This is a genomic window from Bacillus sp. CIS52 (genome assembly GCF_053545315.1).
This window is the reverse complement of sequence record NZ_JBIUFR010000001.1, coordinates 1,045,001-1,506,373: the sequence shown is the minus strand read 5'-3', so window position 1 is coordinate 1,506,373 and position 461,373 is coordinate 1,045,001. Positions and strand designations below refer to the sequence as shown.

The window sequence follows — 461,373 nt, the reverse complement described above, 5'->3', positions numbered from 1 at the left end:
GGGGGATACCATTCTTGAAGCCGTCAGTGAAGTCTCCTTAAAAGATCCGCCCGTTTACAGCGATCATTTAAAAGTGCTGATATTCAGCGACAAATTGCTGGCCGACCAAAATATACTGCAGATGATGAATCATTTTATCCGTGATGATGAATTAAGACGGAGCAGCTATCTTTTCGCGGCAAGAGGAAAAGCGTCCGACATTCTGACGGAGCCGACGCCGAATCAGCAGCAGCCCATGGCCGCGGAAAAGCTCATCGACCTCACAAACAACGGCGGCTACAACGGAAAAATTTTAAGGCCGCTCAGAATCGGGAGAGCTTCGATTTACTGCCATAATAAACTCAGCTTTCTCATGCAGGCCGTCAGCAATCAAAAAGGAAAAACGGTGTATGACGGAGCGGCCATCATCAAAAACAAAAAACAAAACAGACTGGCGGGATTCCTGTCATCATACGAAGTACAGAGCCTGAATTGGCTGACGGGAACGATACAGGGCGGCGTGCTGCCCGCTTTGGATAAAGGAGGGCACCCGATTACCTTCGAGATCAAAAAATCAACATCCGCCATCACCCCCAGACTGAAAAACGGGAAGCTGTCATTTCACGTATCGGTAAAAACAAAAGGCATCTTGTCGGAGGATCAATATGCCGGCGAGGATTCATTCAATCAGCATTATTTAAACGGGCTCGAAAAGATTTTTGAAAAAAAACTGAAAAGCGATATAAAAGAAGTCATTGATAAGCTTCAGAATCAATATGAAACGGACCCTGTATTCTTTTCTGACAGAGTCCGCATTCAATATCCCGACTATTGGAAGAAAGTGAAGAATCATTGGGATGAGACCTTTTCCGAAGCGGCATTTGACTATGATGTTTCCATTCAGATTGTCAACTTCGGAACGATGGGCCAGTAGCCTTCAGCGTGTTTTTTCGACACGCAGGAGGATTTGGTAAATCCGGCTTTGTTCGGGCAGCTGTGTTACCGGAAATTGCATCGCCTGCGCCATTCGTGTGATTTCTTGTAAAAACAGCTGCACCCGCTCATCAACGTGAACATACGTATAGGACTGCTTTTTCACGTCAAATGTCTCTTCCGGAAAGAGCGTGCGGACCGTCTGCGGCGTAAAAAACCGCAAGTGGGTGCGGTCGAGAATGCCGGCGTCCTTGTATGTCCAGTCACCGAGCAGAAGCGGAAACAGCGCTTCGGCGTGAGAAATATTCGGAATGCTGCAAACGATTGATCCGGCAGGCGCCAAATAGGCTGAGTACGTTTCAATGACACGCCAAGGGTCTTTTAAGTGCTCAAGGATGTCTGCAAAAATGATGCAATCAAAAAAGCCTTCCGGATACGGGAGCTTCACTTCTTCGACATCTTCCTGCAGAACCGCTTCATAGTGTCCTTTTGCCGCTTGCGCCGCCAGCGGGTGCAGTTCTATTCCGTACAGTTCACAGGGCTGTCTGTTTTGAAGTTCCAGTCCCGTAGCACCCGCGCCGCAGCCGACATCAAGTACTCTTTTCGCTTCCCGGGGAACAAGCTCCGCAATTTCCGGTCTCGGGTGGGTAAAGTACGTAAAATCAGTGCCCCATTTTTCCGTAAAACGCTGGCGGTTCTCCAAATATAATTGATTGATATTGATATCCTGATTAGCTGTAAACGTCGCGTGCCCGTGATGATGTACAAAGGCATCGAGGGCGATGTGCAGGCTGTAGCCTTTTTGCAGGGCGCGCAGGCATAGATCATCATCTTCAAAAGAACCGTATCCGAATTGTTCATCGAACGGGCCGATGTCTTCAATGACGCTTTTTTTCACCAGAAGGCAGAATCCGACAAGGCGGAGCACCCGCTTCGTGTTATGCTTTTCCCTTTCACAATAAGCCTCCGCGAATGACTCCAGTTCATCAAGCGATTGATACGCGTCATGGATCATCTGCGCGCCGCTGACATAGTTGCTGACGGGACCGACCATGCCGTTTTTTTCAGATTGATACAGCACTCTCAGCATGGCGCTGAGCCAATTTTTCGTGACTATCGTATCGTTGTTCAAAAACAGCAGATTGTCCCCCCCTGCCGCTTCGATTCCTTGGTTGCAGCCCTTGGCGAACCCGAGATTTTTTTCATTTAGGATGACTTTGACGTCAGGAAGTTTTGATATGTACTCTCTCGTTCCGTCTGATGAACCGTTATCAATAATGATCAGCTCTATCTCTTCTTTGTCGGTGTATTGATCAATGCTGGCCAGACATTTTTTGGTCAGCTTCAGCTCATTATATGTAAGGATAATAATGCTCGTTTTCACCGGCATCCCCGCCTTTATCGTGACTTTATACTAACGTATGACATATTCCTGTCATTTATGTGACCGGGCGCGGGACGCAGTTTTAAGGGGCCGGTGTATAACCGCCCCCTCTCACACTGGAATTAAGGATGAACTGTCTGCCGATTGGATTCTGATTCAGAGCCTCCGTTACGGCTTCGCAGATCCTGTTCGATTTCTTCAAGGCTTTTCCCCTTCGTCTCGGTCACTTTAAACCAAACGAACAGGAATGCCATTATCCCGATCGCGGCATAAATGATAAATAGATAGCTGATGCCGACGGCCTCCATTAATATCGGATAGGTTAATGAAACAAGCAATGTTCCGGCATGCAGCATCAAAGTCGAGACACCCGTGCCGATACCGCGGACATGCAGGGGGAATAATTCCGGCAGCATAACCCATACAACAGGCCCCCAGCTGAGCGCAAACACGACGATAAACAGACCTAAACAAATGACCGTCGTCCATGATGCGGCTGCTGAATGTTCAAAGAAGAGATTGACCGCGGCTAATACGAGAAGACTGATGACCATGCCCGCATTTCCGGCCAAAAGCAGCGGCTTCCGACCGATCTTATCAATGACTTTGATAGCCGCAAGCGTCATGATGACATTGACGGCGCCGATTCCGACGGTTCCCAGGATAGATGCGGAATTGCCGAACCCGACACTGGTAAATGTTTTCGGGGCGTAATAAATAATGGTATTTGTCCCGATGAATTGCTGTAAAAAGGCTAGCCCGAGGCCGGCAATCAGCGCGGGTCTCACCCACGGCTCAAACAATTCTTTCAAACCGCCTTCGTTTTCCTTTTCCGCTTCTTTCATTTGGTCAATCTCGCCCTCAATATTCTTCGTTCCCCGCAATGACGAAAGAATTTCTCTTGCTTTATCTTCTTTGCCGATTGTAAACAGCCAGCGCGGGCTTTCCGGCATGAATAATATTCCGATCAGCAGAATGACTGACGGCACGACCGCAAGACCAAGCATCCAGCGCCAAGCGCCTGCATCGGCAAATATATAATTCACGATATACGAAACGAGGATTCCGACCGTAATCATCAGCTGGTTCAGTGATGAAAGCGCCCCCCGTTTATGCTTCGGAGCCAACTCCGATAAATAGAGCGGAACGATCGTTGTAGATGTTCCGACAGCCAGTCCGAGAATGATCCGGAATAGAACCATCACCTGGGTATTCGGGGCAAAAGCGACCCCTAACCCGCCAATACAAAACAGCAGCGCCGCTCCCATGATGGCCTTCCGCCTGCCGAACCGGTCGGTCAGTTTGCCGGCGAATCCCGAACCGAGAATCGCCCCCGCCAATAACGAACTGACGACGAGGCCTTCTGTAAAGGCGTTCAGTCCCAGTTCTTTTTTCATAAATAAAATAGCCCCGGAAATGACTCCGGTATCATATCCGTATAAAGCGCCGCCGAGAGCGCCGAAAAAATAGAGCCATTTATTCGAGTGTATGCTTTTCATGTGATATAGACTCCCCTCATCCTGCGCTGTATCCGCGAGGAATTGTTCTACTGCTTCTTTTGCCTGATTCCGATCGTTTCAAACCTTCCGACGGTTAACATCCATTATTTTACTGATTATTTTTTACAACCCGACGAAACATTTTCCGCTTCCTGCCGTCCAATATAATGTGAACCTGATGTAAAAATAACAGTAGATGTTGTCGAAATAGAGAGAAAGATTTGGAATTTTCTCATTTACAGAGTTGTTCCAAGCCAACAATTATGGTACGCTTCACAAAGAATAGAAACGAGAGGTAATGATATGGAAGAACGATCTCAACGCAGAAAAAAGAAAAAACGCCTCAGAAAATGGGTGAAATTTGTACTGGTTTTTGCCGCTTTCTTATTGGTGATTGCCGGTTCCGTCGGCGCCTACGCATTTGTGAAACTGAACAATGCGACCAAGGAAGCGCACGTCAGTCTTGACCGCGGCGACCAGTCCGTGAAACGGATTAAAGAATTTGATCCGAAGAAGGATTCTTTCACCGTATTGCTTTTAGGAATTGACGCCCGTGACAATAAGGGCGAATCAGTAGATGACGCAAGAAGTGACGCCAACGTGCTCGTCACCTTCAACCGGAAAAAGAAAACAGCGACAATGCTCAGCATTCCGCGGGATTCCTATGTCAACATCCCAGGTCACGGCTATGACAAATTCGCGCACGCACATGCTTACGGCGGTTATAATTTAACTTATAAAACAGTAGAAAACATGCTTGATATTCCGGTAGATTATGTGGTTGAGAGCAACTTCGACGCGTTCCGCGATGTCGTCAATGAATTGAACGGCGTTACGGTAAATGTAAAAAGCCAGAAAATTGCCGATCGTATTAAAGTCGATACAAAAGGAAAAGTCGTGCTGAAGCCGGGCGTTCAGACGCTTGACGGCGAGCAGGCACTGGCTTATGTAAGAACACGTAAAGCGGACACCGATCTGATGCGCGGACAAAGACAGATGGAAGTGCTGAGCGCCATTATTAAAAAATCTAAATCGTTAAGCTCGATCCCTTCTTATGACGATATCGTCGACAGCTTAGGGAAAAACTTAAAAATGAACTTATCTCTGAATGACGCCATCGGCCTGTTCCCGTTTATCACATCGCTGAAATCAGTGAATTCTTTACAGCTGACAGGTTCAGACAGCTATATTTACACTCCTCAATACGGCAAAAATATTTATTATTTCAAACTGAATGAGGAGAACCTTCAAGAAGTGAAAACGAAATTAAAAAAGGATTTAAACGAGTAAGATATCACGGCGGGGTTTCAGAATCCCCGCCGTTTTTCTGTTGAAAAATAGGGCATGAAGGTATAGCCTTTTAATTGACGGCTTTCTGCTGATTTCGCAAAAAGCTGAACATACTACAGGAAGCAGCTTTATTTTTAAGGAGGGCATCCATACATATGAAATTGATAGCCATTGACTTAGACGGCACATTACTGAACTCGGACAGTGTGATTTCTCCGGAAAACAGAGCGGCTTTACAAAGAGCGGATGAAGCGGGCGTTCTTGTGGCCATCTGCACCGGCAGAGCCACTTTTGATGTAAAATCACTCCTGGAAGATTTGGATATTCCGATCATTGCCGCAAACGGCGGGACGGTTCACGACAAAGGATACCGGCTCGTCAGCCGGCTCTTAATGGATCAGCAGGCCGGTAAGGATATCGCCGCTTATTTAACGGGAAAAGACATTTACTTCGAGGTTTATACAGATCATCACCTGCTGTCCCCGTTTGACGGCGAATCCAAATTGCAGGCAGAACTGGACATTCTGAAAAGCGCCAACCCAAAGGAAGATATTCAGACATTATGGGAGGGCGCAAAGACGCAGTTCAAACAATTCGGCATCAAACCCGTGCAGGATATACAGGCCATTTTTAACGGAGACGAACATATTTACAAGCTTCTTTGTTTCTCTTTTGATATGGAAAAACTGAAAAATGCCAAAGAAGAAATTACACACCATCCGAAACTATCCCAGACTTCTTCCGGAAAACACATCATCGAAATCCTCCCTGCCGGTTCCGGTAAAGGACGGGCCCTGACGGAGCTTGCCTCACTATACGGAATTGAAAAACAGGATATTTACGCCATCGGCGACAGCCCGAATGATTTCTCCATGTTTGAAGCAGCCGGAAACCGCATCGCCATGGGCAACGCGATTGATGAACTGAAGGAAAAAAGCACGTATATTACAAAAAGCAACGATGAAAACGGCGTTGCCCATTTCATCAACCGGCTTCTCGACAACGAACAATAAAAAATCCGTCCGTCAAAAGCCAGGTCTTTCACGACCTGGCTTTTTCATGTTTTCCAAAAATTAATTTCCAAAATTGAAAATAAATTGTAAAATAAAGAAAAAAGGAGCGTTATTATGTCGAATGCAATCGCTATTATTGGATTTTTGGCTTTTCTCTTCGCACTTGGATACGGAATATTCCATCTCATATGCAAAGCGGCAAAAAAAGAAAAACGTTTTTCAAAAAAGCTGTTTTGGCCCCTTCTCATCGTCGGATTTGTTCTGCTCCTGACAGGCGGTTCCTCGGCAGAGCCGGACACCTCAGCCGCGAAGGCAGAGGAGAAATACAGCACCCTTGATACGGCCTATCAAAAATTAACGAAAGAACATCAGTCGCTTGAGAAAAAATATGAAAGCATCAGTGCCGCGGCTGAAAAAGAGAAATCCGAAGCCGAAGCAGGCAATGAGAAAAAACTCAGCGAACTCAGCCAAGAAATAAACGAGCTGAAAAAAACAAATAAATCACTCAAACAAGACAATGAGAAATTAAAAAATTCACAAAAGAAACTCGAAAAGACCGCCAAAACGCTTCAATCAGAAAATAAAACATTAAAGCGGCAAAAAGAAGAAACAAAAACATCCGAGCACACGGAAACGGCGCAAAATACCGCCCCTTCCTCCGGCGGACATGCCGGGACGAAAGCAGCCGACACCTCACAGGGATGCGACATTAAAGGCAGCCGAAACGGCATTTATCACACGCCGGGAAGTACATACTACGATCGGACGACAGATCCAGTGGAAATGTTCTGTTCTGCAGAAGAAGCGGAAGCGGCCGGATTCAGAGCCCCGAAACGGTAAAAGAAAAAGACGTCAGAGACACTCTCTGACGTCTTTTTTTACGGGAGCCGGATGCTGCCCGCATATTTGTCCTTCCAATAAGCGCTTGTATTCATATTTGTGATGGTTACGCCTGCGGACACAGTGACATGAATCACTTGTCCGTTCCCGATGTAAATGGCCGGATTCAAGCTCTCCGCTTTAAAGAAGACCAGATCGCCGGGCTTCAGATCCTGTTTATCGACCGGAGCGCCCGCCTGCATCTGCTTGTCCGCGTAACGCGGCAGGCTGATTCCTTTTGCTTTTTGATAGACGTATTGAACAAATCCGGCTGTATCAAAGCCGGTTTCCGGTGAAACGCCGCCTTTCAGATAAGAAATTCCGATATGATCAGCCGCTGTTGACACAACGGGATTATCTTTAGAAATAGTCAGGTTGCTGAATCGGCGCACTCCTGTAAAATGCTTTTTCCAATAATCTTCCGCCAAATAAGAAATGGTGACTTTTTCGGAGCGGCTCGCTTGGATGAATCTTCCCTCTCCCGCATAAATGCCTGCATGGGAAATTCCTTTTTTATACGTGTCGCTGAAATAAATCACGTCCCCGGGCTTTATGTCGCTCAGTTTGATTTTCTCACCGACCAGCCACTGCTGCTCCGCAGATCTCGGCAGGTAAATGTGAAGCCTGTTTTCGAAAACATATTGGACAAGCCCTGAACAGTCGAATCCCGCTTCAGGCGTGCTGCCGCCGAATACATACGGAATGTCGAGATAACGGGCGGCCTCCTGAACGATCGGATTATCAGCCAGCTCCGGATCTTTTTTAATCCGTCTCGCGCCAAGATATAAATTCATCCAATAACTGCTTTTTTGAAAGCGCGTGATCGTCACGCCTTCTGACGGAGAACTGTGTATCATCTCTCCGTTTCCGATATAAAGACCGTCTTGGACGGGCGTGTTTTTTGTTGAATCCGACTTTTTGAAAAAAACAATATCTCCCGGTAAAAGGTCATTTTCTTTGACGGCAGCTCCGACTTTCCATTGATCATTGACCGTTCTCGGCAGATGGATGTTCTGTCTGCCGAAAAGATAATGGATCAATCCGGACGGATCAAAACCGTCCTCAGGCTCTTCGCCTCCGTAAACATATTTATTTCCGACAAGTTTTTGTGCGTCTGAAACGATCAGGACAGAAACTTGAGAATCCGCTTCAGCAATTTCCGTTCTCGTTACTGCAGGTGCCACAAGACAAATCATAAGGCCGGCAAGGATGTACTTCCTCCAGCTTGTGAGCATGTTTTTTGTTCACTCTCCTTATTTTTAGTAGTTTTTACATCGGTAACTTTTAACAAATGTTTAGGAGAGCACACAAAAAAAGAATGCCCGTTATGGGCATTCTTTACTGGATTCGGTGCAAACAATATGCCGGCAAGCGGAATCATGCGCTTATTTTGCGCCCGCTGTGTCCTCCTGCTGAATTTTTTGCATTTCCGTGTCAATTTTTTGTTTTTCCTGATCTGTGAGCTGATCATTGTATTTAAAAGCTGACATAAACATAAATACCATAATGATCGCGGCAAACGGCCATCCGGCTTTAATGATTTTCATTTGTTTTTCCCTCCGCTTTCTTTTTTAAGATATTGCTGTGGTCCACATCAAACGTTAACTTTCCGTCCTTGACGCTCCAATCGAAATTCGATTCTTTCGTCAGTTCACGTACGATCGTTTTATGATTGATGCTGCCTTTTTTAACCGGTGCAGGCGTCGCTTCATGAATGTTCATCGGCGTGACTTCAAAGCGTCCCGTGCCGTTTTTCTGCAAATGATATTGTACGAGCGCCGTATCTCTCGTTCTTGTCCATCCCTGGTCAAATACGAAGTTGCCCAGGCTGTAGAAAATAACGGTGCCGTGGTACATTTCGATCGGTTCAAGCACGTGCGGATGGTGTCCGACGATGATATCCGCTCCGGCATCTGACATTGCTCTTGCCAACTGGCGCTGTCTGTCATTCGGATCATTATCATATTCCTGTCCCCAGTGTGTTTGAACAATGACAAGATCGGCTTTCTTTTTGGCTTTGGAAATCATCGGAATGAACAGCTCAGGATCGGCCGGAAGCACACCCGGCGCATTTCGTTTAGCTGCAAAGCCTTTTCCGGAAACATCGGTGAATCCCAGTGTTGCGATTTTGATTCCGTTTACATCTTGATATGAAATGTTCTGCTCGGCCTCTTTAAGCGTCAGGCCCGCACCGACAAGTTCAAGGTTCTGCTTTGAAAATTCTTCAACTGTATCCCGCATTCCTTGAGGGCCGTAATCCATCGCATGGTTGTTAGCTGCCGTCAAAACGGTGAAATTCGTGTCCTTCAATACTTTTACGGCATCTTTGTCTGACTGAAGGTGAATATTTTTGTCTGCTTCTTTGTAGTTCTTTTTATATGTAACCGGGTTTTCAAAGTTTCCCGACACATAGTCAGATGCTTCAAAAAATGGCTTTGCGTAGCGGAAGACGCTTTCCGTTCCGTTATGCTTTGTCACTTTCTCCACATTCCGGCCCATCATAATATCTCCGACGAACGAGGCTGATACAAGGTCATCGGCATTTCTTTTCACACTCGGCGTCTCCGCCTTCCCTGTCAGGATGCAGATGAACATCAGGCAAAAGACGATCGGCAGTGCGATAAAAACGTGAAGATTGGTTTTCTTTTTCTGCTGTTTGGTCAGCTTCAGCAGTTTCTCTTGAAAGCTTAATTGTTTTTTCATCGTTTGACACACCTTACATTAGATTAAGTAGTAAGCAAACATAATGGCAAAAGTGGCGCCGCTTAAAAACAGCGTGCTGGCAAATGTAATCGTTAATCCCTGTTTCTGAATCGTGTTGGCGATCAGACCCGGTACAATGATACCGATTCCGCGGAATTCTGATATCTCAAACGGTACGATCGGGTAGAGAAAATCCAATGCGATTTTTAAGCAGATTCCCGTGATCAGCATAGCTGCGAATTTTCTGCGTCCGTATAAAATCATAAATCTGGATAAACCGTATTTGACGATCACGTATGTAAGAAGACTCACTAACAATACGAGTAAAATAAAGACCGGCTGGTTAAAAACGAGCCCTAAATAACCCGGTACAACTAAACCGGCAGGTACGATACCTGTTTTTTCCGCGAAAATTAAACTGATTAACACGCCTAAAATAAGTGAGATATATAAATCTGATCCGAACATTTATCCTTTTCCTCCTAGCTAACGAGCTGTTTCACCTTATACTCTTGGATTTTTTCAATTAATGGTTCCGCTGAACCGTGGATGTTGCCGACGCCATATATGACACGGTTTTGCATTCTTGTTTTCAGCACGTCCATGATTTCGTCTGTAGATTTGTATTCGAGATCGTGCAGGGTATCGGCAGGAATCTTGCCTTCTTCATAAGCTTTGACGATCGGTTCTGTCGTCTCTCCGATGAGAATGAGTTCCTTCGTTTTAATGTACGGAAGCACGTCATTGGCAAACTGAATCGTTCTGTCCACGCGGTCGGCGCGGCAGTTCATGATGACGATCGGTTCATCTGTCGGATAGCCGATTTCCTTTACACGTTTCCATATATTCAAAGTAGAAGATGCATCATTTGCGGCAAAGCCATTTACGAAATGACCGGGCTCTTTTGTGCTGAGCAGCGGCAGAATTCTCATGGCGCCTGGATCAGGCGGCGCATTCAGCATGCCTTTAAACGCCGTTTCTTCATCTATACCAAGAGCCTGGGCAACGCCGAGCGCAAGTGAAGCGTTATCAGGAAAGACCATATATTCGAATTTCCGCAGGTATTCATCAGTAATTTTAGAGTTATCCGCAATAATGACTTCGGTATTCCGCTCTGCGGCTTTTTCTTTAAAGAAATCTGTGTATTCACTGTCTGTAATCACAAGATGGCCGTTATAAGGAATCGTCGCAGTAAAAGCTTCAGCAATTTCATCAAGCGTCGGCCCCATAACGTCCATATGGTCTTCAAGCACATTCACGATGACGCCGATGTTGGCTTGAAGGAGTTCTTCCTGAAAGATAATCTGATAATCCGGGTTTACCGCCATACATTCACTGACAATGGCATTGGCGCCCCGTTCTACGGTTTCCTTCATTACTTCTTTTTGCTCGCCGATATTCGGGCCCTGCGGTTTCCGTTTGATCGGTTTTTCCTCAGGTGTATCCCAATAGATCATCCTTGCATCTGTTCCCGTCGTTTTTCCGACTGTTTTGTAGCCCGCCTCCATCAGTATTCCGGTCGTCAGCCTCGTTACGGTTGACTTTCCGCGGATACCATTAATATTGACGCGTACTGGCAGAGCATCGATATTCTTCTGATGCCGCCTTTTTTCAATGATTCCGATGATTAGTACGGCAGCACAGGCTATAATGAGTAACCACATTGATTTTTGACATCTCCTTCTGTATTGATAAATTCATTCATCAGTATATAGCTTCACTATGAATTCTCAATCGGCATTATGTAACATAATCTTCCCGCTTTCACTGAGCCAAACTTCTCTATTAGTGACGCTATTCTTCCTATTATTGAATTGCTTTTTTTGGGAATCGGCAGGACTTAGAACTTACTACAATTTTTTTCAGAAAAAATGAATGCGTTTACATTTTCCCTCGTCTATTTATTTGGACTAATAGAACTATTCGCGTTCCGGAAGAAAAAGATGTAATCATAATCCATCTTATCCAGCCTTTTATACCAGTGTTTTCCGCACTGCGCATACGTTTTCGGACTCTTTGTCCGCTGGATGCACACTTCCTGTTTTGTTAAGAATAAGGTCTTAAAGTCATTCATTTTTCCCCTGTATTCTGCTGTCAGTCCCATTCCAAAATAACTATTGAGATGTCTTGTACATGACAGAAACAGACGGGTCCGGAGTGTTTACAAGAAATATACATTTTATATGCGGAAAGCCTATCTGCTTTCGTTCCGTTTACAGGCCATTTCTCACTCTTTTGAAATAATTTTAATAAATCTTTAAATTCGTTCAAGAAAAGTTCATCCATAATTGTGGAGTTTATGGAAAAACAGCAAGCAGCATCAAGAAATTCCTCTAATTTATAAAATGCATAAAAAAGGAATGGATAATGATCCCCGCCGGCATCTGAAAGTAAAAATTCATTTAAAGCTGAATGCACGTGCCTTGGAATATATGAAAGACAAGCTGAATTCCTATGCGGCTATCGGCAAAATGAACAAACAAGCCTCAGCCAATCTGAACGAGCGGAGCAAGCATCTCAATTGGGCGTGAGATCTATCCTTTCATAGAGATTGTCCCTGATATCAAAGTGAACATCTCTCAAATCGGTATCGTGAATGAATAGAGGCTCCGGCCTCTTTTTTTTGTTGCCAAGCGAAAATATTCGTGATACTCTTTTTGTGTAAACGGTTACATAAATAGAGGAGGAGTGTTTGTTGGCAACGATTAAAGATGTCGCAGGCGCTGCCGGCGTCTCTGTTGCCACGGTCTCGCGTGTCCTCAATGACAACGGCTACGTGCATGAAGATACAAGAACGAAGGTCATGCTTGCCATGGAGAAGCTGAATTATTATCCGAATGAAGTTGCCCGCTCTCTTTATAAAAGAGAATCCAGACTGGTCGGACTTTTGCTTCCGGATATTACGAATCCCTTTTTCCCGCAGCTTGCCCGCGGCGCTGAAGACGAATTGCAGCGGGAGGGGTACCGGCTGATGATCGGCAACAGCGATGAGGAATTGGAAAAAGAGCTCGACTATCTGCAGACATTTAAACAAAATCAAGTTGCCGGAATTTTGGCGGCCACCAATTACCCCGATCTTCCCGAATACAGCGGGAGCCTTTACCCGGTCGTATTTCTGGACCGGGCAAAAGAAGGCGCTCCTTCCGTATTCAGTGACGGCCGGGCAGGCGGAAAACGGGCGGCTGAGGAAATGCTCCGCGGCAAAAGCGCAAGCATCACGCTCGTCAAAGGCCCCGGCCGCCTTCCGACCGCTCAGGAACGTTTTAACGGCGCACGTGACGTGCTGCAAAAAGCGGGCGCGCAGTTCAATGTCATCTCCGCCGCTTCATTTTCCATCAAGGATGCCGCCATGTTAGCGGAAGAATTGTTTGCCGCATTCCCGGAAACTGACGGCGTCATTGCCAGCAACGACATTGCGGCGGCGGCCGTCCTTCATGAGGCGCTGCGGCTCGGTAAAAAAGTTCCCGAGGAGATTCAGATCATCGGATACGACGATATTCCGCAGAGCAGTCTCTTGTTCCCGCCTCTTTCAACGATCCGCCAGCCTGCATATGAGATGGGAAAACGAGCGGCAAGCCTGCTGCTGCAATTAATAAAGAAAGAACCGCCGAAAGAGACGTCCATTCAAATGCCAGTCACATACATGGAAAGACAAACGACGAGAAAGGATGAGTACAAGTGAGTGAAATTTGTGTTATCGGAAGCTGTTCAATGGATCTTGTCGTCACATCCGAACGGCGTCCGAAAGCCGGAGAAACCGTGCTGGGCGCAGACTTTCAAACCGTGCCCGGAGGAAAAGGCGCTAATCAGGCCGTAGCCGCTTCCCGTCTGGGCGCTGACGTATATATGGTAGGGAAAGTAGGCAGGGACAGCTACGGAAAAGCGATTATTGAAAACCTGCAGGCAAACGGTGTCAATACGGACTATATGGAAACGATTACACATCAAAAAAGCGGAACGGCTCATATTGTGCTCGCAGAAGGAGATAACAGCATCGTCGTCGTAAAAGGCGCAAACGATGACATCTCTCCCGCTGATGCCAAAAGCGCGCTCGCGAAACTTCCCGGCATTGATATCGTGCTGATCCAGCAGGAGATCCCCCAAGAAACCGTTGAAGAAGTGTGCAGCTACTGCCGCGCGCATCAAATTCCGGTGATCCTTAATCCGGCGCCGGCCCGTCCGCTGAAACAATCAACGATTGAGGATGCCGCTTATCTTACGCCGAACGAACATGAAGCATCCATTTTATTTCCTGGCCGGACGAAAGAAGAGGCGCTAGCCGGCTATCCCGGCAAACTGTTTATTACCGAAGGGAAACAAGGCGTGCGGTATTCTGACGGCACTGCAGAGCGGCTCGTTCCCGCCTTCCCTGTGGAAGCGGTCGACACGACAGGAGCCGGTGATACTTTTAATGCGGCACTTGCCGTCGCACTCGCGGAAGGACAGGACATTGAACAAGCGCTTCTGTTTGCCAACCGCGCCGCCTCCCTATCCGTGCAGCATTTCGGCGCCCAGGGCGGCATGCCGGACAGAAAAGCAGTCGAGGAGTTGCTGTCATGAAGAAACACGGAATGTTAAACAGCCACATTGACAAAGTATTAGCCGATCTCGGGCATACAGACCTCATCGCGATCGCCGATGCGGGTCTCCCCGTCCCAGACGGTGTCCCTAAAATTGATTTGTCCTTAACGGCGGGCGTTCCCGCCTTTCGGGACGTGACCAGCCTGGTGGCCGGGGAGATGGAAGTCGAAAAGGTGATGGCTGCCTCCGAAATCAAAGACGCCAATCCTGAGAATGCAAGTTTTCTAGAGAGCCATTTCTCAGAGCGGACAATCGAGTACATGCCCCACGAAGAATTCAAACGGCTCACACAGAAAGCAAAAGCCGTCATCCGAACGGGTGAAATGACACCATACGCCAACTGCATCCTGCAGGCGGGAGTGATTTTCTAGAAGGAAGGGATCCAGCATGCACATCGGCATGACAGACATTCATAAAGCATTCGGGAAAAATCAAGTGCTCTCCGGCGTCACATTTGAGCTCCTGCCGGGAGAAATCCACGCTTTAATGGGAGAAAACGGAGCGGGTAAATCGACTTTAATGAATCTGCTCACCGGACTGCACCGCCTCGACAAGGGAAACATTACGATAAACGGAACAAATATGACCTTCTCAAATCCAAAAGAAGCCGAAAAGCACGGAATCGCCTTTATCCATCAGGAACTGAATATATGGCCGGACATGACGGTGCTTGAAAACCTGTTTATCGGCAAAGAGCTGACGACGGCGTTCGGTGTTTTGGAAACGAAGAAAATGAAAGCGCTAGCAAAATCACAGCTTGAAAAACTGGGAGTCTCTCTGCCTCTTGACCGGAAAGCCGGACAATGTTCCGTCGGCCAGCAGCAGATGATTGAGATTGCTAAAGCGCTGATGACAAACGCCGAAGTCATCATTATGGACGAACCGACCGCGGCGCTGACCGAACGGGAAATCAGCAAGCTGTTTGACGTAATGACGGCGTTAAAGCAAGACGGCGTTTCAATCGTCTATATATCGCACCGAATGGAAGAGATATTTTCAATTTGCGACCGGATCACCATTATGCGGGACGGTCTCACTGTCGATACGGCACATTTGAAAGATACTAATTTTGATGAAGTGGTCAAAAAAATGGTCGGCCGGGAGCTGACTGATCGGTATCCGACACGCACGCCGTCACTCGGCGATAAGGTGCTCGAAGTGAAAAACGCCTCAAAAAAAGGAAGCTTTTCACAGGTCAGTTTCCATGTGCGCGCCGGAGAAATCCTTGGTGTTTCCGGCTTAATGGGTGCCGGACGGACAGAAATCATGAGGGCGCTGTTTGGAATTGACCGGCTCGATTCCGGAGAGATCTGGATTTCCGGCCGAAAAATCGGCATCCGGGGTCCGGCTGATGCCATCCGCAAGGGACTCGGCCTGATTACAGAAAACCGGAAAGATGAAGGACTGCTTCTGGATACGTCCATTCGTGAAAACATCTCATTGCCGAACCTGACCAGTTTCTCTCCGAAAGGCATCATTGACCGAAAACGCGAGGCGGAGTTCGTCGAGCTGCTGATCAAGCGGCTGACCATTAAGACCGCGTCTCCGGAAATCGCCGCGCGTCATTTATCCGGAGGAAATCAGCAGAAAGTCGTCATCGCCAAATGGATCGGAATCGGCCCAAAAGTTCTCATCCTCGATGAACCGACAAGGGGCGTCGACGTAGGTGCGAAACGGGAGATCTATTCATTAATGAATGAGCTGACCGACCGCGGAGTCGCCATCATCATGGTTTCTTCCGAGCTGCCGGAAATTCTCGGCATGAGTGACAGAATCATCGTCGTCCATGAAGGACGCATCAATGGAGAAATCAATGCGGCCGGCGCAACACAAGAACACATCATGACACTTGCCACGGGAGGGCAGCAGAATGAAAACTGAACCAATGACATCAACTGAACAACAGCGTTTTTCCATTCATACCTTTACGCAAAAACTCGGTCCGTTTCTCGGCTTACTAATTCTTGTGCTGATCGTTTCCGTTTTAAACCCGAGTTTTCTTGAACCGCTCAATATTCTCAATCTTCTTCGGCAGGTTGCGATTAACGCGCTGATCGCTTTCGGAATGACGTTTGTCATTTTAACGGGAGGCATTGATCTCTCTGTCGGAGCCATCCTCGCCTTATCGAGCGCATTGGTCGCCGGTATGATGGTATCAGGCAGCGACCCGATCTTAGCCGTTATCATCGGCTGCGCGATCGGCGCCGTACTAGGCATGATGAACGGTTTATTAATCACAAAAGGAAAAATGGCTCCGTTTATCGCCACTTTGGCGACAATGACGGTCTTTCGCGGACTGACCCTCGTCTATACAGACGGAAATCCGATTACGGGACTCGGTACAAATTACGCGTTTCAATTATTCGGGCGCGGTTATTTTCTCGGCATCCCCGTACCCGCCATTACAATGCTGATTGCATTTGCGGCCCTATGGGTTCTTCTGCACAAAACACCGTTCGGCCGCCGGACATACGCCATCGGCGGCAATGAGAAAGCGGCGCTGATTTCCGGTATCAAAGTGCCCCGCATCAAGATCATGATCTATTCTCTGACAGGTTTATTATCGGCTCTGGCCGGAGCGATTCTAACATCACGCTTAAATTCCGCACAGCCGACGGCCGGGGAATCATACGAGCTGGACGCCATCGCAGCGGTTGTACTCGGCGGAACGAGCCTGTCCGGCGGACGGGGACGTATCATCGGTACGCTGATCGGGGTTTTGATTATCGGTACGCTGAACAACGGCTTGAACCTTCTCGGCGTATCGTCTTTTTATCAGCTCGTCGTCAAAGGAATCGTCATTTTAATCGCGGTGCTGCTGGACCGCAAAAAATCGGCATAGTAGGAGGAGCATTATGAAGAAGGCCATCATCGCGATTGCGGCATTATCACTGTTTTTACTGTCCGCCTGTTCACTTGAACCGCCCCAATGGGCAAAACCGTCAAATACCAAACATAAAAAAGAATTCACACTCGGACTTTCCGTCTCCACTTTGAACAACCCGTTCTTCGTTTCATTAAAAGACGGCGTGGTAAAAGAAGCCAAAAAACGGGGCATGAAGGTCATCGTTGTCGATGCCCAAAACGATTCATCAAAACAGTCGAATGACGTAGAAGACCTGATCCAGCAGGGAGTCGATGCGCTGCTGATCAATCCGACCGATTCATCAGCGATTTCAACCGCCGTCGAATCTGCAAATTCCCTCGGCATTCCCGTCATTGCGCTTGATCGTTCAGCCGAACACGGCAAAGTCGAAACGCTTGTCGCTTCTGACAATATCAAAGGAGGAGAAATGGCAGCCGGCTACCTCGCCGATCAGCTCGGAAAAGGCGCCAAAGTCGCGGAATTGCAGGGAGTTCCGGGCGCATCCGCAACCCGGGAACGCGGTACGGGCTTTCATCATATCGCCGACAAAAAGCTGAATGTCGTAACGAAGCAAGCGGCCGATTTTGACCGTACAAAAGGATTGACCGTCATGGAAAACCTGCTCCAAGGCCACCCTGACATCAAAGCCGTGTTCGCCCATAATGATGAAATGGCGCTCGGTGCGCTCGAAGCGATCAACAGCTCAGGCAAACACATTCTGGTTGTCGGTTTTGACGGAAATAAGGATGCGATTTCCTCCATTAAAAACGGGAAGCTGACAGCCACGGTCGCCCAGCAGCCGGAGCTGATCGGAAAACTGGCGGCGGAAGCGGCGGAACAGGTGCTGAAAGGAGAAAAAATCAAAAACACCATTTCCGCTCCATTGAAACTTCAAACGCAAAAGTAGCCGTCCGATGTTTAGACTTCCGGAAAAACGTGAAAAGAAGATGTAAAAGGAGAGATAGAGATGAAGAAAACAGCCAAAGCGGTATCCATCCTGACCCTTGCAGCGGGAATATCAGCGGCTTCAGCTGCCGGAATAACGCCTCTTCCTGAGACACACGCGCAAGAAGCGGTCAAGATTGACGATCTGTACAGCTATCCGCTTGACTCTTATCTCGTTTCCGCGGAAGCATTGAACGTCAGAACAAAAGCATCGGCTGTCAGCCCGAAAGCTGATGTCCTTCATTTAGGCGACAGCTTAAAAATCGTTTTATTCCAGAACGCAGACTGGGCAAAAGTTCATTATAAAAACGGAAAAACAGGATTTGTATCTACTCATTATATTGTTAAAGCAGCAACAACCGTAAAAACGACCGCAAAAACTAAAGTATTTACAGAAAACCGAGCAGTCAAAGCTTCCCTTGCTAAAAATACGAGCGTTTCTTTCTTAGGATGGAAAAAAACTGCCGGCGGCGGCATTGATTTTGGCTGGGCGCTTGTCGATTACGGCGGCGCAACTGGATACATCAGCACAAAAGATCTGCAAAAACTGACATAATTTCAAAAACGGATTTCGCACATTCACCGCGAAATCCGTTTTTTTCTTTCTGACAGTCAAAATTGTCGGGAATTCGAAATATTTCTCAGGAAATATTGTCACATAAAGACGAATGCATCCTGCATCAGCGGATCATTTTAAAATGATTTCTTTATGTAATCCGCCAGACTTCTCGCATTGTCACGAATATCTGCCGCACCCGCCCCATTTACACCGTACAGCGCAAAAGCCGGCAAATAGGTCATACCCGTAAAATTAGCCATTGCCTGAAACGGCCTTAAAAGCTCGCTCAATGTAAAGTGGTTGGAACCGCCTGCCTGATATGCATCCTCCCCGGCACCTACGGAAACAGCCAGCAGTAATTCTTTGCCGTGCAGCGCCTTGCCTTTGGAGCCGTAAGCCCAGCCGTACGACAGCACATGATCCATCCATGTTTTTAAAAGCGGAGGCGCACTATACCAGTACAGCGGAAATTGAAATACGATCCGGTCATACTGTTCACACAGCTGGCGTTCCTTTTCCGCATTGATTTTCCCGTCCGGATATTCTTTATAAAGCTCACGGACCGTAATGTCATCGTGATTTTTTAACTCTTCTGTCCACGCCTTATTGACCACTGAGTTTTCCATGTCAGGGTGAACCGCCAATACCAAAACTTTCACAGCTACCACACCTTTCCCTTTTGACTGTATTTTACCTAATCATTGCCGGTTCAGCCAAATAAAAAGAAAGCCCGGGAGAAAAACGGGCTTTCTTTTTTCATTTATTCAGGGCTTCCTTCGGTTGTTTCAATATCCTTCGCGAAATTCGGATTATCTAAATTCGCGTTGAAAAAGTCCGCCGTATTCGGAAGCTTGAGATTCATGTTCATTTTTTGAGAAATGGTCACTTTGCAATCTTTAATGATATAGTCAAACACATGTCCGCCGGAATTGCGGCCTTCATCAATGAAGTGCAGGTGATACCCGGAAACAGCGATGCCGTTTGCGTAGCCTGGCGTCCAGAAGCCGGCGATCGTTCCCTGAATGTCGTCAAAGTTGAACACAGGCTGTGTTTTCACCGCTTCGATCATCGGAACGTACGGTTTCTCCTGACGTTCTACCGTTCTCGTCTGCACCTTTTTAAATACACCGTCTAAACGGATCGCATAAAATAAGTTTTTACTAGGGAGAAGGCTTGCCATTTCCTGTTCGAATTCTTCACGGGTCATTTCGCCGTCGATCGTATGCGTCATATCCGGTGTAAAAAATGTGAATGAACAGAATGGTGAAAGGTCCCCGCCTTTCACAGGCGTAGCCGTTCCGTCGCCGCGCAGACGGTAAAATTGTCCGTCAAATCCGATTAATTCGCCGTCCAGTTTGTTGAAAGTGCCGATTCCGAAATCACCGAACTTCGGAATGTCAGCCATATCAAAATCTCCGTCATATACTCCGTCCAGCAGAGATGTCATTGTTGATACTTGATAGATCTGATCCTCAGGTGAGCCTTTTTCTCCGCGGCTCATCACTTGGATGTCGTTTGCATTTTTCATTCTCTTCACTCCTTTTAAATTAGGCTGTTTTAGAAAACAGGTCATGGTGCGCAGAGTGCTAGAGAGCTTTTGCTTTCATTCTTTCTTTGAATTGCTTCGGAAGCATGTCACTTGATAAATGAACGTTGTCACTGTAATCGACAGGAATGTCGATGATGACAGGGCCTTCTGTGTTCAAGCCTTTTTGCAGCACGTCTGCCAGCTGTTCCGGTGACTCGACACGCAAGCCGGTGGCGCCGAAGCTTTCTGCATATTTTACGATGTCAATGTTTCCGAAATCTACGCATGATGTACGGTTGTATTTTTTCATTTGCTGGAATGCGACCATATCATATGTGCTGTCATTCCATACAAGGTGAACGATCGGCGCTTTTAAGCGGACTGCCGTTTCCAGTTCCATTGCGGAGAACAGGAATCCTCCGTCTCCTGAAACGGATACGACTTTTTCACCCGGATTCACCAATGTGGCGGCAATCGCCCAAGGAAGCGCTACGCCCAATGTCTGCATGCCGTTGCTGATCATCAGCTTCAGCGGCTCATAAGCGCGGAAGTAGCGGGACATCCAGATCGCGTGAGAACCGATGTCACAAGTAACGGTCACATCGTCAGCAATTGCGCTGCGAAGTTCTTGGACGATTTGCAGAGGATGCACTCTGTCGGATTTATGATCGCTTGGCGCCTTCTCGCTGTCTGTCAGCATTTGTTTTAATTCGCTCAGCACTTCTTGTTCACGGCTGCCCATATCGAATGTCACCGCATCGTGCTCGATTTGTTTAACCGTTGCGGCGATATCCCCTAATAACTCTAATTCCGGCTGATAGGCATGATCGATATCGGCCTGAATTTCGTCAAGATGGATAATAGCACGGTCGCCGTTTACGTTCCAGAACTTCGGATCGTATTCAATCGGATCATAACCGATCGTTAATACGACATCCGCCTGTTCAAGCAGAAGATCGCCAGGCTGGTTGCGGAACAGTCCGATCCGGCCGAAATATTGGTCTTCAAGCTCTCTGGACAATGTGCCGGCCCCTTGGTACGTTTCAACGAAAGGCAGTTTTGTTTTGGCAAGCAGTTTGCGGATTTGTTTTACCGCTTCCGGTCTTCCGCCTTTCATGCCGACTAACAGAACGGGAAGTTTCGCCGTCTGGATTTTGGCGATAGCCGCGCTGACCGCTGATTCCGGTGCAGGGCCTTGTTTCGGCGTCGGCACGCTGCGTACGTTTTTAACATTTGTGATTTCATTCACAACATCCTGCGGAAAGCTCACAAAAGCCGCGCCTGCCTGACCTGCTGACGCTGCCCTGAAGGCGTTTGTTACCGCTTCTGGTATATTCCCTGTTTCCTGTACTTCTACACTGTATTTTGTGATCGGCTGAAATAGTGCCGCATTGTCTAATGATTGGTGTGTCCGTTTTAACCGGTCCGCGCGAATCACGTTTCCCGCCAGTGCCACTACCGGATCACCTTCTGTATTAGCCGTTAACAAGCCGGTCGCTAAGTTGGATGCCCCCGGGCCTGAAGTAACGAGACAAACGCCAGGTTTTCCTGTCAGTCTTCCGACAGCCGCTGCCATAAACGCAGCGTTCTGTTCGTGACGGCATAAAACCAGTTCAGGTCCTTTATCTTTTAACGCATCAAATACTGCATCAATTTTTGCACCCGGAATGCCAAAAACATGTGTGACACCTTGCTCCACTAAGCAATCAACAACAAGCTCCGCCCCGCGATTTTTTCCAGAGGTTCTCAGTTCATTTGTTGCTTTTGCCAACACCCTCACTCCTTATTATGCATATTAAATATAAAATTTTAAGTAATTTGTGATATTATTCACTATACACCCTTTGGAAATTGACCTCCAATATCAATTCGCCGTATGATTAATATGTTTCACGAATAATTAACAAAGGGAAAGGAATGGATAAGGATGGAGCTTCGCCATCTTCAATACTTTATTGCCGTTGCTGAAGAACTTCATTTCGGCAAAGCCGCGCTTCGGTTAAATATGACACAGCCGCCTCTCAGCCAGCAGATCAAACAGCTTGAGAAAGAAGTCGGCGTGACTTTATTAAAGCGCACGAAACGGGTTGTAGAGCTTTCTGCTGCCGGAGAAAGTTTTTTGAAACACAGCAGAAACGCGATCGAACAAATAGAAAAAGCGATTGAAATGGCGCAGAGGACAGCGCGGGGAGAGCTCGGCCGGCTTGTCGTCGGTTTTGTCGGCTCAGCCACATATGAATTTCTGCCGCCGATCATTCGGGAATTCCGCGAAAAATTCCCCTCCGTCAAGCTTGATCTGCGTGAAATCTCTTCTTTCAGACAGCAGGAAGAGCTTCTGAAAGGCAACATTGATATCGGCATCCTTCATCCGCCTTTACAGCATTCGGCTTTACATATGGAAAAGGTGCAGAGCAGTCCTTGCATTCTGGCCTTGCCGAAGCAGCACCCGCTTACCGCCAAAGAGACAATCGACATTCAGGATTTAGAAAATGAACCGATTATCACACTGGCGAAAGAAACATGGCCTACTTTATACCTGGAATTTGTAAACTATTGCGAGCAGGCGGGCTTTAAACCGAAAATTGTTCAGGAAGCGACGGAGTATCAAATGGTGATCGGATTGGTAAGCGCCGGAATCGGTGTAACCTTCGTGCCTTCTTCAGCTAAAAAACTGTTTAATCTCGAAGTCGCCTATCGCGACATCAATCAGGTTCAGCTTACCGCCGATTGGGTCATCGCCTACCGCAAGGACAACCAAAACCCGATCCTGAAACATTTCTTGGAGATTATCAATAAACGCCAGGCTTTATTGCAGGCGGATAAGGAAAAAGTATAAAAAAGAGGACGCCGAGAAGCAGCCTCTTTTTTTGTGTGCTTTAATGGAATTTTACTAAATTAGTAGAAACGCTCAGTACACCTTTCGGCCTGTACTCGTATACATACAGTACAACTGATCAGGAGGGATAAAAATAACGGGGCGGCAATGACCCATCCAAAAAGGAGGCAGAACATATTACACATATTAGCGTCATATTGACCCTGATTTCTTTCTTTGTGACCATTATTCTTATTTTTTGGAGACCCCGGGGATTAAATGAAGCCGTTCCGGCATCGCTGGGCGCCATTTTCGTTTTGTTATGCGGAACCGTTTCCTTTCATGATTTAGGAGATATAGGGTCTAAAGTCACCGGAGCATCGATCACCATTATTTCCACAATGATTATGGCGATCGCGCTCGAAAGCTTCGGTTTTTTTAATTGGGCGGCAGCCAAGCTGCTCCATCGCGCCAGAGGATCAGGCATCCGGCTGTTTTGGCTGACCAACCTGCTTTGTTTTTCAATGACGCTCTTTCTGAATAATGACGGCAGCGTCTTAATCACCACTCCTATTTTACTGTTGGTATTAAAGTATCTCGGACTTAAAAAACATCATAAAACGCCCTATTTAATCAGCGGCGTCTTAATTGCGACGGCGGCAAGCACTCCTATCGGCGTCAGTAATATCGTCAATTTAATTTCTCTCAAAATGATAGGCATGGACCTTTATTTGTACACCAATATGATGTTTATCCCCGGCACGCTGGGGCTCGTCTTTATGGCCTTTCTGCTGTTTGCTGTTTTTTACCGCCGCTTGCCGAAACAGCTCCCCGATATTCCGGTTCATTTTGATTCACTGGAACACAAAAGATATCATCCGCTTCAGCCTCCGCCAGATCAGGCCCAAAACAGCCGTACGAAAATCATGTTTTGTGTTTTAGCGTTTGTATTGTTAGTGCGGGTCAGTCTGTTTGCCGCTTCATACAGCGGCATATCCGTTTCACTTGTGGCAGTCATCAGTTCAGTCATCCTGCTTGCCTGGAGATGGTTTCATTTAAAAATCGGCCCGGCAGACTTATTAAGGAAAGCGCCCTGGCATATCTTTGTTTTTGCCTTCACGATGTACATTATCATCTACGGACTGCATAATATCGGACTGACCGCATGGCTTGTTCAGTATATTGAGCCTTATGTCTCACAGAGCATTGCCCACGCGGCTTCTATTATGGGTATTGCTACATCCGTCCTCTCTAATTTGTTTAATAACCATCCTGCCCTAATGATCAGCACCTTGACATTAACTGAAATGTCAATTGACCCATTAACCGTAAAAATCATTTATTTAGCTAATATTATCGGCAGTGATATCGGATCATTGCTTCTGCCGATCGGGACATTAGCCACGCTGATCTGGATGCATATCATCAGACAGCACGGCGAAAAAGTCTCTTGGTCAGAATATATCAAAACGACCATTGTCGTTGTCCCTCTCACCGTTGTATTTACCATTACCGTTTTATATGTTTGGATCAGCTGGATCTATCTTTAGCTCCGATGAAAAAAACTGCCTGCTGTATAAGAGAGGCAGTTTTATTATTTATGGGAGGTGCATGGTTTTTAAATGATTCAATTTCCAAAAGACCGTATCTCCGTCCGCATTGGTCAATTCAAGAATGTTATCTGAGACGTCCTGTAACAGCCCCACTTTATTCGGTATATCTCCTAAATCCAGAATAATCAATTTGCCGGTATATTTTTTTAATTGCTCCTCAAAATTCCGGACAAGGGGCACACTGGCAGGAACGACCGGCAGTTCTGAGCTGTTTAATGTATACGGCGTCTGCTCATCGGAATATGGTGTCAGCCATTTTAAATGATGCATTGAGATGAAAAGCGTCTTATAAACCGGAGAGAAGAAAACAAAATAATCGTTTAAAACACTTGTTACATACCCATGAATGGACCGGTCTCCCGTAACGAATATTTCTGTAAATCTGCCTTTTATATGCTGGAGGGTATTCCGGTAAGAAAATGAATGTTCCTGTTTTTCAGGATGCGGACTTTCTTCTCTTGTGTGCGGCCCTTTACTCTCATCGTCCGGCACAGTCAAAGTCATCCGCTGCAGATGCAGCAGCGGGATATAAAGAAAAGTCCGGCCGTCATGGATCACAATGATATCATGACCGATATCCAAAAGAGTTCCTGAAAATGTAGTATTTCCCGATATCTCAATATCGACTTGTTTATCCAGAAATCTGCTTAACCCAGCCATTTCATTCCCCCCTCTCCCGCGTTTACGGACAATCTTTCCGGTCATTTACGGCCGCGTTTCCACCGGTAATCTATTGTCCTTAATACAGTGGCGTAGCTATAAGAGTTCTCTTCCTCCCGTTTTGAGGATCGAACGGATCTTGATGATCTTTTCGACTTTTTAGAGGAAGTACGCTGCTCTTCGCGTGATTCTTCTTCAGCGGACTCTTTCTCACCTTTATTCTCGTCGTCTTTATTCTCCTCTTTTTTAGCCGCTCCTTTTGCCCCTGCGCTGATGCTCTTGATATGAAAAGGATAGATCCGCAGCACTTCTTTATCTTTCACAAGAGTATAGTGGCCGTCAGAATTATCCACAAGTATACCTTCAACGGCTTCAGGACCTCCGCGGTTGATGGAAACCCATTTGTGGATCAGGCGTTTAAATATGCCGTGAAAATCATCAGCCATTTCAAATTCCGGGCGCTCCTCCTCTTGGCCGTCCTCTTCTTGTTCGGCGCTGATGCTTTTGACATGGTCGGCATTAAAATAGACGATTCCGTCATCTTCCGTTTCCAGCACGAGAAAATCATCCCCTGTTTCGTGAAGCTTTCCTCTTTTCGATTCCGGACCTCCCTGATTCAATTGCACCGTGCGATTGGTCATCCTGCTGATCAGGTCTTGAAAATCATCAGCTCTCTCGCATTCTGCCGGCTCAACCGGCGATAAGGTCTCACTCGTATTTTCCGTAACGCTTTTCACGTGCTTCCATTGATAGTAAACGATTTTATTATCAACCTGAAGAGCGATATAATCCGATTGAATGTCTGCCAATCTTCCTGTCTTGGACTCCGGGCCTCCCCGATAGACTGTAATCACTTTTCCTTCCATCGCATGCAGAAAGTTGTCATCAGACCGATGCCGATTCGTATTGCGTTTCATCTATTGTCCTCCTAGTCATATTTCTCATTAATGTCAAACATAATGCATATATACGTATCACGATTCTTTTCGGGAACTGGTTCACCAGCCTATTTGTAAAAAATCTTTCTTCCTCCCCAAATCAGATATTCCACTGCTCTAACTCGCTGCTGATGAAAGCAGACCGTTCCTTAATGTATTCGCAAATCACATCAGGCTCCCGGTCAAAGCGATCAAGCTCATCTTTTTTATAAGGATCCTTCGCGACATGCGGCCTGATCTGCTCATACAGCGACATGACCTTCGGCTTCATATGTTCAATAGTAAACAGGGTCTGAAGCGTCTCTTCCAAAAGCTGTTTATACGCTTTGCGGAAATACGGTTCATCCAGAAGTCTTGCGGTCAAGGTATTAAATCCTTGTATTCTGACATAATCAGCCTCCATCCGGTCACCGTGAATATCTCTTCCCCACGTCGCATCGTAATCCCACGGAATGACTTCAAAAAGTCCCGTTTCATGGCTGCGGTACAAGGCGTAATTATGAACAAACCCATCGTAGTTTGAGGTAAACACGATGCCCGCAAGCCACCGCAAATACTTATCCGCGTCCAAGTGTTTGACAATCTCCCCCTTGAACTCTGACTTCGGCACGGTATTAATTTTATAAATCATATCCTGCAGATGAAAATCGTCTTCTTTCGTTCCCGTTTTCTTTTCATAGCCAAGTTCGAGCGATGTTTTCGTGTCCCGCTCCAAATCACTGACGAGGGAGAAATTTGCATCATCATCCACCGCGTAAAAAACAGCGCCGTCAGCCAGGTTCCGTTTCGCCAGAAAATATTCATCTACTGACTCCAGCTCAAGGTACACACCCTCATATTTGCCGTTGATCTGCAAGGATACGAAATTCGCCTTTGGCGACAGCGTTCCAAGCTCCGCGAAGAAATCGAGAGACAGCTTATTCCGCATCATCGACGGATCTTTGTACTCGGCGTTTAAATGTATTTCTTTAGCCCTGCGAAATGTTTTCGGCGAATAAAAAGTGACGTGATACGATTTTTTCTTAAAGTCTCTTATATGAGAGCCGCGGTACGCCAGATCAATGTCAAGGCGTTTTTGATTCACTCTCAGCACCGCGGGCACCGGATCATCATCCCAAATGTCTTTTTTCAGCTCCAACAAGTCCTTCGGGTGAATAAACAGCTGATATAAAGGCAATGCTGATTGGTCTTTCACCTGAAAACCTCCTTGTATTAATTTAGGCTGTGCTTTTTCGATAAAACTCAGCGGAACACACATACACTTTTTTTATCCATGCGTACTATGTGGTAGTAAGGATCGCATCCTTAAAACATATATCAAGAGGAGGTTTCAAAATGGGCCACTATTCCCATTCTGATATCGAAGAAGCAGTAAAGTCCGCAAGCACCGAGGGATTAAAAGATTATTTGTACCAAGAACCAAAGAGCAGTAAGAAAAGAAAGTCCCGCAAAAATAAAAAATCTCGCAGCCACAAGAAATCACGTTCTCACAAAAAATCTCGCAGCCATAAAAAATCATGCCGCTCTCACAAAAAATCTCGCAGCCATAAAAAATCACGTTCTCACAAAAAATCCCGCAGCCATAAAAAATCACGTTCTCACAAAAAATCTCGCAGCCATAAAAAATCGCGTTCCCACAAAAAATCTCGCAGCCATAAAAAATCGCGTTCCCACAAAAAATCTCGCAGCCATAAAAAATCACGTTCTCACAAAAAATCCCGCAGCCGTAAAAAATCGTGCCGTTCTCACAAAAAATCACGCAGTCAGAAAAAATCGTGCCGCCGCAAGAAAAAACGCACTCAGAAAAAACCTTACCGTTCTCATAAAAAACAAAGCCATAAAAAAGACGATTACTGCACCAAAACAGAGTACTGGAAAGATGGAAATGTCTGGGTTGTAAAGAAAAACTATAAGAAGTAATCCCCCAACAACCTAATATCACTTGTAAATAGGCTGCCGGCTAAACGGAAGCCTTTTTCCTCAAACAGATATATGCCACGAAATAAGATATGCATCCGGGTTTCTTTTGTTGTGCTTCCGAATTTTCTTTCGGTATAATCAGGTCATACGAAAAAGAAAGGCGGCTGACATGATGCATATCTTACGAGCAGACGAATTGAACGCGAAAGATACCTACAAATTGCTTTCGGGCACAGTAGTTCCCCGGCCGATTGCATTTGTCACTACGCGTTCATCTATCAACGGCGCCGTAAACGCGGCGCCCTTCAGTTTTTATAACGTTATCTCCGCAGATCCGCCGCTTCTTGCCATTTCTGTAAACCGCGCGGAGGGACAGCAGAAAGACACTGCGAGAAACATAATCGCTCATCAGGAATTCGTCGTGCATGTCAGTGATGAGTCCATCATTGAAGACATTAACAAAACGGCGGCAAGGCTTGGCCCTGATGTCAGTGAGCTTGACATGACAGACCTTTCCGTGACAGACAGCACCTGCATCAGCGTTCCCGGTATAAAAGAAGCGAAGGTCAGGTTTGAATGTATACTCGAACGCCACCTTCCGTTCCAGAATGACGGAGGGGAAACGACGACAGATCTCATCATCGGCAGAGTCGTTTGTTTTCATTTGAATGATCAAGTATATGATGCCGATAAGGGCTACATACGGACAGATGAACTGCAGCCTGCGGCGAGGCTCGCGGGGAATGAATACGCCAGAATCGGGAAGACATTTACACTTGTCCGCCCGACCTGAAACAGGAGCCAATATAATAGAAGAAACTAGTCAAAAAGACCCCTTTTAAAAGGGGTCTTTTTTTATCTGTTGACTGTTTAACTCAGTCTAATGTCTTATAAAAGATTGAAACTTACAAGGTCCTAAACGAATGACAAGTGTTTAGGGGGCAAACGATGGATTTCATTCAGTTACTGATTTTTTCAGCCGTATTTATTTTGCTCAGCTTTATGTTTCAAGTATTTTCCGTCAAAGTTCTCCATTTGCCAAGCCTGTTAAAAAGCAGAAGCCGATAAACGGCACACATCGATTAATCGAAATCATACTGCTTATTTCAGGCATCGCAGCGGTGTCATTAATCAATGAAATGTACGTATTTGCGGGAGTTGTTTCCATGCTTTTCTGCTGCAGCGGCTTAATGGAGCGGCGGCACCGGCGGGAGAAAAAGCAATATGTGTACGATTCGTTTTACGCGGGGCTATCTGCCGCACTCGGCGTACTTATTTTTTTCATCCGTTAACGGATCATGCTCTATACCCCTGCGGCCGCACCGTCGCCGCGCGGGTCGGCCCCGCCTTGGAGAAAACCTTCGTCATCAATGACGATCGCTGCAGCATGTCCCATGATCCGGTCAAAATCGCTAACCGTCTCGACGCGGTGGCCGCTTTGCTTTAATGCTTCTCTCGTTTCACGGCTGATCCGGCTTTCGACCCTCAGCCCTTCATACGCCTCTCCCCATGTCCGCCCCCACACCCAGCGCGGCTCACTGACCGCCTGCTGCGGGTCCATGTTGTAATCAATGATTCGTGTAATCAGCGCCGTCTGAGTTTGCGGCTGGCCTTCTCCTCCCTGGGTGCCGTACAGGATGTGCGGCTTCCCTTCTTTACAGGCCATCGCCGGCATGAGGGTGTGGAAGGTCCGTTTGCCGGGTTCGAGCGTATTGACATGAGATTCATCCAGCGAAAAAAATGACCCGCGGTTTTGCAGCAGAATGCCCGTCTCCCCCGCCGTAACGGCTGACCCGAACTCAAAATAAAGGCTCTGTATAAAGGAAACGGCATTTCCTTCCGCATCTCTGACGGCGGCATAAGCAGTGTCGCTTCCGACCGGACGGCTTACCGCCGGCGCAGCCGTGTAACCGATGTCTTCCGCCAGCTGCTTTGCATACCGTTTATCAAGTAACCGATCCAGCGGAATATGAGAAAATGCCGGATCAGTCAGCACTTCATTCCGATGCTGAAAACTCTTTTTCAGCGCCTCGATCAGCAAATGATAATATTCAAAGGAGCCGTGTTCGATCTTGGAAAAATCATAGTTTTCCAATATATTAAGCGTCATTAAGCCTGTAAACCCCTGTGAATTCGGGGGAGCCTGATAAATGCGGTACCCGCGGTAATCAGAGGATACCGGGTCCGACCACTCGCCGCGATGGGCTTTAAAGTCATCAAGTGTCAGACGGCCGCCGTTGTTTTGCAAAAATGATGTGATGCTTTGGGCGATATCCCCTTCGTAAAAAGCGCTCCTGCCTTTTTCGGCAAGCTGCTCCAAGCTGACCGCCAGATCCTTCTGGACAAACCGCTCGCCAGGCATGGGCGCTTTTTTGTTTCTCGTAAAAATGGCTGAGGTATAAGGTGTTGAGGCTAAAAGAGCGAGATTTCGTTCTGTGTGGGCGCACTGGTCGGCGGACACCGGGAATCCGTCTGCCGCATAATCAAGGGCGGGCTTCAGCACCTCAGCGAGCGAAAGACGCCCGTACGCCGAAAGCACGGCATCCCAGCTGTCCGCCATTCCCGGAACGGTAATGGCGCTTTCTGTCCCTCGCATCGGTATCGCTTCTCTGCCTCGATACAAGTCTCTCGTCACATGTTTTCCTGAGCGGCCGCTCCCGTTGTAAGCTTTGATTCGCCCCGTTTCTTGATGGTATGTAAGCCAAAATGAATCTCCGCCAAGCCCCGTCATATGCGGATACACGACTGCCAGGCATGCGCTGACCGCCACCGCTGCATCAAACGCGTTTCCCCCCTTTTCAAGAATGCCGGCCCCCGCCTGGGAAGCAAGATAATGCGGACTGACGACCATTTGTTTCGTTCCGATGGTAGAAGTATTCATGGCAAGCCCCTTTACAAATTTTCTCAAGTATAAAAAGCGGCACCGACGGCATCCACTTTTCTGAGAGAAAATCTCACACACTATTTTCTTTCCGATAATAAAAAATCAATATTTATTACGTAACGAAAACAATTAAAAAATTTATCCTTCATACCGTAAGATTTCATGATACAATAATGTCTGCCAGATGAAGGAAGGTGAAGCCGATTGGAACATGAGTACAGCATTCCGAACCTTGTACTTGATGAAACGGATAAACATATTCTCTCGATTTTGCACGAGGAAGGGAGGATTTCCTATACAGACTTAGGAAAGCGGGTTAATCTGTCGCGTGTGGCGGTTCAGCACCGCATCCAGCATTTAATGGATGCCGGCGTAATTGAAAAATTCACCGCTGTCATCAACCCGGCGAAAATCGGCCGCCATGTGTCCGTGTTTTTTAATGTGGAAGTGGAGCCGCAGTATTTGGAGGAAACAGCGTTAAAGCTTGAAAAGGAGCCGGCCGTGACAAGCCTTTATCACATGACCGGACCGAGCAAGCTGCATATGCACGGCATTTTCGCAAATGATCAGGAGATGGAAGAGTTTTTGACAAAACGGCTTTATACGCAAAAAGGCGTCGTCAGCGTCGATTGCCAAATGCTGATTAAACGGTATAAAAGCAGAATGGGCATGAAGCTGTAAGGAGGACACGGCAATGAAAAACCCCTATTGGGACATTACCGCGGCAATGGTGCGAACAGGCATTCTCGGATTCGGGGGCGGCCCGTCCGTGATTCCGCTCATCCGCCATGAAGCCGTCAATAAATACAAGTGGATAGATGATGATGAATTCGGAGAAATATTAGCGATCGCAAATGCGCTTCCCGGACCGATTGCCACGAAAATGGCCGCGTATCTGGGCTTCAAGCTGAAAGGCACGTTAGGCGCAATCTTGGCAACCCTCGCCCACATTCTGCCTACATGCCTTGCGATGGTAGGCTTGTTTGCCGCTGTAAATGTGTTAAGCCACTCAGCAGTTGTTGCCGGCATGATTGGCGCCGTCACGCCGGTTATCGCCGTCATGCTCGGCATCATGGCGTACGAGTTTGGCCAAAAAGCGCTAAAAGGTTTCGGCTGGGTCACCGGCATCCTGTTTTTTATCATCGCTTTTATCGGCCTGCAAACGCTGCAGATCAATCCCGGCTTTGTCATTATTATTTTCTTAGCATACGGCGCGTTTCATTTTAAATTAAAAGACAAAATCACAAATAAACGTTCTAAAGATAAAGGAATGTCGGCTTCATGATGATGATCTATTTATTTATGGCGTTTTTTATTGCAAATGTACTCGGATATGGCGGCGGCCCTGCATCTATTCCGCTCATGTTTGAAGAAGTCGTCAACAGATACAGCTGGCTCTCAAACGACCAATTCTCAAACATGCTCGCCCTTGCGAACGCATTACCCGGCCCGATCGCCACAAAAATCGCCGCGTATGTAGGCTACAGCGCAGGCGGATGGCCCGGCTTCCTGATTGCGCTGATCGCAACCGTCGTACCGTCGGCGCTCGCATTGATCGTGCTTCTTCGCATCATTCAGCGCTTCCGCCAATCACCCGTCATCAAAGGCATGACGCTGTCCGTCCAGCCCGTCATCGCCGTCATGATGCTCATTCTTACGTGGCAAATCGGCGCAGACGGCATCAAAGCGATCGGCTGGATTCAATCACTAGTAATTGCGGGGATTTCCCTCCTTGCCCTGACAAAATTCAAGCTGCATCCGGCCTTTCTGATTATCGCAGCGTTTTTGTATGGAGGCCTTGTGGTTCCCCATTTGTAGAAAAAAGCACCTGGACAGGTGCTTTTTTATTTTGGCCCGGAAATGCCGTTTGATATGACAGCTGTTTCTTCTCCTGCATCACTCTTGATGATGTGCTTGACTTGCAGCGTGGTTCCTGCCATTCTCACAGATTGCTTCAACTGAGGCGAATCGGTTTCAACCTGTATCCAAACAGGAGACTGGACCTTCCAAAATAAAAACAATGCAAGAATCAGCATGCCAGCAATGACCGACAGCAAAAACTTCATATCGCATCGCTTCTTTTCAGTAAGCGGCTCGCAGCGGACAGCGCCTGATAATCATGAAGAATATCACCGGGACGATTGCCTTCTCCCAGCACATAGCCTTTAAAGGGCATCCCCATAAAATGAAAAATATGTTCAAATTGCTGAATCAGCGGCAGCCCTTTTAGTTTAGGATTGTCTCCTCCCACTGCTGTTACATAGGCCTGCTTCGCTGACATTTGCTGTTTAAAATCAGGAAATCTCGGATCTCTCAACGTCTGTGACCAGCGATCAATAAACAGCTTTAATGTCCCTGACATGCCAAACCAATAAATTGGGGTGGCAAAGACGAGAATATCACACTGCAATATCCGTTCAATAATAGAATCGCAGTCATCTTGAACAGGACGAAAGCCGCCTTGGGCGTGGCGCAGATCTTCAATTGGCCGGATCTGATATTTCCGCAAATGAATGTGCTCCGCATCGAATCCTTGAACAGCTTTATCCGCAAGAATATCCGTATTTCCGCCAGACCGAGTTCCGCCATTAATAACCGCAATTTTCATGATGCATCTGCTCCTTTGTTTACGAATGATTTTCTTCATCATATAATGGATTCATCAATCAATACAGATGATTATTTCGATTATTCCAATCGATAAAACCGATTTAGAAAGGGCGAGATCAAATGGAATTGAAGCAGCTGATCACCTTTATTACCGCAGCAGAACATGTAAACTTCACCCTAACCGCCAAGATGCTTAACTATGCACAATCAAGCGTTACCTCTCAGATCAAATCACTTGAAGAAGAAATCGGGACTCCTTTATTTGAACGGCTCGGCAAGCGGCTTATCCTGACAGAAGCCGGCAAAACATTCAAATCCTATGCGGAGAAGATTATTGCGTTAACAGAAGAAGCAAAAATGGCCGCAAATCAGGTAAGAGAAACAACCGGAACCTTGAAAATCGGGGCGACGGAAAGCCAGTGCACATATCGCCTTCCGCCTATCATAAAAGAATTCAAACAAGCTTTTCCTCAAGTAAAGCTCATATTCAAACCGTATATTTCCAACGAACAAGCGAAAGAACAGCTCTTACAGGGCCAGCTTGATATCACCTTCATTTTAGATGTGAACCGAACGGAAGACGCACTGCACGTTGAATCTTTGATTCAGGATGAGATCAAAATGGTAGCCGCCAATGACCATCCTTTTCCAGCAGACTTACCAGTAACATTGAAGGATCTTCAAAACGAAACCCTTCTGCTGACAGAGGACGGCTGCTCATACCGCACGCTCTTTGAGGACACTTTACAAGACGCCGGAGTCTACCCTAATAAATTAGAATTTGTCAGCATAGAAGCCATCAAACAATGCGTGATGGCAGGACTTGGAATTGGACTATTGCCTGAAATGACAGTAAAAGACGATATTGCCGAAGGACGGATGAAAGAGCTCAACTGGCAGAATGAATGCCCTGTTTTTACTCAACTGGCATGGCATAAGGACAAGTGGATGTCTGCACCATTAAAGGCTTTTATCGATTTGACGCGAAAAACATTCAAATAAAAACCTTATCCGCAAGGACGACAAGGTTTTTAATAAAGCAGACACCAGGCATACAAAAAAAACACTTGGCGGCTTAGAGCCCCAAGTGTTACACGTGATTTTCCTGATAAAACGTTCGCAAGACATGTGTTTCAAGGTCAGCCAGACGGACAGGGATCGGCAGTCTGCTTTCATGATTGATCAAACTCATTGTGATGTGATAGCTGCTTTCTAAATCAATGTCATGTCCGCAAGACAAAAAGATAGGCTTCACGTCCCGCCTCGTTCGCAGCGCCCGGCCATATACCTTGCCGTCAATGATAATATCGGTGTATGCGCCGACTTCATTTTTAGGCATCTCGAAATCGCAGCCTTTGATTTTGAGATAGGTTTTCGCAATCCCGATCGTCGGCTTCCCCAGAAAAAAAGCCGCATGGGTGGCAACGCCCATATGATTGTAATGCAGATACCCGTTGCCATCAAACAAGAAGACATCCGGCTCCGCCTCCAGCTTTTTCGCCGCCTCGATAATCAAAGGCAGCTCGCGAAACGCAAGAAAACCGGACACATACGGTACGCTGATTTTCCCCATACTGTGCACCTTTTCAATGACTTCTTTTGTATCAGCGTCAATCACGATGATACTGCACACCCCGTACGGTTCCCCGTCCTGCTCCCAATAGGCGAGGTCGACGCCTGCGCAGGTGTTGACGGAGTTTGGAGGGATGGCGGGGATAGGTTGATTTTATGTATAAGGGATTGTTGTATTTGAATAAAATCCGTTTCATCATTTAGATGAAAATCGTGAATTTGATGTATTTTCATTTCATTGGTTTTCCTCTCTTAAAATAGTCTTCGCGCTCAATCTTCCTGTGTTTCGATCTTGCGAAGACTCCTTCAGCAAATTATGCTTCATTGAAAAAAAGCAGATAGTATCATCTGCTTTTTTATTAATACTCATTTTTCATTTCTTTCATAAAAATAAGATCCAATTGTTTAAGTAATTCTTTAAGTTCAGTACACATAATATCCTCTAAAGGATTTTCCCAATCTCCATTTTTTATCAGTTCAACGCCATAACTTCCAGTGGGATCCCCTTCTGGGTACCACCCTACGTCAAGCAGCAAATTTTTTGTCTTATGAGAAATCTGCAGGAGATCTTGATTAAAGTCAAATAACCAAGCATCATCATTTTCCTCTAAAGTTTTAGGATCAGTATCTTTTAATGTAATATAATCAACAGTCCAACCCGCCGGTATCTTAAGCCTTAAGAAATTGGGAACATGTTGGCTTAGCGGCTGCAAACCCTCTAAAACCCCGCTTCCCACAGTCCAGATTTGATATTCTAACTCTTCTAATAATTGTTCTATCTCATCAAAAGATTCATCTTCATAAATCTTATCTGTTTTTAAGCCCGTTACTATGACATGGTATTGATCATTTTCATAAATTACCTTAATAAAGGCCTTTCGTTTTTCATTTTGCAGTATTAGTAATTCACATTTTTCTTGCATCCTTCTTTCTGAACTTAAATTGTTCAGTACTACAGACCAGCCATTACAGATTTTTAATGGCAACAATTGAGAAATATGGTCTCTGTCCATCCAGTTTCTCCTTGTACTCCACATTGTTATACTATCTATAAAAAAACTTGCCGATGACAACACGGCAAGTTTTAACTACAGCAATTCTAATACATCAGTAAACAAGGCATCTCCTAATGTTAATCTTCTGTTGAAAGGCTGGATATGTGGCAATTCACTCCACTCATACACAGTATCATAGTAATCATACAAATAACTGAGTTCAATAAATCCTTTCTCATGCATTATTTTATTAATATAGTTGGTCCCCTGAATCAATTCTAAAGATTCAGCGGTCCCAACAACCTCATAAGCCCCATCGATTAATTCATGTCTAAGGGAATAACTATAATCTAGTACATAAACAGGAACCAATTTAGATACTTTCATATTAATTTGCTGTTCTAAATGAAAACCATTTTCCCCAGAAAGATCTTGCAAATGAATATCAATTTCTCCAGAAGGATTGTTTAAATCCCTAACTTCAATTTTTTTCAAACCTTTTATTTGAGTAAATTCATCAGGTACTTTTATTTTCTCTGCGCATTTGCTCTTGTACCATTCGTCTAACTCCCTATTCACAAATAGACGATGAAGCAATTCACCGATTTCAGGGTATTCATTAATAAATCTGATTCCATGTTTCATTTGTAACTATTTCATCCATTATTATTTAACTACTTCCACCAAGTAGCTGTTACTTGTTTTAAATGATATTCAATATATAAAATCACTTTTTTATAATCATCTGATGAAAATTCTTTAATAGGATCTTCCCAATCATTATCTTTGACTAGCAAAACCAGATAGTTACCTTCAGGAGAAATGTCAGGAACCCAGCCTAAATCAAGCGTTATTGAGGATTGTTCATGATAAAGCTGCAACAAACTGTCTGTGAACAAAAACCAGGAATCATCATTCGGTTCTAAAGTTCTTGGATCTATTTCAACAAAATGATTATAATTCACTTTCCAACCTTGTGTTATTCTTAAGGGATGTATATTAGCTTTTGGAACATCTAATTTAATATGTTTTCTTTCCATGAGAACCTCTGTTTAGTAACTATTAATTTCCTAAGCTTTATTTTTTATAAGGTTCAATGCTATAACTTCCGGTTCAATCTCCTTCTGGGTACACCCCAAATAAACTAATCATTCATATCTTTAGGGGGTATAAAAGCGACTAATTGACCTTCAGGATATATACCTTTCCACCCACAAGGCCATCCGCCTGTTTTATACACTTGAAACATTTTCTCAAAAAGATTGTCTTTATTACCGTTTACCAGACGATTGATTGCACATTTATACAGATCTGACTCTACTTCTTCAGCAATATCCCAAAAATCCATAGGAATGAAATCTTCAGAATAGTTATCATCAGAATTGAAAATATTCGACAATTCTTCATCTAATGTTTTTAAGTGATCATCACTTAAAATTATACCCAATAACTGTCCGCTTTCATTTGATTTTACATCTTGCCAAACTACTTCAACTTCATCAGTATCTTGAGACCATGCTAATTGTTGCGCTATCTCAAAATCTTCTATAAGTGTAATATCAGACAAATTCCGATTATTATTCTTAAATAATTCTCCGTGCTTAATAAAGTCAATTACCTCTTCCACTAAATCGCTATATTTACCGTAACTACTCATTTATTTAACCACCTTTCCCATAATTCCTCTGTAGCCCCCTCCTCTTTGCAAAAAAGAAGGCTTTTTGTTTTACCCTCCCCTCTTTAGTTTCATACCTATAAAAAACCTGAAAAGCGTAAAACCACTCCAAGTAGGAGTTCTATAGTTTTTTAGTAACTCCAAGGTTAAGGTTTCTCTCCAGTTTTCATAAAAAGCAAAAACTAAAAAGCAGGTACAGTATAATACCTGCTTTTTACAACAAATTTATGCTCAGGAAATTTTTATTTCAAATGACGCTCCAATTATTATCCATTACATAAATTGCATAAGTTAAAGGACTATCAGTAAACTCATACGCTAAATCCAGAAGCAATCATCTACTTTAACTATATGAGATGAAATAATATCCTTTGTTAAGACATCTTTCTCTGATCAGGTCTCAACGCATCAAAATGAAAATTCATTATTCATATAAACTTTCTATTTCAATACCCCAGAAGCTCCCTTCATTTATACAATTTGAGTCTACTCTTTTCAGTTCTTCTTTCAACCATTCAATTACATATTCAGGAATATCATTGTCGATAAAAGCATCTTCTCCATTAATTTGAATAGCTTTGTCAATCATTTCTGAGAAAAGCAGTATACTTTCTGCAAATTGATTTATTGAAGAGTTAATAAATACTTCTTTATATTCATTACCATTATCTAAATAAACAATTCTCTCGTTATTTTCTATAATACAAATTGGATCTCCGGAACCAGTAGAACCTAACAACCAATATTTTCGAAACGCTTCCGACACATCAAAGATACTTGTAATTGGTTTAAATGATGTTTGAAAAGAAGTGAAATCCAAATATGGCGGAGGGGTTTCAGGTAAACCTCCTAAAGAAATAAATTTTTTAAATTCCTCCGAAAAAGGAGTCTCTACTAAGTCATCATATGGAAACTTTAATATCGGACCATTTTTATTAACATCCCAACTTCGATTAAATTCTTCGGGTAATAACATCGTGTCACCTTCCTGATTCTTTTCTGAATGTTTCTAGTCTATTCGCAATTTGATCGTCTACCCCAGTAATTCCCCATTCTTTCTCAACATTATGAATACCACCATACCCAGGGTGAAGACTTTTAGGTAAAGCCGCGGCCTGGCCTCCTTCTCCAATATGATGATGTCTCATTGGGTCTTTTAAGTAATCTGCATACTGTGGAAAATGTTTTATAAATTGTTCATCAACAACTGGGACTCTTCCTCTTTTAATCTTAGCAGTATTTTCAACACTCCAAAACTCAGGATTACTTTTTAGCAGCGTGTTAAAAAACTTTTTCGCATTTCTCTCCCAGCCAGCAGCATTTGTCCCAGATTTCCCCTTCCCCTTAAAATTCATCTCTACTACAAGCCTAGGATCAATTAAATACTTATTATCGTAGTTTGATAGTTCTCTGCCTTTATATCCTCTAATTCGATCGTATTTTCCGTCATTATTCCATTTACCCGCCATCTTCACAATCCCAAGATCCTTAACAGCCGTCTTTTCCACATCTACACGTACTGTCGGGATTCCGAATGTGAAGCCATCAGGAGTTACAGGGCGTTCTGCGTACACGCGGACGTTTGTTGGGACTTTGAATTGTTTTACTTTTTCTAGTGTCTTGTTAGCTGTTTGAACTTTTGAATGGGTTGCAAGCGGGATGCCTTTGTTTACATGCTTCGCCAATACACCAGCACCAACCAAACTCAACGCCGCTTCCAGCGCACCCGTTTTCCGCTTCTCCTCAGACACTTTGTTTCCGAACATATCTCTGCCTGTGACGGCTTCTGAGAAACCGTTTGAGGCGACGAGGCCGTATGCGCCCATTTCTGTCATTTTGAGAATGTCTAAGGATTTTCCGGTTTTATAGACGTCTAAAGCGTGTTCTGCGGCCATGACGGTTTTTCCGGTTTTGTAGATGGCTTTTCCGCCTTTGAAAGCGCGGCCCGCCCACCCGACGACCGGTATGAATCCGGCGGCGGCCATTGCTCCCGCTGTGACGCGTTCTGCGGTGGAGAGTTTTTCTCCGGTCACCGGATCGACGCCTTCGGCTGCTCTTTTATAATCATAATAGCCAGTGACTTCTCCGGTAAAGTTGCAGATACCGTCCCATGTTTTCTCGTACCATGGTTTATTGGCTTCTTTTTCAGCCTTTTCCTGAAGCCGTCTTGCTTCGGCCTGCTGGGCTTTTGCATCAATATAGTTCGTTCCCTGCTTTTCTGCTTCAATGACGCTTTTGTAGATTTCATTGCTGTGGAAGGCTTTTTTGTCATAGTACATAGGGGATGCGCTTTTCCCGTTGCTGGTGGCTTGCATGAGAACGGAATATTTGCTGAGAACCGCGTTGTCCAGAGATTCTAAATTTTGATATTCAGTGGTCAGGGATTCATCAAGCTTATCGACTGCCGTGATCGTGTCACGTCTGGTTTTCTGGGCATCGCCCATTTTATCTGCGTAATCATCAAGCGTATACGTGTCGAGATGAATAATATCGCTGATGCCTGACAAGATGGAGTCGATTTCGGCTTTATGGGCGGAGACAATTTCTGAAGCCTTCAAGTCCGCGTTGGGCAGCTCATGCTCCAAAAACGAAGTCTCCACATATGAATCGCTGAGTTCTTGATCTTTAATATCACCTGAAATGCCGTTTAAAAACGCAATTTGAGCAGAAACAAGCGTCAGCCAGCTTTCGGCGATTTCCGCTTGTCCCTGAAAGAAATCCTTTATATTGTCTGCGCCTTTCCCTTTCAAAGCATCACCCAGATCAGCCATGCCTTGAAAGGCTTTTTTGAGCGCATTCAGCTGTTCTTCAAGAGCTTCGTATTGTTTCTTTCTCTTGTCTGCTTCATCCGTTAACGATTGTGATTCAAACACTTTGCTCATCGGCAAGTCCTTTCTTTCGTTATTTTACGGCGATCGCCTCGTCCTGTTCTTTCAGGGAATCTACGTTGTCTTTTACGTCCGCGATGTTCTTATGAACGGCTTGCTTATATTCGCTGATCATGGATACAAGCTTTGCCTCGCGGGAGTGGTACTTGGAGGTATAGTCAAGCTTGTTTTTACCGTTTGAACCCGCATTCCCGATCGAAACGGCCTCCAGCGCGCTGCTGACGGATTCAAGCTGTTTCATGACGGCTCCGTATTTGAGTTTTATTTCTGTCATTAAAACCAACTCCAGCTTCTTTTGATTGATTGTATTTTGTCTCCCACGGCGTCAAGGGCTTCTTCACCAAGCGTCAGCAGGTGCTCTGCTTCTCTCGCGATGCTTCTGGCGGCAAGGAGCCCTCCTTTTTCAATTTCAAGCTGTGTCATCTTTAAGCCGATCCGATAAATATACCCGTCGTATTTGTCTGTAACGATTCTGTATGCCTCTGTATGGGCCTGATCGCGCCGCTCATCAAATTCCTCAGCGAAAGTGCCGGTCCAATGATGATCCAAGTGCGGTCTGAGGATGTCTTTGATTTCAGACACGCCCTCTTCCTGCAGAGATTCTATATCTCTCTTCGCTTCTTTTAATTTATCAATTTGGTGTTCGATCTCGCCCAGTTTATGGCTGATTGTGCTGTTAATATGGCTTAATGTGCTTGAATGGCTCATCTGTTTTCACCTCGTCTTACGCAAAAAGTCGTACAAAAAGCACAGACTTTTCCATACTATATTTCCATATATTATATTTTAAAATAGACAGAAAGCAGCTTAAATAGGTTAAACGGCTTATTTTCAGCAGCCGAGGTGCTCTTTATTAACGCCAAAAGACTCATGCAATCGGCACGTTCATTCACAGACCTCCTCTATATATCCATGATAAATTCCCTAAAAAAAGGAGCCGGTTATCAATAACCGTCTCCTTTGCCGTGTATCATCATTATAAATATAATAAAGGCCGGCGCGGAGGCCGGCCTTTCAAGTGACAGAATCAGTCTGAGGCAGGACGGCTTTTCTTCCGATTGAGATATATTCCACGCCCGCCTGCTCCGCTTCTTTAAGCGAGTGGCAGTTTCTCCCGTCGAAAATAACCGGAGTTTCCATCAGCTCTTTGTAGGCTTCAAGCGGAAAATGCTTAATATCTTCCCAGTCTGTCAAAATCAACACGGCATCAGCTCCCCTGACCGCTTCTTCTATAGACTCCCGATAGGAAACCCCGGCCGGGAGCAGCTCGGAAGCCCGGAATGAAGCGATCGGATCGTACGCTGTCATCCGGGCGTCAAGAGCCGCCAGACGATCCGCGATGACAATGGACGGCGCATCCCGCATATCATCGGTATTCGGCTTAAAAGACAGCCCTAATAACGCTATGGTTTTTCCCGTAACTCCGCCGAGCCTGTTCAGCACTTTATCAACCAGCATGGACTGCTGGTTATTGTTGACTTTAATGACGGACTTCAGCAATTCAAAATCATGCTCCACATGTCCCGCGATCTGCACGAGGGCGTTTGTATCCTTCGGAAAGCAGGAACCCCCGTAGCCGATGCCGGCTCTTAAGAATTGATTGCCGATCCGTTTATCCAATCCCATTCCGTGTGCGACTGATTCCACATCCGCACCGACTTTTTCACATATATTAGAAATTTCATTAATAAAACTGATCTTTGCCGCTAAAAAAGCGTTCGATGCATATTTGATCATCTCGGCGCTTCTGATATCCGTATGATAAACCGGAATGGCAAACGGCGCGAAAACCCGGTCAAGCGTTTCTCCCGTCTGCCGGTCCTCAGTTCCGATTACGATGCGGTCGCCGTGAAAGGTATCGTGAATCGCCGAACCTTCACGGAGAAATTCCGGATTTGAGGCGATTGAAATAGTTACGTCCGATTTCAGCCGTGAATGAATAACTTCGCTGATCCTGTCATTCGTTCCCACGGGAACTGTGCTTTTTGTCACGACGATCGCATCTTTAGAAATAGATTCGGCAATCCGTTCGGCGACATTTTCAATATAGGTAAGGTTTGCGTGCCCGTCTTCTTTTTGCGGCGTTCCGACCGCTATAAAAATAACCTCTGCTTCCGCAAGCCCTTTTTCGTAGCTCGTTTCAAAGGCCAGCCGATGCCGGCCAATATTTCGTTTCATCATATCTTCAAGGCCCGGTTCAAAGATAGGGGATATTCCCTTTCTCATCTGCTCAACCTTACGTTCGTCAATATCTATACATGTTACGTCATGGCCGATTTCTGAAAGAGACACTCCTGTCACAAGACCGACGTAGCCTGTTCCGATCACTGTTATTTTCATCGTGTTCCCCCAACCGTTTAGAAATTGCTGCTGGGCAGCTTACCGTTATTAGCATATGATCCCGGCGCCGGCAGAATGCCGGTAGCCTGCGGTCATGATAGAAAAAACGGTGCCGGCCGCTGATTATAGCATAAGCATAAAAAGATCATCTTGCAAAACAGCCGCTTATGCTTCATTTAAACGGGGTAGGGAAGATGGTTAAAAAAGACCCCAGCGCTTACGGCGGGCCACAGGCAGCGGAGGTTCCTTATAAACGGCTTTGTTTTCAACGAGAAGCGCAGCGTTTTCCGTAAGCATGTAAACCAGCTCCGCCCCGGCTTCTTTTTTCAGAACACCGAGCGCCTCCTGATAATAAAAATTTCTCGACCCGAGATTATGAGCGTCAGATGCGAGAAAGTGGATCAAATTCGCTTCAATAAGCTGCAGTGAAAAGCTCTTCGCTTTCCGACCGAATGCTCCGGCAAGGCAGCCGGCCGTCACTTGGGCAGCAGCGCCTTTCTTTACAAGACTGTAAAGGACGGACGGATTTTCGCGGATTTCTCTGTTCCGCTCCGGGTGGGCGATGACAGGGACATATCCCCTCAGCTGCAATTCATAAAATAGCCGTTCGGCATAGGCCGGAACATGATCCGCCGGAAACTCCGCCAGCACATACTTTGTATGATGGAGCGGGATAAGCAGGCCGCTTTGAAGACCTGCCAGCAGATCTCCGTCTGTTCTGATTTCCTGGCCGGGAAGAACGGTGAGCGGAATGCCTTCCTTATTCAAACGTTTGTTTAACAGTCTGACCGCTTCTTTGACCGTATGCCGGTCCGTGTCATAGCGGTATTTCACGTGATGCGGCGTCGCAATGATCGTATCAATTCCCTGTCTGACCGCTTCTCTCGCCATCTCGAGGCTTTCTGTATCATCCGCCGCGCCGTCGTCTATGGAAGGAAGGATGTGGCAATGGATATCTATCATATTTTAATCCCTCCTTCTTAAAAAGAATGGACCGCGCCCATTATGACATTACTGTCCATAATAGGCGTAGTCCGAGTGTTTCGTTTGTTTTTTTCCGTTCATCACGGCTCCGAGGAGCTTGCACGGGCAATAATCGAGCGCTTCTTTCGCCTTGGCCGCTTTTTCCTTGTCCGTTTTCCCGCTTGAGATCACCATAATGGCCCCGTCAGTATAGCTGCCTAATATTTTCGTATCGGCTACGGCCAAAACGGGAGGCGTGTCCAAAATCACCTTATCATAAACTGCGGATGCTTCTGACAGAAGATCTCTCATGGCCCCCGTCGATAAAAGCTCCGCCGGATTGGGCGGGATCGGCCCGCTCGTTAAAATATCGAGATTGGCTTCCTCAGCCCGCAGGACGGCTTTCTGAAACGGAATCTGTTGTAACAGCAGCGACGTTAAGCCGGTTCCGTTATCCAATTTGAAGGTGAAATGAACCGTCGGTTTGCGCAGATCCGCATCAATTAAAAGCACTTTTTTCCCCTGCTGGGCAAATACGACGGCAAGATTGGCCGCGGTAGTCGACTTTCCTTCTTCCGGACCTGCGGATGTGATTAAAAGGGACTTCACCTCCGTATCGACGGAAGAAAATTCAATGTTTGTACGGATCGTCCGATATTGTTCTGAGTTGATGGACTTCGGCTCTGACATCGTAATCACGCTTCGTTTTGCCGGCTTGTCTTTTTTACGCGTCAACTTGTCCGCCTCCCGCTTGTTTGGTTTCTGCCATCCTCAAATTTTTGGCAACGCTGTCTTTTGAGCTGATTGAAGTAACCGTTCCCAAGACCGGGATGCCGAGCAGCGATTCCAGCTGTTCCTCCGATTTGATCGTATTATCCAGATGTTCCAGCAAAAAGGCGAGACCGATTCCGCCCAAAAGTCCGGCTGCAAACGCAATCGCGATGTTCAGCTTACGGTTAGGCTCTGCCGGTGACTGGCTGTCCGCCGCTTCGGCCTTTGAAAGAATGCTGACATTATCCACATTCATGATGGCCGTGATCTTGTCCTGAAAAACGGCTGCAACCGTATTTGCCATAACGGCCGCCCGCTTTGCATCCGTATCCCGCACGGCGATCGTCACGACTTGTGAATCCTGCTCGCTGGATACCGTGATTTTCGATTCCAGCTCTTTCGAAGTCATGGACAGATTCAGCTCTTTAATCACCTCATCGAGGATGACCGGGCTTTTGATGATGACATTATACGTGTTGATTAATTGGAGGTTGGTTTGAACGTCATTGAATTGGACTTCTTTTTGATTGTTTTTGGATTGACTGACCAAAATTTGCGTTGAATTTTCATAGACCGGCGTAAGAGCGAAGAAACTGATGAGTCCGCCTGCGGCAGATGCCGCCGCGGTGATAATAAGTATAAACAGCAGACGCTTTCTCAGTATTGCGAATATTTCTTTTATGCTTGCGGATTCTCCCATATAACCTCCATATCACTTTCCGTGTATTCCTATTCCCTCCAATGAACTTTTCCAATTACGATTATACAGATTTGAACTGTCATTTCTAACCTTTTCAAATGACAATATTCGACAAAAATACATAAACACTTCTATTCGGTTTATTTTTGTAAGCGCTTTAGACGCTGTTATCACAGGAACAATAAAAAATCCCGCGGTCAAGAGCCCGCGGGACTTTATGTTGCATATCCATTTTTAATATGAGAAATCAAATTCTCAAGCATTTCTTTAGTGGTCATCTCAGAGGACTGCTCACCGATGTCGTGCGCATGCATTAAAATCTTCAGAAACTCCTCTTGATCTAACTTCGTTTTCTTCATCATTCGTTTCCTTTCGGCTTCCATTAAATTGAAAACAAGATTATTATATGCTGTCGGGTGCTGTTTTGCAATCTCTAATACATCATTCGACACACTCGGGTTTTTATGTCCTTTTTTAGGAAAAACTTTTTCCGGACCATGTGTTGCGATATAATAGAGGAATTGGAATCTTTTTATTTTGTGACTCGTTAGGAGCGATAATCATGCTTCAGGATATGATTGCTAAAGAAGATGTGCTCGCAGCGGCTGAACAGCTTAAAGAACTTCTTCCTTACAATGAAGACAATGTTCAGCTGATGAAGAAAGCACTCATTTTATATCGGCAGGATTCCGTCTATCGTATACAGGTTCAAACCCCGACAGAGGTTTCCGCGTATGTGCAGGATGTTGTGCCTGTAAGGGTCACGCTGAACTTATTTTTCATGGTGAAAAGCGGCTGCGCATGCCCGTCTGAGGCGATCTGCCGCCACGTGCTGGCCGTTTTTCTTTACGTATATGCCCAATTTGAACGGGTCGGTTCCTTTACCGAGCATTGGCTGGAAAGAGAAAAGCTTGAGGAAAGCAAGGAGCTTGTCCGCCGGCAGTTTCAGGAAAAAGTGCTGCCGAATGAAGAGTCGCTGTCAAGCTGGCTCGCTTTTTTTGATTCGGAATTCTCGCTGTGGGAGGCGCGGACACCGGCCGGAAGCCAGACGATGCAGGGGCTTTATTACGGCTATTTGTCAGCGCTCAAAAAACATGCCCCGAAAAAACCCGAGCTCAAAAGCTTATATCAGATTCACTCGGCGCTTGCCGTCTGGCTTCACATGTTTACTTTGATTGAGTCAGGCAGACTGGATGCCGAAAAAGATTATTACAGCATCAATCCATACGTCGAACAGCTGATGGATACGATTTACTCCTCCATTGACAGACTGAAAACGTATGCCTTGTCTTTCTCGCTTGATCCCTTTTTGGACCGGACGCCTCCGGTGATCCGCAGGCTTCTGCTGAAAGAGGAGCTTTTTCAATACGAACGCCTCCGGGTATTCGGTGAAGTTTGGAGCTCGCTTTTGAACCGGCCGAAATGGGTCGCGCGTGAACAGGAGATTCTCGCACAGGAAAGCGGCCGCCGTTTTTCGCCGGAAGTACGGTTCGGACGGCTTCATTTGGCCTTTTTGCAAAAAGATGATGCAGCGGTCTTTGAAGATATGTCTCGCTTCCCTTCCGAAGCGCTGCCTTATACCTTTCAATGGCTCAGTGAGCTCACCGCCAAAAAAGACTGGAAACGGCTGAAAACATGGTACGGTCAGATCGAACCTCTTGCCGTGAACTACACGAAGCTTGATAAGCCGTTTAAAGAAATGCGCGATATTATCGGAGAGCTGTTTGTGCTGCTGGCGGATTATGCGCGGCACTCACGGGATGATCAGCTGTTTGAACGGTTTGCCTCCGGCTGCCTTCCCTATACCTTTACAGAATACAGCCAGTATCTGTACGAAAAACGGCGGTATGCGGAGTGGGTGGAGATTCACAGCCTCGTCGGTTTTTCCGTATGGGAAATCGAAAAGGACATCCTGAAGGAAATTGCCGCCAGTGATCCGGAAGCGCTCATCCCCTCCTATCACCGGGCGGCGGCCTTTTTTATCGACCAAAAAAACCGCAGCGCCTATAAAGAGGCTGCGCGCCATCTGAAAAAACTGCGGACGCTTTATAAAAAGGCAAAAAAACAGCAGGTTTGGGAGCGGTATATCAGCCAGCTGAGCGCAAGCTACAAGAGGCTGCGCGCCCTTCAAGAAGAATTGCAGAAAGGAAAGTTGATTGATGGCGAGTCTTAAGGAAATTTTCATTCATGTAGAACAAATGGAAGATTGGACATTTACGCTGTCAAGCCATGATGAGAAAGAACAGCCGCTTACGCTCAGTCAGATGAAGACTCATCTGTTCCAATGGCATGAGTCCACCTTTTACGGAACGTTTCTTGAAGACGTCAGCTTCATCGGCACTCCGGCTGTTCTGCTCAGCCCGTGGATGACCGTCGAGCTGCTCGGAAAAAACTCGTTCAATTCATTCAGCACCGTTCAGCTGACAAAGGAAACGGAACCATTAATCGAAGCGGCTTCGACGATATACGAATTTATAGCCGACGGCGATTTTCTTCCGGATTATGAGGCTTGGCAAAAGGGCGTCCTGCGCTTCAAAGACCGCGAGCTTTTGCTGGAAGGCTTTACGGCAGACTGGTTCTCGGCCGCGGTTCAGGACTACATTCAGTACAATGATGACCTGCGGGAAAAATGGCAGCAGATCGAAACCCGTTCGCCGGCCGTTCATACGTTTAAAGGCTCCTTTTTGGACGAAGATGATTTTCTTGAGGGAATCGGCTGGAATGATGATCTGACGCCGTTTACCGTCGGGCTGCGATTAAACGAGCCTGATTTTGACGGTGACGACTGGAAAATCGAAATGTTTTTACGCGAGAAAAAAACCGGAGCCATCACCTTTTTCGACGGACTGAAGGGGCTGAAAAAAGCGTGGCAGGCATACAGCGGAAAAATCGCGCGTGAACAGGACCGCTTCCGCCGAACGGTTCCCTGGCTTTCATTTGATTCGGGAACGACGCTCATTTCTGAAGAAGAAGCTTGGATCTTCTTATCGGAAGCGAGTGAAACGCTTGTCGATATGGGCGTGGAGATTCTTCTTCCATCGTGGTGGCAGATTGTCCGGGAAAGCAATATGATGCTCAAAGCAAAAGTGTCATCCTCGCCGCGGGGCGAGTCCTTCGTCGGCATGAATGCCCTGCTTGATTTCAACTGGAGATTCGCCACAAACGGAATTGAGCTGACAGAGGATGAATTCAATGAGCTTGTCGCAAACAACAGACGTCTCGTCAACATCCGCGGCCAATGGGTGAAAATTGATCCGCAATTTATTAAACAGATGAAAAAACTGATGGAAAAAGCGGAATCTGAGGGTCTCCACATGTCCGACGTGCTGGCGCGCGAACTGATGGATCACGGGGAAAACGGAGCCGAGGACACGGACATCATTGACTCATCGGCATTTGCCGGGATCAAGATCGAATTATCAAAGCAGCTCAGAAGCCTGATCCGCAAACTGACGGATGCCCGGGATCTGCCGGAGCATGAAGTCAGCGCCGCGTTTCAGGGACAGCTCCGCCCTTATCAGGTGTACGGCATGAACTGGCTTCTCTTCCTGCGGGAAAACGGCTTCGGCGCCTGTCTCGCAGATGATATGGGACTGGGAAAGACGATTCAGATGATCGCCTATTTTCTTCATGTGAAGGAAAGCGGCCGGCAAAAAGCGCCTGCCTTAATCATTGCGCCGACATCGGTGCTCGGCAACTGGCAGCGTGAGCTCCAGACCTTCGCGCCGCAGCTGAAGGCCGTGCTTCATTACGGACCCCGCCGACCGAAGGAGGAAGCATTTATCCCGGCCTATCAAGACGCGGATGTCGTTCTTACTTCTTACGGCCTCTCGCACGCCGATCAGGAAGAGCTTTCTTCCGTGACATGGAGCACCATCTGCCTTGATGAAGCGCAAAATATTAAAAACGCGCATACGAAGCAGTCCCGCGCGATCAGAAAGCTGAGAGGCGTCCATCATATCGCGCTGAGCGGAACACCGATGGAAAACCGCCTGACAGAACTTTGGTCGATCTTTGATTTTATGAACAAAGGCTATCTCGGCAGCCTGACCGGCTTTCATAAACGCTATGTGCTGCCGATTGAAAAAGACCGTGACGAAAAAAGAATCAACCAGCTTCAGCAGTTAATCCGGCCGTTTTTACTGCGCCGGACAAAACGGGATGAAGAAGTGGCGCTTAATCTCCCTGACAAGCTGGAACAAAAAGAGTTTATCCCGCTCTCGGCCGAACAGGCCTCCCTTTATGAGCAGCTTGTCAAAGATACATTTGAACATATGGCTTCTCTGACCGGCATGCAGCGGAAAGCGCTGATTTTGAGCATGCTCGGCCGCTTGAAGCAAATATGCGACCATCCTGCGCTCTATTTGAAGGAAGAACAGACAGAGCTGTTAAACGGGAGATCCGTCAAACTGGAAAAGCTGCTTGACTTAATGGCGGCGATCCGCGGACAAGGGGAAAGCTGCCTCATTTTTACCCAATACATTCAGATGGGCAACATGATGAAGCGCCTCTTGGAAAAAACATTCGGAGAGCCTGTTCAGTTTTTAAACGGAAGCCTGTCCAAGCAGGAACGCGATTCCCTTGTGGAACGGTTCCAGAAGAAAGAATACCCGACGCTGATTTTGTCACTGAAAGCGGGCGGAACCGGTCTGAACCTGACGGCTGCCAATCACGTCATTCACTATGACAGATGGTGGAATCCGGCGGTGGAAAACCAGGCGACCGACCGCGCCTACCGAATCGGCCAGGAGCGGTTCGTCCACGTGCACAAATTAATTACGACAGGAACGATTGAAGAAAAAATTGATGCCATGCTCGAAACGAAACAAACGCTGAACGATCAGATTATCCAAAGTGAAAATTGGATTACCGAGCTGTCGTCCGATGAGCTTGAAGAATTATTCACCCTCAGCGCATCGGCGCAATCACATTAAACGCAAAAAGGCCGGCTCTCTCGGAAGAGCCGGTCTTTTAAAATGCCGTCCTTACTGTTACGCCGCATTTGCCATGAATGCGTCACGCCAGTCGTGAACAGTATCGCCAAACCTTTTAAAGTAAATTCCTGATCATATGCGCAACGCCGTTTTGATCATTTGTCAATGTAACGGCGTCAGCGATCTCTTTAATGTCTTCTCTCGCATTTCCCATCGCTATGCCTTTTCCGGCCGCCTGAAGCATTGAGTAATCATTTAAGCTGTCACCGACCGCTGCGGTTTCAGCCATCGGAATGCCGAGCTTTTGCGCCAGCCGTTTAAGCGCCTGCCCTTTAGAAGCATGGCGCGACGACAGTTCAAAATTGTGATCGGCAGAGCTGACAAGGGTGAGGTCTTTCTGATCGCTGAATCGGTCCCAGCCCGCTTTCAGCTTCCGCTCATCAAACGAAAACCCGAGAATGTTGTAAAAATCCAGACGTTCATCTTTCTCAAAGAGCTCACGGTATGATTGAATGTAAGCAAAGCCCGACTGGCTGTATTGCACAGAAGCCGCCTGCTCCAAAATAGAAAGGTCGGTTTCCGGATTGGCGCTTTTTACGCGATCCATTTCGATATCGAGCAGCTCCCTGCCGGTTTCAGGCGTATAGATGGCTTTGTTTGTAAACACCTCATAGTAATATTGGTTCTCTTCAAGCCAAGACAAAATCCCCCGGGCCCTTGTTTTTTCAATCGCATCACAATGGTACAGGCTGCCGTCAGGAGCATGAATGGCGGCTCCGTTTGCGCTGATAATCCAAGTTTTTATGCCGAGCGGTTCGAATATGGAGTGCACGTCAAAATGCGCGCGTCCCGTGGACACCACGATTTCAATTCCCGCTTGCCGGGCTTCTCTTAAAGCCCGCTCGTTTTCATCGCTTACTTGATGACTGCTGTTCAGCAGTGTGCCGTCCAGATCTATGGCAATCAGTTTCACATGTCCTCATCCTCTTCTTCAGAATCAGTTACAAGCAATTCTACGCCGTGCCGGTCGAGCAGATCGCAAAAATCCTGATCAGGCAGCCGATCGGTGATCAGCAGGTCAACCTCGTGCAGGTCTGCATATTGATAAAAACTCGTACGGCCAAGCTTGGAATGATCGCTCAGCGCAATAACCTGTTCCGCCTGCCGGATCATTTTACGCTTGACCATGCCGTCTTCTTCATGCGGTATCGTCAGACCGTTTTCCGAGATGCCGACAACGCCGATCAGCACCTTATCGGCGTGATAATCCCCCAGTTTTTCCACCACAGAAGCGCCGTATAAAAACCGGTGTTCCTTTTGCAGCTTTCCGCCGAGCAGATGAATGTCAATTCCCTCTTTTGCAGAGAGGATATCGGCCTGATTGATCGAATTTGTAATAACAGTGCAGCCGGTGACATTTAAATGCTCGGCGCAGGCCTGAACGGTTGTGGAGGTATCCAGGATGATCCGGTCTCCTTTATGGATCAGGGAGGCGGCCAGTCTGCCGATTTTATTTTTCTCTTCAGAAACGGTTTTCAGCCGGCCGGAATAGCCAGGCACTTCCTGATGCACAGACGGCAGAATCGCGCCGCCCCGTGTTCTGATAATGGCCCCGCGCTCTTTCAGCTTGACAAGGTCCCGTCTTGCGGTGTCTCTTGAAATATGAAGCAGCGAACATATCTGTTCAGCGGTGATCCGCCGATGCCGTTTCAAATATTCCATTATCGCAATCAGTCTTTCTTCTTGATACACGTCCTCATTCCTTTTTTCGTCACTTATCTGTAAGTAATTATAAGTTTTTATCTTAAAACATTCAATTATTTTAAGTGTTTATAAGCAAAATCACTTCTTTTTAACCATTTTTTAGACCCCGAACCAAAAAAACCAGTCTTTCGACTGGCGTATAGGAAGGGGGTATTGCGGGGCCCGCCAAAAGGCGGGAAAAAGAGGAAAAAAAAGCATGTTATTCAGCCAGCGGCTCTTTCCGTTTTTGATCCATAAACCGAACGGTATCAGCCATGACCTCGGTCACATAAACTTTTACGCCGTCTGTCTTTTCATAGCTTCTCGTCTGGATTCTGCCGCTCACACCGACCAATGACCCTTTTTGGCAGTACAATGCTGTGTTTTCAGCGCTTTTTCTCCAAATGGTGCAGTTGACAAAGTCAGTTCCGGTTTCACCTGACGCGCTTTTAAAATTGCGGCTGACAGCCAAGGTAACATGAGCCACGGCAATGCCCGCTGATGTAAAACGGAGCTCCGGGTCTTTCGTCAGCCGGCCGACAAGCATCACGTGGTTAAACAAGCCGTATCCTCCTCTCTTTTCGAGGGTGGCTTCATTGTAGTACAAGAGCTCCTGAAAGCAAAAAGCGGAAAAAACCGTTATCCGTTTATGCCTCTCTTATGATTTCGCTTTTCTTTCAGATAAAAAAAACTTTTTCTTTTGACCGCTTATGTAATATGTATTTTTGAGCAGCCGCGAAAAAAGTTTCGTTTTAAGCCAGTTTTTCTCAAACATCCTGACAAACTTTCCGCCGTCCCATGCGAACCAGTAAAAACTCAGCTTTTTATCAGCCAATGAAAGCTGAATTTTATACTGTTCCATGCGGTCTTTTGTTTCATACAAAAAGACGACATTCCCTCTTCTGTTAAGATGCACCTCGCACTCTTCCTTTTTGGATACTAAGTAGGAATGATCGTCTTCCCGCCTTAAGCCGTCTTCTATATAAATTTCCTTCAGGCGCAATTGATTCATAAGCATCTCTCCATGACTATATTCTTTTACATTATAATGAAAAAATAGAAATGATTAAATGTTGACCGCCTACAAAAATGATGAAGCATGTCTTACAGCATTTTCCCGGAAAAAGTGATATGTGTTATAATAAATGAACGAAAAAACATGGACAACAGGGGTGAAAATAGAGATGAAGACCTTTAAACTGGTTGATCTGAATGTGGAACGTTTAGATAAAGACGATCGGCCGATTGAACAGTTTCCCCTTTTAGACGGATTGATTATCAATAAAGAAGACGGTGAAAACCATTGGTTAATTGAAGCTCTGGTCCCGGCCGAACACTTTTCTTTTTTTGACATGCTGATGAAAAGCCAGAAAGAAGCGAAGGTGTTTGTAACGATTACGAAAAAAAGCAACCGTCCCGCCCAGCTGACGGGAAGCATCAAAAATATCGTCGAGCTGGAAAAGAGTATACAAGTTTTAATTTACGGTCAAATGGTGTCAAGAAATCACCCCGGATCAGAAAGCATTCTGGAGTCGCTCGTGAAAGAAGGATACTCAGGCAGCCGGCTGATTGAAGCATTCAAACAAAAATTATAATCATGAAAAAGGCCGGACGTTAATCATCCAGCCTTTTTTTATGCCCTAGTCATTGTGATGCGCCCGCTGTTTCAGCAGATCTCTGATTTCAGTCAGCAGTTCTGTCTGCTGATCTGTTTCTTCGGCTTCTTCCGCCTCTTCTTCAGCTTCTTTTTTACGTCTCAGCTTGCCTATTGTGCGAATCACGATAAAAATAGAAAATGAAATAATGAAGAAGTTCACAATCGTTTGTATAAAGCTTCCGTACTTGATATGGGCGTCGCCGAATGTCACTGCCAGTCCTGAAAAATCAAGGCCGCCAAGAAGAAGACCGACAAGCGGCATAATGATATCTTCAACGAGTGACGTCACGATTTTCCCGAAAGCGCCGCCGATGACAACACCGATTGCCAGATCCATAATATTGCCCTTCATCGCAAAGCTTTTAAATTCTGACCACATTACATTCACCCCTTTCTACACGAAATGGGCTTTTTTATAAGCCCATTTGTTTATTTTTATTCTCCGAGTGCAAAGGTTAATTCGGCTTCACACACGAGCTCGCCGTCAACTTTGGCAACGCCTTTGCCGCGTCCGATCGTACCGCGTGCACGTGTAATGTCCACTTCAAGCTCCAGCTTGTCACCCGGTTTTACCTGCTTTTTGAAACGGCAGTTATCAATCCCCGCAAAAAACGCGAGTCTGCCCCTGTTTTCTTCTTTAATCAGCATCGCCACAGCTCCGACCTGCGCCAAAGCCTCTACGATTAATACGCCCGGCATAACAGGGTATTCAGGAAAATGGCCGTTAAAAAAATCTTCATTCGCCGTCACATTTTTATATCCCGCCGCCCGTTTTCCTTCTTCGACTTCCGTAATTCTGTCTACCAGAAGAAACGGATAGCGATGGGGAATAATTTCTTTAATTTGCTGAGTATCAAGCATTCTCTTGACATCTCCTTCATCGACAATAGTATGTATAGAAGGTATAAGTGGTAACCAATCTGTACATTTGGAAGTATATTATGAATCAATTTCTTTTTCAACCGCGCTATAAACTGTAACCAGCTGGCAATGAGCCTCGTCCATTAATGTGTTATGATGAATAAAGATTTTTACCCTAAGCAAAGAGGTTGGAAGATGATTGCTAAGTTTACTGAAAAACGCACGCTGGTGATGCTGAATGAGTGGTATGACGCCATGGGAAAACGCCAATTCGATCTAGCCCGTTCCCTTCACGAACAAATCAATCAGCATCTCCCCAAATTACAAAAGAATGCAAAGCTCAATCTCAGATATCAGCTGTTTTTTGCACGGTTTCAGCTGCTGTTTGAGAAAAAAGACGGGCTGGTTAAACTGTTCTGTGAGCTGAAGCGGCGCAAAGATGAGATGGATCATGAATTAACTTATTATTTCCATTTTTTTAAAGGATTATTCCATATGGTGAACGGCACTCCGAACCGGGCTGTCTGCCGCTTTAAAGAAGCCGAACAGTACCTGCCGGCCATCCAGAACCGTATTGAAGCCGCTGAATTTTATTATAAAACAGCGGGTGCTTATTACATGATGAAGTCGCCTCCGCTTTCCATTCAATATGTCAACAAAGCGCTGAAGATCTATCAAAATGAATTCGGCTACATCAAAAAAACGCTCAGCTGCCAGCTGCTTCTCGCCGTAAATTACATAGACGAGGCACGCTATGAAGACGCTGAACAGCTCTTCAATGAATCCATAAAAATAACAGACCGCATCAATGACAATAACCTGCTGTGCCACGCTTATTACAATTTTGGTTTTTTAAAGACCGCTCAGAAAAAAGATAAAGAGGCGCTTCCTTTTTACAAAAAGGTATTGGGCAATCAGCGTTTTGAAAAGGAGTCTCCCGTTTCCTACCTTCATTGTGTATACGAAGCGGTCAGAGCACTTTTTAAAACCGGATGCTCCGCCGAAGGACAAACCGTGCTGCAGAAAGGATTATACATAGCTGACAAAGTGCAGAACAACATCATGAAACTGAAGCTGGCCGCGCTCAAAACACTGTATACCTCTCAGGAAGATCCGTACGACCGATTGCAGAAGCTCGTGCTGGAGCTGCAGAAAATTGAAGCGTGGGTGGATTTGGAAGTGCTGCTTCAGGATATTACGGATTACTACAAAAAAAAGGGCGATTTTGAGAAAGCCGCATTTTTCATCATGCGCGGCTGATCAAAACGCCCCCTTCTTTTATTATCTGACTGAGTTGATTAAGCCCAGCATTTGGTCTCCCAATGTAATTGTGCGGCTGTTCAGCTGGTAAGAACGCTGCGACACGATTAAGTCGGTCATTTCCTTAGACATATCGACATTTGAATTTTCAAGCGCCCCCTGCTCCATGCCGATCCCCTGCCGGTTTGCGCCGGTCAGCTCTTCAATCGCTGAAGCTCCCGCACCGTTTACGGAAAACAGATTATCCCCTTCCGCATGAAGCGCCTGAGGGTTATTGACATTGACGATGCCGAGATTAAACGTCTGAGAACGGGTCCCTGCCTGGTCTGAAGCTGTCAGGGTTCCGGCTTTGCTGATTTTCAGCTTAGTCAGTGAGCTGTCAATTTGGATGGGCTGACCGTTCTCATCGAGTATGGGATTGCCTCCCGCCGTCATCAGCTGCAGAACCCGGTTATTTCCGCCGGCCGGCTTGAGGGTGAGTGAGCCGTCCCTTGTATACACCCGCCGTCCGTCCGCTTCTGCCTGGAGATATTGATATGGTGATGTGAACGCGATATCAAGGTCACGGTCGGTTTTTTTGATGCTTCCCTGCCCTGAATCCAGCTGCGGCGTCATCATCGCTCCGGCGCCGAGACGCAGGCCGGGCGGTGTTTTCCGGATGTTCGGCGAATTTTCCTTTTTATCATCTATTTGATTATACTGCTGCCTGATCAGCTCGGAAAAGCGGGAGTCCCTCGCTTTATAGCCTGTCGTATCACTGTTTGAAAGGTTGCTGCTGACTGTATCCATCTGCTGCTGAAGCTGGTTTAAGGCTGTTGAAGCCGTCAGCATTGATCTGAGCATCATAATTGAACGTCCCCCATTTTATTACACTTTGCCGATTTCATTTGCGGCTTTATCCATGCTTTTATCGTAAGCCTGAATGACTTTCTGATTGGCTTCAAATGATCTGTATGCTTCCGTCATTTCTGTATACGTGCTTGTCACGTCCACGTTTGAAAGCTCCGAGACGCCTTGTTTTAAGGTATACGAGACTTGGGGATTCGCCGTCGCACTCGGCAGTTCAGAGCCGTCGGCCGTGCTGTATAGGTCATTGCCGTCCCGTTTCAGATTGCGCACGTCTTCTTCCATTCTGATATCAATCTGCCCCGCCGGCCGGCCGTTTGTTGTGACCGTGCCGTTTTCTGATACGGTGAATTTTTCATTGTCGACTGTAATCGGCTGTCGGTTTGTTGATAAAACAAGATTTCCGTTTATCGTAAGCTGATTGTTTTCATTCAATGAGAAAGTGCTGCTTTTTGAATAGCGGACGCCGCCCGCAGTCTGAACCGGATAAAACAGCTCGGCGTTTTCATTCGTTTTGGCATTCTTGGGAACCTGATTCTCCATAAGCGCGATATCAGTCGGCCGATCGGTCGTTTTCAGGCTTCCCTGCGTGAACAATGGTTTCAGCTCCTGCATGTACACGCCTGTGTTGACGGAACCGATTTTCGTTTTTTTGTCGCCTTCTATTCGGCTCAAAAGCATTTCGGGAAAGGCGCGGATTGAACCTTGATCCTCTTTGTACCCTGATGTATTCGCGTTTGCGATATTATTTGACAGCATTTCCGTTCTTCTCTGCTGTGTAATCATTGCGGACGTTGCGGTATATAATCCTTTTAACAAGTCTTCCACCTCTGAAATAGCATGATTTCCAGTTGCTCAACCGGAACATTTGTTCCATAATGAAGATCAGCATTTTTTCTTATTATCGGATTTACATTCCCTTTCGTGAAGGGTTTTACAGAAAAAACCTCATTCTTTTTCAAGAATGAGGTTTTATGATCAGCTCAGTTTGCGTTTTGGAAGCTTGTCCATGTTATCAAGCATGACGCCGGTTCCGACCGCAACACAATCCATCGGATTCTCAGCGACAAGAACAGGCACCTTCAGTTCTTCGGCAAGAAGCTGGTCAAGTCCGTTTAACAGCGCTCCCCCGCCGGTAATGATGACGCCGCGGTCGATGATATCAGCAGACAATTCAGGCGGTGTTCTTTCAAGAACCTGCTTGGCAGCCTGCACAATGACGGCAACTGATTCACGAAGGGCTTCTTCCACTTCTTTGCTGTTTACTGTAATCGTTCTCGGCAGACCGGAAACCATGTCACGGCCGCGAATGGTGATTTCTTCATGACGTGCGTCTGGGAAAACCGTTGCGACCTTCACCTTAATATCTTCAGCGGTACGCTCACCGATCAGCAGCTTGTACTCGCGTTTGATATAATTTAAGATTTCCATGTCAAACTTGTCCCCAGCCATCTTAATAGAAGAGGAGGTGACAATATCGCCCATAGAAATAACTGCGATATCCGTCGTACCGCCTCCGATGTCAACAACCATGTTACCGCTCGGCTGGAAGATTTCCATACCTGCGCCGATAGCGGCAACTTTCGGTTCTTCTTCAAGGTACACATGCTTTCCGCCGCTTTTTTCTGCGGCTTCTTTAATCGCTTTTTGCTCAACGGACGTAATATTCGTCGGGCAGCAGATCAGCATACGCGGTTTTGAGAAAAGTCCTTTTACATTCAGTTTATTAATGAAGTGTTTCAGCATGGCTTCTGTTACTTCGAAGTCTGCGATTACGCCGTCTTTCAGCGGACGGATCGCAACAATGTTCCCAGGTGTACGTCCAACCATTCGTCTGGCTTCTTCGCCGACCGCCAGCACTTTGCCGCTGTTTTTATCAAGCGCCACAACGGACGGCTCATTCAGAACAATTCCTTTTCCTTTTACATGGATCAGTACATTTGCAGTACCGAGGTCAATTCCAATATCCCTTGCAAACATCTATTTATATCCTCCTTGATATCTGTTTCACAGTAAAATATCCACATTGTGCCCTAATTATATATATTATCATAATTTATCAAAAAAAAGCTGCTGAACGAGATAAGTTCTTGACAAAATTTTGCGGATATTCGCGAAACCGCCAGGAGGAAAAAAAGGGAGCCGGCAGACGTCAGACGCTACGGCTGCTGAACGGGCTCCCCTTCTAGAATTTCATCTTTTTTGTACTTTAATTTCGTCGCCTCTCCCCCTCTTAAATGTCTGATGGATTTATGATAATCGAGTATTTCTTTTACTTCATTCGCCAAGTCAGGATTGATTTCAGGCAGGCGCTCTGTCAGATCTTTGTGTACGGTACTTTTGGAAACACCAAACTCTTTCGCAATGACACGAACGGTTTTTTTCGTCTCCACGATATACTTACCAATCTTGATTGTTCGCTCTTTGATGTAATCGTGCACACCACTCGACCTCCCCAGTTGGATGTGAGAAGTGTGAAATGAGATCCGTATTCTGTAACAGATTCACTGATGATGCAGCTTCTTTGTTGTCCGATTATATAAGAAGGTTTTTGAAATATGCCCACGATCCCTCACCTCAAACACTCTCTTTGATAGGTTTGTAACAGTGTATTAGCAATGAATTGGGAATATGCTAAAAACTCAATAAGGACAAGGGACGGATCGCAATTTTCTGCTTTTTGAACGGGGGGCTTTACATCCGCGCGATCCTGCTGTAGAATGAAACAGCGCAATTAGTTACTTAGGTAAGTTTTTTGAAAAGGAGAACGGAAATGATCCCCGTCAACAGACGCCTCATTCATCAAATCAATCAATGCGCCCGCCTGATTACGAAGAAAGCCAATGAGCGGCTGGAACCATTCGGCCTGTACTCCTCTCAATGGTCAATCCTATATTGCTTGAAAACGATCGGACCGATGACCCAAAAAGAAATCTGGTCCTATCTGAATGTGGAGGCGCCGACCGTTACCAGAACGATCAAACGCCTTGAAGAAAACGGCTGGATTCAGCGGGAACAGGGAGAAGACAAGCGGGAAAAGCTCGTCGTCTTGACGAAGGAAGCTGAATTGAAATACGACTGCATCAATCAAGAGATGCTGAAGTTCGAGGAAGACATGCTTGCGGATTTCCAAGATGGAGATAAGGAAGCTTTTTCTGAGTTTCTGAATGTGTTTTTAACGAAATAAAAAAGAAAGGGAAGTGCTGTACTTTTGAGTAAATCTGACTCGATCTGGACCAAAGATTTTATTATGGTCGTACTCGTGAATTTATTTGTCTTTGTGTTCTTTTATACATTTTTGGCCGTGCTGCCTATTTATATGATTCAGGAGCTTGGCGGCAGTGAATCGCAAGGAGGGCTTTTGATCAGCCTGTTCCTGTTATCTGCTATTATTACCCGTCCTTTTTCAGGGTCGATTATTGAACGGTTCGGCAAGAAAAGAATGACGATTGTATCTCTGGCGCTGTTCGCCCTGTCTTCTTATCTGTATTTGCCGATACACAATTTCTATCTGCTGCTCGGACTGCGTTTTTTCCAAGGCATCTGGTTCAGCATTTTAACGACGGTCACGGGTGCAATTGCCGCTGACCTTATTCCCGCCAAGCGGCGCGGCGAGGGACTCGGTTATTTCGCGATGTCTATGAACCTTGCCATGGCGATCGGTCCGTTTCTCGGGCTGAGCCTTGTGAAAGTCATTTCATTCCCGGTTTTCTTTACGATTTTCGCCGTGTTTGTTTCTTTAGGCTTGTTAATTGCTTTCATGATTCGCGTGCCGGATCAAAACAACAGCGGAACGACTGTCTTCCGTTTTTCTTTCTCCGACATGTTTGAAAAAGGCGCGCTTAAAATCGCGATTGTCGGGTTGTCCATTTCTTTCTGTTATTCAAGTGTGACTTCATATTTATCTGTTTATGCAAAGACGATCCATCTGTTGGATGTCAGCGGCTATTTCTTCGTCTGTTTCGCCGTGACGATGATGGCAGCCCGTCCTTTCACAGGAAAGCTGTTTGACAAAATCGGGCCGGGAATCGTCATCTACCCGTCGATTATCGTGTTTTCCGCAGGGCTTTGCATGCTGGCGATGACAAACAGCGCCCTCATGCTTCTCTTATCCGGCGCCGTCATCGGTCTCGGCTACGGCTCTATCGTACCGTGTATGCAGACTTTGGCGATTCAGAACTCGCCCGGACACCGTTCAGGCTTCGCAACGGCTACCTTCTTCACTTTCTTTGACAGCGGGATTGCCGGCGGGTCCTATGTTTTCGGCCTCTTCGTCGCTTCGGCCGGATTCCATTCGATTTATCTGGCAGCGGGGCTGTTCGTCCTGATCGCTTTACTTCTGTATGGCTGGAGCCAGAAAAAAAGAACGCCGCTTGAAGCGGACGGAAACGTTTCAATCGCAGACTGATATGACAAAAAGCCGGGGGCAGCCCCCGGCTTTTTTTATTCTGCCGCTCTTTCCCGCACCATTTGTCCCGCCGCTTTCGCATAAGGCGGATGGAAATACATAAGCGCTGTATAACCGAGACATGACACAATCACACCCGCGAACCAGGAAATATCGTAGATGCCGGCGAACGCCGGGACGTACATCCCGATTAAGGAAATAAACGCGCCGAGAAAGGTCGCGGCAAAAGCCCGGTAATTATAGCCTTTGTAATAAGTGTACTGTCCGTTTTCCGAATAAAGGTCTTCAACTGAAAGCTGTCTTTTTCTGATGAGAAAATAATCAGCCATCATCACCCCGGCCACCGGTCCGAGCATCCCGCCGATGAGTCCGAGAAACGCATATACATTCGTGGCGCTCTCCATCAGCTTCCACGGTATTGTGAACAGGGCCAGAACGGCGGTCAAATACCCTCCCCTTCTGAACGTAATATATTTCGGCAGGGCATTCGCCAAGTCATAGGCCGGTGACACGATGTTTGCCGCCACATTGACCGAGACGGCGGCGATGCAGAGTGTGATGACCGAAAGAGCGATAACGAAAGGATTATCAAACCGGGCCAAAATCTCCACCACATCCCAAATCGGTTTCCCGAATGCAACCTGTGATCCGGATGTCACTGTAATGCTTGCAAACGCAAACAGGGCAAACGTTCCCGGCAGGCCGTAAAACTGGCCGCGAATCTGTTCTTTTTGCGACGCGGCGAACCGGGTGAAGTCAGGAATATTCAGAATCAATGTCGCCCATATTCCGATAATGCCCGTTACTCCCGCCGCAAACGGCCAAAACGTTTCAGAAAAGGTATGAAATTTTCCCGGCTGCGAGTAAATCGGACCGAGCCCGCCGGCAATATCTATCGCCCACCAGACCATGCCGCCGAATACGAGATAAACAAGCGGACCCGCCCACACTTCAAATTTTTTGATCGATTCCATGCCATGCCGCAGCACAAGCAGATGAATGCCCCAAAAGAAAATAAACGACAGAAAGCCCGACAGATGAAGCCCGAATATATTCCAATCTCCGCCGAGGCTTCCCCAGCCCGGCCATATGTTCAGCAGCAGAATGTTTAAAGCCGTGCTTCCGGCAAATGTTTGAATTCCGAGCCACATAATGGCCGTAAACGCCCGGAGAAGCGCCGGAATGTTTGCGCCGTATATTCCGTAAGAAGCCCTGATGATGACCGGAAAGGGAAGCCCGTATTTCGTTCCGGCATGTCCGTTTAAGGCGAGAGCGGCGAATAAAATGAGTGATGCTGTCACGATAATGGCGAGCACCTGCCACGGAGAAAGGCCGATCGCAATGAGCCCGCCTACAGTCGCATAGGTCGGGATGTTATGAATGCAGCCCATCCAGATAGATGCAAAATTCACCGCTTTCCACGTCCGTTCTCCTTCTTCTAAAGGCAGTAAATCTTTGTTGCTGAGCCGATCATTCGTTGGTTTTTTCATCTTCACCCTCCTGTATGTACGGTTTCCTCACATATCATGTTAAAGAATATAACTGAAAATTCCGTAAATAACATTGGGCGCTATCGACAATTTTCGTTTTGATTTTTGAGCACATTGCACATAAAAAAAGAGACGGGAAGTACCCGTCTCTTTTTGATGCGGCTGTTAAGAGGCCTTTTTGAGAAGAACCGAAAACCGGAACGCCATCAAAAGGCTTACGGCGCCGACAATGATAAGAATCGTGCCGAGCATATGAAAATGGCCGGCGGTTATTTCTTTCCCGAAAAGAATGCCCAAAATGACGGAAGATAAAATCGAACCGAGATACCGGCAGGTCTGAAACAGGCCGGACGTTGTTCCGACCATGTCGGCTGGACTTGTTTTCAGCATGGCCGCCTGAAACGTCACATTGCCGAAGCCGTAACCGACACCCAGCACGGACAGAATCAGCCCCTTACCTATCATAGGCGCCTGAAGGAAAAAGAACGTTAACAGCACCGCCCCGATCGCAGTCAGGCAGGTTCCGGCAACAATCGGCTGAAGAACCCCTTTCTTATCTATCCATTTTCCGGTCAAAGGCGACACCAGGATGCTCATGCCTGACATAAACAGCATAATCATTCCGCTTGTCTGGACGGACAAATGCATTTCATCCTGAAAATAGCTCGGAAGTCCGAAAAAGATGCAGTAAAAGAATATATTCAGCAGAATAAATTGAATATACACCGACGATAGTTTCCGATGCGTTTTAAACAGCCTGACATCAATAAACGGCTTCTCCGTTTTCAGCTCGCGCCAGATAAACAGCCCGACAAACAAAAGCCCGAATACGCCTTCTGTATAGTGAGGCTTCGTACTGAAGGACAACAAAAATGACAAAAGCAGAATAATCGCCCCGGCAAACAGGAGTATCCCGATCGTATCAAGCTGGCGGAGCACGGCTTTCAAGCCGCCGATCTCGCGCTTTTCATCTTTCGGAAACATATACATCCCGAGAAAAAAGCTGAGAATGATAAACGGCAGATTGACGAAAAAGATCGCGGGCCACCCTCCCCAAACGATCAGAAAACCGCCGAGTGTCGGACCGAGCGCCGTCATAGCTGATGCAAAGATCGACAGGACGGCAAGCGCCGACGCCTGCTTCTCCTGTATATTCGAACGGATCAACCCGACGCCGGACGGATATATCGCGCTGCTTCCGATCGATTGAAACAGTCTCATCATTAACAACGTCATGAAAGTCGGCGCAAACGGCGCGCCGACGGCCGAGACGGCAACAAGCAGAAGCCCGATCAAAAACAGCTTCTTCCTGCCGAGCATATCACCGAGCTTTCCGGTAACAGGCTGCGCCACCGCACTGGCCAGATAAAAGGACGATATCAGCCAGGACACCGTTGTAAACGACAGGTGAAATTCATGCTGAATACTGTGAAGCGCAAGAGAAATCATCGACGAGTTCAATGGGTTCAGCATTGTCCCCGAAGCCACGGCCGTTAAAAACAGAACGCGGCTTTTTTTGGAGATTGTCATTTGGTCTCTTCGATGAACTCTTCCGTCGTCCGGCTTCTGCCGATTCTCGGGAAGATAAACTTGAGTGTCGCTTCGTGCTGTTCATCGCTGAACGTCGCCATCGCGTCAGTCACGAAAACTTGCTGATACCCGAGCTGAAAAGCTTCCCGCGCCGTGCTTTCCACACCGATATTTGTCGCAATCCCGCATAATACAATCGTGTCGATTCCCCGTCTTCTGAGCTGAAGATCCAGATCCGTGCCGAAAAACGCGCCCCACTGCCGTTTTGTCACCGTATAATCATCTTCTTTCACTCCGATTTCAGGCACAAATTCAGCCCAATCCGCCGCCGGAGCCGAATGGCCCGCCGCCCCTTCATCCGTCAGCGGCTTCAGCGCATCAGCCCCGTCATGAAAATCAACGTTCACAAAGCTGATAAAACCGCCTTTTTCCCGAAACACATCAATTAATTTTTTCGCGTTTGGCACAACGGCCCCGCTTTTATCCATCGGCACAATGCCTTTTTGTAAATCAATAAGGACCAAAGCCGTTTTTTCAAATTGCAGATTCAATGATGTTGTCATATTCAATTCCTCCTGATGCAGTTAGTGTTTCTCACCCCGATTATTTTACTCTTTCCCGGACAGGATTTCTTCTTCCGTGCTCCGATGCTCTTTTTATGGATACAAAGTCACATGCCATTCATTTGAAAAGCGACATGATGAATGCAAAAAACCATGTCAGATAACCTTACACGAAAATGTTTTATCATTCTTTTTTCTCTATAATAATGAATTAATCACAATTACATTCTGAATGAGACGGAGGAATACAACATGCAGATGGGCGATACAGTATTTATGTTCTTTTGCGCTTTACTCGTGTGGCTGATGACCCCCGGGCTGGCTTTATTTTACGGCGGAATGGTAAAAAGCAAAAATGTGCTCAGCACGGCGATGCACAGTTTTTCTTCCATTGCCATCGTATCCGTCGTTTGGGTTTTGTACGGATATTCACTTGCTTTTGCTCCCGGCAATACATGGCTTGGCGGCATTGAATGGGCGGGGCTGAAGGGAATCGGTTTTGACCCCGGAAGCTACAGTGATACGATCCCGCATTCATTGTTCATGATGTTCCAAATGACATTTGCAGTCCTGACGACGGCGATTATTTCCGGAGCATTCGCTGAACGCATGAGATTCAGTGCTTTTCTTTTATTTTCCTTTTTGTGGGTTTCCCTCGTATATACACCTGTTGCGCACTGGGTATGGGGCGGCGGCTGGATCGGCCAAATGGGCGCCCTTGATTTCGCAGGCGGAAATGTTGTTCACATCTCTTCCGGAGTTGCCGGACTCGTTCTGGCGATTGTCCTCGGGAAACGCAAGGACGGCACGGCGGCTTCTCCTCACAACTTAATTTATACGTTCTTGGGCGGGGCGCTCATTTGGTTCGGATGGTTCGGCTTCAATGTCGGCAGCGCCCTGACGCTTGACAGTATCGCGATGTTTGCTTTCATTAATACAAACACCGCAGCTGCGGCCGGGATTATCGGCTGGATTTTAATCGAATGGATGCTGAACAAGAAACCGACTATGCTGGGCGCTGTATCAGGCGCTATCGCCGGACTTGTCGCCATTACGCCGGCTGCCGGGTTCGTTACGCCGTTTTCTTCCATCGTGATCGGTTTTATCGGCGGGCTTGTCTGCTTTTGGGGCGTGTATTGGCTCAAAAAGACTTTCGGATACGATGATGCGCTTGACGCTTTCGGCCTGCACGGAATCGGCGGGACATGGGGCGGCATCGCGACCGGTTTATTCGCCACCACTTCCGTCAATGACGGCGGGGCAAACGGGCTGTTTTACGGCGATCCGGGACTGCTTTGGAAACAGATTGCGGCCATTGCGGCAACCTATGTATTTGTATTTATTGTCACTTTCGTTATCATTAAAATTGTAGGTCTGTTCATCCCCCTCCGCGCCAGTGAAGAAGAAGAATCACTCGGGCTTGATTTAACGATGCATGGGGAAAAGGCATATCAGGACTTATAAAGTGAGGAGTGACTTAGATGAGCGGTCAAATGTTCAAGGTAGAAATCGTTACGCGTCCGGCTAAGTTTGAAACATTGAAGCAGGAACTCGGTAAAATCGGAGTCACATCGCTGACTTTCTCCAACGTACACGGCTGCGGCCTTCAAAAAGCCCACACCGAACTGTACCGCGGAGTCAAAATTGAAAGCAATGTGTATGAACGGCTGAAAGTGGAAATCGTTGTCAGCAAAGTCCCCGTTGATCAAGTGGTGGAAACGGCGAAAAAAGTGCTGAAAACGGGAGAGCCCGGCGACGGCAAAATATTTGTCTATGAAATCGGAAACACGATTAATATCCGCACCGGAGAAGAAGGACCAGGAGCTTTATAAACATACAGAACGCCCGGAGACAGCATGTCCCGGGCGTTTTTTTTCGGGCTTCATTAAAAAGAAGAAGCCTTTTTTTCTTGCGGGACAGGCCGCTTATGCCGTACGGTTTGTTTTTTTGAATATGTACTGATATTGACCAGTATGCCGCACAAAAACAGCGTCATAATCAATGAAGAACCGCCGTAGCTGATAAACGGAAGCGGCACACCCGTAACCGGGAGGAGTCCGCTCATCGCTCCCAAATTCAATACAACCTGAAACATCAATTGGAACGTAATTCCGATGGCGAGAAGCTTCCCGAACGGGTCATCAGCACGCATGGCTGTTTTTACGCCGAGAAGCATTAACGCGAAATATAATCCCAACACGATCAGAACACCGAATATCCCCAGTTCTTCGCTGATCACAGCCATAATGAAGTCAGTATGCGCCTCAGGCAGGTAATTCATTTTTTCAACACTGTTCCCAAGGCCTCTTCCGAAAAATCCGCCTCCGGAAATGGCGAAATAAGATTGAATCAGCTGATAGCCGTCCCCGTTCGCGTCACCAAACGGATTGGTAAAAGAAACAAGGCGCTTCACACGATAGGAAGCGGAAAATGCGAGATAAATGACTCCCGACACCGCCGTCGCGCCGAGCACGAGCAAATGGCGCTTTTTCAAGCCGGCACATAATAAAATTGACCCGCACGCCGCCAGAATTAAGGAAGCCGTTCCTAAATCAGGCTCCGCCAATGTCAGCAGAAAAGCGGTTCCCAAAATGACTAAAGGCGGCAGAACCCCCTTTACAAATTGATGAATGTACGGCTGCTTTTTCGTGTAAATCGCAGCGAAATACAAAATCATCGCAATCTTCGCCAATTCAGACGGCTGTATGACAAGCGGCCCCGCTCCCAGCCATCTGCGGGAAAAATTCCGCTCCAGCCCGATTCCCGGTATCAATACGAGCAGCAGCAACACCAGTGATCCGACCACAAACAGCGGTACAAGCCGGGCATAGCGCTTATACGGCAGACAGGCTGCAAATAAAAATAAGCATATTCCGATCAGCAAAGAGGTTCTCTGTTTATGGAAGAAATAGGATGGATCTCCGTATCGCTGAGACCCCATCACATCACTGGCGCTGTACACCATTAACAAACCGAATCCGCAAAGCAGCATGATGACAAACACAAGCGGCAGATCAGCGTTTTTCAAACGTTTCAGCAACGGACAAAACTCCTTCGGCTATTCTTTTCCCTCATACTTGACGCACAGTAATACAGTCACGTTTCATTCTGTTTACTTTTTTATAATTATTTTTAATACCAATTGTGTCTCATAGAAAAAAGCATTACACTGTTCATATAAAATAAAGATAAAAGGTGATATTTGTGAATTACGAACTGTTTAAAGCGATCAATGGTTTGTCGCACCATAGTGCCATTCTCGACTCTATCATGGTATTTATAACGGAATACGCCCTTTACGCCTACGCCCTTTTCCTGCTTGCCATGTGGCTGTTTGGAAACACAAAAGGCAGACAAAACGCTCTGTACGCAGGCTTTACCGGTATTGCAGCGCTTATCGTCAACTACATCATCACAAAAATCTATATCGAGCCGCGCCCCTTTGTCGATCATACGGTTCATACGCTGATCCCTCATGCCGCGGATGCTTCTTTTCCGAGTGACCATACGACAGGCGCTTTGGCCATTTCAATTGCGATTCTGTTCCGCAACAAAAAACTCGGCTGGCCGCTAGTAATTTTCGGCCTTTTGACCGGCTTCTCAAGAATTTGGGTCGGCCACCATTATCCGATTGATGTACTCGGAAGCATTATCGTTTCCCTCGTTGTCGGATTCCTGCTGTTCAGATTTTCAAATGTGCTTCGTCCGATTGTCGACCTGATCGTGCGAATCTACGAAAGTATCGTTCATAAAAACAAATCGACAAACCATCATATATAAAAAAAGCCGGCGTCTTTCACAGACTGCCGGTTTTTGTATGTTTGGCGGTATGTTTTTTCCTTTGTAAAACACAGAATACAGCAATGCCGAGACTGTCAATCAGCACATCACGGAGACAGCCGTTTCTGCCGAAAAAGAGCTGGACGATTTCTGTCAGGAAGGCGGCGGCCAATGCATAGAGCACCGCCCTCTTCATGCGTCTGCGCTCCCTGAAAAACAAACAAGTGAGCACAAAAAAGGAAAACGCGTGCCCGAGCTTTTGAATCGCCGCTTCAGGTACGGTGAGCTCCGCCATATCGAACACAAAGAAACCGGATGCATCCGGATGGGGCGTGAAACGGAAGGCCATCGTCTGCGTCACAATCATATCGTGAAAGCTTTCAGTCAAAGCAGAAATGAAAATAAAGACGAGCCATCCTGCCGCCAGACATTTATTCATTCAGCATCTCCCTCGTTTTCTATTAGTATAAAGGCACATAAGGCAAAATGAAAAGCGCCTATCAGAGCTGATAGGCGCTTAAGGATCACAGTTACTTGCCTGAATCTTTCATTGAACCGTCATCTTTACCATCTGTCTTGTCTTTTGTGCCGTCTTCTTTATCGCCGGGTTTTTCCTCGGTTTCTTGTTTAGGCGTCACATCTTTTTTCTCGGAAGACTGCTGAATGGACCCTTCCGTTTCTTCTGTTACAGCGTTTTTCTCTTCAGCTGCCGCTTTTTCAATAGATGTTACCGGTTTGTCCATAAAGTTCAGCGGATTCATTGCTACGCCGTCTTTGCGGATTTCAAAGTGTACGTGATTTCCGCTTTCTTCACTGTAAAGGTTTTTTCCTGATTTTCCGATAACCTGATTCTGCTTCACTTTGTCGCCCTGATCGACGCTGACTTCAGATAGAGACTGATAGACAGTAGACAGGCCGTCTGAGTGTTCAATTTCAACCACATATCCCAGTACCGGATCTTTAGCAGCTTTCACAACCGTACCGCTCAGAGAAGCGGAAACGTCAAATGATTTTCCGTCTTTCTCAGCTAAGTCAATTCCTTTACTTAGGCTGTACGTGTTATTATAGTTAACAAGTGCTGCTTCTTTCTCTTTTTTTGCGGCATTCGTTTCATAAAACTTTTTCACAACAGAAACATTTTCAGAATGAGCAGCCGGCATTGCGACGTTTTCCATTGACTTTCCTACTTCGACGGCATCGTCTTTGCCGCTGTCATACGCTGAGTTTCCGCCGTTATTCGTCAGATTGTCCTTCACATCATTTGAAACGGATTGATACCAAAGGACAGCTGTTAAAATGACGGCCGCACTGACTAAGTAAATTGCAGGGAATATCCAGCGTTTGCGAAAGAACCGCTGAAGTTTTTTGACTTGAGAAGTTTTCTTTTCTTCCTCTCTCATTTGTTCATCACCTCAGCAACATTCTGAACACTTTTCTGAAAATATATACACATCATAAAAAACTTTTTTGGAAGTAGTATGTGCAGATTGCTCATAATTATGTAATGAAATGTGAAGGGAGATCCCGGAATATGAATTTGACCCTGCGCAAAGCCGTATTGGAAGATTTAGATGCGGTTGTGGCTATATACAACTCGACGATCGCCTCACGGATGGTCACGGCTGATACGGAAGAAGTGACGCCCGAAGACCGGATGGATTGGTTTTTGCGGCACACGGACAGGCGCCCGCTGATGGTCGCGGAAGATGAAAACGGAAAAGTGGCGGCCTGGATCAGCTTCGAAACGTTTTACGGCCGTCCGGCCTATGACAAAACGGCGGAGATCAGTATTTATCTGCATCAGGATTGCCGGGGCAAAGGAGCGGGAAGCTTTCTGCTGAAAGAAGCCCTGGCACTCGCTCCGAAAATCGGCATCCGTAATCTGATGGCTTTTATCTTCGGCCATAATGTGCCGAGCATTAAGCTGTTTGAAAAATTCGGTTTTACCGAATGGGGCGTATTCCCGGGTATCGCCGAAATGGACGGAAAACGATATGACTTGAACATTTTAGGGAGAGAACTGTCATGATCAGCATCGATAAAGAAGAAAAAGACGGTAACCAGCCGCTCAATAAAAAAGCCCGTTCCCTTGCTGACATCGCCAAGTGGGGAAAAATCACCGCCGTGTTTCTTATCATTACGGGCTCTCTTTCCGCCCTGTCAGCCATTGTGACGCTGCTCGGAGCCATACCGGGTGTTTTGCTCATCATTTCCGGCGTCATGCTGATGCGCTCGGCAAAAGCCGCAGCCGCCCTTCAGGGAGAATCAGAAGAAAACGCGGAAGAAAATATGCTCGAACATTACGCATCCTTTATCAAAATGCAGTTTTTTTACGCAGTATCGAGTGTGGCATTGGGCATTATCGCTTTTATTTTATTCGTCATTTTCGCTGTCATCGGAATTGTGGCTTACCACAGCACTAATACGTATGACGCGCCTGATTCATATTACTATGAGAACGACCCTGTGTTTGAATGACAAAAGAGCTGATCGCGCGTCAGCTCTTTTTTAATACAGCATCTCTTTTTTTCGATCTTCTTCTGTTAAGAATTCAATAAAGCTTTTCATCGCAGACGGCTCCTCCGCTACCAATCGGGTATAGGCGCTTTTCCGTTCCTCGGACAGAATATTGCTTTTTCTGATTCTGTTCAGCATATACAGGCGGATCGTTTTTTGCACCTGTTTCCGCTGGTAGCCGGCTTCTTTAAAAAACGCAAGACCCAGAGCCGCAAGGAGTGCAAAAATGCCGGCCGACACGAGAGCTCCTCTCCCGGAAGGAGCCTGAATCAAAAGCGATGCCAGATGAAACAGACTAAAAGCGGCGAGCGGGAAAGCGAGAAAACGGTAAATGATGCTTTTTTTCATCAGCGGTGCGATGGCGATTTGTATTTTCTGAATTTCTTTTTTTATGAATCCCGGCAATTGTTCCGCATGTTCCAGCTTCATACCCTCTCCCCTTTGCTGTCATTTTTGTCTTCTTTTTCATATATGCTTATTCTACCGCACCCGGAACTTTCTTTGAAAGAAAACTGCATCCATCTTTGATTCCGGCTCTTTATTCTTTTAAATTGTCAATGTTATAATTTGAAATGGGAATCAGATTGCTGCACTTGTCGGAATACTAATGGGCACAGTCTTGATAAATATGATATAGCGGGGTTGCAAAGTGAGCATTTCATTTATTTTATTCGGATTTTTTTTCGTTTTAAATATACTTTTGGCCGTCATCATGATTTTCAAAGAAAGACGCGACGCCAGCGCTTCATGGGCCTGGCTCTTGGTTCTTTTTTTTATTCCCATTTTAGGGTTTATTTTATACCTGTTATTCGGCCATAACCTGAGACGCAAGCACCTGTTTCAATGGGAAGACCGTAAAAAGATCGGAATTGAAAAGCTGCTGAAGTCTCAGCTGAAAGATCTGAAGTCGAGGCAATTCCAATTTAACAACAGGGCGACCGTGGATAATAAAGATCTCATCTATATGCTTGTCATGAACAACCACGCGGTTTTTACAGAGGATAATTCGGTTGAGATTTTAACGGACGGGCGCGATAAGTTCAAACGTTTAATGCAGGACATTTCAAACGCAAAAGATCACATTCACCTTCAATACTATATTTATAAAGGTGATGAGCTGGGAAAAAAATTGCGTGACGCCTTAGTAAAAAAAGCACAGGAAGGCGTAAAGGTCAGAGTGTTATATGATGAACTCGGTTCACGATCACTCAGAAAAAAATTCTTCAAGCCGCTTCGGGACGCCGGCGGCCATGTGGAAGTCTTCTTTCCTTCCAGGCTTCGGCCGATTAATTTGCGGCTCAATTATCGAAATCACCGCAAGCTCGTGATTATTGACGGCGAAACCGGCTATGTCGGCGGCTTTAACGTCGGAGATGAATATCTCGGCCTGAATCCGAAATTCGGCTATTGGCGGGATACGCACCTCAGGCTTCAAGGTACGGCGGTACATGCCATTCAGACACGGTTTATCCTCGATTGGAACCAAGCCTCCCATCACCATACGCTCACTTACGTTCCGAATCATTTTCCGGAATGCGAGCCGAAGGGCAATGTCGGGATGCAGATTGTAACAAGCGGACCGGATTCAGAATGGGAACAAATAAAAAACGGCTATATTAAGATGATCTCAACGGCGAAACGGTCGATCCTGATTCAGACGCCTTACTTTATTCCTGACTCCAGTCTTCTAGACGCCCTCAGGATCGCCTGTCTGTCAGGCATCGACGTCAAAATCATGATCCCGAACAAACCGGATCACGCTTTCGTTTACTGGGCGACTTTATCTTACATAGGCGATCTTTTGAAAGCCGGGGCCTCGGTCTACATTTACGATAACGGCTTTATTCATGCGAAAACGATTGTCGTCGATGATGAGACGGCTTCTGTCGGTACCGCGAATATCGACGTCAGAAGCTTCAGGCTTAATTTTGAAGTCAACGCCTTTATTTATGACGTCACCATCGCGAAAAAGCTCATTTCCTCATTTAAAGAAGATCTGCTCGTCTCCAGAAAATATACGTATGAAGAATATCAGGAGCGTTCGCTGTGGATCCGCATTAAAGAATCGGTTTCAAGGCTTCTGTCGCCAATTTTATGAAATGTAGACATTTGCTTTCTTTCTCCTTTAAATAGATGTGTATAACCATCACAATTGTGGTTATACACTCATTTAAAGGTTTTTTATTAGAATAAACAACCAAATTCTCACTTATTATTTTCTAATTTTAAATTACACTGTTTAAAATTAGAAAAAGTATTGATTAATTTATATTTTATAGTAAAATATCTCACAAAAGGAGGGGATTTTCATGAGAAAAATTTCAATTTTATTATCTGTTATTGCTCTTTCACTAGGTCTTCTGAGTATTCCAGTTGGTAAAGCTCAAGCAGCTACAGGCCCTTGGACCGAAGTTGGAAAGAAAGGCTGTAAGGTCAGAGTTTGGGTTGACGCCTATACATATTCTAAAAAAGCATCTACAATCGATTGGTATGGAGAGACTAACGGTAAATGCGGAACATTAAATTATACTGCTTATCTTAGTGTCTCAGAGGGAGCTTCACAATACCAATTAAAAGGCTCATTCTCAAAAAGAACGCCTACAAAATCATTCTCTATCAATAAATTAAGGAAAGAGCACTTCAGCAAAAATCGAGTTGCAGTTACACTTAATATAGGATCTTATGAAGTACAATCACACACTATAACTGTTAACTGGTAGTATCTCAAATACCCTTATGGAACAGATATTTTTCAGATCTTAACTTAAAGTAATTTACCGCCGTTAGTAATAACTTTATCAGTTGTTAGTGGCGTACGTTAGCAGTTTCTATTTGTTTAACAGCACCCTTTTCAAAAGACAGATGCACGGCAGGAAAAAAACACATTTTATATTCAAAAGAATGACCGAATAGTGTATAAATGAAAAGTGAGTATTTTTTTGTAAAGGAGTGCCATGTTTTGAAACCTGAATCAGTGAATCGTTCGCTTATTTCTATTTCGAAATGGGGAAAAGCGACAGGTATTTTATTCATTATTATGGGCGCATTTGCGGCGCTGGGGGGTGCGTTTTTCTTCTTAATCGGAGCCATTCCCGGCGTTTTGCAGATTATTGCCGGCATTTTTCTGATGCGCTCGGCAAAAGAAGCGGGACAGATGGCGGAACAGTTCAATGAACTGACAGAGGAACATATGCTGGAGAATTACGCAAAATTCGTGAAAATGCAGGGGATCTACCTCATTGTAACGATCGGCCTGTCCGTTCTCGGCATCATTCTCTTCATTGTCCTCATGACGTTCGGCATTGTTGACGGTATGTTTGATAACATTGATGCAAATACATATTAAAAATCCCGGCGCGTGAGCCCGGGATTTTTTCTTATTCGGCTTACAGCTCCACTATTGCCTTTTGAGGAGGCTGGCCATTCCTCTGCAGGTATCGGCGATTAAATCCCCTCTTACATCGAATACAAAGTAAAACATGACAGATGACTCCGTCAGATTCAGAAACAAGAATTGAGATTCTGCGAAAAAAGAATAAGGCTATGGCGGAACAGGACCGCCCATAATGTATTTTTTGGGCCTTTGTAATTAAATTACAAATACTCATAATCTTCACTTATGCATTCGTGATATGATATTGAAGGGAGCGGTCAAAAGCTTTGGCGTTAGTCATTAAGAAGGTTTTTAATCTATACGGGTGCTGCCTCACGTCAAAGTCAGAAAAAATATTATAGGAGGTCACATATGTTTAAATTTAAAAAGAAGTTTTTAGTTGGATTAACGACAGCTTTAATGGGTATTAGCTTGTTTTCGTCAACCGCGTCTGCAGCCGGCACAGACTACTGGCAAAATTGGACTGATGGAGGCGGAATCGTAAACGCTGTCAATGGGTCTGGCGGGAATTACAGTGTTAATTGGTCCAATACCGGAAATTTCGTTGTTGGTAAAGGCTGGACGACAGGTTCCCCATTCAGGACCATAAACTATAATGCCGGAGTTTGGGCGCCGAATGGCAATGGATATTTGACTTTATATGGCTGGACGAGATCACCTCTCATCGAATATTATGTAGTGGATTCATGGGGTACTTACAGACCTACCGGAGCGTATAAAGGTACTGTAAAAAGTGATGGAGGTACATATGACATCTATACAACGACACGTTATAACGCACCTTCCATTGATGGCGATAACACTACTTTTACGCAGTACTGGAGTGTCCGTCAGACAAAGAGACCAACTGGAAGCAACGCTACAATCACTTTCAGCAATCATGTTAACGCATGGAAGAGTCATGGTATGAATCTGGGCAGTAATTGGTCTTACCAAGTCTTAGCGACAGAGGGATACCAAAGCAGCGGGAGTTCTAACGTAACAGTGTGGTAACACATTATCTTTAATCAGGGGCAGCTAACGGGCTGCTGATCGTTCCTTGAGAAATTTTAAAATCAATATGATTGTGAGTGCTAAGAGGCGACGGTCTTTTAGTTGGACTTCAAATATGGAGCCAAAACCGCAGCCTCTTGATCTTTTACGTTTGATACATGTCTCCGATGGCTGTCATTTCATGCCTGCGTTCCTTCGCTTCTATCATAACGGCTCTTCCCGCTTTTCCTCCTTATTATCTGTAACCATTTTCATTACACTTGTGACGGCATGAACCCATCTCTTTTTAACAAAAGAGATGATTCATTACATCATAAAGAGATTTGTTCGCCAGTTCATTCTCCATTGCCCGCTGTACGCTTCCGAACGTCTCATCAAGCGCGTGCTGAATATTTTTGCCGACCGGACAGTCCGGATTCGGATTGTCGTGAATCGCAAAAAGCTCTTCCTTATTTTGTACCGCCCTGTAAACCTCTAAGAGGGTAATCTCCGACGGATCTTTTTTCAGGCTGGCTCCCGCAACACCTGCCCGGGATGTCAGAAGACCTGCTTTTTTCAGCTGGCTGATCGTTCTCCGCACTACGACGGGATTGGTGTTTACGCTGTCCGCAATCATATCTGACGATGCCCGTTCATCCGTTGAGATCAGCGAAAGAATGTGAATGGCCACAGCAAGACGGCTGTTAATCATGTTTTTCACCACCGGTGTAACCACAATGGTTACATTTCATTTGTTTTTCAATTATTAATATACACTAAAATACGCGGCAGGATGAAATCAAGTTGACAATAGAGGTGTAAATAGGCCGGCGGAAACCGGCCGGAGAGGGATTAAAATAAGAAATAACGCTGTCCGAGCGGAACATAGCTGACAGGCTGGCATGCCAGTTCTTCACCGTCGGCGAACACCTGATAGGTTTTCGGATCGACTTGTATATTCGGCATCGCGTCATTCAGCTTCATGTCGAGCTTACTCAGCTTGCGGATATTCCGTACGGGGGAAATCATTTTTTCAAGCCCGAGCTTTTCCGGTACGCCGTTTGCGATACCGGCCTGGGACATAAATGTAATAGACGTATTGCGGTTTGCTTTCCCGTAGGATGCGTACATCTGGCGCATAAACACAGGCTCAGGCGTCGGAATGGAAGCATTCGGGTCTCCCATCTGGGCGCGGGCGATCATGCCCCCTTTGAGCACAAGTTCAGGTTTGACGCCGAAGAAAACCGGATCCCACAATACGAGGTCAGCGAGCTTTCCTTTTTCAACGGAACCGACTTCATGACTCAGGCCGTGAGTGACGGCAGGATTGATCGTGTATTTGGCAACATAGCGTTTGGCGCGCACATTATCATTGCCGCTTTCTCCTGAAAGAGCGCCCCGCTGCTTCTTCATTTTATCGGCAACCTGCCATGTCCGGATAATCACTTCTCCCACCCTGCCCATCGCCTGCGAGTCAGATGATGTCATGCTGATCGCGCCGATATCGTGCAGAATATCCTCCGCCGCGATGGTGGCCGCTCTGATGCGTGAATGACTGAACGCCACGTCTTCAGGGACTTTTGAATCTAAATGATGGCAGACCATCATCATATCAAGATGCTCGTCCATTGTGTTGACCGTATACGGAATCGTCGGCGTCGTAGAGGACGGCAGAATATTGGCGTAAGAAGCGAGTTTCATAATATCAGGTGCATGGCCTCCGCCGGCTCCCTCTATGTGATATGTATGGATTACCCGGTCGCCGATCGCATCAAGCGTATTTTCTAAAAAGCCCGCTTCATTAATCGTGTCTGTGTGGATTGCCACCTGAATATCCGCCTCATCCGCGACTTCCATGCATGCTTTAATGGCGCTTGGCGTTGATCCCCAATCTTCATGCAGCTTCAGGCCGATCGCGCCGGCTTCTGTCTGTTCAATGAGAGGCGCTTTATCAGAGGCATTCCCTTTCCCTAAAAAGCCGACATTGATCGGAAACTGCTCAGCCGCCTCCAGCATTCTCGCCATGTACCATGCGCCGGATGTACAGGTCGTCGCTTTACTTCCCGTCGCAGGGCCCGTTCCGCCGCCCAAAAGCGTGGTCACGCCTGAAGAAAGCGCGACTTCCATCTGCTGCGGGCAGATGAAGTGGATGTGCGTATCAACGCCGCCGGCCGTTACGATTTTTCCTTCGCCGGAAATGACTTCTGTTCCGGCGCCGATGACCATGTGCGGGTCCACCCCATCCATAATATCCGGGTTTCCGCTTTTCCCGACGCCGACAATCCGGCCGTCCTTCACCCCGATATCCGCCTTGACGATCCCTGTGTAATCCAGAACGACGGCATTTGTAATGACCAGGTCAAGCGCCCCGTCTTTCCCGGTGATACGCCCGTTTTGCCCCATGCCGTCCCGGATTGTTTTTCCTCCGCCGAAAATCATTTCTTCTCCGTAATTCGTGAAGTCTTTTTCGACTTCAATCCATAAATCCGTATCTCCGAGTCTGACTTTGTCTCCCGTTGTCGGTCCGAACAGTTCTGCGTATTGCTCACGTGACATTTTCATCGGATCGCTTCCTCCATCCATCCGGCTTTTTTAAGATTCGACAGAGTCTTTTCTTTTCCCCGCTCATCCATATACGTATCGGCCATGCCGTTCAGGCCTCTGACCGTTTTTCGTCCTCCGATTTCCACGAGTGTGACGGTTTTCTCTTCTCCCGGTTCAAAACGGACTGAGGTGCCTGACGGGATGTCAAGACGCATGCCGATTGCTTTCTCCCGATTGAAGGACAGGGCGCCGTTGGCTTCCGCAAAATGAAAATGCGACCCTACCTGCACTGACCGCGTTCCATGATTGGTGACTGATACCTCCAGCGTCTTTCGGCCTTCGTTAATGGTGATGGTCCCCTTTGCGACTTGAATGGCTCCCGGCTTCATGACTTCACCTCCGCTTTGATCGGCTGATGAACGGTGACAAGCTTGACCCCGTCCGGAAACGTCGCTTCCACCTGAATGCTGTCCAGCATTTCCGGAACGCCTTCCATAACGTCTTTTTCCGTCAATACGCTGCGGCCGGATTCCATCAGCTCAGCAACACTTTTTCCGTCTCTGGCTCCTTCCATCAGGTAACAGGTCAAATATGCGGCAGCTTCAGGATAATTCAGCAGAACGCCGCGCTCTTTCCGCTGTTTTGCGAGCTCTCCCGCTGTGAAAATAAGCAATTTTTCTTGTTCAACCGGTGTCAGTTTCATCTGTATTCCCCCTTAGTGATAGTCAAACGCAATCCACATGGTCATACCGAGACGATGCAGGCGGTTACCACCCCCTTCACCTCATGAAATGTTAAGTGATAAAAAGTATTCGACGGTGAACGGCCTGATTCCTTTTGCAGAAATTCCAGATTTCTTATTTTTTTAAAACAAACGTTTAATCAAATGTGAAGAGAGATCACATTCTTTGTGAATATTATAAAGAAATTATCGTAAAATTTATAGAATATTTAAAAAGTTAGTGAATATTAACCAAACGAACTGGAATTTTTGTCATTTCTCATAACAAAAAGCCCAAAATATTTTGGGCTTTTGCTTTGTTTCGATATCAAATTAATCGTCACTGAGTTTATCTTTCGTTTCGCCGACACCCTTTTGCAGGCTGCCTTTCGCTTTGTCCTTCTTCCCTTCCGCTTTTAAGTCGGACTTGTTTGCCATGTCACCTGCTTTGTCCTTCGCTTCCCCTTTCATTTTGTTCATGCCGCCTTTTACTTTGTCTTTTAACCCGTTATCTTGACTCATATCTCTTCAGCTCCTTTTTTGTTCTGTGTACTTGTTTTCTTCCCTTTCAGCATTATCGCAAACATGTAAACTCTCAATTATTGATTTCACAGCGCTCCCCGTAGCGGAGCACTTTGTAAACGGCCAATCCGTCTGACAGCTTATTATCCCCGTGTTTGACCGGCAGAAGGGCAAAGAATACATAATACGTTGAAAAATAGACAAATTGGTAAAAAAATAAGTTTGGCTCGAGAACATCTTTCATGATCAGCAGATTTATTATAAAAATAGAAGCGAGATTAAACAGACAGCCTCCGGAATAGACGAGCGCGCTCGTCAGACGGTTATCTATCCGCAATTCGCCGAATTGGCAAAAAGAATCTATAAAGTAGATACGCCGCACCTGAATCGGCCCCACTTTTAAAAAACGTTTCCCCATACCGATATCCAATGACGCTTTGCCTCCGAACAGCATCGCCATAAAGCTGTGGCCTGACACATGGATGACAGACACCATCGGTAAAATGATGAGAAAGGATACGAAAAACTTTATCATATCATTAAATCCGAACAACAAATCCCTCCTTTCAATCGTCCGTTTTTCCCTCTTTTGCGATTTTTCCGATTTCTTCAATGATCAAACCTCATAATGTGCATAAAAAAATAACCATCTGCCGATCAGATGGTTAGAAAATTTATATATCGTATAAACATTGTTCTTTTTGAATGTTTTCTCTCATGTGAATCACTTTTTCATAAAAATACGCCGCTTCTTTATATTGCTCATGGGCGCTTGTGTATATGGCAGCCTCCAAGGCGAAATCTTCAATATACACATACAGCGATTTTTCATTCATATAGTCAAACACTTCATGGATTAAGTCCATATTGAGGGATTCCAGGTAAAGCGCTTGTAAAAACTTATATTTCTCTAAACTGAATCGGTCGCCGCGTTCCTTCGCGATCGTGACCCCTTTTTCATAATAAGTAAGGGCCGCTTCGTCATCACGCAGCCTGAAAAGGGTGTGTGTTAAGCTGAACAGCGCCTTCGGAAGCTGTTCAAGCTGATGTTCTTCAAAAACGGGCACCGCTTTTCTAAAATAACGGGCCGCTTCAGCCAGATCACGCTTTTCAGAATAACAATTCCCCAGATTGTAAAGCGAAGACCCGATCAGGCGGGGCTGTCCTTCAAGCAAAGAAAGGCGGAGCGCTTCGTCTAAATGCTCAAGCGCTTTGTCGTAGTTTTTGCAGTCGATATAGTTTCCTGAGATGACGAAATGGCACTGTATTCTCCGCACTCTGTAAAAATCGTGTTTCATATATGTATCCAGCGCCTGAATCCCGTGATTCATGGAGAAATGAGTCTGCTTCATGACGTAAAACACTTCAGACATCTTGAAATGGAATTCCGCCCTCTCTATATCATCCTCGACAAATGAAAGGAGTTTTTCCGCTTTCCGGTAAAAAGAAATAGCCGCAACATAGTTATTCTGATCGAACTCATACATTCCTCTGAACAAATGGAAATAATACTCGGACAGTCCCGATATGCTGTCCGTGCTTTCGATCGTCTTTTGCAGCTCGCTGTACTGAATTTGAGATTGTTCGGTGAAATCCGGCTTGACGTAATCAAGCATAATATGATGGCGGTAGCTGATCAGCTGGTAATATAACAGCAGCAGCTGGTCTTCCTCCATACGTTGTATATCCTCATCAATTTCCTCTTTCAGCTTTATGGCATCAGCCGCTTGAAACGCTAAAATGTGCTTGTACCATTTGTTGATCTTGACTCCAACTTGAGATGACGGAATCTCGTATGCGGTCATGCCCCTTTCACAACCTTTTCTAATTTCTATTGGTTATATTTTAACATATTGTATGGCTTTGGAATTGAATAACTTGATCGTCCTGCATCCAAATTCCTATCATATATTTCGGCCGGCATCGGTTTTTTTTGAACAGGCCGGAGCTTCATTTGAATAAAAAAGCCTGCCCTTGTTCGGGCAAGCCTTTATTCATCCGCCTATATACGACATTTCCACTTTCTTTTTCCCATCTGTTTTAGAAAGCGCGCGGTCAATTGAATACTGATCCGTGCGATTTCTCCAGACAGAGGCGATGGATTCCGTCAATTCGTCATCAGTCAGGCCGCCGCGCACAAGCTTCCGCACATCGAAGCCGCTTGAAGCGAACAGGCACGTAAAAAGCTCGCCCCTTGCCGACAGACGCGCTCTGTTGCAGGAGGCGCAGAATGCATCCGAGACGGAGGAAATCACCCCGATTTCGCCGGAACCGTCGAGATAGCGGAATCTGGAAGCGACCTCTCCTTTATAATTCGCTTCTATCGGCTCCGCCGGCATGTGCTGATTGATCAGATCAATGATCTCTGCCTTCGTGATGACGTCTTTTTTATTCCATTGATTTGTATTGCCGACATCCATAAATTCAATAAACCGAAGAATATGACCCTTTTCTTTAAAATAGCGGGCCATCGGCAGGATGTCTTTTTCATTGACGCCCTTTTGAACAACCATATTGATTTTCACACCGAGTCCGGCCGCTTTTGCCGCTTCAATGCCCTCGAGCACCTTGTTCACCGAGACGCCGCGGCCGTTAATGGCCTTAAACCGCTCATCCTCTAAAGAATCAAGACTGACGGTCACGCGATGCAGCCCCGCCTGCTTCAGCTTTTCCGCATACACGGGAAGCAGAGAGCCGTTCGTTGTCATCGCAATATCGTTAAGCCCCGGGATGCGCGCAAGCTTTTTGATCAATTCAGGCATATCTTTTCTCATCAGCGGCTCCCCGCCCGTCAGCCTGATTTTTTCAACGCCGAAGCGGCCGACAAACAGTTTGGCAAGCCGTTCAAGCTCCTCAAATGAGAGCAGTTCCGTCTTTTGCAGAAATGGATAATCCGGTCCGAACAGTTCGGCTGGCATACAGTACGTGCATCTGAAATTGCAGCGGTCGGTTACAGAGATACGGAGATCCCTGAGCGGCCTTTCCCTTTTGTCTGACAAGCGGCGCGTTTCTGTATTCATAAGCCCAAGACCCCTTTCTATTGTTCAACCCGTTCAGGATGTGTGTATACGTTAAACGATCCGTTTCTGACAAAGCCTATCGCCGTCATGTTCAGCTCTTCCGCCATTTGCAGCGCAAGCTCCGTCGGTGCCGATTTTGAAATGACAATCGACACGCCGATTTTTGCGGCTTTCAATAAAACCTCTGAGGAAATCCGTCCGCTGAAGACAATCAGCTTGTCACGGACCGGCATTCCGTTTTTCAGACAGTTGCCGTACAGCTTATCCAGCGCATTGTGGCGCCCGATATCCGTCCTCATGAAGAGCATCTTTTCCGTATCGCACAGCGCCGCATTATGGACGCCGCCCGTTTCCTGGAATGTGCCGCTTTCGCTTTGCATCTCCTTCATGAGGCGAAGACACGTTTCAGGAGTTATGGTGATGCGGCTGACGGCGGTTTTGGCTGTTTTCACATCCTGCTGAAAGTAAAAATGGCGGCCTTTCCCGCAGCATGAACCGATCACTCTCTTCGTATAGTCTTTTTGCTCAAGCATTTCGGGATTCGTCAGCTCCACATATGCAAATCCGAGACTTTCATCTATCGTAAAACTTTTGATCTCTTTTTCAAAACGAATGACGCCTTCTGACGCGAGAAATCCGATAACGAGTTCCTCTAAGTGGTCGGGCGTGCAGACGAGCGTAACAAATTCCTGCCCGTTCACCATGACAGTCAATGGATACTCTGATACCATCCGATCTGCCGTTTTTGTTAATACCCCTTTTTCATAGCGGTATATTTCTCTTACCGCCGTTGTTTTTTCATCCACTGTTTTCCCCTCCGCAGTATCCTTCTCTTTTATTCTTCCATAATCCCTGTATTTTGTCGAATTTGCGGTTTAAAAAAAGAGCCCTCTTCGGACTCTATGTTTCGTTGCGATGATGTCTGCTCAAAATGGTGAATAAAATAACTGCGGCGATAATGGCCAATATACTGACAAATATGAAGGCGGCAAGCTTCAGAAAAATTCCCATCAGTACAAAAACGACTGCCGCCAGCACTAATATAATGCCTGCTCCTTTTAACAACAGCGTTCATCTCCTTTTAGTCGTATCATTCCCGCGGTTCCGTTTTCTAAACAAAAAAGACGCCGCGCGGGCGTCCTTTTTCAGCCTATTCTTTTGCTAAATCCTTTGCAGCGTCTTCCCAAGCCTGTTTGAACTCGTCCGCGCTGTCAGCTGAGACATACGTCCCGCCTCCTGCTTCCGCCGCTTTTTCAAGGCTTTCGCTTCCTTTCATGCCGAAGTTGAAGCCGATGATATTGACGATTGTGTTGACGTTCGCTTTACGGAGCTTTTGAATTTCAGCCTGAGGATTACCGCCGCATGTTTCTTCACCGTCTGTAATCAGGTATACGACGTTTTTCCCTTTAGCGCCGGCCCGCTCAAATTCTTCGCGCGTATCAGAAAGCGCTTTTGCTATCGGTGTCCAGCCTGTCGGTTTAATTTTGCTGAGTGATTGCTCAAACGGAGTCACGGCGTACGGCTGAAGTCCGTATAACGTTTCTGTCGCATTACATGATACGGCTTTGCCGGAGTTTTTATTATTGCCCTTATGGCCGAATACCCGAAGCATCAGATTCGTGTCTTCAGGAAGAACTTTCGCAAAAGAGGTGACAGCATCTTTCGCAACATCTATTTTACGTTCTCCCCCCGTTTTTTGTATCATGCTTCCGCTTGCATCAAACAGCACAGCGACGTTGGTTTCCTCTTGCTTTTTCTCAGCCGCAAAAACAGGTGATCCGAGTGAGAGCGTCAAAAGTCCGACAATCCCCGCAGTAAACATTTTTTTCATTTCCTTCATTCCTCTCCATTTGTTTTTGCCGATGGGCCCCGGCTCTTCTCTATGCTAGTTTAGCTATTTGGAAAAAGATATAGGGCGTGATGCCTTTTGTAAGAACGGCGATATATGACCAAAAATGAACAGAATTATGCGCATCATCCTAAAAAGATTGGCTAAATGATGACAGTTTTAATGCCTTTTTCGCCCTTTTTGTAATATAAGTCCGGGATCTGATTCTTTTTACAGTTTTCTCTTCATCTCTTCATGAAAATTTTGTTAAATCAAACATAAAAAAAGGGCCGATAAACGGCACCTTTTTCTTATTCCGCTAATGATCTCGCTTCCATTGTAAAGATACGGTTCATATCCTTTTGGCTGTGAGCTTCGTAATATTTTCCTCCGCCCGCTCCGGCAATCGCGTGCAGCTGGCCGTTGAAGCCTTCCTTAAAGTCAAAACCGATCACGTTGACTTTAATATGATGTTTGCGAAGTTCTTTCGCCGTCTTAATAGGATCTCCGCCGCATGTCTCCTCACCGTCTGTCAACAGGTAAACGGATTTAAAGCCGAATTTATGAACACCGTTAAAAGAAGCCTTCGCATCTTCTAATGCTTTTGCAATCGGTGTCCAGCCTGTAGGCCCGATTCCGTTCAGAGAGTTGAGGAAGCTTTGTCTGTCAAACTTTTGGAACCCGTACACACCTCGAATGGCTTCACATGATTGAACTTTTCCGGAATTTTTATTATTGCCTTCCGAACCGAAAACCGTCATTCTGACTTGTGATGTAGACTTAATTTGATCCGCAAAACGGATGATTTCATCTTTTGCCATATTGTATTTAGATACGCCGTCTATCCGTTTCGCCATACTGCCGCTCGCATCAAGTAAAATGGCGGTATTGTTTCTGAATAAAAGAGTGTTCTCGTCTGCTTTCTCAGCAGCAAAAGCAGGAGATGCAGCAGTCAGCATCAATCCGAGCATAAGTATGAGTGAAAATGTTTTTTTCATTGCTTTTTCCCCTTTTCAATAGATTTACGTTCAACGCTGAACAATATTTATCGTAAATGAGATGAAAAGGGAAATAAATAGGACAGGCTTCCTCATTATTTTTGCGTACATTCACATAGAAGCGGCATTTTTATCAGTGATTTTCACCCGGTGCGCAGCCATCTATCCGCAATTGTCAGCCTTTAGCCTTTCGTTATATGAGTCCGTTGGTTGTTTTACCGTTTATGGAATAGTTTTCCGAAAAAAAGACGCTGATGACAGCGTCTACTTTTTCGCCATATATTTGTTTAAAAATGAAGCGGCCTCGGAAATGTTCACTCCCTGATAGTAATGCTTGACGATGTCCGCCACGGATTTTCCCTGCTCCGCCATGTAATTGGCTCCGTACTGGCTCATACCCACGCCATGGCCGAACCCCTTTGTCGTAATGGTGATGCTGCTCCCGTTTCGTTTCCATTCAAAGTCGGCAGAGCGGAGTCCGAGTTTTTCCCGGATGTCTCTGCCCTTCAGCTTCTTGCCGTTTATGACGGCCGTCGCCACTTGATGCCCCGGTGTTCTGGCCGTAATCTGCCCCACCGTGCTTTGTCCTGAAAGCTGCACGCCGAGCTTCTGCTGAAACTCAGACACACTGAAGGTCTGGGTGGCGAGATATTTAGGCGATTTCTTATCCCAAGGGCTTTTCACACTCTTTAAATAAGGAATGGCGCTTGTCCAATAGGCTTCCGCATTTTCCGTATAGCCGTTGCTTGTAGAGAAAAAAGATGCCTCAATCGGTTTGTTGTCATACGTTAAAATCTTTCCTTGGGTGCCGGCCACCGCGTTTGTGATTTTCTTAAGGTTTTGTGCGTACTCAGAACCCCATTCTTTTTTCAGCTGGCTCTTGCTTTGATAGACTTGGAACATCTGTGTGTCATCCACCAGCGATCCTTTAGGCGCCTGAACGGCTGAGTCAGCGACCATCAGTCTGACAATGAATGTCCGGGCAGCGAGCGCCTGGGCTTTTAAGGCCTCCGGTTTAAAGTCAACGGGCATTTCGGAAGCTACAACTCCGGTCACGTACTCTTCAAGCGGAATGTTCTCTACAGAATGTTTGGATGTCCGATAAACCGGAATGGATACAGGTGATTCTTTCAATGTTTCTGCTCCTTTTGTCTCTCGTATGGTGTGTGCTGTTTTGTGTCCGGGCTCTTTGTTCGCAGCCGCTCCTTTTTCTGCCTGAAACGGAAGAACGAGAATGGTGGGAACAAGAAGAATAAGTACACATAGCCCGGATAGTAGAAATACAATGGGTTTCATATATCAGCTGCCTCCTGCTTGGGATTCGACTCTACTTCATCTTATGGGCAGGGACAAGCTAATATGACTTCCTTTTGGACAGAATCTTTATTCGATTTTTCACGCCAAAAACGTATTCTTTTTTGAAAATCAGAGCATAATAATGATGATAAACCCTATAAAAAAAACAGTATGCCAGATTGACATACTGTTTTTATAACCTTTATGCGTTTAAGTCAGTAACGGCTTCTTTGCTTTCTTGTTCAGCGGCCGTTTCATCAACGACACGCTCGATGTCAGCGCCGAGAGCCGCAAGTTTTTTATGGAAATCCACATAACCGCGATCCAAGTGCTTCAGTTCCGTAACGCGTGTATGACCTTCAGCCACTAATCCCGCAAGAATCAGCGCCGCGCCCGCACGCAGGTCCGTAGCGGCAACTTCTGCGCCTTGCAGCTGTACAGGACCGTTAATGATCACAGAACGTCCTTCAATTTTAATGTCGCCATTCATCCGGCGGAATTCTTCAGCATGCATAAAACGGTTTTCAAACACAGTTTCAGTAATCATGCTTGTTCCGCTCGCACGGAGAAGGAGCGCCATCATTTGCGACTGCATATCAGTCGGGAATCCGGGGTGAGGCATCGTTTTGATGTCGATCGGCTTCAGCTGGGCAGGGCCGATGACACGAAGGCCTTCTCCTTCATCCGTAATTTTGACTCCCATTTCTTCCATCTTCGCAATTAAAGACGTAAGATGCTCAGGAACGGCACCTTTTACTAATACATTTCCTTCCGTAATAGCCGCAGCCACCATGAAAGTACCCGCTTCAATACGGTCAGGAATGATATTGTGTCTTACGCCGCGAAGCTTCTCGACACCTTCAATTTTAATGGTGCCTGTGCCGGCTCCGCGGATTTTTCCGCCCATTGCATTGATATAGTTCGCTAAGTCAACGATTTCAGGCTCTTTTGCCACGTTTTCAAGCGTTGTTGTTCCTTCAGCTAATGCAGCTGCCATAATCAAGTTTTCTGTCGCACCCACACTTGGGAAATCTAAATAGATTTTTGCGCCCTGCAGACGGCCTTCCACTTCCGCTTCAATAAAGCCGTTGCCTACTTTGATTTTTGCACCCATTGCTTCAAAGCCTTTTAAATGCTGGTCAATCGGTCTTGAACCGATAGCGCAGCCGCCCGGAAGCGCTACTCTTGAATGACCCGTACGGGCTAATAGAGGGCCCATTACAAGCACTGACGCGCGCATTTTACGCACATATTCAAAAGGTGCTTCTGTTTCTAAAGCGTAAGAAGCGTTTACCGTAACTTCATTATTCTCAAAATGCACATCTGCTCCTAAATGACGCAACACTTCATTAATTGTATATACATCGGAGAGCGTAGGTACATCACATATTACGCTTTTTTCTTCACTTGCTAATAAAGATGCAGCGATAACAGGTAAAACGGCATTTTTTGCTCCTTCAACTTTCACTGTGCCGTTTAACTTCTGACCGCCGCGGACGATGATTTTTTCCAAGGTATTCCCCTCCGCGTCCCTATATTCTCTATATTAATATTCAGTTGTCACGATTGGTGTGCCAACCGTAACGGTATGTTTTTCGCCCATTCCCGCACTTCTAAGCGCAATTTGCACATTCATCTTATGTTTAGATGTCATGATGTAATCTGTCCACTTATATGTAAATGCAGAAACAGAAACGAAATGAGGCTCAACTACATGTTCAACTGGACTTGCTTCAAATTCTTTCATGAGCTGTTCTGCTTTTTTTTGCAAAACAATACTCATATTATCATTTAAATGACCCTTTAGACAAGTAAAAATAAATACTTTATTTTGAAATATGTCATGTGCCTGCCGTTCAAACTGTTCATATGTATCATTCCAGTTTTCCGGTTGCTCCGGGCTCATTTGCTCATATAATAAATACGAAGTTGGGTTCTGGTTTTTGAGGGTAGTGACGAGCTGCAGTTTAAAAGTTGTATGATTTTTTTTGTCAGAATACGTGCCGACAGCCTTTACAATTTTATCTTCTTGAGCGGTTTCCCACTGATATTGCGGATTCTGCGTCTTCAGTTCTTTCACCTTGTCATCAAATTCACTCAGTGACAGGTTCAGATTTTCTTTCGCATGAAGCGTCCACTCATCTACAGTGACATGCTGCCGCTCCATTCCTTCGGCAATCTGGGCAAGCGGAGACAGCTCACTTGCATGAATGGAATGAAATACCGCAATTAAGGCGCTTAAAAAAACAAAAATCAAGATGATACGGCCTGCTCTTTTTTTCTTCATATCGATCTCTCCCCCTTACTCCCATTTTTGCCGGAGCCGGGGAAAGCGATACATGGAAAACTTCGTCAAAACTCGCCAAACGGGTGAAGAAAAATTGGTTTCTCCCCCAGCGATTCCCTTCATTTCAACTGACGAAACACCTTAAAACAAGTATGGAAGCTGCTTCGAATAGGTAAGATAATCTAAAAAGAAGTCAGCGACTGCCGTTCCGATCGCAATGGTAAGAAGAATAATCAGCAGCCTTGCCTGCACTATTTTTCCTTTTCGGATCAGCGGATCAAAGTTGACGGCCTGTAGCGCCCACCATGTCACCGCAATGCATACCAGATGAACCAGAATGCTGATTGCGGCCTGCTGCCCCAATACATTCACACATTCCATCTCCTTTCATTTTTTCCGCCCCTCATATCCTCTCTTATTATATAAGAAGAAAAGAGAAAGATGATCATTTTCACAGCAGAATTTTTATCCAAAATTAGGGGCAATCCCCGCTTAAATGTCCGTTCTCCCGCATGGTATACTTTTTTGGAAAGGAGATGGGAATATGAATCATTCCTTTTTTCATCCGGAAAAGCAGTATGGAGAATCACTGCCCGTATTTGACCACGAGTGGGAAGCGATAGCATTCTACTATGATTATAGACAGTCTCAAACAGAGGAACTGAAAGAATTATGTCAGTTTTTCAACATTTCTCTTGATTATTCACACGGAAGCCTGAAGAAATTAGAAGCTCTCTACTTCCGCAGCATAAAAGAGCTGCTATTGGCGGACTGGAATCTGCCGATTGACGAATTTGAGAAAATGCTCAGTGTGTATGTCATTGATTGCGCCATTAGACACCATGACGATGCCGAATGGATCGTTAAACCTTATCCGTATACGGACGGCGCCTATACGACGGGCGTGCGAAGAGGAAACAAAACGTGGCACACCGACAACTGCTGTGAACATTTATATCTGCAAAAAGAAGAGGATCATCCGCTTATCGGCGTCTATGAATCTCTTATGCGTTAATATAGAAAAAGAATCCTTCTCAGACAGCCGAGAAGGATTCTTTTTTAGTTTCCTGCAACATCCAATCTGTTTACAGCCCGCTGTAACGCAAGCTCAGCCCGACGAATGTCAGTATCATCTGATCGTTTGTTCAAACGGTCTTCCGCCCGCTTTTTCGCAGCAAGGGCGCGCTCTTTATCAATGCTGTCCGCAGTTTCAGCGGCTTGTGCAAGGATAGTGACCTGATCAGGACGGACTTCTAAAAATCCGCCGCTGACAGCCGCCAAGTCGGTCTGTCCGTCTTTTTTAAGGCGGACAGCGCCGATTTTAAGCGGAGCCACGGTCGGAATATGGCCCGGCAAGATACCGAGATCACCGCTCTCGGCTCTTACGCTTACCATTTCAATATCAGCATCATATACTGGGCCGTCGGGAGTAACGATATTGACTTTAACGGTCTTCATGCTTTTACCCTCCTAGGACCAGATTAAACTTCTACACCCATCTCTTTTGCATTCTCAATGACTTCTTCAATGCGTCCCACAAGACGGAATGCATCTTCCGGAAGATGGTCATATTTACCGGAAAGGATTTCTTTAAAGCCTTTAACTGTTTCTTTAACAGGCACGTAAGAACCCTTTTGTCCCGTAAACTGCTCAGCTACGTGGAAGTTTTGAGAAAGGAAGAACTGGATACGGCGTGCGCGGTGAACGACAAGCTTGTCTTCTTCACCCAATTCATCCATACCGAGAATTGCGATAATATCCTGCAGTTCTTTGTAACGCTGAAGCGTTGACTGAACTTCACGCGCCACCGCATAATGCTCTTCTCCGACAATTTCCGGAGCAAGCGCGCGGGAAGTGGAAGCCAGCGGATCAACCGCAGGGTAGATACCCATTTCAGTTAATTTACGCTCAAGGTTAGTCGTTGCGTCCAAGTGAGCGAACGTCGTCGCCGGAGCCGGATCAGTATAGTCATCGGCAGGCACGTAGATCGCCTGGATAGATGTAACTGAACCAACGTTTGTAGACGTAATACGCTCTTGAAGCTGACCCATTTCTGTCGCAAGCGTCGGCTGATAACCAACCGCAGAAGGCATACGGCCGAGAAGCGCGGAAACCTCTGAACCCGCTTGTGTGAAACGGAAAATGTTATCGATAAAGAACAGTACGTCCTGTCCTTGTTTATCACGGAAATGCTCAGCCATTGTAAGACCAGTCAGTGCTACACGCATACGTGCGCCCGGCGGCTCGTTCATTTGTCCGAAGACCATGGCTGTTTTCTTGATAACGCCTGAATCGCTCATTTCGTAGAAAAGGTCGTTCCCTTCACGAGTACGCTCTCCTACACCGGCGAATACGGAAATACCGCCGTGCTCTTGCGCGATGTTGTTGATTAATTCCTGGATTAATACGGTTTTACCTACACCGGCACCGCCGAACAATCCGATTTTACCGCCCTTGATGTAAGGAGCGAGCAGGTCAACGACCTTAATTCCCGTTTCAAGAATTTCAACCTCAGTTGAAAGCTGATCGAATGAAGGAGCTGATCTGTGGATCGGGTCCTTTTGAGCATCCGCAGGCAGCGGTTCATTTAAATCAATTTTATCTCCCAGTACGTTAAATACGCGTCCGAGAGTCACATCACCGACAGGAACGGAAATCGGAGCACCTGTATCAACTGCTTCCATTCCGCGCTGAATTCCGTCCGTAGATGCCATGGCAATTGTACGGACTGTATCATCGCCTAAATGAAGAGCAACCTCTAGCGTTAGATCGATGCCTACTTCATTTTCGCCTGTAGCTGGCTGTGAAACTTTAATCGCATTATAAATCGCAGGCAAGTGGCCGTCCTCGAAACGTACGTCGACAACCGGTCCAAGCACCTGACTTACGCGTCCTTTCTTCATCGCTATCCCTCCTGACAAAATCTTTCTATTCTAAAGCGGCTGCACCGCCGACAATTTCGGTAATTTCTTGTGTAATCGCCGCTTGACGCGCGCGGTTATATGAAAGCGAAAGTGAATCAATGAGTTCTTTCGCATTATCAGTCGCATTTTTCATCGCTGTCATTCTCGCAGCGTGTTCACTTGCTTTACTGTCAAGAAGCGCGCCGTAAATTAAGCTTTCCGCATATTGAGGAAGCAGCACTTCGAGCACCTCTTCTTCATCCGGTTCGAACTCGTAAGAAGCCGTGCGCTTCCCGCCGCTCGTTCCGAAATCCGTTAAAGGCAGCACTTTTTTCTCCGTCACTTCCTGTGAAATCGCACTGACGAAATGGTTATACACCAAATGCAGTTCATCAAAAGCGCCGTCGATAAACATTTGAACCGTCTGACGGGTCAAATCCTTAATCTGAGCAAAAGTGACCTCGTCGCCAAGCCCTACTAACTCAGACAAAATCGGCATTTCCCGTTTTTTAAAGAAATCGCGGCCGACTCTGCCGATTGCAATCACCGTGTATTCATCTTTAGACTGATGGCGTTCTTGAATGGTGCGGTAAGCGTTTCGCAAAACCGAACTGTTAAACGCACCCGCAAGCCCGCGGTCAGACGTAATGACGAGATACGCCGTCTTTTTCACTTCTCTTGAGACAAGCATCGGGTGTTTCGCGTTTTTCGCGCCTTTTCCGACGTTAAACACAACCTCCTGGATCTTATCCATATACGGAGCAAATGACTTCGCGTTGGTTTCCGCACGGTTCAGCTTCGCAGCGGATACCATCTGCATGGCTTTTGTAATCTGGCTTGTTTTTTTCGTTGACGTGATCCTTGACTTAATATCGCGTAATGAGGCCAAAGATTTCACCACCTTTATTCTTCATTTGCGTAAAAAGAGAGAAAAAGAGAACCTTTTTCTCTCATCTTCTAAGGGTTAGTTGCTTGGTGCAAATGTGCGTTTGAAGCCTTCGATTGCAGCTTTGAAGTCTTCATCAGCAGGAAGGTTTCCTGTTTTCGCAATGCCGTCAAGCAGATCTTTATGGTTTTGATCAAGGTACATGTAGTACTCTTCTTCAAAACGTCTGATATCCGCAACCGGAATATCATCAAGATATCCTTTTGTCAGCGCATAAAGAATGGCTACCTGTTTTTCAACCGGAAGCGGCTTATTCAAGTCTTGTTTCAGCACTTCAACTGTACGCGCACCGCGGTTCAGTTTCGCCTGAGTCGCCTGGTCAAGATCAGATCCGAATTGGGCGAATGCTTCAAGTTCACGGTATGAAGCAAGGTCAAGACGCAATGTTCCCGCTACCTTCTTCATCGCTTTGATTTGGGCTGATCCGCCGACGCGGGATACGGATAATCCGGCATTGATCGCAGGACGCACGCCTGAGAAGAATAAGTCGGATTGAAGGAAAATCTGTCCGTCAGTAATGGAAATGACGTTTGTCGGGATATAAGCGGAGATATCTCCTGCTTGTGTTTCGACGAACGGCAGCGCCGTAATTGATCCTGCGCCTTTAGCGTCACTCAGCTTGGCTGCGCGCTCAAGCAGACGGGAGTGAAGATAGAATACATCCCCAGGGAATGCTTCACGGCCCGGCGGACGGCGAAGAAGCAATGACAGCTCACGGTAAGCGGCCGCTTGTTTGGATAAATCATCATATACGACGAGAACGTGCTTGCCGTTGTACATGAATTCTTCACCCATTGTCACCCCTGCATACGGTGCAAGGTAAAGAAGCGGAGCCGGCTGTGAAGCAGACGCCGTCACGACAATCGTGTAATCAAGCGCGCCATGCTTACGAAGTGTTTCCACCACGCCGCGTACTGTAGATTCTTTTTGACCGATCGCTACATACACACAGATCATGTCTTGGTCTTTTTGGTTTAAGATTGTATCAATCGCAACAGATGTTTTACCTGTCTGACGGTCCCCGATAATCAGCTCACGCTGTCCGCGGCCGATCGGAATTAACGCGTCGATCGCTTTGATACCCGTTTGCAGCGGCTCATGTACCGATTTACGGTCCATTACGCCTGGTGCCTGGCTTTCGATCGGGCGGGTTTTGCTTGTCAGAATCGGGCCCATTCCGTCTACCGGCTGTCCGAGCGGGTTGACGATACGTCCGATTAATTCTTCACCTACAGGAACTTCCATGATGCGGCCCGTTCTTTTGACCTCATCACCTTCACGGATATCTCTGTAAGGTCCTAAGATAACGATACCTACGTTGGATTCTTCAAGGTTTTGAGCCATACCCAAAACGCCGTTTGAAAACTCAACAAGTTCACCGGCCATACAATTGTCAAGGCCGTGCACACGCGCAATACCGTCTCCGACTTGGATGACTGTACCTACGTCATGAACTTCAATTTCAGATTGGTAATTTTGAATTTGCTGCTTTATCAGCGTGCTAATCTCTTCAGCTTTGATGCTCACTTAGGTTTCACCCCTTCTATCGATTTCCTCCGGCAAGTTGACGTTCCATGCGCTCAAGCTTTCCGCTCACGCTTCCGTCATAAATCCGGTTTCCAATGCGGACTTTAATGCCGCCTATTAAATCCGTCTGCACTTCATTTCTGATTCTGAGCGAAGCGATTCCGGCTTTTTTTGCAAACACTTGAGATAATGATAACATTTCCGCTTCTGACAGCGGTTTTACTGAATAAACAACCGCATCCTCCGTCTGGCGGGCCTGATTGGCAAGTTTGATAAACTCGTCTGTGAGATCAGGCACAATCGAAGACCGGCGGCGGTCAATCAGAAGAAAAATCGTATGCAGCACAGACTCAGACAGTGCGCCGAACGATTGCTGAATCAGCTCTTTTTTCTTAGCAGCCGATACCTTCGGATGGCTTAGCACTTCCTGTAATCCGGCTTCGTTCCGGAAAACTTCTTTTAGTACGGTAAGCTCTTCTTCGATTTCATTGATTTGAGAAGTCTCAACGGCAATGTCGAAAAGCGCTGACGCGTATCGTTTAGAGACAGCAGATCCACTCATCGGCTCTCTCCTACCTCTTTAAGATAGTCCTGAATCAGTTTCTCCTGGGCTTGTTCATCAAGCTCTTTTTCGATCACTTTCGATGCGATTAAGACAGAAAGTGATGCGACTTGCTCGCGAAGTGCGGAAACCGCTTGTTCTTTTTCTTTGACAATTTCGGTTCTCGCCGCTTCTTTTAATCTTTCAGACTCGGCGCGCGCAGCCTGGATAATGTCTTCCTTCTGCTTTTCACCCAGTTTTTTCGCATTTTCAATGAGTGATTGTGATTCCTGTTTCGCTTCTTTTAAAAGAACGCGCTGCTCTTCAATCAGCTTCTGCGCTTCTTTATTTCTTTCTTCAGCGGACGTAATTTCGCCGGTGATATGATCTTCACGCTGTTTCATTATATTTAATAGCGGTCCAAGAGCGAATTTCTTGAGAAGCGCTAATAAAACTAACATAGCTAACAATTGGAATAGGATATCTCCGCCGTTAAACGACAGTCCTAATTCAAGAGGTAATTGAGACATCTACTACGGCAACTCCCTTCTGCAGGTTTTCTCTGCTGATAAAAGCCGTTTCAAGACGGCCTGCTTATCAGACATAAAGCAATGGCGAAGGTTCTCTTAGAGTGATCTTCGCCATTTTTAGTTCATATAAGGCTTTTATGCTTAGCCAAAGAACGCTAAGAACGCGATAACGACAGCGATAATTGGAAGGGCCTCAACCAATGCGATACCCATGAACATAAGAGTTCTAAGTTCTTTTCCTGCTTCCGGCTGACGGGCAATTCCCTCTACCGTACGTGAAACAATCAAACCGTTACCAATACCTGCACCAAGTGCACCTAAACCGATTGCAATCGCAGCTGCTATTAAATTCATGAAAAAGTTCCTCCTTTAAAATGTTATCCGAATTGGATATATGATTTTAATGATCATGACTGATTTTGTGTGACATGTACACCATCGTCAGCATCGTAAAGATAAATGCCTGGATGGTACCGATGAACAAGCTGAACGCCTGCCATGCAAGCATCGGAATAATGGCTCCGACTGTGCCGACCAAACCGAGAAAGAAACTGTTTGAGTAGAAATTCGTCGCCAGATTTGCAAGAAGGCCAAGAAGAATTTCCCCGGCGAAAATGTTACCGTAAAGACGAAGTCCGAGTGTCAGCGTATTCGCAAACTCCTCAATGATCTTCATCGGGAACATAAGCGGAACCGGTCTGAGGTAATCCTTAGAATATTCCTTCAAACCTTTCATCTTCACGCCGTAATAGTGTGTTAATGACACGACCATAACGGCTAGAGTCAGAGTAATAGCCGGATCAGCCGTCGGTGATTTCCACCAAAGCTCGTGTCCGACCGTTACAGAAAACGGCAGCCCCAGCATATTTGATACAAATATGTACATCAGCAAGGTTACACCAAGCGCCAAGAAGTTAGCCCCTGTCTTTAAATCCATTGTACTGCCTATAATATTGCGGACAAAATCAACAATCCATTCCATGAAGTTCTGGGCTTTTCCCGGACGGATGGACAGCGTTCTCGTAGTAAGAATCGCAATCAGCAGCACAATCACACTTGCCACAGTAATCATCAGAATGTTTGTCAGATTAAAAGTAAGACCATACAAATCAATAGTTCTGTAATCGTGATTCAATGGGTTTTCACCTCTCTTCCATTGATGAACGTTTGAGCTGAATAATGGAATCTATCATAATGACGGGATAAATTGTCATTAATCCAATAATCACACTTGCCACACTGACTTTGTCGGGATATTTAAAGGCGATAGCCATCGCAAGTATCGCATTGCACCAACGCGCTGCGCTCCCGAGTGATCGTATGGACTTTCCTTTCGCTACGGCCTTGTCAAAAGCATTCATTCTTCTGGTCAAGAGCCACAGATTAAACAAACTGAAAACAGTTCCCAAAAAGAGGCCTAGAAAAACAGTTTTATACGCCGTAAGACCATATCCCAGCAAATAGATTGCCAAGATCACAAATACATATCTCCGTTGTCTGCTGAATGTAAGATTGGGATCGTCCATCAACTATCTGTCTCCTGATGAAAAAGTAATATAATTCCTGGATACGGCATACATGCGGTTAACCCTTTGCAGAAGGCCTTTTTTGTCCCGCAAAAAAACGGCCTGTTCGAAAAAACCACTCATCCTCCTGATGCGGGATGCTGTTTCATTCGCTTAGATAAATCCTCATATAACGGGTTTTTTTGGAGGATTTAAAATGAGGATGGATACTAGAAATGAAAGGAATGAAAACCTTCTCATAATACCCTCGTTTAGCATACAATAGCCCCTAACATGTGTCAATCTGTTTAAAGTTAAAAAACTTTTTATACCGGAAGCATACACAGAATGTTCACAAATTCACCTATAAATGTATGAACTCTCCCCTTTCAGCAAAAATTTGGATAAAAAAAGAAAACCTCTGAATGAGGTTTTCCGATTTATTTTGTTCCGTACAGTCTGTCACCCGCGTCACCGAGACCCGGAACGATATAGCCTTTTTCATTCAGCTTTTCATCCAGGGCCGCGATGTAAATATCAACGTCTGAATGGTGTTTCTGCAGCTCTTCCACGCCTTCAGGAGCCGCTACGAGACACATGAAACGAATGTTTCTCGCCCCGCGTTTTTTCAGGCTGTTTATTGCTTCAACCGCAGAGCCTCCCGTTGCAAGCATCGGGTCCACGACAATAAAATCACGTTCTTCCACATCAGAAGGAAGCTTAACATAGTATTCCACCGGTTTTAAGGTTTCCGGATCACGGTATAATCCGACATGTCCCACTTTGGCCGCAGGGATTAATTTCAGCATGCCGTCAACCATTCCGAGACCCGCTCTCAGGATCGGCACGATACCGAGTTTCTTCCCTGAAATCACTTTGGATGTCGCTGTTTGAACAGGTGTTTTCACTTCCACTTCTTTAAGAGGAAGATCACGTGTAATTTCAAACGCCATCAGTGATGCAACTTCGTCCACAAGGTCTCTGAAATCCTTTGTGCCTGTATTTTCATTCCGAATATATGTCAGCTTATGCTGGATTAAAGGATGATCAAATACGTAAACCTTTCCCATACTGTGTTCAGCTCCTTTTTTGTTGTCCGAGTAACTTTTTCACACTTCTATTGATTCTACAGAAAAAGACAAACAGTTTCAAGAAAATCATAAAAAAAACCCGCCGGATTAGGCTTCCGGCGGATTTCTTCCTTATTAATAGTCCAGTTCTTTATATAAAGGAAACTTTTCAGTCAAGGCAGATACGCGCTGTCTTGCTTCTTCAAGCTTTGCTTTGTCTTCATGATTTTTCAGCGCAAGGCCGATGATGGCGCCGACTTCTTCAAGTGCGTCACCGTCAAATCCGCGGCTTGTCACAGCTGCCGTACCGAGACGGATTCCGCTTGTGACAAACGGTTTTTCCGGATCATAAGGGATCGCGTTTTTATTAGATGTAATGCCGATTTCATCAAGAACATGTTCAGCGACTTTTCCGGTCAGACCGAGAGAACGGAGGTCGACAAGCACGAGGTGGTTATCCGTTCCGCCTGATACGAGCTGAATGCCCTCTTTGGTCAGAGATTCAGCAAGACGCTTCGCGTTCGAGATGACGTTTTGCGCATATGTTTTGAAATCATCTTCAAGCACTTCCCCGAAAGAAACGGCTTTGGCCGCGATGACATGCATAAGCGGTCCGCCTTGGATGCCCGGAAAAATGGATTTATCAATCTTTTTGCCGAACTCTTCACGGCAAAGGATCATTCCTCCGCGCGGTCCGCGAAGTGTTTTGTGAGTCGTTGTCGTTACAAAGTCAGCGTAAGGAACCGGATTCGGATGAAGGCCGGCCGCGACAAGACCCGCGATGTGCGCCATGTCGACCATGAAGTAAGCGCCGACTTCATCAGCGATTTCGCGGAATTTTTTAAAGTCGATCGTGCGGGGATACGCGCTCGCTCCGGCAACGATCAGTTTCGGCTTATGCGCCAGCGCTTTTTCACGCACATCTTCATAATCTATATATTGCGTGTCTTTATCGACACCGTATTCAACAAAGTTGTATTGAACGCCGCTGAAATTAACCGGGCTTCCGTGTGTTAAGTGGCCGCCGTGGGAGAGGTTCATCCCGAGCACCGTGTCGCCGTGCTCTAAAATCGTGAAGTAAACAGCCATGTTCGCCTGAGCGCCTGAGTGCGGCTGAACGTTTACATGCTCAGCTCCGAAAATCTCTTTCGCGCGGTCGCGGGCGATGTCCTCGACGACATCAACGTGCTCACAGCCGCCGTAGTAGCGTTTGCCGGGGTAGCCTTCAGCATATTTGTTTGTTAAAACAGAGCCTTGCGCTTCCATTACCGCTTCCGTCACGAAGTTTTCAGAAGCAATTAATTCGATATTAGTCTGTTGACGCTTACGCTCATTTTTAATGGCGTTAAACACTTGTTGATCTTGTGCAGGTAAATGTTTCATCAGCGAAATCCTCTCCTATCCGTTTCCTGTTCTTTATTTTTACCACCCTTATTGTACATGGTTTTTCAGGTGAATGTAACAGCTTATTTAAAAAAAACACAATATTTAATTGGAAAACACGAACATTATATAGGAAAAGCATTTTCATCATTCGCATTCATAAACGGCGCGAATTCCGCCGATCAGCTTCGGCCTTGTCCGGGCCATCGTCACATGCGCTTCTCCGAGCTCACGGCTTGATATCCGGACAGGGACGGCAACGGGTTTTAAATGCATGCCGATGAACGTATCACCGATGTCAATTCCGGCGTCAGCCTGAATCGATTCAGCGAGCACGGGAGATTGCATCTGCCGGTATGCATATGAAGCCATCGCTCCGCCCGCTTTCGGGACGGGGACGGCTGAAACGATGGGGAGCCTGAACCGCTCGGCCGTTTCCGCCTCAATGACAAGCGCCCTGTTTAAATGCTCGCAGCATTGAAAAGCAAGATGAACACCCGTTTTTTCCTTGAACCGGGCAAGTCCGCCGTAAATCAATTCAGCCCAATCGCCGCTCCCCGCGGTGCCGATCCGGCTTCCGGCGGCTTCACTCGTACTGCACCCGATGACCAGCAGACTGCCGCCCTTAAGTTCGGCCTGTTCTTGAAATTCAGTCAGCATGTCCGTCCATTTTCGCTTCATCTCTTCCATTGTCCAGCACCTCTTACAGATTTTTTTCTTCGTAATCTGCGATTTTGCCGATCCGCCGTTCGTGGCGGCCGCCCGTAAATTCAGTCGTCAGCCAGATTTTTGCGATTTCGCGCGCCAGACCCGGGCCGATGACGCGTTCCCCCATCGCAAGAACATTCGTATCATTGTGTTCCCGCGTCGCTTTTGCGCTGAAGGTGTCATGCGCAAGCGCACAGCGTATTCCTTTTACCTTGTTTGCGGAAATGCTCATGCCGATGCCTGTGCCGCAAATTAAAATTCCCCTGTCAACTTCACCGTTCACCACTTTTTCCGCTACCGGAAAAGCGTAGTCAGAATAATCAACAGAACCGCTGCCGCATTCACAGCCCATATCAATGTATTCAATCTGCAATTCATCCAGCAGACTTTTGATTTCTTCGCGGATATGGACGCCGCCGTGATCTGACGCAATAGCTACTTTCATTCATTTACCTCCTAGGTGTGGCTGGGCGAAGACAGCCCAGTGTGCTTGTCCTTTTTTACGAAATCCGTTGATTTTATTCTACTCTTTCATATTCGTTTTGCAAATGACCTGTTTGCAGATTTTCTGACAGATTACTTGCTTTTTCCGTCAAGCAATTGGTCAGCCAAAAGGGTCAGCAGTTCCTCCAGTTCGTCCCGCGTCCTTTTATAAACATCAAGCGGACCGCCGAACGGGTCAGAAATATCGCCGCTTTTTCCCGTTACGTATTCTTTAATGGTAAATACTTTACCATGACTGTTTCGATATCGGCTTTCGATCAGCTGTTTATGCTGTTCGGTCATCGTCAGCACCAGATCGGCCGTCTCGATATGTTCTTCCGTTAAGGGAGATGAACTGTGATTGAGAGCGATCCGTTTTTCAAACAGCGCTTCCACGGCATGAGCCGACGCTTTTCCGTTCGGGGACGCGAATACTCCGGCAGAGCTTGCGCTGACGTCCAGCCCTTTCGTTACTGCAATGGATTTGAAAAGAGCCTCAGCCATGGGACTGCGGCACGTATTGCCTGTACAAACAAAGATTATTTTCATATCCGTCACCTCTTACTGCCTATTATAAATGAAGAAAAAAGAAACGGCATCTTCGTTTCTTTTTTACTCAGCCCTATATCGGTAAAAGCAGTTTCAGCCCGAATCCGATCAAAATGGCTCCGCCGAGGGCTTCGCTGTAGGAGCCGAGCCATGATTGCACCTTTCTTCCGGCCAAGAGCCCCGCCCATGTTAAAACGGTGCTGAAGATTCCGAACAGCGCAACGGCCAGCATCGGGTTGGAGCCGTTCATCCCGAGGCTGAGCCCGACAGAAAAACTGTCAAGACTGACACCGACCGCGAATAAGAACAGTCCCGAGCCTGCCGGAGATATGAGCGGCCCGTCCGATTGTTTAAACGAAGCGATGATCATTTGCACTCCTAAAATGAAAAGAAGAGACCCGCCGATGTAAACGGCAAGCATCCCCAGAAAACCGGACAGCAGATGCCCGGCCGCCATTCCTGCCAGCGGCATGATGACATGAAACAGCCCGATGACAATTCCTATATGAAAGATTTGTTTTTTCTTCAGCTGAATCATTCCCATTCCGAGCCCGACGGAAAAAGCATCCGTCCCCAAAGCAAATGCCATGATGCTTAAGGAGACAAGCTCCCCGATGAATAGATTCGACATGAAATAAAAAACCCCCTTGGACGTGCCCGCTTGTTTAGCTTATGCATGTCCGAAAAGGGGTAGAACAAGTTAATGGATAACGGTGCCGCCCGCAGCCTTCATCAGCCTGTTCATAATGGCGAGTCCCACTCCGGTGTCCGGAAAGGATTCAGAAATAATCATATCCACTTTTGCATCATCAAAGCTGCGGAGCGCATCGTACAAGGCGGACGCCACTGTTTCAAGGTCGGCGCGCCGGCCGCATACCTTAATAAAATCAGCCTCGTACCTATCGGCATTCTCCTCTGTTGTCAGAATGCCGATCCGTTTTCCCCGGCTTTTATATTCGTCAGCCAGCTCTTGAATTCTCAGAGCGCCGCCGTCGGCAATAGCCATCGGCGCAGAAGGCGCATAGTGTGTATATTTCATACCGGGAGAAATAGGAACCTGATCTTCTTCGGTCAGCCCTTTATCCACAAGAACCGGACCGGCTGCGGATTCAATCTGTTCTTTTGTCACGCCGCCCGGACGAAGCAGCACGGGCTGTTTCCCCGTACAGGACAGAACAGTTGATTCCACTCCGATTCCGGTCGCTCCGCCGTCCACAATGCCGGCAATGCGGCCGTTTAAATCATGAGCCACATGCTCGGCCTTCGTCGGGCTCGGTTTTCCTGATAAATTGGCGCTCGGCGCTGCGATCGGCAGTCCGGCCGAACTGATGAGGGCTAACGCCACCGGATGATCAGGCATTCTGACCGCTACCGTCTCAAGTCCCGCGGTGACACGGGGGGACAGCACGCCGGGCTTACACGGCAAGACCAGAGTCAGCGCGCCCGGCCAAAAAAGCGTCATGAGCTTTTTCGCCGTTTCAGGAATATGGCTGATAAAACGATCAAGCTGGCTGATGTCAGATATATGCACAATCAGCGGATTATCGCTCGGCCTTCCTTTCGCCTCATAAATTTTCGTTACGGCTTCCGTATTTTCAGCGTTAGCGCCCAGTCCGTAAACGGTTTCTGTCGGAAAAGCCACAACTTCATTCTGCCGGAGCAATTCCGCGGCTTGTGTAATCTGGGGATCGGTTGTGGATAATTTTGCGGAAGAATCCACAAACCATCTTCTTGTTTTCATGTATAACCAAACTCCTTATTTTAAAGCGGTAAAACTTTATTTTCTCTCATGTATTCCTTTTGAAAGTATAAAAGATGTCCTTTAATAAAACAAGTGTTATCCACAAACTGTGGACAACACTTTTCGATAAGTGGATAACTTTGTGCATAAGTGAGGTTATGCAGAGGTTTTCACCATCAAAAACGAACCTTCTGTGCATAACGAATTGCGGAAATGCTCGGACGTATACAGTTCATCAGGCACATCGGCGCATTCTTCAAATCCCATCACACTCAGAAATTCAGCAGATGAGGGCTGATTGGCGACTAAGTAGACATCTTGAATTTCATGTTTTTTGCACAGCACATCCATACTTTGAAACAGCGTAACGATATGGCTTTGGTTCAGCCTGTCCGACATAACGAGTGAACGGAGAAGCCCTTTTCCGCCGCTGAATTTTTCGATCCCGAGACAGGCGGCAATCTCTTTCTCACTGTCCTCCAGCATGATAAACCGGCTGATCTGCTGATCGATTTCCGCATGTGCCGTATCAGCCTTTTTCAAAAAGGCCTCCAGCGCCTCCGTATCTTGATCTCTTGCCACTCTCAGCTGATAAAACATATCTTTCCCCTCCGTTTCGATCAACTCTTTCTTCCAATCTATGAATCGAATCCGGATTTATGCCTTTTTGCTTCAGGAAAACAGATCTGAAATCCAATCGACGAGGAAAAACTTCACTTCTGTATCATCGTCATCTTTATTTTCTTTCTTCGCTTTATCAGCTTTCGCTTTGACGTCATCCATCACTTTTTCTGTCTGTTTTTTCGTTTCTTCCTGCTTCTGTCCGCCGTCTTCCTGATCTTTCACCGCTTCACCGTTTGAGAAATCAAGGAAGCACAGCGGCGGAAACAAGACGCACCACCAGTTGGCGCCCTCGCCATTGCCGAGGGTAATTAAAATCGCTTCATATTTTCCGGCCGGATAGACCATATTGCCGTAAAGCTTTGTCGGAAACGAAATTTTATTGAATTCAACTGAAACGGATTGATGCGCACCTTTTTCTTTCATTGTTTGTTTGGCGATTTCTTTAATTTCAGGAAGCTTTGAACGGATGAGCCGCCGCGCTTCTTCAATAGAAGTGATATCTTTCACCCAGCCTGTGATTTCCTTGTTTACAGCATCTCTGATCTGGCGCTTGAGCTTTTGATCCTCATCTTTATCACTGTTGGCTAAGATCCGAAGCCGTATCGCTTCATCCGGTATGACAACGGGCTCATTGGCTGACGCCCGTGCCGTTTCTTCTTTCGTCAAGCCCGCAAGCGCTCCTGATAATAAAAGAAAAATATATATGCAGATCATCATTGTCTGTTTCATCGGTCCCCACCGTTCCTCTCCGTGCTTTTTTATCTAGTCTCATTATGGACATGACCGAAAAGGTTTAAACCGGCGGGAAGAAAAAAATCTAGCAAGCTGATAATCTGCATTGACAGACTCAGAATATGGTACGATATTATTTTGATAGGAGGGTTTTAGATGAAATATAATTACACCGTGCTGCTGTCGGCGGCATGTATGTCTGTCATTTATTCTATTTTGTATGTTCATCAATTTATTTTCGCGGCTTTCATTTCGATGGCATTTTATTTTTTGTTTCCCTATTTGATTTTTGCGCTGCCGCTTCAATACTTTTTGAATAAAAAGCCGAAGAGATTCCATCCGCTTTATTTCCTTTATTATTTAGGAACGTCATTTGTCGCAAACGGGATCATCTTCGGTCTGTTGCAGCCGTCAGGCCAATCTCTGTTTTCTAATTCGGCCTTTTATATTTTTGCGGTTTTAACAGCCGCCGTCTATTGGGTGTGGGATTCCGTATTGCTGCAAAGACAAAGTCCGGCTACAGAAGCGTAATCAGCAGACAGACGGCTGAAGGCAGAGCGGCGCAAAAGAAAACGGCTGCCATCTTTAAACGGGCGTGCCGGCCTTCTTTTGTTTCAGAATGATAATTGGCCCGCTGTTCTGCTCCGCTTACGGCCAACCCGGAAACGATGATCGCTGTGATGATAAGAACGGCCGTAACGGCACCGAAAATGCCGTCAAAGCCAAACGGCAGAACAAACCCCGCCGCATAAGCTGCGGCGGCCAGTATACATCCGAAAGCAAATGCTTTTTTCAAGGCGGATACCCCTTTCATTTTCTTTCCATTGTAACAAAAGCCTGCCGTGTGCGTCACCGGCAGGCTTTTTTCATGATGTGATGACCGCGGATACGGTTCTGTCTTTTCCATTGATGTCCTTTATGACTTCCACTTCCGCATTCGGAAAGGAATGACGGAACAGGTCTTTCACGGCTTTTCCCTGATTATATCCGATTTCAAAGACGACAAGCGCTTTATCTTTCATGACAAGAGGCAGCTCCTCCATAAACCGCTTGTAGAATTTTAAACCGTCTCCGCCGTCCGTAAGAGCATGAAGCGGCTCATGAAAACGGACGATATCGGATAACTCCGCCATCTCTTCTTCAGAAATATACGGCGGGTTGGACACAATAATATCCGATTTTATTCCTGATGAAATAAAAGGAGTCAACAGATCTCCCTGCAAAAAGCGGACGTCCGCTCCGAGGTTTTGCGCATTTCTTTCCGCCACCTGAAGCGCTTCTTTTGAAATGTCCGAAGCCGATACTGAAAAATGTCCGCATTCAAGCGCAAGCGTCACTGCAATGGCTCCGCTCCCCGTTCCGATATCAATTACATTCAGGCGTTCTCCCTCAGAAAACACCCGCTTCTGTCTGTCCAGCAGATGAAAGACGACTTCTTCCGTTTCCGGACGCGGAATGAGAACATCGTCATTCACAAAGAATTCCCTGCCGTAAAACTGTTCTTTCCCGATAATATATTGAATCGGAATGCCTTCTTTATGCATTTCCACATGCCGTCTGAAACGGTATAGCTCATCCTCGCCGACAGGCTCCTGCAGACTTGCGAGAAGCTTGCTCCGATCCATTCCCGTATCATTTAACAGCAGCAGCTCGGCCGCGTTTTTTTCTCTTCCCGCTTCGGTTAAATAAGAAGAAGCCCAGCTTAGGGCTTCAAAAATGGTCTTCATCTTAATTTTCCGCCTGCTGGAGCTTGCTTGACTGGTCTTCTACGATTAACGCTTCAACCACTTCATCAAGCTTCCCTTCAAGGATTTGGTCCAGCTTTTGAATCGTCAGTCCGATGCGGTGATCCGTCACACGGTTTTGCGGGAAATTGTATGTGCGGATACGTTCAGAACGGTCGCCTGAACCGACGGCTGATTTGCGTGTCTGATCATATTCAGCCTGGGCTTCCTGCTGGAATTTGTCATAGATTCTGGCGCGGAGCACCTTCATCGCTTTTTCTTTGTTTTTAATCTGAGATTTTTCATCCTGACAGGATACGACGACACCCGTCGGCAAATGCGTCAGGCGTACGGCCGACATTGTCGTGTTTACGCTCTGTCCGCCCGGTCCGCTTGATGCGAATGTATCGACGCGGATATCCTTTTCATGGATGTCCACTTCTACTTCTTCCGCTTCCGGAAGACACGCCACCGTCGCCGTAGACGTATGAATGCGGCCGCCTGATTCCGTTTCCGGCACCCGCTGCACGCGGTGCGCCCCATTCTCATACTTCAGCTTGGAGTACGCGCCTTTTCCCGTAATCATAAAGATGATTTCCTTGTAACCGCCCGTTCCGGTCACGTTTGCTTCCATGACTTCGGTCTTCCAGCCTTGGATTTCGGCATAGCGGGAGTACATTCTGTAGAGATTTCCCGCAAACAGCGCGGCTTCTTCTCCGCCCGCTGCGCCGCGGATCTCCATGATTACGTTTTTGTCATCGTTCGGGTCTTTCGGGATGAGGAGCACTTTCAAACGCTCTGATAAGGTTTCGGTCTCTCCCTGCAGCTCGGAGATTTCTTCCTTCACCATTTCTCTCATATCGGCATCAAGCTTATCCTCAAGCATTGCTTTCGCATCGGCAAGCTGTTCTGATGCGTCTCTGTATTGTCTATAGACTTCAACAGTTTCCTGTATATCAGATTGCTCTTTCGAATATTCTCTAAGCTTTTTCGGATCGTTGACCACTTCCGGATCACTTAAAAGCTCATTTAATTTTTCGTATCGTTGTTCAATTGACTGTAAACGGTCTAACACGGTCTTCACCTCTGTTTTCCTGTGCGTAACATTCTCATTATAGTATAGGGCTTATCACCAGTCAAAAGCAATCGGCCTCTGCTATACTGAAACAAAAAAGGAGGAGCGGATATGCTGAAATCCATCCACCATATAGCAATCATATGCTCTGATTATGAAAAGTCGAAAGCTTTTTACACCGAAACGCTCGGTTTCGGCATTATAAAAGAAACCTATCGAAAGGAGCGCGGGTCTTATAAACTCGATCTGGCGCTGGACGGCACATATGTGATTGAATTGTTTTCCTTTCCCGATCCGCCCGAGCGGCCGACCCGTCCTGAAGCAGCAGGTCTCCGGCACCTCGCCTTCACTGTAAACGATCTTGAAGCGGCTGTCAGGGAGTTAAAGGAAAAGGGCATCGACACAGAACCGGTCAGAACCGATCCGCTGACGGGGAAACGCTTTACCTTTTTCTTCGATCCCGACAAGCTTCCGCTGGAATTGTATGAAGCGTAACGTTTTTTGAAGAAATGTTGCTTTCTTTGGCGAATTCCTTCTTGTTTTGTCTAACATGAAGGGAACGCCGCCTCATGGTCGAATACCTAGCTAAAAAGGAGGTATGTGATCATGAATACAAACATGGCCGCGAAAGAACTCGGTGTCTCCGCAAAAACGGTGCAAAGGTGGGTCAAGCAGCTGAATCTTCCGGCTGAACGAAATGAGCTCGGGCATTATTCCTTTACGCCTGAGGACCTTGATGTACTGAAATCGGTCAAACGGCAAATTTCTGAAGGCACTGCTCTGCTGGACGTGCAAGTGCCCCGGCAGCCGAAAAAACGGACGGGCTTTATTTTGCAGCGGCCGAAAACCAGCGGCGGCGCCGAACAAAGGTTGGCAGAGCTGGAACGTAAACTGGATATTCTCACGAAAGAGAAACAGGACGGGAACCAACTGCTATCAAGAATAGCTGAGCTGGAACGCCAGCTCAAACAAAAGGCGGATGAAGGTGTGTCTTATCAGCTTCTACAGCACAGACGGGAAATCGACGACCTCAATGCCGAATTGCAGACATTGGCCTCCCGCATCCAGGAACTTGCCCAGACAGCTCCCCTCTCAGAAACAGCCGCTTCTTCAGAACATAAGAAACCCAGAAAAAAAACGAGATTTTCGCCTTTTAAATTTCAATTCTAATTAAAAAAGCTCCCTGAAGCAGGGAGCTTTTCATTATGCAGTCAGCGCAATGATGATCGGCAGTGAGATTAGAGATAAAATCGCACTGATCACGAACGCAGACGCAGTTTCTTCCTCTTGTTTTTCGAAACGTGTGGCAATCATCGCCGCTACCGCAGATCCAGGGAATGCAACAAGCAATACCGCTTTTGTGATCTGGTCAGCCGGAAGTCCGACTGCAAGAGCGATCAAGTACATCAGTGCAGGCTGAACGGCAACTTTTAACAAAGCGATACCGAAAGCCGGCACACTGAGCTTGATGTTGCGGATACCGACAGTTACACCGACGGCGAAGAGCGCAACACCTGATGTTGTGCTTCCGAGCTGCTCAAGCATTTTATCGCCGAGCTCAGGAAGACTTACACCGAACAGCACAAGGATGATACTGATGAGCGGTGCAGCCGCAAGCGGTTCGGAAAGACCGTGAAGAATAGACTTACCAGTCATTTTCCAGAAATTCTCATTTTCACTGTCTTGCTTCTTAGATGACTCACCGACAGTAGCGATAATGATCGCAATCGGATCAAGCATAGCGTTAACCACGATACCCGTTACGGCAATAGGAATCGCTACTTCGTTTGCGCCGAATAAGCTTCCGAGTACAGGAATACCCATAAATGCAAATGTCGGCTGTGCTGAGTTTAAAGAAAATACAGATGAGTTCGTTAAATCATACTTAAAGATGAATTTACAAACCAGCAGAATGACGATATAGAATCCGACGATCCCGATGATCAAAGCGATCATTAAAGGAACCTGTGTTAAAAACGCACTTCTTGAAGTGGTTAAAATACTGGCGATAAAATGCGCCGGAAGCGCGTACTTCGTAACTAAGGTACTTACCCCTTTTGCTGACTTCGCGTCATAACTTCCGAAGCGACCTGCGAACCAACCCAGCACGATCACGAAAAAGATCGGTGCCAGGAGGATTAAAATATCTAAGAAGCTCAAAATATTCTCCTCCAAATCCTTAATGTCCGTATACTTTAGCCTTTATATAAAAGCTTTCCCTCGGACTGTAAAATTAATCGTAAAATTATTTAGCTACAACTTGTTTGTATTGCGGTTTCCACATTGCATCAAGAACGGCTTGTTCTACATTTTCAGGAATGCGGTTTGCCACGCCTTCTTTAATTGCAGTTTCTGCTACGGCGATCGCAACTTTAATTGAAACTTCTTGTAAGTCGCTCATGCTCGGCAGAAGACCTGCACCCGGTGTTTCAAAATCAACGCTTTCTGCGATTGCGTCAGCAGTTGCCGCAAACATTGCAGGAGTAATCACTTTCGCTTCTACAACGATTGAACCGAGGCCAAGTCCAGGGAACGCGAATGCGTTGTTAGATTGTCCGATTTCATGAGAAACGCCATTGTACTCAACATTGTCAAACGGGCTTCCTGTTGCCACAAGAACTTTACCGTCAGTCCATTTGAAAAGATCGCTAGGAACGGCTTCAGCAAGCGGTGTCGGGTTAGACATCGGCATGATGACCGGACGCTCAACATGTTTTGCCATTTCTTTTACGATTTCTTCACTGAATGCGCCGCTTTGGCCTGAAGTACCGATTAAGATCGTCGGTTTTGCTTGACGGATCACTTCAATGAAAGGAATTTGTCCATTTTCATCGCGTTTCCAATCTTTAATTTCTTCAGCTGTGCGCAGGTACGGCTCTTGGAAATCAAGAATGTTTTCCATACCTTCAACTAACAGGCCTCTGTAGTCCATTGTGTAGAATGCTTTGTTGGCTTCTTCTTCAGAAAGACCGGCAAGCACCATAGTGTCGCGGATTTGGTCAGCGATTCCGATTCCGGCAGATCCCGCACCGAAGACAACCACACGCTGATCTTTAATAGAAGCACCTGTTTTCTTCATAGCTGCAAGCACACCTGCAAGCGTAATCGCACCAGTACCTTGAATATCATCGTTGAAAGTAAGAATTTCATGATTGTATTTCTTCATGATATTGCGCGCGTTTTTGTTTCCAAGGTCTTCCCAGTGAAGAAGAGCTTTAGGGAAATATTTAAGCGCAGCTTTTACATAAGCGTCAATGAAAGCTTCGTAACGTTCGCCTTGGATACGTTCATGGCGGTTACCGATGTATAAAGGATCGTTCAGAAGTTTTTCATTGTTCGTACCGACGTCAAGAACGACAGGAATAACACGGCTTGGATCAATACCGGCAGCGGCTGTGTATACAGCTAATTTACCGATGGCGATGTTAATTCCGCCTACACCCCAGTCACCGATTCCGAGGATGCTTTCTGAGTCTGTCGCAACGATCAGATCAATATCGCCGGCAGTGGCATGAAGGTTTTCAAATGCTTCTTCAATGCCTTCCACATTGTCGATAGAAAGGTAAATCCCTTGAGGTCTTCTGTACTCATGGCTGTATTCTTGAATCGCTTCACCTACAGTCGGTGTGTAAACAACCGGCAGCATTTCGCGAAGATGGTTTTGAAGCAATTTAAAGAAAAGAACTTCGTTACGGTTTTGCAAATCATTCAAATATACGTTTTGGCGAAGGCGGTCCGGCTGAGCCTGAAACTGCTCGTATGCGCGTTTAGCCTGTTCATCAAGAGACAGAATTGTCGGAGGAAGCAGCCCGTCTAATCCAAGGCTTTTTCTTTCCTCTGCTGAAAACGCAACGCCTTTATTTAAAGTAGGGATAGATAGAACTTCTTTTCCTCTTAAAGTAGTTTCTAAGTTGCCTTCCTTCGTTACTTTAATATTATTCAAGAAAATCTCCTTCTTTCTTCAAATAGTTAACAAAGTTAAGTAATTACCCAATTTGGTTAATGTGATCGCGATCTGCTATATCTTTTTTTGACAATTATTCGAACAATGTCTCATAACTATTTACATTACTTAGTCATTTTATGCCTGTAAAAATGAAAATTCAAGAGATGAAAATTACTTAATTTTTTCATACTCTTTTTTAAGTTATTTAACTACAATATTTGAAAAAACGTCAAAAAAACACCGGAAGTTTTACCGATGTTTTCATGAAAAGGGTTATTTATCAGTCTGTTTTTTCGGCACTTCGTGATGATGCCTGCATCTCGCTTCGTATGACTCTGATGCGCCGACTAAAATGACCGGGTCATCATAGGAAGCGGGCTTCCCGTCAATTAAACGCTGCGTACGGCTTGCCGGCGACCCGCAGACAGAGCATACCGCCTGCAGCTTCGTTACCGATTCGGCAACCGCCATCAGATTCGGCACAACGCCGAACGGCTCTCCGCGGAAATCCATATCAAGTCCGGCCGCGATGACACGATAGCCTTTATCGGCAAGCCGGGATAAGTCGTCAATGATCGATTCGCCGAAAAACTGCACTTCATCTACCGCGATGACGTCCGTGCTTTCACTGATATGATCCCATATTTCAGCCGAAGACGAGATGACGTGGCTTGTCATGGATGTGCCATTGTGAGAAACGACAGCTTCCTCACTGTAGCGATTATCAATGGCAGGTTTGAATACCTTAACCTCCTGCTTCGCATATGTCGCTCTTTTCACTCTGCGGATCAGCTCTTCTGATTTCCCAGAGAACATGCTGCCGCATATCAGCTCAAGCCATCCGCTTTGCTTCATTATGTACATAGGCTATCCGCTCCCCTTTTTTCCTGTTTATAGACATAAAAAACAGGCAAGAAGCAATTCTTGCCTGCCTGTAAAATCTATTATTACTTAAGACCGTATTTTTTGTTAAAGCGATCAACACGACCATCAGCAGAAGCGAATTTTTGACGTCCAGTGTAGAATGGGTGGCATTCAGAGCAAATCTCAACGCGTACCTCTTCTTTTACTGAGCCTGTTTCAAATTCATTTCCGCAAGCGCATTTAACTGTTGCTTTTTTGAAATTAGGATGAATTCCTGCTTTCATTGTATCCATCTCCTTCCGCCCTGAATCCCATGTGGAAACAGAGTTATTATTCCGGAGCGAATCCGGAACGCATATGAGAGAATTATATCAGTCATTTACTGCATTTGCAAATACATTTTTTATCAGCGGCGGGCTGATGATGACAGGTTCGCCTGCTTCCATTCTTGGTTGATCAGATCGAAGAATTCCTGATTCGTTTTCGTTTTTTTCATTTTTCTCATAAACTTCTCTGCGAAGTCCGGAGAATCAGACATCGACTTGCGGATCGCCCATAAACGGTCAAGATGCTCTTTCGGCACGAGCAGCTCTTCTTTCCGTGTGCCGGAGCGGCGGATATCGATCGCCGGGAAAATCCGTCTTTCCGCAAGAGAACGGTCAAGGTGGAGCTCCATGTTGCCCGTTCCTTTAAATTCTTCATAGATGACGTCATCCATCCGGGAGCCCGTGTCTACGAGTGCCGTCGCTAAAATGGTCAGGCTGCCGCCCTCTTCAATGTTTCTCGCGGCACCGAAAAAGCGCTTCGGACGATGGAATGCAGCCGGGTCAATACCGCCGGAAAGCGTACGTCCGCTTGGCGGGATAACGAGGTTGTAGGCGCGTGCCAGGCGGGTAATGCTGTCCATCAGGATGATAACGTCTTTTTTGTGTTCAACGAGACGCATCGCCCGTTCAAGCACAAGCTCCGCTACCTTGATGTGATTTTCCGGCACTTCATCAAACGTGGAGCTGACGACATCGCCCGCTACGGAACGTTCGATATCCGTTACTTCTTCCGGTCTTTCATCAATTAAGAGCACGATCAATTCAGCGTCAGGCTGATTTGTCGTAATGCTGTTAGCGATTTCTTTTAACAGCATGGTTTTACCGGCTTTCGGCGGCGCAACGATCAGACCGCGCTGGCCGAAACCGACAGGAGCCATCATATCGAGAATCCGTGTTGAGAGATAATTCGGTTTCGTCTCAAGCACCATTTGGCGGTCGGGATAAAGCGGAGTCAGCGCAGGAAAATGAACGCGCTCCTTCGCGGATTCCGGATCATCGCCATTTACCGCTTCAACGTGCAAAAGTCCGTAATAGCGTTCGTTCTCTTTCGGCGGGCGCACCTTGCCGGAAACTTTGTCACCGTTTCTTAAATCAAAGCGGCGGATCTGGGAAGCAGAAATGTAGATATCTTCTGAGCTTGGCGAGTAATTAATCGGTCTGAGGAAGCCGAACCCTTCCGATTGGATGATTTCGAGCACGCCTTCCATAAACAGAAGATCCTCCTGCTCGGCGTTGGCTTTCAGTATGGCAAAGATTAATTCTTTTTTGGTCAGTTTGCTGTAATAGGAGATTTTATAATGTCTTGCCAGTTCGTACAGTTCTTTTAATTTCATATTTTCCAAAGAGGAAATAGATACGTCTTTCATAAAAAACACCACGCTTTTCATAGTCAATGTATTGCTGTTTTCATTCAAATCGGCTGCTTTGCATGATTCCGCCAAAGCACATTCTTTTATAAAACATTCAGGAACTTCTATCGGTAACACTTCCACCCATGATCGGCGCTTTTTTTAAAAAGGATTGTCTTAATGAGTTTTGAAGGAAGCGAGGACAAAAACTTGAGAAGATCAATATTTATATCGTCTGTATGCGGTAGAATTTGAAAATTTCCCAGTACTCAAAAGAAGGAATGACACAGAAAAATCGCAGCACTCTTTATTTTTACCTCATTTTAAAAAATTATTCAACTTAAATAATGCTTTGACATATAAATGATAGGGTTGACTCTTTTTTGCAAAAGAAAAGCGGGACGGAAAGTCCCGCTTTTTTCTCTATTTATGGCCGGATCACAAGATTTGGTTTTTTCTTCAGGCTGTGTCTTCCGTCAACGAATCGGACTGTTCCTGATTTCGCCCGGATAACCAGACTTTCGGTCGTGCCGACTGTGCCTTTGAACTGAACGCCTTTCAAAAGCTCTCCGTCCGTTACGCCCGTTGCCGCAAAAATGGCGTCGTCTCCCCTCACAAGGTCCTCCATCCGGAGCACTTTGGATACATCAAGGCCCATCCGCTCACAGCGGGCTTGCTCTTCCGCACTTTGCGGCAGAAGCCTGCCGATGATTTCACCGCCGAGCGCTTTTAACGCAACGGCAGACAGCACGCCTTCTGGTGCCCCGCCTGAGCCGAAGAGAATGTCTACGCCCGTATGGTCAAAGGCCGTATTGATGGCGCCCGCGACATCACCGTCGTTGATCAGTTTGATTCTGGCGCCGGCCTCACGCAATTCAGAGATGATTCTTTCATGTCTGTCGCGATATAAAATGGTTGCCACGACATCTTCAATGTCTTTGTTTTTCGCTTTCGCAACAGCTTTTAAGTTATCAATGACAGGAGCTTCGATGTCGATGCAGCCTACCGCTTCAGGTCCGACCGCAATTTTTTCCATATACATATCAGGAGCGTTCAGCAGTGTTCCATGGTCAGCGACCGCGATCACCGTCAGCGCATTCCAGCCGCCGCTGGCTACGATGTTAGTGCCTTCAAGAGGATCGACGGCGACATCGACGCGGGGGCCGTATCCGTTTCCGAGCTTTTCGCCGATGTAAAGCATCGGGGCTTCGTCCATCTCGCCTTCCCCGATAACGACCGTGCCTTTCATCGGCACCGTGTCAAACACGTCACGCATGGCGCTTGTCGCCGCATCATCGGCTTCATCCTTTTTCCCGCGGCCCATCCATCTGGCAGATGCTAAAGCCGCCGCTTCAGTAACCCGAACCAATTCCATTGATAAGCTTCTTTCCATTTCAACACGATCTCCTCTCAAAAGTCCGCATTTCTATGAATTTTGGAGCTGTTCTATCTCTTCGTCCGTCAGCCTCTGCCGCCAGATTGTGGCGCCCAGACCTTCGAGTTTTTTCTCAAGATTGCTGTAGCCGCGGTCCAAATGCTCAAGACCGGTAATTTCCGTTACGCCGTCGGCCATCAGCCCTGCTACGACCAGACAAGCGCCTGCACGCAGATCGCTCGCCTTTACTTTTGCGCCCTGCAGCTCTGCCGGACCGGTGATAATCGCCGACCTGCCTTCCACTTTCATGTTGGCCCCCATCCGTCTCAGCTCATCAATATGCTTAAATCTGGCCGAGTAGATGGTGTCAGTCACGACACTCGTGCCTCCCGCTCTCGTTAACAAAGATGTCATCGGCTGCTGAAGGTCAGTCGGGAATCCCGGGTAAACAAGCGTTTTTACGTCGACCGGTTTTATCTGCTTCTGCCCGCCGAGCATAAGAAGCTGGTCGTCACTCGTCTCGATGTGAAAACCCATTTCCCTGAGCTTCGCCGTCAAAGACTCCAGATGGGTCGGTATGACATTATCAATAATGACTTCTTTCCCCATCGCCGCGCCGGCGATCATAAAGGTGCCCGCCTCAATTCTGTCCGGGATGATGGTATGTCTGCACCCGTGCAGCTCTTTCACGCCGTCGATTCTGATCACATTGGTTCCCGCGCCTTTTATCTTTGCGCCCATGCTGGTGAGCAGTGTGGCAACATCAATAATCTCAGGTTCCTTGGCGGCGTTTTCTATCACGGTTTTTCCTTCAGCGAGCACAGCGGCAAGCATGATATTGATCGTCGCCCCGACGCTGACGACGTCTAAATAAATCCGTGCGCCTCTCAGCCTTTCGGCGCGCAGATAAATCGCGCCTTGTTCATTGGTGACTTCAGCCCCAAGCGCCTCAAACCCTTTTATATGCTGGTCAATCGGCCGAGGCCCGAGATGGCACCCGCCCGGCAGTCCGATGACCGCCTGTTTGAAGCGGCCGAGCATCGCGCCCATTAAATAATAAGAAGCGCGGAGTTTTTTCACTTTGCCGTTGGGAAGCGGCATGCTGATCATCGGTGAAGGGTCCACGACCATTTCTCCTTTTTCAAAATGGACGTTTCCGCCGATTTCTTTCAGCAGGTCACGCAGCGTTTCAATATCTGAGATCTCCGGAAGCCCTTCGATCGTTACTTCGGAATTTGCCAGAATGGTTGCGGGTATCAATGCGACGGCGCTGTTTTTCGCACCGCTGATATGTACGGTTCCGTTTAACGGATCGCCGCCGGCAATATTCAACTTTTCCATGATAGTCTCCTTCCATAAGAAGATAGCTGCGGAGCATAAATAAAATGGCATTTTATTCTGTCTCTGCAAATAAAGCTCTTGTCCAAAATGTAGCCAATTCGAAGAGAAAGAATACAAGGACATTATAAAATAACAGGAAGAAAATAGCGAAGCTTTACGGGGCATTTTTTACACAGGATGCACAGAGACCCGCCGGGTTCACATTCCGGGGAACTTTGATATGAAGGCCCGCCGTCAAACAGGAAATAGGGTGCGGCAAACGGATGCAACCGGTTTGCCGCCCATTACACCCTTATTTATTCCAGTCTGCCAAAAATTGCTCAATGCCTTTATCCGTTAACGGATGTTTTGTCAGCTGGTGAATGACTTTCAGCGGCATCGTACCGATATGTGCACCGCGCAAAGCCGCTTCAGTCACGTGCTGCGCATGACGGATGGAAGCTGCGATGATTTGTGTATCAATGTCATGAAGGTCAAAAATCTGTCTTACTTCTGAAATCAGGTCAAGGCCGTTATGGCCGATATCATCCAGGCGGCCTAAGAACGGAGATACATAAGTCGCTCCGGCTCTTGCGGCTAAAAGCGCCTGGTTGGCGCTGAAGATGAGCGTTACGTTTGTTTTTATGTTCAGGTCGCTCAGCGCTTTTACGGCTTTTAACCCTTCAGACGTCATTGGGATTTTCACCGTGATATTCGGCGCGATTTTCGCCAGTTCTTTACCTTCTTCAATCATTTCTTCAGCATTCAGGGAAATGACTTCTGCGCTTACTGATCCGCTCACGACTTCCGTAATTTCACGAAGTCTGTCATGGAAAGTCACGTCAGCTTCTTTTGCTACTAAACTAGGGTTTGTCGTCACTCCGGCAAGAACGCCAAGTTCGTAAGCTTCTTTAATCTCGTCAATGTTTGCTGTATCAATGAAAAATAACATAAGGAAAGCCTCCCCAGTAATAAGTTTTCAGAACTGTAAAACATGATTGCGCTTTCTAAAGGTAAGACATAAAACCGCCTGTCAATGCTGTCAGGCGGTTTATGGATGTTACACCGGATTAAGCTTGGTTTGAAGAACCGAACTCACGCATTTTACCGATAACCGTTTCTTTGATCGCTTCACGAGCAGGTCCAAGATATTTACGAGGATCGTATTCGTCCGGCTTAGCTGCCAATGTTTCGCGGACAGCTTTTGCAGAAGAAATTTGGTTTTCAGTGTTTACGTTGATTTTAGCCGTACCAAGTGAGATTGATTTTTTAATGTCGGCAGTCGGAATTCCTGTACCGCCGTGAAGTACTAACGGAAGGCCGGTTGATTTGCCGATGTCTTCCATTTCTTTGAAACCGAGGTTCGGTTCGCCTTTGTAAGGGCCGTGAACAGAACCTAATGCAGGTGCAAGGCAGTCGATGCCAGTGCGCTCTACAAGTTCTTGACACTCTTTAGGGTCAGCATAGATTACGCCTTCAGCGATAACGTCATCTTCCTGTCCGCCGACAGTTCCGAGCTCAGCTTCAACTGAAACGCCGTGGAAATGAGCAAGCTCAACCACTTTAGATGTAGTTGCTACGTTTTCCTCAAACGGATGGTGAGATGCGTCGATCATTACAGAAGTGAAGCCTGCATGAATCGCTTTCGCACAAGATTCAAAGCTTGAACCGTGGTCTAAGTGAATGGCAACAGGTACTGTCACTTTGTATTCTTCCATAAGAGCTTTAACCATGGCAACGACTGTTTTGAAGCCGCCCATGTAGCGTCCCGCGCCTTCTGAAACACCTAGAATAACCGGGGATTTTTCCTCTTCTGCTGCTTGTAAAATAGCTTGAGTGAACTCAAGGTTATTTAGGTTAAATTGTCCAACAGCATATCCTTTTTCTTTAGCTGTATTCAACATTTCCGTCATTGAAACTAAAGGCATGTCGAAAGTCCTCCTTATGTAGCCTGATTTGCTTCTTCTCGAAAAAAGCTTTCCACCCTATAGCATGACCATAAAAACCTGTCATATGTAAAACAACAGATCGCTTTTTCTCCATCTCTAGGATACCAACTTTTCGACAAATCGGCAACACAATGACATAATTGTTTCTAATTTTATTAATTCGATTTTAGAGGTAAATACTTTTTCACCGCGTCTCTGATCTCGTCAATGTCGAAAGGTTTTGCAAAATGAGTCAGCGCTCCGAGCTCTTTTGATTCCTTAATCATATCGAGTTCTCCGTAAGCGGTCATAATAATGACGCGGATGGAGCCGTCGATCATTTTCATGCGTTTGAGAATTTCGATTCCGTCCATGCCGGGGATTTTCATATCTAAAAGCACAAGATCCGGCCGTTCTTTCGTTACGATGTCCAGCGCCTGTATGCCGTTGGCGGCCTGAAACGTCTGGTACCCTTCTTTATGAAACACTTCATTGAGCAATATACGTATACCATATTGGTCATCTACGATTAAAATCTTTTCATTCATCATTTTACACCCCAATATTATCATTTTCGTCAAAAGGAAGCAGTTGTTAATGTATTCTGTTTGATTTTCACATTTCCTTTAATTATAATAGTCTACTTTCCGACATTTTCTGAGCATTTTCTCTTTTGTTGTATACTGTTCTTGTTAGTGTAAAGGAGGTTTCACTCATGTTAAAGATCTTTACGACGCAGCTTGCAGGCATTTTTTCCCGCATTCAGGATAAGGAATCCGAAGCAATAGAAGACGGCGCACGGCTGCTGGCTCAGGCTGCCGTCAGCGGCCATTCCATCTATTTATACGGCGCAAATGAGATGCAGGGCATTTTGTGCGAGGCGGAACTCGGCTCTGAACCGATGCCTTCGGTCAAGGCGTTTCCGGATACAGCTGATTCGATTACAGAAAGCGACAGGGTGCTGATGTTCTGTTCAGGCCCGGGTACGGCTGAAGAACAGGCGCTGGCAAAAAAACTTTATGAAAAAGGGATCGGCCTTGTGTGCGTGTCTCCCGTCATCAAGGATCAAACCGGGATTGAGGCATTTTGTGATGTTCATATTGACAGCAAATTAAAAATGCCGCTTCTGCCCGATGAAGACGGAACAAGATACGGCTTTCCTTCATTAATGACAGGCCTGTATGTCTATCACGCACTGTCCTTTACATTAAAGGAAATGGTGCAGGAATATAACTGATGAAGAAAAAAGACTTGCCGCTTTTAACGGAGGCAAGTCTTTTTTTATTACTTCTGTTCGGCAGCTTGTACGGAAGCGCCGATAAAGTCTTTGAATAAAGGCTGAGGTCTTGTCGGTCTTGATTTGAACTCAGGGTGGAATTGGCAAGCGACATACCAAGGATGGTCTTTCAGCTCGATAATTTCCACAAGGCGGCCGTCAGGGCTTGTGCCTGAGAACACAAAACCGTTCTCTTCCATTTGCTGTCTGTATTCATTGTTGAATTCATAACGGTGGCGGTGGCGTTCGTATACCACTTCATCCGCATACGCTTCGAAAGCTTTCGTGTCTTCCTGAAGCTTACAAGGGTACAGTCCGAGACGAAGCGTTCCTCCGAGATCCTCGACATCTTTTTGTTCAGGAAGAAGGTCAATGATCGGATAAGGAGTGGACGGATCGATCTCCGCAGAGTGAGCCCCTTCCAGACCTAATACGTTTCGTGCATATTCAATGGATGCAATCTGCATACCGAGGCAAATGCCGAAGAACGTAATTTTATTTTCACGCGCGTACTTGGCGGCGATGATTTTCCCTTCTACACCGCGGTCTCCGAAACCGCCGGGCACGATGATTCCGTCTGTGCCGTCAGTCAGCTCTTGAATATTGCTTTCCGTCACTTCTTCGGCGTTAATCCATTTGATCTTCACATCAGCGTCAAACGCATAGCCCGCGTGGCGCAGTGATTCAACGACTGAAATGTAAGCGTCCTGAAGCTCGACGTATTTTCCGACGAGGCTGATTGTAATGGTTTTAGACAAGTTTTTCACTCTTGTGACAAGGTCTTTCCATTCCGTCATATCCGGATCTTTGCACTCTAATTTCATATGATCGCAGACAAGCTTATCGAGTCCCTGCTCCTGAAGGTTAAGCGGGATGGAGTAAAGGTTGTCCGCATCTTCACATTCAATAACGGCTTTCGTGTCAATATCGCAGAAGAGCGCGATTTTATCTTTCATATCTTGAGAAATCGGCATTTCTGTGCGCACGACGATGATATTAGGCTGAATGCCGAGGCTTCTCAGCTCTTTTACGCTGTGCTGCGTCGGTTTTGTTTTCAGCTCGCCCGCCGCTTTGATGTACGGAACAAGCGTACAGTGAATGTACATTACGTTTTCATGGCCGATGTCGCTTTTCATTTGACGGATGGCTTCAAGGAACGGAAGGGATTCGATATCTCCCACGGTTCCGCCGATCTCAGTAATGACTACATCTGCATTTGTTTCTTTGCCGGCGCGATAAACGCGGTCTTTCAGTTCATTTGTGATATGCGGAATGACCTGAACCGTTCCACCGAGGTAGTCCCCGCGGCGTTCTTTCTTCAATACAGCAGAGTAGATTTTACCGGTCGTCACATTGCTGAATCTGTTCAGATTAATGTCAATGAAACGCTCGTAGTGCCCTAAGTCAAGGTCAGTCTCAGCGCCGTCATCGGTTACGAACACCTCACCGTGCTGGTACGGGCTCATCGTTCCCGGGTCAACGTTGATATAAGGGTCAAATTTTTGGATGGTGACGCTCATGCCTCTGTTTTTCAACAGGCGGCCCAGTGATGCTGCCACAATTCCTTTTCCGAGTGAAGATACAACTCCCCCGGTTACAAAAATATATTTCGTCATTTCGTTTGCTCCTCTCTTCGGTCTGCGCTACATTCTTTAAAATGTGCCGTTTTATAGAAAATCATTTCACTAAAAACAAATGATGTATAAAAGAATTTGGGAGATGAAAATAAGAAAGCTCCCTTTCAATTTCTTGAAAGGGAGCGTAGCACTCTTATGAATTCTCTTCTTTTTGAAGAGCCCAAAATACATACTACATAGTTCGACAATGAAAGTCAAGATCGTTTTGCTGCTATGAAATCAGCGTTTTTGATCCTCGTCTTCATCCTCATCATCTTCCTCATCTTCTTCAAGCATATCCTCTTCGATCTCAAGATCGTCGTCATCTTCTTCATCGTCGATATCTTCGTCGTCAAAGCTGTCTGCTTCAAGATCAATATCTTCTTCCAATTCATCGAGATCGATGTCATCTTCATCAACTTCCTCGAATTCGTCAAGATCAAGATCTTCCTCAACGGCTTTTTTCGCTTTTTTCTTTTTCGCTTTTACAGTCGGCTGTGTTTCTTCGTCCAGCTGATCGTACGGATACCAGCTGCGAAGCCCCCAAGTCTGATCTGACAGAGCAATAAAGCGGCCGTCAATGTTGAGGTCGGTATAAAATTGGGCGATGCGGTCACCCAGTTCCTCTTTCGTAACACCGAGCAAGGAAGTAATTTCATTCAGCAGCTCCTGGAACGGAACCGGTTTTTTATGTTCTGAGAAAATTTCGTGAGCGATTTCAACTAAAGCCATCTGCTTCAGCTGTTCCTGAGAATATTGTTTGATACTCAAGGTCGGACACTCCCTTTCTATTACTTATATGTATCTGTTTCTATCCTATAATAAGAACGATTTTGTATTGTTTTGTTCATAAACCATACCTCTCATTATAAACAAATTAAAACAGAATATGCTACCCTTAACAGTGTAATTTAAGAAATTTTAGAGGCGTCCCTTCATAATTCGGCCGATGTGCGAAAACAAAGCCGCCGGCATATGCGCGGGCGGCCTGCTTCTCTCTATGAAGACTCTTGTTTTTCCGTACCGAATACAGACATGGCGAGCAATTCACTGACATCATAAGTGCCGATCGCGTCTTCGGCTTCTTTCGCTTTTGTACCGTCACCGAGCATGGTCAGGCAGTAAGGGCAGCCGGAGCTGATGACCGTCGGGCTGACAGAAAGCGCCTGCTCAGTCCGGGCCGTGTTGATTCTCACTCCCGTTTCTTCTTCCATCCACATGAGGCCTCCCCCGGCGCCGCAGCACATTCCATTTTCGCGGCTGCGCTCCATTTCCTTCAATTGAACGCCCGGGATGGCTTTTAAGATCGCTCTCGGCGGCTCATACACTTCATTGTATCTGCCTAAATAGCATGAGTCATGGAAGGTGATCGTTTCATTCACCGGATGAAGCGGTTTTAGTTTCCCCTGCGACACCAGCTCGGCTAATAATTCAGTATGATGATAGACTTCAGCCTGGAATCCGAAATCCGGATATTCATTTTTGAACATATTATAGGCGTGCGGGTCAATCGTGACGATTTTTTTGATCCCGTGTTTTTCAAATTCGCCGATGTTGTGTTCCGCCAGCTCTTGGAACAGAAACTCGTTACCTAAACGGCGCGGCGTATCGCCTGAGTTTTTTTCTTTATTGCCGAGTATCGCAAAGGATACGCCCGCTTCATTGAGCAGTTTTGCAAATGAGACGGCGATCTTTTGGCTTCTGTTGTCATAAGAACCCATTGAACCGACCCAAAACAAATAATCAAACTCTTTCTCTTGTTTTTTCATTTCTTTCACTGTCGGAATCTCTGTATCCGTCTGCTCCCGCCAGTTTTCCCGCTCTTTCCGGTTTAAGCCCCACGGGTTTCCCTGTCTTTCAATGCTTGTCATGGCCCGCTGCGCGTCGCTGTCCATCTTCCCTTCCGTAAGCACAAGATAGCGGCGCAGATCGATAATTTTATCAACGTGTTCATTCATGACCGGACATTGATCTTCACAGTTGCGGCATGTGGTGCACGCCCAGATTTCCTCTTCCGTAATGACCTCGCCGATTAAGCTCGGGTTGTAGTCAATGGCTGCCGCCGCTTCACGCGACCCTCCCCCTGAGGAAGCCGCCGCGAGCTGATTCGCCTTCGTATGCTGAAAAACGGGCGCGGGCACCCACGGAGATTTTGATGTCACGGCAGCGCCCTTTTCCGTCAGGTGGTCTCTCAGCTTTAAGATGAGATCCATCGGTGAAAGCATTTTGCCCGTACCGGAAGCAGGACACATATTTGTACAGCGGCCGCATTCGACGCAGGCATAAAGATCGACAAGCTGGGAGCGGCGGAAGTCTTCAATCTTTCCGACACCGTAGCTTTCTTTCGTTTCATCGGTGAAATCAATTTTTTCCAGTTTCCCTTTTGAATCCAGCCTGCTGAGGAACACATTCGCCGGACCCGCAATTAAGTGTGCATGCTTTGACTGCGGCACGTACACTAAAAAGCTGAGCAAAAACAACAGATGAAGCCACCATGAAACATAAAACACGGCGGCTGCGGCCGGTGCTGAAAGACCGCCGAGCACAAACGCAATGGAGGAAGCGATCGGCTCCGTCCAGGACAAAGAATGATCGTGCCATAAAAGGTTCATGGCGTTCCCAAGAAGCACCGTCACCATCAGTCCGCCGATGAACAGCAGGACAAGCCCCGCTTTAAACCCGCGTTTCAGTCTGACGAGTTTTTCAATGTAGCGCCGGTAAAACGCCCAAACCACAGCGATTAAAATAAGAAACGTGACGATTTCCTGAAAAAACGCAAACGCCGGATAAAGCGGGCCGAACGGCAAATGCCGGTCGGGAAGCAGCCCTTTCAGAATAAAATCAATTGCGCCGAACTGAACGAGTATAAATCCGTAAAAAAACAGAACGTGGATGATTCCGCTTTTTTTATCTTTCAGCAATTTTTTCTGTCCGAACACATTCACCCATATCATTTGCAGACGTTCTTTCAGGCGTTTATCAAATTCTTCCCTTTGGCCGAGCTTAATATAAGCGATCCTCGTTCTGATCAGGTAAACGAATAAATAAACGGCGTAAGCGGTTACAGCTAAGAACAGCAACGCGTTTACCATGAGAAAAGCGTTCATCTTGTCTCCCCCTTTGTTCTGATTCCCCTCTGCATTGTCATATCTTTACTTTATCATAAATAATGAATGAGTGTTCAGTCAATAATTAAATTCGCATTCTCAGGGCACACTACGGATACTTCGGAAAGGAGCGTCGGTATGAAGGTCTTTGTTGTGTTGCTTATCATTTTCATCATTTTAATCGCACTTATGCTGCTTGATATGCTGCTTGGCCGGGCGGCGTACAAAAAACAGGCGTATGAGCCCGTTTTTGACCCGAAAAAGAGTGATATCAGACTCATTCACTGCGGCGGCGAGCTGGTCCAGCAAATGACGGCCGATATCCGCCAAGCCGTCTCTTCTATTCATATGATGTTTTTTATTATGAAGAACGACCAAGTCTGCCTTGATATGTTTCATTTATTGAAAGAAAAGGCGCAGGCCGGCGTCTCCGTATATCTGCTGCTTGATTGGGCGGGCAGCCGCCAAGTGAAAAAGCCTTCTATTCAAACGATGAAAAAAGCCGGCGTTCACGTTCATTTTCTGAACAAACCCGGATTTCCGTTTCTTTTTTTCAAGCTGCAAAAACGGAATCACCGGAAAGTAACCGTCATTGACGGCAAAATCGGCTATGTAGGCGGATTCAACATCGCGGAAGAGTATCTCGGCAAAAAGGCGAAGTTCGGAAACTGGGAGGATTATCATCTGCGGATGACCGGCGAAGGCACGGCGGATCTCCAGACTCTTTTTTTAAGCGACCTGAAACGAAACACCGGAAAAACACCCGAGTCACCCGAGGTTTATCCGCCGTTGCCGGAAGGGAATATCTCTCATAGGACATATGCGTCGGACGGTTTTTCGCTTGAATCGCATTATGAAAACTGCATCCTTAAGGCGGAGAAAAAAATCATAATCGGCACGCCTTATTATGTACCGAGCAAAAGGCTTCAAGCAGCGCTTATTGCAGCCTGCCGAAAAGGCGTCAAAGTCACCTTGATCGTGCCGATGAAGTCAGACCATCCGCTCGTTCGGGAAACAGCGTTTACCTATTATCCCGAGCTTTTGAAAGCCGGCTGTCTCATCTACCGGTATTATCAAGGCTTTTATCACGTCAAAGCCTTCATTATAGACGACCGCATCAGCATTATCGGTACGCCGAACTTTGATAAACGGAGCCTGTTCTTGAATGAAGAAGTGAATGTCATCATTAACGATGAGGCCTTTACGGAAGAAGTGCTCTCAACCATAAAGCAGGACATCGAAAAATCCGAGCTTCTCACATTAGAAAAAGTGAAACAGCGCTCCTTCAGACAGCTTCCTGCAGAATGGCTGGGAAAAGCCATATCTTATTTTTTATAAAGGAGAAACCATATGCTGTTCAGATTCGGTTTCGTTTCAAACGCCATGTGCCTTTGGGACGCATCCCCCGCCAAAACCTTAACATATGCGCGCTATACAAAACTTTCACCCGGCGAGCGGAAAGAGGCCCTGCTTTCTGTGACGAAAGCAAATCTTACCAACACGCTGCGCACCCTCCACTATGCGGTCGGACACGGCATCCCTTTGTACAGGTTCTCAAGCTCGATTGTGCCGCTCGCCACGCACCCGGATGTACTGTGGGATTTTGTCACGCCGTTTCGCCAGGAGTTCCGTGAGATCGGCGGGCTGGTCAGAAAATATGATCTCAGAACGAGCTTTCACCCGAACCAATTCACCCTTTTCACAAGCCCGAAACGGGAGATTACCGCTAATGCGGTCAAGGATATGGCCTATCATTATGACATGCTGGACGCCATGGGCATCGCGGACCGCTCCGTCATTAACATTCATATCGGAGGCGCTTATGGCGACAAACAAAGCGCGCTTGACCGTTTCAGCATGAATCTGAAAGAACTCCCCGATATCATCAAACAGCGGATGACTTTGGAAAACGATGATAAAACGTATACATCTGAAGAAACACTCAGTGTATGTGAACAAGAGGGCATTCCGTTTGTGTTTGATTATCATCATTTTTACGCCAATCCGGCCGATGACGCTGATTTAGATGACATTCTCCCGCGGATGATGAAAACATGGCAGCGGATCGGCTTAAAGCCGAAGGTCCACCTCTCCTCGCCAAAATCAGAAGCAGCCGTGCGCAGTCATGCGGACTATGTGGATGCGAATTTTATTCTGCCGGTGCTGGAGCGGTTCAGACAATGGGAGACGGACATCGACTTTATGATTGAAGCGAAAGAGAAAGACCGGGCGCTGCTTCGGCTCGTCGAAGAATTAAGCGCTATCCGCGGAGTCAAACGCCTGGCGGGAGGCGTGCTGAGGTGGAAAGCATAACCAGGTTTATCACCGGTTTATATGGGGAATTTCCGAAATAACAGACCATCAGACGGAGGAGAAAACACATGAAAAACATTACATCTTTGAAAATAGCCGCTAAGAAGTTCACTTTACGAAATATGCTTCAGCTTTATCAGCTTTGCCACACGGGAGGCCACGAGCTGTATATCTACTCTAAAAAAACGATGTGCAAAATCAAAGACATCATCGAACTGGAAACGTTCAGAATGGCGCATAAAGAACAAGAATATTTAATTGTAGTGGAAGGAAAGAAAGCGGTGCAGCTCATTGACCGTTTCAAACATATCATCGAACCTGCGCATAAAGAAGCCCATTAAATACGGACTACATAAAAAAGGATAGACAGGAGGCGCCTCGGCCCCCGTTCGTCTATCCTTTTTCTATATTAATGAATCAGTTCGCCGAATTGCGCCTGATGGAGTCTTTGGTACATGCCGCCGGATGCCAGAAGTTCCTTGTGGTGCCCTTGTTCGGCGATGCCTTCTTTCGTGACGACGACGATCCGGTCCGCATCCTTAACCGTAGCCAGCCGATGGGCGATCACAAGTGTCGTGCGGCCTTCAGAAAGTTCCTGCAGAGACTTTTGAATGGCGGCTTCCGTTTCTGTATCGAGGGCCGATGTAGCCTCATCCAAAATTAAGATCGGCGGGTTTTTCAAAAACATTCTGGCGATGGAAAGCCGCTGCTTCTGTCCGCCTGACAGCTTCACTCCGCGTTCGCCGATCACCGTGTCTAAACCGGCAGGATACCCGTTTACCAAATCCTCTAAATGCGCCTGGCGGACGGCCTGCCAGATTTCTTCCTCGGACGCGTCCAGCCGTCCGTAAGCAATGTTTTCCCGCAATGTGCCGGAAAACAGAAAGACATCCTGCTGGACGACGCCGATTTGTCCGCGCAGAGATGACAGCGTCATGTCTTTAATATCAATTCCGTCTATGGAAATCGCGCCTTCAGACGGTTCATAAAAACGCGGCAGCAGACTTGTCAGCGTTGATTTCCCCGCTCCCGAAGGCCCGACAAATGCGACCGTCTCCCCCGCTTGAATGGACAAATTAATACCGGACAGCACCGGATTGTTTTCTTCATAGCCGAATGACACATGATCATAGCGGATATTCCCTTTTAAACCCGACACATGTTTCGCATTCGGGGCATCCTTGATGTCAGGCTCCGTTTCCAGAATTTCCATAAAGCTTTTAAAACCGGCAATGCCTCGCGGGTACATCTCAATAATCGCGTTGATTTTATCAATCGGACGGAAGAGAACGTTTGTCAACAGCACGAAAGCGACGAATTCCCCGTAGGATAATGATCCGCGGATGACAAACCATGTGCCGCACAACAGGACGAACAGCGTGACGAATCTTGTCAGCATGTAACTGATCGAGCCGTTTTTCGCCATGATTTTATATGACGTCAGTTTTGTTTTGCGGAACCGCTGATTGTTCACGTCAAACCGCTGATTTTCAAACGCTTCATTACTGAAAGCCTGGACAAGGCGGATGCCGCCGATATTGTTTTCGACCCTCGCGCTGAAATCCCCGACGTCTTTGTTCAGTTTTGTAAATGCAGAGGTCATTTTTTTATTGAAATATAAAGCGAGCCAAATGACGACCGGCATGATGATAAACGTCAACAGCGCGAGCTGCCAATTAATGAACAGCATGACGCCGAACGCGCCCAAAATCGTCATGATGGCGATAAACAGATCTTCGGGCCCGTGGTGGGCGGTTTCTCCGATATACATCAAATCATTGGTGAGCTTGGACATTAAACTGCCCGTTTTGTTGTTATCGTAAAATTTGAAGGAAAGCTTTTGCAGATGGTCAAAAAGCTTTTTCCGCATATCGGTTTCAATGTTAATGCCGAGCATATGGCCCCAATACGTTACAACATACTGAAGTGCCGAGCTGAGGGCGTAGACCCCAAATAAAGCAGCGGAAGTCAAAATAATCAGACTCCAATCCCGGCCCGGGAGCAATGTATCGATAAAGTAATTGACAATCAGAGGAAAACTCAGCTCCATCAATCCGCCGGCAATGGCAGAAAAGAAGTCGAGAAAAAACAGCTTTTTGTACGGTTTATAATAAGAAAAAAATTGTCGCAGCACGATTCCGTCCTCCTTGTGCCTCGTTCCTAATGATAATATTTCTCAATTATACTATACACAAGGAGTTTTAAAAGCGTTTTTTATAAAACGCCGGAAAATAACCGCGCGAAGGATTCCTTCGTTCTTTCCCATAATGTGCGCTTATAGAAACGGACGGGGCTGATTTTCTCAGACTCTCTCATATCCTCCAGATAATGCGCTTCAAGATCTTTGATCGCCTTTTGATCTGTAAAAAAGACATTGACCTCAAAGTTCAGCTGAAAGCTTCTCATATCCATATTCGCCGTCCCGACAGAAGCGAGGTTTCCGTCAGTGATGAGCACCTTTTGATGCATAAAGCCTTTTTGATAGGAGTAGACTTCGATTCCTTCGCGAAGAAGCTCGGGGAAATACGATCTCGTCGCGTACTGGGTTAAAAACCCGTCATTGGTTTCCGGCACCATAACACGCACCTGGACGCCTCTGGCAGCTGCCTCCTTTAACGCTGTGCGGATCGGCTCATTCGGTACGAAATAAGGCGTCGCAATCCATACAGACGATTCGGCTGCCGCAATCATGGCATAATACAGGTCGCTCATCCGCTCCTTCATATCAGGGCCTGTCGGAACGACTTGATAGATGCCGCCGCTTTCTGCAGGGACCGGGCGGCTGTATGCTTTCTGATCAATAAGCACCTCATCCGAAACGTATTCCCAATCAAGCATAAAAATGCTGTGGAGCGTCTGAACAATTTCTCCTTCGACTTTCATATGGGTGTCACGCCAAAAACCGACATTTCGGTCTTTGCTGATATATTCCTTGCCGACATTCAGACCGCCGACAAAACCGGTTTTCCCGTCAACGATCACGATCTTACGGTGATTTCGGAAATTGAATTTCTGGTTGAAAAAGCCGTATTTCAGCGGCAGAAACGGGACGATATTCACACCCGCATGTTTCAGTTTTTTAATGTCTTTTCCGGCCAGCTTCAAGCTGCCGGCCGCGTCGAACAAAAACCGCACTTCCACACCTTCACGGGCTTTTTCCATCATAATCTCCATCATCTTGTGCCCGAGCATGTCTGATTTGAACATGTAATACTCAATATGTATAAATGACGTTGCCGCCCGAAGCGCCTCAAACAGCTCAGGGAATGTTTCATCCCCGTTTTTGAGCACCGTCAGCCTGCTTTTTGTATTGATATTCATATGGGCCGCTTTGATTGAATACTGAAAGAAACGTTTTTGATTTCCTTTCAATCCGGACAAGTCGGGAGTTTGCTCCATATCAAATATCGTCCTCAGCTTTTCCCGGTTATATGTCCGTTTCGACCTGAACAGCTTGCCTTTTTCATAAAGCTGGCCGGAAAAAAGGTAAAATAAGTACCCGGCGATCGGAAAAAAGACAAGAATGTGAATCCATAACAGCGTGTGCTGCGAGGTGCGGTTTTCTAGGATTAACGAATAAATGCTGAACAAAATAATGCTTGCATAGCAAAGCAATCCGCCGTAAAACTCAAGCCTGGAAACCGGAAAAAACCATATGACATATGCTCCGATAAGCATCATATATAAAAAGCAAAATTCCAGTCTCCTTTTCAGCATCCCGACTCTCCCCCATCTGATCCGATATCTCTGTATACCCTCTGTTTTCCGGCCTGTAAACATATGAAAAGCCTCTCCGAACGAGCGGAAAGGCTTACGATGAGGCTTCCTGTGATTGCCCCGTCGTGAGGTTATGAAGCAAAACCGGCTTGAGGGAGCTGCTGTTTTTGATTTTATTTTTAAAAATGCCGATGATCAGGCCCGTGACCGCAATCGACACTAAGGAGAAGATCCCTCTCAGCAATCCGACAGAGAAAATGCCGGCCAGCACTACGCCAAAATCGAAGAGGAAATTAACCGCACCCGGATTCCATCCGCAGCGCTTTTGCAGAAATAAAGCGAGGATATTGGCCCCGCCGAGCGATGCCTGATGGTAAAACATGAGCGACAGGCCGAACCCGATCAGCGATCCGCCGCAAATCGCCCCGGCAAGCGGTGAAACAGAGAACGGCGGCAGCCAGTGATCTGCGCCTGTAAACATAGTCAGCACTGTGACGGCAAAAACGGTAGATAGAGTGAATTTAATGCCCATTCTGATGAGGGAAAATACATAAAACGGGATATTAATCAGAAAGAAGATAACGGCAAACGAGGGTTGAAACAAATATGACAAGCTTAGTGACAGTCCGGCCGTGCCGCCGGTTAATATATGAGAATGTCTGAGTGTCAGGATGCCGGCGCTTGTCATGAGACAAGCAGCTACAATGAAGAAAACCCGCTTCATTCTTCACTCTCCTTTTTTGCATGTTATTTCACATCAAACATAACAGGAATCCCGGCCGCCCAGCCATTACATTGGCAGAAAATATCTTATATTTTTATTTTTTTCATCATAAAAATCCCCCTCTTGCAAGGGGGATTTTCATGAGCGTTTCCGATAAACAACATAGCTGCGGGTCAAATACTTGAGCGGCAGGCTGAACACATGAACCAATCTTGTAAACGGCCAGAGGATAAAAACAACATACCCAATGATGATATGAAACTTAAACCATAGCGGGACACTCTCCATCAAAGAAGCGTCAGGCCGGAACAAAACGATTTCCCTGAACCACGGCCCGACTGTCGCCCTGTAATCAAAGCCTTTCGAATCAATGTTGAGAAACGTGGCCGCAACGCCTGACAGCATCATGAACAGAAGCAGGATGAGCGTAAGGATATCCGATGGCGAGCTGGTTTTGCGGATTCTTTTGTCAAACAGCCTTCTGTACGTCAGGATCACTAGTCCGGTACATGCCGCAATCCCTGCCGGCAGTCCCGCGCCAATCGCTATTTTGTGATACATATGCTCTGAAATGCCAAGTGCAGTATACACGCCTTCCGGAATCAGAATTCCCATGACATGTCCGCCGACAACGAACAGCAGTCCCCAATGAAAAAGTGTGCTGCCCGCCGCGAGTTTTTTCTTTTCTAACAGCTCGCTTGATTTCGCCGTCCAGCCAAACTGGTCATGCTGATAGCGGTAAATATGCCCGCCGATAAAAATCGTCAATACAATGTACGGCATAATCCCCCACAGGATCCGCTCGCTCATGCCTGAACAGCCCCTTCTTCAATGCATTCACGCACGCCGAGAATGTCCAGCGCGGCCAGCAGGGCATGCAGGAGCACGGCGTATATGCTGTCATTTTTTTCGAGGCGGGATGCCAGCTCCCTCACATTGAACAGATATTTCTCAAACACGCTTCTCGCCGCTTCAGTCTCCGCAGCAGCCGCAAATTCCAGCATCAGCGGCAGGTAATCAGGCAGTTCTTTCTCTGTCGGCAGGAAACCGGATTGCTGGTATGCGTTCTTCAGCTGCAGCAGTTCAATCCCGCGCTCCCTTTGCTCGCCTGAGTTAAAGTAGGTGACGTACATATTCGTTTTTTTCCCGAAATCGAACGTATAGACATAGTGTTCAATCAGCGCTTCCGGAGAAAATCCGGCTGCCGCCTCTAAAAAGTGCAGCAGCTTCTCCCTGATTTTCCGGTTGCTGATTTCAACAATAAGAGACTTCCAATCAGGAAGCTCGGCTCTCCATTCTTCATCAGGATAAGAGAGAAGACAGGAAAGAGCAGAAAACGTAATTTGCCGGTCCATGGTGTTCATCTTGTTCCACCTCATTTATCAAAAGTTAGAAACAAGAGCCGGGGCCGCCTGAAAATGATAAGCCGCAGCTCCCTTGTTCAGCGTATAAATCAGACACTTCTTCCCGATGGCTGCTCGGGATCACAAAGCGGTCATCATATTTGGCGATCGCAAGTAGCCGGTACATGTCTTCAATTTTCTTTTCTGTTAAGCCGACACTGGAGATCAGTGCCGGGTCGATGATTTTATTCGTCTGGACTGCTCTCATATACTGGCGCATGACAGACATTTTCTTTAACGTTGACCGAATATGATCCGTATCACCAGCTGTTAATAGCTGCGCCAAATAGTCAATCGGAATTCTCATTTGGTCGATAGCCGGGAAAATATCTTCCGCTGTTTGCTGGCTGCCTTTTCCTTCAAAGAGATTCATAATCGGGCTCAGCGGCGGAATGTACCAAACCATCGGCAGTGTGCGGTACTCTGGATGAAGCGGCAGCGCAATCTTCCAATCGATGATCATTTTATAGATTGGCGATTGCTGCGCGGCCTCTATCCATTCAGCCGGGATGCCTTGTTCTTTTGCCAGTTTGGCAACCTCAGGATCATTCGGATCAAGAAAAACGTCCAATTGGGAATGGTAGAGATCCTTTTCATTTTCAACAGATGCCGCTTCCTCGACTTTGTCCGCGTCATACAGCATGACACCGAGATAGCGGATTCTGCCGACACATGTCTCGGAGCAGATGGTCGGCAGCCCCGCCTCTAAGCGCGGGAAGCAGAGTGTGCATTTTTCCGCTTTGTTCGTTTGCCAGTTAAAATAGACTTTTTTATAAGGACACGATGACACGCAATATCTCCATGAACGGCACGCGTTTTGATCCACGAGCACAATGCCATCTTCTTCGCGTTTGTACATGGCGCCGGACGGACAGGATGACACGCATGCCGGATTGATGCAGTGTTCGCAAATACGCGGCAGGTACATCATAAAGACCTCATCGAACTCCGTTTTGATCGATTCCTCCATTTTTTGAACGTTTGGATCTTCAAGCCCTGTAATGTGGCCGCCCGCGAGATCATCCTCCCAGTTCGGGCCCCATTCGATATTCATGAAATCCCCCGTCAGTGACGATTTCGGCCGTGCCACAGGCTGGTGTTTTTTCTGCGGACTGTTTGTTAATGTTTCATAATCATAGTTCCAAGGTTCATAGTAATCATCAATCGTCGGCTGATTCGGATTATAAAAAAGGCCTGCAAGCCGGTTTGTTTTCGGGCCGGATTTCAGTTCAAGCTTCCCTTTTTTCAATGTCCAGCCGCCTTTATATTTGCCCTGGTCCTCCCATTGCTTCGGGTAGCCGATGCCCGGCTTTGTTTCTACATTATTGAAGTACATATATTCCGCACCGGAACGGTTTGTCCACGTGTTTTTGCAGGTGACGCTGCATGTGTGGCAGCCGATACATTTATCCAAGTTCATGACCATCCCGATTTGCGCTTTAATCTTCAAGCCAATCGACCTCCTTTAGCTTGCGGATGACGACATTCAGGTCGCGCTGGTTCCCCGTCGGGCCGTAATAGTTAAAGCCGTAGCTGAGCTGGGCGTAGCCCCCGATCATCTGTGTCGGCTTGACGTGAATCCTTGTCGGGCTGTTATGGGTGCCGCCGCGGTTATTTGTCAGTTTTGTGCCGGGCACGTTGATATGGCGGTCTTGGGCATGGTGCATAAACGCCATTCCTTTAGGAATCCGGTGAGACAAAACCGCCCTCGCCACGACAACGCCGTTTCGGTTAAAGCATTCAATCCAATCGTTGTCTTTGATATCCGTATCCGCGGCGTCATCTTTATTCATCCACACGGTCGGCCCGCCGCGGAACAGCGTCAGCATCGGCAGGGAATCAAAATACATGCTGTGGACGGACCATTTATTATGCGGCGTCAAGTAATTAAGGACGATTTCTTTGCCCTCTTGGTCAGGCCGTTTGCTTAGAAACGGGCGATGCTGGAGGATCGGTTTAAATGTCGCCATCGTTTCACCGAATTCCATCATCAGTTCATGATCGACATAATAAGATTGTCTGCCGGTCAGTGTCCGCCACGGAATTAATTTTTCTACATTCGTCGTAAACGGCGAGTACCTGCGTCCCCCTTTTTCTGAGCCGGTAAAGGCCGGAGAGGTGATGACCGTTTTCGGCTGGGCTGTAATTTGTTCGAACGTAAAGCATTCTTCCTCCCGTTCTTCCGCCAGGTCTTTCAGCTCCAGATTGGTGACGTTTTCAAGTGATTCCCATGCTTTTACGGCGACTTTTCCATTGGAGGTGGACGACAGGGTTAAAATCGCTTCCGCCGCCTGCTTCGCTTCACTTATATTCGGACACCCCTTTGCGACGCTGTCCGAGGTGATTTCTCCAAGTCTCTTTTTGAGTGATTCATATTCATCGGCTATCGACCAGCTCATGCCTTTCGTTCCGCTCGGTTTTAAACCGGTGTAAGGCCCGAGCGCGGTCATTTTATGAAAGATGTGCTTGTAATCCCGTTCAACAACATGGATGTTCGGCATTGTTTTTCCCGGAATGGCTTCACATTCGCCTTTGCTCCAGTCATTGACTTTGCCGAACGGCTGGGCCAATTCCTGCATCGTGTCGTGGAGGAGCGGCGTTGCAACCACTTCTTTCACCGGCTCCATCTCGACTTCTTCCGCCAGATCGGAAACGGCTTTTGACAGTGCCTTGAAAATATCCCAGTCTGACTTCGATTCCCACGGTGCCGAGATCGCCGGAGCAAAAGGATGGATGAACGGATGCATATCCGTGCTGCTGAGATCGTGTTTTTCATACCATGTCGCCGCCGGCAGCACGATATCGGAATACAGCGCCGTACCCGCCATTCGAAAATCGAGATTGATTAATAAGTCGAGCTTCCCTTCCGGCGCCTGCTCCCGCCATTTAATTTCTTCAGGGCGGATGCTGTCGCTGTCGTCATTCATCAAACCGTTCGTCGTCCCCAGCAGATGCTTGAGAAAATATTCATGCCCTTTTCCTGAGCTTGAGATCAGATTGGCCCGCCATACGAAGAGATTCCTTGGGAAATTGGCTTCATTGTCAGGATCTTCAATCGCAAATTTCAGCTTTTTGTTTTGAAGCTGTGAGGCTATATACACACCAACGTCTTCAGGTGTCTCCGCCCCCGCTTTTTCAGCTTCTTTGTACAGGTCAATGCCGTTTTTATCGAAAGTCGGGTAGGACGGCAGCCACCCTAATCGCGCCGCCAGCACATTGTAATCGGCGTGATGCTTGTAGCGGGATGAAGAAGCGATCGGTGAAGCCAAGTCACTGATCGGCTGGTCTTCGTAACGCCACTGGTCTGTCGCAAAGTAGAAAAATGAGGTGCCGTTTTGCAGCTTAGGCACGCCTTCCCAGTCCTTTGCATTTGCGATCGTTTGCCACCCTTCAGCAGGACGGAGCTTTTCCTGACCGACATAATGAGCCCAGCCTCCGCCGTTTACGCCTTGTGCGCCTACCAATAAAACAAGATTTAACACCGCGCGGTAGATTGTGTCGGAATTGAACCAGTGGTTAATCCCCGCTCCGACGATAATCATGGACCGGCCGTCTGTATCAATCGCATTTTGAGCAAACTCCCTGGCAATCTGTATAACGGCTTCTCTTTTAATTCCTGTGATCTGTTCCTGCCAGGCAGGTGTAAACGGACGAGGATCATCATAGGATACAGCTGATTGTCCGCCGATACTCCGGTTCACGCCGTAATTGGCCAATATCAAGTCAAACACGGTCGTGACACACACCTCTTCGCCGTTCAGGTCCAATTTTTTAATAGGAAGATCCCGCTTGAGCACTTTGTTTCCGTCATTTGAAAAATACGGAATGCGCACCGAGCCGATTTCGTCCTCCATTCCAAGCACAGAGAGTCGGGGTTCAATCGGTTCCCCGGTGTCTTCATCGATCATATGCAGGTTCCATTTCTGCCGTCCGTCCCAGCGGGAACCCATTGTTCCTTGCGGTATGGCAAGAGCGCCTGTCTGATCATTCCAGACCGCAGGCTTCCATTGATCATGCTTTGTCTGCCGCCCGATGTCCTTCGCATGCAGAAACCGGCCCGCTGTGTATACACCGTTTTCTTTTGACAGAGTGACGAGGAATGGAAAATCCGTGTATTGCTTCGCATACTTGATAAACCGCTCCGTCTCTTGATTCACGTAAAATTCCTGCAAAATGACATGCCCCATTGCCATCGCAAGCGCCCCGTCAGTCCCTTGGCGGATACTGAGCCAGTCATCGGCGAACTTTGAGGATTCCGCAAAATCCGGACTGATCGAAATGACCTTAGCGCCTTTATAGCGGGCTTCCGCCAAAAAATGTGCGTCAGGCGTTCTCGTTAACGGAACGTTGGAACCCCATGTGATGATATAGCCTGAATTGTACCAATCACTGCTTTCCGGAACGTCCGTCTGGTCGCCCCAAATTTGCGGGGACGCCGGCGGAAGATCCGCATACCAGTCATAGAAACTGAGCATAGGGCCGCCGATTAAAGACATGAATCGCGAACCTGATGCGTGGCTGATCATGGACATCGCCGGAATCGGAGAAAAGCCGACATTCCGGTCAGGCCCGTATTTCATGACTGTATACAGCAGAGAGGCTGAAATCAGCTTCAGCACCTCAGACCATTCAGCGCGCACAAATCCGCCTTTCCCTCTTGCCTGTTTATAAGACTTCGCTTTTTCAGGATTTTCAACAATTGATTTCCAGGCATCAAGCGGATTTTGATGCGCCTGCAGTGCTTCCCGCCACAAATTGACCAGCACACCGCGCACGTACGGATATTTCACACGGAGCGGGCTGTAGATGTACCACGAAAAACTGGCGCCCCGCGGACAGCCTCTCGGTTCGAAATCAGGCATATCCGGGCCTGTTGATGGATAATTCAAGTTTTGTCCTTCCCACGTGACAATTCCGTTTTTCACGTAAATATTCCAGCTGCAAGAACCCGTGCAGTTGACGCCGTGGGTGGAGCGAACGACTTTGTCGTACTGCCATCTGTTTCTGTATACATTCTCCCAATCACGATCTTCGCTAGTGGTTTGGCTATGTTTATTTGAATGATGTTCGATAGGAGAAAAATAGTTTAATCTCCTGAACAGCGGACTCATTTTCTTTTTCTTCATGATCGTTCACTCCTTCCGAGTCAGGTGATGCTACGTACACTATAAACAGAGAGAGCGCATTTCCTTGTGAACTATGTCACACACTCTGCTTTTTTCACAAAACATTCACACAAAGGAGCAGGAAAGACGGCGGCGTTCATGGCAGGACGTTTTCTTTCAAAGAAAAAAACCGGTCCTCTTTAAGAACCGGGTTCAGCGTTTTCATCGCGTGATGTATGCAGATACCTCAAAAACAACTGATAGGAACAAAAGACATTTTGCTGAAGCATCGCCAAAAAATTCATTTGCAGCCGCGGATGGTAAGACATCATCTGCTTAAAAATGGAATATGGAATATGTAGTGCCAGAATGTCCGGTGAGGCATTGACTGAGATAAAAGGCGATAAAGAATGCCCGCCTTTTTCATCAATCGGAAACACATCGCCTTTTTCCCACAGCGCAACAGTTTGCGATCCTTCAGGCAGCCTGCTGTCCTTAAAACGGATACTGCCTTTTAATACAATATAAACGGATTGTGAATGAAGAAAGGATGGGGACTGATCAGATGAGCCGCTGATAAACGTCCCGTTTTTCAGCAAAGTTTCGACAATGGACAGGGGCACTTCGTTAAACATAGGAAGTTGTTTCAGAAATAATAAATAGTGACACTGATTCATAGGAAAGCCTCCTGTGCTATTGATAGCTTTAGTGTAGCCCGATTGAGCCCGCGCGGCAGTGATGTATTTCACAGCTTGTATGATGAATATCACTTATCAGGAGGATGCCTGCATTTATAATGACATATAAAAGGAGGATTTCGATGAAGGTGATGATTCCGAATCAGCACGGCGCATGGGCGATGCTGCTGATTCCGTTTTTACTCGGCATGGTCAAAGGAGGCCCGGTTTTTTGGCATATTCCGCTCTTTCTGGGCTGGCTTTTCCTTTACTTGGCGGTTTATCCCGTTTCGCTCGCCTTGAAAAAGAAACGGCTCAACCCCTATCAAAAGTGGATATCTATTTACGGTTTTCCGGCATGCTGCTTTTTGATCATTTCTATCTATCATAAACCGCAGCTCGTCTGGGTCGGCCTTTCTTTATTGCCGCTGTTTCTTATCCATATGCATTATGCCCGCCAAAAAAACGAACGGGCGCTCGTGAATGATATGGCAGGTGTTCTGTTCTTTTGTTCAGGCGGGCTTGCGAGCTGCTGGCTGGGGACGGGAACCCTTGACGGCTGGGCTTGGTTTATTCTCTCTCAATCTGCTTTATTTTTTATCGGAAGTTCCTTTTATGTGAAGTCGGTCATCCGGGAGAGAAAAAACAGAACATTTGCGTACTGTTCATGGGGATATCATTTGCTGCTCCCCTTTTTATCGTGTCTTCTCGGAGCAGGCTGGGCATTTCTCGCTTTTATCCCCAGCAGTTTGCGGGCGTGGTTTTTTCACGGGAGAAATTGGCCCGCGAAAACGATCGGCATTCTGGAAATCTCAAATGCCGGCTTCTTTTTCGCCGTCATGTGTATATGTATCACAAATTGAAAAACAAGGACACCGGCTGTCCTTGTTTTTTCAGTCAATATTACAGATTTCCAGCGGACAGTTTTCACATTCAATCTCACACCGTAAATAGTCCCGCTTGTGCAAAATAATTTTTCCGGTTTCGTCTATCGAAATAACCCCTTGTTTGCGCAGATCTCCCAGCATGCGGTTGACACTTTCCCGTGCCGCCGCACAAAACTTTGCCAAATCCTGATTTGTCAGCACAATGTTAATCAGAATCCCGTCGCTTCGTTCCACCCCGTAGCTGTTTGACAGACGGATAAGGGTGGAATAGAGCGCCCCTTTTTTGCCGTGAAGAAGCAGATCCCTGATCTTAGACTGGATTTTTCTCAGATGGGTGCTCATCCATTTCATAAATTCAAACGTCAAATTACCGTTTTGAATCAATTCCTTTTCCAGCTTGTTTTTATTAATGACGAGCACCTCGCCGTCCTCTAACACTTTTGCACTGAGCATATACCTCGGCTCTTCTGTGAACAGTGTCAGTTCCCCGACGATATCGTGTTTCTGGCAGATTCTAAGTGTCAGGTCTTTTCCGTCAGACGTCAGCTTGCCGATTTCAATGAGCCCCGATTGAATCAGATAAAGCTCTTCTGCATCCATTCCTTCTTGAAACAAATAGGTGTGTTTTTTCATTTTCTTTTTCGTGCTGATTGATTCCAGCAATTCATGCAGTTCACGGGAAAGAAGTTCTTTATCAGATTTTCGGACAGAGAGAATATTCATGAGCTCACCTCGAAGAAAGTCACGTTGCGTATATATATTGTAACGTGACTTGATTTGCACTCACCCAGAAAAAACTAACAATCTTGTGAATGGATCATTATGAATTGAGGCTCCGACTGTTTCTCTCCGTATGTGTTTTCATTCTTTCCTGCCAATACAGCCAGATCACAAGAACAAAGCTGGCTAACGCAACCTCTGAAAGCGCCATGAACCCGATCGCGTATTGGCCCGTTGCCTGAAATACACTTGCCAGAATCAGCGGAGGGAAAAAACCGCCCAGCCCTCCCATAGCAGACACAATACCGTTGGCAATCCCCGCCTGCTTCGAAAAATAGAAAGGCACCAGTTTAAATACCGTCCCGTTTCCAATCCCTGAGCAGACTGCCACCGTCAGTGATCCGAACGCATAGAGGCCGATCGCCGGCGAGAAAGACAGCATAACGCCTGACAGCGTAAGCCCTGCGAAAACGAACATCAAAATGCGGAGCGGGTTCATTTTATCGGCAAGAAATCCTCCCGCTGGCCTGAGCAGCGTAGAGACCGCAATAAAGCCGGCCGTCCGCAGCCCTGCATCCGCGGGGCTCAGCCTGAAATGCTCAACCAAAAAGTTCGGCAGATAGATGGTAAAGGCGACAAAAGCGCCAAACGTAATAAAATAAAACATGCTCAAAAACCACAGCACATGATTTCGGTAAACGGCTTTGATTTGGGTTTTCACGGAAACTTTGGCCTTCTTCTCATGCCGGTCGCCGAACAAAACGTGCAGTAATGCGAAAACAGCCAGCAAAACGAGATACATCTGAACGGCTGCTCTCCATCCCGCGGCCTGAGCGATAACCGGCGCCGCAAAAGTGGTAATGGCGGTTCCGATGTTTCCGGCACCGTAAATCCCATTGACGGCACCGTGCTTTTCTTTCGGATAATATTTCGGAAGCGACGTCACTCCGATGGAGAATACCGCCCCTCCGATCCCTAAGAAAAAGCCGCCCGCGATTAAATCAAACAGAGAATCCGCCATACTGATCCAAAACACGGGAAACAAAAGCAGGATGAAGCTGATCATGAACATCAGCCTCGCGCCGTACCTGTTCGTTAAATACCCTAAAGGAATGCGGAGAAGCGATCCTAGAATAACGGGAATCGCCGTCACCAATGAAATCTCGCCTTTGGTTAAATGAATATCTGATGTCATTTGGGAAATGAGCGATGAAATCAGCACCCACACCATAAACCCCGCCACTAAGCTTAATGACTGCAACGATAATTGAATATGTTGACGATTGATCATTCGGCTTGCCCCTTTCACTGATTCAATATCAGTCTTATCATACAAAAACTCGGTGTGCGGGATTGTGAAGTACATCACACGTTTTATATACAAAAAAAAGACAAAGCCCGAAGACTTTGTCCTATCATAATGATTACATTTTTTCCGGAGCCGATACGCCGATCAGCTGAAGCGCGTTGTTCAGCGTAATTTGCGTCGCCTTCATTAAAGAAAGGCGCGCGCGGCTCTTCTCTTCATTTTCCGGATCGATGACTTTCTCCGCATTGTAGAAACTGTGCAGAGCGGAAGCCAGATCATAAATATAATTTGTGACACGGTGCGGGATTCGCTTTTCCGCCGCTTCCGCCACTGCCTCAGGGAAGCCGCCGATCGTTTTCAGCAAGTCATATTCTTTTTCTGATTGAATATGGCTGAAATCAAGATCCGCCGCCGGTTTAAGCCCCTGCTCCTCCCCTTGGCGAAGCATGCTGCAAATACGGGCATGTGCGTATTGCGCGTAATACACAGGGTTTTCGTTAGATGTCGATACGGCAAGGTCCAAGTCAAAATCCATATGCGTATCAGCGCTGCGCATCGCGAAGAAATAACGGACTGCGTCAAGGCCGACCTCTTCAATCAGATCACGCATCGTGACGGCTTTCCCCGTACGTTTGCTCATCTTCATTTTTTCGCCGTCTTTATATAAATGAACGAGCTGAATGATTTCAACTTCCAATGTGCCTTTTTCGTAACCGAGCGCTTCAATTGCCGCTTTCATACGCGGAATATAGCCGTGGTGATCCGCGCCCCATACATTGATGAGCTTGTCGAATCCGCGGTCAAGTTTGTCTTTATGGTATGCGATATCCGGCAGCAGATAAGTGTATGAGCCGTCTTTTTTGATCAGCACGCGGTCTTTGTCGTCGCCGAACGTTGTGGAGCGGAACCATGTCGCGCCGTCCTCTTCGTATACATGGCCCTTTTCGCGAAGCGCCTCGAGCGCCTGATCAATTTTTCCGTTTTCGTACAGTGACGTTTCAGAATACCATACGTCAAACGGCACGCGGAAATTCTCCAGGTCGGAGCGGAGTTTATCAAGCTCGTACTTTAAGCCGTATTCACGGAAAAATGCCCGGCGTTCGCTCTCCTCTTCATGGACGAAGCGGTCGCCGAAATCTTCGGCAAGCTTTTTCCCGATAGCGATAATATCTTCCCCGCGGTAGCCGTCTTCCGGCATCGGTTTTTCGAGACCGAGCGCTTCAAAATAACGGACTTCAACGGAAAGCGCCAGATTGTTAATCTGGTTGCCCGCATCATTAATATAGTATTCGCGGCTCACATCATAGCCCGCTTTAGAAAGCACGCTGCACAGCGCGTCACCTACCGCCGCGCCGCGCGCATGGCCTAAGTGAAGATCTCCCGTCGGGTTGGCGGACACGAATTCAACCTGAATCTTTTCGCCCTGTCCGACGTTTGTCTCACCGTAATGTTCACCCGCTTCAAGCACGGACGGGATCAGTTTTGTTAAGTAGCTGTTGTTCATGTAAAAGTTGATAAAGCCCGGTCCCGCAATATCCATTTTTTCAATGGAAGCCTTTCCTTTATCAAATGACGCCACGATCTCCTCGGCGATTTGGCGCGGCGCTTTTTTTGCGATTCTCGCCAGCTGCATCGCCATGTTTGTGGAATAATCACCGTGTGTTTTGTCTTTCGGTGTTTCTAACAGTACGCTTGGAATCTGGCTTTCTTCCGCCAGGCCCGCTTTCAGAACGGCCGCTTTGATTTCTTCCTTCAGCACGTCCTTCATTTGTTCCGCAATGTTCATGCGTGAGTTCCTCCCTCATACGTGATCGTCATATTATGTAAATGCTGCTGCTCGTCTCCGACATGCATGTCATATGCGATGCTGATTCGGCCTTTTTCTTCACCGAGATCAGATTGAATCGATTTTGTGCTTGTTTCCAGCTCAAGCTCACCAAATGACATTTTATATTTCGCAATTGTGGAAGCTCCCGTTATGAAACGCTGATTCATTTTAACAGCACCTGACCTCATGATCAGGACTTCGCCTTCGCTCACCTTCACAATCGTTTTTACTTTGCCTAGGTCGTGTTCTTCATAATAAGATAGATACACTTTTTGTTGTTTTACATAGTAAAATCCGGTAGTACGGAATTCGATGACTTCCTCATTTCCGTCATCCTCGATCACAGACTTCACATGGAGTGTTATCGGTGTCTCTTGCTTCATTTTGACACGTCCTTTTCATCATTCCACTTTGACTTGAATAGTATAATCATTCAGCTTGTAAACTTCAACTGCTTCTATCTTACCATCATTGCTCATTAGATTTGAAGATAAACCTCATAAAAAGCAGTTCCTTATAAGAAGAGAAAATCATATCACTATGTCACCCAATCCGTGAAAAACATGACAGCAGCTTTTCAGAAACTCACACAGTCTCATCGAAGCTGCTGCGACTTCCGGCAACATAGATTGTGCAGCAGCTATGCCAACGATGTCAAAGCGCTGCGTGTTCGAAATCGTCAAAGCCGTCCCTTTCCGCTTTCACACGCCCCTTGCCGTATTAATGGGACTCGCGGTGTTACTGATTCGGCTCATTTATTTATAAACGATTGTCTTATCGCAGCTCTGCTTCTCTCAACCTATGAAATAAGCTACATTGCAATCGCAGATGGACCCGCGCCAACCGGGATCACCGTCACAGCTGTATAATCGCTCGTGCGGTACACGGTCACGGTATTGTCGTCGGGCTGCGCTGCATAAATGTACTGATTATCAGGTGTTACGGCGAGATCAGAAGCGCCGGGGAGAGACACGTTTGCAATGATCCTCTGTCTAGCCGTATTAACTACGTATAAGTTATTAATGAGGAACGGTTCACTATATGGCTCTAAAAAATAAGCCCTAGTGCTATCGCGAGAAAATACAATCGTCCTCAGAGTTTCAAATAAACGGTTGAAGTCGCCTCCCCTGCTTAATGGTGACAAACTGATCTCCGTTACACCTTTCGGCAGCAGCTCACCATTCAACACATACGCAAAATTTCCAGCGTAAGGAGTGGCAATTAAACTGGGAAATTCAAATGTATCTATGATACTTTCTACCAACTGCCCAGTATTTACATCATATTTATCAACCGACCAACTGCTTCCATTAGCGGTATAGACATACTGTCCATTCGGATCAAGAGCAAAGTCTAAAGCGCCGGGTATCGGAATGACATCAATGACCGATTGAGAGGCCATGTTGATCATATATATAGATCCGGCGGCCATCACGTACGCGAACTCATCTGTTGAATCAAATTCAACCTTTCTCGGCCCTTCTCCAACAGTAATGGTATTTATGATGGTTAATGTTTTATTATCTAGCACTGAGACAAGGTTGGTATTCCCATGGAGGACATAAGTGAAAGCTTTATCAAAAGTAACGCCTAGATGAGTTGGCACGTCAGAAAAAGGGATTGTTTTTACAACAGTGTTTAAATCTGCATCAATAACCGAAACCGTGCTGTCTCCTGAATTGGCTGTAAACACATACGATTGAGGGTCTGGCGATGGCGGTAAAACAAGTGTCCCGGTCACCGTAAGCGGACTGCCGTAGAAAGGCGGTACAATGAAAAGATCTTCCACTGTTATTTGACTGAAATCAGGACAGCGGCCAGACTGCGCTGCATAATAAACGACTTGATCAATCTCTTCAGTATGAATCACAGAAACAGACCCGTCCCCTTGTCCATATTGATTTCGTACAGGCGACACACTGACAAGAAGCGTAACGGTACCTTTTACTCTCACGGCATATCGAACACCGATATCTTCTGGTTCCGGCCCAGTCTGGATTAAGCAAGGCTCACTGATACATAATAAATGAGCAGTACTCCATGTAACCGCCGCAGCTGCTTCGGCAGAATCAATAGTGAACCCCTCGGGAATGTCAATCGGCACTTGAAACGGCGCTTCTCTGCTAATTTCCTCATCACAAAAACAGAAACAATTTTCCTGTAAAGCAGAAAGATCATTCTTTTTCATGAATTCACGTCCTTTTAGAAATGTACAGCATGCAGTTGGTTAAATCACAATATCTCCCGGTGAAACCCCAAGAGATATCACAGTTTCCACAGAATAATCATCCGTGTTGTAAACAGTGATGTTCTGCTCTAAAAAATGAGCAGCATACAGAAATTCGCCATTCGGAGTAAACGCAAAGTTTCTTGCCGATTGCGGAACATTTCCTATAACGCCTGCACCATTCGGACTGACAGCATATAAATTGCCAGTGAAGCTGTCATGTAAATACACCCCTGATCCACTCGTAAACATTACATATTGGCCATCAGGCTCCAGCTCTTGGGTAATGCTTACCGTAAACGTATTTAAGTCAATAACCGTCAAATAATTGAATAAGAATTCTTGTTCTAAGACATACGCATACCGCTCCGGCCAATTTGTTTCTATGGATGATACGATAAGCTCTCGTTCAATCGTTCCTGTGACTTCACCGGTGAATAGGTCCACTTTTTGCACTGAACCAAAATCAAGAACATAGGCGAATAACCCATTGGGATCAATTGCAAAATCAAACCCTTCCACAGGAATCGACCTATCCACAGTTAACGTATCAATTCCAATCACATAAATCGCAGTATCGCCGAGAACATAAGCAAACTCATGATTTGGGATACATTTTATCGATCTAGGCGGCTGATCCAGCAGTATGGATGCTGTCACTGTTAAAGTGTCATAATCGATGACAGAAATCACATTATTGTCGAAGTGCAAAACAAACACAGCGCTTTTATCCGGAGTTATTTCAATACCTGTCGGCCGGTACGGAAGAGCAATCGTTGTCACAACAGTATGAGTGTTTGTATCAATCACAGAAACTGATTGATCATTTGGATTCGCTGTAAACGCATAAACGGGTTCCGGCTCAGGAACAAGCACAATCGTGCCCGTCACCGATAAAGGACTGCCATAGAATGGCGGAACGACAACAAGGTTCTCGATCGTAATGTCACTGACATCCGGGCAATCATCGGGTTCATCAGAATAATAGACGACTTGGTCAATCTCTGCATTGCGGATGACAGAAACAGACCCGTTCCCTTGTCCATATTGATTTCGCACTGGTGAGACACTGACGAGAAGCGTAACAGTTCCCTGCAGGCGCACTGCGAATTGAACACCGATTTCATCAGGCTCAGGCCCCGTCTCAATGAAACAGCGTTCAATGACACAAGAAAGGCTGTCTGCATTCCACGTCACGTTTGCAACAGCTTCAGCCGGATCAACGACAAACCCCTCAGGCAATTCAATCGGCGCTTGAAACATCGCTTCACGGCTTGCTTCTTCCTCGCAAAAACATAAACATTCTTCCTGTGCGGCTCCTGCTTTTTCTTTAAAGGAAAGCTTGTTATTTCTCATATCTTCACTTCCTTTTCAGACATACACTGCTCGCGCAGATACAACAGAATATGGGAAGGTGTATTTGTTTGCTTGTACAAATTGTCGGGGATCATAGCGGATTTTTGAAATGATATCCGCAGACATGCGGTTTTAACGAAAGAAAATATTGCGGTTTTTTTGCGCTATCCTTCCGAATGAAAATGATAAAATATGTCATATACATAACGTGGAAGGGAGGGATTCGGAATAGTGGCGAGTGTTGTATCGTCTTCAGCGGTTGGAGAAAAAATCAACGAATGGTATATGTATATTCGAAGGTTCAGCATCCCGGACGCCGAGTACTTGCGGAGAGAAATCAAAGAAGAGCTTGCAAGCCTGGAAGATGACCAGGATCTTCATCTGTACTATTCTCTCATGGAATTCCGCCACAATCTGATGCTCGAATACCTCGAACCGCTGGAATCGCAGCGGATAGAAGAACAGCCGAGACTATCGGATCTGCTCGCGGATATTGATAAAAAGCAGGCCCGGCTGACCGGACGCCTTGATTATTATTTTAATTTTTTCCGGGGGATGTATGAGCTGGAATGCCGTGAGTATCTTTCAGCCATTCAGTTTTTTAAGAAAGCTGAAAGCAAATTGACGTACGTTACAGATCAGATAGAAAAAGCGGAATTTTACTTTAAGATGTCAGAAGTCTATTACTATATGAAACAAACTTATGTTTCAATGGACTATGCGCGGCAAGCTTATTTAATTTATAAAAATGGGGATAATTATAGCATTAGGTTGACTCAGTGCCATTCTTTGTTTGGCGCTAATTATCTTGATGTAAAGCAATATGATCATGCAATATCCCACTTTCAAAAAGCATATACGATGGCTGAACTGGATCAGCAGCCTCAATTAATGGGGAGAACACTTTTTAACATCGCTTTATGCTACAATAATCAAAACAATAAAGATGAAGCCATTCCTCATTTAAAAGAAGCCATAGCTGTTTTTGAAAAAGCTCAAATGAGTCATTCACTTCCGCAGCCCTACTTCTTACTTACACAGATTTATTTTAAGTTAGAAAATATAGATAACGCGTACGATTATCATAAAAAAGGTATCTCAATATGTAAGGAAATAGAAGATATAATTTACGAGGAAAAGTTTAAATTTTTGGAATGTTTGTATATGCCGGATCCAAGAGATACGTTAATAAACGATTGTCTGCATTTTCTTGAAAGTAAATTGATGTATGCTGATATTGAGGAATTAGCCCTTGATGTAGCTAAATATTATTACACAAAAGAAGAATATAAAAAAGCTTCTGTATACTTTTTAAAAGTTGAAGAAGCCAGACAGCAGATCGAAGGAGGAGTGAATTTATATGAAATTGAAGTATAAATTACTTATAGTCTGTTTTGCTGTGAGTACGCTATTAGTATCAGCAGGAATAACGAATAGTTTAACTCCTCATTATTATATATCTGAACGTGCAATGATCTGAATTTATAATGAAAGATTTCACTTTAGGTTTGCGGTGACAATTCCCTTGAGTTTTTTTATTCAAGAGATAGATTCTATTACAAAAACCCGGAACAAAGGCTTCTTCTGCCCTATTATTCCGGGTTTTTTTCTTTCTATTTCACAAACCCAAGCAGCATTTCACGAATCATCTTGCTTGCCGTGTTTGCGGTTTGTTCTGAGTGGTCATAGACCGGTGCGACTTCTACGAGGTCAGCGCCTTTTACGTTGACTTCTGAGCGCGCGATTTCATGAATGGAGGCGAGCAATTCCTTAGACGTGATGCCTCCTGCGTCAACCGTGCCCGTTCCCGGCGCATGAGCGGGGTCAAGAACGTCAATATCAATGGTGACGTAAACAGGACGGCCCGCGAGCTGCGGCAGCACTTTTTTCAGCGGCTCAAGCACTTCAAACTTAGAAATGTGCATGCCGTTTTCCTTCGCCCATTCAAATTCTTCCTTCATTCCGGAACGGATGCCGAATGAAAATACGTTCTGCGGCCCGATGAGCTCGGCCGCTTTGCGGATCGGAGTAGAGTGGGAAAGCGGTTCGCCTTCATAATCCGTGCGCAAGTCGGTGTGCGCGTCAAAATGAATGATGGCAAGGTCCGGAAACTTCTTATACATAGCTTTTATGACAGGCCATGACACAAGGTGCTCCCCTCCCATGCCGAGCGGGAACTTTCCTTTTTCTAAGATGCTGTCCACATATTCCTCAATCATATCAAGACTTCTTTGCGGATTCCCGAACGGAAGCGGAATGTCGCCGGCGTCAAAGAAATTCAAATCAGCGAGATCACGGTCGAGATACGGACTGTATTCTTCAAGTCCGATAGACACCTCGCGAATTCTGTTTGGGCCAAAGCGTGAGCCCGGGCGATAACTGACCGTCCAATCCATCGGCATGCCGTAAAGGATGGCGTCCGCCTCTTTCCAGTCGGGACGGCTTGCGATAAATACTTTTCCTGAATAAGCTTCATCAAATCTCATGATAAAACCCTCGCTTTCCTGTAAAAAAGCGCAAGATTCGCTCCTGCGCCATACATTTTTATTTGATTAAGTCGCTCACAAATTTCGGAAGAACAAATGCCGCTTTGTGAAGCTCTTTCGTGTAATACTTCGTATCGATGTCGAAGAAACGGCTGTCCTCCACTTCAAGCGGATCGTACTTTTTAGAACCGATTGTAAATGTCCACAGACCGCTTGGGTACGTCGGGATATTTGCCGTATACAGGCGGGTGATCGGGAAGATTTCTTTCACGTCACGCTGTACGTTTGTAATCAGTTCCGGCGTAAACCACGGGTTGTCCGTCTGCGCGACGAAGATGCCGTCTTCTTTTAACGCCTTGGAAATTCCGGCATAGAAGCCTTTTGAGAACAGATTGACGGCCGGTCCGACCGGCTCTGTTGAATCAACCATGATGACGTCATACTCATTTTCTGATTTTGCGATGTGCATGAAGCCGTCATCGACTCTTACGTCGACGCGCGGGTCATCAAGTTTGCCCGCAATGGACGGAAGAAATTTTTTAGAGTATTCAATGACCTTGCCGTCAATGTCGACAAGCGTCGCTTTTTTTACGCCCGGGTGCTTCAAAATCTCTCTGATGACACCGCCGTCTCCGCCGCCCACAACGAGGACGTTTTCCGGATTCGGGTGCGTAAATAAGGGTACGTGCGCAACCATTTCATGATAAACGAATTCGTCTTTTTCAGAAGTCATGACCATTCCGTCTAAGAACAGCATGTTTCCGAATTCTTCTGTCTCTACCATTTCCAGATGCTGAAATTCAGTCTGTTCAGTATGTAATGTTTGCTTCACCTTTAATGTAATGCCGAAATTCTTCGTCTGCTTCTCCGTATACCAAAGCTCGCTCAATTGTCATCTCCCTTTCAAGGCTTATTTCATTTATTGTAAGCGTCTGTTTCGCTTTTATTCCGGTTAAAATCTCATTTTCACCTAAGGAAAAAGTATAGAGGATGGAGGGGAAAAAGTAAAGAAGTGTCCGGTTTGATATGTTTAAAAAACCCCCTTTTTTCACATAATAATAGAATCATGAAAAAGGGGGTTCCCAAAAGTGGATAAAGTATCTGGAAAACAGCTCAGAATCACGCTCAAAATCATCCGCGCCTGCATCTTTCTGACACTGATCGGCGGAATGCTGGCCGGTGTCTGCTTCACATCCGTTCTTCTTGCAGCGAAATGGCAGGGCGCCCCCTCCGTCCGGGTCCCTCAGTCTACGATTCTTTATGCAAATGACGGCTCAAAGCTGGGAGAGACCGATTTCGGTGAAAAACGCTATTGGGTCCGGTTAAAAGATATTAATCCGGTGGCGGTGCAGGCCGCCATTGCGGTAGAGGATCAAAACTTTTACAGCCACCACGGATTTGATTACCGGCGGATGGCCGCTGCCGCGCTTGCTGACATAAAAGCAATGGCCAAGGTTCAGGGCGCCAGCACCATCACCCAGCAATACGCAAGAAACCTCTATCTTGAGCATGATAAGACATGGAAACGAAAATGGAATGAAGCATTTTATACGATCCGCCTTGAACAGAACTATTCTAAAAACGAGATTTTAGAAGGTTATGTAAATACGATATATTACGGCCACGGCGCATACGGAATTGAAGCCGCCTCCCGCCTGTATTTCGGCAAACACGCCAAAGATCTGAACGATGCGGAAGCCGTGCTTTTGGCAGGCATACCGAAAGGCCCGTCCGGCTATTCGCCTTATGTCAGTGAAAAGAAGGCCAAACAGCGCCAGGAAACGATTCTCCGATTGATGACCGAACAGAAAATGATCTCAAAAGAAAAGGCGGAAAAACTCAAGAAAACACCGCTTGCCTATCAGCCGCTGAAAAACAGAACCGCGGCAAAAACAGCGCCTTATTTTTACGATGATGCGATGAAAGAACTCGAGAAAAAGCTCGGGATGACGCGCGAACAGCTGACAACGAGCGGGCTGCGTGTTTATACAACGCTTGATAAGCGCATGCAGCGGATCGCAGAAAACACTGTGGCACATACGATCCGTACCGGCTCTGACATTCAGGTCGGCTTTTCCGCGATTGATCCGGCAACAGGGCGCGTACTTGCGCTGATCGGCGGACGTGATTACGAAAAAAGCCCGTTTGACCGGGCGACACAGGCGAAACGCCAGCCGGCTTCCACGATCAAGCCGCTTTTATACTACAAAGCGATTCAAAGCGGCTTTACTCCGGTCACGCTGATGAAAAGCGAAGAAACAGAGTTTCAGATTGACGATAATGGAGATACTTATTCTCCAAGCAATTACAACGGCTACTACGCCAATAAACCGATTACGCTGCTTCAGGCGCTTGCGTTATCAGACAACATCTATGCCGTGAAGACCCACCTCTTTCTCGGCATGAATAAGCTCGTGTCGGCGGCAAAGGAATTCGGCATCAGCGAACATTTAAAGCCCCTTCCGTCTCTGGCGCTCGGAACTGAACCCGTGCGCCCGATTGAAATGGTCAATGCCTACGCGATGCTCGCAAACGGGGGGAAACAAATCACCCCTTCCTTTATCACAAAAGTAACGGATACTGCCGGCAATATCTTGTATGAACAGCCGCGCAGACATCAGCAGGCGCTCGATAAAAAAGCCGCATTTGTGACGGCGAGCATGATGACGGGCATGTTTGATCAGGATTTAAACGGCTATACTTCCGTCACAGGGCGCACCATTTCAGACAGGCTGACCCGGACGTACGGCGGGAAATCAGGCACCACAAGCGCAGACAGCTGGATGATCGGCTTTAATCCCGCTCTTGCCGCCGGTGTTTGGACAGGCTATGACAAAAGCAGCACGATTGATTCCGTAGAGGAAAAAAGCTATGCAAAGACGATTTGGGCGGACTTTATGGAGAAGGCGCTCGAAGGAGAACCGGAAATAGCGCTTAAACCGCCGAAGGGCGTCACGGGCGTCTATATCGATCCCGCATCCGGCTACACTTCCGGACCCGGATGCGCCGCAAAGCATTATACGTATTTCATCGCAGGCACTGAGCCCGCGGATGTGTGCTATGGACCGGAACCGTCTAAAAAAGAAAAGGAACACGCTCCCGCCCGCAAGGAACCTCCGCGCAGAAAGTGGTGGGATAAGTGGCTCGGCAAAAAAGACTAAGCCCGGTGCATCGTGCGCCGGGCTTTACTCCGCTTCTTCCTCAAGCACCCACGGGAGCAAGAGTGAAAAGTCGAGATGGATAATAGGATCGGGAAAATCCTTCGGTATAAAAAATGTTGTACTCGGCAAAGAAAATGAAAAGCGGATATCTCCCGCTCTCTCAATATGATACTCCGGACAGCCTTCCCTAAGCCTGCCGACAATCGGATAACTGCCCGCATAATGATGCAGGCCGTTTTCCTTTCCATGCTCCCCCAAGTCGTGACAGACAGCCGGACGAATCCCAAACTGTGTAAACAGCCTTGTTTTCTCAGCGGGAAGGAGATTCATCGCCTCGGAAAAGTTCCGGCAGCTCCCGCAATCGCAAGGTTCAGCCCATGATTTTTCATATTGTTTTCTCGTTTCCGCCGCATCTGCTTCAATGACCCAAGGCCCGATTTCAAATACGGTGAACATGATGAAACCTCCGCTAAACATGAAAAACCCCGAGTCTTGGTTCGGCTCGGGACTTTCCATGTCCTGATTCTGTATCAACAGTTTACTCAGTAAAAATGTAAAATAGTGCAAATATTTATAAAGTTCACAAAAAGTTCACAAATTATTTTTCTTCCGGAAGCAGACCCGTCTTCAATTCATCAGATGAACGGTCCCAGAGCCCTTGGTCATGCTTCTGAAGAAATTCAGCAAGCACCTGCTTTGAGCTGTCATCCATTTTATCCACGATAATGCGGCGCTTCATTGATTTATCCATTAAATTCACATGCTCCGGCAATGACTTATAACCTCTGCGGATACTTCTGTCCACGGTCATTTCACAAGCCGTCACACCCGCGTAATAAGGGCCTTCTTCTTTTCTGTCAATGGTGACCCACACGAGCCAGTACGGTTTTCCGTTCGGCACTTCATCCTTGTTCGGCAGGAATTTGATCCCTTTTTCTACGACACTGCGGGCGTGCATGGCGCCGATATCGACGAAGGCTTCCTTCTCTTCCACATCGACAAATACCGGAGAAATATTGTCAAGGCTCAGCGATCCGGCGCCGAAACCGCCATGTCCGTCGGTCGGATCACTTTTAATGATATTAAATCCGATTGTTTTTTTCTTTTTTTCTTCCATGAAAATACCCTCCTACAAAAGCGGTTGAAATATAATGGCAAAAACCTTGAGAATCCAGTCTCTACCCTCGCTTAACAGCGGCCACACGACATAGGAGCCGACCGGTGTCACAAACAAAACGAGAAACACGATGATCCCGTAGCTCTCAAATTGAGTCATTTTCGCGCGCACCCGCGGCGGCACGAGATCCTCAATAATCCGGTAGCCGTCAAGCGGAGGAAGCGGCAGCAGGTTGAATAAACAAAGCGCGAGATTCAGCTGAATCCATATAGAGAAAAAGCGGTCAAGCCCCATGCTGAATGCCGAAAGCAGCTCCATTCCGTAAGCATGCATCAACACTAGCAAAAAGAAACCGATAAAGGCAAGAAGCAGGTTGCTTACAGGCCCGGCGACGGAAACCAGCACCCCGGCCAGCCGCGGTCTTTTAAAGGCGCGGCGGTTCACCGGCACCGGACGGGCCCAGCCGAAACCCGCGACCAAAATAAGAATGGTTCCGAAAACATCAAGATGTTTAATCGGATTGAGCGTTAATCTTCCCTGTCTCGCCGCTGTATCATCACCGAACCGATACGCGACATACGCGTGCGCCAGTTCATGCATCGTAAATGCCACGATCAGCGTAATGACGACATAGGGCATAAGCTCCAACGGATAATATAAAAATCTGTCCAAATGTAAAAATCCCCTTTTTTAAAAAATGCAAGATTGTCCTTCATTCAGTATACTATAAGTGATCTCTCTTCCAAAGAGAGGAAACGATAAAGGAGGATCAGCACCATGCCGCTCGTAACCGTTAAAATGCTTGAAGGCCGCACAGATGAACAAAAACGGAATCTGGTTGAAAAAGTAACAGAAGCCGTCAAAGAAACGACAGGCGCAGCCGAAGAAAAGATCATTGTCATGATTGAAGAAATGAGAAAGGATCATTACGCCGTCGCCGGCAAACGGATCAGCGATACGGAGTAATCCTTGATAAAGGCCGGCAATGCTGTACGCAGGCCGGCTTATTTCACAATCTTTTCAACCAGGCTGAAAAAGATTTTCTTTTCTTCCTCTGTCAATGCTTCGAACAGTTCGTCAATCAGCAGCTGCCGGTTTTCAATCATTTGCATGGCCGCCATTTTTCCCGATTCGGAAAGCGTCATCCATACCGTGCGGCGGTCTTCGTTGTTTCTCGACCTTTCTACGAACCCTTCTTTTTCTAAATGATTGAGAGCGGTTGTCGTGGCGGAAGGTGATAATGTAACCTCCTGCAATATATCTTTAATCGTACACGTGCCGTGCCGGTAAATAATCCTCAGAATAAATCCTCTGATATTATTGATACTCTTCGGAATTGTCGCCTCATCAAGCTTTTTCGTGCTCTTTAAATACTTTGTAAGAGCGTAATCCAGTACATTTGCTTGTAAGTTATCGTGCTTCATGCAGAAACTCCCCATTTCAAGATGCATCCATCATCATTTGTTAGTTTTTTATTACATTTTACTGATACCTTACGGAGAAAGTCAAAATTCCGGCCGGAATGCCCGCAACTTTTATCCTGCCTCGTACAGACTTTTGTCTCCCTCTTTTTTACCATATCCTTTTATGCAATGCTGGTTTTATAGACACGATTCAGGTAAAATCATAAAGGTGGCTGATCTGATCGGATGCGGCAGACAATATGATTGGAAAAGAAACGAAACAGACAGGGAAACAGAACACAGGATTGTTGATTACACAGAAGATGTGACACGGGTAAAAGCCAAAGAGCTCCTCTTGGTTTTTGCTTTCGGATGGAGGGATGCGTGTTGCGGAATATCCTACAAAAAAAAGACATCACCCAGCTGCTTGAACAAAGCAGAAACAGGCAGACTGCCAAAACGATGGGTGGATTTGATTTAACATTACTGGGCATCGGCGCCGTCATCGGGACGGGTGTCATGGTCCTTACAGGCATTACGGCCGCGAAAAACGCCGGGCCTTCCGTTATCTTTTCTTTTATCATTGCAGCCGTTGTCTGCAGCCTTGCAGCATTATGTTACGCCGAAATCGCTTCTGTTCTCCCGGTTTACGGAAGTGCTTATATTTACTCTTACACGACGATGGGAGAAATTATCGGCCATTTAATGGGCTGGACGCTCTTATCCGTTTATATGGTGACGGCATCCGCGGTCGCAAGCGGCTGGTCAAGCTATTTCAATAATCTGTTAGCCGAAATCGGCATGCCTTTGCCGGACAGTCTGCTGCACGTGCCGAGCCAGGGAGGCATCGTCAACCTTCCTGCCATCATCATTACTCTATTAATTGCGGTCGTTCTGTCACGCGGCTCCAAAGAGAGCAAAACATTTAATAATATAATGGTTCTCGTAAAAATCGGAATTGTTTTGCTGTTTATCATCACAGGCAGCTTTTTTGTAAAGCCGGGCAATTGGCATCCTTTTATGCCTTTTGGAATGAAAGGCGTCATCACAGGGGCTTCTGCCGTCTTTTTTGCGTTTCTCGGGTTTGACGCGATTTCCGCTTCGGCTGAAGAGGTCAAAAAACCGCAGCGCAACCTGCCGATCGGCATTATCGGTTCACTGGTGATCTGTACATTAGTATACGTCATTGTCTGTCTCGTCATGACGGGGATGGTTCCGTATACACAGCTAAATGTGCCGGAAGCCATGTCTTATGTATTGCAGACTGTCGGACAAAATGCGGTGGCGGGCGTGATCGCTGCAGGAGCGGTGATCGGGCTGATGGCCGTCATTCTCGCGCATACGTATGCAGCGACCCGCATATCCTTGGCGATGGCAAGAGACGGAATGCTGCCGAAAGTCTTTACCATTGTCGGAAAGAAATCGGGAGCGCCGATCTTTAATACGTGGCTGATCGGACTGATCAGTGCATGCATTGCGGGTTTTGTTGATCTGAAAGAACTGTCGGATCTCTCAAACATCGGCGCATTGCTGACATTCGCCATGGTCAGTCTGTCCGTGCTGATTCTGCGCCGCACTCATAAGGATCTGCCTCGGGGATTTAAAGTGCCTTTCGTTCCCGTACTGCCGATTTTGGCCATTATCTGCTGTTTGTTTTTAATGGTCAATCTGCCGCTGAAAACGTGGCTTTATTTTGCCGCCTGGCTGATCATCGGCGTGATCGTTTACTTTTTATATTCGTACAAGCACAGCAAATTGAGACAATAAACAAAACCAGGCCCGCATGTTGCGGCCTGGTTTTTACATAAAAAAAGACGAAAGCCATCGCCTTTAACAAATGTGTTTCAGCTCTTCTATGTAGTGAAGCGCCTCATCATATTCTTCATCTGTATATTTCTGCTTGCTCTTTATCGTAAACACTTTCTCTTTCTTTTCCTCAGCTTCAAGGCCGTCAAAATACAAAATCGTAGACACCAGCTCCAGAAACCGGGATGAACGGCTGTTGACGCTGTCGATGTACTTCTTCATATCCGGCATCGTCAGCTCCGCGTGATGTAAAAACTCAGCGCCCGTCTCCGTCAGCGAATACCGGTATTGAAAGTAGCCGCCCTTTTTTTCCTTCACCTCATCCAGAAACCCAAGATTGCACAGCTCTTCAATTCGAAGCGTCAGTTCTTCGGAATACGGGCCGTAAAAATGAAAATCATATTTTTCGTAGAAAGGATACTGCATTTTCTTCGCGATATAAATGATTTTCTGCAGCTTTTTCCGCCCGATGATTTCTCCAGAATCCGAGAACACCTTCATCAGTTTTGCATGTTCTTTCAACAAATTCCCGACATCTCCTTTTCCTTCTTTACCAAAATCCTTTTATGTCAGTCCCAGCAGCTGCCGGATTTTTAATTTCGCTTCAGGGTTTTCTGAATCGTCAAAAATGAGGTCCATCGGATAGTACAGCTTATGATCCGTCCGCAGTTTCCCCGAAATGGATTCGACAATGGCGGACTGCCTGGACAGCTCTTTGATCTGGCCGTTCTGCGTTAACAGATGAATCGGCAGACGCTCCTCCTCTTCACCCGGTCGGTAAAAATCATACGGCAGATCCGATGAAGAATCGACCACCAAATAATAATTGGGATCAATTCCCGCCTCTTTAAACAGAGCAGTCAGTTCAAAATAAGCCGACATTTCCTCATTCGGGTTAAATTCGGCATACTGAAACAGCTGGCGGTTAATAAAGCGGCGGCACAAGTCGGACAGAATCTGATCCTCTTCATCCTCCCAAGCCTGGAAATAATATAAAATGATAGCTTCATCTAACTTCAGATAATCCTCAAGCGTCAGCTTCCCTTCAAAGATGGAATAAAAATGAACGGGAGCATGCGTGAAGATATACCCTTCTTCATGGAGCTGCTTCGCACGGTGGAGGATTTTCGTCAAAATGACTTCAGCGCTTCTCGTCACGGGATGAAAATACACCTGCCAATACATTTGATAGCGGCTCATAATATAGTCTTCGACGGCGTGCATGCCGCTTTGCTTAATGACGATCTGGTCCTCACGCGGACGCATCACCCTTAAAATCCGTTCCATATCAAAATGTCCGTAGCTGACGCCCGTATAGTACGCGTCCCGCTGAAGATAATCCATCCGGTCGGCGTCAATCTGGCTCGAAATCAGGCTGACCACCTGTTTGTTTCTGTATGTTTTAGCAATGACTTCTGCAACATCCTGCGGAAATCCGGGACCCGCCTTTCTGAGAACCTGATTCACCTCGGTATCGCCGAGAATAATTTCTCTCGTAAAGTCTTCATGATCCAGATGAAAAACCTTTTCAAAGGAATGCGAAAACGGCCCATGTCCCAAATCGTGCAAAAGCGCGGCGCTGAGACAGAGTTCGCGTTCATTGTCATCCCATTCAGGGCGCCCTTTAAAAACATCGTCAACCATTCTTCTGACAATCTCATAGACGCCGAGAGAATGGTTAAAACGGCTGTGTTCCGCGCCGTGAAACGTCAAATACGTCGTACCGAGCTGTTTGATCCGGCGCAGCCGCTGAAATTCACGGGTGCCGATCAAATCCCAGATCAGCTTGTCCCGCACATGTACATAGCGGTGAACGGGATCTTTAAACACTTTTTCTTCTGATAATTTTCCATTTGGATACGCCATCGTCATTCCCTCTTTTTTTTAGCCGTGATTCTATTATATCGGCTCAGTCTTTTGAAAACATCCTTGAATTTGTCCGGCGTTTTGTTCCACTTTTTCCGAAACTGATTTTTTTGAAGCAAAAAAGCCTGACCCATCGGGCGAGGCTGTCGAAACACACATTTACTTTTTGATCTTCTTTTTCACTTTCTCAATCAGCTCGTCCTCAGTCGGCGCCGACAGCGGGCGGTTGTTTACGAAAGCAAACGATTTTTTGCGTCCGGGCCCGCAATATGACTGACAGCCGACCTCCACTTTTGCATCCGGGTCAGCTTCTTTTAAACGCGGCAGCAATGTCTTAATATTGGTGGCTTGGCAATCATCACACACTCGGAATTCATTAGCCATGATGTACGCTTCCCTTCATTCAATGTTCCTCTATGTTAAATCTTAATTTTAAAAACGAAAAAAATCACACCACATCTCATTGTACAAGGATTCATCTTATCCTGCAAGGCTCTGCGTATCTCTCATTCTTTCAGCCAATTTGTATAAATATTTTCCAATCTGGACATTCTAATACCATCAAAGATATTGGGGGTTGAGAACATTGACAAAACAAAGACAGGACGCCTGGTCAGAAGAAAACGACCTGCTGCTTGCGGAAACCGTGCTCCGTCACGTTCGGGAAGGAAGCACGCAGCTGAACGCCTTTGAAGAGGTAGGCGATAAGTTAAACAGAACGTCGGCAGCGTGCGGATTCAGATGGAATGCCGTCGTCCGCCATCAATACGAAAAAGCGCTTCAGCTCGCCAAAAAACAGCGGAAACAGCGGATGCGCGCGCTCGGAAACGGACAGCCGGCCAAGAAGAAACTATTATATCAGCCGCCTGCTCCGGAAGCGGATATCATGCAGGAAACCGCAGCCGAAGAGACGGTTCAAGCAGAAGCGCCTAAAGAAGACCGGCAAGCCGTCATGTCCGGCGAACATATGCCTTATGTCGATGAAAGCTTCAAGGAAGAGTTAGCTAGTTTATCACATTTGCTGGCGCCTCAGCAGCCGAGCCAAAAGGCGGAGCTCACAATGGCAGACGTCATTCAATTTCTGCAGAGCTATGAAGGCAGCGGAAAGCAAACTTCCGCCCTGCAAATGGAAAATGACCGTTTAAAACGGGAAAACAAAGAATTGCAGTCTAAAACCGAGCAGCTGGAAGCGGCCGTCGAAAAGCTTGAAAAAGACCAAAAAACCATTCAGGAAGACTACGAAACCTTGGTTAAAATTATGAACAGAGCCAGAAAACTAGTTTTATTTGAAGAAGACGAACACGCCTCCCCGTCCTTCAAAATGGACCGGAACGGCAATTTAGAAAAAATGGCCGAATAACGGAAAAACCCCCTTTCCTTGTCATGGAAAAAGGGGTTTTTGCCATTTGTCAATGACGTACAACCTGATCTATATTAATGTAAACATTGTTCATGAGGTCTTCTTCCCGCAAGGCCTGCATATCTCGGTTCCCGCCCGCACATAAGCATAAAGATTCAATTCCTCACCCCAAATGGTTCTTGGGAATTATTGCTTGATTTACTACTGTGCAATACACTGTATAAATAATACAATTATTAGATATGATGGGAATGATAGTAAATGAGTAGCCAATTACGAAAAGGAGCGTTGGAACTTTGTGTGTTATCCCTGCTTCTTTATGAAGATTTATATGGTTATGAATTAATCAAGATCATAAGTGAAACGTTCCCTGTATCGGAGGGCACCATCTACCCCATATTACGAAGACTCACAAAAAATAACTATTTAAAAACGTATACAGCAGCTTCAGATCAAGGCCCGTCACGCAAATATTACAAAGTAACAGAAGAAGGCGCCTTTTATCATCACACATTAAAATCGGAATGGCTTGACCTGTCCGAAAAAGTGAACAGCATCATTAAGGAGGGAAAATGAATGTGTAAAGACCAATATTTAAAACATCTCCGGCGGGAAATAAAAGATCTGCCGGAATTTGAACAAAAAGAGATACTCGCGGATATCAGCGAAATATTTGACATGGGCGGGGCTGAAGGAAAAAGCGATGAACAAATCGCCGGCAATTTAGGTAATCCAAAAACACTTGCGCGCACTCTAAAAGCGGATATTTTCATCAATAATGCCCAGGAGCAGAAGACATGGCGCTCCTTTTTCAAGGCATTCGGCCTGCTGCTGGGTATGGGCATGTTCAACTTCATGTTTATGCTGACACCGTTTCTTTTTGCCTCTGTTACGGTGTTAAGTTTGATGGCGATCGGCCTTATGCTGATGACCGGATCATTCTTTCTCCTCGTAAAAGTGCCGATTGTAACAGCCATCTTTAACGGATGTATTGTCCTCGGAGCCGGTATGGCAGTGTTTATGGCCGGATTTGATCTTTCGAAACTGATATTCCGCATCTTTTTGCGCTATTTCAAATGGAATGTCAGCGTTGTAAGGAGGGAAAACATTGAAACGGAAAATGTGGTATAGCATTGCTCTCATTTTAATCGCAGCCGGTCTGATCGGAAGCATGTTCTTCGGTTTTGACGGCTTTTATCCTAATTCATAAGGAAGGTGTGCAAATATTATGACTGAACCGGCCCTGATATTGAAAAATGTTTCTAAAACCATCAATCATACTCCGATTGTACAGTCAATTTCTTTCGATGTGAGAAAAGGTGAGATTTTCGGCCTTCTCGGACCGAACGGCTCGGGAAAAACCACTATTTTCAGAATGATCGTACAGCTTATTAAAAAAACGGAAGGAACCATTTCGTTCAGGGGCAGACCGGACAGCGACTTTGAATATTTTATGAATCATATCGGGGTTATCATCGAAGGCCCGGACATGTATCCGAATATGACCGCTTTGCAAAACCTGAAATATTTCACCAGACTGCGGAGCACCTCGATGAAAACGGATGACCTCATGAATATCCTTGCAAAAGTCGGATTAGAGCAGGCTGCCCGTAAAAAAGTGAAACATTTCTCATTAGGTATGAAACAGCGCTTGGGGCTCGCTTATTCTCTTCTTCACAATCCCGGGTTATTAATTCTGGATGAACCGATGAACGGCCTTGATCCTAAAGGAATGAGAGAATTGCGCACCATTCTTTCTGATTTAACGAAGCAAGGGGTTTCTATTTTATTATCAAGCCATTTATTATCTGAAATGGAGGAAATTTGCGACAGAGTTGCCTATATCAAAAAGGGCCGGATTTTAGGAATTGAAGAAATGAAGAAAAGAAATGACCCTGCCCAGAAAAAGCTGTTTACCATCACGGTCAATCACTCTGAAAGGGCGAAAGAAATTTTGGAACAGGAAGGTATTCTTCAAGTACAGCAAAAAGACAGCCGCATTATTGAATTGGAAGCGGAAGAAGATACCATCCCGTATGTCATTAAATCTTTGGCAGAGAAAGAGATTCTGATTTCCCGCGTTTCTGCAAGAACTTTGTCATTGGAAGAAAAATACATGATGATTACAGATCAGGAGGACGCGGTATGAGCATATTTCATCTGGCGCAGAACGAATTCATAAAAATAACCCGAAAAAAAAGCACGCTTTTATCTCTTTTTTTCCTGTTTCTCATCGTTTTGCTGGCCGGCCTTATTATGAATCATGAGTTAGATGCTTCCTCGGATAACAATTGGAAGGAACGGCTTCTCGCCGAAAAAAAACAGGAAGAAATTGATAAACCGGCTGAAACGACAGGCGTTTATTATTCTGCTGATGTTAAGAATAAAGACTATTACTTGGAGCATAACATCAACCCCTATGAATGGAACGGCTGGAGGTTTTTCGGCACGGTTACTTCAAACGGGCTTGAGATTTTCGTATGCTTAACCGCGATTTTAACCGTCTGCGGGGTTGTTTCTAAAGAGTTTGCCCTTGGGACGATTAAGTTTATCGCCACAAGCCCGAACCGAAGATGGCGGATTTTAGCATCAAAATTTCTCGCGTCCCTTCTGTTTACCGGTATGGTTTATTTGTTTTACTGTGTGAGCTGTTTGCTGATCGGCGGCGTGTTATTCGGTTTTTCCAATGCTTCATATCCGCTCGTCTATACTCATTTAAATGACAGTCTGTATACCATCAGTTCCATAAAAGCATCAGGGATCATTCTTCTTTTGCGTTTCATTTCAATTATAAGTATTGTCACCATCGCGTTCACTTTGTCAGTATTGTTCAAAAGTCAGGCTCTCTCCCTTTGCTTATCCGTTTTACTGCTGTTTGCCGGCAGTATATTGGGCGGAACAGATTTGCTTGCTCAATTTACGTGGTATAAATTCACACTATTTCCGCATTTAAATCTCGTTGCTTATGTAAATAAAAGCGCGGGTGATGCAATTTCAACGTTAAACATTCCCTATTCCGTGACGGTTATAGCGATCTACTTTCTTATTTGTTTATTGATTTCTTTTTCCGTCTTTCAAAAGAGAGACATTACAGCATAGACAGAGAGGCGGCGGCATAATGAGCGGACGGCAGAAAATACTGACGGTCCAGCAATTTGCCGCTGGCCTTCCCTTGATCCATCGCTAATGGATTCAAATAACCGAAGCTCCCGCTGCTTCGCTGCTGAAAGCGTAGAAATTCCCGCCCTTCCTGTATAAAAAGAGCGTCATCGAATCGAAGAAATTTCATAATGGCTGTGTATTTCGCAACGGCATCAATGTGATACTTTCTGCACTCGGCTAACATTAAACCTGAGAAAGCAAAGTCCGATGTTTTGTACCATTTTGTGAGAAAAGGCTGTAATTCTTTCATTTGCAAATAAGAGACGGCATAAAGGGCATCTGCCTGTTCTTCCTGCATGCCGCCCGGTGCCGTGAGCAAATCGGCCTCCCGTTTCATTGCGGTTTCTAAGAAAATGATCAGCTCTTCCGGGGTCACTGCCCCAAAATAAGCTGCTAACACCATGAGGATCATAGAGGCGGGCTCTGATTTCAGTTCCTCTTGTAAACCGCGGACCATTTGTTCCAGTCCGTTATGAAAAAAAATGCTTTTTGCGGCATCCATCCTGCGGTAAACATGATACGCATACGCGAACAGGACCGGGTGGCATTCATGCGTTTTTTCTCCGAAATAACGGTCTAGGAATAGAATAACTTCTTCTGTATCCTTTCTGCTTTCAAAATGATGACATGCCGCTAAACCGCAAAACAGGTGCATAAGGTCATCAGCTTCCATCTCTTCCGGCTGCAGCTGAAGGTTCTTCCAAAAACCCAGCAGCCATTCTTCTGTTTTTTTTATATTAAAATGTCCCTTTACTATCTGCATGTTCGACACTCCAGATTCAGAATCTCAATCGCCGGCAGAAGAGCCGGAGCACATTGAATGGATGGATTCTCGTTATTTATGTAATGAAGGGCTGCTTGACAGCCATAAAAAAAAGGATCGATACACGATTGGATCAATAACATAGTGCAAAGCTGTTTCATTTTTCGGCTGCTGAGACAAAACACAAGCCATTTTTGAATGGAAGCCTTCAAGCCGGGATGAAGCTGATGCTCCCCCTTATTCAAATGAAGAAGACAGTACTCAATAAACTCAAGCTCGTTTTCAGCTGTTCTTTTCCATGCGTCGCGGAGCAAAGGCTGAAACATCGAATTTTTGTAAAAACGGACTTTTTCCTGATCAAATGGCATTTCCAGTTCGTTCAGCAAACCGACTAATTCGGCGTATTTAAAATAAGGCCATTCTTTTTTTGTAAGATATCCGTTTTGCAATCCATGACGTATGATCTGATCATCCGCTTGCAATCCCTGCTTCTTTTTATAAGTTTTTGATGTTAAATAGATATGAATCAATTCATTGACTATGGCCGTATTGCAGTGAAACAGATCCTCCCAGCATGACTTATCAACGAAGGCTGCCGCAATCCTTTCAATATGTTCTTTTAGAACGGAAGAATGGCTCGTCTTCCTGTAGTATTTGCAGAAGCCGGCAAACAGCTGAATGCTCTTCATATCCGGAAGCGATTGTTCAGCAAAAGATAATAAAAATTGTTCTGTCTCTTCAGCTAATCTATTCAAGTTAATCGTTCCTTTCTGCTCTAAGACAAGCATGCGCGGCACCCGCGGCGACAAGTGTTGTATGGTAGCAGTGTTTAAACACATCTTCTCTTTGCTGCTCACCTTTCAAACCAGGTTTATGTTGATAGGTGATGCCCGGGATATTCCCTTCTTTCATTCGGCCCTGAAATATTTTATTCCAGGCTGCCTCATAGAGCGGTTTATGATTTTCTTTTTCCATGTCGATATGTAAAAAAGAGCTGCACATCAATAATTCACTGGTAATATCTAAATTCTCAAGACATATATAAATCCCGAGAAATTTCAGAACCTTTTCTTTTAAGGAGGGCAGATGATACTCTTTATCTGTAAGCGAAGAACATCCCATATCTGTTATATAAAAAATCGTATGAGTGATACTGTACGCATCATGGTCAGTCATATATGTATTTGGGATATTTTGACCGGCTGCCGTGTAGCAGTATAAATCAGAAAAATCCGGCATTTCTAAATTTACGCCTGCTCTTTGCAGACTGTACTTCAGATCCATTTTTCGAAAGGGAATTTTAGCAAGGCTTTCATCAAAACGAGACGCCGTGAATTTTTCCAGCTCCCATATCACTGAAGCCCGTGTCGGGTGATCAGTTAAGACAAGAAATTCACCTGCAATAGCCAATCCGGCAAGGCCGTCCGGATCAAAATGAATAAATTCTTCAAGCTGATCATTACGGAGCCTTTCTGTAATAAATTCCGTTAAAACAGCAACTTCCTTATCATCTGCCTGATTTCTGATCAGGTAATTGGTAAGAAAAATAAGCTCTATAAATGTTTTAAGCCGCCATCTGAAATCGTTCGCTACTTTATGATTCATATCAAAATAATGGATATTCTCAACAATCCATGACAGTGCTCCCCGCTTAATTTCTCTTATATACTCCTGTGTCAAACTCTCACCGCCTTTTCTAAGATGCGTAGGTTCCAAACGGATGAATCTAATTCTGAACGGCTAAATCATTGAAATTCAAATTCGGGTTTTGATTGTCTTCTTGGCTCGGTACTACAAGCACCCAGCCGCTCCAAGCAAAGCTATTGCCTGATTGCTCCGCATCTCCGGCTAACAAATGTGTCGGGATCGTGATTCTTTTTTCCTCTTTTATTTTTTTAAAATTCATATCTCCATCTCCTCTAGTTTATAGAATTATTTGGAACCTACAACAATATATTAATCAAATAAGGGATAAATTGTAAACTAGTTTTAGAATAACGATTCTTTTTTCACTATAACTAATTAGTATATAATTACTAAAAATAAAAAAGCCCGGACCTAGTCCAAGCTTTCCTGCGTACCGAACACCTTCTCATTCCGTTCCAGCATTCGGGTCAGATTTTTTTCAAATACCATTTCTTCTTCCGGCGATAATCCGGCTGCATACAGGCGGCCGCTGCGTTCCTTCAGTTCGGTTAAAAGTGACAGCATTAAGTCCTGCACGGTAATGTCCGTTTGCAGCAATTCGCTTAAGGAAGCCATCGTTTCAGGCCGGATGTCGGGGTACACGCCTTTTGTGTCATTGCTTTTGTCTTTTAAAGCGGCTTGATAGAAACGTCTGATCAGATCGGCGCGTTCGCTTCCGCTTTTATCAGCGCAGAGGTAAATCTGAACTGCGGTTCCGCCCCGCAGGCGCCTTTGTGAGATTCCCGCGAATTTCCGCCCGCCGATGCTGAGATCATAGCTGCCCGGACAATACGATCCTTTAATTTCATATGCTTCAATTTCAGCATTGTACGAACGCAGCATCCGCCGCACCAGCTCCGTCATCGCCTCGTAGCCTCTGTCGATGTCGATGCCTTTTTTCTCGTCTTCAAAAATAAGCGAGATATTCAATACGCCTTCATCAAGAACGACCGCGAGGCCTCCTGAATTGCGGACAATTACACGATAGCCTTCGTCCTCCAGCAATTTCACGCCGTCCTCTAAAAACGGCAGGCGTGTGTCCTGAATGCCGAGCACGATCGTCCGGTGGTGCACCCACGAGCGTGCTGTCGCAGGCGATTCCCCTTTGCCTACGGAGGCGCACAGCGTATCATCCATTGCGAATGACTGCTTCGCATCAAAATAAGGACCGAGGCTGGATTGGTCAATGATTCTCCAGCTCGGCTGCATCAATAAATCAATCGGTTGCTTTCCCATCTATATTAAATCCCTTTCGTCATAGGCTCTCCATGCATTTATTATATCATTCCGCTTAAGATGATTGAAATTGACTTTTCAAAAGAGCGATGAAGATTTCTTTGTTTTTTGTGTTCTCCATAATGGAAGATTGAATGATAGACAGTTTCCGCTTTAAGGAAAATCCTTTGATCTGAAGCACGGAAATGCTGCCGTGAAGCAGATCCTTTTGCAGTACGCTTTTTGACAGAACGGAAAGACCCATTCCACTGATCACAGCTTCCTTGACGCCCTGGTTGCTGCTGATCGTCATCATGGATTTCGGCCGCAGTCCGTTTGAATGCAGGACATGGTCCAAATATTCCCTCGTCCCCGAACCCTTCTCCCTCGTCACCCACGCTTGATTTTGCAAGTCGGTGACCGGGATGTTTTTTCTGCCGGCGAGCGGGTGCCCGTTCGGAGCAGCAATGCATAATTCATCCTCCATGAACGGCTGAATGTCGAGCTCGTTTTTCCCCGTATGTCCTTCTATTAATCCGATATCGGCTTGAAGCATCCGAACTGCTTCGCTGACCTCCTCCGTGTTCCCGATCATGACGTCAAGGTTCAGTTCGGGATACTCGTCATGAAGCTTTGCAAGAAGCGGCGGCAGAATATATTCGCCGATGGTAAAGCTCGCGGCGATTTTGAGCTTCCCTTTGACATAATGATGATGGGCGTAAATTTCGGTTTTCGCCTGCTCGTACAAGAAGACCATTTGCTTGGCGCGCTGATAGAGAATGTCCCCCGTCGGCGTAGTCGTAAAGTGCTTCGGGGAGCGGTTCAGCAAGGCGGTTTGGAATTCTTTCTCCAGATTTTTAATGTGAAGGCTGACGCTCGGCTGAGAAATCATCAGCTTCTGCGCCGCTTTTGTAAAGTTTTTTTCTTCCACGACGGCAATGAATGTTTTCAGTTCCCCATAATACAAAAAGCATCGCCCCTTATCATTATTTTTCCTAATTGTTTAGATCATATAAATATATTTTACTAATGATTAAGACCGCAGTAAAGTGGAGTTATCAACCTAACGGGAAGTGACGGAGATGAAGATGGTAAAGGGTGTTTCAGTTACCGCAGGAATTGCGTTTGCGGCTTTCTATGCCAGCCGCCTGCCGTTTTTAAATTTGCTCGGAATGCTTGTCCTCGCGATGCTGATCGGAATGGTCTGGCGCGCCGTTTTCGGACAGCAGGCGGCATTGGAGCCGGGGATTCGATTCTCAAGCAAATACTTGCTTAAAGCCGGTATTATCCTGCTTGGCATGAGACTGAACTTGACGGATATCTATCATGCCGGCTGGCACGTATTTGCAATTGCCGTCTGCTGTATGATGGTTGCGGGTGCGGTCGTATACGGACTGTCCCGGCTGTTTCGCATTGATCAGACACTCAGCATGTTAACAGCCTGCGGCACAGCGATCTGCGGGGCGGCTGCCATTGCCGCGATCGCGCCGCAGATCAGGTCAAACGAAAATGCGACAGCCATCAGTGCAGCCGCCGTTTCGTTATTAGGAACCGTTTTTACTGTTGTATATTCTCTTTCTTATCATGTATTGGGCTTTTCTCCTGCTGCTTACGGCGCCTTTTGCGGGGCAACGCTTCATGAGGTGGCGCATGCGGCGGCGGCCGGAAGCGCCGGAGGAAAAGCAGCCGTCGAGATGGCGGTGATCGTCAAGCTGACTCGGGTCGCGCTGCTCGTCCCGGCCGCATTCATGCTTGGAATGCGGGCGCGCCGCAGCGGGAAATCAGAGACGGTCTCTGCTGCTTCACTGCCGATCCCTTGGTTTATCTTCGGATTTCTCGGAATGAGCGCCATCCACACATCAGGCATCATTTCCGCCGCGCATTCCGCGTTTCTTGTTCAAGTGTCCTATGTTTTAATCGGCATGGCAATGGCGGGTCTCGGTTTGAACGTTCATATATCGGCGTTTCGTCATAATGGCTGGCGGGCGCTCGCGGCTGGCTTGATCGGCTCTCTCTGTTTATCGCTGTTCGGCTGGGCCGCAGTGGCTTTCTTTCTATAAAAAAAGCCGGCCTTCTTAAAAGGCCGGCTTTTTCCGGATTACAGCGCTTGAGCAGCCGTAATTAACGCAAGATTGTAGACGTCTTCCGCATTACATCCTCTGGAAAGATCGTTTACAGGCATATTTAATCCTTGCAGAATCGGTCCGACCGCTTCAAAGCCGCCTAAACGCTGAGCGATTTTGTAGCCGATGTTTCCTGCTTCAAGGCTTGGGAATACAAATACATTCGCGTCTCCTTTAATATCGGAGTCCGGCGCTTTCTTCTCCGCAACAGACGGCACAAATGCAGCGTCAAATTGGAATTCGCCGTCAAGCGTAAGCTCAGGCGCTTTTTCCTTCGCGATTTTCACCGCTTCTGACACTTTTTCCGTCTCATCAGATTTTGCCGATCCTTTTGTAGAGAAGCTGAGCATGGCAACGCGCGGGTCAATATCAAACATTTGAGCCGTATTGGCGCTTTCAATGGCGATTTCAGCAAGGTCCTGGCTGTCAGGGGCAATGTTGATCGCGCAATCAGCGAACACATATTGCTCGTCACCGCGGGCCATGATGAAGACGCCTGATGTTTTTTTCACGCCTTCTTTTGTTTTGATAATTTGCAGTGCAGGGCGCACCGTATCGGCAGTAGAATGTGCAGCTCCGCTGACAAGTCCGTCCGCGAGACCTTTGTACACAAGCATCGTGCCGAAATAGTTCTCGTCTAACAAAGCTTTGCGGGCCTGTTCTTCCGTCGCTTTGCCTTTGCGGCGTTCTACGAAAGCCTGAACGAGTTCTTCCATGCCTTCATATGTATGCGGGTCAAAAATGTCAACGCCGTCAAGTGTAAGATTTAATTCTTTCGCTTTTGCTTGAATGTCTTCTTTATTGCCGACTACGATCGGCTTTAATACCTTGTTGCCCGCCAAATTGTTGACCGCAACCAGGATACGTTCGTCCAACCCCTCAGGAAATACGATTTTCACATCTTTTCCTGCTACTTTTTCTTGTACTTTTGTAAATAAATCTGCCACGATATACCCTCCTCTATGTTGACAAAAAACGCTTACTTTTACAGCATACTCTTCTTCCAGCTAAATTCAAATAACCAACTTCTATTATAGCGCTTTCAATAAGAAATCTTATTTTTCTAACTAATTTAACTGACGGGTAGTTTACGGCTTAGTTTCTGATACAAGGGGTGGGATTATTCAAGGTTTCTCCACAGCCGAAACGGTTAAACTGTGATATAGTGAAGGCATCAATGAAAAGATATAGGAGTGAAGATACATGAGTGAGCAGCAAAAAACGAACGAGGCCGCACAAACGCTTGACGGCTGGTATGCGCTTCACGATTTCCGCACAATGGACTGGACGTCATGGAAGCAGTTATCCAGCGATGAGCGCCTGTCGATTATACACGAATTTACGGGACTGCTTGAAAAATGGGGCGTCGCCCAAAAAGAAGGCAAAGGCTCGCAAACCATCTACAGCATCGTCGGACAGAAAGCTGATTTTATGCTGATGATTCTTCGCCCGACAATGGAAGAGCTGAACGAAATCGAGCTTGAATTTAATAAATCAAAGCTTGCTGAATTTACAATCCCGGCTTATTCTTACGTGTCCGTGGTTGAGCTGAGCAACTATCTGGCAAGCGGAGAAGGCGATCCGTATGAAAATCCGCATGTCCGCGCCCGCCTGTATCCTGAGCTGCCGGAAGCGAAATATGTCTGCTTCTACCCGATGGATAAGAGAAGAAGCGGAAATGACAACTGGTACATGCTTTCTATGGATGAACGCAGAAACCTGATGAGAAGCCACGGCTTAATCGGACGGAGCTACGCAGGCAAAGTCAAACAGATTATCACGGGATCTGTCGGTTTTGACGATTATGAATGGGGCGTCACGCTCTTCAGTGATGATGTGCTTCAGTTCAAAAAGCTTGTCTATGAAATGCGTTTTGACGAGGTCAGCGCGCGCTACGGCGAATTCGGCTCATTCTTTGTCGGAAACCGATTGTCTCTCGACACGCTTCCGAAGTTTTTGCACGTGTAACACCCACCCGCCTATCCGGCGGGTTTTTTCATTTGTCAGAATTTAAATAAGATTTGCTGTTTTAATCATTTTTTTTTTACGATGTTAAGGAGATTCCATTTTGTAAAGGGGTGCAGACAGTTGTCAAAACGAACCGCATTTATTATGGGCGCCAGTCAGGGGATCGGCAAAGCGATTGCTTTGAAACTGGCGGACAATGGCTTTCATACCGTCATTAATTCACGGGTTCCCGAAAATATTGAATCGGTAAAAGAGGAGATCCTCGCCAAGCATCCGGATGCGGGCGTCACCGTTCTGGCCGGGGATATGTCGGACCAGAAGACGAGAACCGGCATTTTTGAGGACATCAGATCAAAATGCGGACGGCTTGATGTATTGATCAACAACATTCCCGGCGGTGCGCCGGATACCTTTGAAAACTGTGATATAGAGAATATGACCAATACTTTTACGAATAAAACAATCGCCTATATCGACTCTATGAAAACGGCCGCAGCGATCATGAAGCAGCACGAATCCGGCAGAATCATTAATATCGTCGGAAACCTATGGAAAGAACCCGGCGCCGACATGTTCACCAACAGCATGATGAACGCCGCTTTAATTAATGCCAGCAAAAATATCGCCACTCAGCTTGCGCCTTTTCACATCACTGTCAACTGTCTGAATCCCGGATTTATCGCCACGGATCGTTATCAAAAATTTGTGCAGAACATGATGAAGAAAAACGGAATTTCCGAAGCGGAAGCGGAAGCACGGATTGCCTCGGACGTTCCGATGAAGCGTGTCGGAACCGCCGAAGAAACCGCGGCGCTGGCTGCCTTTCTCGCCTCGGAAGAAGCTTCTTATATTACGGGACAGCAAGTGTCGGCCGACGGCGGAAGCATGAAAAGCATATAAAAAAACATCCCGCTGTCAGCGGGGTGTTTTTTATAAACTTTATTTACCGATACAATGATTGGTCGGCCTTATGCTCATAACTGCCATATCTTCTGTAAGCAAAAACGCTGAGGACAAAGCCGATGAGGGTGACGGCCGCACAGATAAACCCGACAGCTGCATATCCGTATCCGACATAGACCGGACCCATGACAGCCGAGCCCAAGGTCACGGCCAAATTGGACGCCAGACTGTAAAATGCCATGATTTTGCCGCGGCGGCTATGTGAGCAATCGCTTAAAATGGTGCTGAGCAAGGTCACCGTCAGGCTTTGCATCAAGCCCCAGATGAATAACCCGATGACCAAAATCGGCATTGATGACGGCGCATAGGCGAGGCAGGCAAGCCATATGCTGATCACGGCCAATGCCGCGATCAAAGAGCGCATTTTCCCCGCCTTGTCTGCGATTTTCCCCGTGAACACGCTCATGGAAAAACCGATTCCGTACACCATGATCAGCAGCCCGGAAGCTGTATTTCCCCCCGGCAGCACGCGGTGAAGATATGTGCCGAGAAAGGAATACATGCCGTAAAAACCGATCATGTTGCAGAAGGTGATCGTGAGGTATACAGGGACGCGGGGCACCTTCAGCGCATCCCTGAAGGTGCCTGCCTGCCGTACGCTTTCCTCTTCTGTTTTGTTCCCGTCTGCCGTGCTGCGGCGCGCCTCAATGAAAATGAGCGAAGCAACGAGAACAGACATCAGGGCGAAAATCCAAAATGTCCACCGCCAATTCAAAACACCGCCGATAAAAGAACCGATGGGGACGCCGAAAATCAAAGCGAGCGACCAGCTTGAAACGATCAGTCCCATCACCTTGCCGCGGTACGCATAAGGCACACGGTCGCCGACGACTGCATATGCTGTCGGAACAAACGCCCCCGCCGCAAGTCCGGAAAGCGCTCTGCCCAGAAAGAAGAAAAAGAGATTGTGCGCCAGCGCGCAGATCACCGTGCCGGCCGTAAATATAAGCAGCCCTGCCATCAAGCTGAGTTCCCGGGAATATTTATCTCCCAGAGGAACCAGAAGCGGCGCGCCGATAAAAATCATCACTCCGTAAATACTGATGGAAAGCGCCAGCACACTGACATCCGAGCTGAAAGCCCGTGCTAAATCCGGAAGCAGCGGGGAAATCACCAGCTCTTCAGAACCCGCGGCAAATACGCCTAATGTCAAAGCAAGCGCGAGACAGAGCGGAAATCGGCGTTTCATTTCGATGTGATCGATTTGTTTGCTGTTCATGCTCTTTGAACACTTCCTCCGTAAAACTTTTTAACATTTGTTATTTCATAGTTTAGCATCCTTATTTTCCATTTTACATTTCATTCGAAAAAAAATTCTGTTTTTTTTATTTGCATTCAGATTTTAAATAATCCATTTATTTTATATTCGATAAATGATATAAAATATACCTTCCGGTTATGCTATAGTGATAGAATCATTCGTTAAGGTGGGTCATGAAATGAATAATGCTGGTTCAAAGGCCGCCCGCGCAAGCTTCGGCATGGTATTGATTCTCGGGACGCTCGCTTCATTCGGGCCGCTTTCGCTCGATATGTATCTGCCCGCTTTGCCTGAAGTGGCGGCCGATCTCCATACGACAGCGTCCCTTGCGCAGCTGAGCCTGACGTTTTGTCTTTTGGGGCTGGCGGTCGGCCAAATCGTTGTCGGGCCGCTCAGTGATATGATCGGGCGCCGGAAACCGCTGATTCTGTCATTGCTGCTTTATACGCTGGCATCTTTATTATGCGCCTTCAGCCCTTCTGTTTCGTTTTTAATTGTCATGAGGTTTATTCAAGGATTCACAGGAGCGGCCGGAATCGTCATTGCACGGGCTTCCGCGCGCGATATGTATTCCGGAAAAGAATTGACGGCTTTTTTCTCATTGCTGATGCTCGTCAATGGGGCGGCGCCGATTTTAGCGCCGATTACAGGGGGATTTATCCTTCAGTTTGCCGGCTGGAAAATCGTATTTATCGTGCTGGCGGTGATCGGCTGTATCATCTTTGCAGCAGTGCTTACGGCATTGCCTGAATCACTCCCGCCGGAAAGGCGGACAAGCGGCGGACTCCGGGAGACGCTGATGACGTTTCGCGGCCTGCTCGGTGACAGGATGTTTATGGGATTTGCGCTCAGCCAGGCATTTGTGATGACCGGCATGTTCGCATATATTGCCGGGTCGCCGTTTGTGCTGCAAAATATCTACGGCGTATCGGCGCAAATGTTCAGCCTGCTGTTTGCCGTAAACGGCGCGGGAATCATATGCGCCACCCAAATGACGGGACGGATGGCCAAAACACATGATGAACGGAAGCTGTTTGTCTCCGGATTGGTCATTGCCGTCATCGGGAGCGTCGCTTTGCTTTTATCGCTTGCTTTCGGTTTGAGTCTGACGGCGGTCTGCATTTCTTTATTTATTATTGTTTCTTCTGTCGGGATCGTCACGACGACAGGGTTTTCTTTGGCTATGCAGAAACAGGAGAAAGGCGCGGGAAGCGCAGCGGCTCTTCTCGGACTCCTGCCCTTTATCGGCGGCGCGCTTGCCGCTCCCCTGGTCGGTATTGCCGGAGAAGAAAACGCCTGGCCGATGGCTGTCAGCATTTTCGGTTTTCAGCTCTTTGCCGTTCTTTCCTACGTGCTGTCGGCAAAACGAAAAACAAAGTAAAGCCCGCCGCTTTTTACGGAGGGCTTTTTTTCTTATCCTGCTGCGCCTTTTTCCGAAGAAGCCGGCTCACGTTTCAGGCGTTTTTTGATACCGAAGTGGTAATACGCGTAACAGATGATCATCAACGGGACGCCGCAGTACAGGCCGATACGCTGGTCCGGAATAAAAATGAGACTGATTAAGATAAGACCGTAAACTGAAAATCCGAGGATAGGCACGATCGGATAAAGAGGCGTTTTAAATGCCAGGTCTTTCAGATTTCCTCCCTCAGCCAGAAAGCGTCTCCGGAAAACGAATTGTGAAGCGCAGATTGACATCCACGCGACGACGGTAATCATACCCGAGATGGAAATGAGCCACACGTACACCGTTTCAGCCGCGACTACACTTGTCAGCAGCGATAAACCTGAGATGGCGATGGTGATGAACAAGGCTTTCAGAGGCACGCCTTTTTTCGTCAGTTTTGTTAAGGAAGCGGGGCCCATTTTACTTTTTGATAGAGACCACATCATTCTGGACGAAGCGTACAGCCCGGAGTTCGCCACCGACAGCATGGCGGTCAAAATGACAAAGTTCATGATGTCAGCCGCATAGGGTACGCCGATTTTATCCAGCACAGCGACAAACGGGCTTTCGATGACCCCTGCCGTTTGGTACGGCAAAATGGACACGAGAACAAACATCGCCAGCACGAAGAAAAACAGCGTGCGCCATATGACGTTTCGGATTGAGCGGGGAAGCGTCTTTTCCGGATTTTCGCTTTCTCCCGAGGCGATTCCGACCAGTTCGGTTCCTTGGAATGAAAAATTCACCATGACAAGCGTAAACAGCACGGCCTGAGCCCCGTTCGGGAAAAGCCCTTTGTCCGTCGTAAAGTTTGACAGATACGGCGCCGTCTGCCCGCCATTAAAACCGACAAAGCCGAATACGGCAGCGCAGCCGAGAATAATAAATAATACAATAGCCATAACCTTAACGCTGGAAAACCAAAATTCCATTTCCGCAAAACTCCGTGCCGACAGCGCATTAATGGAGAAAATGACGACGCCGAATACAAGGCACCACACCCAAATCGGAACGGCCGGAAACCACCGCTGCATTAAAATCCCCGCCGACGTCAGCTCAAGCCCCACTGTATTGGCCCAGCTGAATGCGTACATCCACCCGATCGTAAAACCAGTAGACGGCCCGAGAAACTTTGCCGCATACGCCTGAAATGATCCTGCGACCGGCATGGCGACTGCAAGCTCCCCCAAACAAAGCATCACCAGATACATTAAGAATCCGCCGATCACATAAGCCAATATCGCGCCGATCGGTCCAGCTTCACTGATCGTAAAACCGGAGCCCATAAACAGCCCCGTCCCGATCACGCCGCCGAGTGCGATCATAAACAAATGCCGGCCCTTCATCGTGCGCTGCAATTCATTTTGATTGGTATCTCCCTGCATATACATCCCCCTTATTCCGTTATGTCAGCCTTTTGTGCGATGTCTAATCGATAGCTGTGCAAAAGGTGCAGCGTCGTCTGCTGAATGAGTTTCGGCAGAACATGGAATGTGTACGGTTTATACACCCGTTCCGTCCATTTATGGCCATCCTTGCCGTATACCCCCATATTGACTGACGGAATATTTAATTCCCTTATTTCTTTAAAAGGAATCGTCCCGATGACATCCCAGCCCGGAAAATTATCGGTAAAGGCGGCGACCTCCGCGTCTGTTTCATGCAGCGATAAAAAGCTTCCGTCCGCTAAATAAGGAAAAAACTTTTTAAAGATGAATGTTTCCCCCGTTGACGCCGCTGTTTTATCGACGGCTTCTTGAATGACATGCTGCAAAAGCCGGTCCCGCGTGCTCTCTTTCTTCAGATAATTGTGCGGAAGGTACGGCGGCGCATAAAAAATAATAACCTTGGCGCCCTGCTCAGGATCCAGTTTTTGCAGTTCCTCGACGGCTTTAAAGCATCTCATCCGCAGTTCAAGATGTTCATATGTTTTAAATGCCTGCTCTATACACTGAGCCGGGTCGATGCCGCGGCTTCTCAGCCTTTTCAAGTAATCTTCCAGACTGTACACTTGAACGTTCCATGTGATGTCTTTTTTCGGGAGGCTCGTTCTCTCGCAGTATTCGTCGTAATAATCAGATAATTTTTGTTCTGTCTCTTTGCATGCTTCCTCAGCCACGGCAGTCAGCTGATTCATGACTTCTTTGGCGGTTTTTTCGTAAATAAAATAATTAAAATAGACATGGCTGCTGACGGCGGTCTGCACGTTATACGCTTCCTTGTTGTCACGCTGGTAGAGGCAGGTCGGCGGCAGCACAAGCTCCCCTTCAATGTTTTCCGCCATATGAATATTGTTGTGGATTCTTCTGGTGATTTCTGAGGCGATCAAATTCGGATCGATGCCGGACAGCGTATCACCGACATGCACCTCCCGCCCGTAAATCGCAAAGCAAGGCAAAAGCTTCCCTGCCGCGCCCGTGTAGATGTACCTTGTCGTGTCACCTTCATACAGCGGGGTGATGAAGTCGTTATTAATCGCTGCTAAATATCGAAGCTGCTTTTCTCGTTTCAGCCGTTTTAATTCAGAAATGCTCGTTAAAATGCCGGAGTGCTGGCTTTCTTCATCCGGGTTTGCCATGAACAGAATATGGCCCGGCAGCTGATCGCGCCGTTCAGAAAAGTGAAGCAGATTGGTGAGATGAACGGCAATACCGCTCTGCATATCAACCGAGCCCCTTCCGAACATCCACTCGCCTGAGCGGGCGTCCCGCTGCACATCCCGATCAAATTCATAGCTTGAGAAATATTCCGCGAGACGGTCGGAATCAAAAGCGATATCTTTTAAAGGGCCGAAGTCTTCTATGCCGACCGTATCAAGATGAGCGTGATAAATGACCGTATTCAGACTGTCACCGTTTCCTTCAATAAAAGCGAAGATATTCTTGCGGCCGTAAGGGTCCTCAGGAATCGCCTGCTCCCACACATGTGACGGGTTTTCCTGAAAGTAGGGAAAGCTCTTGATCATATCTTTGATATAGTCGGCTTTTTTTCCTTCTCCCAATGTGCCGTTGATGCTGTTTAACGCCACCAGTGATTTCGTAATGGCTTCTATTTTCTCCTCCGGAAGCATCTTGCTGAGCTGCTGATACATGTTCCATCCCCCTTACCCTCATATAGAGAAAATAGCGCGACTCTTTTTTCATCGCGCTATTTCCGAAAGATTAATAGGCTTCAGACGTTGTTTTCGCCTGCATATGAAGAATCAGATAGTCAGGTCCTCCGGCTTTTGAATCCGTTCCTGACATATTGAAGCCGCCGAACGGCTGGTATCCGACAATCGCTCCGGTACAGCCGCGGTTGAAGTATAGATTTCCGACGTGAAAATCTTCGCGGGCGCGTTCAATGTGCGCGCGGGTTTTCGATAACAGTGCACCTGTCAGTCCGTAATCCGTATTATTGGCGATCTCAAGCATATGGTCGAAATCCCGGGCTTTTGAGATCGCGACGACCGGCCCGAAAATTTCCTCCTGCATCAGGCGGGCGTTTTCATCAACATCCGCAAAAATGGTCGGCTGAATAAAGTATCCTTTCGAATCATCACCTTCGCCTCCCGTCAGAAGCTTTCCTTCTGTTTTGCCGATTTCGATATACTTCATGACTTTATTATAAGACGCTTCATGGATGACAGGCCCCATGTATGTATCAAAATCTTCCGGACTTCCGACAGTGAGTGACTTCGTTAAAGCGACGGCTTTTTCGACAACTTCATCATAAACGTCCTGATGAATCACCGCACGGGAACCGGCTGAACATTTTTGGCCTGAAAATCCGAAGGCGGAATACACGATTGAGGAAGCGGCAAGATCAAGATCAGCATCTCTGTCTACGAGCACCGTATCTTTTCCGCCCATTTCGGCGATTACCCGTTTCAGCCATTTTTGGCCCGGCTGCACTTTTGCGGCTCGTTCATAAATGCGGCATCCGACCGCGCGGGAGCCTGTAAACGACACAAATCTCGTTTTCGGATGCTCAACCAGGTAGTCGCCGATTTCTCCTCCGTCGCCCGGTATGAATTGGAGCACGCCGTCCGGCAGGCCCGCTTCCTTCATCACTTCAACGAATTTCGCCGCCACGACAGGCGCCGCATCCGCCGGTTTCAGCAGTATCGTATTGCCTGTTACGATGGCTGCCGCCGCCGTTCCCGCCATGATCGCAAGCGGGAAGTTGAATGGAGAAATGACGATCCCCACCCCAAGCGGCTCATAATGATACTGATTATATTCTCCGTCACAGCTCTTTACAGGGGAACCGTCTTTCAGCTTCAGCATCTGACGGGCATAATACTCTAAAAAGTCGATCGCTTCCGCCGTATCCGCATCCGCTTCCTTCCACGGTTTTCCGGCTTCTTTCACTAGATACGCGGAGAATTCATGCTTTCTTCTGCGGATGATCGCCGCCGCTTTAAACAGCACATTCGCACGGTGTTCCGGCCGTACTTTTTTCCATGTTTGAAATGTCTGCAGCGCAGCCTGCATGGCCTTTTCCGCATGTTCTTTTCCGGCCGCCGATACAGAGCCGATCACTTCTTTTTTATCAGCCGGATTGACGGAAATGATCTTTTTATCCGTCTCAATCGCTTCACCGTTGATGATAAGCGGATAATGCTTGCCGAGCTGTGAATTCACATAAGCCAGCGCTTCTTGAAACGATTGTTTATTTGTCTCTTCCTGAAAATTTGTAAATGGTTCGTGTGCGTATGAAACTGTCATTAGAATTCCTCCCTGTATTTTGTAATGTGTGCTCACGCTTTATGAAGATGCAAGAAGCATACCAGCATAACAATTAGCCGAAAGCAGACGAAGCTTGTCTGAATCTGTCGGCTGCATTCAGTAATGCAAAGAAATTTTGCGATCTCCTATATAAAAGACGTAAAATATTTTTGCAGATCACCCTTATACCCAGCCGCGGAATCGGGCCGCTTCAGCCGACTTTCTGATGCCCGTCATATAGGCGGCCAAGCGCATATCGACTTTGTGGGTATGCGCTGTCTGATAAATGGATTCAAACGAATTCACCATGACGCTGCGCAGTTTTCCGGCGACTTCCTCCTCAGACCAGTAAAAGCCTTGATTATTTTGCACCCATTCAAAATAAGATACCGTCACGCCGCCGGCGCTTGCCAAAATATCCGGCACGAGAAGCACGCCTCTTTCATTCAGAATTTTCGTGGCGTCTATCGTTGTCGGCCCGTTCGCCGCTTCCACAATGATTGAGGCTTTAATGTGATGGGCGTTTTCAGCTGTAATCTGATTGGAGATTGCGGCAGGCACGAGAATATCACAGTCTTTCTCCAGCAGCTCCCGGTTCGTTATGATATCTGAGAAGAGATTCGTCACCGTGCCGAAGCTGTCCCGCTTATCCAACAAGTAATTAACGTCAAGGCCGTCAGGATCATACAAAGCGCCATGAGCGTCTGAGATGCCGATCACCTTGGCGCCGGCGTCATGCATAAATTTAGCGAGAAAGCTCCCCGCATTTCCGAACCCCTGAATGATGATGCGCGCATTTTCCAATGGAATCCCTTTTTTCTTAACGGCTTCCTCAATACAAATCGTGACGCCTTGCGCGGTCGCTGTTTCCCGCCCTTGTGAACCGCCGAGAACGATCGGTTTGCCCGTAATGAATCCCGGTGAATCAAATTCTCTCAGGCGGCTGTATTCGTCCATCATCCAAGCCATAATCTGCGAGTTGGTATATACGTCGGGAGCCGGAATATCCTTTGTCGGACCGACAATCTGGCTGATCGCCCGCACATATCCGCGGCTCAGCCGTTCCAGTTCACCGAAAGACATTGTCCGCGGATCACAGATGATGCCGCCTTTTCCGCCCCCGTAAGGAAGGTTTGTGATGCCGCATTTTAAGGTCATCCAGATGGAAAGCGCCTTGACCTCTTCCTCACTGACTTCCGGGTGAAACCGCACGCCCCCTTTTGTCGGGCCGACAGCGTCATTGTGCTGCGAGCGGTAGCCCGTGAAAACCTGTACTGATCCATTGTCCATTTTGACAGGGATGCGGACGGTCAAAAGCCGCATCGGCTCTTTCATCAGGTCATACATATTGTCAGGATAGCCCAGTTTGCGCAGGGCCTCTTTTATGATCGATTGTGTTGACAGGAACAAATCAAGAACTTCTTTTTCTTCGTCTTTCTGATTGCTTTTAGAAAGCGGGTTGGCTGACATGTTTTATCACCTCATCGTATTTTACGTGTAAGCTTCAATTACCGGCAGAACAAATTGTAAGCGTTTTTACACCAAGACCCATCAGTCCCTTTCACATAGTCGTTACGTCCCTTTTTATATGCAAGATTCATGCCAGCCTTTTGTGCATAAAAAAAGAGACTGTTGTCAGCCTCTCAGATTAAAGAGAAAGGAAGATTTGAAGACGTATACAGAAGAAACATTATTGCTTTTATTAAAATCTAATACGTCTTAAACGTACAGAAAACGTTGTTTCTTTGAAGGGAACACTATTTAGAGATATACTTCCTTCCATTTGCTCTACTAATCTCTTAGTAATTGTCAGCCCCAATCCGCTTCCCTGATAATTGGTGTTTCTCGAGTCCTCTAATGTGTACATTCGTTCAAAGACACGGTCTTTATGCATTTCATTTATCCCTTTTCCTTTATCTGATATTTCTACAAAAACATCATGATCAGTTATTCTGATCTTTAAACCCACCATCTTACCATCAGAACCATATTGAATTGCATTCGTAATTAAATTATTTAGAACCCTCTCAATTGCATCTTCATCTCCGCTAACAAATACAGGATCATCGGGTATATCAATCACTACTTCAAATTCTTTGCTTATTAAAATTTCGTAGTAATCCAAAATTATTTTTCGGCTGACTTCACATATATCAATTCGTGAAGAATTTAATTTTTTATCTCCTGACTCTAATTTTACAAGTTCAAAAAAACGGTTTATTAACGCTAATACCTCGACCGTTTTTAAATTAACTGTTTTTAGTAAACTCATAATCTTTTCCGAAGTCAGACTTTTATCGTTATTTATAATTTCAATATAACCTAGTATAACTGTTAAAGGCGTCTTTAAATCGTGTGAAATATTTGATAACATTTTTCGCATGGACAGTTCAATACTATTGTAGTTCCCTTTGATCTTTTGATTATGGTCTAAAAGACGGTTTATTTGAATTAACAAGGATTTTATATATTTATCATCCGTGTTAAGCAATAATCTTTCTCCTGTCTCTTCATTAACAACTTTTCGAAGTTTATTTCTAATATATTTAATCTCAGTCCTTAGATGTAATCGGCTTCGGAAAAGAAATATATTTACTGCTGCAGAGGATATGAATAAAATAACCAACATATAAAACAATTTAAAAATCTCCCAACTTATAACCGATTCCCCACAAAGTTTTTATGTACATTGGATGAGACGGATCGTCCTCAATTTTCTCTCTAAGCCGTCTAATATGAACATTAATTACATTCTCATCTCCATGATACTCATCTTCCCATACGGATTTATAAAGTTGAGCCTTAGTATATACTTGTGAAGGATTAGAAATAAAGAGTTTTAAAATATTAAATTCTTTTGCCGTGAGATTAATCTTTTCATTGAATTTTTTAACAGAAAAGCCATGCAGGTCAACACTCAAATCACCTATTTTAATGATTTTTTCTTCCTTTGGAGACAGGGAGCTCTTATAGTGTCTTTCTCTTCTAATGGTTGCTTTAATTCTGGCTAATACTTCCAGCATAGAAAAAGGTTTAGAAATATAATCATCAGCTCCGAGGCCGAGACCAAGTGCCTTATCTACATCTTCATCTTTTGCAGACATGATAAGAACTGGAATCATGCTTTTAGAACGAATCATTCTTAAACATTCCATACCATCTATCTTCGGAAGCATTAAATCCAATAATATAACCTCAAACTTTTGTGTGTTCAATATGTCTAAAGCTTCTTCACCGTCAAAAGCTGCTGTTACTTCAAACCCTTCTTTTGTTAAACTTTCGCTTACCATATCGCTTATGAATTGGTCGTCTTCTACAATTAATATTTTGTAACCCAAGCTTTCCGCTCCTTAAATATAAAACTGATATTCTTAACTCACTGTTTATTTCAATCATTATACAGATAATTAATCTCATTATAATTCTTTTTTATCCAAAAAGAGATAAATACTCCAAAACATTTTTAATACAAACAAATAAGACAACCATTCTTCAATAGCGGGAATTGTTGTCTTGTGTTTTTCTCTTTTTATCTAACCTTTATCGAACCCTAAATAGACTTACTTTATTACTTCCCGCGCCAATTTCACCTTTTTTCAGTTTTACGCCATCATCTAGATCAAGCGTTACATCAGAATTACTCTGAGCAAAAACAGCAAGTGAAGTTGGCGCTTTTTTATAAGATACACCTATATCTCCTGATTTCGTATTTACTGATAAAGATTTTCCTTCTGTTATGTCCTTGATTGAAACCGTCCCATCTATAGAAGAAACCTTTACATTAGAACTACTGGGTTATTTCAATATTGTTCATACCTGAATCGGGAACATTAATATAGATTGTGCCGCCCTGTTTTCCAAAAGTAAATCCTTGACATCGCCATAATTTTCTTCAATATGTAATTTCTCCTCACTTATATTAAATCTTTTTGTTCTATTTTACGGTAAGAAAGATAACCCACTGAAAGACCAAATAAACAAAGTATAATTGGAATGATAATAAATTGACTTAAACTGACTGTTTCTCCTCCGTCGGAAACTGTTGCATTAATAAAGAACCCGATTATGACAGCCCAAGTGATTGCAGCAGCAGTTGATTTTTTTCTCATGCCGAAAAATAAAGGAATCAGACTCACTCCTCCCATCATAAAAGCGGTGAGAAGAGTCGATGGCATAGCGGAAATAACTTCACTCATTTCAACAGGCTTCTCGAATAAATATAAGTGCGGACTCACGAAGAGAATTAACAAGTTAATAACAAAAGTAGCAATAACAATACTTACAAAGCAGAATAGGAAGACAATAGATAGTTTAGCTTGCATTAATTTTTTTCTTTGTAAAGGATAAGTAAACAGCAATTGTATTGTTTTATTTTTATATTCATCAATAACTAAACGGGATAAAATCACAGCAGAAAAACTAATAAACACAATTCTAATAAGAATATTAGTTAGAGATATAAAATCTGCATAATCACGAAACATAAGTTCATTTTCATTTTTAGATTCCCATCCCATAAGAGCCGCTAAGGCAAAGATGATTAATATCCAAAGTGCCACCCATTTAAAATACTGTGATAAGTGATGTTTTTTGTACTCTAATTTCATAAGTTTTAACATGCTAATAGCCTCCAGCAGAAGAATTTAAGACAATGCAAATAAAGTGCATAACACAGACGGGCATTCTATCTAGTGTGTATTCCCTCTCCATTCATAGAATTTAAGAAGTATTCTTCTAAAGAACTGTGTTTTTTATTTATACTTTCTATACCAATGTCATTCAGAATAAGTGCTTTAGAGATTTCTTGTTGTGTAACTGCTGTTTCATAGATCCGAATTAATTGTTGATCAATCATTTTAAAATTTCTTATCCCCAGATTTTGCTCTAAAATATATAACGCTTTTTTTATATTTTGGACTTTTACCTCTATATACTCTGTTTGTTTTCCGTTTATACTCTTCATAGAAACTTCTTTTATTAACTTGCCATTCTGTATGATACCAATAGTATCTGACATTTGTTCCATTTCGGCTAAAATGTGACTGGAGACTAATAATGTAATTCCATATTCTCTGCAAAGTAACTTAAAGAGATCCCTCAACTCTTTTATACCTATTGGATCCAGGCCATTAATTGGCTCGTCTAAAATGAGAAGTTCTGGTCTTGTAGAAATAGCTCTGGCTATTCCTAACCTTTGTTTCATTCCTAAAGAAAACTCTTTCACTTTTTTATTATCAATATTATGTAACTTTACAAGCTCGATAGCGTGGTCGATGGATTTTTTATCGTAATAGCCCATATATTCACAATGGAAATCTAAATTTTCTTTAGCAGTGAGGTTGTCATAGAAAATGGGATATTCAATAATGGTGCCCATTCTTTTTAAAACTTCAAATGATGTATCTGTTAATTTCTCACCGAAAATTTCGATTTCACCGCTTGTAGGCTTGATTAAATTTGTAATCATTTTCATAATGGTTGTTTTACCTGCCCCATTGGGACCCAAGAATCCATAAATCTCCCCTTTTTTCACGTGCATATTAACTCCGGAAACAACTTCTTTTCCTTTAAATGATTTTGTAAGCTGACTCGTTTTTAAGATGTATGTCATTCGCTTTCCCCTTTCCCTATATACTCCTACTATATAAAGGAAAGTTCTCTTTTCTCTTAAGCAAATATTACTTTTTTCTTAAGATTTTTCTAATTAAATCCTATCTCCATTCTATAAATCATTTTTTGTTTTTTTAGGATGCATGATGTCCATAGGAGAAGAAAGGGAGGATCTCTTAAATTTCAGGTCCCTAACTGACCGCCATCTCCAAGACATTTTTGATGAAATTGTTCTTCAGGCCAGCAATCATGATATAGTGGGCGGTCATATCTTATTCACCGGCAAACACAAAAACGAAGACATCCGCTGTCTTCGTCTTCTGCGCTACCGGTGAGCCGTCTGCCAGTCAAATCCGATGGTGTCATCATTCCACGGGATTCTTTTTTCATCCGGCTGATCCGGATTGTAGGACATTGTCGTGAAATAAATAATGGTCAGCGGCGTTTCTCCCAGCACTCTGTACCCGTGCGCGACACCTTTGGGAATGAGAAGGAGCATCGGATTGTCTTCTCCCATGTAGTAGACATCCGTTTCTCCCTTGGTTGCTGACTCTTCGCGAAGGTCATGCAGCACGACCTGGGCGTGGCCCGTCGGGAAAAACCACAGGTCATCCTGTTTCTCGTGATAGTGAAATGCTTTAATGACGCCGGGATAGCTTTTGGACCAGGAAGCCTGCCCGAATCGCTCCAAGAGATGTTCATCGTCGCGGACGAGTTCTGAAAAGAACCCCCGGTCGTCACTGTGTTTGGTCAGCTTTTTGATTTTTACGCCTTCGATCACTTGCATTGCCCCTCCCTTTGTAAATAATCACGCAGCGCATCCCGCCAGTGCCTCATGCCGAGCCCCTGCCGTTCAATCGACTCAAGGCTCAACACCGAGTAAGCGGGGCGCGGCGTCTCATTTCCGTATTCCTCCGTCGTGACGGGCAGCACGGCGGTGGTTCTGCCGCTTTCTTCAAAAATAGCCTTGGCGAATTCATACCAGCTGCACACTCCGCTGTTTGCGGCGTGGTACAAGCCCGGCGGCTTGTCAAACAGACCAATCACCGTTTCGGCTAAATCCTTTGTGTACGTCGGTGCGCCGACTTGATCGTTAACGACACGAACCTGATCATGTGTATCCGCAAGCCTGAGCATCGTATTGACAAAGTTGTGCCCGCCGCTGCCGTACACCCACGATGTTCTGATAATGGTATGATTTTTTCCTGTTAACCGGATCAGTTCTTCACCGAGTTTTTTGCTTTTTCCGTAAATCGTGCCGGGGTCTGCGGGATCATCCGTCTGATAAGGCCGTGTTCCTTTGCCGCTGAAAACGTAATCGGTGCTGATGTGAATGAATCTCGCTCCGGTGTTTTCAGCCTCAAGCGCGGCATAATAAGCGCCGATTCCGTTTATTAAATACGCTTTGTCGAGCTCCGTTTCACATTTGTCAACGGAGGTGTATGCCGCCGTATTGACGACGATATCCGGCTTGTAATGGCTGAATGAGTGCCGCACCGAACGCTGGTCGGATATATTCATCATCGCTTTTGTCAGGGCGATCACCTCATACCCTTCCCGCTTCAGCAGGCGGCATAATTCCCGCCCCAGCTGGCCGGCAGCTCCGGTTACTAATACCTTCGTCAATCGGATCCCCTTCTTTCCGATCAGTCTTGGCTGTCTGTATACCAGCGAATGGTTCTTCTCATTCCTTCTTCAAATGTGACCTGCTGCCGCCAGCCCAGTTCATTTTTCAGCTTTGAGGCATTGATGGCGTAACGGCGGTCATGCCCTTTTCTGTCTTCGACATGAACAAACCGCTCCTCCACTCCGAGCTCCTTCATGATAAATCCCGCCAGATCTTTATTCGTCCGTTCATTTCCGCCGCCGATATTGTAAATGTCACCGAGCGTTCCATTTTCCAGCACGAGCTTAATGGCGCGGCAATGATCCTCGGCAAACAGCCAGTCTCTGATCTGCATCCCGTCGCCGTACAGCGGAACCGGCGTACCGTTTACGGCGTGCCTGATAATGGTCGGAATCATTTTCTCGTGATGCTGGTAAGGCCCGTAATTGTTGCTGCATCTCGTGATGATGGCAGGGAGCTTATGGGTTTTCACATAAGACATGACGAGCAGGTCTGAGCCCGCCTTGCTTGCGGAATACGGATTATTCGGAGAAAGCGGCGTCGTCTCTGTGAAAGCGGGATCGTCCGGCCCCAAATCTCCGTACACCTCGTCTGTGGAAATGTGAATCAGCCTGCCGGCTTTGCCCTGTAACACCGCGTCCGCCAGTCTGTATGTGCCCATCACATTTGTTGTGATAAACGGCTCTGCCTGATTAATGCTTCTGTCCACATGGGATTCAGCCGCAAAATGAATGACAGCGTCATACATTTGGGAAAAGGCTTTATCAATGTCTTCTTTTTTGGAGATGTCACCTTTGATAAAACGGAAACGGCCGTGCTTTTTTAAGGCTTCTATTTCAAGCGGCCTGCTTGCATACGTGAGATTATCCAGAACGGTAATCTGCGCGTCCGTTTCTTTCAGCATCATGTTTGTAAAGGTAAGGCCGATAAATCCTGCGCCGCCTGTAATTAAATATGATTTTGGCATGATTAATGTTCCTGTCCTTTCTGTATTGCCTGCTGCGCCAGGCTTCCGGCAAGATAGAGCGATTCATGCGTGCCCGCATCCACCCACCAGCCCGTTAACACATCATACGTCAGCTCGCTGTGTTCAATGTATAAATTATTGACATCGGTAATTTCCAGTTCGCCGCGTTTTGATGGAGAAATTTGTTCAATATAAGAAAACACTTCTGCGTCATACATGTAAATCCCTGTGACACATAAGCTGGTCGGCGGATGCTCCGGCTTTTCAATGATCGACTTGATCCGTTTGTTTTCTTCATCAATCTCGGCGATGCCGAAGCGCTCCGGATCGTCAACTTCTTTCAGCAGCACTTTTGCCCCTTTTCCCTGCTGTGCGAAACGTTCCGTATAAGGTTTTAATGAATCTTCGAAAATATTATCTCCTAAAAGCAGGACGAAGGGGTCGCGTCCGGTGAACCGCTTTGCGTACGATAAACCGTCCGAAATCCCTGATGCGGCGGGCTGAACCTGGTATGTGATCGACACGCCGAGCTCTTCTCCGGTTTCAAGAAGCTTATGAAATTGCGGAATATACTCTTTTTGCGTAATCAGCAATATATCCGTAATTCCCGCTTCTTCCAGCTTCATGATCGACCAGTAAATCATCGGGTACGGACCGACAGGGAGTAAATGCTTATTAACCGCTTTCGTCAGCGGCATAAGGCGCGAGCCGGTGCCTCCGGCTAAGATAACACCTTTCACATGAACACTTCCTTACGTGTGGTTTTATCACAAATCATAAAGAATCGCCGCCGCCCGTTTGATGCCTCTCCCGTCAACCAGCGGCGTTCCGTTCTGATGAAGCCCGAGCCGTCTCGGATAATCCGCAGCCAGCTCAGACATATGCCGAGCGAGCACGTCTGCCGGAGTGTGTTCTCCCAGGCCGAGATGAACGGCGGCGCCCCGTGCGGCGAATTTTTCAGCCGTCACGGTTTGATGCGCCACTTGAGAAAGAACGATGCAGGGCACACCCGTACAAATGGTTTCATATAAAGTGATGCCGCCGGACACGACGGCCATATCAGCCCTCGTAAGAAGTGCGGCCATGTCATTTGTCTGCCTTACCATCTCGGCATAAGGCATTTGCGCGATAAGCGTGCGCACGTCATCAGCGTGAGCCGCGGCTCCGCCCATGACAATAATCACTTGTTTTCGATGAATATCCGGAATCCGGCGGCATGCTTCTATCACTTTAAAGACAAGCTTCTTCGGATCGCTTCCTCCTAAAGAAACCAAAATGGTCCGGCATTCTTTTCTCAGCTGATAGTGCTGTTTGGCTTTTTCAAATTCCGGATGAAGAATGATATATTCCGGGCCTTCATATATAACGGCTCTGCCCATTTTCATTGTCCGGCTTTTCAGCCCGCCATATATGCCGTTTATGACGGCATCACATAAATGAATGACATGCTCCCGCTTTTCTTCAAATAAGACGATGCGTGCCGATGAATGCCGTCTGATTTCTTCAAGCCAGTCAGAAGGCATATCAAGCACGTCGAATATGAGCATGTCAGGAGCCTGCCTGTTTATTTCCCGGACAATAAATTCCTTCTGTCCCTTGTCAGGCTTGATGATCACTTCCCATTGATCAGCAGACAGGTATGAAGAAGCCTCCTTATTGGTGTAAAACGTGATTGAGCATTTATTCAAAATGGCGCCGGCAAGCAGCTTCATCCTGACGGCGTGCCCCATACCGATTTCACGGCCCCCATCTGCGAATATCAAAACCCGCATCCTAATCAGCCTCTTTTTGCCGGATCATTTGATTAATCGCCCTGAGCTCAGGATCGCTATTCAGCAGATGAATCAATTCTTTTGCCGGAATATCAGGGTGCGAGCCTGCTTTTTCGTATAGCTCGCGTGCCAGCCTGTAGTCCTCTTCGGTATCGAGGGTCAGCCGCAAATGAGGAGCCCGGAGTTCCTGCGGGGGTTCGGGAAAGAGCAGCCGGTACCTCTCAGGAGATTCTCTAATTAAAAGCGTGACATGCTCCTGATATTTGTTTGCCAGCGTTTTGTCGGCATTGATCTCCGTTAGAAGGCGCGCGTTAACCGCCTCGCCGCCGATGCCGAGCGGCGTACCGCTGATATACGTGTAGTCTGCATGCTGGTCTGAATGCGATTGAATCAGGACATCGAGCAGCGAAGGGTCGACAAACGGGTTATCTCCAGTCAGTCTGACTGCGATGGCCGGTTTTACTTGTTCAATGACTTGCGCAAACCGGTCAAGCACGCGCTGTTCGCTGCCCCGGTGCACCCGGTAGTGCTTGCTGAGGCAGTGCGCGTACAGAATGTCGTCGGTCTTGCTGTCGGACGTGGCCACGATCAGATTATCCCGCGCTTGATCGTAATACGCGCTTTGCCGAACCCTTTTGACAATCATATCGAGGATGGTATACCCGCCGATCGGTTTCAGCACTTTGCCGGGAAGACGCCCGCTCCCCATCCGCGCCTGAATGATGAACAAAATGTCAGTCATCATAAGAGCTGCCTTTCGTCAAAAGGTCATCCCAAGTGATACCCGTGTCGGCAGGGATATCCCTGACCGCACGCGCCCCGTCAATTAAAAGCTCAAAATACCTCGGGTGAAGCCCCTGCGGTTTTTGGCCGGGACGAAGGACGGCAAGATTATCCGCCGTAAAACATTCGCCTTTTTGAATCGGCGCTGTTGAAAAAATGCCTCTGTAAGCGAATTTTCTGATATCCCCTTCAATCGGTGTCGTGGTCTTATGGGAGCTTCCCGACAGCATTTCCGGCACCGGAGCGTGATGCCCCTGCCGCAGCTCTTGTTCAACTGACCGGATCGCCGCAACCATTTCTTTTAATTCATCCGGGTTGAGGGCGAAGGAGTGATCAGCGCCGGGCAGATTTTTGTCGATCGTAAAATGCTTTTCAATCAGTTTCGCTCCGAGCCTGACAGCCGCGCACGGCACATCATACGGATGCGCGCTGTGGTCAGAAAAACCGATCACAGCATCAGGGAAAGCGGCGGCAAGCATGGGAATGACGCTCAGATTGCTGTGTTCAGGCGGAGCGGGATATTTCGCCACACAGTGCATGATTGCAATTTCTTTGTTCCCCTCGCCGGTAATGGTTTGATAAGCCTCCTGAATATCTGAAATATCAGCACCCGCGGTTGAAAAGATAATCGGGGTCTTCAGCCCCGCCACATATTTCAATAACGGCAGATGATTCAGCTCGTAGGAGGCGATTTTAAAGGCGGGCGGGGAAGTCGCATAGAGTAAGTCGGCAGAGCCTTCGTCACATACCGTGCTTAAAAACAGCACGCCTTTTTTCTTACAATATTCAAGCAGCGGTTCGATCCATTCAGCGGGCATTTCCATTGATTGCACGAGTGAAAAAATAGAGACGTCTTTTCCCGCAGCGGTTTTGTATAGACCGGGGTCTTTCTGATACATTTTGTCAGCCTGAAACATTTGGAACTTGACCGCATCCGCGCCGGCCTCACTGGCCGCATCTATCAATTCAAACGCCTGGTTCAGTTTTCCGTCATGATTAATCCCGGCTTCGGCGATAATGAAAACGGGCGAATCTCCGCCGATTGACTTCGATCCGATTTTGCATGATGCCATCAGTCCGCCCCCTTCCCGGGCCACACATGATAGTAATAATAAGATGCATCCGCTTTAAAGCCCATTCGTTCATACAAACGGATGGCTCTTACATTGTGGAGCTGCGTGCCCGCTGATACAGTCTTATGCTGAAAGCGCAGTGATTGTTCAATAATGCGCGCCGCTAAATGGTATCCCGCTCCTTTTCCTTCAAATCCCGGCTTTACCGCCATCAGATCAAGGACGAATTCATCGCCTTTAGAAAGCCCCTGCACAAAGCCCACGGTCTCTCCCTTATATTTGGCGGCGAATTGTAACGAAGCCCTGCCTTCCGCGTTATTCCGCGCCCACTCTTCAAACAGGCGGTTTGCACTTTCATAGCTGAGATGGGGGTCCTGATAATACCTGCTTTTTGTAAAGGCATCTCGGGCCAGCCGGCTGATCGCTTCCGCGTCGCCGGGACCGGCTTCTGCAATCTCAAATGGCGGCGTGCTGTTAAATACACGCACCGGGCTGACGAGTTTGAACAGACTCCCGACAAAACAAGCATTTGGAAGCTGCTGCACGACCTGCATCGCGCCGACATCCTCAGCCGGTATTTTAATAAATATAAAATCAGTGCCGTCCGCCCGCCTTGACGCGTAAAATTCCTGAAACAGCCTTTTGAGCTGACCGGTGCTGTTTGCGGCTGCAAGCTTCACATTGATGATTTTTTTTTGGAACAATTGACTTTCCCACGAAGAGCTCTCATATAAAATCACGCCTTGAAGGCTGTTTTCTTCCAATAAACAGAGTGACGACTCATAGGCCTCCGGCTGAATGCCCTTCTGTTGCAGAAAAGCTTGAATCACATCCTGTGCAAGATTTCTCTTCAGTCTGTACACCTAATCAGCCCCTTTGATGATATCCGTAACGGCCGCAATGACGTATTCAACGTCATCATCTGTCATTGACGGATAAAGAGGGAGTGATACGGTGCGGTGATAATACGCGGCCGCGGCCGGAAAATCAGTTTCCTTATATCCGTACGTTTTTTGATAATACGGATGAAACGGAACCGGAATAAAATGAACGCTTGTGCCGATGTTATATTGATCTTTTAAAGCGGAAATCAGATCGTTCCGGCTGATCCCGGTTTCCTGCTCCTCTATTTGAAGAACATACAAATGCCATGCATGCCGCCCGTCATCACTGACATATGGGACGGTCAGCCCTTTCATGTCTCTGAAAGCGTCCTGGTAGCGGCTTGCAATTTCAGCCCTTCTTTGCTGCATGCTGTCAATCCGTTTCAGCTGGTGAAGCCCAAGCGCTGCCTGAAGGTCAAACATATTCATTTTATAGCCGGGCGCTTCGACCTCGTAATACCAGCTTCCGTTTGAAGAATAGCGGTTCCACGCGCCTTTGCTCATCCCGTGAAGGCTGAGCACCCTGATCTGATCGGCAAGCCCGTCATCATCGGTCGTCAGCATGCCGCCTTCACCGGTTGCCAGGTTCTTTGTCGCGTAGAAACTGAATGCCGTCGCGTCCCCGATTGATCCGACCATTTTCTGTTTATACGTGGTGTACACGGCATGTGCGGCATCCTCTAAGACAAACAGCTGATGCTTTTTAGCGATGGCCAGAATCCGATCCATATCACACGACTGGCCGGCGAAATGAACGGGCACAATCGCCTTTGTCCGCGGAGTGACGGCCGCCTCAATGTTCTCAGGGTCCGCATTCAGCGTAAGCGGGTCAATATCAACAAACACCGGAACGGCGCCTGTATGCACGATGGTATTGGCTGTTGAACTGAACGTCACGGCAGACGTGATGACCTCGTCGCCGGGACCGATTCCTTTCGCTTTCAAGGCCAAAAACAAAGCGGCGGTACATGAGTTCAGCGCGATCGCGTGCTTTGCTCCCGTCCAGGCGGCAAAAGCTTTTTCAAACGCCTCCACTTTCGGTCCCTTTGAAAGCCAGCCCGTTTCTAGCGTATCAATAACCTCCTGAATTTCGTCCTTCCCGATCATGGGCAATGAATAGGGAAGAAAAGCTGATCTTTTTTGCACCATTTTCTTTGCGCTCCTATCGTTTTTATGACGAGTCAGCCTTTTTGAAGCCAACTCCGGTTTTTTCCTGAAGCACCTGACATAAAGCCGCAAGCGAATCCTGAACCGGGTAGTTCGCCGCGATAAAAGCCCGGCGCGCCTGTTCCGCCTTTTGATATGCTGCGGGGCTTTCGCATACCCGGATTAATTCCTGAGCCAGTGCCTGCGGGTCCTCAAAGGCAAATTCCCCGAGTGAATGATAATAAGGGTATTGGCGGGTTCCCGCTGATTTTCCGATCAGCACGGGTTTTTGAAACAGCATTGCTTCAAGACCGACCGTTGATGTCTGTGTCACCGCGGCGTCAACATACGGGAGAATATCGTAAAGCCCCATTTCTTTCTTGATGATTTTGCCGGCTTTGTATTTCCGCAGCACCTGATTGTAAGCATCCAGCTTGTTTTTGCCGATTTCCCACGGATGCGGTTTAATAATGAGCTGCATGTTCTTATGCTTGACAAGTTCATCAAGCACCCTCGTGTAAAAGTCATCAGAGAACGGCTGCGTGGCGATCAGCACCGTCCGCTGCGACGGGAGAAAGGAAAGCTTGCGGTAAAACGTGTCTTTATCTATCGGTTCTCTTGAGAAGATCTCATCGAAGCGGGGATGCCCCGTGATGATGATTTGTTCATCCCTGCAGCCCTTCGCTTTATACCACTCCGCTTCATAAGCCCCGAATACAGCCTGATAGTCCGTAAACACGGGCAGAAACGCTTCATCTCCCATGAGCGCTCCGTGCTGAAGACAGATGCTGACGGCGTTTTTTTTCGCACACATCAGCGCCAGCACACGGCTGTAAATATCCTCTGTTGTGCCGACCACAACGGCGGAAATGGGCTCAGCCGTAAACAAAATATCAAGCGCATCAATCGCTTCAATAAATAAAGGAATATCTTTATATAATCGCTCCTGAAATTCTCTGTTTCCGAAAGCGGGATGGCTGTGCAGCTCTTTCAGAATGGCATGGGCTTTTTCAATATAGGGGACGGGGTTCCCTTTTTGGCCCATTCCTGCCAATTCCAATTTGCAGATAACGGGAAGCCCGTGATGGTCAGGCAGACTCCATCTGGCCAGTACCGCTGTTTTTGCCGGATCAAACTGCCGGTAATTTTCCTCGGTGAACCGAAGATGGTCGAAATGCAGAATGAGTTTTCCATTTACCGGTTTCTCACCTGTTTTCTTAATGGATTGCTTCTTTTGATCAAAATAAGACTGAATATCGGCTTCAGGAATATGCCGGTCGGCGGAACCGAAAAGCTCTGGGTTCTGTTCCATGCTCTCACGAAGCGCCGGGCTGATATATTGATAAAAATTACTGATCAACGCGAGCGGAATGTCTTTGTAGCGAAGTGACTGAAAAAGGTCAATATACTGCCGGTACAGCACCCAATAGTTCGCTAAGTATGCCGACAAGCCCTCACCCCTTTCCAAGCTTTTTTAATGATTCCCTCAGCTCCCGGCACGTGGCCTGCTGCGGAAGGCTGCTCACAAACTCATTTTTTTCCGCCGCGAAAAGCTGATAATGAATGGATTGATCGGTAATATAATTGATATCAAGCTCCTCAGAAATCGGGTGAAACGGATAAAAATGATTCACCCTCCAGAAGAAACGGGCATCACCGATGCGGTAAAACGCGGGGCTTTCATCCCAATAGGAACCGAATGCCGATTTGACCTGTTCCAACACGGAAAACCGATGCATGACTGAGCAATGGTCAATGGCACACGGCGCATTCCATACGATCCGGTCGGCGGGCCTGGCCGTTTCCTTCACCGTCTCCTTCTGCTGATTCAGATGATAGGTTTTGGAACTTGAATACACAACGGCTTTTTCCGGGTCGGCATCAAGCTCTTTCACCATTTTCTCAAGCCGGTCCGGCACATATGTGTTGTCATCGGTCGCATACGTCACGTACTCGCCCTCCGCCATTTCTATTGCCTGATTAATCAAGGCGGCGTAGCGTGTTTTTTCCGTCCTTTCTTTGACGTCCGATACATCGCTTTGATAAAACCGGACGCGGCGATCGGTGAGAAAAGGGCGTATTTCCGCCAATGTCGCTTCGTTTGAGTTGTCATCCATAATAAAAAGCTCAAAGTCTGTAAACGTCTGGGACAGAATACTTTTAATAGAGCGGGCCACATAGTCACTTTTGTTATAGCTCGTCATGATCACTGACACTTTAGGCAACTCGTCACCCCCTTTACGTACCTGAAACTACCGCTATCATATGTTTCTTATGTCAAAGATGCGCTAGGATTACAGACTATTGTGTGAAAAGTCAGCTTTTCTTCACACAAAAAAGCCGGCTTTGATGGCCGGACTAAAGGAAGCGTGTTTCTTTTTTTGCATAAATCTTTCTATGGGCTCATATGGTGGAATAGATAAAAACGGCAGCCGATTTAAGGCTGTCTGATACTTGTCAGGAGGTTCCAGCACCAAGAGGTTTTCATCAAAGGAGGAACAATATGAAACCGAAAAAGAATCAATATCAGCAAATGCAGGGGATGGGGATGGGAATGGATATGCAGGGATACCAGCCGCAGCTCGGGCCTAATCCTTATCCGCAGCCTCAGGGCCAAGGATCACAGATGATGCCGATGCAGCAGCAAATGCCAATGCCGATGCAGCAAAGCCAGCAGGGCTTCGGCGGAGGGTTCTCCGGCCAGCCGCAGCAGCAGGGCGGCGGGTTTCAAATCCCGTCGGGTCCATCATCATCACAAAGCGTTCCCGGCATGCTGCCGATTGAAGAATCATACATTGAAAATATTCTGCGGTTGAACCGGGGCAAAACAGCGACGATTTATATGACATTTGAAAACAGCAAAGAATGGAATTCAAAGATTTTCCGCGGTGTGATTGAGGCGGCGGGGCGTGACCATATCATTATCAGCGACCCGAAAACGGGCACCCGCTATCTGCTTTTGACCATTTACCTTGATTACATCACGTTTGATGAAGAAATTGCTTATACTTATCCGTTCTCCATGTCTTCCTATTCTCCGAGATAAAGCAAAAAGCCAATCGCTCACTTGGCAGAGGATTGGCTTTTTTTCTTTATAAATATTTGACGGCTGCGACGATAATCATAATCCATGAAATAATAAACGCCACGCCGCCGAGCGGTGTAATCGCTCCGAGAATGGAAATCTGAGTCACGCTCAATACGTACAGGCTTCCTGAAAACAGAACGATGCCCGCGAACATCAGCCAGCCTGCAACCGACACGCTGCCTGCGCCGGAGAGCTTCTCGGCCAAAAAGGCGACAGCCAGAAGGCCGAGCGCGTGATACATATGATATTGCACGCCTGTGTGCCATACCTGCAGATATTTATCGGGGATTTTCCCTTCAAGCCCGTGTGCGCCGAAAGCGCCCAGCGCCACTGCCAATAAGGCGTTAATCGCGCCCAGAATAATAAACACTTTCATCTATTTTCTCCCGCCTTTTCGTTAAAGTTTCCATTTCAATCATAACCCAACATCGGCAAAATTCAACGTCCGTCCTCCGATGACACGAGATTGTCGGATTTTTTCCTTTTGATAAGCTGGGTTCGGTCAATCGCGATCGCCAGCAGCGTCCCCAGCACAAGGCCGTTGCTTAAGAGCGAAATCAGGATCGGGTGCATCCCTGATAATGCGCTCTCCGGAACAAACATCACCCCGACTCCCGTCAGAAGCGCCAGACCGATGATGGAACGGATTCGTTTTTGCTCCGCTTTCTCATAAGAATCAAACTCTGTAAAGGCAAGACCCGCCATTGTTGAGAAAACGACGAAGTTTACCGCAAAGCCGACCGGTGAGGGCAGACTCGCAAACGCATTCATAAATAATGGGATCATACTGATGATGATGACAAATACACTGCCCAAAAGAAACGGCTTTTTCGAAGGAAGCTTCGTCGTCTCAATAAAACCGGCCGCCCCTGAGATCGGCACAGGCGCAATGCCTCCCGAAAGTCCGCTTAGAAGGTGGCTGATCGAGGCCGCAAACCCGGCCGGCCGCTCACGCCGCTTCCCCACGGTGCCGCCGAATTTTTTCACAGCCGATTCAACAACTCTGATGCTCGCGAGCATATTGACAATCAAAAGCACTGTAATGAAGAGTGACGTAATGATCAGACCGCTGTCGAACGCAGGTTTTCCAAACGGAAAGAGTGTCGGAAGCTGAATCATGCGGTCCGGTATTTGAATCGGTCTGGCAGCGCCGAAGACGGCAAACAAGATCCATCCGCCGGCAAGCGAAAGAAGAATCGCATACTGCCTTAAAAAAGTAACATTTGATCGGGACATGATGAACATCGCAGCCGTCACAACCATGGCGAGCCCGAAGACAAGACCGTCGACGCTGTTTTTTAAATAGCCGATGCCCAAAAGGCCTTTCACAATCGGCTGACTCAGCTGCATGACCAAAAGCAGCAGATACACGCCCGTCACTACCGGTGTAAACAATACGGCCAGCCGTTCGATCACTTTAAAAAGGCTGAACAAAAAGAAAAAGACAGCGCTTAATAACAGCGCCCCCTGCAGCGCCCGCAGCGTCTCGCCGAATGTCGCAAACACCGTGCCCGTCAATCCGCCGTAAATCGTGTATACGCCCCACCATAAGCCTGCCGGACTTTCATTAATCGGCAGACGATGGCCTTGAAGACATTGGATGACCGCAGCGACGCCAAGCACAAAAAATGTGCTCTGAATCAATACGGCAGAATCAGCATGGTTCAAGTGAAATGATTGTGCGATGGCGACAGGAACCACAATTGCAGCCGCAATCATGAATGCCGTCCATTGCAACCCCCCGAGTATCAGTTTCAAATCAATCAACCTCTCCTGTTAAAAATCGAAAATGGAATCTCCGTTTCCGTCTTCCTCACGTTCGTCTTTCGCTTTTTTCTGATATTGGCTCAGCCCGGCGCTGCCCATCATTTTTTCAAGCAGAAGCGGGTCTGTCGAAGGTGACGCGGAAGGCTTCGGCACCGCTTTCGGAATCGGATTCTGCACAGGCGCCTGAGCGGTATCCGTCTGGGTGCCGAGCACGACGTCACACAAAGAGCGGATGGCGGCCGCGTGCATTTTGACATCCTCGGCGCGGGATGCCGTTTTCGCCTGCCTCAGTTCTTCTTCCATCTTCTGAATCAAAGCAGAGATATGTATGTTCATGAGTAAATCCTCCAACAGTAATTTGTCTTCTTCCTGCATTTTATCAAATTTCTGAACCAATCGCAGAATTGAGTTTGTTATTTTTTCTGACAACATACCGCCCGGAACGTCAAAAAAGACGCTTCCGCCGGGCGGAAGCGCCTCAAAACACCATTTATTGCGGCAAGTCGGGAATGCACCAGTCGATCGGCTGTTCCCCCATTTTTTCAAGGGCGGCGTTTGTCCGGGAAAACGGTCTGCTCCCGAAAAAACCGTTCCTTGCCGAAAACGGGCTCGGATGAGTCGATTCGATAATAATGTGTTTCGATGTGTCAATGCGCTCTTTTTTCATCTGTGCGTGACGCCCCCACAGGATAAAGACGATCGGCTTTTCTCTTTCATTCACCACATCAATGATGCGGTCAGTGAGCCGCTCCCACCCCTTGCCTTTGTGGGAATTGGCCTGACCGCGGCGAACCGTAAGCACTGTGTTTAACAAAAGCACTCCCTGCTCCGCCCAGCTGACAAGTGATCCGTGATTCGGTACGGGGCAGCCGATATCATCCTGAAGCTCTATGAAAATATTTTTCAAAGACGGCGGCTGTCTGACGCCGGGCTGAACGGAAAAACTAAGCCCGTGCGCCTGTCCGGGCCCGTGATACGGATCCTGCCCGAGAATGACCGCTTTTACATCCTCATAGGACGTATAATGCAAGGCATTAAAAATATCATGGCTGTCAGGATACACCGTTTGGCTGCGGTATTCTTGTTTCAGCATCTCTCTCAGCTCTTGATAATACGGTTTGTCGAATTCATCTTTCAGCTGATTCCACCAGCTGTCCTTTAAAAGCTGTTTCAAACTGTCCGTCCCCCTTATGAAGTGTGCAGTCTTGAATAGACGGGCTTTCCGTCCCACACAATGTCCGTCGGCGCCTCCCGCCTCTTCATGTCCGGCTCTTCAAGAAGAACCGCGAAATTTTTCGTCGGGAGCTCCCCAAGCCCGTGCTTTTCGCTTAGCCGGTCTAAGTACTGCTTCCGTTTTGCGCCGAGGTCCGCAGACTGATTGCCGCCTCCCTCAAAAAACGCATATATGACGCTCGCGCAAGGAACACGCTTCACACGGTGCTGTTTCGCAGCGCGTAAATAAAAATCCCAGTCCCAGTAATTATGGACATCCGGATCAAAATATCCTAACGTGTCATGCAGAGAACGCCTGTACATGCTGCCTGACGGGACATACGTGGAAAACACCCGCATATCCTCATAATCGGCCGTATAGGCGAATGGCTTTCGTGAAACCGGAAATCTCGTGTTGTCCCGTTCTTCAAATGACACAATTTCTGCATCAGAATGAACCAAGTCAGCATCAGCGAGCTCAGCCGCCATTCTTTCCAAATGGCCAGGCGTAATGAAATCATCATCATCGCACAGCATGATACAATCACCTGACGCTTTTTTCACACCGGCGTTCCGCGCTTCCACATGTCCGGCATTCTGTTCTAAATCAATAATCTGAATCGGCAGATCGCTGTACAGCTTCTTCGCCTCCTCGACTGATTCCCCGGCATCATTTACGATGATTACTTCATAAGGCTTTACGGTCTGCCTGGAAATCGACTCCAGCAGCTCACATAAAGCCGGAATCCGATTATACGTGACTATGACAATTGATATATTCATGATCCGCTCCTTCTGCTTTTTCTCATGTTCTATTAAAACATAAAGCGGCGGAGAGATCAGGGGGGATTTTTGATTTCAGCCCATTCAGAAACAAATCATGGTCATGCCCGCCAGCAAAACCAGAATGATCAGAAGATCTCCCCAAACAGCGCAAACCGCCTTGGCATTAAGTCTGCCCGCCTCCATGACATTCCAAAGTTTTGATTGATAAACAGGCACCAACACCATCGCATAGCACGTGCACAAACAGACAAAAGCCGGCGGGACAAGCGCGCATCCCTCCTCCTGCCAGTCATGAATCAGTTCCGGTATACTCACCCCGCTGTCAATGTACAAGTATAATACCCCAGCCAGCGGAATGAGAGAACTGATCTGCAGCTCAAAAAGTTTCACTTTCCACTCCCGTGCAAATGAAACAGCCCAAAGCCACCCCAGCGCATAAAATAAGAGAAGGAACAAAATCCCGAAAACAGCAAAAAAAGCGTCTTGCAGCGTGTTCATTACCATAATAAAAAGACTCACAACAGGCAATACGAGAAGCAAGCTGAAAACGGTAAATACGGTAACGGCTATTTGTGCACACGCGCCGTATATCCACGAACCCAGTCTCATTTCATCACTCCTATATAGAAATTCTATGTATATAGTGAAAAAAATCAGGCAAGTCTCTGCCTGCCTGCGTAAAAACCCAATTTTCCGCAAAACGGAAAACAGACCGTCACAATAGCGCATACTGCCGCAAAGCCCGGTGTGACCGCCGAAGGAAACAGCTCCGCCGGAACGAGGTTGAATAAAAAGATGAACATAAAACATAAATTCGGCACCATTGATGCCCATACCGTCCGTTCAGTGAGCTTTTTGCCGCCGAGCCCGAACTCTTTACCAGCCTGGTAGCCGATTTGGAACCAATACAGCACATAACCGATCATGATCAGCCATACTGACACGGAAATCCCTTTCCAAAGCGCGTCAACAGCCGGATGAAGCCTCCACGCGTGCAGCATTGTAATCACTGCTCCCATCACAAAAAGACCGCAGTTGCAGAACAGATGAAAAAGCATGAAAGTCCGAGCGGGTACTGCTGAAGCTTTTTGAAAAGCAGAGATAATTTCAGACGGAGTCCCTACTTCCCGCAAAATAAGCTCCATCGCTTCGCTTTCGGTTTTGCCTTTTTCCAGGTGATCACAAAAGCTATGATGAATATGGCTCTCAAGTTCTTTTAACAATTCACGGCTCCCGGTCTGGCCTTCAAGCCCTTTTTTGATTTCCTGTACATAAAGGTCTTTATCCATTCTGCCCGCCCCGCTTCAGCATACGGTCCATCAGAGCAGAAAACAGACTCCATTCCTTCGTCCGTTCGGCAAGAATATTTCTTCCTTCATCGGTGATCCGGTAATATTTCCGGTCCGGTCCTTTAGTCTGCTTTTCCCAATAAGAAGAGATATAGCTTTGGCGTTCAAGCTTATGAAGCGAAGGATACAGCGTACCTTCCTTCAATTGCAGTTCATTCCCGCTCCTTCTCTCCATTTCTTTCACAAGTTCATACCCGTACATCGGCCGTTCATTCAGCAGCGTCAGCACGAGGATGACCGTGCTTCCCTTTACAAGCTCCCTGTTGAACATTTATTTTTTCACCCTTACCTAGTAATCTTATGTAGGTATTGTACGCACATCCCCTGCTGCTGTCAAATCATTCCTCTAAGCCTTTCGTATTGTGATCGGGAGAAAATCTAACTATAATGAGGTATAAAACACTGATGGAGGCCATTGATATGTCAATGCACAAAGCACTTACTATTGCCGGTTCTGATTCCAGCGGCGGCGCGGGAATTCAGGCCGATTTAAAAACATTTCAAGAAAAAAACGTATACGGAATGACGGCTTTGACCGTTATCGTAGCGATGGACCCGGAAAACAGCTGGGATCATCAAGTATTTCCGATCGATGCCGGCACGATCCGCGCACAGCTTGCGACGATCGTTGACGGAATCGGCGTAGACGCCATGAAAACAGGCATGCTTCCTACCGTGGAGATCATTGAGCTTGCGGCGAAAACGATTAAAGAAAAACAGCTGAAAAATGTCGTTATCGATCCGGTCATGGTCTGCAAAGGAGCGAACGAAGTGCTGTATCCGGAGCACGCCGAAGCGCTGCGCACCCAATTGGCCCCGCTGGCAACCGTCATCACGCCAAACCTGTTCGAAGCAAGCCAGCTGAGCGGCATGGATGAATTAAAAACGGTGGAAGACATGAAAGAAGCGGCCAAGAAAATTCACGAACTCGGCGCGAAATATGTATTAATTACAGGCGGAGGCAAGCTGAAACATGAAAAAGCGGTCGACGTGCTGTATGACGGGGAAACCGCGGAAGTATTAGAAAGCGAAATGATTGATACACCTTACACGCACGGAGCCGGATGCACATTCTCCGCCGCCGTTACGGCAGAATTGGCCAAAGGCGCTGAAGTGAAGGAAGCCATCTACGCGGCAAAAGAATTTATCACCGCTGCCATCAAAGAGTCCTTCCCGCTGAACCAATACATCGGTCCGACTAAACATTCGGCGATGCGTCTTAGCGGAAAATAAAATAAATATCCCCCTCATCACCGAGGGGGATTATTTCATTTTTTTCGCGGATGAACGTAAAAACATCTCAATCGATTGCACAAACAGCGCATATTCCTTCATCTGTTCATATGTATGGCTCAGCCGATCACTCCATTCGTTGTGCGGCTCGGCTCTCTTGAGCATGCGTTTCAGCTGAAGCAATACTTCTTTATATTCTTCCCGCTTATCTTCCACTTGCTCTGCGGCTTTGATAAGTAAACATTTCGGCGTCATCTTCTGATTTTTCAAAACTGAGAAAACAACTCCTTTTATTCCTGAAAATAGTAGTCTTTCGTTTGAAGATTAGCACAGATGGCATAGGTTTCACATAAGAAAAAAGAACGATTTTCTACAAAAGTGTCCAAATAGAGGCAGTTATTTCCGTTCTTCCTCTCGATGTAACCGTTACCTCATCATTTCCCGGGAAAGGAAAATATCTGGCGCTGAATACCTCTTCTCCGTCATTTAAAAACAATTCGATGGAGGATGCATCCAAAAAGAGCTGGACGGAACGCACTTCACTGATGGCACAGCTTCTCGTTTCTTTTTCTTCTCCGCTGAAAGCAGTGCGCTCCAGCACGGCAAGCCCCTCTTCCTGATGAAATATAAACCGGGCCGCGCCCCGAATAGAGATTTCAAAACCCGATTCATGAGTCATGTCTTCCAGCAGCACTTCAGCCCGGGACGCCTCTTTCACCGTTAGGGTTTCTGAAGAACGATTCAATTGAAGACGGCGCTTTTGCTCATCCGTGCGGCGTAATTTCATTTCCTGAAGCGGACGCTGTATGATTCTGCCGTTTGACAGTGAAAGCTCTCTCGGCATCGTCAAGCAGTGAACCCAGTGATACGCATGTGTCGGATGTTTGTCCTCCTGCTGATCGGGGACACCCATCCACGCGAACAGAATCCTCCGTCCCTTATCGTCTTCCAGCGTCTGCGCCGCGTAAAAATCAAATCCCCTGTCAAGCTCCGTGAATTCACCGTGCTTAAACTCAAGCGGCTCTGTATCCAGTCTGCCGAGGAAATAGCCCGCCTGATGGCTGTTATGATATTTTATCCCGTCAGCTTCAAGCCCCTGCGGACATACGAGCAGCACGTCGGTTCCGTCCAAAGAAAACAAGTCCGGGCATTCCCACATATAGCCGAATGACCCGAGACCGCCGAAATCCGCCCCCGCAATCGCACCGAGAAACGTCCAATCCGTCAAGTTCTCTGATGTGAACAGCACAGCGCTTCCGGTGAGATTTTCTGTCTGCGCGCCGAGCACCATGTAATACGTCCCGTCCTTCTTCCAAACCTTCGGATCACGGAAATGAGCGGTATAGCCTTCCGGGAGACGCGCAACGACTCCTTTTTTTTCAAACATTTTTCCGTCTTCGGATACAGCGAGGCATTGATATGTTTCACGATTGCCTTCTCCGTCACGGACATTGCCTGTGTACAACAGGCAGAGCCGGCCGTCTTTTTCAATGGCGCTTCCGGAATAACAGCCGTTCTTGTCATACCATTCGCCCGGCGCAAGCGCGATTTCTTCCTCTTTCCACTCAACAAAATCCTTCGTCGTCACATGCGCCCAAAATTTCGCGCCATGCCCCGTATGAAATGGCTGCCATTGAAAAAACAAGTGATACTCGCCGTGCCATTGAATCACGCCGTTCGGATCATTTAAAAGCCCGACCGGCGGCATAATATGATAGTTCTGGCGATACGGATCTGATGCAGCGGTTTCTCGGCGCTTCTTTTTTGCTTCCTCAGCCTGCATGCGCAGCTCTTGATCCAGTGTACTCATTTGGCGGCCTCCTTTTCTTTAGCTCCCATAATGTAAGCGGCAATAAACGCCGTCACAGAGGCGATGCCCATTCCAATCAGATAGTTTATGAGATTTCCTAAACCGAGCGGTGCTGTGATGGCAATCATCGGAATTCCGCTCAGACCGTAGGCATTGGCGGCGACACCGGTCACCACGACATAGGCGCCTCCCAGCGCTCCGCCGATCATTCCCGCGATAAACGGCTTGCGGTATCTTAGGTTCACTCCGAAAATGACGGGCTCGGTTACGCCGAGAAAAGCGGAAAACGCGGCAGGCAGAGCGATTTCTTTCATTTTCACTTTTTTCGTCAGGAAAAATACTGCCAGTCCCGCCGCGCCCTGGGCGACATTCGCCATTGACCAGATCGGAAGGATATAGTTTCTGCCCAAATCAGCGATGAGGCCGGCCTCAATCGCATGAAAGCTGTGATGCACACCGGTAAGCACAATAAGCGGGTAAGCCCCTCCGAAAAGAAGTCCTGCAACAATGCCCGCATGATCATACACATACATCAGCGAGACGGTAATGCCTGATCCGATCGCCCTGCCAAGCGGACCGATTGCGATAAAGGTGATAAATCCGGTCACCATCACCGTGACAAACGGCGTGATCAATAAATCTAAAGCGTGAGGCACGATTTTCCTCGTGCCTTTTTCCACCTTGCTCATAATATAAACGGCTAACAGTACGGGGATGACCGTTCCTTGGTAGCCGAGAAGCGCAATGTGGAAGCCGAAGAGTTCCATAAAATCAGGCGCTGAATCCGCAAGCCCCCACGGATTCAAAAGCGCCGGATGAATCATAATTCCGCCGAGCACCGCCCCGAGATAGGGATTTCCGCCAAATTCCTTTGCAGCGCTGAACCCGATGAATATAGGCAGAAAGAGAAAAGCCGCGCTTGAAAACATGTTGAGAAGAATAAACAGCGGAGATTGTTCAGACACCCAATGAAAGGCCTTCATCATGCCGAGCAGTCCCATTAACAGACCGCTTGCCACGATAGCCGGAATGATGGGAACGAATATGTTAGACAGTGTTTTCGCCAATCTTGCGGCCGGGTTCAGCTTTTTTTTCGCTGCGTCCTGATGGGTCTCGCGATCTTCCCGCTCCAAATCGGCTTCTTTTGAAAAAGCGTCATACACTTTATTCACGAGGCCGGTGCCGAATATAATCTGATATTGTCCCGAGCTGCTGAAAGCTCCTTTTACGCCTTCTATTTCTTCAATGCCGGCCCGGCTGATCTTCTGTTCATCCTGAATGACAAGCCTGAGCCGCGTCGCGCAATGTGTCGCGCTGATGACGTTTGATTCCCCTCCGATATGGTTGATAAGCTGTTTTGCCGTTTTTTGATAATCCAATACGTTTCCCCCTTTCCAAAATCAAAAAAGACCTAAAATTCGCCAACGAAAAAGGTAAGCATGATCCCTTTTTCATGTACGCAAATTTTAGGTCTTGCCTGCATAACCAGTCACAATCCCGCCTGATTCAGTTTTATAATGCGCTATCATTTTATTTCATGACAGCGCTTTCGTCAATATATTTTCAAAAAAAAGTCTGTTTCTCCAAACAGACACGTTATTCCGGGGTTTTTTGAAGACGCTGGACATGCAGCGTAATATAGCCGGCCTCGGATTCCGGCAGTTCCAAATCATATTCATTTTTTAAAAACGCCGCCAGTTCAAGCGCACACCGATAAGCAAACGGATACTTTTTTTGGATGAAATAAAGCATCTCCTCGTCCATGGAGTGAAGAGCTTCATTTGAATCCAACCGGCTGACCGCATACCGCAAGTGCGTGACGAGGCGCTGATAGGAAATACTGTCTTCATCAACCTTCTGTTCAAAAAAGGATTCGATCTTTTCGATCATTTCTTTGATCATGGTTGTATGCTTCATCGCCGAATACATGCTTTTGGCATCCGCCTTGGCAGTGTGGATATGAAGCGCGATATACCCCGCCTCATCGTCAGGCAATGATATACCGAGGGTTCGTTTCACGTGTTCGACCGCCCAACGGCCGATTTCATATTCTTTTTTATAGAGCGCCTTAATTTCATGAAGCAATCGGTTATGCACCTGAAAGCCGTTTTGAATCCTTTCGATCGCAAAGGATAAATGGTCCGCCAGCGCAATGTGGATATGATCGCTCAAAGGCGCCGCAAGCTCTCCCTCCGCATGGCTGATGATATCCTCAGCCGCTTCTATATGCTCTTCGGGAAGCGTTTCTAACACTTGTTTGAACTTTTCATTTTCGTCGTGCACGACAAATATTTTTTCAATTTTATGCTTTTGAATCACATCATTTTTTCTCTTTTGAAAAGCGATTCCGGGACCCATTACGATCTTTTCCCGTCCGTCTTCTTTTATTAACGCCGCATTGTTATTTAATACTTTGTCTATTCTCAAGAGGTTCGCTCCCGTTCATATGTTTAGTGGGATTGTACCCTCTTTTTCATATGATGTAAAGGCACCGGACCTGCGCGCTCCCGTTTCGGCAATTCTTTGCGGATCGGCACCCACCGGTTTTTATCCAGCCTGCCGCAGGCCGATTTCGTCTCATCGATCAGATCCGCCGATCGGACTCGGCTCACAAACGAAAATGCCCCAGCCGTCCGTATCGCTTTCTTATGATAGACAGCTTGGTTCCCGTACACAGCGGCTAATTGATATCTTCCGTTATCCGGCGCCATCCAGTTCATCAGAAAGACCATCCACACCCGTAAAGATACCAGCAAACGTTTCATTGCAAATCATCCCTCCGCTTCTTTTTGACAGACAGCTTGTTCGCAGGCCTGTTTTCTCTCCGCTTTAACGGAAAAGGCGGCCGATCCTTCTCCGCTAAAAACTAGCGGGTCTAGCAACCCTATGACTCTATGATAGACGCGGCCGGGCGAATTGTTTGTCACAATATGAGTGAAAAAACAAACTAGTTTTCAGAAGTTTTGTTGAAAGCTGATGGAAATGACCTGAAAAATGGAGAAGCGATTAAAAAAGTTATACACACTTTATCCCTTGGTTAAGCACAGCTTAAACACAAGTGATATCCACATATCCACAAACACGATCTATATTTTGTATAGGAACATTCGTTCCCAACAATATATATACACAAATTTATTCAGTTATGCACAGGATTCTGTGTATAACTCCCTCCTTATTCACAGACCAATTTCCAGAAATGAGTCCTATGTCACAAGGAATATTTTGAATTTTCGAGAAATATATACTAGATTTCTAATTTAGATAAAGAAAAAGGGGGCAACACGATTGAAAAAAGGAATCATCCGTTATCTTCTTCCGGCTTTTGTCTTATCCTTTACCTTATCCACAAGTTCACAGGCGGCGCCGGCTTCAAAATCTCAGGCACCTGATCTTGAGAAGGCAGAGGTGTTCGGTAACATTGATATGACCACCGGCAAACAAACGACGGTCATCGTGGAGCTGAAGGAAAAGTCACTGGCGGAAGCAAAGGAACTCGGTAAAACACAATCAAAAAGCAAGCTGAAAAGCGAACGCGCAAAAGTAAAAAACAAAGCGCTCAAAACCATTAAACACGGAAAGATCAACAGGGAATATGAGCAAGTGTTTTCCGGTTTCTCCATGAAACTCCCGGCCAATGAAATCCCGAAACTGCTGAGTGATCAGGATGTCAAAGCGGTTTATCCGAATGTCACCTATCATACTGATCAGCTGACAGATAAAGACATCCCCCTTGCTAAAGATGCCGTGTCTCCGCAGATGGATGACAGCGCGCCTTATATCGGGGCAAATGACGCGTGGAAGCTCGGCTATACGGGTAAAGGCGTCAAAGTTGCCATTATTGATACGGGCGTCGAATATAAACACCCTGACTTAAAGAAAAATTTCGGACAATATAAAGGATATGATTTTGTGGATAACGATTACGATCCTGAAGAAACGCCGTCCGGTGATCCAAGAGGCGCGGCGACTGACCACGGAACTCACGTCGCTGGCACAGTAGCCGCAAACGGAACGATTAAAGGCGTCGCGCCTGATGCAACGCTCCTTGCCTACCGTGTGCTCGGTCCCGGCGGAAGCGGAACAACTGAGAACGTCATCGCCGGTATCGAACGCGCCGTACAGGACGGAGCGAATGTCATGAACCTCTCACTCGGCAATTCTGTGAATAACCCGGACTGGGCGACAAGCACGGCGCTTGACTGGGCGATGTCAGAAGGCGTCACGGCCGTTACATCAAACGGAAACAGCGGGCCGAACAATTGGACCGTCGGCTCTCCGGGAACGTCCAGAGAAGCCATCTCCGTCGGAGCGACACAGCTGCCGCTGAATGAATACGCCGTCTCCTTCGGTTCTTATTCCTCAGCGAAAGTGATGGGCTATAACAAAGAAGATGACATAAAAGCACTGAATAAAAAAGAAACAGAGCTCATAGAAGCGGGTATCGGCGAGCAAAAGGATTTTGAAGGCAAAGATCTGAAAGGAAAAGTCGCAGTCGTCAAACGGGGCAGCATCGCCTTTGTGGATAAAGCTGACAACGCCAAAAAAGCGGGCGCGATCGGTATGGTTGTGTATAACAATGCCCCGGGAGAAATTGAAGCCAACGTACCGGGCATGTCCGTGCCGACCATTAAGCTTTCATCAGAAGACGGCGAAAAGCTCGTCAGCCAATTAAAAGCGGGCAGCACAAAAGCGACATTCCATTTATCGGTGGCTAAATCGCTCACTGAACAAATGGCAGACTTCTCGTCTCGCGGTCCTGTTATGGACACATGGATGATTAAACCGGATGTCTCGGCTCCCGGCGTAAACATCGTCAGCACCATTCCGACGCATGATCCGGCCAACCCGTACGGCTACGGATCGAAGCAGGGAACGAGCATGGCCTCCCCACACGTAGCCGGCGCAGCTGCCGTCATCAAGCAGGCCAAACCGAAATGGAGTCCGGAACAAATAAAAGCCGCTCTCATGAATACGGCAGAAACCTTAACGGACGCGGACGGTGATGTATACCCGCATAATGCGCAAGGTGCCGGAAGCATCAGAATCATGAAGGCAATTAAAGCAGACTCCCTTGTCGCCCCGGGAAGTTATTCTTACGGAACGTTTATGAAAGACAAAGGCAACGAAACGAAAAAAGAAACCTTTACGATTGAAAACCAATCGTCCATCAGAAAATCATATCAGCTCGAGTACTCTTTCAACGGCACGGGCATTACAGTTTCGGGCACAGACCGGGTCGTGATCCCTGCTCATCAAACCGGAAAAGTCAATGCGAAGGTAAAGGTCAATGCCAAAAAAGTAAAGGCAGGCACCTATGAGGGAACAGTCACAGTGCGTGAAGGCGGAAAAACAGTCGCGAAAGTGCCGACGCTGCTGATTGTAAAAGAGCCGGACTACCCTCGCGTGACATCAATCGACGTGCAGGACGGCACAACACAGGGAACCTACCAAATTGAAACCTATCTTCCGGCGGGAGCCGAAGAGCTTGCCTTCCTTGTATATGACAGCAATCTTGACTTTGTCGGCCAAGCCGGCATTTACAAAAAACAGGATAAAGGCTATCAATATTTCGACTGGAACGGCAAAGTTAATGGTGACACCGCACTGCCGGCAGGAGAATATTACATGCTGGCCTATGCCGCGAACAAAGGGAAATCAAGCCAGGTGCTGACTGAAAAACCTTTTATCATTGAATAACCAAACAACCCTGCTGAAGCATCAGCAGGGTTTCTTTCTGATCATTCGGCGAAGGCTTCGCGAAGCAGCCGGTACGACTGAAGTCTATCTTCAAAATGATGAGTAATGGTCACAGCCATCACTTCTTCCGTTCCGTATGCTTTACTGAGAGCCAGAATCTGTTCTTTCACTTGCTGCTTTGTTCCGATGATCATTCGATTCCGATTATCGGCAATTCGTCTTTGTTCATACGGTGTATACGTATTGCCGCAGATGGTTTCGTAAGACGGTACGCCGTGAAGCGGAATCCCCTGTTCACCCGCAAGAAGCGTATAATCCATGACGGCCGCGAGTTCCTCCGCTTTCTCTTCAGTGTCCGCGCACAGTACAAATACCGCCACGGCCGTTTTTGGTTCTTTTCCTAATACAGAAGGTTTAAATCGGCGCTTATATTGTGCCGTCGTACTTTCTCCGCCTTCTCCATTAATAAAATGGGCAAACATATAGCCCGCTCCCGTTTCTGCGCTCAGAAGCGCGCTTTCCCCCGAAGAACCGAGAAGCCAGACTTCCGGCGCCGTCTTAATGAGTGGTGATGCCGTCAGATTCGGAAAACGGTGATTTTCGTCGGCAGCATCATGCAAATACATCGCCAGCTCACGAATCTGCTGCGGGTATTGATCAGCATTCCGCTTCCCGCCGTCATTCAGCGCCCATGACGCGATCGGCATTCCGCCCGGCGCCCGTCCCAATCCGAGATCGATTCTGTCCGGCGTCAAACCTTCAAGCACGCGGAAATTCTCCGCCACCTTATATGCGCTGTAATGCGGAAGCATGACACCGCCCGAGCCTACACGGATTCTGTTCGTTTTCGCCGCAATATGACTGATCAGCACTTCAGGGCTTGAACCCGCCAACCGCTCTGAAAAATGATGCTCTGACACCCAAAACCTCTTATATCCGAGTTTCTCCGCCTCCTGCGCGAGCCTCACTGTATCCCGCAGTGCACTCTCTGCAGTACTCCCTTCTGATACAGGAGATTGGTCTAATATACTTAATGAAATCATCACTGTCACCTCCTCAACATCGTACCACTGCTAAGCCGATCATATGAAGTCTGGCGACTTTCTTCGTCATCTTGGTTTGTTATTACGATGATTTAGCTTCCTCGCGACCTCACAAATGCCAAACGGACTGCCTTTATCTTTAACCTCTAGGAATACTGCAATACCACCTGATTGCTTCTTTTGTTTCCATTACAAGCGATATCGGCATGCTGGCTGTGTGTCCGTAGACGAGTGGCCCGGAACTTCAGCCATGTTAACATTTACAAAGAGGGAGATTTTAAGAAATTATCTTAACCTGACATCTTGTTGTCAAGTTTTAATGGATATACTAAAAACCCAGAGGTGAGTGGATGCAAATCAGCAGATTATTTCAAGTGATTTATATTTTATTGGAAAATGGAACCGTTACGGCACCAGAGCTGGCTGAGCGATTTGAGGTGTCTGTCAGAACGATCTATAGGGATGTTGAGGCTTTAAGCCAAGCTGGAATTCCGATTTATACCGTACAAGGGAAAGGGGGCGGCATTTCCCTTTCCGACAGGTTTGTTCTGAACAAATCTATGCTTACCGACAAGGAGCAGGATGAGATCCTTTTTGCTCTCCAAAGCTTAGCCGCTGCCCAATACCCTGATTCCAATGCGATTTTTGAGAAATTGAGCAGCCTTTTCAGGAAAAACAGCATCAACTGGATTGAAGTGGATTTTTCCTCATGGGGAAGCGGGCAAAAACAAAAAGAGCTGTTTGTACTTCTGAAACAGGCAATCTTGGAGCAGAAATTGATTTCATTTACCTATTTGAGTGCTGCCGGAGAACAAAAAAGCCGGAGAGCCGCGCCAATGAAACTGCTTTTTAAAGATAGAGCGTGGTACATTGAAGCCTTCAGTTTCGAAAAAAACGCTTTAAGAACCTTTAAAATTAACAGAATGTCGAATGTTCGACTTTTAAACGGAGAGGAGATGGGACTTCACCTTCAGCATGGCTGGTCGGAGCCTTCCGTGACTTCTTCTGCAGAAGAATCGGTTAAAAAACCGCAGAGAATCCCTCTGGTATTAAAAATAGACCAAGCGGGAGCCTATCGAATCGTGGATGAGTTTAAAGAAGAGGACATTTTAAAACTGGAAGACGGGTCTTTCCGGGTCACTTCAGAGATTCCTCCCGGTGAATGGCTTTATCACTATCTACTTTCCTTTGGAGATTTACTGGAAGTCATTGAGCCGGCATCTGTCAGACTTGAAATGAAAAACCGCACTGCCAGAATGGCCGAAAAATATTTGAGGTAACTGGACACGATGCTGTCAGGTTCTGTTGATTAAACTAGCCTTGTACTCAACATTTGAAGGAGGATTCAGCAGAACGATGGAAAACAGTCCGTACTTATTAAATATGAGCAAAGAATTTGCAGGTAAACGGGTCCTAGTGACCGGCGGAACACGTGGAATCGGCAGAGCCATCGTCAAACGTCTGCATGCGGCAGGAGCTGAAGTTATAGCTACGGCAAGATCATTACCCGAGGCATTGCCTGAAGGCGCAGGGTTTATTCAGGCCGATGTCTGCCTTCCGGAAGGCGCAGATCATATCATTAAGGAAACAATTCATAAATTCGGCGGTCTGGATATTTTGATTAATAATGTCGGAGGTTCCTCCAGTAGCACGGCAGGGGCTTTAGCTTTAACAGACGGGGATTGGCAAACAGCGTTTAACGCAAACCTGTTTTCTTCTGTCCGCCTCGATCGCGGATTTCTGCCTTACATGGTCAAGCAGCAAAGCGGAGTGATTGTCCATATATCATCTATACAACGAAAGCTGCCGGGCAACATGACCATGCCTTATTCGGCTGCCAAAGCTGCTCTAGTTAACTACAGTAAAAACCTGGCGACCCAATTCGGTCCTGAGGGGATAAGAATCAACGCACTAGCACCGGGGTTTACCGAAACAGAAGCAGCTGAACAATTAATTGAGAGAATGGCTAAACAAGCCGGAACCGACTATCTAGCCGCCCGTCAGCAGTTAATGGACGAGCTTGGCGGCATTCCCCTCGGCCGTCCGGCTCAACCTGAGGAGGTTGCCGAGCTTGCCGCATTCCTTGCGTCAAGCAGAGCCTCTTATGTAACGGGTTGTGAATATGTTATTGACGGCGGAACCATCCGCACCGTTTAACGAAATGACAAAGGAGTTGATTTTATGGAGCCTAGTGCTCTTCCGCAAGTTATACAAGATTTTATAGCCGCTTCCAATAAACCCGATCCGGATGCCTATATCAACTGTTTTTCGGAGGATGCTATGATCTTTGATGAAGGCAAAGTGTGGGCAGGCAAATCCGCTATAAGAAAATGGAGTGACGAACATCATTTTGATGCAAAAGTAACGCTTGACTTACAAAGGCATAGACAGGATAAGGCGGAAATCACGGCGGTTTTTAAGGTTGACGGCGATTTTGACAAAACCAGCCTGCCGAACCCTCTCTATTTAGATTTTTATTTTCAGATTCATAACCACAAGATTAAGCAGCTTGCGATCCAACTTTCTAAAGGACCCAAACAAACAGAAACGCTAATCCAGGTAAGAAACCAGGAGGAACATAAAAATGATAGTAAATAACGTGCTGCTGAAGCTGAAGGACATGAGCCCAGAGCATATCAAGCAAGTTCAAACCATTCTGCTGGGCATGAAGGGAAAAATAGACGTTCTTCTCGATGTTCAGGTTGAAGCTAACATTCGCCCTGCCCCTTCAGGATATGATTTGATTCTGATCACTAAGTTTGCTTCCTTGGGGGATATGGAAGAGTACCTTACACACCCGGTTCATCAAGACATCGCTAAGTTTATTAGCACGGTTCTGGAGACGCAGGCGTCCGTTTGCTATGAATTATAATAAGACGATGAGGAATGACTGCCAATTAAGTAACTTTACTTATATACAGAGATCAGCCGTATTCATGTTATTCTCTGTTTTAGAACTTCGGATCAAAGATGTGCTAAGGCAAACAGAGCAGCTCTGTTGTGTATTGAATGTAGTCTCGATTATTTATGAAATATGCCGTTCCTGAAAGTATGCTTCCGAGACGTATCAAAAAGACGAAAGTTCAAAACCCGGAACGGCAACTCATCAAATTTTGGAACTGTACATAATCGCAGATGTTCTTGTCGAAATATGTTACACGTGAAACATGAAAAAAACCTCTCCTGACAGGAGAGGTTTTTTCTTAATTTTTTTGAAAGCCTTTATCTTTTACATATTGATTTAAATACGTTCTCGGTTTTTGTTTCATGAACTGCAGAATTTGATCAGACCATGTTTCAATCCGCTTGCCGTTTGTCCGTTTATCATAATAGTCGGAGATGGTTTCATCATATTCCTTCATATAACTGCGGAAGTTTTCTTCATTCGTATCGTACGTGTTTTCATGATATACGGCTTGTTTCGGCAAACGCGGCTTTTGACCTGACGGATGAGCCGGGTGGCCGACTACCAGACCGAACAGCGGCAGCACATGGTCAGGTGTACCGAGCACTTCCGTCACCTGATCAAGTTCATTCCGAATGCCTCCGATGTAACAAATGCCAAGGCCCATTGATTCTGCGGCAACACTTACGTTTTGTGCGGCAAGTGCGGCATCAATGACGCTGACCATAAACATTTCCGTATTCTCAAGAAGCTCAGTAATGTTTTCGCCTTTTTCTTCAGCAAGTTTTTTATGACGGTACAAATCAGCGCAAAACACAAACAAGTGCCCGTTATTCTCGACGTAAGGCTGATTTCCGGCCAGCGCCGCCAGCTTTTGCTTTTTCTCCGGATCGGTTACGCCGATGATGGAGTAAGCCTGTACGTAACTGGATGTTGACGCCGCCTGGGCGCTTTTCACTAATGTATCTATCTCTTCTGCTGTCAGCAGCTCGTCAGTAAATGATCGGATCGACCGATGATTAAGTATAGTTTCGATGGTATTGTTCATATAAAAGCCTCCTTCTCTATATATCATATCCCAAAGGGAATCATGTCAAAAGCAAAATGCTCTGAACAAAAAAAGACAGCCCGAAAAACGAGCCGTCTGACATTATGAATTGAACAAATAACTTTTATATTTCGTCAGCTGCACACTTGCATTATATACAATCCCGAAGCTGATCAATGTAGATAGCACCGAGCTCCCTCCATAGCTGACAAACAGAAGCGGAATTCCGGTAACCGGCATAATGCCGATATTCATCCCGATGTTCTGGAAGGTATGAATCACGATAAGTGCAGTAAATCCTACGCAAAAGAATGCGCCGAATCGGTTAAAGGCATGCAGACGGTCAATCAGCACCACAAGCCTGTAAATTAAAAAGAAAAACATGACAACCGCAATGGCACAGCCTAAAAACCCAAAACTTTCACCCAAAATCGCAAAGATAAAGTCGGTCTGTCCTTCAGGCACGTACACTTTCAGATTATGAACGCCGTTTCCGGTAATACCGCCCGATCCGATCGCCATAACGGCCTGATCCACCTGCCAGCTTTTGTCACTCTCTGCCTGTGTCGTAGCCGCGCTTGAATCAGACATCCACGATGTAATCCGGTTAATTTGATAGTCCGCAATGCCGATTGAATTCGCCACATGGGGAAATTCAATTACGAGCGCTAAGAAAAGGGCGACAACAAGGGCGGCTGATCCGCCGATAATGGTGATCAGCTTCCAGTTCACACCCGACATAAACACCATCACCATAACGATAAACAGACAGATCGCTCCCGTTCCGGCATCCTGCAAAACGATCAGTCCGATCGGAATCACTGTCCATGCCGCAATTTTCAAAAGCAGATTCACATCTTCCCGAAGTGATCTTTGATCTTTCGGGCTTGCCTTCGATATAATGGACGCGACCATCATCATAATTCCTATTTTCGTAAACTCAGATGGCTGGAGGGTAAAGCTTCCGATTTTAAACCAGCTTTTTGCCCCGTTCTTAATCGGGGCGATGGATTCCGGTGCGACACGCAAAAGAAGCAGTGACAGCACGCCGGCAATTAATACGTACAGACTCAGTTTTTCAAGCTGCTCTAAATCAAAATACATAATACCGACCATGAGACCGGCTCCGATGACATAAAAGACGATCTGTCTCATCCAGGCATCACTTCCATACTGCCCGAACTGTCCGGCCGCATAAATCGCCGCAACACTAATTATTAAAAACACACCAAATATAAAAATCAAATCCCCCTGATAATAGGGATTTTGCTGTTTCTTATATCGACTCATTCTATCCCGCCTTACATTTTCATCGGAAGTCACTATTGTTTATTATACATGAACACCGTTCAAGAAAACATGATGAGGTTGTTTCTTTTTACGGTTTGGGGACTACACGACATATGACGTGTCAGAAAAGGAAATGTTTCGGTCATGGTGAAACTTTTCCGATAAAAAACCCCTTCTCGTCAGAAAAGGGGTTTCATCTCATGTTTAATGTCATAAACAAACTGTTCGGATCCTCATTGTAGTCCGCAAACGGTCCGCAATATTGAAACCCGGTTTTTTCATACAGGCGTCTGGCGGGGAGAAAAGCATCCATCGAACCGGTTTCCAAGCTGATCCGCTGATAGCCTCTCCGTTTTGCTTCTTCAATTATATGGTGAAGGATTCGTTTGGCCGCGCCTTTTCTGACATGCTGTGGAGAGGTTTTCATTGATTTCACCTCACCGTGCCGGCTGTTCAGCTCCTTTAAGGCGCCGCAGCCAAGCAGGACGCCGTCTTCCCTCGCACTCCAAAACGTAACGTCAGGCTGGCGCAGGCGGTCCGCATTGAGCGCGTGTATACTCTCCGGGGGAGAATGCAGGGTCATGCTCTTCAGATGCGCCTGCAAATGCGCAATGACATCCGGCGCTGTTACATCTTCTTTCCTTACGTGCACTTCAACCACCCTTGCTGTGCATATTTTCTTTGACCATAGCAAAGGTTCACAGCCTGCGCCACTCCATTGTACGGAAATGTGACAGGTGTTTGACCTTTCCGGTTTCTTGTACCTATCCAAAAATGAGGCAATAGTTGCAATACATTTCTCGAAAAAGCGGTATCAAAAATTGGAAAACATGGTATAATAATTGTAACAAAATGTTCAAAAAACGACCACAAAACAGACACATTTTATTCTCTGTATTTCATTTTGGAAACGTTGCCATAAAATGAAAGGAGACATGTAAGATGGACATGTTTTTTGCTTATTTACTGGTCGCAAGCGCAACACCCCTCTTTATCTGGCTGGATAACAAAAAAGTGGCCCTCTCGGCCATACCGCCAATCATTTTAATGTGGGTTTTCTTCTACTTTTACGCAACCAGCAGTCTATCCCCTCTCGGCCACACACTCATGATTATCCTGTTTGCCGTCAACGTCATCGTTGCCCATATCGCCGCCTTTATCATTTATGGTCTTCCGCACCTGCGCCGGAGAAGAAGCCGATAAAGGCACAAAAAACCCTCTTCGCCTGAACGAAGAGGGTTTCTTTTTATTCCTGATGTTCGGAATGTTGTTTCGCACCGCCTGGAGGGTTTCCATCCATATGGTCACCGTGTTGGTAGTGCGCCGCAAAGATCCAGATGGAACCAAGGATGATGACAATCGCTCCGAAAAATCCGAAGAGCGTGTTTCCGACTTGGATTCCGCCGTTTTCGCTTTCTGTCATGTGCATGAACATGAGAAGCTGCAGGCCGGCTTGAATAAATGCGAATCCGAAAATGATCCAAAGTTTTGCTGATGAGCTTAAATCTGTATATACCGCAACCCAAAGGGCCAGCAGGGTCAGAATAATAGACAACGCAAAACCTACGATATGCTTCCACGGAAAGTGGCTGTGTTCAGCAGATTTGTTTGCCATATTATAGTCCCCCCAATCCGATGAGATAGACGCCTGTAAAGATGAAAATCCAAACAACGTCTAAGAAGTGCCAATATAAACTTGAGATAAAGATTTTTGAAGACGTCTGCGGCGTTAATCCGCGTTTCTTCAATTGCAGTAAGATGCCGGCAATCCAGAAGATACCGATCGTTACGTGCGTTCCGTGCGTTCCCAGAAGGACGAAGAATCCAGACCAGAAAGCACTTGTACCGAGAGATGCTCCTTCATGTACATAGTGGATGAACTCGTTAAGCTCACATCCGACGAAGCCCGCGCCGAGAAGAAGCGTAATGATCGTCCAAATGACGACGCCTTTTAAACTTCCGCGACGCATTTCATGAACAGCGATCCCGCAGGTGAAACTGCTGATCAGAAGCAGGAATGTCATGATCATGACAAGCTTCACTTCAAATAATTCAGCCGGTAAGACCCCTCCTGCTGTTCTTCTTTGAAGAACGAAGAAGGTTGCAAATAGTGTTGAGAACAACACAATCTCTGCCCCTAAAAAGATCCAAAACCCGAGAATATTGAGTCTGCCGGTTTCAGATTGATATTCCATAGGCGCGTTAGAATTGCCGTGTTCTGCATGTTCCATAAATCACGCCTCCTTTATTCGGAAATCTTTCTTTCCGTCTCTTTTATTTCCTCAACAGGTATATAGTAGCCGTTGTCATATTCAAATGAACGAAGCACCATGCAAAGCAGAATGCCGATCAAGCCGACAATGCCCATCCAGAACCATTCAAATACAAGTCCGAAGCCTGCAAAACCGAACGCGACTGACATAATAAGCGGTCTGCCGGAGTTGTGCGGCATATGGATTTTCTTGAATTTGCTTTCCGGATGAATATCCGTTTTGTCTTCTTTCAATTGCAGGTACGCATCTTGAGATTTCACTTCAGGAAGCACTGCAAAGTTGTAGTGCGGCGGAATCGCAGATGAAGTCGCCCACTCAAGCGTACGTCCCACGCCCCATGAATCTCCGCTGATCTCGCGAGTAGAGTAGCGGAAGCTGTAGTAGATGTTGTAGCAAAGGATTAAGAATCCGACACCCATCATGAAGGCTCCGACAGTTGAAATAAAGTTTAATGTAGTCCATCCGTCATTCGGTCCGTAAGTATAAATACGGCGAGGCATACCTTGCAGCCCCAGGAAGTATTGAGGGAAGAAACATACATTAAATCCGATCATAAAGATCCAGAAGAACCATTTTCCGATTCTTTCGTTCAGCTTGTGGCCGAACATTTTCGGATACCAGAAAATAAATCCTGCGAAACAAGCAAATACCGTACCCGCGATCAGCACATAGTGGAAGTGAGATACAAGGAAGTACGTATTATGGTATTGATAATCTGCTGCAGCCATCGCGAGCATAACCCCTGTTACCCCGCCGACAACGAAGTTCGGGATGAACGCAAGCGCCCACAGCATCGGTGTTGTAAAACTGATTCGGCCTTTATACATCGTAAAGAGCCAGTTAAAGATTTTAACCCCGGTCGGAACCGAAATCGCCATCGTTGTAATCGAGAAGAAAGAGTTAACAGACGCACTGTTCCCCATTGTGAAGAAGTGGTGAGTCCATACAAGGAAACTCAGGACGGAAATAGCGATAATAGAGCCGACCATCGCTTTGTAACCGAATAACTGCTTTCTTGCAAAAGCTGAAATAATTTCAGAGAAAATACCGAATGCCGGTAAGATAACGATATAAACTTCAGGGTGTCCCCAAATCCAGAATAAGTTAGCCCAAAGCATCGGCATACCGCCGGCTTCCAGCGTGAAGAAGTGAGCGCCGAACAAACGGTCAAATGATAAGAGCGCCAATGCCACTGTCAGAACAGGGAAGGCGAATACGATAATAACCATTGTAATCAGCGTCGTCCATGTGAACATCGGCATACGCATCAGCGTCATGCCTTTCGTACGCATTTTCAGGATTGTCACCATAAAGTTGATACCCGTCATCAGCGTACCGATACCGGCAATCTGAAGACCGAGCAGGTAGAAGTTCTCACCAGGCCCAGGGCTCATGTCGTTGCTTGCCAGCGGCATGTAACTCGTCCAGCCTGCGTTCGGAGAACCCCCGATAACGAAAGAAATATTGAATAGCATCGCACCTACGAAGAACGTCCAGAAACTCAGGTTGTTCAAGTACGGGAATGCTACGTCGCGCGCACCGATCTGCAAAGGTACGACAACGTTGATCAGACCGATTAAAAACGGCATCGCCATGAAGATAATCATGATCGTACCGTGAGTCGTAAAGATCTCATTATAGTGGTTTGAGTCTAAAAAATTGTTATTAGGAAGCGCTAACTGGGCACGCATCATCAAGCCGTCTACCCCGCCGCGGAACAGCATGATAACAGCAGAGATAATGTACATGATTCCAAGCTTCTTATGGTCTACGGACGTAAGCCATTCAGACCAGAGCCACTTCCACTTTTTGAAGTATGTGAGTACAACGATGATAGCAATAGTGGAAAGCGCAATGGAAACTTGTGCGCCCAGAATTAATGGGTCACCTGTTACAAAAAATTCATCCCATCTCAATTTCATTCGGGCTTCCTCCTTTCTTGTTCAATTTCAATCTTGTTTATCGTCGGATACTTTAAATTCGTTTTTCTTTACATTTTCCCACGGATCTGTTTTAGAGTGCGGTGATACGGCTTTGTAGCCAAGGCGTTTGCGCGCCTCCATCGCATATTCGGCATCTTGGCCGTGGTCAACGTATTTTAAGTGTGTAGAAGAGAACGTTAATTTACCGACATTCTCCGGAAGCATCAGTTCGTCATACTTCTCTTTCGTCAGCTTTGGAGAATTGCTCTGGGCCTTTTTCACCCAGCTGTTAAAGTCTTTTTGCGTAACGGCTTTTACGTTGAATTTCTGGTCGGCAAAGTGTTCGCCGGTGAAGTTCGCGTTGCGGCCTTCATATGTTCCCACTTTGTCAGCCTGTAAGTATTGATCCATCAGCATTCCCGCCATCGCGTATTTTTGTCCCCCAAGCTGAGGAATCCATAGCGACGCCATTGAATCTGCTGAAGAAATTTTAAATAATACCGGACGGTCTACAGGAATGTTCAGGTAATTTACCGTCTCAATATCCTGCTCAGGGTAGCTGAATACCCATTTCCAGTCTACCGAAGTAGCATAAACGACAAGCGGTTCTTTATCCTTAGTCGCTTCAGGCGCTTTTTCTAACGAATATATCGTCTGTACGGTAGGCACAGAAAGTGCAATGACAATTAAAATTGGGATCACTGTCCAGACTACTTCTAAGAACGTGTTGCCGTGCATCTCAGGCTTGTAATTTCCGCTGTCTTTGCCTTTGCGGTCGCGGTATTTCACTAAAATGATTGTAAATAGTACGAATACGACGCCGACAATGAACAGCATAAATCCGATTGACAAGAGAATCAGATCTTTTTGCTGGTCTGCTACAGGTCCTTTCGGATCTAACACGGAAATGTCGCTGCATCCGCCCAGTACGAAAACAACAGCCAACATCGCTAATAAAAGTAACGGTTTAAATGCTCTGAACAAGAAGATCACCATCCTTCCTATTGATGTAGTGAATCTGAAATGTACTTTCTCAAAATCTTTTCTCTATCTACCTTGTTATGCTATCAAAATCTGCTCTTATTAGCTTTATTTTTTTCTAAAGTTCATCTTTTTTTCGCCCTAATGTCACAAAATCGTCAAAAAATGCATGAACTTTTTTCACTTGCGTAAATCAAACATAAAAAGTTTTAGATCATTTAGCATATATAGAGAAAAAAGATAGTGAGAATGAATAATACCAAATAAAGGTTTACCACAATAAAAAACGCGGGTCAACAAAAAGTTTCATTTTGTTAACCATTCCATAAAGAAAATATTTTCCCTTTGCTCTCACCTTTTCACACGGTTACCATTTTAACGCAACGCATAGGGAAAAAAAAGACCGGAACGCGCCTTGATATGTTCATTATAAAAAACACATTCCTATGTTTAATATAGACAAAACGAAGGAATCATATAGGCATAAATAATAAAAAATAGGAAGTGATATTTATGAGTTTTATCGTATCTCTGATTGTTGCCATTATTATCGGCTGGATCGGAAGTTTATTTGTAAAAGGAAGTATGCCCGGGGGGATTATCGGGTCAATGATCGCAGGTCTGATCGGCGCATGGATCGGGCACGGCCTGCTCGGCACATGGGGCCCGCACCTTGCCGGCTTTGCCATCATTCCGGCAATCATCGGAGCGGCGATCGTGGTATTCTTATTCAGTCTGATCGCCAGAAGCAGAGGATAAAAAAAAGCCTCGTCCCTTAAGGGATGAGGCTTTTTTCAGGCAGAGCGTGCAAATGGCCGATAAACCGCCGGAAAGCCGCTCTGCCTTCTTCTGTCTGTTTAAAGACGCCGGCATGCTCCAATATCCGCGCAAAGACATGGCCGATTTCTTCTTTTAGAATCTGTTCCGCGTTTTCTTCCGTTACCTTCCGCTTATGCAGCACGCCGAGCGCCCAATCTTTATGCTTGGCCGCAAAAGGATCGGCCGTTAAGGCCGCATCCGGGTCCGGTGAGCACAGCGCTTCAGCCGTGCGTTTCAACTCTTGTTCAAGACGCCCCGGCAGAATCGCCAGCCCCATCACCTCAATCAGTCCGATATTTTCTTTTTTCAGATGATGAACTTCCTGATGGGGATGAAAAATTCCCAGCGGATGTTCATCAGAGGTGCGATTATTTCTGAGGACGAGATCTAATTCGAATAAACCGTTTCTCCGCCGGGCTATCGGCGTAATTGTATTGTGCGGTGTTTCTCCTGAATAAGCGAGGATATCCGCCGCTTCATCGGTATAGCCGCGCCATGCCCGCAGGATGGTGTCCGCCGCGTCAGATAGCTCAGATGCGCTCTCGCTTTGCAGACGGATGACCGACATCGGCCACTTCACAATGCCCATCTTCGTCTTCGGATAATCAGGCAGCCTGTAACGGCTTTCTGTCTCCGCCTGCGCCATGGGAAATTCATGATCGCCGCCCTGAAAATGATCGTGGCTTAAAATACTGCCGCCGACAATCGGCAAATCAGCATTGGAACCGAGAAAATAGTGAGGGTACTGGCTGACGAACGCCAGCAGCCTGTCAAACGTTTTTTTGCTGATCTTCATCGGTTCGTGCCGGTCTTTCAATACGATGCAATGCTCCCGGTAATACACATACGGAGAAAATTGCAGAAACCACTGCTCCTCGCCGAGAATCACCGGAATGACGCGAAGGTTTTGACGGGCGGGGTGATCCGGCCTCCCTTCGTACCCGACGTTTTCTTTACAGAGAACACATCTCGGATACTCGGATTGAGGCTGCTCTTTGGCAGCGGCAATTGCTTTCGGATCTTTTTCAGGTTTTGAAAGGTTGATCGTGATATCCAGCTTTCCGTAAGCTGTCTCAGCCGTCCACCCGATATTCCGCTGAATTCTGTCCGAACGGATATAATACACATCCTCTGAAAATCGGTAAAATGCCTTTGTCGCCTGCTCCGGCCCGTGCACCGCCTTTGTTTCTTCAAAGCGCCGGACAATCTCAGACGGCTGCGGGGCAAAGCAGCCCATGATCTTCGCACTCAGCAGATCGCGATATGTGTCTGTATCGGCTGCAATCCGGCCTGTTGCTGCCGCCCATTCGTAAATCGGGGCCAGTATGTCCGGCAGAGATGCCTCCGATTCATTTTCCGTCCGTGCTGATGGCGCCGGATGGGTGATATGCAAAGTTTCATATAAACGGTTTCTTGTATATTCAATATCAAGAAAGGAAATCAGCTCTTTTTGCAGTCCGTACCGGATTAAACGTTCCACATGCCGCTCAATCGCCATCGTCATCCCCCCTTAGTTCTCTCGCTCCGGCTCCGATGTCCGCCGTATAAAAATCGGCCTTTCCCCCGGTCTGTTCCTCATAGCAGGCTCCTGCCGTTTCAATAAAATCTGAAACCGCATCAGCCTTGACGATACTGACCGTACAGCCTCCGAAACCGGCTCCCGTCATCCTTGACCCGACAACCCCCTCGTGGCGCCAGGCCGCTTCAGCCAGTGTGTCCAGCTCAAAACTTGTCACCTCGTAATCATCGCGTAACGAGAGATGCGAATCCCTCATTAATTCACCGATATGATGAAGCTGATTGTTACTGAACATGGCGGCCGCCTTTTTGGTGCGGTGATTTTCATAGACGGCGTGTTTCGCCCGGCGTCTGTTCACTTCATTCTGAATCAGCTCCGCATGCGAATCAAAAGCGGAGGGAGACAGCTCCCCCAGCGACTGAATGGAAAGGTGCTTCTGCAGATCATAAAGCGCTTCCCTGCACTCCTTGAGCCTCGTATTATAGCCTGAGTCTGCAAGCGTCCGTTTTTTATTGGTATTCGCAACCACGATCGACAGTCCCGACATCCCGAGTCTAATATATTCAAAGGCGAGCGTTCCGCAATTCAGCAGGATCGCATGATCTTTCTTTCCCATCCCGACGGCGAATTGATCCATAATGCCGCAGCTGACGCCGATAAAGGAATTTTCCGCCGCTTGAGCCAGTTTCACCAAATCGGGCATATCCGCATCAAGCTCATGACATTCCTTGAGAGCGACCGCCGTGACAAGTTCAATAGAAGCTGATGATGACAGGCCTGCGCCGTTCGGGATATTTCCCCAGAATACAATATCGAAGCCGTGCGGAAGGGAAAAACCGCTGCGGAGGCATTCCGCCATGACCCCTTTCGGATAATTGGCCCACCCGTCCTCTTTCTGATAGCGGATATCATCGAGACTGCATTCTTTTATGCCTGCTTCCTTAAAATTGTGAGAGTACATTCTGACGAGCCTGTCCCCTCTTTCTCTGACTGCTGCATATGTACCGATCGTCAGCGCGCACGGAAAGACGCAGCCCCCGTTATAATCCGTATGCTCCCCGATAAGATTCACTCTGCCGGGCGCAAAGAAAAGACGCAGGCCCTCCGATTCCCCGAATACATCCGCAAACGCTTTCTTTATTTTGTGTTTCATACGCATCCCCTTTCACCGTTACTCTTTCCCCCCGGACACGGAAAGAAACCGTTATGACACGCCCCCTTCTTTCGCTTTTCTGAAAACAATCCACTTGCTGGCAGCATAGTTGACGACTACGATGATGACGTTATCGGCGATTTTCGCCAACGTTTCATTCATGTGAAATTGACTGACCAAAAGAATCATCATCGCGAGATCTATGCCGAGAGACAAAACCCGCACGCTGAAAAAGGCAGTCAATTCTTTCATCAGACTCCGCATCCCCGCGGTTTTTTGCTGAAATACATACAGTTTATTCGTGACATATGCAAATAGAACGGACAGAACCCAAGCGGCGACGGTCGCCGCCTTGTAATCCATCTCAAATACCGCCGTCAGAATGTAAAAACTGACGATGTTCACGATCGTCGTGAACACACCCATAATGATATACATCATAATTTCTCTGTAACGCATGGCAGTTCCTCGCTTTCTGAAAAACTTTTCTAAACCTTTTGTCAAATCAAGAAGAACGTTACCCTGATTTTCTGCCGCTGACAAAAACATAGAACGCGTCAAACATGCTGCGGAAAGTAACCGGCCTTCCCAGCACATTGGATTGCTTAATCATCCCGTCGATGAGCGCGCACATCATGTTAGCGGTATGCTCGGTATCTATATGGTCTTCTATTAAATTTCTCGATTTGAGCCAATTTATGTACATGGTGCTTTCTTCTATCCATAACTTATACAGGCGGATATACGCCTCATATTCACTGACGACTTTGTAAGTAGGCATATGAACGGCAAAAGACACCACATTCCAGGCAGGCTTGCTGTTTACAAACCGCATCAACAGGCTTGCTGCGCTTGCCGCGGCTTCACAAAGCGTCAACGGCCGCGCTGTTTGCTTTTCTAATTCGTCGAGATAGCCCGTGATGATCCTTTTTTTAATCTGACGCCTGTCTAACAAATGCTTCAGAAAATCTTCCTTGCTTTCAAAATGAACGTAAAACGCGCCTTTGCTGAAACCCGCCGCTTTACTGATGTCATCGATTGAGACTGAATCGTAAGCTCTGTCAATCAGAAGATGAAGACCTGCGTCAATAAAACTTTCAAATGTTTCTTCTCTCTTAATTTGAAATTTGTTTTTTTTCATTTTTTACCCCAGCTGTTTGATCATTCACTTTATCTTACACCGAATCATTCTTTTGCGGTATTTTTTATACAAAAAGAATATGCTAGTCGACGATCAAAGGGTAAATGTTAATAGGTCATATGATTTATTTTTATTTACATACTATCCAGTCAGTATTTATTTGTTTATTATTATACGTAAGAATTCTTGAAGGATTTTGGTTATTTCAGTCATTTTTTTAGGGAATAGGTAGGTGAATTCATCTTCAATTTGGGATTACCGGCCAACTATGTGTGATATTTGTTACACATTGGCTGCTGTAGCTGGGCAAATCATTTTTTCAATTGGAGGTTCTTATGAAAACTCATGTAATGAAGAATATAGATCAAGATTGGCAATTGTTAATTCAAGAGGCTAGAATCATGGGTTTGCACATTGACGATGTAAGGCGATTCTTAAATACTGAAAAAGCGGTGAAGAAAAAAACACCAATGAAAAACACCATCCGCCAGCAGTAAGATTTACAGGCGGATCCTTTCACCCGAGTTTTCAAAGGAACACTGCCATCTTAAGAGGGGAATCAGAGTACAAAACCGTGAACGGACAACCATTCCCGCCCCATTCCGCTACCTGAACCAGCCAAACATGGTGATATGAGATCCCCCCGCTGCATATCTTGTGTATTATGCCCATTTATGAGGTGATACACGGATGGATACGAATCCCTATTATGATGAAAAACAACAAAGCTACTACGAAGGCCTGAATCCTTATTTATTAAACAAAATAGACAAAAACTGGCGGACAGTGCTCGATGTCGGCTGCGGCACGGGCAATTTAGGCGCGGCGATTGAAGACCGCGGAATAACGGTTTACGGCATTGAAGCGTTTCCCGAAGCAGCAAAAAAGGCGGAAAGTAAATTGAGCCATGTGCTTTGCGGCGACATTGAATCCGCCATTCTTCCGTACGAATCAGAACAATTCGATTGTATGCTGTTCGGAGACGTTCTGGAGCATCTTGTCGACCCGTGGTCAGTGCTGAAAAAGCTTCGCCCGTATGTCAAAAAAGACGGCACGGTGCTTGCATGCATACCGAATGTCGGCCACATCTCAGTGGTGCTGGAGCTTTTAGCCGGCAAATGGACTTACAGGGACGCCGGGTTAATGGATCAGACCCACCTGCGTTTTTTTACCCGGGAAGAAACTCTTTTATTATTTAAAGCGGCAGGCTACGAGGTGAAACGCATTGAGGCGATCCGCGTTGATCATCCCTCTTATCACCGGGCCATCGCCTCATTGCACGAAGTATGCGTACAGCTTGGCATAAGACATGATTTTCTGACAGAAGCATCGGCCTATCAATACGTGATTGAGGCCGAGAGGAGCATGTAATGGATGCACATTCATTTCTGTTTGTCATTTGCGTGAATGACGAGTCGCTCTACTCCCGATGCAAAAACCATATTCTGAAGCTTACCGTTCCCCTCTCACATTCCGTTGATATCATGCCGATATACGATTCAGAAAGCATGGCCTCCTCCTACAACAAAGCGCTGTAACACCCTTCCAAAATATAAAATTTATCTGCATCGGGATACATTTATCATTCATCAGCATTTCCTGCGAGACATGCTTCATATCTTTCAATTCATCGTGAGCTCGGTCTTCTCGGTGTCGCGGGCTGCAAAACGCTTCCGCCGAACGGCATTTGGCGGGAAAGCGGGCAGCGGATGGGGAAAGCGCGGGAATGCTTACCAAACACTTGAATTCGAGAACGGTGATGAAGACGGCCTGTTTATGCCCGCTGACGCCATTGACGGATTGTTAATGGCCGCTCAATATGACGTGGAGTGGCGGGAGGATTTGTTTCGGAGCTTTCATTTTTACGACACATCACAGTCGCTCGAATTTCAAAAACACGGCTATCAAGTCGGCGTCGCCTGCCAGAAAGACCCTTGGTGCCTTCATTTTTGCGGTGACTCCTTTGACGCCGCGGCGTATGAAGCGGACAGACAAATATTTGTCCAACACTATATAGGAAAGCCCTCTTGCTGATGCAAAGAGGGCTTTTTACGGATTAACGTTTATTCAATTCCCGTTCAATAATTTGTTCAAAAGTTTCCTTTCCCGCAACGCCCGGGATTCTTTCATCGCCGATGATAAACGTCGGCACTGCCGTAATGCCGGCTTCCTCATAGGCATGGCGGAGCGCTTCCCGCTGCACGTCCCTGTACGCTCTTGTCTCAAGCGCCTCTTTGAACGCGACGCCGTCAAGTCCGGATTCTTCCGCGAGCTTTGTCAGCACGTCTATGTCACCGATATTTTGTTCTTCCTGAAAGAATGCCTGAAAAACGCGTGTATGGTATTCGCTTTCTTTCCCATGTTCCTTCGCAAAATGAAAACCTTCAAACGCCAAATCCGTATAGGGATGCGGTGATACGCGGGGGAATGTCATCTCAACGCCTAAAGACTGTGCCATCGGTTCAATTGAATTTTTCCACATCTGCCGCTTTGCGGGATCATTTACCGGATCAAGTTTCGGTGAGGGACTCGGACGCAATTCAAACGGCATCCATTCCACCTGTATGTCCTTGCCCTTGATTGCTTCTTCAAACGCCGCTTTGCCGACAAAGCAAAACGGACATACATAATCAGTATATACTTTAATCTGCAGTGTCATTGTATGTCTCCTTTCCTTTTTATTTTATGTTGTAACAAAAATAGTTACAAGAGTTTTTTAAAAACACCTTCCATATGGAAGGTGTCACGATTCCAGCAGCTTCTGGGCGATATATTCTCCTTTTTTACAGCCTCCGGGACAGGCGAATAAAGAAGAGCCGATCGTTTGTGTGTATTCATTCAGCGCATCCTTTGCCGCCAAAGCTTTCAGCATCGGGACAAATTGGCGGTCCGGGTCTTTTTGAAAGCTGATAAACAGCAGGCCTGCGTCAACATAGCCCGTCTTCGGGTCGATTCCGTCCGTATAAGAAAACGCCCGCCGCAGAATCTGTCTGCCGGTTGATTTCGCCACGCTGACATGAGAGTCGGCGGGAATTTGATTCAGCTTGACGGGATCAGTCTCCTTCTTTTGTCCGAAAGGAGCGCCCGAGCTTTTCACTCGCCCAAACGTGTCCTCTTGTTCCTTCAAGGATGAACGGTCCCATATTTCTAAAAACATTTTAATTTTCCTAAACGCCATGTACGTGCCGCCCGTCATCCAGTCCGGCTCCCCTGATTGAACCCAAACGATTGAATTCATCAGATTTTCATCCTTTGTGCTTTGGTTGCCGGTGCCGTCTTTGAATCCGAAAAGATTGCGCGGGGTTTCGCCGTTTTTCCCGCCGCTTAAGAAACCTTTATTGAGAAAACGGACTTCACACACGCCGACAGCCTGTTTAATCAGATTGCGCACCGCGTGGAACGCCGTTTGTTCATTATCCGCACAGACCTGAATGACGATATCACCGCCGCCTTGTTTCTGATCGAGCTTGTCGTTAGGCATCGGCGGAATGTCAGCGAGGTGCTTCGGTTTTTTATCCTTCAGCCCAAAGCGGTCCTTCCCGTCTTTTTCAAAAAATCCGGCGCCGAAGCCGAAGGTAACGGTTAAATTCGCCGGTGCCAGATCCTGCGACTCCCCGGTATCCTGCGGAGGCATATATTTATTTTTTTGCTCGCCTGACAAAGCGGCGCCTGAGGTCAGCAGCTGCGTCAGACTGGTCCAATTTCTGAAGAGGGAGATGACATCAGCTTTGTCGCTTGACTTGACATCAAGCGCCGCAAAATACACATACGTCTGATGAGCCGTTGTGATTCCCGCTTGGTGCTTCCCGTAAAAAGGAACGATTTGATCATTATCACTTTTTCCTTCACTCTTCTTTGAAGCGGTGGCCGCCGGTTTGAAGAGCGGAGCGAGTCCTCCGAGGCCGCTCGCTCCCACAGCGACGGCGGCGCCCGCTACGGCGCCCCACTTCAGGACATCCCGTCTGTGGATCTGTTTTTCCTTGTTTTGTTCATCGCTCATGCTGTGTCATAACTCCTTTTAAAGCACATCGGCAATCTTCGACATGGTTTCAGAAAGGGCCGTCAGCTTCGTGCTTATCTCTCTGATTTGATCTTTACTTAATTTATCATAAGGCGTATACGAATGATCGCCTGTTTTGTATTTCGACATCAAAACTTCAAATTCGCTGAATTCCGTATCAAGTTTTTCCGTGACGCCGGAATGATCTTTCACAAGTGCGCTTTTCACTGTTTCATAGACGGCTTTTGAGCCTTCGACGTTGGCGGCCAGATCTGTTAAATCAATGCGGGAGTAACGTTCTTCTTCACCCGTGATTTTTGAGATGCCCGCTTCATTCAGAAGCTCCATGGCGCCGGCGACGATTTGTTCAGGTGTCAGTTTGAGAGAATCGATAGAACCGTCAAGCTTCTTCACATCCTTTAACAGGACGGAGGCCGTTTCTTTTTCGCCAGAAATCTGATTGTCCTTCCAGAGCGCTTTTTCAAGCTTGTGGAAGCCCGTCCATTTGCCGCCTTCTTCCACATCATTTTCTCTGGCATCGATTTTCGGATCAAGCGTGCCGAGGCTTTCGGCAATCGGTTCAATTCGCTCATAATAGACGCGCGCCTTCGGATAAAGTTGTTTCGCTTGATCGATGTCACCCGCCTTGACGGCGTCTGTGAACGCTTCGGTCGATTTTACAAGCTGATCGCTCTGTTCTTTGACATATGTTTTATAGTCACCCGCCGCTTTCTTGAGCTGGTCACTGGCCTTTTTGCTGCTTTTTCCAGCGCCCGTCAGCTCCTCCAGCGAGGCTGTCAGCGATATAGATTCCGATTTAATCTTCTCTGTATCAGGCTTATCTTTTTGTGCTTCTGTATAAATCGGCTGCAGGTGCTTTTCGATATCCGTGTATTCAAACGGATAATCTCCGCGGATTTTATTTTCAAATGAGAGCCAGTAGCTGTTCAGTTCTTTTCCTTTTTGCTGAATGCCTTTCCGGTCTTGTTTTTTAACGGATTCATTCAGTTTGGTCAGAATATCCTCCATTTTGTCCACTGATGCTTTGATGTCCTGATTTACACTGTTTTTTTCGGCTCCTTTGTCAGACGCTGACTGCTGAGCGCCGCAGCCCGAGCACAGAGCGAGGAGTAAGCCGGCTGATAAAGCCGCTTTCCGGATCTGTTTCATTTTGCAACTTCCCTTCTATTCGATTTTAATTTTACGGCTTCCATGATGAGTGCTGCGGCTAAAAAGCCAATGATGAACAGCTGCGGAATGGTGCTGAAAACCGACGGATAGATGCCGAGAAACGATACCGACGGAAGCCAGCTTTCAGCGTCAGACGGGAGAATATCCGCCAGCTGCAAGCTGTGGATGCCCGTACCGAGAAATTTCACGCACATATACAAAACGACGGCCATGGACAGCAGAAAGAACGGCTTTAACGGAATCCGCATTCCGAGCTTAATCATGAGAAAACCCGCTGCCGCAAGGATCAGCAATCCCGCTGCGGTTCCTCCTATTAATTCGGTAAGCGGCAGCTTGCCGACGAGGCCGATAAAAAAGATTACCGTTTCAAGCCCTTCTCTGACGACTGCCAAAAAGGCGATCAGCGCGAAGGACAGCAGACTTCCTTTTTTAAGCGCCTGCGATTTTTGTGTGTTGATTTTTTCCCGCCATTTATCCATTGAAGCGTTGCGGTGGAGCCAGACGCCGACAAACAGGAGCATCACGGCAGACAGAATGCCGGTCACGCCGCCGAGCAGAAAATTGTTTTCTCCGAAAATGTTTGAGGAAAACAGCAGGGTGACGCCGACTCCCGCCCCGAGAGAGACGAGCATGCCGAGTGACGCTCCGCCCCAGATCCAAGCGGATGAACGGGTGACCCGGGCTTTTTTCGTCATCGTCAACAGCGCGCCGATCACAAGAAGCGCCTCCATTCCCTCTCTTATCGGGATAAGAGCGGCGTCCAGCCAGCTGTAGCTGCTTGACGCAATCGGCTCAAGGAGCTGAATCATTTCGTCAATATGTTTAACGGCCTGATCCGGGCGGTTTTCGGCTTCCGCCTTCATGAGTGCCAGATTCTCTTCTGAGGTCGTGTAGGCCGTTTTGGATTGGGATACGACGTCTCCTTCGACAGCCAGCCAATTCGTGACAAGCTGATCGATTTTTGCTTGGGCTTCAGCACTTTGGCTGCTTTTGATCAGCTGTTTCGTCTCTTTTAAGCTTTGAATATAGGCTGAGAGTGTAAGCCTTGAGCTCCCGACGGCTGCACCTTTTAATGTGACGGCCTGCCGGTAGGTTTCTAAATGGGACCCAAGCTCAGAAAGCTCCGCCTGTACCTTTTTGGTGTCTTTATTAAGCAAAGAAAGTGAAATCATTGCGATATTGGAGTTCATTTTTGAATAGGAAGATAGATTTTCTTTTTTAATAGCAGGCTCTTCCTTTTTCCATACTATTTTTAATTGTGAAAATGTTTTTTCGGCGGATTGCAGGTTTCCGTCCTTTGCAGATTGAATCATTTGCTGATTCAGGCTGATAAGTGAAGCGATGGGATCAGCGCCTTTCGCCACGGCAGAAGAACTGGCTATGACGAGCAGGCTGAATAACATGAAAGCAAGCTTCCGTGCCATCATGCACCTCCTGTAGTTGAAAATGATTATCATTATATATCATAATCATAGTCCGATCTCGGCCTTTGTCAATAAAAAGTTGCGCATACAAAAAAAGGGCCGTCCTCCCCGGACAGCCCTCCTGACAGAAACATGTCAGCTTTTTGCTTTGGAACGCTGAATTTCTTCAAAAAATCTGCGCGCCGCCTCTTTTGGATCATCGGCTTGGCTGATGGCGCTGATCATGCTGACGCCGTCTGCTCCCGCTTTAATGACGGGCGCCGCATTCGCCGCTGTAATGCCGCCGATTCCCACAATCGGAATGGTGATATCCTGACGCCGCACTTCTTCAATCAATGTAACGCCCTGCACAGCTTCAGCATCTTTTTTCGTTTCGGTCGGATAGACCGGTCCCATTCCGACGTAATCGGCTCCGGCAGCTTCCGCCCGCTTCACCTCGGAGACATTATGTGCAGATACACCGAGAATCATATCACCGATTGCCGCTCTCGTTTCTGCAGCGTCTGCGTCATCCTGGCCGATATGCACTCCGTCCGCCATAAGGCGCAAGGCCAATTCAACATCATCATTAATGATGAAAGGAATGCCGGCCTGTCTGCAGACATCCTGCACCTGCTTTGCAAACTGGACACGTTCCTCCCCTGTTAAAGAACCGCTCCCCTTTTCCCGAAATTGAAAAAGCGTAGCGCCGCCCTCTATGGCTTTTTTCACCACAGACACGGGGTCTGCGTCAGTATTATTTGATCCCATAATAAAATAAACCGATAACATATCCTTCATCATTTCCCGAGAAATACGCGTCATTTTTCTGTCACCCTTTCAATTGCAGCAAGCTCGGCCGCTTCTTGTTCTGAAATGCTTGCCAGCTTGTTTAAAAGCTCAATCTGGAAGCTGCCCGGGCCCTTGTGAGACGTGTCCAAAGCGGCAAGCTGAGCGGCGCTTCCGTATACAGAAACGGCTGAAACCGCCGCTTGCAGAGCATCCTGGCCCGCTGCGCAGAAGGCTCCGATTACAGACGTCAGCAGGCATCCCGCCCCCGTCACCTTCGTCAGCAGTTTATCACCGTTATGAACGGCGTATGTGTCGGTGCCGTCAGAGATGATGTCAGTTTTTCCGGTAATCGCAATGACAGTTTTCAGCCCGCTTGCAGCCGTCTTGGCGAGCTGAAGCGTATCTCCTCCGCCTTCCCCAGCATCCACGCCTCTTATCTTCCAATCGGATACGCCGGCAATATTGGCGATTTCCGCGGCATTTCCGCGAATGACGGACAAGCGGACCTCCTGTATGATTTTGCGGGCTGATGCCGTCCGAAACGGCGTGGCGCCGGCGCCTACCGGATCAAAAATGACCGGAACGCCGTTTTCGTTGGCTGATTTTCCCGCGGCGATCATAGCTTCAACCGATGCCGGACTTAGGGTGCCTATATTCAGGACGAGCGCTCCGGCGATTTTCGCCATGTCGGCGGCCTCCTCAATTGCATAAGCCATAACGGGTGATGCGCCGAGCGCAAGCAGGCCGTTAGCGGTGAAGTTCGTGACGACGTTATTGGTAATACTGTGAACGAGCGGGCATTGCTCCCGCACTTTACTCAAGTGTTGAGCTGCGGTTTGTGCATCCATGCTTAATCATCCTTTTTTCTCTTTTTCGGATTCCACAAGTACGATTTTGTATGTTCCAGCCAGGCTCTGGCGGCAAAGGACATGTAGCGGTCCTTCCGCCAAATGATGGCTAAATGCCACGGAATGACCGGGTGAACGAGCGGAATGGTTTTGACTTTCTCAGGATCAAGGCCGCGGCAGATTCTTTCCGGCAGCAGGCCGATGCCGAGATTGGCCGATACCATTTCGCTGATAAAGTCCCACTGTGACGTTTCATAAATGACGTGCGGCCTGAACCCGGCTTTCACACATTCCGTCATAATTCGATTGTGAAGGACAAAATCCTCCCTGAAAAAGATGAACGGCTCTTCTTTCAATTCGTGAAGACTGCATTCTTTCTCGTCCGCGAGCCGATGTAACGGATGGACGACGAGCATGAGGGTTTCCTTTACGATTGTAAACGTATGAAAAATCTCTTCATTCGCGGGAAGCACGACGACCCCGATATCAAGCGAGCCGTCCTCCACACCTTGCTGCACTTTAATTGAGCCGTCCTCTACGAGCTGAAACGTCACATCGGGATATGTGACGCGGAAGTCACCGAGCACTCTCGGGAAAAAGCCCGACCCGATCATCGGCGGCAATCCGATGCGGACGTGCCCTTTCTTTACCTCCATAATATCATTCAGCTCTGATGTCAGATTTTGGAATGACTTTGTGATCTCCTGCGCCTGCACATACATGCTCTGTCCGGCGTCAGTCAGTTCAACCTGCCGGCCATTGCGGTAAAACAGCTTGATGCCGAGCTCCGTCTCCAGATTTTTAATCATTTTTGAAATTGTCGGCTGTGAAACATACAGTGACTGCGAAGCCTTCGTAAAACTTTTCAAACGGGCCACTTCCAAGAAGTATGTTAAGTGCCGGATGTCCATTTCATCTCATCCTTTCTATAGACAAAAGGAATACATATTATTCTTTATATATATTTTACCTATAGCAAAACCTTATGTACAATATAAATATAAGGGAGGCATCATTATGAAAAAATTGTTGCTTACCGTTATTCAAATCGCTCTGCTGTTTATATTTGCGCGTCTGATCAATTGGGTCACGGCGGCTCTTCATATAAATATTCCCGGCAGTATAATCGGGATTGTGATTCTTTTCACATTGTTGCATTTCAAGATTATCAAGCTTGAATGGATCGAGCTTGGCGCAGCATGGCTCCTCGGTGAGCTGCTGTTGTTTTTCATCCCGTCTGCCGTCGGAGTGATTGAATACGGAGATATTATGTCTAAATTCGGTGTAAGCATTTTACTTGTCGTCATCATCAGCACATTTGTCGTGATGGTTTCAACAGGTACGCTTACACAGCTGATAGCAAAAAGAAAGGAGAAAAAACAAACGTGTTCATCGGAATCATAAGTTTATTCTTAACTGTCTTAGTGTATTTGGGCGCGAAAAAACTCTACATTCGTTTTCCGCGGGTGTATACGTCGCCGCTTCTGATTACGCCCGCTGTTTTGGTCGTACTGCTGCTTCTTGTTAATGTCCCATATCAGACATACAATCTCGGCGGCGGACTGCTGACCGATATGCTTCAGCCGGCAACAGTGGCGTTCGCCATCCCGCTTTATAAATATTTCCCGATTTTAAAGAAATACGCCGTGGAAATTATTTTGAACGTAGCGGTCGGTTCATGTATCGCCATTCTGTCAACGGCCTTTATCGCAAAATGGTTCCATCTTGGCAGCAGCTTAGTCGACAGTCTCGTGCCGCGATCAGTGACGACGCCGATTGCCATGAACGTATCAGAAATGATCGGCGGGATGCCGGCCGTTACAGCGGTTTTCGTCATTTTAACGGCTTTATTGGGAACGATCATCGGGCCGATGGTCATCCGCTATTTCCGCATTGATAACGAAATTGCCCGGGGCGTGCTGCTCGGAACAAGCGCACACGGAGCGGGAACATCTAAAGCATTTGAGCTCAGCTCCGTTTCAGGTACGATCTCAAGCGTGTCCATGATTCTCGCCGCGATTATGACGCTGTGCGCGGCCCCGATTTTGCTTTCGTTTATGTCATAAAAGACTGCTCCTGACAGAGCGGTCTTTTTTATTTGCCAGAGATCAATCAGTCTGTCCTTCATAAAAAGACGAAAACACGATATGATAAGACATGAAATGAAAAGATTGAAGAACGGATGTGTCATATGAACGGCCAGCAGCGAAACAGCATCAGAAAAGGGCTTGAAGTCGATATCGTCTTGAAAGCCGATCAGCGTTCAGGAAAACTGACAAGAGGAATCGTGAAAGATATTTTGACGAACTCAAGCTTCCACCCGCGCGGCATTAAGGTTCGCCTGGAGGACGGGCGAATCGGCCGGGTTCAGCAGATTATTGAATAGAAAAAAAGCCGGGGCTGCATGCCCGGCTTTTTTTGTTGTGATAGCTAAATCGAAAAATCCATAACTAACTATTGACTCTTACGCCGCGTAATACTTTAGAGTAGCAATTGAGGAGGCGGAAAAAGTGATGGATATGAAAGTAAAAGAAGTAGCTGAACTGATTGGAGTAAGCATCCGTACTCTCCATCATTACGATCAGATTGGATTATTGACTCCTAAAACTACCGATTCCGGTTATCGGCTTTATTCAGAAGAACACCTTGAACAGCTGCAACAGATATTATTTTTCAAGGAACTCGATTTCTCCCTGAAAGAAATTAAAAAAATCATTAACAGTCCTTCATTTAACCGAAGAGAGGCTTTAATCTTACAAAAGAAAATGTTGATGGAGAAACGAAATAGAGTCGACAAGATGATTGATACCATCGATAAATCAATCAAACATATGATGGGAGAAATCTGCATGACAAACAAAGAGAGATTTGAGGGAATTCACTTTAAACATAACCTTTATGAACAAGAAGCTCGCAAACGGTGGGGGGATGAACCTGTCGATAAGGTGAATATAAGATTGAAAAGCATGACTGATGGTAAACAAAAAGATTTATCTGATAAGTGGACTGCAATGTTCAATAAATTTGCATTGCTCATTAACCAATCCCCCAACTCTCCGAAAGTACAAATAGCTGTAAAAGAATGGTTTGATTTTTTAAATGATAATTTTGGCGAATATTCTTTTGATGCCTTTTATGGATTAGGTCAACTCTATGTTGAAGATAAACGCTTTACTAAGAACATCGATCAGTATGGTGAAGGATTGGCGAAGCTCATGAGTGACGCAATTAAAATCTATATAGATAATCAAAAAAGGGTGATACCAATTAAAATCATTATAGAGGATACAATCGGGCAATACGAAAAGTTATTTTCAATGATTGAAAATAGAGAAGATTATTATCGATACTCAATGATGAAACCCTTCGAAGACATGTGGAAGAAGATTAATGTCCCCTTAAAGTCAAAACACCCTAACGGATATGATGTAATAATGGCTGCAAATATGCTGGGCTACCTGAGCATATCGGACACGGAAACCGGAAAAAAAGCATTAGAGAGCCTGAAAGAAATTCATGCTCCTAAAATTGCATATGATGCCTTAACTCATTGTGTTGAATTCCTCAAAGAAAGCAACTTAAAAATAAACGCTGATGAAATAAGATTCGGAATGTATCTGGCTAATCCAAAAAAACTTGAATTACATAAAGGATATTGCGGATTTGGAGGAATTCCGGGATTTATTCAAGTTAGTATTTTTCCCAATACTTATAATATACCGAGACTGCCTGCTGTAATCGCACATGAATTTCATCATAATATTCGTTTTTCGTATTTCAATTGGGATTATGGGAACGTAACGGTTGGTGATTACTTAATTATAGAGGGGTTGGCAGAATCGTTTGCCAAAGAACTTTACGGAGAAGCTCTGTTAGGTCCTTGGGTTACTTCTTTTGAAAAGGAAGACTTAGAATACTCAAAAGAAATCATCAAAGACTCATTAAATATGAAAGGATTTGCTGAGGTCAGCAGTTACATGTTTGGTGACATCTTTGCAGTCCAACAAGGTTATCAGCCTGTCGGCTTATCACCGTTTGCAGGCTATGCGGTTGGCTACCAAGCAGTGCAATCCTTCATGAAGGCCAACAATGTGGGAATTAGAGAGGCCACTTTACTTAATACAGATGAGATACTGCATAATAGCGGACTGTTTCTTTAACAACCTGTTTTATTTTCAACCAATTTAAAGCGATGAAGGAAGGTTTTCTTTCCCCCTCTTTCATCGCTTTAAACGATAATCCTATTTTTTCCGTAAGAAAACAACCTTTAAATAGTTCCCTTCTTTAAACGCGGGAATCGTTTTGAAATCTTCCGGAAGCGTATATTCTTCCAAAATGTCGTAACGCTCGTTTGTTTCTTTAAAGGCGGTCTCTATAAAGCCTTTAAATTTCTTCATATTGAAGGCGCTGCTGTTTGTCGATGCAACGATGATGCCGTTTTTTGCGGTGATGGCGATCGTTTCCTTCAGCAGGTTTTTATAATCTTTCGCCGCGCTGAACGTCCGTTTTTTTGTACGGGCGAAAGAAGGCGGGTCAAGGATGATGAGGTCAAACGCCAGCCCTTTTTTCTCCGCATAGCCGAAGTATTTGAAAACATCCATGACTTTAATATCATGTGCTTCGTAATCAATTCCGTTGGCGCTGAACTGTTCAATCGTTTTTGCAAGACTGCGGTTGGCGACATCGACACTGGTCGTTTTTTCAGCTCCTCCAAGCGCCGCCGCAACCGAAAATGCCCCCGTATAAGAGAACGTATTCAGCACCCGTCTGCCGTTTGCATACTTGTCCCGAATCGCTTTGCGTACATGACGCTGATCTAAGAAAATGCCCGTCATCGCCCCGTCGTTTAAATCCACCGCATACTGTATGCCGTTTTCTTGAACAATGACCGGAAAGTCTCCTCTTTCACCTTTGACAAAGTCGTCGTCTTCCACGTACTGTCCGGCGGTATCAAACCGTTTCTTTTCGTAGATCGCCTTATAAGAAAGCTCCAGGCCGTCAATCGCCTCAATCAAACTGTCCTTATATGCGTAAATGCCTTTGCTGTACCACTGAATCAGCAGATAACCGTCATAGACATCAATCGTGACGCCGCCGATGCCGTCGCCCTCACCGTTGAACAGACGGAACGCCGTCGTATCGGGCGCCTTAAAAAGATGGGCTCTTCCTTCAGCCGCTTTTTTCAGCTTGTCCAGAAAGAAACGTCCGTCGATTTGTTCGTCTCTCGCACGGGACAGCACCCAGCCGACTCCTTTATTCTGCAAACCGTAATAGCCTTTCCCGATAAATTCGCCCTTCTCGGATGTTACATCAAAAAGATCGCCCTCTGTTAAGTGAGCCGAGCTTCCGGACAGAGCGTCTTTTTCAATCAGGGGGAATCCTTTTTTCAGCTTTCCGGCAAATGTATCTTTCACTGTAAGTAGCTTCATTGTGCATTCCTCTTTCGTTTTGCTTTCTCTTATCGTACCATAAAACATGCATTGTCCCGAAAAATTCAAAACAGGGGGAAAACCATGACAGCCAAAAGAATCGACCATACAGGCATTATGGTCAAAGATATTGAAACATCCATTGCTTTTTACCAAGACGTTCTCGGTATGCAGTTAAAGGATCGTATCACTCATACGAACGGCATTATTGAACTTGCCTTTCTCGGCTTTCAGGAAGGGCCTGAGACGGAGATTGAGCTGATTCAAGGCTACAGCAGCGAGCTTCCCGCAGAAGGAAAAGTGCATCATATCGCTTTATTAACTGAAGATATCGCGGCGGAATTCACGCATGCGAAGCGTCAGGGCGCCGTATTTATCGATGAAGAAATCACGACGCTTCCGAACGGGTACCGCTACTTTTACATTGAAGGACCTGACGGCGAATGGATCGAATTTTTCCAGCGTTAAAAAAAACGGGCAGAAGCGCCCGTTTTTTTATATTTCTTCTGTGACGTTTTGTTCCGCTGCCCGTTCCTCTCTCCATTTTTGAAGATCCCACATTCTGAAAAACGGATAATAAATGATAAATGTAATCAGGAGGTTGATCAGCTGCATGACCGAACCGGAGATCTTCCCGCCCGTCGCCAGATAACCGGAAATCAGCGGCGGCATCGTCCACGGCACGGCGATTCCCGCCGGTTTTGCCACCATTCCCGTGCTCATCCCGATGTACGTCGCCGTAATGGTCAAGAGCGGTGCGATGATAAAAGGCACGATTAACAGCGGATTCATGACGAGCGGCATCCCGAAAATAATCGGCTCGTTAATGTTAAAGATCGCGGGTCCGATGCCGAGTCGGCCGAGCTGTTTCATCTGTTTGCTTCTGGAGCGCACAAGCATGGTCAGCACAAGGGCAAGCGTTGCGCCGCTTCCGCCGACATTGATCCATATTTGAAAGAACTGTGTCGTAAAAATGCTCGGCAGCGCTTCTCCCGCCTGAAAAGCCAAACGGTTGGCGTCCATCGCCCCGTACCAGATCGGCGACATGACGCCGCCGATAATGGACGCGCCGTGTATGCCGCACGACCAAAGCAGCATTTGCACGAATTCGGCGATAAGACTTCCGCCGAGACTCCCGCCCAAAATAGACAGCGGGGTGCCCAGCAGATCGCCTACGACATTGTGGAGGCTTTTAAAAGGAGTTATTTCAATAAACAGACGGGCCAGCCATACGAGCGTAATAATAATGAAACCGGGGATGAGCGCAACAAACGATTTGCTGACCGCAGGCGGCACTCCGTCAGGCATCTTAATGACGATATTTCTTTGTACGATAAACCGGTACACTTCCGTAGACAGCATTGCTATGATCATCGCGACAAACAGACCTTTGCTTCCGAGCAGCGAAATCGGAATGCCGCCCCCCACCATAATCTCTGTTGACGAGCCGTCAGGAATAAAAGGAATCTGATACGGTGTCGCCAATAAAAAGGCGGCAAGGGCAATGGCTCCCGACGACAGGGCATCGACCTCATAGCTTTCCGCAAGCCGGTAAGCAATCCCGAAGGCGGCGACAAGCGCCATAATGTCAAAGGACGCATTCACGGGATACCCGAGCTTTTCAACCCAATTTTCACCGAAAAGACCAGCCATAAAATCGGCATAACCGGGAATCGGAAGACTCGTCAGAATCAGAAAAACCGATCCGATGATAATAAGCGGCATAGTCAAAATAATGCCGTCCCGCAAAGCTCTTAAGTGCCTTTGGCCGGCGACTTTTCCGGCGACAGGCATGATTTTTTCTTCCATTACCCGATTAAACGTACTCATTTATCAAAAAACCCCCTTTTTGAGTTCATTGCGCAGATGTCTTAAAGCATTTTCTCCATCATATTTTGGAAACGCTTACATTTGCATACAGAAATTTTCCTTATCCCTTAGGAAAAAAAGAATTCCGCACTGCCGATATATAAAGAAAAAGGGGGAATCACAATGTATCACACCCTGAAACCGATCATGGCCGCGGCCTTGTGCGTCACCCTGTTCGCAGCCGCGGCACCCGCTCACGCCGAGATGCAGGACCGGGACGTTATCGTGGTCTACAAAAATAATAACGGCAAGGAGTCCGCCATAGACAGCGGAGCGGATGTAGAACAGACCTATCAGCATCTTCCCGCAGTCGCCGTGTCGGCTGATTCGGAAACGGTGAAAGACCTGAAACATGATCCTGACATTTTATATGTTGAAGACAATGTATCCTTTCAGGCAGCAGGCGGTTCTGATATCCACCCGTTAACAGCGGCATCAAGCAGCAGTTACACGCTGCCGCAATGGGATATAGAGCCCACTCAGGTCAAGCAGGCCTGGAAAGAAGGCTTGACGGGAAAAAAGGTGAAAGTGGCTGTCATTGACAGCGGCATTTACCCTCACGATGACCTTTCCGTTGCGGGAGGCTATTCCGCAGTCAGCTATACATCTTCATACAAAGATGACAACGGGCACGGTACGCATGTCGCCGGCATCATTGCCGCCAAACATGACAGATACGGCATTGACGGCATCGCGCCGGATGTCCGGTTATATGCGGTTAAAGCATTGGACAAAAAAGGCGCGGGAGATCTCAAAAGCCTTCTTAAAGCGATCGACTGGTCCATCGCCAACAAAATGGACATCATCAATATGAGTCTCGGAACTAACGCAGACAGCAAAATTCTTCACGACGCCGTCGACAAAGCATACAAAAAAGGCATTGTGATCGTAGCCGCCGCAGGAAACGACGGCAACAAAAAACCCGTCAATTATCCGGGCGCCTACAGCAGCGTAACGGCAGTCTCAGCGTCAACCGAAAAAAACGGTCTTGCGGCTTTTTCTACGACTGGAAAACAAATTGAATTTGCCGCACCCGGCACCAATATTACGAGCACGTACCTGAATCAAATGTACGCCGTGGCTGACGGCACATCTCAAGCCGCGCCGCACGTCACCGGAATGTTCGCGCTGCTCAAGCAAAAATATCCGGAAGAAACAAATACACAGCTCCGGCAGCAGATGCAGCAAAACATCAAAGATCTGGGCGCTCCCGGGCGTGACAGCCGATTCGGGTACGGCCTGGTGCAATATCACGCAAAGCAAAAGAGCTTTGCCGAACTGGCCGTAATAAAAGCGGAAAAAACGAAAAAGCAGGCAGATATCAATCAAGCAAAAACGGCTGTCAGCAAGCTTTCAAAGTCAAAGGGAAAAACCGCCCTCGAGTCCCGAATCAATAAAGTTCAGACAGCAAGAAATGTGACGGACGCCAAAGACAAAGTCCGGACTGCCGAAAAACAAAAGAAAAAAACCGCCGTTAATGCGGCACAAAGCGCCATCCGGAAATTACCGGCCGGATCAGAGAAAAAAGGACTGCAAAAGCGGCTTGACGCTGTCAATTCAGGCCTTTTGAAAACGGCTGGGGCCAGCGTCAGACAGGCCGAAAAAAAGACCTCTGAGGCCAACGCCGCAAAAGCCAAAAAAGCAGTGAGCGAGCTTCAGCCGGGAAAAGAAAAAACCGCTCTGGAAAAACGGCTTGACCGGATAAAAGAGAAACTCAACCGGAAGCAGGCAAGGGACAAAGTGAAAACGGCCGAAAAAACCAAAACGAAAAAGGCAAAATCAGCGGCCCAAACGGCGGTCAGCCGGCTGAAGCCGTCTGCCGAAAAGACCAGCCTGCAAAAACGCGTGCGCGCAATTCGGGTGAAACATTAAAAAAACGCTTATGAGCCGCATCATGGCTTCATAAGCGTTTTTCTCCCATCTGCCTATTGGTTCATGGCCGGGCGATCGATCGTGTTCCATTTCGTAAAGGACATATATCGGAAATAATGATCACGGTACGGGTGCGCGGTGCCTGTATTCCAAGGCTTGTCTCCGCCGCAGAAATGGACGATGGCCGGTTCGGCCCGTGTTTCTCTGTAACGTATACGGTCGATCAGTTCAGGAGGCGTTTTCTCATTCATGATAATATGCGTCTGCGCGTTCCAGCGCGGATGCAGTTCATGCCATTGATCATATAAGACCGCGTTAAGCGCGTCCTGATCATGAAACACGAGAAAATCCTCCGAACTGTTTTCATTGATAAAATCAATCACTTTTTTGGAAATATTCTGTTTTCTCCAAGGTTCAAAATCTATAATCATAATGCCGGAATTGAAATACTTGGCCGTGTCGCTGATATTCATTTTTTTCAGTCTTTCATGCTGTCCGGCATCTTCTACTGCCGCAACTATTGCCGGGGAAATATCCAAATCCCATAAAACCGAAATATCTTCCATCACAATTGCATCGCAATCAATGTAAATCATCCGCTTTACGGACTCATCCTTAATTAAATCAGGTATGGAAATGCGGTAATAAGCCGCTTTTGTAATGTGGCTGCTTTCGACCGCATGTTTGTATTGATCAGCATCCACTTCTAAAAATTCAAGCGGCGTTCCGAATGACATCGCAGTCTGTTCAAGCTTGTCCTTGTTTTCGGCAGTAATTCCGCCGTCGATCACATATAATTTGGCATTCCTTGTTTTATCCATATTCATCAATAAAGAAGCGAACATCCCACCCAAATGACGAGCATAATTATCATCGGCACATGATACGATATGCATTGTTTCATTCTTTCCCACTGATATTCATCTCCCTTTTTGTTGTATCATTTTCTTTCCCTTTTTTTCAAAAGTAAACCCCGATCTTACACATTTTTTCTGCGGGAATGTGCTGTTGACGAGTTGATATCTTTCTTCTTTGTTTGGAGTGAGGAAAGAAAATGATCTTAGCGGCGAGGTCTATGTGAACGGCGGCAAGCCCATCAAGGCCGACAGCGAAAAACGGTGAGCGTCATTGGATAAACAAACAGCCGGACCGCTTTTATTTGCAGTCCGGCTGTTTGTAATGCGCCAATCGGTTAATCGACTTCTTTCTTAATCCCAAGCATCTTTTCGTCTAAATAATGGGCGATGTCCGCCGCTTCCTTCAGCTCGTCAGTCAGATGCTTCGGGACTTCGTTATTTAATTTGTAATAAATTTTATGCTCAAGGCTCGCCCAAAAATCCATGGCGATGGTGCGGATTTGGATTTCCGCCTTCACATATTCCACCCGATTCGTCAAATAGACGGGAATTTCAATAATCAAATGCAGGCTGCGGTAGCCGTTCGGCTTCGGATGTTTAATATAATCCTTCACCTTCACGATCTTCAGGTCCTTATGCTGTTTCAAAACCTCAGCGACATTATAAATATCTGATATAAAAGAACAGATAATCCTGACACCTGCGATATCATGAATATGCTCTTTCATTTCTTGCGTCGTCACATCGCAGCCTTTGCGCATCAGTTTATTGACGATACTCTCGAAACTTTTAACGCGTGATTTTGTATGCTCGATCGGGTTATGCCCGTGAATCAGATTATATTCCTGACTGATGATAGAAAACTTCGTATCCAGCTCATCTAAAGCGAATTTATAAACTAATAATTCATTTTTCCAATCTTCCATGACCGTTTTTAAATCATCCATATGGGCTGTTGACAAGTCCATTTTTTTCATCTCCTTGCTTTGCTGTCCACATATCAGACGGTTCGGTCGGCGGTCAGGTTCTTTACAAAATCGTGAAGATTATGTCATAAAAAAAGCAAATGCCGTTATGGCATTTGCCTTGTCATTTGATCAGGAAATAATTGATCAGGAGTCCGATGGAAAGCAGGAATCCGAAGAATGTATTGGTTTGCGCCGTTGATTTCATCGCAATAATCATGTTCATCGGCATTTCGTTTTTCACGAAGCCTTTCACGGCCTGAACGGGTTTCGGCACGCTCAAAAAGACCAGGAACAGCCACGGGCTTGTATATCCCATGATAACAAGACCGACGATCCAGATGTAGGCGATAGCAAAGGACGCGGCCAGTATCATGACGGCTCCCCTATGCCCCATCAAAATCGCCAGCGTTTTACGTCCGCCCTTTTTATCTTCTTCAATATCACGGATATTATTGGACAGGTTAATCGCGCCGACCAAGATGGCGATCGGGATGGAAATCAAAATGCTCTGTTCATTAATTCCGCCAGTCTGAATGAAGAAAGAAATAAGGACAAACACAGAGCCCATGCAAATACCGGAGAATAGTTCACCGAACGGTGTATACGCAATCGGCAGCGGGCCGCCCGTATACAGGTAGCCGATCAGCATGCCGGCAAGGCCGATTGCCGCAAGCCACCAGCTGCTGCTCATGCAGATATAAACACCGAGCACGAGGGCAATCGCATAAGAGCCGAGCGCCAGCTGCAGAATCGTTTTCGGCTTCATGCCGTGGCGGACGATCGCTCCGCCGATACCGACAGAATCCTCCGTATCTAAACCGCGTTTAAAATCGTAATATTCATTGAATAAGTTCGTGGCGATCTGGATCCAAAGGCAGGAAAACAGCATGGCCAAAAACAGCAGGAAATCAACCTTTACGTAAAACATCGCCAATACAGTGCCGAGAAGTACGGGCACAAACGATGCCGTCAATGTATGAGGGCGGGTTAACTGCCATAAAATGCGGCCCATGCTTTCTTTTTCAGGCGTCTTTTGGCTGCCTCCCATATTGTTTTGATTCATTTTCCTCTTCCTTTCTATTAAAAGGCTTTCACAGTCAGCCGATAACAGTAGTGTTGAATTGGGGTTTTTATGTTTTCTGCTACCTTATCTATCATAATAATTTCTTCCCCATTTCACAAGATGCGGCGCTCCGTCAGCTTTGCTGCCGAAAACGGCTTTCCGCCCTTCCCCATTGGGGTTCGGCACAAGCCTGCGTAAGAAAAAGCCGCCGAAATTTTTTTACCTCATTTATATTTACGATAAGTTAAAAATCCCGCCTGAACATGCGCTTTTTTAGTATGATCATTTGCCAATTTATACATGCGTATTTTCCATCCTTTTGTTTCTCATTCATTTTTAAGGAAATTTTAAGCTTAGGATATTAGACATATTTTGAAACTTTTTGTTAATCTAATCGTCATATACTGGTGTAATTATTGAATACGCGGGGAAGGAATTTTAACATGATGCAAAAATTAAAACGTGCTTATGAAAATACATTGGTTAAATGGACGTTTCATACGGGCTTTTATTTTCTGATATTAGTATTGCTCTTTTGGATGTATGGATTTCATACAGCCAATACCGGCACTTATATTTACAACGATTTCTAATCGGGGAGGATAACTATGAAACTACTTGATGCTATAAAAACATATGCAGACGCCAAGCCTCAGGCCGAAGCGTTTCGTTCCTTAGATCATTCCCTCACTTACGGGGAATTATGGGATTTGTCGGAGCGGGTTGCGTCCGGCATTCAACAACATACGGCTGACGGTTCGAAAACACCTGTCCTGGTTTACGGACATATGGAGCCGAATATGATCGTTTCTTTCTTAGGAAGCGTCAAAGCGGGCCGCCCTTACATTCCTGTCGATGTGTCCATTCCGGCAGAGCGGATCGTCAAAATCATTGAAAGCTCAGGCGCAGAGCTGCTCATCAGCGTAACGGGCGATGCAGTCGATACGGGGAGCAATCTGATTAAAACTGTTACACCCGAAGAGCTTGCAGCTGACGGAGATGCAGACCTCAGCCGTGAGAACTGGGTAAAAGATCAGGACACGTTTTACATTATTTACACGTCCGGCAGCACGGGAAATCCGAAGGGCGTGCAGATATCAGCTGATAACCTGCAAAGCTTCACAGACTGGATCTGCAGGGATTTTCCTGTGGGCGAAGGCAAGACATTCTTAAATCAAGCTCCGTTTTCTTTTGATTTATCTGTCATGGACATTTTCCCGTCGCTTCAAACGGGAGGTACGCTGCACTGTGTAACGAAAGACAAAATCAATAAACCGAAAGTACTATTTGAAGAGCTGGAGAAATCTAAATTGAACGTCTGGACATCGACGCCGTCTTTCGTCCAAATGTGTCTGATGGACCCCGGCTTTACGCAGGAGCTCCTGCCTGACGCAGAAGTATTTATGTTTTGCGGAGAAGCGCTTCCGGCTGCCGTGGCACAGGAACTGTTAAACCGTTTTCCGAAGGCCCGCGTATTCAATACATACGGCCCGACCGAAACAACGGTTGCCGTCACCTCCGTGGAAATTACGCAGCAGGTCATCGATGAAAATGAATCTCTGCCCGTCGGATTTGCAAAACCCGATATGAATATCTTCATCATGGATGAAAACGGGAATAGGCTTCCGGACGGAGAAAAAGGGGAAATCATCATTGCCGGCCCGAGCGTAAGCAAAGGGTATCTCGGCGAGCCGTCTCTGACGGAAAAAGCGTTTTTCTCTGTTGACGGACAGTGGGCATATCATACGGGTGATGCCGGTTATGCTCAAGAAGGTCAGATTTTCTGCCAAGGACGCCTGGATTTCCAGATAAAGCTTCACGGCTACCGAATGGAGCTTGAGGAAATCGAAGTGCATGTAAGGCAGTCTCAATATGTACGCTCAGCGGTTGTCATCCCGTATCAGCCTAACGGACCTGTCGAATATCTAATTGCCGCCATCGTGCCTGAAAAACATGATTTCGAAAAAGAATTCCAGCTGACAAGCGCTATTAAGAAAGAGCTGGCCGCTTCGCTTCCGGCTTACATGATTCCGAGAAAATTCATTTATCAGGATCACATTCAAATGACTGCGAACGGAAAAATCGACCGTAAACGCATTGGCGAAGAGGTTCTTGTATGACGCCTTACAGCTCGTTTTTCTTCTTTATCTTACTTGGAATCCTTCTCTTGCCGACGATTATTTTAGGGCTGAACGGCAAGAGATTCCAAGGATACAACATGTTTATATCCATCATCGTATTGGCTTTGATTTTCTCGCATGATCTGCACGGCGTCATTGCATTATGTATCTTTACGCTGTGGCAGGTGCTGTTAATCAGGGGGTATCTCGCTTACAGACTGAAAGCCAACAGCGGCTTTGTCTTCAGCATGGCCGTGATCGCGTCCATTTTACCCCTGTTTTTATCTAAATTATGGCCGTTTTTCTTTCCGCCGGTGCCTCATCATCCGGTTCATAACCTGATCAGTTTCTTAGGAATTTCTTATTTGACATTTAAAGGCGTCCAGCTGATCATGGAAACGAGAGACGGGCTGATTAAAGAAAAAATGCCGCTTCACCGCCTTTTGTACTTTATTATGTTTTTCCCGACCATTTCTTCCGGTCCGATCGACAGATACCGCAGATTTGCCAAGGACGAACAGAAAGTATGGACAAAGGGAGAATATGCTGATTTACTGTATACCGGCATTCATAAAATTTTTATCGGTTTCTTGTACAAATTCATTATCGGATATGCGATTAACACGTATTTCATTATGAATCTGTCTCATATCACCCACAGCAAACTGTGGAGCAATGTGCTGTACATGTACGGATACAGCTTGTACCTGTTTTTCGACTTTGCGGGCTACACGATGTTTGCCGTCGGTGTCAGCTACATTATGGGTATCAAATCTCCGGAAAACTTTAATAAGCCGTTTATCAGCAGAAACATTAAAGACTTCTGGAACCGCTGGCACATGTCCTTATCCTTTTGGTTCAGAGACTACGTATTTATGCGCTTTGTTTTCTGGATGACAAAGAAAAAATGGATAAAGAACCGGATGGCCGTCTCGAACATCGGGTATTTCCTGCTGTTCATGCTGATGGGCGTCTGGCACGGGCTCGCCCTGCAATATATTGTGTACGGCCTGTACCATGCCGTGTTAATGACGGGGTATAACTTTTTTGAGAAATGGAATAAGAAATACAAGTGGCTGCCCGCCAATCGTTTTACGGCCTTTGTAGCCATCGTCATCACATTCCATTTCGTATGTTTCGGATTTTATATTTTCTCAGGAAAACCATTTCATCACTAAAGGAGATTGAAAACACATGGAATTTAAACAGGAAGTATTAGACGTATTAGCTGAAGTTTGTCAGGAGGACGCTGTGAAAGAAAATCCTGATATTGAAATCTTTGAAGAAGGACTGCTTGATTCTTTCGGAACTGTAGAACTGCTTGTTGCCATCGAAAACCGCTTCGGCATTACAGTGCCGATCACTGAGTTTGACCGTGACGAGTGGAATACGCCAAACAACATTGTAAACAAACTGACTGAGTTGAAGTAAATGAAAAAGCGTTTCTTTGGACCAATTATTTTAGCGTTTGTCCTGTTTGTCGGAGCTATCGCAGTTCCGGCTTCATGGCTTACGCGCTTCATTCCTGAAAAACGTGTCGAAGAGTCGGCAGCGGCCTTAAACCCGAATATGTTCCAAGGGCTCTATCTGCAAAACAAAATGTTCGAAGACTCGAAGTATCTGCCGATTTTCGGTTCTTCCGAGCTTTCAAGATTAGATGAGTTTCACCCGTCCAACTATTTTCAAGTGAACAACCAAGGCTTTACGCCTTATCTTGTCGGAAAAGGCGGGGATCAATCCCTGATACACGCCGTAAACTTTGCGGCGCATTACCAGCAGCTGAAAGGCAAAAAACTGGTATTTATTGTTTCTCCTCAATGGTTTATTAAAAAAGGTTCTGATGAACAGCACTTTGCACCGAATTTTTCATCACTTCAGGCATTGGATTTAGCATTTAATGACCAGATTGATCCCGCGGTCAAAAAGAACATGATGAAACGCATGCTTCGTTTTAAAGTCGTTCAGCATGATGCCGTCCTTTCTGAATTGTACAAAGGAATGGTCAACGGCCAATCATGGAAAGTGAAAACGGTCATGCCGGCCGCCAAGGCTTACTATTCTCTGCTTGAGAAAAAAGATCTTTATTATTCAATGGGAGAAACCAAGGGTCCTGAGCGGACGATCTCTGAAAACCTAAAAGGAAAATCGTGGTCAGAGTTAAAAACAGCCGCCGCGCAATTAGGAAAACGGAGTTCCAAGTCCAATCCTTTCTATATCGATGACACTTCTTATAAAAAAATTAAGCCGAAGTTAAAGAGAGTGAAAGGAATCAACAAAGGAAGAACATACGCCAAATCAGTCGAATATCACGACTTTGAGGATATGCTGGACATTCTGAAAGATGCCGGCGCTGAACCGATGTTCGTGGTTATTCCGGTCAACGGAAAATGGTATGACTACACCGGCTTCCCGAAAAAAGGCCGGACTGATTACTACAAAAAAGTCACAAAGCAGATTAAAGCGAAGGGCTTTCAGGTTGCCGACTTATCCGGGCACGAATATGATCCGTACTTTATGAAAGACACCATCCATATCGCCTGGAAGGGCTGGGTGTACGTCGATAAAGCGATGGAGCAGTTTTACAAAACCGGCAAAGTGACGGTTCACTGAGCACGGTGATGACCGAATACAGCAAAAACGAACACGCAGGGGGATTCTTTCCCCTGCTTTTTGTGTGATTTGATTTTTTCACAAATTTGAGGAAAACTATTGCGAATATTTGTTGAAGGTATACAATAGAATATAAATTATTTTCAAATAAGTTTGACAATAACACCAATAGGGAGACAGAACATTATGAAACAAGACATTCGTGTTGAATTGACTTCAGCCAAAAAACCTAAACCGGACCCCCATAACCTTGCGTTCGGCAGAATTTTCACCGACCATATGTTTGTTATGGATTACGATGCGGATCAAGGCTGGTACGATCCGAGAATTATCCCTTATCAGCCCTTCTCAATGGATCCTGCGGCTATGGTCTATCATTACGGCCAAACCGTTTTTGAAGGGCTTAAAGCGTATGTAACGAAGGATCAGGAGGTGCTTCTGTTCAGACCGGAGAAAAATATGGAGCGCCTGAATCAGTCAAATGACCGTCTTTGCATCCCGCTCATTGATGAAGAGCTTGTTCTTGAAGGCCTGAAACAGCTCGTAGCCATCGACAAAGACTGGATTCCGAAAGCGGAAGGCACTTCCCTTTATATCCGTCCGTTTATCATTGCGACCGAGCCTTTCCTCGGTGTAGCGGCATCCCATACGTACAAGCTTTTTATCATTCTGTCGCCGGTCGGCTCTTATTACAAAGAAGGCATTAAACCGGTGAAAATCGCCGTGGAAAACGAGTTCGTGCGCGCTGTCAAAGGCGGTACGGGAAACGCGAAAACGGCCGGCAACTACGCTTCAAGCCTGAAGGCGCAGCAGGTTGCGGAGGAGAAGGGCTTTTCCCAGGTGCTATGGCTTGACGGCATTGAGAAAAAATACATCGAAGAAGTCGGCAGCATGAACATCTTTTTCAAAATCAACGGCGAAATTGTGACGCCGGAGCTGAACGGAAGCATTCTTGAGGGAATTACGAGAAATTCCGTCATCACCCTGCTCAAACATTGGGGATTGACTGTGTCTGAGCGGAAAATTTCGATCGATGAAGTCATTCAGGCGCATCGTGACGGCCGATTGGAAGAAACGTTCGGAACCGGTACGGCGGCGGTCATTTCTCCGGTCGGCGAACTGATCTGGAATGATGAAAGTCTTGTCATCGGCAGCGGTGAAACCGGAGAGATCTCGAAGAAATTGTATGATACCATTACAGGCATTCAAAAAGGCGCGGAAGCCGACGTGTTCGGCTGGACGACGGAAGTCGCCTCATTAAGCGAATCAAAATAAACAAAAAACCCGGAATCGCTTCCGGGTTTTTTTGGTGCTTTTATGCTTCAATTGACTTAAAGAAATGAGGCAGATGTTCCTTGTGCGCTTCAAGCATTTCATCCAGAATAGCCTTTGCCACGGAGTCTGACGGGACGAGAGGATTGATCGTCATCGCAAGGAGCGCCGTTTGATAATCTCCCGTGACGGCTGCTTCAGCGGCCACGCGTTCAAATGATTTGATTTGCTGGACGAGCCCGCGGACGGATACCGGCAGATCACCGACGGCGATCGGTTTCGGTCCGTCTTTCGTTATGACACAGTTCACTTCGACCGCTGAGTCATTCGGGATGCTGGCGATCGCGCTGTTGTTTATCGTATTGACGGGCTGGATATCATGTTTGTCGTTATAGATGGAGCTGATCAGGTTGCAGGCCGCGTCACTGTAGTACGCTCCGCCCCGTTTCTCAAGCTGCGGCGGTTTGATAGCGAGATTCGGGTCTTTATACAGTTCGAACAGTTCTTTCTCAACCTTCTGCACGACTTCGGCGCGTGTGCCCTCCGTCTGTGACGCTTCTATTTCATGCTCGAGCATTTCTTTCGTTTTGAAATAATAGCGGTGGTAGCCGCAAGGAATCAGATCGAGCGCCTTCAGGAATTCAGGCTCCCATTCCGCTCCGGAAATGTTCTTCATCGTCATGGCGTTTTCCGGGTCTCCCATGGCTTCGATGACTTTATCCTTCACGCTGACGCCGTCTAAGAAAACATCTAATCCGAAGACCATGTGATTCAGCCCGGCAAATTGCACCTCGATCCGGCTGACATCGACATCCAATGCTTTTGCGACGCCCATTTTAATGCCGATCGGCACATTGCAGAGGCCGACGACTTTTGTAAGATTCGAGTAGCGGAGCAAGGCCTCGGTAACCATGCCGGCAGGGTTTGTGAAATTCACGAGCCATGCATTCGGACAAAGCTCTTCGATGTCTTTCGCGATTTCCAGAATAACCGGAATGGTGCGCAGCCCTTTGAATAAACCGCCCGGACCGTTTGTCTCCTGTCCGATCACGCCGTATTTTAACGGAATCCGTTCATCTTTGGCGCGGGCCTCAAGAAGACCGACGCGGAATTGAGTTGTTACGAAATCTGCATCCTTCAAGGCTTCTCTCCGGTCAAGCGTCAGGTGAACCTCTATCGGAACCCCCGCTTTTTCGACCATGCGTTTTGCAAGCGTGCCGACGATATTGAGCTTTTTCTCGCCTTCGGGAATGTCGACGAGCCATAATTCTCTGACAGGCAGTTCATCATAGCGCTTAATGATGCCTTCCACAAGCTCCGGTGTATAGCTTGAACCTCCGCCGATCGTTACAATTTTAATTCCTTTTGTCATATTTTTGCTCCCCCTTGCAGACTCACTTTTTCATAAATCTCGACTAACTCTGCGGCCAAGTCTTTCACGGTCATGGCATTCATTAAATGATCTTGCGCATGTACCATCAAAAGCGTCATGTCTGTTTTTTCTCCGCCGGCTTCATTTTGGATCAGTTCGGTCTGATAATGATGGGCTTCAGTCAGTTCCCTTGCGGCTTCCTGAAGCTTTTCTTCCGCCAGGGCTCTGTCTCCCCGCTTTGCGGCGGCAATGGCCTCCATTGATGCGCTTCTGCCATTGCCGCCATGCAGGATGATCTGAAAAATGGTCTGTTCCATTTTCTCATTCATGTCTTTCACTCCCTTTCTCTAAAGCACGGCTTTTTCGTCTCCCTGTACGGCTGGCGCCTGCGATTGTTCAAGTTCGTTTTCTTCTTTCAGCTTTTGCGAATCCCACATTCTGAAGAACGGATAGTACACGATAAAGGCTGCGATGATATTAATCGCCTGCATGACAGCCCCTGATATTTTTCCGCCTGTGGCCAGATAGCCGGAGAAAATCGGCGGCATCGTCCACGGGACGGCAATGCCGGCAGGTTTGGCGACGAGGCCTGTGCTCATGCCGATATAGGTAAGAGTCAGTGTGACAAGCGGTGTGATGATAAACGGGATGAGAAGCATCGGGTTCATGACGATCGGCATTCCGAAAATAATCGGCTCATTAATATTAAAGACGGCCGGCCCGATGGCGAGTTTCCCAAGCTGCTTCATCTGCTTGCTTCGCGCACGGAGAAACATGGTAACCACGAGCGCCAGTGTCGCGCCGCTTCCGCCGATGTTGATCCAGATTTCAAAGAACTGCTGGGTGAAAATATTCGGCAGCGCATCGCCCGCCTGAAATGCAATCCGGTTGGCATCCATCGCTCCGAACCAGATCGGCGCCATGACGCCGCCGACAATGTTCGCCCCGTGTAATCCGCACGCCCACAAGAGCATTTGAACCGCTTCGGCTACCAGGCTTCCGCCGAGACTTCCGCCAAGAATCGAAAGCGGTGTCCCCAGTACAACGCTTACAATATTATGAAGGCTTTCAAACGGCGTCGCTTCGACGATTAAACGCGCACCCCAGATGAGAAAGACGACGGCAAAACCGGGAATTAAAGCGACAAACGATTTGCTGACCGCCGGAGGCACGCCGTCCGGCATTTTGAAGACGAAATTCCGCTGGATGATCAAGCGATAGATTTCCGTCGACAGCATGGCGATGATCATTGCGACAAACAGCCCTTTGCTTCCCATGAGAGAAAGCGGAATGCCGCCGCCCACCATGATTTCCTCTTTTGCGCCGGACGGCAGAAACGGAACTTTGTACGGCGTTGCCAAGAGAAACGCCGCCAGAGATATCGCACCGGCCGATAAAGCGTCCACCCCGTATTTTTCGGCCAGACGGTAGGCGATTCCAAAAGCGGCGACAAGGCCCATGATTTCAAAGGTCGCATCAACCGGATATTGCAGTTTTTGAGACCACGCGCTTCCGAACGTCTTTGCCATGAAATCCGCGTATCCCGGAATCGGCAGGTTGCCGATGATCAGAAAAAACGAACCGATGATGATAAGCGGCATGGTGAGGATGATCCCGTCACGCAATGCTTGCAGATGCCGCTGGGAAGCAATTTTCCCGGCAATGGGCATGACTTTCTCTTCTAAAAACTGATTCACCTTATTCACACGGCCCGCCCCTTTCTACGATGCGTTTCCGAGCTGTTCTGCTGATTTCAGAACCTCCGCTCCGTTGCATGTGCCGTAATGGACAGTATTAATGACTTCAACCGGCACTCCTTTTGATTCACCCAATTTTTTCAGCTGCGGAAGCAAATAACGGACTTGAGGCCCAAGCAGCAATACGTCCGCTTTATCTATATGCTGGTTGACTGAATCGCCTGACACAGCCCAGATTTTATATTCTTTTCCTTGTTCCTGCGCGCTTTTTTCCATCTTTGTGACGAGTAAGCTTGTTGACATCCCTGCTGCACAAACGAGTAATATATTCATGTAAAAGACCTCCTGAAAGTTTGATATTTTGTATGTCTCGGTGTTAGTACCATCATATTATGAAATCGCTTTCATAACTACTCAGGCTTTTTCCGCTGCTAACGGAAAAAAGGTGTATCCCGGTCTTTCTCTGATCGTTTGTCTCTGAATACTTGTAAAACCTCGTGATAGGCTGTGCATTTTAAGAGACGGCTTACCGCAGCCGGATCATCTAGCATGCCCCCTAGCCATTTGTACATATGCTGGAGGTCGGCTTTGCTTTCTTTCTCGACGCAGAGCAGGCAGACAAATTGGACACGCTTATCCGCCCAGTCAATCGGTTTCTTCAGCGTGCACACCGCCCAAAACGTCGTGTCTGTCTGCGGAACGAGCGGATGCGGAATCGCCGTGAGATTGCCGAAACTCGTGGGAGAAATCGCTTCCCTTTCAAAAATAGAATCGGTCAGAGTATCAGAAGCGAGGCCGGCTTTTGCAACCTGATGTCCGAGAAAACGGATGACGTCCTCCTTCGTCTCCAGATCCTGCTGCAAAAATACCAGCTCCGGTTTCAGAAAGTTCAATTGTTCCCGCTTTTCTTCCAGCATGGCGTCAATTTTTGTAAAATCCCCGCCGCCCAACAGTGTATGAACCTTTAATACGGGAACGGGCAGGTCTTTTTTGATCGGCACTGTGCTGACCACAAAATCAATCGACTCAAAAGAAAGCTGGTCAAGGCTGCAGTAATCAGCCGTTCCGACGATTTCAAGGCGCTTTGCGAACCGTGAACGCAGCTTTTCTCTTAAAAGCTGTGCACTGCCGGCGCCGGACGCACAGACAATCAAGCAGCGCTTAGGCGGCCGTTCTGTCTTTCTCCTTTCGATGGCGGCTCCGAAATGAAGCGCCAAATACCCGATCTCATTTTCATGAATATCAATACCGGTTTGCTCCTTAATCACGATTCCCGCAATCACTCCCGCTTCAAATGCTAGCGGGTAATTTTCCTTTATGGCGGAAAGCATCGGGTTTCTCAGGTTCATTCCGTACCGGTTTCGGTTAATCGCCGGCTTGATATGGAGCGCAAGACCCGCTTTCAGCTCATTGTCGTCCGTGATTCCGAGCTTCAGCTCCCGCTCAATGGCTTCAATCATCGCCTCTGTCAAACGGCTGGTCTCCCCGTCTATCAGCCTTGTAAGCTCTTTTCCTTCGATTTGTGACTGGGTCATGCGTTTTGTCCCGAGCAGGTGAATGGCGATATAGGCGGTTTCCTGTTCGGGAAAGGTGACGGATAGCGCCGATTCAAGCTCTTTGACGATGGCTTCCGCTGACTGATATTCTGTTTCAAGCTTAATATCATGAAGATCCTCCGGAATGAGAGATACATAGTTTTCTGTCCGGATTCGTTTGCAGGCAATGGCGATATGGATGATGAGATTGTTCAGGCCGAAGAAAGAAAGCGGGATCTTATGGTTTCGAACCTGCTTCATAATGGCTGCTCGGATCACTTGAATGTCGTCTTTCGGCAGAATACCGGCCTTCTCACTCAGGAGATCAGGCTCAGGCTCGCGGTCGTCCACTAAGTATTCCGCCATACAATAACGGAGGCGGAGCTCTTCGCCGCGCAGCTTAAAGCCGTAGTTCGGCCTTGTTTCCAAAATGATGTCATAGGGGCGGAGCCGTTTTTTTACTTCTTTCAGATCGGATTGAAGCGTGGATTTACTGATGAACAATTCTTCTGCCAAGTCATCCAGCTTGAGGTAGCCGTCGGTCAGAAGCATTCTTTTCATAAGGTAATCTATCCGTTCATCGGGAAAAATCGGCACGGTGCTGTTCTGTTGGAAATTGTCGTGAAGCCAGTTTTTAAACGGCTGCTCATCCCGGATCAGCAGCTTATAGCCGCTCCCTCTGACAGATTGAATGGAAGCGCCGTGTTTTTCGACAATGGTTTGCAGTTCCTTTATGTCATTGCGGACCGTCCGCGTCGTTACCTTTACTTTTGCAGCGATGACTGAGCTTGTAACCGGTGTTTCAGCAGCTAAAAGCAAGCGCAGAAGTTCACGAAGCCGCCCATGAAGCATGAGAAAAACCTCCTATCAGATCAGATGCAGACGTAAAAAATAGGCAAAAAGGATGAAAAAGGGGTAAATGTATGTAAATTCTATAATGGGGAGGTTTTCAAGTCAATGCGGCTGCCTGAGGCAAAGCCCATAAAAAAACAGCCGGATCAGCCGGCTGTTCGGGATGCGGACATGCGGTTTCGCTTAGATGACTTCCGTTCTTTTACGATTTTTCTGATGATCGGATAGATGACGGGCGCCCATTTGATAATTGTTTTGAAAAGTTTTTTCAATGTTTGAATCCCCTTTCTTTTACCTTGTCTTTCCCCTGTTATCAGCGGCTGTAAACATGGTCAGCGTGAGACATACCGGTTCCCCGTCACCCAATAGCGCCACGGATAATCCCGAGCTTCTCCGCTGTTGTCAATCCCGATTCTCGGGCCTGTTGATATATGCTCCGGTGTAAAGCCTTCCGTAATATACAGCGGCTGTTCCGTGATCATGCCGCCGTAGTCGTTCATTGAAATGCCCATCGCCTTCGTCAGCTTCCCCGGGCCATTTGTCCACTCTCTCGGGGGTCTGTCCGGTCTCCTGCGCTCCATCAGGAACTGACCTTCATGGGGCTCTGCCGCCCTGATTAACACGGCCTGCGGAATGCCGATGTCAGCGGCGACGACGTTCATTAATGTATGGGTGTGCATGACGTATGTATAAATGCGGCCCGCCTCGTGGAACATAATTTCCGTCCGTTTCGTGCGCCGGTTGCCGAAGCTGTGCGCCGCCCGGTCATCCGCTCCCATATAAGCTTCCGTTTCCACGATAAAGGCTGAAGCCGTTCCCTCATCCGTCTCTTTTACTAAGAGACAGCCGAGCAATAAAGGAGCAAGCTCTACTGACGGCCTTTGGTAAAATTCAATCGGCAAAGGCTTTCGTTCTCCCGCCATTTGTCTACCCCCTTTCTGATTATATTCAATTCCCTCTTTCACGTTTTTCACTTCTTTTTTACAATATAAACATGAAAGAAAAAAGGGCATCATTGTTGAACACTCTATTGCGTTTTGAAAATCGGCTGGTTATAATATGATGGTTCAAATGAAAATGATTCTCATGTTCAATAAATACCGGACAATGATCATAAAAGTAGGTGAATTGATTTTTGAGCGATTCTGTCACGTCCGCAAGCCGTCTGATCAGCATCTTAAAAAACGGGGTTTTCTTCCTGATCGCGGTAATCGGACTGCTTGTGTCTATTTTTTTCGCCGTCTCTTTCGGCGCGAAAGACATTACTTTACATACAGTGTGGTCGGCGATTGCTGATTACAATCCAAACATGACGGGCCAGCAGATCATTCATGAATTGCGCCTTCCGAGAGTGCTCGGCGCGGCCGTTACAGGCGCCGCCTTTGCAGCAGCCGGCGCCCTCATGCAAGGTGTCACGAGAAACCCGCTTGCCGATTCGGGTGTCTTAGGCGTAAATGCAGGAGCCATGTTTGTTGTTGCGCTCAGTTTTGCTTTTTTCCCTCATTTGTCATACGCCCTGCTGATGGTAATGTCGTTTTTGGGCGCACTGGCAGCTACAGGCTTGATTTTCTTTATCAGCGCGGCGGGAAAAAGCAGCATGACACCTTTAAAAGTGACGCTTGCCGGGGCGGTTGTAGCCGCTCTATTACATTCACTCAGCACAGGTGTGGCGATTTATTACGATTTAAGCCAGGATTTGGCCTTCTGGTACGCCGGCGGGGTCTCAGGAATCAAGTGGGCTCATTTACAAGTCCTTGCTCCCGTGATTGCGGTCTTCATCATTCTCGCGACATTCATGGGCCGGTCCGTCACCCTTCTCTCAATGGGAAATGACGTTGCGGCGAATTTAGGGGTGAACACTGCTCTGACGCGTGCCGCGGGATTAATGATCGCCGTCGTTCTTGCCGGTGTGTCTGTTTCCGCTGCCGGTGCAATCGGCTTCGTCGGGCTGGTCATCCCCCATATCGCCCGAAAGATCGTCGGCGTTACGTACAGGCTGATTATTCCGATGTCCGCGTTGCTTGGGGCGATTCTTTTGATTTTGGCCGACTTGGCCTCGCGCACGGTCAGTCCCCCGAGAGAATTGGCAATAGGCATCATGGTCGCACTTGTCGGTGTCCCTTTCTTTCTTTATATTGCCCGCAAGGAAGGGAGAGAATTATAAATGAAGGTGCAGAAGGAAACCAAAAAAGCGGCGGCGGCAGGCCTCATTCTGCTGATCATCGCCGTTTGCATTATTCTGATCGGGCTGCATACGGGCTCATTCCGGCTTTCTCCCTTTACGGTGGGAAAAACGCTGTTCGGATACGGCACGTTTCAAAGCACAACCGTTTTATTCGATTACCGGCTCCCCCGGATACTGGTGACGATGCTGGCCGGTATCGGTTTAGGCGTGTCGGGCGCTATTTTGCAGGGCGTATCCCGGAATCCGCTTGCCGATCCGGGAATCCTTGGGCTTCATGCCGGGGCTTCGTTCGGTCTGATGATGTATATCACGTTCTTTCATTCACTCGAGGCGCAGGCGTCAATGTTCATCCCGTTATTTACGTTTGCGGGCGGAACCCTCGCCGCTCTGCTGATCGTAGTGCTCACGTACGACAGGCTGAAAGGCTTTTTAACGATCCGCATGCTGTTAGTCGGGATCGCCGTTTCCGCGGGCTTCAGCGCCGTTACATTGTTTATGTCGCTGCGTCTGAATGAAGAAACCTATACCTTCGCTTCCCGCTGGCTGGTGGGGAACGTTTGGGGCAGGGACTGGATTCACGTGTGGTCGCTATTGCCCTGGATCGGCATTCTCGCACCGCTTGCATGGCTTAACGCCCGGTCTTTGAACATTTTAATGCTCGGTGACCAGGCCGCCGCAGGACTTGGCGCACACGTGCAGAGAAAAAGGATCATGCTGATCGCCATAGCGGTCGGCCTGTCTTGCGCGAGTGTGGCGATGGCCGGCGGAATCGGCTTTATCGGCTTTGCCGCCCCTCACTTGGCGAGACGGCTCGTCGGCACCATGCATCAGCATATCATCCCGATTGCGGGGTTAATCGGCCTTGTCATTCTTGTCGCGGCAGATACCATCGGCCGCTCCCTGTTTCAGCCGAACGCCATTCCGGCCGGGGTGGTTGCGGCAGCCATCGGCGCGCCGTATTTTCTCTATCTGGTTATGAAAATCAAAACATAAAACAAGGAGTCTTCTCATGAAAAAAATAATTGCCCTCGTCAGTTTCATGTGTATTTTCTTATTGGCTGCCTGCCAATCCGATTCAACACAGCCGGAGACAAAAAAGGCATCCGGTGATCATAAAATCGCTTCGATGTCCATTCACCTGACAAATGACCTGCTGGCTCTCGGCATTACACCGGCCGGTTCCGTCGTGGGCGGAGAATTAAAAGATTTTCTCCCTCATGTAAAAAATCAGCTGAAAGACACGAAAAAACTCGGCCCTGCCTCAGATCCGGATATGGAAGCGTTACTCGAACTGAACCCTGACAACATTTATCTTGATAAAGAATTTGCAGGAAAAGATGTGTCAAAATACAAGAAAATCGGAAACACACACGTTTTCGACCTTGATAAAGGCACTTGGCGCGATCATTTAAAAGACATCGGAAAAATCGTCAATCGTGAAAAAGAAGCGAAAACCTTTATTCAAGATTACGAAGATGAAACAAAACAAGTCAAATCTATGATCGATAAGGAATTAGGGAAAAACGCCAAAGTCATGGCGATCCGCGTGAATGCAAAAGAACTTCGCGTCTTCAGCACACGCCGCCCGATGGGTCCGATTCTGTTTGATGACCTGAAACTGAAGCCTGCTGACGGCATTAAAGACATGAACACCTCCCGCCCTTATGAGGTCATTTCTCAAGAAGTGCTGCCGGATTACAACGCAGATGCGATTTTCGTGGTCGTTAACAGAGACGACAAGTCACAGCAAGCTTTTAAAGAATTGCAAAAAAGCGCTGTATGGAAAGGGCTGAAGGCCGTGAAAGCAAACCACGTCTATAAGATTGCCGATCAGCCTTGGCTTGATTATTCGGCACTGGGAAATAAATTAGCAATGGATGAAGCGAAAAAGCTGTTCCAAAAATAAACATGAGCCGGTTTTGCAAAACGTGCAAAGCCGGCTTTTTTATATTGTTATTTACTTATATAAACAGATGCTTATATAATGATGTAAAAAAGGAGTGAGAGCATGCAACGGCAGCATAACGCCTTAAGTTCCGAAGCGGTCAGCCAATGCCTCAAACTTCTCAGCGACACGACAAGGCTTTTGATGCTGAAGTTTCTGAAGGAGAAAGAATACTGTGTCTGTGAGCTGACGGCCATTTTTGGCATGAGTCAGCCCGGCATCAGCCAGCACTTGCGGAAATTAAAGAACGCCGGGCTTGTGCGGGAAAGGCGGGAAGGCCAGTGGCGGTACTATGCCATTCATCCGTCCGGTCCGGAATACGCGCTGGTCCGCTCCATTCTGCAGCAGATAGATGAAAAAGACGGCGTTTTACAGACATTGCGGCAAAAAGAAGCCACTGTTTCATGCCGATAAGGAGGATATATTCTTGGGAATTGCGGTTTTATCAGCACTGATTTTTGTGCTGACACTTGTATTTGTCATTTGGCAGCCGAAACACATATCAATCGGCTGGTCTGCCTGCGGCGGAGCGGTCCTCGCTTTGATTGCGGGGGCAGTCAGCCTGCATGATATCGCGGAAGTGACGGGAATCGTCTGGAATGCGACACTTGCCTTTATCGCCATTATTATCATTTCATTGATTCTTGACAGCATCGGATTTTTTGAATGGGCCGCGCTGCATATGGCCATGGCGGCCAAAGGCAGCGGGCTGCGGATGTTTCTCTATGTTTCCGTCTTAGGGGCTGTGGTCTCCGCCCTGTTTGCCAATGACGGAGCGGCGCTCATTTTGACGCCGATCGTACTGGCGATGGTGCGGGCTTTAGATTTACCTGAAAAGCTGATTTTACCGTTTATTATCGCCGGAGGGTTCATCGCCGACACTACCTCGCTCCCGCTCGTGGTCAGCAATTTGGTCAATATCGTATCCGCGGATTACTTTCATATCGGATACATTGAATATGCATCACGTATGCTGGTGCCCAATCTCTTTTCTTTGGCAGCAAGCATTTTGGTGCTGTATCTCTATTTCAGAAAAAACATTCCGAAACGGTTTGACACCGGCCTTGTGAAACATCCTGCATCCGCCATTAAGGATGAGCGCCTTTTCCGGTTATCATGGGGTGTCCTGGCCGTTTTATTGATCGGGTATTTCGTCAGCGCGCTGCTGTCGATCCCTGTGTCCTTCGTTGCCGGCTCCATCGCGGTTGTTTTTCTCATTCTGGCGCAGCGAAGCCCCGCCGTCCCTGCAAAACAAGTCATCAAGGACGCCCCGTGGGCCATCGTGTTTTTTTCTGTCGGTATGTATGTTGTCGTGTACGGCTTGCGGAATGCCGGACTGACGGATCTTCTTTCTCAGCTTATTCAGAGAGCGGCGGATCACGGACTGTTTGCGGGGACACTCGGAATGGGTTTTATCGCTGCGGTTCTGTCCTCCGTTATGAATAACCTGCCGACGGTGATGATTGACGCCATAGCCATCAGCGGAACAGACGCTCACGGGCTGATGAGAGAAGCATTGATTTACGCGAATGTTATCGGTTCGGACCTCGGGCCGAAAATCACGCCGATCGGGTCGCTGGCGACATTGTTATGGCTCCATGTGCTGAGCCGGAAAAACGTGAAAATTTCCTGGGGAATGTATTTCAAAACAGGTCTGATATTAACCGTTCCGACGTTATTCATCACCCTGATCGGGCTTTATTTATGGCTGTTATGGCTGGCCTGATTATAGAACGGCGGATCTTTAACGCCGATTGCGGAATAACCTCTTCTTTTGAAAACCGGTTTTAAAAAATGGCTCTGCTGGGCATATTGATACCGTTCAAAAAGGAGGGTTCAGCAATGGAAAATAACAAAGACAGCGAAGAAGCGCTTTCCAGTAAGACGACCGGTAAAGGCGAGTCAGAAGACACGCTGACAAACCGGCAGGGCCATCCGGTCACTGACAACCAGAATGTCAGGACAGTCGGCAATAGAGGGCCGACGACATTGGAGAATTATGATTTTTTGGAGAAAATCAGCCACTTTGACCGTGAACGGATTCCGGAGCGCGTCGTTCACGCGCGCGGCGCCGGTGCACACGGATACTTTGAGGCGTACGGAAGTTTTGGAGACGAGGAGATTTCAAAATACACAAGGGCGAAGGTGTTCCAAAAGAAAGGAACGAAAACACCGGCGTTTGTTCGCTTCTCAACCGTCAATCACGGAAAGCACTCGCCGGAAACACTGCGTGATCCCCGGGGTTTTGCCGTTAAGCTTTATACGGAAGACGGCAACTGGGATCTGGTCGGCAATAACTTGAAAATCTTTTTTATCCGTGATCCGCTGAAGTTTCCGGATCTTGTTCACGCATTTCAGCCTGATCCGGTTACGAACATACAGGACGGTGAGCGTATTTTCGACTTCATCTCCCAATCACCGGAAGCGACTCATATGATCACTTTCTTGTTTTCGCCGTGGGGCATCCCGGCCAACTACCGGCAGATGCAGGGCTCAGGCGTCCATGCGTACAAATGGGTCAATGAAGAAGGAAAAGCCGTGCTCGTCAAATATCACTTTGAACCGAAACAGGGCATCCGCAACCTGACACAGAAGGAAGCGGAAGAGATTCAGGGGAAAAACTTTAACCATGCGACACAGGATTTGTATGACGCGATTGAAAATGGCGATTTTCCTGAATGGGAAGTGTATGCGCAAATTATGACTGATGACGAGCATCCTGAACTGGATTTTGATCCGCTTGACCCGACAAAGCTGTGGTATAAAGACGATTTTCCTTGGAAGCCGATCGGCAAATTGGTTCTGAACAAAAACCCGGAAAACTACCATGCGGAAGTGGAACAAGCTTCATTCGGAACGGGCGTGCTTGTGGACGGGCTTGATTTTTCAGATGATAAATTGCTTCAAGGGCGGACATTCGCCTATTCAGATACCCAGCGGTACCGCGTCGGCGCAAATTACCTGCAGCTTCCGATCAACTCGCCGAAAAAGCATGTCGCCACCAACCAGGAAGGCGGGCAAATGCAGTATCGGGTCGATCGGGCAGAAGGGCAAAACCCGCACGTCAACTATGAGCCGTCTATTATGGGCGGACTGAAAGAAGCGAAGCAGGATGGGAAAGACCATACGCCTTATGTCGAAGGCGATGTGAAGCGGGAAGCGATCGACCGGTCGAATAACTTCGGTCAAGCCGGAGAAACGTATCGCCGTTTTTCGGAATTTGAACGGAACGAATTGATCACAAACTTGGTCAATACGCTCTCTTCCTGCCGGAAAGACATTCAGGACCAAATGATTGAGAATTTCACAAAAGCAGATCCGGACTACGGAAAACGCGTGGCTGAAGGGCTGAAAAAAGCCTCCGAAAGCAACAGCGGCGGACCGATCGGCACTACGGATGCGGCACAGGCGGCAAAGCAGGCTGAACGGGAAAGCCATCCGTCAGATCCGTATTAAACAAAAAAACAGGACAATCGCGTCCTGTTTTTTTTTGAGCTAATTAAGCTCCTGTATATTCTGCTCCGCCACAGCCGCAAATACTTTCGGCTCCGGACGGTCAAGATCTTCATGGAATAAACTTACTTTATGGATCTGCCGGTTGTCGTACAGATGAAAGTAATAGCTCCCCGTGTCACAGCACATGACGGACGTATACTGCGTATAATCAATTTCATTCTCCTCGGTGATCACGGCGCCTTTTGGAATATTCATATTGGACAGCACGTGAAAAGCGGCCGTAACGCCATCTGTTTCATGAGCGGCAGGCTCTAAATGCTCTTTCAGATAAGCGGCCCTGATGAATCGGGATGGCGGCGTGTAGTCACCGGGAAGCCCGATCGTTCCTGACCCTTGGCCGAATGCGGTTAATGTCATTCCGCCCAATGTTTTGCTTTCTGACTGCTGCGGCCTGATTCCGATATAATGGCGCAGATTGGTCACATGCCAAGGAAATTCAGGACTGTTGGTCATCACTCCGGGTTTGTTGTCATAGACTTTCATACCTTTCGGCGTCGGCTCGATCACAATGCAGCCCCCCGTGCGGTCTGATAAAATCCAATGAAGGGGCAGCACCGTATCCAATAACATTAACTTCTTCTCTACAATTGTCAGTGAAGCGAGCTTTTCCTTTACGTCTTCAAGAGATTCACAGTTTGATAAGGTCCATGTGACGAACTCATGAGGAGCGATGTGGCACGTGCCCTCCCGTTCCGCTTTCTCGTATCCCGCAAAGCCCGGAAAATACAGCGTCGCACAAGACAGCCCTTTTTCATTCACGCCGTCGGCAAACAGAATATTGCCGAGATTTCTCCCCATGCCGATAAATGCGTATTTCGTCTTATGCAGCCTGCCGTCAGCTTCGCTTTTCCAGCTGTACTGACGAGGGTACAGCATAACGTCGGTGTCGAGCTGAAAAGCAAAATCCATCGTTCGCGCCAATAGGTGATTACCATCTGCCGTTTTCAATGTAAGACTTGTACACATATCATCAATCCCCTTTTCGTTTATGAAATTTACACAAAGTAAACTATTCTTAAAGCTTAGCGAATAATAGCTCCATTCGTCAAAAGATTGACACATTTCTCCTTCATACATATTAGTCCGTAAGCATCTCCATGCCTTTTAAACCCCGGTAAATCGTTTTGGCGGCAGTGCCTGTTCAGTTTCACAAAAAATCTCAGAACGGCTGTCAGCGAGGCTTTACAATGTTTTTCCTGTGTACTGGAATTTGTAAACGGTAAGTCAATCTGTTAAGCTATGACTTTATGTTAAAAGAAGACATACGGAGGAGATTATCTATTGAAAGTAGAAAGGCGAACGATTGAACATATTCCGCATCACGAAAGACACGGAAAGGCCAAAGATTTATTCCCCGTTTGGTTCGGGGCGAATATGCATATAACGACGTTAGTCACAGGCACACTGCCCGTTACAATGGGACTCGATCTCTTTTGGAGTATCGCCGCCATTATGATCGGAACCTTTATCGGCGCAATCTTTATGGCGTCTCATTCCGCACAAGGACCTCAGCTCGGAATTCCGCAAATGATTCAAAGCCGTGCGCAATTCGGCGTGATCGGAGCGATTCTGCCCCTCTTTTTGGTCATGTTTATCTACCTGGGCTTCTTTGCGAGCAGTACGATTCTCGCAGCCGGTACACTGAGCAGCTTTGTACCGATTCCGGCTTCATGGTGTATTATCGGCTTAAGCGCCATCTGTTTTTTACTCACGATCTACGGTCATGATCTGATTCACAAAATGCAGAAAATCCTCTCTTGGACCTCCTTTGCCGTTTTTTTTGCTGCAACGATTCTTATTTTTCAACTGCCGATTCCCTCAGGAAGCTGGGTGCCCGGCTCATTAGATCTGCCTGTTTTCTTAGTGGCGGTCAGCGCGGTGGCCACATGGCAGCTGGCATACGCGCCATATGTCGCAGATTATTCCCGTTATCTTCCGGTCAAAACACCGGCATCGCATACCTTTTGGTACAGCTACGCAGGTACGTCAGTCAGTTCTATCTGGATGATGCTTCTCGGCGCTATTTTGACGACGGCGCTCCCGGGATTCACTGCTAATGCCGGAAATGAAATTGTCCGATTGTTCGGCCCGTTTTCCTTTATTATGCTGATCATCGTCCTGTTCGGACAAATGGCGATCAACGTCTTTAATTTATACGGAGCCTTTATGTCAACCACGACTACCCTGGAGCCGTTTTTAAAACTGAAGGTGACGCCGAAAACGAGAGTGGTAATGATCCTTTATGTGACGGCAGCGGGTACTGTATTAAGTCTCATGGGCCAAAGCAATTTCATGGAACTGTTTTTAAATTTCATCTTTTTCATCAGTTATTTCTTAATTCCATGGACAGCGATCAACCTCGTGGATTACTATTTTGTCCGCCGCGGAAAATACCACGTCAAATCAATGTTTGACGTCAACGGACAATACGGCAGGGTCAACTGGATTACAGCGGCCGCCTTCGTTTTGTCGATCATATTAGAAATCCCATTCATCAATACATCCTTTTACATCGGACCGCTCGCAGAAATATTCGGCGGAGGCGACATTGCCTGGGTCGTCGGGCTGGCCGTTCCGTCGCTGTTGTATTATGTTCTGATGAAATCAAGGTTAAAACAAAAAGAGGCGCCTTCCCTATGAAGACGCCTTTTCTTTATTCATATTTCTTCCATACACGCGGCAGCAGTCCGGAAAGTTCGTGCGCCAATAAGGTATGTGCGGAGCGCTCTTCCGTCCATAACTCCGCACATTCGCCGTGAAGGCGGACGGCGTTCAATACGGCATGTTTCGGGTCTTGATGACAGCACAGCATACCGAGAATCATTCCCGTCAGCGTGTCGCCGGTCCCGCCTTTTGCAAGCGCGCCGTTTCCGGTTGTATTCCGACGGCACTCCCCGTCAGGAAAAGCGATAATGGTTTCGTTTCCTTTCAGGACAATCGTGACATGAAGCCGCTCCGCCCATTCCGCGGCATATGCCGCTCTGTTCTGCTGAATCTCTTGAATCGGAAGGCCTGTCATTCTTGAAAATTCGCCGGGGTGAGGCGTCAAGATCACCGGGGCTTTCCTTTCCGGATAGGTTCTTTTTGTTATGGCGCCTGCATCCAGTATGACGGGATAATCGGCAGAAAGCAGCTGGTCAGCAGCCTTCTGCACTTCGTCCATTTGGGGAAGCCCCGGCCCGATGGCCGCGGCCCGGATGGTTTCTTCCGGCTGACCCGCCGCGGCTTTTTTCCACCCGTCCCGCCAGTACGTCGCTTCCGGCAGCACCGGGACAATGAGCGGGATGACGCCTGCCGATGTACCGATGACGAGCTTGCCGACACCGCTTCTCATCGCGCCCAAACCAGCAAGAAGGGCGGCTCCCGGCATGTCATCGCTTCCGGCCAGCAATAACGCCGTCCCGAACGTCCCCTTATGGCTGTCTGCCTCACGCTTTGGCAATGTATCTTTCACATCCCGTTCCGTCCAATCCAGTATGTTCATCTCTGTACCTCCTCTTCTGTCTCTTATTTATATTCCAAACAAGAAGAGATTTTAAACCGCACAAAAAAACAGCCGCACGTTTGCGGCTGTTTATGTTCTGATCGGAACATCAAGACGGTAAAGCTTCCGGTACCGTTCGTTTTCTGCAAGCAGCTCTTGATGGGTTCCTTCCATTTCTGCTTTTCCATTTTCTAAAAAGACAATCTTATCAGCTGTTTCCACACCTGCTAGATGGTGTGTAATCCAGAGAATCGTTTTCTCTTTAAAGACGTCAAAAATCGTATCAAGCAATTCGCGTTCAGTGATCGCATCAAGGCCGACCGTCGGTTCATCAAGAATAATGACCGGCGTATCCTGGAGCAGAATGCGGGCAAGCGCGATCCGCTGCCGCTCCCCGCCTGAGAAACGAATCCCCGTCTCCTCCACGGACGTTTCATACCCGTCAGGCAATGATTCAATATAGTCGTGCAGCTTCACTTGCCGCGCCGCACGCTTAACATCTTCATCACTCGCCTTGCCGTTTCCGAGCCGGATATTGTTCATAATGCTCGTATTAAAGAGATGAGGCTTCTGATTCAAAACGGCTACCGCTGAGGAAATCTGATCCTGCACGGCCGCAGTTTCCAGCCCGTTCAGTGTCACTTTGCCTGAATCGGGAACTAAGGCGCCTTCAATTAAAGCGAGAGAGGTCGACTTACCGGAGCCGCTCCTGCCGAGCAGCGCCATTTTTTCACCCTGGCGGAGAGTGAAGGAAAAGCGGTCAAGCACATGACTGTGCTGATCATAAGAAAATGACACGTTATCAAACATCAGTGTCACATCAGTGACATCCAGTTTCTCATCTGACTGCTTCACCTCACGCCCCCGCAGCTCCGGAGCAGCCTTACTCATTCTTCTGATCGAATCCTGATAAGAAGGCACTTCCGTCAGCGCATCCGAAAGGGGCAAAAACGCCTCCGTCAATGGAAATACAACAAGCACAAAGGCCGCGATCATCGTGTTGGCGATGCTGCCGTCCGCATACTGACCCGCCGTCCAGAACAGCATGATCAATATGAAGCCGCCGACAAGGCATTGTGCGGCGAGATCGCGCAGCCTTGTAAATCGCTGACGTTTGCTCTCAAGGTCAAACCATGCCTTTTCTTTCTCTTCATAAGAGGAAATAAAGGCGGCCTGACGTCCCGAGAACATCCAGTCGCTCACGCCGAGTACGGCATCGGTCAGCCGGCTGTAGAGCGTATTCCGTCCGCTTTTCAGCTTCATGTTTTTCGCTCTCGTCACAAGAAGCGACACAACCGGAAATAAGACAACCAATACAAACAGGTAAATCGCCGCAAGAGCGGCAAACGGCCAGGAAAAAAAGCCGAGCCCGATAACGGATGCCGCATAGAGCAGCAAAGCGGAAACCCCGGGGAAAATCGTTTTTAAAAACGCATCCTGCAAATGCTCAATATCCTCAGCCAAAATGCCGAGCATGTCGCCCGTTCGGAAACGGGAAGAGAGCATGAGAGAGGCCGGCTCCAGCAGATTGTAAAGCCGCACCCGCATGTCGGACACGATTTTCAAAATGATGTGATGCCCCGTCAGACGCTCGGCATACCGGGAGACTGAACGGGCGATCCCGAAGGTGCGCACGGCCACAATCGGAACGTACACCAGCAGGATATTCTCAGGCCTTGTCGCCGACTTTGAGATCAAAAAACCGGAAGTAAACATGAGAAAGGCCGCCGAAAAAATCGTCACCGCGCCTAAAAAAATCACAAGAACAAACAAACGGGCATTTTGCTTAATATACGGCAGAATCCATTCTTCTTTCCTCATGTTCTTTCCCCCAGTTGCGCCTCTACAAGTTTGGCGTATACGCCTTGTTTCGCCATCAATTCGTCGTGGGTGCCGATTTCCGCCACCGCGCCGTCATCAAGCACGATAATTTCGTCCATTTCAAGCATCCAGTGAAGACGATGAGTGGCCAGAAAAACAAGCTTATTTTCAAACAGGTCTTTCATCGTTTCTTTTATTTCATACTCTGTTTCAATATCAAGGTGAGCGGTCGGCTCATCCAAAAGGAGAATCGGACGGTTTCCTAAAAAGGCTCTGGCCAGCGCGACACGCTGAGCCTGCCCTCCGCTGAGCGCCCGTCCGCCCTCGCCGATCCGGCCGTCAAGACCGCCGGGCAGATCACGAATCAGTTCGGAAAGACCCGCCGAAGCAGCGGCCTGCGCCGTTTCCTCACGGGAAGCATCAGGATGATAAAACCGGATATTATTCAAAAGCGTGTCATCAAAAATGTACGGATGCTGCGGAATATAGAGCAGCTGCTTCTGCCAGCCGTCCGACTGCAGATGCGAGCGGGATTCACCGTTTACCTTGATCTCACCGGACGCAGGCTCTAAAAAGCCGCCCAGCACATCAATGAGAGTCGATTTTCCCGCGCCGCTTTCCCCGATAATCCCGATTTTTCTCTTCCCTTTAAAGGACAGATTAAATTCAGACATCGATTCACGGACGGACAAACGCGTAAGCTGTAATTCATCTCCGTCAGTCCACGTATCAAGCTCGAGCGGCTTTTCTTCTTTAAAACCGGGCTGCGTCAAAATCGCCTGAATGGTTTTTCCCGCTTCCTGCCCGTTTAATGTCGCGTGGTAATCATTTCCCACCTCGCGGACCGGGAGAAAGTATTCAGGCGCGAGAATCAGCGCGGTCAATGCCGGAGCGAGAAGAATCTGTCCGTCTATCAGCCGCAAGCCGAGGAACACCGCCACTGTCGCCACCGACAGCATCGTGAAGAAATCAAGGGCGAATGATGATAAAAACGCGACCCGGAGTGTGCTCATCGTCGCCTTGCGGTATCTCTCACTGACATGAAAAATATTTTTGCTGTGTGATTTGCTTAATCCTAAAAACCGCAATGTCTCCAGTCCGCGGAGCGAATCCACGAAATGATTGGAAAGCGTCTGATAGGACTTCCATTGGCGATCAGCTTTTTTCTGTGCGACAAGTCCGAGCAGGATCATAAATACAATCAAAATCGGAAGCGCAAGAATCAGAATCAAAGCCGATGTTTTATCCTGAAAAAACACATAAATGACAACGGCAGCCGGCACGATCGCCATGCTGACCATTTTCGGCAGAAACAGCTCTAAGTAGCGGCGGAACTGGCTGATGCCTTCCATCGCCAGCGTCACCATCCGGCCTGTCCCCTCTTTTTTCGCAAAGCGGGGGCCGAGACGGAACAATTGCTCAAGAAATCTTTTTCTTAAGTCTGCGCCGGTTTGCGCGGCATATTGGTACACGATTTTCTGCCGGACCGTTGTCACCGCATGCCGGACGAAAAACGCAAGCAAGAAAAAGCCGATAACCGGATAAAGAGAAGCAATCCGCTTCCCGTTAAATAATCCGGTTACCGCCTGGCTCAGCCATTCCGCCTGCAAGATAATGGCGGCCGTTTGTATGATCGTTAATCCCGTAATGATCGCAAGAATCCGCTTCATTCCTTTATAAAGAAACAGGTCTTTTCCCATTAATAAGTCATAGGCTCCTTATGGCTGACGCGTTTCCGGAAGACATAATAGCTCCAGATCTGACTGCCGATGACAAACGGCAGCAAAGTCAGTGCAACAATTGTCATGACTTTAAGTGAATAATCACCGGAAGACGCGTTAGCTACTGTTAAGTCATACGCGCTTTTCAGCGAGCTGACCATGACGCGCGGGAACAGGGAGATAAAAATCATCGCGACTGTCAAAGCGAGACCCGCGCCGGTCATACCGAATGCCCAGCCGTCTTTTTTCTTGCTCATGAACACAATGGCAAGAACGTTGCAGATGACAATCAGCACGAATATTGGAATCGTGATGTTTGCCCGGCGTGTAAACATATCCGTATCGTATGCAGACATCGCAAAGAAAGCAAGTACAACAAGAAAGATAACACCGATTACGCGTTTTGCCATTTTTCTCGCACGCTCTTGTAAATCACCGATCGTGCGCAAGGTGATAAACATTAAACCGTGCAGGAATGAAAGAAGGGTGACGGCTGCTCCGCCAAGAACGGAATACACGTTCACAATATCTGAAAAACCTGCGTGAATGTTCATGTGTCCGTCAATCGGCACACCGCGGAACAAGCTTGTAAAGATAAGGCCGAATAAAAACGGCGGGATAAGGCTTCCGAAGAAAATCACCCAGTCCCATGTTTTGACCCATTTCAGATTGTTCACTTGCCCGCGGAATTCAAATGCCACGCCGCGGCCCATCAAGGCAAGAAGAATGATGATAAACGGAATGTAATATCCGCTGAGCATCGTTGCATACCAGTTCGGGAATGCCGCGAAAATCGCTCCCGTACCTGTGATCAGCCACACCTCATTCGCATCCCAGAACGGGCCGATGGTGTTAACCAGCACTCTGCGTTCTAATTCATTATGGCCAAGAAATCGGGTCGAAATGCCGACACCGAAATCAAAACCTTCTAAAAAGAAAAATCCGACAAACAAAATCGAAACGAGTATAAACCAAAGATCATGAAGTGACCCCATGGTAGACCTCCTGACTGAACGGATCTGTTGATACAGGGACATCCTTGTGATCATCATGGTCCGCACCTTTTTTAATTTCACGAACGAATAGGAAAACAAGCAGCGCGCCTAAAATCAAGTACATGACGCCGAAGCTGATAATTGAAAACAGCAGAGATCCCGTCGTTACGTTAGGCGAAACGGATTGTGCGGTCGTCAATTGCCCCATGACCGTCCACGGCTGGCGTCCGATTTCAGTCATAATCCATCCGGCAGAGTTCGCAATGAACGGGAATGCGATCAGTGCGATCATGCCCCGTAAATACCACTTGCTCGTATGAAGCTTTTTGCGGCGGTTCAGAATAAAGCCGGCAATCGCGGCAAAAATCATAAGCGCGCCTGCACCCGCCATAATGCGGAAGCTCCAGAACGTCGTTTTAACAGGCGGGATATAATCGCCTTTTCCGTACGTTTTTTCGTATTCTTTTTGAAGAGTTTTCATCCCTTTAACACTGCCGCTGAACTTCTGATAAGCCAAGTAGCTGAGTGCGTAAGGAATTGAAATTTCTGATGTGTTTTTTTCTTTATTCGTATCAATGTTCGCAAAAGCCGTCCACGCGGCAGGATCACCGCTGTCATCCCAAAGCGCTTCACTGGCGGCCATTTTCATCGGCTGCGATTCCATTAAATGCTCAGCCTGCATATGCCCGCTGAACGCAACCCCGATACCGGCGATCAGACCGACAATCATAGAAAGCTTGAAAGATTTATGGAAGAAAGGCACTTCTTTTTTCTTCAATAATTTATATGCGCTGACACCGGCGATAAAGAAAGCACCAGTTGCAAGCGCCCCGAAAATAACGTGAGGGAATTCAACCCAAAGCTGAGGGTTTGTCAAAAGCGCCCCGAAATCATTCATTTCCGCGCGGCCGTTTTTAATCGCAAAGCCGACCGGCTCCTGCATGAATGAGTTTGCCGTCAAAATCCAGAAAGATGACATAATCGTCCCGAAGGATACAAGCCAAATGCAAAGCAAATGCACTTTTTTAGATAAACGGTCCCAGCCGAAAATCCATAATCCGATAAAAATAGATTCCATAAAGAACGCCAAAAGCGCTTCAACCGCAAGCGGAGCGCCAAATACGTCTCCGACAAAACGGGAATAATCAGACCAGTTCAATCCAAACTGGAATTCCTGAAGAATCCCTGTGACGACGCCGACAGCAAAGTTAATTAAAAAGAGATGTCCCCAAAATTTAGCCATTTTGAGATAGGTCTCTTGTTTTTTGACAGCATAAAGCGTCTCCATCAAAGCAACCATAAACACAAGCCCGATAGACATAGGCACAAACAGGAAGTGAAACAATGTTGTAGATGCAAATTGTATGCGGGCTAAAACCAACTCACTCATGATGTTTTTCCTCCAATCTGGTAAATTGCTCAACATTTCACAAACACGACAAAACCATTGCTCGGTATTTCACAAGAAATGATATATTTGCTCAATGTTTCACAAATTTGTCAAAACTAATGAATTATCAGCCTGCACTCCCTGGGGGGCAGCCGGCTGTCATAGAAATGATTCAATATCATTACTTTACAACGATTCCGCCTAAAAAAAAAGATCGATATACCTAAAAATAGGCTGAAATTGTGACCGATTAATGTCGAATTTGTAGAGATTTTATGTCGGCATCTAGGATTTTTGTCCCTTCCATATCGTACCTCTTTTTTATTCGTGTGGCGAACAAAATGCTTTATTCAGCGGGAAAGGCCGCCAAATCGCCTTTTTAAGAAAGAAAATGAGGTGAAAGTATGTTTTCTAGTAAATTCTTAATATATGAACAATTTAAATTTTTTAGTATACTTTAAATGGGGATATTTTTCACTACATAACGACTGGGGGAACAAGCATGGGAGAACTTCAACCAAATTTGCAAACGGATTCAATCCCAAAACAGCAACGGACTGATAATTGGTTTGCCAGAGCAATGAATATAAGAATCGGCATTATTCCTCTTCCTATCTATATCCTGCTCTTCTTGCTTATTACGGTGTTTGTCATGAAACACGATGTAAAAAGCGACATCCTGACATCAATTGCCGTCATGAGTTTTTTCGGATTTACCTTCGGCCAGATCGGAAAATCCATTCCGATCGTGCGTTCCATCGGCGGCCCTGCGATCCTCGCAACCTTTATTCCGTCCGCTGTCGTCTACTACCACCTGCTTCCGAAAGACATTATTACATCAACAACAGAATTCACGGAAAACTCTAACTTTCTCTATCTATTTATTGCCGGTATCGTCGTCGGCAGTATTCTCGGGATGAAAAGAGAGACTCTCGTCAAAGCTTTCGTCAAGATTTTCATTCCGCTGATCGCCGGCTCGATCGCGGCCGCCATCGTCGGCTTATGCGTCGGGACGCTGCTCGGGCTCGGTTTTCAGCACACACTGCTTTATATTGTCGTCCCGATTATGGCGGGAGGTGTCGGCGAGGGCGCGATTCCTTTATCCATCGGCTACTCCGATATTATGCCGATGTCCCAGGGAGACGCCTTTGCGCTTGTGCTGCCGTCCATCATGCTCGGCAGCCTGTGCGCCATTATGTTATCGGGTTTGCTGAACGTCATCGGGAAACGCAAGCCGGAATGGACGGGCAACGGGAAGGTTGATAAGTCTGATCAATCCGCTCCTGCATTGGAACAGCCGGCCAATGACAATGCGTTTAATCTGTCTTTTTTCGCTTCGGGGGGGATTTTAGCGGTTTCCCTGTATTTGGTCGGCATGCTGGCGCATGATTTCTTTCAGCTTCCGGCTCCTGTCGTGATGCTCGTCCTTGCCGTGCTTATTAAGCTGTTCAGGCTGGCGCCGGCCTCGATTGAAAACGGAGCTTTCGGCGTTTCGCGTTTTTTCTCGACAGCCGTGACCTATCCGCTCTTATTCGCGATCGGCGTTTCAATGACACCGTGGGACAAACTGATTGCGGCTTTTAATATCAGCAATATCATTACCATTTTATCCATCGTCATTACAATGATAGCCGTCGGTTTTCTGACCGGTAAATGGCTGAACCTGTACCCGATTGAGACGGCGGTCATCAATGCCTGCCATTCCGGTCAGGGCGGCACAGGCGACGTCGCGATCTTAAGCGCCGCTGAACGGCTTGAGCTTATGCCGTTTGCCCAAGTATCGACCAGAATCGGCGGGGCGATTACCGTGAGCGTCACCCTCCTATTGCTTCATCAATTCTATTAAACGGGAAAAAGCCTCCGCCATATGCGGAGGCTCTGTTATTTCATCACATTTTGGATATAAGAGCCGAATGCCGTACCGGACATGCCCGGCGACACACGGACACGGTGAAGCGCATAAAGCCCCTGATCTCTTGTTGCCGCTCCCGGCTCCGTCGTGACCGCCATACGGTAGCCTGCAGCAGGTGCGGCTTTTAATGTTTCCTTATTATATCGTCCGACAGGGTAACTGATTACAGACGTCCGCTGCCCGAACATTTGATCAAATAAACGCTTAGAGTCCGCCATTTCGCGTCGCTGCTGCTGAGGCGTGAGCCCGTTCAATTCGAGATGGTTCATCGTATGGCTTTGAATGGAAATGCCGTGTGCGGCCATCTCCTTCATCTGCTTCTCAGTCAGGTGATTTTTATGTCCGATAAAGTTACCAATCATGAAGACGGTCGCTTTCATCTTATATTTCTTTAAAATGGGATACGCCGCTTTCACATTGTCGGTATAGCCGTCATCAAATGTGATCAGAACGCATTTTTCACGCGGCTCTCTATCCTCCGTCAGCATCAGATAGGCTTCTTCCGGAGTCATCGTATAATAGCCGTGATCATGAAGCCACTTCATATGCTGCTGGAATTCTTCCTTCGGCACACGCAGGCTGTTTCCCTCAGAAATGCTGTGGTACATCAGAATCGGCAGTCTCGCCGTTCCCTTCGTTTTAACCCAGGCGGACGTATCCGGCTCCTTTTTGATTTGGCGCTTTACAGACTTTTTATCGTTGTGCGCTTCTGCCTTCGGAATGCTCTCTTCGGCACTTGCCTCATGGTCCGAACAGGCGGCAAGCGTTAACAGAGCAGCCAAAAGGCACATGCACGTGATTATGCGTTTCATGGTTTTCCTGCTTTCTGTCTGCTATTTACTTTTTATATCGGTCGACGGGCAAAAATTGTTACATCAAAAAAGCCGGACATCCAGCTGTCCGGCTTTGCGTTATGAGCGGATTCTGATTTCTGTTTCACTGTCGAAAAAATGAGCTTTATTCATGTCGAAAGCGACAGTCAATTCCTCACCGGCATGAATGTCGTGGCGGGCATCAATCCGGGCGATAAAATCCTGATCCCCGATCCGGGAATAAACCATAATTTCTGACCCGAGCAATTCCGCGACATTGATTTTAGCTGTGATGGATGAATTCTTATAGGATTCTACCACAATCAGCTCGTCATGTATGTCTTCCGGGCGGATGCCGAAGATAACATCTTTGCCGGCATACCCTTTTTCCCGGAGCATTTTCATTTTCCCTTCCGGCACGCTGAGAGCGGCTGAACCGATCTGAATGGCGCCGTCTGTCAGCTTTCCTTTAAAAAAGTTCATCGCGGGGGAGCCGATGAACCCGCCGACAAAAACGTTTTCCGGATGTTCATAGACTTCTTTCGGCGTGCCGATCTGCTGAATTTTCCCATCCTTCATGACTACAATGCGTGTCGCCATCGTCAGCGCCTCTGTTTGGTCGTGCGTCACATAGATCGTAGTTGTTTGCAGTCTTTGATGAAGCTTAATAATTTCAGCCCGCATCTGCACCCGAAGCTTTGCGTCCAGATTTGACAGCGGCTCATCCATTAAAAACACTTTGGCGTCCCTGACGATCGCCCGTCCTAATGCAACACGCTGCCGCTGCCCGCCGGAGAGCGCCTTCGGTTTGCGGTGCAGATACTCTGTGAGCCCCAGCATTTTCGCTGCTTCTTCGACCCGTTTTTTAATCTCCGGTTTCGGCATCTTCCTCAGCTTCAGGCCGAAAGCGATATTATCATAGACCGTCATATGCGGATACAGCGCATAGTTTTGGAACACCATGGCGATATCCCTGTCTTTAGGAGCGATATCATTCACCCTCGTGTCTCCGATATAAAAATCGCCCTTCGAGATGTCTTCCAGCCCGGCAACCATCCGCAATGTTGTCGACTTTCCGCATCCCGACGGACCGACAAACACGATAAACTCTTTATCTTTAATATGAAGGTTAAAATCATCGACAGCCGCTTCTTTTTGATCGTAATACTTATAAATATGCTCGAGCCGAAGTTCCGCCATGTATATCCCCCTTTATTTGTAAACGCTTTCTTAAATAGGATTGTAACAGCGTCCGGCGGCGGCGTGTATAGGCAATGTTCATAAAAAAAGCCAGCAGCCTTCGTGCACATTTCCCATTTAATGTGATTTTTCATACTGCAGGCAAATGAAATAAGCCAGCAGGGCGCCCCGATATGTCTTAATATCAATACCTGAGCGTTCCGCAAATTTATCAATCCGATATTGAAGACTGTTGCGGTGCAAATGCAGTTTTTTCGATGTGAGCGACATGTTTGAGTTATGTTCAATAAAAGTCTGAATCGTATGCTTCAGCTCCGGTTCTTTCTGAAACAGCAACACCGCCTCTTCGTGAAGCAATGCAGAGAGCTTTTCTCTGCTTTCTTCCGAGAGCATGGCCGGAAATACCGTTTCCGCGGTCAGCGTGCTCAGCTGCGGGAGATGACGCCTTCCAATCTGAAAATATTGCTGTTCTCTCCGGTAATGAAGGCGCAGACGTTCCCCGGCACCGTAATACCTACCGATGAAGAAACGGACACTGAAATAAAAATCACATTCAGAAACCTTCACAAAAGATGCGATATCACCCGGATCAGGGGCTTCAAGCTTTTCTTCCTCTACAATCACACCCTGACCCCTTCCCGTCCGGACAACCGTATACGGCATCGGCCAGAAATGACGCAACGCTTCCGTAAACGCCCCCCAGTTCCGTTCCCCCATTAAGTCATAATGAATAAAACGGACACGAGACTCTTTGACGTCAGGAACCAGTCCCTCTTCCAGCAGAAAACGCCGCCACCTCTTTGCTTCCGCCGTCTCCGCAAAAAAAACGCCTTTCTCTTCAGCAGGTGTCAAAAACGATTCCAGAAGCAGTTTCTCCTTCGGGGTGATATCCTCCTTCGGAATGGCGACATAGACCCGCCTCTTCTCATCATAAAAACAAAAGACATCCTCTGCCGTACAGCACGTATCAGACAGCACAGCCCTCGGGTAAATTGCCAATAACGGGTTCATATGCGCTCCTCTCTATCGCTCTATTATATTTTCAGTATAAAACGTCCGGCGGGTGGTATCTACTTCATTTTAGAAACAGCTTTCCGGCTATTTCCCGGGAAACAGATCATTACCGTTTCTCCCCGGCATATAAAAAAACCCTCCGCACCGGCAGAGGGATCTTTTTTATTTAGAGATATCGACGAAGCCTTCACCAAAGACGTCACGCACATCATGAACAATGACAAACGCCTTTGTATCACAGCTTTTAATAATTTTCTTGAGCATGGAGAGCTCTTGTTTCTGGATGACGATGTATAAAATTTCTTTCGACTGCCCCGTGTAATTCCCTTTACCCGACAGCAGCGTCACCCCTCTGTCCATAAGCGTGTTGACCTGCTCAGCGATTTCGTGCTTATGCTCAGATATGATCGTCACCGCTTTTTTCGTATTCAGCCCTTCAATGATAAAGTCCATCACCTTCGTTCCAATGTACAGCATCACAATGGTAAACATCATTTTTTCCGCACCGATGATGAAATAAGAACTGAAGACGACAATCAGATCAAAGAACAAAAGCGCATAGCTGATATTCCAATCGAGATATTTGTTCGCAATCCTCGCCAAAATGGCAGATCCCGCAGTCGTGCCTCCGACTCGGATAATGATTCCGATTCCGACACCGGCAAACACACCCGCAAAAATAGTATTAATAATGAGTTCATGTGACGGCGAGTGCCAGTCATGCGTCAGATGCAGAAACAGCGAGTTGGCGACAACGGTAATGATCGTATAAAGCGTTGTTTTACCGTCTAAAAACTTATATCCGATGATCAATAAGATCCCGTTCAAAATGATATTCGTCACCCCGGGCGACCATTCAAACACATAATACAAGATCAGGGTGATCCCCGTTACCCCGCCCTCTCCAAGATCATTCGGAATGGCGAATAAATTAACGGCCAATGCGAAGATAAAAGCCCCAATAATCAGCATCAGCACATCCAGCAACCTCTTTTTCATCCCAGACACTCCCTTTTTATAAAATCAAAAAAGCCCGGGGAGAGCACTCTTCATCAAAAGAGCAGAAACTCCCGGGCTTTTATCCCACCGTGTCACAGCAAAAAACCTGCTGTGTGTTTTCTCTCGGTCCAGACCAATTCACATTGCGGAACCCTAGAAAACCACTGTTTTTTATGTTCAGTTTTTATATTTCTTTCAAGATTATACGGGAAATCACGAGCATGTTCAACCACTCTTTTTTCCATAAACCTATGAAAAATTCGAACGGCCTGCCGATACTAATAAAGGCCCTTAAAATATATGACTAAAAAATCATCAAAATACTATTTTTCTCAAAATTGTATTGACTATAGGTTATTTTACAGGCATTATAGTATGTAGTTTTTAAGAAATAGTTTACATAGGAGGAAATATTATGGCAGGCAACTTAGTGTCTTGTAAGGCATGCGGCAAAGAAATCGCTAAAGGCGTTAAAAAATGCCCAAACTGCGGTAAAGATCAGAGAAACTTTTTTATGAGACATAAAATCATCACATTGCTTCTGGCAGTAGTGGTTATTATCATTCTCGTAAATATCGGCGGCGGAGGCGGATCTTCATCATCTAAAACTGCGTCCTCAAAAGCTGCGGAGTCCAAGGAAAAACTGTATAACATCGGTGATACTGTTAAAACTGAAAAAACTGAAGTTACTGTGACGAAAGTGGAAAAAAGAGATTCAGTAGGCTCTCAATTTGTCGAGAAAAAAGCGTCTGACGGCGGCGTTATCGTAGCTGTTCAATACACAGTTAAAAATGTGTCAGACAAGCCGTTAAGCTCTTTCTCCATACCAAGAGCGAAATTAGTAGATTCTAAAGGAACATCCTATGATTCAGATATTGATGCTTCTTCAAGCTATGCAACAGAAACAAAAGTAGACAACAGTAAAATTTTAAGTGACTTGAACCCGAACATTAAAGTTACTGACGTAAAAGCTTTTGAAGTTGATAAAAACGCATACTCTAAAGGCACTTGGAAATTAAAATTCAGCAACGATGTTGAAGTAAAAGTTAAATAATGATCATAGCAAAAGAGACCTTCATCATTTGAAGGTCTCTTTCTTTTTACACCTTTTGATACCCGTTCACATTGGAGGACTGCCACTTCCAAGAGTCGGCGCACATTTCTTCAAGGCCGCGCTTTGCTTCCCAGCCTAATTCTGCCTTCGCTTTTGCCGGGTCTGCGAAGCATGCGGCAATGTCTCCCGGGCGCCGGTCGGCAAAACGGTACGGCACTGCTTTTCCCGATACTTTTTCAAACGCCTTGACCATCTCAAGAACGCTGTAGCCTCTTCCCGTGCCGAGATTATAGGCATCGGCGCCCGTTGTGTCCAGCACCTTTTCAAGCGCTTTGACGTGGCCCTCGGCAAGATCAACGACATGGATGTAATCCCGCACGCCGGTGCCGTCCTTTGTCGGATAATCATTACCGAACACCTGCAATTGCTCAAGCTTACCGACAGCAACTTGGGCGACGTATGGCATTAAATTATTCGGGATGCCGTTCGGGTCTTCTCCGATCCGGCCGCTCGGATGCGCGCCGAACGGATTAAAGTAGCGGAGCAGCGCAATGCTCCATTCAGGGTCCGCCTTATGCAGATCGCGCAAAATCTGTTCCAGCATCAGCTTGGTCTGCCCGTAAGGATTGGTCGCGCTTAACGGAAAATCTTCGGTGATCGGCGTTGTTTCCGGAACGCCATAAACCGTTGCTGATGAGCTGAAGACGATTTTTTTCACACCGTGTGCCTGCATGGCTTCACATAAAATAAACGTCCCCGTCAGATTATTATGATAATAACGGAGCGGAACAGCCACGGACTCACCGACCGCTTTTAAACCCGCAAAATGAATGACGGCTTCAATCTCATTTGCAGCAAACACCCGGTGAACGGCGTCACGGTCAAGGAGATCCGCTTCATAAAACACAAGCCCTTTTCCGGTAATGTCTTTCACACGCTCCAATGCTTCCGGTGAACTATTTGACAGATTATCCAGAACCACGATGTCATAGCCGCTGTTTAACAGCTCGACACATGTGTGGCTTCCGATATAACCCGCTCCGCCTGTCACTAAAATCGCCATGAAGAAAGCCTCCCTATTGAATGAATTGACCATATTATATCGATTTTTTCTTCCTCAATCATCCATTTTCAGAAAGTTTAATCGTTTAGTCATCGTTTCTTCATATTTTGTTTTCATTCGCGTAATTCAAACGGGTTGTGAAATAGAAATCCCTCCCCCGCACATGGTAAGATAAGACAAAGGAGATGACGGTATGAAAAACGAAATCATTGAACGCTTTACTTCTTATGTAAAAGTCGATACACAGTCTGACGAAAACAATGAAAACTGTCCATCTACCCCCGGACAGCTGACATTGGCCAACATGCTGGCAGATGAATTAAAGTCGATCGGCATGAAAGAAATCACAGTCGATGACAATGGATACGTCATGGCGACTCTTCCGGCAAATACGGATAAAGACGTGCCGACGATCGGTTTTCTGGCCCACGTAGATACAGCGACTGATTTCACCGGAAAAAATGTGAATCCTCAGATTATTGAAAGCTATGACGGACATGATATCGTTCTGAATGACAAACTCAACGTCATTCTGTCGCCTGAGCAATTCCCGGAGCTTTCCCGCTATAAAGGCCAGACACTGATTACAACCGACGGCACGACGCTGCTCGGAGCCGACAACAAAGCGGGCATTGCCGAAATCATGACGGCAATGGCGTACTTAATCAAACATCCGGACATCAAACACGGGACGATCCGGGTCGCATTCACGCCGGATGAAGAAATCGGCAGAGGGCCTCACAAATTCGATGTCGGCCGCTTCAACGCCGCATTCGCCTACACGGTAGACGGAGGCCCCCTCGGCGAACTGCAATATGAAAGCTTTAACGCAGCCTCCGCAAAGCTTACTTGTTACGGAAAAAGCGTTCACCCCGGAACGGCGAAAAACAAAATGGTCAACGCTTCAAAAATCGCGATGGAATTTCATCACGCGCTGCCGAAAGAAGAAGCGCCGGAATATACGGAAGGGTATGAAGGCTTCTATCACTTAAATTCAATGAACGGAGACGTTTCTGAAGCCGCCCTGTCGTACATCATCAGAGACTTTGACAGAGACCGCTTTACAGAACGAAAAGAATTTATGCAGAAAACCGCCGACGCGCTTGCGGCTAAATACGGCAAGGAAAGCATCAAGCTTGAACTGCATGATCAATATTACAACATGAGAGAAAAAATCGAACCGGTCAAAGAAATTGTCGACATCGCCTATCAAGCCATGAAAAACCTCGGCATCGAACCGATTATCGAACCGATCCGGGGCGGAACTGACGGATCACAGCTCTCTTACATGGGACTGCCGACACCGAACATCTTCACGGGCGGCGAAAACTTCCACGGAAAATATGAATACATTTCCGTCGACCATATGGAAAAGGCGGTAAACGTCATTGTTGAGATCGCCAGGCTGTTTGAAGAACGCGCGTAAAACCAAAGCTCCCTGCTTTGGTTTTTTTCTTTCACATGAAACCTTTCCTTCTTTCTTTCCGTATATAAGGTATGAATTGGAAGGAAGGAGTGAAGACTATGGCAAGAGGCACTGTAGCAAGAGAATTGAAAAAAACCTTAAAAGACCCCCGCGTTCTGGAGACGAAATCGAACCCTTTTAAAAAGCTGCGAAAAATGTTCAGACGATTTTTTGTAAGATAACATCTCGTTTTCTTACAAAAAATAAGGAAAGCGCTATCAAATCATAATCTTCCGTTAGAAGCAGTTATTTTGCATATCGCAGGATTTTTTAGGGTACTGAATAACACAAGGCAAACGAAAACAATGTATTAGTTAATTCGGCACTGTCAAAAAATAGTGAAAAAGTTATATAAACGATAATCACTCAGCAGCCGATACAATCTATAGAACCACAACAAGAGCAAAATCAACCGCAGATCATAGTCATTTTTACGGAAAATGTCTTTATTTTTTAAAAAAGTGACAATTGTTTGAATACTTTTCGTTTGTTTTTTCGTACAATAATAATACCAAAACTTTTTTTGGGAGGTATGTAAAATGATGCTACTTATTTTTGCTGCTTTGACAGGATACCTGGTTTTCTCTTTCAGTAAGGACAACCGCCGGAAAACGCCAAAGACAAGCCCGCTGGTGACAGCTGCCGACACGAATAACATCATTGATTTAAATGCGATCCGTCAGAAACGCCGGATGCCGCTATCATAAAAACGACAGCTGCCGCAAAATCGGCAGCCTTTTTTTGTGCACTCCTCCAATATGAAACCATCCGTCTCCTTTTTACGTACAACATAAAAAAGGAGTTTTTTTATGTATCATTTTTATATCAAAGAGCGGATGTTTACGTTTAAGAATCGCTTTCAAGTGTTTCTTGAAAGCGGTAAAGAAGTCTTCAATGTGGAGGGAAAGCTGTTTTCTTTCGGTGACGAACTGAAGCTGTCTGATTTGGACGGCCGCACGCTCGCCAGTGTCAGTCAGAAACTGATGTCGCTCGTTCCCCGTTACGAAATTTCCGTCGGCGGCAAGCCTGTATGCCAAGTCATCAAGAAAATGACGTTTTTCAAACCGAAATTTGAAATTTCCGGAGTCGGCTGGGATATTACCGGCGATGTGTGGGGACGGAATTTTCAAGTGACAGACGGGAAATCAAACCGGATGACCGTCACCAAATCTTGGATGAGCTGGGGCGATTCTTATCATTTGGAGATTGAAAATGAAGAGGATATTGTTCTTTGTCTTGCGATCGCAATCGTGATAGATATGATTCTATTTGAGGGTGATAAATAAAAATATTTATCGAAATATATTGACAATATAAGATAATATACTAAGATTAAGAGTATTACAGTTTATTCTGAAAAATAGCATATTTCCTTATCAAGAGAGGTGGAGGGACTGGCCCTATGATACCCGGCAACCGCTGTTCAGCAGAATGGTGCTAAATCCTGAAGATAAGGTTGAGATTTGCGGACGCAAGCTCTTCCCTATCCAAGGGAAGAGCTTTTTATATTTCATTGAGGAAAGAAGGAATCGTTCATGTCACAGCAAAACACAGAACAATCATTGCACACTCTTCTTAGAAAAAACCCGCCGTTTCGCGCGGATCAGGTCGGAAGCCTGCTCCGGCCGGCGGCTGTGAAGCAAGCCCGCCTGCAAAGAGCGGCGGGTGAGATTTCGGCAGAACAGCTGCGCGAAATCGAAAACCAAGAAATCATCCGCAGCGTGAAAAAGCAGAAAGAGACCGGTCTCAATGTCGTGACTGACGGCGAATTCCGCCGGGCCTGGTGGCATTTTGATTTTCTCGAAAACTTAGACGGCGTCGAAGCGTTTACGCCAGATAGCGGCATTCAGTTTCACAATGTACAGACGAAAGCGCGCGGCATTAAAGTAACGGGAGATATTGATTTTTCTCAGCATCCGATGCTCGAAGATTATAAATTTCTTCACAGCATTGCTGGCGATGCTGTTCCAAAAATGACGATTCCAAGCCCGAATATGCTGTTTTTCCGCGGAAAATTGGAAAAAGCGGCATATCAGAATGATTACAAACAATTTCAGCATGATGTATCAAAGGCGTATAAAAAAGCGATTCAAGCTTTCTATGACGCCGGGTGCCGCTATCTTCAGCTCGATGACACCGCATGGGCCGTTTTCTTATCTGAAGCGGGGCTTCGTCAGATTGAAGCATTCGGAACGACGCCGGATGAGCTGCGCAGGCTGTTCGCAGCTTCTATTAATGACGCGATTAAGGATCGTCCTGCCGACTTGAAGGTTACGATGCATATCTGCCGCGGCAACTTCCAGTCCACATGGACGGCTGAAGGCGGCTATGATGCAGCGGCTGAAACGATTTTTGACGGGCTTGACCTTGACGGATTGTTCCTGGAATATGATGATTCCCGCTCCGGCGGCTTTGAACCGCTCCGTTATGTCAAGCGCTCTGATCTCCAGCTTGTGCTCGGATTGATTACATCAAAACATGGCGAACTTGAAGACAAGGACGCGATTAAACGCCGGATTGAAGAAGCTTCACAATATGTCAGCCTGGATCAGCTTTGCCTCAGCCCGCAATGCGGATTCGCTTCCACTGAGGAAGGAAATCTGATCACAGAAGAACAGCAATGGGCAAAACTGCGCCATGTCGTCGATATTGCCGGTGAAGTCTGGAAATAAAAAAAAGACACGCTAATCGCGTGTCTTTTCCGTTTTACAGCGGATCGGTCCCGATTAAAATTTCAATATCTATCGTGATATCAGCCGCTTTCCGGCCGATAAACCGCTGAATGCTTTCTTCAGTGCATTTCCATGTCAGGGGCGTCATTTTCACAAGCCGTTCAAGATCAGGCTGCGATAACGTCTTCGTGTAACGCAGCCGTTTACGATCAAAGGTTTGAAAGCCCGCTTGGAAACGGCAGGCCGCTGAATCGGCGGTGTCATTCCGCCGGGGACTGTCTCCGAAAAAGAATTCCCTTACTTCCTTCAAATAATCACGCCGCGGCACCGCTTTAATGACTGTGCCGCCCTTTCGTAAAAGCCTGCTGCATTCCTTGTAATTCCAAGGCGATAAAACAGACATCACGACATCAAAACAGCTGTCGGCAAACGGCGCACCCGCCACATCAGCGACGGCAAAAACCATTTGTTCCCCGAAGGCCTTTGCCGCATGCAGCACACCTTCTTTCGAGATATCAATACCGATTCCCGTCACAGAAAAAGCGGGCTGCAGCAATCGGCATACTGCGGCTAAATGGGAGCCCTCTCCGCATCCCGCATCCAATACCGCCGCCTGTTTTTGCGGAGATTGAGTGCGGCTGATGATGGCGGCGATCTCTTTTTGAACCGGCGCAAAAAACTCCCGGCTGTCAAAAAGCTCGCGTCTCGCTTCGAACAGATGCCTGTCATAGCGTGTGTTGACCGCTTTATTGAGGAAATTCACATATCCTTGTTTTGATATATCAAATGTATGCCCGTTTCCGCATATCAAGCTTTGATTTTGTGAGACCGCCATGGCCGTGCGGCATAGCGGACACCTGAATACGGACTGGCATGATTGCAGTAATTCAGCGCGTTTTCTTTTCATCGACGCCAAAAAAACACCTCATTCATTCGTTATTTTGATGAAATGAAAAAGGCATAGACAAATAAACCTTGCCAAATTGGAAGGTTTAACCTATTTATCTATACCTCTCATTATCTGTAACGAATGAACTGGATGATCACGAAAATGACCCCTTTTCTGCCGCCTTTTGAAGGCGGTGCCCTCAGATCCATTTTATCAGCTGCATCCCGTCTTTACAATGAACCGGAACTGTTTTTCGGGGGCTTTTTATCCTTTATTATCCAATTACTTATGCGCATCCTTTATTTTCTTTATTTATAATATAAATTTATTATTTTGAAAATATCTAAAAAGGTTGATTTTCAAAAATTGAAACGATAAAATACTGCTATCTCATGTAATATCGTTATTCTTGTATATGATCAGTAATATGGTCTGATTGTTTCTACCTAGTGCCGTAAAAGACTAGACTACAAGAAAGTTTGCATAAATTTGAACGAGTGAAAAGCATATGATGCTGTCAGTCTATTCTTTTCTTTTGGCTCTTATTTATCACACTTTCTGGCTTTCAGGAATTTGTGACGAATAAGAGCTTTTTTTATTTCCATAATACCCTTATAGGAGTTGCTCACATGTACTTTTTATTGAACATTGTCGGTCTCATTGTTGTCATGGCTGTTGTTTTCTTATGCTCTCCCAACAAGAAGAAGATTAAATGGCGCCCGATTGTCATGCTCCTCGTCTTTGAGTTTCTGATTACTTGGTTTATGTTAGGGACAAAAGTCGGCGGCTTTGTCATCGGGAAGATCGGCGCGTTCTTTACATGGCTGATTTCCTGCGCCAGTCAAGGGATTGCGTTCGCTTTTCCGTCTGTCATGGCCAATCCGACGGTTGATTTTTTCTTCAGCGCATTGCTGCCGATTATCTTCGTCGTGACCTTCTTTGATATGCTGTCGTATTTCGGTATTCTGCCGTGGCTCATTGATAAAATCGGCTGGCTGATTTCTAAAATATCCCGTCTGCCGAAGCTGGAGAGCTTTTTCTCCATTCAGATGATGTTTTTAGGAAATACGGAAGCCCTAGCCGTCATCCGCCAGCAGCTTGCCGCCGTCAACAACAATCGGCTTCTGACATTCGGGCTGATGAGTATGAGCAGCATCAGCGGCTCGATCATCGGATCGTACTTGACGATGGTTCCGTCCACTTATGTGTTTACAGCCATCCCGCTGAATTGCTTAAACGCGCTTTTAATCGCAAATATGCTGAATCCCGTGGACGTTTCTAAAGAGGACGATATCATTTACGTACCTTCAAAAGCGGAGAAAAAGGACTTCTTCTCCACGATTTCTAACAGTATGCTTGTCGGCATGAACATGGTCATTGTCATCTTAGCAATGGTGATCGGATATGTGGCGTTAACCGCCGCATTAAACGGCGTGCTCGGACTGTTCGTGCACGGTTTGACCATTCAAAAGATTTTCTCATACATCTTCAGTCCGTTTGCCTTCCTTCTCGGATTAGGCGTACATGACGCGATGTATGTCGCACAGCTGATGGGCATCAAGCTCGCGACGAATGAATTTGTGGCAATGGCCGATCTGAAAGGGCAGCTGAAATCACTTCCGCCGCACACGATTGCCGTTGCGACGACATTCCTGACATCATTCGCAAACTTCAGCACCATCGGTATGATCTACGGATCTTATCAATCTCTGCTTGATGGTGAAAAATCAGCCATCATCGGGAAAAATGTCTGGAAGCTGCTTGTCAGCGGAATTGCCGTTTCCTTATTGAGCGCGGCGATTGTCGGATTGTTTGTCTGGTAAAAGAAAAAAAGCGATACCGCTCCGTTTTGGAGCGATATCGCTTTTTTTTTATTGATAGACGGATGCAGGCACGAAAACATCCCGGATTCCTGCCGCATACGGCCCGAGATCGTATTGTCCGAACACAACGGCAATGCCGTTTTTCGTAAAGAAGAAAGGTCTTTCGTTGTTCAGGATGATCTCCTGTTTTTTGACGTCCTGATCGAACAGATCGTCATGTTTCTTGATGTAGCCGTAAAGATAGTCTCTCGTTTTGTTACCTTTCGTTTTCGTATTCAGCACATCATGGAGTGTGACCCGTTTTTTTGCGGCCAGGTCGTAATTAAAGGTCTGAACGGATGTCAGCCCGTGTGCGCCGCCTGTGTAAATGTAGTTTTCCGTCAGAATGCTGAGCTTGCCGCCTTGATTATACTTCACCTTGAAGTCTGCTTGGTATTCCGCTTTATAGCCTTGTTTCTCACCGTCTTGTTTGTTTTTCACATATTCTTTGTACGAGTTTTCAATATAGCGTTTGAAGTCCTGATTGATTTTCTTTTCAAAAGATGCGTTTCCCGTATTTGTGACCTCAGGGTATGTCAGCTGCTTTACATGCTTATACGTATGGCTTTTGACAACGGGCTTGGCGGTTTGTGCAGCTTCGGCTGAAGGGGCGAAACCTCCGAACGGCGCGGCTGTCAGCACTGCCAAAAGCACGGCCGCCATCATTTTGAATGTCTTTTTCATCACAACTCCTCCTTTTCATTTACCCGTTCCCTTTTTGAAAACGGGTTACACACTATAGACAGCGCAGATCAGGAAATTGTTTCTGGGCCTTCCCTCACATTTTCTCCATAAAAAAGAGACATGGATCATCCATGCCTCTTTTACCGTGAAGGTCTTTGCGCAATGGCTTCATAAACGGCTTCCGCCAGATCGGAGTTGCCGAACATCTCCAAAACGCCGATGACGGTTTGATCAGGAATCGGTTCTGATTCCTCCTTCGGCACGACAAGCTCTTCAGCCATTTTTCGCAGCTCTTCGTTTAAAGGCTGTCCGGGATAGGCCCTGCTGTAAATCGCCATCGGATCAAGATCATGATTGACGCACCATTGGGCAAACACCAAAATCATCATGTTTTCGTCACGCCGGTAATATTCTTCGAGTTGTTTTTCGGTAAACGGCTTCACTATCATTCGCTCCTCCAGAAAATCTATCCCTAAGATACACAAACACAGAGCGGAAGTAAACCAAAGAGGGTGAAACATATTATTTCACAGCGGAAGGTGCGGATGTGCACGGAAGCGATTTTCGTTTTCTTCCAATATTAATGCTTCGTTCCGATCGTTCACTTTCACAAGAAAAAAAGCGCCCCTCTCATAAAAAGGCGCTTTTTCATTCTTATATTTTCCTGTCCCAATGCCGATGCGCTGCCACGGCTTTCAGAAATTGTTCGCAGTTTCCGTCCGGAACAAGGCCGGGGCCGTTTTCGGTTCCGGCGGCGAGGGCGAGAAGTTCTTTTCCTTCACCGGAGGCGCCGATCGCTTTGTAATGGCTGAAGGCTTCACTGACGAAATCTTTAGCCGATTTTTTGGCTTTGAGGCTGTCAGTGCTTTGTTGTCCGCCCGGAATGAAAACAGCGTCATACAGGACGGAATCCGCTGTCAGGAAAGTGGCTGACGCTTCGAGCTCCGTGCCGTTTTCTCCCTTGATCGTTCCAAGCACAGGACTGATGATATCGGCTCTGACTCCCGCCTGTTTGCATGCGTCAAGCACTTGTTTGACTTCCTCATCGGCAAACCCGTGATCGGCTAAAACCGCGACCTGCCTTGTGGCTGCCGTCTTTACCGTATTTTCCTGGCTTAAGGCCGGAGAAGTGAAAGTTTCATCAGATTCACGGTCCTTTGGCGGCGGGTTCACGCCGATTCCTTTCGCAACGCGCTCGGCAAGATCAGCGTCGACGTGACTGAAGACATCAATCACCTGCTGCTGCACATCCTTGCTTTTCACTTTTCCTACCTCAAAACTGAACGCGGAGATGATATGTTCTTTCTCGGCGGGAGACATGCTGTTCCAGAACATCTTCGCCTGAGAAAAATAGTCATTGAAGCTCTCACTGCGCTGGCGGATTTTTCTGCCTTCTACTTTTTCCTGATAATGAACGTATCCTCCTTCTTCTTCTGAGGCCGGCGACGGATCATTGTTCTGCAGAGAGTTTTTATGATAGGCGACAGGGCCCTTATTAATCGTCATCCGGTGGTAGCCGTCGTATTGGTTGTTATGGAACGGGCAGACCGGCCGGTTGATCGGAATCTCGTGAAAATTCGGTCCGCCAAGACGGATGAGCTGTGTATCCGTATAAGAGAAAAGCCGTCCCTGCAGGAGCGGGTCATTGGTGAAATCAATGCCCGGCACGACATTTCCCGGGTGGAATGCGACCTGCTCCGTTTCCGCAAAGACATTGTCCTGATTGCGGTCGAGGGTCATTTTTCCGATCAGCTTGACGGGAACCAGCTCCTCCGGCCAAAGCTTCGTCGGATCAAGGATATCGAAGTCAAATTTAAATTCATCTTCTTCGTCAATCATCTGAACACCGAGCTCATACTCGACTTTGCCGCCGTTTTCAATGGTCTCCCACAGGTCGCGGCGATGGAAATCGGGATCTTTCCCGGCAATTTTCTGCGCCTCATCCCATACGAGAGAATGCACGCCGAGAACCGGCTTCCAGTGGAATTTCACGAAACGCGCTTTTCCTTTCTCGTTGACGAAACGGAATGTATGCACGCCGAAGCCCTCCATCATCCGGTAGCTTCGCGGGATGCCGCGGTCAGACATCGTCCACATGACCATGTGCGCGGATTCAGGATTGTTGGCGACAAAATCCCAGAACGTATCATGAGCCGTCGCTGCCTGCGGCATTTCATTGTGCGGTTCCGGTTTAAAGGCATGGACGAGATCCGGGAACTTGATCGCGTCCTGAATGAAGAATACCGGAATATTGTTTCCGACGAGATCGTAATTCCCTTCTTCGGTATAAAACTTAGTCGCGAATCCTCTGGCGTCACGGACTGTGTCGCCTGACCCTTTGGAGCCCGCGACTGTTGAGAAACGGACGAAGACAGGTGTTTTGACAGACGGATCCTGTAAAAATTTCGCCCGTGTATATTCCGTCATCGGTTCGTACACCTGAAAATGCCCATGAACGCCGTATCCGCGGGCATGAACGACCCGCTCCGGAATCCGCTCGTGGTCAAAATGCGTCATTTTTTCACGAAAATGAAAATCCTCCATCAGCGTAGGGCCGCGGACACCCGCTTTTAAAGAATGCTCATCCTCAGACACACGAAGTCCCTGATTGGTCGTCATTTTCTTCCCGCTGTTATCAGACCTGTACTGCTCAAGCTGCTCGTCTTTTGAGTGCTCATTTACTCGTTTGTTTTGATCATCACTCATGTCAGTTCCCCCTTTTAAAACGAAACATTCTACAGCACATTTACCCGCGGTGTTCCCTATATAAACTGCTGATCGGCTCAATAGGATTTTAGGTCTATATATAAATATGCGGTCATACACATTTGAAATAAGCCTTCGTGACAGAAAGAAAACATGGAAGCGCTTACCAAAACAGCCGTTGAAAAAGGGAGGTCCTATCGTGCTTGCCATACTCGGTTTTGTGATGATCATTGTCTTTATGTACCTTATTATGTCTAACCGGCTTTCCGCTCTTATTGCCTTGATTGTCGTTCCTGTTGTGTTTGCCCTGATCAGCGGATTCGGCAAAGATCTCGGCGGGATGATGATTCAGGGCGTGACAGACCTCGCTCCTACCGGTATCATGCTGTTATTCGCCATCCTTTATTTCGGCATTATGATTGACTCAGGTCTGTTTGACCCTCTCATTGCCAAAATTTTATCATTTGTCAAAGGAGATCCGTTAAAGATCGCCGTCGGCACAGCGGTCCTGACGATGACCATTTCGCTCGACGGAGACGGGACAACGACCTATATGATTACGATTGCGGCGATGCTGCCTCTTTATAAACGGCTCGGCATGAACCGTTTGGTATTAGCCGGAATTGCGATGCTCGGTTCAGGGGTCATGAATATTATTCCGTGGGGCGGACCGACGGCGAGGGTTTTGGCTTCCTTGAAATTGGACACGTCAGAGGTCTTCACTCCGCTGATTCCCGCCATGATTGCCGGCATTCTTTGGGTGATCGCCGTTGCTTATCTCCTCGGAAAGAAAGAACGGAAGCGGCTCGGCGTCATTTCGCTTGATCACGCGCCGTCCTCCGATCCGGATGCGACGCCGCTCAAGCGTCCCGCTCTCCAATGGTTTAACCTGCTGCTGACTGTCGCACTGATGTCCGCGCTGATCACCGGCCTGCTCCCGCTTCCTGTTCTTTTTATGACCGCGTTCGCCATCGCCTTGATGGTCAACTATCCAAATGTCAAAGAGCAGCAGAAACGGATCTCGGCGCATGCGGGAAACGCGTTAAACGTTGTGTCCATGGTATTTGCGGCCGGCATATTCACAGGCATTCTCTCCGGCACAAAAATGGTGGATGCGATGGCGCATTCTCTCGTTTCACTCATTCCTGATGCCATGGGTCCGCACCTGCCGCTAATCACAGCCATCGTCAGTATGCCGTTCACCTTTTTCATGTCGAATGACGCCTTTTACTTCGGTGTCCTTCCCATCATCGCCGAAGCCGCTTCCGCTTACGGAATAGACGCCGCTGAAATCGGAAGGGCCTCCTTGCTGGGCCAGCCGGTGCATCTGCTCAGCCCGCTTGTGCCTTCCACCTATCTATTGGTCGGAATGGCGGGCGTCAGCTTTGGCGATCACCAAAAATTCACCATTAAATGGGCCGTGGGGACAACAATTGTGATGACGATTGCGGCGCTTTTGATTGGGATTATTTCGTTTTAATCAGAAAAGGATTTCCGCTGACGGAAATCCTTTTCTATACATTATTTTTTTGTATAACGCACCCAGTCGTAATGTGCGTATAGCGGATTTACGCCATTGTAGGAACCGAGCCAGTCATCAACACCCGTACCATTCCACAAATTCATCATGATTTTCCCCGGCGCTGACGGAATTTGGGTTGTCGCAGTATGTTTTAATTGCCCATCGACATACCATTTAATAGAGTTTGGCTGCCAATCGAACGCATACGTATGATAGGCATTGGCTGCATCAAATCCGAGATCCGCCAGCTTCTCATGGTTTCCCGCGCCATTTGTATAATAGTTAAATTGAACCTTTGTTGTGTCTTTTCCTAAAAACTCGATATCAATCTCATCCCAAGGAGTCCCATCCGTTGGACCTGTATAAGTAAAGAACGATGAAACAATCCCTGTGTTTTTAGCCGGTTTCATTCTGACTTCATAAAGTCCATAGCCATATGTTTGAGCCGAACGGTTTTCCCCGCAGTCAAACTTATTATAAGACGGACTTGTCAGCGCCAAACGCATTTCACCTGATGACGTCACGGATACGTTATTTGCACGCCAAGTGCAGTTAAACATATCTCCATTCGAGTAACCATTTGCTTTTTGCCATAATCCGGAGTTATAGCTGTTAAAAGGTTCAAAAAACGATCCGCCTGTTTGAGCCGAAGCACTAGAAGTGACCGCACACAAACTCAAAAACAATCCAGTGACAAGAAGCAGCAGCACCCGTTTCATACGATAAGGCATGTCGGCATTCCCCTCCCTTTATTCGAAAGCGTTTTCTCTTCTGATCATACATCATTCTTTTAAAGGGAACATCGGTCAGAATAATGATAATAATCAATCTTAAAAAACCTAAATTACATTAGCACAGTAAGAGATAATCCGCACTCATTGTAATTTAGGCTCATATGTAAAATGAATAAATAATAACGCTCTCATTATGCTTGTTTGACTACCCTTTCTATATGAATCGTTAAATACAGCAGCTCGTCACTGGTGAGCTTGTGCTCATACTCTCTCTCAATGCAGGTTTGGATTTTCTTCGTGCATTCATACGCCCGGTGGTATTTTTCTTTCACTGTCTCCAGCAAAAAATCGTCCCGGCTTTCCATGTGCGTGCCGTTAAAAAGACGCTGTGCGAAAAATTTTAAATGCGTGACAAACCGATAATAGTGAAGCGATTCTTCATTGAATTCAATCTTAAAATGGTATTTTACGATACTCAAAATTTCTTGCATGACTTTTGTAATGCTGATGATATTGGGCATCTCCTCATTCAGCTCGGCATTTACAATATGCAGCGCAATAAAGCCTGCTTCATCCTCCGGCAGAGACACGCCAGTCTTGTTTTTTACCATGATCAGCGATTCTTTTCCGATTGCAAATTCGTCTTTGTAGAGCCTTTTTGTTTCCCACAGCAAGGCATTTTTGATATCCAGCCCTTTCTTATTGCGCTGGATGGCAAAGTTAATATGGTCGGTCAGCGACACATAAATGCTGTCGTTGAGCTTTTTGCCGAGCCGTAATTTCGCATAGCTGATAATCTCTTCGGATACTTCCATACACTCGATCGGGATATCATACAAAAGGGTTTTGAACTTTTCGGATACATCTCTGTTATCGAGGGTGAATACTTTCTCAATGCGGGCTTCATCTACAGGGTCTCCCGTTTTCTTTTGAAAAGCAATGCCCCGGCCCATGATGACCAATTCCTGATTGCCTTCTTTGAGCACACTGACGACATTATTATTAATGACTTTCGCAATCTTCAATTCCGTCTCCCTCCCGCCTGACCATTTACCTGCCACACCTTGATTGTACATCCTTTTTGAACTAGGTCAATATCTCTAGGTCAATCAGAAAACAGGATGCAGAAATCTTTGTCCAACGATGCGGATGAGGCGCATATAATGCAGAGAACCGGTTTTTGAGAAGGAGCGTGTGTGATGAAACGGTTTTCGAAAGAAGAAAGCAGCTGGATGCTGTATGATTGGGCCAATTCAGCTTATTCGGTCATTATTATGACGGCGGTATTTCCCCTGTTTTTTAAAGCAGCCGCGGCGGAAAACGGCGTCAGCGCGGCGGATTCCACCGCTTATTTAGGGTATACGATTGCCGCCGCGACTTTTATTTTGGCGATGCTCGGCCCCGTCTTAGGAACGATTGCCGACTACAAAGGATGCAAGAAACGGTTTTTTGCCTTCTTTTTTCTGATTGGTGTGGCGGGCACCGCCGCGCTGGCTTTGATTCCCGGTGAATCTTGGGTGCTGTTATTAATTTGTTATACGATTTCCACGATCGGCTTTGCCGGCTCTAATGTGTTTTATGATGCGTTTCTCGTTGATGTGGCCGCAAAGGAGCGGATGAATATGGTGTCGGCCAGGGGGTTTGGGCTGGGCTATATCGGCAGCACGATCCCTTTTCTCCTCAGCATTGCCGTCATTCTGTCAGCACAAGCGGGGGTGCTTCCGCTGTCCGCCCAGACTGCGGGCCGCATTGCCTTTTTGATTACGGCTGCTTGGTGGGGACTGTTTTCGATCCCGCTCCTTCGCCGCGTCCGCCAGCGCTATTATATCGAGAGAGAGCCGCGGCTTGTCGTCAGCAGTTTTAAACGGCTGGCCGGCACGCTGAAGCAGATCAGGAAGTACCGGGCGCTGTTTTTGTTTCTGCTCGCCTATTTCTTCTACATCGACGGGGTCGGCACCATCATTACGATGTCGACGTCATACGGGGCAGACCTCGGAATCAGCGCGGCAAATCTGCTGATTATTTTATTTGTCACACAGGTTATCGCCGCGCCTTTTTCGATTTTGTACGGGCGGCTGGCCGAACGGTTTAAGGGAAAAACGATGCTTTATGCCGGGATCGGCGTGTATATGATTGTCTGCACGTATGCTTATTTTATGGATTCCGCTTTTGATTTCTGGGTTTTGGCTATGCTTGTCGCCACTTCCCAAGGCGGTATTCAGGCGCTGAGCCGCTCTTACTTTGCCAAGCTTGTCCCCAAACAGCACGCCAATGAGTTTTTCGGCTTTTATAATATCTTCGGCAAGTTCGCTTCGATTATCGGCCCGCTTTTGATTGCCGTGACCTCCCAGCTGACCGGGAATTCGTCAGCCGCCGTGTTCAGCCTGATTTTATTATTTGTGATCGGCATCGCTATCCTTGCATTTGTGCCGGAAGAGAACAGTGCTGATATCAGCCAGCAGCAAAATGACCTGCCCCTTTAACTGGGAGCAGGTCATTCATCATTTATTCGCTTTATTCACCTTCAGCTTTTTCCCTTTGACGGTTGTGTTCTTCATCACTTTAAGAACTTGAGGGCCTTTTCCGTTTAAAATCTCCACGTAAGAGGCGTTGTCCATGATTGTGATAATGCCGATGTCATCAGCTGTCACACCGTCAATTTTGGCGATCGTTCCTACAAAATCAACCGCTCTGATTTTCTTTTTCTTCCCGCCGTTAAAGTACAGCTTCATAATGTCTTTGTTTAACTGTTCGCTTCTGTCTGTTTTGACGTCTGGGCGGGCGTTCAATTTTTCCGCAAAAGCCGCTTTCCGTTCTGCTATTTCTTTTTCTGACGGTGCTTCCCGCTTTTGGATGCGGAAACCGATATATGTCTCAATGTCATTCAGAAACCGCGCTTCAAACGGCGTCACAAACGTAATGGCCCGGCCGCGGTGTCCGGCGCGCCCTGTCCGGCCGGTGCGGTGCACATAGCTTTCTTTTTCTAGCGGAATATCATAATTGATGACGAGGCTGATGTTTTCGATATCAATTCCTCTGGCAGCAACATCGGTCGCAACGAGATAGCGGAACTCGCCGCGCTTGAACTCATTCATGACGTCAAAGCGGTCTTCCTGCACCATGCCGCCGTGAATTTTATCGCAAGGATAGCCCAGCCTGTCCAGCTCATCGGTTAACTGGATGACTCTTTCTTTAGTCCGGCAGAATATGATGCAGCTGTCCGGATTTTCGGTGATCAGGATATCACGCAGCAATGATGATTTGTCCTCTTCTGCTGTTCCGGTGACAAAATGCTCAATATCTTTTGTCGTCAGGCCTTCCGCTTTTACTTCAATCAATTCAGGGTCTTTCATATATGTGCGGCTCAGCTTCTCGACGTCGTCCGGCAGCGTCGCTGAAAAGAGCATGGTGACTCTGTTTTTCGGCAGATGCTGAATGATGGCTTCCACCTGTTCAATAAATCCCATATTCAGCATTTCGTCCGCTTCGTCAATCACTAAATACGCCAGCCGTTCAAGCGGCAGCGTCCCTTTTTCTATATGATCAAGCACTCGCCCCGGCGTTCCGGCAACGACGTGGCTTTTTTGCTTCAGTTCGGTTTTCTGTTTATCAAAAGAAGCTTTTCCAAAAACCGCCGTGGCTTTTATCCGTTTAAAACGGCCGATATTTGTGATATCTTCTTTAATCTGCGCCGCAAGCTCGCGGGTCGGCGTTAAAATCAGGGCCTGCGGTTTGTTTTCCTCCCACTCCGCAAGCTCGCAGATCGGAATGCCGAAGGCCGCTGTTTTGCCGCTCCCCGTCTGCGATTTGACGACGAGATCTTTTTTTTGCAGCGCGGCGGGGATGACGCGCCGTTGCACTTCAGTCGGCTCGGTGTATTGCAATCCTTTCAGCGCCCGTTGGATATCGGGGCTGATCGCGTATTCATTAAACTCATTCATAACTAAACTCCTTCTCTGTCCGGCTCCCCTCATTATACGCGAAACGCCGCCGCTTTACCCTGACGTTTTGCCGGAACATTCGGGGGACTGCTTTTTCACTTGTTCTTTTTTTAAATTTTACAGATACCCCACTTGTAATACAAATCCATAATACAAGTAGACATTAAAGGTTATTTTAGGGAGTACAGGAACTTCTAACCTTTGACTCATATAAAAAAACCACCGGCTGCCGGCGGTTTTTCGTATTATGGATAGCGGAGATTTGTATTTTGTGCTCCCGCGTAGGATTGGGCGAAGTTTTTGGCGTCCTGGGCTGAAAGCGTGCCGTAGCTGTAATTTGATCTCGGATTCCAGCCGGTGCGCGGTGATTTCGGGGCTATGAGCGACGGGAATGAACCGATGTCGGTAAATTGGGCCGTCCCGTAGTCGTCTATCATTCCGCCTTTTTCATTTCCGTTGCCGAAGTAGTTGGCTTCTGAGAAGACAGTCGCGTTTGTGTGAATGGTGAACCCTAAATTGAAATTGGTTACATAGTTGTTTTTCGCGTGAAAATAGCCGTATCTCATCAGGCCCGGTGAACGGACATAGACGTTATTAAAATAGTTGTTGGTGATCGTCATGTGCGGATAGCTGATATAATTGCGTCCTTCGTTATCATCATTCGGATAACCGAGAATCAGGCCGTAAAGATGATCGGAGAATTTAGAATTAGACAGCGTCACAAAATCCGCTTTGGCGCCGACATACAGAAGCTTTCCCAAATCGCTGTGGCTGTTCGGATTGTAGCTGTGCCCTTCAAACCACACGTGGTCAATCCAGTAATTCTGTCCGTTCACTATGTACATCGGAATGTCGTTGTTGCCCGTAATGGCTGCACTATGGCCGATAATGAGGTTTTTGAAAATCACATTGTTTGAGCCGGAGCCTGTTGTCAGATAGATGTTGGTCAGCCTGTGGCTGGTATAAGAGCCGACGATGGTTTTATTGGCGCCGACTGTCACAACGGCTTTACCCGGGGAGTAAATATCACTTGTGATGACAATGGTTTTGCGGTCCGTCCCGCCCGCATTGTTTTTCAAATCATTGAGATTGTTGACGTATACGACGGGGCCGCCCTGGCCTCCCGATACGGCGTATTTTGCTTTTCCGTTATGATCCTTCGCATTTCCCGCAAACCCGGTAAGTCCTTGCATCACATCCGGATACGCCGCTGCCGCTTCTGCCTGCTTGGATGCGGAACATATGATGGCCAGACAAAGCGCAAATCCGAGTGCAGCCAAGAAAGCGAGATGACGCGTCTTCTTTTTCATGCCCTTCACTCCTTTAATCTCTTAAATTGTAAACACAAGAAGTATTATACAATTACTATCCTCTTTTTCCATGATCTGTTTGTCTGCTTTTTCGTTATGGCTGAAAAGCCCCAAAATAAAAAAAGCAGCCGGTACGGCCGCCTATATACGGGTGCCGTCTGCCTGAGTTTCCGCCGGCACGGCTTTATGCTTTCGAATCAAGGACAGCGCCATCCCCGCAAAAATCATCACAATCCCCAAAGATTGATAAAGGTCGGGGCGAAATCCCGTAAACACGGTGTCAAGCACGATCGCCACAGCCGGATCAAGAAATACGATGATCGAAATAAACCGGGTGGATAAAAACCGCAAGCTGTCAAAAAAGAGCAAATACACAATTCCTGTGTGAATAATGCCGGTCGATACAATCATGATCCAGTTCACCTGCGACAAATCAGAAAAAGCGCCGAAACGGACGAACGGGAGAAGAATGATGACGCCCAATCCGGTCTGCAAACAGGTGACGGCATATGGGCTGAGGCTGTTGATACCTTTCCCTGCCAGTGTCGTAAAGGCGTAAAAAAGGGCGGCCAGCACGGCCCAAATAATACCCGATCCCATCAGCTGAGAAAAGGACGTATTTCCGTTGATGCCGGAAATCAGAGCGGTGCCCAGAAAACAAATCACGATGGAACTGACGGACACAAGATGCAGTTTTTCCCGGTATAGGAGACTCCCGAGGAGAAGAACGAGAACAGGTGCCAAATGATAAACGGAAATCGCTATCGTCACTGATGTTTCCTCAAATGATTTAAATAAAAACACCCAGTTCAGCACGAGAAAAAATCCGCAGGCCAGTGTCTGCAGCACCTCACGCCGGTTCCATTGTTCGGTGCGGTACCGTCCGGAACCAAACCAGCAAACGCCCAGAAACAATGAGGCGCACAGACATCTCACAAAGACCAGTTCAATTGAAGGCACATTCGTATGTTCTGAGAAAAAGCCGATTGATCCGAAAATGACCATGGAAATGACCATTTTGATGACGGCATGTGATGTTTGTTTAGCTTGCATTGATTCGCTTCCCCCATATCATTGACTGTTTATTCAGACAAATACTAACAGCCATTTTACTTGATTCAGAGGAAGATTTCATCCTATTTTTCGAAAGACGGAGGTCTTTTCTCATGAAAAAAGCCCCGCATCAGCAGGGCCGTCTGTTTAATGAACGATCAGTACAGGGCAAGGAGACAATTGTGAGACTTTGTGGCTCACGCTTCCGAGCATCATTTCTTTAAATCCGCTGATTCCGCGGCTTCCGACGACAATCAGATTGAAATGCTGTTCTTTCGCTATGTTTAAAATTTGATGTGCAGGTTCGCCTTGAACGTACAGGCTTTCCGCGTTAACTCCGCTTTCCGCCGCTTTCTGCTTAGCGTCTTCCAGAATAGCTGCTCCTTTTTGCTCGACTTCATGTTTGATGTCTTCAATGAAGTTTTCCGGAACATAGACAATGCCGGTTAAGGCTGTTGTGGAGACAACGGCTTCACGTCCCGCATAGAGAATGGTGAGTTCCGCCTGCTGTTCTTTCGCCAGATGGATCGCTGCATCCAGAGCTTTGCTGCTCATGTCTGAACCGTCTACTGCTGCAAGAATTTTTTTAAACATATGAATCCCGCCTTTCTGCTTTTATTGTCCTCCTCTCTTTGCTGAATGTCAATCTTGCCGGCTTTCTCCTGAACATTATGTTTACAGACTTTCTCCGTTTGTGGCGATGACGTCTTTATACCAATAAAAGCTTTTCTTTTTCTTTCTTTCAAATGTGCCTTTTCCGTCATTGCCGCGGTCGACATAAATATAGCCGTAGCGCTTTTTCATTTCAGCGGTTGAGGCGCTGACGAGGTCAATCGGCCCCCACGACGTGTAGCCGATCAGGTCGACGCCGTCTTCAATCGCCTCTCTTGCTTCTATTAAATGATCACGCAGATAATCGATGCGGTATTCATCCTGAATGCTTCCGTCTTCCTCCGGCTCATCAACCGCGCCGAGCCCGTTTTCGACGATAAAGAGCGGTTTCTGATAACGGTCGTACAGCGTGTTTAAAGTGATGCGCAAGCCCTTCGGATCAATCTGCCAGCCCCATTCGGAAGATTTCAGGTACGGGTTTTGCACGCCGCCGAGGAGATTTCCCTTAGCTTGCGCCAGATCCTCCGGCGCCGTGCTGGCCGTCATCGACATGTAGTAGCTGAAGCCGATGTAATCCACCGTATGTTCTTTCAGGAGCGCCTCGTCTCCTTCCTTCATCTCGATCGTAATTCCGTTTTCTTTAAAGAAGCGCTTCATGTAGCCCGGATAGCTGCCCCTCGCCTGCACATCAGAAAAGAACAGCGTGCTCCGCTCTTTTTGCATTGCCGCATATACATCCTCCGGCTTCGGCGTCATCGGATACGTCGTCGTCGCGGCGATCATGCAGCCGATCTGAGAACCCGGGATGATCTCATGGCCGGCTTTTACCGCCAGCGCGCTCGCCACAAATTGGTGGTGGGCTGCTTGGTACATCGTGTTTTGTTTATTTTCGCCTTCCCGGAATATAAGACCGCCGCCTGTGAACGGAGCGTGAAGAACGACATTGATTTCATTGAAGGTCATCCAATATTTCACTTTGTCTTTATAACGGGTGAAAACCGTGCGGGCGTACCGTTCATAGAAATCGACCGTTTGGCGGTTTCGCCAGCCGCCGTAATTTTTCACCAGACCGAGCGGCATCTCATAGTGAGAAATCGTGACGACCGGTTCGATCTGATGTTTTCTCAATTCGTCAAAAAGACGATCGTAAAATTGCAGCCCTTCTTCGTTCGGTTCTGTTTCATCGCCGTTCGGAAAAATTCTCGTCCATGCAATGGAGATGCGGAACGCTTTAAAGCCCATCTCCGCAAACAGGGCGATATCCTCTTGATAGCGGTGATAAAAATCAATCGCGTCGTGATACAGATTCAGCGCATCGTCCGTCTCATGAAACGGAGACATAATGCCGTCCGGGGAGACATCCGCCGTAGAAAGTCCTTTGCCGCCTTCTTTATAAGCGCCTTCAATCTGATTGGCAGCCGTTGCGCCGCCCCATAAAAAACCTTCCGGAAATCTCTTCATGTTTTCTCCACCTCTTTTTCAGGATAACGCCAGAAGCGCTTCGTTCGGTTTGACCATTCCGTGTTTTTTCACGTCTGTAAATAAATATTGATCCGTATTCGTAATGATGACCGGCGTCATCATGTCAAAGCCGGCAGCCTTTATCTCTTCGATATCAAAAGTAATCAGCAGATCTCCCGGCGCGACGGCATCGCCTTCTTTGACGTGCATTTCAAAATGCCTGCCATCCAGCCGTACCGTATCAAGCCCGATATGAATGAGAATTTCGGCTCCCCGGGCACTCATAATGCCGATGGCGTGCTTTGTTTTAAATACGGCTGTCACCCTGCCTTCTACGGGAGAAACCGCCGCGCCCTCTTCAGGCAGAATCGCAAAACCTTTTCCCATCATTCCACCGGAAAACACGCTGTCGTTCACTTCGCTTAATGCTTTCACTTCGCCTTTAATCGGGCTGTGAATGATTTCTCCGCCAGCCGTCACACCCGGCGTTTCAGATGCTTCGTCCCGTTCAGATTGTACATCTTCAAACCCGATCAGCAGTGCCGCCGCCATACCCGCCGCAAACGAGATAAAAAGTCCGATCAGCGCGTAAAGAAACGTCGGCCCGATAAAGACCGGAATGCTCGGCAGACCCGCGTTTCCGCCGACAATGTAGGAAGCGACGCCCGTTACACCGTAAAAAGCTCCGCCTGCCGCGCCGCCGATTAAAGCAGCCGCGAACGGTTTTTTCAATCTCATGTTGACGCCGTACATGGCAGGTTCGGTTATGCCCATCAAAGCCGTAATGCTCGTCGTAAACGCAAGTGACTTAAAGGTTTTGTTTTTTGATTTCAAGAAAACCGCAAATGACGCGCCGGCCTGCCCCATGTTCGCCAAAAACATCGCTGGCAGAATGTAATCATGTCCGTTTTGAGAGATGTTATTGATCATGATCGGCACAAGCGCATAATGCATCCCCGTCATAATGATGAGCGAAAATGTGCCGGCCAGCAGAATCATTGCGGCAATCCCCGCATGACTGAACAAATAATTGACGCCGACAGACAGATCATTTCCGAGAATCGCGCCGAGCGGGCCGACTGTGATCAGTGTGACAGGCACGACGATCACAAGCGTAAGCATCGGAACGGCAATCAATTTCAAAGAAGAAGGAGTGATTCGGTCGATTCCCTTCTCCACATAGGACATCAGCCAGATCGCCAGCAAAATCGGAATGACTGTCGATGAATACGTGGCAGCGGTTACAGGAAGACCGATAAAGGAGATGCTTTTCCCAGACCCAAGCAAGGCCGTCAAATCCGGATGCAGAATCGCACCCGCCACAGCGGCCGCCACGTACGGATTACATCTGAATTTTCTCGCCGCGCTTACCGCTAGCAAAAGCGGCAGGAAATAAAACGCACCGTCACCGACAGCCGTAAGAATGCTGTGAGTCTGGCTCTTCTCCGACATCCAGCCGAATGTCACCGCTAACGCGACAAGTCCTTTTATCATGCCCGCCCCGGCAATGGCCGGCAGAATCGGTGTAAACACGCCGGAAATTACATCAAACACGGCGCTCAGCACGTTTTTCTTCTGCTTTGAAGTTTTGTTTGCGCTTTCACTGCTGAGCCCGCTGCTCTCCATCAAAGCCTGATACACCTTCGGCACATGATTGCCGATAATGATCTGAAATTGCTCGCCGCTGATATTTGTCCCCATCACGCCTTCCGTCTGTTCCAGCCCGTCCCGATCTGCTTTCGCATTGTCATACAGATTAAAACGAAGCCGCGTCATGCAATGGACGACACTCTGAACATTCTCCTCCCCGCCGACAAGTTGTAATATCTCTTTTGATATTTTAAGATAGTCCATGAGTATACCTCCTTAAAAATGGGGGAACTGCCGGACGAAAGGTGGCCGCCTTTCTCCGGCTTTTTTTATTATGAAATAAGCATCACCTCCAAAAAAGGGTATAAAAAAAACCTAAACTGCACAGCACACGGAGGTCTTCCCCTGTCTGACGCAATTTAGGTTTTGCCTGCGGTTTGCAGTAACAATCCTAGGTGAATGATATTGGGTTGATATGTATACTTTAGCACTGGATTTATTGGGTGTCAACGCTTACATTTAAATGTTGCTCCAACTACTATTTAATGCTTTATTTATAAAATAATTTGTCTATTTCTATTGTAATCAAAAATTTATTCCATATCCTTATAGAACAATTTAATATTAAGTTTTTCCATAAATTAGTGTGTAGTAAAGAAAATACAGTTTATAATAATAGTCCGTAGCTGTTCTAATCACTACGGACTCATAGCAATTTAAACTTTTAGTCTTCAACAACTTGTAAGAATTCAAAGTTCATTTCGTTAATCAATTCGTTCATAGCTCGAGCATTTGTAGAAGAAGCGTTAAACTTAGGATCTTCTAAATACGAATTTTTTAAAGTATCAGATATATAAGTTAGAAAGTTATCTATTCCATCTTTTTGTTTTAATCTAGATAGTGAGATACCTTCTTTAATCATTTTGTGAATAACACCAGAAAGTATCATTGCTATAGTTATCTGAAACCTATACCCTTTGCTTGAGACACCATAAATTTCTTTAGAAAAGGGGTGCTCAATCCTTTCTCCAATCATTTCAATTATTTCATTAAATGTATTAAATCTATTTATGATCTCATCATATTCCTTTTGTGATTGTTGTGGATTACATACTTCTAGTTTAGATTTATGTTTCATATACTCTTCAGCATAAACTGATGATTTTGCGTATCCTGTATTGAGTCCATTTTCAAGTATACTCATTATCACAAAAATATTTTCTTGTATTTTCTTCTTTTTCACCCTATCTGTTGTTGCATTGTAGGCCCTCTGAATCTTACTGGATACCTTTTTATCATTCATTTTTTGAGCAAATTTATTTACAAAACTATTCAATTTAGAATTATAAACAGCATGCCGTATATCCTGTGGTGTTAATGGCTTAGTACCTTTATTATATCTACTAAAAATCTCCAATTCTAATTCAAGACCAGGGAAATCAGTAAAAACGATAGAGGCAAGTTTGTGCGATAAAATTTTCTCTTTAATTTCAAATTCGCAATCACTGAATTTTTTTCCATTTAACTCTACCATTATATTTAGTCCTGAAAGTTTAAATTGATTTTCTTTAAACCTATGAAATGCTCTCAGTCGATGTTGCCCATCTACTACGTTTAAAACTTTAACTCCCTCATAACGATCATTAGCTAAAAAAACAGGTGGTATTGGTATACCAAGAAGAATTGACTCAATTAAAGAACTTTCGTCAGCAACTGATGCTCTGTAATCTCTCTGATAGTCAGGGGCAATTATAATTGAATCAGTATAATCAAGTTTGAGTTCATCATCTAGCTCTTCCTCTTTATCTAGCTTTTGAAGTTTATATCCATTTGTAATCATAGATATTATATCTTTTATAGCGATATCCTGAGGTTTATAATTTATTTTAGCTAGCAAGTTACTCACCATCCCTTACATATTCTAAAATACTCTTTTTCATTATTATATCTTTTGTAACAGATTCCAATTCTGGATAAAGTGTTGTATAACCTATTCCCATAGAATAAAGAGAGGACAGTATATCTTTTTTGCACTCTCCTTTGATCACCAATCTTCTAATTATATTTTCATCTTTCAAATCTGATAAAGGTTGGCAGTTATCTTGAAAATATACAAAAAGCCCATTTTGTGCGTTAATTCTTTCATTTAACTTTCTAGCTTTGAATGCTATCGGCCCATCAAAATTATCTAAATTTATTCTTTCACCATTAGAAATATTAATTATATCTGAACGTGATGCAAACTTATAATTCAATTCTAAAGGATTTAGAAACCATACTTCTGCATCACATTCTTCATTTTCATGAAAGGAGTTTTCAACAGCAAACATTAAAGAAACTACATGCGAATGAGTAAAATCTAACAATTTAGTTGGGATACCGTAATGTTGTGCATAAACCATCCACTCATAGTCATCTCTGATATCTATAGGTTGCTTCACATAATTGTGACAATTCACTTTAAACTCATTTAAAAAATATTGAATTGATCCTCTCGAATATTTCCTCTTTTTGTTATTATCCAACCTTAGGGCACCAGGTAACAATTCGTATTCTTTTTCCTGCCCTCTTGATAAAATAAACTCTTTAGGTAGCGCTTCTACAAATTCAGTAAATTGACTTAGCCTCTCAATAGGTTCATCTAACAATATAAATTTCCTCCTATTTTTTAACGTGTCATTTATTTTATGTTGTAGTCTAATAAACTTATCGGCTAACTTTCTTTTTTATTTAGTTGAATATTACGTATCTGTAAAGGTTTAACTATATAAAAAACAAATCTCTTCTTCAGATAATAATAAAGAAGAGATTCGTTCCTTAGAGATTTATATCATATATTAAACTTTAATTGGTTCACTCCACTCCCAATCAGCCTCCCCTCCCCATCACTGCTCAGCACACTAAACGTCACGACTTCCTTCTCCCTCTCTGAACCCCACTCTTTCAGGAAGGCGCGTCATAATTTGTTCCGTTCAGGTTGATTCGGGCTTTGCTGCTGCCGGTTATTGTTCAGGTTCTGGTCATTTCCCCGGAAATGGTGCCGTTGGAGTTAAGCCGGATGGTTTTGGGGGTTTTGATGGCGGCTGTGATGGCTTTTCCGTGTTGGATGAGTTTGCAGGTTCCGGCCGCGGCGGCTGCCGATATGTGTATCCGGTTCTCCTGCGCAGCGGTACGGCGCTGCAGCCGGATTTGCCGGCATCGTGGTGCTGTTATTTCGAAAGCATGATGTAAAAAACAGCGGTCGCCTCACGGATCTGACGTTCCGTACGCCGTTATATCCTCTCGTTTCGATCGCTTTCGTGACATTCATTTGGATAAAACTATGCCATAAAAAAAGGCACATACTGATGGGTATGTGCCTTTCTTTCTTATTCCGTAATCAGCGTATGAATCAGCTTCGGTGCTTCCGCTTTTTCTGAGATGCGGATGTTGTTATAGACTTTGGCGGTTACGTCGTCAACGTTTTCGCGGTTGGCGTAAAGGGTGACGAGCGGCTCTCCTTTTTCGACTTTGTCACCGACTTTTTTACGGAGCATGATGCCGACGGCAAGGTCGATTTCGTCCTCTTTTGTCGCACGTCCCGCGCCTAACAGCATCGCTGCGACGCCGATTTCGTCAGCGATGATTTCTGAAACGACACCCGCTTCTTTTGCCGGGACGTCAATTTTGTACGCCGCCTGCGGAAGTTTGGACGGTTCGTCAACGACGGAAGCATCTCCTCCCTGATTGCTCAGGAACTCTTTGAATTTTTCAAGCGCTTTGCCGTTTTTCATGACTTCCTGCAGCTTCGTTCTCGCTTCTTCCAATGTCTCGGCTTTTTTCGCCAATACGACCATTTGGCTGCCGAGCGTGAGGACGAGTTCATTTAAGTCTTCAGGGCCTTCCCCTCTTAACGTATCAATGGCTTCTTGAACCTCCAGTGCATTCCCGATCGCAAAACCGAGCGGCTGTGACATGTCAGAAATCACGGCCATCGTCTGGCGGCCGACGTTGTTTCCGATGCGGACCATTGCTTTGGCGAGGTTCACAGCGTCTTCATCCGTTTTCATAAACGCGCCGGCGCCCGTTTTGACGTCAAGCACGATCGCATCTGCTCCGGCGGCGATTTTTTTACTCATAATAGAGCTTGCGATCAGCGGGATGGAGTTTACCGTACCCGTTACATCACGCAGCGCATACAGCTTTTTATCGGCAGGCGTCAAGTTGCCGCTTTGTCCGATGACGGCTACTTTGTCGCGGTTCACAAGCTTGATGAATTCATCTTTTGACAATTCCACGTGGAAGCCTTCGATCGCTTCCAGTTTATCAATGGTTCCCCCCGTATGGCCGAGGCCGCGTCCGGACATTTTAGCAACGGGAACGCCGAGCGCCGCGACGAGCGGTGCGAGTACGAGAGTCGTCGTATCGCCGACCCCGCCCGTAGAGTGCTTGTCGACCTTGATGCCTTCGATAGCGGAGAGATCAATCGTTTCCCCTGAATTGACCATCGCCATTGTCAGATCGGCGCGCTCCCGATCTGTCATATCTTGAAAGTAAATCGCCATGGCAAGGGCGCTCGCCTGGTAATCAGGGATGCTTCCGTCCGTATATCCTTTTACGAAAAATTGAATTTCTTCTGTTGTCAGTTCTTTTCCGTTTTGTTTTTTTACAATAAGATCTACCATTCTCATGATCTATCACCTGTCCTTCAATTATGTTCAGTGAATCAATCCCACGATCGCCGCTGTCAGGAAGCTGACGAGCGTTGCGCCGTACAGCAGCTTCAGCCCGAACCGCGCGACGACGTTTCCTTGCTTTTCATGCAGTCCTTTCACCGCACCCGTAATGATACCGATAGAGGAGAAATTCGCAAATGAGACAAGGAATACCGATACCACTGCCTGAGTATGCGCGCTGAAATGGAAATCGCCGGATGAGAGCGTCTGCATCGCCACAAATTCATTCGATACCATTTTCGTCGCCATAATGCTTCCCGCGCTCACCGCTTCATTCCACGGAATACCGGTTAAAAACGCAAACGGCGCGAAGACATAGCCGAGCAGCGCCTGGAATGTAATGCCGAAGACCGCGTTAAAAACGCCGTTGACCAGGGCAATGAGTGCGACAAATCCGATCAGCATCGCCGCTACGACAACGGCGACTCTGAATCCATCCATTATATACTCACCGAGCACTTCAAAAAAGGATTGCTTTTCTTCTTCAGGAACGACGATCAAATCCTCTTCTTTGCTGACGGTGTACGGGTTGATGATAGAAGCGATGATAAATCCGCCGAATAAGTTCAGCACAAGCGCCGTCACGACGTATTCCGGCTTCAGCATCATCATGTAAGAACCGACGATCGACATTGAGACCGTCGACATAGCAGATGCGCAAAGCGTGTATAAGCGCTGTTCAGTAAGATAGCCGAGCTGTTTTTTCAAGCTGATAAACACTTCTGATTGCCCTAAAATTGCGGAGGCGACAGCGTTGTAAGATTCGATTTTCCCCATTCCGTTCACCTTGCTTAACGCAAGACCGATATACTTCGTGATGAGGGGGAGGACCTTCCAATGCTGCAGAATTCCGATTAAAGCGGATATAAAGACGATCGGCAGAAGCACGCTCATGAAGAACGTCGTCTGTTTCGCATTCACAAGTCCGCCGAATACAAAGTTAATCCCTTCTGATGCATATTCCAGCAAATAGTTAAACCCTTTTGCAAAACCGCCGACAAGAAAATTCCCGATACCGGTGTTGAGGAGAATATAACCGAGAACCAGCTGCAGTACGAGCATGACGGCGATCGGCCGTATTCTGATTCTTTTTTTGCCATTGCTGGCGAGCCAGGCAAGACCTAAAAACACAATGATACCAATAATTCCGATGAGATACTTCATATGTGTTCTCCTTTTATTTGTATTCGCTTACAATTTTTTATGCATCAACAAAGAAAGAGGATGGCGGAAGCTTTCAGCTTCCGCACTGCTGATTAATAGTCGCTGCTGCCGCTGTCTCCGCCGCTCACGATAGAGACGCCCGCACTTGCGCCGATCCGGCTCGCGCCCGCTGCAATCATGCTGTCAACATCAGCTTTTGTTCTGATGCCGCCTGATGCTTTGACCCCGATGTCCGGTCCGACTGTTTTTCTCATGAGAGCAATGTCTTCAGCCGTTGCCCCGCCTGTCGAAAAACCGGTAGACGTTTTGACGAAATTGGCGCCTGCGGATACCGCCAAACGGCACGCGCGCTCTTTTTCTTCATCTGTCAAAAGACATGTTTCGATGATCACTTTGACGAGCGCTTTTTTATCAGCTGCTTCAACTACCGCGCGGATATCAGCCTCAACAGCCTCATCATCACCGTCTTTTAATGCGCCGATATTGATGACCATGTCAACCTCAGTGGCTCCTTTTGAGATAGCATCCTTCGTTTCAAATGCTTTTGTTTCCGATGTCGTTGCGCCGAGAGGGAATCCGATAACGGTGCAAACGTCAACTCCCGTGCCCTTCAGCTCCTCCGCTGCGAGTTTGACCCAAGTCGGGTTCACACAAACGGATGCGAATTTATACTCTTTTGCTTCTTTTATCAGTTGTAAAATATCTGCTTTTTGTGTATGCGGTTTCAAAGCAGTATGGTCTATTTGACTTGCAATTGACATTGTATGCACTTCCTTTTTCCTAGGATACGTTTAGAATAACCGAATTTTGAACATATGTAAATTGGTTATTGAAATTATGTTCAAGAATTGTCACAATTCTTGAATGAGTTTTTTGGCCGTGTGCTGATCGGTAATCAAAACGTTAGCGTATTTTCCTGTCAGGGCCCCGTGAATGGCCTTGCATTTTCTGCTGCCGCCCGCCACCAAAATCGAACGTTCTTTCATTTTCAAGTCGCTGAGCTCGACTCCGATCGTCCGGCCGTTAATGTTGCTGCTGCAGATCCTGCCTTCCTCGTCAAAAAACCGCGAACAAATATCGCCGACTCCGCGCGCTTTCAGCAATTGTTTCTCTTCTTCCCGGAAATAGCCGAGTCTGAAAAGCAGCGCCTCATCCCGGACGGTTCCGACTGTAAACAGGGCGATATTGGCTTGTCTGCCCATTTCAATGATCCGCTTAATATGTCTGTCCCGCTCGACCATCTGTTTCACATCGGCGCTGTCAAATATAACCGGCAGCGGCAAATACCTCGGCATGGTCTGAAATGCTTCGGCGAACAGCTGAATCGTTTCTGATGAATACGTATTGACATTGGAATGACTGATGCCGCCTTTGAGCTGTACGACTTCAACGCTCTTTACCTGCTTCGGCTCCATGCGGCTTGCGATCTGGTACATCGTCGTCCCCCAGCTTACGCCGAGTATATCGCCGTCCTTTACGGTTTTATGCATATAGTCTGCGCCATAACGGCTTAAGTAATGTGTAATGGCCTGGTAATCGTCACTTGGAGAAAAGACGACGTGCGCCTCAAGCAGCCCGTATTTTTCTTCCAGCTTCGCGCCGAGCTCGTCCAGATCCTCAAACGGGTCCATGACGCGAATTTGGACATATCCTTTTTCCTTTGCGTACTGAAGCAGCCTCGAAACGGTGGGGCGTGACAGATTAAGCCGTTCGGCGATCTGCTGCTGGCTGTAATCTGATTGATAATATAATTTTGCCGCTTCTATGCTGAGCTGCTGTTTTTCACGATCCATATAGCGCCTCCCCTCTCCGCTTATCATATCACCAAAACACGCGGTAAAAAAGCACCCTCTGATGGGGTGCCTATTTTTTCAGCACAAGCTCCTGAATCGCATGCGCTACGCCGTGTTCGTTGTTTGATTTTGTTTCAAAATTTGCAATTTCCCTTACTTCCGGGATGGCATTGGCCATAGCGACACCGCAGCCGGCCCACTGAATCATAGACATGTCATTGCCGTTATCGCCGATTGCCATGACGTCTTTTTGTTCAATTCCGAGTTTTTCAGCCAGCAGCTTGACTGCGTTTCCTTTACTGACTTTCGGGTGAAGAATCTCATGAAAGAACGGCGCGCTTTTGACCATTGTGTATGTTTCCGTGAATGATTCCGGAATAGAAGCGATCGTTTTCTCCAGCTTGTCCGGATCGTCGATGAACATGACTTTCGGAATCAGAATATCCTTCGGCACCTCATCAATCGTGCGGAAATGAAGCGGCACTTTCGTGATATATGATTCGTAAACCGTGTATTCACTGATATCCCGGTTTGGCGTGTACAGATTAGCTGTGTCAAAGTAATGCATCGGAGTGTCCAGCTGTAAGCTCAGCTCGTAAAGGGACTTCAAATCCTCATAACCTAATGACTGCTCGGCCACGATACCGTTTGTATACGTATTTTGGACGAGGGCGCCGTTATAAGCAATCACAAAGTCGCCTTCCTCCTGTAAGTTCAGCTCTTCCAAATACCGCCGCACGCCGCCGATCGGCCGGCCCGTGCACAGGACGATATTGACCCCTTCCGCTTTAGCGGCATCAAGCGCCCCGCGGACTTCAGCCGTCACTTCATGATGATCGTTTAATAGTGTTCCGTCCATATCTATTGCGATTAACTTGTACATCCTGCATCTCCTTTGTATCCTTTTCGTCTTATGCTTTCATCATATCGTTTTTTTGTTTCAAAGAAAAATTAAACGGACGGATTTCTCCGCCTTCTCTGCTTATACCGGATCTGTCTCCGGTTACGGGGCCGTCTTGTCCTCTTATCGGTTTGTTCTGCGCCGTTATCTGTTTTCTGCTTCAAGAGCATCAGTCCGGCCGCAAAGAAAGGGACGGCCGCTATGTCCAGAAGGGCAAGCTTTATTCCCATCGCTGCGGGAAAGTATGCCCATAATGAACGGCTGTTCCGCCTGATCATGATGTAAGAAACGATTTCTAACAGAATAAACAGGGCGTTCACCCATAGGTAAATGAGCAGCGCCGCAAACAGAAACAGCAGGAGCGTATTCCGCAGCGTGCCGGAAAACAGAAGAGCGCGCATCATATCAAAGAATGAAAAAGACTGCATGCTGCCGTTTACGACATTGGGATTATAAATGGTAAAACGCCCGAACTGATCTAAAAGCATAAAAAATAACCATACCAGTGAAAACCATTGAATGATATGTACGATGACACCCGTCAAAACGAGTCTGTCGGCAGCCTTATTTCTCATGTGCATCCTCCCCGCCTGTTTTTATTCTTGTCATTGTTTTTGTTTCTCCGTATATCTTCCAAATGAGCGTATCGTTTTTTCCTCTTTTCAACGTGCTTTTGACGGGATGCGGATGTCCGAGGTATTCAATCTCGATCGTTCCGTCCGTGTTTTGTGAGATCACCTTGTAAGCATCCGAGGGCATAGGAACCTCGCCGCGGCCTTTAATGACCTGCTTTGTCAGCACGCTGTCTTTCGTAAACGTGACGGTTTCAGATCTGACTCCGTCCATCGGGCCCGGCTTCAGCCCCACATCCCATGTCCCGTAATAAAAAGGGGTCTCGTCCGCTTTCTTTTGCGAGCAGCCTGTTATCATGACGCATCCGAAAACAAGAACCATCATGATGAAAATCCGTATGTCCCGCAACATGATCACCTTCCTTTGCAGCTTTTTTTACGCCTGTAAGTTAGGCGGATGCCGTGGCACTGTGCGATTGACTACATAGTGTATAAAGACTTCACTAGATAAGGAGAATGATGAATGAACCCATATCAGTACTACACCCCGCCTGCCTATTTCCCTCAGCAGCAGGAATACGAAGTGAACCGCGTTGAGTATGAGCCGTATCAGCAGGAAAGCTATTATGCGCCCTACCAGTCCGAAGAGCGGCAGCCGACAGGTTTAGAACGGAGAGTTGCCCAGCTTGAAAGACAAAATGCCGAGCAAACGAGAGAGCTTACCCGCCTCTCACAAGAAGACCAGCGCCAAAACCGGGAAATCACGCGGATGAATGAGCAGATCAGACGGCTGAGCCAGTCCATTGAAATCCATACCCGCCGCTTAAACCGTTTGAATCAGCGCCTGCGTGCAGTCGAAAACAGACTCAATATCCCTTTTCACGCTACAGAAGGCGGCTTCTGAGAAAAAGGGCCGGAATACAAAGCTCGACAGGCCATTCCCGAGCCTTGTATTCCGCTCTGTACATAACAGGTAAATATTTGAATGCCATTCTCGCATGAATGCCTCACATTTTCTTTCACATGATAAATATGTAAAATCAATCACTCCAGGAGGTTTTCATGATGTACCAAAACCAATACAGCGGAAATCAGCTGCAGCAATGCCGCCAAACCGCACAGCAGCTTATTCAGCAGACACAGCAAAGCAGCCAGCAGTACAAGCAAATGCTCCAGCAGGAACAGCAAAACATTCAAATGCTTCAGCAGATGCTGAACCATGAGCAGCATGCCGTTCATACCATTCAGCAAGCGCTTCAGGGTCATGAAATGGCCATCCAAAAATGTCAGCAAATCGTGAATGTGTGCAACCAGCTGCAGCAGGAAGTAAGCGGACACATGACTTCACCGATGACAAACGCTAACGTTTCATCATTCCCGCAAACCCAGCATCACACACCGTTCCAGCAGCATTCATACCAGCAATAGCCCGATCACGCAAATGACAAAGCACAAGGATACCGGCTTTGTCATTTGTCTTTATCTCTGTTTTGTCAGGTCAATGCGATGAGCGGGTTTTCCGCCGAATTTTTCCTCCGCCTCGTGCCTAACCGCTTCATACGCTCTCGCTTCGACATTTTGTTTAAACACATCAAGCTGTATCAAATAAGCCGCCCGCACCTTCAGCCCGTGGATGATGGCGATGACCCATAGAGGCAGCACGATATACACGCCGGGTGTGCTCGGCAGCACAAAAGCAATTGCTAAAATAATAAAATAGATAAGTCCGTATTTCAGCCATTTTTTGTTCTTGGCCCGGTAGCCGATATAGAAAAAGGCCAAGAAAGCGGTGAGCGCAAACGGCGCAAAAGTCAGCAGCAGCCACCAGCTGTGCAGCACTTCCCACCAAGTTCCTCTTTTCGTAATCAACATTCATTCCTCCTCCTTTACTACTATAACATGGATAATCAAGAAAGGATTTCTATAAAAACATAGACGGAGTACGGTCTTCCTGCTATATTAATAATGATAATCATTATCACTAAAATAGGGGGATCATGATGAAGAAAAGATCATGGCTGATCGGCCTGGCACTTCTGCTTGTTTTCGCCTTAAGCGCTTGCAGCGGCGCGAAGGAAAACAGCGGCTCCGCATCAGGCAAAGGAAAAACAGACATGCGTACATATCAATCAACAAAAGGAAAAATTGACATACCCGCACATCCGAAGCGGATCGTCACTGACTTTTATGCGGGTGAGCTGCTGTCCGTTGACGCAAATGTCGTCGGAGCGGGCTCATGGGCTTTCAAAAATCCATTTATCCAAAAACAGCTGAAAAACACCACGGACATCGGCAATCCCGTCAATGTGGAGAAAGTGATGCAGCTGAAGCCTGATTTAATCGTGCTGATGAAGGATGACCAATACGAAAAACTTTCGAAAATCGCGCCGACGATTGTCATTCCTTTTAACACCGCAAAAAATACGAAAGATACGGTCAGCCTGTTCGGCGATATTGCCGGGGCGAAGGATAAAGCCAAAAGCTTTATGGCAGACTTCAACAAAAAAGCCGAAGCCGATCAAAAGCGCCTCAAACGTGTGATCGGCAAAGACGAGACAGTCGGCCTTTATGAAACGACGGATAAAGGCGAGATCTGGATTTTCAATGACAATTCCGGCCGCGGCGGCCAAGCCGTTTATAACGCACTCGGATTAAAAGCGCCGGCCAATATTGAAAAAGACATCATGAAAACGGGCGCCATGAAACAGGTTTCCCAAGAGGTCATCCCTCAATATGCGGCTGATTATATGTTCATCACTGATTACAATCCGAATGGAGAAAGCAAAACATTTGAGCGTCTGAAAGATTCATCCGTTTGGAAAAATCTCGACGCCGTAAAGAACAATCGTGTCTTTATCAACGACTTCAACACCTTCTATCCGTATGACCCGATTGCCGTCAGCAAACAGATGGATATCATCACCGACATGCTGATCAAACGGGCTGAAGAAAATAAAAAATAAGAAAACGGCACAGTCTGACGCTGTGCCGTTTTGTATGATTACTTTAATTTCGACTGTACGGAGTCCGGCATATCTTTAAACCTGACTTCTTCCCAGGTCTCGACATACTTTCCTTTCGCCTTCACCTTCAAATAGGCATTCTTCCGGAGGTCTTTCCCGGCGAAAAAGGTCACTTCTTCTTTTTTTCCGGATGCGTTGTATCCGTCTAATGTATATTCAGTACCGCCCGGGCTAAGATGTTTGCCATCTCGGTCAATCTGTACATAAACATCTTGCTGGTGAATAAACGGATTAAATCTGTCTGTAACATCGTTATGAAAAAAGAGAAGCCCGCATATGACGGCAGCGGCCGCCAAGACGGCCAGGATTGCCAATGCTTTTTTCATCTTTATACTCCCCTTACTTGTTCAGTTTTTTCAAATAGCTTGACCGCACCGCGAGGAAGAACAGAAGCTGAAAAATGAAAAATCCTCCGATGGTCAGACTGAGCGGCCCCGCTACATCGGAATAGCCTTCCACAGCCAATGTTCTCAAGGCAAACAGCGTATGCATGACGGCAATGACAAATGGAAAGAAGAAGAGAATCGCCAATTGTATCGTCACGCTTTGTGACATTTCACGCTCACTCAGACCGATTTTGGCCAGTGAACGATAGCGCTCCCGATCGTCATCTAAATCGGTGAACAGCCTGAAATATAAGAAACTCGCTGCCGCGACAAAGAAGACGATCGCGATAAACAGGCCGATGAATAAACTCAAGCTCGGCAGCTGCACCGTATCATAGTAGGTGCCCGCTTTTGCCATAAAATCAGAATGCACGTCGATATAGTTGCCGTAAATCTCATTTTTCAAGGATTGGCTGATCCCAAGACTGTCTTTCCAATGATCGTAGCTGTAGCCGTATAATGACGCTTTATCACCGAGTGATCTCAGCTGATCAAAGGTTTGATCGTTCACCGCGATGATGGCATTCAATGAAATCAGCGGTTTTTCGACTTCTTTTACCGACAGTTTTTGGCCGGACGGCTTGCCTTTTTGGTTCAGCAGCTTCAGCTGATCCGGCGCTTCGTTTTTGAAATTGCGGTCATACGTGCCCGGGAAATAGACGGCCTCACCATGTTTCAGGCCATTCAGCTTAACATGGAAGTACTTCGCCGCCTCCGATTCGCTGATCATGTAAACAGGCGGAACAGTATCCCCTTCCTGATAGCGGACATAGGAAACATCTATTTTGTCTTTCTTATACGTAAAGCCGTGTGTTTTCAATTCATGGTCAATATCTTTCAAATGAGTCTTTTCCTTTGGATTGCTGCTGAAAGATACATACTCCATCTCATAAGCGGACTCTTCCGCCCCGACGGTCGCTTTGTACATCGCGAGCACGCCCGTCGCCGTAAAGGCTACCGCGGAAATAATGCTGACGATAAAGAACAGTCGGGCGTTGTCTTTTAAACGATAGACAAGATCAGAAACCCAAATGACATTTTTCCCGCGCAGATAAAAGGTTTTCCACTTCTTCAGCGCGCGCAGAATCCAGATGCTGCTTTGGCTGAAAAAGAAATACGTGCCGATGACGGTGAGCAGTAAAATGATGAACGGTTCAGTCCCGTGGACATTGCCTTTCAGAACCATGCCGTACCCGCCGCACAGGCAGGCGATGCCGAATAAGGACAGAAGCACGGACGGCTTCGGCTCCGGCTTGATCTTGTCAGTGCCCTTTATTAATTTGATTACCGTATTTGATCTGACAAAAAGGATCGTGAACTGCGATAAAAGGAAAAATAAGAGCAGAAATCCGCCGGCCGTCATGCCGAGCGCTTTCCAAGGCATATACAGAGGCAGCGCGTCCATTTCTAAAATATAAGCGCCGACCGTAAAGAACGTTTTCGAAAAAATGAAGCCTCCGATAATCCCGGCTGCGATCGACATGACGCCGATGATCATGTTTTCCGCCGTAATGAGCTTTCTCAGCTGCCCCGGCGTGATGCCCTGCATCAGCAGGATGCCGAATTCTTTATTTCTCGATTTCAAAAAGGCATTAACCGAATACAGAACAAATAAGAAAGAAAAAACAAAGATCATCCATTCCGCTGCGGTTAATCCTTTTCTGGCGATGTTATTCAGGTAGCCTTCCTTTAATGCCGGATGAAACAGGAACATCGCAAAGGTAAAGAAAATCAACACGGAAAAGGCGCTGCTCAAGAAGAATGCAAGATAGGCCCTTTTGTTTCTCGTGACGTTTTTATAAGCGAACTGAAGAAAGGTCATTTGCATTTCCCCCCAGCATAGACAGCACATCAAGAATCTGCTCATAAAAGACTTGGCGGTTTTCCCCGCGGTAAATCTCATTAAACAGTTCGCCGTCTTTTATAAAGATGACGCGGCGGCAGTAGCTTGCCGCAACCGGATCATGGGTCACCATCAAAGCCGTAACATGATCCTCCTGATTCAGGCTCTGCATCGTTTCCATGACGTCTTTTGACGCTTTGGAATCAAGGTTTCCCGTCGGTTCATCGGCGAGAATGAGTGACGGCTTATGAATGACCGCTCTTGCGATGGCGGCCCGCTGGCGCTGTCCGCCGGATACTTCAAACGTCCGTTTGTTGAGCAGGTCTTCGATTCCGAGCTTTTTCGCGATGCCGTGCAGTTTTTCTTCCATGACAGACGGCGCTTCTTTTTCAAGCGTTAACGGCAGCATGATATTTTCACCGATCGTCAGCGTATCCAGAAGGTTGAAATCCTGAAATACAAATCCGAGCTGCTTGCGGCGGAAATGAGCGAGCTTTGTCCGCTTCAGACGGTGCGGATTTTCTCCGTGAATCAGGATATCGCCTGAATCCGGACGGTCAATCGTTGAAATGATATTCAAAAGCGTTGTCTTTCCGGAGCCGGACGGTCCCATCACCGCCGTGAACCCGCCTTCTTCTATTGAAAATGAAATTTGTTTTAAGGCTTGATAGGATACTTGTCCCTTATAGGTTTTATTTATCTGTTTGACTTCAAGCATATTCGCCATGAGAATCCTCCTTATGGTTTTATTCTTGTTGATCAGGGCTGCTTTCATGTAGTGCCGGGGCGTTCAGCATAAAAAATCCCCTTGACATGAATCCATGTTATCAAGGGGAAAAAGAATGAGCTATGTTGTTTTCTTAACGCAGTCTTACATTTTTGTAAGAAATGAAAATCGAACCGATGTCCCTTCACCGGGGGACGAACTGATGTCCGCCGTATGATTGAGCTTGCCCGTAATTTCTTTGACGAGATGGAGACCGATTCCTGTAGACTCTTGGAAACGCCGCCCATTTTCGCCGGTGAAATAAGGATCAAACACCCGCTTGATGTCCTGCGAGGGAATGCCGACACCGTAATCTTTGACTTCAAGCACCGTCCTGTCTTCATCGCGGAAGACATTCAGCTCCAGTCTGTCACTCTTGCCTGCCGAATACTTGACCGCATTTGTGACCACTTGGCCGATCGCAAATTTGAGCCATTTGGCATCGGTGTAAATCTGATGATCATCGCGAATGTCTATTTTCGGATAGACGCGGTATTGAATAAAAAACCGTTTATAGCTTTGAATGACCGATTGGAGCAGCTCTGATAAGGAAACCGCTTCGACTTTAAAATCCCGCTCAAACAGGTCGAGCCGTGATGAATAAAGGAGCGTCTCCAGCCCGAATTCAATCTGCCGGACCTCTTTTTTGATTTGTTCAAAGACGGGCTCATCCTCTTCCTGAATGATTAAATTAATGACCGACAGCGGCGTCTTTACTTGGTGCACCCATTGATTCATATACGTCACCCGCGCGTCGAGCTTGGCTTCGGTCTCATGGAGCTTCTGGTGCTGCAGCCGGATCAGCTCCATCTGCTTTTCATACAGCTCTGAACAAAACACTGAAGAACCGAGATACGGGATGTCCGTCCCTTCCTGGTCCGAGCTGAGCCAATGATACACGCCGCGGTCTTTGTACCAGCGATAGGCCAGGTACCCTGCCAAAATAAGAAGCTGCACGCCCAATATGTAAAACAGGTGGGAAAAAGAATGAAGACCCGCAAACCAGTAATAAAAGAAGACAAACAGCCCTTGAAGAAGAAAAAGCAGAATCAGCACGGCATGAGACCGGAGAAACAGCTTCATGACAGCGCCCTCAGCTGGTAGCCTTCGCCCCGCACCGATTCAATGGAAACAGGCGCATTCAGCTCCCGCAGTTTTTTTCTGAGCCGCGTGATATACACGTTAAGTGTATTGTCATCGACGAAAATGTCGGTGTCCCACGTTTTTTCCATGAGCCGGTCTCTCCCCGTCACCTTTTCTCCCCGCTCCAGCAGCACCTCCAAAAGCTTGCTTTCTTTTTTAGAAAGCTCGCTTTTTTCGTCTTGAAAGCGCAGTTCAAACCGTTCGACAAAGAGCTGCACACCGGCATATTCAACCACTTTCTCTCCCTGCTTGGCGGCGTACTCTCCGTATGCCCTGCGGATCTGGCTTTTGATTTTCGCGAGCACAATATCGTAGGAAAACGGCTTTTCGATATAATCGTCTCCGCCGTTTTCAATCGCCATCACCTGATCCATTTCCCCGCTTCTGGCTGAGATGAAAATGATCGGGCTTGTGGAATGCTGGCGGATCTGTCGGCACCAATAATAGCCGTCATAGGACGGCAGGTTGATATCAAGCAGCACCACATCAGGTTTTTCCCGCAAAAAAACATCAAGAACAGCTGTAAAATCATCAGCGGCTACGGTTTGATAGCCGTACTTTTCAAGGTAATTCCGCAATAGTCCGCGAATGTCTTCACTGTCTTCTACTATCATGATTTTATTCATGCAACCATCCTCCAAAAGGATACGGCTTTTCGGAGCCATCATTATTTGATGCCCCCATCATAATGCTTTCAGCGGTTCCCTGCAACAAGAGAAAGCGGGCCTTTATAAAGACCCGCTTCACCCTAATTGACATTGTTATAATTAGATGCCAAGCCCGGAAAGGTAATTTTAAATCTTGTGCCCATTCCCGGCTGACTGTATATATCAATATTTCCCCCATGTGCCTTAATAATTTGTTTAGCAATAGCCATTCCTAATCCAGTCCCGGAGTTATTAGATGATGCGCTTATACCTCTGAAATACCGATCAAATAAACATTCAACCGTCTCTTCATCCATTCCTATCCCATCGTCCTCTATTATAATTTGTATTTCATTGTCATGTAACACGTCCTGGTATAAGATGACCTTTATTTTAGTGCCCGGAGGATTATGTTTAATACAATTAGCAATCAAGTTTTCAACTGCACGCTTTAGGTACCTTTCATCCATATTAAAAAGTATCTTATTGTGACTGGATTCTAAAGCGAATCTCTTATTCTCTGACTCCGGTAACAACTTCATTTTTTCTAAAGTGTTATTCATTACTTTCACTACGTTTTTTTCTTCAAGATGGATTGGAAGCGACTCATTTTTCAATTGAAAAGTTAAGTTGAAATCTTCAATCAGCTTTTCCATATATTCGACACGTTCTTCCATTATTAAGGAAAAATCTCGCACTTGCTGATTTTCCCACTCATATTCATTTGAAGATAAAAGGACAGTATACCCCTTAATAACCGAAAGAGGAGTTTTTAAATCATGTGAGACACCAGCCATCCACTCTTCTCGTGTCTTTTCTAATAATTCTCTCTCAGTCTTATTCTTTTGAAGCGTTGAGGTAAGTTCAGACAAAGCCTGCATTAATTCTTGATAGGTCTTATATCCAGATCTATTATGTCTATGTTTGCTTGAATGAAACTTCCAGTCATAAGGTTCTTCATATTTTTCTTTAGACAAATTCTCAATCCAAGATACAATAAACAGCAGGGGCGCACCTAGTTTTTTTCCATAAAATATGGCAATTACAATCCCTGCAATCATAATAGCAACAATCCACAAGTTATTCACCCAATAGAAAAAAGGGTTATTTTTTTCCATCGGCTTTCCCAATACCCATGTTAAATCCTGATTGTTTTTCGTTTCGTACCACGTAGATAATTGATAACCTTTTTTGGCAGGATACATGTAATCTGATATTAACTCTCCAAGAATATAATGCTTAGGTATATTTTTAGGTTTATTAAAAGAAAAAACCTCATCTCCTTGTTCATCTAAAATTTGAATCCACATCCGGTTCTCTAATAAATCTTCTTTTGCTTTCGTATTAATTGAAAAGTGTTTATCTGCAACAATTGTTTGGCCAACAATTTTTTTTAAGGATAAGTGTGGAGTTTCCGTTTTATTCTGACCCAAGACGAGACTGAAAAAAATGATACTCCCCACAATGAGCAGACCCCAAATAAACATGAGTAAAAAAAGTCGCGATACGAAGTAAAATGCTATCCTATTTCTCAGCTTCAAAATAAATCCTCATTTATAGGCTCTACTTCAAATATATAACCCTGCCCCCGAACTGTTTTAATCCATCTTGGTCTGCTCGGATCTTCCTCTAATTTTTCACGTAATCGTCTTACATGCACCATTACAGTACTATCTCCGCCATAAAACTCTCCCCACACATCTTTATAAATTTGGTGTTTACTTAAAATTTGATTGGGATGTTCACAAAAATAAATCAGAAGTTTCATTTCCTGAGCAGGGCAATCAACTCTTGTCCCGTTAACAACAAGTCTTCCCGTATTGGGATCTATTTTAAAATATTCATAATCGTATACCTGTTTTAGAGGATAAGAAGAAGAGAGTTGAGTCGTTCTCTTTAATTGGGCTTTTACACGAGCTACAATTTCCAGTGGATTAAATGGTTTAGTAATATAGTCATCTCCCCCAAAACTAAATCCCTGCAATTTATCTAAATCTGTTGTTTTTGCCGTTAAGAAGAGTATCGGCACATTTGTATGGGAGCGTATTTTGCTGCACAAGGTGAAGCCATCAGTGTCCGGAAGCATGACATCTAATAAAATAATATTCGGAAGTTCCTGATCGATTTTCAGAAGGGTTTCGCTCCCTGTCATAGCTGTGGAAATATTGCTGAAACCTTCCTTTTCAAAGCAAGTTATTAATAAGTTTAAGATATGTTCGTCATCATCCACCATGAGGATTTTGTTCTCTTCTAACGTCATAAATTACCCTCCCTTTTTTCTTATTTTAAATGAACTCGAATACATAAGAGTTGGAAAAGGGAAGAATTTAGCTTTCGTTTAGGTTTCAGAATATTCAATCAAATAGTGTTTACAATATGCAGTCAATAAACCATGGATGTCGTTAAGTGAATGTTTAGGAAGAGTTTCGTTTGTGTTTAAAGAACATCGCTTATGATAAAAGTGAGGTGAGAGACAAATGAATGATCAAATAGTGGTAACACACGATCTAACTAAAAAGTATAAAAAGCATACTTCAGTTGATGGATTAAACTTAAGGATTAGACGCGGCGAAATTTATGGTTTTCTTGGACCGAATGGTGCTGGTAAAACAACAACCATCCGAATGTTATTAGGTTTAATTAAACCAACAAAAGGAAACATCGAAATTTTTGGCCAAAACCTAAACAAGAATCGTTTGCAGATATTACAAAGAATCGGGTCACTGGTAGAATCTCCAACTTATTATGGTAATTTAACCGGTTACGAAAACTTAGAAGCTGTTAGGAGGTTACGAGGACTTCCGGAACAACGGGTCAATGAAGTATTGGAAACTGTAAGGTTATCTAAAGTAGCAAATCGACTGACTAAGGAGTATTCCCTTGGAATGAAACAACGTTTGGGAATTGCAGTTGCCCTGTTAAGCAGTCCTGATTTATTAATTCTGGATGAACCGACAAATGGTTTAGATCCATCTGGTATTCAAGAAATAAGAGAGTTAATCAAAGAATTGCCTAAATCAGGAATGAGTGTCATTGTATCCAGCCACTTGTTGAGTGAAATAGATCAAATGGCTACTCAAGTGGGGATTATAAACAATGGAAGGATGATTTTTCAGGACTCAATTGCAAGTTTACATCAAAAACGAAAACCACTATTAAAAGTCGGTGTTAGTGACGTAATCGAAGCAAAAACAATATTAAACAGGAAAGGATTAAAGGTTGATTTACAAAAAAATTATTTGTGGCTGTCTCAAACAGAACCGGAGTTTGTTTCAGAAATCAATTCCATACTTCTTCATTCAGGGCTGTCTGTATTTCGACTTGAAGAAAAGACACGATCGCTTGAAGATATTTTTTTAGAATTAACTGGTACAGAGGGAAGTCTATGAAAAAGTTATTATGGGCAGATCAATTAAAACTGAAACGTTCGTCGTTATTGATTGTCGTCTTGTTGGTTCCCTTACTCATTATAGCATATGAGTTGGTAAATCTTACTTATCGATCTGAATACGTGGAAAAACAAGCTGAAATGTTCCATGCTGGATCAATGTGGATGTATTTACTGTATGATAATAGTTTGTTATTTGGTCTGGGTTTTCCATTAGCCGCCACACTTTCTGCGTCAATAATAGCAAATATAGAGCATCAAGCAAACGGATGGAAGCAAACCCTTTCTTTTCCCGTATCTAGAATGCGAATTTATGTAAGTAAATTTATTTGTTTAGTAGTCAGTTTATTTATTTCGTCAACAATCTTTTTGCTCGGCATGGTACTGCTGGGCAAACTGGTGGGATTTGAAGGTAGTGTACCTTGGGGACTTTTGTTTGGAGATAGTTACAGCATGTTAGTTACAGTACTGCCTATAATGGCATTCCAGATATGGTTATCTATGGTGTTTAGCAACCAAGCATTCTCAATTCTTGTAGGATCAGTATCATCTATAATGGGTTTGTTTTTGGCTGCTGCTCAATCAACGAGATGGTTTCCGCTGGCTTATCCTAGTCAATCTTCGACAGTCATTCTGCAGTATGAAGGTATAGGATATAACCCAGATCTTTCATCTTACCTTTGCATTAGTCTTTTCTTAGGGATAATTATATTATTTCTGGGCTCTATTCATTTTGCTAAACGGGATGCTTTGTAAAAAGGAGGCGAAATACTTGAAAAACATTTTATTTGTAGAACGTTTAAAGCTTAAGCGATCAAAGTTATGGATCATCTATTTATTAGGGCCTTTGTTAGGTGTATCCCTGGCATACACTAACTTTATTAAAAACTATAACCTTTTTATGAATCCTGGAGACAATGCTTGGTTAGAGGCTTGGACACAAGTTGCTTTATTTATGGGCCCTTTTGTATTACCTATTATAGTGGGAATTTTCGCCGCTCTTGTTTGCAGGGGGGAACATGTAGGTGGCGGTTGGAAACAGCTTCTCGCCTTACCAGTCAAACACTCAGATATCTTTCTGGGAAAGTTTCTAACAGTGGTCCGTATGATACTCATTAGCATGTTCATTTTAATCCTCTTATTTATCGGATTAGGTTATATGTTAGGCATAAGCGGAAGCCTTCCTTTATTCACAATATTAGGATATGGAATTAGAGGGATCCTAGCTTGTTTACCATTGATTTTACTGCAGCTTATTGTTTCAATCAGGTCTAAAACATTCGGCATACCACTCGCTGTTAGCATTGTTTTTACATTACCAGCCATCATTATTGCCAGTACACCATTAGGTCAAGTATATCCATGGACACAGCCTATGTTAGCAATGTCACCCGAAGATGAATCACCGATCCAATCAAATTTCTTATTTTATACGATTATGGTAAGTACCTGTATCGTTCTCCTGGTATATGGAATAAGAAATTTTACTAAACGAGACCTTACGTAGGGTGCATGCTATGTCAGAGTATACCGCAGCTTATATTCTCATTACAGACTACAATTTGAAAGCATTTAGAAAAAATCTTGCCGCTGACCATAACCGTGTGTTCATCAATGACTTTGATACCTTCTCCCTGTACAATCCGCTTTCAGTCAGAAAACAGGTTGATTTGTTGGAAATAAACGGAAGTATTGAAAGCACTCACGAGGTTGTGAGTGCTTTTTCATTCAGCCGACCTGCTGTTTAGCGGCTTTTCCGGCTGATCCGAACGCTCTCATTTTGCTTCGCACCGTCTCTTCCACGGCTTCAATGCCGGGTATCATGTAGCCGCGCGGCTCATACAGATCGCTGGTTTTCTGAAACATGCGGCGTGTTTCGTCTGTCCAGGCGACCATACATTCCGTGTTGATATTGATTTTCGCGTGGCCGAGCGTGATGGCTTTTTGGATCTGATCCTGCGGAATTCCGGATGCCCCGTGAAGAACGAGAGGAATATCAGTCATGCGGGAGATCGCTTCCATCTCCTTAAATCCGAGGTTCGGCTCACCCTGATATTTGCCGTGTACAGAGCCGAGGGCGGCGGCCAGCGCGTCGATGCTGGTTTCTTTGACAATCCGCTCACATTCCGTGATATCGGCATAGCGGACACCGCCGACCAGACCGTCTTCCATGCCGCCGACCGTGCCGACTTCGGCTTCTACTGACACGCCGTGCTTTGCGGCATAATCGGTGACTTCTTTTGTCATCGCGATGTTCTCGTCAATCGGCTGATGGGAGCCGTCAATCATCACTGAGCTGAATCCGGCGTCAATGGCCTGTCTGCAGCGTTCCGCACTGCTTCCGTGATCAAGATGAAGCACGACGGGAACGGTAATCGCCATTTCCTCCATTAACGCGCTGACCATGGCGGCAATCGTTTTAAAGCCGCCTAAATAATCGACCAGACGATCGGAAGCCGCGGCGATGACCGGCGATTGCTCCTTTTGCGCCGCTTGCAGAATCGCCTTCGTCCATTGCAGACCGTTTATATTAAACTGGCCGACTGCATACTGCTCCCGTTTCGCTTCTGCAAGAAGATGTTTCATGGTGACAAAAGCCATGTTCACGCCTCCTTCATGAAGTATTTTGATACGACGGCTTCCGTTGTTTCCTTTGCCGTTTTGATCGTTTCCTCCGCGGTCAGCTTATAATATTCAGGCCTGAACAGTTCTACGGAGACAACATCATTGAATCCGATATCCCTTAACGCTGACAGGTGGGCGTCTAAGTCAATCGCTCCCTTCCCCGGCCAGACGCGGTCTTCATCCGTTAAAAAGCCGATCGGGAAATCTTCTGTATCGTCGATATGATAGATGAAAATTTTCTTTCCGTCCGCCTGCCTCAGGCTTTCAATATTGGAGCCCATCGCGTGGAAATGGAAGCTGTCAAACACCAGTCCGACATTATCGCGGCCGACAGCGTTCACGATGTCATACGCCTGTTCAAATGTATTGACCGTGCATTGCGGGTGGCCGACAAATTCAAGGGCGATATTTACGCCGTACGGCTCCGCGATGTCCGAAAGCTCAGTCAGCACCTCTGCGCTGCTCTTTTTGATCTCTTCTTTCAAGATTTTCCGCTCTGTCACAAGCGGCACGGCCACCACATATTTCACGCCGAGCGTTTCGCACGTTTCCATCATGCTTTTGAATTCCGAAATGGTCTCCCTATATCCCTGCTCATCACGGTTGTTGAAGAAAACTAGTGCGTTCAGGGCAAGCGGTTTAATGTGATGGGTTTGAAAATATTCCGCCAGATCAGCCAGTGAATGATCTTTTAAGTATTCCGGCAGTTTATCCATTGTGCGGATTTCAATATAATCATAGCCGTGCTTTTCGCACAGCTCTAAATCCTGTTTCAGGTTTGAATTCTCCAGAGTTGTCGCTTCATTAAAGCAAAGTTTCATGTCAGCCTCTCCCATCTGCGTTTAGCTGAGGAGCCTTTCCGCCCCGCCGAACTCCGTACTAAAGCTTATGCCATACCTAATTCTTCTTTTAATTTCTTAAGCATGAACCGGCTTGATTCATCCGCTCTTTTGCCGACCCAAGCGAAAACGGCATTCGTCGCAATTCCGTCGAACTTCATCTCTCTCATTTTTTTGAAAATCGTATCAAAATCAACCTCGCCTTGCCCGATGTCCAAATGCTGATGAACCGTTACTTTCGCGTCAGGCGGATTGACGATGTAACGCAGGCCGTGAGCCGCTTTATGATTAAAGGTATCTGCAAATAAAACATGTGTGAGGCGGCAGCCGGCTTCATCAAACATAGTCGCAATATCGCCTTTGCCGTCATCGTAAAAGAACGTATGTGCCGTCGAGTAGACAAGATTGATCCAATCCTTATCAAGCGCGCGGATCATATCCATCGCACCTTTGTGCGTCTCGATAAAATCGTACGGGTGGGCCTGCAGATTGAGTTTAACGCCTTCTTTTTCAAAGACGGGCAGAAGCTCATCCATGGATTTGATGAATTTTTCTTCACTTGTCAACGGATCATATTTTGAACCGCTGAATTCACTGTTCATCAAATCCACTTCAAGCTCAACCGCAATTTCGATCGCCCGTTTCCAGTTGCGCACAGCGGCCTGGCGGCGGTCTTCATCAGGCCCCGCCCAGTGGTAAAGCGGCAGAAGAGAGGACAGCTTCACGCCTGTATCCTTTAAAAGACGCTTCAATTGTTTGATTTTTGCTGAATCGACTTTCGGATATTTGTAGAAAGGACAGAAATCCTCGCGCGGGGACAGTTCGATATACTCGTATCCGAGCTCCGCCGTTTTATAGACCATTTCCTCTAACGTTAAATCATCACGGTACATGGATGGATCTAAGGCCAGTTTCATTGCTTTCACTCCAAATCTATTATTTGCTCACAGTCGTAAAGGATTGATAGAATGCCGGTTTTTCTTGCAGCGCCACTGGCTCTTTCTGTCCGGATTCCTGAGCTTTTACGCACGCGTCAGTTGTCACCGCGGCAATATAACCGTCCCATGCCGTCGGACCGCTGACTTCGCCCTTTTTCCGGATCGAATCAATGAAGTCCTGAATTTCCGCATCATACGCAGCCACAAATCGGCGCTGCCAATCCATCAGGATATCGGTGCTGAGTTTTCCTTCTTTTCTCAAGCTGATGCTTGATGGCTCCGGGAGCTTGATAACACCGTCTTCCCCGACGATTTCACATTGAATGTCATAGCCGTATTTGCAGTTCACATAGATTTCGGCATTGATGACGATACCGCCTTTTGTTTCGATGATGACCATCTGCGGATCTTTGAGATGCGGCAGCGCATTTTTTGATTTCTTCGGATAGATGACTTGTACGGATTCATAATCGTCATTGACGAGCCAGTGGAGGACATCAATTTCATGAACGAGCGTATCAACGACGGCCATGTCTGTTGAATAATTCGATGCGACTGTCGGGTTGCGGTGCGCACAGTGAATCATCAGCGGCTCGCCGACCGCACGATTGTCGATCGCTTCTTTCAGTTGAATGTAACCGCTGTCATATCTGCGCATGAAGCCTACCTGGACTAAACGTTTGCCCGTCTTCATTTCTTCTTTGACGATGCGCATACAGCCTTCTGCCGTTGTGGCGAGCGGCTTTTCACAAAACACATACTTGCCGTGCTGAATCGCTTTCAGAACGCTGGACTCGTGAGCCGGACCCCAGCTTGTCACTAAGACGGCGTCCACATTTTCAGCAGCGAGGAGGCTGTCGTCATCAGGATAAACGGAGGCGTTTAATTCGAAATCCTGAACGGTCTGCTTCGCGGCCTCCTGATTCACATCTGTTACAGCGGTAATTTCCGCTCCGGACAGCTTATTTGTGATGCGGTTGATGTGCTCCTTTCCGATAGCACCGGTTCCGATAACACCTATACGTAAGTTCATTGATCGCCACTCCTTATGATAATCAAATAATGGTTCTCGTCTTTCTTTTGTCGCTGCCGTCCTGAGGAGCACCGTACAGTTCCTGCTGAATCTGTTCAAGCGGATTGCCGGACGTATTCGGTGCGAAGACAAGCCCGATGGCCGTCACACATATGAGCAAAATACCGGTCATAGATGGTCCTTTTGCTGAAAGCTGATTCCGCCATGGCACGATTCATATAAGCCCCCCTCTAATTTGCAGGATCAAGCAGTTCACTGTCGATATACTTTCTCGCTATCAGCGCGTACTCAAGCGGATTGGCGATTGCGGGGTCTTGTTCGGCTTCAATGACGATCCAGCCTGAATAATCATGACGGATGAGCGTCCGGTACACTTCGGTAAAGTCGATGCATCCGTCTCCGGGAACCGTGAAAATGCCCTGTAAAAACGACTGCCTGAATGACTTGCCTTCTTGTCTGCACCGCTCCATAATGTCAATCCGCGCATCTTTGAAATGAACGTGTCTGATCCGATCCATATGCTTGTTGAGAATCGTCATGCAGTCTCCGTCGGAGATATAGGCATGGCCAGTATCATAAAGTAAATGGACATACCGGGGGTCCGTTCCTTCCATCAGCCGGTCAACTTCTTCCGCCGTCTGGACGCCTGTGCCGAGATGATGATGAAAAGTGAGGTTCAGCCCGTATTCCTTCGCGATTTTCCCGAGACGGTTTAAGCCATTGCACAGCGTATCCCATTCTTCATCTGTGAAGTGCGGTTTTTTCTTAAATACATCAATGTCCAAGCCCTGGACACTGTACGTCTGTTCAGAAACGATGGCGGCATCCGCTCCGACTTTCTGCAAATAATCGCAGTGTTCCGTAAATGATTCAGCCGTTTTTTCAATACCGTCTTGAATGATAAAACTGCTGAACCATTTCCCCGCAATCCGCAAGTTCCTGAGAGCCAGCTCCTTATTCAGGACGGAAGGTTCAGGGAAAAATCCTCCCGCTTCCGTTCCTTGAAAGCCGGCGACGACAATATCGCTCAACAGATGCTGCAGCGTATTCCCGGCTCCGATTTCCGGCATATCGTCATTGCGCCATCCAATGGGGGCGATACCCCACAGAATATCTTGTTTGCTCATCGTGATGCCTCCCCTCTAGTACTGCTTCGCAGACTTCAGCTTCATCTCTTTCGCTTCGAATGCCCGCTGAACACTTTCCTGCTCAGACACTTCCGCCACACCGACGTGCCACCAGCTGTCATAGCCGTCCGTCATCGTTTTCGGCAGAACCTTCATTTCAATTAAAGTGGATACGTCTTGCGTTTTCGCATCTTCAAGCGCCGCCTTCAGCTCTTCAACCGTATTGGCTCTGTATGTTTTAGCGCCGTAGCCCTCTGCCACCTTCGCGTAATCAACGTTTAAAATCTGATTGTCCTCTGTGCGGAACTCGCAGAAATAACTGCCGCTGCCGTGATCCATCTGCAGGTTGCTGATACAGCCGAAGCCGGAGTTATCAAAGAGCAGGACATTGATTTTTTTGTTATATTGAAGCGCGGTAATCAGCTCTGAGTGCAGCATCAGAAAGCTTCCGTCACCGACGAGTGAATAGACTTCTTTGTCTGGGTGGGCCAGCTTGAGGCCGAGCGTGCCTGATACTTCATATCCCATACAGGAATAGCCGTACTCCAGATGGTACGTATTCGGGACATTGGAATGCCACAGCCGCTGCAGATCTCCCGGAAGAGAGCCCGCCGAACTGATGACGACGCTGTCTTCAGGAATCGTGTCGTTGATGGTCAACAGCGCCGTTGTTTGCGGCAGCTCAGTCTCGAGCGCGTCGGCATACTCGTTTAACACGTCCTGTGAGAAATGGTTCTTAATTTCCGGTTCGAATGCGTCACGTGTAAAAGCGACTTTGCCGAGCCGGTCCCGTTCAGCGAGCCATTCATCTTTCCAGTCTTTAATCGCCGTGCCGAATGCACTTTTATATCCGTCTAATAAGCCGTGCAGCCTGCCGAGCGTCACTTTCGCATCGGCTACGACCTGAAATGCGTCAAGCTTGTAAGCCTGCATACGGCTGACATTGATATTCAGGAATTTTGCTTTGTCAAAATCAAACGCCGTTTTCGAGGATGTCGCAAAGTCCGTATACCGTGTGCCGACACCGATGATAAGATCAGCCTGACGGACGGCTTTGTTCGCGGCGAGTGTGCCCGTGATGCCCATGCCGCCCAGATTGTTGGCGAAATCAGCTTCAACCGTTGACTTGCCGGCCTGCGTTTCGACAAGCGGAATCCCGTATGTTTCAGAAAGCGCAATCAATTCCTCGCGCGCCCCGGAATACTTCGCGCCGCCGCCCACTAAAATGACGGGACGGCTGCTCTCCTTGATTCTCTCCGCGGCGCCCCTCAGCTCACGCTCGCTCGGCTGCATCCGGTCCATGTAATGAACGCGTTTTTCAAAGAAGCGTTCATCAAAATCAAATGCTTCTCCCTCGACATCCTGAGAAATGCAGATTGTCGCCGGGCCCGCTTTTGCCGGATCCGTCATCACTTCAAAGGCCCGGATTAAGCTGCTCATCAGCTGCTCGGGGCGGGTGATGCGGTCCCAATAGCGGGACACAGGCTTTAATGCATCGTTTGTCGTGACGGCGGCACTGTATTCCTGCTCCACCTGCTGAAGCACCGGGTCAGGCTGCCTCGTCGCAAATGTATCAGCCGGAAGCAGCAGCACCGGAATGTTATTGGCCAGCGCTGTACCCGCGGCAGCCGTCAAATTTGCGGCACCCGGACCGACCGATGTCGATACCGCGTAAATTTTTCTTCTCAGCATCTGCTTGCTGTATGCCATTGCGGCATGCGCCATGCCTTGTTCATTTTTGCCTTGATACACTTTCAGGTGCCCGGCGTCCTGCTCAAGCGCCTGCCCGATCCCTAACACATTTCCATGGCCGAAAATCGTGAAAATGCCCTCAACGAACGGCTCTTCATTCCCATCAACATGAATATACTGCCGGTTCAAGAATTTAATCAGCGCTTGTGCTGTCGTTAAGCGAATTGTCTTGCCCACAAACGATCCCACCTTTTATACGTTCTATTTACCATTCAGGCTGTGCTGTGCTTCAATCAGTTCGAGGATTTCACCGGCAGCCGGCATGGCTTCTGACGAGCTGTGTTTGCTGACGACGATGGAAGCGGAAGCGCTCCCGTATTTTAAGGCCGTTTCAATATCCCGGCCGCTGACAAGTCCGTAGATGAAGGCAGACGCATAGGAATCACCCGCTCCAAATGTCTTGAGCACCTTTGTTTTATAGGCGCGCGCCCGGAAAACTTCTCCCGATCTGCTGTATGCGTATGATCCGTCAACGCCGTGCTTAATAACGACAAGATCGGCGGAATGCGCAAACAAACGGCGGACGGTTTCATCGTTGTCTCCGCCGCTGCGGTTTTCCATCACGTCAAATTCGTCACGCGTTCCGATGACGATATCGGATTGTTCCGCCGCCAGCGTGTAATACACGGCGGTTTCTTCTGCCGATTGCCATGTATACGGACGGTAGTCGAGCTCAAAAACGACTTTTACGTCATGTTTTTTTGCGATATGCACCGCTTTTAGGACAGCTTCGCGCGACGGGCTTTTCGCAAGCGCCGTGCCTGATACGAGCAGCATTTTCGCGTTTGCGATGTAGCCTTCATTGACTTCCGACGGCTCAAGATACAGATCCGCCACGTTATCTCTGTACATCAGAATGCTGCACTCTTCGGGGCTGAGAATTTCCGTAAAAGCGAGTCCGGCTTTGCGCCCTTCTTTGTCAACGGCCATTTGTGACGTATCAACGCCCTTTCCCTGCATATAGGAAACGATGAATCTGCCATGCTGGTCGTCCGGGATTTTGCCGATAAAACCGGCTTTTAATCCGAGCTTGGCGCTGCCGATTGCAATATTTGCCGGGGAACCGCCGACATATTTAGAAAACGTCATCGTTTCTTCCATCGGCCGATTGTATTCCGCCGCGTTCAAATCAATACACGCGCGTCCGATTGCGACAATATCAAACTCTTTTTCTTCATTAAACGTATACTTCATCGTTATCTGCCACTCCTCACTTGTCAGCGTTCCAGAATCCATTCATGGGCCGGATCATTATGAAACTTCCATTTTCGTGTCGGTCCCGCCATTACATTCAGGTAGTAAGAGGTATACCCGTCCGGAACACCGACCGGGTGATAGCCCGCCGGCACGATGACAACGTTTTCATTTTCTGCGGTCATCGTCTCGTCAATCGAGCGGTCGTCCGTGTACACACGCTGGAAGACAAACCCCTGCGGCGGGTCCGTTTCATGGTAATAGGTTTCTTCTAAAAAGGATTCAGCCGGCAGATTGTCTTGGTCATGTTTATGCGGCGGATAGCTCGACCAGTTGCCGCTGTCCGTGTAAACTTCAACAACGAGAAGGCTGTTTGCCGATGGATCTGAATCGGGGAGAATGTTATGAACGGTTCGTTTGTTTGCCAGCTTGCCGCGATGTTCCACACTGTTGTCTTCCGCTTTAATCAGCTTTGTCGGAAGCTGGTGTTCGGACGGAGAGTAGCACAGCGCGACCCTCGCCCCGCTGACGGCTGTGATGTCAAAGGAGCGGTCATTGGACACATAAACACTGTCCGTCGGCTTTCTTTCAAATACGCTTTCACGGGTGCCGATGCTTTCAAATGTCTGATCATGATCCGTGACGGTGATTTTTCCCGTGAGCGCCACGATGCAGCACTCCGTCTTTTTCAAATCTTCTGTATATGTTGAGCCGGGAGCGAGATCAACGACTTTAAATCCGACGTATTTGAGGTCTGAATTGGCTGAAGTGACGTCATGTATGATGTTCACGCCTTGAGAAATCTCATCGGCCTGCGGTTTGCGCAGCAAATGACTCATGTGTATTCCTCCTTAATTGATGGTAAAAGAAAACCCGGACGGAATCACAAAGCCGTCCGGGCCGGCTGTCAATTGAAATCAGGAGATGGATATCGTGCCGTCACAACTTTTTTACGTGTATAAAAGTCAACGCTGTCTTTTCCGTTTGCGTGCAGTGTGCCGAAGAAAGAAGACTTCCAGCCCGAGAATGGGAAGAATGCCATCGGCGCCGGGACGCCAAGGTTGATCCCGAGCATTCCCGCGTCAATATTTTCACGGAAGTAGCGGATTGCATTCGCATTTGACGTGAACAGGCAGGCGCCGTTCGCAAATTCAGACTGGTTGGCGATATCAACCGCTTCTTTTAAGTTTTTCACACGCATGACCGACAGAACGGGCGCAAAGATTTCATCTTTCCAGATCGTCATATCTGTCGTCACGTTGTCAAAAATCGTCGGTCCGACGAAATAGCCGTCTTCCGTTACATTTTCACGGCCGTCACAAAGCAGTCTCGCTCCCTCTTCGATACCTTTTTCAATATAGCTGTGCGTACGCTTCTTGTTGTCCTCGCGGATGACCGGGCCTAAGAACACGCCGTCATCCAGTCCGTTTCCGAGCTTGATGTCCGCGGCCTTTTCCTGTAATTTCGCCATAAACTCATCGGCGATTCCCTCTTCAACCGTCACAACCGCGCAAGCCATACAGCGCTCTCCTGCCGAACCGAATGCCGCGCCGATAATGTTTGTGACTGTATCTTCAAGGTGGGCGTCATTCAGCACGATCGTGTGGTTTTTCGCCCCCGTTAACGCCTGCACGCGTTTCAAATGTTCGCTGCCTTTTTTGAAAACATACTCGCCGACAGGTTTTGAACCGACGAATGAGATGGCTTTAATCTCCGGATGCTCAAGAATGCCGTTTACGACGTCATGCGCGCCGTGCACGATATTGAAGACGCCCTTCGGCAGACCGGCCTGTTCAAACAGCTCTGCCAGTTTTTCCGTTAACAGCGGCGTGCGCTCAGACGGCTTCAGAATGAACGTGTTTCCTAACGAAATGGCCATCGGGAACATCCAGCACGGGACCATCATCGGGAAATTGAACGGTGCGATGCCGCCGACCACCCCGATCGGATAGCGGTAGTTCGCCGCTTCTACATCTGTGGCGATAGAGGCAAGTGAATCGCCCATCATGAGTGACGGCGCGCCTGCTGCGAATTCGACATTTTCAATTCCGCGTCCCACTTCACCGAGTGCTTCTGTCGTGTTTTTACCGTTTTCCAAAGTAATCAGACGGGCAAGCTCTTCTTTGTTTTGCTGGAGAAGCTGCTGATAGTTAAATAGAATTCTCGCACGGCGCGGCACTGCCGTCTTTGACCATGTTTTAAACGCTTCTGACGCTGAGCGGACGGCATACTCCACATCCTCCTGCGTAGAAATCGGAACTTGGCACATCACTTCTTTTGTAGCCGGATTGACAACGTCTTCATATTGATCTGTCTTACTTTCAACCCATTCACCATTGATGTAGTTTTTCAGTTTTCTGATCTCTGCCATGCTCATTGCCTCCTTAAATAGTAAACATCCTGTTCAGCTGGGTAATAACGGATGGATATATTCATCTTTTACATACAAAAGACATGAATTAAACGCTTACAAATGCTAAAATGATGGTGTCTCCCATTCTTTCCATGTAAAAGTTGGTCATGTACCGACCCAATCAAACGGTTACATCTATCATTTTTAATTTTACGGGTTACATTTTGGTCATTTCTTGGTTACATTTTAATCCCCACGCCACTCCAAGTCAATCTAAAAAATCAAAATTTTTTCATTATTTTCATCATACCTTTTTAGAGCAGGAAAACAGGAACTTGAAGAACGGTGTCGAATCGTACGGGAGATCCATCTTTTTTATCATTTGTTAAGTAACTATTGATTAACTTTTGGTGTTTATTATATATTTTAATTACTTTAAGAATTCTAGAAGGAGTTTTTTTATGAAACTGATGCGGATTCAGGAGATGGAAGAATACATTCTCAAACACGGAGCCACTTCGCTGGATGAGCTGTGCGAGGTTTTCAACGTCTCTAAAAACACGGTCAGACGTGATATTAATAAGCTTGCGGAAAAAGGGGTGATCAAAAAGGTGTACGGCGGCGTGACGTCAGCAGAAAAATCCATGCTCGTCCCTTTTGAGAACCGCACCATTCAACATCAGGATGAAAAAATCAAAATCGCCCGTTATGCGTCACGGTTTATCGAGGATCACGATCTTGTGTTTATTGATTCCGGCACGACGACCAAATCGTTGCTGGAGACGCTTGATCCGGATAAGAATGTGACGGTGCTGACGAACAGTCTTGATATTATTAACGCCGCTTCATCCATGAAAAATGTCGACCTGATCATCATCGGCAGCAACTACAAGCGGAAGACAAGGTCATTTGTCGGCATTGATGATCCGAGCACCCTCAATAAATACAATATTAACAAGGCGTTCATGTCCGCTACCGGGACAACGATCACCCACGGCCTGACGAATTCCGACTTGCTGGAATACGAGGTGAAAAAGAAAATTTCCGAAAAGGCGAACGAAGTGTATCTGCTCGCGGACCATTCCAAATTCGGCAAATCCACGCTTCTGACATACGCGCCTTTCGACCGGCTTCACAGCATCGTCACTTCTCAGCAGCTTGATGAGGAATATACAAAGTATTGTCAAGAGCACCAAATCGACATTCACTTGGCATAGCGTTACAATTAATAGAGAATGCGCTGCCGTATTTTTCCGGCAGGCGCTGTGATATCCTAATCTACTTTTTCAGGGGGCGAAAACATGAGCAAAGTAACAATCGGCAAAACTGACCTACAAGTATTTCCGATCGGTTTGGGAACAAATGCGGTCGGCGGACACAATCTCTATCCGAATCTGAATGAAGAGACGGGAAAAGAATTGATCCGGGAAGCGATTAAAAGCGGCGTTACCATGTTAGATACCGCCTATATTTACGGGGTGGGCCGTTCTGAAGAATTAATCGGCGAGGTGCTGAAAGAGTTTAACCGCGAGGATGTCTTCATCGCCACAAAAGCCGCGCACAGAAAAGAAGGCGATGACTTTGTTTTCGACAACTCACCGGCCTTTTTGAAACAATCAGTTGAAGACAGCCTGAAACGTCTGCAGACTGATTACATTGATTTATTCTACATCCATTTCCCGGATGAGCACACACCGAAGGACGAAGCCGTCCAAGCATTGAATGAGATGAAAAAAGAAGGAAAAATCCGTTCCATCGGCGTCTCCAATTTCTCTCTGGAGCAGCTGAAAGAAGCCAACAAAGACGGCTTAGTCGATGTGATTCAAGGGGAATACAACCTGCTGAACCGCGAGGCGGAAAAGACTTTCTTCCCTTATACGACAGAACACAGCATCTCATTCATCCCGTACTTCCCGCTCGTATCCGGACTGTTAGCCGGCAAATACGACGAGAACACCACCTTCCCTGAAGGCGATTTGCGCAATGATCAGGCGCATTTCCAAGGGGAGCAGTTTAAAGAAAACATCAAAAAAGTCAACCAGCTCAAACCGATTGCCGAAAAGCACAATGCCGACACGGCGCATATCGTGCTTGCCTGGTATTTGGCGAGACCTGAAATCGACATCCTGATTCCGGGCGCCAAACGCGCGGATCAATTAAAAGACAATATGAAAGCAGCCTCCATTACGCTTTCTGCGGAAGAAATCGCGTTTATCGACCAGCTGTTTTCCTAAGAAAAAAGAAACACGCCTTTTAAAAGGGCGTGTTTTTTTTTGAAGGTTTATATTTTTTTCACAGGGGAATGAAATAGTTATCTAAATAAACTATTATGCGTTCCTAAAAGATGAGGAGGATCATCTGTGAAGAAAAACACCAAAAAATATCTGATTTACTTTTTCGGAGCATTAGGCGGGCTGCTTTACGGTTATGACACCGGCGTGATTTCAGGGGCTTTGCTTTTTATCAACAATGATATTCCTTTAAACACGCTGACTGAGGGATTGGTCGTCAGCATGCTGCTGCTCGGTGCGATTTTCGGGTCCGCCTTAAGCGGGACATGCTCTGACCGATGGGGCCGGAGAAAAGTCGTTTTCGTCCTTTCACTCATTTTTATTCTTGGCGCGCTTGCCTGCGCAGCTTCGCAAACCGTCACCATGCTGATCATCTCACGTGTCATTCTCGGATTAGCCGTCGGCGGTTCAACGGCGCTTGTTCCCGTTTATCTTTCTGAGATGGCTCCGACAAAAATACGCGGAACGCTTGGCACATTGAATAACTTAATGATTGTAACCGGAATTTTACTTGCATATATTGTGAATTACATATTCACCCCATTTGAAGCTTGGCGCTGGATGGTCGGTCTCGCCGCAGTACCGGCGGCGCTGTTATTAATCGGAATCGCGTTTATGCCGGAATCACCGAGATGGCTCGTCAAACGCGGCCGTGAACAGGAAGCCAGACAAGTCATGGAAATGACGCACGACAAAGAGGATATCGCCGTTGAATTGGCGGAAATGAAACAAGGTGAAGCTGAGAAAAAAGAATCTACGCTCGGCTTGCTGAAAGCAAAATGGATCCGCCCTATGCTGCTGATCGGGATCGGCCTCGCCATCTTCCAGCAGGCGGTCGGTATCAACACGGTGATTTACTATGCGCCGACCATCTTTACAAAGGCCGGACTCGGCACCTCGGCGTCCGTTCTCGGCACAATGGGAATCGGTGTCTTAAACGTCATCATGTGTATCACCGCCATGATCCTAATTGACCGGATCGGCCGGAAAAAACTGCTGATGTGGGGAAGCATCGGCATCACCTTGAGCCTGGCGTCATTATCAGCCATTCTCCTTCTGGCCGGCCTGTCAGCTTCAACGGCTTGGCTGACCGTGCTGTTTCTCGGAATCTATATCGTCTTTTACCAGGCGACATGGGGTCCCGTCGTATGGGTCCTGATGCCGGAATTGTTCCCGTCAAACGCACGCGGGGCCGCAACCGGATTTACGACATTGATTCTGTCGGCAACAAACCTGGTCGTTTCACTGGTATTCCCGCTTATGCTGAGCGCCATGGGCATCGGCTGGGTATTCGGAATTTTCTCAGTCATCTGCCTCACATCCTTCTTCTTCGCCGCTTACATCGTTCCTGAAACGAAGGGCAGAAGTTTAGAAGAAATCGAAACGCACTTGAAAAAACGATTCTCCTTAAAGAAGCGCAGCAAACAAAATCAAATTCTTAAACAGCGCACGCTGTAATAAAAAAAGGAATCGCCCCCGATGGGCGATTCCTTTTTTGGCGTCATACCATAACTTTGCAAATATCATTCGTAAATTCGACCGGATCATGGATCGGCAGCCCTTCAATCAGAAGCGCCTGATTGTAGAGAAGATTTGTGTATAAAGCAAGCTTTTCCCGATCTTGTCCGTGCGCGTTCTTTAACGTCTCAAACACTTCGTGATTCGGGTTGATTTCCAGCACTTTTTCCGCTTTGACCTGCTGGCTGTCAGGCATCGCGTTTAACACTTTCTCCATTTCGATCGTCACTTCGCCGTCTGTCGCAAAGCAGACCGGATGAGATTTTAAGCGTTTTGATGCTCTGACATTCTTGACTTTATCCGCAAGAATGTCTTTCATGCTTTCAAACAGGTCTTTATATTCGTTTTCTTCGGCTTCAGTCTGCTTTTCATCTTCGTCACTGTCGATGCCTAAGTCGGCGCTAGATACGGATTTGAACTCTTTTTCCTCATAGCTTGTCAGCATTTTGATCGCGAATTCATCAATATCTTCCGTGAAATATAGAATCTCGTAGCCTTTGTCCGCCACCATTTCAGTTTGCGGCAGCTTTTCAATCCGCTCATATGAATCGCCGGACGCGTAATAGATATATTTTTGATCCTCAGGCATTCTGGACACATATTCATCCAGTGTGACGAGCTTTTTCTCCTTAGATGAATAGAAAAGAAGCAGGTCTTTTAATACGTCTTTATTCGCGCCGAAATCATTGTAGACGCCGAATTTCAGCTGTCTGCCGAAAGATTCATAGAAAGATTCGTATTTTTCCCTTTTGTTCTTCAGCAGGCTCTTCAGCTCGGCTTTGATTTTTTTATTGATGTTTTTCGCAATCAGCTTCAGCTGACGGTCATGCTGCAGCATCTCTCTGGAAATGTTCAGCGACAGATCTTCAGAATCCACCATGCCTTTTACAAAGCTGAAATGATCCGGAAGCAGGTCGGCGCATTTGTTCATGATCAGCACGCCGTTGGAATACAGCTCCAGTCCTTTTTCGAATTCCTTCGTATAATAGTCAAACGGCATGTTTTCCGGAATAAACAAAATCGAATTGTAGCGCACCGCTCCATCGACGCTGATATGCACGTGAGTCAGCGGTTTATCGAAGCCGTAATGCTTCTCAGCATAAAAAGCCTCGTAATCCTCATCCGTCAGCTCGCTTTTGTTTTTTCTCCAGATCGGCACCATGCTGTTGACCGTCTGTTCTTCCTGAACCTCTTCAAACTCGTTCTCGCTGCCCTCTTTCGGCTTGTTGACCGTCTCTTCCATTTTGATCGGGTAGCGGATAAAGTCTGAGTACTTTTTCACGATCGCTTTGATGCGGTAGTTTTCTAAAAACTCATCATAGCTTTCATCTTCTGTGTTTTCTTTTATTTTCAGGGTGATTTCAGTACCGACGGTTTCCTTGTCACACGGCTCGATCGTGTAGCCGGCAGCCCCTTCCGACTCCCATACATACGCCTCGTCACTGCCGAGCGCTTTACTTTTCACCGTGACTTTATCAGCCACCATAAACGCCGCATAAAACCCGACGCCGAACTGGCCGATAATGTCATGGCCGTCTTTCGTGTCATTTTCTTGCTTGAAAGCGAGTGAACCGCTTTTCGCAATCGTTCCGAGATGCTGTTCAAGCTCGTCTTTTGTCATTCCGATACCGGTATCTGTGACAGTGAGCGTTCTTGCCTCTTTGTCCGCTGTTACTTTTATGTAGTAATTGTCTTGATCAAACGTTAAAGAATCATCGGTTAGCGCCTTGTAATAGATTTTGTCAATCGCATCGCTCGCATTGGAAATTAACTCTCTGAGGAAAATTTCCTTCTGCGTATAAATGGAGTTAATCATCATATCCAGCAAACGCTTGGATTCTGCTTTAAACTTTTTTTTCCGCACTTCAGATCTCTCCTTTAATTATGCTTTGATGGTATGTAAAATCTTTTCAGCATCTATTTATCATATGCGGTGACAATTGTCAACTGGATCAGCAGATGCATATATTGTAAATTTAACATGTTAATGGATTCATTTCACCCATTTTATCAATAAAAAAGAGAGAATGCTGATCATCCTCTCCTTTCTTCTTCTTTCCAGCGGCCGAATTCCTTCTTCATCCATATGTATGACGGGTAGAAAAACAAACTAAATAAGAGAAGAGATCCCATGTTTCGCAAAGACTCGTGCAGAACATTTCTTACAGTGAGAGGAAATGTGATGTCATGAAATAAAATCGAAATAACGAAGGAAATAGCAAACCATATAGGGACAACGGTATAACAATAAAACGCTATCTCCTTCTTATGATGTATCTTCAAAATATGTAAGCCTCCCAATGATGTATATACATAATATTAACATATTTAATAGGTATTTAGAAATGGAGTTCTATATGTTTATCCCCCTATTCAGCGGGAACAGATATAGAAAAAGGAGGAATCGCAATATGGGAAGATTAACAGACAAAACCGCAATCATCACAGGGGCCGCGACAGGCATCGGACAAGCGACGGCACGGATTTTCTCCGATGAAGGCGCCCGCGTGATCTGCGGTGACATCAATGAAAGCGAACTGAATGAAACCGTCAGCGCCATCAGAAAAAACGGCGGAGAAGCAGAGGCCTTTCATCTTGATGTATCAGACGAAGAAAACGTAAAGTCTTTTGCAGACGGCATTCAGCAAAAGTACGGAACAATTGATATTCTTTTTAACAATGCCGGTGTTGACCAAGAGGGCGGCAAAGTCCATGAATACCCGGTCGAGCTTTTTGACCGGATCATCGCCGTCGATCTGCGCGGCACATTTCTGTGCAGCAAATATCTCATTCCGCTTATGCTCGAAAAAGGAGGCTCTATCATTAACACCTCCTCCATGTCAGGCCGGGCTGCAGACCTTGACCGCTCCGGCTATAACGCCGCAAAAGGCGGAATCACGAACCTGACTAAAGCAATGGCCATTGATTACGCCAGAAGCGGAATCCGCGTCAATTCCTTATCACCGGGCACGATTGAAACACCGCTCATTGATAAACTGGCAGGCACGAAAGAAGACAAAATGGGCGAGGCATTCCGTGAAGCCAACAAATGGATCACACCGCTCGGCCGGCTCGGAAAACCGGAAGAAATGGCGGCTGTCGCGCTCTTCCTCGCTTCAGATGACAGCTCATACGTCACAGGAGAAGACATCACGGCAGACGGCGGCATCATGGCATACACATGGCCGGGGAAAATGCTGATTGATAAGAAGTGGAAGGAAGAGACAGAGTGACGGCTAAAAAAATAAGCCAGTGCAAAAACACTGGCTGAACAAGGAGGGCTGGTTACTTAAACCAGCCCTTTTCCTTTGATCGGGTAATGGCCTCAATTCGATTTTTCACTTCTAATTTATCCAGAATCATCGAAACGTAATTACGGACTGTTCCGCTTTTGATGCTGAGGGCGTTTGCGATTTCTTTCGTATTTTTCCCGTCTGCGACGAGTTCGAGCACCGCTTTTTCCCGTTCAGTCAGCGGGTTTTCTTCACCATAGATGTCCTCCATTAATTCAGGGGCGTAGACGCGTCTTCCTTTCATAACGCTGCGGATGGCGCTGACGAGCTCCTCACTCGGGCTGTCCTTGAGCATGTAACCGCTGACGCCCGCTTTTAGCGCCCGCTGAAAATAGCCGGAGCGGGCAAAGGTCGTCAAAATGATGATTTTCACATCCCTGTCCTTGAGCTTTTCCGCCGCCTCAAGACCTGATACCCCGGGCATTTCAATATCCATCAGACAGATATCAGGAGCGTGTTTTTCGACGAAATCGATGGCATCCTGGCCGCTTGTGCCTTGGCCGACAACCGTCATATCCTCTTCTAAATTCAACAGCGAACCGAGTGCGCCAAGCAGCATTTGCTGATCCTCGGCAATGAAGATGTTGATCATCTGCTACCATCCTTTTCTTTTGATTTTGAATCATTTGGGATTCTCATGGTCAGCTTTGTTCCGGCAGCTGTATCGATGGCTAAACTGCCATTCGCGAATTCAAGCCGTTCTCTCATTCCAAGCAGGCCGTTTCCCTGTGAAAAAAAGCGGTCTTCTCTGCATTGAAAGCTGCCGTCGTCTTCTACCGTAATGACAACCTCTTTCCAAAGCTGCTGAATGGTGATGCGGCATACTTTGGCGCCGCTGTGTTTCACGACATTGGTGACGGCTTCTTTAATGCACATGCTGACGATGTTTTCATTCAGCAGAGAGATATGTTTTGGCGCTTCTTTTTCTTCATACACAAATTCAATTCCTGCCGCTTCAAGAATTTGCCGAACATTGCCGAGCTCATCCTTCAATCGGATGCCTTTCATCGACGAGACAATTTGTCTGACCTCATTTAAGGAGGTGCGGGCCGTCTGTTGAACACTTTTCAGCTCAGTGCGGGCCTGTTCAGGGTCCTTGTAAATCAACTTCCGGGCAAGGTCGCTTTTCAGTCCGATTAAGGAGAGCTTTTGTCCAAGTGTATCGTGAAGGTCCCGGGCGATGCGCTGCCTTTCTTCCAGCTTCACAAGATCCGCGATTCGTTCATTTGCATATTCTAATTTCTCCTCGAGGCGCTCTCGTGCCTTTCTGCTTCGAATGCTGAGCGGGAGCAGGATGGCACTGATCAGAGTGATGACGATAAACGGGATTTGCGTCAAAAACCAGTCTTTTTTCAGAACAAGGCTGAAGTTGACGGCAATCGCCGCACTGATGATATGAATGTAATATAAGATGTAAAATGGAACTTTGTCCCGGATATGGCCGATGAAGTAGGCGATAAAGAAAGCGAAATAAATATAGCTGAACAGCATGACTGATCCGGTCGAAATGCCGATCAGAAGAAACGCCCATAAGTAAAGCGGCCAGCCTTTTGCAACAAATGCAAAGCGGTATGCGCCAAAGAAAACAAGCGTGAAAATGATGCCGGCCACGATGACAAAGGTAGAAGAGCTTTTAAAAATAAAATAAAAAGGCAAGATGAAAAAAATCGTCCATATATAAGGAGAAATCCCATTCAGTTTTTGAAATTTAAAATATTTCTTCATCCTTATTCCACCTTCTGCCGCTTGTGTCTACCATCACTTTACCAAAACGCCGCCTTTATTGCATCCTCACACATAAAGAGCAGGCCCTTTCTGATAACAGAAAGAGCCGCGCGCCATATCAGGCATTTTTCTTTAAAGGTTCTTTCGGCACCTGCTGGGGCGGCGGTGTTTTCCGCGCCTCCCGAAAGGTGACAAATTGCTTTTCATCCTCATCCCACAGACGGAATTTCATGGATTCAAGACTTGTTTTAAGCGTAATGGTCGGTACGTTTTTTAAAGGTTCATGCCCCTCGTGAGCCGCTTCCAGCTTGTAATTCGGCACTTTCGGGCTTAAGTGGTGGACATGATGGTAGCCGATATTGCCCGTCAGCCATTGCAAAAGCTTCGGAAGCTTGTAAAAGGAGCTTCCTTCTACCGCGGCCTGCACATAGTCCCAATGCTCATCGGCTTCAAAATAAGAATCCTCGAACGTATGCTGGACATAAAAGAGCCAGACGCCGATTGACCCCGAAATAAGGAAAATCGGACCCTGAACAAGCAAAAAGTTTTCCCAGCCGACAAGCAGGCACGTCGCAGCAGCCAATAAGACAATCGCCGCGTTCGTGAAATAGGTGTTCCAGCGTTCCTTGCGGCGGGCGCCTTTTACATTGAAACGGTTTTTAATCAGAAATACGTAAATCGGGCCGAGAATAAACATAATAAACGGATTGCGATAAAGTCTGTAGCGTACTTTTGTCCAGGCTGACGCTTCGTTGTATTCCTTGACGGTCATCATCCAAATATCGCCTGTTCCCCGTTTATCTAAGTTGCTGCTTGTCGCATGATGAATGGAGTGGCTGCGCTGCCATTGAGAGAACGGAAACAGTGTCAGCACACCTGAAATAAACCCGAACAGCCGGTTCAGCTTCTTTTGTTTGAAAAAGGATTGATGGCAGCAGTCGTGGAAAATAATAAAGATTCTTGTCAAAAATCCCGCAGCTATTACAGTAAAGGCGAGGGTCAGAAAATAGGAGACATCGAGGCTGAAGTAAGCAAGAAACCAAAGGGCAAAGAACGGTACAAACGTGTTGAGAAGCTGAATGACACTATGCTTTGTATCGGCGCCGGAAAATGCGGCAACCTGCTTTTTTAAAGACGCTTGTTTTTGAGTTGCGGCGTGATTGATCATGGATGTCACGTCCCTTCTTTTTCATTATGATCCCAAGTATAACGGGGCGCCAGACGCTTTTGTAGTAGCAGCCATCATGCCCCGGATATGACATTTGTCATGTTTGGCAGCAGAAATGCTGATCTGGCGTCATATGGCAGGTTTTCTTTTTAGCCGGACAATTCATATCGGCACTTCTCGAAGAAAACAGCAAAAAAGAACTCCGCCTGTTTTGGAGTTCTTTTTTATCATCTTCACAGCAAAATCACCCGATACTTCTTCACATCCAAAAACTGCAGAAACTCTCGGGCCAGCATGTCCGGCGCGTGGTCTTTTCCTTCATGAAGGCGATATTGAATCAGACCGACGAGCATGGATGCGACATAGTATGCATAGAGCTTTTTGCCCGCCTGAATGTGCAGAGGCTGATGAAGATAAAACGATTGCAGCGCTCTGAACATTTCCGGGATGACGTCAGGCACTCCGGAACCCTCTCTCAGAAAATGGACGAGCGGCATGCCTTCCGACAGTGCGGAAAAGAGCCGGACGAGCGCAGTTTCCGCTTCTTCCATGGAGCAGTCAGCAGGATCTCCCTTTACCGTCAATAATCCGATCAGCTCCCGGCATGATTGATGAATGATCGTTTTCAGCAACGCTTCTTTGTTGGCGTAATGGTCATAAAAAGTGGCACGGCGCAGGTTGCTTTGACGGGCAATATCGGAAATCGTAATCGCCGCATAATCCTTTTTTTCTGCTGCTAAGCTGATCATTGCCTCTTGCAAGGCCTGCCTCGTCCGTGTCACCCGCCGGTCGGCGGGCTTTTTTTCTTCTTGTTCCGGCCCCCCGCGGCCGAACAGCCAGTAAAACCGTTTTTGAGAAATCAAATCCCACACCTGCCCGCTGATCGCTTCCGGTGATGCCCCGGGCTCCTCATTCAGCCAGTACAATACAATGGCATACGTGTATAAACAGCGGTAATGAATGTACATATCCTGTTCGGTCGGTGAGAAATTTGCATTCACCGGTGACAAAAGCACATCATGCCGGAATACATCTTTAAAAAAAGCATGAAAGTGAAAATACGGCATTTTATGACGATCCATCATCGTTTTGAAAAACGCCCGATGCCGGTCAACAAAAGACAGGGTCGGATGCACTTTTTGCCAGCCGCCATTTAAATGAAGCACATCTTTATGCTTCAGCGAATCATACAGCGCTTCACTCAGCCCGTCCTTCATTTCTTCCGTTATATCTTCTAAAATTGCATATTTATCCTCGTAATAAAGGTACAGTGTCCCCCGGCTCACGTGCGCCCGTTCGGCGATATCCTTCATGGTCACACGGCGGATATCCCGCTCCCCAAGCATAACCAAGAGCGCTTGTTTGATCTCAGTTGTCACAGAATCCGGCATAAGAGACACTCCTTTCATTAGACAGATCACCGCAATTTGTACGGTAACGTATAGATGCGTTTACGCTGTCTTTGCCGCAAAATCACATCACACTATAATAGGCCCTGAAGAAACAAAAAAGCAACCAGAGGAGGAAGACCGATGGATCAGCATATAAAAGCAGACATCAAACGCGTCTTTGAGCTTCAGAAAAAAAATCAAAAAACACTGCGTGCTTCAACAGCCGAGCAGCGCAAAGAAAAGCTTCAGCGCTTTTTAGATGCCGTCACCGCTCATGAAGAAGAAATCATCGAGGCGATCAGACGGGACGTCCGCAAGCCTTATCATGAGGTGAAAAGAGCGGAAACGCAGGGAACGATCAAGGCGATTAAAGATAATATGAACAATCTCGACACCTGGATGGCGCCGAAACGCGTCGGCTCATCCGTCAGCCCGGACGCTGACGGCGTATTAATGTACGAGCCAAAAGGCGTCACCTTAATTCTCGGCCCATGGAATTATCCGTTTATGCTGACGATGGCTCCGCTTGCCGCCGCCATTGCTGCCGGCAACAGCGCGATTGTGAAGCTGTCTGATTTTACGATGGAGACGAGCCATATTGCCGCGACCGTCATTCGTGAAGCATTTCATGAAGAAGAAGTCGCCATTTTTGAAGGTGAGGTTGATGTCGCGACAGAACTGCTCGACCAGCCGTTTGACCACATTTTCTTCACCGGCAGCACGAATGTCGGCAAAATCGTCATGACGGCAGCGGCGAAGCACTTGTCGTCCGTCACGCTTGAGCTTGGCGGAAAAAGCCCGACGATCATTGACAGCGGCTATGATTTAATGGACGCAGCAAAAAAAATCGCCGTCGGCAAATTTGTCAATGCGGGGCAAACATGTATCGCTCCTGACTATCTCCTTATGAAGGAAGATGTACAGGACACCTTTACAGATCTCCTGCAAACCATTGTCAATGCAGGTTTTATGGAGGATGATCATACGGTTGACCGCAATAAATTCACGCAGATTGTTAATGAGCGCAACTTTAACCGTGTCAAAGCTCTATATGATGATGCCATTGAAAAAGGGGCGAAAACGGCCTTCGGCGGCATATTCGATGCGCATGACCGCACGATTTCTCCGACCGTGCTGACAAACGTCACGCCTGATATGAAGATCATGCAGGAGGAGATTTTCGCACCGATTCTGCCGATTATGAATTACGAAGATATCAGTAAAGCCGTTGATTACATCACTGACCGAGACAAGCCGCTTGCCTTATATGTATTCAGCCGTAATCAGGAGCTGATCGATTATGTTCTGCAGCACACGACGTCCGGCAACGCTTCTATCAATGATGTCGTCGTTCATTTCACTGACGTTAACCTTCCGTTCGGCGGCGTTAATACGAGCGGAATCGGTTCATATCACGGTGTGTACGGCTTTAAAGAATTTTCTCATGAAAAAGGCGTATTTATACAAGCCTCTAAATAAAAAAAGAATCCGCGCAGATGACGCGGATTCTTTTTTTATTATTTTTTTGCCCCGAATGCGAGCAGTTTCGTATAAGTGCCGACGTAAAGCGTGCCGTCTTCAGCCAGAACCGGGGAGGAAATGACATTGCTGTCTGTTTGATAGCGCCATTTTTCATTACCGTCAGCGTCAACCGCATAGACGTTTTTATCGTCAGAGCCGAAGTACACATTGCCGTCTGCATCAATCAGCGGCGCCGTTCTCACAGGCCCGTCCGTATAGAAAGACCAGTTCATATTACCGGTTTTGCTGATGGAAAACAGTTCGCCGCTTCCGGAACCGATATACACATTGCCGTTATGGTCGATCGCTAATGAAGAGCTGGAGAAACCGTTTAACGGGAACGTCCATTTTACAGCGCCCGTTGATGTATAGGCGTATAAGCTGCCGTCCTGGTTTCCGGCGTAAACCGTGCCGTCTCTATCAATAACCGGATAACCTTTAAACCCGTTGGACGTCGTTTTTGACCATTTCACTTGGCCCGTTCCGGAATTGATCGCGTAAAAGATATTATTGTACGTTGCCGTATACAGCGTGCCGTTTGATGCTAACACGGGAGCGGAGCCGACCACGCCGTTTGTTTTAAACTTCCACTTTTGCGTCCATGTCGAAGGCGACGTCGGTTTAATCGCATAGATATAGTTATCCAGCGTCGACACATACAGCGTGCCGTCAGAACCGATAGCCGCATCGGAACTCGGCGCTCCGCTCAGCGGAACTGAAGTTAAAATGTTTCCGGTTTCTTTGTCGATGAAATACAGTTTTTTATCGTGAGAAGGAAGATAAATGACACCGTTTGTTCCGAGCACCGGAGTCAGCGTATAAGTTGTCCCGAGGTTTTCCGTCACCCATTTCACAGAACCGTCCGGATGATATGCCGTCAGCTTCCCGTCTTTTGATTGAATAAATACGGTGCCGTCTCCGTCAACCGCAGCGCCCGCACCATTTTGAGGGTTGGCCGGGACATTCTTTTCCCATTTTAACGATCCGTCGGCAGTGCTTGTGAACCGGCTTTCCCTTGACCAGTTGAACATCGTCGGAGACATGGCCTGCGCGTCATACCGTCCCGTCAAGAAACCGGATGCCGCATGATTTTGTTTAAATACCGTTTCCGCAGCTTGAGCAGCCGCCGGATGCAGCCATTTTGCCCCCGGCAGCTCAGAAACCGCTCCCAAAGATAAAGCCGCAGCAACCGCAGCGCCGGCTGCCAATGTTTTCATTCGAAGTGAAGCTGTCTTTTTTTTCAATGTAAGTTCCTCCCGTTTCTATTAAAAACTGCTATACCGCTATAATCATACCATAATCATCCTATGAAATATTTGTATTTTAAGTAGATTTATAGAACAAATGTCACATAGACTGCTGCTGATGTTTCGGAGAGGAACGAAACGCGGCAATATACCACACCACATTGACGATAAAAGCCGCGCCTGACCAAACGAAAAGACCGTAATAAAGAGACAGCTCCTGCCCTAAGGAAATGGCGGCCAATAGCGCCACCAACAAGACAGCCGCGCAAATGATAAGCCCGATTCCGCAAAAAACGGCCATGATGATTTTCATGACACGAACACCGAGAACATACATAATGAACGGGACCGCATATATAACAAGGATCTGACCGACGGCGGCCCACATGCCCGCGGAGTTAAAACGATTCGCGTTCGGCCCCGTTTCTGCAAGCGGAGAAAGCGAGACGATGACCGGCAACAGACAAAACATCAGAGCGGACAGCAAGGTCACCGTGACCGTACCTTTTTTCTTTTGATTCATGTGAATATCCTCCTGACAAACACCCGGATTTTTTACCGGTAATCTGATAATATGTTATATTTTAACACGGTTTTTACTTATTTTGAGAAGCGTTTCGTTAAAAAACGAATTTACAAATCCAGAAAAATAGATATAATAAACGTTATGGAACCGATATTGATTCATAAAGCGTTATCCAACAAAACACGAAGTGATATTATGACATGGCTTAAACACCCGGAGGACCATTTTGATGAAAGGCCTTATCTTGAGCAGGGCCTCAGTTTCCGCACCGGAATTTGCGTCGGTGATATTCAGGCAAAGTCGGGGCTTGCGCAGTCCGTCATCTCCAGCTACCTGCTGACCATGCAAAAAGCCGGCCTGCTGGAATCTGAACGAATCGGAAAGTGGACCTATTACAGAAGGAATGAAAAACAAATTAAAGCCTTTGCTGACTATGTTCAGCACCAGCTATAAACATGAAAGGAGGGCTTTTTTTGTTCTAACATATCTATTTTTCTGTATATGTAGTTGTAAAAAGGAGGCATACATAACAATGAAAAAAAGCAGTTCCATCTTCATTCTATTTTTGGCACTAGGGGTTTTCGGGATTATTACGACCGAGATGGGCATTATCGGCGTTCTTCCGCAAGTGGCGGACAGATTTCAAATGGCCGCTTCAAAAGCGGGGTGGCTTGTCAGTATTTTCGCATTCATCGTCGCTGTGTCGGGGCCGTTTTTGACCTTGCTTGCCTCAGGTATAAACCGGAAATACATTCTGCTTTTGGCGGTGCTGATGTTTGCCGTTTCTAATGCGGTCTACGCGTATACGGCGCATTTCAGTGTCATGCTTGCGTTTCGAATCATTCCGGCTTTATGCCACCCCGTGTTCTTTTCTGTAGCGCTTGCGGCCGCGGCCCGCCTTGTTCCCGCCGGCCAATCCGGAAAAGCCGTAACGAAAGTCTTTTCAGGCATCACCGCCGGCTTTGCGTTCGGCGTCCCTTTCACATCCTATCTGGCTGAGCGTCTCTCCCTTGAATCAGCCTTCCTATTCGGCGCGATCGTCAGTCTCATCGCGTTCATGGGCATTCTTCTCTTTTTGCCATCCATGCCGGTCACAGAAAAAATGTCTTTCAGAAGCCAGCTCGGCATCCTTCGCAAACCGGCCTTGTGGCTTAATATCGCTGCCGTTACCTGTCTCTTTGCGGCCATGTTTTCTGTCTACAGCTATTTTGCGGAGTACCTCGGACGGGTGTCCAATATGAACGGCACATGGGTCAGCTTCATGCTGATGAGCTTCGGGGTGATTATGATAGCCGGGAATTTCGTCTTCGGCGCTTTGTTATACAAAAATATGAAAAAGACCGTCATCCTGTTTCCGCTTCTTTATACAGCCGCCTACTTGCTCATATATGGGTTTGGGACGTCTTTCGCACCGATGGCCGTCCTTGTCTTCGTATGGGGCGCCGTTCATTCCGGCGGTCTCATTGTGAGTCAGACATGGCTTACTGCGGAAGCAAAGGAGGCCCCCGAATTCGGCAACAGCCTGTTTGTCTCCTTTTCCAACCTCGGCATCACCATCGGAACGGCGGCGGGAGGCTGGTTTATTTCACATTTGGGAATCCATCAGCTGATGTGGTGCGGCATCATGTTTGCCCTTCTGGCTTTCGGGCTGATCATGGGACGCTTGGCATGGGGAAAGAGGCCGCTCGCAGAAGCTTAAGCTCCGTTGCAAAATCCGGCATGATTACGTATAATATGGCAGATTAAAGCAAGGGAGAGAAAAAGATACATGGAAAGACCGGCAGGATTTTGGGTTCGGTTTCTGGCTTACGTCATTGATCAGATCATCATAGGAATTCCGATTTTTATCATTCAATTTGCAGTCACTTTTTTATTTGCGGCAGGCGTTGCGGCGGCTGACCCCTTCATGACCGAAAATCAGTTTAACATCTCTTTTCTGGTGTTCGGCGTTATCCCGATTCTTGTGAGCTCTTTTGTGATCAGCATCTTATATTTCAGCCTGCTCACAGCCTCAAAGATGCAGGGGACACTGGGAAAAGCATTGCTCGGCCTTAAGGTCGTCAATGAAGATGGCGGACGCGTTTCCATCGGCCAGGCCTTCGGACGCGCTTTCGCTTATATCATATCTAAGGTCATTCTTTATATCGGTTTCATTATGGGTGCCTTCGGAGAGAAAAAAGCGCTGCACGACATCATGTGCAGCACCCGGGTTGTCTATAAATAATATCCTGAAGTCCGGGCCTTTTGAGCCCGGACTTTTTTATGACGGCTGCGCCCGCTTGATGTCAATGCCGCCTTTTCCGTCAGCCTCAATGCGGATCGTCCCGTTCACAATGACAGACAGCGGATGAAACTCCGCATGCTGATCAGAAAAAATCCAGCGGCGCCCGTTCCGCCCTAAAAGCAAAAACGCCCCATCATTGTAATCACCCATAAAATGAAACCCGTTCTCCTTAAGAGGCGCGCCGTCTCTCACCGGTATACCGAAACGCTGCAGCTCCTTCCCCGTCGATACCACCTCGGCAGCCGTCAGATTCACCTCGCCGATATTCAGGACGGACTCAACCGAAAAACGTTCCGCGCTTGCCGGAGATGTGTCTCTCGCGATGAATTCCGCCAGATTGTTGGACGGATCTTTGAAATAAAAGGAACGCGCATGTATATGAGAGAAATACACCTCATCCTCCCCATCTTCCGTTTGAAAAACGACTTTATCCTTTATCCACGCCTTCGCCTCATCAAAACGATTATTCGGAATGTTAAACGCGAAATGATACGCCGGATGAGATTGAGAATCGGCGCGCCTGAATTCCAATTCACTTTCTCCCGCCTTGATTGTAAACGAATCATCGGACTCACCCGCTAAAGAAAAACCCAACACCCTGACGTAGAAGTCTTTCGTCTCCTCTAAAGCACAACTGTACAAAGTAATGTTATTTATTTGCATGATCATACCCCCTTTGGTTTATACTGCCATATAGAGGGGTTGATTCCCACTATTTCGTTTCACCAATTGAGAATCCCCCTTCCGCCCGGCGCTAAACATGATAAACAGCGCCAAACCGCTTATACCAAGCGATTTTTAACGTCTAAAGCAAAAAAAGCAGAAAATAATACCTCATATAGCTTGACAAAAAATAAATGTTATTTAATAATCTATATATAATTAGAATTATTATTGAAAGATAAAGTGAATGCTTTGTCTTTTTAATATATTTTAAAATCACATTTCAGGAGGAAGATATTATGTCTTTAATCGGAAAAGAAGTACTGCCATTCGAAGCAAAAGCTTTCAAAAACGGTGAATTCATCGATGTAACAAACGAAGATTTGAAAGGTCAATGGAGCGTTTTCTGCTTCTACCCAGCAGATTTCTCTTTCGTTTGCCCGACTGAACTTGAAGACCTTCAAGGACAATACGCTGCACTGAAAGAATTAGGCGTTGAAGTATACTCTGTTTCTACAGATACTCACTTCGTACACAAAGGCTGGCATGACAGCTCTGAAAAAATCGGCAAAATCACTTACGCAATGATCGGTGACCCATCTCAAACGATCTCCCGCAACTTCGACGTTCTTGACGAAGAAACTGGTCTTGCTGACCGCGGAACATTCATCATCGATCCTGATGGCGTCATCCAAACAGTTGAAATCAATGCTGGCGGTATCGGCCGTGACGCAAGCAACCTTGTAAACAAAGTAAAAGCAGCTCAATACGTTCGTCAAAACCCAGGTGAAGTCTGCCCGGCTAAATGGGAAGAAGGCGGCGAAACACTTACACCTAGCCTTGATTTGGTAGGTAAAATCTAAGGAGTGCATTCAATTGGTACTTGATGCAAATATCAAAGCACAATTAAATCAATACATGCAGCTAATTGAGAACGACATTGTTCTCAAAGTAAGCGCCGGTGATGATGACACTTCTAAGGACATGCTGGCTCTCGTTGACGAACTGGCTTCCATGTCATCTAAAATTTCAGTTGAAAAAACTGAATTAAACAGAACACCGAGCTTCAGTGTTAATCGTACCGGAGAAGACACAGGCGTTACATTCGCCGGTGTTCCTCTCGGCCACGAATTCACATCATTAGTGCTGGCATTGCTTCAAGTCAGCGGCAGAGCGCCTAAGGCTGATCAAAAGGTCATTGACCAGATTAAGAACATCAGCGGAGAATACCGCTTTGAGTCTTATATCAGCCTGACGTGCCACAACTGCCCTGATGTCGTCCAAGCATTAAACATGATGAGCGTGCTCAACCCGAATATCACTCATACAATGATTGACGGCGCGGCATTCAAAGAAGAAGTAGAAAGCAAAAACATTATGGCTGTTCCGACTGTTTTCTTAAACGGTGAATCTTTCGGAAGCGGCCGTATGACCATCGAAGAGATTCTCGCGAAAATGGGCAGCGGCGCAGATGCGTCTGAGTTTGCCGACAAAGAGCCGTTTGACGTTCTTGTTGTCGGCGGCGGACCTGCCGGCGCAAGCGCGGCGATCTACACGGCGCGTAAAGGCATCCGCACTGGTGTCGTCGCTGAACGCTTCGGCGGCCAGGTACTCGACACCATGAGCATCGAAAACTTCATCAGCGTCAAAGCGACTGAAGGACCGAAGCTCGCTGCAAGCCTTGAAGAGCACGTGAAAGATTATGATATTGACGTCATGAACCTTCAGCGCGCGAAACGCCTTGAGAAAAAAGACCTCTTCGAACTTGAACTTGAAAACGGCGCTGTACTGAAAAGTAAAACAGTGATCCTGTCAACAGGTGCCCGCTGGCGCAATGTCAACGTACCTGGTGAGCAAGAGTTCAAGAACAAAGGTGTTGCATACTGCCCGCACTGTGACGGACCATTGTTTGAAGGCAAAGACGTAGCCGTTATCGGCGGCGGAAACTCCGGAATCGAAGCGGCGATTGACCTTGCAGGTATCGTCAATCACGTGACTGTGCTGGAGTTCGCGCCGGAGCTGAAAGCAGACGAAGTCCTGCAAAAACGTCTTTACAGCCTGCCAAACGTCACTGTGCACAAAAATGCACAAACGAAAGAAATCACAGGCGACCAAAACGTAAACGGCATTACGTTCGTTGACCGTGAAACTGGCGAAGAAAAACACGTTGAACTTCAAGGTGTATTCGTCCAAATCGGTCTTGTGCCTAATACAGAATGGTTAGACGAAACCGTCGAACGCAACCGCATCGGCGAAATCATCGTCGATAAGAGCGGCGCGACAAGCGTTCCCGGCCTATTTGCCGCAGGGGACTGCACAGACGGCCCGTACAACCAAATCATTATTTCAATGGGATCAGGTGCAACTGCCGCTTTAGGCGCATTTGATTATTTGATCCGGAATTAATGTAAAAAAGCCGCCATACGAATGGCGGCTTTTTATGTTATCAGTTAGGGTTTGCCCCGCCAACACATGCTTTTCCTCATCGTTTTGCAGCTTCTCCCACTTTTTCGCCTGCTTTCTATATCATTTGAATTTTAAGGGTAATGTTAACATTACCCTTGTTAAAATAAATATATTCCCATTTATATCTATTACTTTTTCCTTTAATTAGAAAGGGGTTATTTGAATTGCAAAGAAAGTCTTTTACTGACTCATCCATTTTCTTTTTTTTAATTTTTATTTTGGGTGGCATACTTTTTCTTTTAACAAAATGATTCGAGTCTTTTTTAGTTGTTGACTCTCTAATCTATTTATACATAAGGCTTGCTCGCTATTAAGGCCCTATATTCGCCTGGTCAACGAAAGAAAAAGACAGCATACTGCAAGCGGTATGCTGTCTTTTTCGTGAAATTCTGATGACCATTTCATTCATAACCTTTATGTCTTGCTCCCTCTCGCCCGATAGATAAGAAACAGTCCAATAAACCACAGCGGCGTCAGCAGCAAAGCCGGGCGCGTCGCATCCGCAAACAGCATAATCACCAGAATGGCGGCAAACAGCGCCAGCACGGCGTAATTGATAAACGGCGCGAACGGCGCCTTGAAAGACGAGCTTGCGTGTAAGTCCGGACGGGTTTTCCTGTATCTGATATGACAGACAAGAATCACGCCCCACACCCAAATGAAACAAATTGCGCTGATAGTGGTCACGATGCCAAACGCTTCTTCCGGTATCAATTTGCTTAAAAGAGCGCCCGCTGACAGCACAATGACCGATACCCATAATGCGCTGCTCGGCACATGGTTTTTATTCAGCTTCGCGAAACTTGCCGGCGCCTGTTTCGTTTTGCTTAAATTATACAAAATCCGGCTTGTAGAAAACATCCCGCTGTTACAAGCAGAAGCGGCCGACGTTAATACGACAAAATTAATGATTCCCGCGGCCACCGGAATGCCGACTAAGCTGAAGGTTTTCACAAAAGGACTTTCCGCCGCATTCAGCTGCGTCCAAGGGTTAATACATAAAAGAATGATCAATGCCCCCACGTAGAAAAATAAAATACGCAATGGAATTTTATTGATAGCGGACGGAATGTTTTTTTTCGGATTTGATGTCTCCGCTGCCGACACACCCACTAATTCCACACCGACATAGGCGAAGATCACCATCTGGAACGACAGCAAAAAGCCTGAAAACCCGTTTGGAAACAAGCCGCCGTGCTCCCACAGATTCGCCGCTGAAACCGTTCCGGTATGCGTTTTGAACCCAATCACCAGCAAAACCACACCGATGACAATTAACGCGAGAATCGTGATCACCTTAATTAAGGCGAACCAAAACTCCAATTCTCCAAAAATCTTGACCGTTAACAGATTAAGCCCTAATAAAATGAGCAAACAGATTAGTGCAGGAACCCACTGCGGAATGTCAAACCAATATTTCACATATACACCGACGGCGATCACATCCGCCATAGCCGTCATAATCCAGCAAAACCAATAAGTCCAGCCGGTGACAAACGCCGCACGCGGCCCTAAATACGCCTCGGCAATATCCGTTAATGATTGGTACCCCGCTTTAGATAACAGCAGTTCTCCCAGCGCCCTCATGACGAAAAAAAGCGCAATACCTACAATAAAATACGCAAAGATGATAGAAGGACCCGCCAGCTGAATCGCCTTACCGGACCCTAAAAACAATCCGGTGCCGATCGTGCCGCCAATGGCGATCAGCTGCACGTGCCGATTCGACAAGTCCCTCTTTAGCTCTCGCTGTTCCACACCTGACTCCTCCTTACTTTTTGATGAACGACGAGAAAATAAAGCCAATAAAAAAAGAGATTGGATGCCCTCCAATCTCATGGTCATAAGAATATCAAATTATATTTGCGCCGCTGACAATCAACAGCATGCCAAATACATATTCGGTACTCTTCTGTCCTTTTGCCTGAGATTGTGAACCCTTCGGCGCCGCGGTAAACCCGCGGTCTCTCCAGAAGCCGCTCCTGCTGTAGTGCGACCCACAGCAATCATAGCCTGCTACGTATTAAGTTTCCGATAGAAATAACTATCAGCTAACTTTTTATTTTAATGGAAGTTTAATCATTTGTCAATAGGGTGATGAGCTGTCTGCGGAAGGTATATGTTGATGCCTTAAGCGCCGCATTTTCTGTTTTGTTTGTCTCAAAAAGGACTTATGAGGTACTATCATATAAGGTCTAATGATTTAAATATCATGTCATACTTTAAATTCACCTTATCATGCAATGGCTCGTAAATAAAAAGGGGATGGACGAGATTGGAAACCAAATATTTAGATCTGCTCGCACAAAAATACGATTGTGAAGAAAAAGTGGTCACAGAGATCATTAATCTGAAAGCGATACTGAACCTGCCGAAAGGAACCGAGCATTTCGTCAGTGATCTGCACGGAGAGTATCAGGCATTCCAGCACGTGCTGCGGAACGGTTCAGGAAGAGTCAAAGAGAAGATCCGCGATATTTTCAGCGGCGTCATTTACGATAGAGAAATTGATGAACTGGCAGCTTTGGTCTATTATCCGGAGGACAAACTGAAGCTGATCAAACATGACTTTGATACGAAAGAGGCATTAAACGAGTGGTATAAAGAAACGATTCATCGGATGATTAAGCTCGTTTCATATTGTTCTTCCAAGTACACCCGCTCTAAATTGCGCAAAGCGCTGCCTGCCCAATTTGCTTATATTTCCGAAGAGCTGCTGTACAAAACAGAACAATCCGCCAACAAAGAACAATATTACTCCGAAATCATAGAACAGATCATCGCGCTCGGCCAAGCTGATAAGCTGATCACCGGGCTTGCTTACAGCGTGCAGCGATTGGTAGTCGACCATCTGCATGTTGTCGGCGATATTTATGACCGGGGACCGCAGCCGGACAGGATTATGGAAGAACTGATCAACTATCATTCAGTGGATATTCAATGGGGGAATCACGATGTTCTCTGGATAGGCGCCTATGCCGGTTCCAAAGTATGTCTGGCCAATATTATCCGTATCTGTGCCCGCTATGACAACCTGGACATTATTGAAGACGTCTACGGCATCAATCTGAGACCGCTATTGAACCTTGCCGAAAAATATTATGATGATAACCCGGCTTTCCGCCCAAAAGCAACCGAAAACAGACCGGAAGATGAGATTAAGCAAATCACAAAAATCCATCAGGCGATCGCGATGATCCAATTCAAGCTTGAGAGCCCGATTATTAAGAGACGGCCGAATTTTAATATGGAAGAACGGCTGTTACTGGAAAAGATTGATTATGACCGCAATGAAATCACGCTGAACGGAAAAACGTATCAACTGGAAAACACCTGCTTTGCGACGGTGAATCCCAAACAGCCCGATCAGCTATTAGAAGAAGAAGCAGAAGTCATGGACAAGCTGCTGTTCTCTGTCCAGAATTCCGAAAAGCTGGGCCGCCATATGAATTTTATGATGAAAAAAGGCAGCCTGTATTTAAAATATAACGGCAACCTGTTGATTCACGGCTGTATTCCTGTTGACGAAAACGGCAATATGGAAACGATGATGATAGAGGATAAAGCTTATGCGGGCCGTGAGCTTCTCGATGTATTTGAACGGTTCTTACGGGAAGCGTTTGCTCATCCGGAAGAAACCGATGACCTTGCGACAGACATGGTCTGGTACTTATGGACAGGCGAGTATTCCTCCCTCTTCGGAAAACGCGCCATGACCACCTTTGAGCGGTATTTCATCAAAGAGAAGGAAACGCATAAAGAAAAGAAAAACCCGTATTACTATTTGCGTGAAGACGAGGCAGCCTGCCGAAACATCCTGAAGGAATTCGGGCTCAACCCGGATCATGGCCATATCATCAACGGCCATACACCGGTAAAAGAAATCGAAGGCGAAGATCCGATCAAGGCAAACGGAAAAATGATCGTTATCGACGGCGGCTTCTCCAAAGCCTACCAATCCACAACAGGCATCGCCGGCTACACGCTCTTATACAACTCCTACGGCATGCAGCTCGTCGCCCATAAACACTTTAACTCCAAGGCCGAAGTGCTGAGCACCGGAACCGACGTCTTAACGGTCAAACGATTAGTTGACAAAGAGCTGGAGCGGAAGAAAGTGAAAGAAACGAATGTCGGTGAAGAACTGATGAAAGAAGTCGCGATTTTGGAGAAACTGCGGGAGTATCGGTATATGAATTGAGGAATATGGAGTTCAGGGATGATTCTCTGGGCTCTTTTTGTGATTCCCCGTAATAACGGCTAATGATCCCCTTTCCCTGTATGTAAAACCGATTTAACCGCTTCTTCAATCTCCTTATAACCCGTACATCTGCAAATATTGGACTCCAGCCAATTTTTAATCGTTTCATCACTTGCATTCGGCTCAGTATTCACTAAAGCATGACAATTCATGATAAAACCAGATGTGCAATATCCGCATTGAAACGCAAATTTTTCAATAAAAGCCTTTTGAATCGGTGTATTGATAAGTCCTTCAATTGTCGTAATGTCTTTTCCTTCCCCTTCTGCCGCAAGCATTAAGCAAGATTTCATCGGTATCCCGTCCGTTAATACCGTACAGGCGCCGCAATCCCCATTTAAGCAGCCCGGCTTTGAACCGGTTAATCCGAGACGAAGACGGAGAGCAAATAACAAAGTATCGGCCGGTCTGACAGTCATCTGTCTTTCTTCGCCATTTACTTTCAACGTAATAGGATCAGACATGAGAACCTCCTTCTAATTCTTGTAAGGCATCTAAGATTGTATGCTGCAAGACAAATAACCGATATTCACTTGAGCCTTCTGCATCATCAAGAACGGGTTTAGGTACATACTGTAAAGACCTGCGGACTCTATCTTCTGCTGTGCCGCTTTTATCGTTAAGCACAGCCTCCATTTCAGCAGAACGAAAAGGAAATGGACATACGCCGCTGAAGGCCATTCTGATCTCATCATCTTTTTTCAGCGCACAGACTGTCACCAATGGATATCCGACATTCCACTGCTGTCTTCTTTTGATACTGACAAACGGCAAGTCAACATACGCTCGATCGACAACGATATGAAATAAAAAATCTCCTTTTCGCAACTGTATTTCCTTGTTAAATACTTTATTTATGGGACGGTAATGAATCCCCGCTCTCCCTGCAATCCCTAGCAAACTATCAGAAATCAGCAGCGGCAGCACGGCCTCACGGTAATAGATGCCCCCGCAAATGTTTCCGCCCAGGCTGATTTTATTTCGAGACGTCCGATCCGCAATTTCACTTACTGTTTTACTTAATAGCGGAAATGGATTTTCTTCCTCCAGTTTCGTTAATGACACGCCCGCTCCGATCACCAGATCATGTTCATAAAAACGGATGGCGTGAAATCCCGGAAGTGCGTTCATATCTATCACTGCATCCGTATAGACGATATTCAGCCTTCCTAACGTGATAATTTCCGTGCCGCCGGAAAAATACATTGGAGTTTTCTTTTCAGCCGCAAGCGAGTGAAACAGACGGGTTGTTTCTTGTATGGTCTTCGGCTTAAAATAGTCGAAATCAAACGGTATCATCTTTCCACCCCATTTGCGTCCTCCATAATTGTTCGGGAATGAGAGGAAGTTGATTCAATTGGACTCCTAAAGCGGCGGAAAGGCAATTTCCCAATGCTGCAGGCATCCCCAACAGTCCGTGTTCCCCGCCGCCGCGCGCTCCATAAGGCGCAATCACATGCGGGGTTTCAACAAATTCAATAATATATTCAGGCTGCTCTCCATAGTGAAGGGGTCTGTATGTTCTGAGTTGAGGATTTAATACTCTGCCATACGGATCAAATACAAAGGTTTCTCTTCCTCCAAATGCGATTCCCATACTCATCCCTCCCATCACTTGACCCCTTGCAGCTTTTTCATTCAGTACAGTTCCTATATCTACAACAGAATAGGCTTTTGTGATCCGATACGTATAATCCCGCTTATCCAACTCAACTTCAATTCCCTGCGCACCTACAGCCCACTCGGGTCCCGGCTTTCCTCTTCCCGTTTCCCTGTCTAAATTCGTCATCCGGGTTAATGTGTAATGGCCGCTCGCAATGATTTGGCCGCCAATGGTATTTCCATTTGGAAACGTATATCCGTAAGCAATGTCTTTTATGTCAACATGTACAGCAGGATAATCTATAAAATAAACTTTTCCGTCTGCCACTTCCAATTCCTCGACAGGAACCCGCAACACGCATGATGCCACTTCCTTAAGCTTTCGAATGGCTTCTTCCGCTGCATTCAGTACGGCTCTTCCGGCCATTAACGTCCCTCTGCTCCCGACGGTTTTCCAATGCTCGGGCGTTGTTTGGGTGTCTACAAGCATTTTCACGTGAATTTTGCTTATATCCATTTTCATTCGTTCCGCTAAGATTTGGGCTAACACTGTTTTAGTCCCTGTTCCAATTTCCACTACCCCTGACATCAAATTAATGCTTCCATCGGGATTAAAGGTTAAAATCACCCCGGATGTTGCATTTGTATCAAATGTTGAGGTTTTCCAAATACAGCTGATCCCCTTCGCCCGTATCTTCCGGCCGTCGATTTCAATTCTCTGTCCCTCGGACCAATTCATTAATTCCTTCAATCTCTCAATGCATTTCGGCACATTTCCGACCGTGCTTGAATTGAGAAGAACTTGAGTAGGTGTAGTATCACCGGGACGAATGGCATTTTTATAGCGGAGTTCTAACGGGTCCATGTTCAGCTTTTCCGCCAATACATCCATCGTCCGCTCAAAGGCAAATAACACTTCAGCATGGCTGTAGCCCCTGAATGCACTTGGATATGGATGATTCGTATACATACAATATGAATCACACGATATATGATCGATAGCGTACGGACCCGTACAATCAACCACCGCAGCCCGGCTGATGTCCACTCCTTTATCAGAGTATGCTCCGCCATCAAATAAAAGCTGAATGTCTGCCGCCTTTAAAATTCCATCCTTCGTGGCCCCTAATTTGACAATGGCATCCAGCCCTATGTGACCAGGAGATGTGATCATATCCTCTTCTCTCGTATTAAATAATTTGACGGGCCGGCCTCCGACTGCTTTTGATGCCAAATAGGCAATGACCTCTAACTGAACGGCTGCTTTTCCCCCGTACGCCCCTCCTACTAAAGGAGTTTTGACGATAACCTTTCCGGGTTCAATACCAAAGTACCACTCCATTAATTTTTTAATGGCAAAAGGAGCTTGGGAGGATGTAGTCATGATAATCTCCTCATCAGCCCGAATTTCAACAATCGAGCATCTTGTCTCCATAGCCGCATGATCAGAAGGGTTAAAGGAAATTTGGAATTCTGCTGTCACATCACTTTCCTTAAACCCGTCTTCAATATTTCCTTTTCTGATTTTATCCAGGTTCGCGATATTTGTCTTCGGAACCGGGAATACACCTGCCTTCTTCTCATAGCGGTCAACATGTTCATGGACGAGGGGAGCATCCTTTTGAAAAGCCTCACGGGGGGAATTGACGACGGGAAGAGGTTTATAGGACACTTTAATGGCATCCGCGGCCTTTTTAGCTATGATTGGATTTTCCGCAACAACTACAGCAACCGGCTCCCCGTGGTACCTGACCCTTTTATAAGCAATTGGCGGCCTGTCTTTAATTTCTTCACCTGCAAGCGGAAAAGGTTCATCGCCCAATATCGCTTTCACTCCGGGAATCTTCCAAGCTTCTGAAAAATCAATAGACACAATATCGGCATGAGCATATGGGCTGATCAGCATTTTTGCGTGTAATGTGCCTGTTTCATGTAAATCATCCGTATATTTCGCCTTACCCGTCACTTTTTCAAGGGCCTCTTTCCGAATGACACTTTTCCCGATATACTCCAACTCATTCACTCCCCGAATTTATTCAGCAGGAAAGTATAATCTTCAACCGTGTCTACGTCATAAAAAAGCAAAGGGTCTTGAAAGCTGATCATTTTTCCCGTCTTGACCATACTTTCACGGATCACGTGCCGGGCGCCCTGATCTCCCTTTAACTGATGCAAGACTGGAAAACATTGATTTGAGAATAAAATGGGGGGCATAGGAAGATGCTGATTTTCAGCGGCGATAAATGAATAGCGGCGCTCCTTTTGATAGGAATCAATTAACGTATTGATGATATCTGCGGTGACAAACGGCTGATCTGCAAGGAGAATGATAACGGCGTCAGCCTCGTACGCTGCCGCTTTTTTCAAACCGCATTGTATAGAATGGCCTTGGCCCTTACCCGCTTGCTCACATTCTGCCTGACTCCACTTATTTGAGATGGGATTTAAAAAGAAAAAATCCGAAAGCCAATGCAGTGAATCTCCCTTTCTCGTTACAACGAAGATATGATCTAATTCAGATAACAGGGCATGTTTAAGCGCCATACTTCCGAGGGAGACCCCATTGAGAAATAAACTGCGCTTATCCGTCCCCATGCGTCTGCTTGTACCGGCTGCCAGGTAAATGCCTGCTGTTTTCATAAGCGAGCCCTTTGTTTTCGCATTTCTTTAATCATCTCGCCAACAATGCTTACAGCAATTTCCTCAGGCCCTTGTGCCCCGATGGGAAGCCCAATGGGGGAATGAATATCCTCTGGAATCTCAGCTCCGCCTAATAGCCGCTCGGTGCGCCTTCTGGGGCCTAATACACCTTTATAAAACACATTCTCGTTTTTTAATGTATGTAAAATGATCTGATCTTTTTGAAAGCTGTGCGTCATAATAACAACAAAATCCCTTTGGGTCATCCTCAGGCCTTCTATGACTTCTTCCGGTGCTCCTATTATCAATTGGCCGGCTTCAGGAAAATGGCCGTGATGACATAAAGCGGGACGCCAGTCAATCACTGTCACATGAAAGCCCGCACAAGCCGCCAACGAAACGAGCGGCCTTGCATCTTCTCCTGCTCCGAAGACATATAGACAAGGTTTTGGAACCATCTGATGGATAAACAATAAATCAGATGTATGTTCATCCCTTTTGATTCCCTTTTCTGTCTGTCTCAGTTTTTGGATACAGCCTTGTTCCATAACATTCTCGCTTCCAAACACTCTGCCGTCCTCAGCTATATACAGATCTTCCTTCGGCTCTAACATTTCAGTGAATCGTTTCACTCGGGTCACAGACTTTTTTTCATCTAAGCATGTCTTGACTGTCATCAGATTTCGTTCCAATTCCCCTTTTACAGGCTCAAGCAACACCGTCAAAGCACCATTACAGCCAACACCCTGCCCCCAGGATAAATCGTCCTCCGCGCTCATATCAAAGCGGACAATCAACGGCTCTCCCCCAGCCCAGATCTGCTCTGACCTTTCAGCAAGATCTTCCTCCAGACAACCGGCGGATAACATTCCGACTCTTGTTTTATCCCCTAAAATTAACATGGAGGCCCCTTCCTTCTTATAAGCGGACCCCTCTGTTTTAATGATGGTAGCCAGTACCTTAGCTTTCGCAGAAGCCGCGATGACCTCCAAAATCCGGTGTATATCATCCATTTGATTTCCCCCGCTTTTACCTGATCATCTGTATATCCATATTCTTTTTTTCCAGAGAACATTACAAACTCTTCAGCAATTTCTTCGTTTCTAAAAAAAAAGAGTCCTTATAGACCTTATGACCGGGCAGCGGGTGTGACTGCATGCCGGAACGGAGAGATTCCAATAACACGTTCTGTTCCTTCTGTTTCCAATTGTCTGTTTCACCCAGCTGTATTCCTTTAAAACCCGCAAAAAATTCACTTAACACTTGTAAATCATTGCCCAGCTCCCTTTTGTCACTCGTAGATAAAGCTCCTTCCCTTTCCCATTCTTTTAACGTTTTCACGACATTGGATAAATACTCATATCCAGCATTCATCTTTTGCATCTCTGTTTGATATCTTGCAAGAATGATTTTATGTTTTTTTCTGATGGGGTTGAATTTCAAGCTCTCAGAGGCTGTTTGCAGCATCTCTTTTGCCATATGCAGCTCCTGCAGAAGGTTATTCACTCTATCTTCCATGAGCGTCCCTTTTCCTTGTCCCCACTCTGATTGCACCCATTTGGAAACGTCTGAAAGTGTGTCAGAAAGCTGATGAGCCAATGTTTGAAAAGAGTCCGCTGCCCTTTTTGTATAGTCCGGCGGAAAAAGAAACATATGCACCAGAATCGCGATGACGACGCCGATCACCGTATCGATGATCCGATCCATTGCATAATCTTTAGAGTGTCGTTCAAACGTAAATACCAATAAAATGGTGAGGGCTACCTGATGCAGAACCGTTTCATCTATTCGTAACCACTTTGCAACGTACGTCCCGCCTAATAGTAACAGCCCCAGCATCCAGCCATTCATTTGTAAGTAACTTACAAGATAAGAGGTTAACATGATTCCGATGACCGTTCCCGCAATCCGATGAAAAGAAAATCGAACCGACTGATCTATGGTCGATTGCAAACATAAGATAACGGACAGAGGAGCTAAATACGGATGTTTAGAACCCGCCAGCTTTGCCGCTTCCCAAGAAACCGCGGAGGCAATCGCCATCTTCCAAACCAAGGATGTTTTGTTTTGATTTTTTTTACTTTTCTTCATCATACACCCCCTCCTTTCAGAAACCTTTTCCACTAGGTTTCCGTGACGGAAAGGGATTTATACTGACGTGTGGAAAATGCGGAAGAAGCTGTTGTTCGCAATAAGGTGCTTCTCTGAGATCTTCTTTACGGTTTCTATCCTCCTTGATAACTTCGCATCAGATATGAACTCTACTCTCCTATGACTTTCGAAGGGAAACATACAAACCTTGTCGGTTAATGTGATGAAATTGGGTGAATTTTTTATCATTTTATATGGTAAGGGTTTAAGAAGCAGAATGCCTTTGTTAGTATGGCAACCAAAGGAGGAGGATCAATTATGCAAAGCAAAATGAAGCTAACCGCAGTGAAACTGGCAGCCTTGGTATTCCTAGTAGGTGCCTTTGCCCTCCCGGTTTTACCCCATTCTGCGGCTGCCGCAGAATCACAAGCTACATACAAAGTTGAAAACCTCAACGACAGTGAGCTGAAGATGACGTTCAATCATGCAGATGTTCATATTGACGCTAAAGGCAATGCAACGCTTAAAGACAACATAACAGGCGAGGAGCAGGCTCTTCCGAAAAGCTCTACTGACAAAAATGGTGACCCCGTTACACTGAAATATGAAAAAATCAAAAATGGCGTTTTAGTCAAAGTCGTGAACAAAGACGCTGGAAAAACGAGCGGTTCAATCAGCACCCAATCAGTCGGGAAATGTATTTTAGGTACTGGCGGCGGTGCGGTAACTGGCGGCGGCACACTGGGTCTCGCAGGAGCTGCTGTAGGAACAGTCACAATACCCGGCATCGGAACAGTAGGAGCGGGTGCCGTCGGAGCAATTACCGGCGCTGTTGGCGGTGCAATGACAGGAGCTGCCGCATCTTGCTTTTAACCATGAAGAAAAAGGGGCCCGCGCCCCTTTCTTTTACTAACTATGGAAGGTGGTCGACATGTACAAAATCATCATTCCTTCAATACTAGCCATCTTCATTCTCTGGATACTCTTACAGATTTCACTGGAGATAAGCATCGTTAAGAATCCATTGAATTATTTTATTGTATTCATTGTCTTCTTTCTCTTTATAAAGATGGTGAAAGAGAAGCAACAGTAGGTTGCTTCTTTTACCATGTGTAGAAAATAAATCCATATCTTAATGAATTGTATAAGCAGAAACCAGATTTAAATATATAAAAAGTCTATTCTAGACGCTCTATATATATTTATTCGATTTTAATTTTAGGCAGGCATTTATTTATGATACGATTCACAGGAATGTATCTAAATGAGGTTTTATTAGTTCACGATAAGTTCTCCCCTTTTTGAATCCTTGAGTTAATCCCCATCCACCATCTTGACTTTCTTTTACTGATAATTTGGGCATCTGTGAAACCCTAACTACTACTAAGTATATTCTTTAAATCCGCAATCAAATATTTTATCTCAATCTATTCAGTATTCCCTTTTCCTTAGTAATTTCTAACTGCTGTTCTCTTAATTCTTTATTTAAGGTAGATACATTTATGTCCTTCATCAAAATAAAAAGCTCCCTTATAGCTGAATCTTTTATTTGCATTATAGGGGTATCAACATTATGCCTTTTCATTTCAACAGCATTTTTAACTCTTTTTATATATTCAAACTGCTCTTCAAATAACCATATGTCAGAATAGGGGAAAGTACCTATTCCTAAAAGGGTTTCTTTCATTATATGAACATTGTACTTTAGATTATTATAGTTCCATTCAAGCAACTTAGCTAATAAGAGTTTTAAGTAGTATTTTACTTTTAGCAATTCATCTATATCTTTAGTTCTCTTTAACAAATCAGTTAATTTTCCTGCAACAATAAGACACGCAAAGTAAATAGATTTGTTGTTAAAATCAATTAAGAAATACATTAACCTTTCTTTTTTTTCTTCCTTTATCAATTCTATTAGTAGTGCACTTAAAGGAATTCCCGACATTGATAATTCACCATCGTACTGGTCCCTGATATCCCCCGCTACTCTATTCCATTGTGGATTTATTTTTTGAGGAATAAAGTAATGGTGAGAAGAATGAAGATCGATTAACATCATCCTTATATCTTCAAAGTACTCAGTTATATTATTGGAATAGTAATGCTTACTAGAAGACAAATCGCTCTTCTTATTTAGGATCTTATAGTAATCTACAAAGAATCTCCCGTAAATTCCCCTAACACTCAATAATTCACCCCTCAATTTTCCAAGTCGTGTGTAAGATAGATCGTTATTTAAAAGAAGAAAACAATACTCCATACTTAATTTCATAGCTCTCTTTATTTCTATGTATTGTGTTGAAGTTATTTCATCTTTAGAAATTGTTATGAGATCTATAATTTCCTTAAAATGATTTCCAATTTCATATGAAAAAATCACTGTTTCATTTTTAATAAAAACACTTAACATCCTGTTATATTGATACAGAGCTTCAAATTTTTTTGTTTTCTTTACTAATTCACTAATACAATTAGACCACAAAGAGATGATATCGGATTTGTTCATCATCTCCGTATGATTTTCCTGTATTTCTTTTCCGTAATTCTTCAATGAAAGATCTGTTATCTTTTCAAAAACCTTTAAATTCATTTTATATTCTATATCATCACGCCAGATTCTTTCTACTGTATCGTTAACTAATTCAAATAGATTGTTAGACAGTTCATAAGTTGGGTCAAAAGATTTCTTTGCATACTTTTTTATAATTTTTCTATTTTCTAAGTAATATAGTGCGATAATCTTGTTTCTCGTTAACTGTGGAAAATTAGTATAAGTAATAACTTTTAGAATTAAAATTGTTATTGCTATCATTGAAGATAGAAATAAGAAGACAATACTCTCTGAATCAGGCTTAGTCATCATCAGGTATAAATTTATAAATAAAAGAACAAATATGAATGGTGTTAATAATAGAATATTGCTTAGTATCGAATTTGAAAAAGCTACGCTATAAATTGAAGTTCCCAACATCTTTTCTTTCTTTATATTTGAGATAAGAGAAAACAGCGAAAGAATTAAAAAAGTTATACTTATTTGGGCTATTACAAGTCTGGTATTTATTTCAGAATTAGTTACAGGTATGTAAGACAATATTTTCTGTAGAAAATCAAAGTTTATAATTTTTGTTAATTGGAGGACTAATCCAACATATGTTATTAAGATGATATTTTCTAGTATTTTGAATATAAACATCATCCAATTATATAATACAAATCTTATCTTTAAATCTAAATAATTTTTTCCTCTTATTAAAGAGTGCTTAATTCCTTTAATTCTATGTTTGAATTTCTTCAATATTAATCACCCTTTACATAATCCTGAATTTAAAGCTATGTTTAAAATATCTTTCTCATACAATGAGTACCCATTGGTATTGAAATGTTGATCACATATTAATTCTACGAAGTTCAACATCTATGGGAGTAAATTAGCCGAAATAAAAGCTAAGTTTGGTTCTTATGAAATTTGGATAAAATTTTTTAAGTTCTGTTGTTATCCAAAGGAATACTGACTAAACGACCTAAAGCATTTGCTGGCGGGCTCCCGACGCCTTTATAAAACAGCTACTCAGTAGTTAATTGATAAGATTCACATTAAAACAAAAATCAAACTCAAGTTCAATATTGAACCTGAATTTGATTTTACTAATTGTAAACATTTTGAAAAAATATACTTGTTCACTTATTGTATCGTGAAACGGATAATGAAAACAAACTTTAGTACCTCTTCTAATAATGGGTTATTACCTTATCTACAACAATATTTCCCTCTACTTATGATAAGGCTCCCCACGATTAATCCGAAAAGCCCGATAAATCTGCTCTACAAGTATGAGCCGCATCAGCTGATGAGGAAATGTCATTTTTGAGAATGACAGCTTTTCATCTGCGCGTTTCATGACGGCGTCGCTTAGGCCGAGTGAGCCGCCGATGACGAAGGTGATTTTGCTTTTTCCATAAGTCGCCAGCTTATCTATTGTATCGGCCAGTTCTTCGGAAGTTTTCATTTTTCCTTCGATGGCGAGAGCGATGACGTGGCTGTCCGGGCTGATTTTGGCCAGGATGCGTTCGCCTTCTTTGTCTTTGACGATTTTCATGTCTTGGTCGCTCAGGTTTTCCGGAGCTTTTTCGTCCGGGAGTTCGATAATGTCGATTTTTGCGTAGGCTGAGAGTCGTTTTTTGTATTCTTCAATGCCTTGCTTGAGGTATTTTTCTTTTAGTTTTCCGATGGTCACAATATTGATATTCACAGGTCATCCCCACTTTAGAAACAAGTTATTCATATATATTGTCCACAATTGTGGATATCTTTTCTGTATTTTGTGTAGGATCATTCGTTCCCTACTAGATATGTTGCAGTGTCCCCACATAATTCACAGGCTGTGGATAAACTGTTAGTATGTTCGATTTTTCTGATTTCGGGCGGAAGCTCATGATCATCTATGTACATGTCCAGTACGGTTTCGATATGTTCTTCACAAGAATAATAAGCGGTTTTCATTGTTACATCCTCCGGTTTTCTTTTGCGCGCGGCAATTGTTCTCTTTTCAATATAACCTATTTATACACATGTTAGTAGTGCTTCGGGCTGAGTTTTATCCACAATTCGGCAAATCACGCGCAAAAAGAGCCGGCGTTTTCAGCATCCGGCTCTTTACGTGTTTTCTCTTTTTTCTAAGCGAAGAACGAACAAAATCCCTAATAGACACGCCAGCAGCGTACAGCATACATCAATCCAGTCCGGCTTTCCGCCGTTTAAAAAAGAGTTGGTTATCACGGAAACCAGGAGAATGGTGATGGTCACCGCGGCAAGCTTTTTCTTCATCGGCTCCCTCCTTCATCTGACTGTCTTCTGCTTTTACGATTCAAATTCCTCTATTTCTATGTTCGGTCGGCTTTCTTCTTGCTATATAGCCTGATTATGAGGGTCACTATGATATATACAATCATAATCAATGTTCCGTTGCTCACATCAGGGTATCCAATCAACATATTCATTATGACAAAAACAATGGTTATACAAATGACGGACAGCAATAAGAAGAGACTGAATGATTTCAAATGAACACCTTCTTTCTTGCAGTAACGTTTCATTATAAAAAGCTTACCAAAAGCGGCAAGCTCTTCCCAAATGTTCATACTCTTCAAAACCCGCCCATTACCTGAACATCATACAGCTTGAGATGGCTTTTCGGTGTCACGATGTCTTTCAGGCTGGGGATGGTGCGGTCGTTCAGTTTTTTGCCCGTTTTCAGGTCGAAGGATTCGATTTTGGCGGGCTTTTTGTAGCTGTACGTGAACAGATACAGCTTTCCGTTTTGATGCGTCAGGTCTTTGAAGTCGGCTTTCATTCGTGATGCGGGGAGGGTGAAGGCCTTTTTGCTTTTTCCGGTCTCAGGGTTGATGCGGTAGACAGTTCCGAAGCCGTCAACGAAATAGAAGCTGCGCCGCTCCATGAAAAAGCTTTTTTTGAAGCTGAACGGCATGGAGTCATAGATAGTCTGTTCGTCATTTCTATAGGTGGCGATGTCATATGTTTTGATCGCGCCGCTCTTTCTCATAACTTTCACCATTTGATAGATGTGTTCTGCTTTTTCCCCTCTGGTGACAAAGCAGACGGCGCCGTCGTCCGCGGCGAGCTGGGATTCGACTGACGTGCCTTCTTTATACGTCCATGTCGCAATTGATTTTGTATGGAGCTTTTCTTTATCGGCCTGAATGTCTTGTATGTGATAGCCTTTTTCGTCATCTGTCGGCGTGAGCGCGAAAAGATGATCTTTAAAAAAGCCTGAAGCGCGGATATAGTGCGGGATGACGTCTTGCTTCCACCTGCCGTCAATCTGGCGGTACAGCTCTGAGCGATAGCTGCCGCCGCTCTTGCCATAGCCCGAATTATACAGCGTGTAAAAGCCTTTCGTCCGCTCGATATACCCGGCGCTGTCTCCCGTATGCTGATACGTTCTTTTATATGTGTGAAGACCATTTTGAACGGTGTAGATTCCTTTTTTGTCCTCCAGCAGCACGCTGCCGTCATGCACTTTGGCCGATCCGAGCTCAAGCCCCTTCATTTGATAAGAAGAGAGCCGCCCCTTTTTATCGGCGAAGAGGGCATAGCTTTTTCCGCCGCCGAATGTGTCTTGATCAGCCGCAGTGGAGAAATACAGCAGCGCTTCTTTATCTTTCAGAAAATCAGGATCATTTAATATTGCCCTATCAACCTCCGCAGGCTCTTCCGTGCGGAAATAGAAGAAGCATAAGACCGCTGCGGCAAGGATGAACACTAAGGGTATCCAGATAATTTTTTTCACGTTGTTCCCCTTAGTGAATGGTCAGAATCGTGGTCGTGTAAGACGAGCTTGTGATGTCGCGCGGATATACGCCTAAGCCGCCGTTAGAGTCGATATCAATCCCGGCTTTTAAAAGGAATGCCGACCACAGCAGTTTTGAGCAGTTTTTGGCGCCTTCATGGCCCGTATTTCTGTTATTGACGAAGTTGAAGGAGTATTCATCACCCACTCTCGATACGGCCCAGTCAGCGGCGGCTTGTTTTTGGGCATCAGTGACTTTCACGGTCTGGACGATTGAATTGTCTTCGACTTCTCTTCCGTTATAAGCGATCTGGCGGACGCCGTCCCCCGGCACGGATTCGACAATTTTATCAGCGGATGAATACATGCCGACATGCCCGTGGTTGTAAAAAGCCGTGTATGAGTTCGTGTAATAAATATTGCCTTTTGTGCTTTTCGGAAGTTTTTTTGTGCCTGATGATCCGCCCATTGCAGAAAGCCCGTCTTTGGAAGCGATTACATTTCCTTGCACCTTGTCTGCCGTGATTTCTTGATGAAACTGCTTGAGGATCGCTTCTGTTGAAACGTGCTTCTGCTGGGCAAGCTCTTTGGCGGATCGGAGAACGTCTTGCGGGGTTGTGCCCTGCTGAAGCTCTGCGATTTCTTTTGCGTAGCGGGCTGCTTCTGTTTCTTTCGCTTTCACATTCGTACCGGAGAACGACAGAACCATGGTGAACGACAGGGCAAACGGGAGAACGGCTTTGAACAGCTTTTTACACATATTACTTCGCCTCTTTTCTTAAAGTATAATTTTTCCACATTTGCATTATATGACGGAATTGCGATAAAAAAATATAAAATTTACAGATTTTTAAAAATTTTATAACAATAGTAAAAGATATGCATAATCGTCTTATCAAATACATAACAATCGGGTCGTTGCGGTTTCCTCATTGAGGTTAGGGTGCATGGGCATGCAGGAAGGACTACGGCAGCCAGAGTGAGTCATGCCGTTCATCTCGGGGTGATCAATGTGGATAGGATCGAATAAAGAGCTTGTCGGAAAAGCACCTTTATGATCTGCATAGGTTGGTTGATCCGCGGGTGACGATTGAAGAGACCGTCGGCGCCATGAAGGAGGACGGCTGATCAGAGGTGTCCCCCTGCCGTGAGCTCGGTAAAGGCTGATCAGCTTGATGCCGATGAAACACCGCGATTTCATTTAGCTGCCAATACGGAGCCCGTCCAAAAACTTACCGCCATTGCCCGGGAAATGAATAACAAAAGAGGCCCATCGTGCGGGCCTCTTTTCATGACAGCTTTTTGCTCATAATCACATCGGTCTCCAGGAATCCCGTCTTCTCATACAGCTTCCGCGCCGTTTCGTTATGAGCGAATACATGGAGAGAAATCTTGCGGACACCCAGATCTTTGGCTTTGTCCTCCAGCCTTGCGAGTGCCTCTTTTGCATAGCCTTTGCCGCGGAAGGGCGGATGAAGGCCGAAATCATAAATAAATGCGTCGTGCTGCGGGTGATCCGGATCGGCGTGCAGCCACAGCCAGCCTGCATTTTCCTTACCGTCCAATGTCAGCGTCCATAAATAGTGATCGACCGTTTCCAGGCCGTCAGGAAGCAGGTCTTCAAACGCCAGCTCCGCTAATTCCGGCGCTTCATCAGGCAGCCACGTTCCCGCTTTTACCTTATCTTCAGCGTAATGCTTTGTTGAATGAGCGAGATAGGATTGAAATTCTTGTCCTGTCATCGGCTGCAGCGTGATAGCCATTGAATCACTCCTTACAAAACACAGACTGAAAGCGGTTCATGAAGTATTATCCGAAGGCTCCGTTTTCTGCCGGTTTTATGATTTGTTCGGCTTGTGCCGTTGAACCAGTTTGCGCAAATAATCCAATCGAAATGAGACTTGCCAAAGCTGCTGAGAGTACAATGAATTTACATGTTTTCATTACGAATCCCCTCCGTCAATCTCAAAATTTGGTCATTGGCATCAATTGATTCCTGAAAATACTTCGCCGCCAGTTTGTAATTCTCCTGTTTTTTAAAATGCGCTGCGGCTTGATACGATAAATCGGAAACGTCACTCCACAGCTCTTTCCTTCTTAACTCGGCGAAAGCTGATTCAAGCGTTTCTTCACTGTGGTCAATAAATACATGCTGTAAGATGCGCAGCTTTTGGGTATATACGGGCTCGTTTTTGTCTTCTGCGGCATTCAGCGCTTTATGCAGCCAAAACCGGCCCTCATCCGTCTGTTCCTGCTTCAATAATACTCTGGCCAGCATGTACAGACTCCGCACCGAATACGCTGATCGCAAATGCTCCTTTTGATCGAGAGCCATTTCAAATTCGACTCGCGCCTCCTCCAATTTCTCCTGTCTTTCATAGCAAATGCCTGCGTTAAAGTGGGCGAGCGCTTCAATGTGCGGATCGCCCGCTTTGGCGGCTTGATGGACTGCCGTCTGCAGAAGCTCTTCAGCTTTCTGGTAGTGAAACAGGTCCATTCTGTTACAGCCGATCACCATTAAACACTGTGCTTCTCTGACCGCGTACATTTCGTTCGCTTTGTAGATCTCTAACGCTTTTTCCGCATGGTTCATCGCAAAGTAGTTTTGGCGGATTTCATAATAGGCAATCGCCACTTGATAATTAAATTCGGCTCTTTCAATCTCATTCGGTATGTGCCGGAGCCTGCTTTCAGCAATCCGGTAAAAATTAATGGCGTTCATGAACCGTTTTTGGTAAAACTCGTGCATTCCGGAAAAAAAGTAATAATAGTATTGAATCATCTGGTCTGTTTTTTCTTTATCGGCGTTCAGCTGGATCGTTTTTAAAATGCCGTCTGTTTTCTCATACTCTTCCATCAAAAGCTTATAGCGGGAATCAATTAAATTAAAATAAAGGAGCACCGTTTGATTTTGTGTCATATTTTGCAGATCTGTAAGCAGTTGTTCTCTTAACGCCTCAGCCGATTCGGTGTTGTGCTTTTTGATTTCTTCATACCAGTCACTGATTTTTTTCGCAACAGTTTCGTGGGCCATCACCTCAGCCATCTGTCAGGACACCTCCCTTTCCCATTTTGTGTAATAAATATATCATATTTACAGGGTCAAAAAGAGGGTGACAGCCTGCTAGTTTCCTCGTGGCAACAAAAAAACCTCCGCAGGTGCGGAGGCGCATATTTTATAATAGTTTTTTTCCCAACAAAGATTCCACCAGCTCAACCGCTGTTTTGCCGGTTTTGTTTTTGTGATCGAGGATCGGGTTGACTTCGACAAATTCAGCTGAGGTGATAATGTCGGCATCATGCAGCATTTCCATTGCCAAATGGCTTTCACGGTAGCTGATGCCGCCGACGACAGGCGTCCCTACGCCGGGCGCGTCGCTCGGATCGAGGCCGTCGAGATCAAGGCTGAGGTGAACGCCGTCACAGTCTGACAGGTAGTCAATGGTTTCTTCAATGACCTTCGTCATGCCGAGGCGGTCAATCTCATGCATCGTATAAACCTTCATGCCTGTTTCCTTAATGTATTCACGCTCGCCTTCATCAAGCGATCTCGCGCCGATGATGACGACGTTTTCCGGCTTGATTTTCGGGGCATAGCCGCCCAGATTCACCAATGTGTCGTGCCCGACGCCGAGGCTGACGGCCAGCGGCATTCCGTGAATATTGCCTGACGGCGATGTTTCCAGCGTGTTTAAATCGCCGTGCGCATCGTACCAGATGACGCCGAGCTGTTTATAGTGCTTGGCCGTTCCTGTCAGCGTTCCGATCGCGATGCTGTGATCGCCGCCCAAGACGAGTGGGAACCGCTCATTCTCAATGACGCTGTCCACCTTGTGGGCGAGCTGCTCGTTCCCCGAAAGCACAGAGTTCAGATTTTTCAGCTCTTCATCATTTTTGAGTTTTTCACGATTGACGGGGATGTCGCCTAAGTCTTCCACCGCATACCCCATGTCAGATAACCGTTCAATGAGATGCGCGTAGCGGATGGCGCTCGGGCCCATGTCCACTCCGCGTCGTGCTTGTCCTAAATCCATCGGCATTCCAATAACTGAGATATTCTTGTTCATCCGTTTTTCCACCTCAACATGTTGTATGTTGTCCTGTGCGGGTTTCTCAAAGATGACTTGGACACGAAAAGATTTAAAGCTCTATCTGTTTTTCTGACTGTTTATGCTTTTTTACATACAGATGATAGACGATAACGCACACCGCCATGAACGGGATGCCGCAATAAAGGGCGAGCCGCTGTTCTGAATCAAATGCGAGACTGATCAGAACGACCGTATTTAATGTCAGCCCGACAATAGGCAGCACCGGGTACAGCGGTGTTTTAAACTTAAGGTCTTTCACTTTGCCGCCTTCGCGGATGTATTTCCGTCTGAACATCAGCTGCGACAGAGAAATCGTAATCCAGCCGACCTGCGCGCTTAGTCCGGCTAATGATAAAAGAAACATATAAACGGTTTCCGGCGCTGCCACTTTAGACAGCAGCGACAGGCAGGCGACGGCCAGCGTCACGATCAGCGCGTTCATCGGCACGCCGCGTTTATTTGTTTTGCCGAGCGCTTTAAAAGCTTGTCCTTCGTTCGCCATGGCATATAGGATACGCGTCGATGCAAACAGGCCTGAGTTGGCCACTGACAGCAGCGCAATTAAGATAACAAAGTTCATGATATCGGCGGCATACGGGATTCCGATTTGTTCAAACACCACGACAAACGGGCTTTCGACCACTCCCGCCTGCTTCCACGGAATCATGCCGGCAATGACGATGATAGAGAGAACGAAGAAGACAAGCGTTCTCCATACCGTCTGCCGGATAGAGCGCGGAATCGTTTTCTCGGGGTCTTCACTTTCTCCCGCGGCAACCCCGATCAGCTCCGTTCCCTGGAACGCGAAGTTTACGGTAATCATCGTAACAAGCATCGCCTTCATGCCGTTCGGAAACAATCCATCCTCATAAAAATGAGAGAAGAAAGGTGCCTGCTCGCCGTGTTTCAGATCGATCAGGCCGAACATGGCGGCGCCTCCCAAAATAATAAACAGCAGAATGACTAAAATTTTAATGCCGGAAAACCAAAATTCCGACTCAGCGAACGCTTTTGTGGTAATGGCGTTCAAAAGAAACATCAGCCCGACAAACACGAGGCACCACACCCATACGGGAACATGCGGAAACCAGCGGAGCATCAATTGTCCCGCAGATAAAAACTCAATGGCGCATGTCACCGCCCAGCCGAGCCAGTACAGCCAGCCGAATGCGAAACCGAAAGCGGGGCTGATAAATTTGGTGGCGTACGTCTGAAACGACCCTGATACGGGAAGGGCAACCGCAAGCTCGCCTAAGCAGAGCATTGTCAAAAACATAATAAAACCGCCGACCAGATAAGACAGAACCGCGCCCAGCGGTCCCGCCTGGTTGATTGTATATCCGGTACTCAGGAAAAACCCGGTGCCGATTACTCCGCCCAGTGAAATCATAAACAAATGGCGCGATTTCATTGTGCGCTGAAGCTGATTCTCTTTTTGATTTGTATTCACTATTCTGCACCCCTTCAGCAACTTGTATTGGAACCAAGCCGGTGCTTTGAAACCGATTTGCTGTCCAAAGAGCCTCTATTTGTATATGAAAGTTATATGAAATTCATTTTCGTACATAAAGATACATTATACTAAAATACTGTCGCCGCGCAAATAGAGTGTGCTGAATTTTTTATTTGTTAATTCCATACAAGCTGAGGGAAAGCGTTTCCATATCAAGTTTCTACGCGTTTTGAAGCACATTTGTGATCTTTTGGACCGCCCAGTCCAAGTCTTCCTTGGAAATCATTAACGGCGGTGCAAAACGGATCACGGTATCATGTGTTTCTTTGCATAAAAGCCCTTCGCCTTTCAGCTTTTCACAGTACGGGCGGGCCGCTTCAGTCAGTTCCACGCCGATAAACAGGCCGCGTCCGCGCACGTCTTTTATGATCGGGTTATCGATTTTCTCAAGCTCTTCTTTAAAATACCGGCCAAGCTGAAGGGAACGCTCTGCCAGCCCTTCTTCCTCAAGGACTTCAAGAGATGCGAGCGATACCGCGCAAGCGAGCGGGTTTCCGCCGAATGTCGAGCCGTGGGAACCCGGATTAAACACGCCGAGAATATCACGGTTCGCCGCGATGCACGAAATCGGGAAGACGCCGCCGCCGAGCGCTTTGCCCAAGATAAACATATCCGGTACGATATTTTCCCAGTCAACCGCGAATGTTTTCCCTGTCCGGCCGAGTCCCGTCTGAATTTCATCAGCAATCAGGAGCACATTTTCTTCCTTACAAATAGCGGCCGCTTCTTGTAAAAATCCTTCAGGCGGAATGACGATGCCCGCTTCTCCCTGAATCGGTTCGAATAAGAAAGCGGCTGTGTTCGGCGTAATCGCCCGGCGCAGCGCTTCCGCGTCTCCGTATGGAATTAATTTTATACCCGGAAGCATAGGCCCGAAACCGCGTTTATACTCATCTTCTGAAGAAAGGGATACCGCAAGCATCGTTCTGCCGTGGAAGTTGCCGATACACGCAATGATTTCCGCCTGATTATCTTCTACTCCTTTGACCTCATATGCCCAGCGTCTCGCCGCTTTGACAGCGGATTCAACAGCTTCCGCCCCCGTATTCATCGGCAGAATCATATCTTTTCCCGTCAGCTTGGCTGTTTTCTCATAAAACGGGCCGAGCTGATCGTTATGGAACGCGCGTGACGTCAAAGTGATTTTATCCGCCTGATCCTTCAGCGCCTGAATAATCTTCGGATGTCTGTGTCCCTGGTTCACGGCAGAATAAGCACTGAGCATATCCATATATTGATTGCCTTCAGGGTCTTTTACCCAAACACCCTGCGCTTCAGAAATAACGATCGGAAGAGGATGGTAGTTGTTCGCACCGTAGTGTGAAGTTTGGCTGATAATCTCTTGAGATTTTGTGAAAGCTGACATAATCTGATTCCCCCTTGTTTTGTATATCATTCAACATAAGATCTTGCTTTCCCTTTTTATAAAGCAAGTTCCGTGCCAATCCGAAAAAACGGGATATTTCGCCAGCATTCTTTCTCTTCCTGCAAAATTTTCCGGCAGTTTGCGTGCAAACTTCAGGCAAGCGCAAAATTTTTTTGCGTTTCCTGATCAATTTATTTTAAAATAATGAATGTTACGACGATTGGGAGGGGGAATTGACCTGCACACAACCAGTGAATTTTTCACACTCGTGTTACAAAGCATTCTGGAAGAGATTGATGTCGGGCTGCATGTGGTGGACGAAAAGGGCAGCACCGTCATTTACAATAAGAAAATGATGCAGATTGAAGATATGGATGAACGGGACGTCCTGCATAAAAACCTGACTGATGTATTTATGTTTTCCAGTCAGCAGGACAGCACACTCGTCCAGGCCCTTCAGGAAGGCAAAACGATTAAAAATGTAAAGCAAAGCTATTTCAATAACAAAGGCCAGGAAATCACGACGATCAACCACACCTTTCCGATTGTGCAAAACGGCGAGATCAAAGGCGCCGTGGAGATCGCCAAAGACGTCACTAAGCTCGAACGGCTGATCAGGGAGAATATGCACAGAAAAGAACAGAACAGCTACACGTTTGACAGCATTCTCGGCAGCAGCCCGGTTATCCGGGAAGTCATCGAAAACGCGAAACGGGCAACCCGCACGTCATCGTCCGTGCTTTTGGCCGGTGAGACGGGAACGGGCAAGGAACTGTTCGCCCAAAGCATTCACAACGGCAGCCAGCGCTCAGGCGCCCCGTTCATATCACAAAACTGCGCCGCCCTGCCGGACAGTCTGGTCGAAAGCATTTTATTCGGCACGAAAAAAGGCGCCTTTACCGGAGCCATCGACCAGCCGGGCTTATTTGAGCAGGCGCAGGGAGGCACCCTTCTCCTTGATGAGATCAATTCTCTCAATCTCAGCCTGCAGGCAAAGCTGCTCCGCGCCCTTCAGGAAAAGAAAATCAGGCGCATCGGATCAGCGCAGGACAAACCGATTGACGTCCGCATCATCGCCACGATGAATGAAGACCCGATCACCGCCATTTCAGAAGAGCGGCTTCGCAAAGATTTATACTACCGATTAAGCGTTGTCACGCTGATCATTCCGCCGCTCCGGGAGCGCAAAGAGGACATTCTGCCTCTGGCCGAAGTCTTTATCCAGAAAAACAATCACCTGTTTCAAATGCATGTCGATTCGATCAGTGACGACGTGCAGCAATTCTTCCTGGAATATGACTGGCCGGGCAACATTCGCGAGCTTGAACATATGATTGAAGGCGCCATGAACTTTATGACGGACGAAACGACGATTACGGCGGCCCACCTTCCTTATCAATACCGCATGAAAATCAAACCGGCTGACACGGACGCCAAAGCCGCCGCAAGCACCCAGCCCGGCACTGATTTAAAAGATAAAATGGAGAACTTCGAAAAATATATGATCGAAAAGACCCTGAGAAAACACGGCAATAACATATCCAAAACGGCAAACGAGCTCGGAATCAGCAGACAAAGCCTGCAATACCGCCTGAAAAAATTCGGTCTGGACAGGATGAAATGAATCCAACTGAAAAAAGGCTGAGATGCTCCTCAGCCTTTCGTCAGGTTATGTCTGATTGGTGAGCCGCTCCCCGGTAAACCAAAAGTTTTCCCTCACTGCCAATGTATGTTCCGTATTCTCGACTGGATGGCGACGCTCGCTTTCAGTTTGTAAAAGCTACGCATCATAAACAGCGACAATAAGATGGATAACACCCCGATTGCGGTCAGCAGCAAGGCTGAATCAAAATAGTCGTTAAGAATCGGATAAACGGAAAGGCAATGAACATGAAGAGCGATGTCAGCAAACTGATAATCGACAGCAGCGCGGCTCTCGTTCTTGACGGAATCTCATTGTTCACCACCTGACTGAAGACGGGTTCTATCACGTCATAGAGCGCGTTAATGACGACAAAAGCGGCTATCGTCACGTACAGGCTGCCCAAAGGTATAAACAGATAGGCTGCCCCGATGATGCAGAATGTCAGCAGAAGCACGCGCCTCGGCGTGAATTTTTCCGCCGGCTTTGAAGAAAAGATGGAGCACAGCGCCTGTAAGATGGACAGTCCCGCAAAAATAACGGATATGTGACGCACGGACAGCCCTTCCGAGATAAAAAACCGATGTAATCGCAAAGAAAACAGAGAGGGACAGCACCAGATATTTAAAGGCTTTGTTCAGCCTGAAGAAGTCCTTGACTTCCTTTAGGATGTCACCGACCGTCTGCGTTTTGTGTTCACTGTTTTCAAATCTTAAATCATTGAAATGGCTGTCGCGGGGGACAGATACGTCCGCTCCAGCCCGCGTTCGGATAATAATCGGCATACACGATTCGGATCGGTTCTTCCTGCGGCTTCCGTCCGTTTTTCCTATTCTAAATAGTCCGGGTGAATTTTATTAATCTTCTTGTATGAGCGGGATCTTTTTGATCAACAGGCTTACCCCGGCAGCCGGATTACGAACACGGAGCCTTTTCCCTGCTCGCTTTTCACTTCAATTGTTCCGTTATGGCTGTCGATAATGGTTTTTGTAATGGCAAGACCCAGCCCGGCGCCGCCGTATTTACGGGATAGGGAGGTTTGTGCCCTGTAAAACCGATCAAACAAATGAGGCACATGCTCCGGGGCGACGCCCGCTCCGTTGTCCGCCATCATGAGCATGATTCCGCCGTCTTTCTGCAGGGAGACGGTGATGACGCCCGTTTCTTTATCCGTATGCTGTACCGCATTGTAAAAAAGATTGAGAATGACCTGCTTCATTTTGTCTTTGTCAAAAACGGCTTCAATCTTTTGATCGACAAAAAACTCGAGCTTCCGGTTTCCCGCCAGCAGCCTCAGCTGAGCCTCCATTTCCAAAATCACGTCTCCCAGCGCGCCTTTTTTCATTTCAAAGCTCGGGTCCCGGTCCATCTTCGCTAGAAACAGAAGGTCCTCTATCAGCTTATTCGCTCTGGCGGATTCCGCGTACAGGTTTTGAAGCGCTTTTTCTTTCTGCTCCGGCTTCTCCGCCGCTCCGCGCATTAAAATTTCGATAAAGCCGTGAATGGAGGTAAGCGGTGCTCTCAGCTCATGTGACGCGTCTGATACAAACTGCCGGATGCGCTCCTTCGCTTCTTTTTCCGCCTGAAACGCGGTTTCAATCCGTCCCAGCATCTGATTGATGGATATGCCCAGCGACTCCATTTCTGCCTGCCTTTTATCAATCGGCAGCCGTTTATCGAGACTGGCGGCATTAATGTCATCGATCATACGCCCAATGCGCGATAATGGCTTGAGTGTGAGCCGGATCATCGGTAAGAAAACAAACAGTCCGATGACCAGAGCCGCAAAAGAAAGCACCGCAAAAATGCCGATTTGGCGGAAAAGCGAATCATTCAGAGGCTGTGTCAGCGTGCTCATTTGCACAACTCCCGCCGGTCTTCCGCCAACGGAAATCGCCTGAAACACGGTGATGATTTCCTTACCCGCTTTATTGTGAGCCACCTGATAGTGAAGCGCCATGGGGTCTGTCAGCGCATCCCGATACACGTTTTTCGGAAAAGATGGGGCGGCTCCCGCTTGCGGGTCTTCTGATAAAACAGACATCTTGTATGATGGATTGATAAAAGCAACCGTCAGCCCGGGGGAAATCAAATTCGGGTGAGCCGGTGTTTCGGAACGGGCAAGGGTTTTGATTGACCTCCATACACTTTGATCCATTGAATGGATATAGCTCTGGATGCTGGCCGCCTGATTTTCATACATCGTCCGTGCCATAAACATGTACTGAGTGCCTCCGATGAAGCATAACAGCAGGGCCAAAATCGCCAGTGACCTGAACAGGAGCTGGAATCGCAGGGTTCTGAACAGCTTTCTCCGCTTCATCCCAGGTCCGCCCTGCATTCGGCGCCCCGCACCTTGTGCTCTTTGTCCTTCAGCTTTTCGCGTAAAGAGCGGATATGTGCCTCGATGGTATTGTCTTCCCCGAGAACCGTTCCGTGGCGAAGCCCCATCGTTATCAAATCAATGAGTACAGACCCGCCGTCTGCACTCAGCGGCCGGATGCCTTTCAACTTATTCATGATGCAGTCTCTCCTTAGATGTATCAGCTTGTGTTTATTTTTTTCGCTTCTTCTTCTATTATTCGCTTTTATCTGAAACAAAACGGAATCTTAGCTGAATTGGTTAAAGTCAACGCCCAAAACGGTGCAGTCTGCACATAACAATAATTTCACCTGCCGCTTCGATTTTGCAGCATCAGTCTGTTTCTGCCTATTGTGTTGCGGCCCGCCTTCAGTAAAAAACGGCATAAAAAAAGCGCCCTGAAAAAGGACGTTTGATATGACATGTTTCATTTTCTTAAATTCTGCATTCTAAAATAATTCTTCCTTCGCATTCACCCTCGATTTCATTCAATACGATGATCACATCAGCCGTTTTCATGTGTTTCACCTCCCCGCTTCACAATAGTATAATATTAACAAATAAATCAATAAAAAATAGCCCGGATATCCGGGCTGCTTTTTTATTTCTGTAATCGATCCGCTTCTGTCAGTTTGACTTCCGCTGTTTTTTTCTTTCCTGAACGGTAGAACGTGATGTTCACACGGTCGCCGATCTTTTTGCGATACAGACGTTCACGAAGATCCACAATGTCGTTGACCTTATGACCGTCAAAACCGGTGATCACGTCAAGCTTTTTCAGCCCTGCTTTGCCGGCCGGTGAAAACGCGTCGACACCCATAATGACCGCCCCGGTTTTAACACCTTTCGGAAGTTTCAGCGTCTGGCTCCAATGGTAGCTCGCAATATCCGTTAAAGATTTCATCTCGATACCGAGGAAAGGCCGTCTGACTTCTCCGTATTTTTCTAAATCCTGAATAACGGGAATGACAAGCTTTGAAGGGATGGACAGGCCGATTCCTTCAACGGCGGATTCGGCGATCTTCATTGAGTTGATGCCGACCACCTTACCCGATATATCCATCAAAGCGCCGCCGCTGTTGCCGGGATTAATCGCGGCGTCGGTCTGCAGCACTTCCGCATTCCAGTCCGGCTGTCCGTCTCCGTTTGAGTCAACGGGCACCGCTCTTTCCTTGCCGGAAATGATTCCCTGTGTCACTGATCCCGCAAATTCAAGCCCGAGCGGATTTCCAATCGCCACGACCGGTTCTCCGACTTTGACTTGATCGGAATTGCCGAACTGGGCGGCCGATTTGATTTTATCAGACTTCACCTTCAGCACGGCCAGATCCATCAGACGGTCGCTCCCGATCAGTTCGGCAGGCACGCGCGAGTCATCTTTCAGACTGATCTCAATCTCAGTCGCACCTTCAATGACATGGTGATTGGTTACGATATAAGAAGTGTTTCCGTTCTTTTTGTAAATGACACCGGACCCGCTTCCCGCTTCGCCGCCCTCTCCCCAAATATCGGTCTTTTGGATATTGAGAACGCCGACTACCGAATCAGATACACGGCTGACCATATTCGTGACAGCGTCGTTGACATTTACGTTGACTGTTTTCACTTGTTCGCTGCCGATGCGCTGATTGGCGCCTCTGCTGCTTTCACCATGGTCTCCGCCTGTCCAGTACGGCAGCAGTAAAGCCATGAGCGCGGCCCCGACGATGACGCCGATCAGACTAGAAAGGAAGTATCCTCTCTTACTGCGGCGGGGCTGTTCGGGGGCGTACTGTTCATCATCGCGATTATAATCCACCCTATCTCAAATCCTTTCAAGAGAACTCAATTTGCTTATAGTGTGGGTTATATCGCGGATTAATAATCATGATTCATTTGGAAAAATTACACGGCGCACAGCGGCGTCGGGATTTTCGGATCGGTATCAAATAATTGAAACGTTTCCCCCGCGACAAATCCTTTCGCAGCCAATGTCTGCTGCACGGACATTCTCGCCAGTTCCTTCATATTGTTGTCTTGGCTCAGATGCGCCAAATAAATGCGTGATGTGCCGTCGCCGATGACATCGGTCATGGCGAGCGCCGCGTCTTCATTTGAGACGTGGCCGACATCGCTTAAAATCCGCCGCTTAATGCTCCAAGGGTATCTGCCCATTTGCAGCATGCCGACGTCATGGTTGCTTTCAAACACAAATACATTGGCCGAACGGATAATGCCTTTCATTCTGTCGCTCACATATCCGGTGTCCGTCATCAGCGCAAGCTTTCTGCCTTGGTAATGGAAAACATAAAACATCGGCTCGGCCGCGTCATGAGAGACGCCGAATGATTCAACATCAAGCCCGCCGAAAGATTTCACGCTTTCCATCGGGAACAAAAACTTTTGTCCGGTATCCAGCTTGCCGATCTGATTCTCCATCGCTTTCCACGTCTTTTCATTGGCGTAGACGGGAAGACCGTACTTTCTCGCAATGACGCCGAGCCCTTTAATATGGTCGCTGTGCTCATGAGTGACAAAGATGCCGTCCACGTCGTCTATCTTGCGGCCGATTCTCTCCATCAGCCCGTCCATCGCTTTACCGCTCAGGCCGGCATCCACCAGAAAAGAGTGCTCCTCTGTCTCCAGATAAAACGCGTTTCCGGTACTCCCGCTCGCAAGAACGCTAAATTGCAAGCTCATTTGTTCTCACTCCATTATTTATTTTGATTGTTATCAATGACTGTGCTTTCCAATGCATTCACAGTGTACGTTTGCTGTGTCTTTTTCTTCGTCCCTTTTGACTTATCTTCAATTGTAATTCTCCATACCGGCGCCAGCACCTGCGTACTTGTCAGCGGGTATTGGGCAATATAGCCGAACTTGACGCTTTTGACGGCGCAATTCGCTTTTAAGTAATTTTGAGAATACAATAATTCGACCGCATCCAGCTCAGGAATCAGGCTTTCCGTCTGGATTCGCTTGAATGACTCCAGCATGGTCTGCTCGTAAGACACGACCTCGTTTTTATCGTTCAGATGCAGAATCACCTGTCCGATCGCATCAGTGGACGAGTCAAAATCCTGATAAATAAACTGTCCGTCATACGTCTGGTAAAAAATGATCTGTTTTTGATCCTTGTCGACTTTCCACAGTTTATATTTTTCACCGCCGGTTATTTTAGAGCTCACGAGCGATTCCGCATCATCCTGCGGTTTTTGCTTCGATAAACCGACCGGATCGGTAAATTTCATTTTCAGCGTCGTGACCTTGTGATCATCCGCCGGCATCTCCATTAAAGGCTTTTGATCCTTTAAGGCATCAATATCTTCCGCGGTGAATACCTTTTGGCCCGCCGTCAGCCGATAGCCCGTCGCGGAATCAGAAGACAGGTTGCCGAATGTGATATGATCCATCTCCATGTCTTTTTCCACATTTGAATTTTTAATCACTTCGTATTCACTGCTTGAGCGTTTTTCAAAAAACTGATAGCCGAGAAAAATATCGAGGATGAGGAAGGCAATGATGAAGATCGTTTTTGTCTTATTCCACTCCATTATCGTCCTCCTCCTTCCCCAGCAGATCTTTCGTAATCGGAACGATCTTCCCGTTGATTTTCATACTCCAGACGGGTTCCAGCTCAACAAGATCATTCGTTGACGAAGATACCATTTGATAGGACAAGAAGATCTGGTCGATTTTGTTCACATCGTATTTATCCTGCTGCTCCAGCAGAGACACAATCTCATTGCCGCTCATCATTTTTACGTCTTTTGTTTTAATCGGATTCGGCCCGAGAACATAGTTCGGCCGCTTGTAGCTGAGAACCTCGTCATTGGCCCATTGCAGGGTCATAACAGGCCCGGATCCGAAAGGCTTAGACATGCTGTTGATGACAGGCATTTGATCTTTAAACATGTAGAAACTCAGCTGCTGGTTATCACTCACATTGAAAAATTGATAATGATCCGTCCAGCTCCCCGTATCCTCTAAATATTTATAGCTTTTCTTAATCAGTTCTCCCGTTTGGTAAGAAGCGCTTTGCGCCAGGTTCCGATGCTGGAACTGAATCTGCCGCTGCGTCGAATTGATTTCCAGACGGCTGATTCCGTCAGTCAGCACGTTCCGATTGTAATTCGGGTCCTCTCTGACCGTGCTCGGATCGTTAAAGAGCGTCTGCTTAAACAAGTTCGTCTTAATGGTTTCAGTGATAAATTCTTTTTCCTTCATATTAAACCGCGCATTCGGCATGAGAAATTCTTTGCTTTTCCCGACCGAATAGAGGTGGTATAACGGCATACTCGATTTTTTGCTGTACAGCTCATTCATCAGATTGCGGTAATTTGCAGACTCGACAGTCACTTCCAGAATCAGCTGTTTGCTGTAAGAGACCATGTAAATCTTCTTATTCGGCTTATTCTCATTAAACGGAATGACAATATGGTCAAATGAGCTGTATTCCATTGACGGATTCGACCATTTAAACATCGATTGGAAGAAATCAATCGGAATGGTGTCATTGAATTGCAGATCGAGCTTTGCCGAATTCCCATTTCTGCCGTAAAGCCAATTTTTAAAACCGAGTTTGTCGTATTGATCAGAAATATCCTTCATTCCTTTTACTTCCCATTGCGGCAAATCCGCCCACAGGTCATTAAAGAGCGTTTCATCAACCACTTTATAATGAGAGCCGTTTGTATGAATGAACATATCCCGGGGTTTTACCGTTTGCGACATTTTTTGGCTCGTTTTATCAATTTTATGCTTTTCCCGGACAGTCGATTTGGTTGAGGCCGTGCCTTCTGAGAAATTGGGCTGGAATGTCCAAATTCCCCATGTTAAAACAAGACTAATGACGACTAGCACCGACAGTATGACTGTTTTTATATTTTCACGCCTCATCCCAATCATCCTCTTGCTCTTCTTTATATGGAAGAGTAAATGTAATCTTCGTGCCTTTGCCTTCTACACTGTCGGCCCAAATGTCACCGCCGTGCGCCTGAACCATCTCTTTTGCAATCGCAAGGCCGAGTCCGGTGCCGCCGAGCTTTCTCGTGCGCGCCTTATCCACCCTATAGAAACGGTCAAATACTTTTTCCACATCTTTTTTCGGAATGCCGATCCCTTCATCTTTTACGCTGATGTAGAGCAGCTCTTCTTTCTCATTCACATCAACTGAGAAGGTGACATGTCCGCCTTCCGGTGAGTATTTCAATGCGTTAGAAATGATATTATCGAGAACCTGCGTCACTTTATCCTGATCAATCTCCACGTACAGATTTCTGTCCGGCAGCTCGCGGATAAATTCGACATGCTGTTCTTTCGTCATTTCAAAACGGTCAATAATCAGAGACATAAAGCGGATCATATGAATCCACTCTCGATTAAACTGATAATCTTTGCTGTCGAACTTAGAAAGCTGAAGCAGATCATTTACCAATCTGATCATGCGCTCAGTTTCATTTTGGGTCACCATTAAGAAACGCGGAGCGATCTCTTTGTTTTCCCACGCGCCTTCAGCAAGCGCCTCTAAATAGCTTCGCATTGTCGTCAGCGGCGTCCGAAGTTCATGGGACACATTCGCAACGAATTCTCTGCGCTCGCGATCGAGTTTTTCCTGCTCGGTGACATCATAAAGAACCGCGATTAAACCATCAATTTTTCCGTGCTCTCTCTGAATCACGGAGAAATTGACCCGCAGCACAGTCGTTTCATCGTCACGTTCGATCTCCAGCAGCATGGAGTCCTGCTGTTCTACTAAATCCTCAAATGTAAAGTTCTCTTTTATGCCCAATAAAGACGTAATCGGCATCTCTAAAGCCGTTTCACGTGAAACATTCAGCAGCTCAAGCGCAGGGCTGTTTAACAGAATAATAGCCCCGTTGCGATTCGTGGCGATGACGCCGTCCGTCATATACGCAATAACGGAAGAAAGCTTTCTTCTCTCCCCTTCCGTCATGGCTTGGGCATCTTCAAGCTCTTTCGTCAGATGGTTGAAAGTTGTTGCGAGCTGACCGATTTCATCATGCCCGTATTTTCGAACCTTTCTGGAGAAATTCCCTTTTGCCAGTTCCATCGCCTGCTTACGCATATCCGAAAGCGGATGGGTAATGGTCCGGGCGAGAAAGATACCGAGAAGAGCCGTCAGAACGAGGGCTAAGCCTGTTCCTGAAGCAAGAATCGAGTTGACGGTTTTCATTTGGTTAAAAGTATCTTCCATACTGGCCACGACATATATCGCGCCGACAACTTCCTGATTCTCTGTAATGACCGGTTTTGCCGAAATCAGCACTCTGTTTTTGCTTTTAGGATCATAATATTTTTTTGAATAGGCCTGTTTTGTAGAGAAAATCCGTTTGAAAATCGGGTCTGTCGTCTGTTTTCCCGCTATTTCCTCGCCATAAGGCCTTGAAGAACCGACGACCTCATAGCTTTTATCAACAAAGGTAATTTCCCGTATTTCATTGTTTTTCGTAAAATCATTCAAAATACGCTTGACGTCATCCTTAATGACGGTGCCGTCATTGTCCCCTTTATATTCCTGCTCAATATAATAGGAAAGGTTGTCAATCCGCTGATTTAACGATAATTCATAGGACTTGAGAAGAGAATTCTCCACCTGTTTCACAAAGTACACGCCGATAATCTGCATGGCAATGATAATGAGAAGCACATAGATCAGCGTGATCTTAAATTGAATCGACCGAAAAAAACCAACCTTATTCATCGCCGGTTAGTCCTGTTCAGGGTTTCTCAAGTAATAACCGACACCCCGTCTTGTGACGATCCAGTTCGGATGGCTCGGATTATCCTCGATTTTCTCGCGAAGGCGGCGAACTGTTACATCCACCGTTCTCACGTCACCGAAATAGTCATAGCCCCACACAGTCTGCAGCAGATGCTCACGCGTCATGACCTGTCCGATATGTTTGGCTAAGTAATGCAGCAATTCAAATTCACGATGGGTCAGCTCGATCGTTTCTTCTCTTTTTGATACGACATAAGCGTCAGGGAAGATGACGAGGGAACCGATATGAATGTCATTTGAAGCTGATTCTTCCTCAGCCGGCGCAACCGTAAGCTGGCGGCGCAGGTTTGCTTTGACGCGGGCCAGAAGCTCACGCGTGCTGAAAGGTTTAGTGACATAGTCATCCGCTCCGATTTCAAGTCCGATGACCTTGTCAATCTCCGAGTCTTTTGCCGTCAGCATAATAATCGGCATATCATATTTTTTCCGGACTTCCCGGCACACTTCAACTCCGTCTTTATTCGGAAGCATAATATCTAATAGAATTAAATCGGGCTGAAGCTCCTCCACCATTTCCACGGCTTCGTTTCCGTCATACGCACAGTGCACGTCATAGCCTTCTTTTCTTAAATTAAACTCTAATATATCTGCAATCGGTTTTTCATCATCGACTACAAGGATCTTCTTATCCATCATCTTGATTTTCCTCCTGCCAGAATGACTTCATTTCATCTATTGATGTTTCATGATGATCACAATTCGGATCGTGAAAAACGTTCCCCGTCTATTATAACGGTTTCAGGTCAAAAGATAAAAAAATTAAAGAGAACAGCGCAAAAACGTATTGAACTGCCATCCTTTTGTCATGTTTTTTATTTTCTTTTAAAAAATAATATTTTTTTGAAACCTCACGAAAAAAAACGCCGTCTACTTTTTGACGTCTTCTTCTGGGCCGGCTGAAAAGCCGGCTCTCCCTTTTTTTATCACAAAGAAAAAACGCACCTACTATTGCAGATGCGTTTGGGTAAGTGGCTCGGGACGGAATCGAACCGCCGACACACGGATTTTCAGTCCGTTGCTCTACCAACTGAGCTACCGAGCCAGATGTTTCTTTTCTATACTATAAAGTAAAATGGCGGTCCGGACGGGACTCGAACCCGCGACCTCCTGCGTGACAGGCAGGCATTCTAACCAACTGAACTACCGGACCTTACAGTAATTTGTCCGGGGAACCGTATCGTGGCGGTCCGCCCAGGACAAATAAGGAATTAGCAATAACGCTAAAGTAAATCAATGACCCGTACGGGATTCGAACCCGTGTTACCGCCGTGAAAGGGCGGTGTCTTAACCGCTTGACCAACGGGCCATAAAAAGTGGTGAGCCATGAAGGACTCGAACCTTCGACCCTCTGATTAAAAGTCAGATGCTCTACCAACTGAGCTAATGGCTCTTGATGTGTCGGATTATGTATCATAGAGCATTCAGACAAAAGCTTTCTTGCAGTACTCTATTGAAGCTGTTCCGTAACAACGAGATTTATAATATCATAGAATATTCGAAAGTGGCAACTACTTTTTTGAAAAAAATCTATTATTTTTTTCCTACATGAAAAAACAAGCCTCCGGTCACGGAGGCTTGTCTGCTGCAAATCCTTAGTTAGCACGGTATACACTGCGGATGACGTTCGTTTGTGAACGGTCAGGACCGACAGAGAAAATAGAAAGCGGAATACCTGTCAGCTGAGACACGCGTTCCAGATAATGGCGCGCATTTTCAGGAAGGTCGCTTAACGTTTTTGCGCCTGTAATATCTTCCGTCCAGCCAGGCATTTCTTCATATACCGGTTCACACTCAGCGAGGGCTTTCAGGCTTGCCGGGAATTCTTCAATCACTTCACCTTTGTAGCGGTAAGCGACACAGATCTTCAGCGTTTCAATGCCAGTCAGCACATCAATTGAGTTCAAAGAAAGATCTGTGATTCCGCTGACGCGGCGGGCATGGCGGACAACAACGCTGTCAAACCAGCCGACTCGGCGAGGGCGTCCTGTCGTTGTACCGTATTCGCGTCCGACTTCACGGATTTGATCTCCGATTTCGTCTTTCAGCTCAGTCGGGAAAGGACCGTCACCCACACGGGTTGTGTACGCTTTCGATACACCGACGACGTGCTGAATTTTTGTCGGGCCTACGCCTGAACCGATCGTCACCCCTCCGGCGACCGGGTTAGATGAAGTGACAAACGGGTATGTCCCTTGGTCAATATCAAGCATAACCCCTTGAGCGCCTTCAAATAAGACGCGGCGGCCTTCATCCAGCGCGTCATTTAAGACGACGGATGTATCGCATACATACTTTTTAATCTGCTGGCCGTATTCATAATACTCATCCAGAATATCTTCAATTTTGAAGCCGTCCGTTTCATACATTTTTTCAAGAAGACGATTCTTCTCTTCAAGGTTCCGCTCAAGCTTTTCTGCAAACACGTCGCGATCTAACAGGTCTGCGATCCGAATGCCGATCCGCGCCGCTTTGTCCATATAAGCAGGTCCGATGCCTTTTTTCGTTGTGCCGATCTTATTGGCCCCTTTGCGTTCTTCCTCTACTTCATCCAGTTTCAGATGATACGGAAGAATCACATGGGCTCTGTTGCTGATTCTCAAGTTATCCGTGCTCACATTGCGTTCATGAAGATACGCAAGCTCCGTTACGAGCGCTTTCGGATCAACAACCATTCCGTTCCCGATGACACACGCTTTTTCTTTATAAAAAATTCCTGATGGGATTAAATGAAGCTTGTACGTGACGCCATCAAACTTGATGGTATGTCCTGCATTGTTTCCGCCTTGATAACGTGCGATCACTTCTGCATTTTCTGATAGGAAATCTGTAATTTTACCTTTTCCTTCATCGCCCCACTGCGTACCTACTACGACTACTGAAGACATATATCCGTGCACCTCCGTTAACCTTTCAAAACGATATCTCATTCAAACAAATTAAGTGTATCAGTGCCGAAACAGAAAGTCAATCGTAAATCCGAACATTAAAATCTTATCATTCTATTTTTGTTCGCCTTAACTATGTTTAAAAGCGTTTTCTCTTTCATTTGTTATCTATTACTCCTGAAACTTTCATACTTTAATATGAAAAAGAACCCGTACCCCGGATTCTTCAGACAGTCATTTATATGCCGCTTGTATTCATCAGAACGATCCGCCAGCCGTCGGGATCTTCGATGGTCACGCCTTTTTCTTCCCAGTACGGATTTTCGGATTTTTTCTCTTTATATCCCATCTGCTTTAACCTCGTGCTGATGCGAATGACCTCCTGAGAATCCGGGATGTAAAAGACAAGCAGGCTGTCGCCGTGCGGAACGGGCGCCGGCTGAGACGCGCCCGTTTCTTCGGTAAATTCTAAATGATATTGCGTATGGGGCAGGCCGAACATGACGCCGCTGTAGCCTCTATGTCCGGAAAAGCTGCCGACCCTCTTCAGTCCGAGGCCCTCTTCATAAAACCTGATGATTTCTTTGAGCTGTCCGGTCGGCCGGGCAATCCGGATTTGCGCCGCTTGGAATTGCGGAAATTCAATTGTCATCATCATTCCTCCCTTGATGCCATTATATAAAAGCGCTTTCTTTTTATCGACTGCAGAACGGACGGCATTCTCTCATTCTTTCGGATGAAAAAAAGCCTCAAGACATTGCTTGAGGCTTTACGCACCTGCCGGAACACCGCCGTCATCAAAGCGCCTTTCCAGGTTTACGAACTTATTGTATTCCTTCACAAAAGCCAGTGAGACGGTGCCCACCGGGCCGTTACGCTGTTTGGCAATAATGATTTCGATGATGTTTTTGTTTTCGGATTCTTTATCATAGTAATCATCACGATACAGGAAGGCGACGATGTCGGCATCCTGCTCAATACTTCCTGACTCACGGATATCTGACATCATCGGACGTTTATCCTGCCGCTGCTCAACACCCCGGGAGAGCTGAGACAGGGCGATGACCGGAACTTCAAGCTCCCGTGCCAGCGATTTTAGCGCCCGTGAAATTTCCGATACCTCTTGCTGGCGGTTGTCGCTTGAACGGCCGCTTCCCTGAATGAGCTGCAAGTAGTCAATTAAAATCATGCCCAATCCGTTTTCCTGCTTCAGCCGGCGGCATTTTGAACGGATTTCGCTGACGCGGATGCCTGGGGTGTCATCTATAAAGATACCGCTGTTTGACAGGCTTCCCATCGCCATCGTCAGCTTGCCCCAATCTTCTTCCGTCAGATTTCCCGTTCTGAGATTTTGGGCGTTAATATTCCCTTCGGCGCAGAGCATACGCATGACAAGCTGCTCGGCTCCCATCTCAAGACTGAAAATCGCGACGCTCTCATCCGTTTTGGTGGCCACGTTTTGCGCAATATTTAAGGCGAACGCCGTTTTCCCCACGGACGGACGGGCTGCGACAATGATCAGATCATTTCGCTGGAAACCCGCCGTCATCCGGTCAAGCTCAATAAAGCCGGTCGGAATCCCGGTAATATCGCCTTTCCGGTTGTGAAGCTGCTCAATATTGTCATATGTTTGCACAAGCACATCTTTAATATTTTGGAAGGCGCCCGAGTTTTTTCGCTGCGCAACCTCCATAATCGTTTTTTCCGCATCGCTTAATAAATCTTCAACTTCATCCTCGCGCGTATACCCGTCTTGGGCGATCGAGGTCGCCGTTCTGATTAAACGGCGGAGAATTGATTTTTCCTCAACGATTTTCGCGTAATATTCTATATTAGCCGCTGTCGGAACGGAATTCGCGATATCCGTCAGGTAAGAAACGCCTCCTACCTCTTCTAACAAATCGGTATTCGCAAGCTCTGACGTTACCGTGATCAAATCAACCGGTTCGCCGCGGTCTCCGAGCACGAGCATGGCATTGTAAATTTTTTGATGTGACATTCTGTAGAAATCATCCGGAATCAACACTTCAGAAGCCAGTGTCAACGCAGACGGCTGTAAAAAAACAGCACCTAACACGGCCTGCTCAGCTTCTATGTTTTGCGGCGGCAGCCGATCATTCAGAAGGTCTGTCATGCTAAGCACCGTCCTCTCCTTAAAAAATATCCAAACTCCATTTTACCATTTCTCATGAAAAAGAATAGAAAAATATCACTTTCCCTGTATTTGTCAGGAGAGGGTTATGTGTTTTGCCGTTCCGAATGCCGGGAAACAAATAAACAAACCAAACCCAGGAGGGAAGAAGGATGAAGACATATGCAGTAACGCCAAGTATTGATGCAGACGGATGGTTTGTGAAGGCAGAAAATGTGGCGCCGACGGCTCTTTGTACATCAAAGGATGCGGCAATCGAAAAAGCGGAGCAGATGGCGAAAGAGAACAGCCCGGCTAAGCTTGTCATTTATGATCAGCATAAAAACATTGAAGAGGAACGTTCCTTTTAAGAAAAGCCTTCGCCCGCGCGAGGGCTTTTCTTATTCGATGAAGCGGATCTGCAGCACTGTCTGCGCCATGAGATCAGCCGTTTTTTGATACAGATCCCATTCTTCACAGGCGGCAAATACTTTCATCATTTCCTGCAATGTCTGTTTAAGTATGATAAATTCGTCAATTGTCCGCAGTTCTGCGGCTTTTTTCTGATAATCAGCCAGCTTCAGCTGTAATAACATCAATGGCGATTGCATAAAAAACCTCCCCCATTCTGTTATAAAGCCAGGCTTATCAAACCTCCATTTCTTTGTCATATCCTCTTACGATAGAATTTTGATTTTAGTACAATAAAGAAATGGAAGGAGTGATCACATGAAACCGCTGCAAATTTCCGCTGAAACGGCGCAAAAGCTTGCAGAATCACTGAATATGCCGCTTGAACGAATCATGCACATGCCTCAGCACATTCTGCTTGCCAAATTAGCTGAAGTCCAAAAAGAGAACGATCAAAAATAAAGGCTGTTCCCTCATATATATGTGCGGGAGGCGGAAGCAATGGCTTTCCGCCTCTTTTTCTTATAGGTAAATAAGGAATGGCGGCCGGACGAGGCGAGATCAAGACCCAGTCTCTTTGCTTTGCTCTTAATCACTCATTTAAAAAAATGATTGATAAATACTGGCTATTTGTGAAACCATGTTCTCCTGACGCAGATGCTGGCCGGCATAGGTCTTTGCTGCTTTTCCAAACTGTTCTCTGAGAGCTTGATCCGTAATCAGTCTTAAGAGGGCATCGGCAAGCTCCCGGATACTGCCGGGCTGACAGATAAGGCCTGTTTTCTCATGCCGGATCATCTCAGGGATCCCCCCGCAGTCAGTTGCGACAATGGCCTGCCCTGCGAACATCGCCTCGATGATCGCTATGGGAAAATTATCATTCAATGTAGGCAGAACAAAAATAGACGATTCAGCCAAAAGCGCCGGCACATCACGCCGTTTTCCGAAGAAAAACACATTTGAAAGACCCAGTTTCCGTCTCTTCTCTTCAAGAAAACCCCGCATTTTCCCGTCTCCGATTATCCATATTTCGACTCCGGATAAGTGCTGCCGGATTTGTGCGAGAGCGTCCAGCAGCACGTCATGTCCTTTTCGCTCTGTCAGACGGGAAACACATGCAATCACGAGCTTCTCAGCACGTTTTGGCTCGGGTGCATCCCGGATGTCAATGCCGGTATAAACAGTCGTCAGCTGTGTTTCTTTTGCACCGTACTCCAGAAGAGGCGCGTGAAAGGAGTCGCTGATGGTAATGATTTTATCCGAAGCCCGAATGCCCTGTCTTTCTATTTCAGAGAAGTATGCCTCTTCAATTGAGCCCTTTTGGATTTTATGAAACTTCATCCGGCTTTTCGTAAAATGTCCATGCGGCGTGAAGAAAAGAGGACGCCGAACCGTTTGATTAAGGTGCCCCAGCAAAAATACCGCAAACAAATCCTGTGCATGAAAAAGATCGTATTGCTCTAAATCCTTTTCCATCAAAAATCGTTGAAAGACATGTAAATAGCTGAGATTTTTGACAAGTTTTTCGTTTGCGGCGCCGTATCTGCCAAGAAGAAACACTCTGACTTCATCAGCCGCACGCGGAATATCTTCCTGAAAAAACGATGGCGGCATTTGAAGGGGCGAGATGACATCCGCCTGATGACCGGCGCGCTCAAAACCTGTCTTAACTGACGTGATATAGCTCGCCAATCCTCCGACATTCGGGTACTTGAGAAAAGTTGCGTACAAAATACGCAACAGCCTTTTTCGTTTGGGGGAGCTTTTTCTTTCCGCACAAAATGAATGCAGCTCTTGTTCATCTTGATGGCCGATGCCATAAAATTGATCCATGACGCGCAATAAGGCAGGAGGCACCAAACTGCACGGCCTCCCGATCTCTTCTCTCAAACCCGCTCCCCCTCTCAAACCTATAAACCTAATTCCCGTCCCCATTGTGACACTTTGTCTGCATGATAGGGCAGCAGCTCTCCTCCCCGATTGTCGAATATTCTCCGCAATTGGGTATGAAGCCCTTTCTCAAGTGTTCTCTGCACATAAGCCATTTTATAAAGTGTCATAGGGGGCGTCTCAAAATGAATGCCCCGCTTTTTCATTTCTTTCGCATACACTTTTACACAAAACGTCCGAATGTCTTCTGCGTGGCGGCTCCAATCTTTTCTGAAGCCGAGCAGAATCTCAACAAGAACCGTCATATCGAACCATACCGGCGCGTATTTTGCTGATTCCCAATCGATGAATTGAATGTTCCACGGTTCATGGCCGGACGCGTCATGGGTGCAGATATTCTGCATATGAAGGTCGCCATGTGTAATGGCCGAGCCGTTTTGTATCAATTCAGGGAAAAAATCCGGTCCTTTTTGCTCCAGCCAGTGAGAGATCTGCCGATAATGAGGCTTGACGATATCTTTTGTACGTTCATCTTTAAGGGCCCTATCCAATAATTCCGCTGTCTTTTTGATCTGCTTTTTACGCCCCTTCCTCATCGTTTCCGATTCATATACCGGGAGCCATGAGCGCCATTTTCCGTCAGAAATTTTCTTGTTTTCAAAGGTGCGGCTGTGCAGTTCTGCGACAGACGGAATAATATATTTGAAGTGCTTAGGATGAAATGTAAGCTGTCCCCTGATCTGGCTGACAAACTCCATAAATATCCATGTTTCATGATTGCTTTCTTCGATAAGATAGATTTCCGGCAGCAAATCCCCTAAGACAGAACGGGCTTTACTGTATATATTAATCTCGACCGCGTTTTTTTCACGGGAAGATTTATACACCTTCAAAATCAGCGGTACAGTCCCGGATTTCTTTTTCACAAGGAGTTTATAAATGGCGCTTCTGTCCGTTGATTTCAGACATGTGATGCCGTCCGGATTCACAGCCGCCTTTTCGCCAAGTGAATACGATAGTTTTTCGTCAATTCTCAGTTTCTGAAACGCAGCATACAAACGATCCTTTTCATACATGCCGATCTTCCTTCCGCTTCCGTTTCCAGCTGTTTTTGAGATGGGACCAAGTGTTTCTGATAAACGGCATCGGGTCATTCCAAGCAAAAAGGGCATATTCTTTTTTTCCTTTAAATCCTCTCCAAAAATGCCGGAATGTCATGTCTCCTCTTTTTCGTTTCTTCAAAAACGTTAAGAAGTAACGCACCTCATAAATCCAACTGATTCCTTCTTTTTGTTCGAGCTGAGGCTTTACATTTTGTCCGGTCAAATACAGATAGTACATGTAAACGAAATGAACGCCTGCAGATTCCGTCAGGCTATGGCTGAGCCAAAAGCGCGGATTTATTTCTATAAACTTGTAAACATTGTCCCGCGGATCCTTTTTAAATTCCGCCATGCCTACTCCTTTGAGCTGAATCGCTTCAAAAAACGGCAGGGTCTTCTCAATTAATTCAGGAACCCGTTTGCTCACGACATGAGCCCCAGCGCCAAAATCAGCGGGAAATTGATGTTTTTTTTGCAGTGAAAACAAGCCCATTAACTTCATTTGGTCATCATAAAAAGTCGCCACTTTATAAAAACATTGATTGTCTCCGGGAATGATCTCCTGCACGAGCAGTTCTCCATTTTCTCTGTAGGAGCTGAACTCCCTGCGCAATTGTGCGGCATCCTTCATCACTATTGCTTTTTTGTTTACTTTTTTTCTGTATTCATGGCCGGCCACCGGTTTTAAAATACACGGGAAGTCAATATTGGCGATGGCCTCTTCCAGTTCATCCTGATTGTTCGGAAAAAAGGTTTTCGGGCAGGGAATGTTGTGTTTCATCGCTAATTCATATGCTTTGCTTTTATCTAAAACCGTCTCTAACAGAGAGCGGCTCGGGAGCAAAAATAAAAAAAAACCGGCTAATGTGTCGCGGAATTTGGATATGAATCCCGCATAATCATCAGATCCTGCGTACAGAACCGGTTTTACTTGAAATCGCTTCCCGAAATCAGTCAGAAATGTCAGCAGTTCTTTCTCTTGTGTTAAAGGGCTGGGACAGACCCCGCAATCTGCCAATCTTGATTTTCCGATACGATAAGGTTCCTCCGTGTCAAACGCGTAGACATCTATTCCTCTTCGGGCCAGGCTTCGAATCATCCCGATCCCGTTTGCACTGAAATCAAGTACAACGGCCGCATGTTCGTGTTTCATAATCTCCCTCCGAGCTTGATGGTATTTTGATAAATGGATTCAATATTTCTGATCATTGTCTCGCTGCTTAAGTGCTTCTCTGCGTAGGCCTTTGCATTTAAAGCAGCTTTTTTCCGCGCAGATTTGTTAGAGATAAAAAACGTTAAAGCCCGGGCTAGCGCCTCTGCATTTCCCGGCTCGACAATCAGCCCTGTTTTGTTATGGCGGATCAGATCCGGGATGCCCCCGCAATCGGTCGCGATGATAGCCGTGCTGCTGAACATCGCTTCAATAATCGAAATGGGCAGACTATCATTAATGGTCGGCAGTACGAATATGTCCGTCATATTCAAAATAGCGGGAACATCGTCTCTTTTTCCTAAAAAGGAGACCATTGATAGTTTCAGTTTTCGAGCCTGTTCCTCCAGGGCTCTCCTTGTCTCTCCGTCTCCTGCGATCAGCACTTCTACATCATCAAGTACGTGAGACGGAATTCGCGAGAGTGCCTCCAGCAAATACTTATGTCCCTTTCTCGGGCCTAATCTTGCAATACACGAGATGATAATCTTATTTTTCGGTAACGGGATTTTCTTTTTCCAGCCTGTTTTTGTATCGTAATCAATTCCCGTGACCACCGTTGTCATGTCTTTCTGTTCGGCCCCGAGCTTCATGAGCGGCCTGCGGAACGTATCGCTGATAATAATCAGGCGGTCTGCGTATTCAATGGCTTTCATCTCTAATGTTTTATAATAAATCTCTTCTACCGAGCCTTTTTTAAATATGTGAAATTTAAGTCTGTTGAAAGTAAACATGCCATGCGGTGTAAAAAATAAAGGTTTCTTATAGATTTGATTGAACCTGCCTAACATATTGGCTGTAAATAAATCTTGAGCGTGGAACACATCATATCTTTCCAAAGGAATCTTTTGAAGCATTTGCTCGTATACAAACATCAGCCGATTATTTCTCAAAATATGATCGTTATAATCCCCGTATCTGTCTTTAAAGAAATCTTTTAATTTCGGAACAACAGCATCCCGCAGTTCTTTTACTTTGTCGGAAGGAAACAGATTAGGGGATATGACATCCACCTTATGGCCTCTCTTTTTCAAGCCTTCACTAAGCGTTTTAATATAGTTTGATAAACCGCCCGTGTGCGGGTAGTCCCAAAACGTGGCAATCAAAATGGATAACTTCTTCTTTTTCCTGTATACCGGCGGAATTTGATCTGCATGTTTCATCTGTGTCTTTATGGCTTTCTTTTTTTGCGGGCGCGTTTTGACCCCGTAGTAGCGGTCAAGCGTCTGGACCATATACGGATAGGGGACGGAAAATGTCTTGTTCATTTCCAGATCCTCCGCACCACTTCAAATGCTTCGGCGTATTCCACACCCGCTGTCATCCCTCTGACTCTTCCTAAATGTTTAACGCCTTCATATGAACGGGGATGAGGGTAATCCCTCATTTCTACGTCGTAGTGGTGAAGCGCCGCGAGTTTGGCATCCATCGTGTCTGTGATATTGACGAAGTAATTGGGCTTGAAGAGTTTATCAGCCGTATTCCTCTCCCACTCGCTTGAAGACAGCGTTTCAAACGTAAGCAGTTCAATCGGCTTTTGATCCGGAAGAGGTCTGGCGGCTGTTAAAACTGCTTGGAATGTTTTCTGATGGTCCATATTGATATCGCCGTAATGATGAGTAAAGATTTTATCAGGCTGATAGACGCGAATGAGCTGTTCTAATTCTTTGACAAGCTTATGAAGAGGGATACATTCCAATTCTAAATTCGTATGCTCCAAAAAGATGACTTTCTCAATTCCAAGCTCTTGATTCGCACGTTCGCCTAATTGTTTAATATGATGAGCTTCTTCTTTTCTTCCTAATGCCGTAATAACGGAAATTACTTTATATCCTTCATTGATCAGCCGTTTTATGGTGCCCGCTGATCCCAATAGTTCATCATCAGGATGAGCGCCGATAACCATAATGTATTCTTCCATTTTTTCCACACTCCACCAAACAATTGTTACAAGTATCATATGACGACCCTAAAAAAAGGAAACTTACATGTGCGGATTTTCAGAAACTTACATGTGCAGCTGCCATTCCAGGTAACGTGACGGATTTAATTTTTTTATGGTGTCCAAAAACTCATCCGCCAGGCCGTATTGGTTCAATCCTTTTAATAGTTTTACAGGAAAGCGGGCAATAGCGGAAAAGGCTCTTTTATGATCGATGACTTTAAGATTACCGCGTTCGTTGATCAGAATGTGCCTGATTTCAGCGTCCCATCTGGTAAAACCGATTTTCTTTAATTCATCCAGCATATTTAAAATATCAGCCGCCAGTTTTTCGGAAATGGATTTTTCTGTTTTAATATGGCGGGCAAGGGAGGTGCCTTGAACATATTCCATCACAATATAACGATCTCCGTATTCATACAGTTTTGGAATCACTGGGGAACCTTGTCCGATTTGCAAAGCTGCCAATTCCTTCTCGCATGTCTCTATTTCAAAGAAATACTTTAAGCATTTGTTGTGTGTTAAGCGATAGACTTCCCCGTCTTTTCCGTTCCCGATCAGCGGATAGTGTTCCAGCGTCTTTTTATTTTCCGGATCATTAAAATATGTTTCAGAAAAAAATCGCATCATACCGACACATCCTTCGTTATGTTGTAATATCATATGCAATCTGATAAGCATCGGACATGAAACATTCTCATCATTTTCTTACGCTGCTGACATAAAAAAACCCGCCGGATCGGCGGGTTTTTCTATTATTATATATTACGCTTCTTCTTTTACGTGAACCTTCAGCACAGCCTGAACTTCAGGATGCAGCTTTACAGGAACGTTTGTATATCCCAGTGTGCGGATACCGTCTTGGAGCTCCAGTTTCCGCTTATCCACTTTAATCTTGTGCGACTTTTGCAGCGCTTCTGCAATCTGCTTGCTTGTGACAGATCCGAACAGGCGGCCGCCTTCACCGGATTTGGCACTCAGCTCAACAGTCAGCTGTTCAAGCGTTTCTTTTAAATCTTTCGCTCTTTCAAGCTCTGCAATCGCTTCTTTTTTCTCTTTTTCTTTCTGTCCTTTCAATGCGCTGATGTTTGTCGCATTTGCTTCGACAGCGAGGCCTTTTTTAATGAGAAAGTTATGTGCATAACCGTCTGCTACGTTTTTCATTTCGCCTTTTTTCCCTTTACCTTTTACATCTTGTAAGAAAATAACCTTCATCTCTGAACGCCTCCCTCAAAATATTCATCAATGGCTTCCTTCAGCCGGACAAGCGCTTCTGAAACAGAAATGCCTGATAACTGGGTTGCCGCATTGGTTAAATGCCCTCCGCCGTCCAGCGCCTCCATAATAATCTGCACATTGACCTCGCCAAGCGATCTCGCACTGATGCACACCGTATGCTCATCCCGTCTGGCTACGGCAAATGAAGCTTCCACTTCACTCATCGACAAGAGGGAATCAGCAGCCTGCGCAATCAGCACCTGGTCAAAGTACTCCTCTTCATTTTCAGGAAGAGAAGCAATCGCGATATTTTCTTTATAAAGAGTTGTATGCTGGATCAGCTTCGCCCGCTTGATATAAGAACCGACTGATTCTTTGAGGACTTTCTGCACCAGAACCGTGTCTGCGCCTTTCGCTCTCAAATAAGAAGCGGCGTCGAACGTCCGCGAGCCCGTGCGAAGGGAAAAGCTCTTCGTATCCACTATTATACCAGCTAACAGGGCCGTCGCTTCAATCATATTGATTTTGAGCCGCTTCGGCTGGTACTCAAGCAGCTCCGTCACGAGTTCTGCGGTGGATGAAGCGTATGGCTCCATATAAACGAGCAGCGGGTCTTTAATAAATTCCTCGCCTCTTCGGTGGTGGTCAATCACAACGATGTGCTCGATTTTGTTCACGAGACGCTCTTCCATCACAAAGGACGGTTTATGTGTATCTACCACGACAAGCAGCGTGTCATCGTTTGAAATTTCCATCGCCTCTTCCGGCGTGATAAACCGCGACCACAGCTCTTCGTATTTTTTAATTTCTTCAATCAGGCGCTGAACACTTGATCCGATCTGATTCGGATCAATGACGATGTAGCCTTCCTTGCCGTTGGCCTGCGCCACCTTTAATATTCCGATTGCGGCTCCGACTGCGTCCATATCAGGAAATTTATGACCCATAATAATGACATTGCTGCTTTCTGAGACAATTTCCTTGAGCGCGTGGGAAATTACCCGGGCGCGCACCCTTGTGCGCTTCTCCATCGGATTCGTTTTGCCGCCGTAAAATTTCACCTTGCCGTTCGGCATTTTGATCGCCACTTGGTCGCCTCCGCGGCCGAGAGCCAAATCGAGGCTGGACTGCGCCAGATCTCCAAGCTCCTTCAAGGAAGAAACCGATGCGCCGATCCCGATGCTGAGGGTCAAAGATACCGTATGAACAGATGTTTTTTCACGGATTTCATCCAAAATCGAAAATTTCGCGTTTTCAAGCTCCGTTAATATGTGTTCATTTAACACCGCGATAAACCGTTCCGAGGACGTCCGCTTCAGGAAAATGCCGTACTCTTGCGCCCACGCATTTAATAATGAGGTGACCTGGCTGTTCATCGTGCTTCTCGTCTGGTCATCCAGCCCCTGTGTGACATCATCATAGTTATCTAAAAAGACATATGCCAGCACGGTTCTCTCATTTTCGTACTGCTTTTCAATCTGAATCTGTTCCGTCACATCAAAGAAATAAAGCAGGCGCTCATCTCTTTTAATCACCACTTTAAACTTCCGCTCATTCAAGGTGATCGTTTCCGAATCGACCTCCTGCTTGATCAGCGGCACGACGGCCTCACATGTGTCATACAGCGAGCGCCCGACGAGCGTGCTTTCATTAAAGCAGGAAGACAAAAACGGATTCGCCCACTCAATGTAATATTGATCATTAAACAGCATAATCCCGATAGGCATTTCCATTAATGCCTCTTCGCCTACTTTTTTCAATCTATAGGATAGCGTGGAAATATAATTGTCAATTTCTCTTCTGATCAAAGAATCCGCACGCTTAATGAAAAACAAGATCACGGCGAGCAGCACAACGCCGACGGCTCCTATCAGCCAGTTAAAGTAAATGCTGATGAGGATTACGATGATTGACAATGCAATCAATGCATAGATGGGATACCGAAACAACGGCTTTTCATAAAAACTAGGCATTTCTATCAACTCCCCACCTGTAAGTCACACTCAATTTCGCGTCACCTTATTTCTTATGTTAAAGCCTATGTCAATGATGCCTAAGAGGAGATACACGGACATGATGAGCGGAAAAAGCACACCCAGCACAATCGCTAATACAGGAACCGCTTTTGGCATCTCCATCTCATGGCAATAGAAAAAAATAAACGCTAACCCTTGAATACAAATCAGCAAGTTGAGAATGTATCCCCCATTCAATGAAACCGAATACATCATATGCCCTTTTTCTAAATGCAGAAACCCTAATATCGTCACAACAAAGTACAAAATAACAACGACTTGCGGGAGTCTTAGCTCTCTAAAAGGCTTCATCTTCGGAAGATCAGGGAAAAACCTCCTTAAAAACGGCCTTGCCATAGCATAACTGAGGAAAGCAGAAACAATGCTGGTCAATATAAGCGCAGTCGGAAAAAGATATTGAAGCGTGCTCAGCTGTCTTTCCATCAGCTTGGTCTGCTTCCCGAACTGATCTCCGTAACCCAGCTGTTTTGACATGGTTTCTGCTATAGACAGCGACTCTCGAAGCTGGGACATAGTGTTATCAACCACGTTCATATTAAGAAACACGATGCTGAACACAAAAATAACGACACCGCACAGCATACACGCAATAGCGCCGGCCGCAACCGCATAACCGGGCTGTTTCTTTTTAAAGTAATATCCCATAGCAATCCCCGTACAGGCCGCCGTAAACGCGCCTGTAAGCCCGGCAAACGAACTCACAATAAAACTGACAGGGAGGCTGGCAAGACCCATCCATATCCCCGGCTTCAAACCGTGCCGAATGGTGTAAAGAATGATCGGCAACGGCAAAGCAAAGAGAAGAATCGCCCCCAGTAAAGGGAGATACACGACCAAAAGGGAAATGATTGCAAAAATACTGATCAAAATGGCGCCTTCTATTAGAGCCCTTGTATTCTTCACTTACTCACCTCAAACCTTGTATCATTCAGAACATACGAATAGAAAAGAGCAGCTTAGACGACTGCTCTTTTGACGCCGCAATGTCTCTTCCAAGACCTGAATTTTCCATAAACTCTCCAAAATACACGTATTTATTCTAACATAAGTCAAAATCGTAAGTAAAATGAGCACAGACGGCTCCAATGTTCCATGTGAAACATGAAAACAGACAAACGGACATCCTAGTGAAAGAATGCCCGTTGTATCAATGATCCTGATCGTCCATGAAACCAGAAGTATCTCTGTTTTTCTTTTTGGTTTTCCGTACAAATAACAAGACGATAACGATAAGTAAGAGAGTGGTTGCCTGTAAAACACCGCTGCTGAAAAGGAAGAAGTTCTTTATCATGTCCCACATATAGTTTCACCTCTGCTTCGTATTTCCTTTACATTGAGTTTCCCTTTCTGGAAACTTCAAAACATCAGGAACAACATCGGGACCGGGGCATATGCTGATAATGAAAATGAAGGATAAAGGAGATTCTCACACCATGACTGAGCGGAGAACATTAGCATGGCATGAAACGTTAGAACTGCACGAGTTAGTGGCTTTCCAGGCAAACGGGCTTGTGAAATTAAAAAGAACGGAACGTGAAGTAAGCGATGCCAGATTAAAACAGCTTTACAGATTTTCCATCCACTCGCTGGAACAAAATCTGCGTGAACTGCTTCCCTTCTTCCCTGAAGCCCCCGGCTTTCGTGAAGATGAGACAGAAGAGCGGGCTGATTCCTCCTTTTACAGCGGCGGCCTGCTGAGCATGGCCAAAACATCTGTCCGCAATTACGCCGGAGCCATTACAGAAACGGCCACACCTCAATTAAGAATCGTCTTCGTCAAGCACTTAAACGCGGCCATCAAGTGGCACCAAATGGTCTTTGAGTATATGGAAGAACGCGGTCAATATCCGGCTTATAACTTGAGCGAATTGCTGAAAAACGATGTCCGCAACGCCAGAAAAGCCATTGCCATGAAATAAAAAAAAGCAGCAAGGACTCTCATCCTTTGCTGCTTCTTATTTTTGAGCGGACTGATCTTGAGCCGACGTTTTTTCCCGGTATGTTTCGAGAAATTCCCGGTTGGCGTCTCCCCATTTCTTCATTTGCAGCACGATCGGTTCAAGCGACCTGCCGAATTCGGTGAGTGAATACTCAACCTTTGGAGGCACCTGCTGATACACCTCACGATGCACGATGCCGTCCGCCTCAAGCTCCCGAAGCTGAAGCGTCAGCATACGCTGCGTAATGCTGGGACAGATGCGCCGAAACTCATTAAACCGCTTTTTTCCGCCGATCATATGATAAAACAAAATACCCTTCCACTTTCCGCCGATAACGGAAAGTGTCAGCTCAACCGGGCAACCTTCTTTATTCGGATATATGTTCATAATTCATCCTCCATAGTACCTTTTTTGATACTACATGCTGATTAGCATCTGACTTACCCAGTATTTTACTCGCAACCTGCTCCCACTCTCAACAAAAATGCTTCTTTTTCACATCAATTTTTAAGGTTTTGAAGATTACACCCTCCGCAAGACGTGTTAAACTATAAAAAGATTGTTTACACTACAAAAAAGGACAAGGAGTTATTATGGAAAAAATTCTTATTTTCGGACATCAAAACCCAGACACAGATACCATTTGCTCTGCCATTGCCTACGCTGATCTTAAAAACAAACTCGGCTTCAATGCTGAGCCTGTCCGCCTAGGACAAGTCAACGGCGAAACTCAATACGCGCTTGATTATTTCAAGCAGGAAAGCCCGCGTCTTGTGGAAACAGCCGCAAACGAAGTAAACGGCGTCATCCTTGTTGACCACAATGAACGCCAGCAAAGCATCAAGGATATCGAAGACGTTCAGGTTCTTGAAGTCATTGACCATCACCGTATCGCCAACTTCGAAACGGCGGAGCCTCTTTACTATCGTGCAGAGCCGGTCGGCTGTACGGCTACGATCTTAAACAAAATGTACAAAGAAAATAACGTGAAAATCGAGAAAGAAATTGCCGGTCTTATGCTGTCAGCGATTATTTCCGACTCACTTTTATTTAAATCTCCGACTTGCACAGAGCAAGATATCGCAGCGGCAAAAGAGCTTGCTGAAATTGCCGGCGTAGATGCGGAAGAGTACGGCTTAAACATGCTTAAAGCAGGCGCCGACTTAAGCAAAAAAACGGTGGAAGAGCTGATTTCCCTTGATGCGAAAGAGTTCACGCTCGGCAGCAAAAAAGTCGAAATCGCCCAAGTCAACACAGTTGATATTGAAGATGTCAAAAAGCGTCAGCCGGAATTAGAAGCGGCCCTTTCAAAAGTCATTGCTGAGAAAAACCTTGATCTGTTCCTTCTCGTGATTACGGACATTTTGGAAAACGATTCTCTTGCGCTTGCCATCGGCGATCAGGCGTCAAAAGTGGAAAAAGCATTCAACGTCACTTTAGAAAACAACACGGCTCTTTTAAAAGGTGTTGTATCCAGAAAGAAACAAGTCGTTCCTGTTTTAACAGACGCGATTGCAGAATAACCAAAACACCCCGGGAACCCGCCGGGGTGTTTTTTTTACGGCTTTTTTTGTAAGCGCTCACCAAAAAATCGCTTTGACGCGTTTTAGTATGTAATATATAATATATCACATGAAAGGCGCCTTTTTCTATTCATTGTAAATCAATACAGCGAGGAGGGTTCTGCGCTGGAAAAACACGCTGCTCTTTCCTATTCACGAACAACAGGAATTTGGCTTGTGCTTACAGGAGCTATCTTATGGGGTGTCTCAGGAACAGTTGCCCAGTATCTGTTTCAGGACCGCCATTTTAATACAGAATGGCTGACCTCTGTACGGCTGCTGCTTTCAGGGGCGCTTCTGCTCGGAATCGCGTACCGCAAAGAAAAAGGACGCATATGGGCTGTTTGGAAAGACAGACAGGACATAGTTCCCCTTCTTTTATTCGGGATTTTCGGAATGTTAGGCGTTCAATACACCTATTTCGCGGCAATTGAGTACGGCAATGCGGCCACCGCTACCGTTCTCCAATATTTAGGGCCGGCGATTATTACATGCTTTTTAGCGATCCGCGCAAAGAGAATGCCTTCAGGAAAAGAACTGCTCGCCGTCTTATTAGCGGCTGCAGGCACATTTATTTTGGTCACGCACGGGAATGCCGGCAGCCTCTCCATATCCGGCCTGGCCGTCTTTTGGGGGATCAGCTCAGCCTTTGCGCTGGCGTTTTACACTCTTCAGCCGCATCGGCTTTTGAAGAAATGGGGATCGGCCATTATCGTCGGATGGGGCATGCTGATCGGCGGGGCCGCTCTCAGCTTAGTCCGGCCGCCTTGGAAGTTTGAAGGCCAATGGTCATTATCCGCATATGCCGCGATTGTATTTATCATCATTTTCGGAACGCTCATCGCTTTTTATTGCTACTTGGAAAGCCTGAAATATCTGAGTGCCTCTGAAACCAGCCTGCTCGCCTGTGCGGAGCCGCTGTCGGCAGCTTTTTTAGCAGTGATCTGGCTGCATGTTCCCTTCGGAATATCAGAATGGCTGGGTACTTTATTGATTTTAGCCACCATTGCTTTATTATCTATCAAGAAAAAATAACCTCTCTTTTTTTAGAGAGGTTTTTTCCTAGGCCTGGAGCACCCCTTAGTCTCAATTACCCATATATTAAAGGGCCTTTTTTCATTTTACTATCTTCCAAAAGAGGAAATTAGACCAGTTGTCAATAGATTCAGAGTCTAATAGAATGATGTCGACAAGTAAATCATGCAGGATTGTTACTGATAAAGCAGGCAAGACCTAAAATGTGTTAAGGGCAAAGTGTATTCTTTGGCGTCACCCCTTGCATATTTTAGGTCTTTTTTTCTGTAACAAACCTGCCATTCATGAATGCGGGAGGATCGAATCGGCAGATCGCAACAAAAGTACATACAAAAGGAGACATGGACATGAACATCAAAAAATTTGCAAAACGAGCCACAGTTCTAACTTTTACGACTGCACTTCTGGCAGGGGGAGCCACTCAAGCCTTCGCGAAAGAAAATACCCAAAAACCATACAAAGAAACGTACGGCGTCTCTCATATCACACGCCATGATATGCTGCAGATCCCTAAACAGCAGCAAAGTGAAAAATACCAAGTGCCTCAATTCGATCAATCAACGATTAAAAATATTGAATCTGCAAAAGGACTCGATGTGTGGGACAGCTGGCCGCTCCAAAACGCTGACGGAACAGTAGCTGAATACAACGGCTATCACGTCGTGTTTGCACTTGCAGGAAGCCCGAAAGACGCTGATGACACATCAATCTACATGTTTTATCAAAAGGTCGGCGACAACTCGATTGACAGCTGGAAAAACGCGGGCCGTGTCTTTAAAGACAGCGATAAGTTCAACGCCAACGATGAAATCCTGAAAGATCAGACACAAGAATGGTCCGGTTCTGCCACCCTTACTTCTGACGGAAAAATCCGTTTATTCTACACTGACTTTTCCGGTAAACATTACGGTAAACAAAGTCTTACAACGGCGCAGGTAAATGTGTCAAAATCCGACAGCACGCTCAATATCAACGGAGTGGAAGATCACAAAACGATTTTTGACGGCGACGGAAAAACATATCAGAACGTTCAGCAGTTTATCGATGAAGGCAACTATACATCCGGCGACAACCATACGCTGAGAGACCCTCACTACGTTGAAGACAAAGGCCATAAATACCTTGTATTCGAAGCCAACACAGGAACAGAAAACGGATACCAAGGCGAAGAATCTTTATTTAACAAAGCGTACTACGGCGGCAGCACGAACTTCTTCCGTAAAGAAAGTCAGAAGCTTCAGCAGAGTGCTAAAAAACGCGATGCTGAATTAGCGAACGGCGCCCTCGGTATGATAGAGTTAAATAATGATTACACATTGAAAAAAGTCATGAAGCCGCTGATCACTTCAAACACGGTAACTGATGAAATCGAGCGGGCGAACGTTTTCAAAATGAACGGCAAATGGTACTTGTTCACTGATTCACGCGGTTCAAAAATGACGATCGACGGTATTAATTCAAACGATATTTACATGCTTGGTTATGTATCAAACTCTTTAACAGGTCCTTACAAGCCGCTGAACAAAACAGGTCTTGTACTGCAAATGGGTCTTGATCCTAACGATGTGACGTTCACATACTCTCACTTCGCAGTGCCTCAAGCCAAAGGCAACAATGTCGTGATCACAAGCTACATGACAAACAGAGGCTTCTTTGAGGATAAAAAGGCAACTTTTGCGCCAAGCTTCTTAATGAACATCAAAGGCAAGAAAACATCCGTTGTTAAAAACAGCATCCTTGAACAAGGACAGCTTACGGTTAACAACTAATCATAATAAAAAGAAAATGCCATATTTCATTGGCATTTTCTTTTATTTCTAAACAAGATGGTGAATTCAATCATGGCACGAAAATGGCCCATTGCAATATTGCTCATTCTGGGTGCGTTCCTGTTTGTCGGCTTACTGCCGGACAAAAGCAACAATTCCTCAAAAACAAACACGAAGAATAAACCGAATTACCGGGCGGCATATCATTTCACAACCCCGGACAAATGGAAAAACGACCCTCAAAAACCCATTTTTTTCGATGGGAAATATCATTACTATTATCTTTATAATCGGGATTATCCGAACGGCAACGGCACAGAATGGCGGCACGCCGTATCAGAGGACTTGGTGCACTGGACGGACGAAGGCACGGCTATTCCGAAATACACCAACCCAAACGGCGATATATGGACCGGTTCTGTCGTCATTGATAAACACAACACGGCAGGCTTCGGCAAAAACGCACTGGTCGCCATTACAACACAGCCGACGGCCAAAACCGAAGCACAAGAACAATATTTATGGTACAGCACGGATAAAGGAAAAACATTTACATCCTATAGTGATCAGCCCGTGATGAAAAACCCGGGCACTAAAGATTTCCGGGACCCGAAGGTGATTTGGGATGAACAGGATAATAAATGGGTGATGGCCATGGCCGAGGGCGAAAAAATCGGCTTTTATGAATCATCCGATTTAAAGAATTGGCATTACACGGGCGGTTTTATTACCCAGCAGATCGGCCTCATCGAATGCCCTGACCTTTATATGATGCGTGCAGATGACGGAACGGCCAAGTGGATTCTCGGCGCAAGCGCAAACGGCAAACCTCAGGGCAAACCGAATACGTACGCTTATTGGACCGGAAACTTTGACGGAAAAGAATTTACTGCCGATCAAGCGGAACCGCAATGGCTCGATTACGGGTTTGACTGGTACGGCGGCGTCACATTTGAGGACGGCAATAGCAAAGATCCGCTGACAAAACGCTATGCACTGGCATGGATGAACAATTGGGATTATCCCAATGAAACTCCGACACTAAAGAACGGCTTTAACGGCACGGATTCTATCGTTCGTGAAATCCGCCTTCAGCAGCAGGATGGCGGCACCTACAGCCTGATGTCAGAGCCGGTTGAAGCATTGAACCAATTAACCTCTTCAACGGACGGCACTGAAGACAAACAGGTGAACGGTTCTGAAACGTTGCCGATCAAGGGTGATACGTATCAGCTTGATATGGATATCTCTTGGTCTGATATCAAAAATGCAGGCGTCAGACTCAGAGAATCAGCAGACCAAAAGCGGCATATTGATGTCGGTATTTCAGCAGAAGACGGCTGTGCCTATGTGAACAGATCATTTACAGATCAGCCTGATAAAACCGGGACATATACTGAAAGCAAAGCGCCATTTGACGGAAATAAAGGGCGCGTTCATCTGAAAATTCTCGTGGACAAAACGAGTATTGAAGTATTTGCAGATGACGGAAAAACCGTTCTCACAAATGAAGTGTTTCCAAAACCCGAAGATCAGGGAATCACGCTCTATTCTGAAGGCGGTTCCGCTGACTTTCAGCATATTGAGATAAAGCATCTCGGTTCCATTCATCCTTAGATCACTCTTCATTTCTAACCGGCGTTCAGACTGTGTTAAAATGCTTGTATGTATACTACGATTCATGAGGTGTTCCATTGGATAATCAAAACAAAGAACCTGTGCTGAAAAGAACCATCATGCGGGACGAAGTGTATCACACGCTCAGAAACTGGATCATAACGGGCAGGCTCAAACCTGAAACAAAGTTAAAGGACAAGGAACTGTCGGAAACATTGGGAATCAGCCGCACTCCGATACGGGAAGCCTTATTGCGCTTGGAAGATGACGGCTTGGTCATGACAAAGGCAAACAGATGGACGCTTGTCGCTCCGATTGAGTTAAAAGAAGCGGAAAACTTGTATTCCATTGTCTGGACGCTTGAAAAACTCGCGCTGCAGCAAGCCCTCCCGCATATGGATGCTGCAGTGATTCAGGAATTGAAACAGCTTAATGAAGAGTTGCTTCAAACGGTGAAGGCCGGCGATAAAATGGCCATTCTGGAAGCGGATAATGCGTTTCACCATCGCATCATTCTGCTTACAGACAATGCCGAACTCTGCAAATTGCTTGTGGGCCTGAAGGTAAAAATCCAGAGAATGGAGATCCGCTATTTCAGCGAAGATGATGCATTGACCAGATCATACAATGAACACGCTGCTATCATTCACGCATTAGAACAGCAGGATGACGCCGCTGCCCTTGCAGCGCTTGAAGCGAATTGGAAAAACAGTTTAGAACGTCTGCAGAACATGTCTTAGCAAACGAAAAAGCCAAATCATGTGATCTGGCTTTTTACGGATATAACAAGGCAGCCGACTTGGCTGTCTTGTTTACTTTTTGTTTATATATAAATAAATACCGTAATCCGTCGGCACAGAAGCATACCCCATCTGTCTGAGCATGGCTGTGATATTCCCGCGATGATACGTTCCGTGGTTCACAACATGGAGAATCATATCGGCCGCCGTGGTTTTCATGATGTCACCTGACGGATGTTCTATTTCAAGGGAGAGATTGATATTTTCCTCCTTTTGCAAAAATAGTTGATATCGGTCTGATAATTCTAAAAATAGATCTTCCAGCTCTTCTATCTCTTTAGACAAGATGTCCTCTTGTTGCTGTTCAGCTGATTTCAGCGTATCCTCCAGACGCTCTCCGGAGAACACATCAAACCACCCCTTATCCGACAGATACACATGGGTCAATACACCGGCTATCGACGGAAAGACACTTTGAATCTCTTTACGGTACACATCCTCCGGAAGCTCTTTAAGCCGGGTGAATATTTGCTGATTTGCCCAAAGATGATAATCATACAATTGCAGTGCCAGATGCCCCACAAAACCCTCTCCTCTCTCGATACAGAACGTACGTTCCTGATTATACCACGCTACATGCGGCTCTGTACCGTTTTCTTCATTTGCAGCTGAGAAAACCCGATAAAGGCTGAAAATAATAAAAGAATCCCCGCGCTTATATAAATAAACCGCACGCCGAATACATCCGAGATCATCCCCGTTCCAATAATGGAAAACATAAAGATCAATTGAATGAATGCTGATCTCGCCGCTAATATATTGACCCGTGTCTGTTCAGTCGTGATGTTTTGAAGAAAGGTTTCCTGCGTCAGATCTCTTAATACGCAAGCCGGCCCCATACACAGCACCAGAAAAAGGGCCAGAACGGCACTGCTGGTCAATCCATAAATAAAAGTGAGCATTCCATATGCCAAGGCTCCCGTCAGCATAAGCGGAATGAGGCTGCGCTGAAACTTACCGGATAACCTATAGATGATCAAGCCGCCGATCATCGTCCCTGCATAATAGGCTCCGTTCACATATCCCCACCACGCTTCTCCTTTTTGAAGGACATCATGCACATAAGTTAAGGACACAGATCCGATCCATATCATGCCTGCCCACGATTCGATCACATCCATCACTATCAGGGCCCGCAGCTGTTTTTGCTGAAATAAATACACCCAGCCGCTTGCTGCATCTGCAAAAAGTGAACGTTCCCTGACTGCTGCCGTCGCACACATTCGTACTTGAAGAAACAGAATGATGCCCAAAACCGAAGAAACCAGTAACATTACAGTGATGATTATTGTATAGCTTTCTCCCAAAAACGCGATGATGACACCGCCCAGAGACCATCCGGCAAACTGAACGGTCTGATCCGCCGCAGATAATAAGCCGTTCGCCTTCGCCCTTTGATCAGGAGGAATGATTTCTCCAATCAGTGCGCTTTTTATCGGAGCGAACCAGCCGTTGCAAAAAGAAATTCCTCCGACCAGACAAAACAGCAGAAAAAAGAAAGCCGATGAACCAGCTTGGATTACATAAAACAAACAGACTAACAGTGTCACCTGTATCAATTGAGAACCGATCAACAAAGACCGAAGGGTAAACCGGCCGGTGACCAGCGGCAAAACGGCGCTTCCCAATACGCGACATACAATGCTGACGAACGTCATGAGAGAGGCCGCCGCCGTCGAACCGGTTTTTGTAAACAAAAACAAGATAACAGCCATTGTATAAAGTGAGAATCCTAAATTGATAGCGGTCTGGCTGTATAAAATAGAGTAATACGCCCTCTTCATATTATCTTCTCCAAAAGCTTCACTCCCTGATTATGTAAATCATACCATATTTGCCGATCAGCTCTCTTAAAAAACAGAGTTCACTCCATCTATTAGTCTTTATAAGCAGAAAGGAAACTTTCAGCAAAAAAATAATGAAACACCCTGGCTCATAGCACAACGAAGGCAGATTTTCGGTTGTGTACATACATGTCATTGCCATACCGGCACCTGCCCCTTATGATGTATAATGCATAATAAATATATCTATAATGCCTATAAGTAATAAAATGAAAGAGGTGAGATTGATGGAATGGGAACAGCTTGAATATTTCCAAACGCTCGCACAAACTGAGCATGTCACAAAAGCCGCAAAGCTATTGTCCATATCACAGCCCGCACTCTCCCGCTCAATTTCCCGATTGGAAACCCACTTAGGCGTCCCGCTGTTTGACAGACAGGGCCGTTCGATTACATTGAACAAATACGGAGCAATGTTTTTAAAACGGGTTCAGACCATGATGAAAGAGTATACTGACGGCCGAGAGGAAATTCAGGCTTTATTGCAGCCGAATCAAGGAGAGGTTTCACTTGGATTTTTACATACACTCGGGACAGCCATCGTTCCGGATGTCATCAAGACCTTTCAGCAAAAACACCCCGGGATCAGCATTACATTAAGACAAAACCATTCCTATTGGCTGCTCGATCAGCTGAAAGAAGGTAAGCTTGATCTCTGCCTTCTCGCGTCCACTAAACCCGAAAAGTCGATTCGATGGGTGCAATTATGGAGTGAGGAACTCTTTTTATATGTACCGAAAGGACATCGGCTGGCGCATCGTGAAACCGTCACCCTGGACGAACTCGCCGAAGAACCTTTTATATTGCTGAAAGAGGGGTATGCGCTTCGAATGACGGCTGATCAGCTGTTTGAACAGGCGGATATCCATCCGAAGATTATGTTCGAAAGTGAAGAGGCGGCAACTGCGGCCGGCTTCACGGCCTCCGGTCTCGGTGTTTCCATTCTGCCTGATTTAAAAGGCTTGGATCAAAGCAACCTCTCAAAAATACGCATCAGCTGGCCAAAATGCCAGCGCGTGATCGGCCTCGCCTGGATAGAAGGCAGATTTTTATCTCCTGTTGCTGAAACGTTCAAACAGCATGTGATTGAACATTTCGGCTGAACAATGCCGTCCTGACGAAAAAAGCCGATGCTTGCGCGCATCGGCGGCCGAACCTGTTCTTCAAAACAGAATAAAAAAAGAGGGCTTCCGAGAAGGAAGCCCTCACTCCGTCTGCTACGCCGCTAAAAGAAAAATAAGCGCTAAAACAGCCGGAAGTCCTTGTTTTACGATAATTGATTTGTTTGAAGTAAAGCCGCCGAAAAGAGCGGCGATGACCACGCAGATGACGAAAAACAATTGAATCATATGGCCAATCGGATCAGCTCCGAGGATCAGCCCCCAAATGAGGCCGGCAGCCAGAAATCCATTATACAGACCTTGATTTGCAAACATGACCGCCACATTCCGATCACTTTCTAAATGCTTCGGCAATTTGAAAGACCGCTTGGCAGCCTTCGAATTGATAAAAAACATTTCAAGTATCATGATAAATACATGTTCTAAAGCTACAATTCCGACGAAAACAGCTGCAATAATGTCCACTGTCTCTCTCCCCTCAGCTTCACTTCAACCTTATTTCCATTGTGCGATCGTTTCGATAGGAAGACGGTAGGAAGCATATCCTTCGTCCGCCGCTTTTCCGATTGATAACAGCATGACCGGTACATAACGCTCTTTATCCATTCCGAAAACCTCGGCGATCTTTTCTTTATCGTAGCCGCCGATCGGGTTTGTGTCATAGCCGTGCGCGCGTGCCGTAAGCATCAGCTGCATGGAAACGAGGCCTCCGTCGATCAGAATCGTTTCACGGTTCACTTGCTCCGGAAGTTTTTCAAAGTGTGCCGTCAACGCAGCGATTTGTCTGTCTTTTACTTCCTGCGGCATGTAACCCAGTTCGACCGCTTTTGAATAAATTTCTTCTAAATAGTCATCACTGTTCATATCTGCGAAAACCGCGATCACCGCAGATGATGTGCTGACTTGTGTTTGGTTAAAGCTGGCAAGCGGCGCGAGTTTTTCTTTTCCTTCAGGGCTGTCAATGACAAGGAAACGCCATGGCTGCGCGTTAACTGAAGACGGCGCTGTCGTTGCTTCTTCCAAGATTTGAGTCATTTCTTCTTTGCTGATTTTTACAGCCGGATCGTAATTCCGAATGGAACGGCGGCCTTTCATAATGTCCATAAAGTCGTTTGTTTTCAGTTCTGTTTTCATGTGTAATACACTCCTATGCTTTCATATTTTCTATATTATTCTGCATCTGCGATAATACGTTTTTTAACATACTGCGTTCTTCCGCGCTGACACCGGCAAGCATTTCCTTTATGAAACGCTCCTTCTCTTTTTTGGAAGTCTCAATTCTCTCCCGTCCCTGTTCAGTAAGCCGGACAAGTATAATGCGGTTGTCCTCAGGTTTGCGCCTTCTTGTGACCATTTCTTTGGTTTCAAGCTGTTTCAAGTGTCTTGTAACAGCCGCCCCATCAATATTCACCTTTTTCTGAAGATCGCTTTGACTGATCTCGTCGACGTGAAAGAGCACGGCGAGAAGCTCAAGACGGGATTGGCTGATTCCGGTGCACGCTTCAAACTTCGCTCCGATTACTTTATGCAGTGATTGAAGCTGATATAAAATCTCGCCTTCCTCTGAACAACATGCTGTCAAAACCCATCCCTACTTTCTTTTGCGCAATTAATTGACTAGTCAATGTTTGATATATCAATAATATACATCCGTTATTCTTTTTTGGCAAGTGTTTTCTCCTTTTTAAAAAAAGCTGCCGGTGAACGGCAGCTCGCTTCTTAATGATTATGAACTTTTCTGAAATTACTGCCTTTTACTTCAGCCACATCATATACCGTTACAAAGGCGTGCTTATCAATGTCATTAATAATTTCCTTCAGTTTGGTCTCTTCCAAACGGTTGATGACACATGTAATTTCTTTGAATTTTTCATGAGAAAAACCGCCGTATGCTTCTTTATACGTAGCGCTTCGGCCTAATTCCTCACGAATGGTTTCGACCATTAATGCAGGCTCGTTGGTGATAATCTGAAATGTTTTCGAACCGCTTAAGCCTTCCTCAACCACATGAATCACCTTAGACGCAATGTAGTAAGCAATCACGGAAAGCAAAGCGCCTTGCAGCCCGAATACAAAAGAAACAAAAATAAACACAAAAATATTTAAAAATAAAATGAGGTCGCTCGTGCCGAACGGCAATTTCCGTGACAGCAGCACGGCCAGCATATCAATTCCGTCTAATGCGCCGCCGTTGCGCAGTGCCAAGCCCATTCCCAAGCCGAGAATAATCCCGCCTACAACGGTGATTAACAGGGTGTCTCCCTCGATGATAGCCGGCGTGTGATGGAAAAAGCTTGTACCCGCGGCAAGTGAGACAATGCCGATAATGGATAGAAACGCAAAGCCTTTCCCGATTTGCTTATATCCCAACCAGACAAACGGTATATTGATCACCGCAATTAAGATCCCAAGAGGCAAATGAAACAGCTGCGAACCGACAATGCTGAGTCCGGTCACCCCGCCGTCAGATACACTATTCGGAATCAATACGGTTTCCAGCCCATACGCGGCAATGATACCGCCGATGATGACCATGATGGCCCGTACGATGGATTTTGCTCTGAATTTCTTGCGTTTTTGTTTTTCGATTGTATTCATATCATTCCCCGCTTCAATTATTTTGTCTTATTTAAATATACCATAATTGATACTTTTCGTTAAAAATAAGCCGATCAGCCGATTGTGAAGCAGGAACCGAGGAAGGTGATTTTACAGATAAAGTATCCATTTACGGCTTTAATCATTCAAAACACCACCACATAGTAAAAGGAATTATTATCCATTAATAATCCCTTTTGTTTCCCTTCTTCACATATTCCCAATCATGTTCTATATTTTTTCTCACCCGCTGAAGAAGGCTGAAAATGGTTTCTTTTTCTTCAGATGTAAAGCCGGCCAAGGCTACTTCCGCAGAGTGCTCTCCTTCTCTTTGCAATAACGGATAAACCTTTCTTCCTTTTTCGGTCGGGAACAGTTTTTTTATTTTTTTATTTTGATCATCAGGACGCTTTTCAATAAACCCTTGTATTTCCAGTTTTTTTATCGCTCTCGCCGCTGTTGTTCGGTCGACTTTAATCATTTCCGCCAATTTTTCCTGTATCATTCCCGGGTTTTCACATATACGAACAAGATAGAGATACTGCCCTTTTGTTAAGTCTAATTCTTTAAATTCTATATTGCTGATGGAATCCAATGCCCGGGCAATCATGCCGATTTCCCGCAAAATATCAGTCATATCTTTTCAAACCCTTCGTATTTTTGTTGCATTTACAATATAATTGTTTTATCGTTACTTCTATAAGACCACAAGCAAGCCGTGCAGTCCAGACTAATATGTGAAAAGGATTGGTTAATGATGAGGGTAAAAAGAATAACGACGGAAATTGATTTACAAGCAGCGCTCGAGATTAGAAAAGCAGTATTCATTGAGGAACAGCAAGTACCCGAATCCGATGAGTTTGATCAGTTTGATACGCTTCAGGAACAGTGCGGGCATGTCTTGGTTTATCATGAAAATCAGCCTGCCGGCACAGGACGCGTCCGCATCGTAAACCATACAGGCAAGCTCGAACGAATCTGCATCCTGAAGCCTTACCGCAAATACGGGTTGGGCAAAGTAATCATACGCGAATTAGAAAACATGATAAAAGAAAAAGGCATCACCCAATGTAAACTGCATGGACAAACACAAGCGGAAGGCTTTTATCACAAACTGGGATATCAGACAGATTCACCGGAATTTATGGAAGACGGTATCCCGCATGTTTTAATGACAAAAGAGTTGGTTTAACCGAATAACAGCAAAACGGCTGTATGAATTATTTACCGAAAGCCTTCTATAAAGGCTTTTTTTCTTATCCTGAAACCCACAACTAAAAGGAATGTATTCGCAGCCGGTGCTTGTCACAAATGGCCGCCCCAACGGTTATCCCATACTTTGCACTTGCATACGTCACTTCAATCGTCGGCGCTTCAGAAGCATCCATTTCACTTTACGCAACACCCGCTTTATCCTTACTCATTTCCTGGTTTTGGATAGGCGAAGCGCCCGCCTTTATTTCTCTTTTAGGCGGAACAGTTACAGTCGTCGGGGTGTGTTTTATCTATTTGGAAGCAAATAAAATCAGGCTTAACTGAATTTTTCAGAATTGTGATATGTTAAGTATATCAATATTAAAAGAAAGAAAATCCATGATGCGATAGGTTGCAGCTTCTTTGCCATGCTTGGCGCATAAAAGGGGTGTAAGGAAAATGAAGATAACAGATAGTATTTATGGCGATTATGTTGTAGATGGAATTCTTGAAGAGCTTATTTTCAGTCATCCAGTACAAAGACTAAAAGGTATTTACCAAGGAGGAGCAAGTTATGTTGTGAATCAAAAGTGGAATGTCACGAGGTATGAACATTCCATAGGCGTAATGCTTCTCATAAAAAAATTGGGCGGCTCTTTAGAAGAACAAATCGCAGGTTTACTTCACGATGTATCTCATACTGCATTTTCACACGTTATTGATTTTGTGTTTAACAATAAAAATGAGGATTATCACGAAAACATTTATCATCATATCATAACTGATTCAGAAATCCCCCATATTCTCAGTACATATGGATTAAATTACAAAGACATTCTATTAGACAACTCTAATTGGAATTTGCTCGAACAGCCAGCTCCTGAGTTATGCGCTGACAGAATCGATTATACCTTAAGAGATATGTATCGGTACAAAAACATCACAATGGAGGAAGTTGATCATTTCTTAGATCATCTAATAATTAAAGAAGGAAAAATATACTTAAAAGATATAAAAACTGCTGAATGGTTTGTAAGAATTTATTATAAAGAGGTTATTGATTTCTTTATGAATCCTCTTAATATTTACGGTTATGATTATTTGGCTAAGACTTTAAAAACCGCCTTGGATAAAGAAATCATTAACATAAACACACTGCTCGGAACAGATGAAGAAGTAATGGACATCTTGCGTTCTTCCGGGGATATGGATGTTAAAAATCTTGTTAGCCGCTTACATCGACGAGTCATTGTTAAAGAAGATAAGGCTGATTATCATTTGCATCGTAAGAATAAAATGAGGATTATTGATCCGTCTGTATTCTATGATGACAAACTTATCGCTTCCTCTGCATTATCAAAAGAAATTAAAACGATGAACGAAAATGCTAAGAAAAAAGCTGAGGAGGGGATGTATGTAAAAATAATTTCAAACTGATTTACCTCTTGAGCCTGCTTCAATCATTAGGCAGACGCAGGGAACAGTGAAAAAGTAAAACACGAAACAAGCCCATCCTTGTCAGCATCGGCTATTCGACTGTCATTGGTGTCACTATAACTAGAAAGTTACAATAAGTGTATAAAGCTCTTTCTTAACGCATATGCGTTTCCGTTCCAAAATCGGAACCATTGCCAATTTACATTTATCTTTAAATTATTTATTAGTAAGAAACAATTCTCTTTTTTATTAGAGGGGAACCAGCATGCCTGTTTTTAGGAATTCCTTTCTGCACTGGCCCCCCTCAAAGATTAACTCTCTGTCATACCTAATGATAAATAATTCTTAAATTCCTTCTATTAGAGAGTATTGGAGTTACCGGTATGATCTCGCCATTAAATGGATCTCTCAGTTTAAAAACATAAATTCGGTGCTCATTTCCAGGAGCCCCTCGCCCTCTTGATTTTTTTTGATCAATAATATCCGCAGGATTATTTGGATTAAGTATCCAATGAGAATACCAGATCTGTCTTACATATCTTCTGTTCGTACTCTGAGGGCGTTCATTGAATCTACAGTGGTTCGTTGCCCCTTGCCAATATAGGTATCTGCCATTACTGATTTCATAACGATTATTTACAAAAAACCTAATTCCGACACATTCACCTGGATAAATGATGTCAGGTATATTATAATGGCTTTCCCGGTGACAATTGGCATCTCTATATTTCGTATAAGGAGTTACTCTAACACTTTGTAATCGGTTTCTGTTAATGAATAAATATTGCTGGGCGACTTGACCAGTTATAGGATTAACCGCTAAGTGACTGAGAAGAATGCCCTGATAAGCCGACAAGTTTGTGTTTTGAACACTTGTGGTTACATTGATGGTGTTGTTCGTTATACTTGTGACGCCACCTACCAATCTTCCGTTATGAACACAATAGCCATTCCTGCATGAAGCTCCGCTGCTCGCTCGGTATGACACTCCTACGCATGTTCCACGTACGATAACAACCAAACATACCACTTCCTCTCATTTGATCTGCTTACTAACTATGAATATCAGGATCTGTTTGAATAAATAATTATTTTCTCACACGCCCAATTTTTTTACTTTTTCCATTCGTTACTGTTAAAAACCATCAAGTGGTTTCCCGAGGTTCCAAACCGAAAGAACTGGATCAATTCACTCCTCTTCCTCAATGACAAAAAAAGGAAAACAGCATTGGAATGCCAAGTTTGCTCAATCTGTAAAAACGGCGAACCTAGCCATTCTCTCATTACCGTAACTAGAGTTGGCAACACGCATAACATTGTTAATACAGTTTCAGGATATAGTTCAGTTTTTTGCAATATTCTCCGAAACAGCAACTCATTTCTTGACTCAAGCGGCTGCTTTGAATTCTTGCACTGAATTAAGTGTATGGACGGGCTATTTCATCTATTTTATATCTCGCTTCTTATGCAACTCTTAGATTAATCCCTCGTACCAACTTGACAAAAAATACACCTCCAGTTTTTTTATAGAATATGAAAAAACGATCTTAACGAATTGGACTTATGTTTCTTTTACTAAAAATGTGCTATTCAATATTATTGTTTTTTGACAGATTTTAAGCACAAAAAAATGAGCAGACATAAAGTCTACTCTTCCAACTTTGTTTCTTTTCCTTTAACCAAGTCGGCCGCCGTCACCAAAGGTTTATTAAATCAATTCAATACATATAATCTCCTTCAGTTAAATCATATATCACAAAAGCTCAAAGCTAACAAAAGAACAGAATTAGTAATTTGTTTATTTGCAACGTAACTTAACATAACCACTCTTTCCGGAACACACCACAAAAAAACTGTCGCAGACCAGTGGGGACTAACCCATAATATGGGATAAATGAAAAACACCTTCACGTTTGAAAGGGGAAATATTTAAAGTATTTAATTTTATACTTGTGGTACAGTAAGAATGAAAAACAAATTGAAAGCGGATGATCCCATGCCAAATAAAAGCAAACCCAACAGTTTAATCACAGAGAAGTCTCCATATCTCCTCCAACACGCCCACAACCCCGTAAACTGGCACCCTTGGGGAGAAGAAGCCTTCGAAAAAGCGAAACGCGAAAACAAGCCGGTTCTTGTCAGCATCGGCTATTCGACTTGTCACTGGTGTCACGTAATGGCTCACGAGTCCTTTGAGGACGAAGAGATCGCCGGTATTCTAAATGATAAATTTATAGCCATCAAGGTTGATCGTGAGGAGCGGCCTGATGTGGATTCCGTGTATATGAGAATCTGCCAGCTGATGACGGGGCAGGGCGGGTGGCCGCTGAATGTGTTCATCACACCTGATCAGAAGCCGTTTTATGCGGGGACGTATTTTCCGAAGACGAGCAAATTTAACCGCCCTGGCTTTATCGATGTGCTTGAACATCTGTCCGAAACGTTTGCAAACGATCGGCAGCATGTCGAGGATATTGCCGAAAACGCCGCCGCTCATCTTGAAGTCAAGGTTCACCCGGCTGAGGGCATACTTGGCGAACAGGCGGTTCATGACACGTATCGCCAGCTGGCCGGCGGGTTTGACACGGTGTACGGCGGGTTCGGCCAGGCTCCGAAGTTTCCGATGCCGCATATGCTCATGTTTCTGCTTCGCTACTACAGCTATACGGGTAAGGAACAGGCATTGGCAGGCGTAACCAAGACACTCGACGGCATGGCGAACGGCGGTATTTTTGACCACATCGGGTTCGGCTTTGCCCGCTACTCGACTGATAATGAATGGCTCGTGCCGCACTTTGAGAAAATGCTGTATGACAACGCCCTTCTCCTGACCGCATATACCGAAGCCTATCAAGTCACGGGCAATGAGCGCTACAAACAGGTTGCGATGCAGATCGTGACATTTATTCAGCGGGAAATGATGCATGAAGACGGCAGCTTTTTCTCAGCCTTAGACGCTGATACCGAAGGCCGTGAGGGGAAATATTACATATGGTCAAAAAAAGAAATCATGGATCTTCTCGGTGATGAACTCGGCTCGCTTTATTGCAAAGTATATAACATCACAGATCAAGGCAATTTCGAAGGAGAAAACATCCCGAACCTTATTTTCACGCGGCGTGAGGCCATCCTCGAAGAGACCGGCCTCACCGGACATGAGCTGACCGAACGTCTTGAAGGCGCAAGAAAAAAATTGCTGGAGGCGCGGGAAAACAGAAGCTATCCGCACACAGATGACAAAGTGCTGACCTCATGGAACGCGCTCATGATTGCCGGGCTGGCAAAAGCCGCAAAGGTATTTCACGAGCCGGACTTTCTCAGCATGGCTGAAACAGCGATCCGCTTTCTCGAACGTCACCTCATGCCGGACGGGCGCGTCATGGTCCGCTACCGTGAGGGCGAAGTGAAAAACAAAGGATTTATCGATGATTACGCTTTTCTCATTTGGGCTTACCTTGACCTGTATGAAGCGGATTTTGATGCGTCTTATCTGCAAAAAGCGAAAACGTTATGTACAAGCATGCTGGATCTGTTCTGGGATGAAGGACACGGAGGTTTCTTCTTTACGGGGAATGACGCCGAGACTCTTCTTGTCAGGGAAAAAGAAGTTTATGACGGAGCCGTGCCTTCCGGAAACAGCGCGGCTGCCGTCCAGCTGCTTCGCCTCGGCCGCCTGACGGGTGATGTATCACTGATCGAAAAAGCTGAAGCCATGTTTTCTGTTTTCAAACGGGAAATAGAGGCCTACCCGAGCAGCAACGCTTTCTTCATGCAAAGCGTACTGGCGTATACAATGCCGCAAAAAGAAATCGTTGTGTTCGGAAGCAAAGATGATCCGGACAGAAAGCGTTTCATTGAGGCGCTTCAGGAACATTTCACTCCCGCTTATACGATTCTCGCCGCGGAACATCCGTCAGAGCTTGCAGGCATTTCTGATTTTGCCGCGGGTTATCAAATGATTGACGGTAAAACGACGGTTTACATTTGTGAAAATTTTACCTGCCGCAGGCCGACGACGGATATTGATGAAGCGATGAACACATTACAAATCAGCAGCAGAGCCTAGGCGGCCTGCTGCTTTTCTTTTTTCACAAAACGGAACGCGAGCCATGCGAAGATGATATTAATCACCAGAGTCGATATGCAATCAAATATTTCATAGCCGCCGGCAGCTGTTGCAAATAGCGACGGAATACCGCTGTACACCGAATGATCCTCTGTGAGAAAGATAAATAAAAACATATTATTGGCAGCGTGACCGCCCAAGGACATCTCCAGACTGCCTGTTTTAATCGTGATAAAGGTCCAGATCATGCCGATGGTGACATATCCGATTCCCGCCCAGAGCGCCCCGTTTTCCATCTCCGGATTTCCGAAATGAAGTGCGCCGAATAATCCGCCGACGATGACAGTCAAAACCACCGCATTTGCTGTCAGTTTTCCAGCGAACTGAAGCAGAAAACCCCGAAAGAGAAATTCCTCCGCAGAGGTTTGAATCGGCACCAAAAAGATGGCTGCCGCTAACAGCAGCAGAAAGCGTGAAGCATGGAATTCCTGAAGCGAGAAGCGATCCGGATGGATTGAAAAATCAATCAGACCCGCCATAAATATCAACAAAAAGTAAGTGCCGAATCCAAAGAAAATCCGCTTCCAGTTCAGCGACTGATTCGGTGTAATGATGGATAAAAACCGCCGTTTCATAATGAAACGAACCGCTATCCAAATGCCCGGGATGGCTATGAAATAGACGATATGCTGTAAATAAATATCCGCCAGCGGGTCACTTAATGCCGCTTCATCCCAATCTATCGTCAATGAAGGATTGAACTCGGACGTGAGAAACATATAAAACACGGTCAATATGCTTCCAAAAAAGAACAAACCCGCAATGACCAACAGAGAAAGGAGATATCTCCACACACTATTTCTTCCTTCTGCGGGCCTTATAAACATATTCATTTTTATGCATCAACTTCCTTTCCTTCAACATTTTACAATATAAACAGAATCAGATATAGAAAATGTTATATATTTTTAAGAAGAAAGCGCTATGCCGTTTCCTTCGGCTCTGGTTATTTGCACTCTGTTTTTGCCATAAAAAGACCTTTATAATGTATTTGTCAGATAAATTTACAGTATTTTCTGATTACATTTTGCCAAGTCAGGGGGTTTTTTATGAAACATCAGACATTCTCAAATGTGGCGAACCGATTAGACCGTCTCCCCATTTCGCGTGTGCACTATCAAGTATTAACCGCTCTCGGAATCATCTATTTTTTCGATCTCGCTGATCTGTTTACGCTCAGCAACGTCGCTCCTGCGCTGATTGAGCATTGGGGCGTGAAGCTGTCCACCATTGCCGACATCACGGCTGCATCCTTCCTGGGCATGTTTTTAGGCGCCTCGCTCGGCGGCAGGCTGTCCGATCGGATCGGCAGGAAAAAAGCGCTGAATTGTTTTGTTCTTATCTTTTCGATCTCATCTTTTCTGAATGCGCTGGCATGGGACATTCCTTCCTTAATGATTTTTAGGTTTTTGACAGGTCTCGGCGTCGCGGCCGCCATGATTGTCACTAACAGCTACTTGGCGGAATTCTTCCCATCCTCCGTTCGGGGAAAATACATCTCCTTTTGCGCCATGATCGGCTTAATCGGCGTTCCCGTGACAAACGTCGTATCCGCTTTTGTCATTCCGTTAGGCTCATGGGGATGGCGGCTCGTTTTTGTATGGGGCGCGGCCGGTCTCATTTATTTCTTTTTTATCCGCCGGCTTGAGGAATCGCCGCGCTGGCACGAAAATCGGGGGGCATATGATCAGGCAGACGCCATTATGAATCGGCTTGAAGCCCGCGTAGAGAAAGAAAAAGGTCCGCTCCCCGCGCCAAAAGAAGCAGCAGAAGTACATACAGTGAAGCACGCCGGCTACTTAGGGCTGTTTCAGGGCAGGAATTTAAAGATCACCATCATCCTGTCTGCAGTATGGATTCTTGAAACCTTTGGCTTTTACGGCTTTGCCTCATGGGTGCCCAGCCTGCTGAAAAGCAACGGCATCACCATGGAAAAAACGCTGTGGTACAATGTGCTTCACTCTGTCGGCGCCCCGCTTGGCGCGTTGCTCGGATCCATGATATCCGAAACGTTCCAAAGGAAATGGATTCTGGCCGCAAGCGCTTTTCTGACTGCCATTGCCGGACTGTTGTACGGCATGACATTTATTCCCGTGATGATTATTGTGTTTGGATTTGTCGTCAACGTCACGGAACGGGTTTTCACCTCAAATTTATACGCATACACATCAGAGCCGTATCCGACGGAATATCGTTCGGCGGGCAGCGGGCTGGCGTACGGGCTCGGCCGTTTTTCCAACATATTCGGTTCCCTGCTCGTCGGATTTATTGCCGTAAAACTCGGATACATCAGTGTCTTCTTGTTCATCGGCGGCTGCTGGCTTCTATGTTCCGTTCTGTTAATCCTCTTCGGCCCGAAAACAAATGCACAGCAAATATAATCAATAAAACAGTGCGGGTTCATCCCGCACTGTTACACTGTGATTTCTATCAAATTGCCTTCCCCATCCTCTATCACGCTCTCATAATATCCGTCACCCGTTACGCGCGGGCCGCTTACAACCTGAAATCCGTCATTTTTAAACGTCTCCGTCAGTTCATTCACCCGCTCCTTGCTGCCTGTAGAAAATGCGAGATGCGCCCATCCGGTCATATTCTGTGACGGAGTTTCATCAATGCCTCCTTTTTTCATAAGTTCCAGCCTGCATCCGGAGTCAAATGACAGAAAGTACGATTTGAAATCCTTTTTCTCATTATGGTAAAGGTCATTGGCCTTTGCCCCGAAGTATTTCTCATAAAATTCTTTCATCCGTTCTAAATCTTTGACCCATATCGCTGCATGTTCAATTCGCATATGTCCGCCTCCCTTTTTTCCTCAATCTAGTTATAAGGCATGAAATCCATTTCAGCTCAAGACTTTTTCCTCTGAAATTGATGCATAATTTGTTTTTTAGCCGTTTCTCCGTGCAAAAACAGCAAAAATGCTTCTTTTCCGACACGTTCTAAATGAAGTTCCAGGGATGGAATATTCAAAACCCGGCTAACGCTTAAATTTCCTTCACCGATGATCTCCGCGTCCCATTTCTGTTCTTTCGCAAATTGGTACAAGCCGGCAGCCACATCATCACTGTGCGCATAGACGGCCGTCGGCGGCTTGCTGAAACCCCAGAGATGCTCACCCGCACGCTTTCCATCGTCCATATCATGGCAACCGACCATAATGCGGGTTTCATCCAGAGAACCGAAAACCGCCTTATATGCATTTACCTTGTCGGCCGTACTCGGGCTTTTTTCCGCTTCCCGCACACATGTAAAAGCAACGTCTTGATGCCCGCGGTTTTTCAAATACATAAAGCTCTCTCTGTAAGCCGCCTGCCTGTCGTTATAAGCGCAGGGAATCTCTTCGTGCTGTGTATATTCACAAGCGACAATGGGGCCGTATTCAAGGTAAGGCACGGCTGTTTCCCATTCATTCGCGCGGGAGGTGACAATCAGCCCGTCAATCTTTTTCATTTTCAGAAGTTCGAAATACGTCATCTCTATAGCGGGGTCATAGTTGGTGGGGAGAAGGGTTGTCACGTAATCATGAGCAAATGCTTCCTTCGTGATACCGTTTACAATTTTGTCAAAGCAGGGATGGTCACTGTACGGCAATATTACGCCGATCGTATTGGTCTTTCCGCGAATCAGATCAATGGCAGTTCGATTAGGAGTATAATCCAGCTCCTTCATTACTTGATTCACAAGACGCCTTTTCTCCTCAGATACATACGGGTGTTGGTTTAACACGCGTGATACGGTGGCCACCGACACATTCGCCAGTTTCGCAATCTCTTTTATATTTGCCATGTGCTCCTCCATTTTCGATAATAAAAAAGCAGCAAGAGTGGATTTCTCTTACTGCTATCTCATCATAAATCCACTGTCATTTCAACAGGGCAATGGTCAGAACCCATGATATCGGCACAAATGGCCGCTTGGCTGATCCGGTGCTTCAGCCTGTCTGAAACAATAACATAATCGAGCCGCCAGCCGATATTTTTCTCGCGTGCATTCGTCCTGTAAGACCACCAGGAATACGCGCCTTCCTGATCGGGATATAAATAGCGGAACGAGTCGGTAAATCCCGCGTTCAGCAGAGCGCTGAACGCTTCCCGCTCCTGATCCGAGAAACCGGCGTTCTTTCGGTTGGCTTTTGGATTTTTCAAGTCTATCTCCCTGTGTGCGACATTCAAATCGCCGCATAAGATCACGGGCTTCTTCCGGTCAAGCTTCTGCAGATAATCCTTAAAATCCGCTTCCCATTGAAGACGGTAATCAATTCGCTCTAATCCGCGTTTGGCATTTGGCGTGTAGCAGTTGACGACGAACACATGCTCAAATTCAAGCGTGATCACCCGTCCTTCTTGATCATGGCTGTCAATTCCCAACCCATAGGACACGTGCAGCGGCTCTTCTTTCGAGAAAACAGCCGTGCCCGAGTAGCCTTTTTTCACCGCATAGTTCCAATAGGCGTGATATCCTTCAGGCTGTAATGATACTTGTCCGTCCTGTACTTTTGTTTCTTGCAGGCATAAAATATCGGCTTTCGTTTCCTGAACGTAAGTATTGATATCTCTTTTTTTCATCACGGCACGCAAGCCGTTTACATTCCAAGAAATCAGTTTCATGTGTTCCCTCCCGCCGGCTCAGCCGGTATTAACATTCAGCATGTGTCTATTTCCATGTTTTATTGTGCCTGCCCTCTAATGCCAACAGCTGTTTTTTCATTTCTAAACCGCCTCTGAATCCGGTCAGTTTTCCGTTTTTCCCGATGACACGATGGCACGGAACCGTAATCAATACCGGATTTTTCCCGATTGCGGCGCCCACGGCTCTTACGGCTGACGGTTTCCGGATCATTTCTGCTATATCCGAATAGGAGTATATCTCGCCGTACGGTATGTCCATAAGCGCTTTCCATACAGCAAGCTGAAATTCCGTCCCATAAAGATCGAGCGGGACGGAAAATACCGATCTGCCATTTTTGATGTACTCGGACAGCTCTGCTGTGTAAGGCGCCAGTTTTTCATCATCACGCACCAATCGGTATTCCGGCATGGCTTTTCCTGCCCACTGCACAAGTTCTTCAAAGTTACCATGATTTGAACCTATGAAGCAAAGCCCCTTAGAAGTAGCGGCTGTATACAGTCGCCAATCATTCCACGTGAAGCGTGTCCAATAGATCATCGTCTCTTTACTCATAATGACCCTCCCTGTCTCGTTCCGGCAGTTTTTCTGTATTCTGTGGGCGAACTTCCGGTTCTCTTTTTGAAAAGGGTCGCAAAATGCGCTGTGTTTGGAAATCCGACAGTCAGAGCGATCTCCATAACCGTCTTATCAGTATGCATTAAAAGATCCCCCGCCTTCGCGAGTCTTTTTTTCTGTATATACTCAATCGGAGATATCCCTCTGATTTTTTTAAATGTCCGCTGTAAATGATAAGGGCTGCCGTGACACATATCTGCCAATATGCTCAGAGTCAGGGGTTCGTGATAATGGCCGTCAATGTACTCAGTGATTTGCGCAACCCATTCTTCATCTGGGAGACGAAGGCCGTTTGGCCGGCACCTTTTACAAGGACGAAAATGTCTCTTTATCGCTGCTTCAGCCGTATCAAACACCAGTACGTTTTCCTTATTCGGAACTCTCGATTTACAAGAAGGGCGGCAGAAAATCCCCGTCGTTTTTACTGCATAATAAAATACCCCGTCATAGGAAACATCATTGTGTATGATTGCGTTCCACTTCTCATCTGTCAGGATATTTCTTTCCGTTTCCATCTCAGTCACCCCCTGTTCTTCAGTATAAACAAATTCATTTTATAAGTACGCATATTTGAATAGGCGAGCAAGATAACAAAGACGGATGTAAGAAGCCCTTCCATGTTTCATGTGAAACATTTCGGCAGGATGGGGACGGAATAATAAAAAAAGAGCAGGAGCCCGCAGGCTCTTGCTCTTTTCTTTCGGCTTACTCGCCAGTTACGTATGGAAGTAAAGCCATTTGACGTGCGCGTTTGATCGCGATAGTCAATTTACGTTGGTATTTCGCATTTGTTCCAGTTACACGGCGAGGTAAGATTTTACCACGCTCAGAAACAAACTTTCTAAGAAGATCTACATCTTTGTAATCGATGTGCGTAATGCCGTTAGAAGTGAAGTAACAAACCTTACGGCGTTTCGCACGACCGCCTCTGCGTCCTCCTGCCATTGTCATTTCCCACCTTTCTTGTTATGAATATAGCGATAATCTATTAGAACGGAAGATCATCATCCGAGATGTCAATCGGCTTGCCGTCGTTGGCAAATGGATCATCATTAAAGCTGTTCCCTTGATTTCGTCTCTGGCTGTTCTGATTTCCGCCGAACGGATTATCATTTTGGCCTCCGCCAAAGTATTGGCCTCCGCCGCTGTTTCCTTCGTTGTATCCGCCTGATCCAGAACCGCCGCTGTTTTTAGGCTCAAGAAATTGAACACTTTCAGCTTGGACTTCTGTCACGAAGACACGCTGTCCCTGCTGATTTTCATAATTTCTTGTCTGGAGTCGGCCGTCTACGCCGGCAAGGCTTCCTTTTTTAAGAAAGTTTGCAACGTTTTCGGCTTGTCTTCTCCAAGTGACACAATTAATGAAATCGGCTTCACGTTCTCCGGACTGGTTCGTGAAAGTACGATTCACAGCAAGAGTAAACGTGGCGACAGCCGCACCGCTTGGCGTATAACGAAGCTCTGGGTCTTTTGTCAGTCTTCCGACTAATACAACTCGGTTAAGCATATGAAAGACCACCTTTTAACATTATATATTTCAAATTGCTTATTCTTCTTCTTTAACAACGATGTGGCGAATGATATCGTCACTGATCTTAGCTAAACGGTCGAATTCAGCAACCGCTGCAGCTTCAGACTGAACGTTTAAGATTTGGTAGAAACCGTCACGGAAATCGTTGATTTCGTAAGCAAGACGACGTTTACCCCAATCTTTTGTTCCAGTGATCTCCGCTCCGTTAGAAGTCAAAACGTTGTTGAAACGCTCGATAACTGCCTTCTTTGACTCTTCGTCAATGTTTGGACGGATAATGTACATAACTTCGTACTTTTTCATCTGTTTGCACCTCCTTTTGGTCTAAGCGGCCCTTAAATGGGCAAGGAGCAATAATTCTATTACTCACAAGTTTATATTATACCAAAGCTCTTGTCCCTTTACAACTGTGTCCTATACATTAAATCGGAAATGAATGACATCTCCGTCTTGGACGATATATTCCTTACCTTCCAGACGCACTTTTCCGGCTTCTTTGGCTCCTGACATTCCGCCGCCTGCCAAGAGGTCTTCATAAGCAACCGTTTCAGCGCGGATAAAGCCGCGTTCAAAGTCAGTATGGATGATACCCGCACACTCAGGAGCTTTCATGCCTTTTCTGAATGTCCAAGCGCGCACTTCCTGTTCGCCCGCCGTAAAGTATGTCGCGAGGCCGAGAAGAGAGTATGACGCTTTAATCAGCTGATCGAGGCCTGACTCTTCAATGCCGAGCTCTTCTAGGAACATTTGCTTTTCTTCGCCTTCCAATTCAGCAATTTCAGACTCGATTTTCGCGCAGACGACGATGACTTCGGCATTTTCACCCGCGGCGTACTCACGGATTTTCGCAACGTATTCATTGTCTGAAGGATCAGCCACTTCATCCTCGCTAACATTCGCCACATAAAGCACGGGTTTTGACGTAAGCAAATGAAGCTGCTTCACAAGCTTTTGCTGTTCTTCCGTAAATTCAACGGAACGTGCAGGCTTTTCTTGTTCGAAAGCTTCTTTTAATTTAGACAGAATGTCAAATTCAAAAACCGCTTCTTTGTCTTTTTGCTTCGCAAGCTTGCTTACCCGTGTGATGCGTTTTTCGACTGTCTCCATGTCGGCAAGAATCAATTCAAGATTGATCGTTTCAATATCATCAATCGGATCGACTTTCCCTGACACGTGCGTAATATTGTCATCAGCGAATGCCCGTACAACGTGACAGATCGCGTCTACCTGACGGATATGAGAAAGAAACTTATTTCCCAGCCCTTCACCTTTAGATGCGCCTTTTACGATCCCCGCGATATCAGTGAATTCAAACGCAGTCGGTACCGTTTTTTTCGGGTTCACCAATTCAGTCAGCTTTTGCAGACGTTCATCAGGCACTTCCACGATTCCCACGTTCGGATCAATTGTACAGAACGGGTAGTTGGCTGATTCGGCACCAGCCTGGGTAATTGCATTAAATAACGTCGATTTTCCCACATTCGGCAAACCGACAATTCCAGCAGTTAAAGCCATTCTTTCATCTCCTCTATATCAAACCATCATCGTATTAAACGTATTGTAAACCTAGAGCAATTATAAGGAGGTTCATAGGAAAAGACAAGCTGAGAAAAAAGCATTTCCCGCCCTCTCTCTCCTTAGATTATCCTTTTTCAACCGCTACCAGACAGTCAAAAAGCGTACTTCCCATTCCATTATCGGAATTTGAATCTTTTGTAAGCATGTTGACCGAGCCTCCGAATGCCGACCACATGCCTTCATCTATATTCACCGTCTTCGGGTGAGCCTGCTTCATGATTTTCACCCTGCCGCGCAGACGTCCGCGGTCATTGTATACCTCTGCCATATCTCCGTCTTGAAGTGAAAGCTCCTCGGCGATATCCGGCGACAGATCCACCTGAATCTGCTGAAGCTTTTCAATAAACGGCACGTGCTGTGAATGATTGGAGCGCTGCGGGTGAATGGACAGCAGCGTATACGGATATTTCCCGGCCAGCCCGGCGTCGTGATAAACGGATTCTTCCGGCACTTCTAATTGAGGGAGGCCGCTGTATCCTTTCTGTTCTGCCAATGACGAGACGAATTCAAACTTTCCGCTCGGGGTTAAAAATTGGAAATCATTCCACGGAACCTGTTTGACCGGAAGCGGCATATGGCCTTTTTCCTTTAATCGCTCAAGGGTGATTCCTTCTTTCTCCAAAGAAGAGAGCCCCATTTTCAAAAAATCTTCCGTACTGTAATCAAACAGCTCTCCGAATCCGAGACGCTTGGCGAGCTCCGTCCAGATCCAGCGGTCTGATTTCGCCTCTCCCTGCGGTTCCGCAAGCTTTCTGCCATACTGAACATAGTGATGGTACATGCTGGAGTAATAAATATCTTCTTCTTCAAAAACAACGGCCGTCGGCAATACATAGTCACAGAGCTTCGCCGTATCGGTCATGACCGAATCAATGGCCACTGTGACCGGTGTTTTTTCAAACGCTTCCTTCACTTTTTTTGTATTCGGCACCTGTGTCAGCGGATTGCCGCACGTCACGATAATCATCTCAATCGGCGGGTCGGCTGCGTTCAGCGCCTCTTCGGCCTGTGTCATCATCGAAAACGTTCTCGTGTTTTTCTTCAGGTCAGGACGGGTGAGTTCGGTCTTTGCAAAGCTTTCACCGACTTGGACATTTCCAAAGTTGGCTCCGCCGCCTTTAATACCGACATTTCCGCTCGCTGCCGCTAGAGCGTCAATCCAGCGTATCGTCCCGCCGCCGTTTTTATATCTCTGCATCCCAAGACCCATAAAAGTAGAAGCGGGACCGTCAGCATATAGATCAGCAAGATATTCAAGCACTTCTAAAGACGTTTCGGTTTTCTCAATGATCTCATCCAAAGAAATCGTGTGCAGCAGCTTTTCTATTTCTTCAAAACCGATCGAATGCTTTTGAATGAAATCGGCATCCGTTCTGCCGGTTTGGCATAATATTTTCAAAACACCCGCCGCAAGCCAGCCATCCATTCCGGGTTTAACGGAGATATACCGGTCGGCAAGCTTTGCAGTCGGGTTAAAAATAGGGTCAATGACCGTCAGTGTCGCTCCTTTTTTCTTCACCTGCTGCAAATGATGATAAAGGTGCATATTCGTCCGTGACACGTTTCTGCCCCATACGATCACATGCTTGCTGTGATAAATATCAAGCGGTCCATGCCCGTAAGAACGGCCGAAATCCCAGCGCTGCGCCTCAATTCCGGACCCCCAGCAAATGCTGCCCGCAATCTCTGTCACACCGCCGTATCCATTGAAAAAACGCTGGTCGAGCGCTTTCAAAAGACCGTTATTGGCATAATCATGACTGTGCAGCACAGCGGCAGTGCCCAGCGTTTCCTTAATCTCCGCCATTTTTTCCGCAATTTCATCTAACGCCTGTTCCCAGGAAATGCGGACAAATTCGCCGTCTTTCTTTTTTAAAGGAAAACGAAGCCGCTCCGGTGCATTCGTTTTCGTCTCCAGCATTCTGCCCCGGCCGCAAATTTTTCCTTCTGTGATGGGGTGACTCGGGTCTCCGTCTACTTTCGTCACTTTTCCATCCTCAACTGCCACCAAAAAGCCGCAGCTGTCCCAGCAATTCAGCGGACACGCTGACTGATGCACTTTGCTCATCTTGCCTCTTCCTCTCCTCTATATGAAAAAGCATGAGCGTCAGCCTTTATGATGTAGGCTCCTCATGCTTGACGAGTACTTTTTTCAGCTTTCTCTCAAAATCTCTTCTCGGAATCATGACACTGTGGGAACAACCCGTGCATTTGATCCGAATATCCATTCCCATCCGAATGATTTTCCACCTGTTTTCACCGCAAGGGTGCGGCTTCTTCATTTCAACAATATCATTCAGGCCAAAGTCTTTATCCGCCAAGACCCTTCACCTCTCTCCATAGACTGCTTTATTCATTGTACAAAAAAAGTCAGGATAAGAGCAACGGCCTCACTCAAAATGAGCATTATACTTTTTTCCATCTCCCTAATACAGGGTAAAGAAGAAGACATACCAGCAAATAAAGACTTAAAAGCCCGTAAATGGGATACAAAATGGCGATTAAATCTGAAAAACCGATTGTCGTAAAAGGCACCATCACAGCTAAAAGAAGAAGAACAAGCGTCCATCTCGGCAATTTCACAAAAACAAGCATGCGGCTGGACAGCCCGAACAGACCAGTCACGGTTGTGGTATAAATGGCTAAAAAAAGCACGGCTGTCATACAAAGAAACAACGGGTAAGGAGCACCTTCAAGTACGGCAAAGAGAGGAATCTCATAATGTGTGAGACTGCCTGAGAGCTGTACAAGCGTTTCATTGTAGACAAATGAAATCACACCGAAAATCAGCCCGCTGATAACACTGGCGATTTTCGCTTCCCCAAGTCCTTTCATATCCTTCCCGACAGAAGAAAGAACCGCCACAACAGAAAGGATGTTTAATGACGTAAAGGTAATGCTTGCCGGCCAATTATATTGACGGGTTAAATCTATCGTCCACGTATAGTGATGGGTTGTCTGAAAAAAGATCAATGCATATAACAGCCCCGCTACAAGAATCGGTATCAAAATGCTATTCAGAGATAATATTCCTTTTATATCCCAAAAGAATAAACAGATGGTCACAATGCAAAGAAGAAAAATACCGATCCAAAACGGCAGCTTGTACATTTGCAGCGTCACACCGCCGCCGGCAATCATGACCGTCGTCGTTGAAAATAAATAAAACATGATAAGAATATCATAGATTTTGGCAAGAGCCGGCCCCATCAAATGCTCAAGCACAGGTAAAAAGTGCGTTGATTGGACCTGATAGCTGATCTTCAGCACAATATAAGCCGAAATGGTGAACATGACTGTAAACAATACAATGGCCAGTCCGCTTTCAACACCGAAAAACTGCCATATTTCCTGCCCGCTTGCATACCCGGCTCCAATCTGGCTGCTTAGTATGAGCAGCATCCACCTCATTCCGGCTCTCCACAACCTTATCACCTCATAAAATTTCTGATAATCTCCGCATATTGCTACTATATTGAGCGACAGCGGCAATCATTCATACAAACGGGACAAATATGGTACGATGAAGATGATTGACTACTCAGAAAATTCATTCATGTAAGGAGCTCAAATCATGTATATCAGGCGTTTAACCGCAAGTGACACCCAGCTTTACTCCAGCATCAGGCTCAAAGCATTAAAAGATCACCCGGACGCATTTGCGGTCAGCTATGATGAGGAGAAAGAATGGCCGCCCGAAAAATTCAAAGCCAGGCTTGAAGCCGACAATGCTATAGTGCTTGGCGCCATTGAGAAAGGCAGTCTTATAGGCATCATTAAAATATCCAATCATCCGCTTTATAAACTAAGACACATTGCGGTTATCGGTTCTATGTATGTTTCTCCTAAACATCGAGGATCAGGCGCAGGAAAAGCCTTAATGACTGAAGCCATCAGCCAAGCAAAAAAGATGAAAGATACGGAACAGCTCCACCTCTCGGTTACTTCAACCAATGAACCTGCAAAAAAACTCTACGCTCAGTTAGGTTTTATCCTCTTCTCTACAGAAAAAAGAGCGCTGAAATTAGATCACCAACAATATGTCGATGTAGATCATATGGTCTTATACCTTTCATGAACTTGAAGAACAACAGCTTCAGGTTCATTTTTTTACCCGGCAGATTGATTATGACATAAGCATAAAAAAAGACAGTGCTGGATATACTGTAAACAACCATACATCACCACAAACATCAGTGTAATACTCGTATGACATGACAAGGAAGTGAACCCTATGAATCGAAAAGGCGGGCTTTTTTCTCAGGAACGGGCAAAACAATATGTGTCCCATACGGATTCCTCTGCCGCGAATCAAATACAAGCGATCCTTGCTTCATCTTTACGTAAAGCAGGCGGCAGGCCGTTAGTCACCGTGTGTATCGGTACAGATCGATCAACCGGAGATTCATTAGGTCCGCTTGTGGGAACAAAGTTAGAAAACATGAAGTTAGACAGATTACACGTTTACGGAACACTGTCAGACCCCGTTCACGCCGTAAATATGAAAGACAAACTGAAACATATTCAACATATACATAAAAATCCGTTTATTATAGCGGTTGACGCTTGTTTAGGCCGTGTTAAAAGCGTAGGATCATTTCAAATCGGCGATGGACCGCTGAAGCCCGGAGCCGGTGTTCAAAAAGACCTTCCTGAGATCGGTGACGTTCATATTAATGGAATCGTCAATGTCAGCGGGTTTATGGAGTATTTTGTCCTGCAGAATACGAGGCTTCATCTTGTGATGAGCATGGCGAATGTTTTGGCAGAGGGATTACAGCTGACGGATAAATCAGAAGGACGGCAGGAACGGCTCAGCCCGTTTCATAAGCTGACAAGACGTATATAAAAAAACCATCTTTTATAAAAAGATGGTTTTTATGCTTCTCTTTCTGACAACAGTTCGAGGATACGTTCAAGGTCTTCATTTGAGAAAAACTCAATCTCAATTTTCCCTTTTTTCTTTTGTCTCTTAATATTGACTGTTGTTCCGAAGTAATTTTGCAAATATGATTCCCGCTCTTTTAACACCACGTCTTGTACAGGTTCTTTTTTCTTTGTTTCACGTGGAACATTATTGTTTAACTGCTGAATGAGCTGTTCAAGCTGACGGACGTTCAGCTGTTCTTCAACCACTTTCTTCACCAGCGGTTCAAGCTTGTTTTTATTTTTCAAACCGAGCAAGGTTCTGCCGTGCCCCATGGATAACGTACCTTCTGCAATAAGGTTTTGGATGCTTTCAGGCAGTGTCAGCAGTCTCAAATGGTTGGCAATATGAGGTCTGCTTTTCCCGAGCCGTTTAGCAAGCTGTTCCTGGGTAATATCCAAATGTTTCAGCAGTGAATCATATGCCAGAGCTTCTTCAAGCGGTGATAAATCTTCACGCTGAAGGTTCTCCAAAAGAGCGATTTCCCGCATCAGCGATTCAGATAACTCCCGCACGATAGCCGGCACTGTTTCTTTCCCGGCAAGCTTTGCAGCGCGATAACGGCGTTCCCCGGCTACAATATCGTAGCCTTTAAGTGATTTTCTCACGATAATGGGCTGAAGAATGCCATGCTGAATGATGGATTCCTTCAGTTCAGCTAATGACTCATCATCAAATTGTTTTCTTGGCTGATAAGGATTGGGACGCAAATCACTGATTTTAATCTCTTCTACTGTCTCTTCAGACAAATCAACTTGATTAAACAACGCATTAATCCCTTTTCCGAGCCCGCCTTTAGCCATTCGCTGCCACTTCCTTTGCTAAATCTAAATATACTTCCGCACCTCTCGAACGCGGATCGTATAATATGATCGGCTTGCCGTGACTCGGCGCCTCACTTAAACGGACATTACGAGGAATAATGGTTTGATACACCTTATCTCTAAAGTATTTCTTCACCTCTTCTATCACTTGAATGCCGAGATTCGTTCTGGCATCAAGCATCGTCAGAAGCACTCCTTCTATCATTAAGTCTGTATTTAAATGTTTTTGCACAAGCCGAACTGTATTTAATAATTGACTCAATCCTTCAAGAGCGTAGTATTCGCACTGAACCGGGATAACAACTGAATCTGATGCGGTAAGCGCATTAATCGTTAATAACCCGAGAGACGGAGGACAATCAATAATCATATAATCGTAATTTTGTTTCACTGATTCTAATGCTCTTTTCAGCCTTACCTCCCGTGAGATCGTCGGAACCAATTCGATTTCCGCTCCCGCAAGCTGGATTGTGGCTGGAATGACATCTAAGTTCTCTACTGAAGTCGGTTTAATAATATCTGTTACATCTGCGTCATCTACTAAAATGTCGTACACACAATGATCCACATCGGCTTTTTCAATCCCTAATCCGCTCGTTGCGTTGCCCTGCGGATCAATATCAACAAGAAGAACCCTTTTACCTATGTAAGCTAAGCAAGCCCCCAGATTAACAGAAGTCGTTGTTTTCCCGACTCCGCCTTTTTGGTTCGTAATTGCTATGATTTTTCCCACGATGTCACCTACCTTCACATGAACATGTACTGTCTTGTTTCTATCTTATCAAAAAAAGAGTAAAGCGTTTTATTTTTTTCATAATTTGTTTATCAGCAAGTGAAAAAAATGCAAACAAAAAAGACACTTTCTCTTATAAATTCTCCGATAAAGTGACTTTTTTGACTGTAAAAAGACAATTCACGACACAAAAAGATAAATTTTTACATTTATAATACATAGTGCAGAATACATCTATTATTATCTCAAAATAGTTTTTTGGCTAAATAAAAACTCCCCTGCTGATCAGGAGAGTTTTTATTTAGGTATCCGAATGGTAAGCTGAATGTACTCTTCGAATTCTTCTTCCTCAGTATTCAGTCTGACACCGCTGTCTTCCACCATGGACAAGGACTGGCGAATCGTATTCATCGCAATTCTTGTATCCCTGCTGAACGCTTTGCGTCTCGGCTTCGGTTTCTGCTTATTCTGTTCAAGCATTTTCACCACTCGGTCTTCCGTCTGCTTGACGTTTAAGCTTTTCTCGATGATTTCCGCAAGCAATGTGACCTGAAGCTCCGGCTGTTTGAGCGGGATCAGGGCTCTTGCATGGCGTTCCGTGATTTTTTTCTCCATAATCGCATCCTGGACGGGTTCAGGGAGCTTTAACAATCGGAGCTTGTTCGCAATCGTTGACTGGCCTTTTCCTAAGCGCTGCGCCAAGGCTTCCTGTGTTAAATCATGAAGTTCTAACAGCCTTGCGTACGCATGAGCTTCCTCAATGGAGGACAATTCTTCTCTCTGCAGGTTTTCAATCAAAGCGACAGAAGCTGTTTCCGTATCAGAGAAGTTCTTTATAATTGCGGGAATATTTTCCCATTCAAGCGTCTGTACCGCTCTCCAGCGCCTTTCACCCGCAATGAGCTCATATTGTCCTTCATCTTCTGTATGTCTGACAACAATCGGCTGAATGATGCCGTGTGTATGGATAGTCATTGCTAACTCTTTGATCTTTTCATCTGAGAAAATGGTGCGTGGCTGAAAACGGTTGGGAACGATAGCATGTACCGGTATTTCGAGTATCTCTTCTTTGTTTGTATCATGCTCTGCTATCTCCGGTTCCTCTTCCTTCTCACCAAACCCGAAGAAACGAGAGAATGAATGCTTCATGTACCTACACCACCTTTAAAAACTGCCATTTTTATAATTCTATTTTCTCATGGTTTTTCCTGCTGTATCTTCATCAATTTTGCAGAAAATATGATGGAATTGTCACATCAGGCTGTCTAAATTACCCTTCAATTGGCGATTTATTCGGAGTACCCGGTTTTCTCGGATATTTTTTCGGAGTGCTTTTTGTCTTGCGAATGATCATAATGTTCCGTTCACTTTCTTCGACGGGAAGTGTAAAGGAATGAACTTGTTCAAGCTCTCCTCCCAATACTTTAATCGCCTTTTGCCCCGCTTTCAGCTCTTCATCAGCAGCTGCTGCTTTTAGTGCCGCAAATACGCCGTTTTTCTTGACAAGCGGCAGACAAAGCTCACTCAGGACTGACAGACGCGCCACCGCACGAGCGGTCACGAGATCAAAGCTTTCCCGGACGTCCTTCCGCTGTCCGAATGTCTCTGCCCTGTCATGGACAAATGTCGTATGCTCTAATTGTAAAGCATCAGAGAGAGTTTCCAAAAACGTAATCCGCTTATTCAGTGAATCGACGATGGTGACATGCAGATGCGGGAAGCAGATTTTGACGGGCAGGCTTGGAAAACCGGCACCGGCGCCAACGTCACAAAGAGTGGTGACCTTTTCAAAATCAATATAAAATGCCGCCGTAATCGAATCATAAAAATGCTTAAGATATACTTCCTTTTTCTCAGTGATGGACGTCAGATTCATTTTTTCGTTCCATTCCACGAGCATCTGGTAATACAACTCGAATTGCTCCAGCTGGCGGTCAGAAAGGGAAATCCCTTTCTCCGCTAAACTGGATGTAAATTCCTCTATATTCATGCCGTCATCCTTTCTATTCAGCTACCTTGGCAATACGGCCCTGCTCCAGGTAAACAAGCAGGATTGAAATGTCTGCCGGATTGACCCCGGAAATACGGGACGCTTGAGCAACTGATAAAGGACGCACTTCTTTCAGCTTTTGACGGGCTTCAGTAGCAATTCCTTTAATGGCGTCATAATCAATCCGATCAGGGATTTTTTTATTTTCCATCTTCTTCAGCTTCTCCACTTGCTGCAAGGATTTTTCGATATATCCTTCATATTTCACTTGGATTTCCACTTGTTCCGCCACATCTTGCGGAACCGGAGAATCAGCAGGCGCAAGTTTTGTCACTGTTTCATAGTTCATTTCCGGACGTTTCATTAAATCTGTGCCGCGCACTCCATCTTTCAGCTCGCTTCCGCCGAGTGAACGGATATATTCCTGATTCTCAGGAGACGGCTTGATAATAACAGACCAGAGACGTTTTTTCTCAGCCTCGATCGCCGCTTTTTTCTTTTCAAACGCTTCATAGCGCTCATCCGAAATTAAGCCGATCTCATGGCCGATTTCCGTCAGACGAAGATCCGCGTTGTCATGGCGGAGCAGCAGTCTGTATTCCGCCCGTGAAGTCAGCAGACGATACGGTTCATTGGTTCCTTTCGTTACCAAATCATCAATCAATACGCCGATATACGCATCGGAACGGCTGAGGATAACCTCTTCTTTTCCAAGCGCTTTGCGGCCTGCGTTAATTCCTGCCATAATTCCTTGCCCGGCTGCTTCCTCATAGCCTGATGTACCGTTAATTTGACCGGCCGTGTACAGGTTAGGGATTTTTTTCGTCTCCAGTGTAGGCCAAAGCTGCGTCGGTACGATCGCGTCATACTCAATCGCGTATCCGGCTCTCATCATCTGCACCTTTTCCAGTCCCGGAATGGTCGCCAGCATCCGCTGCTGAACGTCCTCAGGAAGGCTCGTGGATAAACCTTGAACGTATACTTCCTGCGTATTTCTGCCTTCCGGCTCAAGGAAAATCTGGTGACGCGGTTTATCATTAAAGCGAACGACTTTATCTTCAATGGAAGGGCAATATCTCGGTCCTGTTCCCTTAATCATACCGGAATACATTGGTGAACGATGCAGGTTGCTGTCAATGATCTCATGAGTCTCAGGACTCGTGTAAGTCAGCCAGCAAGGCAGCTGATCGGTAATGTATTCAACCGTTTCATATGAGAAAGCGCGCGGAACCGGATCTCCCGGCTGGATTTCTGTTTTGCTGTAATCAATGGAATCGCTTGAGACGCGAGGAGGCGTTCCCGTTTTAAAACGAACGAGATCAAAACCAAGCTCCTCTAAGTGCTCAGAAAGTTTAATAGACGGCTGCTGGTTATTCGGGCCGCTTGAGTAAGACAGATCTCCGAGAATGATCCGCCCTCTTAAATACGTTCCGGTTGTCAGCACGACCGATTTTGCCTTATATTCAGCACCGGTTTGCGTAATGACACCGCGGCACTCACCGTCTTCAATGATTAAACGCTCGGCAATCCCTTGAAGAAGTGTCAGATTCGGTGTTTTTTCCAGTGTATGCTTCATTTCATGCTGATATTGGAATTTATCCGCCTGCGCACGCAGCGCCCGTACGGCCGGACCTTTCCCTGTATTCAGCATTCTCATTTGAATATGAGTTTTATCTATATTTCTAGCCATTTCTCCGCCGAGCGCGTCAATTTCGCGGACGACAATCCCTTTTGCGGGGCCGCCGACAGACGGATTACATGGCATAAACGCAACCATATCAAGATTAATCGTCAAAACAAGCGTTTTAGCTCCCTGACGCGCGGATGCGAGGGCAGCCTCAACACCGGCATGCCCGGCGCCGATGACGATCACGTCGTATTGGCCTGCTTCATACCCCATGGTTTTTTCCTCCCTTTTATTTACCTAAACAAAATTGTGAAAAGAGCTGATCAATTAAGCTTTCGTGGACGGCATCACCGATGATTTCGCCCAGCAGCTCCCAGCACCTTGTCAGATCAATTTGCACCATATCAATCGGAACATCCTGTTCAATTCCGTTCAGCGCATCATCAATCGCTTGCTTTGCCTGATGCAGAATCGAGATATGACGGGTGTTGCTGACATAGGTGAGATCTCCGCTTTCGATCGCTCCTGTATAAAATAGCGACTGGATCGCTTCCTCTAAGTCTTGTATACCTTCTTCTTTCAGCAATGAGGTCGTGACGACAGGCCGGCCTTTCGCAAGCTCCTTGACGCGCTCAGCGTCAATCTTAGCCTCAAGATCCGTCTTATTCATAATGACTATGACGTCCATTCCCTCCACAGCTTCAAATAATTTCACATCTTCCTCAGAAAGCTCTTCGCTGTGGTTAAGCACAAGCAAAATGAGATCCGCTTCCTTCAGAACCTGGCGTGAGCGTTCTACGCCGATTCTTTCGACGATGTCTTCGGTCTCACGGATTCCGGCGGTGTCGACAAGCCGGAGCGGCACGCCTCGGACATTGACATATTCCTCAATCACATCACGCGTCGTTCCCGGAATATCCGTTACGATCGCCTTCGTTTCATGGACAAGACTGTTAAGCAAAGAGGATTTCCCGACGTTCGGACGGCCGATGATCACGGTAGACAATCCCTCGCGTAAAATTTTCCCCTGCTCAGACGTACGAAGCAGCGCTTCAATTTCTTTCTTCACGCCGCCCGCCTTCTCCACTAGAAGCTGATGCGTCATTTCTTCGACGTCATCATATTCCGGATAATCTATATTAACCTCAACATGGGCAAGTGTTTCTAACAATTCATCCCGAAGACGGCGGACTAGTGCGGAAAGCCGTCCTTCCATCTGGTTCATGGCGACATTCATGGCACGGTCCGTTTTGGCCCTGATCAGATCCATCACCGCTTCCGCCTGTGAAAGGTCAATCCGTCCGTTTAAAAATGCGCGCTTCGTAAACTCACCGGGTTCCGCCAGTCTCGCACCTTCTCTTAAAGCAAGCTGGAGCACCTGATTAACCGTCACAATTCCTCCGTGACAGTTGATTTCAATGACATCTTCCCTTGTGAATGTTCTGGGCGCTCTTAAAACAGACACCATCACTTCCTCAATAATCCGTCCCGTCGTGCTGTCTGCGATATGCCCGTAATGAATGGTATGCGATTCTGCCGAACTGAGCGTTTTGCCTTTCGGACCCTTGTACATTTTGTCGGCAATTTTCACGGCTTCCGGCCCGCTCAGCCGAACGATCGCGATGGCGCCTTCACCCATCGGAGTTGAAATCGCTGCAATTGTATCCATGCTGTTCACCTCTCTTTATCTCTGTTTCCATCTATATAAAAAATTGATTTACGCCAAAATTAAAAGATAACATAGTTTGGTTTGAAGTGGAAGATACGTTATCCACAAAGGCAAAAATTCATCCCTTATTACTTTAACTTATCCACATGTGAATAACAATTAATTTTATTTCCTAAAACCTTTTTTATCAACAGCATACACTGAAAAAGTAAAAACTTAAACGCAAAAAATGCGATTCTGCTTAGGAATAGAGCCATTTTCGCCAATAAAAAAACCGAAGTTCCGATTTTACCCGGACTTCGGTTTTCTGCTATCTTTATGGGAAATAACGAGATGGCGGTACCGGCCTTCACCGGTAGAAAAAGTTTTGATATTTGGGTGCTTCGACAGAGCGTCATGGATGATTTTTCTTTCGCCTGACGGCATCGGTTCCAAATGCACATCTTTTTTTGTTTTCGACACCTGCTTGGCCAGCCTGTTTGCCAGCTGATCCAGAATTTCTCTTCTTTTCAGACGATAATTTTCAGCGTCGACAACGGCGTGGCGATACTGGCCGGAGCCGCGGTTCAAAACAAGCTGCGTCAATGTTTCCAGAGCATTGAGTGTTTGTCCTCTTTTGCCAATAAGCAGCGCTGCTTTTTCACCTTTAATATGAAAACAAACTGTTTTTTTGTTTTCTTCCGTGACAATCTCAGAAGGCCCCGCAATGGAATTGATGATTTCTTCCAGATACGCTTTCGCTTCCTGAACAGGATTTTTTTTCTCTTCCAGTTCTACGATCGCATTCTTTTTTCCGAAAATACCCAAAAATCCTTTAGATTCTTCCTGCACCACCATTATTTCTACTTGATCTTCCGTCAGTTGAAGTTCCTGAAGGCCTGATTGAACTGCTTCTTTGACATTCCGTCCCGCAGCAGTCACCTTCTTCACTTTTTCTTTCCTCCCGCTTTCTGCGTTTCCGGATCGTGTTTAATGTCAGGCCCTTTAATAAGGAATGTCTGAGCAATCATAAACAGGTTTCCGACTACCCAATAAAGAGAAAGCGCACTCGGGAAGTTGATCGCAAATACGATGATCATGATCGGCATAATCCATACCATCATTGCCATTTGAGGATTCTGAGATGGATTTCCGGCCATCATCAGCTTCTGTTGGACAAAAGTGGCCACACCGGCAACGATAGGAAGAATATAGTAAGGATCTTTCTCTCCTAAATCAAACCATAAAAAGCTGTGCTGTGAAATGGCTTGCGTACGCATAATCGCGTGGTAGAATCCGATCAAAATCGGCATTTGAATCAGGATCGGAAAACATCCCGCCAATGGGTTTACCCCATGCTTTGAAAACAGGGCCATTGTTTCCTGCTGAAGCTTCTGCTGCGTTTTTTGATCTTTTGAGCTGTATTTTTCTCTAAGCTTCTGCATTTCCGGCTGAAGCGCCTGCATCGCTTTTGAGCTTCGAAGCTGCTTGATCATCAGCGGCAGAATCAGCAGACGGATTAAAATCGTAACGATGATGATCGATAAACCATAGTTATCGCCCGTCAGTTTCGCTACGTACGTAATGACTTCTGACAATGGGTACACAACATATTTGTCCCAGAAATGCGGACTATTCGCCGTAATCGGCTCTTTTACACTCGAGCATCCGGCCAGCAGGACGAGCATACCGACCATACTCAGTAGTAACCATATTCTCCTTTTCAAGAACGTTTCCTCCTATACCATTCTTTATAAACCTTGTATGTATTTTAGCATCTTTCAGTTTTAAATGGCGGTCATTTTTCGCCAAACAAAAGGAAGCGCTTTTAAAAACGTGAAGAAAACAAAATATGAGCTATTTTGACGAAGATTTCTTATATAAAGAGGTTTTTCTGAATAAGTGCTGCAGACTTTTTTTTGTTTCTTCAAAACTGAGGTCGGCGGCGGGTTTTCTGGCGATAATAATAAAATCTTTCGGCTTGAGGAGCTCTTTTTCCTCCTGGACCGCCTGTCTGATTAACCGCTTCACCCGGTTGCGCACGACGGCGTTGCCGATTTTTTTGCTGACAGAAAGCCCTACCCGGAGCTCTTCCTGCTGCGGCTGATCAAGCGTATACAGCACGAACTGGCGGTTTGCCATAGACGTTCCGCGTTTAAACACTTTTTGAAAATCTTCATTTTTCTTTAACCGATTTCGCTTCTTCACTTTGATTCACTCCGATATTCACTCGCAGAAACTTTTATTACTATCTAAAAAAAACGGGCCGCCGGAATACTGAAGAAATTTCTCCAGTACTGGGCGACGCATGATCTCTTTTCTCTTAATGTGAAAAAAGACCACTGACATTATTCAGTGGCCTAAGCTGATAATACTTTTCTGCCTTTGCGGCGACGGCGTGCTAATACTAGACGACCGTTTTTTGAACTCATACGGCTTCTGAAGCCATGAACTTTACTGCGTTTACGGTTATTCGGTTGGAATGTTCTTTTCATTTATGACACCTCCCTCGAGGAATAGCTGTTAAAGACAGTCTTACTTATTATATTTGTGCTGCCTATTCATTGTCAACTTCAGCAGTGCTTTTATTTCTTACAACCATAATAGGATAACATACCTTAACCAGATTAGAAACCTTAATTTTCATATTCCTTTTTTTAACGCAAAAACGCCGCGCGCCCTCCGGAAAAAGTGGTATGTGGATAATTTTTTGGCCTTTTTTTAATATCCACAACCGTTATCGACAACATTTTCACATTGCTAACCCCTGTGGACAAAGATTTTTCAACAAGTTGTCAGGTTTGTGGATAAGATTACGAGAACCATTGCAAGTCCTCGCTTAATTTGATATTATATTTGTGTTTTAACTCTTAATTACTTATTCACTCTGTTCTCTTTATCCACAAAGTGTGGATAAGTTGTGGATTGTTTTCACACAGCTTGTGTAGATTGTTGTCCACAACTTGTGGAATTTGTCGAAAAGCTATTTTTCTACTATACTATATGTTTTCAACATTTCGTGTGTACGAATGGTCAGAGCCATATGCTCTTTTTTTGTGTTATATAACAGGGAAAGAGCGCTGATTTTAAAGAAAAGGAGGGCTGTGCCGGATAATGGAGAATATATTAGATCTTTGGAATCAAGCTTTAGCTCAGATAGAGAAAAAGTTAAGCAAACCGAGCTTCGAAACTTGGATGAAGTCGACGAAAGCCCATTCGCTGCAAGGAGATACCTTAACCATCACCGCTCCCAATGAATTTGCCAGAGACTGGCTGGAGTCCAGGTACTTACATCTCATTGCAGATACCATATATGAATTGACCGGGGAAGAATTGAGCGTCAAATTTGTCATTCCTCAAAATCAGGATGCGGAAGACTTTTTGCCGAAACCGCAAGTGAAAAAAGCGGCAAAAGAGGAACCGTCTGATTTTCCCCAAAGCATGCTCAACCCGAAATATACATTCGACACATTTGTCATCGGATCGGGAAACCGATTCGCCCATGCAGCATCACTGGCTGTAGCGGAAGCACCCGCTAAAGCGTACAACCCTTTATTTATTTACGGGGGAGTCGGTTTAGGAAAAACCCACTTAATGCACGCAATCGGCCATTATGTCATTGATCATAATCCTTCAGCCAAAGTGGTGTACCTGTCTTCTGAAAAATTCACAAATGAATTCATCAACTCAATCCGCGACAATAAAGCCGTTGATTTTCGCAACCGCTACCGGAATGTTGATGTACTTTTGATAGATGATATTCAATTTTTAGCCGGAAAAGAACAAACACAGGAAGAGTTTTTCCATACATTCAATACGCTTCATGAAGAAAGCAAACAAATCGTGATTTCCAGCGACAGACCGCCGAAAGAGATTCCGACCCTGGAAGACCGTCTGCGTTCGCGATTCGAATGGGGATTGATTACGGATATCACGCCGCCTGATCTGGAAACGCGGATTGCCATCCTGAGAAAGAAAGCGAAGGCGGAAGGCCTTGATATTCCGAACGAGGTCATGCTTTACATCGCGAATCAGATTGACAGCAACATCCGTGAACTGGAAGGGGCATTAATCCGGGTTGTTGCCTATTCATCTTTAATCAATAAAGACATTAATGCGGACCTGGCTGCAGAGGCATTGAAAGATATTATTCCTTCCGCAAAGCCTAAGGTCATCACGATAAAAGAGATTCAGCGGATTGTCGGACAGCAGTTCAACATTAAGCTTGAAGATTTCAAAGCGAAAAAGCGTACGAAATCGGTTGCGTTCCCAAGGCAGATTGCCATGTATCTTTCCAGAGAAATGACAGACTCTTCTTTGCCTAAAATCGGGGAAGAATTTGGCGGAAGAGACCATACAACCGTCATTCATGCTCATGAAAAGATTTCAAAACTGCTGATTGATGACGAGCAGCTTCAGCAGCAGGTAAAAGAAATAAAAGAACAGCTTAAATAAAAGAGCCCTCGGATGAATCGGGAAAAGTGTGAATAACTTTTCGCTAGCCATGCACAGTCTGTCCACATGTGGATAGGCTGTGTTTCCTGTCTTTTTCACAACTTATCCACAAATCCACAGGCCCTACTATTACTACTGCTATTTTTAAAATATATTAATTATATTATCCGTTAGGAGGATAAACATGAAATTTACGATTCAAAAAGATCGTTTAGTTGAAAGTGTACAAGACGTTCTAAAAGCCGTTTCATCCAGAACCACAATTCCCATTCTCACCGGTATTAAGATCGTAGCCTCAGATGAAGGAGTATCTTTTACGGGAAGCGATTCTGATATTTCAATCGAGTCATTCATTCCGAAAGAAGATGATGACAAAGAAATCGTAACGATTGATCAGCCGGGAAGTATCGTGCTGCAAGCGCGTTTCTTCAGCGAAATCGTTAAAAAACTGCCGATGGCGACGGTTGAAATCGAAGTTCAAAATCAATATTTAACAATTATCCGTTCCGGAAAAGCGGAATTTAATTTGAACGGTCTTGATGCAGATGAATATCCGCATCTTCCGCAAATCGAAGAGCACCATGCCATTCAGATTCCGACGGATCTTTTGAAAAACTTAATCCGTCAAACCGTGTTTGCTGTGTCCGCCTCAGAAACACGCCCTATCTTGACAGGTGTAAACTGGAAAGTGGAAAACGGTGAATTATTATGCACTGCCACGGATAGCCATCGGCTCGCTTTAAGAAAAGCAAAGCTTGATATTCCGGAAGACAGCTCTTATAACGTCGTCATCCCCGGAAAAAGTTTAACCGAGCTGAGCAAAATTCTTGATGACAATCAAGAGCTGGTGGATATCGTCATTACAGAAACCCAAGTTCTGTTTAAAGCGAAAAACGTCTTGTTCTTCTCAAGGCTGCTTGACGGAAACTATCCGGATACGACCAGCTTGATTCCGCAGGAAAGCAAAACGGAAATCGTCGTGAACACAAAAGAATTTTTACAAGCGATAGACCGTGCTTCTTTATTGGCGAGAGAAGGCCGCAACAACGTTGTAAAGCTTTCTGCCAAACCGGCGGACTCGCTTGAAATTTCATCAAATTCTCCTGAAATCGGGAAAGTGGTCGAAGCTGTGCTCGCTGACCGGATTGACGGTGAGGAATTAAATATTTCATTCAGTCCAAAATATATGATGGACGCACTGAAAGTACTTGAAGGAGCGGACATCCGTATCAGCTTTACGGGAGCGATGAGACCGTTTCTTATCCGTACGCCGAATGATGAAACCATCGTTCAGCTCATCCTTCCGGTCCGAACGTATTAATCAAACAGAATGTGCTGCCGGCTTAGTTCGGCAGCTTTTCTGTTCATCAGCCAGCTCCCTCAAGTTTTCCCTTTCCTTATTTCAGGATTTTTTAGTACAATTAGATATTAGTGATATTTGAAAGAGGTCGATATTATGGCAAATCCGATTTCGATTGACACAGAAATGATTACGCTTGGCCAGTTTTTAAAATTAGCCGATGTGATTCAGTCCGGCGGTATGGCGAAATGGTTTCTGAGCGAGCATGAGGTGACAGTCAACAATGAACCTGACAATCGCCGCGGCAGAAAGCTTTATGTTGGAGACGTGGTCGCGATTGAAGGATTTGGTTCATTTCAAGTCGTCAATTAAAGCGGGTGACAGCGGTTGTATATCCAAAATTTAGAATTAACATCCTACCGTAATTATGAGCGCGCTGAGCTTCAATTCGAAAACAAGGTGAATGTGATCATCGGAGAGAACGCCCAAGGCAAAACCAATCTGATGGAAGCCATCTATGTCCTTTCGATGGCAAAATCACACCGCACCTCAAATGATAAAGAACTTATACGGTGGGACGAAGACTATGCTAAAATAGAAGGAAGAGTGATGAAGCGCAACGGCGACATCCCGATGCAGTTAGTCATCTCCAAAAAAGGTAAAAAGGGCAAGGTCAATCACATAGAACAGCAAAAACTCAGTCAGTATGTCGGAGCGCTGAACACCATTATGTTCGCCCCGGAGGACTTAAATCTCGTCAAAGGCAGCCCGCAGGTCAGGAGGAGATTTCTTGATATGGAGATCGGGCAGGTTTCTGCCGTTTATCTGTATGATTTATCTCTTTATCAAAAAATCCTTTCCCAGCGGAATCATTTTCTGAAACAGCTGCAAAGCCGGAAACAGACTGACCGGACTATGCTTGACGTTCTCACTGATCAGCTGATTGAGGCAGCCGCAAAAGTTGTCGCCAAACGTCTGCAGTTTACGGCGCAGCTTGAAAAATGGGCGCAGCCGATTCATTCCGGCATTTCCCGGGGGCTTGAGGAACTGACGCTTAAGTATCACACGGCGCTTGATGTATCAGATCCTAAAGATTTGTCGAAAATAGGTAACAGCTACCAGGAGTCTTTTTCGAAATTAAAAGAAAAAGAAATAGAACGGGGCGTCACCTTATTCGGACCGCATCGGGATGATGTCCTTTTTTATGTGAACGGACGCGATGTGCAGACTTACGGTTCGCAGGGACAGCAGCGTACGACGGCTTTGTCTTTGAAACTGGCCGAAATAGATTTGATTCATGAAGAAATCGGAGAATATCCCATTTTACTTTTGGATGATGTACTAAGCGAGCTGGATGATTACCGCCAGTCCCATTTGCTTCATACAATCCAAGGCCGTGTGCAGACATTTGTCACCACGACGAGCGTGGATGGCATTGACCACGAAACCTTACATCAAGCAGGAATGTTCCGTGTGGAAAACGGTGCGTTAGTGAAGTGAAGAAATGAGGTGAGCGATTGTATATTCATTTAGGTGACGACTTTGTCGTTTCAACACGCGATATCGTCGGCATTTTTGACTGCAAGGTCAATGTATCGCCGATTGTTGAAGAATTTCTGGACAGACAGAAAGAAAAAGTAGTGCCGTCCGTAAACGGCACGCCAAAGTCTATCGTAGTCACGACTGAGAATATATATTACTCTCCCTTATCTTCCGGCACACTGAAGAAACGTGCGCAATTTATGTTAGAAATAGATTCTTAGCGGATCTTTACAATGAATATATCGTTTAAGAAAAGTGTAGGTGAATGTGCATGGCTATGGAACAGCAGCAAAATAGTTATGATGAGAATCAGATACAGGTATTAGAAGGTTTGGAAGCTGTTCGAAAGAGACCGGGGATGTACATCGGATCAACTAACAGCAAAGGCCTTCACCATTTGGTATGGGAGATCGTCGACAACAGTATTGACGAAGCTCTGGCCGGTTATTGTACAGATATTAACATTGTGATTGAGAAAGATAACAGCATTACTGTTACAGACAACGGGCGCGGAATTCCGGTCGGTATCCAAGAGAAGATGGGCCGCCCTGCGGTTGAAGTCATCATGACCGTTCTTCACGCCGGCGGTAAATTTGACGGAAGCGGATATAAAGTATCCGGCGGTCTTCACGGTGTAGGGGCGTCTGTCGTAAACGCCTTGTCGACCACTCTTGATGTTACGGTTCATCGTGACGGGAAAATCCATTATCAGGCGTATGAACGCGGTGTTCCGGCGGCTGATCTTGAAGTGATCGGTGACACTGACAAGACCGGGACGATTACGCACTTCGTTCCCGATCCGGAAATTTTCAAAGAAACAACTGTATATGACTATGATCTGCTTTCAAACCGTGTCCGCGAATTGGCCTTCCTGACAAAAGGCGTAAACATCACGATTGAAGACAAACGTGAAGGACAAGAACGGAAAAACGAGTACCACTACGAAGGCGGAATCAAGAGCTACGTTGAGTACTTAAACCGTTCCAAAGAAGTCGTTCACGAAGAGCCGATTTATATCGAAGGCGAGAAAGACGGCATTACGGTTGAAGTTGCATTGCAATACAACGACAGCTATACAAGCAATATTTATTCTTTCACGAATAATATCAACACATACGAAGGCGGCACACACGAGGCCGGATTTAAAACCGGTCTGACCCGTGTCATAAACGACTATGCAAGAAGAAAAGGGATTTTCAAAGAAAATGATCCGAATTTAAGCGGGGATGATGTGAGAGAAGGGCTGACAGCCATTATTTCAATTAAGCACCCTGATCCGCAATTCGAAGGGCAGACGAAAACGAAGCTCGGCAACTCTGAAGCGAGAACGATCACTGATACGCTGTTTTCTTCTGCGCTGGAAACATTCCTTCTTGAAAATCCGGATTCAGCCCGCAAAATCGTTGAAAAAGGCTTAATGGCCGCAAGAGCGCGGATGGCGGCGAAAAAAGCGCGGGAATTGACCCGCCGCAAAAGCGCGCTTGAGATTTCCAATCTGCCGGGCAAACTGGCGGACTGTTCTTCTAAAGATCCGAGCATTTCCGAGCTCTATATCGTAGAGGGTGACTCTGCGGGCGGATCAGCGAAACAGGGACGGGACCGCCATTTCCAAGCCATTCTGCCGCTGCGCGGTAAGATTCTGAACGTTGAGAAAGCCAGACTTGATAAGATTCTCTCAAATAATGAGGTCAGATCAATGATTACGGCTCTCGGCACGGGTATCGGAGAAGATTTTAATCTTGAAAAAGCGCGTTATCATAAAGTAGTCATCATGACGGATGCCGATGTCGACGGCGCCCACATCAGAACGCTTTTATTAACGTTCTTCTACAGATACATGCGGGAAATTATTGAAAACGGCTATGTCTACATTGCTCAGCCGCCGCTTTATAAAGTGCAGCAGGGAAAACGGGTGGAATACGCTTATAACGATAAGCAGCTTGATGAGCTTTTAAAAGAGCTTCCGCAATCGCCTAAGCCCGGCCTCCAGCGTTATAAAGGTCTTGGAGAAATGAATGCGACTCAGCTTTGGGAAACGACAATGGATCCGGCGACCAGAACGCTTCTGCAAGTCAATCTTGAAGATGCGATGGACGCTGATGAGACGTTCGAAATGCTGATGGGCGACAAAGTAGAACCGCGCAGAAACTTCATAGAAGCAAACGCCAGATATGTGAAAAACCTTGATATTTAACCATGAAAGCCTTATTTTCGTTAAGAAATAAGGCTTTTTTCTCAAAGCGGCTTCAAGCAGCCTCTGAAAACCCGCAAAACCCGTATATTCTGCTAAATTAATGTGTATAAACACAAGTTTATTGATATAATGGAGAATAGTGAAATCGTATTGAAGATCATAATGGACAATCTACTCCCACATTATTTCATGTGATACTTCAGGGAGGTTTTTTTAATGAGTGAACAAAACACACCACAAGTACGTGAAGTCAATATCAGCCAGGAAATGCGGACATCCTTCCTGGACTATGCAATGAGCGTTATCGTATCCCGGGCGCTTCCGGATGTGCGTGACGGTCTGAAGCCGGTTCACAGACGGATTTTGTACGCAATGAATGATTTAGGCATGACCAGTGACAAACCATATAAAAAATCTGCCCGTATCGTCGGCGAAGTTATCGGTAAGTACCACCCGCACGGTGATTCAGCGGTTTACGAATCAATGGTCAGAATGGCGCAGGATTTTAACTACCGCTACATGCTTGTTGACGGACACGGCAACTTCGGTTCAGTTGACGGCGACTCTGCGGCTGCGATGCGTTACACAGAAGCGAGAATGTCAAAAATCGCAATGGAAATTCTGCGTGACATTACGAAAGACACGATTGACTATCAAGACAACTATGACGGTTCAGAAAGAGAACCTGCCGTCATGCCTTCGAGATTTCCGAATCTGCTCGTAAACGGAGCTGCCGGTATTGCGGTCGGAATGGCGACAAACATTCCCCCGCATCAGCTTGGAGAAGTCATTGAAGGCGTGCTTGCCGTAAGTGAGAATCCTGAGATCACAATCCAAGAGCTGATGGAATATATTCCGGGCCCGGATTTTCCGACGGCCGGTCAGATTTTAGGCCGGAGCGGCATCCGCAAGGCATATGAATCCGGACGGGGATCAATCACGATCCGGGCTAAGGCTGAAATCGAAGAGACATCCTCGGGAAAAGAAAGAATTATTGTCACGGAACTTCCTTATCAGGTCAACAAAGCGAGATTAATTGAAAAAATCGCAGATCTCGTCCGGGACAAAAAAATCGAAGGAATCACCGATCTGCGTGACGAATCCGACCGTAACGGAATGAGAGTCGTCATCGAGATCCGCCGTGACGCCAATGCTCACGTCATTCTGAATAACCTGTACAAACAAACGGCCCTGCAGACGTCTTTCGGAATCAACCTGCTGGCGCTCGTTGAGGGACAGCCGAAGGTATTAAACCTGAAAGAATGTCTGGAGCATTATCTTGATCACCAAAAGGTCGTGATCCGACGCAGAACGGCTTACGAACTTCGCAAAGCGGAGGCGAGAGCTCACATTCTGGAAGGGTTAAGAATCGCTCTCGATCATTTAGACGCGGTGATTTCTCTTATCCGTAGTTCCCAGACGGCTGAAATTGCGAGAACGGGTTTAATCGAACAATTTTCACTGACTGAAAAACAGGCGCAAGCCATTCTGGACATGCGTCTTCAGCGATTAACCGGTCTGGAGCGCGAAAAGATCGAAGAGGAATATCAATCACTTGTTGCGCTTATCGCCGAGCTGAAAGATATTTTAGCCAATGAAGAAAGAGTGCTCGAGATCATCCGTGAAGAACTCAACGAAATCAAAGAGCGGTTCAATGATGAGAGACGCACTGAAATCGTGACGTCCGGTCTTGAAACAATTGAGGATGAAGATCTCATCGAGAGAGAAAACATCGTCATCACGCTGACTCATAACGGCTATGTTAAACGCCTCCCAGCGTCCACATACCGCAGCCAAAAACGGGGCGGAAAAGGCGTGCAGGGAATGGGAACGAATGAAGATGACTTTGTGGAACACTTAATTTCTACATCGACGCACGATACGATTCTGTTCTTCTCTAATAAAGGGAAGGTATATCGTTCAAAAGGATATGAAATTCCTGAATACGGACGTACCGCAAAAGGCATTCCGATTATTAACCTCCTGGAGGTTGAAAAAGGCGAATGGATTAATGCCATTATTCCGGTCAGCACATTTGATGAGGAGCTTTACCTCTTCTTCACGACCAAACAAGGGGTGTCGAAACGTACGGCACTGTCCCAGTTTGCGAATATACGGAATAACGGGCTGATCGCTTTAGGTCTCCGGGAAGACGATGAACTGATGGCCGTCCGTCTGACTGACGGCAAGAAACAAATCATCATCGGAACGAAGAACGGCTTGCTGATCCGTTTCCCTGAAGAAGATGTAAGACAAATGGGGCGCACCGCTGCAGGTGTCAAAGGCATCACGCTGACAGATGATGATGTCGTGGTAGGCATGGAGATTCTTGAAGAAGACTCCCATGTTCTCATAGTGACAGAAAACGGCTACGGCAAACGTACGCCGGCCTCAGAATACAGAGTCCAAAGCCGGGGCGGAAAAGGCCTTAAAACATGTAAAATCACTGACAGCAACGGTCCGCTAGTAACAGTAAAAGCCACAAGAGGCGAAGAAGACTTAATGATTATTACGGCAAGCGGCGTGTTAATCAGAATGGATATTAACGATATCTCCACTACGGGACGTGTAACACAAGGCGTCCGTCTGATCCGCATGTCCGATGAAGAGCACGTGGCCACTGTGGCACTAGTGGAAAAGAATGAAGAAGAGCCGGAAGAAATGGAAGAAGAATAGATGAAAAAGCGCAGCTGTAACAGGCTGCGCTTTTTCTATATAAAGAAACGAAAAAAGCTTTGACACACAGCGATGATGCTGATATAATTCTTTTTGTTGTCTTTTCAACACAAAGACAGTCTGCTAAAAATGTTTTTTAAAAAAAGTATTGACCTATTAAACTGAAAATGTTATGATTAAGAGGTCGCTTCAAGAGAAGCAAAGAAGTTCTTTGAAAACTAAACAAGACAAAACGTACCTGTTAATTCAAAGTTTTAAATAAATCGCACAGCGATGTGCATAGTCAGTCAAACTACTTATCGGAGAGTTTGATCCTGGCTCAGGACGAACGCTGGCGGCGTGCCTAATACATGCAAGTCGAGCGGACAGATGGGAGCTTGCTCCCTGATGTTAGCGGCGGACGGGTGAGTAACACGTGGGTAACCTGCCTGTAAGACTGGGATAACTCCGGGAAACCGGGGCTAATACCGGATGGTTGTTTGAACCGCATGGTTCAGACATAAAAGGTGGCTTTGGCTACCACTTACAGATGGACCCGCGGCGCATTAGCTAGTTGGTGAGGTAACGGCTCACCAAGGCGACGATGCGTAGCCGACCTGAGAGGGTGATCGGCCACACTGGGACTGAGACACGGCCCAGACTCCTACGGGAGGCAGCAGTAGGGAATCTTCCGCAATGGACGAAAGTCTGACGGAGCAACGCCGCGTGAGTGATGAAGGTTTTCGGATCGTAAAGCTCTGTTGTTAGGGAAGAACAAGTGCCGTTCAAATAGGGCGGCACCTTGACGGTACCTAACCAGAAAGCCACGGCTAACTACGTGCCAGCAGCCGCGGTAATACGTAGGTGGCAAGCGTTGTCCGGAATTATTGGGCGTAAAGGGCTCGCAGGCGGTTTCTTAAGTCTGATGTGAAAGCCCCCGGCTCAACCGGGGAGGGTCATTGGAAACTGGGGAACTTGAGTGCAGAAGAGGAGAGTGGAATTCCACGTGTAGCGGTGAAATGCGTAGAGATGTGGAGGAACACCAGTGGCGAAGGCGACTCTCTGGTCTGTAACTGACGCTGAGGAGCGAAAGCGTGGGGAGCGAACAGGATTAGATACCCTGGTAGTCCACGCCGTAAACGATGAGTGCTAAGTGTTAGGGGGTTTCCGCCCCTTAGTGCTGCAGCTAACGCATTAAGCACTCCGCCTGGGGAGTACGGTCGCAAGACTGAAACTCAAAGGAATTGACGGGGGCCCGCACAAGCGGTGGAGCATGTGGTTTAATTCGAAGCAACGCGAAGAACCTTACCAGGTCTTGACATCCTCTGACAATCCTAGAGATAGGACGTCCCCTTCGGGGGCAGAGTGACAGGTGGTGCATGGTTGTCGTCAGCTCGTGTCGTGAGATGTTGGGTTAAGTCCCGCAACGAGCGCAACCCTTGATCTTAGTT

Annotated in this window: 462 protein-coding genes, 4 tRNA genes, 1 rRNA gene, 10 pseudogenes and 4 riboswitches (2 of these 481 only partly in view); of the genes and pseudogenes, 148 read left to right on the top strand and 329 right to left on the bottom strand. The window is 46.3% G+C overall.

The window, feature by feature from the left end; translation table 11 throughout:
• Positions 1 to 913: the 3' portion of a Ger(x)C family spore germination protein gene (locus ACH32G_RS07295; RefSeq protein WP_448814156.1), read on the top strand. 218 nt of this gene lie to the left of the window's left edge; only the last 913 of its 1,131 coding nucleotides appear in the window; its start codon lies off the left edge, out of view; the stop codon is at positions 911 to 913.
• Between the two features lie 3 nt (positions 914 to 916).
• On the opposite strand, the gene ACH32G_RS07290 is transcribed toward ACH32G_RS07295, so the two are convergent.
• Together ACH32G_RS07290 and ACH32G_RS07285 are read right to left on the bottom strand one after the other, a co-directional pair.
• Entirely contained in the window at positions 917 to 2,302 is a 1,386-nt protein-coding gene (locus ACH32G_RS07290; RefSeq protein WP_448814155.1) for a glycosyltransferase, read from the bottom strand.
• Positions 2,303 to 2,418: 116 nt separating this feature from the next.
• Positions 2,419 to 3,795: a sugar porter family MFS transporter gene (locus tag ACH32G_RS07285; protein ID WP_099745071.1), complete on the bottom strand. Its 1,377-nt coding sequence runs from the start codon at positions 3,793 to 3,795 to the stop codon at positions 2,419 to 2,421.
• A gap of 303 nt (positions 3,796 to 4,098) precedes the next feature.
• Here ACH32G_RS07285 and ACH32G_RS07280 point away from each other — a divergent pair, with 303 nt between their 5' ends.
• The 3 genes from ACH32G_RS07280 (at position 4,099) to ACH32G_RS07270 (ending at position 6,938) form a co-directional block, all read left to right on the top strand.
• A complete protein-coding gene (locus ACH32G_RS07280) occupies positions 4,099 to 5,085 on the top strand; it encodes an LCP family protein (RefSeq protein WP_045926551.1) in 987 nt (328 codons plus the stop codon).
• Positions 5,086 to 5,240: 155 nt separating this feature from the next.
• On the top strand, positions 5,241 to 6,098 hold the full coding sequence (locus ACH32G_RS07275) for a Cof-type HAD-IIB family hydrolase (protein WP_016937736.1): 858 nt from the start codon (positions 5,241 to 5,243) through the stop codon (positions 6,096 to 6,098).
• Positions 6,099 to 6,212: 114 nt separating this feature from the next.
• Positions 6,213 to 6,938 carry a sunset domain-containing protein gene (locus ACH32G_RS07270; protein WP_448814154.1) on the top strand — a complete coding sequence of 242 codons (726 nt, stop codon included), beginning with the start codon at positions 6,213 to 6,215 and terminating at the stop codon, positions 6,936 to 6,938.
• Positions 6,939 to 6,976: 38 nt separating this feature from the next.
• Here the strand turns inward: ACH32G_RS07270 and ACH32G_RS07265 are convergent, their stop codons facing one another.
• The 5 genes from ACH32G_RS07265 to pgsB all read right to left on the bottom strand — a co-directional run bounded on the left by ACH32G_RS07265 (position 6,977) and on the right by pgsB (position 11,344).
• Positions 6,977 to 8,212, bottom strand: coding sequence for a C40 family peptidase (locus ACH32G_RS07265; protein ID WP_448814153.1), 1,236 nt, complete (start codon positions 8,210 to 8,212; stop codon positions 6,977 to 6,979).
• A 150-nt stretch (positions 8,213 to 8,362) separates the two neighbouring features.
• Positions 8,363 to 8,524 (bottom strand): hypothetical protein, encoded by a 162-nt coding sequence (locus tag ACH32G_RS07260; RefSeq protein ID WP_003151344.1) that lies wholly within the window; start codon positions 8,522 to 8,524, stop codon positions 8,363 to 8,365.
• The gene (locus tag ACH32G_RS07255) at positions 8,511 to 9,680 is read right to left on the bottom strand and encodes a CapA family protein (protein WP_049627527.1); all 1,170 of its coding nucleotides are present in this window, start codon (positions 9,678 to 9,680) and stop codon (positions 8,511 to 8,513) included. Before ACH32G_RS07255 ends, ACH32G_RS07260 begins: the two co-directional genes overlap by 14 nt.
• A gap of 18 nt (positions 9,681 to 9,698) precedes the next feature.
• Positions 9,699 to 10,148, bottom strand: a complete 450-nt coding sequence (gene pgsC, locus ACH32G_RS07250) for a poly-gamma-glutamate biosynthesis protein PgsC (RefSeq protein ID WP_003151340.1) — start codon at positions 10,146 to 10,148, stop codon at positions 9,699 to 9,701.
• A 14-nt stretch (positions 10,149 to 10,162) separates the two neighbouring features.
• On the bottom strand, positions 10,163 to 11,344 hold the full coding sequence (pgsB, locus tag ACH32G_RS07245) for a poly-gamma-glutamate synthase PgsB (protein WP_016937732.1): 1,182 nt from the start codon (positions 11,342 to 11,344) through the stop codon (positions 10,163 to 10,165).
• A 624-nt stretch (positions 11,345 to 11,968) separates the two neighbouring features.
• On the opposite strand from pgsB, the gene ACH32G_RS07240 reads away from it, so the two are divergent.
• The 8 genes from ACH32G_RS07240 (at position 11,969) to ACH32G_RS07205 (ending at position 18,628) form a co-directional block, all read left to right on the top strand.
• Positions 11,969 to 12,211, top strand: coding sequence for a hypothetical protein (locus ACH32G_RS07240; protein WP_016937730.1), 243 nt, complete (start codon positions 11,969 to 11,971; stop codon positions 12,209 to 12,211).
• A gap of 164 nt (positions 12,212 to 12,375) precedes the next feature.
• Positions 12,376 to 13,362 carry a LacI family DNA-binding transcriptional regulator gene (locus ACH32G_RS07235; protein ID WP_188154372.1) on the top strand — a complete coding sequence of 329 codons (987 nt, stop codon included), beginning with the start codon at positions 12,376 to 12,378 and terminating at the stop codon, positions 13,360 to 13,362.
• Positions 13,359 to 14,240 carry a ribokinase gene (gene rbsK / locus ACH32G_RS07230; protein WP_095241225.1) on the top strand — a complete coding sequence of 294 codons (882 nt, stop codon included), beginning with the start codon at positions 13,359 to 13,361 and terminating at the stop codon, positions 14,238 to 14,240. Before ACH32G_RS07235 ends, rbsK begins: the two co-directional genes overlap by 4 nt.
• Positions 14,237 to 14,632 carry a D-ribose pyranase gene (gene rbsD, locus ACH32G_RS07225; protein WP_188154371.1) on the top strand — a complete coding sequence of 132 codons (396 nt, stop codon included), beginning with the start codon at positions 14,237 to 14,239 and terminating at the stop codon, positions 14,630 to 14,632. Before rbsK ends, rbsD begins: the two co-directional genes overlap by 4 nt.
• 16 nt (positions 14,633 to 14,648) lie before the next feature.
• Complete coding sequence (locus ACH32G_RS07220; RefSeq protein WP_188154370.1) at positions 14,649 to 16,142, top strand: sugar ABC transporter ATP-binding protein; 1,494 nt, start codon at positions 14,649 to 14,651, stop codon at positions 16,140 to 16,142.
• Positions 16,132 to 17,103: a ribose ABC transporter permease RbsC gene (rbsC, locus tag ACH32G_RS07215; protein ID WP_188154369.1), complete on the top strand. Its 972-nt coding sequence runs from the start codon at positions 16,132 to 16,134 to the stop codon at positions 17,101 to 17,103. The genes ACH32G_RS07220 and rbsC overlap by 11 nt, the downstream gene beginning before the upstream one ends.
• Positions 17,104 to 17,116: 13 nt before the next feature.
• Entirely contained in the window at positions 17,117 to 18,034 is a 918-nt protein-coding gene (gene rbsB / locus ACH32G_RS07210) for a ribose ABC transporter substrate-binding protein RbsB (protein WP_188154368.1), read from the top strand.
• 60 nt (positions 18,035 to 18,094) lie between these two features.
• Positions 18,095 to 18,628 (top strand): SH3 domain-containing protein, encoded by a 534-nt coding sequence (locus ACH32G_RS07205; RefSeq protein ID WP_448814152.1) that lies wholly within the window; start codon positions 18,095 to 18,097, stop codon positions 18,626 to 18,628.
• A 137-nt stretch (positions 18,629 to 18,765) separates the two neighbouring features.
• On the opposite strand, the gene ACH32G_RS07200 is transcribed toward ACH32G_RS07205, so the two are convergent.
• From ACH32G_RS07200 to alsS, 3 genes are all read right to left on the bottom strand, one after another.
• Entirely contained in the window at positions 18,766 to 19,290 is a 525-nt protein-coding gene (locus tag ACH32G_RS07200; protein ID WP_049627536.1) for an NAD(P)H-dependent oxidoreductase, read from the bottom strand.
• Between the two features lie 101 nt (positions 19,291 to 19,391).
• Positions 19,392 to 20,159, bottom strand: a complete 768-nt coding sequence (gene budA, locus ACH32G_RS07195) for an acetolactate decarboxylase (protein ID WP_016937721.1) — start codon at positions 20,157 to 20,159, stop codon at positions 19,392 to 19,394.
• Positions 20,160 to 20,217: 58 nt separating this feature from the next.
• Positions 20,218 to 21,930, bottom strand: a complete 1,713-nt coding sequence (gene alsS, locus ACH32G_RS07190; RefSeq protein ID WP_045926539.1) for an acetolactate synthase AlsS — start codon at positions 21,928 to 21,930, stop codon at positions 20,218 to 20,220.
• Positions 21,931 to 22,086: 156 nt separating this feature from the next.
• Here alsS and alsR point away from each other — a divergent pair, with 156 nt between their 5' ends.
• Positions 22,087 to 22,995, top strand: a complete 909-nt coding sequence (gene alsR, locus ACH32G_RS07185) for an acetoin biosynthesis transcriptional regulator AlsR (protein ID WP_016937719.1) — start codon at positions 22,087 to 22,089, stop codon at positions 22,993 to 22,995.
• 197 nt (positions 22,996 to 23,192) lie between these two features.
• Entirely contained in the window at positions 23,193 to 24,524 is a 1,332-nt protein-coding gene (locus ACH32G_RS07180) for an arsenic transporter (RefSeq protein WP_448814151.1), read from the top strand.
• 48 nt (positions 24,525 to 24,572) lie between these two features.
• On the opposite strand, the gene ACH32G_RS07175 is transcribed toward ACH32G_RS07180, so the two are convergent.
• From ACH32G_RS07175 to ACH32G_RS07165, 3 genes are all read right to left on the bottom strand, one after another.
• Positions 24,573 to 25,247 (bottom strand): hypothetical protein, encoded by a 675-nt coding sequence (locus tag ACH32G_RS07175; RefSeq protein ID WP_016937717.1) that lies wholly within the window; start codon positions 25,245 to 25,247, stop codon positions 24,573 to 24,575.
• A 41-nt stretch (positions 25,248 to 25,288) separates the two neighbouring features.
• Positions 25,289 to 26,164: a spore coat protein gene (locus ACH32G_RS07170; RefSeq protein ID WP_448814150.1), complete on the bottom strand. Its 876-nt coding sequence runs from the start codon at positions 26,162 to 26,164 to the stop codon at positions 25,289 to 25,291.
• A 121-nt stretch (positions 26,165 to 26,285) separates the two neighbouring features.
• On the bottom strand, positions 26,286 to 27,380 hold the full coding sequence (locus tag ACH32G_RS07165; RefSeq protein ID WP_016937715.1) for a CotH kinase family protein: 1,095 nt from the start codon (positions 27,378 to 27,380) through the stop codon (positions 26,286 to 26,288).
• 140 nt (positions 27,381 to 27,520) lie between these two features.
• On the opposite strand from ACH32G_RS07165, the gene cotG reads away from it, so the two are divergent.
• The 3 genes from cotG (at position 27,521) to ACH32G_RS07150 (ending at position 29,397) form a co-directional block, all read left to right on the top strand.
• Positions 27,521 to 28,105 carry a spore coat protein CotG gene (cotG, locus tag ACH32G_RS07160; protein ID WP_448814149.1) on the top strand — a complete coding sequence of 195 codons (585 nt, stop codon included), beginning with the start codon at positions 27,521 to 27,523 and terminating at the stop codon, positions 28,103 to 28,105.
• A gap of 172 nt (positions 28,106 to 28,277) precedes the next feature.
• A complete protein-coding gene (locus tag ACH32G_RS07155) occupies positions 28,278 to 28,898 on the top strand; it encodes a flavin reductase family protein (RefSeq protein WP_448814148.1) in 621 nt (206 codons plus the stop codon).
• Positions 28,899 to 29,226: 328 nt separating this feature from the next.
• Positions 29,227 to 29,397, top strand: a complete 171-nt coding sequence (locus ACH32G_RS07150) for a hypothetical protein (protein WP_395941060.1) — start codon at positions 29,227 to 29,229, stop codon at positions 29,395 to 29,397.
• Between the two features lie 11 nt (positions 29,398 to 29,408).
• On the opposite strand, the gene ggt is transcribed toward ACH32G_RS07150, so the two are convergent.
• On the bottom strand, positions 29,409 to 30,986 hold the full coding sequence (gene ggt / locus ACH32G_RS07145; RefSeq protein ID WP_448814147.1) for a gamma-glutamyltransferase: 1,578 nt from the start codon (positions 30,984 to 30,986) through the stop codon (positions 29,409 to 29,411).
• 207 nt (positions 30,987 to 31,193) lie between these two features.
• Between ggt and ACH32G_RS07140 the strand changes: the two genes are divergently transcribed.
• From ACH32G_RS07140 to chrA, 3 genes are read left to right on the top strand one after another with little or no spacing between them, the layout of a single operon-like run.
• Positions 31,194 to 31,670, top strand: a complete 477-nt coding sequence (locus tag ACH32G_RS07140) for an Lrp/AsnC family transcriptional regulator (RefSeq protein ID WP_016937711.1) — start codon at positions 31,194 to 31,196, stop codon at positions 31,668 to 31,670.
• A 13-nt stretch (positions 31,671 to 31,683) separates the two neighbouring features.
• Entirely contained in the window at positions 31,684 to 32,274 is a 591-nt protein-coding gene (chrB, locus tag ACH32G_RS07135) for a chromate efflux transporter subunit ChrB (protein ID WP_016937710.1), read from the top strand.
• Positions 32,271 to 32,807 carry a chromate resistance efflux protein ChrA gene (gene chrA / locus ACH32G_RS07130; RefSeq protein WP_049627544.1) on the top strand — a complete coding sequence of 179 codons (537 nt, stop codon included), beginning with the start codon at positions 32,271 to 32,273 and terminating at the stop codon, positions 32,805 to 32,807. Before chrB ends, chrA begins: the two co-directional genes overlap by 4 nt.
• A gap of 26 nt (positions 32,808 to 32,833) precedes the next feature.
• Here the strand turns inward: chrA and ACH32G_RS07125 are convergent, their stop codons facing one another.
• Both ACH32G_RS07125 and ACH32G_RS07120 read right to left on the bottom strand, forming a co-directional pair.
• Positions 32,834 to 33,055: a hypothetical protein gene (locus ACH32G_RS07125; RefSeq protein ID WP_448814146.1), complete on the bottom strand. Its 222-nt coding sequence runs from the start codon at positions 33,053 to 33,055 to the stop codon at positions 32,834 to 32,836.
• Positions 33,052 to 33,597 (bottom strand): flavodoxin family protein, encoded by a 546-nt coding sequence (locus ACH32G_RS07120; protein WP_448814145.1) that lies wholly within the window; start codon positions 33,595 to 33,597, stop codon positions 33,052 to 33,054. The genes ACH32G_RS07125 and ACH32G_RS07120 overlap by 4 nt, the downstream gene beginning before the upstream one ends.
• A gap of 122 nt (positions 33,598 to 33,719) precedes the next feature.
• Between ACH32G_RS07120 and ACH32G_RS07115 the strand changes: the two genes are divergently transcribed.
• Positions 33,720 to 34,601: a LysR family transcriptional regulator gene (locus ACH32G_RS07115; RefSeq protein ID WP_064777939.1), complete on the top strand. Its 882-nt coding sequence runs from the start codon at positions 33,720 to 33,722 to the stop codon at positions 34,599 to 34,601.
• A gap of 88 nt (positions 34,602 to 34,689) precedes the next feature.
• Here ACH32G_RS07115 and ACH32G_RS07110 read toward each other — a convergent pair.
• From ACH32G_RS07110 to ACH32G_RS07045, 14 genes and pseudogenes are all read right to left on the bottom strand, one after another.
• Positions 34,690 to 35,405, bottom strand: a pseudogene (locus tag ACH32G_RS07110) (endonuclease V).
• A 125-nt stretch (positions 35,406 to 35,530) separates the two neighbouring features.
• Positions 35,531 to 36,184, bottom strand: coding sequence for a hypothetical protein (locus tag ACH32G_RS07105; protein ID WP_448814144.1), 654 nt, complete (start codon positions 36,182 to 36,184; stop codon positions 35,531 to 35,533).
• A gap of 75 nt (positions 36,185 to 36,259) precedes the next feature.
• On the bottom strand, positions 36,260 to 36,811 hold the full coding sequence (locus ACH32G_RS07100; RefSeq protein WP_099745189.1) for a hypothetical protein: 552 nt from the start codon (positions 36,809 to 36,811) through the stop codon (positions 36,260 to 36,262).
• 29 nt (positions 36,812 to 36,840) lie between these two features.
• The gene (locus ACH32G_RS07095; RefSeq protein ID WP_448814143.1) at positions 36,841 to 37,206 is read right to left on the bottom strand and encodes a hypothetical protein; all 366 of its coding nucleotides are present in this window, start codon (positions 37,204 to 37,206) and stop codon (positions 36,841 to 36,843) included.
• 104 nt (positions 37,207 to 37,310) lie between these two features.
• Complete coding sequence (locus tag ACH32G_RS07090; protein ID WP_016937701.1) at positions 37,311 to 37,823, bottom strand: hypothetical protein; 513 nt, start codon at positions 37,821 to 37,823, stop codon at positions 37,311 to 37,313.
• Positions 37,824 to 38,265: 442 nt separating this feature from the next.
• On the bottom strand, positions 38,266 to 38,817 hold the full coding sequence (locus ACH32G_RS07085) for an SUKH-4 family immunity protein (protein WP_016937700.1): 552 nt from the start codon (positions 38,815 to 38,817) through the stop codon (positions 38,266 to 38,268).
• 4 nt (positions 38,818 to 38,821) lie between these two features.
• Positions 38,822 to 40,723 carry a T7SS effector LXG polymorphic toxin gene (locus tag ACH32G_RS07080; protein ID WP_448814142.1) on the bottom strand — a complete coding sequence of 634 codons (1,902 nt, stop codon included), beginning with the start codon at positions 40,721 to 40,723 and terminating at the stop codon, positions 38,822 to 38,824.
• Between the two features lie 19 nt (positions 40,724 to 40,742).
• Complete coding sequence (locus tag ACH32G_RS07075; RefSeq protein ID WP_016937698.1) at positions 40,743 to 41,003, bottom strand: YwqI/YxiC family protein; 261 nt, start codon at positions 41,001 to 41,003, stop codon at positions 40,743 to 40,745.
• Positions 41,003 to 41,437, bottom strand: coding sequence for a DUF5082 family protein (locus ACH32G_RS07070; protein ID WP_016937697.1), 435 nt, complete (start codon positions 41,435 to 41,437; stop codon positions 41,003 to 41,005). Before ACH32G_RS07070 ends, ACH32G_RS07075 begins: the two co-directional genes overlap by 1 nt.
• A gap of 306 nt (positions 41,438 to 41,743) precedes the next feature.
• The gene (locus ACH32G_RS07065) at positions 41,744 to 43,069 is read right to left on the bottom strand and encodes a UDP-glucose dehydrogenase family protein (RefSeq protein WP_448814141.1); all 1,326 of its coding nucleotides are present in this window, start codon (positions 43,067 to 43,069) and stop codon (positions 41,744 to 41,746) included.
• 198 nt (positions 43,070 to 43,267) lie between these two features.
• Positions 43,268 to 44,032 carry a tyrosine-protein phosphatase gene (locus tag ACH32G_RS07060; RefSeq protein WP_448814140.1) on the bottom strand — a complete coding sequence of 255 codons (765 nt, stop codon included), beginning with the start codon at positions 44,030 to 44,032 and terminating at the stop codon, positions 43,268 to 43,270.
• Positions 44,033 to 44,080: 48 nt separating this feature from the next.
• Positions 44,081 to 44,722 (bottom strand): CpsD/CapB family tyrosine-protein kinase, encoded by a 642-nt coding sequence (locus ACH32G_RS07055; RefSeq protein ID WP_095241279.1) that lies wholly within the window; start codon positions 44,720 to 44,722, stop codon positions 44,081 to 44,083.
• 34 nt (positions 44,723 to 44,756) lie between these two features.
• Positions 44,757 to 45,503, bottom strand: a complete 747-nt coding sequence (locus ACH32G_RS07050; protein ID WP_448814139.1) for a YveK family protein — start codon at positions 45,501 to 45,503, stop codon at positions 44,757 to 44,759.
• Positions 45,504 to 45,718: 215 nt separating this feature from the next.
• Positions 45,719 to 45,862, bottom strand: a complete 144-nt coding sequence (locus ACH32G_RS07045; protein WP_014471134.1) for a hypothetical protein — start codon at positions 45,860 to 45,862, stop codon at positions 45,719 to 45,721.
• A 203-nt stretch (positions 45,863 to 46,065) separates the two neighbouring features.
• Between ACH32G_RS07045 and ACH32G_RS07040 the strand changes: the two genes are divergently transcribed.
• On the top strand, positions 46,066 to 47,676 hold the full coding sequence (locus ACH32G_RS07040; protein ID WP_099745197.1) for an SWIM zinc finger family protein: 1,611 nt from the start codon (positions 46,066 to 46,068) through the stop codon (positions 47,674 to 47,676).
• Complete coding sequence (locus ACH32G_RS07035; RefSeq protein ID WP_448814138.1) at positions 47,663 to 50,437, top strand: DEAD/DEAH box helicase; 2,775 nt, start codon at positions 47,663 to 47,665, stop codon at positions 50,435 to 50,437. The genes ACH32G_RS07040 and ACH32G_RS07035 overlap by 14 nt, the downstream gene beginning before the upstream one ends.
• 115 nt (positions 50,438 to 50,552) lie before the next feature.
• Here ACH32G_RS07035 and ACH32G_RS07030 read toward each other — a convergent pair whose 3' ends face one another.
• The 4 genes from ACH32G_RS07030 to ACH32G_RS07015 form a co-directional block, all read right to left on the bottom strand.
• Positions 50,553 to 51,410 (bottom strand): Cof-type HAD-IIB family hydrolase, encoded by an 858-nt coding sequence (locus tag ACH32G_RS07030; protein WP_099744603.1) that lies wholly within the window; start codon positions 51,408 to 51,410, stop codon positions 50,553 to 50,555.
• The gene (locus ACH32G_RS07025) at positions 51,407 to 52,189 is read right to left on the bottom strand and encodes a DeoR/GlpR family DNA-binding transcription regulator (protein WP_328221744.1); all 783 of its coding nucleotides are present in this window, start codon (positions 52,187 to 52,189) and stop codon (positions 51,407 to 51,409) included. The genes ACH32G_RS07030 and ACH32G_RS07025 overlap by 4 nt, the downstream gene beginning before the upstream one ends.
• A 211-nt stretch (positions 52,190 to 52,400) precedes the next feature.
• Entirely contained in the window at positions 52,401 to 52,742 is a 342-nt protein-coding gene (gene ssb / locus ACH32G_RS07020; RefSeq protein WP_264819280.1) for a single-stranded DNA-binding protein, read from the bottom strand.
• Positions 52,743 to 52,838: 96 nt separating this feature from the next.
• Positions 52,839 to 53,192: a hypothetical protein gene (locus ACH32G_RS07015; protein ID WP_016937686.1), complete on the bottom strand. Its 354-nt coding sequence runs from the start codon at positions 53,190 to 53,192 to the stop codon at positions 52,839 to 52,841.
• A 172-nt stretch (positions 53,193 to 53,364) separates the two neighbouring features.
• Here ACH32G_RS07015 and ACH32G_RS07010 point away from each other — a divergent pair, with 172 nt between their 5' ends.
• Complete coding sequence (locus tag ACH32G_RS07010) at positions 53,365 to 53,775, top strand: YwpF-like family protein (RefSeq protein WP_016937685.1); 411 nt, start codon at positions 53,365 to 53,367, stop codon at positions 53,773 to 53,775.
• A 45-nt stretch (positions 53,776 to 53,820) separates the two neighbouring features.
• On the opposite strand, the gene mscL is transcribed toward ACH32G_RS07010, so the two are convergent.
• Positions 53,821 to 54,216 (bottom strand): large conductance mechanosensitive channel protein MscL, encoded by a 396-nt coding sequence (mscL, locus tag ACH32G_RS07005; protein ID WP_016937684.1) that lies wholly within the window; start codon positions 54,214 to 54,216, stop codon positions 53,821 to 53,823.
• 56 nt (positions 54,217 to 54,272) lie between these two features.
• Positions 54,273 to 54,698: a 3-hydroxyacyl-ACP dehydratase FabZ gene (gene fabZ / locus ACH32G_RS07000; protein ID WP_003151242.1), complete on the bottom strand. Its 426-nt coding sequence runs from the start codon at positions 54,696 to 54,698 to the stop codon at positions 54,273 to 54,275.
• A 195-nt stretch (positions 54,699 to 54,893) separates the two neighbouring features.
• Here fabZ and ACH32G_RS06995 point away from each other — a divergent pair, with 195 nt between their 5' ends.
• Positions 54,894 to 55,958: a response regulator aspartate phosphatase gene (locus ACH32G_RS06995; protein WP_016937683.1), complete on the top strand. Its 1,065-nt coding sequence runs from the start codon at positions 54,894 to 54,896 to the stop codon at positions 55,956 to 55,958.
• Positions 55,959 to 55,979: 21 nt separating this feature from the next.
• Here ACH32G_RS06995 and ACH32G_RS06990 read toward each other — a convergent pair whose 3' ends face one another.
• The 4 genes from ACH32G_RS06990 to spoIIID form a co-directional block, all read right to left on the bottom strand.
• Positions 55,980 to 56,801 carry a flagellar hook-basal body protein gene (locus ACH32G_RS06990; protein WP_448814284.1) on the bottom strand — a complete coding sequence of 274 codons (822 nt, stop codon included), beginning with the start codon at positions 56,799 to 56,801 and terminating at the stop codon, positions 55,980 to 55,982.
• Between the two features lie 24 nt (positions 56,802 to 56,825).
• Positions 56,826 to 57,623: a flagellar hook-basal body protein gene (locus tag ACH32G_RS06985; protein WP_448814137.1), complete on the bottom strand. Its 798-nt coding sequence runs from the start codon at positions 57,621 to 57,623 to the stop codon at positions 56,826 to 56,828.
• A gap of 159 nt (positions 57,624 to 57,782) precedes the next feature.
• A complete protein-coding gene (mbl, locus tag ACH32G_RS06980) occupies positions 57,783 to 58,784 on the bottom strand; it encodes a cell shape-determining protein Mbl (RefSeq protein WP_016937680.1) in 1,002 nt (333 codons plus the stop codon).
• 179 nt (positions 58,785 to 58,963) lie between these two features.
• Positions 58,964 to 59,245: a sporulation transcriptional regulator SpoIIID gene (spoIIID, locus tag ACH32G_RS06975; protein ID WP_003151236.1), complete on the bottom strand. Its 282-nt coding sequence runs from the start codon at positions 59,243 to 59,245 to the stop codon at positions 58,964 to 58,966.
• Positions 59,246 to 59,577: 332 nt separating this feature from the next.
• Between spoIIID and ACH32G_RS06970 the strand changes: the two genes are divergently transcribed.
• Both ACH32G_RS06970 and ACH32G_RS06965 read left to right on the top strand, forming a co-directional pair.
• Positions 59,578 to 59,991: a MarR family winged helix-turn-helix transcriptional regulator gene (locus tag ACH32G_RS06970; RefSeq protein ID WP_016937679.1), complete on the top strand. Its 414-nt coding sequence runs from the start codon at positions 59,578 to 59,580 to the stop codon at positions 59,989 to 59,991.
• Between the two features lie 24 nt (positions 59,992 to 60,015).
• Positions 60,016 to 61,212, top strand: coding sequence for an MFS transporter (locus ACH32G_RS06965; protein ID WP_045926376.1), 1,197 nt, complete (start codon positions 60,016 to 60,018; stop codon positions 61,210 to 61,212).
• Positions 61,213 to 61,247: 35 nt separating this feature from the next.
• Here the strand turns inward: ACH32G_RS06965 and ACH32G_RS06960 are convergent, their stop codons facing one another.
• The 3 genes from ACH32G_RS06960 to ACH32G_RS06950 form a co-directional block, all read right to left on the bottom strand.
• Positions 61,248 to 62,702, bottom strand: a complete 1,455-nt coding sequence (locus tag ACH32G_RS06960) for an NCS1 family nucleobase:cation symporter-1 (RefSeq protein ID WP_047475849.1) — start codon at positions 62,700 to 62,702, stop codon at positions 61,248 to 61,250.
• 165 nt (positions 62,703 to 62,867) lie between these two features.
• Positions 62,868 to 64,232, bottom strand: coding sequence for an MFS transporter (locus ACH32G_RS06955; protein WP_045926374.1), 1,365 nt, complete (start codon positions 64,230 to 64,232; stop codon positions 62,868 to 62,870).
• Positions 64,229 to 64,795, bottom strand: coding sequence for an isochorismatase family protein (locus tag ACH32G_RS06950; protein ID WP_045926373.1), 567 nt, complete (start codon positions 64,793 to 64,795; stop codon positions 64,229 to 64,231). The genes ACH32G_RS06955 and ACH32G_RS06950 overlap by 4 nt, the downstream gene beginning before the upstream one ends.
• A 252-nt stretch (positions 64,796 to 65,047) precedes the next feature.
• Here ACH32G_RS06950 and ACH32G_RS06945 point away from each other — a divergent pair, with 252 nt between their 5' ends.
• A complete protein-coding gene (locus ACH32G_RS06945; RefSeq protein WP_016937674.1) occupies positions 65,048 to 66,259 on the top strand; it encodes an ammonium transporter in 1,212 nt (403 codons plus the stop codon).
• A 17-nt stretch (positions 66,260 to 66,276) separates the two neighbouring features.
• On the top strand, positions 66,277 to 66,627 hold the full coding sequence (locus ACH32G_RS06940; protein ID WP_003151222.1) for a P-II family nitrogen regulator: 351 nt from the start codon (positions 66,277 to 66,279) through the stop codon (positions 66,625 to 66,627).
• A 53-nt stretch (positions 66,628 to 66,680) separates the two neighbouring features.
• Here the strand turns inward: ACH32G_RS06940 and ftsW are convergent, their stop codons facing one another.
• A complete protein-coding gene (gene ftsW, locus ACH32G_RS06935) occupies positions 66,681 to 67,835 on the bottom strand; it encodes a putative lipid II flippase FtsW (RefSeq protein WP_448814136.1) in 1,155 nt (384 codons plus the stop codon).
• Positions 67,836 to 67,999: 164 nt separating this feature from the next.
• On the opposite strand from ftsW, the gene ACH32G_RS06930 reads away from it, so the two are divergent.
• Positions 68,000 to 68,575: an undecaprenyl-diphosphatase gene (locus ACH32G_RS06930; RefSeq protein WP_047475852.1), complete on the top strand. Its 576-nt coding sequence runs from the start codon at positions 68,000 to 68,002 to the stop codon at positions 68,573 to 68,575.
• 16 nt (positions 68,576 to 68,591) lie between these two features.
• On the opposite strand, the gene ACH32G_RS06925 is transcribed toward ACH32G_RS06930, so the two are convergent.
• Together ACH32G_RS06925 and ACH32G_RS06920 are read right to left on the bottom strand one after the other, a co-directional pair.
• Positions 68,592 to 69,014 carry a VanZ family protein gene (locus ACH32G_RS06925; protein WP_047475853.1) on the bottom strand — a complete coding sequence of 141 codons (423 nt, stop codon included), beginning with the start codon at positions 69,012 to 69,014 and terminating at the stop codon, positions 68,592 to 68,594.
• A gap of 91 nt (positions 69,015 to 69,105) precedes the next feature.
• Positions 69,106 to 69,975 carry a M23 family metallopeptidase gene (locus tag ACH32G_RS06920; RefSeq protein WP_047475854.1) on the bottom strand — a complete coding sequence of 290 codons (870 nt, stop codon included), beginning with the start codon at positions 69,973 to 69,975 and terminating at the stop codon, positions 69,106 to 69,108.
• Positions 69,976 to 70,112: 137 nt separating this feature from the next.
• Between ACH32G_RS06920 and ACH32G_RS06915 the strand changes: the two genes are divergently transcribed.
• Positions 70,113 to 70,604: an N-acetyltransferase family protein gene (locus ACH32G_RS06915; RefSeq protein WP_448814283.1), complete on the top strand. Its 492-nt coding sequence runs from the start codon at positions 70,113 to 70,115 to the stop codon at positions 70,602 to 70,604.
• On the top strand, positions 70,601 to 71,053 hold the full coding sequence (locus ACH32G_RS06910) for a DUF5362 family protein (RefSeq protein WP_327814741.1): 453 nt from the start codon (positions 70,601 to 70,603) through the stop codon (positions 71,051 to 71,053). Before ACH32G_RS06915 ends, ACH32G_RS06910 begins: the two co-directional genes overlap by 4 nt.
• Positions 71,054 to 71,083: 30 nt before the next feature.
• On the opposite strand, the gene ACH32G_RS06905 is transcribed toward ACH32G_RS06910, so the two are convergent.
• Entirely contained in the window at positions 71,084 to 71,521 is a 438-nt protein-coding gene (locus ACH32G_RS06905; RefSeq protein ID WP_016937666.1) for a DUF5392 family protein, read from the bottom strand.
• A gap of 220 nt (positions 71,522 to 71,741) precedes the next feature.
• On the opposite strand from ACH32G_RS06905, the gene cls (ACH32G_RS06900) reads away from it, so the two are divergent.
• The 4 genes from cls (ACH32G_RS06900) (at position 71,742) to xynA (ending at position 75,479) form a co-directional block, all read left to right on the top strand.
• Positions 71,742 to 73,190 (top strand): cardiolipin synthase, encoded by a 1,449-nt coding sequence (gene cls, locus ACH32G_RS06900; RefSeq protein WP_016937665.1) that lies wholly within the window; start codon positions 71,742 to 71,744, stop codon positions 73,188 to 73,190.
• A gap of 211 nt (positions 73,191 to 73,401) precedes the next feature.
• On the top strand, positions 73,402 to 73,812 hold the full coding sequence (locus tag ACH32G_RS06895) for a cell wall-binding protein (RefSeq protein WP_095241204.1): 411 nt from the start codon (positions 73,402 to 73,404) through the stop codon (positions 73,810 to 73,812).
• Between the two features lie 239 nt (positions 73,813 to 74,051).
• Positions 74,052 to 74,438 (top strand): DUF5362 family protein, encoded by a 387-nt coding sequence (locus tag ACH32G_RS06890; RefSeq protein ID WP_045926366.1) that lies wholly within the window; start codon positions 74,052 to 74,054, stop codon positions 74,436 to 74,438.
• Positions 74,439 to 74,837: 399 nt separating this feature from the next.
• The gene (gene xynA / locus ACH32G_RS06885; RefSeq protein WP_016937663.1) at positions 74,838 to 75,479 is read left to right on the top strand and encodes an endo-1,4-beta-xylanase XynA; all 642 of its coding nucleotides are present in this window, start codon (positions 74,838 to 74,840) and stop codon (positions 75,477 to 75,479) included.
• A 286-nt stretch (positions 75,480 to 75,765) separates the two neighbouring features.
• Here the strand turns inward: xynA and ACH32G_RS06880 are convergent, their stop codons facing one another.
• The 16 genes from ACH32G_RS06880 to ACH32G_RS06805 form a co-directional block, all read right to left on the bottom strand.
• Positions 75,766 to 76,170 (bottom strand): Rrf2 family transcriptional regulator, encoded by a 405-nt coding sequence (locus ACH32G_RS06880; protein WP_047475856.1) that lies wholly within the window; start codon positions 76,168 to 76,170, stop codon positions 75,766 to 75,768.
• 140 nt (positions 76,171 to 76,310) lie between these two features.
• A complete protein-coding gene (ureC, locus tag ACH32G_RS06875) occupies positions 76,311 to 78,020 on the bottom strand; it encodes an urease subunit alpha (RefSeq protein ID WP_016937661.1) in 1,710 nt (569 codons plus the stop codon).
• On the bottom strand, positions 78,017 to 78,391 hold the full coding sequence (ureB, locus tag ACH32G_RS06870; RefSeq protein WP_016937660.1) for an urease subunit beta: 375 nt from the start codon (positions 78,389 to 78,391) through the stop codon (positions 78,017 to 78,019). The genes ureC and ureB overlap by 4 nt, the downstream gene beginning before the upstream one ends.
• Complete coding sequence (gene ureA / locus ACH32G_RS06865; RefSeq protein WP_016937659.1) at positions 78,388 to 78,705, bottom strand: urease subunit gamma; 318 nt, start codon at positions 78,703 to 78,705, stop codon at positions 78,388 to 78,390. Before ureA ends, ureB begins: the two co-directional genes overlap by 4 nt.
• A gap of 351 nt (positions 78,706 to 79,056) precedes the next feature.
• Positions 79,057 to 79,245 (bottom strand): CsbD family protein, encoded by a 189-nt coding sequence (locus tag ACH32G_RS06860; RefSeq protein ID WP_016937658.1) that lies wholly within the window; start codon positions 79,243 to 79,245, stop codon positions 79,057 to 79,059.
• 73 nt (positions 79,246 to 79,318) lie between these two features.
• Positions 79,319 to 79,798 carry a hypothetical protein gene (locus ACH32G_RS06855; protein ID WP_016937657.1) on the bottom strand — a complete coding sequence of 160 codons (480 nt, stop codon included), beginning with the start codon at positions 79,796 to 79,798 and terminating at the stop codon, positions 79,319 to 79,321.
• A gap of 121 nt (positions 79,799 to 79,919) precedes the next feature.
• The gene (locus ACH32G_RS06850; RefSeq protein WP_016937656.1) at positions 79,920 to 81,050 is read right to left on the bottom strand and encodes a response regulator aspartate phosphatase; all 1,131 of its coding nucleotides are present in this window, start codon (positions 81,048 to 81,050) and stop codon (positions 79,920 to 79,922) included.
• A 189-nt stretch (positions 81,051 to 81,239) separates the two neighbouring features.
• Positions 81,240 to 82,265, bottom strand: a complete 1,026-nt coding sequence (gene moaA / locus ACH32G_RS06845) for a GTP 3',8-cyclase MoaA (protein ID WP_366971069.1) — start codon at positions 82,263 to 82,265, stop codon at positions 81,240 to 81,242.
• A 17-nt stretch (positions 82,266 to 82,282) separates the two neighbouring features.
• Positions 82,283 to 83,071, bottom strand: a complete 789-nt coding sequence (gene fdhD, locus ACH32G_RS06840; RefSeq protein WP_316099646.1) for a formate dehydrogenase accessory sulfurtransferase FdhD — start codon at positions 83,069 to 83,071, stop codon at positions 82,283 to 82,285.
• A 94-nt stretch (positions 83,072 to 83,165) separates the two neighbouring features.
• A complete protein-coding gene (locus tag ACH32G_RS06835; protein WP_007407587.1) occupies positions 83,166 to 83,330 on the bottom strand; it encodes a hypothetical protein in 165 nt (54 codons plus the stop codon).
• An 85-nt stretch (positions 83,331 to 83,415) separates the two neighbouring features.
• A complete protein-coding gene (locus ACH32G_RS06830) occupies positions 83,416 to 84,096 on the bottom strand; it encodes a VWA domain-containing protein (protein ID WP_016937653.1) in 681 nt (226 codons plus the stop codon).
• A gap of 308 nt (positions 84,097 to 84,404) precedes the next feature.
• On the bottom strand, positions 84,405 to 85,091 hold the full coding sequence (locus ACH32G_RS06825; protein ID WP_047475859.1) for a vWA domain-containing protein: 687 nt from the start codon (positions 85,089 to 85,091) through the stop codon (positions 84,405 to 84,407).
• 264 nt (positions 85,092 to 85,355) lie between these two features.
• On the bottom strand, positions 85,356 to 86,387 hold the full coding sequence (gene spoIID / locus ACH32G_RS06820) for a stage II sporulation protein D (protein ID WP_188154346.1): 1,032 nt from the start codon (positions 86,385 to 86,387) through the stop codon (positions 85,356 to 85,358).
• Positions 86,388 to 86,589: 202 nt separating this feature from the next.
• Positions 86,590 to 87,900 carry a UDP-N-acetylglucosamine 1-carboxyvinyltransferase gene (murA, locus tag ACH32G_RS06815; protein WP_016937650.1) on the bottom strand — a complete coding sequence of 437 codons (1,311 nt, stop codon included), beginning with the start codon at positions 87,898 to 87,900 and terminating at the stop codon, positions 86,590 to 86,592.
• 33 nt (positions 87,901 to 87,933) lie between these two features.
• Complete coding sequence (locus tag ACH32G_RS06810) at positions 87,934 to 88,674, bottom strand: YwmB family TATA-box binding protein (RefSeq protein ID WP_095241200.1); 741 nt, start codon at positions 88,672 to 88,674, stop codon at positions 87,934 to 87,936.
• A gap of 141 nt (positions 88,675 to 88,815) precedes the next feature.
• Complete coding sequence (locus ACH32G_RS06805) at positions 88,816 to 89,046, bottom strand: DUF1146 family protein (protein WP_007614366.1); 231 nt, start codon at positions 89,044 to 89,046, stop codon at positions 88,816 to 88,818.
• Between the two features lie 172 nt (positions 89,047 to 89,218).
• Here ACH32G_RS06805 and ACH32G_RS06800 point away from each other — a divergent pair, with 172 nt between their 5' ends.
• The gene (locus ACH32G_RS06800) at positions 89,219 to 89,689 is read left to right on the top strand and encodes a hypothetical protein (protein WP_045927227.1); all 471 of its coding nucleotides are present in this window, start codon (positions 89,219 to 89,221) and stop codon (positions 89,687 to 89,689) included.
• A gap of 44 nt (positions 89,690 to 89,733) precedes the next feature.
• Here the strand turns inward: ACH32G_RS06800 and ACH32G_RS06795 are convergent, their stop codons facing one another.
• The 18 genes from ACH32G_RS06795 to spoIIR form a co-directional block, all read right to left on the bottom strand.
• Positions 89,734 to 90,132 carry a F0F1 ATP synthase subunit epsilon gene (locus ACH32G_RS06795; RefSeq protein ID WP_013353907.1) on the bottom strand — a complete coding sequence of 133 codons (399 nt, stop codon included), beginning with the start codon at positions 90,130 to 90,132 and terminating at the stop codon, positions 89,734 to 89,736.
• Positions 90,133 to 90,155: 23 nt separating this feature from the next.
• The gene (atpD, locus tag ACH32G_RS06790; RefSeq protein WP_016937646.1) at positions 90,156 to 91,577 is read right to left on the bottom strand and encodes a F0F1 ATP synthase subunit beta; all 1,422 of its coding nucleotides are present in this window, start codon (positions 91,575 to 91,577) and stop codon (positions 90,156 to 90,158) included.
• Between the two features lie 25 nt (positions 91,578 to 91,602).
• Entirely contained in the window at positions 91,603 to 92,466 is an 864-nt protein-coding gene (gene atpG / locus ACH32G_RS06785) for an ATP synthase F1 subunit gamma (RefSeq protein ID WP_003151172.1), read from the bottom strand.
• Between the two features lie 75 nt (positions 92,467 to 92,541).
• Positions 92,542 to 94,050 (bottom strand): F0F1 ATP synthase subunit alpha, encoded by a 1,509-nt coding sequence (gene atpA, locus ACH32G_RS06780; protein ID WP_016937645.1) that lies wholly within the window; start codon positions 94,048 to 94,050, stop codon positions 92,542 to 92,544.
• A 16-nt stretch (positions 94,051 to 94,066) separates the two neighbouring features.
• A complete protein-coding gene (locus tag ACH32G_RS06775; protein ID WP_003151169.1) occupies positions 94,067 to 94,612 on the bottom strand; it encodes a F0F1 ATP synthase subunit delta in 546 nt (181 codons plus the stop codon).
• The gene (atpF, locus tag ACH32G_RS06770; protein ID WP_016937644.1) at positions 94,609 to 95,121 is read right to left on the bottom strand and encodes a F0F1 ATP synthase subunit B; all 513 of its coding nucleotides are present in this window, start codon (positions 95,119 to 95,121) and stop codon (positions 94,609 to 94,611) included. Before atpF ends, ACH32G_RS06775 begins: the two co-directional genes overlap by 4 nt.
• Positions 95,122 to 95,262: 141 nt before the next feature.
• Positions 95,263 to 95,475, bottom strand: coding sequence for a F0F1 ATP synthase subunit C (atpE, locus tag ACH32G_RS06765; protein WP_003151167.1), 213 nt, complete (start codon positions 95,473 to 95,475; stop codon positions 95,263 to 95,265).
• A gap of 46 nt (positions 95,476 to 95,521) precedes the next feature.
• Positions 95,522 to 96,256, bottom strand: coding sequence for a F0F1 ATP synthase subunit A (atpB, locus tag ACH32G_RS06760; protein WP_016937643.1), 735 nt, complete (start codon positions 96,254 to 96,256; stop codon positions 95,522 to 95,524).
• Between the two features lie 7 nt (positions 96,257 to 96,263).
• Entirely contained in the window at positions 96,264 to 96,647 is a 384-nt protein-coding gene (gene atpI, locus ACH32G_RS06755; protein ID WP_013353910.1) for an ATP synthase subunit I, read from the bottom strand.
• Between the two features lie 419 nt (positions 96,648 to 97,066).
• A complete protein-coding gene (gene upp / locus ACH32G_RS06750; RefSeq protein WP_016937640.1) occupies positions 97,067 to 97,696 on the bottom strand; it encodes a uracil phosphoribosyltransferase in 630 nt (209 codons plus the stop codon).
• A 135-nt stretch (positions 97,697 to 97,831) separates the two neighbouring features.
• Positions 97,832 to 99,079 carry a serine hydroxymethyltransferase gene (gene glyA / locus ACH32G_RS06745; RefSeq protein ID WP_045927139.1) on the bottom strand — a complete coding sequence of 416 codons (1,248 nt, stop codon included), beginning with the start codon at positions 99,077 to 99,079 and terminating at the stop codon, positions 97,832 to 97,834.
• Positions 99,080 to 99,226: 147 nt separating this feature from the next.
• Entirely contained in the window at positions 99,227 to 99,769 is a 543-nt protein-coding gene (locus tag ACH32G_RS06740; RefSeq protein ID WP_448814135.1) for a TIGR01440 family protein, read from the bottom strand.
• Positions 99,770 to 99,782: 13 nt separating this feature from the next.
• A complete protein-coding gene (gene rpiB / locus ACH32G_RS06735; protein WP_016937637.1) occupies positions 99,783 to 100,232 on the bottom strand; it encodes a ribose 5-phosphate isomerase B in 450 nt (149 codons plus the stop codon).
• 131 nt (positions 100,233 to 100,363) lie between these two features.
• Positions 100,364 to 100,819, bottom strand: a complete 456-nt coding sequence (locus tag ACH32G_RS06730) for a low molecular weight protein arginine phosphatase (protein WP_047475863.1) — start codon at positions 100,817 to 100,819, stop codon at positions 100,364 to 100,366.
• 73 nt (positions 100,820 to 100,892) lie between these two features.
• Complete coding sequence (locus ACH32G_RS06725) at positions 100,893 to 101,450, bottom strand: manganese efflux pump MntP (RefSeq protein WP_016937635.1); 558 nt, start codon at positions 101,448 to 101,450, stop codon at positions 100,893 to 100,895.
• A gap of 69 nt (positions 101,451 to 101,519) precedes the next feature.
• A complete protein-coding gene (locus ACH32G_RS06720; RefSeq protein WP_047475864.1) occupies positions 101,520 to 102,560 on the bottom strand; it encodes an L-threonylcarbamoyladenylate synthase in 1,041 nt (346 codons plus the stop codon).
• A 156-nt stretch (positions 102,561 to 102,716) separates the two neighbouring features.
• On the bottom strand, positions 102,717 to 103,160 hold the full coding sequence (locus ACH32G_RS06715; protein ID WP_029575296.1) for a hypothetical protein: 444 nt from the start codon (positions 103,158 to 103,160) through the stop codon (positions 102,717 to 102,719).
• A 72-nt stretch (positions 103,161 to 103,232) separates the two neighbouring features.
• Positions 103,233 to 103,913 carry a stage II sporulation protein R gene (gene spoIIR, locus ACH32G_RS06710; RefSeq protein WP_016937632.1) on the bottom strand — a complete coding sequence of 227 codons (681 nt, stop codon included), beginning with the start codon at positions 103,911 to 103,913 and terminating at the stop codon, positions 103,233 to 103,235.
• Between the two features lie 159 nt (positions 103,914 to 104,072).
• Here spoIIR and ACH32G_RS06705 point away from each other — a divergent pair, with 159 nt between their 5' ends.
• The gene (locus ACH32G_RS06705) at positions 104,073 to 104,447 is read left to right on the top strand and encodes a UPF0715 family protein (protein WP_045926574.1); all 375 of its coding nucleotides are present in this window, start codon (positions 104,073 to 104,075) and stop codon (positions 104,445 to 104,447) included.
• On the opposite strand, the gene ACH32G_RS06700 is transcribed toward ACH32G_RS06705, so the two are convergent.
• The 3 genes from ACH32G_RS06700 to prfA form a co-directional block, all read right to left on the bottom strand.
• Entirely contained in the window at positions 104,434 to 104,712 is a 279-nt protein-coding gene (locus ACH32G_RS06700) for a DUF5316 family protein (RefSeq protein WP_029575295.1), read from the bottom strand. The genes ACH32G_RS06705 and ACH32G_RS06700 overlap by 14 nt on opposite strands.
• 70 nt (positions 104,713 to 104,782) lie before the next feature.
• Positions 104,783 to 105,643: a peptide chain release factor N(5)-glutamine methyltransferase gene (gene prmC / locus ACH32G_RS06695; RefSeq protein WP_016937629.1), complete on the bottom strand. Its 861-nt coding sequence runs from the start codon at positions 105,641 to 105,643 to the stop codon at positions 104,783 to 104,785.
• Position 105,644: 1 nt separating this feature from the next.
• A complete protein-coding gene (gene prfA / locus ACH32G_RS06690; protein WP_029575294.1) occupies positions 105,645 to 106,715 on the bottom strand; it encodes a peptide chain release factor 1 in 1,071 nt (356 codons plus the stop codon).
• A gap of 111 nt (positions 106,716 to 106,826) precedes the next feature.
• Here prfA and gloA2 point away from each other — a divergent pair, with 111 nt between their 5' ends.
• Both gloA2 and racA read left to right on the top strand, forming a co-directional pair.
• Entirely contained in the window at positions 106,827 to 107,210 is a 384-nt protein-coding gene (gloA2, locus tag ACH32G_RS06685) for an SMU1112c/YaeR family gloxylase I-like metalloprotein (RefSeq protein ID WP_045926575.1), read from the top strand.
• 111 nt (positions 107,211 to 107,321) lie between these two features.
• Positions 107,322 to 107,885 (top strand): chromosome-anchoring protein RacA, encoded by a 564-nt coding sequence (racA, locus tag ACH32G_RS06680; RefSeq protein ID WP_016937626.1) that lies wholly within the window; start codon positions 107,322 to 107,324, stop codon positions 107,883 to 107,885.
• A 33-nt stretch (positions 107,886 to 107,918) separates the two neighbouring features.
• On the opposite strand, the gene ACH32G_RS06675 is transcribed toward racA, so the two are convergent.
• The 11 genes and pseudogenes from ACH32G_RS06675 to spo0F form a co-directional block, all read right to left on the bottom strand.
• Positions 107,919 to 108,875, bottom strand: coding sequence for an AEC family transporter (locus ACH32G_RS06675; RefSeq protein WP_016937625.1), 957 nt, complete (start codon positions 108,873 to 108,875; stop codon positions 107,919 to 107,921).
• 85 nt (positions 108,876 to 108,960) lie between these two features.
• Positions 108,961 to 110,658 carry an oxaloacetate-decarboxylating malate dehydrogenase gene (malS, locus tag ACH32G_RS06670; RefSeq protein ID WP_016937624.1) on the bottom strand — a complete coding sequence of 566 codons (1,698 nt, stop codon included), beginning with the start codon at positions 110,656 to 110,658 and terminating at the stop codon, positions 108,961 to 108,963.
• Positions 110,659 to 110,934: 276 nt separating this feature from the next.
• Positions 110,935 to 111,525 (bottom strand): thymidine kinase, encoded by a 591-nt coding sequence (locus tag ACH32G_RS06665; RefSeq protein ID WP_016937623.1) that lies wholly within the window; start codon positions 111,523 to 111,525, stop codon positions 110,935 to 110,937.
• An 83-nt stretch (positions 111,526 to 111,608) separates the two neighbouring features.
• Positions 111,609 to 111,809 carry a 50S ribosomal protein L31 gene (gene rpmE / locus ACH32G_RS06660; RefSeq protein ID WP_003151132.1) on the bottom strand — a complete coding sequence of 67 codons (201 nt, stop codon included), beginning with the start codon at positions 111,807 to 111,809 and terminating at the stop codon, positions 111,609 to 111,611.
• 122 nt (positions 111,810 to 111,931) lie between these two features.
• Positions 111,932 to 113,218: a transcription termination factor Rho gene (rho, locus tag ACH32G_RS06655; protein ID WP_003151107.1), complete on the bottom strand. Its 1,287-nt coding sequence runs from the start codon at positions 113,216 to 113,218 to the stop codon at positions 111,932 to 111,934.
• A 66-nt stretch (positions 113,219 to 113,284) separates the two neighbouring features.
• Positions 113,285 to 113,424: pseudogene (locus tag ACH32G_RS06650) on the bottom strand (hypothetical protein); the annotation flags it as partial.
• A gap of 203 nt (positions 113,425 to 113,627) precedes the next feature.
• Positions 113,628 to 114,593: a class II fructose-bisphosphatase gene (glpX, locus tag ACH32G_RS06645; protein ID WP_016937621.1), complete on the bottom strand. Its 966-nt coding sequence runs from the start codon at positions 114,591 to 114,593 to the stop codon at positions 113,628 to 113,630.
• Positions 114,594 to 114,626: 33 nt separating this feature from the next.
• Positions 114,627 to 115,916, bottom strand: a complete 1,290-nt coding sequence (locus tag ACH32G_RS06640) for a UDP-N-acetylglucosamine 1-carboxyvinyltransferase (RefSeq protein WP_016937620.1) — start codon at positions 115,914 to 115,916, stop codon at positions 114,627 to 114,629.
• A gap of 292 nt (positions 115,917 to 116,208) precedes the next feature.
• On the bottom strand, positions 116,209 to 116,847 hold the full coding sequence (gene fsa, locus ACH32G_RS06635) for a fructose-6-phosphate aldolase (protein WP_016937619.1): 639 nt from the start codon (positions 116,845 to 116,847) through the stop codon (positions 116,209 to 116,211).
• Positions 116,848 to 116,965: 118 nt separating this feature from the next.
• The gene (locus ACH32G_RS06630; RefSeq protein ID WP_016937618.1) at positions 116,966 to 117,823 is read right to left on the bottom strand and encodes a class II fructose-bisphosphate aldolase; all 858 of its coding nucleotides are present in this window, start codon (positions 117,821 to 117,823) and stop codon (positions 116,966 to 116,968) included.
• A 176-nt stretch (positions 117,824 to 117,999) separates the two neighbouring features.
• A complete protein-coding gene (gene spo0F, locus ACH32G_RS06625; RefSeq protein WP_095241197.1) occupies positions 118,000 to 118,374 on the bottom strand; it encodes a sporulation initiation phosphotransferase Spo0F in 375 nt (124 codons plus the stop codon).
• 164 nt (positions 118,375 to 118,538) lie between these two features.
• On the opposite strand from spo0F, the gene ACH32G_RS06620 reads away from it, so the two are divergent.
• Entirely contained in the window at positions 118,539 to 119,060 is a 522-nt protein-coding gene (locus ACH32G_RS06620; protein ID WP_045926576.1) for a DUF2529 domain-containing protein, read from the top strand.
• Positions 119,061 to 119,107: 47 nt separating this feature from the next.
• On the opposite strand, the gene pyrG is transcribed toward ACH32G_RS06620, so the two are convergent.
• The 3 genes from pyrG to ACH32G_RS06605 form a co-directional block, all read right to left on the bottom strand.
• A complete protein-coding gene (gene pyrG / locus ACH32G_RS06615; protein WP_448814134.1) occupies positions 119,108 to 120,715 on the bottom strand; it encodes a glutamine hydrolyzing CTP synthase in 1,608 nt (535 codons plus the stop codon).
• A 240-nt stretch (positions 120,716 to 120,955) separates the two neighbouring features.
• Complete coding sequence (rpoE, locus tag ACH32G_RS06610) at positions 120,956 to 121,486, bottom strand: DNA-directed RNA polymerase subunit delta (RefSeq protein WP_016937614.1); 531 nt, start codon at positions 121,484 to 121,486, stop codon at positions 120,956 to 120,958.
• A 227-nt stretch (positions 121,487 to 121,713) separates the two neighbouring features.
• Positions 121,714 to 123,822 carry a heterodisulfide reductase-related iron-sulfur binding cluster gene (locus ACH32G_RS06605; RefSeq protein ID WP_448814133.1) on the bottom strand — a complete coding sequence of 703 codons (2,109 nt, stop codon included), beginning with the start codon at positions 123,820 to 123,822 and terminating at the stop codon, positions 121,714 to 121,716.
• 138 nt (positions 123,823 to 123,960) lie between these two features.
• On the opposite strand from ACH32G_RS06605, the gene cls (ACH32G_RS06600) reads away from it, so the two are divergent.
• The 3 genes from cls (ACH32G_RS06600) (at position 123,961) to ACH32G_RS06590 (ending at position 126,476) form a co-directional block, all read left to right on the top strand.
• A complete protein-coding gene (gene cls, locus ACH32G_RS06600) occupies positions 123,961 to 125,160 on the top strand; it encodes a cardiolipin synthase (RefSeq protein ID WP_045926578.1) in 1,200 nt (399 codons plus the stop codon).
• 12 nt (positions 125,161 to 125,172) lie between these two features.
• A complete protein-coding gene (gene uvsE, locus ACH32G_RS06595; RefSeq protein ID WP_448814132.1) occupies positions 125,173 to 126,135 on the top strand; it encodes a UV DNA damage repair endonuclease UvsE in 963 nt (320 codons plus the stop codon).
• A gap of 68 nt (positions 126,136 to 126,203) precedes the next feature.
• Entirely contained in the window at positions 126,204 to 126,476 is a 273-nt protein-coding gene (locus tag ACH32G_RS06590; protein WP_016937610.1) for a hypothetical protein, read from the top strand.
• A gap of 68 nt (positions 126,477 to 126,544) precedes the next feature.
• Here the strand turns inward: ACH32G_RS06590 and ACH32G_RS06585 are convergent, their stop codons facing one another.
• The 8 genes from ACH32G_RS06585 to ACH32G_RS06550 all read right to left on the bottom strand — a co-directional run bounded on the left by ACH32G_RS06585 (position 126,545) and on the right by ACH32G_RS06550 (position 137,761).
• On the bottom strand, positions 126,545 to 128,269 hold the full coding sequence (locus ACH32G_RS06585; protein WP_045926580.1) for an ABC transporter ATP-binding protein: 1,725 nt from the start codon (positions 128,267 to 128,269) through the stop codon (positions 126,545 to 126,547).
• Positions 128,270 to 128,349: 80 nt separating this feature from the next.
• Positions 128,350 to 129,852: a cardiolipin synthase gene (gene cls / locus ACH32G_RS06580; protein WP_016937608.1), complete on the bottom strand. Its 1,503-nt coding sequence runs from the start codon at positions 129,850 to 129,852 to the stop codon at positions 128,350 to 128,352.
• 94 nt (positions 129,853 to 129,946) lie between these two features.
• Positions 129,947 to 130,576 carry a YitT family protein gene (locus tag ACH32G_RS06575; protein WP_016937607.1) on the bottom strand — a complete coding sequence of 210 codons (630 nt, stop codon included), beginning with the start codon at positions 130,574 to 130,576 and terminating at the stop codon, positions 129,947 to 129,949.
• Between the two features lie 138 nt (positions 130,577 to 130,714).
• Positions 130,715 to 131,386 (bottom strand): respiratory nitrate reductase subunit gamma, encoded by a 672-nt coding sequence (gene narI, locus ACH32G_RS06570; protein WP_016937606.1) that lies wholly within the window; start codon positions 131,384 to 131,386, stop codon positions 130,715 to 130,717.
• Positions 131,383 to 131,940, bottom strand: coding sequence for a nitrate reductase molybdenum cofactor assembly chaperone (gene narJ / locus ACH32G_RS06565; RefSeq protein WP_342007161.1), 558 nt, complete (start codon positions 131,938 to 131,940; stop codon positions 131,383 to 131,385). Before narJ ends, narI begins: the two co-directional genes overlap by 4 nt.
• Positions 131,941 to 131,965: 25 nt before the next feature.
• Complete coding sequence (gene narH / locus ACH32G_RS06560) at positions 131,966 to 133,429, bottom strand: nitrate reductase subunit beta (RefSeq protein ID WP_327814771.1); 1,464 nt, start codon at positions 133,427 to 133,429, stop codon at positions 131,966 to 131,968.
• Positions 133,419 to 137,105 (bottom strand): nitrate reductase subunit alpha, encoded by a 3,687-nt coding sequence (locus tag ACH32G_RS06555; protein WP_342007162.1) that lies wholly within the window; start codon positions 137,103 to 137,105, stop codon positions 133,419 to 133,421. Before ACH32G_RS06555 ends, narH begins: the two co-directional genes overlap by 11 nt.
• Positions 137,106 to 137,284: 179 nt before the next feature.
• Complete coding sequence (locus ACH32G_RS06550; protein WP_342007163.1) at positions 137,285 to 137,761, bottom strand: Crp/Fnr family transcriptional regulator; 477 nt, start codon at positions 137,759 to 137,761, stop codon at positions 137,285 to 137,287.
• Positions 137,762 to 137,904: 143 nt separating this feature from the next.
• On the opposite strand from ACH32G_RS06550, the gene ACH32G_RS06545 reads away from it, so the two are divergent.
• Positions 137,905 to 138,624: a YwiC-like family protein gene (locus ACH32G_RS06545; protein ID WP_342007164.1), complete on the top strand. Its 720-nt coding sequence runs from the start codon at positions 137,905 to 137,907 to the stop codon at positions 138,622 to 138,624.
• A 30-nt stretch (positions 138,625 to 138,654) separates the two neighbouring features.
• Here ACH32G_RS06545 and fnr read toward each other — a convergent pair whose 3' ends face one another.
• The 4 genes from fnr to ACH32G_RS06525 all read right to left on the bottom strand — a co-directional run bounded on the left by fnr (position 138,655) and on the right by ACH32G_RS06525 (position 142,888).
• Positions 138,655 to 139,371 carry a fumarate/nitrate reduction transcriptional regulator Fnr gene (fnr, locus tag ACH32G_RS06540; protein ID WP_016937599.1) on the bottom strand — a complete coding sequence of 239 codons (717 nt, stop codon included), beginning with the start codon at positions 139,369 to 139,371 and terminating at the stop codon, positions 138,655 to 138,657.
• A gap of 97 nt (positions 139,372 to 139,468) precedes the next feature.
• Complete coding sequence (locus ACH32G_RS06535) at positions 139,469 to 140,659, bottom strand: nitrate/nitrite transporter (RefSeq protein WP_342007165.1); 1,191 nt, start codon at positions 140,657 to 140,659, stop codon at positions 139,469 to 139,471.
• Positions 140,660 to 140,792: 133 nt separating this feature from the next.
• Entirely contained in the window at positions 140,793 to 142,463 is a 1,671-nt protein-coding gene (gene argS / locus ACH32G_RS06530) for an arginine--tRNA ligase (protein ID WP_016937597.1), read from the bottom strand.
• The gene (locus tag ACH32G_RS06525; RefSeq protein WP_016937596.1) at positions 142,460 to 142,888 is read right to left on the bottom strand and encodes a DUF1934 domain-containing protein; all 429 of its coding nucleotides are present in this window, start codon (positions 142,886 to 142,888) and stop codon (positions 142,460 to 142,462) included. Before ACH32G_RS06525 ends, argS begins: the two co-directional genes overlap by 4 nt.
• Positions 142,889 to 143,041: 153 nt before the next feature.
• On the opposite strand from ACH32G_RS06525, the pseudogene ACH32G_RS06520 reads away from it, so the two are divergent.
• A pseudogene (locus ACH32G_RS06520) lies at positions 143,042 to 143,252 on the top strand (bacteriocin biosynthesis protein AlbG); the annotation flags it as partial.
• A gap of 64 nt (positions 143,253 to 143,316) precedes the next feature.
• Here ACH32G_RS06520 and ACH32G_RS06515 read toward each other — a convergent pair.
• Together ACH32G_RS06515 and ACH32G_RS06510 are read right to left on the bottom strand one after the other, a co-directional pair.
• Positions 143,317 to 144,693, bottom strand: coding sequence for a YncE family protein (locus ACH32G_RS06515; RefSeq protein WP_448814131.1), 1,377 nt, complete (start codon positions 144,691 to 144,693; stop codon positions 143,317 to 143,319).
• 39 nt (positions 144,694 to 144,732) lie between these two features.
• Positions 144,733 to 146,088: a YncE family protein gene (locus ACH32G_RS06510; RefSeq protein ID WP_448814130.1), complete on the bottom strand. Its 1,356-nt coding sequence runs from the start codon at positions 146,086 to 146,088 to the stop codon at positions 144,733 to 144,735.
• 231 nt (positions 146,089 to 146,319) lie between these two features.
• Here ACH32G_RS06510 and ACH32G_RS06505 point away from each other — a divergent pair, with 231 nt between their 5' ends.
• On the top strand, positions 146,320 to 147,465 hold the full coding sequence (locus ACH32G_RS06505) for a response regulator aspartate phosphatase (protein WP_095241183.1): 1,146 nt from the start codon (positions 146,320 to 146,322) through the stop codon (positions 147,463 to 147,465).
• Positions 147,449 to 147,568, top strand: a complete 120-nt coding sequence (locus ACH32G_RS06500) for a PhrC/PhrF family phosphatase-inhibitory pheromone (RefSeq protein WP_115996635.1) — start codon at positions 147,449 to 147,451, stop codon at positions 147,566 to 147,568. The genes ACH32G_RS06505 and ACH32G_RS06500 overlap by 17 nt, the downstream gene beginning before the upstream one ends.
• Before the next feature lie 133 nt (positions 147,569 to 147,701).
• Here the strand turns inward: ACH32G_RS06500 and speB are convergent, their stop codons facing one another.
• Together speB and speE are read right to left on the bottom strand one after the other, a co-directional pair.
• Positions 147,702 to 148,574: an agmatinase gene (gene speB / locus ACH32G_RS06495; RefSeq protein ID WP_016937592.1), complete on the bottom strand. Its 873-nt coding sequence runs from the start codon at positions 148,572 to 148,574 to the stop codon at positions 147,702 to 147,704.
• Between the two features lie 58 nt (positions 148,575 to 148,632).
• On the bottom strand, positions 148,633 to 149,463 hold the full coding sequence (gene speE / locus ACH32G_RS06490; protein WP_013353957.1) for a spermidine synthase: 831 nt from the start codon (positions 149,461 to 149,463) through the stop codon (positions 148,633 to 148,635).
• 199 nt (positions 149,464 to 149,662) lie between these two features.
• Between speE and ACH32G_RS06485 the strand changes: the two genes are divergently transcribed.
• The gene (locus ACH32G_RS06485; protein WP_188154328.1) at positions 149,663 to 151,735 is read left to right on the top strand and encodes a transglycosylase domain-containing protein; all 2,073 of its coding nucleotides are present in this window, start codon (positions 149,663 to 149,665) and stop codon (positions 151,733 to 151,735) included.
• Between the two features lie 24 nt (positions 151,736 to 151,759).
• On the opposite strand, the gene ACH32G_RS06480 is transcribed toward ACH32G_RS06485, so the two are convergent.
• The 3 genes from ACH32G_RS06480 to ACH32G_RS06470 all read right to left on the bottom strand — a co-directional run bounded on the left by ACH32G_RS06480 (position 151,760) and on the right by ACH32G_RS06470 (position 153,524).
• The gene (locus ACH32G_RS06480) at positions 151,760 to 152,191 is read right to left on the bottom strand and encodes a hypothetical protein (protein ID WP_188154327.1); all 432 of its coding nucleotides are present in this window, start codon (positions 152,189 to 152,191) and stop codon (positions 151,760 to 151,762) included.
• Positions 152,192 to 152,333: 142 nt separating this feature from the next.
• Positions 152,334 to 152,852, bottom strand: coding sequence for a YwhD family protein (locus tag ACH32G_RS06475; protein WP_016937589.1), 519 nt, complete (start codon positions 152,850 to 152,852; stop codon positions 152,334 to 152,336).
• A gap of 12 nt (positions 152,853 to 152,864) precedes the next feature.
• Complete coding sequence (locus ACH32G_RS06470) at positions 152,865 to 153,524, bottom strand: site-2 protease family protein (RefSeq protein ID WP_003151043.1); 660 nt, start codon at positions 153,522 to 153,524, stop codon at positions 152,865 to 152,867.
• A 105-nt stretch (positions 153,525 to 153,629) separates the two neighbouring features.
• Here ACH32G_RS06470 and ACH32G_RS06465 point away from each other — a divergent pair, with 105 nt between their 5' ends.
• Positions 153,630 to 153,818, top strand: coding sequence for a 2-hydroxymuconate tautomerase (locus ACH32G_RS06465; RefSeq protein WP_003151042.1), 189 nt, complete (start codon positions 153,630 to 153,632; stop codon positions 153,816 to 153,818).
• Between the two features lie 38 nt (positions 153,819 to 153,856).
• Here ACH32G_RS06465 and ACH32G_RS06460 read toward each other — a convergent pair whose 3' ends face one another.
• Positions 153,857 to 154,276 (bottom strand): MarR family winged helix-turn-helix transcriptional regulator, encoded by a 420-nt coding sequence (locus ACH32G_RS06460; RefSeq protein WP_016937588.1) that lies wholly within the window; start codon positions 154,274 to 154,276, stop codon positions 153,857 to 153,859.
• 366 nt (positions 154,277 to 154,642) lie between these two features.
• On the opposite strand from ACH32G_RS06460, the gene ACH32G_RS06455 reads away from it, so the two are divergent.
• Complete coding sequence (locus tag ACH32G_RS06455; RefSeq protein ID WP_016937587.1) at positions 154,643 to 156,022, top strand: APC family permease; 1,380 nt, start codon at positions 154,643 to 154,645, stop codon at positions 156,020 to 156,022.
• Positions 156,023 to 156,085: 63 nt separating this feature from the next.
• Here ACH32G_RS06455 and ACH32G_RS06450 read toward each other — a convergent pair whose 3' ends face one another.
• The 3 genes from ACH32G_RS06450 to ACH32G_RS06440 all read right to left on the bottom strand — a co-directional run bounded on the left by ACH32G_RS06450 (position 156,086) and on the right by ACH32G_RS06440 (position 158,311).
• Positions 156,086 to 156,586: a YwgA family protein gene (locus tag ACH32G_RS06450; protein WP_007407653.1), complete on the bottom strand. Its 501-nt coding sequence runs from the start codon at positions 156,584 to 156,586 to the stop codon at positions 156,086 to 156,088.
• A 39-nt stretch (positions 156,587 to 156,625) separates the two neighbouring features.
• Complete coding sequence (locus ACH32G_RS06445) at positions 156,626 to 157,927, bottom strand: HD domain-containing protein (protein WP_016937586.1); 1,302 nt, start codon at positions 157,925 to 157,927, stop codon at positions 156,626 to 156,628.
• 159 nt (positions 157,928 to 158,086) lie between these two features.
• Positions 158,087 to 158,311 carry a DUF1450 domain-containing protein gene (locus ACH32G_RS06440; protein WP_003151034.1) on the bottom strand — a complete coding sequence of 75 codons (225 nt, stop codon included), beginning with the start codon at positions 158,309 to 158,311 and terminating at the stop codon, positions 158,087 to 158,089.
• A gap of 202 nt (positions 158,312 to 158,513) precedes the next feature.
• Here ACH32G_RS06440 and ACH32G_RS06435 point away from each other — a divergent pair, with 202 nt between their 5' ends.
• The 5 genes from ACH32G_RS06435 to ACH32G_RS06415 all read left to right on the top strand — a co-directional run bounded on the left by ACH32G_RS06435 (position 158,514) and on the right by ACH32G_RS06415 (position 162,386).
• Complete coding sequence (locus tag ACH32G_RS06435; RefSeq protein ID WP_016937584.1) at positions 158,514 to 159,287, top strand: RsfA family transcriptional regulator; 774 nt, start codon at positions 158,514 to 158,516, stop codon at positions 159,285 to 159,287.
• Positions 159,288 to 159,548: 261 nt separating this feature from the next.
• Positions 159,549 to 159,863 (top strand): PadR family transcriptional regulator, encoded by a 315-nt coding sequence (locus ACH32G_RS06430; RefSeq protein WP_012118696.1) that lies wholly within the window; start codon positions 159,549 to 159,551, stop codon positions 159,861 to 159,863.
• Positions 159,864 to 160,418, top strand: a complete 555-nt coding sequence (locus tag ACH32G_RS06425) for an HAAS signaling domain-containing protein (protein WP_366971044.1) — start codon at positions 159,864 to 159,866, stop codon at positions 160,416 to 160,418.
• 97 nt (positions 160,419 to 160,515) lie between these two features.
• Positions 160,516 to 161,436, top strand: coding sequence for an ABC transporter ATP-binding protein (locus ACH32G_RS06420; protein ID WP_448814129.1), 921 nt, complete (start codon positions 160,516 to 160,518; stop codon positions 161,434 to 161,436).
• On the top strand, positions 161,433 to 162,386 hold the full coding sequence (locus ACH32G_RS06415; RefSeq protein ID WP_448814128.1) for an ABC transporter permease subunit: 954 nt from the start codon (positions 161,433 to 161,435) through the stop codon (positions 162,384 to 162,386). The genes ACH32G_RS06420 and ACH32G_RS06415 overlap by 4 nt, the downstream gene beginning before the upstream one ends.
• Here ACH32G_RS06415 and ACH32G_RS06410 read toward each other — a convergent pair.
• From ACH32G_RS06410 to ACH32G_RS06385, 6 genes are all read right to left on the bottom strand, one after another.
• Positions 162,376 to 163,212 (bottom strand): hypothetical protein, encoded by an 837-nt coding sequence (locus ACH32G_RS06410; RefSeq protein ID WP_448814127.1) that lies wholly within the window; start codon positions 163,210 to 163,212, stop codon positions 162,376 to 162,378. The two genes, ACH32G_RS06415 and ACH32G_RS06410, sit on opposite strands and share 11 nt — an antisense overlap.
• Positions 163,203 to 164,000, bottom strand: coding sequence for a hypothetical protein (locus ACH32G_RS06405; protein WP_448814126.1), 798 nt, complete (start codon positions 163,998 to 164,000; stop codon positions 163,203 to 163,205). Before ACH32G_RS06405 ends, ACH32G_RS06410 begins: the two co-directional genes overlap by 10 nt.
• Positions 163,969 to 164,892 carry a DUF6895 family protein gene (locus ACH32G_RS06400; RefSeq protein WP_448814125.1) on the bottom strand — a complete coding sequence of 308 codons (924 nt, stop codon included), beginning with the start codon at positions 164,890 to 164,892 and terminating at the stop codon, positions 163,969 to 163,971. Before ACH32G_RS06400 ends, ACH32G_RS06405 begins: the two co-directional genes overlap by 32 nt.
• Positions 164,893 to 164,938: 46 nt before the next feature.
• Complete coding sequence (locus ACH32G_RS06395) at positions 164,939 to 165,118, bottom strand: hypothetical protein (protein WP_016937575.1); 180 nt, start codon at positions 165,116 to 165,118, stop codon at positions 164,939 to 164,941.
• A 152-nt stretch (positions 165,119 to 165,270) separates the two neighbouring features.
• Positions 165,271 to 166,134 (bottom strand): lipoate--protein ligase family protein, encoded by an 864-nt coding sequence (locus ACH32G_RS06390; protein ID WP_045926605.1) that lies wholly within the window; start codon positions 166,132 to 166,134, stop codon positions 165,271 to 165,273.
• A gap of 55 nt (positions 166,135 to 166,189) precedes the next feature.
• A complete protein-coding gene (locus ACH32G_RS06385; RefSeq protein WP_016937573.1) occupies positions 166,190 to 167,080 on the bottom strand; it encodes a LysR family transcriptional regulator in 891 nt (296 codons plus the stop codon).
• 115 nt (positions 167,081 to 167,195) lie between these two features.
• Here ACH32G_RS06385 and ACH32G_RS06380 point away from each other — a divergent pair, with 115 nt between their 5' ends.
• Positions 167,196 to 168,173, top strand: a complete 978-nt coding sequence (locus ACH32G_RS06380; protein WP_342007173.1) for a YeiH family protein — start codon at positions 167,196 to 167,198, stop codon at positions 168,171 to 168,173.
• A gap of 38 nt (positions 168,174 to 168,211) precedes the next feature.
• On the opposite strand, the gene pta is transcribed toward ACH32G_RS06380, so the two are convergent.
• On the bottom strand, positions 168,212 to 169,183 hold the full coding sequence (gene pta / locus ACH32G_RS06375) for a phosphate acetyltransferase (protein WP_045926607.1): 972 nt from the start codon (positions 169,181 to 169,183) through the stop codon (positions 168,212 to 168,214).
• A 256-nt stretch (positions 169,184 to 169,439) separates the two neighbouring features.
• Between pta and hemQ the strand changes: the two genes are divergently transcribed.
• Positions 169,440 to 170,204 (top strand): hydrogen peroxide-dependent heme synthase, encoded by a 765-nt coding sequence (hemQ, locus tag ACH32G_RS06370; RefSeq protein WP_016937570.1) that lies wholly within the window; start codon positions 169,440 to 169,442, stop codon positions 170,202 to 170,204.
• 120 nt (positions 170,205 to 170,324) lie between these two features.
• Complete coding sequence (locus ACH32G_RS06365; RefSeq protein ID WP_264819327.1) at positions 170,325 to 171,104, top strand: SDR family oxidoreductase; 780 nt, start codon at positions 170,325 to 170,327, stop codon at positions 171,102 to 171,104.
• Between the two features lie 43 nt (positions 171,105 to 171,147).
• Here the strand turns inward: ACH32G_RS06365 and ACH32G_RS06360 are convergent, their stop codons facing one another.
• Positions 171,148 to 172,386: an MFS transporter gene (locus ACH32G_RS06360; RefSeq protein ID WP_016937563.1), complete on the bottom strand. Its 1,239-nt coding sequence runs from the start codon at positions 172,384 to 172,386 to the stop codon at positions 171,148 to 171,150.
• Positions 172,387 to 172,606: 220 nt separating this feature from the next.
• On the opposite strand from ACH32G_RS06360, the gene ACH32G_RS06355 reads away from it, so the two are divergent.
• The gene (locus ACH32G_RS06355; RefSeq protein WP_448814124.1) at positions 172,607 to 173,809 is read left to right on the top strand and encodes a multidrug effflux MFS transporter; all 1,203 of its coding nucleotides are present in this window, start codon (positions 172,607 to 172,609) and stop codon (positions 173,807 to 173,809) included.
• Positions 173,810 to 173,841: 32 nt separating this feature from the next.
• Here the strand turns inward: ACH32G_RS06355 and ACH32G_RS06350 are convergent, their stop codons facing one another.
• The 20 genes from ACH32G_RS06350 to ACH32G_RS06255 all read right to left on the bottom strand — a co-directional run bounded on the left by ACH32G_RS06350 (position 173,842) and on the right by ACH32G_RS06255 (position 194,671).
• Complete coding sequence (locus tag ACH32G_RS06350) at positions 173,842 to 175,260, bottom strand: amino acid permease (protein WP_448814123.1); 1,419 nt, start codon at positions 175,258 to 175,260, stop codon at positions 173,842 to 173,844.
• 11 nt (positions 175,261 to 175,271) lie between these two features.
• On the bottom strand, positions 175,272 to 176,966 hold the full coding sequence (locus tag ACH32G_RS06345; RefSeq protein ID WP_448814122.1) for a M20 family metallopeptidase: 1,695 nt from the start codon (positions 176,964 to 176,966) through the stop codon (positions 175,272 to 175,274).
• Positions 176,967 to 177,036: 70 nt separating this feature from the next.
• Positions 177,037 to 178,584, bottom strand: a complete 1,548-nt coding sequence (gene pruA / locus ACH32G_RS06340) for an L-glutamate gamma-semialdehyde dehydrogenase (protein WP_448814121.1) — start codon at positions 178,582 to 178,584, stop codon at positions 177,037 to 177,039.
• A gap of 183 nt (positions 178,585 to 178,767) precedes the next feature.
• Positions 178,768 to 180,054, bottom strand: coding sequence for a Glu/Leu/Phe/Val family dehydrogenase (locus ACH32G_RS06335; RefSeq protein WP_016937558.1), 1,287 nt, complete (start codon positions 180,052 to 180,054; stop codon positions 178,768 to 178,770).
• Between the two features lie 232 nt (positions 180,055 to 180,286).
• Positions 180,287 to 181,222 (bottom strand): sensor histidine kinase, encoded by a 936-nt coding sequence (locus ACH32G_RS06330; RefSeq protein WP_016937557.1) that lies wholly within the window; start codon positions 181,220 to 181,222, stop codon positions 180,287 to 180,289.
• A 1-nt stretch (position 181,223) separates the two neighbouring features.
• Positions 181,224 to 181,922, bottom strand: a complete 699-nt coding sequence (locus tag ACH32G_RS06325; protein ID WP_045925782.1) for a response regulator transcription factor — start codon at positions 181,920 to 181,922, stop codon at positions 181,224 to 181,226.
• Between the two features lie 202 nt (positions 181,923 to 182,124).
• Positions 182,125 to 182,322 (bottom strand): hypothetical protein, encoded by a 198-nt coding sequence (locus ACH32G_RS06320; RefSeq protein WP_395941062.1) that lies wholly within the window; start codon positions 182,320 to 182,322, stop codon positions 182,125 to 182,127.
• 176 nt (positions 182,323 to 182,498) lie between these two features.
• A complete protein-coding gene (locus ACH32G_RS06315; protein WP_448814120.1) occupies positions 182,499 to 183,203 on the bottom strand; it encodes an ABC transporter permease in 705 nt (234 codons plus the stop codon).
• Between the two features lie 65 nt (positions 183,204 to 183,268).
• A complete protein-coding gene (locus ACH32G_RS06310; RefSeq protein WP_016937554.1) occupies positions 183,269 to 184,195 on the bottom strand; it encodes an ABC transporter ATP-binding protein in 927 nt (308 codons plus the stop codon).
• Positions 184,196 to 184,519: 324 nt separating this feature from the next.
• The gene (locus tag ACH32G_RS06305) at positions 184,520 to 184,975 is read right to left on the bottom strand and encodes a dTDP-4-dehydrorhamnose 3,5-epimerase family protein (RefSeq protein WP_047476039.1); all 456 of its coding nucleotides are present in this window, start codon (positions 184,973 to 184,975) and stop codon (positions 184,520 to 184,522) included.
• The gene (rfbD, locus tag ACH32G_RS06300) at positions 184,972 to 185,820 is read right to left on the bottom strand and encodes a dTDP-4-dehydrorhamnose reductase (protein ID WP_448814119.1); all 849 of its coding nucleotides are present in this window, start codon (positions 185,818 to 185,820) and stop codon (positions 184,972 to 184,974) included. Before rfbD ends, ACH32G_RS06305 begins: the two co-directional genes overlap by 4 nt.
• Before the next feature lie 20 nt (positions 185,821 to 185,840).
• The gene (gene rfbB, locus ACH32G_RS06295) at positions 185,841 to 186,788 is read right to left on the bottom strand and encodes a dTDP-glucose 4,6-dehydratase (protein ID WP_045925779.1); all 948 of its coding nucleotides are present in this window, start codon (positions 186,786 to 186,788) and stop codon (positions 185,841 to 185,843) included.
• A 2-nt stretch (positions 186,789 to 186,790) separates the two neighbouring features.
• Positions 186,791 to 187,528, bottom strand: a complete 738-nt coding sequence (locus tag ACH32G_RS06290; protein WP_016937550.1) for a sugar phosphate nucleotidyltransferase — start codon at positions 187,526 to 187,528, stop codon at positions 186,791 to 186,793.
• A 27-nt stretch (positions 187,529 to 187,555) separates the two neighbouring features.
• Entirely contained in the window at positions 187,556 to 188,560 is a 1,005-nt protein-coding gene (locus tag ACH32G_RS06285) for a PseG/SpsG family protein (RefSeq protein WP_049627604.1), read from the bottom strand.
• Between the two features lies 1 nt (position 188,561).
• Positions 188,562 to 189,302, bottom strand: a complete 741-nt coding sequence (locus ACH32G_RS06280; protein ID WP_448814118.1) for a cytidylyltransferase domain-containing protein — start codon at positions 189,300 to 189,302, stop codon at positions 188,562 to 188,564.
• Positions 189,295 to 190,416, bottom strand: coding sequence for an N-acetylneuraminate synthase family protein (locus ACH32G_RS06275; protein WP_016937547.1), 1,122 nt, complete (start codon positions 190,414 to 190,416; stop codon positions 189,295 to 189,297). The genes ACH32G_RS06280 and ACH32G_RS06275 overlap by 8 nt, the downstream gene beginning before the upstream one ends.
• Positions 190,416 to 191,279, bottom strand: a complete 864-nt coding sequence (locus tag ACH32G_RS06270; protein WP_016937546.1) for a GNAT family N-acetyltransferase — start codon at positions 191,277 to 191,279, stop codon at positions 190,416 to 190,418. The genes ACH32G_RS06275 and ACH32G_RS06270 overlap by 1 nt, the downstream gene beginning before the upstream one ends.
• Positions 191,280 to 192,449, bottom strand: a complete 1,170-nt coding sequence (locus ACH32G_RS06265) for a DegT/DnrJ/EryC1/StrS family aminotransferase (RefSeq protein WP_016937545.1) — start codon at positions 192,447 to 192,449, stop codon at positions 191,280 to 191,282.
• A 22-nt stretch (positions 192,450 to 192,471) separates the two neighbouring features.
• On the bottom strand, positions 192,472 to 193,896 hold the full coding sequence (locus ACH32G_RS06260; protein WP_016937544.1) for a capsular polysaccharide export protein, LipB/KpsS family: 1,425 nt from the start codon (positions 193,894 to 193,896) through the stop codon (positions 192,472 to 192,474).
• Between the two features lie 4 nt (positions 193,897 to 193,900).
• A complete protein-coding gene (locus tag ACH32G_RS06255; protein WP_366971025.1) occupies positions 193,901 to 194,671 on the bottom strand; it encodes a glycosyltransferase family 2 protein in 771 nt (256 codons plus the stop codon).
• A 278-nt stretch (positions 194,672 to 194,949) separates the two neighbouring features.
• On the opposite strand from ACH32G_RS06255, the gene gerQ reads away from it, so the two are divergent.
• Positions 194,950 to 195,492 (top strand): spore coat protein GerQ, encoded by a 543-nt coding sequence (gene gerQ, locus ACH32G_RS06250; RefSeq protein ID WP_060963983.1) that lies wholly within the window; start codon positions 194,950 to 194,952, stop codon positions 195,490 to 195,492.
• 46 nt (positions 195,493 to 195,538) lie between these two features.
• Here gerQ and ACH32G_RS06245 read toward each other — a convergent pair whose 3' ends face one another.
• From ACH32G_RS06245 to ACH32G_RS06210, 8 genes are all read right to left on the bottom strand, one after another.
• Complete coding sequence (locus ACH32G_RS06245) at positions 195,539 to 195,910, bottom strand: DUF423 domain-containing protein (RefSeq protein WP_003150969.1); 372 nt, start codon at positions 195,908 to 195,910, stop codon at positions 195,539 to 195,541.
• A gap of 62 nt (positions 195,911 to 195,972) precedes the next feature.
• On the bottom strand, positions 195,973 to 197,292 hold the full coding sequence (locus ACH32G_RS06240; protein WP_448814117.1) for a purine/pyrimidine permease: 1,320 nt from the start codon (positions 197,290 to 197,292) through the stop codon (positions 195,973 to 195,975).
• Between the two features lie 18 nt (positions 197,293 to 197,310).
• Positions 197,311 to 197,733: a YwdI family protein gene (locus ACH32G_RS06235; protein ID WP_029575290.1), complete on the bottom strand. Its 423-nt coding sequence runs from the start codon at positions 197,731 to 197,733 to the stop codon at positions 197,311 to 197,313.
• Between the two features lie 58 nt (positions 197,734 to 197,791).
• Positions 197,792 to 198,475, bottom strand: coding sequence for a uracil-DNA glycosylase (locus ACH32G_RS06230; protein ID WP_016937539.1), 684 nt, complete (start codon positions 198,473 to 198,475; stop codon positions 197,792 to 197,794).
• Between the two features lie 14 nt (positions 198,476 to 198,489).
• Entirely contained in the window at positions 198,490 to 199,296 is an 807-nt protein-coding gene (locus tag ACH32G_RS06225) for a glycosyltransferase family 2 protein (protein ID WP_049627609.1), read from the bottom strand.
• 84 nt (positions 199,297 to 199,380) lie between these two features.
• Positions 199,381 to 199,908: a hypothetical protein gene (locus tag ACH32G_RS06220; protein ID WP_198698208.1), complete on the bottom strand. Its 528-nt coding sequence runs from the start codon at positions 199,906 to 199,908 to the stop codon at positions 199,381 to 199,383.
• A gap of 44 nt (positions 199,909 to 199,952) precedes the next feature.
• On the bottom strand, positions 199,953 to 200,588 hold the full coding sequence (locus tag ACH32G_RS06215; protein WP_448814116.1) for a permease prefix domain 1-containing protein: 636 nt from the start codon (positions 200,586 to 200,588) through the stop codon (positions 199,953 to 199,955).
• Entirely contained in the window at positions 200,581 to 200,919 is a 339-nt protein-coding gene (locus ACH32G_RS06210) for a PadR family transcriptional regulator (protein ID WP_047475920.1), read from the bottom strand. Before ACH32G_RS06210 ends, ACH32G_RS06215 begins: the two co-directional genes overlap by 8 nt.
• Before the next feature lie 149 nt (positions 200,920 to 201,068).
• Here ACH32G_RS06210 and ACH32G_RS06205 point away from each other — a divergent pair, with 149 nt between their 5' ends.
• Positions 201,069 to 201,881 (top strand): bifunctional hydroxymethylpyrimidine kinase/phosphomethylpyrimidine kinase, encoded by an 813-nt coding sequence (locus ACH32G_RS06205; RefSeq protein ID WP_045925768.1) that lies wholly within the window; start codon positions 201,069 to 201,071, stop codon positions 201,879 to 201,881.
• A gap of 30 nt (positions 201,882 to 201,911) precedes the next feature.
• Here the strand turns inward: ACH32G_RS06205 and ACH32G_RS06200 are convergent, their stop codons facing one another.
• From ACH32G_RS06200 to ACH32G_RS06180, 5 genes are all read right to left on the bottom strand, one after another.
• Complete coding sequence (locus tag ACH32G_RS06200; RefSeq protein WP_045925788.1) at positions 201,912 to 202,136, bottom strand: hypothetical protein; 225 nt, start codon at positions 202,134 to 202,136, stop codon at positions 201,912 to 201,914.
• A 115-nt stretch (positions 202,137 to 202,251) separates the two neighbouring features.
• Positions 202,252 to 203,691: a sucrose-6-phosphate hydrolase gene (locus ACH32G_RS06195; RefSeq protein WP_047475921.1), complete on the bottom strand. Its 1,440-nt coding sequence runs from the start codon at positions 203,689 to 203,691 to the stop codon at positions 202,252 to 202,254.
• On the bottom strand, positions 203,688 to 205,070 hold the full coding sequence (locus tag ACH32G_RS06190) for a sucrose-specific PTS transporter subunit IIBC (RefSeq protein WP_188154305.1): 1,383 nt from the start codon (positions 205,068 to 205,070) through the stop codon (positions 203,688 to 203,690). The genes ACH32G_RS06195 and ACH32G_RS06190 overlap by 4 nt, the downstream gene beginning before the upstream one ends.
• A 217-nt stretch (positions 205,071 to 205,287) precedes the next feature.
• Complete coding sequence (locus ACH32G_RS06185) at positions 205,288 to 206,118, bottom strand: PRD domain-containing protein (protein ID WP_375004676.1); 831 nt, start codon at positions 206,116 to 206,118, stop codon at positions 205,288 to 205,290.
• Positions 206,119 to 206,141: 23 nt separating this feature from the next.
• Positions 206,142 to 206,456: a hypothetical protein gene (locus ACH32G_RS06180; protein ID WP_448814115.1), complete on the bottom strand. Its 315-nt coding sequence runs from the start codon at positions 206,454 to 206,456 to the stop codon at positions 206,142 to 206,144.
• 523 nt (positions 206,457 to 206,979) lie between these two features.
• Here ACH32G_RS06180 and ACH32G_RS06175 point away from each other — a divergent pair.
• Entirely contained in the window at positions 206,980 to 209,391 is a 2,412-nt protein-coding gene (locus tag ACH32G_RS06175) for a S8 family peptidase (RefSeq protein ID WP_448814114.1), read from the top strand.
• A gap of 41 nt (positions 209,392 to 209,432) precedes the next feature.
• Here the strand turns inward: ACH32G_RS06175 and ACH32G_RS06170 are convergent, their stop codons facing one another.
• Positions 209,433 to 210,434 (bottom strand): LLM class flavin-dependent oxidoreductase, encoded by a 1,002-nt coding sequence (locus ACH32G_RS06170; RefSeq protein ID WP_095241160.1) that lies wholly within the window; start codon positions 210,432 to 210,434, stop codon positions 209,433 to 209,435.
• Positions 210,435 to 210,784: 350 nt separating this feature from the next.
• Here ACH32G_RS06170 and ACH32G_RS06165 point away from each other — a divergent pair, with 350 nt between their 5' ends.
• From ACH32G_RS06165 to ACH32G_RS06150, 4 genes are all read left to right on the top strand, one after another.
• Positions 210,785 to 211,714, top strand: a complete 930-nt coding sequence (locus ACH32G_RS06165) for a helix-turn-helix transcriptional regulator (protein WP_016937529.1) — start codon at positions 210,785 to 210,787, stop codon at positions 211,712 to 211,714.
• A 76-nt stretch (positions 211,715 to 211,790) separates the two neighbouring features.
• On the top strand, positions 211,791 to 212,591 hold the full coding sequence (locus ACH32G_RS06160) for an SDR family oxidoreductase (protein WP_045925761.1): 801 nt from the start codon (positions 211,791 to 211,793) through the stop codon (positions 212,589 to 212,591).
• A 24-nt stretch (positions 212,592 to 212,615) separates the two neighbouring features.
• Complete coding sequence (locus ACH32G_RS06155; RefSeq protein ID WP_448814113.1) at positions 212,616 to 213,032, top strand: YybH family protein; 417 nt, start codon at positions 212,616 to 212,618, stop codon at positions 213,030 to 213,032.
• A complete protein-coding gene (locus ACH32G_RS06150) occupies positions 213,019 to 213,306 on the top strand; it encodes a Dabb family protein (RefSeq protein ID WP_047475927.1) in 288 nt (95 codons plus the stop codon). The genes ACH32G_RS06155 and ACH32G_RS06150 overlap by 14 nt, the downstream gene beginning before the upstream one ends.
• A gap of 331 nt (positions 213,307 to 213,637) precedes the next feature.
• Here ACH32G_RS06150 and nfsA read toward each other — a convergent pair whose 3' ends face one another.
• From nfsA to ACH32G_RS06135, 3 genes are all read right to left on the bottom strand, one after another.
• Positions 213,638 to 214,387 carry an oxygen-insensitive NADPH nitroreductase gene (gene nfsA / locus ACH32G_RS06145; protein ID WP_327814834.1) on the bottom strand — a complete coding sequence of 250 codons (750 nt, stop codon included), beginning with the start codon at positions 214,385 to 214,387 and terminating at the stop codon, positions 213,638 to 213,640.
• A 102-nt stretch (positions 214,388 to 214,489) separates the two neighbouring features.
• Positions 214,490 to 215,677 (bottom strand): FtsW/RodA/SpoVE family cell cycle protein, encoded by a 1,188-nt coding sequence (locus tag ACH32G_RS06140; RefSeq protein ID WP_016937524.1) that lies wholly within the window; start codon positions 215,675 to 215,677, stop codon positions 214,490 to 214,492.
• A gap of 193 nt (positions 215,678 to 215,870) precedes the next feature.
• A complete protein-coding gene (locus tag ACH32G_RS06135) occupies positions 215,871 to 216,329 on the bottom strand; it encodes a GNAT family N-acetyltransferase (protein ID WP_095241157.1) in 459 nt (152 codons plus the stop codon).
• A gap of 290 nt (positions 216,330 to 216,619) precedes the next feature.
• Here ACH32G_RS06135 and ywcE point away from each other — a divergent pair, with 290 nt between their 5' ends.
• On the top strand, positions 216,620 to 216,880 hold the full coding sequence (gene ywcE / locus ACH32G_RS06130) for a spore morphogenesis/germination protein YwcE (protein WP_016937522.1): 261 nt from the start codon (positions 216,620 to 216,622) through the stop codon (positions 216,878 to 216,880).
• A 43-nt stretch (positions 216,881 to 216,923) separates the two neighbouring features.
• On the opposite strand, the gene qoxD is transcribed toward ywcE, so the two are convergent.
• Genes qoxD through qoxA form a run of 4 tightly spaced genes read right to left on the bottom strand, consistent with a single transcriptional unit; the run spans position 216,924 to position 220,865 of the window.
• The gene (qoxD, locus tag ACH32G_RS06125; RefSeq protein WP_045925758.1) at positions 216,924 to 217,292 is read right to left on the bottom strand and encodes a cytochrome aa3 quinol oxidase subunit IV; all 369 of its coding nucleotides are present in this window, start codon (positions 217,290 to 217,292) and stop codon (positions 216,924 to 216,926) included.
• Between the two features lies 1 nt (position 217,293).
• Positions 217,294 to 217,908: a cytochrome aa3 quinol oxidase subunit III gene (gene qoxC, locus ACH32G_RS06120; RefSeq protein ID WP_003150930.1), complete on the bottom strand. Its 615-nt coding sequence runs from the start codon at positions 217,906 to 217,908 to the stop codon at positions 217,294 to 217,296.
• A 14-nt stretch (positions 217,909 to 217,922) separates the two neighbouring features.
• Positions 217,923 to 219,872: a cytochrome aa3 quinol oxidase subunit I gene (qoxB, locus tag ACH32G_RS06115; protein WP_016937520.1), complete on the bottom strand. Its 1,950-nt coding sequence runs from the start codon at positions 219,870 to 219,872 to the stop codon at positions 217,923 to 217,925.
• Positions 219,873 to 219,899: 27 nt separating this feature from the next.
• Positions 219,900 to 220,865: a cytochrome aa3 quinol oxidase subunit II gene (qoxA, locus tag ACH32G_RS06110; RefSeq protein ID WP_095241275.1), complete on the bottom strand. Its 966-nt coding sequence runs from the start codon at positions 220,863 to 220,865 to the stop codon at positions 219,900 to 219,902.
• 501 nt (positions 220,866 to 221,366) lie between these two features.
• Here qoxA and ACH32G_RS06105 point away from each other — a divergent pair.
• The gene (locus ACH32G_RS06105; RefSeq protein ID WP_014419187.1) at positions 221,367 to 221,612 is read left to right on the top strand and encodes a GlsB/YeaQ/YmgE family stress response membrane protein; all 246 of its coding nucleotides are present in this window, start codon (positions 221,367 to 221,369) and stop codon (positions 221,610 to 221,612) included.
• A gap of 16 nt (positions 221,613 to 221,628) precedes the next feature.
• Here ACH32G_RS06105 and galT read toward each other — a convergent pair whose 3' ends face one another.
• The 4 genes from galT to ACH32G_RS06085 all read right to left on the bottom strand — a co-directional run bounded on the left by galT (position 221,629) and on the right by ACH32G_RS06085 (position 225,485).
• Positions 221,629 to 223,170 carry a UDP-glucose--hexose-1-phosphate uridylyltransferase gene (gene galT / locus ACH32G_RS06100; protein ID WP_366969877.1) on the bottom strand — a complete coding sequence of 514 codons (1,542 nt, stop codon included), beginning with the start codon at positions 223,168 to 223,170 and terminating at the stop codon, positions 221,629 to 221,631.
• Positions 223,160 to 224,344 (bottom strand): galactokinase, encoded by a 1,185-nt coding sequence (locus tag ACH32G_RS06095; protein WP_448814112.1) that lies wholly within the window; start codon positions 224,342 to 224,344, stop codon positions 223,160 to 223,162. Before ACH32G_RS06095 ends, galT begins: the two co-directional genes overlap by 11 nt.
• A 51-nt stretch (positions 224,345 to 224,395) precedes the next feature.
• Positions 224,396 to 224,782 (bottom strand): GtrA family protein, encoded by a 387-nt coding sequence (locus ACH32G_RS06090; RefSeq protein ID WP_032864817.1) that lies wholly within the window; start codon positions 224,780 to 224,782, stop codon positions 224,396 to 224,398.
• A gap of 79 nt (positions 224,783 to 224,861) precedes the next feature.
• Positions 224,862 to 225,485 carry a TetR/AcrR family transcriptional regulator gene (locus ACH32G_RS06085; RefSeq protein ID WP_049627618.1) on the bottom strand — a complete coding sequence of 208 codons (624 nt, stop codon included), beginning with the start codon at positions 225,483 to 225,485 and terminating at the stop codon, positions 224,862 to 224,864.
• 335 nt (positions 225,486 to 225,820) lie between these two features.
• Here ACH32G_RS06085 and ACH32G_RS06080 point away from each other — a divergent pair, with 335 nt between their 5' ends.
• The 4 genes from ACH32G_RS06080 (at position 225,821) to ACH32G_RS06065 (ending at position 227,519) form a co-directional block, all read left to right on the top strand.
• Positions 225,821 to 225,982, top strand: coding sequence for an anti-repressor SinI family protein (locus ACH32G_RS06080; RefSeq protein ID WP_016937514.1), 162 nt, complete (start codon positions 225,821 to 225,823; stop codon positions 225,980 to 225,982).
• 193 nt (positions 225,983 to 226,175) lie between these two features.
• Positions 226,176 to 226,856 carry a class I SAM-dependent methyltransferase gene (locus ACH32G_RS06075; RefSeq protein WP_327814842.1) on the top strand — a complete coding sequence of 227 codons (681 nt, stop codon included), beginning with the start codon at positions 226,176 to 226,178 and terminating at the stop codon, positions 226,854 to 226,856.
• Positions 226,856 to 227,023, top strand: a complete 168-nt coding sequence (locus ACH32G_RS06070; protein WP_448814111.1) for a glycosyltransferase — start codon at positions 226,856 to 226,858, stop codon at positions 227,021 to 227,023. The genes ACH32G_RS06075 and ACH32G_RS06070 overlap by 1 nt, the downstream gene beginning before the upstream one ends.
• Before the next feature lie 70 nt (positions 227,024 to 227,093).
• Positions 227,094 to 227,519, top strand: coding sequence for a glycosyltransferase (locus ACH32G_RS06065; RefSeq protein ID WP_448814110.1), 426 nt, complete (start codon positions 227,094 to 227,096; stop codon positions 227,517 to 227,519).
• Between the two features lie 22 nt (positions 227,520 to 227,541).
• On the opposite strand, the gene ACH32G_RS06060 is transcribed toward ACH32G_RS06065, so the two are convergent.
• The 7 genes from ACH32G_RS06060 to cidR form a co-directional block, all read right to left on the bottom strand.
• Positions 227,542 to 228,144, bottom strand: a complete 603-nt coding sequence (locus tag ACH32G_RS06060) for a DsbA family oxidoreductase (RefSeq protein ID WP_448814109.1) — start codon at positions 228,142 to 228,144, stop codon at positions 227,542 to 227,544.
• Positions 228,145 to 228,228: 84 nt separating this feature from the next.
• The gene (efeB, locus tag ACH32G_RS06055) at positions 228,229 to 229,485 is read right to left on the bottom strand and encodes an iron uptake transporter deferrochelatase/peroxidase subunit (protein ID WP_047475941.1); all 1,257 of its coding nucleotides are present in this window, start codon (positions 229,483 to 229,485) and stop codon (positions 228,229 to 228,231) included.
• An 18-nt stretch (positions 229,486 to 229,503) separates the two neighbouring features.
• Positions 229,504 to 230,655, bottom strand: coding sequence for an iron uptake system protein EfeO (gene efeO, locus ACH32G_RS06050; protein ID WP_448814108.1), 1,152 nt, complete (start codon positions 230,653 to 230,655; stop codon positions 229,504 to 229,506).
• Positions 230,652 to 232,100: an FTR1 family protein gene (locus ACH32G_RS06045; RefSeq protein ID WP_448814107.1), complete on the bottom strand. Its 1,449-nt coding sequence runs from the start codon at positions 232,098 to 232,100 to the stop codon at positions 230,652 to 230,654. Before ACH32G_RS06045 ends, efeO begins: the two co-directional genes overlap by 4 nt.
• Before the next feature lie 135 nt (positions 232,101 to 232,235).
• Positions 232,236 to 232,904: a thiamine phosphate synthase gene (gene thiE / locus ACH32G_RS06040; RefSeq protein ID WP_448814106.1), complete on the bottom strand. Its 669-nt coding sequence runs from the start codon at positions 232,902 to 232,904 to the stop codon at positions 232,236 to 232,238.
• The gene (gene thiM, locus ACH32G_RS06035; RefSeq protein ID WP_448814105.1) at positions 232,901 to 233,719 is read right to left on the bottom strand and encodes a hydroxyethylthiazole kinase; all 819 of its coding nucleotides are present in this window, start codon (positions 233,717 to 233,719) and stop codon (positions 232,901 to 232,903) included. Before thiM ends, thiE begins: the two co-directional genes overlap by 4 nt.
• 2 nt (positions 233,720 to 233,721) lie before the next feature.
• A complete protein-coding gene (gene cidR, locus ACH32G_RS06030; protein WP_016937506.1) occupies positions 233,722 to 234,630 on the bottom strand; it encodes a cidABC operon transcriptional activator CidR in 909 nt (302 codons plus the stop codon).
• 106 nt (positions 234,631 to 234,736) lie between these two features.
• Here cidR and ACH32G_RS06025 point away from each other — a divergent pair, with 106 nt between their 5' ends.
• The 5 genes and pseudogenes from ACH32G_RS06025 to ACH32G_RS06005 all read left to right on the top strand — a co-directional run bounded on the left by ACH32G_RS06025 (position 234,737) and on the right by ACH32G_RS06005 (position 237,879).
• Positions 234,737 to 235,123 carry a CidA/LrgA family holin-like protein gene (locus tag ACH32G_RS06025; RefSeq protein WP_016937505.1) on the top strand — a complete coding sequence of 129 codons (387 nt, stop codon included), beginning with the start codon at positions 234,737 to 234,739 and terminating at the stop codon, positions 235,121 to 235,123.
• Positions 235,105 to 235,785, top strand: coding sequence for a CidB/LrgB family autolysis modulator (locus ACH32G_RS06020; protein WP_012118753.1), 681 nt, complete (start codon positions 235,105 to 235,107; stop codon positions 235,783 to 235,785). Before ACH32G_RS06025 ends, ACH32G_RS06020 begins: the two co-directional genes overlap by 19 nt.
• 125 nt (positions 235,786 to 235,910) lie before the next feature.
• A complete protein-coding gene (locus ACH32G_RS06015; RefSeq protein WP_016937504.1) occupies positions 235,911 to 236,105 on the top strand; it encodes a YwbE family protein in 195 nt (64 codons plus the stop codon).
• A gap of 127 nt (positions 236,106 to 236,232) precedes the next feature.
• Positions 236,233 to 236,976 (top strand): annotated as a pseudogene (locus ACH32G_RS06010) (MerR family transcriptional regulator); the annotation flags it as partial.
• 60 nt (positions 236,977 to 237,036) lie between these two features.
• Positions 237,037 to 237,879: a DUF2268 domain-containing protein gene (locus tag ACH32G_RS06005; RefSeq protein WP_448814282.1), complete on the top strand. Its 843-nt coding sequence runs from the start codon at positions 237,037 to 237,039 to the stop codon at positions 237,877 to 237,879.
• Between the two features lie 81 nt (positions 237,880 to 237,960).
• Here the strand turns inward: ACH32G_RS06005 and ACH32G_RS06000 are convergent, their stop codons facing one another.
• Positions 237,961 to 239,148 carry a class I SAM-dependent rRNA methyltransferase gene (locus ACH32G_RS06000; protein ID WP_264819360.1) on the bottom strand — a complete coding sequence of 396 codons (1,188 nt, stop codon included), beginning with the start codon at positions 239,146 to 239,148 and terminating at the stop codon, positions 237,961 to 237,963.
• 84 nt (positions 239,149 to 239,232) lie between these two features.
• Here ACH32G_RS06000 and ACH32G_RS05995 point away from each other — a divergent pair, with 84 nt between their 5' ends.
• Complete coding sequence (locus ACH32G_RS05995; protein ID WP_032875731.1) at positions 239,233 to 239,616, top strand: VOC family protein; 384 nt, start codon at positions 239,233 to 239,235, stop codon at positions 239,614 to 239,616.
• A 27-nt stretch (positions 239,617 to 239,643) separates the two neighbouring features.
• On the opposite strand, the gene celB is transcribed toward ACH32G_RS05995, so the two are convergent.
• Entirely contained in the window at positions 239,644 to 240,978 is a 1,335-nt protein-coding gene (gene celB, locus ACH32G_RS05990; RefSeq protein WP_016937501.1) for a PTS cellobiose transporter subunit IIC, read from the bottom strand.
• 162 nt (positions 240,979 to 241,140) lie between these two features.
• Between celB and ACH32G_RS05985 the strand changes: the two genes are divergently transcribed.
• Positions 241,141 to 242,889, top strand: coding sequence for a S8 family serine peptidase (locus tag ACH32G_RS05985; RefSeq protein WP_448814104.1), 1,749 nt, complete (start codon positions 241,141 to 241,143; stop codon positions 242,887 to 242,889).
• 53 nt (positions 242,890 to 242,942) lie between these two features.
• On the opposite strand, the gene ACH32G_RS05980 is transcribed toward ACH32G_RS05985, so the two are convergent.
• The 3 genes from ACH32G_RS05980 to ACH32G_RS05970 all read right to left on the bottom strand — a co-directional run bounded on the left by ACH32G_RS05980 (position 242,943) and on the right by ACH32G_RS05970 (position 245,777).
• Positions 242,943 to 243,803, bottom strand: coding sequence for a glycosyltransferase family 8 protein (locus ACH32G_RS05980; RefSeq protein ID WP_016937499.1), 861 nt, complete (start codon positions 243,801 to 243,803; stop codon positions 242,943 to 242,945).
• A 278-nt stretch (positions 243,804 to 244,081) separates the two neighbouring features.
• Positions 244,082 to 244,714, bottom strand: a complete 633-nt coding sequence (locus ACH32G_RS05975; RefSeq protein ID WP_007407732.1) for a GTP pyrophosphokinase — start codon at positions 244,712 to 244,714, stop codon at positions 244,082 to 244,084.
• Between the two features lie 121 nt (positions 244,715 to 244,835).
• The gene (locus ACH32G_RS05970) at positions 244,836 to 245,777 is read right to left on the bottom strand and encodes a 1,4-dihydroxy-2-naphthoate polyprenyltransferase (protein ID WP_016937498.1); all 942 of its coding nucleotides are present in this window, start codon (positions 245,775 to 245,777) and stop codon (positions 244,836 to 244,838) included.
• A gap of 443 nt (positions 245,778 to 246,220) precedes the next feature.
• On the opposite strand from ACH32G_RS05970, the gene ACH32G_RS05965 reads away from it, so the two are divergent.
• The 6 genes from ACH32G_RS05965 (at position 246,221) to ACH32G_RS05940 (ending at position 251,782) form a co-directional block, all read left to right on the top strand.
• Positions 246,221 to 246,370 (top strand): teichoic acid D-Ala incorporation-associated protein DltX, encoded by a 150-nt coding sequence (locus ACH32G_RS05965; protein WP_013354059.1) that lies wholly within the window; start codon positions 246,221 to 246,223, stop codon positions 246,368 to 246,370.
• A 15-nt stretch (positions 246,371 to 246,385) separates the two neighbouring features.
• Positions 246,386 to 247,897 (top strand): D-alanine--poly(phosphoribitol) ligase subunit DltA, encoded by a 1,512-nt coding sequence (gene dltA, locus ACH32G_RS05960; RefSeq protein ID WP_448814103.1) that lies wholly within the window; start codon positions 246,386 to 246,388, stop codon positions 247,895 to 247,897.
• Positions 247,894 to 249,075 (top strand): D-alanyl-lipoteichoic acid biosynthesis protein DltB, encoded by a 1,182-nt coding sequence (gene dltB, locus ACH32G_RS05955; protein ID WP_045925514.1) that lies wholly within the window; start codon positions 247,894 to 247,896, stop codon positions 249,073 to 249,075. The genes dltA and dltB overlap by 4 nt, the downstream gene beginning before the upstream one ends.
• Before the next feature lie 16 nt (positions 249,076 to 249,091).
• Positions 249,092 to 249,328: a D-alanine--poly(phosphoribitol) ligase subunit 2 gene (gene dltC, locus ACH32G_RS05950; RefSeq protein WP_003150875.1), complete on the top strand. Its 237-nt coding sequence runs from the start codon at positions 249,092 to 249,094 to the stop codon at positions 249,326 to 249,328.
• Positions 249,329 to 250,507: a D-alanyl-lipoteichoic acid biosynthesis protein DltD gene (gene dltD, locus ACH32G_RS05945; protein WP_016937494.1), complete on the top strand. Its 1,179-nt coding sequence runs from the start codon at positions 249,329 to 249,331 to the stop codon at positions 250,505 to 250,507.
• A gap of 183 nt (positions 250,508 to 250,690) precedes the next feature.
• On the top strand, positions 250,691 to 251,782 hold the full coding sequence (locus ACH32G_RS05940) for a branched-chain amino acid aminotransferase (protein ID WP_045925629.1): 1,092 nt from the start codon (positions 250,691 to 250,693) through the stop codon (positions 251,780 to 251,782).
• Positions 251,783 to 251,822: 40 nt separating this feature from the next.
• Here ACH32G_RS05940 and licH read toward each other — a convergent pair whose 3' ends face one another.
• The 7 genes from licH to ACH32G_RS05905 all read right to left on the bottom strand — a co-directional run bounded on the left by licH (position 251,823) and on the right by ACH32G_RS05905 (position 258,158).
• Positions 251,823 to 253,151 carry a 6-phospho-beta-glucosidase LicH gene (gene licH / locus ACH32G_RS05935; RefSeq protein WP_047475960.1) on the bottom strand — a complete coding sequence of 443 codons (1,329 nt, stop codon included), beginning with the start codon at positions 253,149 to 253,151 and terminating at the stop codon, positions 251,823 to 251,825.
• Positions 253,148 to 253,480 (bottom strand): PTS lichenan transporter subunit IIA, encoded by a 333-nt coding sequence (gene licA, locus ACH32G_RS05930; protein WP_016937491.1) that lies wholly within the window; start codon positions 253,478 to 253,480, stop codon positions 253,148 to 253,150. The genes licH and licA overlap by 4 nt, the downstream gene beginning before the upstream one ends.
• Positions 253,481 to 253,498: 18 nt before the next feature.
• Positions 253,499 to 254,857, bottom strand: coding sequence for a PTS lichenan transporter subunit IIC (licC, locus tag ACH32G_RS05925; protein ID WP_016937490.1), 1,359 nt, complete (start codon positions 254,855 to 254,857; stop codon positions 253,499 to 253,501).
• Positions 254,858 to 254,872: 15 nt separating this feature from the next.
• Complete coding sequence (gene licB / locus ACH32G_RS05920) at positions 254,873 to 255,181, bottom strand: PTS lichenan transporter subunit IIB (protein ID WP_003150863.1); 309 nt, start codon at positions 255,179 to 255,181, stop codon at positions 254,873 to 254,875.
• Between the two features lie 98 nt (positions 255,182 to 255,279).
• Positions 255,280 to 257,235, bottom strand: a complete 1,956-nt coding sequence (gene licR, locus ACH32G_RS05915; protein WP_327814855.1) for a transcriptional regulator LicR — start codon at positions 257,233 to 257,235, stop codon at positions 255,280 to 255,282.
• A 146-nt stretch (positions 257,236 to 257,381) separates the two neighbouring features.
• Positions 257,382 to 257,507 (bottom strand): hypothetical protein, encoded by a 126-nt coding sequence (locus tag ACH32G_RS05910; RefSeq protein WP_255034120.1) that lies wholly within the window; start codon positions 257,505 to 257,507, stop codon positions 257,382 to 257,384.
• Positions 257,508 to 257,567: 60 nt separating this feature from the next.
• Complete coding sequence (locus ACH32G_RS05905; protein ID WP_047476042.1) at positions 257,568 to 258,158, bottom strand: DNA-3-methyladenine glycosylase; 591 nt, start codon at positions 258,156 to 258,158, stop codon at positions 257,568 to 257,570.
• Between the two features lie 242 nt (positions 258,159 to 258,400).
• On the opposite strand from ACH32G_RS05905, the gene ACH32G_RS05900 reads away from it, so the two are divergent.
• The 6 genes from ACH32G_RS05900 (at position 258,401) to katX (ending at position 264,821) form a co-directional block, all read left to right on the top strand.
• The gene (locus ACH32G_RS05900; protein ID WP_327814992.1) at positions 258,401 to 259,399 is read left to right on the top strand and encodes a FecCD family ABC transporter permease; all 999 of its coding nucleotides are present in this window, start codon (positions 258,401 to 258,403) and stop codon (positions 259,397 to 259,399) included.
• Positions 259,400 to 260,413 carry a FecCD family ABC transporter permease gene (locus ACH32G_RS05895; RefSeq protein WP_327814857.1) on the top strand — a complete coding sequence of 338 codons (1,014 nt, stop codon included), beginning with the start codon at positions 259,400 to 259,402 and terminating at the stop codon, positions 260,411 to 260,413. It abuts the gene before it with no gap.
• 16 nt (positions 260,414 to 260,429) lie between these two features.
• Positions 260,430 to 261,326: an ABC transporter substrate-binding protein gene (locus ACH32G_RS05890; RefSeq protein ID WP_016937484.1), complete on the top strand. Its 897-nt coding sequence runs from the start codon at positions 260,430 to 260,432 to the stop codon at positions 261,324 to 261,326.
• A 102-nt stretch (positions 261,327 to 261,428) separates the two neighbouring features.
• The gene (locus ACH32G_RS05885) at positions 261,429 to 261,779 is read left to right on the top strand and encodes an ArsR/SmtB family transcription factor (protein ID WP_326123503.1); all 351 of its coding nucleotides are present in this window, start codon (positions 261,429 to 261,431) and stop codon (positions 261,777 to 261,779) included.
• Positions 261,780 to 261,792: 13 nt separating this feature from the next.
• On the top strand, positions 261,793 to 263,091 hold the full coding sequence (locus ACH32G_RS05880; protein ID WP_448814102.1) for an arsenic transporter: 1,299 nt from the start codon (positions 261,793 to 261,795) through the stop codon (positions 263,089 to 263,091).
• A 116-nt stretch (positions 263,092 to 263,207) separates the two neighbouring features.
• Positions 263,208 to 264,821 (top strand): catalase KatX, encoded by a 1,614-nt coding sequence (katX, locus tag ACH32G_RS05875; RefSeq protein ID WP_448814101.1) that lies wholly within the window; start codon positions 263,208 to 263,210, stop codon positions 264,819 to 264,821.
• A 39-nt stretch (positions 264,822 to 264,860) separates the two neighbouring features.
• On the opposite strand, the gene ACH32G_RS05870 is transcribed toward katX, so the two are convergent.
• Positions 264,861 to 265,847 (bottom strand): choloylglycine hydrolase family protein, encoded by a 987-nt coding sequence (locus tag ACH32G_RS05870; RefSeq protein WP_448814100.1) that lies wholly within the window; start codon positions 265,845 to 265,847, stop codon positions 264,861 to 264,863.
• A 315-nt stretch (positions 265,848 to 266,162) separates the two neighbouring features.
• Here ACH32G_RS05870 and ACH32G_RS05865 point away from each other — a divergent pair, with 315 nt between their 5' ends.
• Positions 266,163 to 267,521, top strand: a complete 1,359-nt coding sequence (locus ACH32G_RS05865) for a purine-cytosine permease family protein (RefSeq protein WP_016937479.1) — start codon at positions 266,163 to 266,165, stop codon at positions 267,519 to 267,521.
• Between the two features lie 13 nt (positions 267,522 to 267,534).
• Here ACH32G_RS05865 and ACH32G_RS05860 read toward each other — a convergent pair whose 3' ends face one another.
• From ACH32G_RS05860 to ACH32G_RS05840, 5 genes are all read right to left on the bottom strand, one after another.
• Complete coding sequence (locus ACH32G_RS05860; protein WP_448814099.1) at positions 267,535 to 268,365, bottom strand: NAD(P)H-hydrate dehydratase; 831 nt, start codon at positions 268,363 to 268,365, stop codon at positions 267,535 to 267,537.
• A gap of 90 nt (positions 268,366 to 268,455) precedes the next feature.
• The gene (gene cydC / locus ACH32G_RS05855; protein WP_366969889.1) at positions 268,456 to 270,186 is read right to left on the bottom strand and encodes a thiol reductant ABC exporter subunit CydC; all 1,731 of its coding nucleotides are present in this window, start codon (positions 270,184 to 270,186) and stop codon (positions 268,456 to 268,458) included.
• Complete coding sequence (cydD, locus tag ACH32G_RS05850; RefSeq protein WP_095241139.1) at positions 270,183 to 271,886, bottom strand: thiol reductant ABC exporter subunit CydD; 1,704 nt, start codon at positions 271,884 to 271,886, stop codon at positions 270,183 to 270,185. The genes cydC and cydD overlap by 4 nt, the downstream gene beginning before the upstream one ends.
• Positions 271,886 to 272,902 carry a cytochrome d ubiquinol oxidase subunit II gene (gene cydB / locus ACH32G_RS05845; protein WP_016937475.1) on the bottom strand — a complete coding sequence of 339 codons (1,017 nt, stop codon included), beginning with the start codon at positions 272,900 to 272,902 and terminating at the stop codon, positions 271,886 to 271,888. Before cydB ends, cydD begins: the two co-directional genes overlap by 1 nt.
• Positions 272,886 to 274,292: a cytochrome ubiquinol oxidase subunit I gene (locus ACH32G_RS05840; protein WP_448814098.1), complete on the bottom strand. Its 1,407-nt coding sequence runs from the start codon at positions 274,290 to 274,292 to the stop codon at positions 272,886 to 272,888. Before ACH32G_RS05840 ends, cydB begins: the two co-directional genes overlap by 17 nt.
• 502 nt (positions 274,293 to 274,794) lie before the next feature.
• On the opposite strand from ACH32G_RS05840, the gene ACH32G_RS05835 reads away from it, so the two are divergent.
• Positions 274,795 to 276,138, top strand: a complete 1,344-nt coding sequence (locus ACH32G_RS05835; RefSeq protein ID WP_415305591.1) for a 2-hydroxycarboxylate transporter family protein — start codon at positions 274,795 to 274,797, stop codon at positions 276,136 to 276,138.
• Between the two features lie 35 nt (positions 276,139 to 276,173).
• On the opposite strand, the gene ACH32G_RS05830 is transcribed toward ACH32G_RS05835, so the two are convergent.
• The 4 genes from ACH32G_RS05830 to ACH32G_RS05815 all read right to left on the bottom strand — a co-directional run bounded on the left by ACH32G_RS05830 (position 276,174) and on the right by ACH32G_RS05815 (position 280,229).
• Positions 276,174 to 277,016: a polysaccharide deacetylase family protein gene (locus tag ACH32G_RS05830; protein ID WP_448814097.1), complete on the bottom strand. Its 843-nt coding sequence runs from the start codon at positions 277,014 to 277,016 to the stop codon at positions 276,174 to 276,176.
• A gap of 99 nt (positions 277,017 to 277,115) precedes the next feature.
• Entirely contained in the window at positions 277,116 to 278,216 is a 1,101-nt protein-coding gene (locus ACH32G_RS05825; RefSeq protein WP_047475985.1) for an ABC transporter ATP-binding protein, read from the bottom strand.
• A 117-nt stretch (positions 278,217 to 278,333) separates the two neighbouring features.
• A complete protein-coding gene (locus ACH32G_RS05820) occupies positions 278,334 to 279,227 on the bottom strand; it encodes a PucR family transcriptional regulator (protein ID WP_448814096.1) in 894 nt (297 codons plus the stop codon).
• Between the two features lie 165 nt (positions 279,228 to 279,392).
• A complete protein-coding gene (locus ACH32G_RS05815; RefSeq protein ID WP_003150818.1) occupies positions 279,393 to 280,229 on the bottom strand; it encodes a YitT family protein in 837 nt (278 codons plus the stop codon).
• Positions 280,230 to 280,295: 66 nt separating this feature from the next.
• Positions 280,296 to 280,397: riboswitch (guanidine-I (ykkC/yxkD leader) on the bottom strand.
• Between the two features lie 346 nt (positions 280,398 to 280,743).
• Between ACH32G_RS05815 and ACH32G_RS05810 the strand changes: the two genes are divergently transcribed.
• A complete protein-coding gene (locus ACH32G_RS05810; protein ID WP_141228469.1) occupies positions 280,744 to 281,283 on the top strand; it encodes a DUF4352 domain-containing protein in 540 nt (179 codons plus the stop codon).
• Positions 281,284 to 281,329: 46 nt separating this feature from the next.
• Here ACH32G_RS05810 and galE read toward each other — a convergent pair whose 3' ends face one another.
• Complete coding sequence (gene galE / locus ACH32G_RS05805) at positions 281,330 to 282,346, bottom strand: UDP-glucose 4-epimerase GalE (protein ID WP_049627644.1); 1,017 nt, start codon at positions 282,344 to 282,346, stop codon at positions 281,330 to 281,332.
• Between the two features lie 193 nt (positions 282,347 to 282,539).
• Here galE and pepT point away from each other — a divergent pair, with 193 nt between their 5' ends.
• The 4 genes from pepT (at position 282,540) to ACH32G_RS05785 (ending at position 286,483) form a co-directional block, all read left to right on the top strand.
• Positions 282,540 to 283,772 (top strand): peptidase T, encoded by a 1,233-nt coding sequence (pepT, locus tag ACH32G_RS05800; RefSeq protein ID WP_016937466.1) that lies wholly within the window; start codon positions 282,540 to 282,542, stop codon positions 283,770 to 283,772.
• Positions 283,773 to 284,350: 578 nt separating this feature from the next.
• The gene (locus ACH32G_RS05795) at positions 284,351 to 284,518 is read left to right on the top strand and encodes a hypothetical protein (RefSeq protein ID WP_003150808.1); all 168 of its coding nucleotides are present in this window, start codon (positions 284,351 to 284,353) and stop codon (positions 284,516 to 284,518) included.
• A gap of 102 nt (positions 284,519 to 284,620) precedes the next feature.
• The gene (locus tag ACH32G_RS05790) at positions 284,621 to 285,097 is read left to right on the top strand and encodes an LURP-one-related/scramblase family protein (protein WP_047475994.1); all 477 of its coding nucleotides are present in this window, start codon (positions 284,621 to 284,623) and stop codon (positions 285,095 to 285,097) included.
• Positions 285,098 to 285,181: 84 nt separating this feature from the next.
• A riboswitch (SAM riboswitch) is annotated at positions 285,182 to 285,268 on the top strand.
• 78 nt (positions 285,269 to 285,346) lie between these two features.
• A complete protein-coding gene (locus tag ACH32G_RS05785; protein WP_448814095.1) occupies positions 285,347 to 286,483 on the top strand; it encodes a 5-methyltetrahydropteroyltriglutamate--homocysteine S-methyltransferase in 1,137 nt (378 codons plus the stop codon).
• Between the two features lie 34 nt (positions 286,484 to 286,517).
• On the opposite strand, the gene ACH32G_RS05780 is transcribed toward ACH32G_RS05785, so the two are convergent.
• Complete coding sequence (locus tag ACH32G_RS05780; RefSeq protein WP_448814094.1) at positions 286,518 to 287,399, bottom strand: putative RNA methyltransferase; 882 nt, start codon at positions 287,397 to 287,399, stop codon at positions 286,518 to 286,520.
• A 362-nt stretch (positions 287,400 to 287,761) separates the two neighbouring features.
• Positions 287,762 to 287,862, top strand: a riboswitch (purine riboswitch).
• 139 nt (positions 287,863 to 288,001) lie between these two features.
• Here ACH32G_RS05780 and ACH32G_RS05775 point away from each other — a divergent pair.
• A complete protein-coding gene (locus ACH32G_RS05775) occupies positions 288,002 to 289,195 on the top strand; it encodes a NupC/NupG family nucleoside CNT transporter (RefSeq protein ID WP_045925537.1) in 1,194 nt (397 codons plus the stop codon).
• Between the two features lie 48 nt (positions 289,196 to 289,243).
• Here the strand turns inward: ACH32G_RS05775 and ACH32G_RS05770 are convergent, their stop codons facing one another.
• From ACH32G_RS05770 to ACH32G_RS05760, 3 genes are all read right to left on the bottom strand, one after another.
• On the bottom strand, positions 289,244 to 289,918 hold the full coding sequence (locus ACH32G_RS05770; protein ID WP_016937460.1) for a DUF3298 and DUF4163 domain-containing protein: 675 nt from the start codon (positions 289,916 to 289,918) through the stop codon (positions 289,244 to 289,246).
• A gap of 140 nt (positions 289,919 to 290,058) precedes the next feature.
• The gene (locus ACH32G_RS05765; RefSeq protein ID WP_448814093.1) at positions 290,059 to 290,367 is read right to left on the bottom strand and encodes a hypothetical protein; all 309 of its coding nucleotides are present in this window, start codon (positions 290,365 to 290,367) and stop codon (positions 290,059 to 290,061) included.
• Between the two features lie 205 nt (positions 290,368 to 290,572).
• Complete coding sequence (locus ACH32G_RS05760; protein ID WP_016937458.1) at positions 290,573 to 292,624, bottom strand: catalase; 2,052 nt, start codon at positions 292,622 to 292,624, stop codon at positions 290,573 to 290,575.
• Between the two features lie 199 nt (positions 292,625 to 292,823).
• Here ACH32G_RS05760 and citH point away from each other — a divergent pair, with 199 nt between their 5' ends.
• On the top strand, positions 292,824 to 294,104 hold the full coding sequence (gene citH / locus ACH32G_RS05755; protein WP_415272898.1) for a citrate transporter CitH: 1,281 nt from the start codon (positions 292,824 to 292,826) through the stop codon (positions 294,102 to 294,104).
• A gap of 41 nt (positions 294,105 to 294,145) precedes the next feature.
• Here citH and bglS read toward each other — a convergent pair whose 3' ends face one another.
• Positions 294,146 to 294,877, bottom strand: coding sequence for a beta-glucanase (gene bglS / locus ACH32G_RS05750; protein ID WP_016937456.1), 732 nt, complete (start codon positions 294,875 to 294,877; stop codon positions 294,146 to 294,148).
• Between the two features lie 194 nt (positions 294,878 to 295,071).
• A complete protein-coding gene (gene licT, locus ACH32G_RS05745) occupies positions 295,072 to 295,905 on the bottom strand; it encodes a BglG family transcription antiterminator LicT (protein ID WP_016937455.1) in 834 nt (277 codons plus the stop codon).
• 171 nt (positions 295,906 to 296,076) lie between these two features.
• On the opposite strand from licT, the gene ACH32G_RS05740 reads away from it, so the two are divergent.
• A complete protein-coding gene (locus tag ACH32G_RS05740) occupies positions 296,077 to 297,363 on the top strand; it encodes an MFS transporter (RefSeq protein WP_448814092.1) in 1,287 nt (428 codons plus the stop codon).
• Positions 297,364 to 297,381: 18 nt separating this feature from the next.
• Here ACH32G_RS05740 and ACH32G_RS05735 read toward each other — a convergent pair whose 3' ends face one another.
• The 9 genes and pseudogenes from ACH32G_RS05735 to ACH32G_RS05695 form a co-directional block, all read right to left on the bottom strand.
• Positions 297,382 to 298,821: a DEAD/DEAH box helicase gene (locus ACH32G_RS05735; protein WP_448814091.1), complete on the bottom strand. Its 1,440-nt coding sequence runs from the start codon at positions 298,819 to 298,821 to the stop codon at positions 297,382 to 297,384.
• Between the two features lie 245 nt (positions 298,822 to 299,066).
• Positions 299,067 to 300,131, bottom strand: a complete 1,065-nt coding sequence (locus ACH32G_RS05730; protein WP_448814090.1) for a polysaccharide lyase family 1 protein — start codon at positions 300,129 to 300,131, stop codon at positions 299,067 to 299,069.
• Positions 300,132 to 300,272: 141 nt separating this feature from the next.
• Positions 300,273 to 301,184 carry a DMT family transporter gene (locus ACH32G_RS05725; RefSeq protein WP_448814089.1) on the bottom strand — a complete coding sequence of 304 codons (912 nt, stop codon included), beginning with the start codon at positions 301,182 to 301,184 and terminating at the stop codon, positions 300,273 to 300,275.
• A gap of 147 nt (positions 301,185 to 301,331) precedes the next feature.
• Positions 301,332 to 301,778, bottom strand: coding sequence for a universal stress protein (locus ACH32G_RS05720; RefSeq protein WP_016937450.1), 447 nt, complete (start codon positions 301,776 to 301,778; stop codon positions 301,332 to 301,334).
• 81 nt (positions 301,779 to 301,859) lie between these two features.
• Positions 301,860 to 303,257, bottom strand: coding sequence for a glycoside hydrolase family 1 protein (locus ACH32G_RS05715; protein ID WP_448814088.1), 1,398 nt, complete (start codon positions 303,255 to 303,257; stop codon positions 301,860 to 301,862).
• A gap of 18 nt (positions 303,258 to 303,275) precedes the next feature.
• Positions 303,276 to 305,111: a beta-glucoside-specific PTS transporter subunit IIABC gene (locus ACH32G_RS05710; RefSeq protein WP_448814087.1), complete on the bottom strand. Its 1,836-nt coding sequence runs from the start codon at positions 305,109 to 305,111 to the stop codon at positions 303,276 to 303,278.
• A gap of 460 nt (positions 305,112 to 305,571) precedes the next feature.
• Entirely contained in the window at positions 305,572 to 306,753 is a 1,182-nt protein-coding gene (locus ACH32G_RS05705) for a DUF262 domain-containing protein (protein WP_255034115.1), read from the bottom strand.
• Complete coding sequence (locus tag ACH32G_RS05700; protein ID WP_015418548.1) at positions 306,746 to 307,495, bottom strand: FRG domain-containing protein; 750 nt, start codon at positions 307,493 to 307,495, stop codon at positions 306,746 to 306,748. The genes ACH32G_RS05705 and ACH32G_RS05700 overlap by 8 nt, the downstream gene beginning before the upstream one ends.
• Positions 307,496 to 307,677: 182 nt before the next feature.
• Positions 307,678 to 308,034, bottom strand: a pseudogene (locus ACH32G_RS05695) (lipocalin-like domain-containing protein); the annotation flags it as partial.
• On the opposite strand from ACH32G_RS05695, the pseudogene ACH32G_RS05690 reads away from it, so the two are divergent.
• Positions 308,024 to 308,149 (top strand): annotated as a pseudogene (locus ACH32G_RS05690) (hypothetical protein); the annotation flags it as partial. The pseudogenes ACH32G_RS05695 and ACH32G_RS05690 overlap by 11 nt on opposite strands.
• 66 nt (positions 308,150 to 308,215) lie before the next feature.
• On the opposite strand, the gene ACH32G_RS05685 reads toward ACH32G_RS05690, so the two are convergent.
• The 7 genes from ACH32G_RS05685 to ACH32G_RS05655 all read right to left on the bottom strand — a co-directional run bounded on the left by ACH32G_RS05685 (position 308,216) and on the right by ACH32G_RS05655 (position 314,404).
• Positions 308,216 to 309,517 (bottom strand): pyrimidine-nucleoside phosphorylase, encoded by a 1,302-nt coding sequence (locus ACH32G_RS05685; RefSeq protein ID WP_045925563.1) that lies wholly within the window; start codon positions 309,515 to 309,517, stop codon positions 308,216 to 308,218.
• A 27-nt stretch (positions 309,518 to 309,544) separates the two neighbouring features.
• Entirely contained in the window at positions 309,545 to 310,726 is a 1,182-nt protein-coding gene (locus tag ACH32G_RS05680; protein ID WP_342007237.1) for a NupC/NupG family nucleoside CNT transporter, read from the bottom strand.
• A 92-nt stretch (positions 310,727 to 310,818) separates the two neighbouring features.
• Positions 310,819 to 311,487: a deoxyribose-phosphate aldolase gene (gene deoC / locus ACH32G_RS05675; protein WP_016937441.1), complete on the bottom strand. Its 669-nt coding sequence runs from the start codon at positions 311,485 to 311,487 to the stop codon at positions 310,819 to 310,821.
• Positions 311,488 to 311,577: 90 nt separating this feature from the next.
• A complete protein-coding gene (locus tag ACH32G_RS05670) occupies positions 311,578 to 312,519 on the bottom strand; it encodes a sugar-binding transcriptional regulator (RefSeq protein WP_415272892.1) in 942 nt (313 codons plus the stop codon).
• A gap of 70 nt (positions 312,520 to 312,589) precedes the next feature.
• Positions 312,590 to 313,402: a sugar-phosphatase gene (gene yidA, locus ACH32G_RS05665; protein WP_415272891.1), complete on the bottom strand. Its 813-nt coding sequence runs from the start codon at positions 313,400 to 313,402 to the stop codon at positions 312,590 to 312,592.
• 68 nt (positions 313,403 to 313,470) lie between these two features.
• Complete coding sequence (locus ACH32G_RS05660; RefSeq protein ID WP_415272890.1) at positions 313,471 to 313,995, bottom strand: hypothetical protein; 525 nt, start codon at positions 313,993 to 313,995, stop codon at positions 313,471 to 313,473.
• Positions 313,985 to 314,404 (bottom strand): lipocalin family protein, encoded by a 420-nt coding sequence (locus tag ACH32G_RS05655; protein ID WP_415272889.1) that lies wholly within the window; start codon positions 314,402 to 314,404, stop codon positions 313,985 to 313,987. Before ACH32G_RS05655 ends, ACH32G_RS05660 begins: the two co-directional genes overlap by 11 nt.
• Before the next feature lie 111 nt (positions 314,405 to 314,515).
• On the opposite strand from ACH32G_RS05655, the gene ACH32G_RS05650 reads away from it, so the two are divergent.
• Positions 314,516 to 314,896 (top strand): hypothetical protein, encoded by a 381-nt coding sequence (locus tag ACH32G_RS05650; protein WP_016937436.1) that lies wholly within the window; start codon positions 314,516 to 314,518, stop codon positions 314,894 to 314,896.
• A 161-nt stretch (positions 314,897 to 315,057) separates the two neighbouring features.
• Entirely contained in the window at positions 315,058 to 315,420 is a 363-nt protein-coding gene (locus ACH32G_RS05645; RefSeq protein ID WP_045925569.1) for a hypothetical protein, read from the top strand.
• A gap of 51 nt (positions 315,421 to 315,471) precedes the next feature.
• Here the strand turns inward: ACH32G_RS05645 and ACH32G_RS05640 are convergent, their stop codons facing one another.
• Complete coding sequence (locus ACH32G_RS05640) at positions 315,472 to 315,864, bottom strand: hypothetical protein (RefSeq protein ID WP_060963892.1); 393 nt, start codon at positions 315,862 to 315,864, stop codon at positions 315,472 to 315,474.
• Positions 315,865 to 315,992: 128 nt separating this feature from the next.
• On the opposite strand from ACH32G_RS05640, the gene ACH32G_RS05635 reads away from it, so the two are divergent.
• Positions 315,993 to 316,955 (top strand): iron-hydroxamate ABC transporter substrate-binding protein, encoded by a 963-nt coding sequence (locus tag ACH32G_RS05635; protein ID WP_064779168.1) that lies wholly within the window; start codon positions 315,993 to 315,995, stop codon positions 316,953 to 316,955.
• A gap of 38 nt (positions 316,956 to 316,993) precedes the next feature.
• On the opposite strand, the gene ACH32G_RS05630 is transcribed toward ACH32G_RS05635, so the two are convergent.
• From ACH32G_RS05630 to ACH32G_RS05600, 7 genes are all read right to left on the bottom strand, one after another.
• Positions 316,994 to 317,341, bottom strand: coding sequence for a YxeA family protein (locus ACH32G_RS05630; RefSeq protein ID WP_016937432.1), 348 nt, complete (start codon positions 317,339 to 317,341; stop codon positions 316,994 to 316,996).
• Positions 317,342 to 317,354: 13 nt separating this feature from the next.
• Positions 317,355 to 319,223 (bottom strand): ABC transporter permease YxdM, encoded by a 1,869-nt coding sequence (yxdM, locus tag ACH32G_RS05625; protein ID WP_448814086.1) that lies wholly within the window; start codon positions 319,221 to 319,223, stop codon positions 317,355 to 317,357.
• Positions 319,198 to 319,971, bottom strand: coding sequence for an ABC transporter ATP-binding protein YxdL (gene yxdL, locus ACH32G_RS05620; protein WP_448814085.1), 774 nt, complete (start codon positions 319,969 to 319,971; stop codon positions 319,198 to 319,200). The genes yxdM and yxdL overlap by 26 nt, the downstream gene beginning before the upstream one ends.
• Positions 319,972 to 320,115: 144 nt before the next feature.
• Positions 320,116 to 321,093 (bottom strand): two-component system sensor histidine kinase YxdK, encoded by a 978-nt coding sequence (yxdK, locus tag ACH32G_RS05615; protein WP_095241101.1) that lies wholly within the window; start codon positions 321,091 to 321,093, stop codon positions 320,116 to 320,118.
• On the bottom strand, positions 321,090 to 321,779 hold the full coding sequence (gene yxdJ, locus ACH32G_RS05610) for a two-component system response regulator YxdJ (protein WP_047477471.1): 690 nt from the start codon (positions 321,777 to 321,779) through the stop codon (positions 321,090 to 321,092). Before yxdJ ends, yxdK begins: the two co-directional genes overlap by 4 nt.
• Positions 321,780 to 321,901: 122 nt before the next feature.
• Positions 321,902 to 323,341 carry a sensor histidine kinase gene (locus ACH32G_RS05605; protein ID WP_198698243.1) on the bottom strand — a complete coding sequence of 480 codons (1,440 nt, stop codon included), beginning with the start codon at positions 323,339 to 323,341 and terminating at the stop codon, positions 321,902 to 321,904.
• Positions 323,338 to 324,060 (bottom strand): response regulator transcription factor, encoded by a 723-nt coding sequence (locus ACH32G_RS05600; RefSeq protein WP_047477465.1) that lies wholly within the window; start codon positions 324,058 to 324,060, stop codon positions 323,338 to 323,340. Before ACH32G_RS05600 ends, ACH32G_RS05605 begins: the two co-directional genes overlap by 4 nt.
• 217 nt (positions 324,061 to 324,277) lie before the next feature.
• Between ACH32G_RS05600 and ACH32G_RS05595 the strand changes: the two genes are divergently transcribed.
• The 4 genes and pseudogenes from ACH32G_RS05595 to ACH32G_RS05580 all read left to right on the top strand — a co-directional run.
• Positions 324,278 to 325,189, top strand: a complete 912-nt coding sequence (locus ACH32G_RS05595; RefSeq protein WP_042635632.1) for an ABC transporter ATP-binding protein — start codon at positions 324,278 to 324,280, stop codon at positions 325,187 to 325,189.
• Positions 325,186 to 325,944, top strand: a complete 759-nt coding sequence (locus ACH32G_RS05590) for an ABC transporter permease (RefSeq protein ID WP_007614844.1) — start codon at positions 325,186 to 325,188, stop codon at positions 325,942 to 325,944. Before ACH32G_RS05595 ends, ACH32G_RS05590 begins: the two co-directional genes overlap by 4 nt.
• Positions 325,945 to 325,960: 16 nt before the next feature.
• Entirely contained in the window at positions 325,961 to 326,695 is a 735-nt protein-coding gene (locus ACH32G_RS05585) for an ABC transporter permease (protein ID WP_232904829.1), read from the top strand.
• Between the two features lie 16 nt (positions 326,696 to 326,711).
• Positions 326,712 to 326,936: pseudogene (locus ACH32G_RS05580) on the top strand (hypothetical protein); the annotation flags it as partial.
• Here the strand turns inward: ACH32G_RS05580 and iolJ are convergent.
• The 10 genes and pseudogenes from iolJ to iolA all read right to left on the bottom strand — a co-directional run bounded on the left by iolJ (position 326,917) and on the right by iolA (position 337,067).
• Positions 326,917 to 327,789 (bottom strand): 6-phospho-5-dehydro-2-deoxy-D-gluconate aldolase, encoded by an 873-nt coding sequence (gene iolJ / locus ACH32G_RS05575; protein ID WP_049627678.1) that lies wholly within the window; start codon positions 327,787 to 327,789, stop codon positions 326,917 to 326,919. The pseudogene ACH32G_RS05580 and the gene iolJ overlap by 20 nt on opposite strands.
• Positions 327,790 to 327,791: 2 nt before the next feature.
• Positions 327,792 to 328,634, bottom strand: coding sequence for a 2-keto-myo-inositol isomerase (gene iolI / locus ACH32G_RS05570; RefSeq protein ID WP_366970974.1), 843 nt, complete (start codon positions 328,632 to 328,634; stop codon positions 327,792 to 327,794).
• Positions 328,635 to 328,699: 65 nt separating this feature from the next.
• Complete coding sequence (locus ACH32G_RS05565) at positions 328,700 to 329,569, bottom strand: sugar phosphate isomerase/epimerase family protein (protein ID WP_366970973.1); 870 nt, start codon at positions 329,567 to 329,569, stop codon at positions 328,700 to 328,702.
• A gap of 19 nt (positions 329,570 to 329,588) precedes the next feature.
• Positions 329,589 to 330,623 carry a Gfo/Idh/MocA family protein gene (locus ACH32G_RS05560; RefSeq protein ID WP_448814084.1) on the bottom strand — a complete coding sequence of 345 codons (1,035 nt, stop codon included), beginning with the start codon at positions 330,621 to 330,623 and terminating at the stop codon, positions 329,589 to 329,591.
• Between the two features lie 22 nt (positions 330,624 to 330,645).
• A pseudogene (locus ACH32G_RS05555) lies at positions 330,646 to 330,798 on the bottom strand (MFS transporter); the annotation flags it as partial.
• A gap of 55 nt (positions 330,799 to 330,853) precedes the next feature.
• On the bottom strand, positions 330,854 to 331,750 hold the full coding sequence (gene iolE, locus ACH32G_RS05550; RefSeq protein ID WP_095241096.1) for a myo-inosose-2 dehydratase: 897 nt from the start codon (positions 331,748 to 331,750) through the stop codon (positions 330,854 to 330,856).
• Positions 331,751 to 331,765: 15 nt separating this feature from the next.
• Entirely contained in the window at positions 331,766 to 333,679 is a 1,914-nt protein-coding gene (gene iolD, locus ACH32G_RS05545; RefSeq protein ID WP_448814083.1) for a 3D-(3,5/4)-trihydroxycyclohexane-1,2-dione acylhydrolase (decyclizing), read from the bottom strand.
• 24 nt (positions 333,680 to 333,703) lie between these two features.
• The gene (gene iolC, locus ACH32G_RS05540; protein WP_448814082.1) at positions 333,704 to 334,696 is read right to left on the bottom strand and encodes a 5-dehydro-2-deoxygluconokinase; all 993 of its coding nucleotides are present in this window, start codon (positions 334,694 to 334,696) and stop codon (positions 333,704 to 333,706) included.
• A 23-nt stretch (positions 334,697 to 334,719) separates the two neighbouring features.
• On the bottom strand, positions 334,720 to 335,535 hold the full coding sequence (gene iolB / locus ACH32G_RS05535) for a 5-deoxy-glucuronate isomerase (protein WP_327814914.1): 816 nt from the start codon (positions 335,533 to 335,535) through the stop codon (positions 334,720 to 334,722).
• A gap of 68 nt (positions 335,536 to 335,603) precedes the next feature.
• Entirely contained in the window at positions 335,604 to 337,067 is a 1,464-nt protein-coding gene (iolA, locus tag ACH32G_RS05530; RefSeq protein ID WP_448814081.1) for a methylmalonate-semialdehyde dehydrogenase, read from the bottom strand.
• A 443-nt stretch (positions 337,068 to 337,510) separates the two neighbouring features.
• Between iolA and ACH32G_RS05525 the strand changes: the two genes are divergently transcribed.
• The 3 genes from ACH32G_RS05525 to ACH32G_RS05515 all read left to right on the top strand — a co-directional run bounded on the left by ACH32G_RS05525 (position 337,511) and on the right by ACH32G_RS05515 (position 340,798).
• A complete protein-coding gene (locus ACH32G_RS05525; RefSeq protein WP_188154246.1) occupies positions 337,511 to 338,266 on the top strand; it encodes a DeoR/GlpR family DNA-binding transcription regulator in 756 nt (251 codons plus the stop codon).
• Between the two features lie 84 nt (positions 338,267 to 338,350).
• Positions 338,351 to 339,283, top strand: a complete 933-nt coding sequence (locus tag ACH32G_RS05520; protein ID WP_448814080.1) for an aldo/keto reductase — start codon at positions 338,351 to 338,353, stop codon at positions 339,281 to 339,283.
• A gap of 126 nt (positions 339,284 to 339,409) precedes the next feature.
• Positions 339,410 to 340,798 (top strand): sugar porter family MFS transporter, encoded by a 1,389-nt coding sequence (locus ACH32G_RS05515; protein ID WP_016937415.1) that lies wholly within the window; start codon positions 339,410 to 339,412, stop codon positions 340,796 to 340,798.
• A gap of 43 nt (positions 340,799 to 340,841) precedes the next feature.
• On the opposite strand, the gene htpG is transcribed toward ACH32G_RS05515, so the two are convergent.
• Positions 340,842 to 342,722 (bottom strand): molecular chaperone HtpG, encoded by a 1,881-nt coding sequence (htpG, locus tag ACH32G_RS05510; RefSeq protein ID WP_327814917.1) that lies wholly within the window; start codon positions 342,720 to 342,722, stop codon positions 340,842 to 340,844.
• Positions 342,723 to 343,269: 547 nt separating this feature from the next.
• Between htpG and ACH32G_RS05505 the strand changes: the two genes are divergently transcribed.
• A complete protein-coding gene (locus ACH32G_RS05505; RefSeq protein ID WP_415305559.1) occupies positions 343,270 to 344,091 on the top strand; it encodes an SDR family oxidoreductase in 822 nt (273 codons plus the stop codon).
• A 52-nt stretch (positions 344,092 to 344,143) separates the two neighbouring features.
• On the opposite strand, the gene ACH32G_RS05500 is transcribed toward ACH32G_RS05505, so the two are convergent.
• The 4 genes from ACH32G_RS05500 to ACH32G_RS05485 all read right to left on the bottom strand — a co-directional run bounded on the left by ACH32G_RS05500 (position 344,144) and on the right by ACH32G_RS05485 (position 348,435).
• The gene (locus ACH32G_RS05500; RefSeq protein ID WP_045925587.1) at positions 344,144 to 344,743 is read right to left on the bottom strand and encodes a response regulator transcription factor; all 600 of its coding nucleotides are present in this window, start codon (positions 344,741 to 344,743) and stop codon (positions 344,144 to 344,146) included.
• Positions 344,740 to 345,876 carry a sensor histidine kinase gene (locus tag ACH32G_RS05495; protein WP_064779183.1) on the bottom strand — a complete coding sequence of 379 codons (1,137 nt, stop codon included), beginning with the start codon at positions 345,874 to 345,876 and terminating at the stop codon, positions 344,740 to 344,742. Before ACH32G_RS05495 ends, ACH32G_RS05500 begins: the two co-directional genes overlap by 4 nt.
• A gap of 118 nt (positions 345,877 to 345,994) precedes the next feature.
• Positions 345,995 to 347,044, bottom strand: a complete 1,050-nt coding sequence (locus ACH32G_RS05490) for a fatty acid desaturase (RefSeq protein ID WP_016937409.1) — start codon at positions 347,042 to 347,044, stop codon at positions 345,995 to 345,997.
• Between the two features lie 233 nt (positions 347,045 to 347,277).
• Positions 347,278 to 348,435: a TetR family transcriptional regulator gene (locus ACH32G_RS05485; protein ID WP_448814079.1), complete on the bottom strand. Its 1,158-nt coding sequence runs from the start codon at positions 348,433 to 348,435 to the stop codon at positions 347,278 to 347,280.
• Between the two features lie 141 nt (positions 348,436 to 348,576).
• On the opposite strand from ACH32G_RS05485, the gene ACH32G_RS05480 reads away from it, so the two are divergent.
• Positions 348,577 to 349,914, top strand: coding sequence for an aldehyde dehydrogenase family protein (locus ACH32G_RS05480; protein WP_448814078.1), 1,338 nt, complete (start codon positions 348,577 to 348,579; stop codon positions 349,912 to 349,914).
• A 38-nt stretch (positions 349,915 to 349,952) separates the two neighbouring features.
• Here the strand turns inward: ACH32G_RS05480 and ACH32G_RS05475 are convergent, their stop codons facing one another.
• Positions 349,953 to 351,173: an outer membrane protein assembly factor BamB family protein gene (locus tag ACH32G_RS05475; RefSeq protein ID WP_448814281.1), complete on the bottom strand. Its 1,221-nt coding sequence runs from the start codon at positions 351,171 to 351,173 to the stop codon at positions 349,953 to 349,955.
• 130 nt (positions 351,174 to 351,303) lie between these two features.
• The gene (locus ACH32G_RS05470; protein ID WP_366970962.1) at positions 351,304 to 351,726 is read right to left on the bottom strand and encodes a DUF5391 family protein; all 423 of its coding nucleotides are present in this window, start codon (positions 351,724 to 351,726) and stop codon (positions 351,304 to 351,306) included.
• A 144-nt stretch (positions 351,727 to 351,870) separates the two neighbouring features.
• Here ACH32G_RS05470 and ACH32G_RS05465 point away from each other — a divergent pair, with 144 nt between their 5' ends.
• From ACH32G_RS05465 to ACH32G_RS05455, 3 genes are all read left to right on the top strand, one after another.
• Positions 351,871 to 352,182, top strand: coding sequence for an ArsR/SmtB family transcription factor (locus ACH32G_RS05465; RefSeq protein WP_015240918.1), 312 nt, complete (start codon positions 351,871 to 351,873; stop codon positions 352,180 to 352,182).
• Positions 352,183 to 352,261: 79 nt separating this feature from the next.
• On the top strand, positions 352,262 to 353,428 hold the full coding sequence (locus ACH32G_RS05460) for an MFS transporter (RefSeq protein WP_016937404.1): 1,167 nt from the start codon (positions 352,262 to 352,264) through the stop codon (positions 353,426 to 353,428).
• 69 nt (positions 353,429 to 353,497) lie between these two features.
• Positions 353,498 to 353,953 (top strand): RDD family protein, encoded by a 456-nt coding sequence (locus tag ACH32G_RS05455; RefSeq protein WP_415305556.1) that lies wholly within the window; start codon positions 353,498 to 353,500, stop codon positions 353,951 to 353,953.
• A 36-nt stretch (positions 353,954 to 353,989) separates the two neighbouring features.
• On the opposite strand, the gene ACH32G_RS05450 is transcribed toward ACH32G_RS05455, so the two are convergent.
• Positions 353,990 to 354,676, bottom strand: coding sequence for a VOC family protein (locus ACH32G_RS05450; RefSeq protein ID WP_448814077.1), 687 nt, complete (start codon positions 354,674 to 354,676; stop codon positions 353,990 to 353,992).
• 299 nt (positions 354,677 to 354,975) lie between these two features.
• Here ACH32G_RS05450 and ahpC point away from each other — a divergent pair, with 299 nt between their 5' ends.
• Entirely contained in the window at positions 354,976 to 355,539 is a 564-nt protein-coding gene (gene ahpC, locus ACH32G_RS05445) for an alkyl hydroperoxide reductase subunit C (RefSeq protein WP_004393188.1), read from the top strand.
• 13 nt (positions 355,540 to 355,552) lie between these two features.
• Positions 355,553 to 357,082, top strand: a complete 1,530-nt coding sequence (gene ahpF, locus ACH32G_RS05440) for an alkyl hydroperoxide reductase subunit F (RefSeq protein ID WP_007614902.1) — start codon at positions 355,553 to 355,555, stop codon at positions 357,080 to 357,082.
• Between the two features lie 474 nt (positions 357,083 to 357,556).
• Here ahpF and ACH32G_RS05435 read toward each other — a convergent pair whose 3' ends face one another.
• On the bottom strand, positions 357,557 to 358,900 hold the full coding sequence (locus ACH32G_RS05435; RefSeq protein WP_016937400.1) for an amino acid permease: 1,344 nt from the start codon (positions 358,898 to 358,900) through the stop codon (positions 357,557 to 357,559).
• 144 nt (positions 358,901 to 359,044) lie between these two features.
• A riboswitch (glycine riboswitch) is annotated at positions 359,045 to 359,125 on the bottom strand.
• Between the two features lie 292 nt (positions 359,126 to 359,417).
• On the opposite strand from ACH32G_RS05435, the gene fbp reads away from it, so the two are divergent.
• On the top strand, positions 359,418 to 361,343 hold the full coding sequence (fbp, locus tag ACH32G_RS05430) for a fructose-1,6-bisphosphatase (RefSeq protein WP_045925592.1): 1,926 nt from the start codon (positions 359,418 to 359,420) through the stop codon (positions 361,341 to 361,343).
• 59 nt (positions 361,344 to 361,402) lie between these two features.
• On the opposite strand, the gene ACH32G_RS05425 is transcribed toward fbp, so the two are convergent.
• From ACH32G_RS05425 to ACH32G_RS05400, 6 genes are all read right to left on the bottom strand, one after another.
• The gene (locus ACH32G_RS05425) at positions 361,403 to 361,867 is read right to left on the bottom strand and encodes a (2Fe-2S)-binding protein (protein WP_448814076.1); all 465 of its coding nucleotides are present in this window, start codon (positions 361,865 to 361,867) and stop codon (positions 361,403 to 361,405) included.
• Positions 361,860 to 362,702 (bottom strand): FAD binding domain-containing protein, encoded by an 843-nt coding sequence (locus ACH32G_RS05420; protein WP_448814075.1) that lies wholly within the window; start codon positions 362,700 to 362,702, stop codon positions 361,860 to 361,862. The genes ACH32G_RS05425 and ACH32G_RS05420 overlap by 8 nt, the downstream gene beginning before the upstream one ends.
• On the bottom strand, positions 362,689 to 365,019 hold the full coding sequence (locus ACH32G_RS05415; RefSeq protein ID WP_448814074.1) for a xanthine dehydrogenase family protein molybdopterin-binding subunit: 2,331 nt from the start codon (positions 365,017 to 365,019) through the stop codon (positions 362,689 to 362,691). The genes ACH32G_RS05420 and ACH32G_RS05415 overlap by 14 nt, the downstream gene beginning before the upstream one ends.
• Before the next feature lie 5 nt (positions 365,020 to 365,024).
• Complete coding sequence (locus ACH32G_RS05410) at positions 365,025 to 365,645, bottom strand: NTP transferase domain-containing protein (RefSeq protein ID WP_448814073.1); 621 nt, start codon at positions 365,643 to 365,645, stop codon at positions 365,025 to 365,027.
• A complete protein-coding gene (locus ACH32G_RS05405) occupies positions 365,642 to 366,658 on the bottom strand; it encodes an XdhC family protein (protein WP_448814072.1) in 1,017 nt (338 codons plus the stop codon). The genes ACH32G_RS05410 and ACH32G_RS05405 overlap by 4 nt, the downstream gene beginning before the upstream one ends.
• 61 nt (positions 366,659 to 366,719) lie before the next feature.
• Positions 366,720 to 367,736, bottom strand: coding sequence for an FUSC family protein (locus ACH32G_RS05400; protein WP_448814071.1), 1,017 nt, complete (start codon positions 367,734 to 367,736; stop codon positions 366,720 to 366,722).
• Between the two features lie 318 nt (positions 367,737 to 368,054).
• Between ACH32G_RS05400 and ACH32G_RS05395 the strand changes: the two genes are divergently transcribed.
• On the top strand, positions 368,055 to 368,609 hold the full coding sequence (locus tag ACH32G_RS05395; protein ID WP_049627702.1) for a hypothetical protein: 555 nt from the start codon (positions 368,055 to 368,057) through the stop codon (positions 368,607 to 368,609).
• A 58-nt stretch (positions 368,610 to 368,667) separates the two neighbouring features.
• Entirely contained in the window at positions 368,668 to 368,829 is a 162-nt protein-coding gene (locus ACH32G_RS05390) for a hypothetical protein (RefSeq protein WP_004393168.1), read from the top strand.
• A gap of 324 nt (positions 368,830 to 369,153) precedes the next feature.
• Here ACH32G_RS05390 and ACH32G_RS05385 read toward each other — a convergent pair whose 3' ends face one another.
• From ACH32G_RS05385 to ACH32G_RS05330, 12 genes are all read right to left on the bottom strand, one after another.
• Positions 369,154 to 371,031, bottom strand: a complete 1,878-nt coding sequence (locus ACH32G_RS05385; protein WP_448814070.1) for a hypothetical protein — start codon at positions 371,029 to 371,031, stop codon at positions 369,154 to 369,156.
• Positions 371,032 to 371,506: 475 nt separating this feature from the next.
• Positions 371,507 to 371,986, bottom strand: a complete 480-nt coding sequence (gene rlmH, locus ACH32G_RS05380) for a 23S rRNA (pseudouridine(1915)-N(3))-methyltransferase RlmH (RefSeq protein WP_448814069.1) — start codon at positions 371,984 to 371,986, stop codon at positions 371,507 to 371,509.
• An 80-nt stretch (positions 371,987 to 372,066) separates the two neighbouring features.
• Positions 372,067 to 372,237: a CxxH/CxxC protein gene (locus tag ACH32G_RS05375; protein ID WP_004393147.1), complete on the bottom strand. Its 171-nt coding sequence runs from the start codon at positions 372,235 to 372,237 to the stop codon at positions 372,067 to 372,069.
• A gap of 153 nt (positions 372,238 to 372,390) precedes the next feature.
• Positions 372,391 to 372,561 carry a hypothetical protein gene (locus ACH32G_RS05370; protein WP_448814068.1) on the bottom strand — a complete coding sequence of 57 codons (171 nt, stop codon included), beginning with the start codon at positions 372,559 to 372,561 and terminating at the stop codon, positions 372,391 to 372,393.
• A gap of 319 nt (positions 372,562 to 372,880) precedes the next feature.
• On the bottom strand, positions 372,881 to 374,044 hold the full coding sequence (locus ACH32G_RS05365) for a hypothetical protein (protein ID WP_448814067.1): 1,164 nt from the start codon (positions 374,042 to 374,044) through the stop codon (positions 372,881 to 372,883).
• 10 nt (positions 374,045 to 374,054) lie between these two features.
• Positions 374,055 to 374,804 (bottom strand): hypothetical protein, encoded by a 750-nt coding sequence (locus ACH32G_RS05360; protein WP_448814066.1) that lies wholly within the window; start codon positions 374,802 to 374,804, stop codon positions 374,055 to 374,057.
• A gap of 529 nt (positions 374,805 to 375,333) precedes the next feature.
• Entirely contained in the window at positions 375,334 to 375,807 is a 474-nt protein-coding gene (locus ACH32G_RS05355) for a GNAT family N-acetyltransferase (RefSeq protein WP_045925605.1), read from the bottom strand.
• Positions 375,808 to 375,853: 46 nt separating this feature from the next.
• On the bottom strand, positions 375,854 to 375,988 hold the full coding sequence (locus ACH32G_RS05350; RefSeq protein WP_007407881.1) for a hypothetical protein: 135 nt from the start codon (positions 375,986 to 375,988) through the stop codon (positions 375,854 to 375,856).
• Positions 375,975 to 377,090: a response regulator aspartate phosphatase gene (locus ACH32G_RS05345; RefSeq protein WP_448814065.1), complete on the bottom strand. Its 1,116-nt coding sequence runs from the start codon at positions 377,088 to 377,090 to the stop codon at positions 375,975 to 375,977. Before ACH32G_RS05345 ends, ACH32G_RS05350 begins: the two co-directional genes overlap by 14 nt.
• 130 nt (positions 377,091 to 377,220) lie before the next feature.
• Complete coding sequence (gene rocF, locus ACH32G_RS05340) at positions 377,221 to 378,111, bottom strand: arginase (RefSeq protein WP_016937381.1); 891 nt, start codon at positions 378,109 to 378,111, stop codon at positions 377,221 to 377,223.
• Positions 378,112 to 378,184: 73 nt separating this feature from the next.
• Positions 378,185 to 379,585: an amino acid permease gene (locus ACH32G_RS05335; RefSeq protein ID WP_016937380.1), complete on the bottom strand. Its 1,401-nt coding sequence runs from the start codon at positions 379,583 to 379,585 to the stop codon at positions 378,185 to 378,187.
• A 223-nt stretch (positions 379,586 to 379,808) separates the two neighbouring features.
• Positions 379,809 to 381,014 (bottom strand): ornithine--oxo-acid transaminase, encoded by a 1,206-nt coding sequence (locus ACH32G_RS05330; RefSeq protein WP_047477367.1) that lies wholly within the window; start codon positions 381,012 to 381,014, stop codon positions 379,809 to 379,811.
• Positions 381,015 to 381,222: 208 nt separating this feature from the next.
• Here ACH32G_RS05330 and ACH32G_RS05325 point away from each other — a divergent pair, with 208 nt between their 5' ends.
• The gene (locus tag ACH32G_RS05325; protein WP_448814064.1) at positions 381,223 to 382,638 is read left to right on the top strand and encodes a sigma-54 interaction domain-containing protein; all 1,416 of its coding nucleotides are present in this window, start codon (positions 381,223 to 381,225) and stop codon (positions 382,636 to 382,638) included.
• Between the two features lie 92 nt (positions 382,639 to 382,730).
• Here ACH32G_RS05325 and ACH32G_RS05320 read toward each other — a convergent pair.
• The 16 genes and pseudogenes from ACH32G_RS05320 to dnaB all read right to left on the bottom strand — a co-directional run.
• Positions 382,731 to 383,369: pseudogene (locus ACH32G_RS05320) on the bottom strand (MFS transporter); the annotation flags it as partial.
• A gap of 185 nt (positions 383,370 to 383,554) precedes the next feature.
• Positions 383,555 to 384,979, bottom strand: a complete 1,425-nt coding sequence (locus ACH32G_RS05315) for a sensor histidine kinase (protein ID WP_448814063.1) — start codon at positions 384,977 to 384,979, stop codon at positions 383,555 to 383,557.
• Entirely contained in the window at positions 384,976 to 385,176 is a 201-nt protein-coding gene (locus tag ACH32G_RS05310) for a hypothetical protein (RefSeq protein ID WP_448814062.1), read from the bottom strand. Before ACH32G_RS05310 ends, ACH32G_RS05315 begins: the two co-directional genes overlap by 4 nt.
• 443 nt (positions 385,177 to 385,619) lie before the next feature.
• Positions 385,620 to 386,816, bottom strand: a complete 1,197-nt coding sequence (locus tag ACH32G_RS05305; protein ID WP_064779213.1) for a S1C family serine protease — start codon at positions 386,814 to 386,816, stop codon at positions 385,620 to 385,622.
• Positions 386,817 to 386,902: 86 nt separating this feature from the next.
• Entirely contained in the window at positions 386,903 to 387,697 is a 795-nt protein-coding gene (locus ACH32G_RS05300; RefSeq protein ID WP_016937374.1) for an MBL fold metallo-hydrolase, read from the bottom strand.
• A 14-nt stretch (positions 387,698 to 387,711) separates the two neighbouring features.
• A complete protein-coding gene (locus ACH32G_RS05295) occupies positions 387,712 to 388,551 on the bottom strand; it encodes a two-component system regulatory protein YycI (protein ID WP_016937373.1) in 840 nt (279 codons plus the stop codon).
• Entirely contained in the window at positions 388,538 to 389,896 is a 1,359-nt protein-coding gene (gene yycH, locus ACH32G_RS05290; RefSeq protein ID WP_045925615.1) for a two-component system activity regulator YycH, read from the bottom strand. Before yycH ends, ACH32G_RS05295 begins: the two co-directional genes overlap by 14 nt.
• Positions 389,886 to 391,721 (bottom strand): cell wall metabolism sensor histidine kinase WalK, encoded by a 1,836-nt coding sequence (walK, locus tag ACH32G_RS05285; RefSeq protein WP_016937371.1) that lies wholly within the window; start codon positions 391,719 to 391,721, stop codon positions 389,886 to 389,888. Before walK ends, yycH begins: the two co-directional genes overlap by 11 nt.
• A gap of 6 nt (positions 391,722 to 391,727) precedes the next feature.
• Positions 391,728 to 392,435: a cell wall metabolism DNA-binding response regulator WalR gene (gene walR, locus ACH32G_RS05280; protein WP_004393104.1), complete on the bottom strand. Its 708-nt coding sequence runs from the start codon at positions 392,433 to 392,435 to the stop codon at positions 391,728 to 391,730.
• A gap of 336 nt (positions 392,436 to 392,771) precedes the next feature.
• Positions 392,772 to 392,844, bottom strand: a tRNA-Phe gene (locus tag ACH32G_RS05275).
• A gap of 31 nt (positions 392,845 to 392,875) precedes the next feature.
• Positions 392,876 to 392,952 (bottom strand) — tRNA-Asp (locus ACH32G_RS05270).
• Between the two features lie 84 nt (positions 392,953 to 393,036).
• Positions 393,037 to 393,108 (bottom strand) — tRNA-Glu (locus ACH32G_RS05265).
• A gap of 8 nt (positions 393,109 to 393,116) precedes the next feature.
• A tRNA-Lys gene (locus tag ACH32G_RS05260) sits at positions 393,117 to 393,192 on the bottom strand.
• A gap of 202 nt (positions 393,193 to 393,394) precedes the next feature.
• A complete protein-coding gene (locus tag ACH32G_RS05255) occupies positions 393,395 to 394,687 on the bottom strand; it encodes an adenylosuccinate synthase (RefSeq protein WP_016937370.1) in 1,293 nt (430 codons plus the stop codon).
• 238 nt (positions 394,688 to 394,925) lie between these two features.
• On the bottom strand, positions 394,926 to 395,339 hold the full coding sequence (locus ACH32G_RS05250; RefSeq protein ID WP_448814061.1) for a VOC family protein: 414 nt from the start codon (positions 395,337 to 395,339) through the stop codon (positions 394,926 to 394,928).
• Between the two features lie 117 nt (positions 395,340 to 395,456).
• Positions 395,457 to 396,821: a replicative DNA helicase gene (dnaB, locus tag ACH32G_RS05245; RefSeq protein WP_016937368.1), complete on the bottom strand. Its 1,365-nt coding sequence runs from the start codon at positions 396,819 to 396,821 to the stop codon at positions 395,457 to 395,459.
• 170 nt (positions 396,822 to 396,991) lie between these two features.
• Between dnaB and ACH32G_RS05240 the strand changes: the two genes are divergently transcribed.
• Positions 396,992 to 397,189, top strand: a complete 198-nt coding sequence (locus ACH32G_RS05240; RefSeq protein WP_016937367.1) for a DUF2188 domain-containing protein — start codon at positions 396,992 to 396,994, stop codon at positions 397,187 to 397,189.
• Positions 397,190 to 397,219: 30 nt separating this feature from the next.
• On the opposite strand, the gene ACH32G_RS05235 is transcribed toward ACH32G_RS05240, so the two are convergent.
• The gene (locus ACH32G_RS05235; protein ID WP_016937366.1) at positions 397,220 to 397,429 is read right to left on the bottom strand and encodes a hypothetical protein; all 210 of its coding nucleotides are present in this window, start codon (positions 397,427 to 397,429) and stop codon (positions 397,220 to 397,222) included.
• Positions 397,430 to 397,547: 118 nt separating this feature from the next.
• Between ACH32G_RS05235 and ACH32G_RS05230 the strand changes: the two genes are divergently transcribed.
• The gene (locus tag ACH32G_RS05230; RefSeq protein ID WP_016937365.1) at positions 397,548 to 397,691 is read left to right on the top strand and encodes a YycC family protein; all 144 of its coding nucleotides are present in this window, start codon (positions 397,548 to 397,550) and stop codon (positions 397,689 to 397,691) included.
• A 138-nt stretch (positions 397,692 to 397,829) separates the two neighbouring features.
• Here ACH32G_RS05230 and ACH32G_RS05225 read toward each other — a convergent pair whose 3' ends face one another.
• From ACH32G_RS05225 to ACH32G_RS05180, 10 genes are all read right to left on the bottom strand, one after another.
• Positions 397,830 to 399,119 (bottom strand): glycosyltransferase family 4 protein, encoded by a 1,290-nt coding sequence (locus ACH32G_RS05225; RefSeq protein WP_448814060.1) that lies wholly within the window; start codon positions 399,117 to 399,119, stop codon positions 397,830 to 397,832.
• A 20-nt stretch (positions 399,120 to 399,139) separates the two neighbouring features.
• Positions 399,140 to 400,195, bottom strand: a complete 1,056-nt coding sequence (locus ACH32G_RS05220; RefSeq protein ID WP_198698278.1) for a phosphotransferase — start codon at positions 400,193 to 400,195, stop codon at positions 399,140 to 399,142.
• The gene (locus ACH32G_RS05215; RefSeq protein ID WP_448814059.1) at positions 400,188 to 401,375 is read right to left on the bottom strand and encodes a carboxylate--amine ligase; all 1,188 of its coding nucleotides are present in this window, start codon (positions 401,373 to 401,375) and stop codon (positions 400,188 to 400,190) included. Before ACH32G_RS05215 ends, ACH32G_RS05220 begins: the two co-directional genes overlap by 8 nt.
• On the bottom strand, positions 401,372 to 402,700 hold the full coding sequence (locus ACH32G_RS05210) for a glycosyltransferase family 4 protein (RefSeq protein WP_045925621.1): 1,329 nt from the start codon (positions 402,698 to 402,700) through the stop codon (positions 401,372 to 401,374). Before ACH32G_RS05210 ends, ACH32G_RS05215 begins: the two co-directional genes overlap by 4 nt.
• Positions 402,697 to 403,353 carry a PIG-L deacetylase family protein gene (locus ACH32G_RS05205; RefSeq protein ID WP_016937360.1) on the bottom strand — a complete coding sequence of 219 codons (657 nt, stop codon included), beginning with the start codon at positions 403,351 to 403,353 and terminating at the stop codon, positions 402,697 to 402,699. Before ACH32G_RS05205 ends, ACH32G_RS05210 begins: the two co-directional genes overlap by 4 nt.
• 87 nt (positions 403,354 to 403,440) lie before the next feature.
• Positions 403,441 to 404,004, bottom strand: a complete 564-nt coding sequence (locus ACH32G_RS05200; protein WP_099744910.1) for an AarF/UbiB family protein — start codon at positions 404,002 to 404,004, stop codon at positions 403,441 to 403,443.
• A gap of 135 nt (positions 404,005 to 404,139) precedes the next feature.
• Complete coding sequence (gene rplI / locus ACH32G_RS05195; protein ID WP_095241068.1) at positions 404,140 to 404,589, bottom strand: 50S ribosomal protein L9; 450 nt, start codon at positions 404,587 to 404,589, stop codon at positions 404,140 to 404,142.
• Complete coding sequence (locus tag ACH32G_RS05190) at positions 404,586 to 406,565, bottom strand: DHH family phosphoesterase (RefSeq protein ID WP_016937358.1); 1,980 nt, start codon at positions 406,563 to 406,565, stop codon at positions 404,586 to 404,588. Before ACH32G_RS05190 ends, rplI begins: the two co-directional genes overlap by 4 nt.
• Positions 406,566 to 406,595: 30 nt before the next feature.
• Positions 406,596 to 407,531, bottom strand: coding sequence for a YybS family protein (locus ACH32G_RS05185; RefSeq protein WP_366970936.1), 936 nt, complete (start codon positions 407,529 to 407,531; stop codon positions 406,596 to 406,598).
• Positions 407,532 to 407,775: 244 nt separating this feature from the next.
• Positions 407,776 to 407,928, bottom strand: coding sequence for a hypothetical protein (locus tag ACH32G_RS05180; RefSeq protein WP_016937356.1), 153 nt, complete (start codon positions 407,926 to 407,928; stop codon positions 407,776 to 407,778).
• 133 nt (positions 407,929 to 408,061) lie between these two features.
• Here ACH32G_RS05180 and ACH32G_RS05175 point away from each other — a divergent pair, with 133 nt between their 5' ends.
• Positions 408,062 to 408,547, top strand: a complete 486-nt coding sequence (locus ACH32G_RS05175; RefSeq protein ID WP_016937355.1) for a spore coat protein — start codon at positions 408,062 to 408,064, stop codon at positions 408,545 to 408,547.
• Between the two features lie 36 nt (positions 408,548 to 408,583).
• On the opposite strand, the gene ACH32G_RS05170 is transcribed toward ACH32G_RS05175, so the two are convergent.
• Positions 408,584 to 408,955: a winged helix-turn-helix transcriptional regulator gene (locus tag ACH32G_RS05170; protein WP_016937354.1), complete on the bottom strand. Its 372-nt coding sequence runs from the start codon at positions 408,953 to 408,955 to the stop codon at positions 408,584 to 408,586.
• Between the two features lie 206 nt (positions 408,956 to 409,161).
• Here ACH32G_RS05170 and ACH32G_RS05165 point away from each other — a divergent pair, with 206 nt between their 5' ends.
• The 5 genes from ACH32G_RS05165 (at position 409,162) to ACH32G_RS05145 (ending at position 415,291) form a co-directional block, all read left to right on the top strand.
• Positions 409,162 to 410,091, top strand: coding sequence for a manganese-dependent inorganic pyrophosphatase (locus tag ACH32G_RS05165; protein ID WP_004393053.1), 930 nt, complete (start codon positions 409,162 to 409,164; stop codon positions 410,089 to 410,091).
• Positions 410,092 to 410,256: 165 nt separating this feature from the next.
• Positions 410,257 to 411,165 carry a DMT family transporter gene (locus tag ACH32G_RS05160; RefSeq protein ID WP_265586274.1) on the top strand — a complete coding sequence of 303 codons (909 nt, stop codon included), beginning with the start codon at positions 410,257 to 410,259 and terminating at the stop codon, positions 411,163 to 411,165.
• Positions 411,166 to 411,512: 347 nt separating this feature from the next.
• Positions 411,513 to 412,934 (top strand): glycoside hydrolase family 68 protein, encoded by a 1,422-nt coding sequence (locus ACH32G_RS05155; protein WP_045925625.1) that lies wholly within the window; start codon positions 411,513 to 411,515, stop codon positions 412,932 to 412,934.
• Between the two features lie 60 nt (positions 412,935 to 412,994).
• Positions 412,995 to 414,551: a GH32 C-terminal domain-containing protein gene (locus ACH32G_RS05150; RefSeq protein WP_436627950.1), complete on the top strand. Its 1,557-nt coding sequence runs from the start codon at positions 412,995 to 412,997 to the stop codon at positions 414,549 to 414,551.
• Positions 414,552 to 414,628: 77 nt separating this feature from the next.
• Entirely contained in the window at positions 414,629 to 415,291 is a 663-nt protein-coding gene (locus ACH32G_RS05145; RefSeq protein WP_016937350.1) for a GntR family transcriptional regulator, read from the top strand.
• A gap of 72 nt (positions 415,292 to 415,363) precedes the next feature.
• Here ACH32G_RS05145 and ACH32G_RS05140 read toward each other — a convergent pair whose 3' ends face one another.
• Together ACH32G_RS05140 and ACH32G_RS05135 are read right to left on the bottom strand one after the other, a co-directional pair.
• A complete protein-coding gene (locus tag ACH32G_RS05140) occupies positions 415,364 to 415,873 on the bottom strand; it encodes a DinB family protein (RefSeq protein WP_047477345.1) in 510 nt (169 codons plus the stop codon).
• 50 nt (positions 415,874 to 415,923) lie between these two features.
• Positions 415,924 to 417,135: an MFS transporter gene (locus ACH32G_RS05135; protein ID WP_448814058.1), complete on the bottom strand. Its 1,212-nt coding sequence runs from the start codon at positions 417,133 to 417,135 to the stop codon at positions 415,924 to 415,926.
• Positions 417,136 to 417,422: 287 nt separating this feature from the next.
• On the opposite strand from ACH32G_RS05135, the gene ACH32G_RS05130 reads away from it, so the two are divergent.
• A complete protein-coding gene (locus tag ACH32G_RS05130; RefSeq protein ID WP_047477340.1) occupies positions 417,423 to 418,298 on the top strand; it encodes a LysR family transcriptional regulator in 876 nt (291 codons plus the stop codon).
• A 114-nt stretch (positions 418,299 to 418,412) separates the two neighbouring features.
• On the opposite strand, the gene ACH32G_RS05125 is transcribed toward ACH32G_RS05130, so the two are convergent.
• The 5 genes from ACH32G_RS05125 to ACH32G_RS05105 form a co-directional block, all read right to left on the bottom strand.
• Positions 418,413 to 418,781, bottom strand: coding sequence for a DUF1304 domain-containing protein (locus ACH32G_RS05125; protein WP_016937340.1), 369 nt, complete (start codon positions 418,779 to 418,781; stop codon positions 418,413 to 418,415).
• A 30-nt stretch (positions 418,782 to 418,811) separates the two neighbouring features.
• Positions 418,812 to 419,450 carry a nitroreductase family protein gene (locus ACH32G_RS05120; RefSeq protein WP_004393039.1) on the bottom strand — a complete coding sequence of 213 codons (639 nt, stop codon included), beginning with the start codon at positions 419,448 to 419,450 and terminating at the stop codon, positions 418,812 to 418,814.
• Positions 419,451 to 419,463: 13 nt separating this feature from the next.
• The gene (locus ACH32G_RS05115; RefSeq protein WP_016937339.1) at positions 419,464 to 419,898 is read right to left on the bottom strand and encodes a MarR family winged helix-turn-helix transcriptional regulator; all 435 of its coding nucleotides are present in this window, start codon (positions 419,896 to 419,898) and stop codon (positions 419,464 to 419,466) included.
• Positions 419,899 to 420,035: 137 nt separating this feature from the next.
• Positions 420,036 to 420,914 (bottom strand): YitT family protein, encoded by an 879-nt coding sequence (locus ACH32G_RS05110; protein WP_049627730.1) that lies wholly within the window; start codon positions 420,912 to 420,914, stop codon positions 420,036 to 420,038.
• Between the two features lie 184 nt (positions 420,915 to 421,098).
• The gene (locus ACH32G_RS05105) at positions 421,099 to 421,551 is read right to left on the bottom strand and encodes a MarR family winged helix-turn-helix transcriptional regulator (RefSeq protein ID WP_045925748.1); all 453 of its coding nucleotides are present in this window, start codon (positions 421,549 to 421,551) and stop codon (positions 421,099 to 421,101) included.
• Positions 421,552 to 421,671: 120 nt separating this feature from the next.
• Between ACH32G_RS05105 and ACH32G_RS05100 the strand changes: the two genes are divergently transcribed.
• From ACH32G_RS05100 to ACH32G_RS05085, 4 genes and pseudogenes are all read left to right on the top strand, one after another.
• Positions 421,672 to 422,106 carry a GNAT family N-acetyltransferase gene (locus tag ACH32G_RS05100; RefSeq protein ID WP_045925747.1) on the top strand — a complete coding sequence of 145 codons (435 nt, stop codon included), beginning with the start codon at positions 421,672 to 421,674 and terminating at the stop codon, positions 422,104 to 422,106.
• A gap of 128 nt (positions 422,107 to 422,234) precedes the next feature.
• A pseudogene (locus ACH32G_RS05095) lies at positions 422,235 to 422,453 on the top strand (EamA family transporter); the annotation flags it as partial.
• A 114-nt stretch (positions 422,454 to 422,567) separates the two neighbouring features.
• The gene (locus ACH32G_RS05090) at positions 422,568 to 423,545 is read left to right on the top strand and encodes an HD domain-containing protein (protein ID WP_448814057.1); all 978 of its coding nucleotides are present in this window, start codon (positions 422,568 to 422,570) and stop codon (positions 423,543 to 423,545) included.
• A gap of 1,996 nt (positions 423,546 to 425,541) precedes the next feature.
• Positions 425,542 to 427,611: a thioredoxin domain-containing protein gene (locus tag ACH32G_RS05085; protein WP_448814280.1), complete on the top strand. Its 2,070-nt coding sequence runs from the start codon at positions 425,542 to 425,544 to the stop codon at positions 427,609 to 427,611.
• Here ACH32G_RS05085 and ACH32G_RS05080 read toward each other — a convergent pair.
• Positions 427,608 to 428,504 (bottom strand): CPBP family intramembrane glutamic endopeptidase, encoded by an 897-nt coding sequence (locus tag ACH32G_RS05080; RefSeq protein ID WP_448814056.1) that lies wholly within the window; start codon positions 428,502 to 428,504, stop codon positions 427,608 to 427,610. The two genes, ACH32G_RS05085 and ACH32G_RS05080, sit on opposite strands and share 4 nt — an antisense overlap.
• A 216-nt stretch (positions 428,505 to 428,720) precedes the next feature.
• Here ACH32G_RS05080 and ACH32G_RS05075 point away from each other — a divergent pair, with 216 nt between their 5' ends.
• Complete coding sequence (locus ACH32G_RS05075; protein WP_045925741.1) at positions 428,721 to 430,052, top strand: MFS transporter; 1,332 nt, start codon at positions 428,721 to 428,723, stop codon at positions 430,050 to 430,052.
• Between the two features lie 32 nt (positions 430,053 to 430,084).
• Here the strand turns inward: ACH32G_RS05075 and ACH32G_RS05070 are convergent, their stop codons facing one another.
• The 12 genes from ACH32G_RS05070 to ACH32G_RS05015 form a co-directional block, all read right to left on the bottom strand.
• Entirely contained in the window at positions 430,085 to 430,465 is a 381-nt protein-coding gene (locus tag ACH32G_RS05070) for a VOC family protein (RefSeq protein ID WP_016937329.1), read from the bottom strand.
• Positions 430,466 to 430,521: 56 nt separating this feature from the next.
• Positions 430,522 to 431,460 (bottom strand): LacI family DNA-binding transcriptional regulator, encoded by a 939-nt coding sequence (locus ACH32G_RS05065; RefSeq protein WP_188154214.1) that lies wholly within the window; start codon positions 431,458 to 431,460, stop codon positions 430,522 to 430,524.
• Between the two features lie 62 nt (positions 431,461 to 431,522).
• Entirely contained in the window at positions 431,523 to 432,281 is a 759-nt protein-coding gene (gene xth, locus ACH32G_RS05060; protein ID WP_016937327.1) for an exodeoxyribonuclease III, read from the bottom strand.
• 46 nt (positions 432,282 to 432,327) lie between these two features.
• Complete coding sequence (locus ACH32G_RS05055; RefSeq protein ID WP_188154213.1) at positions 432,328 to 432,855, bottom strand: methylated-DNA--[protein]-cysteine S-methyltransferase; 528 nt, start codon at positions 432,853 to 432,855, stop codon at positions 432,328 to 432,330.
• On the bottom strand, positions 432,852 to 433,433 hold the full coding sequence (locus ACH32G_RS05050) for a bifunctional transcriptional activator/DNA repair enzyme AdaA (protein WP_188154212.1): 582 nt from the start codon (positions 433,431 to 433,433) through the stop codon (positions 432,852 to 432,854). The genes ACH32G_RS05055 and ACH32G_RS05050 overlap by 4 nt, the downstream gene beginning before the upstream one ends.
• 190 nt (positions 433,434 to 433,623) lie before the next feature.
• A complete protein-coding gene (rpsR, locus tag ACH32G_RS05045) occupies positions 433,624 to 433,863 on the bottom strand; it encodes a 30S ribosomal protein S18 (protein WP_004392983.1) in 240 nt (79 codons plus the stop codon).
• A gap of 43 nt (positions 433,864 to 433,906) precedes the next feature.
• Positions 433,907 to 434,425 carry a single-stranded DNA-binding protein SsbA gene (ssbA, locus tag ACH32G_RS05040; protein ID WP_047477329.1) on the bottom strand — a complete coding sequence of 173 codons (519 nt, stop codon included), beginning with the start codon at positions 434,423 to 434,425 and terminating at the stop codon, positions 433,907 to 433,909.
• Between the two features lie 39 nt (positions 434,426 to 434,464).
• Complete coding sequence (gene rpsF / locus ACH32G_RS05035; RefSeq protein ID WP_004392977.1) at positions 434,465 to 434,752, bottom strand: 30S ribosomal protein S6; 288 nt, start codon at positions 434,750 to 434,752, stop codon at positions 434,465 to 434,467.
• Positions 434,753 to 434,863: 111 nt separating this feature from the next.
• Entirely contained in the window at positions 434,864 to 435,964 is a 1,101-nt protein-coding gene (ychF, locus tag ACH32G_RS05030) for a redox-regulated ATPase YchF (RefSeq protein WP_045925735.1), read from the bottom strand.
• Positions 435,965 to 436,091: 127 nt separating this feature from the next.
• Complete coding sequence (locus ACH32G_RS05025; RefSeq protein WP_448814055.1) at positions 436,092 to 438,095, bottom strand: molybdopterin-dependent oxidoreductase; 2,004 nt, start codon at positions 438,093 to 438,095, stop codon at positions 436,092 to 436,094.
• Between the two features lie 46 nt (positions 438,096 to 438,141).
• Positions 438,142 to 438,348 (bottom strand): DUF951 domain-containing protein, encoded by a 207-nt coding sequence (locus ACH32G_RS05020; RefSeq protein WP_004392973.1) that lies wholly within the window; start codon positions 438,346 to 438,348, stop codon positions 438,142 to 438,144.
• Between the two features lie 85 nt (positions 438,349 to 438,433).
• On the bottom strand, positions 438,434 to 439,438 hold the full coding sequence (locus ACH32G_RS05015; protein ID WP_448814054.1) for a YkvI family membrane protein: 1,005 nt from the start codon (positions 439,436 to 439,438) through the stop codon (positions 438,434 to 438,436).
• A 163-nt stretch (positions 439,439 to 439,601) separates the two neighbouring features.
• On the opposite strand from ACH32G_RS05015, the gene ACH32G_RS05010 reads away from it, so the two are divergent.
• Entirely contained in the window at positions 439,602 to 440,105 is a 504-nt protein-coding gene (locus ACH32G_RS05010) for a GNAT family N-acetyltransferase (protein WP_045925733.1), read from the top strand.
• 156 nt (positions 440,106 to 440,261) lie between these two features.
• A complete protein-coding gene (gene yyaC, locus ACH32G_RS05005; RefSeq protein ID WP_045925732.1) occupies positions 440,262 to 440,876 on the top strand; it encodes a spore protease YyaC in 615 nt (204 codons plus the stop codon).
• Between the two features lie 29 nt (positions 440,877 to 440,905).
• On the opposite strand, the gene ACH32G_RS05000 is transcribed toward yyaC, so the two are convergent.
• The 10 genes from ACH32G_RS05000 to rpmH form a co-directional block, all read right to left on the bottom strand.
• Positions 440,906 to 441,757, bottom strand: a complete 852-nt coding sequence (locus ACH32G_RS05000; protein WP_016937319.1) for a ParB/RepB/Spo0J family partition protein — start codon at positions 441,755 to 441,757, stop codon at positions 440,906 to 440,908.
• Positions 441,750 to 442,511 (bottom strand): sporulation initiation inhibitor protein Soj, encoded by a 762-nt coding sequence (gene soj / locus ACH32G_RS04995; protein ID WP_007409899.1) that lies wholly within the window; start codon positions 442,509 to 442,511, stop codon positions 441,750 to 441,752. Before soj ends, ACH32G_RS05000 begins: the two co-directional genes overlap by 8 nt.
• A 297-nt stretch (positions 442,512 to 442,808) precedes the next feature.
• Positions 442,809 to 443,660, bottom strand: a complete 852-nt coding sequence (gene noc, locus ACH32G_RS04990; RefSeq protein ID WP_016937318.1) for a nucleoid occlusion protein — start codon at positions 443,658 to 443,660, stop codon at positions 442,809 to 442,811.
• 121 nt (positions 443,661 to 443,781) lie between these two features.
• Entirely contained in the window at positions 443,782 to 444,501 is a 720-nt protein-coding gene (gene rsmG / locus ACH32G_RS04985; RefSeq protein WP_045925731.1) for a 16S rRNA (guanine(527)-N(7))-methyltransferase RsmG, read from the bottom strand.
• 13 nt (positions 444,502 to 444,514) lie between these two features.
• Entirely contained in the window at positions 444,515 to 446,401 is a 1,887-nt protein-coding gene (mnmG, locus tag ACH32G_RS04980; RefSeq protein ID WP_016937316.1) for a tRNA uridine-5-carboxymethylaminomethyl(34) synthesis enzyme MnmG, read from the bottom strand.
• 16 nt (positions 446,402 to 446,417) lie between these two features.
• Positions 446,418 to 447,797 carry a tRNA uridine-5-carboxymethylaminomethyl(34) synthesis GTPase MnmE gene (gene mnmE / locus ACH32G_RS04975; RefSeq protein ID WP_014419389.1) on the bottom strand — a complete coding sequence of 460 codons (1,380 nt, stop codon included), beginning with the start codon at positions 447,795 to 447,797 and terminating at the stop codon, positions 446,418 to 446,420.
• Between the two features lie 288 nt (positions 447,798 to 448,085).
• Positions 448,086 to 448,727 (bottom strand): RNA-binding cell elongation regulator Jag/EloR, encoded by a 642-nt coding sequence (gene jag / locus ACH32G_RS04970; protein ID WP_448814053.1) that lies wholly within the window; start codon positions 448,725 to 448,727, stop codon positions 448,086 to 448,088.
• On the bottom strand, positions 448,724 to 449,473 hold the full coding sequence (gene spoIIIJ, locus ACH32G_RS04965) for a YidC family membrane integrase SpoIIIJ (protein WP_014471334.1): 750 nt from the start codon (positions 449,471 to 449,473) through the stop codon (positions 448,724 to 448,726). The genes jag and spoIIIJ overlap by 4 nt, the downstream gene beginning before the upstream one ends.
• A 160-nt stretch (positions 449,474 to 449,633) precedes the next feature.
• Complete coding sequence (rnpA, locus tag ACH32G_RS04960) at positions 449,634 to 449,984, bottom strand: ribonuclease P protein component (protein ID WP_016937314.1); 351 nt, start codon at positions 449,982 to 449,984, stop codon at positions 449,634 to 449,636.
• A gap of 152 nt (positions 449,985 to 450,136) precedes the next feature.
• The gene (gene rpmH, locus ACH32G_RS04955; protein WP_003178075.1) at positions 450,137 to 450,271 is read right to left on the bottom strand and encodes a 50S ribosomal protein L34; all 135 of its coding nucleotides are present in this window, start codon (positions 450,269 to 450,271) and stop codon (positions 450,137 to 450,139) included.
• 619 nt (positions 450,272 to 450,890) lie between these two features.
• Between rpmH and dnaA the strand changes: the two genes are divergently transcribed.
• The 8 genes from dnaA to ACH32G_RS04915 form a co-directional block, all read left to right on the top strand.
• Positions 450,891 to 452,231 carry a chromosomal replication initiator protein DnaA gene (gene dnaA, locus ACH32G_RS04950; protein ID WP_016937312.1) on the top strand — a complete coding sequence of 447 codons (1,341 nt, stop codon included), beginning with the start codon at positions 450,891 to 450,893 and terminating at the stop codon, positions 452,229 to 452,231.
• Positions 452,232 to 452,415: 184 nt separating this feature from the next.
• Positions 452,416 to 453,552: a DNA polymerase III subunit beta gene (gene dnaN / locus ACH32G_RS04945; protein WP_016937311.1), complete on the top strand. Its 1,137-nt coding sequence runs from the start codon at positions 452,416 to 452,418 to the stop codon at positions 453,550 to 453,552.
• 135 nt (positions 453,553 to 453,687) lie between these two features.
• Entirely contained in the window at positions 453,688 to 453,903 is a 216-nt protein-coding gene (rlbA, locus tag ACH32G_RS04940; RefSeq protein ID WP_004392910.1) for a ribosome maturation protein RlbA, read from the top strand.
• A gap of 15 nt (positions 453,904 to 453,918) precedes the next feature.
• Positions 453,919 to 455,031, top strand: a complete 1,113-nt coding sequence (gene recF, locus ACH32G_RS04935; protein ID WP_013350724.1) for a DNA replication/repair protein RecF — start codon at positions 453,919 to 453,921, stop codon at positions 455,029 to 455,031.
• 17 nt (positions 455,032 to 455,048) lie between these two features.
• Positions 455,049 to 455,294, top strand: a complete 246-nt coding sequence (gene remB / locus ACH32G_RS04930; RefSeq protein WP_004392908.1) for an extracellular matrix regulator RemB — start codon at positions 455,049 to 455,051, stop codon at positions 455,292 to 455,294.
• 56 nt (positions 455,295 to 455,350) lie between these two features.
• Positions 455,351 to 457,267 carry a DNA topoisomerase (ATP-hydrolyzing) subunit B gene (gene gyrB / locus ACH32G_RS04925; RefSeq protein ID WP_099743883.1) on the top strand — a complete coding sequence of 639 codons (1,917 nt, stop codon included), beginning with the start codon at positions 455,351 to 455,353 and terminating at the stop codon, positions 457,265 to 457,267.
• Between the two features lie 216 nt (positions 457,268 to 457,483).
• Positions 457,484 to 459,943, top strand: a complete 2,460-nt coding sequence (gene gyrA / locus ACH32G_RS04920; RefSeq protein ID WP_327814977.1) for a DNA topoisomerase (ATP-hydrolyzing) subunit A — start codon at positions 457,484 to 457,486, stop codon at positions 459,941 to 459,943.
• A gap of 296 nt (positions 459,944 to 460,239) precedes the next feature.
• Positions 460,240 to 461,373 (top strand): 16S ribosomal RNA (locus tag ACH32G_RS04915) (it continues 416 nt past the right edge of the window).

Coding starts and splice junctions, on each gene's coding strand:
- ACH32G_RS06825 (WP_047475859.1), bottom strand. CDS start 85,091: ATGAAAAAAACATTTTCACTCATACTTATGCTCGGATTGATGCTGACT.
- ACH32G_RS05395 (WP_049627702.1), top strand. CDS start 368,055: ATGCAAAGCAAAATGAAGCTAACCGCAGTGAAACTGGCAGCCTTGGTA.
- gloA2 (WP_045926575.1), top strand. CDS start 106,827: ATGCTGAAATCCATCCACCATATAGCAATCATATGCTCTGATTATGAA.
- ACH32G_RS06950 (WP_045926373.1), bottom strand. CDS start 64,795: ATGACAACATCATTGAATCTGCAATTTGAAAAAACGGCTTTGGTCCTT.
- uvsE (WP_448814132.1), top strand. CDS start 125,173: ATGCTGTTCAGATTCGGTTTCGTTTCAAACGCCATGTGCCTTTGGGAC.
- thiM (WP_448814105.1), bottom strand. CDS start 233,719: ATGGATGCACAAACCGCAGCTCAACACTTGAGTAAAGTGCGGGAGCAA.
- ACH32G_RS06535 (WP_342007165.1), bottom strand. CDS start 140,659: ATGATCAATCGTCAACATATTCAATTATCGTTGCAGTCATTAAGCTTA.
- ACH32G_RS07270 (WP_448814154.1), top strand. CDS start 6,213: ATGTCGAATGCAATCGCTATTATTGGATTTTTGGCTTTTCTCTTCGCA.
- ACH32G_RS05205 (WP_016937360.1), bottom strand. CDS start 403,353: ATGGAAGAATACATTATGGTTATCGGCGCTCATCCTGATGATGAACTA.
- gyrB (WP_099743883.1), top strand. CDS start 455,351: ATGGAACAGCAGCAAAATAGTTATGATGAGAATCAGATACAGGTATTA.
- ACH32G_RS05350 (WP_007407881.1), bottom strand. CDS start 375,988: ATGAAAACATGTAAATTCATTGTACTCTCAGCAGCTTTGGCAAGTCTC.
- ACH32G_RS05100 (WP_045925747.1), top strand. CDS start 421,672: ATGAGGGTAAAAAGAATAACGACGGAAATTGATTTACAAGCAGCGCTC.
- ACH32G_RS06995 (WP_016937683.1), top strand. CDS start 54,894: ATGATTGCTAAGTTTACTGAAAAACGCACGCTGGTGATGCTGAATGAG.
- ACH32G_RS06630 (WP_016937618.1), bottom strand. CDS start 117,823: ATGCCTTTAGTTTCAATGACGGAAATGTTGAATACAGCTAAAGAAAAA.
- yyaC (WP_045925732.1), top strand. CDS start 440,262: ATGAATCGAAAAGGCGGGCTTTTTTCTCAGGAACGGGCAAAACAATAT.
- ACH32G_RS07260 (WP_003151344.1), bottom strand. CDS start 8,524: ATGAAAATCATTAAAGCCGGATGGCCGTTTGCCGCGATCATTATGGTA.
- ACH32G_RS06895 (WP_095241204.1), top strand. CDS start 73,402: ATGAGAAAAATTTCAATTTTATTATCTGTTATTGCTCTTTCACTAGGT.
- ACH32G_RS07065 (WP_448814141.1), bottom strand. CDS start 43,069: ATGAAAATAACAGTGATCGGAACAGGCTACGTCGGTCTTGTGACAGGA.
- ACH32G_RS06355 (WP_448814124.1), top strand. CDS start 172,607: ATGAATAATGCTGGTTCAAAGGCCGCCCGCGCAAGCTTCGGCATGGTA.
- chrB (WP_016937710.1), top strand. CDS start 31,684: ATGAAAAACCCCTATTGGGACATTACCGCGGCAATGGTGCGAACAGGC.
- ACH32G_RS07255 (WP_049627527.1), bottom strand. CDS start 9,680: ATGAAAAAACAATTAAGCTTTCAAGAGAAACTGCTGAAGCTGACCAAA.
- dnaA (WP_016937312.1), top strand. CDS start 450,891: ATGGAGAATATATTAGATCTTTGGAATCAAGCTTTAGCTCAGATAGAG.
- ACH32G_RS05370 (WP_448814068.1), bottom strand. CDS start 372,561: ATGAAGAAAAAGCTTGCCGCGGTGACCATCACCATTCTCCTGGTTTCC.
- yycH (WP_045925615.1), bottom strand. CDS start 389,896: ATGAGGCGTGAAAATATAAAAACAGTCATACTGTCGGTGCTAGTCGTC.
- ACH32G_RS06275 (WP_016937547.1), bottom strand. CDS start 190,416: ATGGCATCATGCAAAATCGGATCGAAGTCAATCGGCGGAGATTCGCCC.
- ywcE (WP_016937522.1), top strand. CDS start 216,620: ATGGACATGTTTTTTGCTTATTTACTGGTCGCAAGCGCAACACCCCTC.
- cls (WP_045926578.1), top strand. CDS start 123,961: ATGAAGGTCTTTGTTGTGTTGCTTATCATTTTCATCATTTTAATCGCA.
- ACH32G_RS06105 (WP_014419187.1), top strand. CDS start 221,367: ATGAGTTTTATCGTATCTCTGATTGTTGCCATTATTATCGGCTGGATC.
- ACH32G_RS05315 (WP_448814063.1), bottom strand. CDS start 384,979: ATGAAGCGGAGAAAGCTGTTCAGAACCCTGCGATTCCAGCTCCTGTTC.
- atpF (WP_016937644.1), bottom strand. CDS start 95,121: ATGTCTCAATTACCTCTTGAATTAGGACTGTCGTTTAACGGCGGAGAT.
- ACH32G_RS05455 (WP_415305556.1), top strand. CDS start 353,498: ATGGAAAGACCGGCAGGATTTTGGGTTCGGTTTCTGGCTTACGTCATT.
- noc (WP_016937318.1), bottom strand. CDS start 443,660: ATGAAGCATTCATTCTCTCGTTTCTTCGGGTTTGGTGAGAAGGAAGAG.
- ACH32G_RS06015 (WP_016937504.1), top strand. CDS start 235,911: ATGAACGGCCAGCAGCGAAACAGCATCAGAAAAGGGCTTGAAGTCGAT.
- ACH32G_RS06475 (WP_016937589.1), bottom strand. CDS start 152,852: ATGGAAGAAAAAAAGAAAAAAACAATCGGATTTAATATCATTAAAAGT.
- ACH32G_RS05460 (WP_016937404.1), top strand. CDS start 352,262: ATGAAAAAAAGCAGTTCCATCTTCATTCTATTTTTGGCACTAGGGGTT.
- dnaN (WP_016937311.1), top strand. CDS start 452,416: ATGAAATTTACGATTCAAAAAGATCGTTTAGTTGAAAGTGTACAAGAC.
- celB (WP_016937501.1), bottom strand. CDS start 240,978: ATGAGTACGTTTAATCGGGTAATGGAAGAAAAAATCATGCCTGTCGCC.
- ACH32G_RS06150 (WP_047475927.1), top strand. CDS start 213,019: ATGATAGTAAATAACGTGCTGCTGAAGCTGAAGGACATGAGCCCAGAG.
- ACH32G_RS06910 (WP_327814741.1), top strand. CDS start 70,601: ATGATCAGCATCGATAAAGAAGAAAAAGACGGTAACCAGCCGCTCAAT.
- speB (WP_016937592.1), bottom strand. CDS start 148,574: ATGAGATTTGATGAAGCTTATTCAGGAAAAGTATTTATCGCAAGCCGT.
- ACH32G_RS05390 (WP_004393168.1), top strand. CDS start 368,668: ATGTACAAAATCATCATTCCTTCAATACTAGCCATCTTCATTCTCTGG.
- ACH32G_RS05905 (WP_047476042.1), bottom strand. CDS start 258,158: ATGGCGGGAGAACGAAAGCCTTTGCCGATTGAATTTTACCAAAGGCCG.
- ACH32G_RS05560 (WP_448814084.1), bottom strand. CDS start 330,623: ATGAACTTACGTATAGGTGTTATCGGAACCGGTGCTATCGGAAAGGAG.
- ACH32G_RS07290 (WP_448814155.1), bottom strand. CDS start 2,302: ATGCCGGTGAAAACGAGCATTATTATCCTTACATATAATGAGCTGAAG.
- ACH32G_RS06940 (WP_003151222.1), top strand. CDS start 66,277: ATGAGCGGTCAAATGTTCAAGGTAGAAATCGTTACGCGTCCGGCTAAG.
- ACH32G_RS06075 (WP_327814842.1), top strand. CDS start 226,176: ATGGATACGAATCCCTATTATGATGAAAAACAACAAAGCTACTACGAA.
- ACH32G_RS05465 (WP_015240918.1), top strand. CDS start 351,871: ATGGAACCGATATTGATTCATAAAGCGTTATCCAACAAAACACGAAGT.
- ACH32G_RS07060 (WP_448814140.1), bottom strand. CDS start 44,032: ATGATAGATATCCATTGCCACATCCTTCCTTCCATAGACGACGGCGCG.
- atpI (WP_013353910.1), bottom strand. CDS start 96,647: ATGGACGATCCCAATCTTACATTCAGCAGACAACGGAGATATGTATTT.
- ACH32G_RS07285 (WP_099745071.1), bottom strand. CDS start 3,795: ATGAAAAGCATACACTCGAATAAATGGCTCTATTTTTTCGGCGCTCTC.
- ACH32G_RS05295 (WP_016937373.1), bottom strand. CDS start 388,551: ATGGAGTGGAATAAGACAAAAACGATCTTCATCATTGCCTTCCTCATC.
- spo0F (WP_095241197.1), bottom strand. CDS start 118,374: ATGATGAATGAAAAGATTTTAATCGTAGATGACCAATATGGTATACGT.
- ACH32G_RS07275 (WP_016937736.1), top strand. CDS start 5,241: ATGAAATTGATAGCCATTGACTTAGACGGCACATTACTGAACTCGGAC.
- ACH32G_RS07080 (WP_448814142.1), bottom strand. CDS start 40,723: ATGAGCAAAGTGTTTGAATCACAATCGTTAACGGATGAAGCAGACAAG.
- ACH32G_RS06605 (WP_448814133.1), bottom strand. CDS start 123,822: ATGAACGCTTTTCTCATGGTAAACGCGTTGCTGTTCTTAGCTGTAACC.
- galE (WP_049627644.1), bottom strand. CDS start 282,346: ATGGCGATTTTAGTGACAGGCGGAGCGGGTTATATCGGAAGCCACACA.
- dltD (WP_016937494.1), top strand. CDS start 249,329: ATGAAAAAGCGTTTCTTTGGACCAATTATTTTAGCGTTTGTCCTGTTT.
- gerQ (WP_060963983.1), top strand. CDS start 194,950: ATGAAACCGAAAAAGAATCAATATCAGCAAATGCAGGGGATGGGGATG.
- dltA (WP_448814103.1), top strand. CDS start 246,386: ATGAAACTACTTGATGCTATAAAAACATATGCAGACGCCAAGCCTCAG.
- ACH32G_RS05895 (WP_327814857.1), top strand. CDS start 259,400: ATGAAGGTGCAGAAGGAAACCAAAAAAGCGGCGGCGGCAGGCCTCATT.
- ACH32G_RS05490 (WP_016937409.1), bottom strand. CDS start 347,044: ATGATCAATCACGCCGCAACTCAAAAACAAGCGTCTTTAAAAAAGCAG.
- ACH32G_RS05565 (WP_366970973.1), bottom strand. CDS start 329,569: ATGAAACTGGCCTTAGATCCATCCATGTACCGTGATGATTTAACGTTA.
- iolB (WP_327814914.1), bottom strand. CDS start 335,535: ATGAGTCATTTGCTGCGCAAACCGCAGGCCGATGAGATTTCTCAAGGC.
- ACH32G_RS07035 (WP_448814138.1), top strand. CDS start 47,663: ATGGCGAGTCTTAAGGAAATTTTCATTCATGTAGAACAAATGGAAGAT.
- ACH32G_RS05230 (WP_016937365.1), top strand. CDS start 397,548: ATGAAACCGCTGCAAATTTCCGCTGAAACGGCGCAAAAGCTTGCAGAA.
- ACH32G_RS05770 (WP_016937460.1), bottom strand. CDS start 289,918: ATGAAAAAGACATTCAAAATGATGGCGGCCGTGCTTTTGGCAGTGCTG.
- ACH32G_RS06090 (WP_032864817.1), bottom strand. CDS start 224,782: ATGTATATCATTATGGGTGTGTTCACGACGATCGTGAACATCGTCAGT.
- ACH32G_RS06830 (WP_016937653.1), bottom strand. CDS start 84,096: ATGAAAAAAATGTTTACTGCGGGGATTGTCGGACTTTTGACGCTCTCA.
- ACH32G_RS05010 (WP_045925733.1), top strand. CDS start 439,602: ATGTATATCAGGCGTTTAACCGCAAGTGACACCCAGCTTTACTCCAGC.
- ACH32G_RS06310 (WP_016937554.1), bottom strand. CDS start 184,195: ATGACATACATCTTAAAAACGAGTCAGCTTACAAAATCATTTAAAGGA.
- ACH32G_RS05715 (WP_448814088.1), bottom strand. CDS start 303,257: ATGAAGAGATTTCCGGAAGGTTTTTTATGGGGCGGCGCAACGGCTGCC.
- cotG (WP_448814149.1), top strand. CDS start 27,521: ATGGGCCACTATTCCCATTCTGATATCGAAGAAGCAGTAAAGTCCGCA.
- ACH32G_RS06390 (WP_045926605.1), bottom strand. CDS start 166,134: ATGGGAAAGCAACCGATTGATTTATTGATGCAGCCGAGCTGGAGAATC.
- ACH32G_RS05310 (WP_448814062.1), bottom strand. CDS start 385,176: ATGAATAAGTTGAAAGGCATCCGGCCGCTGAGTGCAGACGGCGGGTCT.
- ACH32G_RS05405 (WP_448814072.1), bottom strand. CDS start 366,658: ATGGATGATATACACCGGATTTTGGAGGTCATCGCGGCTTCTGCGAAA.
- ACH32G_RS06545 (WP_342007164.1), top strand. CDS start 137,905: ATGAAGGTGATGATTCCGAATCAGCACGGCGCATGGGCGATGCTGCTG.
- ACH32G_RS06880 (WP_047475856.1), bottom strand. CDS start 76,170: ATGATTAACAGCCGTCTTGCTGTGGCCATTCACATTCTTTCGCTGATC.
- rpmH (WP_003178075.1), bottom strand. CDS start 450,271: ATGAAAAGAACATTCCAACCGAATAACCGTAAACGCAGTAAAGTTCAT.
- fsa (WP_016937619.1), bottom strand. CDS start 116,847: ATGTTATTTTTCATTGATACAGCAAACATTGACGAGATTAAAGAAGCT.
- ggt (WP_448814147.1), bottom strand. CDS start 30,986: ATGAATACTTCTACCATCGGAACGAAACAAATGGTCGTCAGTCCGCAT.
- ACH32G_RS07040 (WP_099745197.1), top strand. CDS start 46,066: ATGCTTCAGGATATGATTGCTAAAGAAGATGTGCTCGCAGCGGCTGAA.
- cls (WP_016937608.1), bottom strand. CDS start 129,852: ATGCTGAAAAGGAGACTGGAATTTTGCTTTTTATATATGATGCTTATC.
- rpsR (WP_004392983.1), bottom strand. CDS start 433,863: ATGGCAGGAGGACGCAGAGGCGGTCGTGCGAAACGCCGTAAGGTTTGT.
- ACH32G_RS05965 (WP_013354059.1), top strand. CDS start 246,221: ATGATGCAAAAATTAAAACGTGCTTATGAAAATACATTGGTTAAATGG.
- ACH32G_RS05090 (WP_448814057.1), top strand. CDS start 422,568: ATGAAGATAACAGATAGTATTTATGGCGATTATGTTGTAGATGGAATT.
- cydD (WP_095241139.1), bottom strand. CDS start 271,886: ATGGGAAAAGACCTGTTTCTTTATAAAGGAATGAAGCGGATTCTTGCG.
- cydC (WP_366969889.1), bottom strand. CDS start 270,186: ATGAGGAAAGAAGAATGGATTCTGCCGTATATTAAGCAAAATGCCCGT.
- ACH32G_RS06210 (WP_047475920.1), bottom strand. CDS start 200,919: ATGTTCAACAGGGAGCTTGTAAAGGGAAGCACGGTCATCCTCGTGCTG.
- narI (WP_016937606.1), bottom strand. CDS start 131,386: ATGAGCGAGCGGATCCTGTGGGGGATTATGCCGTACATTGTATTGACG.
- ACH32G_RS07090 (WP_016937701.1), bottom strand. CDS start 37,823: ATGAGTAGTTACGGTAAATATAGCGATTTAGTGGAAGAGGTAATTGAC.
- iolI (WP_366970974.1), bottom strand. CDS start 328,634: ATGAAACTTTGCTTTAATGAAGCGACAACTCTGGAGAATTCAAACCTG.
- xynA (WP_016937663.1), top strand. CDS start 74,838: ATGTTTAAATTTAAAAAGAAGTTTTTAGTTGGATTAACGACAGCTTTA.
- ACH32G_RS06420 (WP_448814129.1), top strand. CDS start 160,516: ATGACTGAACCGGCCCTGATATTGAAAAATGTTTCTAAAACCATCAAT.
- licB (WP_003150863.1), bottom strand. CDS start 255,181: ATGAATATATTACTCGTTTGTGCAGCAGGGATGTCAACAAGCTTACTC.
- ACH32G_RS05165 (WP_004393053.1), top strand. CDS start 409,162: ATGGAAAAAATTCTTATTTTCGGACATCAAAACCCAGACACAGATACC.
- ACH32G_RS05520 (WP_448814080.1), top strand. CDS start 338,351: ATGAGCAAAGTAACAATCGGCAAAACTGACCTACAAGTATTTCCGATC.
- rplI (WP_095241068.1), bottom strand. CDS start 404,589: ATGAAGGTTATTTTCTTACAAGATGTAAAAGGTAAAGGGAAAAAAGGC.
- iolE (WP_095241096.1), bottom strand. CDS start 331,750: ATGAGCAAACAAGATATTCTGTGGGGTATCGCCCCCATTGGATGGCGC.
- yidA (WP_415272891.1), bottom strand. CDS start 313,402: ATGTACAAGTTAATCGCAATAGATATGGACGGAACACTATTAAACGAT.
- ACH32G_RS05110 (WP_049627730.1), bottom strand. CDS start 420,914: ATGAATACAATCGAAAAACAAAAACGCAAGAAATTCAGAGCAAAATCC.
- mnmE (WP_014419389.1), bottom strand. CDS start 447,797: ATGGATACAATTGCAGCGATTTCAACTCCGATGGGTGAAGGCGCCATC.
- ACH32G_RS06430 (WP_012118696.1), top strand. CDS start 159,549: ATGAGTAGCCAATTACGAAAAGGAGCGTTGGAACTTTGTGTGTTATCC.
- rbsC (WP_188154369.1), top strand. CDS start 16,132: ATGAAAACTGAACCAATGACATCAACTGAACAACAGCGTTTTTCCATT.
- ACH32G_RS05670 (WP_415272892.1), bottom strand. CDS start 312,519: ATGGATCGTGAAAAACAGCAGCTCAGCATAGAAGCGGCAAAATTATAT.
- yxdM (WP_448814086.1), bottom strand. CDS start 319,223: ATGACCTTTCTTCAGTTCGCTTATAAAAACGTCACGAGAAACAAAAGG.
- ACH32G_RS06440 (WP_003151034.1), bottom strand. CDS start 158,311: ATGGCTAATGAATTCCGAGTGTGTGATGATTGCCAAGCCACCAATATT.
- ychF (WP_045925735.1), bottom strand. CDS start 435,964: ATGGCTTTAACTGCTGGAATTGTCGGTTTGCCGAATGTGGGAAAATCG.
- ACH32G_RS06245 (WP_003150969.1), bottom strand. CDS start 195,910: ATGAAAGTGTTTATTATTCTGGGCGCGATTAACGCCTTATTGGCAGTG.
- ACH32G_RS05495 (WP_064779183.1), bottom strand. CDS start 345,876: ATGAAGAAATATTTTAAATTTCAAAAACTGAATGGGATTTCTCCTTAT.
- ACH32G_RS05815 (WP_003150818.1), bottom strand. CDS start 280,229: ATGAAAAAGAGGTTGCTGGATGTGCTGATGCTGATTATTGGGGCTTTT.
- ACH32G_RS05775 (WP_045925537.1), top strand. CDS start 288,002: ATGTACTTTTTATTGAACATTGTCGGTCTCATTGTTGTCATGGCTGTT.
- ACH32G_RS05375 (WP_004393147.1), bottom strand. CDS start 372,237: ATGAAAACCGCTTATTATTCTTGTGAAGAACATATCGAAACCGTACTG.
- rpsF (WP_004392977.1), bottom strand. CDS start 434,752: ATGAAAAAGTACGAAGTTATGTACATTATCCGTCCAAACATTGACGAA.
- ACH32G_RS05330 (WP_047477367.1), bottom strand. CDS start 381,014: ATGTCAGCTTTCACAAAATCTCAAGAGATTATCAGCCAAACTTCACAC.
- ACH32G_RS05180 (WP_016937356.1), bottom strand. CDS start 407,928: ATGTGGGACATGATAAAGAACTTCTTCCTTTTCAGCAGCGGTGTTTTA.
- ACH32G_RS05835 (WP_415305591.1), top strand. CDS start 274,795: ATGGGAGAACTTCAACCAAATTTGCAAACGGATTCAATCCCAAAACAG.
- ACH32G_RS06740 (WP_448814135.1), bottom strand. CDS start 99,769: ATGGAAGAGATGAAGCGAAAATGGACGGACATGCTGACTGAATTTCAA.
- ACH32G_RS05725 (WP_448814089.1), bottom strand. CDS start 301,184: ATGCAAGCTAAACAAACATCACATGCCGTCATCAAAATGGTCATTTCC.
- ACH32G_RS05120 (WP_004393039.1), bottom strand. CDS start 419,450: ATGAAAACAGAACTGAAAACAAACGACTTTATGGACATTATGAAAGGC.
- ACH32G_RS05505 (WP_415305559.1), top strand. CDS start 343,270: ATGGGAAGATTAACAGACAAAACCGCAATCATCACAGGGGCCGCGACA.
- ACH32G_RS06775 (WP_003151169.1), bottom strand. CDS start 94,612: ATGAGTGGATCTGCTGTCTCTAAACGATACGCGTCAGCGCTTTTCGAC.
- ACH32G_RS07010 (WP_016937685.1), top strand. CDS start 53,365: ATGAAGACCTTTAAACTGGTTGATCTGAATGTGGAACGTTTAGATAAA.
- spoIID (WP_188154346.1), bottom strand. CDS start 86,387: ATGAAACCCATTGTATTTCTACTATCCGGGCTATGTGTACTTATTCTT.
- ACH32G_RS06065 (WP_448814110.1), top strand. CDS start 227,094: ATGCTTCATATCTTTCAATTCATCGTGAGCTCGGTCTTCTCGGTGTCG.
- ACH32G_RS07075 (WP_016937698.1), bottom strand. CDS start 41,003: ATGACAGAAATAAAACTCAAATACGGAGCCGTCATGAAACAGCTTGAA.
- ureC (WP_016937661.1), bottom strand. CDS start 78,020: ATGAAAATGTCACGTGAGCAATACGCAGAACTGTTCGGACCGACAACG.
- moaA (WP_366971069.1), bottom strand. CDS start 82,265: ATGAATACAGAAACGCGCCGCTTGTCAGACAAAAGGGAAAGGCCGCTC.
- ACH32G_RS06925 (WP_047475853.1), bottom strand. CDS start 69,014: ATGAATAAATGTCTGGCGGCAGGATGGCTCGTCTTTATTTTCATTTCT.
- spoIIR (WP_016937632.1), bottom strand. CDS start 103,913: ATGAAACAGACAATGATGATCTGCATATATATTTTTCTTTTATTATCA.
- ACH32G_RS06225 (WP_049627609.1), bottom strand. CDS start 199,296: ATGAATATATCAATTGTCATAGTCACGTATAATCGGATTCCGGCTTTA.
- ACH32G_RS06970 (WP_016937679.1), top strand. CDS start 59,578: ATGATCCCCGTCAACAGACGCCTCATTCATCAAATCAATCAATGCGCC.
- ACH32G_RS05345 (WP_448814065.1), bottom strand. CDS start 377,090: ATGGCTGAGGTGATGGCCCACGAAACTGTTGCGAAAAAAATCAGTGAC.
- ACH32G_RS06350 (WP_448814123.1), bottom strand. CDS start 175,260: ATGCAGGGAGATACCAATCAAAATGAATTGCAGCGCACGATGAAGGGC.
- bglS (WP_016937456.1), bottom strand. CDS start 294,877: ATGCCTTATCGTATGAAACGGGTGCTGCTGCTTCTTGTCACTGGATTG.
- ACH32G_RS07125 (WP_448814146.1), bottom strand. CDS start 33,055: ATGAAGTTTTTGCTGTCGGTCATTGCTGGCATGCTGATTCTTGCATTG.
- ACH32G_RS05975 (WP_007407732.1), bottom strand. CDS start 244,714: ATGGACTTGTCAACAGCCCATATGGATGATTTAAAAACGGTCATGGAA.
- ACH32G_RS06360 (WP_016937563.1), bottom strand. CDS start 172,386: ATGAACAGCAAACAAATCGATCACATCGAAATGAAACGCCGATTTCCG.
- ACH32G_RS05685 (WP_045925563.1), bottom strand. CDS start 309,517: ATGAGAATGGTAGATCTTATTGTAAAAAAACAAAACGGAAAAGAACTG.
- mscL (WP_016937684.1), bottom strand. CDS start 54,216: ATGTGGTCAGAATTTAAAAGCTTTGCGATGAAGGGCAATATTATGGAT.
- ACH32G_RS07155 (WP_448814148.1), top strand. CDS start 28,278: ATGCATATCTTACGAGCAGACGAATTGAACGCGAAAGATACCTACAAA.
- ACH32G_RS05820 (WP_448814096.1), bottom strand. CDS start 279,227: ATGAACCCGTTATTGGCAATTTACCCGAGGGCTGTGCTGTCTGATACG.
- katX (WP_448814101.1), top strand. CDS start 263,208: ATGGAAAATAACAAAGACAGCGAAGAAGCGCTTTCCAGTAAGACGACC.
- ACH32G_RS05795 (WP_003150808.1), top strand. CDS start 284,351: ATGATGCTACTTATTTTTGCTGCTTTGACAGGATACCTGGTTTTCTCT.
- gyrA (WP_327814977.1), top strand. CDS start 457,484: ATGAGTGAACAAAACACACCACAAGTACGTGAAGTCAATATCAGCCAG.
- ACH32G_RS06025 (WP_016937505.1), top strand. CDS start 234,737: ATGAAAAAATTGTTGCTTACCGTTATTCAAATCGCTCTGCTGTTTATA.
- ACH32G_RS06480 (WP_188154327.1), bottom strand. CDS start 152,191: ATGTTCACCGTATTTGAAATCGGGCCTTGGGTCATTGAAGCAGATGCG.
- yxdL (WP_448814085.1), bottom strand. CDS start 319,971: ATGGCGAATATGCTTGAAGTCAAACAGATAAATAAAACCTATAAGGGA.
- ACH32G_RS06140 (WP_016937524.1), bottom strand. CDS start 215,677: ATGAGTCGATATAAGAAACAGCAAAATCCCTATTATCAGGGGGATTTG.
- ACH32G_RS05360 (WP_448814066.1), bottom strand. CDS start 374,804: ATGTGTAAAAAGCTGTTCAAAGCCGTTCTCCCGTTTGCCCTGTCGTTC.
- ACH32G_RS06795 (WP_013353907.1), bottom strand. CDS start 90,132: ATGAAGACCGTTAAAGTCAATATCGTTACTCCCGACGGCCCAGTATAT.
- ACH32G_RS05640 (WP_060963892.1), bottom strand. CDS start 315,864: ATGTTGATTACGAAAAGAGGAACTTGGTGGGAAGTGCTGCACAGCTGG.
- ACH32G_RS05355 (WP_045925605.1), bottom strand. CDS start 375,807: ATGGCTATCACGCTGCAGCCGATGACAGGACAAGAATTTCAATCCTAT.
- ACH32G_RS07095 (WP_448814143.1), bottom strand. CDS start 37,206: ATGGAAAGAAAACATATTAAATTAGATGTTCCAAAAGCTAATATACAT.
- ACH32G_RS06155 (WP_448814113.1), top strand. CDS start 212,616: ATGGAGCCTAGTGCTCTTCCGCAAGTTATACAAGATTTTATAGCCGCT.
- ACH32G_RS05085 (WP_448814280.1), top strand. CDS start 425,542: ATGCCAAATAAAAGCAAACCCAACAGTTTAATCACAGAGAAGTCTCCA.
- ACH32G_RS07115 (WP_064777939.1), top strand. CDS start 33,720: ATGGAATTGAAGCAGCTGATCACCTTTATTACCGCAGCAGAACATGTA.
- ACH32G_RS05710 (WP_448814087.1), bottom strand. CDS start 305,111: ATGGACTATCTTAAAATATCAAAAGAGATATTACAACTTGTCGGCGGG.
- ACH32G_RS06665 (WP_016937623.1), bottom strand. CDS start 111,525: ATGTACATAATGAAGCAAAGCGGATGGCTTGAGCTGATATGCGGCAGC.
- ACH32G_RS06335 (WP_016937558.1), bottom strand. CDS start 180,054: ATGTCAGCCAACCCGCTTTCTAAAAGCAATCAGAAAGACGAAGAAAAA.
- ACH32G_RS05065 (WP_188154214.1), bottom strand. CDS start 431,460: ATGGCAAATATAAAAGAGATTGCGAAACTGGCGAATGTGTCGGTGGCC.
- ACH32G_RS06705 (WP_045926574.1), top strand. CDS start 104,073: ATGAAATATAATTACACCGTGCTGCTGTCGGCGGCATGTATGTCTGTC.
- ACH32G_RS06425 (WP_366971044.1), top strand. CDS start 159,864: ATGTGTAAAGACCAATATTTAAAACATCTCCGGCGGGAAATAAAAGAT.
- ssbA (WP_047477329.1), bottom strand. CDS start 434,425: ATGCTTAACCGAGTTGTATTAGTCGGAAGACTGACAAAAGACCCAGAG.
- ACH32G_RS05015 (WP_448814054.1), bottom strand. CDS start 439,438: ATGAGGTGGATGCTGCTCATACTAAGCAGCCAGATTGGAGCCGGGTAT.
- ACH32G_RS06725 (WP_016937635.1), bottom strand. CDS start 101,450: ATGTCGAATCTATTCATCGGGGAGCTTGTCTCCTTAAGCATCATGGCA.
- ACH32G_RS05660 (WP_415272890.1), bottom strand. CDS start 313,995: ATGAGAAATAAGGCTGCCGACAGACTCGTTTTGACGGGTGTCATCGTA.
- xth (WP_016937327.1), bottom strand. CDS start 432,281: ATGAAACTGATTTCTTGGAATGTAAACGGCTTGCGTGCCGTGATGAAA.
- ACH32G_RS06640 (WP_016937620.1), bottom strand. CDS start 115,916: ATGGAAAAGTTGAATATTGCCGGCGGCGATCCGTTAAACGGAACCGTA.
- rbsD (WP_188154371.1), top strand. CDS start 14,237: ATGAAGAAACACGGAATGTTAAACAGCCACATTGACAAAGTATTAGCC.
- cydB (WP_016937475.1), bottom strand. CDS start 272,902: ATGGGGTCACTTCATGATCTTTGGTTTATACTCGTTTCGATTTTGTTT.
- ACH32G_RS06905 (WP_016937666.1), bottom strand. CDS start 71,521: ATGAAGCTGGAACATGCGGAACAATTGCCGGGATTCATAAAAAAAGAA.
- ACH32G_RS05210 (WP_045925621.1), bottom strand. CDS start 402,700: ATGAACAAGACATTTTCCGTCCCCTATCCGTATATGGTCCAGACGCTT.
- dltC (WP_003150875.1), top strand. CDS start 249,092: ATGGAATTTAAACAGGAAGTATTAGACGTATTAGCTGAAGTTTGTCAG.
- ureA (WP_016937659.1), bottom strand. CDS start 78,705: ATGAAACTGACACCGGTTGAACAAGAAAAATTGCTTATTTTCACAGCG.
- ACH32G_RS05420 (WP_448814075.1), bottom strand. CDS start 362,702: ATGATACCGTTTGATTTCGACTATTTTAAGCCGAAGACCATACAAGAA.
- ACH32G_RS05500 (WP_045925587.1), bottom strand. CDS start 344,743: ATGATCAACATCTTCATTGCCGAGGATCAGCAAATGCTGCTTGGCGCA.
- ACH32G_RS07205 (WP_448814152.1), top strand. CDS start 18,095: ATGAAGAAAACAGCCAAAGCGGTATCCATCCTGACCCTTGCAGCGGGA.
- deoC (WP_016937441.1), bottom strand. CDS start 311,487: ATGTCAATTGCAAGTCAAATAGACCATACTGCTTTGAAACCGCATACA.
- ACH32G_RS06195 (WP_047475921.1), bottom strand. CDS start 203,691: ATGAGTACACTGGATCAAGAGCTGCGCATGCAGGCTGAGGAAGCAAAA.
- ACH32G_RS07265 (WP_448814153.1), bottom strand. CDS start 8,212: ATGCTCACAAGCTGGAGGAAGTACATCCTTGCCGGCCTTATGATTTGT.
- ACH32G_RS05995 (WP_032875731.1), top strand. CDS start 239,233: ATGACAGCCAAAAGAATCGACCATACAGGCATTATGGTCAAAGATATT.
- ACH32G_RS05485 (WP_448814079.1), bottom strand. CDS start 348,435: ATGCCGGATTCTGTGACAACTGAGATCAAACAAGCGCTCTTGGTTATG.
- ACH32G_RS05200 (WP_099744910.1), bottom strand. CDS start 404,004: ATGATGCGATTTTTTTCTGAAACATATTTTAATGATCCGGAAAATAAA.
- efeB (WP_047475941.1), bottom strand. CDS start 229,485: ATGAGCGATGAACAAAACAAGGAAAAACAGATCCACAGACGGGATGTC.
- ACH32G_RS06060 (WP_448814109.1), bottom strand. CDS start 228,144: ATGACACTGCAGATTAAAGTATATACTGATTATGTATGTCCGTTTTGC.
- rlbA (WP_004392910.1), top strand. CDS start 453,688: ATGGCAAATCCGATTTCGATTGACACAGAAATGATTACGCTTGGCCAG.
- spoIIIJ (WP_014471334.1), bottom strand. CDS start 449,473: ATGGTCGGTATGCTCGTCCTGCTGGCCGGATGCTCGAGTGTAAAAGAG.
- rho (WP_003151107.1), bottom strand. CDS start 113,218: ATGAAAGACGTATCTATTTCCTCTTTGGAAAATATGAAATTAAAAGAA.
- ACH32G_RS05840 (WP_448814098.1), bottom strand. CDS start 274,292: ATGAGTGAGTTGGTTTTAGCCCGCATACAATTTGCATCTACAACATTG.
- ACH32G_RS06180 (WP_448814115.1), bottom strand. CDS start 206,456: ATGAAACGTTTGCTGGTATCTTTACGGGTGTGGATGGTCTTTCTGATG.
- ACH32G_RS05590 (WP_007614844.1), top strand. CDS start 325,186: ATGAAAAAGTTATTATGGGCAGATCAATTAAAACTGAAACGTTCGTCG.
- ACH32G_RS05000 (WP_016937319.1), bottom strand. CDS start 441,757: ATGGCTAAAGGCGGGCTCGGAAAAGGGATTAATGCGTTGTTTAATCAA.
- ACH32G_RS07280 (WP_045926551.1), top strand. CDS start 4,099: ATGGAAGAACGATCTCAACGCAGAAAAAAGAAAAAACGCCTCAGAAAA.
- ACH32G_RS05650 (WP_016937436.1), top strand. CDS start 314,516: ATGAACCCATATCAGTACTACACCCCGCCTGCCTATTTCCCTCAGCAG.
- ACH32G_RS05985 (WP_448814104.1), top strand. CDS start 241,141: ATGTATCACACCCTGAAACCGATCATGGCCGCGGCCTTGTGCGTCACC.
- dltB (WP_045925514.1), top strand. CDS start 247,894: ATGACGCCTTACAGCTCGTTTTTCTTCTTTATCTTACTTGGAATCCTT.
- ACH32G_RS05765 (WP_448814093.1), bottom strand. CDS start 290,367: ATGATAGTGAAGCCGTTTACCGAAAAACAACTCGAAGAATATTACCGG.
- ACH32G_RS06085 (WP_049627618.1), bottom strand. CDS start 225,485: ATGAAAAAAAACAAATTTCAAATTAAGAGAGAAGAAACATTTGAAAGT.
- ACH32G_RS06850 (WP_016937656.1), bottom strand. CDS start 81,050: ATGACCGCATACGAGATTCCGTCATCTCAAGTTGGAGTCAAGATCAAC.
- ACH32G_RS07045 (WP_014471134.1), bottom strand. CDS start 45,862: ATGAAGAAAACGAAGTTAGATCAAGAGGAGTTTCTGAAGATTTTAATG.
- ACH32G_RS05970 (WP_016937498.1), bottom strand. CDS start 245,777: ATGAATCAAAACAATATGGGAGGCAGCCAAAAGACGCCTGAAAAAGAA.
- ACH32G_RS05480 (WP_448814078.1), top strand. CDS start 348,577: ATGGATCAGCATATAAAAGCAGACATCAAACGCGTCTTTGAGCTTCAG.
- ACH32G_RS07120 (WP_448814145.1), bottom strand. CDS start 33,597: ATGAAAATTGCGGTTATTAATGGCGGAACTCGGTCTGGCGGAAATACG.
- galT (WP_366969877.1), bottom strand. CDS start 223,170: ATGGCGATTGAGCGGCATGTGGAACGTTTAATCCGGTACGGACTGCAA.
- ACH32G_RS06095 (WP_448814112.1), bottom strand. CDS start 224,344: ATGAAACACAAAATAAAGAAAGCGTTTGCGGATGTATTCGGGGAATCG.
- ACH32G_RS05240 (WP_016937367.1), top strand. CDS start 396,992: ATGAAGACATATGCAGTAACGCCAAGTATTGATGCAGACGGATGGTTT.
- ACH32G_RS05325 (WP_448814064.1), top strand. CDS start 381,223: ATGTTACGACGATTGGGAGGGGGAATTGACCTGCACACAACCAGTGAA.
- ACH32G_RS06555 (WP_342007162.1), bottom strand. CDS start 137,105: ATGAAGAAAAAGAAAATGAGTCCGCTGTTCAGGAGATTAAACTATTTT.
- budA (WP_016937721.1), bottom strand. CDS start 20,159: ATGAAAAATGCAAACGACATCCAAGTGATGAGCCGCGGAGAAAAAGGC.
- ACH32G_RS05655 (WP_415272889.1), bottom strand. CDS start 314,404: ATGTTGCGGGACATACGGATTTTCATCATGATGGTTCTTGTTTTCGGA.
- ACH32G_RS05425 (WP_448814076.1), bottom strand. CDS start 361,867: ATGTCTGATCCTATTACGTTGAAAGTAAATGGCGAAGAAAGACAGATG.
- ACH32G_RS06205 (WP_045925768.1), top strand. CDS start 201,069: ATGTCAATGCACAAAGCACTTACTATTGCCGGTTCTGATTCCAGCGGC.
- ACH32G_RS05470 (WP_366970962.1), bottom strand. CDS start 351,726: ATGAATCAAAAGAAAAAAGGTACGGTCACGGTGACCTTGCTGTCCGCT.
- ACH32G_RS05300 (WP_016937374.1), bottom strand. CDS start 387,697: ATGAGCTTGCAATTTAGCGTTCTTGCGAGCGGGAGTACCGGAAACGCG.
- ACH32G_RS05645 (WP_045925569.1), top strand. CDS start 315,058: ATGTACCAAAACCAATACAGCGGAAATCAGCTGCAGCAATGCCGCCAA.
- licH (WP_047475960.1), bottom strand. CDS start 253,151: ATGACAAAAGGAATTAAAATTGTAACGATCGGCGGAGGTTCAAGCTAT.
- ACH32G_RS05255 (WP_016937370.1), bottom strand. CDS start 394,687: ATGTCTTCAGTAGTCGTAGTAGGTACGCAGTGGGGCGATGAAGGAAAA.
- ACH32G_RS07050 (WP_448814139.1), bottom strand. CDS start 45,503: ATGGGAGAATCCGCAAGCATAAAAGAAATATTCGCAATACTGAGAAAG.
- ACH32G_RS07105 (WP_448814144.1), bottom strand. CDS start 36,184: ATGGACAGAGACCATATTTCTCAATTGTTGCCATTAAAAATCTGTAAT.
- qoxD (WP_045925758.1), bottom strand. CDS start 217,292: ATGGCAAACAAATCTGCTGAACACAGCCACTTTCCGTGGAAGCATATC.
- ACH32G_RS06415 (WP_448814128.1), top strand. CDS start 161,433: ATGAGCATATTTCATCTGGCGCAGAACGAATTCATAAAAATAACCCGA.
- ACH32G_RS06955 (WP_045926374.1), bottom strand. CDS start 64,232: ATGACAATCTCCAAAAAAAGCCGCGTTCTGTTTTTAACGGCCGTGGCT.
- ACH32G_RS05175 (WP_016937355.1), top strand. CDS start 408,062: ATGACTGAGCGGAGAACATTAGCATGGCATGAAACGTTAGAACTGCAC.
- ACH32G_RS07055 (WP_095241279.1), bottom strand. CDS start 44,722: ATGTCAGAGCCGAAGTCCATCAACTCAGAACAATATCGGACGATCCGT.
- walK (WP_016937371.1), bottom strand. CDS start 391,721: ATGAATAAGGTTGGTTTTTTTCGGTCGATTCAATTTAAGATCACGCTG.
- ACH32G_RS07170 (WP_448814150.1), bottom strand. CDS start 26,164: ATGAAACGCAATACGAATCGGCATCGGTCTGATGACAACTTTCTGCAT.
- ACH32G_RS06070 (WP_448814111.1), top strand. CDS start 226,856: ATGGATGCACATTCATTTCTGTTTGTCATTTGCGTGAATGACGAGTCG.
- yxdK (WP_095241101.1), bottom strand. CDS start 321,093: ATGAAGCTGTTTCTCCGGTCTCATGCCGTGCTGATTCTGCTTTTTCTT.
- ACH32G_RS06590 (WP_016937610.1), top strand. CDS start 126,204: ATGAAAAACATTACATCTTTGAAAATAGCCGCTAAGAAGTTCACTTTA.
- ACH32G_RS05450 (WP_448814077.1), bottom strand. CDS start 354,676: ATGCAAATAAATAACATTACTTTGTACAGTTGTGCTTTAGAGGAGACG.
- iolC (WP_448814082.1), bottom strand. CDS start 334,696: ATGAAGTATACGTTTAATGAAGAAAAAGAGTTTGATATTGTCGCAATC.
- prmC (WP_016937629.1), bottom strand. CDS start 105,643: ATGAAGACCATTTTTGAAGCCCTAAGCTGGGCTTCTTCTTATTTAACC.
- ACH32G_RS06315 (WP_448814120.1), bottom strand. CDS start 183,203: ATGTTAAAACTTATGAAATTAGAGTACAAAAAACATCACTTATCACAG.
- ACH32G_RS06080 (WP_016937514.1), top strand. CDS start 225,821: ATGAAAACTCATGTAATGAAGAATATAGATCAAGATTGGCAATTGTTA.
- ACH32G_RS06500 (WP_115996635.1), top strand. CDS start 147,449: ATGAAATTGAAGTATAAATTACTTATAGTCTGTTTTGCTGTGAGTACG.
- ACH32G_RS06730 (WP_047475863.1), bottom strand. CDS start 100,819: ATGAAAATAATCTTTGTTTGTACAGGCAATACGTGCCGCAGTCCCATG.
- rsmG (WP_045925731.1), bottom strand. CDS start 444,501: ATGAATATAGAGGAATTTACATCCAGTTTAGCGGAGAAAGGGATTTCC.
- ACH32G_RS06860 (WP_016937658.1), bottom strand. CDS start 79,245: ATGAGTCAAGATAACGGGTTAAAAGACAAAGTAAAAGGCGGCATGAAC.
- ACH32G_RS05600 (WP_047477465.1), bottom strand. CDS start 324,060: ATGACGTTAGAAGAGAACAAAATCCTCATGGTGGATGATGACGAACAT.
- ACH32G_RS05890 (WP_016937484.1), top strand. CDS start 260,430: ATGAAAAAAATAATTGCCCTCGTCAGTTTCATGTGTATTTTCTTATTG.
- ACH32G_RS05730 (WP_448814090.1), bottom strand. CDS start 300,131: ATGAAAAAGAAGACGCGTCATCTCGCTTTCTTGGCTGCACTCGGATTT.
- ACH32G_RS05220 (WP_198698278.1), bottom strand. CDS start 400,195: ATGTATGAAAAGGATCGTTTGTATGCTGCGTTTCAGAAACTGAGAATT.
- iolJ (WP_049627678.1), bottom strand. CDS start 327,789: ATGGCTTTTGTCACCATGAAACATCTTCTTGCAGAAGCGAAACGGGAG.
- ACH32G_RS05870 (WP_448814100.1), bottom strand. CDS start 265,847: ATGTGTACAAGTCTTACATTGAAAACGGCAGATGGTAATCACCTATTG.
- ACH32G_RS06215 (WP_448814116.1), bottom strand. CDS start 200,588: ATGGATAAAGACCTTTATGTACAGGAAATCAAAAAAGGGCTTGAAGGC.
- ACH32G_RS05785 (WP_448814095.1), top strand. CDS start 285,347: ATGTCACAGCAAAACACAGAACAATCATTGCACACTCTTCTTAGAAAA.
- walR (WP_004393104.1), bottom strand. CDS start 392,435: ATGGATAAGAAGATCCTTGTAGTCGATGATGAAAAACCGATTGCAGAT.
- pgsB (WP_016937732.1), bottom strand. CDS start 11,344: ATGTGGTTACTCATTATAGCCTGTGCTGCCGTACTAATCATCGGAATC.
- mbl (WP_016937680.1), bottom strand. CDS start 58,784: ATGTTTGCAAGGGATATTGGAATTGACCTCGGTACTGCAAATGTACTG.
- ACH32G_RS05885 (WP_326123503.1), top strand. CDS start 261,429: ATGCAACGGCAGCATAACGCCTTAAGTTCCGAAGCGGTCAGCCAATGC.
- ACH32G_RS06160 (WP_045925761.1), top strand. CDS start 211,791: ATGGAAAACAGTCCGTACTTATTAAATATGAGCAAAGAATTTGCAGGT.
- rpmE (WP_003151132.1), bottom strand. CDS start 111,809: ATGAAAGCAGGAATTCATCCTAATTTCAAAAAAGCAACAGTTAAATGC.
- ACH32G_RS06395 (WP_016937575.1), bottom strand. CDS start 165,118: ATGAATTTTAAAAAAATAAAAGAGGAAAAAAGAATCACGATCCCGACA.
- licA (WP_016937491.1), bottom strand. CDS start 253,480: ATGAATGAGAAAATGGAACAGACCATTTTTCAGATCATCCTGCATGGC.
- ACH32G_RS07175 (WP_016937717.1), bottom strand. CDS start 25,247: ATGGCTGGGTTAAGCAGATTTCTGGATAAACAAGTCGATATTGAGATA.
- ACH32G_RS06945 (WP_016937674.1), top strand. CDS start 65,048: ATGCAGATGGGCGATACAGTATTTATGTTCTTTTGCGCTTTACTCGTG.
- ACH32G_RS06720 (WP_047475864.1), bottom strand. CDS start 102,560: ATGAAAACAAGAAGATGGTTTGTGGATTCTTCCGCAAAATTATCCACA.
- ACH32G_RS06345 (WP_448814122.1), bottom strand. CDS start 176,966: ATGTATCAGCAGCTCAGCAAGATGCTTCCGGAGGAGAAAATAGAAGCC.
- ACH32G_RS06620 (WP_045926576.1), top strand. CDS start 118,539: ATGTTAAAGATCTTTACGACGCAGCTTGCAGGCATTTTTTCCCGCATT.
- ACH32G_RS06960 (WP_047475849.1), bottom strand. CDS start 62,702: ATGAAAAAACCAACGAATGATCGGCTCAGCAACAAAGATTTACTGCCT.
- ACH32G_RS07100 (WP_099745189.1), bottom strand. CDS start 36,811: ATGAAACATGGAATCAGATTTATTAATGAATACCCTGAAATCGGTGAA.
- atpD (WP_016937646.1), bottom strand. CDS start 91,577: ATGAAGAAAGGACGCGTAAGTCAGGTGCTTGGACCGGTTGTCGACGTA.
- ACH32G_RS05860 (WP_448814099.1), bottom strand. CDS start 268,365: ATGAACATACTGGATTGGACGGAACGGGATGTGAAAGATACATTGCCA.
- qoxB (WP_016937520.1), bottom strand. CDS start 219,872: ATGAAATTGAGATGGGATGAATTTTTTGTAACAGGTGACCCATTAATT.
- yxdJ (WP_047477471.1), bottom strand. CDS start 321,779: ATGAATAAAATCATGATAGTAGAAGACAGTGAAGACATTCGCGGACTA.
- ACH32G_RS05720 (WP_016937450.1), bottom strand. CDS start 301,778: ATGTTTAAAAAAATTCTTGCAGCAGTAGACGGTTCAGACATGAGCAGC.
- ACH32G_RS06445 (WP_016937586.1), bottom strand. CDS start 157,927: ATGGCGTATCCAAATGGAAAATTATCAGAAGAAAAAGTGTTTAAAGAT.
- ACH32G_RS06165 (WP_016937529.1), top strand. CDS start 210,785: ATGCAAATCAGCAGATTATTTCAAGTGATTTATATTTTATTGGAAAAT.
- argS (WP_016937597.1), bottom strand. CDS start 142,463: ATGAACATTGCGGAACAAATGAAGGACGTGCTGAAGGAAGAAATCAAA.
- glyA (WP_045927139.1), bottom strand. CDS start 99,079: ATGAAACATTTACCTGCACAAGATCAACAAGTGTTTAACGCCATTAAA.
- glpX (WP_016937621.1), bottom strand. CDS start 114,593: ATGGAAAGAAGCTTATCAATGGAATTGGTTCGGGTTACTGAAGCGGCG.
- ACH32G_RS05410 (WP_448814073.1), bottom strand. CDS start 365,645: ATGAAAACAGCAGGCATTTACCTGGCAGCCGGTACAAGCAGACGCATG.
- ACH32G_RS06000 (WP_264819360.1), bottom strand. CDS start 239,148: ATGAAGCTACTTACAGTGAAAGATACATTTGCCGGAAAGCTGAAAAAA.
- iolA (WP_448814081.1), bottom strand. CDS start 337,067: ATGGCAGAGATCAGAAAACTGAAAAACTACATCAATGGTGAATGGGTT.
- ACH32G_RS05790 (WP_047475994.1), top strand. CDS start 284,621: ATGTATCATTTTTATATCAAAGAGCGGATGTTTACGTTTAAGAATCGC.
- ACH32G_RS05825 (WP_047475985.1), bottom strand. CDS start 278,216: ATGGCGGAACTTCGGCTCGAGCATATTTATAAGTATTACGATCAAAAA.
- ACH32G_RS06465 (WP_003151042.1), top strand. CDS start 153,630: ATGCCGCTCGTAACCGTTAAAATGCTTGAAGGCCGCACAGATGAACAA.
- ACH32G_RS07015 (WP_016937686.1), bottom strand. CDS start 53,192: ATGAATCAATTGCGCCTGAAGGAAATTTATATAGAAGACGGCTTAAGG.
- ACH32G_RS06380 (WP_342007173.1), top strand. CDS start 167,196: ATGAAGATGGTAAAGGGTGTTTCAGTTACCGCAGGAATTGCGTTTGCG.
- ACH32G_RS06235 (WP_029575290.1), bottom strand. CDS start 197,733: ATGTTGTCAGAAAAAATAACAAACTCAATTCTGCGATTGGTTCAGAAA.
- ACH32G_RS05215 (WP_448814059.1), bottom strand. CDS start 401,375: ATGAAACACGAACATGCGGCCGTTGTACTTGATTTCAGTGCAAACGGG.
- ACH32G_RS07070 (WP_016937697.1), bottom strand. CDS start 41,437: ATGAGCCATTCAAGCACATTAAGCCATATTAACAGCACAATCAGCCAT.
- dnaB (WP_016937368.1), bottom strand. CDS start 396,821: ATGACAGACCTTCTGAATGATCGGCTGCCGCCGCAAAACATAGAAGCT.
- pepT (WP_016937466.1), top strand. CDS start 282,540: ATGAAAAACGAAATCATTGAACGCTTTACTTCTTATGTAAAAGTCGAT.
- ACH32G_RS06405 (WP_448814126.1), bottom strand. CDS start 164,000: ATGCTTGTCTTAGAGCAGAAAGGAACGATTAACTTGAATAGATTAGCT.
- qoxC (WP_003150930.1), bottom strand. CDS start 217,908: ATGGAACATGCAGAACACGGCAATTCTAACGCGCCTATGGAATATCAA.
- ACH32G_RS06575 (WP_016937607.1), bottom strand. CDS start 130,576: ATGAAGCGGGTTTTCTTCATTGTAGCTGCTTGTCTCATGACAAGCGCC.
- ACH32G_RS06550 (WP_342007163.1), bottom strand. CDS start 137,761: ATGAATCAGTGTCACTATTTATTATTTCTGAAACAACTTCCTATGTTT.
- mnmG (WP_016937316.1), bottom strand. CDS start 446,401: ATGGGGTATGAAGCAGGCCAATACGACGTGATCGTCATCGGCGCCGGG.
- alsR (WP_016937719.1), top strand. CDS start 22,087: ATGGAGCTTCGCCATCTTCAATACTTTATTGCCGTTGCTGAAGAACTT.
- cidR (WP_016937506.1), bottom strand. CDS start 234,630: ATGGACATCCGGCACTTAACATACTTCTTGGAAGTGGCCCGTTTGAAA.
- ACH32G_RS06005 (WP_448814282.1), top strand. CDS start 237,037: ATGATTGAAAATAGAGAAGATTATTATCGATACTCAATGATGAAACCC.
- ACH32G_RS05070 (WP_016937329.1), bottom strand. CDS start 430,465: ATGCGAATTGAACATGCAGCGATATGGGTCAAAGATTTAGAACGGATG.
- ACH32G_RS06510 (WP_448814130.1), bottom strand. CDS start 146,088: ATGAGAAATAACAAGCTTTCCTTTAAAGAAAAAGCAGGAGCCGCACAG.
- ACH32G_RS05130 (WP_047477340.1), top strand. CDS start 417,423: ATGGAATGGGAACAGCTTGAATATTTCCAAACGCTCGCACAAACTGAG.
- ACH32G_RS05135 (WP_448814058.1), bottom strand. CDS start 417,135: ATGAAGAGGGCGTATTACTCTATTTTATACAGCCAGACCGCTATCAAT.
- fabZ (WP_003151242.1), bottom strand. CDS start 54,698: ATGCTTGATACTCAGCAAATTAAAGAAATTATTCCCCATCGCTATCCG.
- ACH32G_RS05680 (WP_342007237.1), bottom strand. CDS start 310,726: ATGAAGTATCTCATCGGAATTATTGGTATCATTGTGTTTTTAGGTCTT.
- pyrG (WP_448814134.1), bottom strand. CDS start 120,715: ATGACGAAATATATTTTTGTAACCGGGGGAGTTGTATCTTCACTCGGA.
- ACH32G_RS06170 (WP_095241160.1), bottom strand. CDS start 210,434: ATGATTTCATTAAGTATATTAGACCAATCTCCTGTATCAGAAGGGAGT.
- ACH32G_RS06280 (WP_448814118.1), bottom strand. CDS start 189,302: ATGACTGACATTTTGTTCATCATTCAGGCGCGGATGGGGAGCGGGCGT.
- upp (WP_016937640.1), bottom strand. CDS start 97,696: ATGGGAAAGGTTTACGTATTTGATCATCCTTTAATCCAGCATAAGCTG.
- ACH32G_RS05080 (WP_448814056.1), bottom strand. CDS start 428,504: ATGAATATGTTTATAAGGCCCGCAGAAGGAAGAAATAGTGTGTGGAGA.
- ACH32G_RS07220 (WP_188154370.1), top strand. CDS start 14,649: ATGCACATCGGCATGACAGACATTCATAAAGCATTCGGGAAAAATCAA.
- ACH32G_RS05235 (WP_016937366.1), bottom strand. CDS start 397,429: ATGCAATCGCCATTGATGTTATTACAGCTGAAGCTGGCTGATTATCAG.
- ACH32G_RS06920 (WP_047475854.1), bottom strand. CDS start 69,975: ATGAGAGAGGAAGAAAAGAAAACTTCTCAAGTCAAAAAACTTCAGCGG.
- ACH32G_RS05630 (WP_016937432.1), bottom strand. CDS start 317,341: ATGAAAAAAGCATTGGCAATCCTGGCCGTCTTGGCGGCCGCTGCCGTC.
- ACH32G_RS05830 (WP_448814097.1), bottom strand. CDS start 277,016: ATGAAACGCATAATCACGTGCATGTGCCTTTTGGCTGCTCTGTTAACG.
- ACH32G_RS06515 (WP_448814131.1), bottom strand. CDS start 144,693: ATGAAAAAGAATGATCTTTCTGCTTTACAGGAAAATTGTTTCTGTTTT.
- rbsB (WP_188154368.1), top strand. CDS start 17,117: ATGAAGAAGGCCATCATCGCGATTGCGGCATTATCACTGTTTTTACTG.
- ACH32G_RS06990 (WP_448814284.1), bottom strand. CDS start 56,801: ATGCTCAGATCAATGCTGACGGCTTCAACAGCCTTAAACCAGCTTCAG.
- chrA (WP_049627544.1), top strand. CDS start 32,271: ATGATGATGATCTATTTATTTATGGCGTTTTTTATTGCAAATGTACTC.
- ACH32G_RS07085 (WP_016937700.1), bottom strand. CDS start 38,817: ATGTTATTACCCGAAGAATTTAATCGAAGTTGGGATGTTAATAAAAAT.
- ACH32G_RS05050 (WP_188154212.1), bottom strand. CDS start 433,433: ATGGAAACGGAAAGAAATATCCTGACAGATGAGAAGTGGAACGCAATC.
- thiE (WP_448814106.1), bottom strand. CDS start 232,904: ATGACGCGTATTTCTCGGGAAATGATGAAGGATATGTTATCGGTTTAT.
- ACH32G_RS06045 (WP_448814107.1), bottom strand. CDS start 232,100: ATGGCACGGAAGCTTGCTTTCATGTTATTCAGCCTGCTCGTCATAGCC.
- ACH32G_RS05250 (WP_448814061.1), bottom strand. CDS start 395,339: ATGACAATTGAATTTCCGCAATTCCAAGCGGCGCAAATCCGGATTGCC.
- ACH32G_RS05735 (WP_448814091.1), bottom strand. CDS start 298,821: ATGAATGAGTTTAATGAATACGCGATCAGCCCCGATATCCAACGGGCG.
- ACH32G_RS05475 (WP_448814281.1), bottom strand. CDS start 351,173: ATGAAAACATTGGCAGCCGGCGCTGCGGTTGCTGCGGCTTTATCTTTG.
- ACH32G_RS05810 (WP_141228469.1), top strand. CDS start 280,744: ATGAGACATAAAATCATCACATTGCTTCTGGCAGTAGTGGTTATTATC.
- ACH32G_RS05155 (WP_045925625.1), top strand. CDS start 411,513: ATGAACATCAAAAAATTTGCAAAACGAGCCACAGTTCTAACTTTTACG.
- ACH32G_RS05595 (WP_042635632.1), top strand. CDS start 324,278: ATGAATGATCAAATAGTGGTAACACACGATCTAACTAAAAAGTATAAA.
- ACH32G_RS06460 (WP_016937588.1), bottom strand. CDS start 154,276: ATGAAGCACGATAACTTACAAGCAAATGTACTGGATTACGCTCTTACA.
- racA (WP_016937626.1), top strand. CDS start 107,322: ATGAATACAAACATGGCCGCGAAAGAACTCGGTGTCTCCGCAAAAACG.
- ACH32G_RS05525 (WP_188154246.1), top strand. CDS start 337,511: ATGAAACTGATGCGGATTCAGGAGATGGAAGAATACATTCTCAAACAC.
- ACH32G_RS05635 (WP_064779168.1), top strand. CDS start 315,993: ATGAAGAAAAGATCATGGCTGATCGGCCTGGCACTTCTGCTTGTTTTC.
- rfbB (WP_045925779.1), bottom strand. CDS start 186,788: ATGCCAAAATCATATTTAATTACAGGCGGCGCAGGATTTATCGGCCTT.
- ACH32G_RS05400 (WP_448814071.1), bottom strand. CDS start 367,736: ATGAAGAAAAGTAAAAAAAATCAAAACAAAACATCCTTGGTTTGGAAG.
- licR (WP_327814855.1), bottom strand. CDS start 257,235: ATGCTTCATGGGCGGCTTCGTGAACTTCTGCGCTTGCTTTTAGCTGCT.
- ACH32G_RS06220 (WP_198698208.1), bottom strand. CDS start 199,908: ATGAGACTGGGTTCGTGGATATACGGCGCGTGTGCACAAATAGCCGTT.
- ACH32G_RS06810 (WP_095241200.1), bottom strand. CDS start 88,674: ATGAAGAAAAAAAGAGCAGGCCGTATCATCTTGATTTTTGTTTTTTTA.
- ahpC (WP_004393188.1), top strand. CDS start 354,976: ATGTCTTTAATCGGAAAAGAAGTACTGCCATTCGAAGCAAAAGCTTTC.
- ACH32G_RS06265 (WP_016937545.1), bottom strand. CDS start 192,449: ATGGTGCAAAAAAGATCAGCTTTTCTTCCCTATTCATTGCCCATGATC.
- pruA (WP_448814121.1), bottom strand. CDS start 178,584: ATGACAGTTTCATACGCACACGAACCATTTACAAATTTTCAGGAAGAG.
- ACH32G_RS06715 (WP_029575296.1), bottom strand. CDS start 103,160: ATGTTTTATCAGCTGAGAGTGGCAAGAGATCAAGATACGGAGGCGCTG.
- ACH32G_RS06200 (WP_045925788.1), bottom strand. CDS start 202,136: ATGACGCCGAAATGTTTACTTATCAAAGCCGCAGAGCAAGTGGAAGAT.
- rocF (WP_016937381.1), bottom strand. CDS start 378,111: ATGAACAAGAATATCTCAGTTATTGGAATGCCGATGGATTTAGGACAA.
- ACH32G_RS05760 (WP_016937458.1), bottom strand. CDS start 292,624: ATGAGTGATGATCAAAACAAACGAGTAAATGAGCACTCAAAAGACGAG.
- atpE (WP_003151167.1), bottom strand. CDS start 95,475: ATGAATTTAATAGCAGCTGCGATTGCAATCGGTTTAGGTGCACTTGGT.
- ACH32G_RS05170 (WP_016937354.1), bottom strand. CDS start 408,955: ATGAACATATATCCGAATAAAGAAGGTTGCCCGGTTGAGCTGACACTT.
- ACH32G_RS05105 (WP_045925748.1), bottom strand. CDS start 421,551: ATGACTGATATTTTGCGGGAAATCGGCATGATTGCCCGGGCATTGGAT.
- ACH32G_RS05025 (WP_448814055.1), bottom strand. CDS start 438,095: ATGAGCAAAGTGCATCAGTCAGCGTGTCCGCTGAATTGCTGGGACAGC.
- nfsA (WP_327814834.1), bottom strand. CDS start 214,387: ATGAACAATACCATCGAAACTATACTTAATCATCGGTCGATCCGATCA.
- ACH32G_RS06285 (WP_049627604.1), bottom strand. CDS start 188,560: ATGCGGGTTTTGATATTCGCAGATGGGGGCCGTGAAATCGGTATGGGG.
- fnr (WP_016937599.1), bottom strand. CDS start 139,371: ATGAATATTCTCTCTGTCCGAAAATCTGATAAAGAACTTCTTTCCCGT.
- ureB (WP_016937660.1), bottom strand. CDS start 78,391: ATGAAGCCGGGAGCCATTCAAGTCGCAAAGGGGACCATCACCATTAAC.
- rpiB (WP_016937637.1), bottom strand. CDS start 100,232: ATGAAAGTAGCTATTGCGTCAGATCACGGCGGCGTCCATATCCGCGAA.
- ACH32G_RS05055 (WP_188154213.1), bottom strand. CDS start 432,855: ATGAGTAAAGAGACGATGATCTATTGGACACGCTTCACGTGGAATGAT.
- ACH32G_RS05190 (WP_016937358.1), bottom strand. CDS start 406,565: ATGCCTAGTTTTTATGAAAAGCCGTTGTTTCGGTATCCCATCTATGCA.
- ACH32G_RS06525 (WP_016937596.1), bottom strand. CDS start 142,888: ATGAAGCAAGAGACACCGATAACACTCCATGTGAAGTCTGTGATCGAG.
- efeO (WP_448814108.1), bottom strand. CDS start 230,655: ATGAAACAGATCCGGAAAGCGGCTTTATCAGCCGGCTTACTCCTCGCT.
- ACH32G_RS06800 (WP_045927227.1), top strand. CDS start 89,219: ATGAATCATTCCTTTTTTCATCCGGAAAAGCAGTATGGAGAATCACTG.
- ACH32G_RS06410 (WP_448814127.1), bottom strand. CDS start 163,212: ATGCAGATAGTAAAGGGACATTTTAATATAAAAAAAACAGAAGAATGG.
- narJ (WP_342007161.1), bottom strand. CDS start 131,940: ATGAACACCATGGACCGGCAAATTACGTTTTCTGCTCTTTCCTGTCTT.
- hemQ (WP_016937570.1), top strand. CDS start 169,440: ATGAGTGAGCAGCAAAAAACGAACGAGGCCGCACAAACGCTTGACGGC.
- pgsC (WP_003151340.1), bottom strand. CDS start 10,148: ATGTTCGGATCAGATTTATATATCTCACTTATTTTAGGCGTGTTAATC.
- ACH32G_RS05075 (WP_045925741.1), top strand. CDS start 428,721: ATGAAACATCAGACATTCTCAAATGTGGCGAACCGATTAGACCGTCTC.